Below are 452,428 nucleotides of genomic sequence, written 5' to 3'. Positions count from 1 at the left end.
AGGTGTTTTGAGTGAAACTGCCAAATGTTTTGGCAAGTTTTTTCAAATAAATTTTCCTTTGCGTTTTTATCTTGCTGATTTATAGCGTATTTTGCTTTCGAAAAAATAAGCCTTTGCAAACCGGTTTTCCTGAAATCTTGTAGATTCCCGTTCCTGCCGGAGCTCTTACATTCGGACAGCCTGATTTTTTACATGCCGGCAGCCGCTTTTTATCTCCTTATTTATTCTTGAGTGCCGGTCTGCCGTTCTATTCTGGCCGGCCGGATCTTTACGAATGACTTGCCTGAGCCTTTTTTTCCTCTTCTACCGCTTTCCGGTAACAACATCTGCACAGAGGCTCGTATTCTTCCTTTTCTCCCAGCAACACCCGTTTGTCGTTGGCTACGGTACGGTGTGATACGTAGGCCAGATCTCCGCATTTCACGCAGATGGCATGTACCTTGGTCACCTCGTCGGCGATGGCACACAGGGCAGGCATCGGACCGAAAGGTACACCTTTAAAGTCCATGTCCAGTCCGGCAATGATTACTCTCACCCCTCTGTCGGCAAGTTCGTTGCATACGTTCACCAGTCCGTCGTCGAAGAATTGCGCTTCGTCTATGCCCACTACATCAATTTCCGAGCTGAACAGCAGGATGCTTGCCGACGAGTCTACCGGAGTAGAAGGAATCGAATTGTTGTCGTGCGAAACCACTTCCGCTTCCGAGTAGCGTGTATCGATGGCCGGCTTGAATATTTCTACCCGCTGGCGGGCAAAGGTAGCACGCTTCAGGCGGCGGATCAGTTCTTCTGTCTTGCCCGAAAACATCGAACCGCAGACAACTTCTATTCTTCCTCTGCGGCACGTTTCATGTGTATGATCTTCTGAAAAAACAACCATTGGTTCAAAAATTTGGTGCAAAAATACAATTTGTGTCGTTAATTTGCCTTATCTTCTATCTGAAATTTCATTTTTCGGCTATTTTATACACAACAACTGTTAAATATTGAATGAAATTAACTAGTGAGATTAAAAACTTTCTATCTTTGCTATATTAACAGTTGAAATATTGTATGGGAAGATTATATGTTGTTCCTACTCCTGTGGGTAATTTGGAAGATATGACCTTTCGTGCCATCCGTATCTTGAAGGAAGCCGACCTGATTCTGGCGGAAGATACACGCACGTCGGGCATTTTGCTGAAACATTTCGAAATCAAGAATGCGATGCAGTCTTATCATAAGTTCAATGAGCATAAGACGGTAGAGGGGATTATCAACCGGTTGAAGGCAGGCGAAACCATTGCACTGGTTTCCGATGCGGGAACTCCGGGCATATCCGATCCCGGCTTCCTGGTGGTACGCGAATGTGTGAAAAACGATATCGAGGTACAGTGCCTTCCGGGAGCTACGGCTTTCGTTCCGGCGCTGGTGGCTTCAGGCCTGCCCGACGAACGTTTCTGCTTCGAAGGCTTCCTGCCTCAGAAGAAAGGACGCATGACCCGTCTGAACGGTCTGGTAGAAGAAACGCGCACGATGATTTTCTACGAGTCACCCTACCGGCTGGTGAAAACGCTTACCCAGTTTGCCGAGATATTCGGTCCCGAACGTCAGGTTTCTGTCTGCCGTGAGATATCCAAGATACACGAGGAAAGCGTGCGGGGAACCTTGCAGGAAGTCATTGCACACTTCACGGCTACCGAGCCGAGAGGAGAAATTGTCATTATACTGGCAGGAAAAGAAGATTGAAGTTATAAATTCTAAACAGATAAAAAACTATGAAGAAAGTTGTTTTATTTTCATTATGTGCTGCGGCCGTGCTTGCTTCTTGTAACAATGCAGGCCAGAATAAAGATGCGTTGAAACTTCAGAACGACTCGCTGATGATCGAATTGTCTAACCGCGATGCCGAACTGGATGAAATAATGGGAGCATTCAATGAAATTCAGGAAGGCTTCCGCGAAATCAATGAAGCTGAAAACCGTGTGGATCTTACCGGCGATGCTATCGAAAACAAATCGAGCGCCGACAAGATTAAGGAAGATATCCGCTTTATCAGCGAAAAACTGAAATCAAACCGTGAACAGATTGCCAAACTGGAAGAACAGCTTAAGAACAGCAACTACCAGTCGGCACAGCTTAAAAAGGCTGTCAAGAATCTGACTGCCCAGCTGGAAAAAAAACAACGCCAGATTGAAACCCTTCAGGCTGAACTGGCTTCGAAGAATATCCGTATCGCCGAACTCGATGAGGCTGTTTCCGATCTGAACAAGAACGTCGACCAGCTGACTGCTGAAAATCAGGCTAAGACAAAGACCGTTGCTGCTCAGGACAAGGCCCTCAATACTGCATGGTATGTATTCGGTACGAAGTCGGAACTGAAAGACCAGAAGATTCTGAACCGTGGTGATGTGCTGAAAGACAATGAGTTCAATAAAGACTACTTTACAGAAATCGATATCCGTAAGGATAAAGAAATCAAGTTGTACTCTAAGCGTGCTACGCTGCTGACTACTCATCCTGCCGGTTCATACGAACTTGCTAAGGACGACAAGGGACAGCTTACTTTGAAGATTACTAACCCTAACCAGTTCTGGAGCGTATCACGCTATCTGGTTATTCAGGTTCGATAATTATAAATAACTGAATTTTAATTAAATCTGTTATTCATTCTCCGGCATAGAGAATGAATAACAGATTTTTTTGTTTATCTTGCACCGGTCAACCAATCAGAAAGGAGAAACTTATGAAAATATTCCGATATCTTATCGTTGCTGTACTGTTCCTGCTGGTGGCAGGTACATCGGGTGCACAGACTCGTGAGGAAAAGAAAGAGGCTCTCAAGACCTATGTCGGCGAACAGGTCAACGGCCGCACATTCAAGCTGGAGGCAAGCATGGCATATCCCATGAGCGGCAGAAGCATTCCGCTGACTACCCCCTACGGATTGCAGATGAAGAAAGACTCCGTCGATGTCTATCTGCCTTACTACGGCAGGGCCTATCAGATACCGTATGGAGGAGGAGAGGGGTTGCGTTTCAAGGCTCCCGTAGAAAACTACTCCAGCAAGCTCAAGAAAGACCGCTACCGGATAACGTTCGAGGCTACGACCAGAGAAGACAACTTCAGGTTCTCGGTCGATTTGTACGATGACGGTTCGGCAAATATTCATGTCACCATGCGCAACAGACAGCCCATTCATTATTCCGGACAGCTCGATGCAACCGGGTTGCAATAAAAGATGCCTATCTTTGCGTCAACGGAACAGCAGAAAACAATAAAAACATCATGGAAACAAATGAAATTTATGCCGTCAGACTCGAAAAGAAAGGAGTAAAACCTACAGCCGTACGCATCCTTGTGCTGAAAGCCATGCTCGAATCCCCGTGTGCCCTGTCACTCATCGAGCTTGAAACACTGCTGGGCACTGTCGGCCGCTCCACCATCTTCCGTACGCTGAATCATTTCCTGGCGCACCACGTGGTACACGACATCGAAGACGGCAGCGGCTCACTGAAGTACGAGGTCTGTCCCGACGAAGACACTTGTACCGTCGACGACATGCACACGCATTTCTACTGCGAAGTCTGTCACCGTACCTTCTGCTTTCCGTCCATCCACATTCCCGTTGTCGACCTGCCCGAAGGCTTCCGTCTGCACAGCATCAACTACATGGTAAAGGGCGTGTGCCGCGAGTGTGCCGCCCGCATGAAATGACTGTGTAGTCCTCTCCCGGAAAATACTTCACCGACATGTGCGGCTGGATGCTGTAATACGGACGGTGGTTGCGCGGCAGATAGCCCACGCCGTGTACTCCCACCTGCACCGACAGCCGCGGAGATACCCGTATATGATGGTCGTATCAGGCTCTGTTCTTGAGTGTTGATACGACCATTCATTTTCTCTATCAGTATGTCCGGATTTTCAAAGCTTGAAAATCCGTTCCATCAGCTTCCATTTCTCCTGAGAAGACTGTCCCGGCAGCACCTTCTGGTACTTGGACATATGCTCCTCCCATTCCGCCTGACGAGGCAGTGTAGCAAGTCGGGCATAGTCACGTTCCATATCAAACTCGTCCGTCGTATCCATAATCATAAACAGGTGGTTGCCGTAAATATAAATCTGCATATCCACGATACCCACTTCACGGATGCCCGCTTTCACTTCCTCCCATACGTGCGCATGCTCTGCCACGTAAGCCTCTATCAACTCCTTGTCGTCGTAGAGATCCAACGTCTGACAATATCTTTTCATTTATACCGTTCTGTTTTGTTTTTTATCAGTCCCTGCGGAAAATATCACGCGTATATACCTTCTCCTTCACATCGTCCAGACACGCATCATAGCGGTTGGCGATGATAGCCTGCGCCTGCGCCTTGAAATCCTCCAGTCTGTTCACCACCTTCGATCCGAAGAACGTACTGCCATCCTCCAGCGTCGGTTCGTAGATGATAATCGTAGCTCCCTTCGCCTTGATGCGCTTCATCACACCCTGAATGGAACTCTGGCGGAAGTTGTCGCTGTTCGATTTCATCGTGAGGCGGTACACCCCGATGACACATTCCTTTTCCTCCGCCGGATTATAGCTGCCCCGGTTGTAGTAATCATAATATCCCGCCTTGTGCAGCACCCTGTCGGCAATGAAATCCTTGCGCGTGCGGTTGCTCTCCACAATCGCCTGAATCAGATTCTCCGGCACATCCTGATAGTTCGCCAGCAGCTGCTTTGTATCCTTAGGCAGACAGTAGCCCCCGTAGCCGAACGACGGATTGTTATAATGCGAGCCGATGCGCGGATCCAGACAGATACCCTGGATGATAGCCTGCGTATCCAGTCCCTTCACTTCCGCATACGTATCCAGCTCGTTGAAGTACGACACACGCAGCGCCAGATACGTATTGGCAAACAGCTTCACCGCTTCCGCCTCCTTCATACCCATGAACAGCGTGTCCACGTCCGGCTTGATAGCCCCTTCCTGAAGCAATGCTGCAAACTCGTGCGCCTTCTCCTCCAGCTGCTCACCTGCGATTTCCTTGATAGCCCTGTTCTCCTCATCCAGTCCCGCTATCAGCTTCGGGAATCCCACGATGATACGGCTCGGATAAAGATTGTCGTACAGCGCCTTGCTCTCACGCAGAAACTCCGGCGAGAACAGCAGGTTGAACTTCTTTCCCGCCAGGGCAGGAGAGGTACGGAACTTCTCCGCATACTTCACATACAGACTCCGGCAGTAACCCACAGGGATGGTACTCTTTATCACCATCACCGCATCCGGATTCACCTCCAGCACCAGGTCGATCACCTCCTCCACGTGCGACGTATCGAAATAATTCTTCACCGGATCGTAGTTCGTAGGAGCCGCAATCACCACAAAGTCCGCCTCCCGGTAAGCCGAAGCCCCGTCGAGCGTAGCCGTCAGGTTCAGTTCCTTTTCCGCCAGATACTTCTCGATATACTCATCCTGAATCGGGCTGATACGGTTGTTGATCTTCTCCACCTTTTCAGGAATCACGTCCACAGCCACCACCCGGTGATGCTGCGCCAGCAACGTAGCGATAGACAGACCTACATAGCCCGTACCCGCTACAGCGATTGTATAGTTTTTCATCATGGAAATGCTCTTTTGTTACAAAGCTAATATAAAATATCAGACAAGTCAAATGAAATTCTACTTTATAGTTGCGACATCAGCGCATCGAAATCTCTGCAACCGATAAAATAAGTTCTGTGTTCCCGAATCTGTGTATCCAGTTGCTTTTTTAATGCCGAAGTACAAACCTTTTCCCGGCTTGATGTCGTGAATGCCAGCATATTCAGTTGCTGTGTTAGTACATTTAGAGGATTACTTGCCACATTTACATCCGTTACCAGAATAAAAGCAATCTGAATTTGCCCTGTGTTCAGGTTACAGGTTGTAATATCTTCACATAACTTTATACTCTCCAGCAGTTTGCGTTGCAAGTCATATTTTCCTGCCTGTCTGGTTATCCTTTTTTCAAGTACTTGTTTTTCCTTTTCGGAAGCCAATGGTTTTTGAGCAATTGGCTGATGTGACAAAAACTCTTTCCACCCTTTCAGTTCAACAAAGCACAATACCTTTTCCGTATACGAAAGAGCATCAGACGAAGGAGAAGAAGCACATCCCTGCGCACTGTGCCATTGTGTTTCCACTTCATCCAGATTGATAACAGGCGTTTGTTGTAAAGAGAGGCAAGAAGGTGTGTGCTGGCAAGGAACATGCAACTGACATAGACTGCATGGTGTGACACCTGTTTTTGTCATTACCTGCTTGTAAATATGTTCAGGAGTCATATTCATTGCAGTTACAAGCCAAGGTTTACAATTTCATTCATAGGCTGTGCCAGTTTCATAAAAATCCGGTTCAAATCGTCCGTAACATCTTCCAGCACACACAGTTCGTCTTCTGTTTCCTCTGCCAGATAATAATTTACAAAGTCATTCATCGACAATTTATCAGCGAAATATCTCACGGCCTGTATGAAATAAGGACTGTGTGAACTTATTAAGATAGGGATTCCCGCTTTGGCAAGTTCTACCAGCACAGACGCGAATTTGATCTGCCATTCCGGATGCAGATGATTTTCCGGTTCATCCCATATCAGAATTTTACTTTCATCCAGCGCTTGCGTTTCCAGTAACATCTGCAAGACACCGAAAGCCTTTATTCCGGAAGCAACATTAACCGGTGCATAATTCTGTTCTCCCTTTTTCCAGTACATGTTTCGTTTTGCATTGTCAAAATAGAAATGTCCGCCAGTGATGTTATCAGTAAGTGTCTGTGCCTTTTGTATAAAAGGAGAGTAGACGTTATCAGGCAGCGAGAAACGGAAAGCATCCAGTTTCTGTGCCATATCCTTTATGTGATAATTTATCAGCGGGCGTAATACATCCTTTCCGGCAATATTGAAATAATGTCCTCCCGGCATTTGTGCATTTGCCAGGATATCTATCAGATGAATATACAGTGGCGATTCTACCAGCGTAGCGTCTTTGACAAAAGTTTCCGTTTTACATTTAAACTCCGTTACCTTATTCTCTTTTATCTGTATGGTTATATCTTTCCCCTGTTCTTCAGAAAAACAAATTTCAGACATTTCAGTATTGTATGTACAGATAGAATTAAGAAATTCGGCTCCTATGATACTTTGGAAAGCCCGTTCCAGCATTTTTTCGGAGTTACTGCTTTCGGTAGCCAATTGTACCAGTTGGTCTATGCTTCTTATAATTTTAGCCCTTTGCTGCGGTACAATGTTTATTTTTTCCAGTTTATCTTTCAGCTGACTGACCCATCGTTTGTCATTCGCAAAAGATTCCACCTCTTTCAGGAAAGCGGCAGCAGTAGACGGCAGAATCACCCCTTTGATTTTTTCTCCCGACTCTGTCTCGGTATGCTTTACATACATATAAAGTGCTGCGCAGTTCAATCTCATGATTCTGTCCTGCGATTGTGAGCTCAGTCTGTCAGCATTACTGAGTGACTTAATGACTGAAAACAATAGCTTTCCTACTGTGCTCTTTCCCGAATCATTGTTTCCGGCAATGACAGTCAAACCATTTAGAATAATGTCAGCTTTCTTTATTTTGTTGATATGGGTAATATTCAGTCGCATCTGCTTTCTTTAATGTAAAAATGAAATAACTTTTGCACTTGTTTACAGCTTGTTTATTTCCTCCTCTGCCAGTCCCGTAGCTGCTGCAATCTGTTCGTTGCTCATGCCCAGCGACTTCAGGTTACGTGCGATAGCGGTTTGTGTTTCTGCACGACCTTCTGCACGACCTTCTGCACGACCTTCTGCACGACCTTCTGCACGACCTTCTGCACGTTCCGTTTCTATATTGTCCCGTAAAATCACGATATTATCCAAGTGTTTGTAATACGCGTTCAGCTCCTCCCGGCTCATGCGATCCAGCTTCAGCCGTTCCTTCACCGCATTCAGTCCCGGCGCCGTAGCATTCTCCGGCACATTTCCCGTATTCAGGTAATAAATCCATTCTTCCAGCGGCGTCTTTGCCACCCGGTTAAAATCATTTACTTTCAGTATATAATATTCCGGATAAAGCTGGCTCACTTTGTCCACTTTGAATGTCTGTTTCTGAAACGGACTCAGTTCCAGCACATCCCCTTCATGAATTCCCACGAACTCCGTCTTTCCGTGATATACAAAATCCTTGCCGTGTCCCAGAGAGAAATACACGATGTTGATGCTGTACACCTTACGTACCTTGTCGTATCCCTGTCCGCGGTTGATGTACTCTGTTACCAGCTTCGAAGCGCCAAACAGCATCCGCTGGAAATACGCATACTCATTATTGTTCTGAATCTCGATGAGCACCAGTTCTCCCTTCGAGTTTTCCGCCAGCATATCCACACGGTTATACTTGTCGAATTCATCCTCCTGGTTGCTTTCACTCTCCAGCAGCTTCTGGATGGTCACCTTTTCCTCCAGCAGTGTGGTAAGCAGTCCCTCCAGCACCGCATAATTAGCCTTGTTGCGCAACAGGCGCTTCATAGCCCAGTCAAAACGAATATAGCTTTCCATACTGAGTGCATTTAGTAGTTGATACTTACAAAGTAAACAAATAAACCTTAAAGTGCCAAGCCAATACAAAAAAATCGCTACGATACCCTCTGTATAGAGTACCCTTACTTACCAGTTGTATCGGTAGACAATATAAAAAAACGGGCAGGCCGTAAAGCCCACCCGTTTCATTAGAAAAACTTATGTATCAGAAATTTCCTTTATTGGCATTATCCCACCAGAGGTGTGTACCACCCTTATCGCCCGAAATACCGTTTTTGCTTGAATTTTCCTTATTCAACAGTTCCAGACCCATGGCGACACCCTGTGCATTTGTATCATATGCGTTGCTGCTGTAGATAACTCGGCGTACACCTTCTTCCTTGTTTACTCCACCGTTACTTTCGTCTACGTAAGCAGGGAATAAGTGCGGATAACCGGTACGTCTTTGTTCAGCCCATGCTTCGATAGAAAGCGGGAACAGAGCGAAATACTTCTGTGTAATGATACGTTCCAGTTTTTCCTCGTTGCTGGCTCCTTCGTCCCATTTTACACAAAGTTTGTTTACAGCCGGTGTGTTCAGTTTCGGATCTACCGGATCTTCAAAATCAACCTGGGTTGTCGTACCGTTGATGTATTCATCCACAGCTCCTGCAGCATAAGCATCTACGCCGGCATATTTTCCGCGATAGCTCAGCTCGTTTGTCATAGATACGCGGATACCGTCTTCATACAGACTCTGTACGCTTGCAGAACCGATGTCCCAGCGCAATTTAGCTTCAGCCAGCAAGAAATAAGATTCAGCAGCCTTGAAGATAGGCAGTGGCATAGAGTATACTCCGATTGTATTTTGCGGGTCGATCCACTGAGAGAAGTTAGCCCAGTTGTTCGGTTTTCCCGGCAGACCACTGGCAAATCGGATACCCAGATACTGTGTATTGGCCGGTACTACCACCTTACCTTCCAGGTTGGTAACATCCTTGATATTCTTTGTCATGTACAACGGCTGGCGCGGGTCTTTCATACCTGTCATCAGCGTAACCAGATTCGCGTTGAATCCGCAGTCACCCCAGTTGAACATCAGCCACATTTCGTTTTCCAGACTCTTGTCGATGACAATATCCGTATTTACGGTTGCCAGCGTATTGGCAGCCGCTTCTGTAGCCACCTGTTTCAGGTCTATGCCGGCTTCCTTCATTTCAGCCTCACGTTTAGACAGACGGAGCGCCATGCGCAATCTCAACGTATTGGCCACCTTTACCCACAGTTCAGTATCAGCATTACACCAGCAGTCGAAAGTAGCGAGAGTAACCTTTTCGCCTTCACTCATTCCTTTGATATCGGTGATAGCCTTCTCCAGATCCTTCAGCATAGCTACGAACAGCTGTTGCTGGCTGTCGAATGGATAGTACGATTCATATTCTCCCGACAAGATCGAGCTGTAAGCCAGCGGACCGTAAGCATCGGTAGTCATGAGTGTACCATATGCCTGTACGACTCTCATTACGCCGGAAAGTCCCAGTGTACCCTTTTGGTCACAATCGGCAATGATCCGTCGTGTATTGTTGAATATATGCAGGTAATAGTTTTCGTACATACCTCCACTGTGTCCGCGGTTTTCCCCCATATCTCCATTGGTAAAGTTACCGTTCGGAGTCATGAAATAACCGCTGTACAAGTCGATTGTCAGGTTTGTCCAGAACTGGAACATGTTCTGCTGAGGCGGATAGCAATATTGCATCGGTTCGGTACACTGTGCAGAGAATGGCAGATCATTCGGGTCTACCTGCACACTGTTTGTGTTCAGATCTTCAAAACTGTCGGTACAAGAAGTCATCAAGTTGCTTCCTAACCACGGGAGAGCCAGCAGAATGGCATATTGATAAAATTTATTTCGTTTCATAATCAGGCTTTTTTAGAAGTTAAGTTTCAGATTCAGACCAAAGCTGCGAGAAGTAGGCAGTGCGAACATGTCTACACCCTGCACACCATTTCCAGTACCTGCAGATACATCCGGATCCATCGGAGCATCTTTGTAGAAGAAGAACAGGTTACGTCCGATGATAGCAGCTGTCAGGTTCTTTCCTACGCCGAACAGGTTACGGAACGTATATCCCAGGCTCAATTCACGCAGACGTACGTTTGTAGCATCGTAAACATAGAATTCATTGGCATACGGACTGTTGAAGTTACTAGCTCCCGTTGTAGTATACCATGCTTTCGGATCAAATTCCACGCCGTCTACCACTACCTTACCTGCGTTACGTGCATCTCCGGTACGTTTTGAAACGCCCCAGCCATCCAGTGTTGCTTCTGTCATTGACAACACTTTGCCTCCGAACTTACCGTCAATCAGGAACGATAGAGTAAAGTCCTTATAATGGAATGTATTCGACCATCCGGCGTTGAACTTCGCATTCATGTTGCCGGCATAAATCATATCCTCGGTTGTGTCACCGCTTACTATCGGGTTACCGGTAGTTTCATCCTTCATCGGTCTGCCGTTTTCGTCGCGCATGATATGGCGTACATACAAGTCACCGTACGATCCGTCCTTCTTCAGGATAATCTTGGCACCGCCGAAGTCTGTCAGTGTCAGTCCGTTTGGCAGGTCATCTACAAGTTCTACGATTTTGTTGTCGTTGTACGACAGGTTCAGGTCTGTACTCCAGCTGAAATCATCATTAAACTGCTGATACCATCCTGCGCTGAATTCGAATCCCTGGTTCTGTACGTTACCGGCGTTTACATAACGGTTGCGCAATCCCGATTCATACGGAGCAGCTACAGAGAAGAACTGATTCTTGGTATTTGTCTTATAGTATGTCAGTCCCATAGTCAGTCGGTTCTGGAAGAATGTACCGTCGAATCCCACTTCGATAGAATGAGTCTTTTCCGGCTTCAATGTACGGAACGGAGCATTTTCCGGTGGAGTGATAGCACCCTGCGATTGCAGTGAGTACAGCAGGTTACTCATAAATACCGGCACGTCATTACCTACGATAGAGTAGCTGGCACGTACCTTGAGCAAATTCACGTTCTTGCCCATATCAACAAATCTGTCAAGCAGGAAGCTACCTCCGATAGACGGATAGAAGAACGAGCAGCTTTCCGTGTAAGCCAGTGCAGACGACCAGTCGTTACGTACAGATACGTCGACGAACAAACCATCCTTGTAGCCGAACTGAGCTGTAGCGAATACAGCGTTCAGACGTTTTTCTGTATTCCAGTTATCATTCTTGCCTACAACAGACATGTTTCCGTAGTAGTTGTTCGGAGTGAAGATGTTCGGGTAATATATGTTACCGTTTCCGGGTGAAGTAAACTGAGTACCTTCAGCCCATAAGTCAACATGTGCAGTCTTGCTCTTAGTGAAGCTTGAACCGGCAGTTGCCGAAACAAGGAAATCATTGAATGTATGGCTGTAGCTCAGCAAGACGTCACCATACAGCTGATCGCTGAAGTAACGGTTATCCTTCATACGTCCCATCGGGTATAAGTTGGCGATACTTGAAGCATACAGATTATGCTGCCAGCGTTCTTCACCTCTTTCGTAACGCATACGTCCCTGGATATTCAAGTCTTGGGTAATATCCCACTTGATGCTTCCTCCAAATTCATAACGGTGACGGTCGGTGATCGGAGTCTGTCGGTTCAGTGTCCAGTAAGGGTTACTGTACTGCTGCAGTCCGGTGTTTGTCCAGTTCTGGATATTACATCCTCTCGATTCATCATACACCTCGAAGTTGTTTTTATAGTAGTTCCAGTCTTCACCTCTCGGGAACAGATATACACCAGTCAGCGGGTTGAACAGGAATCCGGCAGCAGCCTGATTCTTCACATACTGGTTGGTATACTTGGCGCTGAAATCAATGTGAATATTCTTCAGGACATTAAATCCCACTTTCGAATTCAGGTTATGGCTGCGGTAGGTATTGCTTGGAGTCATACCTTCCGAGTACACGTTACCATAAGAGAAGTACGCCTGGATATTTTCATTACCACCGGCCAGCGAGATAGAGTTGTTTGTTGTAAATCCGGTGCGATAGAATTCTTTCGCATAGTTAGGTGCTTCCGAAGCCAGTTTTTCGCCCCAGCTGTATGTACCGTTGTCGCTGACTCCATATGTATTCTGGAATTCCGGAAGAACCATTGGAGTTTCCATAGTAGTATTGCTGGACACGTTGATTGAAACTTTGCCCGACTGAGCCGACTTGGTTGTGATCATGATAGCACCATTGGCAGCCACGGCACCATACAATGCGGCAGCCGATGCACCTTTCAGCAATGTAATAGAAGCGATATCATCCGGGTTGATAGTCGACATCACGTCGCCACCGTCACGTTCGCCACCATAGTTGCTGCTTACCTGAGCACCCGAAACACTGTTCATTACCGGCACACCGTCCACTACGATCAGCGGCTGGTTGCTACCACTGATAGACTTGTTACCGCGGAACAGGATTTTAGAAGAACCTCCGGCTCCGGTAGAGTTTGGTGTAATCATCAGACCGGCACTTTTACCCTGCAGTGAGTTGATCATGTTCACACTCTTGATGTCGTTCACATCACTACCTCCCACAGTCTGTGCAGAATACGTCAACGTTTCCGACTGGCGCTGGATACCCATAGCCGTTACCACGACTTCACCCAGGCTTTCGGTATCCGAAACCATAGAAACATCGATAACCTTTCTTCCCTTCACTGCTTCTTCCACCGTTTGCATGCTGATATACGAAAATACCAGCACATCGTCCGGTCCCACAGTAATAGAATAATGACCGTTCAGGTCGGTTACAGTACCATTGGTAGTTCCCTTTACCAATACGTTTACTCCGATTAGAGGATCGCTCATTTCTTTACTGGTAACACTTCCGCTTACAGTAATTGTCTGAGCATAAATCCCAGTCAGAAACATTCCTACCAGGAACATTGTGACTACTAGAAATGATCGTTTTTGCATAGTTAAACTATTAAGGTTAATACTCTATTTTCGATTTTAAGGTTAAAATATATTGTATATATTCTCGTTATCAATTAGTGTATTTCCTTGTAGTCAGTCAACTGTCCCGTTTGTGTTTGTATTTTGATATAGTTTATATTATTTGTATAGTTCTTGTATTTTTATGTATTCTCTAAATTATATAATTAATTTTAAATAGAGAGTTTTTTAGGAACAAAATCTCATTCTCTATAACATTTTTTATACAAAACTCACTGTAGAAACAAAAAAAATCGCCACGCTACCCTCCGTATAGAGTACCGTGGTGATTCCCGTTTACTTCCCCGCCTCAAAATCCTTGATGCGCTGCTCCTCACTCAGTACTACGCTACTACCGATAGATTCTGTTCTGCCGATCATCAGTAATATGCAAGTTGATATATTCGTCGACAATCAACCATTAGACTTACAATGTTTTTGCGAAGTCCTTCAAATTAATTATGGCAACTGATGGGAAAGATATATTTTTAAGTTCATTGAAATGGTGATCCTCCGTCACGATGTATTCCGCATTGGCTGTTATGGCACAGTCTACGAACTTATTGTCATCCTGGTCTGCTGTAATTAGATGAAAACGGTAGTGAGGAGTTAATTTCTTTACATTTTCACGAGTAAGAATCGTGTAGATAATCGTTTCGGCTACATACTTATTAATGTTGCGAGTCATGACTTCCAGATACTCTTCTACGATTTCATTGCTTATACATAACGTATAGTCTCCATTCAAGAATGACTGCCACACTTTATGGCAGTCATTCTTCGCTGAAATTGCAATAATCAGTGAGTTTGTATCCAATACAATGTTTCTCATATTCATTTATAGGGAGTACGTTCATGTAGTTGGTAGAATTTATCGACTTTTTCCTCATTTAATTCTCCATTCTCCCACAAACGGTCAATTTCTTTTTGCGCTTGCTTGGCGAAATAGTCAGAAATAGCCTTTTTAAGTTCTGCTAATGCTTCAGGACTATCCACAAACGACATCATTTCAAGCACTTGCAATTGAGCCGGATTAAAAACTGTAGTATTCATATATTTGGATTTGGTTCTAATACAAAAGAACAAATTTTTTTCTTTATTTCCTAATGAATAAGATAAAAGGATTAAAAAAACAATGGAGAATCAAAATCTTTCAGTAGCAGGAATCGTGGCGATTCCCGTTTACTTCCCCGCAGCAAAATCCTTGATGCGCTGCTCCTCACTCAGGCGGCACACCAGCAGCCGTCTGTCTTTTTCCGCTACGATGTAGCCCTCCAGACCTTCCAGCACCACCTGTCTGTGCTCCGCCGCATGCACCACACAGTTCCGACAGTTGTACATATCCACCCGGCCGCCCACCTTGGCATTGCCCGCTTCATCCTGCGGCAGCAAGGTGCGCAGCGAACCCCAGCTACCCAGGTCACTCCATCCGAACTCCGCCGGCAGCACAAAGATATCCTCCGCCTTCTCCATCACCGCATAGTCGATGGAAATCTTCTCGCAAGTAGGGAAGAGCCGCTTCAGCTCCTCCGTCTCTTTGTCCGTAAACAAGGCAGGCTCCAGCTCGTCCATCACTCCGGCAATCTGCGGCGCATACCTGCGTATGGCATTCGTAATCGTGTCCGCGTTCCACACAAAAATCCCCGCGTTCCAGAAATAATTCCCCGCAGCCAGATACCCCTTTGCCGTTTCCACGTCCGGTTTCTCCTTAAACGCTTCCACCTTGCAGATACCCTTTGCGTCCGCTTCTCCCTGAGCAGCAATGTACCCGTAACCCGTTTCCGGTCGGGTAGGCATCATCCCCAAGGTCACGATAGCCTGCGAGTCCGCCGTCTTCTCCAGCGCCACGGCAATGCAGCGCGCAAACTCCGCCGTATCAATCACCAGCGCATCCGAAGGCGTCACCACGATGTTCGCCTGCGGAAACTCCTTTCGGATCTTCCAGCACGCATACGCGATACACGGCGCCGTATTCCTGGCTTCCGGTTCCGCCAGAATATGCTGAGCCGGAATCTGCGGAAGCTGTTCCTTTACTATGTCGACATACCTTTCCGATGTCACCACCCAGAAATTCTCTTTCGGGCAGATACCCTTGAAACGCTCCACCGTGAGCTGAATCAGCGATTTTCCTACCCCCATTACGTCGATAAACTGTTTGGGATATTCGGATGTACTCATGGGCCAGAAACGGCTTCCTATGCCGCCTGCCATAATAACTATATGATTTTGCATGCTGGTTTAAATAGATTTAGAATTGTTTAGTCCTGCGGAAAATGTCACATGCAGGCCCATCCGAATTTTCGGACAATTTCTTTCAGTAAGTATCTGTCCGATACCGGAATCTTTACGATTACGTTTTCATTTTCCTCAGGGGTACATGCCGTATACCCTTTTTCCGGAAGTCTGTCTTCTGATAGAGGAGCAGGAACGGATGATGTAATCTGATATTCGTTGTTGGTCAATGCCACATCAAAATATTCCGCTCCGGTTTCAGGAGAGAGAAACAACTCCCGCAAATCTGTTTTTCCGGACAAAAACTCTTCAATTCTTTTTCCTGAGATGCGTATGGCCGTATATCTGCATTCCTGCTCGTCGGTGTACAACAGACAAAGATACAAGGTTTCGAATGCATCCCGGGCGATAAACAACTGTGGCACATCATAAAAATCCAAAATTCTTTCTATCCGAATAGGAATATTTCTGGTCATAGCGATATGATTTTAGCTTGTGAAACATCAAATAAACGGCTTCTCCACCATGAATAGTGTGAATTTCTGAATGTCTTCTTTATGTTTCCGTCTTGTGGGGAAAGACTTACTTCTGCAATGTTAGCCTTTCGGAACTTTGGGAGTTTTAGCAGACGCTTTGCATCCGTGAGTTCTGAAAAAACAGATACGGCTCGTACAATGCATTCATCTATTCCTTCACCTGTAAACGTTTTGTCTGGAGCTAATTTCTTTTGAGAGAAGAAATCTTCAGACTGTGCCGGATTACCGATTGCGACTCGATAATAGATGCCTTGGCATTTTTCTGAATCTGCCGGAGGGCAGGATTCAGGAAGAGATTCAAACCAATAATTTTGCATTTTCTATAACATTTACTTCACCAAAGTTAAGGATTATTTTAAAAAAAGTAATATGCGTGATGCTTTTTCATTAAAAATGCCGCCTGCCATGATAACTATATGATTTTGCATGCTGGTTTTAATAGCCTTTGGACGTTTTTAATCCCTGCGGAAAATGTCACGCGTATATACTTTGTCTTTCACATCATCCAGACACGCATCATAGCGGTTGGCAATGATGGCATGTGCCTGAGCCTTGAACTCATCCAGATTGTTTACAACCTTTGAGCCAAAGAATGTACTTCCATCCTCCAGTGTAGGTTCATAAATGATAATCTGTGCACCTTTCGCTTTGATGCGCTTCATCACACCCTGAATGGAACTCTGGCGGAAATTATCACTGTTCGATTTCATGGTGAGGCGATATACCCCGATGATGCATTCTTTTTCCTCAGTCGGATTATAGTCCCCACGATTGAAGTAATCATAATATCCTGCCTTATGCAGTACTTGGTCGGCAATGAAATCCTTGCGTGTACGGTTACTTTCTACAATCGCCTCAATCAGATTCTCCGGTACATCCTGATAGTTTGCCAGCAGCTGTTTGGTATCTTTAGGCAGACAGTAGCCCCCGTAGCCGAACGACGGATTATTGTAATGCGTGCCGATACGTGGATCCAGACAAATACCCTGGATGATAGCCTGTGTATCCAGTCCCTTTACTTCCGCATACGTATCCAGTTCATTGAAATAACTTACACGCAGAGCCAGATAGGTATTGGCAAACAGTTTCACCGCTTCTGCTTCTTTCAGTCCCATGAACAGCGTATCGATATCCGGTTTCAGTGCACCTTCCTGAAGTAACGCTGCAAACTCGTGCGCTTTCTCTTCCAGGTGCTCGCCTGCAATGGCTTTGATAGCCTCATTTTCCTTATCGCGTCCCTCAATAAGTTTCGGAATACCCACGATGATACGGCTCGGATACAGATTATCATACAGCGCCTTGCTCTCACGCAGAAACTCTGGTGAAAACAGTAAGTTGAATTTCTTTCCGGTGAGGGCAGGAGTATTCTTGAACTTTTCCGCATACTTCACGTACAGACTACGGCAGTAACCTACGGGAATGGTACTCTTGATGACCATTATCGCTTCCGGATTTACTTCCAGCACCAAGTCGATAACCTCCTCTACATGCGAAGTATCGAAATAGTTCTTCACCGGATCGTAGTTCGTAGGAGCCGCAATCACCACAAAGTCCGCACTTCTATACGCTGAGGCTCCATCCAGTGTAGCCGTCAGGTTCAGCTCCTTTTCTGCCAGATACTTTTCAATATATTCGTCCTGTATCGGGCTGATGCGGTTGTTAATCTTCTCTACCTTTTCAGGAATAACATCTACAGCTGTCACTTGGTGATGCTGTGCCAGCAGGGTAGCAATGGACAGACCTACATAGCCTGTACCTGCTACGGCGATATTGTAATTACTATTCATATACAATTATCTATTCTTATACATACTGTCATAATACTTCTGATAATCCCCGCTAGTCACATTGTCCATCCATTCCTGATTATCCAGATACCAGCGTACGGTCTTTTCTATACCTTCTTCAAATTGCAGGCTTGGTTCCCAACCCAGTTCCTTCTGTAGTTTGGTAGAGTCGATGGCATAGCGCATGTCGTGTCCCAGACGGTCGGTTACGTATGTGATCAAATCCATATCTTCGCCTTCCTTTCTGCCCAACAGACGGTCTACTGTATTGATAACTACCTTGATGATATCGATGTTCTTCCATTCATTGAAACCACCGATATTATACGTTTCGGCAATCTTTCCGTTATGGAAAATTACGTCGATGGCCCGTGCGTGATCTACTACATACAGCCAGTCGCGTACATTCTCACCCTTACCGTATACAGGCAATGGCTTGCGGTGACGGATATTGTTAATAAACAGTGGAATCAGCTTTTCCGGGAACTGATACGGACCGTAGTTGTTCGAGCAGTTTGTAACAATAGTCGGCATGCCGTATGTATCGTGGAAAGCACGTACAAAGTGGTCGCTGCTGGCTTTCGAAGCCGAATACGGACTGTGCGGATTATACTTCGTATCTTCATAGAAGAATTCCGTACCATAAGCCAGATGATGTTCAGACGAAGAAGCCGTTGTAGTAAACGGAGGCTTTACACCTTCGGGGTGTGTCATTTCCAGTGCACCGTACACCTCATCGGTAGAGATATGGTAGAAGCGTTTGCCTTCATATTTTTCAGGCAGGCTTTCCCAGTACACCTTTGCAGCCTGAAGCAGACTCAGTGTGCCCATTACGTTGGTACGTGCAAAGGTAAACGGATCTTTGATACTGCGGTCTACATGACTTTCGGCTGCCAGATGAATAATACCGTCTACGTGATACTGCTGCATCAGCTCCAGTATCTTTTCATAGTCGCAGATGTCAGCCTTTACAAACGTATAGTTCGGTTTGTCCTCTATATCTTTCAGGTTGGCCAGATTTCCTGCATAAGTCAGCTTATCCAGATTGATGATGTGATATTCCGGATATTTGTTTACAAACAGACGTACTACGTGACTGCCGATGAAGCCCGCTCCACCGGTTACTATGATATTGCGTTTAAAATTTTCCATAATTGTTTTTTGTTTGTGAGGATTTATTTAAGCACTCCCATGTTTGTCATACATACTTTCAGTGAGTCGGTCCAGTAAGGAATCTTCAGTCCGAAAGTCTGCTTTATCTTGGTCTTGTCCAATACCGAGTAAGCTGGTCGTGTTACCGGGCTGGGGAACTCGTTGCTGTGGCAGGGTTGTATGTCGCATGCGGTGTTTCCGGCCAGTTCGGCTATCACTTTGGTAAAGTCGTACCACGAACATACCCCTTCATTGCTGAAGTGATAAATACCCGTCTTGCTGTATCCGTTTTTCGGCTCTTCGGCTGCATAGTCATTCAGAACCGCTTCGATGGCAACAGCCAGATCGAGCGCATAAGTCGGTGTACCTGCCTGGTCGAATACCACATTCAGTGCCGGTTTCGAAGCCGTCAGGTTCAGCATGGTTTTCACGAAGTTCTTTCCGTATTCCGAATACAGCCACGCTGTACGTATAATCACATAGTCACACCCTGTAGCTTCAATATATTGTTCCCCTTCCAGTTTTGTTTCGCCATACACACCTGTAGGCGTACCCTTCTGGTCTTCACGGCAAGGTGTATTATACGGATCACCTCCGAAAACATAGTCGGTAGAAATCTGAATAAGTAAGCCACCTGCTTTCTTCATGGCTTCTGCCAGAATTTTAGGAGCAGCGGCATTCAGCTTGCGGCAGAGTGCCGCATCACTTTCAGCCTTGTCTACATTGGTATAAGCCGCACAGTTCACTATACAACTGATATGCTGTTCCTGTACCATTTTTTCTACGGCTTCCGCGTCGGTAATATCCAGCAGAGTTGTTTCTACTCCTTCAGCTTCCACTACGTCGGTAAACAGGAAATTATACGAAGTCTGTTTGCTGATGATGCGCATTTCGTTGCCCAGCTGGCCGTTTGCGCCTGTCACTAAAATATTCATTTTCAATGAAGAATTTTGAATGCAAAATTATATATTTCCCTATCAGAAAGGACCAAACTCAAAAGGAGAATCAAAATCTTTCAGCAATGAGTGCTTGGTATCCTTTTCACTCAGAATAGCATGTTCGGTAGGAATACGCCAATCAATGCCCAAAGAACTGTCCAGAATGCTGATACCACCGTCAGCTTCTGGATGATAGAAATTATCACATTTATACTGGAAGACAGCCGTTTCACTCAAGACTGCAAAACCATGAGCAAACCCCTGCGGAATGAAGAACTGGCGATGATTATCTTCTGTCAGTTCCACAGCCACATGCTGTCCGTAAGTAGGACTACCTTTGCGGATATCAACAGCCACATCCAGTACCGCTCCCTTTACGCAACGTACCAGTTTGCTTTGTGTGAATGGTGGACGTTGGAAATGAAGGCCTCTCATTACCCCGTAGGACGACATGCTTTCATTATCCTGAACGAATGTGATTTTTGCTACTTTTTCTTCAAATTCACGTTGTGAAAACGATTCGAAGAAATAACCTCTTGAATCCTTAAAAAGGCGTGGCTCGATGATAACCACACCTTCTATAGCTGTTTTAATAACTTCCATATTAATAGTCCAGATTACTTTTACCTGTATGTTCTACTTCTTCTATTACGTGTAGCAGATATTGGCCATACTGGTTTTTCAACATAGGCTGTGCCAGTTCTCTCAGTTTATCGGCTGTAATCCATCCCTGCCGGAAAGCAATGCCTTCCAGACAGGCAATCTTCAGTCCCTGACGCTTTTCAATAACCTCGATGAATGTGGAAGCTTCACTCAGTGAGTCGTGCGTACCTGTATCGAGCCATGCAAATCCGCGTCCCAGTGTCTGTACTTTCAGTTCCTTGTCGGCTAAGAACTCCTGGTTTACAGTCGTGATTTCCAGCTCTCCACGAGCAGACGGTTTGATGTTCTTGGCTACTTCCACCACCTTGTTCGGGTAGAAATAAAGACCTACTACCGCATAGTTCGATTTCGGTTGAGCCGGTTTCTCTTCAATTGAAAGGCAGTTTCCTTCCTTGTCAAACTCAGCTACACCGTAGCGTTCCGGATCACTCACCCAGTAACCGAATACCGTTGCTTTCTTTTCTTCTTCTGCTGTGCGGACTGCTTCCTTTAGCAATTTGGTAAGACCTGCACCGTGGAAAATATTGTCGCCCAGTACCAGACAAGCACTATCGTTGCCGATAAACTTCTCTCCGATAATAAATGCCTGAGCCAGTCCGTCCGGTGATGGTTGTTCTGCATACTCAAAGCGCACTCCAAAATCGCTTCCGTCACCCAGCAAACGTTTGAATCCTGGCAAGTCGAATGGAGTAGAGATAATCAGAATGTCACGGATGCCTGCAAGCATCAGTACCGAAATCGGGTAATAGATCATTGGTTTGTCGAATACAGGGAGCAGCTGTTTGCTTACTCCTTTTGTAATGGGGTAGAGGCGAGTTCCGCTACCACCGGCTAAGACTATGCCTTTCATATTATTTGAAATTTTTATAAATGTCAATAATCTGTTCTGCTATGTGATCCCAGTTATAAGCAGACATATTATAATTTACATGAGTATAAGGTAAATTGATATTTTGTTGTAGTTTATCTGCTAATGCTTCTATCTTACCAACAGGAAAATAGTTGTCTTTGTTTAATCCAACTTCTAAATTCGCGTGGATATTACTTACTATAACAGGTAGTTTATAACTCATAGCTTCCAATAGAGCTATAGGCAACCCCTCATGTGAAGACGGTAAGACAAAGCAACGTGTATGGGTGAGTAAAGAGTGTAGCTTTCTACCTTTGATGAATCCAGTGAGGATGACTCCATGTTCTTTTGCCATAGCTTTCAGTCTTTTTGAGTAATCATCCTCAAAATCTGTATCTCCGGCAAGAACTAACTTACACCCTTTAGTATCTATTTTAGAAAAAGCTTCTACCAGATGATGTAGATTTTTCTCTGGAACGAAGCGACACATTCCTAAAATATATTTTCCTTTTTCTATTCCTAATTCTTCAAAGTATTCAGGAAAGTCACAAATTTCAGGCTCAGGAACTCCATTGTAAACCAAATGGCAGTCTTTTCTTCCATACTTTTTGATCAGAATATTATCAATGACTTTGGAGATTACTATAACTTCGTTTGCGAATGTTGTTCCCATTCGTTCTCCCAGTTTTAACATGAATTTAGCCGCTTTTCCCCATTTGTCACGGTCATAGTCTGGCCCGTGATGGGTAAAAACAACTTTCATGCCTAAAAGTCTGGCCATTGGTGTAAGTAGAGCCGGACCTATAGCATGTATATGTACAATATCTGCTTTTAATGACTTTGCTTTCAGTATAGCCTTAAAAGTATGAATGATTGCCTCAAAAGATTTTCTCTTTGGAGTCTCAATGTCAATCAGTTTGACTCCTTTATATTCAGTAAGTGAATCCCTTACATAGCTTTTTCTTCGGATTACTGTTACATCATATCCTTTGGCAGCTATACGTGGAAAAAGTTCTTCGCAATGGGTTTCAACTCCTCCCATTATATTAGGAATGCCTCGGGTTCCGGTTACTACTATTTTCATATTAAAATTTTTCTCTCAAATCTCCTTGACAGGGATCTTGACCTACATCACACCATTTTTTATCCAGACAAGCTGGCTTACCTTGCATGCTGCGAAGCTTGTTCTTTATGGCCCACTTGAGTGGAAATTTAATATACTTGTGCATTACCGGACTGGCTGTTCCAACCATCCAGCAGTTCTTGGGACATTTACGTACCATGGCACGCACTTCTTGTGCACGATCACTTTCCCAAATATCCATAAAGTTCGGAGTTTCATGGATATTTCCCATTGATTTTTTCCAATATTTATCTTCCAGACCATTACATGGATATACATCTCCAAACGGATCGATAAAGAAATTGGCTGAGCCTGCTTCACAAGGTAACATACGGCGACCACCTTCGATGTAATTGATCAGTCCCATATTAAACCAGGCACGGAACCAACTCTTTGGATGTTTTTCTTTTAATTGCCATTCAATTAATTGTTCGAAGTTTTTGCAGACTTCATCTTTGTTGGTAATTACATTATCATCTTTGTGAAAGTAATAAGAGTTATGGAAAGCTGCTGTAGCAAATTCCATTCCTAATGACAGAGATAATTGGTACAGAGAAAGCATATCTGCCGAATTATTGTTCGAAACAGTACAACCGAAACCAATATCTTTCAATCCCATTTGTTTTAATGTAAGCAATGTACGAAGTCCTTTATCAAATCCTCCTGCATGGCCTCGGAGTTCATCATTCTTTTGGCTCAATCCCTCTATTGATATACGAATACCAATATTGGGAAATTTTTTAGCGAGTGCTACAACTTTATCTTCGAACCAGCCGGATGTAGAAATAACAATTCGATCAGTGTGCTTATAACATTCTTCTACAATTTCTGCAAGGTCTTCACGGATAAATGGTTCACCACCTGTTAAGTTAATGAATTTTAAGCGTGGAAGAGTGCGTAAATCAGAAGCTTTAATTTCTTCTTGTCTATTTGTCGGATTGAACCAAATGTTACACATTTTGCACTTCATCGGACATCGATATGTCAGGATGATACTTGCGTCTGTGGGATGTGGTATTTTATTATATGCCATCTTTATTATTGAATTAGTTATTAAATGTATTTTTTTCTATAAAACAGTTTTCGGATTTTATTGGATAGAGATGATTGTTTTCTGGATCTGGAGCTTCATTATATATAATTTTGTTAAGTTCTATATTTTCATTTTTTTTTATATGATTACTAATAATATGAATATTTCGTGCAGATGCAATGCTAAAGCAGCTACCATTTTTTCTGTAAATACAAGTTATTTTGTTTTTTTCAAAAAAAATATTTTGAGCATGTCTAATATCTATTACGCCACGATTTTCTGCTCTGGGTTTTCCAATTATTTTGTTATTATATATTCGTATATTGTCATTAATACCTTTATCTATTGAATAATATTCTTGAGAAATTTCAAATCCTTTTTTTATTCCAACTAAAAAATTTTGATAAATTGAAGTATTCGTACATCCTATAGACAAAAAACAACCAATATTGTTTTTACATATGTTTTTATAAACATTAATATTGTGGGACCAGATGAGTAAAATTCCCCAATCTCCGCAATTTGTAATGTTATTATTATAGATATTTCCGTTCTTACATGGATAGACAGATGTGTTTTTATTATTTCCTAATCTTCCTTCAACTTCAATCCCTATACATTGTGCAGAATCAACGGTATTATTATAAACATTAAAATTAGAACATAGAGCATGGATTAAAATTCCATTATATCTCGTATTCTTTATTTTGTTTTTATATATATCAAAAAATCTGGGGCTGTTTGTATACGATTTTTGTAAATTATTGTTATCACAAATTATGTGTATTCCATAAAAAGTATTATTACCCTTTTCATCTTTTTCTGAATTGAAATAACAATCGTGTATGGAAAAATCATGGCAGTTACCAACTATGTTAAAATAAGCAAATTTGTTTTTGACTCCATAGATTTCTATGTTTTCAATTTCAAATTGACTACAATTCTTAATTTCAATTTTTTTACATTGTAGAATCGTTGAAAATCCTTGAATTTTAAAATTGTTTTTGCTTTCTATAGTGAGGTTATTTACATTTAAAATGCCTCTCGGTAAAATTAGACATTTATTTTCAATATCATTAAAAGCCTTTTGTAAGATAGAAGTTACATCTTCTGTTTTGATATCTCCATACTTCTCTAGTGAAACTTTTTGTAATGCGTAGAGTTGAGAGTTTACAATTGCAAATAAAAGAAAAATATATAATCGGATATTAATCGGCATATTTATGAAAAATTTGATAATAGATTTCAGCTGATTTTTTCCATGAAAACTTATCTGCTCTCTCATAACATAATTTGCTTATCAATTTATTATAATTGTTATCACTTACCAGTTTGTATAATTTTTCTTTTATTTCTGGTATAGATGTAGGTGTTACACTAACTTCTATGTTTCCTATTACTTCTGGGAAACATGAGGTATTTGAACATACGACTGGGATACCACATGACATAGCTTCGAGAACAGGTAGGCCGAATCCTTCGTATAATGAAAGATATATCATGACTTTAGCCCCAGAGTAAATTAAAGGTAGATCTTCGTCTTGGAGATATCCTGTAAATATTATATCATCTTTAAATTTTGATTGATTGACAAAGTTATATATAATATCTGAGTTGAATCCTTTTTTCCCTACAATAACCATCTTTTCCTGGATGTTATATTCTTCTTTTAATTCAACGTATGCTTTTAGAGCGGACATAATATTTTTCCCAGGATAATCAATCGTACCGACAAAAAGACAATAATTTTTATATTCTAATTGATATTTAGATAAGCATGATTTTACTATATCTTCATTATATAATTTGAATCTGTTTCTATCGGCAGCATTCGGTATAACTTGAATCTTGGAATCCTTAGCATTACAATATTTTATAATATCTTTTTTGGAGCATTCAGAAACAGATGTAATAAAAGTACTATTATGAACCATCATAGGATCAATAGCCTTTCTGTACATCATTCTAAGTTTACTGAATTTATTGGGAACATTAAATTCTATTAAATCATGAATTGTAACGATTGTTGGAATTCTTTTCCATATTAGGAGAGAAAAATTCGGAATATATGCAAGATCACAGTTATAAGTTTTTTGTAATTTTTGAAAGCTCCATTGGTGCCAGATGATATTTTTTATAGCACTATTTTTAGAAACATTTATATTTATAATTTTTATATTTTCATGTTTTTTCAAAACGTCATAGTCTGTAAAATCATAATTTTTGAATAAAATGTATTGGTCTTTGGTATTTATAGGTGCTATCGTATTAAGTACTTCTATTAATACACGTCCAATACCTGTTAATTTGTTACCAACGTATCCACTAATTCCTACTATCATATTATTGATTTAAATAATTTGTAAAAAGATTGAGCTTGTTTCTCTACAGAATAATAATTTTCAAATGTTTTTGATATAGTTGTTAATGTTTGTTTCTCTGGATAGTTATTTAATATCTCGATAATTTTATGGGATAATTCTATTTCACATTTGGGATTAGTATAATAATTCAATATTCCTAATGTTGTTTCTTTTAATGCTGTTTTTTTAGTTGTTATAACTGGAACTCCGTATATTGCGGCTTCTATAGGGGTAAATCCAAATCCTTCCATTAAAGAAGGATTTATAAATATATCAGCATGTATATATAAATATGCAATTTCAGATTCAGAGAGATTTTGTGATATTAAGAAAACTCTATCTTCTAATTTATTTTTTTTAATAAAAGGGTATATTTTATTATTCCAATATTTATTCTCTTTTCCTTTAAAAATTAATACATGTGGTATTTTATTTTTTATGAGATTGAAAGCTTTAATAAGAGTGATTGGATTCTTATATTCTGTTATTGTATTTATATTTAATATATATGGTCTAAGTGTTGGTAATTTGAAGCTTTGTGGCTCATTTTTAATTATACTGTTATATATTACATGTATATTATTTATGCTTTTAGAAAAACGTTTTATAATTTCTTCTTTTGTATAATTAGAAATAGCAATAATTTTCTTTATTTTTTTTATTTTATGTTGCAGCAATTGTTTGTAAATACTATTTTTAATACTTGAATTTAGCATGAAAGGCTGCATATCATGTAACACTGCAATATTAGGTATTTGGGAACAAGTTAAACTCCACAAAGTTAGATATGGAATAAAAAAAAGATCAATGTTTTTTTCCATACAATAATCTTCTAATTTTTTATAAGCTGTATAGAATAATTTCTTAAATTTATTAATGTTTTCTATTCTAAATATTTCATATTGTGGAAATAAAGATTTAATATATAAATAATTAGTAGGATTTGCTAATAAGAATATTTTTAAATCTTCAAAAGCTTCTAAACCATGTATTAAACGTTCTGCATAAATTGATACGCCTGTAGAAGTTTTAGGATTAAAATAAGATAAGTCTATTAATATATTCATGCAATTCTCTTAATTAATAATTTGAAATAACTTATTTTTTGCTTTTTATTTAATCTTATAGAAAATACATAAGGTATTTTGAGAATGAAGAAAATAACTCTAAAGAGAAAATAAGACAAAGGTGAACTCCATTTCTTTAGATATATAAAAAGACTTGTTGTTGTCAATATTTTTTTATTAAAAGGTATTTTAGTACTTTGACTTTCTAAATGAATTATTTGAGCTTTAGGGATTATAATACTCTTTAGCCCTTCTTTATGATATCTTAGTTGTAAATCGTTTTCTTCGTGATACATAAAATATTTAGTATCGAATAGACCTAATTTTTCAATGGTAGATCTTTTTATAAATAAATCGGCTCCAATAATAACTTCTACACTATAAGGTGTTGATGACATTTTATATATCGGTTGATTATATTTGAATCCGAAATAACGTATATATGATTTTAAAGAATCGATAATTACTCTTTTTGTTGATAAATAGTATCCAAATGACGGGCCAGGAGTTTGTTCTCTTGTAAGTAATTGACATCCTAGACATCCCCAATTTTGGCATTTATGTGCATAGTATAAAAGATGCTCAAGTGCATTGTTTAATATTATTGTATCTGAATTAAGCAAAAAAATATATTTTCCTTTAGTTTTTTGGAATCCAATATTGTTAGCTTGTCCAAAACCAACATTATTGTTCAAATATAGATAAGTAATATCATTCCTTTGGGAGAAATATTCCTTACTTCCATCATTAGAAGCATTATCTACTAGTATAATTTCATAATTTATTCCCCTTGTTGTTGCTTTTATACTTTCTATACAGTTTTTCGTTAACTGTAAAGTATTATAATTGATTATTATAATTGATATTTCCATTTTTTTTCTTTTTAGGGATTGTATTTGATATTACATTGTATTTAAGAATAATAAAGAATGTGATTATATAAAAGTTCGAATAAACTTCGCCTACTAATAGAGTGTAAATTATTCCAGCTAATAAATACAATTTTAAAATATATGATTGTTTGTTAGTGATTAGATTGGCTTTTTGAGCTTTTTGAGCGAGATATAAAAGAAAAATAAATTTTCCTAAATAGATAAATAGTAATCCTAATATTCCATATTCTACTAACCCTCCAACATGTGCACTTTCGAATGCTAAAGCTAAAGGATGAGGACCAAATGTTGTTAAATAATATCCTGTAAAACCAAGTCCTCTTCCGAATAATAGAGATTGTGGATTATTTATTACAAGTGATAGAGCTCCTGCAAATTGAATAAATCTACCTTCGATGGAAGAACCATTGATTTCGTCACTTTGCCCGAATAACGAATAAACTTCGTTAATAGTATTTGAAAAAATGAAGTAAAGAAATAGTACGGGAATACTATAAATAATTATTTTCTTTTTGGGAACTTGTTTTATTATATATAGACATGTGACTATGATTAATGCGCCAAGTGGACCTCGAGATCCTGTAAAATAAATATTGGTTAATAATAGAAATAAAATACTATATACAATCAATGTTTTTTTTTGAAAAGCTTTAGAAGAAAATATGTAAAAAAATGTAATGACAAGTAATATAGCATATTGAATAGTATACAAAGAAGTTCCTGAGATTCGACCTTGTAGCTGTCCTCGTTGGTCTTTAAGAGAGTTTTCTGCGATTTCATTGAGATTTTCGATACTACAATATGGTTGAATAATTTCAATAAACGGATTAGATAAAGTAAGATAGCTATATATGCCTAAAATCCCAAGTATAATAAGAGAAATATTTATAATTGGTATATCTCTTTTTATTTGTGAATTTGTAATGTTAGACTTCCATATGATTAGTCCTACAAGTATTGCTATTATATTTTTAGCACTTCCAATATGAGCGAGTATACCTAAATCCGTACCCAATAATATAAATGGAATGTATATTAATATAGAGTAGGAAAAAAAATTATTTATATTTTTATCAATAGAACTTTTGTAAGTCAATAATTCCTTTTTCTTGATAAAACCATATACAATAATAAAGATAGATAAAATTGTAATAAATGAAAAGTGTCCTAATCGTACGTCTGGATTTATCCAGATAGACGCGATAACATATATAGGTATTATTCTATACCACTTTTGTACTATTAAAATAATGCATATGAGGAAAATGATAAATATCATGTTAGTCTAATGCTTTTTGTAGTTTCTTGACTAATTTGTAAATACCTCCAGGTATAATGAATAAATATAAATATCTATCCGATTTTATGATTGATTTGCAAAGTTGCTTTTTTCTTTTTAGTAATAAACTAATAAAATATGATGATATAATGAACCGTATATGAATATTGTCTTTAAAAGTAAAGTGTCTTTTTATTTTTTTTGTTAAGAATTTTATAATATAGTATGTGTTTATTTTTTCTATAGCATTATCTATTTGTTTTTGCTGTGTTGCCGTTGCTCCTGTTGTAGTTTGTCTATAACATCCAGTTTTTTCGGGAAGATAATATAAGTCTCCCATAGAAGCTGCACCTAAAAATAAGTTATGATCTAAGCGGGATGGAGCATTTTGTATAATATCCGAAAATAAGCATTCTTTCCGAATACAAACTGTAAGGGTCATTATAAAATTACTTTGTAATAGTTCTTTAAATAAGCATCCTGTTTTTGAATATAGGGGAAATTTTTCATAAGCTGGTCTGATTATTGTTTGACCTTGATCATTGATTGTTTGAAATCCGGTATAAACCATTGTCACTTGTGGATTAGCTTCTAAAATATCTACTTGTTTTTGTAATTTATAAGGATCAGTCCAGAAATCATCTCCTTCACAGTATGCAATATATTTGGCTGTAGAAGCAACAGCTGCATTCATAATGCGTGATAAAGAACCGTCATGTTTGCTATATTGATTTTCTGTTTCCAATATAGGTTTTATTATATCGGGATATTTACTAGCGTATTCTTTTATAATTGTTGCCGAATTATCTGTTGATGCATCATCATGTATAATTGCTTCAAATTTAAAATTTGTTTTTTGCATAATGAATCCTTCTAAGCATTGTCTAATAAAGGCTTCATGATTATATGTAAGACATCGAATACTTACTAATATGTTTTCTTGCATAATATTTAGAGTGTCTAATTTTATTATGTATAAAATCTTCTTAGGATAATCAGAGATTAGATATTATTTTGCTTTGTAAGGATTCTGATTATTATCAATAAGAAATTCTCATGCATGTTTTCGTATATTTATGATTCCTTAAAAAAATCAAGAATAATAAAATCTTGCTATTCTGCTCATTGAGGAGTGGTATTAACGTATGTATGATAGATATCTAAATACAACCAATAATGGATTAAGTGAGTATATCGGAAAAGGTACCATATAAAAATATTAAAGTCGTATTCTAGGTTTTCTTTTGATTAGATACAGTATATCAGATAGCTATCAAGTTGAACTATGGAAATTGAGCTTTACTTCTTGATTACAATTTTTTTATTATTTTAGCCGGACTTCCTGCTACAATTGTGTTAGCTTCAATTGATTTTGTTAATAGACTTCTTGCACCTATATAAGCATGATTACCAATCGTTTTTACTTTTCCTGAAATCGATAATGCTCCTTGTCCTATGAATACATAATCTTCTAGAGTTGTGTATGCTCCTATTGTTGAGCCTCCAGCTATAAAACAATATTTCCCAATATGATTTGTGTGAGAAATGTTTACTCCAGATAAAATTACTGTACCTTGTTCAATAATTGTGTCAGCTTGTATATGTGAAAAAGCACTAATGTATACTCCAATTGGCGATATTTTTGCAAATCGAGATATTACGGCTGTAGGGTGTATGATAGATGGTATATTTCCTCCAAGTTGTAATATTCTTTCAATCAATTGTGCACGAATTGTATTGTCTCCCATTGTTAGTAAAAAGTTGCTACCTCTTAAAGAGCTTTCTGAAAATAATTTTTCAAAAGAGCCTAAGATTTTGAAACCATGATCGATTTCTCCGGTACGGTCGTCATTATAATGGTATAAACCTGAGATTTTATATCCGCATTGCTCAGCTATATCTATAAAAACAGGTGTATTATGTCCAACTCCTAATGCATATATTTGTTTGTCCATATCATTAATTATTGTGTGGTTAGTACGTTTTTATGCTAATGGATCTATTCTGTAATCTTTTGATAGCTGTATAGACTCAATTAACGATATTATATGAAATTCTATAAGTGAATTGAAATATCTTTTATTGGTACAATTTTAAACTTGTTGAGTGTATTTACCATTTTTCCATTCATTTATTACAGGTTTACGCTTTCTTGATGAAAGTACTGGTATTTCATTAACCTGTTCTATTTTAATAATTGCATCAGGGCCTAAAACTTTGAGTAATTCAGAAATGGCGGATTCGAGATATTTATTTGTATCACAATTTTGTTGCATTATAACTTTTAAACAATATTCTTTTTCTTTTTTTTGTATAAATTGCCATTGAATAATTTGATCGTAATGTTTTAATGTTCTGCTTAATAGCATTGAAGAAAATGGTTCTCCATTTGTTGTATAACATATATCAAGCTTCCTGCCTAATAGCTTTCCAAGAACAGGATAGCCTTTACTTCTTTCATTAGGTGGTAAAAGGACTCCAACATCTCCTGTATCATATCGGATAAGAGGAAATGCGTAATTGTGCAAGTCTGTTATAACAATTCGTCCTAATTCTCCATAGGCACAAGGTTCATTACTATCCATCTTCAAAACCTCAAAATAATATCCTGTATGATTTATGTACATGATATTATCTGTTGGTTTTGTAGGAGGTATTTCTTGTGCTAATATGCCACATTCCTCATTAGCATATTGAGAAATTATTTCACATTTTAAGTACTTTTTAACTTTGTTGCGAGTCTCATCTTGCAATGTTTCACTTACGGAAATAATAATTTTTAAATGTGGAAAACATTGAGGATGATGTTGAACATAAGTTGCTAATAAATCTATAACAGAAGCATATCCCCGCAGCGCAACAACATGTTCTTTTTTCATTATTTCACATAATTCTTTTATTCGAGATTCTCCCATATCAGAGATGTCAAATGGAATTATATTTTCTTTTTGAATTTGTTTTAATGATTTTGTTTGCCATTTATTCCAAATTCTTAAATGAATTAATAAATCGTGTGTATTGAAGCCAACTCGTTTGCCAAAATATTTTAATTCTGCAATTCGTCTTTTTCGTTTAAGTGTGTCTTGAGGAATTTCTAATGGTATACCTGTTGAACCTGAAGTTTTTTGAATATATATATTACCTTTTTGTCCCGGTATAACTTCTTGGGAAACTTCTATTTCTTTATGATGATTTATTAAAGTTTGCTTATTAATAACAGGATAATCTGTTAAATTGTAACTCTTTATATTCTTGTAAAAAATAGTATTTGTTTGTGCAAAAGCTAATAGTTGTTTAAGTTTCCGTTCCCTTTTATTAGCACCATCCGCAAAAGATAATTTATCGAAAACTTTTATTTCTCTATATGGTTTCCCTATAGGAGATCCTTTAAAAAAATCTAAGATCCAAAATCTGTATCGTAGATATATTGAGTGAATATCCATTTGTTATTGCTAAAATATTAGTTTGAAGACTCCTTTGGCTATTTTATAATTATTTTGAAAACAGTTTAGAGGAATAGCATGTGATAATTAATAGAAGTTATGTTATTAAACTTTATTTTATATTTAAATAGTCACATATTTTAATTATCAGTATGCCTGTTAGATATTTGAAAATTAATTAGACATGTTTATGTCTATTGATTTTGAGAGGATTTTATCTCTTGGCAATAATATCAATTATACGTAAAATGTCTTCTTCCGTTAATGAATGATGCATTGGTAAGCATATTACGCTATTTGCCATTTTGTGTGCTTCTGGTAAATTCTCAGGGTGAGCACTTTCTAATCCTCGATATGTGGAAAAGGTACTGATTAATGGATAGAAATATCGACGGCCTAGAATATTTTGTTCTTTCATTTTGAAATAAAGTTCATCACGAGTCATGCCATATTTTTCTGCATCTATAAATATAGGAAAGTATGAATAGTTATGTTTTACTCCTGACATATCATCAAAAAAAGTAATTCCTTTAATTCCTTTTAATGATTTGCGATATTTAATGGCAACTTGATGACGTGCTTCAATAGCTGTATCAACTTGGCGAAGATTAAGTAATCCGTATGCAGAACGAATTTCATCCATTTTGCTATTAATTCCAGGAGCAACGACTGTAGTTTCATTAGCAAATCCAAAGTTTTTCAAATAGTCGATACGCTTTTTAGTTTCCGCATCGTGCATAATTAGTGCGCCTCCTTCAATAGTATTGTAAACTTTGGTTGCATGAAAACTGAGTGTTGACATATCACCAGCATTTAAAACACTTTCTCCATTTACTTCTACTCCAAAAGCGTGTGCTGCATCATAGATGACTTTAAGGCCATATTTGTCAGCTATTTCTTTAATACGAATAATGTCACATGGCTTACCATATACATGTACGGGCATGATAGCGGTCGTACGTGGAGTAATTGCTGCTTCTATTTTTTCTGGATCAATATTTCCTGTTGTTGGGTCGATATCTACAAATACAGGCTTTATTCCATTCCACCATAGTGCATGAGTGGTTGCTACAAAACTGTAGGGAGTCGTAATAACTTCTCCTGTAATACGGAGTGCTTGTAGAGCTGTAATTAGTGGCAAAGTTCCGTTAGTAAATAAACTTATATAAGGAACTTTTAAGTATTCACATAATGCTTTTTCAAGTTCTTTATGATAATGTCCGTTGTTAGTAATCCATTTGCGATTCCAAATATCTTGTAATAGTTCATTGAACTCCTCTAAATCGGGTAAAAGAGGAGATGTTACAGTAATAAGTTTTTCTTCCATAATTATTGATAATTTATTTTCTTTTCAAAATAGAGAGTAACTCTTTTAGTTCTGGAAATTTGAACATCCAAGCAGCTCCGAGATAATAGATAATACCGATGATAATTCCAGTTATTAATTTTATAATATTATTTGAACAGAATGGTAGTATACCAAAATGGATAATGATCCACATAGTTACTACCAACACAAGGGTAGGTGTAAGGTCTTTCATTTGGCGTATAAAACCAACATTAATTAGTTTCCCAGTGTAATAGGTATTGATTACTAAAGCAATAAGAGATGATACTATTTGACCATAACACATTGCGATTAATCCAATAGGGACAGTGACACATAGTATAGTTATTCCTAATATTTTTTTTATAATTTCTAATCGGAGGAATAAATCGGAGCGTCCCTTGACTTGAAGTAGATTTAAATTGATAGCATGTATGGGATACCACATAGATGCGAAGCTGATAATTTGTAAAATAACAGCAGCAAAATGCCATTGTTCTTTTAATAATAGTAGGATGAATGGTTCCGATACAGCTGATAAACCTACCATTAGTGGAAATATTAAAAATGCTGATATACGAAGAAATTTTCGGTATGCTTGAGCTAATCTTTCTGTGTCATCTTGTATTTTACATAATATAGGATAAGTAACTCGTTGTAATACTCCTGTTAAATTAGAAGATGGAAAATCTGAAAATTGTTGTGCTCGAGTATAGTAGCCTAATCGTGATGCAGTAAATAATTTTCCAATAGCAATAAGATAAATATTTCGGTAGAGAGTATCTAATATTCCTGAGGCAAGTAATTTGCTCCCAAAAGCAAATAACTCACAAAATGAATCCTTGGAAAATTTGCTTGTAGGATGCCATCCTGTGAAAGACCATAATAAGATGGTATTTAAGCTTAGATTTACTAGCTGTAGCATAACAATGGACCATACACCAAAGCCCTTATAGGCCATTGTTATACCTATAATACCAGAAGCAATAGCAGCAATTAAACTTGCTTTAGCTTGTGTCTTGAAATTTATTTGAATAGTAAGTAATGCTCGTTGTACTACTGCTAATGAGTTAAATATAATTCCTAGTGAAATTACACGCATGATAGCAGTCAGTTCAGGAGTATTGTAAAATTGAGAGATGAGAGGTGCAATTAGGTAAAATAGTAAATAAATACAAATGCCTACTCCAATATTAAAATAAAATACGGTGGAGTTATCTGTTTCTGTTCGATTTTGTTTACGAATTAGTGCTTGTGAAAATCCGCTATCTATTAGAGATTGTGCAATGGAGATAAAAACGGTTAACATTCCTATCAAACCATAATCATTGGGAGAAAGCAACCGTGCCATAATGATCATGATAAGGAATTGGATTCCCTGTACTGAAAAACGTTCGATACTACTCCATATTACTCCCTTTATTGTTTGCTGTTTTAAAGATTCAGTCATAAGAGAATAGTTTAATATTTAGTTTGGAATCTATTATTTTGAAAAAGGGAGCTTCAATGTAGGTTATTCTTAAATAATCAATGAAAGTGCATACTATATAAATTATGATTATGGTGACAAGAAGATGTATCCATAAATATTCTGATGAGAAATAGCTTACATTTTCAAAAGTATCTTTCCATAACCATTGTCTCATAATATTGCTATTGGCATGAATTAGTAGAACTCCAAATGTACTTCTTGAAATCAAGTTTATAGTTTTGTTATTTTTTAATTTTAGATTCTTAAAAAACATAAATGAGCAAATTGCTGTACTAACAGCAAAAATACTATTACAATCAGAAACAAAATAATAAGGAAAGAAATTTTTATTAAGAACTTGATTACATTTTAAAATACATATAACGCTTATAATTGAAAGTGATATAGATATAAGCATAAACCATTTCCATTGTTTTTCTTTGATAGAGAAACAGCCATAATTTCTAATATAGGAAGCTATGAAATAGAGTACACAGAACCAAGAAACGTAGTTCATTGTAACATCTATTTTGGGGACACTTCCTAATATTGTATATGTAAAAATACAAAGTCCTACTAAAAGCAAATGTAACTTTTTATTTAAATTTCTTATTAAAATATTTAAAAATGGAATGAATAGATAAAAAACTAAGAAACAACTGACAAATCCATCATGGATGTTTGTTATTGGTAGGAATGCTTTAAAACATTCACTAACAGAAAAAGTAGCATATCCTGATATAACAAATAATAGGTAAAATAAAATTTTATAGAATTCAATTTCAAATAAAAGCTCATTACTGTCCCGTAAAAGTGGATAAATAGTTCTTTGAAATAACTGAAACATAGCTTATTATACTCTATTTGTAAAGCGCGACGATTTGAAATTGTACCTTTGAAACCAAATCAAATGGCTTCAAATGAATCAAGACAAATATGTTTTCGCTCAATTGGTAGAGTTTTTGAACAACAATAAATTCAGAAGAATCGTGGACAAATACGATGGAAATCGTTACGTCAAACATTTCACTTGCTGGAACCAGCTTCTTGCTATGATGTTCGGACAGCTAAGCAATCGTGAGAGCCTACGCGACCTGATTGTTGCATTGGAAGCACATCAAGCCAAGTGTTATCATTTGGGATTGGGTCGTGAACCCTTGGCCAAAACCACACTTGCATCAGCTAACCAAAATAGGGATTACAGAATCTTTGAAGATTTTGCATTCTTCATGATGAAAGAAGCCAGTGATAAACGAGCTACTCATATTCTGGATATCGAAGGAAAGAAGTACGCTTTTGATTCAACCACCATTCCGTTATGTTTGGCAACATTTCCTTGGGCTAAATTTCGAAGTAAAAAAGGTGGAGTCAAGGCACATGTCCTTTATGACATTGAGGCTCAGGTTCCGGCTTTTTTTACAGTAACCACAGCTTCAAAACATGACTCAACAGCAATGTCTGCAATTCATTATGAACCAAATGCATACTATATTTTTGATAGAGCGTATGATTCGTTTAAGGAACTATATCGGATTCATCTTACTGGCTCTTTCTTTGTCGTAAGAGCCAAGTCGAATCTTAAATTTAAGTTCTGCAAATGGAAACGCAGACTACCAAAGAATATACTATCTGATGCTGAAGTGAAATTATCAGGATATACCTCTGAAAAGAAGTATCCGGAATCATTCAGGATTATCAGGTTCTATGATGAAGAAGATGATCGTGAATTTACCTTCCTGACAAATGCCAAACATATATCTGCACTTGATGTAGCTAATCTCTATAAAAAGAGATGGCTTGTAGAACTGTTCTTCAAATGGTTGAAGCAGCACCTTAAAATCAAAAGGTTCTGGGGCACCACAGAAAACGCAGTCCGTATTCAGATAAGTGTGGCTATTATCACTTATTGTTTGGTAGCTATTATCCAACATGATTTGCACTTAAGCCGTTCGACCTATGAGGTCCTACAGATTTTGAGCATTTCATTAACGGATAAAACACCTTTACAAGAGTTGTTCAATAAGACTAATTTCAATGATGTCAAAGAGCAATTAAATCCCCTTTTCCCGGGGTTGTTTGATTAATATTTAATTCGTCCCGATTTTAACGGGACACTAATGATAAAAGCTTAAGAAATTTTCGTATTGTTATTTGTGATTTACACATGAAATATCCTGTAATTAAAACAAAACAGTTAATGCCTGTTTTTCCCCACATTCCTGCTAAATATAAAAATATGGATGAAGAATTTAACATATTCTGTTCCATTAGCTGTAATAATCCAGAATTGACTACATAGTGATGTGCAATGATGAGAAGCATTACTAAGATACGATATAATTCTAAATTAGAATCTCTTGGTATTTTAAGTCTATCGTTTTTTTGCATTGGTTAGATTTTTTTGTTAAATCATTTTTTTTATTTTTAACCAATAGGAGTATCCAAATAACTTCCATCCCCCTGTTATGCATATTGTGAGAAAAATAATACCTATTAGAATTATTTTTCTACTAATCCCAGATGGGTATAAGGGAATAGTAGCTGGTTCTACTACAGCAAATACGGGTTTCTCTTCTTGTATTTTGGCCCGAGCTACCTGTAACTGCTGAGCCACTTGGCTATATACTTGATAGGCGAGGCTCATGTCGTTTTGTAGGCGTTCTTGTTCTGCACGTATGCTCTGAAATGCAATATTACGGTTGGTATCGAAGTAGTGAGCGTATTTGCTTTGTGCATCGTAGTATTCTTGTTGGCGTTCTTTATACAGCTCTTCCAAATAGGCACAGTCTTCCTTTGCTTTTTTGATTCGGTAATCTACAATATATTGTTGGAGTTTTGCTACTACACTGTCGGCTACAATGGCTGCTACTTTGGGATCTTGTAAAGTAACTGTAATAGTGGTCATTGCTGTCTTTTTTTCAACATTAGCTGTAATTGCTTGTCTAAGTCCTTTTACTTTTGTAGCTTCTTTTTCTGTCAGCTGGAAAGGATTTAATGCTGCCGTTGAATCAGCTTCCTCGGTAAGAAGAGATTTGATAGCTCCGATTGCTAAGCTTGGAGCTGCTTTAACATATCCCCACCAGGGTTGTTTCTGTTCATCCAGATAGCTCACCAAGGTGGTGTCTAGTTTTCCATCTAACGTCTGTACGCGGGTGTCGAACAGATCTAAAACAAACGGAGTTGAAGATACAATATCCGGTGCAAGAGTTACATTAAGTGCATCATTGTTGCTGCTGGTTCCTCCGCCTAAGAACGAAGAAGCCAGACTGGCAAGTCCTCCACTTGCTTTATCTCCGTTCATCTCAGGGGAAAGGGTGACTGTTACGGTGTATTGTTTGGGAATACTCAAGGCAATGATAATGCCTAGCACCATGCCTACGCCGGCTGCCTTGTAGAGGGTCTTGCGGATGGCGATGATTTTACGCAGTATCTCCATCCAGTCTATTTCGAGTTCATCGTTTTCCGCTTTCTGTACGTCCGGATGCTGATAGTTTTTGTTTTCGCTCATAGATGCTTATAGGGAAAAGGCTACAGTCGGCACGGCTCGGTGGGTGAGAAAAGTTGCAGTAAAATCTTCCTTACCGCGCTTCCTGTAGCTGTTTATAATCAGTAGTTTACTTAATCAATGCCGTAATGGCAGCTGTCATGGTCGCCAGTGAGGCAATAGAGCTTGTCAGACCGACAACGTTGCCGATGTTGAACTGCTTCTTGCGCTTGCTGGGCACGATGATTTCGCACCCGGGTTCCATCTGTTTTTTGCCGCTGCCTTTCACCTGGGCTATCTGGCCGTTCATGTAGATGATGAATTTCTTGCTCTTCTTGGCGTTCTGGCCGTAGCCGCCTGCCTGGTTGATGTAGTATTTCACGCCTTCGCCTTCCTGATAGGATACGGTGTTCGGCATCATCACGGCGCCGTCTATCTTCACGGTGTTGTTGTATTCGGGCACGCTGATCACGTCGCCTGCACGCAACACGATGTCGGCATCGCTGCCGGGGTTGGCAAGGGCGGCTTCCAGGTCGATGCCTACCGTAAAGGTGCTTTGTACGTTGATGCCCAGGGAGTCGATCATGGCGTCGCCTACCTGGCGGCGGAGCAGGTTCACTACATCCTGCATGCGCTTGATTTCTTCTGCATTTGCCACACGGGTAAGCTTGGCTCCCTTTACGTAGGCAAACTGAGTGGCGCCTCCTGCCTTGGCGATGATGCTGCTGATGCGTTCGTTCTTGCTGCTCAGGGCGTAGGTTCCGCCGTAAAGCACTTCGCCGTCTACTACCACGTTCTGCTGTGCGCTGTAGCCCGGGCTGCGGCGTACGAATACCTGGTCGTAAGGCTGGAGGGTGAATCCCGGTTCGCCGTCTACCACAAAGCCGTCTTTCAGGCCGAAAGAGAAGTTCTGTCCGATGGTAGCGGGGCTTTCGGTGCTCTTCGGATCTTTTACGCGGCGTGCCACGTCGACACGTACTACGGAAGCCGATTCACGCAGACCGCCTGCGGTAATCACGAGGTCTTCGAGTGTCATGTTGTCGGCATACGGATAGTCGCCCGGATGAGTTACTTCGCCGAATATCTGTACGTTGCCCAGGTCTTCCAGGTCGTGGATGCTGGGGATGTAGAGTACGTCGTTTTTCTGCAACGGGATGTCGGGCTGGCTGCCGTCCATGATGGCGCGGATGTCTATCTGCTTCACTTCGCGGGTCTTGTTTTCACGCTCGCGGTACAGTACGGCACGGCCGGTAAAGGCGTCGGCCATCAGTCCGTCGGCTTTCTCTACCAGTTCGCGTACGGTGTTCAGCTTGCCGCCCAGCTCGTAGATGCCCGGACGGTATACGGCGCCGCGCACTTCCAGCTTGTTGGTGAAGCGGTCCAGAATGGCTTCGGCGGTGATTACGTCGCCGTCGTGCAGCTTGCATACGCTGTAGTCGGTGTCATCCACGGTGTTTACCTGATATTCCTTACCGTTCTGGCGCACGATGCGCAGGCTCTTGGTATAGGCGTCGCTGGTAAATCCGCCGGCATATTTCAGCAGGGTAGAAAGGGTTTCGCCTTTCTTCATTTCGTAGCGCATGGGGCGTTTCACGTTGCCTGTAATCTGTACCAGTTCTTCGTAGGCAGGAACGATGATCACGTCGCCTTCTTCCAGGCGGATGTCGTCGCGGGTCTTGCCTTGCATGATGAACTGGTAGACGTCTACCGTAGCTACGGTCTGTCCGCCGCGCGATACTTTCACGTTACGGAGGCTACCGATGCCGCTCACACCGCCTGCACGGTAGAGGGCGTGGAATACGGTAGAGAAGGCCGAGAGGGCATAGGTGCCCGGCTGTATCACTTCGCCCATCACGTTGATCTGGATGGTGCGGCTGTTGCCCAGTGTGACGCGTATCTGGTTGCTCTGGTCGGAATAGATCTTGCGGAGCTCGCCGGTGAGGTACTGTTGTGCGCGCTCGATGCTCATGCCGCTCAGGAATACAGGGCCGAGCTGTTCGAGGTTGATGGTTCCGTCGGGCGAGATCTGCTGGCGGATGGTGTTCTGGCTGGCTCCCCAGATGTCGATTACCACTTCATCGCCCGGACCGAGACGGTAGTTGGGCGGGGTGGCTATGTTGACGTTCGGTTCGAACGTAAGGTTGCGGGTGTTGAAGATGTTGCGGCCGAATACGGCGTCCTGCTGTGCCACTTCCTGTGCCTGTGGCTGTTCGTCGAGCATGGTGGAATTGTCTTCCTGTGTCTGCTCGCGCAGGCGTGCTTCGGCTTTGGCGGTTCCGGTCATGTCGCCGGCAGCGGTACCTGTCTGCTGTTCGTACATTTTCTTCACGCGCTCCGCCTGTTCGCGGGTTACGCCTCGGCGTGCCAGCTCGGTAGCTATGGTACGCTGGTCTTTGCCTTGTTTTACTCCATCTTTAGCATATTCCAGCACTTGCTGGTCGGTCATGTCCGACTGCGCCATGAGCAGGGGCGAACATGCCATAAAAATAACAAGTGATAAAGCTTTTAGTTTCATGCTTGTCTGTTAGTGATTTTATATTGTTTTTCAGAATTTACTCTTCGATGGTTTCGCACCAGGTGTAGCTCACTTTGAGCAGGGCGGTGCTTTGGGGCATTTCGATGGCGATGTAGTGGCGGCCTCCGTAGCGGAGGAACTTGCCGGTCACACCGTAGAGCGGACCGCGGCGTACTACCCGGACGGGGACGCTGCGCTTGCCGCGAAGCTTTTCGGAATCGATGAACCGCGTGCCCTGGATGTCGGGGCTGGTGGCATGCATGAAGTTCTGCATGTCGCGTTCGCTCACCGTGCAGTAGTCATTGCCGTTGCGTTCCTTCTTCAGGAAATAGACGGGCAGCGGGGCTTCGGAGGCGAACTGCCGGCACCAGTTGGCGTCATAAGGACAGTGGATGAAAATCAGGTTATGGATGGCCGGTACCAGTACATGGCTGCATTCACCCTCGCGCCCGGTGTCGCGGAGCTCGTATGTCATGGGGATGTAATGCTCGATGCCCTGCTCTTTGAGATAGGCGGCTACTGCAAGTTCTTTGTTGTACACCGTCTGCAGGGGAAGCCATACCTGTTCTTTTTCCATGTCTGTGGATGTTTGTCCTTCTGGTTTTTTGTTCCCTTTTTTCTTGATTGAATGTTTGTTGAGGTACGGATGTACCTCTCTCTCCTTCCTAGCGCCTGAAAAACACTATGAATCAGTTTGTTATCTCCAAATACGGAAGATGACGCACATCGTGCTTCTGTCTAGGATCCGCTCCCACAGCCGCATAGGAAGTCGTTCTTCGGCGCAAAGATAACAAATTTATATGCAGAAAGGTTTATTTTAACCCTTTTTTTAGATATGATTGTTCAATTTTTTTATTTTTACACAAGGACTGCCGTCTTTTTCCGAATGTGGACGCGAACGGGCTGGCTTGTCAATTTATCCGTTTTTTTGTCGATTGGTACAAAAAAATCTCCGGATGCCGGCATCATGGGCGGACAATGTCCGGAGATTTTTTTGGATATTCGTACGAAAAGCCGGAGCTTTTGTACGAATATCCGGGTAAACTTCCTGATGTTTACTTCAACTTTTCAGCTTTTTTTCCCGTCGGGCTGCCTTTTCGGGAGTCCGTGCCCACGGAAAGCTGCTTCAGAATCCTGAACTCGTTTTCTCCCGGCTCCTCGTCGGGATCGGCCTCGCGTACTATCAGGTTCGTCTTGTGCATGATGCAGCTCTCTATGATCAGTCTCAGGGTGGTTACGTCGAAATCTATCTCGCACACCTGTTCGGCTGCCTTGAAGAAGGTGGCCAGCGTCTTGAAACGGAAGTTGCGGACGGTGTCGAAACACGTATGCGTGCCGATGCCCGTGATGCGCTGGATTTCCGACTTCGATACGTGCGACAGGGCGCACAGTGTATCGATGAACTTTCTTAATTCTTTGAGCCACTCGTCTGTCTGTTGCTTCGTAGGCTCGCACGAAGCGTATAATTTTTCGAAATATTTCATTAGTCTTGTCTCTCGGGGGTTATCTCTGCCGTATAGGGCAGTAATTAATACTCTGCCAATCGGTATTTTTACCGGTGAAAGACAAGAACGGAAGTTTACCTGTCAGGTTCTGTTGATGACACAAAGATAACGGAAAAATCGTGGCTGAACGTTTTTCTTTGCGAGAAAAACTTCCCTTGCTTTTACTCTTTCTTTTAATATATAATAGGAAAGGGTGGCAACCCTGGTGGTGCTCTTGTGGCCCGCCGGACATTGTAATAACTTGTAACTCTGAGGGTTTGCTATGCTACACTTTGGTGACGGTGGTGGCCCGCCCTTTCGGGTTGCGTAAAAAAATGAAGAATTATGGAGGTGATAACAACTATGAAAAATCCTGGCAATCTGGGCTTTCTGGTACTTTCGAGGCGACTGCTTACCCAGATGTTTGCCGAAATGTACGGAAAGTGGCATTCCGACTCGCAGGCGTATGTGTATCTGCTCATGGCGGCGTGCTTTACCGATCAGGGTGATACCCCTGGATGCCTGAAACGGGGCGAGCTGTTTTTCTCAGGAAGGGAGCTGAGTCTGCGCTTCGCCTGGAGCCGGAGGCATGTGAACCACTTTATCGGAGAGCTGGAGCAGAACGGTGTGGTGGAGGTGATGAAGGTGCAGAACTGTTCGAAGCTGCGTCTGCTGCACTACGATACGCTGTGCCGCATGCGGGTGAAAAACGGTGCGGACGGAAGGCGCAGGAGCGCGGGCGACGAGATGTTCGAGGTGTTCTGGGAACAGTATCACGACATGTCGCAGCAGCCTGCCCTCGACATCGAGGCGGCGCGCAAGGCGTGGGGGAAGCTGACGCTGGCCGAGCGAGAGGAGGCGGTGGGAAACATCGAGATGTATCTCTGCATGCTGCCGTCTATCGACCGGGCTCGTACGGCGCTGAAGTATTTGCAGATGAAGAGTTTTGTACTCAATTGATTATATTTTTATCTGTGTTGTCTGATGAAACTTTTTAAATTGTCAATCATTGCTGTCCGATAAAACTTTTCAAACCCTCAGTAACTTGTTGATATATAAAAATCAAGCAATAATTTTAACAGGAGGGATTATCCGTAAAGGCAATCGGTTTTTCAGTAATGTAAAAAGCTGTATCGGACAGCAGTCATATTTTTAGGATTATGGGGATGGTTTATGCGGAAGAAATAGAAGGGGCGGTACTGGGGGCGTGCCTGCTGGAGCGTTCGGCTCAGGCGGTGGTGCTGAAAAGTCTGCGTGCCGAGATGTTTTACCTGACGGCGCACCGGGTGGTGTTCGAGGCGATAAACGCGCTGTATGCACGGGGAGCGGCGGTGGATATGCTGACGGTGACCGAGGAGCTGCGTGCTCAGGGACGGCTGGACGATGCGGGCGGTCCGTTTGCCGTGGCGAAACTGGCGGCGGGGGTGGCTACGTCGGCCCACCTGGAGTATCATTGCGGCATCCTGTTTCAGTATTACCTGAGGCGGAAGCTGGTGGAGGTGCTGACACGGGAGCTGGCGGCGGCAAACGATATGACGTGTGATGTGTATGATGTGCTGATTGATACGCAGCGGGAACTGGGGGCGCTGCTCGAGGATTCGCCGCTGGAGAATCACTTGCACCCCATGCCGGAGGTGATGGATGATACGGTGGCGCTGGTGGACCGCCGGCAGGAACTGGCTGTGAACGGGCTGACGGGTGTGCCTACGGGCTTGCAGCGGCTGAACGAGATGACAGGGGGATGGCAGCCGGGCAACCTGATTTTTACGGCGGCGCGTCCGGCCGACGGGAAGACGGCACTCGACCTGTTCTTTGCGCGTCAGGCGGCGATGGCGGGTGTGCCGGTGGTGTTCTTCACGCTGGAGATGACGGCTTCGGAACTGGGCGAGCGTATGGTACTGGCGGAGAGTTCGGCCGATCCGCTGCGTATCCGTCAGGGCAGGCTCTCGCCGGAGGAGGTGGAGGATGTGCACCGTACGGCGGAACGGATGAGCGCGCTGCCGGTGCATGTCGACGATACGCCGTACATCAACGTCGACCAGTTGTGTGTCATCGCCAAGTCGCTGCGGGCAAAGGGGCTGCTGGGCTTGCTTATCGTCGACTATCTGCAACTGCTTGCCACGGTGAATCCGGGGCGTACGCGTGAACAGGAGGTGGCGGAGTGCAGCCGCAAGCTGAAGGGGCTGGCGCGCTCGCTGGGGTGTCCGGTCATCGTGTCGAGCCAGCTCAACCGTCAGGCGGAAGACCGGGCGGGGAGTCCGGAGCTGCGTCACCTGCGCGAGAGCGGGGTCATCGAGCAGGATGCCGATCTGGTGATTCTGCTGCACCGTCCGGAGCGTTATCACATCCGGGTGGATCCCGATACGGGGTGGTCTACGCGGGGCATGGGCATCGCCACGGTAGCCAAGCACCGCAACGGGGCGACGGGAAAGGTATATTACGGGTATAATCCCAGCATGACGAAAATCGGCGAGTTCGCGGGTACGCCTGTGACTGCGCCGGCAAACAATTTAAAACGGAAGAATGATGAAGGAAAGAGCAGTGACTTATTCGGTGGTTCCGCGGGTTGATCCGCGTGATATCTCGGCAGAGATGACGTATTATGCCCGTGCACAGGCGCGGGGAGAGGTGACGCTGGGCGACATGGCACGCCGTATTCAGCGGCGGTGTACGGTGACACGTGCCGATACGCTGGCGGTGCTTGTAGCGCTGGAAGAGGAGGTCTGCCGCGGGCTGTGCAACGGCGAGATTGTCCGTCTGGGTGAGCTGGGTTCGCTTCAGGTGGGAGTGAAAAGCGAGGGAGTGCGGCTGGAGGCTGACTTCCACGAATCGATGATAAACAAGATATGGGTGCGTTTCCGTCCGGGCATGGTGCTGAAAGGGATGCTGGACGGGGCGGCTTTCGAACGGGTTTCGCCGCGCAAGGAAGCCGGACGTGCCGGAAAGGGGATGCGGTATGAAAGAAAATGAACACGGCGACGGGGAATTCCGTCTGCGTATCTACGGCAAGTCGGAGCTGGCTTGTCTGTATTTTCCCGACCGTTCGCCGGAAACGGCACGGCGCAATCTGTACCGGTGGATGTACCGCTGTCCGTCCATCCGCGAAGGGCTGGCGGCACTGGGCCACGACAAGCACCGCAAGTTTTTCCTCAAGCCGGAGGTGGAGGTGATCGTGCGGGGACTGGGGGAGCCGTAAGATTAAGAGAGGCTGTTTTTTCGGAACGGGAACGGGGCTGGTGAAACAAAAAACATTATCTTTGCACGAAAATACAGGATTTTGTTAAAAAAATGATTAAATCAAGCAAGGAATAATGATTGACGGACTTATTGAATTGGAAAACGATCTGATAGCGGAAGAATGCGAAAAATATAAGTCGTCAAATCGGATTTCGGAACAAGATTTGAACACGGAAACAGTTGCTGCATTGGCAGAAAATGTGCATTCCTTTCTGATAAACAGCCTTATATATACTTTTCTCTACCAAAAAAAACTTTTGGACTCGGTGGAAATCTCAGGCAGCTATGGATTTTTGCCTGATGGAGAATATTCTCTTTATACTCAGTTTCCGGCAGAAGTAATCCCTTCTTTATGTGAAGAACTGCATATCGTATTTCTGAATGCTGTGATAGAGCGGAAGAACGGCCTTGTTTACAGAAAAAAATCGAAGCATAATCTTATTGATAAGGGAGCGGTTTATACCAGATCTTATGTCGCTTATGAAATAGTGAAAAATACCTTGTCGCGGTGTGATGCAGGGGCTGACGTGTCTGTGCTTGATTTTGCCTGTGGTACAGGACGCTTTTATGATTGCATTGTCGATATATTGGATAAAGAATATGCTATACCGCCGGAAAAAAGTATTTTGAATAATATTTTTGCTGTGGATATAGACCCTGTAGCTGTAGCGATTACTCGTATGAAGGCCTTGGCAAGGCTGAAAGAACCTTCTGTTTCGGACATAGAAAAAATATGTGGAAATATTATTCGGAGAAATGCACTGATACAGGAGAATATAATGTTTTCTGATGAATGTCCGTTGAAAAACTCTGATTTTGAGGGAAAGGTAAACGGAGGATTTGATGTGATTGTTTCAAATCCTCCTTATCTGGTTCTGAAACCGGACAAGAAGAAGATTTCGGGAAATAAAGCTGACCGGATTTTAATGTGGGTGTCCTGGTTCAGAACTTCGGGGGCTTATCATTATGCGCTGGAGGGAATGTTGAATCTGTATCAGCTCTCCATTGAAAAGATGATACGGATGCTTAAGCGGAATGGTTATTTGGGAGTAATATGCCCTTCTACATTATTCGCGGATTTGTCAACAACAAAATTGCGGAAATTTTTGTTGGAAAAGAACAAGGTCTGTGAAATAAAATACTTTAGAGAAAGCATCCCGCTGTTTGACAATGTAACGCAGTCGACTAATATATTTTACCTGCAGCGATACGGTATTACCGGCAGGATAAATGTGGAAGTGGACGGGAGATGTTTTGGAGTAGAAATCGGAAGTGTGCGGAAGATTTTCGGGGAAAATATGGAGATACCTCTGATGTCGGATAGGGGGTGGGAGATTCTGGAGAGGCTGTCACAGGTACGGAAGCTGAAGGAATATCCTGAAATACGGAACAGAAGGGGGGAACTGGATCTCACTTTATATAAGCGGTTTATAACACAAGAGCAGACTCCCTACCGGTTGGTACGGGGAAATATGATTGCTGACAACGATATTGAGGATATCAATCACGAATATGTGAAGGGCGAGTTTCTCGGAACTCGTTCGGCTGAATTTCTGAAATGTGATTTTGGCAGAAGGAGGCTGGTCTGTCAGCAGGTTTCCAATATGGGAATATCGCGGAGGCTGAGGTTTGTGTATTGTGAGGAAAATGATATACTGGGAAATAGTTGCAATTACATATCGGCTGAAGAAACAGTCTTGAAGAAGATGTATATTTTGCTGAACAGCAGCTTGTTGAACTGGAGATTTAAGGTGACCAGCTCTAATAATCATATAAATAACTACGAAATAGACGATTTGCCGGTAGTTGATCTGAACAGAGTGGATGAAAACTTTACTTATTCTTCGCAGGAGGAACTGGACAGGTATGTAGGCGAACTGTATGGTTTGACACCGGAAGAGATAAACTGGATAGTACGATGAAATTATATAATCATGTTGTGTTTAAGATGGGGAAACATGAGGCGGAAATAGCCCCTCACATTCCTGAAGGTGGAAACTGGCAGGATATTCCTCTGAGCATATCGGATACTCGTCTGGATAAAATAAGGGAAACCGGAGGACGGACTACTTATTACGGCAGGTTGTGCTGGGACAAGCCAAGCTATACGATCGCCACTTATTTCAATCGGGTAGGGAACGGGTGCAATCTGCACCCTTCGCAATGTCGTGTGCTTTCCAACAGGGAGGCGGCAAGGCTTCAGTCGTTTCCCGACAGTTTTATCTTTCAGGGTTCTAATGCTTCACAGTACAAGCAGATAGGAAACGCTGTGCCTCCTTTGCTGGCCAGGTTCGTCGCTTCACTGATCATGCCTCATTTAAGAGGAATGAATTTTGTGGATTTGTTTGCCGGATGCGGAGGTATGTCGGAAGGATTCATTATGAGCGGATTCCAGCTGATAGCCGCAAATGAAATAGACAAGAGCATCATGGCTACCAACCGATATAATCATTCGCAGTATGCACCGGCTGAGAATTTCATTTTGGGAGATATTACCCAGGAGGAAACCAAGGCGCGCATTATGGAAGCTTGCGGAAATACACCGGTTAATGTGGTTGTCGGTGGTCCGCCTTGTCAGGGATTTTCGTATGCGGGCTGGAGAGATCCGAACGACAAGAGAAACCAGTTGTTCAAGGATTTTGTTGAAATGGTAAACCGGCTGAGGCCGGAATTTTTCGTTATGGAGAATGTGCCAGGTATTCTGACCATGCGTAAGGGGGATGCCATTAAAGAAATTATTGAGGCTTTTACTGAAATCGGTTATCATGTAAATGTACCCATCAAGCTGAATGCCGAGGAATTTGGTGTGCCGCAGCGTAGAAAGCGGGTTTTCATCATCGGTTCACTGGAAGAGATTTCCATACCTCAGCCGTCGCCTTTGTTTTACATGCCATCTGTCAAGACGCCGAATATATGGAACTTGCCCGTAGCCATTACGGTGAGAGATGCTATCGGTTCGCTGCCGGAACTGGAAAACGGGGGAGGAAGTCTGGAAATGGATTATGAGCCTGTGCAGGCATCGGCTTACGACAGGCTCATGTATGGAGAGTTGACTTTCGAAGAGTTTTATAATCTACTCTGACTCGGAAGCAATAATCTTGTCGCACAGAAGTGTGATGAGTTTCCTGACTTCCTGGTCGGCTTGTGTGAAATTTCTGGCTTTGATGCTCTGTATGACGGCAGCTGTTTCTTGGGGAAACTGGTCTGTGTAAAATGTCACTTTACGGTTTTCCTTCATGTCGAATTCTTTCAGACTTTCGAAAGCAATGCGCAGGTATCTTTTCTGATTTTTCCGCTTGTTTTCACTGTCGAGAGGACTTTCGTGTATCTTCAGTTTGTCGGGTTCCAGCGGATTGAAATCCGAAAAACGGTAGTCGTACATGGAGTATTCGGGATGCAGATAAGTCTGGAGAAATTCTTCCCCTCCTTTTTTGTAAATAAGGGAGAACAGTTTCAATACGTTCTGGTGGCATTTCAACATGAGGGAACTGAGTTTCCGGGCATCTTCATCGGAAGTGATAGTATTTTTGTACTTGTCCCAGATATATTGGGAATGCCAGCTTACCACCTGATTGCCGTCTGCCTCCAGTGTCAGCAGCTTACGGACATCCGACAGGGAAAGGCGATTGTTCTTCGCACTGTTGCACGCTTTGCACTTAGGGGCAAAGTTCGTACTGTGGCAGAATCCGAGCGAAATCGGACCTATATGGTCGGCTGTCATTTTAGCTGTTTCTCCGCAGACCGGACATGTGCACTTTGGAGCTTTCTGGTATTCTCCCATCAGTCTGTTGGCCAGGTTATAGTTGCCGTCGTCCCATTCTTCGTAAGCACGCCGGTCCTGCACATAGGTTTTCATGTTGTCTGTATGTCTGCCCTTGTCGGTAAACTGCCGGCAGCACAGTCCGTCGGAATGGTAGCCGTCGAAACGGTCCGGACAATTTGACATGGCTCCCGGAGAGAGTTTGCCTGAACACTTGGCTACATGTGTATCATATATTTGCCGGATCAGGTCGGCTGCATCTGTAAAAGATTTTACCTTGAATATGTCGGCTATGTTTTGCAGATCATTGGTATTCTTGCAAAACTGTTCTATTATTTCCTTTATGGTATAATCTGTCTGGTTCAGCTTGGTGCCGAGTTTCTGGTTGATTCTGGAAAGCGTTTGCTTAGTGGGGTATTCATAATATATGCTGAGCGCCTTTCCACAGATCTGGCATACATGTTTTTTTGTAGGATGTATCTCCCTGACTGCAACGGCATAGTTTCCGGATTTTACGGGAATACCCAGTTCCTCGCATTTCTTGTTCCACCATGCCAGACGTTTCTGTCCGGCGGAAGATTTCTTGGTGGCAACCCATTTAATCTGCGTGTCTTTTTTTCTTTCAAAATAAAGCCCTTCATATTCGGGAGCTGAAACAATGGCTTCTGTGTATTTTTGAAATTCGGGATGCCAGTTTCTGTCAATACCTTCTTCTTGTTTTTTATTCATTGTTTTCTAGTAGTTTAGTTAGATTAATATTTAATGCTTTTGCTATTTTTTCTATATTGACAAGAGTTATGTTTTTTTCTGCACGCTCTATCATTCCTATATAGGTACGGTGAAGTCCGGCATATTCCGCAAGTTTTTCTTGCGAAAGGTGTTGCTCTTTTCGGTACTTCTGGACATTTCTGCCGAATATTTCTAGAATGGAATTGCTACTCATAGTATGTTTTTTTACAAAAATATGTAGGCTTAGATTGAAATTCAACATACTATAGTTAGCATTTTGGGAGTATTTTTTGTTCTTGCTGGTTTGTTGCTTATACACCGCAAGTTTTTCCTCAAGCCGGAGGTGGAGGTGATCGTGCGGGGACTGGGGGAGCCGTAAGATTAAGAAACTATGATATATACTTGCACGGGGTGTGAACCTCACGTTTGCGGTATCGCGGCGTGGTTCACACCCCGTTTTTTGTGTGTATGCTGCATCGGAAACTTAACGGCGGAGGCCTGGACGCTTTTTCAGAATCGGATGAGGAAAAAATAGATTGAAAGAAACTTTCTGAGGATGATTGACTGTTAAAAGCAAGAAGTCCCAGTCGTAATGACTGAGACTTCTCTAATTCCTTTTTATAGTGCAGATGCGACGACTAAGCTCGCACGGGCACTTTCGTATTGCAAAGGTAAGCATTATTTTTTATTCCGCCAAACAGTAGGGCTGTTCAACATTCGAGTTTAGAAGTCTGTGCCACAACTTTTTTAGCTTCATCTGTCTGAATGGAGCAGACAAGATTATGGATTTCGTTCTCCAATTCCGTTTTTCGGGTTTGTGAGATGCATCCCAGAATATATCTTACAACATCTATGCCACCTTTAATGTTGTGTCTGCAATCGGCAGAAATGTCAGCAGGCAAGCGCTTAATACCTCTGGGAAAGTCCATGCGGTAGATGCAGCCTCCGTGTGCACATTTGTTGCGAAGGACACGAATTGTTTCCATATAATTGTAAAAAACACCTCTTGAACAGCCATAGGCATTGGCTACCAAATCTTTTGCATCCGTCTCTTTCAACGAATCATATAATGTAATGATATTGCCGATTGTCATAAACTCTATGGTTTTCCATGCCGGAGCATATATCCCCGGATGATTTGCATGGTGATGCTGGATTATGGGATTTTTACGCATAGCAGCATAGACCTGCTCTTCAAAGGCATTTACAAAATTGGATGTTACATATTTACGGTTGACAAACCAGCAAGGATCGTCAATATACCGGAGTGATATATTGTAGATGAATTTTGTGCGGATATTGACCTCGATACGGTCGAGAGCGTTAAGCAGAAGTCTGCGGAGTCTGGTATCAAACTCATAAAGATCATACACACTCTTGAATGTTGTGCCCGGTTTTAGCTTATGGTCACGGTGTTCCAGACATGGGAATTTTATCTCATAAGGAAAAGAATAGAATCCTAGCCGATAATAACCGACGTCAAGAAGAATTTCTTTTGCTTTCTCCTCATCATCAAACATCATACCGTTTGATTTAAGTTGGGCAATTTGCTGGTCTATCGTATATGCTTTTTCCATTGCTGTTTTTAATTGAAAAACAAATTTACTCTTTTTTATGAAAACAAGCGCCTTTTGTTGCGCTTTGATTTTATCTGCCGGCAATATGCTGTGCCGTACAAAGACATAGCCAGGTATTCACACCCCGTTTTTTGTGTGTATGCTGCATCGGAAACTTAACCGTTTTGAAACAGGATTGCCACATGCGCGTTTCTGTTTTGAAATACGCTGCCTTTAATTTTGCGCAATGAAAATTAAGGATTTTTGATTGCTTGAAAAACGCTGGTTGTCATGTAGATAGCTGGTAATGAAAAGGTAAGGAACAGGTTGGGAAAATTTACAATTTAAAAATAAAATGAAAAAATTTGCAGCGTATTTACTTTGCTTTTTGCTGATTGCTGTCTTGCCGCTGATGGCGTGCAGCAACGATGGAATGACGGAGGCTGTAGCGGACAGCTTTGATGTACAGTTTGAATGCCCTTCGCTGATAGAAGTGGCCAAGGGAGGGGAATATACGTTCCAGGTGACCGGGAGTAACAAGCCGGCGGAATCGGACGTGATTATTCTGGAATCGACAGGGGGAATCTCGTATACGTGTGTGCTGGTGAGTGTTTCGGAAAACAGTTTTACCATAAAGCTTGCCGACGGATGCGAAAGCGGTACGTACCGGGTGTTCGTCAAGCGTGGTGACCGCAAGAAACAGATTGGTACTACCTATATTAATATTGTAAAGGGAATTGGTTTCACACCGGATGCCGGAACGACGGTGTACGGGGTGGTATCGACAGCCGACGGTCCGGTGCAGGGTGTTGTGGTATCGGACGGTGTAGAGGTGAGCGTGACCGACGAACGGGGTATCTACCAGCTTCAGTCGGAAAAGAAATGGGGGTATGTGTTTATCTCCGTTCCTTCGGGATATGAAGTTCCTGCCGAGGGAGTCTTGCCTCGGTTCTACCAGATGATGAAGGGGGACGCCGCTACAACGGAGCGTGTGGACTTCTCGCTGACTGAGGTGGAAGGACAGGATAATTATAAGGTGTTTATGCTGGGCGATATGCATCTGGCCAACCGCACGGGCGACCTGGGACAGTTTATGGACTTTACCGAGGATCTGAACAGCTACCGTGCCTTGCATCAGCACGAAAAGATGTATGCCATTACGCTGGGCGACATGACCTGGGACCTGTACTGGTATTCGAACAGTTATGCGCTGCCTGAGTACCTGAATACCATCAACAATCAGGTGAAGGGACTTCAGATTTTCCATACTATCGGAAATCATGACTACGACTACAAGGCTATGAGCGATGAGGAGGCGGGAAGCCGTTTCATGGATTATATCGCTCCGACATATTATTCGTTCAACATCGGAAAGGTGCATTACGTGGTGCTGGATGACATCGATTGCAGCAACTACGACGGCACTACCTCGCGCGACTACGAGAAGCGTGTGTCGGCCGAACAGCTGAGCTGGCTGTCGAAGGATCTGGCATATGTCGACAAGTCGACACCGCTGGTAGTGGTGATGCACGCACAGCTGTTCTACCCGTCGCAGACGGAAGGTTTCAAGATAGACCATGACGTGCTGAACACTACGCAGCTGCTGGACGTGCTGGACGGCTACAAGGTGCATTTCGTGACCGGACATACGCACCTGAGTTTCAACGTGACTCCGGAGGATGACGTAACGGGCGGACGCGAGGTGTACGAACATAACGCGGGTGCGATATGCGCTTCGTGGTGGTGGTCGGGCTACCTTACTCCGGGTGTGCACATCAGTCCCGACGGAACACCGGGCGGATACTCGGTATGGGATGTGAACGGAACGAACATCGAATGGATATACAAGGCTACGGGATGGACGGAGGATTACCAGTTCCGCAGCTACGACCTGAACAATGTGCATTTCTCGATGGCGGATGTGCCGCAGATGCCGGCCGGTGTACCGGCTTCGGTCAAGGCGAAATTCCAGCGCTATGTGGATGCTTATCCGGTGAACAAGGACAACGAGGTGCTGATAAACATCTGGAACTGGAATCCGCGCTGGACGCTGACGGTGACCGACGAGAAGGGCAACAAGCTTGCTCCTGAGGAGGTATGGGCTTACGATCCGCTGCATGTGGCAGCGCTGAGCGTGAAGCGTTTCAACTCGTCGACACTGAGCTCTACACCGAGCTTCATTACCGAAAACTTTACGCATTTCTTCAAGGTGAAGGCGGCGGATGCCGACGTGGATCTGACCATCACCGTGCGCGATGAGTTCGGACACGAATGGACCGAGCAGATGCAACGTCCGAAGGCGTTCTCGACGGATGCTTACCTGCCTCGCTGAACGGGGATGCACCGACAAGCTACTTAATGTTTTACTAAATATTTATTTATGAAAGTTTTCAATTCGTATGTTTTTTTGCTGTTGCTGTTGCTGACGGGCAGTGTCTCTACGCTGTCGGCGCAGAACAGAACAGTATCGGGTAAGGTACTGGATGCCTTGCAGGAACCGCTTATCGGGGTGTCTATCGTCATCGACGGAACTGCCCAGGGAAGCATTACTGATGTAGACGGAGCCTTCGAGCTTCAGATACCTGCCGGCGGGGCTACTCTGAATTTCTCTTATGTGGGTTATCTTACCGAAAAGGTAAAGGTGAAACCGGGACAGAAAAATATTGTGGTATATATGCAGGAAGATGCCATCATGCTGGATGAGGCGGTGGTTATCGGTTACGGTACGCAGAAGAAGGTGAACCTGACGGGAGCCGTGGCTACGGTGGGCAGCGAGAAGCTGGAAAACCGTGCGACGCAGTCGCTGGCAAACATGCTGCAAGGTTCGGTAGCCGGTCTGAATGTCACTACCTCGTCGGGTGTGCCGGGCAGCTCGCCCAGCATCAACGTGCGTGGTACGACTTCTATCAACAGTGCCGGTCCGCTGGTGCTGATAGACGGTGCGGTGGGTGAACTGGACCGTGTGAACCCGAACGACGTGGAGTCTATCTCGGTCATCAAGGATGCGTCGGCTGCGGCAGTATACGGTGCGCGTGCGGCATTCGGTGTGATTCTGATCACAACCAAGTCGGGCTCGGCACAGGACGGAAAGGCTACCGTGCGTTACAGCGGCCGTCTGGGATGGCAGGCTCCTACCACGACTACCGATTACGAAACAACCGGTTACTGGTCGGTGTATACGGTAAACACCTTCTGGCGTGCGAAGAACGGCACGAACTACGTGGACTATACCGACTACGACATGCAGCAACTGCTGGCCCGTGTGAACGACAAGACGGAGAACCCCGACCGCCCGTGGGTAGTGGAAGATACAAGAAACGGTCGCCGTCAGTGGGTGTACTACGGCAACTACGACTGGTGGCACATGATGTACAACGACCGTCGTCCTACCCAGCAGCACAGCATCTCGCTGAGCGGGGGTACGAAGGATGTGAAATACCTGGTGAGCGGGGCATACGATTATCAGAAAGGTATCCTGAACATGAATCCGGATATCTACCGCAAGTATAACCTGCGTTCGAAGATTGACTTTACCATCAACCGCTATGCTACGCTGAGCAACAATACTTCGTTCTATGGCTCGCAGTATACTTTCCAGGGTAACGGAAGCATCGACGATACCATCGGTTACAGCGGACGTCACGCGCTGGCATGTTTCCCGATGAAGAACCCCGACGGCTCATGGCTGTACGGTACTCCTTACCTGAACTATAAGGTGGGCAACGGACGTCATATCATGCTGGGTGAGGGATCGCACCGCAACGTGAACCGCACGAACGACTTCTCGAATACTACACGACTGGTCATCACACCGATCAAACAGCTGAGTCTGACGGGTGACTTTACCTACCGTCTGTACCAGACACGCAATACACACCGTTCGAACAACCTGTTCTACCGCGAATATCCGGACGGACCGCTGCTGTCGTATGCTACCGGAGCCGGTCTGAACAAGCTGAGTGAATCGGTGAACACACGCAACTATTATTCGGCAAACGTTTTTGCCAACTACGAAGATACATTCGGCGAAGCACATCACGTGACTGGAGTGGTCGGGTTCAACTACGAACGCATGTATCTGAAGAATGTTTCGGCTGCGGGACAGAACCTGACTTCTACTTCGCTGGACGACCTCGACCTGGTGGGACAGAATGCCGAGGGTGAAGTGCTGACCGAAGTGGGCGGCGGACAGAGCGAATATGCGCTGGCTGGTTTCTTCGGCCGTGTGAACTACGACTACAAGGGACGCTACCTGTTTGAGGCGAGCGGACGCTACGACGGTACATCGCGTTTTGCTGCCGGAAGCCGCTGGGGATTCTTCCCTTCGGGTTCTGTGGGATGGCGTATCTCGGAAGAACCGTTCTTCAAGCCGCTGAGCGGATATGTAGACAACCTGAAGCTGCGTGCTTCGTTCGGTAGCCTGGGTAACCAGAATGTTTCTTCTTACTATACATACATGCGTCTGATTTCGGTAAGCGACTTTGCCGGCTTCACGTTCGGCGAGGGCAGCTCGATGGCGAAATATGCTACACTGGGTGCGCCGGTGGCATCGGACCTGACTTGGGAAACCAGCCAGCAGTGGGACTTCGGTTTCGACCTGACCATGCTGAAGAACCGCCTGAACATTACCGTAGACGGATATGTGCGCAACACACTGAACATGCTGACCGACGGTGTGGAACTGCCGGCTGTGTATGGAGCCAGTGTACCGGATATGAATACAGCCGACTTGCAGACAAAGGGATACGAAGTGACAATGTCGTGGAGAGACCAGTTCGAACTGGCCGGACGTCCGCTGGAATACAGTCTGGGATTCAACGTGAGCAACTACAAAAGCTACATTACCAAGTATGACAATAAAGACAAGACATTTGCCAAGGATTACTACGAAGGCATGCGCATCGGAGAAATCCGGGGATTTGTGACCGACGGTCTGTTTGCTACCGACGAGGAGGCACAGGCGTATGCCAAGGAGGTAGACCTGAGTTACATGGTAGACGGACTGACCGGAGGCTGGAAGGCCGGCGACGTGAAGTTTGTCGACCTCGACGGTGACGGTATGGTGGATATAGGCAGCAACAATGTAGCCGATCCGGGCGACCGCAAGGTATTGGGTAACTCACTGCCCAGCCTGTCGTATGGTATCAATGCCAGTGTACGCTGGTGCGGATTCGATGTATCGGTGTTCTTCCAGGGAACAGGTAACCACTACTGGTATCCTCACGGACACATGATGTCGTTCTGGGGTCCGTTCTCTTATCCTTACCAGACCTTCCTGCAGAAGGATTTCATGGACAAGGTGTGGGCCGAAGACAATACGGATGCTTACTTCCCGCGTCCGATGGCATACTCGTCGACTTCCGGTCCGCTGAGCAAGGTGAACGACCGCTATTTGCAGAACATCCGCTACATGCGTCTGAAGAACCTGACCGTAGGATATACCATTCCGGTGAACCTGACAAAGAAAATCGGTATCGGTCAGGCACGTTTCTACTTCTCGGGCGAGAACCTCTGCTACTGGTCGCCGCTGAAGAAGATTACCAAATACGTGGATCCGGAAGGAGCCATCAGCCGCAGCAACGATACGTACAACGAAAGTTTCTATCCGTGGCAGAAGACGCTGCTGTTTGGTGTAGACATCACTTTCTAAACGGAAATTCATTGAATAAAACAACCAAGAACAGATTCGTATGAAAAAATATATATTTACAGCACTGGTACTGACAATGGGGTTGACTTCGTGTGACGGTTTGCTCGACCTGACTCCTAAAAGCCAGATATCGCAGAATGACTATTTCAAGACAGAGAGCGACTTGCAGCTTTTCAGTAACTCGTTTTACAACAACCTGCCGGACAAGAGCCCTTTCGACGACCAGAGTGACCTGTACGTGCAGCAGAATCTTTCTGACGAGATGCTGGGCGGAAACAACCGTACCGTGCCTGCTTCGGGCGGGGGATGGACATGGACCGACCTGCGCAAGATGAATACCCTGCTGGCGTATGTGAATCAGTGCAGCGACGAGAATGCGGTGGTGAAATATACGGCACTGACCCGCTTCTTCCGTGCGTTCTTCTATTTCGAGAAAGTCAAACGCTTCGGCGATGTGCCCTGGTACGATGTGGAACTGGGTTCTGCCGACGAGGCACTGTACAAGCCGCGTGACTCGCGTGAGCTGGTGATGACCAAGATGATAGAGGATATCGACTATGCCATCGATAATCTTCCTACACGCGAGGAAGAGTCGAGCAGTCCGTTCCGTGTGAACCGCTGGGCGGCACTGGCGCTGAAGGCACAGTTCTGTCTGTACGAAGGTACGTACCGCAAGTATCACGACCTGAAGCTGGAAGGCAACGATTATACGTATTACCTGGATCTGGCTGCCAAAGCTGCCGGTGAGATTATCAATGATGGTCCGTACAAGTTGTATTCTACCGGACATCCGGAATCGGACTACCTGAATCTCTTCGCTGCCGAGGATGCGAATCCGGATGAATATATCCTGGCTATCAAGTTCGACTACAGTCTGGCTATCCATCACAATGCCAACGGACATACGCTGGTTCCTACTCAGGGACGTCCGGGACTGACACGCAAGATGGTGAATATGTATCTGATGAAGGACGGAAGCCGCTTTACCGACCGGCCGGGATGGCAGGAAATGAGCTTCCTGGAGGAAACAAAGGACCGCGACCCGCGTCTGGCTCAGAGCATCCGTACACCGGGATATACCCGTATCGGGGAAACAACGGTGCTTCCTCCCGACCTTTCGGTTACTGTGACTGGCTACCAGCCGATCAAGTTCGTGCAGGGGCCGACTGCTTCCGGCGGACAGGTAGACCGCAACGACCGCAATACGAACGACTTGCCTGTGTACCGCTATGCCGAAGTGCTGCTGAACTATGCCGAGGCAAAGGCGGAACTGGGTACGCTGACTCAGGAGGATCTGGATATCTCTGTGAACCTGTTGCGTGACCGTGTAGGTATGAACGACGCGCACCTGAACATGGCTGCTGCCAATGCCAATCCGGACCGTTATCTGTCGGCTAAGGAAACGGGTTATCCCAACGTATCGGGAAGCAACAAGGGGGTGATTCTGGAAATCCGCCGCGAGCGTGCCGTTGAATTGAATCAGGAAGGTTTCCGCTTCGACGACCTGGTGCGCTGGAAAGCCGGAGCCTGCATCGATCAGGATATCTACGGTATGTATTTCGCCGGTGCGGGTGAATACGACCTGAGCGGCGACGGTAATCCGGATGTGATCTTATATAATAAAGGTACTGCGAAACCGGAAGCCGGCAGCGGGGTGCTGGTGTACGAAATCGGCAAGGATATTCTGCTGACAGGAAGCAACAGCGGATATGTGTACTCTCACAAGAATATCGTGCGCAACGGTTTCAATGAGGAGCGTGACTATCTGTACCCGATTCCTATCAACGAACGTTCGCTGAACCCGAATCTGACACAGAATCCGGGATGGAGCGACGGACTGGGTTTCTAAACTTCAGCTTCTGTTCTGAAACAAAACAGCTAATCTCTCTTGAAACATCAGCTGGTTTTCTGGAGGTGAAATAATATAATGTATCTCTTGAAATATCAGCAGGCTTTTCGGGAATGAAATAAATAATGTATCTCTTGAAATATCAGCTGGTTTTTCGGGAATGGAATAAATAATCTCTCTTGAAATATCAGCTGGTTTTTCGGGAATGGAATAAATAACCTATCTCTTGAAACATCAGCAGGTTTTTCGGGGGTGAAACAGGAATTTTCTGGAAAGATCCTTCAACTGCAAAACAAACAAATTAACTCTGTAAAAAATATGAAACTGATCAATTATATCATGGCTTCGGTGCTGTTTCTCTCGGCAACGCTTCTGGGCAGTTGCAGCGAAGAGGAGAATACGCTTTCGAAAGCTGTACTGGCAAGTGCCAGTGCCCTGGACTTTGAGGCTGAAGGGGCACAGCCGAAAACGATTACCGTGTATGCGGATGCCGACTGGGTGATGGAGGACTTGCCCGAATGGATTACGGTGACTCCTGCCACAGGAAACGGTACGACGGATGTGACGGTATCGGTAACTGACAACATGCGCGACGGGGCGGAGGATAATCCGCGCAAGGCGACAATCGTATTCAAGGGTTGTACGCTGGCAAGCCGTGCGGAGGTAGTGGTTTCGCAGGATGGCGACAAGTACCGCGACTGTCAGGAGTATACAGTGGACGAGCTGCCGGCACTGGAAGATGAAACGGTGGTTTCGGTTCCGGAAGCACTGGTTACGGCGGTGACGACTTCGGGCTGCATCGTAACCGACGCACAGTACGCTGTAAATATGTTCCTGCAAACCGCAACTGCCGTGAACGTGGGCGACAAGGTGGCGGTGAAAGGTTCGAAAGGCACAGACGCACACGCCTTGCCTTACGTGGTATGCGACGAGGTACGTGTGGTATCGGAAGGCAATAATATCGGTTATCCGGAAGCTCACGACGTGACTGCCGAAGTGGACAGTTACACATCGGATAGCCGTGAATGGATTTCGGCAAGCGGTGTGCTGAGCGGTAACAATGTGACGATAGACGGTGCGGTGAACTCGGTGTCTATCATCGACGCGCCCGAAAGCTTGAATCTGGCAGCCCTGAACGGTCACAAGGTGACGGTGTACGGCTACTTCGACGGAGTGGCTGCTCCTGCACTGCGCATACAGGCCGCACGCATCGAAGACAAGGGTGTGGTAGAGGTGATCTATTTCTCGGAAGACTTTGAGTGGCTGTTGCCCTGGGCAGAGAACAGTGGCGCCGGACAGACAGTGGAAAACGACGGATCGGGTACTGCTCCGCAGATTTACAGTGCGAAGAACGACGAGGGACAGACGGCTGCCGAAGCGTTGCTGGCTCACGGATACGGACTGGAAGAAAGTCGCGGTGCTTCTATCTACCTGCAGAAATGTTACCTGAAGTTCGGTAAGGCAGACTATCAGGCAGGACTGACACTGCCGGCTGTAGACGGCATACCGTCAGGCGAGAAGGTAATGCTTTCGTTCGACTGGGCGCCGATGGTGGGCGGTACGAGAAAGTTCGACCCGGTACAGCTGATCATCACCGTGACCAACGGCAGCGAGACAGTCGGACTGGATCCGGTAGGACATAACTTTGTGAATGAGGTAGACAAACTGGAATGGCTGCATGCCGATGTGGTGCTGGAGGGTGTTTCCATCACGAAAGATACACGCATCACCATCAAGTCGGATGCATGGGGTGAAACTGCCGCTACTTCGGGCAGCAGTGTCTATCGCCGCTGGTTTATCGACAATATCAAACTGAGCCGCGCCAACTGACAGGTGCGGTAGCAGAGAGGTGCCACAGGCTGTACAGCATTTACGCAGACGGTTTTCTACCGGCAGGCGTCGAGCTGTACGGCCTGTGGTTTTTTTATTTTTATCGTAACAATGCAATCCTGTAGGCGGACGGTGACGGACACTGCCCGGAACTGGCTATGTATCTTTGTGATACAGAAAAGAGATTGAAAGCTTTCAACAGGTATTCGTTTTAATCATTAAAAAGTAAAAAGATTATGGAAAGAGCAGTGACTTATTCGGTAGTAGCAAGAAAGAAACCTAATGATCTGGAAGGTAGTGCCAAATATTATGCCCTGGCACAGGCACGCGGCGAGATGGGAATCCGTGAAATGGCGGACCGTATTCAGCAGATGTGTACGGTGACACGTGCCGATACGATGGCGGTGCTGATTTCGCTGGGTACGGTGATGCGTGACGGTCTGTGTGCCGGAGAAATCGTGCGTCTGGGCGACCTGGGTTCGTTTCAGATCGGTCTGAACGGTGAGGGTAGTGTCACGGAGGAAGAATATCACACCGGACTGATAAAGAAGGCGCATATCAACTTCCGTCCGGGAGCCGATTTGTCGGACATTCTGAATTCGCTGAGCTACGAACGTGTGCCGGTAAAGCCTAAAAAAGAGGAGTAAGACTCCGGAAGGGAGATGCGGACAGATGTGAAATATAAAAAACAAGGAGGAATGTATGACTGGAAAGGTAAAATGGATTCTGATCAGGATAATCAAGTGTCTGTATTGCATACTGACCGGAAAGAAAGGAGGGTGTAATGAGAAAGATTGACATGATTGTCATTCATTGTTCGGCAACGAGAGCGGATGTTCCGCTCTCGCCCCGCCAGCTGGAGGAAATGCACCGGCAGCGCGGGTTCGACGGATGCGGGTATCATTATTATGTAAGGCGCGACGGAGAAATATGTACGATGCGTCCGGTAGACCGTCCCGGAGCGCACGCCAAAGGATATAACCGGCACAGTATCGGTGTGTGCTACGAAGGAGGACTGGACGAGCAGGGACGTCCTGCCGACACACGTACGGAACTTCAGAAGCGTTCGCTCAGGGTGCTGGTGAGAGTGCTTGCCATGGACTTCCAGACACGCCGGATAGTAGGACATCGCGACCTGAGTCCGGACCTGGACGGTGACGGTGTGATAGAACCGGAAGAGTGGACAAAGGTGTGTCCCTGCTTTGATGTTGGGACGGAATTATAAGAAAATTTATGTACAGTGTTATAATGATATGTTTTTATGTTAAAAAGCTGTCAAAATGTAATATGTAAAATAAATATGTGTATTATTAAATTTTAACACTTATATAAATCTTTGGTTTATAGTAATTTGTATTAAGGGACTCTTTTGAGGAGTCCCTTGTTTTTTAAATATTTGTTATTGTTTGTTTTTATATGGTTTTATCCATAGATTCTCGAAGAGGGTATAAAGATGTTCAATGTGTTAGTAAAATATCGGTATTTATAGTAAAAAATAAAGCTAAAACTGTCTATTTGATAATTTATAGAATATGCAAGAATATTTATGTATTTTGCTTTATTTTTTTTGTTTTTTAATGAAATGATATGTATATTTGTGTCCGTTATTAAAATTTTATTAGAATATGAAAAAGCGAATTACACTTTTTTGTGCCTTTTTGTTAATAGGCATAAGTCTGGCGATAGCTCAGGCTGTACAAGTGACAGGTGTCGTGATGTCTGCGGAGGATGACATGCCTGTCGTGGGAGCTTCTATTTTGGTTAAGGGAACTTCTAATGGTACAATTACGGATATCGACGGAAAGTTTATACTGAAAGTTAACAAGGGGGATAAACTTGAAATCAGCTATATCGGTATGAAATCGCAGACAGTAGCTGCCAAAAATAATATGAAGGTGGTACTGGAATCGGATACAGAGGTACTGGATGAAGTCGTAGTTACCGGTATGCAGCGTATGGACAAGCGATTATTTACAGGTGCGTCAACAAAAATATCTGCCGAAGACTCTAAACTTGACGGTGTGCCGGAAATCAGCCGTGCCCTGGAAGGACGTGCAGCCGGTGTATCGGTTCAGAACGTATCAGGTACTTTCGGTACAGCTCCGAAAATCCGTGTACGTGGTGCCACATCTATCTACGGTAGCTCTAAACCGTTGTGGGTAGTAGATGGTGTCATCATGGAGGATGTAACGGAAGTAGGTGCTGACGATTTGTCTTCGGGTGATGCCGTTACACTGATCAGTTCGGCTATCTCTGGTTTGAATGCTGACGATATCGAAAGCTTCCAGATTCTGAAGGATGGTTCGGCTACTTCTATCTATGGTGCTCGTGCCATGGCAGGTGTGATTGTCGTTACTACCAAGAAAGGTAAGGCAGGTTCTAACAAGATCAGCTATACAGGTGAATTCACCATGCGTATGAAACCGAACTACCGTAACTTCAACATCATGAATTCTCAGGAACAGATGGACGTATACAAGACACTGGAAAGCAACGGTTACCTGACATTTGCCGATGTATACCGTGCTTCTAACAGTGGTGTATATGGTAAGATGTATCATTTGATCAACAGTTACGACGCAAAAAACACAAGATTTGGCATGCCAAACACTCCGGAAGCAAGAAATGCTTATCTGCGTGAGGCTGAATACAGAAATACAGACTGGTTTGATGTTTTGTTCAACAACAGTATTTCTCAGAACCATGCAATCAGTATGACAAGTGGTACTGAAAAGGCTTCGTACTATACTTCACTGAGTGTGATGAACGACCCGGGATGGACCAAACAGAGCAAGGTACAGCGTTACACTGCCAACCTGAACGCACTGTATAATATTTCGAAGAAAGTTTCACTGAACCTGATCGGTAACGCTTCTTACCGTAAACAGCGTGCGCCGGGTTCGTTAAGCTCGAATCTGGACCCTGTAAGTGGTGAAGTAAAACGTGACTTCGATATCAACCCGTATTCTTACGCGCTGAATACTTCACGTGCACTCGACCCGAATGAATACTACGTACGTAACTATGCGCCGTTCAATATCTTGCATGAACTGGACAATAACTATATGGACCTGGATGTAGTAGATATGAAATTCCAGGGTGAGTTTAAATACAAACCTATCAATAAGGTAGAACTGAGTGTGCTGGGCGCTTACAAGTATTCTACTACTACTCAGGCTCACAAGATTACTGACTATTCTAACCAGGCATGGGCTTACCGTGCAATGGATGATGCTACTATCCGTGACGCTAACCCGTGGTTGTATACTGACCCGGATGTATCGAACGCGTTGCCGGTATCGGTTCTTCCGGTGGGAGGTTTCTACCGTGAAACTAAATATGGCATGAACAGCTACGACTTCCGTGCTACTGCCAGCTACAATGACGTATTTAATGAAAACCATATCTTCAACTTCTTCGGTGGTATGGAGTTGAACGCTACCGACCGTACACAGACTTGGTTCCAGGGTGTAGGTTTGCAGTATGATATGGGTATGCTTCCTTCTTACGACTATCTGTACTTCAAACAGGGTAATGAGGAAAATGCTGCTTACTACGGTGTGTCTACAACCCGCTCTCGTGACGTGGCTTTCTTCAGTACAGCTACTTATTCATGGAAAGGTAAATATACAATAAACGGTACAGTCCGTTATGAAGGTTCTAACAAGCTGGGTAAGAGCCGTTCGGCACGCTGGCTTCCTACATGGAACGTTTCGGGTGCATGGAACGTACACGAAGAAAGCTGGTTTGAAAACCTGAGACCGGCCTTGTCTAACCTGACTCTGAAGGCTTCTTACTCACTGACTGCCGACCGTGGTCCGGCTGAGGTTTCTAACTCACGCGTAATCGTCAACAGTTATAACTCTTACCGCCCGTTTGCCAGTGTAAGTGAATCCGGACTTCAGATTACAGAACTGGAAAACAGTGAGCTGACTTACGAAAAGAAACATGAGTTGAATATCGGTGCTGAAATCGGTTTCCTGGATAACCGCATCAATCTGGCTATGGACTGGTACAAGCGTAACAACTACGACTTGATCGGTATCATCAATACAATGGGTGTAGGCGGACAGATTTCAAAATATGCCAATGTTGCCAGCATGAAGTCACACGGTGTGGAATTTACATTGTCTACAAGAAACATTGTAACACGCGACTTCAAATGGAATACCGACTTTATCTTCTCTAACGCGAAGAACGAAGTTACCGAACTGGATGCTAACTCACGTGTTATCGACCTGATTGCAGGTACAGGTTTTGCTCTGGAAGGTTATCCGGTACGTTCACTGTTCTCTATGGACTTCCAGGGACTGAACGAACAAGGTCTTCCGACATTCATCAATGAAAAAGGTGAAGTGACTGTAAGTGACATCAACTTCCAGGAACGTAACGTTAAAGATCATCTGGTTTACGAAGGTCCGACCGATCCGACTATTACCGGTAGTTTCGGTAACGTATTTACCTACAAGAACTTTAAGTTGAATGTATTTATCACTTACTCATTCGGAAATGTAATCCGTCTGGATCCGGTATTCAGCAATAAATATACTGACTTGGATGCAACACCGAAAGAGTTTGTAAACCGCTGGACTAAGCCGGGTGACGAAAATATTACCAACATACCGGTTATCGCCGATACACGTATGAACCGTCAGGATTCTCAGTTGAGCCGCGCATACAATGCATACAACTACTCTACAGAACGTATCGCCAAAGGTGACTTCATCCGTATGAAGGAAATTTCACTGAACTATGATTTCCCGAAATCACTGGCCAGCCGTATGAAACTGAGCAACCTGTCACTGAAACTTCAGGCAACCAACCTGTTCCTGATTTATGCCGACAAGAAGCTGAACGGTCAGGATCCGGAATTCTTCAACACCGGTGGTGTGGCTGCTCCTGTTCCTAAGCAGTTTACTTTGACTTTGAGATTGGGTATTTAATTTGATTTAAAAGAGAAAATTATGATGAAAAATATAAAAACATACAGTGCTGCTTTATTGATGGCGTGGGCTTTCGCTTCGTGTAGCGATTTCCTTGATACAGTGCCTGATAATCGTGCAGAAATAGATACGGAATCGAAGGTTACTAGTCTGTTGGTTTCAGCTTATCCTAGCTATTATCCGATAATGATGTTTGAAAAAGCTTCGGACAATACGGCTGATAACGGTGAAATGTATGCTTTTGAGTACCAGCAGGAGCAGGATGCCTATTTGTGGAATGATATCAAGACAGATACGGATCAGGACTCTCCGCAGGGAATGTGGAACGGACTTTATATGGCGATTGCTTCGGCAAACCATGCACTGCAGGCTATCGAACAGATGGGAAATCCGGCTTCGCTGAACGCTCAGAAAGGTGAAGCGCTGTTGTGCCGTGCATATGCACATTTTGTCTTGGCTAATATCTTCTGTGAAGCTTACGATCCGGCTACCGCTTCAACCAAATTGGGTATTCCTTATGCTACGAAACCGGAAACAGAAGTAGCTCCTGAATATACCAGAGGTACGCTGGAAGAAACTTATCAGCATATTGAGGCTGATTTGCTGGAAGGACTTCCACTGATTAATGATAACTTGTATTCGGTTCCTAAATACCACTTCAACAAAAAGGCTGCCAATGCTTTTGCCGCACGTTTCTACCTGTTCTATGTAAAAGAAGATAAATCGAACTATGAAAAGGTGCTGGAATATGGTAAGGAAGTTTTGGGTACAAATCCGGCAAGATCACTTCGCCAGTTGCAGGCTGATCTGGGTTCTCTTACCGAACTGGATGAAAGAGGTGATGCGTATATCTCTGCATCGGTAGATGCTAACTTGCTGATAACTCCGATCAACAGTTCATGGCCTTACATTTACGGTCCTTACAACATGGCAAAACGTTATGGTATGAACCGTACGGTGACTGAAACAGAAACTTTGTGGGCAGGCGCTCCATGGAACAACCCGTTGTTTTATGCCAGCCTGAACGGTATGGAACAGAAGTTGTGTTTCTTTAAGTATCGCATGTATTTTGAGTATACAGATAAGGTAAACGGTATCGGTTATCGTCACGCTGTAATCGTTCCGTTCAGTACCAATGAAACATTGCTTTGCTGCATCGAGGCTAATATTCTGAAGGCTCAGCCTGACTATGCTACTGCTGTAGAATATATGAACAAATGGCTGGATGCATCGAAGGGTGACGGAAGATACGGATATCCGGAAACACTGACAGAAGATAAAATTGTAGACTTCTATGAAGGTGTGGGATATACACCGATACCTGTAACCGATGAAACCAAGCGTACAGTGAAGAAACACCTGAATCCTTGCTTCTCGTTTGTAAACAAGAAACAGGAAAACATGATCCACTGTGTGTTGCAGATGCGCCGTATTGAAACTATTCACGACGGTTCACGCTGGATGGATATTAAACGTTATGGTATAGAAATTACTCATAACCGTGACGGTATGGACCCGATCGTATTGACGAAAGATGATCCGCGTCGCGCATTCCAGTTGCCGCAGGATGTTATAGAAGCTGGTCTGGAGGCTAATCCTCGATAAATGAACTTTAAAATGATAGTTGTTATGAAAAAGATAAAATACTTATTTTTAATATTGGTAGCCATGTGTACTGCTACCTCATGCAGCGAAGATGATTTGTCGCCTGATAGCATTTTTGATACGACGGCTCCTCAGCGCAATGAGTTTGATAACTGGATTCTTACGAACTATACAACTCCATATAATATCGATTTGAAATATCGTTTTGAAGATATCGAATCGGATATGGACTATAACGTGATACCGGCCGATTATAACAAGTCGATAGCTCTGGCGCAGATGGTGAAATACCTGTGGTTGGAAGTGTATGCCAAACTGGCTGCTCCAGAGTTTCTTCCTACTTACTGTCCGAAGATTATGCACTTTGTAGGTTCACCGGAATACAACGCAGCCAGCGGTTCCATTGTATTGGGTACTGCGGAAGGTGGTATGAAGATTACGTTGTTCAATGTAAACGGACTGGATGTCGAAAATCCGAATATAGATGTGTTGAATGAATGGTACTTCAAGACCATGCACCATGAGTTTGCTCATATCCTGCATCAGACAAAGAATTATTCTACCGATTTCAACGATATTACTCCGGGTAAGTATTCGGGTGAAGGTTGGGTGAATCTGAAGGATGCGGATGTCCGTAAGGAAGGATTTGTTACAGCCTATGGTTCCAGCAAACCGGATGAAGACTTTGTAGAAACCATTGCAAACTACGTGGTAAAATCGGACGCTGAATGGCAGAACATCATGAGCCAGGCCGGAACAGTAGGTGGCGCATTGATTCAGGAAAAACTGGATATGGTTACCGAATATCTGAGTGACTCATGGGGAATTGATATTCAGGCTTTGCATGAAGAAGTGCAGGAACGCCAGTCGCATATACTGGAAATGGATTGGACAACATTAAAATGATAAAAACGGAATGAGTATGAAAAAGTTATTATATATTTTTACTCTGATCAGTTCGTTCTTGCTGGCGGGCTGTACTTCAGAAACGGAAAACTTGTTCGGTGAATCGGCTTCGAACCGTGTGGAGGAAGCAATGGAAAACGCCCAGAAAATTTTGATTGAGGCACCGAACGGATGGTTGATGAAATATTATCCTTCTTCTCAGCAGAGTTTTGGCGGATACAACGTGCTGATGTCGTTTACTGCAGAAGGTGAAGTTACGGTCAGTGCTGATATCACTGATCCCAGTGCTAAATCGACAAGTCTCTACCGTTTGAAAGAACAGGCTGGTCCTACACTGACTGTAGATACTTATAATGAAATTTTCCACTTCTTCTCTGATCCGGCTTCGGGTGTAGGTACTACCGGACTGGGTATGGAAGGTGACTATGAATTTACTATTCAGTCGGCCACTCCGGAACAGGTAGTGATGAGAGGTAAAAAGACTGGTAATACCATTACCATGACTCCGATGCCGGAAAATGAAACTTGGGAGGCATATCTCACTGATATCGAGGAAGCTGAGCAAAAAGTAAATTATGTACTTTTCTCTTATGCTGCTGATGGTGAGAAATATGACGTAACAAAATCATATCGAACACTGGCTATCTCGCATGAAGTTGACGGTGAGAATGTAACAGAGGTCTTTTCATACATTCAGACCAAGGAAGGTATGGAATTCTACAGCCCGATTACATTGGGTGGAATGGAAGTATCGAAATTGGTTTACGATAGTGCTTCTGGTACTTGGAAGTCTGAAGATGGAAAAGCTGTATTGAGCGGTGAAACTACTCCTCCGGCATTGTTATTTGCCAACGGTGGTCCGTGGTTTGTTACTTACGACGGTATGAGTTCATACGGACAGCAGACTGTAGCTTCAACATTGCAAGGTATGGCTGCTTCTTATCCAGGTCTGACGCTGGATTATCTGGCTATCGCTCCTACTTATGAAGTTGTGGATATGGTATTCGGTGGCAGAGAAGGTCTTTTGCAGCTTGTGACTTCAGCAAGTGGTGATGATAAAGTAAGTCTGACTTTGACTGGAGCTGGAGATGAAATTGGTGTAGAATTTGCAAATGCTGGAATCCTTGACGCTATTTTTCTGTTTGCAAAATTCTCTCCAGTCACATTCACTGTAGAACCTGATGATCCAATTAATCCGACTAAGATGACACTGACTCAGGTAGGTAATACGAAGAATGTAATCGTTGTAACCAATCAGGAAACTCCGTTTGGTTATCATGAATAATAATAATTTTCTCTATTAATTTCTCTCTTAAAGAATGATTGGAAGGCTATTCCTAGTGATAGGGGTAGCCCTCACTTTTTTATTGCTGGACGGGTGTGAAGGCAAGTGGCTGTATACATTTTGCGCTAGACACTTTGAGCTGTCTCAAAATGGAACTGCGAAAGTAAAAATCTTATAGATTACCTATTGGCGGAATTAAATTATAAAAGATTTATGTTTAAAAAGTTGTGCATATAGTTGATATTTAGTAAAATAAAGGTGACCAAACTTTTTAATAGACAAATATCGTATGCACAACTAAGTGTGCATGACATTCATTACCTGAAGGATGTGAAAGTGGATTATAGTAATTGTACAGTCATAGGGGACAGAGGATATATAAGTGCCCAAGTGCAATTGGATCTGTTTGAAACTGCCAATATCAGATTGGAGGTACCATACAGATGTAATCAAAAAGAATGGAAGCCAACATTCCCAGCTTTTGCCAAAGCGAGAAAAAGAATTGAAACCATATTCTCGCAATTGTGTGACCAGTTTATGATTATAAGGAATTATGCGAAAGATACAGATGGATTGTTTGCCCGGATTATCGGGAAGATTAGCGCACTTACAATCCTCCAATATATTAACTACAAAAATGAAAAGCCTATTGGCAGAGTTAAATATGCGCTATTTTAATTCCGCCAACAGGTATATATGTTTTTATGTGACGAAACAAATATACTATAAAACAAATTGAAAATGATTCTTTTGATGCTAATGTGTTTAAAAACGGGCTAACTGCTGTTAGCTTATAATTATAAAATCATATAAAAAGATAGAAGTATATTTTATAAGTATGATCTTTTTCTTAGCTTTGCATACATGAAGAAGTTAATGACAATCGGAGAGGCCGCAAAGGTTTTGGGAGTAACCACAACCACGCTTCGCAATTGGGACAAAAAAGGATTGCTCAAACCTGATGAACTGACCCGTGGAGGGAACAGACGTTATAGATTAGAGTCTTTGAAAAACATCAAGGACGACCTTCACATGGTTCAAGACGGATTAAAAACCATTGCTTATGCCCGTGTTTCATCTCACGACCAAAAGGAAGATCTTATACGCCAAGTTGCTGTCCTTGAATCCTACTGCGCCAAGAAAGGATTTGAATATGAAGTAATACAAGACCTTGGGAGTGGCATGAATTACTACAAGAAAGGATTGACAAAACTTCTGAATCTCATCCTTGAAGGGCAAGTGAGAAGATTGGTATTAACGCATAAAGATAGACTCCTTCGCTTTGGCGCAGAACTTGTGTTCGCTATTTGTGAGGCCAAGGAGGTGGAGGTAATAATTATCAATAAAGGAGAGGAAAACGTAAGGTTTGAAGAAGAACTTGCAAAGGACGTTCTGGAAATCATCACCGTATTTTCTGCCCGTCTGTATGGAAGTAGAAGTAACAAAAACAAGAAATTATTAGAAGATGTAAACAAGGCAGTAGCCGAAAATTTGAATAGTAAAGAATGATAACCATATCCCATAAGATAGAACTCGTACCGAACAACAAGCAGAAGAGCTACTTCCGCAAGGCATTCGGTTGCGCCCGTCTTGCTTATAATTGGGGGCTTGCCGAATGGCAACGCCGTTATAAGGAAGGTGATAAAGTAGATGCTTATGGGTTGAAGAAAGCGTTCAATGCTATCAAGAAAGAAGAGTTCCCGTTTGTCGTTGAAGTCACAAAATATGCTACGCAGCAGCCGTTTATTAATCTTGGAAAGGCTTTCAAGAAGTTCTTCGAAGATTTGAAGAAAGGTATCGTTTCCTATCCGCAATTTAAGAGAAAGAAGGATAACGAAGGCAGTTTCTATATTGGCGGTGACCAGGTTTCATTATCTGATACCAATCGCAATTCAAAGGCTTTCAGAAAGATACCACACAACGGAAAACAGAAGCATCAGTATCTTAAAGTCCCCAATCTTGGCTGGGTGAAGATGACTGAACGGCTGCGGTTTATCGGGAAGATAAACGGAGTGGTAATATCACAGCAGGGAAACAAATACTTTGCATCTTTCAGTGTCCAAGCGACGGAGGATGAATACAAGCGTACCCATCCGAACGCTGACACCGACAAGGGAGTCCGGATGGCAGGGATTGACCTTGGCATAAAGTCAGCATTGATACTTTCCGGCGGAGTTGCCGTAGAGAATCCGAAGCCGCTGAAAAAGAACCTGAGAAAAATAAAGAAAATAAGCAGACAGCTTGACAAACGTGTACACGCGAGAAACAAGCAGGAACGTTTGGAAGGCAAGAAAAAGTCGAACAACTACAGGAAACTGTCTGTCAGACTTTCCAATGCACAAAGAAAAGTGGCAAATATACGACGTGATTTCACACAGAAGGTCACTACAATACTTACCACCCACTATGCGCATATTGCATTGGAGGATTTGAACGTGAAAGGAATGGTGCGCAACCATAGGCTGGCCCAATCCGTTTCAGATGTGGCGTTCGGTGAGTTATGCAGACAGATAGAATACAAGTCGCTGCTGAACGGGGTTAAAGTTCTGAAAGCTGACCGTTTCTATCCGTCAAGCAAAACATGCAGTGTTTGCGGTCATATAAAGCAAGACTTAAGATTGAGCGACCGCATCTATCATTGTGCTAAGTGTGGTGCTATAATAGATCGTGATTACAATGCAAGTCTGAATCTTCTTTCTCTTATCATAAAAAAACAAATAGGGGCAGATTACCCCGAATCTACGCCTGAGGACTTGACGGCTCTGCTTTCCCGCTTCGTAAGAAATGGAATTGCAACCAGCAAGGTTGAGACAGGAAGACAACATAAATTATAGGATTCTATATGTTTTTCTATGATTTTATAAGTTTGTCAAATCGGATTATTGTATGAGATATCTTTTGCCTCTGTTTGAGTGTGAGATTGAAACAATGATGCTTAAAACAAAATATTATAGGAAAAAAGATTATTTTATAATAATAATTGTATATTTGGTGATGAGTTTACCTTATATTAATAAACGGCAAATTATTATATATTGATTTTATTTATTGGGATATGAAGACAACGTTTTTATGGAGTGTATGTATTTTCTTGTTATGCCTGCTCGGTTTGAACGGGTGCAGCAGTGACACAGACGAACCGGCAACTGAAGTTTACCATCTCTCGTTCGAGAAAGATTATTACGAATGTCCTTTGATAGGGGCCAAGAGTATCATGGTACGAGGGGGAAACAGAGATTATGACGTGGAAGTGGCGAATCCTGAAATTATGGAGGTAACAGTCGATTTGTCGAGTCCGGTCGGGAGGGGCAGCCTGCGTATAGCTCCCAGACAAAAAGGGAAAACAATGGTTACGGTGAAAGATAATGTTACCCATGAAACCGTTAGTCTGGAAATAAAGATAGTAGACGCTTATCTGAATCTTTTGGTAGCCAATCCGGTACATGAACCTTACGCTCAGGGTGATGAACTTTTCCTGATAAATAATGAGGATAGAGATTTCTATTTGTACGACGAAAACTGGCAGCTGCGTGATAGTGGCAGCTATAAGTTTTATGTCGACGGTGAAACTCCTTTTCTGGAACTGACGTTTGCAAAGGGTACGGACGGGAAAAAGATCCGTCTGTACGATATATCTTTGACAAACCAGCAGATGTTTGCTGTAATAAAGTCGTTGCTGGGATGGGACTGGAGAGAGTATATGAACGGTGGGGCAGTCACTCGGGAAGTGTCGCCTATTGTCATGCACGCTACGGATACTGAAACCGGTGTCGACTGCTATTTTATAGTCCAAACACACAGTATGCCCGAACATGTGCTCGACTGAATTGTAATTCCTGAGTTTTTCGATATTCCCCTTACCATGCCGACCGGATGGTGAGGGGAATTCTTTTTTCATCTTGGGCGAGATATTATTCCGCCTTTTTTTATGGATCGGAAAGTGAAAATACAATGTGTCAGCATGAATACCTTATTTTGTACTGCTATCGGACGCGCTGGCAATACAGCAACAACTAAGTTGGTTGTTACTAGATTTACAGCAGAAGAAGGTCAGGTGGTTGAAAACTTGACTTTGGACATGACAGCATTGGCATTTGATGGTGATGAACTCGCTGCACATTTGGGTCTAGATGATTTGAAAGGCAGACCGATTTTGTTCAATAACATCGAAACTAACGGTACTTATACACTTACTTATCCGGTAACAGTTGAAGAATTGGCCGATTTGAGAAAGCAAGTTGAAGAGCAAAATCCGGGTGAAGAAATTACTGATGAAACTCTCTATGCTGTAATTTTGAATGCTTTTGCTGATTATAGCTCTCCAGATAGACAGTCATTGTGGCTTGCTTCAGAAGGTAGTTGGGTAGTGCTTAGTATGACAATTGATGAGGCTCAAAAGAATTCTAAAGTTGGATCAGTTGATCTTGAAGTAAATGAAAGTACTTACTCACCAGTTGAAGAAATTGACAAGTATTTGGATTTGAATACTTCGAAAGTTCTGTTTAAGAAAGCTGGTAACCTCGATGTTAAAGCTGCCGCAGCTGCTGTCAAGAAGTACTTGGATAAGAAGTATACATTTAAGACTTCTATCGAGTCTCAGTCAATGATTAAATCAATGAAAAAATAATCTTTTGGGATATTACTTGCATGGCTTTGTCCGGAATGTTTCTGGACAAAGTTCATAAGAGGAGATAAGGAAAACGTTCCGTCAGGCTTATAAGGCTTGGCGGAACGTTCTTTTTTATGTACTCATAGGTATACAGGTCGTGAGAAAAGATCTGTAATAGTTTCTTCACACGAATCACACGGTTTCTTTACATCGCGTTTATGTGGGTGTAATACCCGGCTTTTACTTTTGTTGCGTCAATTTAGAAACACTTAACTAAAGAATATGATGACAACAAAATTTAAACGGTTCTTATTGTTTTTTATGGTCTTGCTGCTTTCGGCAGGACAAGTGATGGCTCAGGACAACCGGGCTGTCATTTCGGGTATTGTAACCGATGAAACCGGAATGGGGGTTATCGGAGCTGCTATTCAGGTAAAGAATGAATCAACCGGATTTAATACCGGTTCTATTACAAATGAGAATGGTGAATATACCATCAAGCAGTTACCGCTGGGTGGACCATACAGTATAACGGTAACTTACGTAGGCTATGGCGATCAGAAGAAAACTGGATATACACTGAATCAGGGAGATTTGCTCCGACTGGATTTTCAGTTGAAAGAAGAGAGTGTAGTGATGGAGGCGGTAGAAGTAGTTGCAAATTCATTGAAGAATACTATTGCCACTACCGGAGCTGCTACTTCCGTTACGGAACGCGACCTGGCAAAGCTTCCTGTAAACGGACGTAACTTTACTTCGCTGGTAGATCTTTCTCCACTTAGTACCGGCTCCAGCCTGTCAGGACAGCTTGCATCGTCTACCAACTATACCATCGACGGTATGACGGCAAAGAATCCGACTTCGGGAGGTAGTACGACAAGCCGAAACGGTGTGCCGTATGCTATTTCTATGGAGGCTATCCGTGAGTTTAAGGTGGTAACCAATCAGTACGATGTGACCAACGGACGTGCCGGAGGTGGTACGGTGAGTACAGTTACCAAGTCGGGTACCAATACGCTGACCGGTAGCGCGTTTACTTTTGCCCGTGCCAACTGGTTGTCCAGTCCGTATGATATCCGCGGAAACAAGCGCGACAATGACTTCTCTACTTATCAGTTTGGTGCTTCACTGGGAGGCGCGCTGGTAAAAGACCGTGCTCACTTCTTCATTGCATGGGATCATCAGGCAGACTCTCGTCCGCTGTATATTGCCGATATCCAGAGTGCTGCCGATGAAAAACGTTATAGTCTGACCACAGACGTACGCGACCGTTTCTTACAAATTGCACGCGATAAATATGGAGTATCATCCAATCCTCAGTTTGGTGCTTTCGATAAGAAGCAAAGCACTGATGCCGTATTTGCCCGTTTAGACTGGCAGATCAATGCTACCAATCTTTTGACGTTTACAGATAACTTTGTAAACGATATGAATAATCTGGGATTGGGGGACAATACCTCTATCTGTCTGTACGAAACTTATGGTAATGTACATTCGCTGAACAACAGTGCCATGGCTACCTTGCGTTCGGTAGCAGGTCCGAAAGGAACCAATGAACTGAAGTTGCAGCACCTTTATACGCTGGAAGAATCTATGCCTGGCGATGAGTTGCCTTCTTCCAATATTCCCCGAGCTGTTGTCAGCAATGTAGAATCTCAGATTGACGGTAAGACGGCTACTACCAGCATTCAGTTGGGAGGACAGCGCTATTGCCCTGAAAACTTCTACAATCATGTGCTTCAGCTTGTCGATAATTTCTACTACAATACAAACAAAATCAATTATACGTTTGGAGTAGACATGATGTATACACACATGAACTCACGCTATGGTAGTGAAACGAACGGACGTTTCTACTTCAACGGACTGGACGCTTTCGACAATCTGGAACCGTACCGTTATGTTCGTGAACTGTATCTTACTCCCGACGACCGTGTGAAACAAAACATTCTGAATGCCGGTGCTTATGCACAGTTGCAGACTAAGCTTTTCCCGGGATTTGAACTGATTGCCGGCTTGCGTCTGGATAATGCTACTTATTTCAACAAGGGTACGTTCAATCAGACTGTATACGATGAATTGGGATTGAGAACAGACAATGGCTTGTCTACTTTCCAGGTTCAGCCGCGTTTGCAGTTTACCTGGGATATCAATGACAAACATAAAGATATCATCCGTGCCGGTGCTGGTATCTTTGCTTCCGATATCAACAACTATGCCATGATCAACAACATGGTGTTCGACGGTACACGTACTGCTTCGCTGGATATTACACTTGACAAAACAGCTTCCAACTATCAGGAAATGCTGAACCTCATCCGTCCGGATTTCCCTTCGTACCGCAAGGATCCGTCTACAGCACCGGGAGCCGGACTTTTCAATAATCCGAATGTGGAAAAACTTTCTACCATTAACATGAATGGTGCTGACTGTAAGGTGCCGGTTATTTATAAGGCTAACCTCTCGTATACACATTTCTTCAGCGACCGTCTGAAAATGAGTGTAGCCGGATATATGACACTGGGACGCAACAACTATATGTATGTAGACCGTAACATGGTGGATGAACCGTACTTCCGTATCGCTTCCGAAGGAAACCGTGGAGTGTATGTCCCTGCAAATACTATCGACGATAAGGGGGTAGCCGACTGGAAAGAGAGCAGAAAGAGCGACAAGGTAGGACGTGTGCTCGAAATGGTAAGTGAAGGTAAGGTTAATCAGTTTGCTTTCGTTATCGATGGTACATGGCGTTATTTCAAGGATGGAGAACTTTCATTCAGCTATACATGGAACGATACAAAAGACAATACTTCTTACAACGGTAACGTGGCAAACTCGGCTACACTTTCTCAGATGGTTGTAGACGATCCGCGTGATTTGAGCCAGATGAGCTATTCAAGCAATCAGTTCCGTCATAAAGTGGTAGTATATGGTACAGCTCCTACTTTCTGGGGAATCAGTGTGGGGGCACGCTTCTCAGGTATCGGCGGTACACGCTATTCACTCATCGTAGGTGGAAATGTGAACGGTGACTTTGTAGATTCAAATGATTTGGCTTATATTTACGATCCGAACGATCCGAATACTCCGCAGTATCTGAAAGACGGTATTAACAATATTCTTTCTAATCCGGATGTAGAGGAAAGTACAAAAGATTATATTCGCAAGAGTTTCGGAAAGGTAGCCGAACGTAACGGTGGAGTAAACGGATTCTACGGTACACTCGACTTGCGTCTGGCTAAGAAATTCCAGTTCTACAAGAAACACAGTCTGGAACTCTCGGTCGATATATTCAACGTACTGAATATGCTGAACAAGGACTGGGGGGCAGGACATAACTTGGGAGCTCAGAAGATTTATACCATCAAGAGCTTCGATAAGGAGAAAAAAGAGTATGTATACAATGTCAATGCAAATACCGGTGTGTCTAGTCTGAACGGTACTCCTTATCAGGTTCAGATCGGGTTGAGATATGCGTTCTGATAAACAAACTGAAAATAAATAACGATGATTATGAAAACAAGAAATTTACTGATGGCTTGTGCCTGTGCACTCTTTACACTGGCAGGTCAGGCTCAGACACAGGTGATCGCTCACCGCGGATTCTGGAAAGCAGAAGGTTCGGCACAGAATTCTATTGCAGGATTGAAAAAAGCTGCCGAAGCTAAAGTGTATGGTTCTGAATTTGACGTACAGCTCACAGCCGACGGAGTGGTGGTAGTAAACCACGATGATGCGATAGACGGACTGGTTATCGGTGAAACGGCTTACGATAAGCTGAAGGACCTGAAACTGAAGAACGGTGAGAAACTTCCTACGCTTGCCGATTATCTGGAAGCCGGAAAGAAATTGCCGGATGTACAGCTGATTCTGGAAATCAAGCCTCATAAAACAAAGGCACAGGAAGACCAGATTGCAGAAACTACTGTAAAGATGGTAAAGGAATACGGATTGGAAAAGCAGGTGGAATATATCTCATTCAGCATGAATATCTGTGAGCAGCTTGCTCGTCTTACTCCCAAATCGGAAATCGCTTACCTGAAGAGTGACATCGCTCCCAAGGACGTAAAGGCAAAGGGTGCTAATGGCATAGACTATCACTATAAAGCATTCGAAAAACATCCGGAATGGGTGAAAGAGGCTCACGAACTGGGCATGAAGGTTAATGTCTGGACTGTGAACAATGAGAAAGACATGAAAAAGATGATAGACCTGAATGTAGATTATATCACGACCGACCAACCTTTGGAAGCTGCTGCTCTGGTGGCAGGAAAGTAATGGCGGAAGCATGGATTGCTCCGATTGTAACCGATTCTAAATAATATTATCACACACAGGAAATAGGGATGTAACATGACATCCCTATTTTTGTATCGTCAAAATAGTAGGCACGATATCGAGTTTCCGAAATATACACAACAAAAATGCCGCAGGTCGTACGTGGAGTATCGCCTGCGGCTCTCTTTTTATATAGACGTATATCGTTTCGGGTTGTATTACAGCGTAAGTGGAATACCCCGGTAGAAATCGAGTATCTTGGTGCGGAACAGGTAGTCGTATTTGGCCTGAAGACGGTCGGAAACGGCTTTCATCCAGGCCGTACGCGATTCGTTGTACTCCGTAGCGTTTGCCTTGCCGTTGGTGTACTTCTCTTTCATCAGCAGGAAGGAAGCCTGTGCCGCTTCGTCGGCTGTAAGGCTGCTGTGATACTGGGTTTCGGCGTTTACGGCATTGTAGTACGCCTGCTGTATTTCTTTGTAGAGGTTCTTTTTACTTTCCTCCAGTTGCCAGTAGTATGTATGTTGCTGGATACGGGCGCTGCGTACGCGGTTACGGGTTTCAAAACGGTTGAAGATTGGAACGCTGAGCGAGAAACCGATATACTGGCTGAAGTTGTCGCGCAACTGTGAACCGAAATTACCGTTCTCCATGCCCGAGACATTATAGAAATTGGTACTGATACCTGCTCCGAAGCTGAGTTGCGGATAATAGGCTCCCTTAGCCATGCGGATGCTCTTTTCTGCTCCCTCCAGCCGGTACTGTGCTGCCTTGACGGAAGGTTTGGTCAGAACCGCTTCGGCATATACCTCGGCCGGTGATGTCTGTATCTTGAGGCCGGCAATGGAGTCGGTAGCCGGTGATACGATAGCGAAATCATCGGGAGAGGGAAGCTCCAGCAGTTGGCTCAGGTCGAGCAGCGAAAGACGCCGGTTGTTTTCCGCCTGTACGGCTGATAGTTCGTCTTGTGCCACACGGGCCTTGGCTTCATACCACTCGGCTTGCGAAGCCTTTCCGTTTTTGTAGAAAGCTGTTTTCTGCTCCAGCATTTCCTTGCTCAGCGCAAGCTGTTCGTTGGCTACTTTCACCAGTTCTTCATTGAAAAGCACTTGCAGGTAGGCCGAAGCGACCTGTATGCTGATATCTTCTTTGGCTTTGTTCAGGTCTTCCATAGCCGCTTGCAGATTCAGTTTCGAGAGTGCTACGTTGTTTATTTTCTGAAGTCCGCTGAACAGTGGAATGCTGGTGCTCAGGTTCAGTCCCGTATTTTGGGTGTTGAGGCTCTGATAGGTATTGTCTGCCTGAAGACTCCGGCCGAAATTGAATGAGTGCGATGCGCTTCCGTTCAAGTCGGGCAGGAAGCTGTTTTTGGCTGTGCTCAACTCTACTTTACTCTGCTCGCGCTGGGCTTCCTGTAGCTTGATGGTCAGATTGTTTGCAATGGCATGGTCGATACATTGCTTCAAGTCCCATTTCTGCTGGGCATAAGCCGGCATTGTGACAACGGAAGCTATGATAAATAATTGTTTCAGTTTCATGATTGCATAAAGATTAGTCTTCGTGTTTCAGTCCGCGGACAAGTTCGCCGGCACTGACACCTTGTTTGATTTCCATTTTGATTCCGTCGCTGATACCGGTCTTGACAGCACGGCGTACGAACTTCTGTAGCGGAACACTGTCGGTCAGTACGTAGACAAAGGCAGAATCTCCCGAAAATTCCAGTGTGCTTTCCGGTACAGCCAGCACATTATCTGCACGCTGAAGCTCCATTTCGGCATTGGCACTGTAGCCCGAACGGATGGTAACACTGTCGGGAACAGTAATGGCTGCCTTGATTTCAAACTGGTTGGCTCCGTTGTTTTCTACGCTCTTGGGCGAGATATATTCCAGTATGGCATCGAATTTCATGTTCTGCAAGGCTCCCAGAGTGATTTTTACGGGGATTCCCTCACGGATATGTCCTACTTCTGTTTCGTCTACGTTGCCGCGGAAAATCAGGTCGCTCATATCGGCTACGGTAGCGATGGTCGTACCGTCATTGAATGTGTTACTCATGATAACCGAGTTTCCTACCTTGACAGGTACGTCCAGTATCAGACCGTCGATGGTAGAACGGATAAGAGTGCTGCTGAACGAAGCACTGTTTTTGGTGATACCTTCTTTTACAATCTCCAGATTATCTTTGGCTGCCTGAATCTCTTCACGTGCCTGACGGGCAGCCAGCAGTGTCTTTTCGTATTCCTCGTTGCTTACCAGCTTATCGTTGTAAAGCTTTTCCATACGTGTCAGGTCGGTTTCTGCCTGACGTCCGTTCATTTCTGCCAGGCGGACACGGCTTTCGGCAGAGTTCAGTTGTCCCAGTTCGGGGATAACCTTTACTTTGGCTATGACTTCACCTTTCTTTACTTTCTCGCCTGCTTCTTTGTATACTTCGGCAATGATACCCGAAATCTGCGGCTTGATCTGTACCTCGTCGCGCGGTTCAATCTTTCCCGTTGCTACGGTAGTCTGTACCAGATTGGTGGTTTCTACTTTCTGAATGTCGTACTTCGTGTCTTTAGGCTGTGACTTCTGATACAGGAAAACGAATGTTCCTATAAATATCAGTGCGATGAGCACCAATATGCCTATTTTGATATACTTCTTCATATAAATTGGTTTATGTTTTTATTTCTTCATTACTAACAGCAGGTAAGCGTTTATTCGTCGCGTATCGCCTCTATCGGTTTGATAGCCATGGCACGGTAAGCAGGTATCAGTCCTGCAAGCAGTCCCAGAACAACGAGCAGGATGCAAGCTCCGACAGCCTGCCAGAAACTGATAAGGAAATGTGCCGGAAGTCCCGGTTCTGAAGTGGCCGTTTCTACGATGTTGAGCAGGAAGACGGCAAACGATATGCCCGCCATACCGGCCAGCGTAGTAAGTACCATACTTTCCAGCAGAATCTGTTGCAGAATGTCGTCGGGACGTGCACCGATGGCGCGGCGGATACCGATTTCAGTTGTCCGTTCCTTGACGGTTATCATCATGATATTGCTGACTCCGATGGCTCCGGCGAGCAGTGTACCCAGTCCTACGAGCCATCCCAGCATCCGGATGCCCGTAAACAGGTTGTCCATCATGCTGAACATTGCTTCCGCATTTACACGGATGACTGCCTGTTCGTCGTCGGGATGAATGGCGTGTGCCAGCTTGATGGTACGTTCCACATCCTTTTCCACCTGACTGATGGAATATCCTTTCTTGGCTGTATATCCCAGCATGTCGATTTGCTTCCCACGGTTATAGTTCTGCTGCATGGTGGTGAACGGGATAACCACCGAGGTTTCCGACTGTCCGTTGACCGACATGTTGCCTGTAGCCTCGTTTACGCCTACTACACGGTAATAGATGCCATTTATCTCGATGAATTGTCCGCACGGATTGTCTTTCTTGGGAAAGAGCGTTTCGTAGATACGCTTCCCGATGACGCACACCTTCCGGCGGTCGCGTATGTCGGTTTCGTTCAGCGAACGTCCCATACGGATAATCGGTTCTTCTATCTTGTCGTATTCCGGATAAAGTCCTTTCAGGGTTCCCGACAGCGTGTATTCCTCGCGTACGATATTTACTCCCCATTGTGCGATGGTGGCAGTCACCACATCGATGCCTGGCACAGAGTTGCGTATGCGTTCCACATCCTGATTTTCCATGTTCCACCCCCTTCCCTGCTGAAAACCCTTGTAGGCTTTCGAGGTCTTGTTTGTCGCCATAAAGCCGGAATTGGTGGCGAATCCCTGAAACTGGCGTGAAAGCATGTCCTGCATACCCTGAGCTCCGCCCATGAGGGCAACCAGCATGAATATTCCCCAAAAGATACCGAAGGCAGTAAGCACGCTTCGTGTCTTGTTACGTGTAATGGTAAGGAGGATTTCCTCCCAGGTGTCAAAATCTACTCTTCTCATGTCAGTCTGCTCTTAATGCTTCAATAGGACGGATACGGGCTGCCTTACGTGCCGGAAAGAGTCCGGCAAGCGTGCCGGCGATTATCAGTGTGAGTGTGGCCTGAACAGCTATGCTGAGGTCTACTGTCGGGTTTTCGAAAACCGTTACGCTGAACACACCCGCATCGACGGTCTGTCTGCCTGCTATCTGATTCATATATTCTGTGACGGCAATGCCTGCCACCATGCCGATATAGCCGAAAAAAGTAGTGATGGCCACACTCTCCGAGATAATGAGCCACAGGATAGACATCGGTTTGGCTCCCAGAGCTTTCCGGATGCCGAACTCGTGGGTACGTTCGCGTACGGTGATAAGCATGATATTGCTTACCCCCACGATGCCGCTCAGCAGGGTGAATATACCGATTACCCAGATAGCTATGTGCAGCATACGGGCTGCCGATTCTTGCTGGAGATATTGAGTGAAGCGGTTCCACATCCAGATGGCACTCTGGTCGGTAGGATCGAAGTTTTTGTGGAGCCCCATGGCACGGCGGTAGCTCTGCTCGAATTTCTCATTGGTGACTTCGTCTGTCAGCCCTTGCGTAGTGAATGTCAGGTTGTCTATACTGTCGCCCTTGCCGTATACAAGCTGAAGTGTCGTGAAGGGAACAAGTGCCGAGGGCGAGAAACTGTTCTGGTCGGTGTAGATGCCTATTACCTGATAGGCCACTCCTTGTACATCGATATACTTTCCTATCGCCTGGGTACGTGGAAACAGCATCTTGACAGTCTTTTCGTGCAGTACGATCATCTTCCGGCGTTCCTTCATGTCGCGGTCGTTGATGAAACGTCCCTGTTTCAGTTTTACAGCTTCCAGTTCCGTATAGTTGGGAAAGACGCCCTCCAGCGAAATGGAAACGTGTTCCTTGCCGAAGGTGAGGATGGCGTCGCTCTTGCTGATGCTGGCTCCGGTGGTGATGACTTTATCGGGGAATGCCTCTGCGGTAAGCTGAAGATCGCTTTCATTCAGCGAGAGTCTTCGGCCTTCTTTCAGTCCGTTGAACGGTTTCGATGTATATCCCGGATAAATTTTGATAGAGTTCATTTTCATGTTCTGCGATTGTCCCTCGAAAGCATGGATAAGTCCGTTTCCTGCCCCCAGCAATACAATCAGCATGAAAATTCCCCATGCTACGGAAAATCCCGTCAGTATGGTGCGCAGCTTGTTGCGCATGATGGTTCCGTATATTTCCTGTATCAAGTCGGTCATGGCTGGTTCTGTGTGCGTTTATTTCATAAATCCGTTCTTGCCGAAAGGAGATGCATTGTGGTCGATGTTGTCTTCTATCCGCTCTATCACTCCGTCTTTGATGTGGATGATTTTGTTGGTCTGGTTGGCTACTCCGCTTTCGTGCGTCACAACCACGATGGTCAGTCCTTCTTTGTCGTGCAGCTCCTTCAGGATGTTCATTACCTCTACCGACGTCTTGCTGTCGAGTGCACCCGTAGGTTCGTCGGCAAGGATAATCTGAGGTTTCGATATCAGTGCCCGGGCTATGGCCACACGCTGCTTCTGTCCGCCCGAAAGCTCGTTGGGCAGGTGGTGTGCCCATTCCTTCAGTCCCAGCTTGTCGAGATACTCCATAGCCAGTTCGTTTCTTTTCTTTCTGCCCACTCCCTGATAAAACAGCGGCAGTGCCACATTTTCCATGGCATTCTTAAACGAAATCAGGTTGAACGACTGAAAGATGAATCCGATCATGCGGTTCCGGTATTCCGCCGCACGGGTTTCGTTCAGATTTTTTATTAACACATCGTTCAGGTAATACTCGCCCGAATCGTAGTTGTCGAGAATCCCTAATATATTTAGTAAGGTAGACTTTCCCGATCCGGAGGCCCCCATAATAGAAACGAATTCACCTTTCTCGATGCGGAGATCTATGCCTTTCAGCACGTGTAGCGGTGCTCCGTTGTGATATGTCTTGTTGATGCCTTGTAAGCGTATCATGATTAAGATTGATTTGTGTCAGGTTACGTGTCGTTAGACGCGGCTAAGATATAAAAAGTTACACGAGGGTTGAATAAACTTATAAAAAAATTTGTTCGGTTTTCTCCGATTGCGTACATTTGCCACATATAACTAACCTTTAACAATTTAATGTCATGACAATAAATATGGAAAAACCCTACGTGGTGGGAATGGACATCGGTGGTACTAATACTGTTTTTGGAGTAGTAGATTCTCGTGGTAATGTATTGGCTTCCGATTCTGTAAAAACACAGCAGTACGCTGAAGTAAGCGAATATGTAGACGCTGTATGCAAGAAGCTTCTTCCGTTGCTCCAGCAGTTTGGCGGTGCAGAAAAGATTAAAGGTGTGGGAGTAGGTGCTCCTAACGGTAACTATTATAGTGGAACAATCGAATTTGCTCCGAACTTGCCATGGAAAGGAGTTATTCCTTTGGCTGCTATGTTCGAAGAACGTCTGGGTGTTCCTACAGCGCTTACAAACGATGCAAATGCGGCGGCTATCGGTGAAATGACATACGGTGCAGCACGCGGTCTGAAAGATTTTATCATGATTACATTGGGTACAGGTGTAGGTAGCGGTATCGTTATCAACGGTCAGCTGGTTTACGGTCATGATGGTTTTGCTGGTGAACTTGGTCATGTTGTTGTTGATCCGGCAGGACGTCAGTGCGGATGCGGACGTAAAGGATGTCTGGAAACTTACTGCTCGGCTACAGGTGTGGCACGTACAGCTCGCGAATTCCTTGTTGCACGTTCTGAACCAAGCTTGTTGAGAAACATCCCGTCAGAAGAAATCCAGTCTAAAGATGTTTACGATGCAGCTGTAAAAGGCGATAAGCTGGCTTTGGAAATTTTCGAATTTACCGGTAAAGTTTTGGGTACTGCATTGGCTAACTTCGTTGCATTCTCTAGCCCTGAAGCAATCATTCTCTTCGGTGGTCTGGCTAAGTCGGGTGACTATATCATGAAGCCTATCCAGAAAGCATTGGAAGAAAATGTATTGAATATCTATAAAGGAAAAACAAAATTGCTTCTTTCTCAGTTGAAAGATGCTGATGCTGCCGTACTCGGAGCTAGTGCTTTGGGATGGGAAGTAAGAGAATCATAAGATAGAATATTTTGTATTTTAGCATATTTGGGGTCCGGAAGTCGTGAGATTTCCGGGCTTTTTTTATGCTGATATATATAAAAAAACTTGCCCATGTTTTGTGATAAACGTGGGCAAGTTTTTTATTTTTTTGTACGTTTTTACTTGTCGATTCTGAACCAGTCAACATCTACCCAGCCGCCGTCGTTGGTCTTGATGGCCGGACGTGTGCAGAATGTACCTACTTTGGCACCTATCCATTTGCCTTCTTTCACCTGGAATTCTTTTCCGAACTTGTGGAATTTCTTTCCGTTGGTGCTGTAGCTCAACTGACATTTTACCACCAGGTCGTGTCCGCCTTCGCTCTTGCCGATCTTTTCACCCGTAGTAGTGATTTCGGCACGCAGGTAAATTTCATTACCTTTCAGCGGAAGGGTTTCGTTTACGGTTTCCTGACCGCCACGATCGGCTTTCTTGCATTCTACCTGAGAGAGAACCAGTCCGTTTTCGGTATTTTCGAGCACGATACCTGCATAGTTCATACCCATAACTACCAGTCCTGTACGTTCGCCTTTGTACTTGGCGATAGGAGAGAACTTCATCTTCATGGTAGCGCTGAAGCTTGGAGCTGGGATTTTTTGCAGCAGCATGTTGGGCACATCCCACAGGCTCTTGTAGTTTTCGGGAACCGGATAAGAATAGAGGCGCAATACTCCATGTTCCTGATCGGCAAAGTACCATTTGTCGTTGATATTGGCATTCCATTGCCATTGCAGGCCCAGTTCGTTTGTATTGAACTCATCGCTTTCTTGCGGGGTACAGATAGGATATGTCTTTCCTACGTTCGGTTTTTTGTAAGTCAGTACAGGTTCGCCACAACCGTCGCCATCCTTGTCTTCACCGATTACAGGCCAGTCGTTTACCCATTTTACCGGCTGCAGGTGAACCAGACGTCCGGCTGCACCCACATCCTGAAAGTGCAGGAACCAGTCTTCTCCGCTTGGGGTATCTACCCAGCCTCCCTGATGAGGTCCGTTGACAGGGCTGTTGCCTTGTGCCAGCACGTTTTTCCATTCATACGGTCCGTATACGTTTTTCGAACGCAGTACGACCTGCCAGCCTGTAGGAACACCACCAGCCGGATGGAAGATATAATAATATCCGTTGCGCTTGTAGAACTTCGGTCCTTCGCAAGTTTCATGTGCCTCATGACCGTCGAAAACGATACGTGACGGACTGATGGTACGGGTAGCATCAGCACTCAGTTCGCATACGGCGATCACACTCTTCAGTCCGGCACGGCTTCCGGCATATGCGTGTGCCAGATATACCCGTCCGTCTTCGTCCCATAGCGGAGTAGTATCAATGATACCTTTGGCAGCCTTTACCAGTACCGGTTCGCACCACGGACCTTTTACATCTTTAGCCTTTGTCATGAAGATACCCTGATCAGGATCTCCCCAGAATATATAGAATTCACCGTTGTGATGACGGATACACGGAGCCCATACACGGTTGCCATGCTGAGGCGTCACATCTGTATGAGGTGGAAGTGAAGCCGGAACGGCTGCGCTCACGATACTCCAGTTTACCAGATCTTTGGAGTGGAGAATCTGCAAAGCCGGCAGACATCCGAAGCTGGATGAGGTCATGTAGAAGTCATCGCCTACACGGCAAACATCGGGATCGGAGTAATCGGCATATAGTACCGGATTCTTGTATGTTCCGTCACCCTGGTCGGCAACCCATACCTTCGATACATAGTTTTGTGCCTGTACCGAGGGTACGAGGCAGCTTCCCAGTAAGATTGAGAATACGATTGATTTCATGGATTATGGTTATTTAGTTAATAAATTATTTTGTTCGCATTTGTGTGTTATTCACATCGTCTGACTTTTATAAAATACGTCCGGAGTGCCTGAAACATCCATTCGCTTTGTCTTTTTTAACTTCTGTGTTCCGATGTGGTGTTTATGTTGTGACTATTTCTTGACGACTGTAATTTTGACCGGCTGTTCCAACGCCTTTTTCCATTCCTGTACGTAGGCAAACCATTTTTCCTTGTCGGGATAACCGAAGGTTTCCTTGCACGAGGTGAATGATGTATAGTAGCGGAACGAACTTTTTCCGGGAGCGCTGATGGTATAAAGAAAGTTTTCCTTGTCGGATGTTTCTTTTACCACATACTTCTTGGGAATATAAGTAGCCAGTCCTACGGTTTCTTTTTTATATTTCACTGTATCGTTTACCGGCCAGTCTGTACCCCAGCTTGCAACCAGTCCGTTATGGTCGGAAAACATGTCGGCGTGTCCTGTAATGTTCTGCACACCGGTACAGAATACTTCCTTATCCAGCGGAGCATCGAACAGCACATCTACCTGTGCATCGCGGTGTCCGGCATACAGTGTATAGCGGTTTATCATGTTCAGTTCCTTGTTCTGATACTGCCAGCCCTTTACCTCTGCATCGACAATGGTACGTACCGGTCCTGAAGCCAGGATACGCTGTCCGCGTACGGCAACCGGTTTGATAAGTGTAGACTGTGTACCGTCCCATCCTCTCAGGGTTCCGGCTCCGCAGCTGCTGTTTACCTTGATGACATCATCGCCGAAGCCGCGCTTCAACTGTTCGCCGGTAGGGTAGAACTGACTTTCTTCCAGCTCCAGACCTTTGTGGAATTTTCCGTACAGGTCGGTAGTCTGTTTCTCATTGAAATAAATGCGGTATGCTACCAGCTCACTTTCGAAAGCCGCTCCGTGGTGATGCTGTACGTTGTAAGTGTCCGAAGCACCGTCGGCATAGATGGCATATCCTTTGGCATATTTGTTTTTCTTGGAAGTGCGGAACAACATTTCGGCATACACACGTGCCGGATATGTTTTGTCGCTTTTAAGACTGGATAGTGTGACGTTGAGTGTCTTCTTGCCCGAAGCCGGCAGGTTGATGACAAAAGCCAGTTCGTCGGCACGGGTGTCACCGTTCATATCGTCGAGCTGTGAGGGAATTTCGTTTGTCCCGTCGAAAACAGTAGCCGACTTGACAGTAAATCCTGCTCCAAGGGAACTGAGATCAATAACGACAGGCTCGTCCACCTTTTCAGCGTTCCACGGATTTTCAACGATGACTTCTATTTTCTTTTCCTGACCTTGTGCCGATGCACTCAGTTCTCCTGCCAGCAGTGCCAGACAGATTGCAGAGAATGTTTTCATAATATATTCAGCATTTTATCGGTATCCGATAAGTTCCGGATATCAAAGAACTTGTCGGAGTAGTATATGATTTTATAGTCGGAAGTTCCGAAAAGGAAGAAAGGATCTGTAAACATGAGAACCAAGCTTGCGTGACTTGAACCGGATGTTTACTGACCCTTCGTCGTTCTTATTTCTGATAACGGAAGGATTCGGGTTAGAATTTATACGATTCTGCCTGGTTTCCTACCTTTTTATATTGTTTGTCGCCTACAGTAACGTTTGTTACATTCTGCATTTTCAGGTTGTTTCCACCTTTAGTAGTAATGACTTTCACGTTTTTCAGTGTAGCTCCATCTGCACGGTTCAGTATTACGCCGTCTTTAGCATCCGACATGGTTACGTTTTCGATGTGGATATTTTTGATAGGCATTTCCGGCAAACCGTTGAACAAGATAGCACGTCCTACGTTCTTTGCGGTAACGTTCTTGATGAAAATGTCGCGGAAAGCAGGAGTTTCTTCTGTTACGGCAGGAATCTTTTGTTCTGTCGGGTTGTTGTAACCGTCGCCTTCACCCGGAGCCTTTCCGCCATAGAACAAGTCGAAAATCAATCCTTCGTTCGGGATGTTGATCATGTTGATGTTGTTGATATGGATGTTTTCTACTACACCACCACGTCCGCGGGTACTCTTGAAACGCAAGCCGACATCAGTTCCCAGGAATGTACAGTTGTCTACGTAGATGTTCTTTACACCACCTGACATTTCGCTACCTACAACGAAACCTCCATGTCCGTGCAGAACTACGTTGTTGCGGATGATGACATTCTGGCAAGGTTCACCACGACGGCGTCCGTCTTCGTCCTTACCCGACTTGATACAGATACCATCGTCGCCGGCATCGAAGCTGCTGTTCTGAATCAGTGCACGGTTGCAAGACTCCAGGTCGAGTGCATCACCATTCTGTGAGTACCAGGGGTTAGATACGCTGATATTGTTGATGGTAATGTCTTCGCAAGAAAGCGGATGCAGACACCAGCTTGGAGAGTTCTTGAAGGTTACGCCTTCCAGCAACACCTTTTTACACTTGATAAAGCTCAGCAGAACCGGACGCAGCCAGTCGCGTATGCTGTTCCATTCTTCATCGGTATTGATTCCTTCGGGCACATTGAAGTTCTTGCATGCCATAGCTCCTTTGATAGAGCCTTCGCTCGGATACCAGATACGTCCTGATTCATCGAGTACACCACCCGAATCCACCAGCTTTTTCCATTGGTTGGCAGTCATTTTGCCTTTCTTTACCGGACGCCATGTATCACCGTTTCCGTCCATCACACCTTTTCCGGTGATGGCAAGGTTTTCAGCGTTGAGAGCTGATATCGGTGACTGGCAGCGGCGTGTTTCCAGTCCTTCGAATGAAGTTTTGACGATAGGATACTGAGTGTGGTCGGCTGTAAACAGAACCAGTGCGTTTTCTTCCAGATATAAATTGATGTTGCTTTGCAGTACGATAGGACCGGTAAGCCACAGTCCCGCAGGTACGATAACCTTACCGCCACCCTTTTCGGCTACGGCCTTGATAGCTTTGTCGAAAGCTTCTGTATTGAGCGTAATACCGTCGGCTACAGCACCGAATTCAGTAATAGAACGCGAATAATCGGGAAATACCGGCAGCTGAACCTTATTCATCTGAAATGGCAGTTCACTGTAGATGTTATCGGCTTCTGTTGCATTTTTTGCCGTTACACTGTTTGTGTAGCCCAGTGCAAAAGCTGCGATGCATACTGATAAAGCCCATTGTCTTAAGTTGCTAAATGTAATCATGAGCGCTAATATTTATGTTTATCTTGTTGTTCTTTTACTCTATTTAAATAAAGGTGAGGTTTTCTTGAATGTACTTATTATCCTTAGCGCCTGGCAACGTTCTTTCACAGAAGGTTGACAGGCAGGATAATAAAGACTTTTTTTTAACCTAATTTCTAACCTTAATAAATATTATGAAAAACCTCTTGTTGATGTTTACAAAATTAGCAGGTTCGCATGAAAACGATGTGAACATTTTGATTCAATAGGTGAAAAAAATGTGCAATCTTGTGTTTTTATATATGAAAAATTGACAAAAGATGCATTCTTTGGTATGCAGGGGGGAATATTGTTCATTTTTCATAGATTCATGCCTGAAAATGTCAGGATTAACAGAATTGTTTGTATCTTTGCCCCAAATTTATAATAAAAAAAGTATGAGTTATAATTTACTGAAAGGAAAAAGAGGTATTGTTTTTGGTGCTCTGAATGAACAGTCTATTGCATGGAAAGTTGCAGAAAAAGCTGTTGAAGAAGGAGCAGTGATCACTTTGTCCAATACTCCTGTTGCTGTCCGTATGGGAGAAGTTTCTGCATTGGCAGAAAAGCTGAATTGCGAAGTGATTCCGGCAGACGCTACAAGCGTAGAAGATTTGGAAAACGTTTTCAAGCGTTCAATGGAGGTATTGGGAGGTAAAATCGACTTTGTACTGCACTCTATAGGTATGTCACCTAACGTACGTAAGAAACGTACTTACGATGACCTTGACTATGATATGTTGAACAAAACGCTGGATATTTCAGCCGTTTCATTCCATAAGATGATTCAGTCGGCTAAAAAACTGAATGCTATCAACGAATACGGTTCTATCGTTGCACTGAGCTATGTAGCTGCACAGCGTACATTCTACGGTTACAATGATATGGCAGATGCGAAAGCTTTGCTTGAATCTATCGCACGTAGCTTCGGTTACATTTACGGACGCGAACATCACGTACGTATCAATACCATTTCACAGTCGCCTACCATGACTACTGCCGGATCGGGAGTAAAAGGTATGGATAAACTGTTCGACTTCGCCAACCGCATGTCGCCTCTGGGCAATGCTTCGGCTGACGAATGTGCTGACTACTGTATCGTAATGTTCTCTGACCTTACTCGTAAAGTCACTATGCAGAACCTGTTCCACGATGGAGGTTTCTCTAGCATAGGTATGAGTCTTCGTGCTATGGCTACTTACGAAAAGGGTCTGGATGAATACAAAGACGAAAACGGAAATATTATCTACGGATAATATCTGACGGATAAACTGTTTACATGAGAAAATTTATATTCATATTACTAAGCATCGTCGTACTTGTTTCCTGCCATACAGGAGAGCAAGACGGCGATGTTTTGCTTAATAAGAATATAAAGGTTTTCCGTTACGACCGTCTGCAATTTGAGGCCACGGCAATGAACAGCTTCTCGGCATTGCAGAAAATGAGCCTCGACTGTCCGCGTGCTACCAAGATTCTGATAGAAGATGTGCTCATGCTGGGTACAGTAGACGAGCCGGCTATCAACGAACGCTTGTGTGAGTATTACTCGGACACAATTTTGCTCCGGCTGATGCAGGATGCGACCGAGAAGTTCAAAGATATGACTTCCCTTGAAAAGGGATTTACCGAAGGTTTTCACCGTTTGCGGGAAGAGATACCTTCATTTCCCATACCGGCAGTCTACTCGCAAATCTCAGCACTCAACCAGTCGGTAGTGGTGGGCGACAGCTTGCTGGGCTTCAGTATTGACAAGTACATGGGCGAAGACTATCCGCTTTATCGCCGGTATTATTACGACTATCAGCGCCGCTCGATGAATCCGGACCGGATACTTCCCGACTGTTTTACCTTCTATCTGCTTAGCTTATATCCGTTTGAATGGCGTCCGGGACACCGTTCGCTATACGATGTCATCATGCACCAGGGAAAAATACACTGGGTAGTGCGTAAGGTACTTAAGATGAAATCGAACGGAGCAATGCTGGGATATAGCAGCGAGGAAGAAGACTGGTGCAAGGAACATGAGAAGGAGATGTGGAAATGGATGAAAGAAAGGGGACATCTCGCGAGTACAGACCCGATGCTGATTCGTGCATATACACATTCCGATCCGAGCATGGTACTCAACGGTGAGAAGATTCCGCCGGTAATAGGCTTATGGCTGGGAATGCAGCTTGTAGAAAAATACATGAAGCAACACTCTGACGTGAGTATTGCCACACTGCTGGAACGTACTGATTTCGGCAATCTGACTTTAGACTGAGCTACAAAAATATAGATTATAGACAATCATGGATACAGCATTATACTTGCTGCCGGTGACTCTTGGTGATACTCCGGTAGAAAAAGTCCTTCCTTCGTACAATAGAGAAATCATTCTGCAGATTCGTCATTTTATCGTAGAGGATGTGCGCTCGGCACGCCGATTCCTGAAAAAAGTGGATCGGGATATCAATATCGACGAACTGACGTTTTATCCGTTGAACAAACATACGTCACCCGAAGCTATCTCGGGTTATCTGAAACCGTTGCAGGAAGGAAACTCCATGGGAGTAATCTCGGAAGCAGGTTGTCCGGCCGTTGCCGATCCGGGAGCAGATGTTGTAGCTATCGCACAGCGCAAGAATCTGAAGGTGGTTCCTTTGGTGGGACCGTCGTCTATTATCCTGTCGGTCATGGGCTCGGGCTTCAACGGACAAAGTTTCGCTTTCCACGGTTATCTGCCTATCGAACCGGGAGAACGTCAGAAAAGATTGAAGGAACTGGAACAGCGGGTATACAGTGAGCATCAGACACAGCTTTTCATCGAAACACCTTACCGTAACAACAAGATGCTGGAGGATATCTTGAAAGCCTGCCGTCCGCAAACCAAACTTTGTGTGGCTGCCAATATTACCTGTGAGGGGGAATATATCAAAACCAAGACTGTTCAGGAATGGAAAGGTCATTTGCCCGACCTTTCAAAGATACCGTGCATATTTTTGATTTATAAATAAAAATACTATTCGGAAGCACCGAATGCCTTCCACATTTCTGCTGCCATCTGAAGTGTATCCAGTTCTGAAAGCAGGGAAGGACTGTATCTGCGTGCAGCGGTTTCGCTTATTTCGTCGAAAGAAAAGAATCTGCCTCCGGTTATTTTCTGCAGGTCTGTTTCGTTCTGGAGAGGGAGAATGTACAACGATACGCGTTGCTGGTTGTCGGCATCGCATGATGTAGTTGTATATTTCAATATAAGCCGTGGGGTAGTATCTTTCGAAGCACATATCTTTTTGGCAATGCGTGCGGTGTATTCGCTGCTCTTTTCGATTGGTCCCTCAAAAGGACTTTCTACAGCAATATCCCACATGGGAGCGTTTTCGTATTTTTCATCAGGACATCCGGTACGTTGTTTCAGGTAGATTTTTCCGTCGTGTACTACTGCAATGCGCACCAGACTATAACGGAAGTTTTCCTGAAGTGCGAGATGGATTCCTACTACATTGATGACCAGGCACAGCACATAGATAATAACCGGTATGCCGTACATCAGGAAGAAAGAACCCTCTTCCAAAAACAGATGTTCGATATGGTCTACAAAAAGCAGGATAGTAAGATGCAGTGATGAAAGTATTACAATGGTTTTTGCTTCCAGAACAAAAGAGAAACAGTTTCTCAGATGCAGCCGTTCTTGCAGTTCCTTGTAGATTTCGGGAGCTGTGATATGGATGAATGCCACAATGAGCAGCAACAGCTCCAGTATGGGAGTAATGCTTCCGTATGGAATAAATTTGTAGCCTGTAAACAGGCGAAGTACGAAGCAGGAACCTATGCCTATACTACCTAGCAGAAGGAAAAAATTCAGATCCTTCAGGCGTACAATGCCGTATAACAGCAGACCGAGGCAGACTATAAAACCTATTCCCAGCACTATTGTATTTTGGAAAAAATGCAAACATATCAGTGTTGCTATGATAGGCAACAGTCCGAGCGATACTATCTTGTTTCTGTATTTTAATATAAGTTTCATCATCTGCCGTGGTCTTTTTTATAGGTGTAACAAGGTTCTTTTCCGAATTGTTCACTTATAGCGGATGTGTTTTTCGGCATGATAGGAAGAACGTACCAGCGGACCGCTTTCTACTGTGGCAAATCCTTTCTTTTCTCCGGTTTCCTTGTAGCGGGCAAATTGTTCGGGTGTGACATACTCATGAACGGGATAATGTTTCCGGCTCGGCTGGAGATATTGTCCAATGGTGAGAATGCGGCAGCCGTTTGCCAGCAGGTCGTCCATGGTCTGTTCTACTTCTTCAGGAGTTTCTCCCAGTCCTACCATGATGCCCGACTTGGCCGTTATTCCACTCTCGGCTATCTGGCGGATAACCTCCAGACTTCGGTCGTAGGTTGCCACGCTTCTTACCAGCGGGCTGATGCGGCGTACGGTTTCCATGTTGTGTGAAATAATATCGGGACGGGCGTCGGTTACCATGCGGATCAGTTCTTCCCTGCCTTGAAAGTCGGGGATGAGTGTTTCCAGTGTTGTATTCGGATTGACTTCTTTTATCGCTTTGATTGTGGCAGCCCAGTGAGCTGCTCCCAGATCAGGCAGATCGTCGCGGTCTACCGAGGTGACAACGGCATGATCCAGTTTCATCAGACGGACCGATTCGGCTACCCGTTCAGGCTCCTGAGTGTCGAGCGGAAGCGGTTTCCCGCTGAGGGTGTTACAGAATTTGCATGAGCGGGTACAGATAGCACCACCTATCATGAAAGTAGCCGTTCCTTTTCCCCAGCATTCGCCCAGATTCGGACAACGGCCGCTGCTGCATATCGTATGCAGTTTATGCGTATCGACAATGCGTTTTGTATCGGTATAGCGTGCATTGGTTCCGATAGTTATTTTCAGCCATTCAGGCTTTTTTACGTGTTCCATAGTATATTGGTCTAAGAATGAGAAATGAGGAATTAAAAACCGCCGCCTTGTATCGGCAGTAGAATTTTTAATTCCTCATGACTCTCAATGTATGATTATGATGTTTATTTCAGCTTTTCGATAAAGAAGTTGGCTACACGGTTCATCAGATGATTGCGTGTGTTGCCGCCGAAGATGCTGTGATTGCGGTTGGTATATACCTGCATGTCGAACTGTATGCCTGCCTGTACCAGTGCTTCACTGTATTCGGCGCAGTTCTGGTAGTGCACGTTGTCATCGGCTGTTCCGTGTATCAGAAGCAGGTCGCCATGCAGTTTCGGAGCACGGAGGATAGCCGAACCGGCATTGTAACCGTCGCCGTTTTCCTTCGGTGTACGCATGAAGCGTTCAGTATATACTGTATCGTAGAAGCGCCAGTCGCTTGGAGCTGCAATCGCCACACCAGCCTTGAATACAGGTGTACCTTCACTCATCGACATCAGTGTATTGTAACCTCCGAAGCTCCATCCCCAGATACCGATGCGGTTTCCGTCGATGTAAGGCAGTGAGGACAGATGTTTGGCAGCTTCTACCTGGTCGTGCGATTCTTTTACTCCCAGGAAGCAGTATGTACATTTTTCAAAGTCCACACCGCGTCCGCCTGTACCACGTCCGTCGACACATACCATGACAAAACCTTTGTCGCACATGTAAGCTTCGAACATGCCTCCATCACTGAAGCTTCCGATGCCCCATCTGTCGAGTACCTGCTGCGAACCCGGTCCGCTGTACTGGTGCATGATGACCGGATATTTCTTGCTTGGATCGAAGTTGGCAGGTTTCATCATCCAGCCGTTCAGCTCTACACCTTCGGTTGTACGGAAACTGAAAAACTCTTTTTTCGGCATGTTCAGTGTAGCAACTTCCGATTTCAGTTTCGAGTTGTCCAATAGTGTAGTCAGCTCCTTACCCTTGTTATTGTTTATCGTTATCAGTGTAGGAGTGTCGATATTAGAGAAATTATTGATATAATACGACAGGTTGGTACTGAATATTGCCGAGTTGGTTCCCGTGCGGGTAGAAAGTTTGATAGTCTTTCCTTTGGCATCGGTCTTGTATACAGCCGTACGCAACGGACTTTCCTCGTTGCTGGTATAGTAGAACGTATTGGTTGGCTTATCCCATCCCAGAAAATCCTTCACTTCGAACTTACCTTTGGTAACTTGTTTGATCAGGTTTCCTCCGATAGTATACAAGTACAAGTGATTGTATCCGTCGCGTTCACTCATCATTACGATATTTTCCGGATAGAAAACAATGTCAGAATAAGCCTGTTCCTTGATGTACTGTTCGGCTTCGTCGCGTATAGTAAGCTTGCACAGTGCGCTTCTCGGATTGGCCATATAGATGTCGAACCGGTTCTGGTGGCGGTTCAGTGTCATGATGGCAAGTTTTTCAGGATCGGAAGTAAACTTGATACGTGGAATGTATCCGTCTTCGTCGAGCGGCAAATCCATTTTACGTGTAACGTGGCTCTTGATATCGTATGCGTGCACACTGACTTTCGAATTCATTTCGCCGGCTTTCGGGTATTTGTATTCGTAAGCTCCCGGATAAGTGGCATACTGGCTCTTTTCGGGGGCCATACCTTTGTACCACGGGAAGCTGAACATGGGAACCTGACTCTCGTCGAAACGGATATAGGCAATCATTTTGCTGTCGGCACTGAAGTCGAAAGCGCGGTTGAAAGAGAACTCTTCTTCATATACCCAGTCGGGGATACCGTTCAGTACCTTGTTGTATTCACCGTCCTTTGTAACCTGCGATTCGCTGTTGCCGAAAAGCAGCTTCACAAGGAAAATATTGTTGTTGCGTACGAAAGCAACCTGGAAGCCGTCGGGTGAAAACAGTGGAACTTGCTGAGGACCGTTTTTAGAAAGCGATTCCATCTTGTTGTTTTTCACGTTGTATATGTAATACTCGGCAGTGAACGAATGACGGTAGATGGGTTTCGTGTCTGTCTGAATCAGAATCAGCTTTTCGTCGGGCGACATGATATAATCGTCGAACGACTTCACGGGGCAATCTCTTGCCGTAGTAACATCGAATATCGCTTCTACTTCCTTGCCTGTTTTGAACGAGTATTTCACGATACGTTTTTTGTCAGAACTCATCTGCGTGTAATGTTCTCCGTCCAGCATTGGTTTGATGCCGTAGATGCTTTGTGCACGGTAGGTTCCTTGTGCCACATCTTGCAGGCTGACCTTACGCTGTGCCTGTGCTCCGATAACGAAAGCCAGCAGGCAGAATAATGCAATCAGTTTTTTCATTGTGTAGATATGCTTGTTTTTATTATTATTCATACTTACCTGAAGCAAAGGTATAAAAAAATGCAATCCCCCTTTCGTGCGTTACATCGAAAAATGCCGATTGCAGATATTTTCTCGTTTACTTCACACTTTTTAATAGCTTTGCCGAGGTTTTCGGTAAGGTTTAGGCAGGTAGTATATCATACGTCAGGAAAATACAGCAAGTTTTTATATGAAGTTTTAAAAAAACGTCGGGTAGTTTTCCATACATTATCTTGATATTTTGCCGGACTTGTCCGGAAGAAAGCTTTCGTGATGCAATGGGAAAATTTGTTTTTCAGGATTTTTTTTAGTTATAAACTTTCTTATATCTTTGCCGTATCTAAAACGATATGAATTTGTATGGGGAAAAGTTTATTTCTAACGGTGATATATGCTGTGTGCAGCCTGTGTTACATGGCAGCGCAAGGACTTGTCAATGTGAAGCACTATTCGGTGAAGGACGGTATGTCGCAGAATACGGTGCAGGGAGTCTTGCAGGACAATGAGGGTTACATCTGGATGGCTACCTGGAACGGACTGGAAAAGTTTGATGGCTATTCCTTTAAAAACTATAAGACATATCCTACAGACAAGGTCAAGCTTCAGTATAACCGTCTGGTGAATCTGCAACTCGGAGGTAATCAGATGCTGGTGTGCCAGAGTTACGACAGAAGGGTGTATCTGTTCGATATACGCCGGGAGTGTTTTGAGGATGTATTTGTCTATCATCCGGAGGTAAAGTTGTGTACGGCTGCCTCGAAAATTATCACCCTTCCAAACGGAATGGTGTGGATTGTAGGTACGAATGGTGATTTGTGGCGTATCGATTGTTTCAGGTATAAAGACAAGGGAGGGCTGGTATACTTGCCTACCCATTCGGATGCGGAACGCAAACGATATGTGTTCACAGTCTCACTCGATATGCAGGGCAATGAGTGGGTGCTGACAGACAAAGGATATTTTGTATATGGCAATAACGCACTGAAAGGAAATGATGCTTATCGATATACCGCTAGTGTCGGCAAGCGATTTTTCGTGGCAGATAGTAGAAACAAGCTGATGGAATACCTTCCGGAAAAGGGACTGTCTGACGTACGTCTATCTCGTCCGGCAGAAAATATCCGGCAGATTTTTCCTCTTTCCGACGGATTGCTGGGTATATTGATGAAGAGAAGCTTTGCGGTTTATAATCCGGCAGACGGAAAGTCGGTTTCATTGTTACTCGACGAAACTCAGGAGGATTTTCAGCCGGTTTATATTTTTCAGGATTCGAAAAAGAATATATGGGTGCAAAACAAGTTCAAGCATATAGTCAGGTTGGATCCGAAGTGCCGGCAAGCTGAGTTTCTGGACTATCCCCGCCGACAGGCAAGTGAAGATGAAGCCTGTTTTATCCATGAAGATGAGTATGGTCATATATGGGCGTATTCTAATAATGGCTTTTTCTCGTATTACAATCCTAAAAAGCATGTGTTTCAACAGAGCTATATGTTGAACGATGCTACCAAAACGATGTACGAAGGTATCAACCGGGTTTATTACATAGACAATCATAAAAATGTATGGATGGCTCAGGAAGGTGGAATTGACCGTATTGCTTTTCTGAATACAAATTTTGAGTATCTCAACACGTCCAGTGCATTGGTCAGGGGCTTGTACATCGATTCGCGCGGAAGAATCTGGGTGGCATCGAAGGACGGAATGGTGAAGGTGTACGATAAAGATTTCGGATATTGCGGAAACCTGAGTCCTGACGGCAGAATCGTAAAAGACGGTTCGGTGGTGTTTGGAGCTAACATTTATTCTTTCTTTGAAGATAGCCGTGGAAATTTCTGGATAGGAAGCCGCGGTAACGGGTTGTTTGTAGGCAAACCTCGTGGAGAAGGGTATGTCTTTAAACACTATCAGATTGAGGAAAACAATCCGGACGGGATAAACTGTAATTCGGTTTATTCTATAGCACAAGACCGTTTCGGGCATATCTGGGTAGGAACATATGAGGGTGGCTTGAATCTTGCCGTAGGTGAGCCGGAGAATCTGCACTTTATAAATGTTACCAACAAGCTGAAAAAAAATTATCCCTCCGGAAAATGTATGCGTGTGCGCAGCGTCTGTCCGTTGTCGAATGATGTGATACTTGTGGGTACGACCGACGGATTGATTTCATTCTCCTCGCAGTTTGACAATCCTGAGGATATTCATTTTTACTTGAATTACTGTGAACCGAACCGTGAGAACAGTTTGAGTGATAACGATGTGATGCATATACTGGAAACTTCCGACGGAGAAGTATACATTACTACCTTCTGTGGAGGAATCAGTCAGGTGGAACTGGGAGGACTGTTGTCCGACAAGATTGACTTTTTCCATTACAATAAGAAAAACGGTCTGCCTTCGGACATAGCCTTTGCCATGGTAGAGGATAACAAACGCAGACTGTGGATTATGTTCGAGAATATTATCTGTAAGTTCTCTCCGGAAAAGCCTGATTTCGAAGTGTATGACCACTTTAATGTCAACTCCAATTTAATTCTTTCCGAAGTACCTCCGGTGGTAGACCGTTCGGGTAACATGTATGTAGGCTGCAATGAAGGAGCGTTACGCATCGATCTGGAACAGTTGAAAAAGACTGCTTATGCACCAAACATAGCCTTTACAAGTTTCAACATTCAGAAACGAGGAGGAATCTCAGTCAGAAACTCACTGGTAAACGATACGCTGACACTGGAACCCGATGAACGTAACATTACGGTTTCGTTTGCTGCACTCGATTTTACCAAGCCTGCTTATCTGGAATATGCTTATCGGATAAAGAATTTGAGTGATGAATGGACGTATATCGGAAAGAACCGTTCGGTAAGCCTTGTAAATCTGTCGGCAGGAGATTTTGATCTGGAAGTGAAATCGAACAACAGCGACGGAGTATGGTCGGATAATATCAAGGTATTGCATATTCATGTGAAACCTACTTTCTGGGAAACAGGTTGGGCATGGGTCTTGTACATTATCTTGTTTCTGCTGGCTTTGGCCCTGGTTTCGGGTATTGTAGTGTATATATGGGGGTTGCGTAAAAAAATCGGTTTCGAGAAACAGCTTACAAATATGAAACTCCGTTTCTTTACTGATATATCGCACGAACTCCGTACTCCGCTTACGCTTATCGAAGGTCCGATTGAAGAAGTACTTGAACAGGAAAAGCTTTCACCCGAAGGACAGGAGAACATGCAGGTGGCCAAGCGTAATACAGAACGTATGCTTCAGCTCATCAATCAGCTGCTCGACTTCCGTAAGATCCAGAACAATAAGATGAAGCTTTATATAGAGCTGGTCGACATCGCATCTTTGGCCCACAAGGCATACTCCGATTTCGTAGGCATGGCACATCAGTCGGAGATAGATTTCCGTTTTGTCGCACCTCAGGAAGAAATCAAGATTTATACAGATGTAGATAAGGTAGAGAAGGTGGTGTTCAATCTGCTTTCGAATGCTTTCAAATATACTCCCAAGGGAAAATCTATTTCGCTTATCGTCGAGATGCAGGCGGATAATGTACTGATCCGGGTAAAAGATGAGGGAAAAGGCATCGATATCGGAAAGCTGAGCAAGCTGTTCGACCGTTTTGAAACACTTGGAAGCGAACGCTCGGCGGTTTCTACAGGAATAGGACTTTCGCTGGTACACAATCTGGTAGAGATGATGCACGGCAAGATTGAAGTTGATACGGCGTTGGGACAAGGAAGTACTTTTACTGTTTCATTGCCTTTGAGGGCTGAGGCTTATCGCAATGACCAGAATGTAGAGTTTATATTGGATGACGGCAGCCGGGATGTTTCTTCCGAAGTTCAGATGCCCGAAGAACTGGAAGATCAGAAGGATATAACGATATTGGTTGTAGAAGATAATGATGAGCTGCGTCACTTCATTGTTCATATCCTTCAGAAAGAATATCGTGTACTGGAGGCTCCGAACGGACGAATCGGACTGGAAAAAGTTCTGGCAGAAATGCCCGATGTAGTGGTTAGTGATGTCATGATGCCTGAAATGGATGGTATTGAACTGCTGAATGCTGTCAAGACAAATCATAATGTCTGCCATATTCCTGTTATTATCTTGTCGGCAAAGGCTTCGCTGGACGATCGTATAAAGGGACTGGAGTATGGTGCCGACGGATATATTACGAAGCCGTTCAGTTCTGCTTATTTACGTGCACGTCTGAAATCGGTATTGTTGCAGCGCACTCACCTGAAAGACTTCCTGCTGGCAGGGCGTAGTCTGGACGAGGTGACCGTAACGGCAACTGAAGAAAAGCAGGAACACCGGCTGGAGGATCTGTCGCCTTCACTTCCGCAAATCACTCATTTTGATGAAGAGTTTATCAAGAATATCATACAGAGTGTAGAAGATAACCTGAATAATCCGGACTTTAAGATAGAGGATCTTGCCGACTCGATGGGAATGGGACGTTCGATGTTCTATCGGAAGATAAAATCGATTCTGAGTGTTTCACCGATTGACTTTGTGAAAGATATGCGTGTGAAACGTTCGGTGCAGCTACTGGAGTCGGGAGAATATACGGTATCGGAAGTTGCCTATATGTGTGGATTTTCTTCTCCCCAGTATTTCAGTCGTGTATTCAAGGCTGCAATGGGATGTACGCCTACGGAATATAAGGAAAATCATTCCACGAAATAATTACATTTCGTGGAATGGTTCTCCGTTTACAGTTACATTTTCGAAACGGATATTTTCAGCTCCTGTTACTTTGTTGATTTCCGGCTTTTCTACTCCTTCGAATGAGCAGTCTTTCAGGTAGATGTTGCGTATCTGAGATTTATCGTCAAATCCGTCAAGATGAAGCACATACTGGCTTTTCTTGCTGGTAATATTTTCCAGGTGGATATTCTCGAAGAGAGGCAGATACGGACCTTCGTCTACATGCCAGTATTTTTGCTCTATACCCAGAATAGATTGTTTACATTCGCCTACGGTGATATTCCGTACAAAGACGTTTTCTACGTTTCCACCACGCATAGGGTTGGACTTGATACGGATAATACGGTCCAGTTCGGGGCTGTCCATCTGGCAGTTCTCTACCCATACATTATGGCATCCTCCGGTTATTTCGCTTCCTATGGCTACTCCTGCATGTCCGTCCTTCATGCGACATTCACGTACGATGATGTTTTTGCAGGGAATGTTCCAGTAACGTCCGTCTTCATCGCGTCCCGATTTTATGGCTATGCAGTCGTCGCCCGTGTCAAAGTCGCAGTCTTCTATCAGCACGTTTTCGCACGATTCCGGATCGCATCCGTCATTGTTCGGACCGTGGCTTTGCATTTTCACACCTTTTATGGTTACGTTTTCCGACAGCAGTGGATGGATAAGCCAGAACGGAGAACGGTTGATGGTGAATCCTTCCAGCAGAATGTTCTTGCATTTATATAAATTGATGAACTGCGGGCGGATACCGTTCGCTTTTTCAAAGATGCGTTCTTTTACGGGGATAGAATCTTCTTTCATCTGGTATAGCAAGGTCTTTTCGTTGACCGTTTCTCCGTTTTCTGACTTAATGCCACGGATGCGCTGTTCTGCAAACCAGTTGTCTGTACTAGCCTGTCCGTCTAGCTTCCCCTTTCCGGTAATGGCAATATTGTTTTCTCCGTATGCATAAATCAGCGGAGATATGTTATGGCAGTCGATGCCTTCTATACGTGTAAGTACGGTTTCGAACAGATTGTAGTCGGTTGTAAATTTCAGAATGGTACTGTTCGACAGGTGAAGGTTGACGTTCGATTTCAGGCGGATAGGAGCCGTGAGAAACTCGCCGTCGGGAACGAGTACGGTTCCTCCTCCTTGTGAAGAGCAGGCTTCGATGGCCCGATTAATCGCATCGGTATATAGTGAATCTTTTCCGTTGTAATAATCGGTTATCACATACGTCTTGTCGGGAAAAGTTGGAGGAGAAATCTGGTTGTACACCTTTTCCATCTCCTTCCATGAACACGGTTCTGATGTCTGGCAGGATATACATGCAGCGGCTGTCAGCAGTAAACCGCTTAAAATTGAAGTTTTCAGGATATGCATAAGATACAATTTTGAGTGTTGTTCACAAAAATAGCCCGTATACCAGAAAGCCTTGTATAGTATTTATGCAATTCGTTGTACAATTTCTCTGCGAGGTATATTTATGTACGATTGACTAATGTTTGTACATCATAAATCAATTTGTGCAACTCCGTATAGTTGCCTTTCCCTAAATTTGCTTCCGAAACAAGTTCTAAATTACTTAACATTTAATATTATGAACAGAAATTTTAAAAGAATCCTCTTCAGTGCATGTCTGCTTGCTGCTTTGGGAGGAACAGCATGTTCGGATGATACACCAGAACAGCCTGCTGGTGGAGGTACAGAGAGTGGAGAAACCGAGGAACCAGGAGGTGAAGATAATCCTGATGGACCTTTGCAGATGGATCCGGTAGAGTTTGCTGCATTTCCGGGTGCAGAAGGGTATGGAAAGAATACCGTAGGCGGACGAGGAGGAAAGGTTTATCACGTGACCAGTCTGGACGACGATGCCAACAATCCGGCAGAGGGAACATTACGCTGGGTATTGAAACAGAAAGGTGCAAAGACAGTCGTGTTTGATGTTGCAGGAACCATTCATCTGAAAGCCGACTTAAAAACCAATAACGATAATCTGACTATTGCCGGACAGACTTCTCCGGGAGGTATTTGTCTTGCCGATTATGCTTTTGTCATCAATTCGAATGAAGTAATCATCCGTTTCCTTCGTTTCCGTCCCGGAGATGACAGTGGAAAAGAACCCGACGGACTGGGAGGTATGGATAAAAAGAATATTATCATAGACCATTGTTCAGTGAGCTGGAGTGTGGATGAATGTCTCTCGGTGTACGGTATGGAGAACTCTACCGTGCAGTGGTGCATCGCGGCTCAGGCACTTCGTGTATCGGTTCATGGCAAGGGTACACATTGCTACGGAGGAAACTGGGGTGGAAACAAAGCTTCCTATCACCATAACTTGATAGCACATTGCGAAAGCCGTGTTCCTCGTCTGGGCCCGCGCGCCAGCACACAGCTTAATGAGTATGTCGATATCCGGAATAATGTATTCTATAACTGGGCAGGAGAGGGCTGTTACGGAGCCGAAAATCAGAATATAAATATTGTAGACAATTATTATAAACCGGGACCGGCTACTAATTCGGGTAAGGAAACAGACCGTATCCGTTACCGTATAGCCAAGATTGGTGTTCGTACTCTCGATTATGTGACTGAAGACGATGGTTCTTACAACGACTGGTATCCTTCCTTGCATAAATGGGGAACTTTCTATGTAACGGGAAACGTGGTGGAAGGACACGATGATGTTACGGCAGACAACTGGACAAAAGGTATCTACGCACAGCAGGAAAACGGCAGTAAGGTAGATAATCTGTGGACTGAAGAAACCATGAAGGCTATCCGTAAGGAGTCGCCGGTAGTCGATCCGGTAATGACAACCGAACATTCGGCGCAGGAAGCTTATCAGGCGGTATTGAACTACGCTGGAGCCTGCAATTATCGGGATGCAATCGACGAGCTTGTCCTTTCGGATGTCAAAGAAGGAAAAGCTACGTGTACGGCTTCAGGAAATAAGCCTGGATACATCAACGAACCTGAAGATGTATTGCAGGCATTGTCCGAACTGGGTGACAATCCTTATCCGGAACTTGCGAAAGATACCTCGCGTGATGTGACCGATACAGACGGCGACGGTATGCCTGATGCTTTTGAAACGGCATACGGGCTCGATGCCAATAATCCGGATGACGGTAATGCGAATACACTCGATCCGGCTGGAAAATATACAAATCTTGAAATGTATCTGCATAGTCTGGTGCAGGATATTATAAAGAAACAACAGCAGTAATTTCTGGAAATAGTTGTTGATTAAGGCATGGAGTTATTGGTTGCTGTACGATTTATCGTCCGGCTGCTGATGGCGCCATTGCTTTGTCTTGAAAAATAGTCCGTATGTCATGCAATATTTATTCATATCGCCGGTTTGCCTAAATAGTATACATTGTTTACTTAAATAATGCACGCCTTTTCTTCAGGGGTATCTTATTTTTGCGTTATCGAAAACAGCAGGAATAAAATCTGATAGTTATGAAACATCCGTTATTTTTATTAATCTTATTATTGTTTTTCCCAACTGGAACGATGATTGCAGCTGACGGTGGAACTGCTCTTCCGGCTTTTCCGGGAGCTGAAGGATTCGGAAGATACACTGTCGGAGGAAGAGGGGGTAAGGTATATCATGTTACCACACTCGAAGATGGAGAGCAGGAAGGAACTCTCCGATATGCTGTAAATAAGAAAGGGGCACGTACCGTGGTGTTCGATGTTTCGGGTAACATTTTTCTGAACCGTCCCCTGCAAATAGTGAACGATAGCCTGACCATTGCCGGACAGACAGCTCCGGGGCGTGGAGTATGTATTGCACGTTATCCGGTAACTATCAAGGCAGACGATGTTATAATCCGTTATGTACGCTTTCGGGTTGGCAACGAAAACAAGGGAGAACCCGACGGACTTGGAGCTACCGATCATCGCAATATCATTGTAGACCATTGCTCCATCAGCTGGTCGGTAGACGAAACTTGCTCTGTATATGGAAATGAGAATACTACCGTACAATGGTGTATCATCTCAGAAAGTCTGAATAACGGAGGGCATGCCAAGGGAGCGCACGGATATGGCGGTATAGTAGGAGGAGATCATGCCTCGTTCCATCATAATCTCATGGCACATCATGTGAGTAGAGTTCCGCGTATGGGACCTCGTCCGGGAACACAGACCAGAGAGTATGTGGATATCCGTAACAATGTGTACTACAACTGGGCTGGCAATGGCTGCTATGGAGGCGAAGGAATGAAAGTCAATATCGTGAATAATTATTATAAACCCGGTCCTGCTACACCTCATAACAAGGTGCGTTATCGGATTGCTTCTGTCGGTGTGCGTTCTAAAAAATATTGTTATAACAAGAAAGGGGAGCCCAACATCTGGCATCCCATGCTGCATGTGTGGGGAAAGTTTTATGTGGACGGTAATGTAGTAGAAGGCTTTCCCGAAGTTTCAGCCGATAACTGGACGAAAGGTATATACGAACAGCTTGATACGGCAAGTGCCGACGGATACTTTTCTTCCGTCACACGCGATACGATACGGCTGAAAGCTCCATTGGAAGCAGGTATTGTTACCACACATACAGCTGCCGAAGCCTTCGAGAAAGTGCTGGCTTCAGCCGGATGTTCCAAATGGAGAGATGAAATCGATGAGCGGATTGTAAGAGAAACTCGTACCGGTACGGCGACTTATATGGGAAGCATTGATAAAAAGGCTGCCAGTTCGCCTGGCATAATCGACTTGCCCGAGGATGTCATGCCTGAAGGAGCTTCATCACCATGGGTGGACCTTTCCGACGGAAATACCGATTTGCAGGCTCTTCTGGATACTGATGGTGACGGTATGCCCGATGTGTGGGAAAGAAAACACGGATTGGATTCCGAGAATCCGGCAGATGGATCAGCAGTAACGTTAAGTCGTGAAGGATATACCAATCTGGAAGTCTATCTGAATGAAGGCTTATAATCGGATATAAGATATGAAACAATAGATGTGAATATATATAAGGTGGGCGCTTTTTATTTGTTGGGGTGTATATGATGAATATCGTTTAATTTAATTGAAAATCAACACAGTACACAATCTCTATATAATTTGGAAGGCAAACTGATATGCTTATGAAAATGTAATGACAGAAAGGTTTAAGCACCCCGTTGATAGTGTCGGATACGACAGAAAATTTTGTACCACAGCCCGTTAAAGGATGCCTTCATAATCCTTTGCGCTTCTTGGAATTTCTTTGGAAATACAGGAGCGCGAAGGATTTTTTTTTGAAAAATACGGGCAGAAGTTCTGTAAAACATCAGCATTTTTTGGGGAAAACATGAGCATCTTTTAGAAGAAACATCAGCATGTTTTGGGATAAGGTTTCAATGTCTTTTATGGTAACTTACTTAGTCTTTCAGATAATTTAATTAAAATCTGTGCAGCATTTAAGTGAAAATTTCTTTTCTTTATAGAACAATGTTATGTGAAACCAAACTATATGCGATATGAAGAAAGTACATTTGATGAGCTGGCTGATACTGTTTTTCAGTTTGTTTCCATCTGTATTGCAGGCACAGAGTTATAATGAACTTTGGAAAGAAGTAGAAGCAGCCCAAAAGAAGGACTTGCCGAAAACGGTTATTGGTGTAGTTGATAAAATATACACTAAAGCAAAGAGTGAAAAGAACATCCCTCAGATGATGAAGGCCTATATTGTGCGTGCTGAATCACGCATCCAGCTTACTCCGGACAGTGCACAGGCAGAGTACGATGGTATCCGGAAATGGGCAGAAAGCGAAACAGATAGGGTGGGGTGTGCTGCACTGAATCATGTAATGGGTAGCCTGATACTGGATAATCAGCAGTTGGGTACGGAAGATGATGCAATACGGTATTTCCGTCTTTCGCTGAAAGACAGAGAGGTACTGGGTAAGGCTTCTGCCAAGGATTTCCGTCCGATGACAACTTCAGGCGAGCTGAGTGAAAAGTATCTGGATGATAATATGTTCGACTTGCTTTCCCGGCAGGCAATTGAACGTTTGTCTGTTTATCGTTTTAATTCCGACAGACTGAAATGTGTGTCGGAAGCATTGTCACTGTACGACGGACTGATTGCTTTCTACGGTGAAAGCAACCGTCAGGCAGCTTTACTGACTAAGGAAGCCCGTTTGTTGTACTGCTGGGAAGGGGCGGGAAGTAGCATCGTACGTGAAGCGCTGACCCCGGAGCAGGTAGCGGAGGAATTGCGTAAGCTGGCAGAAGAATACAAGGATCTGCCTGTCTGTGCCGATGTATATGTAAAGCTGGCCTATGTCTATCGTATGAACAATGAACTGCTTAAGTCGGTTGAGGTGGCACGAGAAGGAATTGAAAAATATCCTAAGCACGAATGGGTGTCTCAGTTGCGTTCATACATTGATTTTGCTTCCAGTCCGTATCTTTCAATGAATATACCTTTTGTATATCCCAACTATGAGGCGGATATGAACCTGACGTATGCCAATCTGAAAGGAGTGTCTTTCGAATTGTATCGTCTGAATATATCTCCTGCTTCTTCATTGATTCGCGGCAATCTGAAGGAAGAAACGTTGATACAGAATTACGGTACAAAAGTGTCTTCACGTTACTACGCTTTGCCTTCTACCCCCGATTACGAGAAGCGTGATACGGTATTGCATTATACATTGCCCGAAGCGGGAATTTACATGTTAAAGCAAATTCCTCAAGGGAGTGCGAAAGGTATTGATTATTCGTTGTTGTTTGTTTCTCCTTATCAGTGCATCAGTATTCCTGTGTCAGAGGGACGCAAGGAGCTTGTTGCTGTAGATAAACTGACGGGCAGACCAGTTCCGGGTGCAGAAGTGGTTACGTATCGGTCGAACGGAAATGAATACAATGTGCTTCAGGTATATAAGACCGATGGTAAAGGCAGTGTTACGGTAGATGTTCCCCGTTCGGGCAGGATTTATTACAATGTCCGTATGGCAGGAAATGATTTCACTGCTATTTCAAGTATAGGAGGAAATGCTTCGTTTGTCAGAGAAACAGTGCAGGGATGGAAGAAGAAGGTAAATCTGTTTACCGACCGTTCGTTGTATCGTCCGGGACAGAAAGTATATGTTTCCGGTATGGTTTACGAACAGAACGGTGATTCTCTTCGTGTGATAAAGGGCGAAAAAAGTTCTCTGAAACTGTATTCTTCCGAGCGTAATGTAGCCGAATATACCGTATCGACAGACGACTTTGGCGTATTGTCGGGTGAATTTGTGCTGCCACAGAACCTGCTTCCCGGTACTTATTATGTGTCGATGGATGGAGCTTCTGCCATTATCAAGGTAGAGGAATACAAGCGTCCTACTTTTGATGTGGTCTTTACTCCGTACGAAGACACATATAATATGGGCGATTCCATTGTGGTGAAAGGAGAAGCAAAGACATTTGCCGGAGCACCAGTCCGTATGGCAAAGGTAAAATATACGATATCCCGTTCGGAATATATGTGGTTCCGTATGGGAGGTATGAATAAGGTAGAGTTGGATAACGGTGAGGTGCAGACGGATGCTGATGGAAATTTTAGTGTCCGTGTGGTGCTTACTGCCCCGGAAACAACCGGAAGGGATATGCTGGAGCACCGTTATTATGTATATGAAGTACAGGCAGAGGTAACCGATGGAGCGGCTGAAACACAGACAAACACCTTGTCACTTCCGGTGGGTAAGCAGTCGTTGGGCTTGCAGATACGCGGACTGTCGGGTATGGTCATGCGTGAGAAACAGGAAAAGGTGCAGTTTATGGCATTGAACCCGAATGGAACTCCTGTACAGACAGAGGTCGCTTACCGTGTGTTTGCATTGGATAAAGCGGGCAAGAAAGCCGGATTGCAACTGGAAGGCAAGGCGGAAGCTCAACGTTCGTTTGTTCCTTCCGAATTGCTTGCATTGCCTTCGGGCAGATATCGCATTGAAATTTCTGCAACGGATGCGCAGGGACGAGTATGTACGGCAGAGCAAGATTTTACATTGTTCTCGCGTCTGGATACACGACTCCCGTATCCTGCTGTCGACTGGTTCTATCAGGATGGAACCGAGTTTAACGAATCGGCTCCGGCAACCTTGTATGTGGGAACCAGTGAAAAGAATGTGTATCTGCTGGTCGATGTGTACAGTGGAAGCAAACGGATAGATTCTCAGCGATTGACACTGAATGATGAAATCAAGAAATTCAGTTATCCGTATCGGGAGGTGTATGGCGATGGTATTACCGTAAACTTTGCTTTCATGCGGAACGGCAGCCTGTATAGCAAGCAGGCGACAATCATCCGGCTGGAACCGGAAAAGAAACTGACATTGAAGTGGGAAACTTTCAGAGATAAGTTGCAGCCGGGCAATAAGGAAGAATGGAGCATGCATATTACAGATGCGGCCGGAAATCCGGTGAAAGCTAATGTGATGGCATCCCTTTACGATGCTTCGCTCGATAAGCTGTATCAGCACGACTGGCGTTTTAATCTGTGGTTCTCTCGCCCTGTTCCATGGATTTATGCAGGTATGTTGTCGGCAAACCAGGGAATCGGCATGTTTGCAGGTTTTCCATACGTAAGGACATACACCGGACTGAATCTGCTGAATGGTGAGTATAGTTCTTTGCTGGTCTTTTCCGGAAATGTTTATATGAGAGGCATCAATCTGGCTGGCACATCAACCCGTATTCTGGCGAAACACGATGCCGGAAATGCCGTAGAGGTGAAATATCAGCCTGTCATGACTGTTGAGGAATCGGCGGTAGTCGCCTCTCCGGATATTGTATCGTCCGGCTTTAAAAAAGAAAGCGGCAGTGCTGGTGTAGAAGAAGTCTTGCAGATTGTAGAAAATGATGCAGCTGTCGAAGGAACAGATGGTAAAGAAACGATGATTCCGGTGCGTGAGAACTTTGCCGAAACAGCCTTTTTCTATCCGAATTTGCGGACTGATTCACTGGGTAGGGTAAGTATCGTCTTTACCGTACCGGATGCATTGACCGAATGGAAGTTCACAGGACTGGCGCATACACAGGATGTCGATTACGGCATGCTGACGCAGACCGTGAAGACGAGCAAGCCATTTATGGTGCAACCTAATATGCCGCGCTTCGTCCGCAAAGGTGACCGAACCGTTATTGCTGCTTCGCTGGTCAATCTGTCGATGGACAAGATTGAAGGGAATGCCGGTATCAAATTATACGATCCGGTGACAGAAGAAGTGGTTTACGATTATCAGCAACCGTTCAGTGTGGCAGAAGGAACAACGGGAGTCGTACGGTTTGACTGCCAGATTCCTGATAAATATGATATGGTGGTATGCCGGATTACGGCCGAGGCTGGAGAATATAGCGACGGCGAACAGCATTACTTGCCGGTACTGACCGACAAGCAGTGGATGACGGAAACCATTCCTGTCCAATTGAGTGGAGAAAGCATGACGGAAGTCGGAACCGAAGACTTGTTCAACAAGCAGAGCAAAACGGCTACCGAACGACGGCTGACAGTGGAGCTGACTGCAAATCCCGACTGGTATGCTGTTCAGGCGTTGCCTGTTATTGGCAATCCGGCAGAAGAAGATGCATTGTCGTGGGCAACTGCCTATTATGCCAATTCACTTGCTGAGGCTATTGTGAAGGCAAATCCCCGCATCAAACAGGTGTTTGATACCTGGATTGCTCAGGGGGGAAGTAAAGAAACGCTTTTGAGTAATCTCGAACGTAATCAGGATCTGAAGAATCTGTTGCTGGAAGAAACTCCGTGGCTTTCCGAAGCAATTGAGGAAGGTGAGCAGAAACGGCGTATAGCCTTGTTGTTCGATCTGAATTCGATGGACAACCGCCTGCGTACTTCGGTAGAACGTTTGCAAGAACTGCAACTTTCCGATGGCTCATGGAGCTGGTATAAGGGTATGACAGGTAGCCGGTATATTACAACGCAGATAGTGGAGATGCTGGCACGTTTGCAACACATGAACGTGACGCTCGACGGAAAGGTCGCTCCGATGTATACACAGGCTTTGCGCTATTTGCAGAACGCAGTGAAAGAAGATTATGAAATGATGAAGAAGGCGGAAAAGGAAGGTGCGAAAAACCTTGTTCCCAACGGGCAGGTGGTACACTATCTGTATGTTTGTGCCCTCGACGGGCAGGCTGCTTCGTTGGCAGATAAACAGATAAACGCCTATATGACGGATAAGCTGGAAAGCCGTTCGGCTGAGTATTCTATCGGTGAGAAGGCGATGATTGCTCTCATTATGCAGGCTGATGGCAGAAAGCGTCAGGCTCAGGAACTGGTTCAGTCTGTTAAGGAGTATACGGTAAGCACGCCGCAACTGGGAGTCTATTTCGATACACCGAAAGCACCTTATTCATGGAGCAATTACAGAATCCCTGCACAGGTGGCTGCTATGGAGGCTATCCGGCAGATTGCTCCCGATGCGGATATGCTGGCCGGTATGAAGCTTTGGCTGCTCAAACAGAAGCAGGTTCAGGTATGGGAAAGCGGTATTGCAACAGCAGATGCGGTGTATGCTTTCTTGAATGGCTCCGGTAAGCAGTTACAGGTGAATGGAAAGATGAAGGCAGTAGCCGGTAATATCGAGGTACGTACTCCGGACGATGCTTTAGGATATACCCGAAAGACGCTGACCGGAACGGATACTCGTGTGGAACGTGTTGTCGTATCGAAGTCGGGAACCGGTATAGGCTGGGGAGTTGTATATGCGCAGTATCTGGAGGATATGGATAAGGTACTTCCGGCAAAAGGTAACGGCGTTTCAATAGTACGTGAGTATTGGCTCGACGGTAAGCAGGTTTCGCGGAAGACTGCCTTGCATGCTGGAGATAAACTGACTGTACGACTGACGGTAAAGGCTGATCGCGACATGGACTTTATCCGGATAAAGGATGAGCGTGCGGCATGTATGGAACCGGAAAACCTGTTGTCCGGCTATCATTGGAACAACGGTCTGGGATATTATCAGGTGAACCGGGATGCTTCGACCGAACTCTTTATCGACCGGATGCCGAAGGGTACATATATGCTGGAGTATGAAGTTTATTTAGACCGTGCGGGAAATTATCAGGCTGGTGTGGCAACCATCCAGTCGGTTTATGCTCCCGAGTTCAGCGGACACACAGGAGGACAATCTCTGACAGTAGAATAATTCATTAGAAAACAGTACAGGCTGATGTATTTTCCATACTGGAAAAATCTGCATCAGCCTGTATTTATTTTTACCACTGTATCGGCAAATTTATATTAATTCACCACCAACCTTTGTTCGTCTTTGATTTTCTCTTTATCTTTGTTCACTCTAAACAAGTAACACACTGAAAGATGAAACGCATTTTATTTCTATTCAATATATTGTTTGCCGTAGTTTTGGTTGCTCAGGCACAGCCGAAAATAACATTCGACAAGAATGTGCAGGAGTTGGGATATGTGCTTTGGCGCAATCCGGTGACCATTACTTATAATTTCACGAATACGGGTGACAAACCGCTGGTTATTTCGAAAGTAACTTCTTCCTGCGGCTGTACGGAGGTCGACTGGACTAAGTTTCCGATACCTGCCGGTGGAAAAGGTACGGTAACAGCCGTTTTCGACGCAGAGGCTATCGGACATTTCTATAAAGAAGTCGGTATTTACTGCAACGCTTCTTATCGTCCTATTTATCTGGAATTTAATGGTGAAGTAACAGCCGACGCCAGAAATTATTCGTTTACCCATCCTTTCGGGTTTGGTGCAATCCGTCTGGACAAAGATGAAATAGAATTTAAAGATGTCAATAAAGGCGACCATCCTGAATTTAGTATTCTGGTTGCCAATACATCCAATAAAGCTTATTCTCCGGTGCTGATGCATCTGCCTCCTTATCTGAGTGCAAAGGCAGTTCCCGAAGTGCTGGGAAGAGGTAAGAACGGTAAGATTATCGTTACGCTCGATACGGAAAAACTTCCAAAGTTCGGTATTACCCGTACATCGGTGTATCTGTCACGCTATCCGGGCGATAAAGTGGGAAGCGACAACGAAATACCTGTATCGACAGTCTTGTTGCCGGATTTCTCCGGACTGACCGAACAGCAGAAGAACAATCCTCCGCAGATTTCGCTTTCTACTACACAGTTGGAGTTCCCTCCGCTGAAACCGAAACAGAAAAAATCACAGAATGTCATCATTACCAATACGGGAAAGACCGATTTGGTTATTCAGGATATGCAGGTGTTCAACATCGCTCTAGCCGTCAATTTGAAGAAAACGGTATTGAAGCCGGGTGAATCTGCCAAGCTGAAGATTACCGTACTTGGTGAGAATCTTTCGCGTGTGAAAGGTACTCCCCGTGTACTGATGATTACCAACGACCCGAATAAACCGTCGGTTACCATTCGGGTAAAGGCAAAAATCGTACAGCCTTAAGATCTCTCGTAAGGCTATTATTATCAACTTAAAATACTAAGACTATGGAACACCCTGAGAACAGTGAGGAGTACAAGGGATTGACTGTTAACAAGGGTATCGAACAACCCTCCAGTATAAATCCTTATTTGAACCTGAGAAAGAAACCCAAGCGCCGTCAGTTTACCGTAGGCGAGTACGTGGAAGGTATCGTAAAAGGCGATGTAACCGTACTTAGTCAGGCTGTCACGCTGGTAGAGAGTGTGAAACCCGAGCATCAGGCAGTCGCACAGGAGGTTATCGAAAAATGTCTGCCGTATTCAGGCAATTCTATCCGTGTGGGTATCAGTGGTGTTCCCGGAGCGGGGAAGAGTACGTCGATTGATGTATTCGGCCTGCATGTACTGGAACGTGGAGGTAAGCTGGCTGTACTGGCTATCGACCCGAGCAGTGAGCGTTCGAAAGGAAGTATTTTGGGAGATAAAACCCGTATGGAAAAACTTTCCGTTCATCCAGATTCCTTTATCCGCCCCAGCCCTTCTGCCGGTTCGCTGGGTGGCGTAGCCCGTAAAACCCGTGAAACGATTATCTTGTGCGAAGCAGCAGGTTTCGATAAAATTTTTGTCGAAACAGTGGGAGTAGGACAGAGCGAAACAGCCGTTCATTCGATGGTGGATTTCTTCCTGCTGATACAGCTTGCCGGAACAGGAGATGAACTGCAAGGTATCAAGCGTGGTATAATGGAGATGGCAGACGGTATCATCATCAACAAGGCTGATGGTAATAACATCGAGAAGGCAAAGCTGGCTGCTGCTCATTTCCGCAATGCACTGCATCTGTTTCCGGCTCCTGAATCGGGGTGGACACCACAGGTGCTGACATATTCAGGTTTTTATGGCATCGGAATCAAGGAGATCTGGGACATGGTGTACAGTTATATCGACTTTGTGAAGAAGAACGGATACTTTGATTACCGCCGCAACGAACAGGCTAAATACTGGATGTACGAAACGATAAACGAACATTTGCGTGATAGTTTCTACAACAATCCGGCTATCGCTTCGATGCTTACAGCTCAGGAACAGGAGGTATTGCAAGGAAAGGCTACTTCGTTCTCGGCTGCGAAAAAGTTGCTCGATACATATTTCGGTAATCTTTGATTGCTGGGCTTGCGACGGAGTACATAATTTCTCTGAAAATTTTTGTACGAACTTGCTGAACTTTTGTACAGAAAATAAAAAAACATCGAGATATTTTGGGCAGAAATTGCTGATATTATAGAAACTCTTTCTGAAGGTCTTTTTTAAAAGCCTTTGGGAAGAGTTTTTTTATTGTTATCGCTGTGTGATAAATTCATCAATAGGTTGATTCTCAGTTGTATTTAAGGCTTTGAAAACTCTGTTGTATCAATGAATAAATCAACTGCTATATTACAAGCAACTATGAGCTTTCGAAAATGTTTTGTCGGACAGCAATGTTTTATTATGCGTTGATCACAGCAAAATCTTCATGGATACTTGGGTTTTATTACAATTGACTTGGTAGGAAATTTACTTTTTTCAGAAAAAAACTACAGAATATTTGGTTTATAAAATAAACTACTTTGTATTTGTAATGTGATAGAAAATAGGAATAAACGCGCGGATTTCTATTTTTTTTGCAGTGGTGGTTTATAAAACAAACTGTTTTATCTTTTAAAAATGTAAGGAGTATGGAAGAAAAGAAGATGTTTACAGAAAAAGAAAGTCTGGAACTGATTTCCCAGATGATTCAAATGACGAAAGAAAATTTGGAACGGGGTAGTGGCAATGTTTTTCTGATTTATGGATATGCTGCAGTAGCGCTTTCTGTAGTTGTATATGCAGCCGTGTATATCACAGGCAGACCGTTGTGGAACGCCTTGTGGTTTTTGATGTTTATTCCTGCCATTGTTATGAAAGTACTTCAGGTTCGTAAGAAACCTTCTGTGGTAACACATATGGATAAGATGCTTGCTCATACCTGGTGCATCGTAGGATCGTTGTTCGGACTGACTGTTGTGGCTATGCTACTGATAGGTATGGTGATTGGTTCGTGCAATTTTGGCTTGATGCTTCCGCTGTGTTTGCTATATGCGGGTATAGGAACTTCGATTACCGGTCTGATTGTTCGGGTTCCAGCCCTGGTGTATTCACCTCTTGTTGCCTTTTTGGTTGCTGTCTATATGCTGATGGTACTGACAAATGGCGGTAGAGTGGCTCCGGAATGGAATCTATATTTCGGTTTTTCTTTCTTGCTTATGATGGTGATACCAGGACATTTGTTGAATAAAAAAGCCGCTGCTTATGCTTGCTGAACTAGATCCGTTGATACACTCGCAACTGCGTCTGGCGATTATGTCTATCCTATTATCGGTAGATGAGGCCGACTTTGTGTACTTGAAAGAGAAGACTGAATCTACTGCCGGTAATCTCAGTGTGCAACTGGATAAACTGAGCAAGGCGGGATACATTCAGGTAGAGAAAGAGTTTGTCGGAAAAAAGACTCGTACATCGTGCCGGATTACAGAAACAGGCAGAAAAGCGATGGAAGAATATATAAAGGCACTGAAGACTTATCTGGATTTGTAGGATAAGAGAAACACGTTCGGAAAGAAGAAAAGGTAGAGGCCGGAATTCCAATTCAAGAAAGAAGAGCTATTGGTTTAGATGAGTGTCCGATAAACATATATGAATATGAGCTTATCAGCATTGTTCCTGTAGATAACCTGCATAGCTGAATTCTGTAGGATAATTGCTTGTTCATCAATACTCTATCTTTGGATTGAAGATTCTTGTCAGACTGCAATAATTGATTTGTACGCTAACCATCCTAATCTGTAATAAAAAAGGTTCTATCACCCCATAGCGGGAAAATGATAGAACCTTTTTGTATTTTATTTTTGTAATTTACAATCAGAAGCCAGCCAGGCTTACAATCTTGTCGACTGCTGCACTAAGTCCGTCAGGATTCTTACCGCCGGCAGTTGCAAAGTGAGGCTGACCACCACCACCACCTTGGATCAGTTTGGCAGCTTCGCGAACCAGTTGTCCGGCATTCAGTCCGGCCTTCACCTGATCGTCGCTCATGGTAACAGTAAGCAACGGCTTGTTTTCGAATACGCTACCAATTACTACGAACAAGTTTTCAGGGAACTGTCCTTTCAACTGGAAGGCAATATTCTTGACTGCGTCAGCTGGCATCGGAAGAACAGCCTGAATAACTTTCACACCGTTGATTTCTTTTGCACCTTCAATCAGCTTGTTCTTTACAGCAGCTTCTTTTTCCTTCATGAATTCTTCCATCTGTTTCTTCAGACCGGCATTTTCTTCGATGTATTTCGAGATAGCGGCTTTCAGGTCGGGAGCGTTGTTGAACAAAGCTTTCAGATCGTTGATAGCATCTTGTACAGTATCGAACATTTCTTCAACCTTCGCACCTGTAACAGCTTCGATACGGCGTATACCGGCAGCAACAGAGCTTTCTGAGATAATCTTCACCATACCGATCTTTCCAGTTGCCGATACGTGAGTACCACCACAGAATTCGATAGATGAACCGAACTGTACGACACGTACTTCATCGCCGTACTTTTCGCCGAACAAAGCGATTGCACCCAGTTCTTTTGCCTTTTCGATAGGCAGGTTACGGTATTCAGTCAAAGGAACGTTTTCGCGGATTTTAGCATTAACCAGATGTTCTACTTCGCGAATCTGTTCCGGAGTTACTTTCTGGAAGTGAGAGAAGTCGAAACGCAAAGAGTCAGGAGTAACAAGAGAACCCTTCTGTTCTACGTGAGCACCCAGTACCTGACGCAATGCTTCGTCCAGCAAGTGTGTACAAGAGTGGTTGGCTGCACAAGCTGCACGTTTGTCTGTATCTACACATGCCATCATCGGAGCTTCCAGATGTTCCGGAAGTTTCTTTGCTATATGGATAGGAAGATTGTTTTCCTTCTTGGTATCGATGATATCGATAGTTTCGAATTCGCTTACCAATACACCGGTATCACCTATCTGACCACCACTTTCTGCATAGAACGGAGTATCGCTCAATACAATCTGGTAAAGTGTCTGATTCTTCTGTTTAATCTGACGGTAACGCAGGATGCTTGTTTCGTATTCAGTATAGTCGTAACCTACGAAAGTTGTTTCTCCTTCTTTCAGTGTAACCCAGTCGCCTGTTTCTACGGCAGCAGCATTACGTGCGCGTTCTTTCTGTTTCTGCATTTCGGCTTCAAAGCCTTTTACGTCGGCAGTCAGACCATTTTCACGCAAAATAAGTTCAGTCAAGTCGAATGGGAATCCGAATGTATCATACAGTGTAAATGCGTCTACACCGCTGATTTCAGTCTTACCGGCAGCTTTAGTTTCAGCCATTGTCTTGTCGAGCAGACGGATACCTGTTTCCAGTGTACGGAGGAATGATTCTTCTTCTTCCTTCATAACTTTCTCGATCAATGCCTGCTGTGCTTTCAGTTCAGGATAAGCACCACCCATATTTTCAATCAGTACAGGAAGCAGCTTATACATGAATGCTTGTTTCTGTCCGAGGAAAGTGTAAGCGTAGCGAACGGCACGGCGCAGGATTCGGCGGATTACGTAACCAGCCTTTGCATTAGACGGCAACTGTCCGTCGGTAATAGAGAAAGCGATGGTACGGATATGGTCGGCTACTACGCGCATAGCTACGTCTACCTTTTCATCGTCGCCATACTTCTTGCCAGACAAATCGCCGATTGCCTTGATGATAGGCTGGAAAACGTCAGTATCGTAGTTGGATGTCTTGCCTTGCAAAGTACGTACCAGACGTTCGAATCCCATACCGGTATCGATAACTTTTGCTGGAAGCGGTTCCAGGGTTCCGTCAGCCTTACGGTTGTACTGCATGAACACCAGGTTCCAGATTTCGATAACCTGCGGATGATCTTTGTTAACCAATTCACGTCCCGGAACGGCAGCCTTTTCTTCAGCCGAACGCGAGTCGATATGAATTTCTGAACAAGGACCGCAAGGACCTGTATCACCCATTTCCCAGAAATTATCGTGTTTGTTACCGTTGATGATGTGATCTTCTGGGAAGAATTGTCCCCAGTAGCCTGCTGCTTCGTCATCGCGGGAAATACCTTCGCTCGGGCTTCCTTCGAATACGGTTACATACAGATCTTTCGGATCAAGTTTCAGTACGCTTACCAGGTATTCGTATGCCCAGCTGATAGCCTCTTTCTTGAAGTAGTCGCCGAAAGACCAGTTACCCAGCATTTCGAACATGGTATGATGGTATGTATCGTGACCTACTTCTTCCAGGTCGTTATGTTTTCCACTCACACGCAAGCACTTCTGTGAGTCGGTTACACGTTTGTATTTTGCAGGATGGTTACCCAGAATAATATCTTTAAACTGGTTCATACCTGCATTGGTGAACATCAATGTCGGGTCGTCTTTGATGACCATCGGTGCTGAAGGCACAATCTGATGTCCTTTCGACTCAAAGAATTTTACAAATGAGTCGCGAATTTCGTTTGCTGTCAACATAATGCTTATAATGTCTTGTAGTTAATATTCTCAAAATTGATTTGCAAAGATAATCGGTTTTATTATTTTTGTCCGTATGTTTGATGCAAAAACTTGACATGTTGCATCTTAAAATTTTTCAAAATTAGATTTGAATGCGTAAAGTCTATTATATTTATAATCCGAAAACGCGTACATACGACCGTATTTATCCCACTATGCGCCAGCGGGCGATGAGCTATTTGCGGCGTCTGTTTGTGGGTATGGGACTGGGTGCAGGATGTTTTATCATCCTGTTGCTGATTTTCGGTTCTCCTTCGGAAAAGGACCTGCGTGTGGAAAATTCGCGCTTACTTTCACAATATCATATTTTATCTACCCGTCTGGACGAGGCTCTTGGTGTGATGCAGCAGCTTCAGCAGCGTGATGATAATCTGTACCGGGTGATTATGCAGGCAGATCCCGTGGCGGATGCCTTGCGTTCGGCCAGTTACGGTAAAACGAACCGTTACGAGGATTTGATGGATATGGCAAATGCCAAGCTGGTAGTGAATACTACTCAGAAGATGGACTTGCTTTCACGTCAGATTTATATGCAGTCGAAATCGTTTGACGAGGTGGTAGAGTTGTGTAAGAAACAGGATGATATGCTGGCATGTATTCCTGCTATCCAGCCGGTGGCCAACAAGGATTTGAAGCAGACGGCTTCGGGATATGGAAATCGTATCGACCCTATTTATAAGACTGTTAAGTTTCATGCGGGCATGGACTTTTCGGCAAACGTGGGTACACCGGTGTATGCCACTGGAAACGGTACGGTACAGAAAGCAGGCTGGGAAGGATTGTATGGCAACTGTATTGTCATTAATCATGGTTTCGGTTATGTCACCCGATATGCTCACTTGAGTAAAATTGATGTGAAGGTAGGGCAGAAAGTAGTGCGTGGAGAAACTATTGGCAAGGTAGGAAGTACGGGAAAGAGTACCGGACCGCATTTACACTACGAAGTGCATCTGAAAGGGCAGATTATGAATCCGGTGAACTATTACTTCATGGATTTGGATGCGGATGATTACGACAAGATGATTCAGATTGCTGCCAACCACGGTAAGGTATTCGATTAATATTACAGACTAAACAGAAAGGACATGGCTTTGAAGAGCGATAAAAATTTGAAATTATATTATTCTATTCGTGAAGTGGCGGAAATGTTTGATGTAAACGAGTCGCTTTTGCGCTATTGGGAGAAGGAGTTTCCTATAATTGCTCCCAAGAAGGCGGGAGGAAATATCCGGCAGTATACGAAAGAGGATATTGAAAATATTCGCCTGGTATATCATCTTGTAAAAGAAAAGAAAATGACTCTTGCCGGAGCCAGACAGCGTTTGAAGCAGAATAAAGAAAGCATTCGTGATACGGCCGAAATCATCGACCGCTTGCGGCGTATCAAAGAAGATTTGCTCAGTATGCGTAAGGAGCTGGATTATCTCACCTGATGCTTGCAGGTGTGAATTGTTTGGCTGGTGACTTAATTCTAGGTCTTTTTAAGCGATCATCAGACTTTTTCCGGACGTCGTATATGCGAGGAAACAACGAAAAACAACAATAAAAATGGCATATGAAGTGATTATGGTTTATCATCTTCATATGCCATTGTATTTTTTAGGGATATTTGCTGAATATCTTTATTTCGTCTTAATGGTTGTAATCTGTTATTGTCATCATCAGAAAGATACGTCTTTTTAGTCGGCAATTGTATCTTCAAAGTTTTCGATACGGGTTACTTTCTTGATGTGATTTATCTTTTTGAGGTTTGTACAGATGGTATTTACATCATCTACATCGTGTACGTAAAGCTGAATGCGACCTTCGAAAATACCATCGTTCGATTCAATATTCAATTTATGAATATTTACATTCAACTGTTGAGATATAACTTGTGTAACCTGATTGAGGACTCCTATGCCGTCTATACCTTTAATGTATACATTGACCGGGAAGTTTAATGCTTTGCCTGTTTCCCATTCTACAGCAAGCAGTCGGTTACCGAAACTGGTCTTCAGCTGGGCTGCAATCGGGCACTGGCGTTTATGAATGACAATACGGTTGTTATCGTCAATGTAACCAAGTACATCATCCCCCGGAATCGGTTTACAGCAATCAGCCAGAATGTAATTCTTCTGAATGGCATCAGGAGTCAGCTTGATGATTTTCTTTTTGTCTATATTCAGTGCAGGCTGTTCAGCTTGTTTCTCTTCCTGCTTGTTTTTACTGGTTCCTCCGAATGCAAAGCTGATATATTTCTTCCAGTTGGTAGGCGATGGCTTTTCCTTCAGTTCGTTTTTGTCTGCTTCACCTAATGAGAATATTCCCTGACCGATATTTAAGGTCAGTTCATCGTAATTCTTTACGTGATGCAGGTTGCAGAGCTTCTTGATATTCTCATCATTTGACGGCAGGTTTTCCTGATGGAAGAAATCGGTAAGCATATCTTCACCTTTCTGCTGCATCTCTTTCTTTTCACGCTTCAGAATAGCTTGTATCTTAGCTTTGGCTTTTGCTGTGGTGGCAAAGTTTATCCACGAAGGCTGTACCTTTTGTGATTTGGAAGTAAGTATTTCTACCTGATCACCACTTTGTAGCTTGTGGCTTAGTGGAACCAGTTTATGGTTTACCTTAGCTCCGATACAGTGACTGCCCAGGAATGTATGGATAGAGAAAGCAAAATCGAGTGCCGTACAGTTTTGCGGCATAGTCTTGATTTCTCCTTTGGGGGTGAAGACAAAAATTTCGGATGCAAACAGGTTCAGTTTGATGGTATCGAGGAAATCGAGCGCATCAGGCTGTGGATCGTCCAGAATTTCCTTAATGGTCTTCAGCCACTTGCTCAGTTCGCCTTCATCTTCACTGCCTCCACCTTCCTTGTATTTCCAGTGAGCTGCAAATCCTTGCTCGGCAACGTCATTCATGCGTTCACTTCTGATTTGCACTTCAATCCATTGCCCTTTGTTACTCATCAGTGTCACGTGCAGTGCCTGATAGCCATTAGCTTTCGGATGGCTTACCCAGTCGCGCAGACGGTCGGGGTGGGGCTTGTATATTTTCGAGATAGCTACATAGATATCGAAGCAGTCGTTCAGTTCCTCTTCTTCGTTTCTTGGAGTAAAGATGATGCGCACAGCAAGGATATCGTAGATTTCTTCGAACGTGATATGCTTGGTCTGCATCTTGTTCCAGATGGAATAAGGAGATTTTACACGTGCCAGAATGCGATAAGGTATTTTCATCTTATCCAGTTGTGCACGGATAGGAGCTGTAAACTCGGTAAAGACGCTTTCGCGCTCTGCCTGAGTAGCTTGCAGCTTGTCTTGTATCTCTTTGTAAGTTTCCGGATGTTCGTATTTGAAACTCAGGTCTTCCAGTTCTGTTTTTATGCGGTTCAGACCTAGTCTGTTGGCAAGAGGAGCATAGATGTAAAGGGTTTCTCCCGCAATCTTATATTGTTTGCTGGGAAGCATGGAACCGAGGGTACGCATGTTGTGCAGACGGTCGGCTATTTTTATCAGAATGACTCGGATGTCGTCATTCATTGTAAGCAGGAGCTTTTTGAAATTTTCAGCCTGAGCCGAAGCGCGGTCGCCGAAAATGCCTCCGGATATTTTTGTCAGTCCGTCTACAATCTGTGCAATTTTAGGTCCGAACAGATTTTCTATATCTTCCACCGTATAGTCGGTATCCTCTACTACATCATGCAGCAAAGCCGAACAGATGGAGGTAGACCCCAGTCCGATTTCTACACACGCAATGCGTGCTACCGCAATAGGGTGCAGTATATAAGGTTCGCCCGAACGGCGTCGTACACCTTTATGTGCTTGCTTGGCAAAATTAAATGCTTTGGTGATTATTTCTACTTTTTTGCGGTGCTTGCTTTCCAGGTATCGATCTAAAAGTTCTTGAAAGGCATCATTTATTTGCTTTTCATCTGCTTGCTCTTGTGTAAGTTTTTCATCCGTCATTGTATTACTCCCTTAATCTATATTGCAAAAATAAAGAAAATAAAGAATTTAACAAGTAGAATGAAGTTTTTTCTTACAAAGCTATGGAAAAGGAAGATAGAAAAATGAAAAACCATCCTGACAAATCTTGGGATTGTCGGGATGGTTTTTATGATATTTCGGTGTAAAAATATGATACTTATCGGATGCGGAGTGATCTTCCGGCACGTATGTTACTGCCTTTGATTCCGTTCAATCTGCGTAACTGCGATACGCTTACTCCATATTTGGCTGCAATGCCTCCCAAGGTTTCTCCGTTTCTGATTCTGTGATAAACGGCTTTTCCTGATTTGGCAGACGATTTAACATCGGCTACTTCTACTTTGCTGCGTCGTGTCTGATAGACCTCCGGTTTATAGTTATAGATGCTGTCTTCGTTTTCGAGGAAACAGCTCATCATCTTGTTGGACAAGCGAAGCGCATAAGGCTTCTCATTTCCAGGAATGATGTCTTTTTTAAACTCCGGATTCAAGGCACGAAGTTCATCGATGTTTGAGTTGCATACGGCGGCTATCTGCTGGAGGTTGAGCGGACGAGATATGTGTATAGTATCTGTTCCTTCCGGCATTCTCATTTCCAGCGGGCTGATGTTATGCTCACAGTAATAGGTCATGATATAGTTTGCAGCGATAAATGCCGGCACATATCCACGAGTTTCCTGAGGCAGATAATTGTATAGCTTCCAGAAGTCCTTTTCTCCTCCCGAACGTCGGATAGCTTTGTTTATTGTGCCCGGACCGCAATTGTAAGCCGCAAGTACCAGATTCCAGTCGTGATAGATATCGTATAAGTCTTTCAGATAACGTGCTGCGGCACGAGTAGATTTGATCGGGTCACGACGTTCGTCTATCAGACTGGTTACTTGCAGTCCGTAAATTTTACCTGTAGCCAGCATGAACTGCCATAAGCCTACGGCTCCCTGACGGGAAGTTGCCATCGGGTTTAAGGCCGATTCGATGACAGGAAGATATTTTAACTCCAGCGGCAGGTCGTACAAGTCGAGTGCCTCTTCGAAGATGGGCATGTAGAAATTATTCGCACTCAGCATGAATGCAACCTTCTGTCGCAAGCGGGTAGCATACATGTCGATAAATTTGCGCACCACTTCGTTATACGGCATTTCGATGATGGCCGGAATACGTTGCAGACGATCCATGTAGATAGAGTCGCTTACTTCCGGATTGGTAGAAGTCGCAGTACAGTTTTCTCCCAGATTGATATAATTTTTCGAAATCCAGTCCAGATATAAACTGTCTGTTTCAGAAAGCATACCTTCGGGCAAATCGGCAGCTGCCTCCACACCTGAACTGGAGCGGACGACAATACTCTTTTCCGTTTGTTGGGCAAAGAGGGGCGAAAAGCTAAGGAAGGCGAGTATGCCAATACATAGTTTTTTCATAATTTAAAATCTAATACTGCATTGCAAGCCTATTCCTTGAGGAAGCTTGCGGTATGCATCGTTAAATATTGCAGGTTCTAGTGTCATTCCCAGATCGTTCGATATATCGAAGTTTGATAGCTCAGCATCGACATATGCATCAATAACTGACAACAGGTACACCGCGATAAAAGAGATTATACTTAAATCTCGCTGACGACGGAAGACATCTTTTCGTTTACGAATCAGTTCTTGATAATAAGCAAGGTTGTTTTGTACATCTTCCTTTGTCAGACCGGCTCTAAGGATATTCATGTAACTGTCGTTATTCGGATTGTCACTCATGATGTCCTGATATGCCTGTGTATAATCCTTATACATCTTGCTGTTCCAGGTCAATGCATAAGTACATCCCACGAAACCTCCATAAACGATAGGCAGTTTCCAATACTTCCGGTTGTATATCTGACCTGCTCCGGGTATGGCAAGCGACAGCCAGATAGAATTATTGGGAGTGGGAAGCCATTTCTTTTTCTCCTTTATGGTTACAGGTTTCCGGCTTTGCAAAGAGTCACTCTGACGCATAAGTCTGGCCGTATCTACCGGAGCTTCCAGTTCCTCGATGCGCTTTTGACGTATATTCAGCGTATCGGGTAAAGCAAGGCGGTCGGCCACGTTTTGTGCGCGTATCGAATCGGCATTCAGTAAGCCTTTCCGGTGCTTGAGTGCACGTTGTGCATATCCTTCCGTACTTCCTCCCCATGCGAAACAGAGCATCAGTACGATATACAATACATATGTAAACGATCGTTCTCTCAAAACTTGTCCTTTTTATTCTTTTGGTTTCAATGAGTCCAGTATCTCCATGATTCTTTCCAGATCAGCTTCGTTGCTGAACGGGATACTGATTTTACCTTTTCCTTTGTTGCTGCACGAAAGCTGCACCTTTGTACCGAAGAAGGTACACAGATGATTTTGCAACATCGTATATTCTTCAGACAGTTTGGCGCCTTTGGGAGCAATCTTCTTGCCTCCCGACTCTACGCTTTCGCCGGCTGAAAGGGCTTTTACTATTTCTTCTACCTTGCGGACCGAATACCCTTGGGTTATTATTTCGTTGAAAATACGTATCTGTGTCTTCGGGTCATCCAGCGCAAGCAAGGCACGTGCGTGCCCCATATCTATTTCTTTATTTTTCAGTGCAACCTGTATCGGAGCAGGAAGTTTAAGCAGTCGCAGGTAATTGGCGATGGTAGTACGCTTCTTGCCTACACGTTCGCTCAGACGTTCCTGAGTCAGTTCATATTGTTCGATCAGATGCTGGTAGGCGAGAGCTATTTCCAGCGAGTTCAAGTCCTCGCGCTGGATATTCTCTATCAGAGCCATTTCCATTACATTCTCATCGTCGGCAGTACGGATGTAAGCAGGAATAGTCTTCAGCCCTGCCTGTATAGAAGCACGGTAACGTCGTTCTCCTGCTATGATCTGATATGAATCCTCATTCAGCTTGCGTAAAGTGATAGGTTGTATGATGCCGATTTCAGCTATTGAGTCGGCAAGCTCTTGCAGGGCAATCGGATCGAACTCGCGGCGTGGCTGGTTCGGGTTTACCGAGATTTTACTCAGTTCCACTTCGTTGATGGAAGAAGAGCCCGAAGTCTTAACCTCGTCGTTTGTAGAAATCAGCGCGTCGAGTCCTCTGCCCAGTGCAAATTTTTTCTGTACGGCCATATTTGTTTATTCTTTCAGCTTTCTATGCTTCTTAATTTTTGTTTATAATTTCGTTTGCCAAAGCCAGGTGGTTTTTTGCTCCTGTAGAATCCGCATCGTACAAGATGGCAGGTATTCCGTGGCTGGGAGCCTCACTCAGTTTGACGTTTCGCTGGATAATGGTTTTGAATACCAGTTCCTGGAAATGACGTTTCACTTCGTCGTATATCTGGTTTGCCAGACGCAGACGTGAGTCGAACATTGTAAGCAGGAAACCCTCTATTTCCAGCGAAGGGTTCAGTTTTGTCTTGATTATCTTGATGGTGTTCAGCAGCTTGCTGATACCTTCCAGTGCAAAATATTCGCATTGTACCGGAATGATGACTGAATCGGCAGCTGTCAGTGCGTTGATGGTAATCAGCCCCAGCGACGGTGAACAGTCTATCAGAATATAATCGTATTCACTTTTCATCGGCTCTAATGCCTTTTTCATAATCTTCTCACGGTTTTCCAGGTTCAGCATTTCGATTTCTGCTCCCACGAGGTCGATGTGAGAAGGAATAATATCCAATCCGTCAATATCGGTCGTGTAAATAGCTTCCCGTATATCGGTCTGATTGATAAGACATTCATAAATAGAACAATCTATTTCTTTTAAATCTACTCCCAGACCGGATGAAGCATTCGCCTGCGGGTCGGCATCGACTACCAGCACTTTCTTCTCGAGAGTTGCTAATGATGCAGCCAGATTAATGGTTGTAGTAGTCTTACCTACGCCACCTTTTTGGTTGGCTAAAGCAATAATTTTTCCCATATTAATCAGTTTATCTGATTGCGAAGTAACAAATAATCGTCGAAACTATGTATCAGCAAATGTCTACATTTCTTGAAAATGTTGATAACTTACGGCTTTTGTTAATAACTTCGGCGAGGCAAAGATAACGATTTATCTGTAATTATTCGTCGTGGTTTGGGAAGATTAATATTTGTTGTAACTTTACCGGCGATTATTAATGGAGAAATATATGACAAACGAAAGACCTCTTTTATTGCTGTCGAATGATGATGGCGTGAATGCCAAAGGAATACAAGAACTTATCGCTGCGTTACGCACTGTTGCCGACCTCATTGTTGTTGCGCCCGACGGGCCGCGTTCGGGTTCATCGGGAGCCATTACTTCCGAGCATCCGCTTCGCTGTACAAAGATGCGTCAGGAGCCGGGACTCATTGTATATAAGTGTTCGGGAAGTCCTGTCGACTGTGTCAAACTTGCTTTGCACGCTTTGGTTCCCCGTAAGCCCGATATGGTGATAGGAGGTATTAATCATGGCGACAACTCGTCGGTCAATGTACACTACTCTGGTACGATGGGAGTGGTGATAGAAGGATGCCTGAAAGGAATCCCTTCGGTAGGATTTTCGCTTTGTAATCATAGTGCGGATGCTGATTTTTCTGCAACGCTGCCTTATGTGCGCCGCATTGTAGAAGAAGTGCTTGCAAAGGGACTTCCCGTAGGTAAGTGTCTGAATGTGAATTTCCCTGATACAAACGAACTGAAAGGTGTGCGTATCTGCCGTCAGACTGATGGGGTATGGACCAATGAATTTGTTAAGGCAGATCATCCGCGTGGCGGATATTATTACTGGCTGACAGGTGAGTATCAGAATAACGAGCCTGATGCTGAAGATACCGATCACTGGGCGTTGGAACACGGTTACGTGGCTATTACTCCTACGCAAATTGATGTGACGGCATATTCGCTGATGGAAGACTTGAAACACTGGAACTGGAACGTATGAAATATTATCTGATAGTAGGAGAGGCATCGGGCGACTTGCATGCATCGAACCTGATGCGTGCTTTGCAGCACGAAGATCCGCAGGCCGAATTTCGTTTTTTCGGAGGCGATTTGATGAAGGCGGTGGGAGGTACTTGCGTAAAGCATTACCGTGAACTGGCATATATGGGTTTTATTCCTGTACTGCTTCACTTGCGTACTATTTTCCGTAACATGGACTACTGCAAGAAGGATGTTGAAGCGTGGCAGCCAAATGTGCTGATCCTCGTTGATTATCCGGGATTTAACCTGAAGATAGCCGAATATATCAAACAGCATACGCGGATACCTGTCTACTATTATATTTCGCCTAAGATTTGGGCTTGGAAGGAATATCGCATCAAAAATATCAAGCGCGATGTAGATGAACTGTTTTCTATTCTGCCTTTCGAGGTCGATTTTTTCAAGAAACACCAGTATCCGGTGCATTATGTGGGCAATCCTTGTGTCGATGCTGTGGATGATTTCCGGAAGAATGGTCAGGAAACGTTCAGTGAGTTTATTGCTGCCAATGGGTTGGAAAACAGACCGATAATAGCCTTACTTGCAGGAAGTCGCCGGCAGGAAATCAAAGATAATCTGTCGCGTATGATTGAGGCGGCACGCAGTTTTCCGCAGTATCAGTTTGTGGTGGCGGGAGCTCCTGGTATTGAGCCTGATTTCTACAAACAATATATCGACAGCAGCACGAAGATTGTGTTCGGGCAGACTTACCGTTTGTTGCAGCAGGCTGAGGCTGCACTGGTTACTTCGGGAACAGCTACGCTCGAAACGGCTTTGTTCCGTGTACCTCAGGTAGTATGTTACTATACGGCAGCAGGCAAGTTGGTTTCTTTCCTTCGCAGGCATATCTTGAAGGTGAAATACATTTCATTGGTAAATCTGATAGCCGACCGTGAAGTGGTAACTGAACTGGTTGCCGACGGTATGACGGTTGCCAATATAAAAAAGGAATTGGCTAAGATTGTACCGGGAGGAAGCGGACGTCCACTTATGCATTCAGAATACGACCGGCTGATAGCAATTTTAGGAGAACCCGGAGCATCGGAACGTGCTGCATCTCAGATTACAGCTTTGTTAAAGTCGAATCACAAAGCCTGATACCATTGGTTTCTGTTTTTACATGGAGACTTTGTTGAAAGAAGAGCAAAAGTGTAGAAAAACTTCTTGATGTTTTTTTTATTTTTTGTACGAATTTCAGACATAATAAGCCCTTCATTTCTTCTATTTATCAATGCGTTGTGAATCAGTTTGTTGCATAGCAAGATGCATATCTGAAACGTATAGAAGAAATGAAGGGCGATTTTTATGCTCTTATGCAAGGATGAGTCCTACCAGATACAGGTATACTACAGCTGCTGGAACGGCCATCAAAGTACTGTCGAAGCGGTCGAGCATACCTCCGTGTCCAGGCAGGATATTGCTTGAATCTTTAATGCCGAGGGTACGTTTCATCAGCGATTCGGTCAGGTCACCCCATGTTCCAAATACTACTACAGTCAGTCCCAGTCCAATCCATACACCGGTGCTCAGGAATGTAAAGAAGTGTGCCAAAACGATGGCTGCAATGATGCTGAACACAGCTCCACCGATAGAACCTTCCCACGATTTCTTTGGGGAAATACGTTCGAACAGACGGTGTTTTCCAAACAGCATGCCGGTACAGTAAGCACCCGTATCGTTTACCCAGTTGAAGATAAAAATGGATAAGGGCAGTATAGGGTTATACTGAGATACGCTTTCTGTTGCGCTGCTGTGGTAAGCCAGTACGTTGAGCAAAGCGAATGATAAGGCAATATATATCTGGCTCATCATGGCATATGCCCAGTTATTGAGCGGATTAGGTTGCTTCTTGTACAATTCACTGATAAACAGATAAAGTATCAGGAAGAGATAAGGGATGAATATCTCATTCGCTCCCGGCACTACTCCGATATATCCGAAACAGAGGAATAAGAACAAACCAGCCAGAATGGATATAGGTTTGTTCATGTGCGTATGCTCCATTCGGTTGACAATGTTTCCGAATTCATTGATCGTAAGTGCACTGATCAATGCAAACAAAATTGTAAATGAAATGGGCCCTCCCAGAATACAGCCTACAAGTACGGCTACGAATATCACTCCTGTGATGGCTCGTTGAAGAAAATTGCTTTTCACGGCAGTAAGGTTTTAATGTTTATTATTAAAAATACTTTTGTCACTCAGTAAGCTCGTTTGGAGCCTTCTGAATGACAAAAGTTATGTTATCTGTTGTTTATCAGATGATTGTCAGGCTTGCTTTTCCTCATCTTGTGTAGCAGAAGTTCCGGAGTTTTCAGTCTGTTCCTTAGTTTCCGGTTCAGATGCTGTTGCAGCTTCTTCTGTCTTTTCGGGAGCAGGAAGAGCTTTTTCTTCAGCAGCCATGATTTCTTCCGAACGAGATGCCCATGGACGCTTTCCGAATATCTTTTCTACATCTTCTGCAAAGATGACTTCACGGTCTATCAGAAGCTGTGCCAACTGGTTGTGACCTTCCTTGTGCTCTTGCAACAATGCCTTGGCACGAGCATATTGTTCGTTGATCATCTTCTGCACTTCCTGGTCAATCAGTTCAGCAGTATGTTCACTGTAAGGTTTGTTGAAGCTGTATTCGTCATTGCTGTAATAACATAAGTTAGGCAACTTGTCGCTCATACCTGCATATGCTATCATGCCGTAAGCTTGTTTGGTAACTCGCTCCAGGTCATTCATAGCACCGGTTGAGATGTGACCGATAAATACTTCTTCGGCAGCACGTCCTCCCAGCGTAGCACACATTTCGTCCAACATCTGTTCCTTGGTTGTAATCTGACGTTCTTCGGGCAGATACCATGCTGCTCCCAATGCACGTCCGCGAGGAACGATTGTAACCTTAATCAGCGGATTGGCATGTTCCAGGAACCATGAAATCGTAGCATGTCCTGCTTCGTGCAGCGCAATGGCACGTTTCTCTGCTGCTGTCATAACCTTGGTTTTCTTTTCCAGACCACCGACTATACGGTCGATTGCAGCCAGAAAGTCATCTTTTCCCACTGACGGTTTTGAGTGGCGGGCAGCTATCAGAGCAGCTTCATTACAAACATTGGCAATATCAGCTCCACTGAATCCCGGAGTCTGGCGAGCCAGCAAGTCAACGTCTACCGTATTATCCAGTTTCAATGGGCGGAGATGTACGCCAAATACTTCTTTACGTTCGTTCAAGTCGGGCAGATCTACATAAATCTGTCGGTCGAATCGTCCGGCACGAAGCAAGGCCTTATCCAAAATATCTACACGGTTGGTTGCAGCCAGGATAATAACTCCACTGTTTGAACCAAATCCGTCCATTTCTGTAAGCAGCTGGTTCAGGGTGTTCTCGCGTTCATCATTACCTCCCATGCTCGGGTTTTTTCCACGGGCACGACCTACGGCATCGATCTCATCGATAAAGATGATACAAGGTGACTTTTCTTTAGCCTGGCGGAATAGGTCGCGTACGCGTGAAGCTCCCACTCCGACAAACATTTCAACGAAGTCGGAACCTGATATAGAGAAGAAAGGTACGTCAGCTTCGCCTGCAACAGCTTTGGCAAGCAATGTCTTACCTGTTCCCGGAGGGCCTACTAACAGGGCTCCTTTAGGTATCTTTCCTCCCAGTTCCGTATACTTTTGAGGTTGTTTCAGAAATTCTACTATTTCCTCTACTTCCTGTTTAGCTGCTGCCTGACCAGCAACATCCTTGAAAGTGATGCGGTTTGCTCCTTTTTCGAAAAGCTGTGCTTTGCTTTTTCCTACACTGAACACACTTCCGGCTCCTCCCGGACCTCCGCCACCACTCATACGTCTCATGGCGAACATCCATATTCCTATTAATAATAAGAAAGGAGCAATGTTCCAGAAAATCATACCAAAATAATTGGTTTGCTTTTCGTAGCTGATAGAACCTGTAAAGTTTCCGCTGTCTTGTTCTTCGTCAAGGAATTTATCGAGTGCTTCCATTGAGCCTATCTTGACATTTACAGAAGGACTTCTTCCTACTTTATTAGCATCCTTTCCGAACACATCAACAATGTTTTCAGGCTTGATGAACATATCTACGGTGTTGTCATCGTAAGCAATGATTTTACTTGCATATCCTTTGCTTACCATTTCCTTGAATTCGGTATAGGTTATTTCCTTGCTAGCGCTTCCGTCTTCGCTCGAGAAATAAAGAAAACCAAAAACAAGTGCTATTATAACGTACAGCCAACTCAAACTAGGTCGGGGTACATTAATCTTAGGTTTATTGTTGTTTAAATTTTCGCTCATACAATTTTTTTATGAAGTTAGTCAATATCGGGGAGAGATGTTAATTTGGCATCTGCCCACAGATGTTCCAGGTTGTAAAAATCTCTCACTTCAGGTAAAAAGACATGTACCAGTACATCTCCGTAGTCCATTGCAACCCATTGTGTATTACGCACACCATCCATTCCGTATACTTTATGACCGGTTGTCTTTCTGACGTATTCTTTTACTGAGTCAACGATTGCCAGAACCTGGCTGGGAGAGTTTCCCTGACAAATAACGAAGTATTTACAAATAGTATCTTCTATATTGGTTAAGTCAGCTATTACAATGTTTCTTCCTTTTTTCTCTTGAATGCCTTCTGTAATTTTCTTTACTAAGTCTTTTGTTTCGTCCATTATTATTGTTTCCGTTTTTATTTATTATTCATATATAAATTAATGTAGCAAATATACTTGCTTTTCTGTATATCACGAAGGAATGAGGCTTAATTCTCTTTTTCTTTTGTGTTTTTTTGAAAAAAAAGCTCCAAAATATTGGTATATTATAAAAAAGTTGTACCTTTGCACCGTCAAAATCAAATGAGGCTGACAAAACAATAGATTTTGGGCTATGGTGTAATGGTAACACAACAGATTCTGGTCCTGTTTTTCTTGGTTCGAGTCCGAGTAGCCCAACATCTTACAAAAGCGGAAGTCTTCATGGAGAAGATACCGTAAATATAAGTTTGGGCTATGGTGTAATGGTAACACAACAGATTCTGGTCCTGTTTTTCTTGGTTCGAGTCCGAGTAGCCCAACAGATTAAAAGCATTTTGGAGAAAATCCAAGATGCTTTTTTCTTTTATATATTCTTTCGATACGTATTTGGAGCTCAAGATAAAAACGGATTAACGTAACAACTGGTTCACGCCTTACCCGATCATTGCGCCTTATTCTCTGGAGAAATATGAGTGTCTTAAAGATATCATGCGATAACTTGCATGGTCTGAGTGGAAGAATAGAATATCCCTTAGGCTGAGAAGGTAGGGAGAAGATATCTTGATTGGTGGTAATGAATAATCTGTAAGAGTGTGTAAAGCTTCAGTTTACTGAATATAAAAAAAGAGGACAAAAGATTTTATCTGAAAATCTTTCGTCCTCTGGTTATGGATGATGTATTGATGTTTTTCTAAAATCAGTACGGTGTATATTATCTTGTATACTGACCGTACATTGCCATTGCACTTGCATTCAAGTTTTTCTTAATAGCTTTGAATAAATCTTTTACCTGTTTCATAATCGTTACCCTTTCTTTTGTTTTTGCGTTTACTAAGTTAATTTAGTATTGCTTTTCCCCTCTTTTTATGGGGTTAGTCTAGTTAATGTTATCCTTGTTTTATGTTTTACAACACAAAATTACAGGGTTTTGTTTATTCTTTATTCATCTAATAAGAAAAAAATGACTTCCGATGCCCTTTTCTTGATTTATATCAAAGAGTGCTTCAAGGAATAAGCAGCGAAGAGTCTCCGTAGCTCAGGAAACGGAAATCGTGTGCCAGTGCGTAATCATAGATTTTATGCCAGTCACCTTTTACGAAAGCCGAAACCAGCAAAAGCAGTGTACTTTGAGGCTGGTGGAAGTTTGTGACCATGCGCTTCACTATTTTGTATTCGTATCCGGGAGCGATAATAATCTGCGTACTTGTATGGAGTGCGTCAAGATTATGGCGGTTCATATAATCCAATATACATTGCAGTGACTCTATGGTACTGAGTGTAACATCCGATTCATAGGGTTGCCACTGTTTTACGTGCAATTCTTCCTGACTGGCATCAGGATTCTGGCTGATAGTTACTCCTATATAATATAAGCTTTCGAGTGTACGTACGGAAGTTGTACCAACAGCTACAGCTTCTCCTCGATGTGCAATCAGCTTTTCTATAGTGCTTTTGTTGACCGAAATGTATTCTGTATGCATTTCGTGACCTTCTATTTCTTCGCTTTTGACCGGTTTGAATGTTCCGGCTCCTACGTGCAGCGTGACTTCTTCCAAGTCTACACCTTTTTCTTTGAGCGATGCCAGTACGCGTTCTGTAAAATGCAGTCCGGCAGTAGGAGCGGCAACCGATCCTTTTATTTTAGAGTAAACAGTCTGATAAGTTTCCTTGTCGCTTTCCTGAGTTTCACGATCCAGATAAGGTGGAATAGGCAGTTCGCCGAATACTTCCAGTATATCGGCAAAGGTAACTTCCGGATTATCCCAGGTGAAATCTACCCAATGACTTGTACCGTGACATTCTCCGCGTGTAGCGGTCAGCGTGATTGTTTTTCCTTTTACCGTCATCTCTTTATGCAGCGGCCCTTCTTTCCATTTCTTCAGGTTACCGATCATACATAACCATGCGGCATGATGAGTCTGCTGGAAATTGAGTACATAATCGTTTGGCTGAATAGGTTCCAGACAAAATATTTCGATCAGTGCACCTGTTTCCTTTCTGAAGTGCAGGCGTGCCTGAATAACTTTTGTATTATTGAAAACCATCAGCATACCCGGTTCCATATAGTCGGGTAAAGAAGTAAATACAGTTTCGCTTACTTCCCCGTGGCGATATACAAGTAATTTCGACTGGTCGCGTACAGGAAGCGGGAATTTAGCAATACGTTCATCGGGTAGCGGATAGTTATAATCGCTGATTTTTATATGCTTAGTTTCTGTCATAGTGTTGAGTAGTATTTTTTAATGTCTGCAAAATTACTGAATTTCTTTCGGGTTTTTGTTCTCAGTCCTATAAGAATAACTTTTTTTATTCTTGTTTCTTTCGGAATACACTTTCGGATACATGAGCTGGCAGTTTTTTGTCGGAAAAACTGCCTGAAGTCCGCTCTTGGGGAAGTAGGTTTCAGATATTTCCTATATAGATAAAGGAAAAACATTGCTTTAAAAAGTAGGTAAAAATATCATTACTCACTAGTAAAATCCTTACTTTTGCGTAATAAACCAAATAAGAAGAAAATATGAAAATAGGAGATAAAGTCCGCTTCCTTAGCGAAGTAGGAGGAGGAATAGTAAGAGGATTTCAGGGAAAAGATGTTGCGCTGGTAGAAGGTGAAGACGGTTTTGAGATACCTATGCTGATAAAGGAGTGTGTTGTCATTCAGACGGATGACTATAATATTCCGCTTAAGTCAGCAAAGAAACCCGAAGCACCGCAAGCAGCCGAAGAAGAAATAGAGGAAGAAAAGCCTGTAACATACCGTGCTCCGGAGATACGGGGAAATGATGTATTGAACGTATATCTGGCTTATGTGCCTCAGGATGTAAAGGCCATTTCATCGACTGCTTTTGATGCTTATCTGGTGAACGACAGCAACTATTTTGTCGATTATCTGTATTTGTCGGCAGAAGGAAAAAGCTGGACATTGCGCAGCAGAGGAACCATCAAGCCGAATATGAAGATGCATCTGGAGGAGTTCGAAAAGAGTGAATTGAACGGTATGGAACATGTAGCCGTGCAACTGCTTGCTTATAAAGACGACCGTACTTTCCTTCTGAAGAATGCCATCAATACGGAAGTGCGTATTGATACCGTAAAATTCTACAAGTTGCATACGTTCCAGCAGAGTGATTTCTTTGCCGAACCGGCTTTGATATACGATATTGTACGCGATGATGAAGAAGTAAAACAAGTATATGTTTCGGCCAACGATATCAAGGAAGCTCTGTTGCAGAAGAATGTGTCGGATGTTCCAGCCAAGCTGCAAAAGAAACAGCACAAGGTAAAAAATGATATTGTAGAAGTAGACTTGCACATTCATGAACTGCTGGACGATACTACAGGTATGGGAAATGCAGAAATGCTGAACTATCAGCTTGATGTATTCCGCAAGACACTGGAAGAATACAAAAATAAGAAAGGACAGAAAATCGTGTTTATCCACGGAAAAGGTGATGGAGTCTTGCGTCGTGCCATACTTGATGAACTCAAGCGCAAATATAAAAACTATCCCAGTCAGGACGCTTCGTTCCGCGAATACGGTTTCGGAGCTACCATGGTGACTATCCGATAACCGGGGTAACAGCAGGAAATCAGAATACCATTCCGGACATAAATCACACAGATTTATTCCTGCTCTGAAAATATCAGCATCTTTTCAGAAAAAGATGCTGATATTTTAATCAAAAGAAGAGCATATTTTCCGGAAAAGAAGAGCATGTTTTTTTTAGGTCTGTGTACAGTAAGTGTAATTCATTGAAATGCACGGATATACATTTAAGTGTACAAATTTCTATTTCCCTGCTCTTTTCGAATCCTTATCTTTGCCTGAAAGAATCCAATTCAGGCATTTTTTTATATGAAAACACACATTATCCGTCGTGCTTTGCTTGCACTAGGCATCTGTTCTGCACTGAATATGCAGGCACAGGCTCCACATCCCGAACGTATCTACCTGTCGGGAACAGGTACAGACTATACCCGTACATGGGAATTTTATTGTTCCAAAGGACAAAATTCCGGGAAATGGAAATCCATAGAGGTTCCTTCCTGCTGGGAATTGCAAGGATTTGGAGAATACACTTATGGACGTTATTATACTATCAAAGGAGCAAAACCCAGTGATGAAACAGGTATATACCGCTATCGTTTTCTTACTCCCGATTGTGGAAAAAACGACCGCATCAAACTGTTTTTCGACGGGGTGATGACCGATGCCGAAGTTAGGGTAAATGGCAATCCGGCAGGACAGATCCATCAGGGAGCTTTTTATCGTTTTTCTTATGACATAACTTCACTGCTGAAAGCCGAGGGGGAAAACCTGCTCGAAGTGAAAGTAGCCAAGCAGTCTGCAAACAAGTCGGTGAATGCTGCCGAACGACGTGCCGACTGGTGGCTGTATGGGGGCATCTATCGTCCGGTATGGCTGGAGGTTGTTCCTGATGTTTCGATGGAACATTTCATACTTGACGCGCGTGCAGACGGTTCGTTGCGTGCTTCGGTACGCATGGCTGGTAATGCCGAAGGACATGTGCTGGCTGTATCCATAAGAGGGTTGAAAGACGGAAAACCCTTACGGACATTGCAAGGCAAAGAGCAGGTCAGTTGTCCGCTTGCCACCTCCGGCAGAGAAACCGAGTTTACATGCAAATGGTCGGATGTAAAAGTATGGAATATCGAAGCTCCGGAACTTTATGTGGCGCGTCTGGAACTGAAAGACCGCAGCGGAAACGTTATTCAGGTTCGTGAAGAGCGGATCGGATTCCGTACCATTGAGTTTTTTCCGCAAGACGGTATTTATCTGAACGGAACCCGCCTGATTGTGAAAGGTATCAACCGGCATTCGTTTTCGGTAGACGGCGGACGGACTACAAGTGCAGCCATGAGTCGTCAGGATGCTCTGCTCATTAAAGAAATGAATATGAATGCTGTACGTTCTCATTATCCGCCCGATGAACATTTTCTTGATATGTGCGACTCTCTCGGACTGGTATATATCGATGAGCTTTCGGGCTGGCATGGACGTTATGATACGGAAACCGGTGCACGGCTGATCAGGGAAATGGTAGAACGGGATGTGAATCATCCGTCGGTTATCTTATGGAGTAACGGAAACGAAGGTGGATGGAATACCGATAATGACAGCCTTTTCTGTAAATACGATAAGTTTCAGCGTAGGCATGTCATCCATCCCTGGGCTGATTTCGACGGACTTGATACGCATCATTATCCGGCCTATCTTACAGGTGTGGCACGCTTTACCAACGGATATAAGGTGTTTATGCCTACAGAGTTTATGCATGCCATGTACGATCAGGGTGGAGGAGCCGGACTTCGTGACTTTTGGGACAGGTGGATGACGAATCCCATGTTTGCAGGAGGCTTTATCTGGGTATTCTGTGATGAGGCTCCCAAACGTTCCGACAGAGGAGGCGTGCTTGATTCGGACGGATCGAATGCTCCCGATGGTGTTGTGGAACCACGCAGGGAAAAGGAAGGAAGTTTCTATGCCATACGTTCCCAGTGGTCGCCGGTACAGATAAAACCCTTGCTTATAACAGAACATTTCGATGGAAGCTTTTTCGTCTCGAATGAATATATCTATACCAATTTAAAAGATTGCCGGATGACTTATGAAGTTTTGTCGTGTGACATTCCTATGCAGGGAGCTGTTTCCCGTATATTGGCGCGTGGCGAGGTTACGCTTCCTGCCTTGTCTCCGGGTGAGACAGGCAAAGCTCGTTTTTCGTTGCCGGCTTCTTTTGCTGAAGGAGATGTATTGAAACTGGAAGCCTTCGACAGGGACGGACATCGCATTTGTGATTGGTCTTTTCCTATCCGGCTTGCAAATCCGTATTTTCAGCGTCATTTGGCACAGGTTTCCACGGGCTTGTCCGGTAATACTGTTTCGGCACGTAACAACGGAAAAGAAATTGTACTGAAAAGTGAGAAGGTAAGCGTAACTTTCGATGCGGCTACGGGGATGATTCTCCGTGTGCTTTCGGGGAATACTGAGATACCTTTAACCAATGGTCCGGTAGCAGTCGGCATGAAGATGCTCTACCAGCCTGCCAGCAGTTATGTGCGTCAGGATTCGGAAGAAGCCGTTTTTTGTGCCCGCTACAAGGGAGGAGCTGATTCGATTGTCTGGCGGCTTACCTCTCAGGGATTGCTTTACATGGATGCGGTACTGCTGAACCGTGCGTCGGGAGGCGGAGGTTTCGATGATGCTTTCATGGATACGGAGGTATATAATCTGGGATTGACTTTTTCTTATCCGGAACGCATTTGTAAGGGGATGAAATGGCTGGGCAGAGGACCTTACCGGGTGTGGAAAAATCGTATTCCGGGTACGAATTATGGTATCTGGCATAAAGATTACAACAATACCGTTACGGGCGAGAGTTACGACAATCTCGTTTACCCTGAATTTAAGGGCTATCATGCCAATATGTATTGGGCTACGTTCGAAAGCGATACAGCACCTTTTACTGTTTATTCGCGTACGGACGGTATTTTCTATCGTGTCTTTACACCCGAAGAACCGAAAGGCAGTGCAAAACGGACCATGCCCGAATTTCCTGAAGGGGATATATCGTTCTTGCTTGATATCCCTGCCATCTGTTCGTTCAAGCCGATTGAACAACAAGGTCCGAACAGTCAGCCGGGAAATATACGTATCAAGAAGGGAGATGAAGGGTTACGTCTGAACCTGATGTTCGATTTCAGAAAAGAGAATTAAAAATATTCTCGTTGGGTTGTACTGCTAAAACTGTTTTATTTTGGCGGGATAAATTAATAATAATGTGTACCTTTGCAAGCTGAAATCAGAACAAGTGTATGCAACAAGACAATAAACCTATTATTGAAGTAAAGAATGTGTCGAAGTTTTTTGGTGAAAAAACGGCACTCGATAATATAAACTTATCTATCCGTAAAGGTGAGTTTGTGACGATTCTTGGTCCTTCCGGATGCGGAAAGACTACTTTGCTGCGGCTTATCGCAGGTTTTCAGACTGCCTCGGAGGGCGAGTTGTACATTGGTGGGAAGGAGATTACACAAATTCCTCCGCATCGTCGTCCGGTGAATACGGTATTCCAGAAGTATGCTTTGTTTCCTCACCTGAATGTATATGATAATATCGCTTTCGGACTGAAGCTGAAAAAAATGCCTAAGGCAGAAATGGAGAAAAAGGTGAAGGCTGCGTTGAAAATGGTGGGTATGACCGACTATGAGTACCGTGACGTAAACTCTTTGTCGGGCGGACAGCAGCAGCGTGTGGCTATTGCCCGTGCCATTGTAAACGAGCCGGAAGTGTTGTTGCTTGATGAGCCTCTTGCTGCACTCGACCTGAAAATGCGTAAGGACATGCAGATGGAGTTGAAGGAAATGCACCGCCGTCTGGGCATTACCTTTGTTTATGTTACTCACGATCAGGAAGAAGCATTGACACTGAGTGATACCATCGTGGTAATGAGCGAAGGAAAAATCCAGCAGATAGGTACACCGACAGATATCTATAATGAGCCGATCAATTCGTTTGTTGCCGATTTTATTGGTGAAAGTAATATCTTGAACGGTACGATGGTGCGTGACTGTCTGGTTCGTTTCTGCGGTCAGGAGTTTGAGTGTGTGGATAAGGGATTTGGAGAAAATGCTCCTGTCGATGTGGTGATACGTCCGGAAGACTTGTATATATTTCCTGTTTCCGATGCTGCACAGCTTCGCGGTATCGTTCAGTCGTGCATCTTTAAGGGAGTGCATTACGAAATGGCAGTTGCTGTGGGCGATTATGAGTTTCTGGTACAAGATTATCATGCTTTCGAAGCAGGTTCGGAAGTCGGTCTGCTGATTAAGCCGATGGACATACATATCATGCAGAAGGAACGTGTATGTAATACGTTTGAGGCATCCATGATGGATGAAACGCATGTGGAATTTCTCGGTTGCGAGTTCGAATGTCCTCGGGTGGACATGAGTGACTCGTCACGCGACTGGAAAAATGTGAAGGTAGAGGTCGATTTCGACAAAGTGATATTGCAGGATAATGAAGAAGACGGTATGCTTACCGGTGAAGTGAAATTCATACTTTATAAAGGAAACCATTATCATCTTACTGTCTTTTCCGATTGGGACGAGAATGTATTCGTCGATACTAATGATGTGTGGGACGATGGTGACCGTGTAGGTATCACTATTCCTGCTGAGGCTATTCGTGTAATATGTTAATATAAGGATAATGAAGAAATTGCAACATTTTTTCTCTTCACGCAAGAGTTGGGTTTTGCCGTATCTCATTTTTTCGGTCATATTCGTAATTATTCCGCTGTTGCTGATTGTAGTATATGCATTTACCGACGATATGGGACATCTTACACTGGCTAATTTCAGTAAGTTTTTTGCTCATTCGGAGTCTGTCAATACATTTGTGTACTCTATAGGTATTGCCATTCTTACTACTCTTGGCTGTATATTACTGGGTTATCCGGTAGCCTGGATTCTGAACAACAGCAAGAATCTGAGTTATTCGCGTACGCTGATCATGTTGTTTATCCTTCCGATGTGGGTAAACATTCTGGTACGTACACTTGCCACGGTAGCGTTGTTCGATTTTTGCAGGCTGCCGTTGGGAGAGGGAGCTTTGATTTTCGGTATGATATACAATTTTATTCCCTTTATGATTTATCCCATTTACAATACCTTGCAGAAGATGGACAGAAGTTACATTGAAGCAGCACAGGATTTGGGAGCAAACTCTTTCCAGGTATTCTGGAAGGTTATATTTCCTTTGTCCATGCCGGGTGTGGTAAGCGGTATCATGATGGTATTCATGCCTACTATTTCGACTTTTGCCATTGCCGAGCTGTTGACCATGAACAATATCAAGCTTTTCGGAACTACCATACAGGAAAATATAAACAACAGCTTGTGGAACTACGGAGCAGCTCTTTCGCTCATCATGTTGTTCCTTATTGCCGCAACTTCCTTGTTTACTCCCGAAAATAAGGATGAGTCGGAGAGAGGAGGTGGTGTATGGTAAGAAGAATCATCGAGCAGACATATTTGTGGATATTGCTGATTTTGCTTTATGCACCTATTTTGATTATTGTGGTTTATTCGTTTACCGAAGCAAAAGTGCTGGGTAACTGGACAGGTTTTTCATTTAAGCTTTATGAGTCACTGATGAATACCGGTGCACACCATTCGCTGATGAATGCTTGTATCAATACGATTGCCATTGCTTTCATTGCTGCTACGGTTTCTACTTTGTTGGGAAGTATTGCAGCTATTGGAATATTCAACTTGCGGGCTCGCAGCCGGAAAGCTGTAGGATTTATCAATACGATTCCTATCTTAAACGGGGATATCATTACGGGTATATCGCTGTTCCTGCTGTTTGTTTCTTTGGGAGTAACACAGGGATTTACAACTGTTGTGCTGGCTCATATTACTTTTTGTACGCCTTATGTGGTGCTGAGTGTACTTCCCCGTCTGAAACAGATGAATCCGAACCTGTATGAAGCAGCACTCGATCTGGGAGCAACACCGATGCAGGCACTCTGGAAAGTGATTATTCCTGAGATACGTCCGGGTATGATCAGCGGTTTCCTGCTGGCACTGACTATCTCGTTCGATGATTTTGCCGTAACAGTGTTTACCATCGGTAATCAGGGACTGGAAACCCTCTCTACTTATATTTATGCCGATGCCCGAAAGGGAGGACTGACTCCTGAGCTTCGTCCGTTGTCCGCCCTTACGTTTGTTGTTATATTGGTATTGTTGATTATTATTAACCGCAGAGCCGGAAAAGCTCAGAAGAAATAAGGCTTTGCCGGAGTAGAAACCGTGTGCTGAAACATAGAATGAAAAGATTATATCAATTTATCGTATGTCTGTGGGCTTGCCTTACGATGGCAAGCTGCTATAATGCTGATGAGTCACGCCAGAATATATTGAAAGTATATAACTGGGCAGACTATATTGGTGAAGGCGTGCTGGAAGATTTTCAGCAATACTATAAAGAACAGACAGGAGAAGATATACGTATCGTTTATCAGACTTTCGATATAAACGAAATCATGCTCACCAAAATCGAAAAAGGGCATGAGGATTTTGATGTGGTATGTCCTTCGGAATATATCATCGAACGAATGCTGCATAAAGGTTTGTTGCTGCCTATCGATACTACCTTTGCACATTCTCCTAATTACATGAAAGGTATTTCTCCGTATATTTTTCGACAAATAAATAAACTGGGAACTGCTGAAAATCCGGCAAGCCGATATGCTGTATGTTATATGTGGGGAACTGCCGGACTGTTGTACAATACTCAGTATGTTATTGCCGAGGATATGAAAACATGGGGCTGTCTGTGGGACAAACGTTTTGCAGGACGTATTCTGATGAAAGACGCCTATCGTGATGCTTATGGTACAGCTATGCTGTATGCTTACCGCAAGCAGCTTGCCGACAGTACCGTTACTGTTCCTGAATTGATGAACGATTATTCTCCGGCAGCTATGGATACGGTAGAAAAGTATCTGAAACTGTTGAAACCCAATGTTGCTGGCTGGGAAGCCGATTTCGGAAAGGAGATGATGACAAAGGGAAAAGCATGGATAAATATGACTTGGAGCGGTGATGCACAATGGGCTATCGAAGAAGCTGAACAGGTGGGTGTCGATTTGTCTTATTCTATCCCTGAAGAAGGTAGTAATATCTGGTACGACGGATGGGTGATTCCGAAGTATGCCAAGAACGTAAAAGCTGCAAGTTACTTTATCAACTTTCTGTGCCGTCCCGATATTGCTTTGCGCAATATGGAAGAAAATGGCTATGTCAGCGCAATAGCAGCTCCCGAAATCATGGAAGCATGCATTGATACAACACTGACTGAAACGGTGGATGCAAGCTACTTTTTCGGACCGGAAGGACGTGATGTAAAATTACGCAATACGCAATATCCTGATATTTCTGTCGTAAACCGTTGTTCCATGATACGCGATTTTGGTGACAAGACGGTCAATGTGCTTGAAATATGGTCACGTATCAAAGGGGATAATTTGAATAGCGGGATTGTTATTCTTATTCTGGTTGTTGTCGCAGGACTGAGCGGATGGCAGATACACCGCCGTATTCAGACGTACAAGCGTAAACGCAAGCAGCATCGTAAGCGCCGGCGTAGATGATTATCCCTAAAAGAAATAGGAAACTCCCTATCGGCAAATGGAGAGTTTCCGTTGCAGGAGGATTTTTATCCTCCTATTTTTGTATCAGGAAATTAAAAAAATATTGAATATGAAGATTAAGAAGTTCGCATTATTACTTTGCCTTGCGCTTTGTGCATGTTGTTTGCCGGCAAATGCCTCGTCATTAGGCGATATACGCGTCAACGCTCGTTTTCTGACAGACCGTATGGCTTTCGAACTGAATCTGAACCAGAGTCAGTACAATGATTTGTTTGAAATAAACTTTGACTTTCTGAGTGGAGTGGATCCTTATCTGACGGGTATGGCATGTGCCGATGCTGCTGCACTTGATGCTTATTATCGGTATTTGGATGAAAGAAACGATGACCTTCGCTGGATTCTTTCCAGTTCGGCATACACTCGTTTTCTTGCAATCGAATACTTTTTCCGTCCGATTTATGCGATGAATAATGTTTGTTATCTGCGGGTGTATAAGGTATACCCTAACAGAAGTTTCTTCTATTTCGGACGTCCGGTACATTACCTTACTTACCATGGAGCACACAGCCGCCGTTTTTACCGGAATACAGGCTATTACTGTGCGCATTATACCGGCCGTTATCATCATCCGGTGTATAAAGGTCATTTCCACTCTCGTCCGGAGTTCAGAAAACATGACTTTATCGCTCCTCGGCCGGTTAAGAATCCCGGATATCATTTTACTCCGGCACGACCTTCAGCTCCGGCAGCACCCTCTCATCGTCCTGAGGCACGTCCGCCATATCGTCCGGGTATAAGTGCAAAACCTGCTCCCAAACCGGTACCAAAGCCAGACAAACGTCCGCCTCATGCAAGTGGTATCCGTCCGCCTCAAAACGGAAATCATCATTCGGTCAGACCCGGTACTTCCAGACCGTCGGATAAAGCTCCCAACAGGGTGACAAGACCTTCAAGGACAGAACGTAAGGATAACCGTCCGTCTGTTCGTCCGGAAAGAAAAGAAAACAGGAAACCAGTTAAACAAATAAAAGAAAAATCTTTCTTGCACAACATGTAAGTAAAACGTATTTTTGCGGCAGATATCAATAAAGATATTATGAAAAGTCGAGTACTTAAATGGTTTGCCGCAGGATTGATTGCAGTTGTGCTTGTGGCAGGAACAGGACTCTTTCTTTTTCGGGGAGCCCTGTTGCGCTGTGTTGCCGATGAAAAGTTGGCTGCTTTAGAGCAGCGTTATAACTTGCGTATTGCCTATCGTGAATTGGGAATGCCTTCTTTGTCTGTCATCCGCCTGGAAGGATTGACAGTAGTACCTGAAGATCACGATACCTTACTGACTCTCGAAAAAGCCGAGACCGATATCGATTTGCTTCCTTTGCTTAGAAAAAGAGTTTCCGTACATCAGGTTGATGTAGAGGGTATGAAACTTTCTTTTGTAAAGCAAGGTAATGTTTCGAACTATGATTTTCTTTTCCGTCAACAGACTGTATCGGAAGCTGATCCGGGTAAAGTAGAAAGTGTATTGGCTGGATACGATGTGCAGGTAAGTAAAATACTTAGCCTGGTATTCAGATTATTGCCGGAAAATGGAGAATTACGCAACTTGAGTGTGACGGCGCGCCGGGACTTGCTGCAAACAAGTTTTTATATTCCTGAGCTTATACTGGCAAACAGTCAGTTTGCTTCTGCTATTCAGGTGGAAGAGGGAGCTATTAAGGGAGAATGGAAAGTAAGAGGTACGCTTGCACGCAGTATGCGCCTGATAGAAGGCAGCATTGCTTCCGGCAGTACAAATGAAAAAATCATACTTCCCTACATCCGTCCCCATTATAATGCGACGGTTGCATTCGATTCCATAGCCTTTAAGCTTTCAGAAAAGTCTGCTTCTGCTACGCCTCTTACACTGGAGGGGATGGCATCTGTAGACGGGCTGGAGGTTTATCATACAGCACTTTCACCCGATACGATTGATCTAGATAAAGGAAAGCTGGAATATACCTGCCATGTAGGAGGTAATTATTTCGAATTGGACAGTGTTTCTACTGTTATATTCAACCGCCTTGATTTCCATCCTTATTTACGGGTAGAAAAAGAAAAAAAGTGGCATTATACGGCAAGCATCCATCGTTCGCCTTTCCCTTCCGAAGATTTGTTTGCTTCCTTGCCAAAAGGTTTGTTCCGTCATGTACAGGGTATTCGTACATCAGGCAAACTGAGTTATGATTTATTGTTGGATGTTGACTTCAATCATCTGGATAGTCTGCAATTCTCTTCCGATTTGCGCGGGCATGGTTTCCGTATCGAAAGCCTGGGTGGCAGTGAACTTACCAAGATGAACGAGGAGTTTGAATATACGGCATACGAGAACGACTTGCCGGTAAGAACATTCTTTATCGGACCGTCGAATCCTAATTTCCGTCCGCTCAACCGTATTTCTCCTTTGCTTCAGATGGCAATCATGCAGTCGGAAGACGGAGGGTTTTATTATCATCAAGGGTTTCTTCCTGGAGCTATTCAGGAAGCTCTAGCCTACGATTTGCAGGTAGGACGCTTTGCACGCGGAGGAAGTACTATTACCATGCAGCTGGTAAAGAATGTTTTTCTGAACCGTCATAAAAATATTGCCCGAAAGCTGGAGGAAGCTCTTATCGTATGGCTGATAGAAAACCAGCATCTTACTTCAAAGGAACGTATGTACGAAGTATACCTGAATCTGGTAGAATGGGCTCCTTTGGTATACGGTGCTTGTGAAGCTTCACATTTTTATTTTGAAAAAGAACCTTCCGACCTTACCGTAGAAGAAGCTATATTTCTGGCTTCCATTGTACCGAAGCCCAAACATTTCCGTTCTTCATTCAATGAAGATGCTACTTTGCGTGATTCACAAGGAGGTTATTTCCGCCTGATAGCCGAAAGACTGTGTGCAAAAGGATTGCTTACAGAAGAGGAAGCTGCGGCTGTTCGTCCGGAGATAATAGTAAAGGGGAAGGCTAGAGAGATGATCTTATATCCCGACAGCATCAGATAAATGTTGGTTTACAGAATAAGCTGGTAGTCTGTCACCCCAAGCCATCGTCCGAATTTCATACCGACCTCTTCGAACGAAGACGCTTTTCTGAATCCTAAAGCTTCATGGAAGGCGCAGCTTGCTGTATTCTCACTCGTGATACAGGCTATCAGGACATGTATGCCGCGTCGTCTGCATTCGTCTGTCAGACGCTGCATGAGCAGCCGACCCAGTCCTTTTCCCGTATGGGCGGGCGACAGATATACAGTCGTTTCAAGTGTGCGGTTGTAGGCTTCCCGTTCTTTCCACGGATGTGCGTAGCAATATCCCACAATTTCTCCGTCTGTTTCGTATACAAAATACGGATATCGCGCTGAAATTTCAGAGATTCTTTTTTGCATCTCTTCTTCGCTGACAGGTTCTATATCGAAAGTACTCGTACTATGTGCGATATATTCATTGTAAATTGCCGTTATGGCAGAAGTATCTTGTAGGGTAACCGCTCTGATCATGATTGTTTTTTCTTTTGTTCATTGCAAAAGTAAAGAAATAGCAGCATACATGTATGAGGCTTTTATTACTTTCTTTGGAAACTTTATGAGAGTACCTTATTTTTTGTACGAATATTAAAAAAACGTCGTGATGTTTTCTGAAAAACATCAGCATAAAATAAAAAAACGTCAGCAGATTTTTAGGTGAGTCTGCTGACGTTATTTTTGTCTGTGGATTACGTTATCTTTTATTCGATTACCTTGATTGATATTTTCTGTAATTGATCTATACGTGAAGTTCCTCCGTAAAGCAGTTCATAATTACCTTCTACCATACGCATGGTGTTGGTGTTTGTATCGAACCATTGGAATGTTTCACTGTCGAGGGTGAAAGAAACATTTGCGCGCTGTCCTTTTGCAATGTGGACGCGTTTGAAGGCGCGGAGTGTATGTGAAGGGCCTTCTTTATCTCCCGAGCAACTTAAATATACTTGCACCACTTCTTCTCCGTCATAATTTCCGGTATTTTGTACGGGGATTGTGAGTGTTACTTCTTTACCTTGGCTGATTGTTTGCTGACTTAATGTAGCTGGACCGTATGTAAAGTTGGTGTAACTCAATCCGTGACCGAAGCTGTATAAAGGACTTTCTGTCATATAACGGTAGGTACGTCCCTTCATCGAGTAGTCTTGAAAGTCAGGAAGCTGGTCGGTATGCTTATAAAAAGTGACCGGAAGTTTACCCGAAGGATTGTAGTCGCCAAATAAAACGTCGGCAACAGCTGTTCCTCCAGCCTGACCAGGATACCATGCCTGAAGGATGGCATCGCAAATCTTGCTTTCGGGTTCCAGTCCGACAGCCGAGCCTGAATAGTTGACAAAGATAATTGGCTTGCCTAATTTTTTCAATTCACTTATCAATCGTCGCTGAATAGCAGGAAGTTCGATTGTTGTGCGGTCGCCGCCTTTGAAACCTTCTGCATTTACTGGCATTTCTTCTCCTTCAAGAGAAGGTGAAATACCTCCTGCAAAGACAATGACATCGGCTGCTTTTACTTTGTCGATGGAAGCTTGCAGGTTTACAGGAGCATTGCGTCCCATATCAAAATTCAGTTGGGCTGCTCTGTCTTTGCTGTAGAAGATAAAGTCTATTTTAATGTTGTATGTTTTTCCTTTTTCAGCTTTCAGCGTATACAGATTCATATTGTTTTTCAGATATTTTCCGCTGGCTACTTCTTTTCCATCTATGCTCAGGCGGATTATGCCTGCTGCCTCGAAGTGGAAATTGATATCCTCTGTTTGGGGTGCGTTAAATACCGATTCGTAGCTTGCAGAGAAATCTTGAATATTTACTCCTGCTGCAAATACTGTTGCTCCTAATGTGGTAAACTTGAAAGGAGTACTGGTATGGGTGACGGTAGCAGGTTTGCCTTCCATCTTGATGTTGTTCCAATAGGTAGAGCGGAATCCAGGTTTCCCATCGATGCTACATTGGCTGAATACACTTTCCAAACTGATACCAGAAGTACGGTCACATCCGAAGTCGTAAATCAGTTGGTTTGCCGGAATACGTTCTTTCAAAGCTTCGTACAAGGTAGAGGTATGGGAAGGAAAACCATTGTAGTTACCCCATTGCATAACAGAGTCGTTGGCATTGGGGCCGATCAAAGCGATTTTCATGTCTTCTTTCAACGGCAGGATATTATTCCGATTTTGCAGCAGGACAATGCTTTTTCGTGCAATTTCCAGTGCTAAGTCTTTATGTGCTTTGCTGTCGACTACAGAATATGGAATACTGTCCCAGCAGACATGTTCGTCCATTTCGCCTAATTCGAAACGAGCTGTCAGCAGACGTTTTACAGAGATATCAATTTGTTTTTCGTCTATCAGTCCTTTTTGTACAGCTTCCGGAAGTGATTTGTAATTATTTCCACATTCCAGATCTGTACCACTCAATACAGCTCCTGCACTGGCCGTTTCTTTATCGGGATGTGTTTCATGATCGCCTTTGCGCCAGAAGTCACTGATAGCGCCGCAATCGGATACTATTATGCCTTTGTATTTCCATTCATCGCGCAGGATTTGCATCAGCAAGCGGTTGCTTCCACAGCAAGGTTCACCTTCGAAACGGTTGTAGGCACACATTACTTCTTTTACATCTGCTTCCTGAACCAATGCTTTGAAAGCCGGCAGGTAAGTTTCCCACAAATCACGTGGCGCAATGTTTTCTGCATTGAAGCTGTGTCGGTTCCATTCCGGTCCTGAATGAACGGCATAATGCTTGGCACATGCATGAAGCTTGTCGTATTTCATGTTATCCGGACCTTGCAGACCTCGAACTACGGCAACTCCCATTCGTGAAGTGAGATAAGGATCTTCTCCGTAAGTTTCCTGTCCTCTTCCCCAGCGAGGGTCGCGGAATATGTTGATATTGGGAGTCCAGAATGTCAGTCCCTGATAGCGTTTCAGATTGCCCGATTTGCTGAATTCTGTATATTTGGCTCTGGCTTCATCGGAAACGGCTGTAAAGACTTTGTAAATCAATTCATCATCGAACGATGCAGCCATACCGATTGTTTGAGGAAATACAGTGGCAATTCCAGCTCGGCCTACTCCATGAAGAGCTTCGTTCCACCAGTCGTAGGCTTTGATACCTAGTCGTGGAATAGCAGGAGAAGCATTTTGCATAAGAGAAACTTTTTCTTCCAGGGTCAACCGTTCAAGTAAATCGGATGCCCGTTGTTCAGGAGTAAGACTGGTGTTTTGATAAGGAAATTGTTGTCCCATAACAGGAGCGGTAAATAAAAGCATACCTAACCCCACAAGTGCTTTAATTTTTTTGTTCATGTTTTTATAGTATTATTTGTGTGTTGACTAACCCTTTGATTGCAAAGGTAAAAGAATTTATAATAAGGGGATAAAAAATCTGGGAAAAATTGACTCAATTTCTATTGAGGCTAAAAATAAAAATCCGTTTTAATGAACGGGAGAGTTTGGGGATTGAAACTCAGTTTGTTCATTAAAACGGATTGTATTTGTGGGCTGACCTATAAGGCTTTGCCGAAATTAGATTTATTTAGGCAGATAATTGTTCCAGTTTGGAGTTTGTTCTATACCAAATCCTGCATTGATTTCATCACTAGGAATTGGATAACAGAATTGGGATTTTTAAGGGCTTCTCCCCTTTTTGCTTAATGCTGATAACTTTAAACCTCTTGCAATCTTTTAAGATATAACAAATATCATAAAAGTCTAGGCTAATCATGTTTGGCAAAAAAATCATATCAAGAATAGCCCTAACTCCATCAGTAATTTCAGACTTATTGGCGACCAACACTCCATCAGCATATCTTGCAAGGTAATCTCGCAAGGACTCATTATTAGAAATAGTCCAGATGTATTAGGTATCGCGTTAAGCATTTCGGAAAGATTGACATTAATTTCATCAATAATTATAATTGTCAGTCTTTCTTCTGTCGATGATATATTATAATTATCCTTTTCGTATTTTATAGCGTTGATATTCTTGCCATATTCTGATTTAATATCATTCAGTACAGACTCCGTTCCATCCCCTATGCCAATAATCTTTGCAAAAGGACGAGGTGTCTCAAAGTGAAATAAGTTACTTTTTCCCATTGCTACAAAAGTTTTAATGCTATGGCAGCACAGGCTTCTGCATCAGCAATAGCATTGTGGTGATTAGTAAGATTGAAATTACAAGTCTCAGCGACTGTGTCAAGACGGTGATTGGGCAATTCCGGTTGGAGTTTACGCGAAGCTTTTAAGGTACAATAAAAAGGATATTCGGGGTATTCCATCTCGTATGTTTTAAATACAGAGCGGAGACATCCTTCATCAAAAGGGCTGTTATGAGCCACAAGTGGCAACCCTTTTATGAGTGGATTTATTTGCTTCCAAACTTCTGGAAAGATAGGAGCATTATCCGTATCATTGTGTGTTAAACCATGAATCTCAGTAGTCCAATGAGTGTAGTAGTTTGGTGTCGGTTGAATAAGACTGTAAAATCTATCTACAATCATGCCATCGTGAACGATAACAACCCCTACACTGCACACACTTGAACGACATTGGTTAGCCGTTTCAAAATCTATTGCTGCGAAATCGGTCATATTATTACAAATTTTAATCCCACCATCTACACATCTCTTTATCCAGTAACTTAAAAATAAGGTGGAATGCCTTTTTCTTACGAAGTTTATGAAGATTCATAATATCTTTATCATCCGACAACTCAAACTCCTTATTGAAACGATATGCGTTTTTGTAATTCACAATGGGAATTTTCCGATAAGACTCATCAACAACAATGTCAATTAGTTGACAGCACAATTCCATTCGTGCTACATCTTTATCCCATCCAACATATCGTTGATGATAATACCAGTAACCGATATTGTATTCTATCTTACGTTCCAGAATTTGAAGAATAAAACTCCAATCGTATGCATAGTCATTGCCGATGGTATATTTCCAAAAATAGTGTCTTTTTCTTTCTATACTTTTGGACTCTGCCTTATCCTTTTCTGTCGATAGCGGAATAGAATTCTTCTCGTCATCCTTCAAAGATTTCAACCAGTTACCCATTGCCTTATCAGCTTGCTTACCGGTTTCAAAACCATGCAAAGTTGACATATACAGTATTAAAGCAAGAACTTCCTCGTCCTTAACTTCTATAGTAGATTCGATTTTGACAATTTGGTCTATTAGTGCTTCTTGACGATAACAAACATGAAATACGTTCAAATATAAAAACTTCTCTGATTCCGTTTCTCTTTGAGAGTTATATACGCTTTTAATTTGAATAGGTTTACATTTAGGAGACGGGGGTAAAGTTTTAAGTTCCTCGCATAAGTCAATATAGGATTGCCTAACATCTTCTGTCTCACCATACTGAACTCGTAAAACACCCCAAACACTCTCGAAAGGTGTCTGTTCTATGTATTGTCTATATGTCTTGGCTTCATGCATATTATTTACATGCCTTAAAGTTAAAAATAGGTCGAACGATATTGTTAATACAGACCGTGTCTGCAATGTTGGCAATTATCTCTTCGGCTGGTTTATAAACCATGGGAGATTCGTCACGGGTGAAGTCGTTTACGCTCTCAGAGTAAATTCCCTTCATGGATTCCTCGAAGTCTTCCATCTTGATTTGCTCATAAGCTTGTGTACGACTGAGCACACGACCGGCACCATGAGGTGCAGAACAATTCCAATCCGGATTGCCCTTACCTGTGCATAGTAAAGAACCGTCTCGCATATTCAACGGGATAATACAGCGTTCACCTTCGGCGGAAGATATGGCACCCTTGCGCACCATGTTGTCATCACTGATATAGTTGTGTATGCTCTCAAACTCCTCCAAAACCTCTACATCCGGGAAGAATTTAAGGAGCAGTATGGAGATGAGTTTTCGGTTAAGTACTGCCCACTTTTGGCAAAGACGCATGTCGTGAAGATAATCTTCTCTAGCCTGATGTTCTAAATAACAGAGATCCGCAGGAAGTTTCGGCTCGGCTTCTTTATGTTCCTTTCGCATTCTCTTAATGACAGACTGAAGTTCCGCCCTACGGTCGGCAGCCTTGTACTCCTCTATAGTACGTTTAATTAAGTCCTCAAACTCGTCATAGCCTTCCGTCATGTGGTGAACTGCTGCTGCCTGGTAAATCTCCGCCACCTGTTTGCCAAGATTCCGACTACCCGTATGGATAACAAGATACACGTTACCGTCATCATCTCTATCCAGCTCGATGAAATGGTTGCCACCACCGAGCGAACCGATAGCTTTATAGATACGGCTACTATCTTTCAGTGAGCGATAGCAACGCATTTCTGTCACTATCTGCTTTGCTTCACGATAAATGTCCATCTCTTCACCCACAAGAGGACGGAAACCAAAGCGGTCTTCACGCACAATCATACCGGAAGGCACATTGCTATGGATAAACTCATGAAACGCATGGAAATCTATATCTGTTATTTTCCCAAATTCAAGTACACGCATACCACAGCCGATGTCCACGCCCACGATGTTCGGGATAACCTTGTCACCAAGATTACCCGTGAACCCGATGACACAGCCCGCACCAGCATGAACGTCCGGCATAATACGTATCTTCTTGTCAGAAAACACGCCAATGGAAAGCAAACCTCTGACTTGCTCCAATGCGCGTTCTTCAATGTTATCCGTGAAAATCTTCACGTCATATCCTTCTATAGTTTTCATATCTATTCAGTACTAGGGGGGTAAATTCAGTATACAACCTATCTAAGACTTATCTTGGACGAAAATACAGCATTAATCTGACATTTTATGATGGTTTATTTTTGATTACTCTTCTGTCTTTTAGACATCTCTGCATATTTGTAGCAGAGGTCAGCATCCATATCGGTAATGCCAAGTTCTCCATCAAGTTTATCATTCTCCTGAACAATGACTTCATCACAGAGATTTTTTAAGTTTTCAAGACTTTCCATAGCAATAGCACGTTTGTCTTCACCTTCAAGCGTGAACGGCATCGAGACAAAAGCTATTACATTCTCCACATTCATATCTTCACTAGACCATGCGATACAAGGTGCATAAATGCTACCTGTATTACCTCCGAGTCCAGCAGTTATAATTAGAGTGTCAACGCCATTGAGACTAGCGTCAAAATGCTCTTCTGCATTTGCTTCTTTGGGTAGTAAGATATGTGTATCTTCCTTTTTACCATGTTTGTAGAGGGATTCCGTATCAGTATCATAATAGACGAACTCGGCATCTCTAACACCAATTCCTTGTTTTCTTATAGAATCAGCGATATTACCACCAGCGTTTCCAACAGCTATTATTTTCTTCATAATTCTTGTTATAATTTTATAGAGGAATCACGATAGTTGCATCATGATTCCCCTGTTAATGATAAAAGTTGTTAGCTTCTACTTCGACATCGTGTAGTCCAAATAACTAGAAGTGAGCATTTGCGCTTTCTTCATATCCACACCATACTTTGTCATGAAAGCGGCAGCAATCTGTTCTCGCCCCTGTGGGTTGTGTAGGGGATTAGATGTTGTAGGTGTGACGACTTCAACGGTCATTCCTCTCTCGACGAACACGCCATTGCACTGACGCTTGTTCTTTGTTGTGAATTTCCAAAGTGGCATACTGTTGTAGTTTAGTAGTTTATTAGATTGAGTAAATCGTTTCCTTGAGAAGTCGCTCCGCCTTGACCTCGACGAGTTTATCCCATAGTCGTGAGGTCTGGAACTTATTGAGAGGAATGTACTGCTGGTAGCGTTCTATGAACTCCTCTGCACGCTCAATGTCCCAATTATCTATGATGTCAGCCCAGTCCATCATGTCAACAAACTTGTCAAGTAGTGTCCAGTTGTTGTAGATTTCATCGCGAGACGAAAGAGTTTTCCAGTTCCACTTCTCCTTAAACTTGTGAAGATTTTCCTCAGTAAGAATGTTCGCATTACAGTACTGCGAAAAATCAGACCAGTTAATCTTGCCAGCAAATTTGGCAATACCTGCTGTTGTCCACAGAATATTGCGGTTCTGTGACAGCGTTTCCCAATCGAGCTTGTCCTGAAACTTCTCAATCATCTCCATGCTCAGGCTTTCGTCTGAAACTTTTTTCCAAACCTCTGCATTTAGCACAGACGATAGGAATTCATTGTTTGTAATTTGTCCCATACTTAATAGCTTTAATTGTTTTGTTGATGCAAAGGTAGTTTACAAAACTGCCATTATGCGGCAGTATAAATTATTTTTTCAAAAAATCCCGATATTTTCTCTAATACCGGGATTCTATCCGCCTACAATTAACTAAACGTTACATTATAACACCTTTTTAGAACCATCATCACTATAAAGTTCATTCATATCTTTGGCTATCTTTGCAAACTGCTTACGAAGTTCAAGTGGTCGGATTACTTCAACATCACTCCCGTACCTCAATAGTTCCTGTATAAAGTCGAAAGTTGGTCGCAAGAAAAAAGTAAATGTAGATGAGTATTCTCCTTTGGATGTTTCTTGCTGTGTGTGATGAAGTGGAAGCGAGCGAAAATAGTTCTGCTGACCATTTGAAACTTCTATTTCAATTGTCTCTAACTTATCGTCTGATCCAATAATGATACCAATCACATCATCAAAGTAACTCTCAGCATCAAATCCTTTTGGGAGGTTGAATGTATTATCGTTCTGTTCAATAGAAAGGATTCTATCAAGCCCATAAATACGAATATCTCCGTTATATGTACTTCGCGCAAGAAGATACCATCGCTGTTTGAATACCTTGACACAATAAGGTTCCACCTCAAAAGTTGAAGGTCGATCTCGATGAAAACTTTGATACGTAACTGTTAATGTGTGATTGTCTCTCATAGCCTCAATAATAGGCGTAAGAAATCGCTGACCAGAAGGAATCTGTTCAAACAAAATACGTTGCTTTATTTGATGGCTCTCATTTATAAGATTATTTACCGCAAACGTATTGATAAGCCATGTTCTGACTCCTCCTTTTCTAATGTCATCACTATTGGCTATTTTATAAACTTTTCCTGCTGAACGGTCACATACAATATCAATATCAAAGAGTTCCTTAATAGCATCTTTATGGCGATGGAATGTCCTCTCAGGAATTTCAGGTTCATTATTATAATTAAGTGAACTACGAGACCATCTACTACTGATTTCCTCTCGTGTAATCCCACCTGAGCTAAAAATCAAATCAACAAGCCAAATATAACGGTTGAATAATTCTGATGCTGCCATAATTTACTCATTTATATTTTCTTGTTCCTGTAAATACTCTTTAATTAACGTGCCGATTTCACGTTCAATTATTGATTCATTCTTTCCGACGGTACCAAACATAAAATTAAGATTTTTACCTTCAACTAAAACTCGACGTTTTATCCATTGGTATTCTTTGTTAATGATTCCAAGGTTATAGTCAGAAGTCCAGCAAAGCGTTATCTCAGGATGGTCAGAGCGATGGAAGCAGATGTCGTTTCCCCACCACAAAGCAACAGATTCATCATCTGATACAGGTGTCGCATCTATAATATATGATTGGGATTGCAAGTACTTCAGTGTCTGATTACGGTTACGATCCCAACCTGGATTATCATTCACACGGTCAATTCCAATCCTATCTTCTGAAATTCTTCCTTTTTCAGGGTAGAAACATAAAGAGTTGTGATACCATCTGAACCTTAGACGATTTCCAACATCATATTTTAGTATTCCTTCAATTATCCCAGCTTGAAGCAGCGTTTCTTTGGCCTGTATAAACTCTATTTCATTGGAATTTTCACAAGGCAAATCCTCAATGTCATCAAGATTGTCTGATTCTGATAAAAGACAGGTACGAAAAATAAGATTAAATCTCTCTCGTTGGAGCCTATCTTTGAGCGTACCAGCAGTAAAATCAAGCACACGCCAGTCATTGAACAGTTGATTTTGCCTTACGATACACTTTGTAAACGCACGTGCAAAAGCCGAACGCTTTCTAAGCGATTCTTCATCTCCATCTTTGAACTCTAAGGCTTTACCGTCTTCGCCAAACCAATGTCGGAAATTGTCCCATATTTTGCGTAATGTAGTCTCATTAAACTTATCACCATCAATCAGAAGCGGTCGCAAACGTCCGTTGAGTATGGGATGCTCTTCTGCCTGGCGGATAATTCCAGATAACTCTTCGTTATTTAGCAAGACCGTTGCCTTAAAGTATTCTTCGGCAAGCTGCATATTTTGCTCATTGACCTTTTCCTTATTAAGAGAAGCCAAATAAGGAAGAATCTCAGTAGAATGTTCAGAAAAGTCTTCCCTTATTCTATTAACATAAGCATAGAACGTATCCTTGTCACTTACCGTATTCGCTGAATAGTTGCGTATGAATCGCTTCCATTCTGCAAACTCATTGGAAGAATAATCGTTACCACTGTAAGAAAGCAAACCAAACTTAAATGCTCGTTCAGGATATGATTTTGGAATAGAGATCAATTCTTTTACTATCCCGTTATTTCGATTATGATAAAGTCTGTTTAACAAAGATGCTATTTCCCCAAGGTATCGTTTTGCATTGTTTGCGTCTAAGAGGTACCCAAAATATTTCCAAGGCAAGAAGAAGTTCCCATCATCGTAGTTCAACCCTAGAAGATTGTCTGAATATGGGTATTCTTTTCCGGCACGAGCGATAAGCCAATTAGAAAGAAATGCCAATAATGGAATGTCGAAATTATGGGCTTTTCTATCCCAGAAAAGATTGCTCCATTCTCGGTCCAAGCAATATCTCCATTTATCCGCAAATGTGGGGCATTCATGACGTTCTTGACGTTCTTTCAGATAAGAATCTTCCTTTTCGTAAAGCGAAAATTCGGAATCATAATCCTGTATATCGTCCGGCAGGATTTTATCAATTTCAGACTTAATCTTGTCAAATTGGGACAACTTCTTTCCACGCGAATTCATCTTGAGATACAGAGTTTCATTGAGTTCCAGACTTTTAAGGTCCAAGAATTCAAAGCTGATTCTATCAAGATTATGAAATACGCCTGGGGCTTTTCTGAAACGGGAGTCAATGGCATTTAACATATTAAGAGTTGCACCGACTGTCGGGTCAAGAATCCAATAGTTCAAAAACCAACCTTGATTGAGTATATGCTTCTTTAAGTCAACTGTCTCATTTTTCTCACCTTTCCAATACTCGGCTATAGCAGTCAGGAAGTCACGCGATGCACTGCGTGTTTCGTAATTGAATCCCTGTAAATAGCCGAACGGTATTCCGTGTACCTTCTCACCATAAAGAGAAAGAAGATACAGCGTAGTAAGGCGTTGCTGTCCATCGATAGGTATAAAACATTTCTTGGTTGTTCCATCTATCATGTTTCTCACCTCAGAGACACCGAAAACAATCCCCCATGACAATGGCTTGCCAGAGGCCACATCGTCGAGAATATTGTCACGAATTACAGTAGCTTCTTTGTCAATTCTTCCTTGTGCATAATCACGTTGGATGCGTGGAATGTAAATATAGTCATATTTTTCTTCTTCAAACAATGCTTGAAGAGTTTTTCTTGAATCATTCTGTCCCATTGTCCTTACAAAATTTTTCAAAATCGTTGATTGTTCTTTCTATTGCTTTCTCGTAGGCTTCTTGGTCATTCTCATCCCAAAACACAAATCCATTTGGTGAGTGGGTGTGCCATTTACTAAATACATTTATTGTTGCAGCTGGTATGAAACTTCCATTAGCTTGGTATGCGTTAAGCCAATTTCGCTTGTCAAAATAGAATTTGTTACCTATACCTTTATTATCATGTTCCGTCAAGAGTGTGAGATTTTTGAGACGCATTACATCTTCCCCCTCTGCTACAAACTTATTGACCAAACTGATATATTCTGCATCATTGTCAAGGGCTGAAAGATTATTTTTCGAATCATTTAACATTTTGCAGAGCTTTTCAATCTCATCGGGTAGACTTTTTTCTTGGTATTCAATTTTCAAATCTCGAAGACGTTCTAGGAGTTTAGACTTGTCTTTGGGGTTTTGCGGTGAGATGTGTTCTACATTCCAATTTACAGTATGAAATACATGGAATGGGAATCGGCTTACTTTTGTTTCAGTTCCCTTTCCTGTTGACTTACCGCAATCCTGTATCAGCAAAGGGCTCTTGTTATTGACAAGCATTGCTATATTCAAGAGCAATAATATATTAAACACTTCATTTTTGTCTTTATCAAAACGAGCCTCCAAATAGTTTTTCGGTATTGATTGCGAGCATTGTAGTTTAACATAGCCGATAAACTCCTTTCGAGTAGGCAGCTTCTGTTGTTCATTGTTTCCTGTTGCATATTTGTAGAATTTCGCAAGCAGATGTTCGTGGAACGGAGGATAATCCTGCGGCATATATTTAGGATATTTTCTTCCTTCAAGATAGCCAATGAGATTATATAACAACGGATCACGATACCATCCTGTAATCATATGGTAGCATTTTTTGAGTTCTTCCCATTTCCTGATCATCTCTGTATCGGCTGTGATAGAATCTTCCAAAGAAGAAAATAGAGGATAATCTACATCTTTGGGAATCTCTTCATGCTTTGACAGATACCAAACTTTATAGAGATAGTCAATACAACTCGAAGGCCTGTCTTGATCCCCGGCAAGGAAATACCACATTTCATCTTCTCGTAAAGTGCGTTCCATAATGTCCAATTCTTCGGACATTGAGATTTGTTTGATTTCTTTTACTGCTTTAGTCTCGCCAACATTGTGGAGAAACAAAGCCTTGATGAGTTCACTCTCGGTAAGGGATATTTTGCCCGAATTAAGATTATTGAACAGGTCATGTTCCATTTGGCTTTTCTCCTTTTCTGACAATCGCTCGTCCTCCTTCATCACATACAAGATAAATCTGCAATATTCAAGTATATTCGTCCTAAGTATTTCCTTATAATCAAGATTCTGATTTATCCATTCTACGATAACCTGTTTTGCCATTGAAAGGTGCCATATTTCACATGAAGATTCAGGGTCGAAGTCCTCATCACACATTCTCCTAAGTATATTATCTCGCTCGTATTCAAGCGAATAACATTTACTATCGTAACCGATTGCTTTCAGAATAAGATAGATGGTCGTGAGCCGTTGTTGTCCGTCAATTACTCTCCATTCATGCTTTCCATTGCTCTCAATATGTCTTACTACAAGAGGTTGAAGACAATAGAAAGAACCATCCTTCTTCTCATCATAAAGGAATACATCCTCAATAAGTCGTAGTACCTCCTTTTTAGTCCATCGATATCCTCTCTGATACGATGGAATTTTCAGGTTGAAATTCTTCAAACATAATTTACCAACCTTAATTGGCTTGGGTTCTAACAAGAACTCACGAATATCGTTTTCCATACCGCACAATATGTTTTTTAGTGGTCTATGCAAAGTTACTAATTAGAACTGACAAAACACGGCAGTTTGTCGTTTTTTTATAAAATTTCCCCATATAACAGGGGCAATGAATGCTTATATCCCCCTAAATTTCTCAAGAATAACATTGCAAACACCAAAAGTAAAGTTCCTTTGAGTTCTCATAAATCACCTAAAATGTGTCTTGTTTGTTACTCTCATTTCTTGTACTTATACAAAATCATTGTAATACAGTCATTTGCGCTAAGATATAAAGAAAGTCCACCATCTGTTTTTCACCCTGGCTCCAGACGACAAATATATCAAGTACACAATGGACAAAGCCATGTATTTAGTGGACGAAACGGGTCTTGCCCAGTATAATACATTGAAGGAAAAAGGATTCTACTCGAATATTATGGGTACGAGTGCTGTGTTCAGCATATTCTGCGACAGTATAAAATTCGATAAGGAAAAGATGGAGTTCATGTATTATGGCAAACAGCGTATTGAACGACGGACAAGCATTCTTACCAGAGAACTGGTCACTGCAGGTCAGCTGAAACGTGTACCAAGAACTGACAATAACCCTCACGGATTGCTTATAACAAACTGGAGGACACTTATGAATAAGGATATTGAACAAAAGAACAAAATGAACTACTAATATGGGATGGAAAAAGTTATTTGTTGGAGAGAAGATGCCAGATAAAGATAATCCGAAATATAAGCAAAGATACGAAAATGAAGTCAATGCTGGTCGCAAGTTCGCACGTATGATGAAACTTGATGTGCTTGCCGGAACGGTTCAGAACTTTGCCAACAACCACAGGAAGCAGTTTCTTGTCATTGTTTTCGGACTTATCATAATCTGTCTATGTCTGAATATCTACAGAATGGCATTTGTGTTTAACAGGCAACAATCCGTCCAAAGTGCCACAGAAAGGCAGGAGCTGATATTGCGCAAATATTACAACAAGGGCAATCAAAAATCCAACCGTCTTCACGAAGGACTTTCTACCGTCAATGACGAATCTAATAATAACAACGTAAACATAAAGAATGATGGACGCACTGAAGAAAATTAACTGGAAGCAGCCAAAGTACATGATTCCAATAATCATCTACTTTCCCCTGTTGTTTGTCGGTTACTTTGTCATAGATCTGTTTCATACGGAGAAGGCAGAAACTCCTAACGGACTCACTACGACTGATTATCTGAATCCGGAATTGCCTGATGCCAACATGAAAGGCGATGGTATTGGCAAAAAGTATGACAATATGCTTAAATCATATGGGAAAATAGATGACTATACTGCTTTAGGAAACATTGACCGTAATGAAGGAAACAACAAAGAAGAGTATGATTCAAAATATTCAGAAGAAGAGCTTAAACAATTGGAATCTCAGAAACAGGAAGCCGAGAAACTCGCTGAGATGCAAAGACAACTACAGGAGAGCGCACAGAAAGGTCAGGAAGTCGCACAAGGCGACGGTACTTCTGAAGAAGACCGCTTGACCATCAGTAAACAACGTGAGCAAGAAGCCATGGAGGAGCTGAACCGAGCTATTGCCCAAGCCAGATTGCAAGGTCTGCAAGCTACAAATTTGCCGACTGATACGGATACACTTACAAAGATGAATGAAAAGAATCTGGAAGTGTCTGATGAAAAAGAAAATAACGATGAACCCCTGGAAGTGGTCAAGAAAGTCAAAGTAACGTCCGACTATTTCAATACTATCTGTGAGAATGAAAAAGAGCAGAAGTTAATTAAAGCCATCATAGATGAAAACATCAAGGCAGTTGACGGCTCAAGAGTCCGTCTCCGATTAATAGATGATGTGGAAATCAATGAAGTTGTTGTTCCCAAAGGATCATACCTTTATGCAACTATGAGCGGTTTTGGCTCACAGCGTGTTAAAGGCAATGTTACAAGCATCATGGTAGATGGTGAGATTATCAAAGTAAACCTTGCCTTCTATGATACAGACGGATTAGAAGGACTGTATGTTCCAAGCAGCCAGTTCCGTGAAACTACAAAAGATGTGGGTAGCGGTGCGCTAAGCAATACATCAACACTCACCAATACAACCACATCTGGAAACAGTCTGGCATCATGGGGAGCGCAAGCTATTTCCAATGCTGTCCAGAAAAGCAGTAATGCCGTCAGCAAGGCAATCAAAAAAAATAAAGTCAAGCTCAAACAGATCAACCAATGCTCATGCTGAATCTCTTAACTCTAAGTTGAAAGGCTTTAGAGCACAACTATGCGGTGTGCAGGATTTACCTTTCTTTATGTTCAGAGCGTCCATAATCTTTGGATAACATGATTATATTGCCACGGACTTATGCAACTGTGCCGAACTTTCTCCTCGGATATACACGTTAGCTTGAGCACCCGGCGTACTTGTTGAATTATTCATTTGCACACCCGGCATACTTCCTTCGAGCGCTTTCATGAAGTTTGCATCGGTGCGTGATTCAAGTGTAGTAGAATCTGCTACATTGGCTGCTCCCGTAAATGTACTTTTCTTTGTTACTCCATAACCGGTAACCACCACTTCATCCAGAACTTCTGTATCCGATTTCAGGATTACATTTAATTCCGGTTTAATGTCTAATTCGCGACTTTGCATACCGATGAAAGAAATTATCACTTTCTTTGCATTTGCTGGAATGTTGCCAAGTGTAAATTTCCCATCGATATCAGTCACGGTTCCTGTATTAGTCCCTTTTATTAGGACAGAAGCTCCTACGATAGGAAGATTGTCTTCTTCTGAGATGACAACACCTGTCACCTTCGATACCTGTGCCATCGCTATGCTGATGTAGGCGAAGAAGCAAGTACAGAGTAAAAACAACTTTTTTTCATAAAATCTCTCTTTTTTTGATTAAAATAAATAATTAATTAAACAATATAGTGAGGAATATTGTTTACTGCACCTTAACAAAAAAACATCAAAATTACTCTATATACTTTCTTTTTTGTATGTGTATGGGCTAAATTTGTATCTTTTCTAACAGATACTGCCCTGTATATGATGCTCCGCAATGAGCTACTTCTTCGGGGGTGCCGCATACTACGAGATTACCGCCCATATCTCCACCTTCCGGACCGAGGTCTATGACATAATCGGCGCATTTGATAACGTCCATGTTATGTTCGATTATGACAACCGTATGTCCTCGTGCTATTAACGAGTTGAATGCCTCTAGCAGTTTCTTTATGTCGTGGAAATGTAATCCTGTTGTCGGTTCGTCGAATACAAAAATAGTTGGCTGAGATTTTTCGATACTCAGGAAGTATGCCAGTTTGACACGCTGGTTTTCTCCTCCCGAAAGGGTAGAGGATGATTGTCCCAGCTTGATATATCCGAGTCCAACTTCTTGTAGCGGCAGCAGTTTTTTTACTATTTTCTTCTGCTTGTGTTCATCGAAAAATTCGATAGCCTGGTTGACTGTCATTTCCAGTATGTCATAGATGTTTTTCCCTTCGTAACGTACTTCCAGGGTATCACTCTTAAAACGTTTTCCATGACATGATTCACATTCCAGTACCAGATCGGCCATGAATTGCATTTCTACCGTTACAGTACCTTCTCCTTTACATTCTTCACAACGTCCTCCTTCGGTATTGAACGAGAAATACCCTGCCGAGTACCCCATTTGTTTGGCCAAAGGCTGGTCGGCAAACAGTTTTCTTATTTCGTCGTATGCCTTGATGTAGGTGACAGGATTACTGCGTGAAGATTTGCCTATCGGGTTTTGGTCGACAAACTCTATGTCCTTCATCATCTGGATATCACCTTCCAGTGAAATAAATTCTCCCGGACGGTCGCTGCCTTCACTATACTCACGCTTCAGTGCCTTATAAAAGATGTCGCGCACTAACGTACTTTTTCCTGAACCACTTACTCCGGTCACTACCGTCATTACGTTAAGCGGAAAGCGTACATCGATTCCCTTCAGGTTGTTTTCTCTGGCTCCTTTTATTTCTATATAATTATTCCACGAACGATGTGTCTGTGGTCGTTCGATGATTTCTTCTCCCAGCAGATATTTTACAGTATAGCTGTTGCTTCCGGGATGCAGGTCTTTCATATCTCCTTCATAAACAATTTCTCCTCCCAGACGTCCGGCTTTAGGGCCGATATCTATAATATAGTCGGCAGCACGGATGATTTCTTCATCATGCTCTACCACTACAACCGTATTGCCCAGCTGTTGCAACTGGCGGAGTACTTTGATAAGCTTGTCTGTATCTCGGCTGTGAAGTCCGATACTAGGTTCGTCCAAAACATAAAGTGAACCTACCAGACTGCTTCCCAGTGAGGTTGCCAGATTGATTCGCTGACTTTCTCCCCCGGAAAGTGAGTTGCTGAGTCGGTTTAATGTAAGATATCCAAGTTCGACGTCGAGCAGGAAGGTCAATCGGTTATTGATTTCATTCAGCAAGCGTTGGGCTATCATCTTGTCATGTTCGTCGAGCTGCAAGGTACGGAAAAATTCTTTCAACTGATAAACCGGCATCTCTACCAGTTCTGCAATGGTGCGTCCTCCCACTTTGACATAAAGCGCTTCTTTCTTCAAACGGCTGCCATGACACTCCGGACAAGTTGTCTTACCACGGTAACGGGCTAACATTACGCGGTACTGTATCTTATACTGATTTTCTTCCAGCATCTTGAAGAACGAATCGATGCAGACTTTGTCACGCGGTCCGTGCCATAAATAATCCTTCTGTGCCTGAGTCAGGTTATAGTAAGGCTCGAATATAGGAAAATCGTGCGCCGGAGCTTCGCGCAGGAATTCGGTGAGCCATTCGCTCATTTTTTCTCCTCTCCAGCACATCACAGCACCGTCGTAAACACTCAATGCACGGTTGGGTACGACAAGATGCTCGTCTATACCGATAATCTTTCCGAAACCTTCACACGTAGGGCATGCGCCGATAGGAGAGTTGAACGAAAACATCTGGTCGCTGGGCTCTTCAAACTTAATACCGTCTGCCTCGAATTTTGTACTGAAGGCATGTAGTTTGGTACTTCCGTCGGGCAGGTAAAAGCGCAGCAGACAAGCTCCGTCACCCTCGTACATAGCTGTTTCTGCTGAATCGGTCAAGCGGCTGATTGCATCTTTTGTATCATCGCAGCTCATACGGTCCACCAGCAGGTATATCGTATCGGCAGGATTATATTGATAATCCTCCATACGAACCATTTCACCGTTTACTTCCAGACGGGTGAATCCTTGTTTCATATCCATTTCTATCTGTTCGGCTTCACTGCGTCCTTCTCGGGAAATGATAGGAGTCTGTACCGTATAGCGTGTACCTTTCGGATATGAGAGCATGCAGTTTACAATATCTTCGGGGCTGTCTTTTTTTACAAGCTGACCGCTTATCGGCGAATAAGTTTTGCCGACACGTGCAAACAGCAGACGCAGATATTCGTATATCTCAGTCGATGTACCTACGGTAGAACGCGGATTCCGGCTGATTACTTTCTGTTCGATAGCAATGGCAGGAGGAATACCTTTGATGAAATCACATTCAGGTTTGCTCATTCGTCCCAGGAACTGGCGTGCATACGATGAAAGGCTTTCCACATAGCGACGCTGTCCTTCGGCATACAATGTGTCGAATGCCAGTGAGGATTTTCCGGAACCGGACAACCCCGTAATGACTACTAGTTTATTACGTGGAATATCAACGTCTATATTTTTCAGGTTGTTTACCTTCGCGCCTTTTATAGATATATATTTACTGTCAGACATGCTTGGATTCGTTTGGTTTTTGATAGACAAAAATAGTGAATTTTATGCATATCGTGAAACAAAAGATAAATAAGGAGTGTTAATAGCTTCAATTTTGGAAAAAACTCTGCTTATTGCTTTCACATGTGTAAAACAGGTCCTCATTGCTTTATTCTTTTATCGATTCGAGGAAAAAGTAAGTTATTGATTATTTTTTCCTTATCTTTGCCCTCTCGATTATAATGTATAAAAAATATGAAATCAAAAGTTTTATTGATTTGGCTGGCAATGCTTTTATTTGTTGCCGGAAGTGTTAAGGCACAGACAATGCATCCAAAGCGTGAATTCCGCGGTGCGTGGATACAATGTGTGAACGGTCAGTTTCAAGGTATGCCCACAGAACAGATGAAAGCGACTCTGATCCGTCAGTTGGATAACCTGAAAGGTGCGGGTATCAATGCGATTATATTTCAGGTTCGTGCCGAATGTGATGCTCTTTATGCGTCGACCTATGAACCCTGGAGCCGTTTCCTTACCGGATTGCAGGGAAAAGCTCCTCAGCCAGGCTGGGATCCGCTTCGTTTCATGGTGGAAGAATGTCATAAGCGTGGCATGGAACTTCATGCATGGATAAATCCTTATCGTGCACAGACCAAGGGAACTACGGCATTGTCGCCTATGCATCCTTATAATAAATACCCTAATTTGTTTGTACGTTACGGCGGACAGCTGTATTTCGATCCCGGATATCCTGAATCGAGAGCTTATATCTGCAAGATTGTAAGAGATATCGTTTCTCGTTACGATATTGACGCTATTCACATGGATGATTATTTTTATCCGTATCCGAATCCGGAAGAAGAATTTCCAGACAACATCAGCTTTGCTGCTTATGGTCGCGGATTTACCAACAAGGCCGACTGGCGTAGAGATAATGTCAATGTCTTGATAAAAGAAATTCACGAAACTGTACGCAGTTGTAAGCCATGGGTTAAGTTTGGTGTTTCTCCCTTCGGTATCTATCGTAACAGAAAATCAGATCCGAATGGAAGCGATACAAACGGACTTCAGAATTACGATGACTTGTATGCCGATGTACTGCTTTGGGTCAACAATGGCTGGGTAGATTATAATATCCCTCAGATCTATTGGGAAATCGGTCATCCGGCAGCAGATTATGATAAACTGATCCGCTGGTGGGCGCGTCATTCTGCCGCACGTCCACTGTTTATCGGACAAGACGTAGTTCGTACTGTAACAAAGCCAGATCTGAAAAATCCGGGACAGCACCAGATGCTTGCCAAATATAACTTGCAGCGTATGCTTCCAACCGTACAGGGAAGCTGTCAGTGGTATGCTGCTGCAGTGGTAGAAAATAAAGGCAACTATCGTGAGGTTCTGGCAAATGTCTACCACAAATATCCAGCTTTGATTCCGGCTTCTCCTTTTATCGATAAAGAGGCTCCGGGTAAAGTGAAAAAACTGAAACCGGTGTGGACTGCCGACGGATATATTTTGTTCTGGACAGCTCCTAAGGCGAAAGATGAAATGGACAAGGCTGTGCGTTATGTAGTATATCGCTTCAATAACGATGAAAAGGTTAATCTGAATGATCCTTCTCATATTGTTGAAATCACTACTAATACTTTCTATAAACTTCCTTATGAAAACGGAAAGACTAAGTACCGCTATGTCGTGACTGCACTCGACCGTCTGCATAATGAATCGAAGGCTGTTAAGAAAAAAATTAAGTTGTAAAATATTTATTAAGTTAAGAAATCCGTTCGGAGGAATCCGGACGGATTTTTTTATGAACAGACTGATGTGTTCAATATTGTGTTCTTCTCCTTTAAATTTGTTATATTGAAAGAATTGATTATCTTTGCTAATAGATACAAAACAAACAGAAGTGTGCCTGTAAAGAGCAGTCCCTGCACTTCGGAAACAAAAACTAAGATTCTTTGGGGACGAGAACCTTATAAAAACAATATCAGTTATGAAGAAGTTATTATTAACTGTTGTTTTAGGATTGTGTACACTTGCCGGTTTTTCTCAGGCGAAATTTGATGTACATGCAGGTATGTCTATGGCAAACATCACCAATAGTGATGCAGACTTGAAGATTGGCTATTCGGTAGGAGTAGGAATGGATTATGCCATTACTGATATGTGGGCCTTCCAGACTGGTTTGAATTTTACAAGCAAAGGTTGTAAAGGATCTGAGAAAGGTGTTGATGCGAAAATTAATCCTGTTTATCTGGATATTCCTTTATTGGCTGCTATAAAATTACCCATCAGCGAAGGTAATACGTTTGTTGTAAATGCCGGTCCTTATGTAGGATTTGGTTTGGGCGGAAAAGCGACTGTGGAATCAGGAGGTGCTGAAGTTGGAACTAAACTGTTTAAGAAGATAGACGGAGCTGACGAAGCATTGATGAACCGTTGTGCTGTAGGTTTGCAGTATGGAGTAGGTTTTGAACTGGGATATAAATATTTGCTGAATCTGACAGGCCAGTATGGTTTTACTAACATGTTTAAGAAAAGCCTGACACAGGAAAATAATAAAAACCTGGCTTTTATGATAACTGTGGGTTATCGCTTCTGATAGCGTATTAAATTTGTTCTAAGTATAGAGCGGTCGGACTGTGACAAATGGTCTGACCGCTTTTTTTATGGATTGTGCAGCTGTTTCCGTATTTCTTTGTTTTAAATCTAGCTGATGTTTATCTGCTTTTTTGTACAAATTTAAAAAAAATATCAGGAAGAATTGCTGATAATATGCTGATGTTTTTTGTGAAAGCTGGTATTGATTTTATGAAGAAAACAGGTCGTTGTAAACGTAAGGTTTAGGCCTGGAAAATCTGATAAATCGAAACCTTAAAAGAAAAGTCCCTCTGTTTTCAGCCTTAATTTGTTGCAATATCAGGCTGAAAACAGAGGGACTTTTAGAATGTCAACTTATAAACTGTAAGTAAAGTCATCCCATGTTTCCGTTTGGAAATCATCTATATTATTTGATATGCTCGCGAATCTTTGTAAGATAGGCACGCATTCTTTCAGCATCTTTTTTGTTGATGATATCCAACAGCTCGTTGAGTTCTGTACGAATACCTTCTACATGTGCCGGAGTACGTGGGTTGAACAAGATTTCCTGCAACAGAAAATCATCTTCGCCCATCACTCCTTTGGCTATTGCCATATGCCGTTTGAATGTTGTTCCCGGAGCATCCTGATGTTTCATTACCGCAGCGAAGGCAAACGTAGAAACAAAGGGGATAGACAGCGAGTAAGCTACTGTTTCATCGTGTTCCTCGAATGTATATTCGAAGATGTTAAGTCCCAGTCTTTGATACAGATCTTTGAAGAAAATTTTTCCCAGATGGTCGCCTTCCTTGATGATGATGGCATTCTCCGTACTTAGCTTGTCAAGGTTGGCAAACGTAGGACCAAACATCGGGTGAGTAGATACATAGCGGAATCCACAATTTTCGTAAAATTCTTTCAGTCCGGTTTTTACAGAAGCTATATCGCTTATGATACAATCTTTCGGGAGAATGGGCAAAACCTGATTGAATGCATCAAGAGTATATTTTACCGTTGCTGCATTAATAACCAGTTCGGGTTTGAATTCTTCTATTTCTTGAGTATTGGTAAACCGACAGCAGTTGTACATAAAGCGCAGTTTCTTTGGGTTCACATCGAATACTGCCACTTCGTGGTCGAAACTCAATACATCGGTAAAGAAGGAACCCATTTTTCCGGCTCCCAAAATTAATATTCTCATAGATTCTTATAAAAGTCTGTTATTTACTTACTTATTAATGATTTCCAATTGCTGGCGTACGCTTTCTTCGTGGATAGCTTCGAATACTTGTTTGACAAAATCGGCATCCATTCCGCATAATGTACCTTGCGCACCACGCTTGTCGAGTATCTCGTTGTAACGTCCGGTCTGAAGGACAGTCATGTTATGCTCTTTCTTGAATGTACCTATTTCACGGCATACACGCATACGTTTGGCTAAGATTTCCATCAGTTCGTTGTCGCACGCATCGATTTGCAGACGAAGTTCGTGCAAGCTTTCTGTTGACTGATGCCCTTTACGAATAACCAGCAGATTCAGGATGTAGTCGAGTACATCTGGAGTAATTTGCTGTGCCGCATCACTCCATGCACAATCCGGATTGCAGTGAGATTCAACAATCAATCCATCCAGTCCCAGGTCCATTGCCTGCTGGCAGAGCGGTGCAATGAGTTCACGCTTTCCACCGATATGGCTTGGGTCGCACAAGATAGGCAGGTTAGGAATACGGCGGCGCAGTTCGATTGGAATATGCCACTGTGGCAAGTTACGGTAAATCTTTTTATCGTATGACGAGAATCCGCGGTGGATAGCTCCCAGACGCTTCAATCCTGCGTTGTTGATGCGTTCCAAAGCTCCGATCCATAATTCCAGATCCGGATTGACAGGGTTCTTTACGTAAACAGGAATATCTACTCCTTTCAGTGCGTCAGCTATTTCCTGTACGGCAAACGGATTGGCAGTGGTACGTGCTCCGATCCACAAGATGTCGATACCTGCTTTCAGACATTCGTATACGTGCTTTGCCGTTGCAACCTCGGTTGCTACGTACATGCCTGTTTCTTGTTTAACTCGTTTCATCCATGCAAGACCATCCACACCGATACCTTCGAAACCTCCGGGTTTGGTACGTGGTTTCCATATTCCGGCACGGAAAATCTTGATACCTTTATTGGTCAGTTGGGTAGCAGTTGAGATAACTTGCTCTTCTGTTTCGGCACTACAAGGACCTGCTATGATAAGAGGGCGTTCTTTTGATACACCTTCCAGTTCGATGGGTTGCAAATTTAGTTCCATATTATCTTGTCTTTTTAATTTATTATTCTTTAGAAAATTGCTTTGATGCGTTTAAGGGCTTCAGCCAGTTTTCCTTCCTTGGCACAGAGAGAAATGCGGATATACCGTTTTCCGTTGCTTCCGAAGATAAATCCCGGAGTAATAAATACCCGTGCTTCGTGTAATACTTTCTCTGTCAGGTCTTCTACATCAGTATAGCTCTCAGGAATTTTTCCCCAAAGGAACATACCTACCTGATCAGAATCGAATGTACATCCCAGTGTAGTCATGATTTCCTCCGCCAGTTTACGACGGCGGCTGTATACGTTGATGTTTGCTTCTTCGTGCCATTCTGCACTGTTGCGGTATGCCTGTGCGGCAGCGAGCTGCATGGGACGGAAAGTTCCCGAATCGATATTACTTTTTATTTTCAGAATCCACTGTACAAAAGTCGCGTTGGTGGCAAGCATACCTACACGCCAGCCCGGCATGTTGTGGCTCTTACTCATGGAGTTGAACTCGATACAGCATTCTTTGGCTCCCGGAACATTGAGGATACTGATAGGCTTATGGTTCAGAATGAAGCTGTATGGGTTGTCGTTTACAATGACGATGTTGTGGCGGCGGGCAAAGTCGACCAGCTTTTCGTACAACTCCATGGTGGCATTTGCTCCTGTCGGCATGTTGGGGTAGTTGGTCCACATAATTTTCACACGGCTCAAATCCATTTTCTCCAGTTCATCAAAATCGGGTTGCCAGTGATTGTCTTCCCTCAGGTTATAATTGACGATCTCACTTCCTAATATTTTATTTAGTGAAGTGTAGGTAGGATATCCCGGATTAGGAACCAGAACCTGATCTCCCGGATTGACGAGAGCCAGTGTGACATGCAGGATACCTTCCTTTGATCCGATGAGCGGCTGTATTTCCGTAGCAGGATCAAGATCGACATTGTACCAGCGTTTGTACCAGTCGGCCATCGCCTTGCGCAGTTCAGGTATACCTACTGTGGGCTGGTAGCCGTGTGCATCTGCCTTGCGGGCATTTTCGCATAATACATTGATGGTTTCTTCCGATGGCGGCATGTCCGGACTTCCTATACCCAGGCTGATGACATCCTTACCTTCGGCGTTCATCTTTGCCACTTCTTTCAGTTTACGGCTGAAATAATATTCGCTGACACTAGCCAGTCTGTCGGCGGGCTGTATATTATAATGTTGATTCTCCTTCTGCATATTCTCCTAAAATTTTAAGTGCTTTAGTGAGCGGGGTTACCGCATCGATAGATTGTTTATATCTCAGGTAATCATTGAACATCACGTCTACGTAGAACATATATTCCCATTCGCGTCCGATGATGGGCAATGATTGTATCTTAGTCAGGTTTATGTTGTAGAATGAAAAAATGGAAAGAACTTTCGAAAGACTTCCTTCATTGTGTGGAAGTGAGAAAACGATGTTTGCCTTGTTTACCTTCGAACGGTCTTTCAGGTCGTCGGCAATCCACGGGTCGCATACTATAAGAAAGCGTGTAAAATTGTGTTTGTTGGTTTCAATTCCTTCCTGAAGTATTTTCATTCCATACATGCTTGCTGCATATTTGGAGCAGATGGCTGCATGTCCTTTCAGTTGTTTTTCGTGGATGTTTTTGGCACTTCCGGCAGTATCATCGGTTTCTACAACTTTCAGTTCCTGATGGTGCTGGAGAAATTCGCGGCATTGTGCCAGGGCTACCGGATGAGAGTTTACTTCTGTCAGGTCCTCCCAGCTTTCATCGGGCAGACACATGATGTTGTGGCTGATACGAAGCTTGTGTTCTCCGATGATAGTAGCTCCACTTTCGCGGAGTAATTCGTAGTTATGAAGCAGGCTTCCGGCAATTGTATTTTCTATGGCAACTGTTCCGATTACATTGCTGTCCTTGCGCATGTTCTCGAATACTTCTTCGAATGTATTGCAACAGATTAACTCTATTTCTTCATCCTTGAAATATTTGTGGGCGGCAATGTCGTGGTATGAGCCCGGAACACCTTGTATTGCTATCTTTTTCATTTGCTCTTGGTTTAAAATAAAAAATCCCGTTTCTTTCCAGAAGCGGGATTTCGTTATATTGTTTTTACTTATTCATTGGTTTATCGTACATATGCGAACTCCCGCTTCACTTCATTGCTAAAGTAAAAGTAAAAAAAGTAAAAGAAGAAGTATGTCGCAAATGTTTTCATTTTTGTTCTGTTATTTTGTTATCATTACGGTTGCAAATGTAATACTTTTCTTGAAAAAACAATAGTTTTATGAACTTTTTCTTTAAATATTTTCTTTACACGACATATTCGATTAAATTTGTGTTAGAACAAACTCGCTAATTAAAACATAATATCACCATGAATTATAATTTTGATGAACTGATAGACCGTCGGGGAACGGGTGCTGAAAAAGTTGAAGGAATGAAGAGTATATGGGGTAGGGACGATCTTATTCCGATGTGGGTAGCCGATATGGATTTTGCAACTCCACCGTTTGTGATTGATGCAATCCGCAAGCGTTGTGAGCATCCTGTGCTGGGCTATACCTGCAAACCTGATAGCTATTATCAGGCCGTTATCAACTGGGTAGATTCCCGTTATGGTATGAAGGTAAGAAAAGAACAGATTACTTACGTGCCGGGCATTGTGCCGGGGTTGGGAATGGCAATCAATGCCTTTACTCATCCGGGAGATAAAATAATGATTATGCCTCCTGTTTATCATCCTTTTTCGTGGCTGGTAACTCGTAATGACCGAAGAGTGGTAGAGTGTCCGTTGATACTGGAAAATGGAACGTATCGCATGGACTTGGATTTGTTCCGCAAAGAGATAAAAGGGGTACGTGTGTTTATATTATGTAATCCTCACAATCCGGGCGGTGTGGTCTGGACACACGATGAGCTGAAGGCGATTGCAGACATATGTGCTGAAGATAATGTGATTGTCTTTTCGGATGAAATTCATGCCGATCTGACGTTGCCACCTCGTCATCATGTTCCTTTTGCCATGATTTCCGAGCGTGCAAAGAATAATTCCGTTACGTTCATGGCTCCTAGTAAGGCATTTAATATGCCAGGAGTAGCTGCTTCGCATGCTATTATCTATAATGAGGGACTCCACAAACGGTTTACTACTTATATGGAAAGCTGTGAGTTTGGCGGAGGTCATGTTTTTGCCTTTCCGGCAGTAGAGGCTGCATATTCTAATGGAACAGAGTGGCTGGAACAATGTCTGGCTTATATACAAGGTAATATTGATTATTTGGATCATTACCTGAAAACTTATATGCCTAAGATTAAGGCAATGCTTCCGATGGCTTCGTATCTGGTATGGCTTGACTGTCGGGAGTTGAATCTGCCACAGCAGCAGCTTGAAGATTTTTTTGTATCTCATGCGCATTTAGCTCTGAACAGTGGTACGACTTTTGGAAAAGAGGGTACGGGATTTATGAGAATGAATGTCGGATGTCCGCGTTCTGTACTTGAACAGGCAATGAAGCAGTTGAAAGAGGCTTATGATGAGTTGTAATTATAGATATGAAAGCTATATAAAAAAAACATTTTTAAGAAATGTGAATTTTTAATAGAAAATTTCGTTCTTATGAACTAAAGAGTCGTATCAAACTTTTTATCATGTAGTTTGATACGACTCTTTTTCGTTTGAAAATATTATAATTCCAGACTTCTTAAATAAATCAGTGGATTATATTCTTCTATATTGAGGCAATTGACAATTGCAGTTTTATCAATTTTGTTGACGTTTTCCCTTTGTCTTATTTAAAAAGTAGCATATTAATAAATTCCCGGAGCAGAGTTTTGCTTGAGGTTATCATAATTTCCGGTAATCAGCTTCTCGTTGTCCGGATTTAGCTCAATAGCTTTTTTCATATCTTCTATGGAACCTTCCTTATCACCTTTTAACAGTCGGATGCGTCCTCTTTCCTGATAGAGCACTGCGTTTTGAGGCATTAGTTCGATGGCTTCTGTATAGAACTCTATAGCCTGGTCGAATTCTTTCTGTTCCATTAACATTTCACCTTTAAGCAAATAGGCTTTTTCGTTGAACGGATTTACTTCCAATACCTGGTTGAAACATGATTGAGCTTCTTCTACCTGACCAAGTGCTGCGTGTATTCTTCCTTTAAGTAGTAAAGCATCCTCTTCATCAGGTGAAACTGAAAGAACTTTATTCAGATCGCTCATGGCATCTTTAGCCTGACGCATATCCCAGAGGACTTCGGCACGAAGCAGATAAGCCTCTTTATATTCTTCGTTTTGCATGATGGCCTTGGTCAGCATCACAATAGCCTGCAGGTCATTTTTCATGCCTCGTGCAGCCTTTGCTGCAAGATAGTAAGCCGGAGCACTGGTTTCGTCAAGCTTTATAGCTTTCTGACAAGCATCATCCATACTTTCATAATCTTCTTGCATATAACAGATACTTGCCAGAGCAAGCAGAGCCTGTATATTGTCGGGCGTTTTATCAACCAGGCGGTCTAGTGTAATACGGGCATCGTCTGTACGTCCGGCTTCTATATACGCATTGGCAAGCAGTTGCAGCGTTTCAGGTTCATCATTCAGCGCTATTGCCTGCTCAAAACATTTTATAGCATAGGGAAGCTGGCGCATATTGCGTGCGCGGATACCATCATATTTCAGAATCTCGAAATTTTTCTTTTCCTGTTTTGCCTGTTGGTCTTCGTTCGGCTTTCCTCCACCGAACAAGGATGATAATAAGCCCATAATTTTATCTCTTTTATGTTAATGTGTTGCAAAGATAACGAGAAAATTAACTTAATGGATATGTTTGCTGAAAAGAAATTAGTATGTTTGCAACCGAATAATACAGTGAAATAAAAAAGATAAGTTATGAAAAAAATGCTGTTGGTCATTGTTGCTCTGCTGGCATGTCATACCATGCAGGCACAATACTTCTGTACTACTCAGGGTACGGAATTACATTATGTAAATTATGATGAGGCAGGACAAAGCCTGTCGAACGAAACGGTTACGGTATACAATGTCGTAAAGAATGCTTCAGGAGAAAGTGCTCAGTATCTTGCCAAAATAGTAACTAATAAGACCAAGAATAATACCAGCTATACACTTTATAACTGGAATTACGATGGTAATGTTACTACCTGCCAGGAAGATTTGATGTATGGTCCTTATATAAAATCTGATTCAGATCCTGCCAAATACGATTCGAAGGCCCGTCAGGCTATGGCTGAAGAGCTGAAACTGAAAGGTGATAATTCATTTACTATCAAAAAGCACGCCAGTGCAGGCGAGTCGATTCCAGACCGTACTTATTCGCTGATCTTCAATATGCTGAAGAATGAGATAAATATATCTGGTGCAGCTTATATGGGTGAAGAGAAAGTCAGTACGACTGCCGGTAAGTTTGATTGTATTAAGATTTCATACCTGAAGCGTACAAAAATCGTTCTGAAGACCGAAACCGTACGTGTAACAGAATGGTATGCCGAAGGTATCGGACTGGTAAAATCAGAAAGCTATAATACCAAGGGAGAACCTGATGGAAAAACTATCTTGGTAAAAATAGTGAAGTGATCTGAATTAATATTTCATCAATAATACTTGTCTTTCTAAGAAAGCACCCGATATTCTGATTTCTCGACTTAGGAATACGGGTGCGATCTTTTTATTGATACTTGTGTATCAGATAATTTCTATACCTTGTTGCTTGCAAAGTTCCAGGCTTAAATCTTTCAGTTTGAACTTCTGGATTTTGCCACTTCCTGTCATCGGGAATTGCTTTACAAAGAAAATGTATTTCGGAATCTTGTATCGGGCTATCTTTCCTTCGCAAAACTCACGTACATCATATTCGTTCATTGTGCATCCTTCGTGCAGAATGATGAATGCACCTACAGCTTCACCGTATTTCTTCGACGGTACACCCGCTACCTGAACATCCTTTATGCCAGGCATCTGATAAAGGAACTCTTCTATTTCGCGCGGATAAATGTTTTCTCCTCCACGGATAATCATGTCTTTGATACGTCCCGTAATGCGATAGTTGCCGTTTTCGTCCTTGATACCCAAGTCGCCCGAATGCAGGAAACCGTTTTTGTCTATCACTTCCGCAGTAGCTTCCGGATTCCTATAATATCCTTTCATGGTATTATATCCGCGGTTACACATTTCCCCTTGTACACCTGGAGGACATTCCTCTCCTGTTTCTGGGTCGATAACCTTCACTTCCGTAAATTCAAAATCATGACCGACTGTAGTAAAACGCACCTCCTGCGGATCGTCGATACGGCTGTGTGTCATACCCGGAGAAGCTTCTGTCAGTCCGTATACACTGGTCACCTTCATGAACATTTTCTCTTCCACCTGTTTCATCAGTTCTACCGGGCAGAGAGAACCAGCCATAATACCTGTACGCAGGCATGAAAGGTCGAACATGTCGAACATCGGATGGTTGAGTTCCGCTATAAACATGGTAGGTACTCCGTAAAGTGCCGTACAGCGTTCCTTGTGAATGGAAGCCAGTACCAGCAACGGATCGAAACGTTCCGTCATAACTTGTGTACAACCATGTGTAAGACAGTTCATCGTAGCAAGTACCACACCAAAGCAGTGGAATAACGGTACACATACACAAAGCTTGTCGGCGGAAGTGAACTTCATGTGTTCTCCCGTAAGAAATCCGTTGTTGGCTATGTTATAATGCGTAAGCATTACTCCTTTCGGGAATCCCGTTGTACCTGAAGTATATTGCATGTTTACCGTATCGTGGCAATTGACTTTTTTCTTTGCTTCGTCGAGTACGGTATCGTCTATGTTGTTTCCCAACAGAAGGATTTCGGCTGTGTTGTACATGCCACGGTATTTTTCCTGTCCGATGTAGATGACATTGCGCATGTGCGGAAACCGTTTACTCTTCATGTGCCCGCGTTCGAAAGTCTTCAGCTCGGGAAGCATCCGGTAAGTCATATCTACAAAACTGCTGTCCTTTTCCCCATCGACGATACATAGCGTATGCATGTCCGAGTTTTCGCACAAGTACTCCAGCTCAGCCTGTTTGTAGTTTGTGTTAACCGTAACTGCTACAGCACCAATTTTGGCACAGGCATAAAGAAACGTCAGCCAGTCGGGTACGTTTCTCGCCCATATACCCACGTGTGTGCCGTGTGTGATACCGATGGCAAGCAATCCCTTAGCCATATTGTCCACACGTTGGTTGAACTGACTCCATGTAAACCGCAGGTTACGGTCGGAGTATACGATATACTCTTTATCGGGTGTTTCCTTGGCCCAGTGCTCCAGCCAGTCACCCAGTGTTCTTTCCGATAATTGTATCATAATAGGTAGCGGTTTAAATAGGAGTATAGATTACAGCCAGGATACGAGCTTCCTGTCCTTCGAAAGCATGTACATGATGAGGTACGATGGAATCGTAATAAATCGTATCACCTTCTTCCAGCAGATACGTGTATTTACCATAATTGATTTCCAGTGTGCCTTTCAGTACCATGATAAACTCTTCTCCCTCGTGAGCAGACAGATGGAATTCATTATTTCCGTTTGCATCGATGTCGACGATAAACGGTTCCATGTGTCGGTCGGTCTTGCTGCGCGACAGTGAATGATAATGTAAGTGCTGATGCGCATCGAGTGCATTGTTAGAGAAGCTGATGGTATCGTCAGCATCTCCGCGTCGGCATACTACAGGACCCGCTTCATCAGGCTGGTCGTCGAGGAAAGTGCCCAGACGTACTCCCAGTGCACGCGCCAGCTTTACAAGCGGAGCGAGCGAAGGAATGTCAATATTTTCCTCGATACGTGTGATTTGTTCTACGGCAAGTCCTGTACGGTCTGCCAGTTCTTCCAGACTTATTTCTTTTGCTGTTCTAAGGCTTTTTACTTTTTCTCCAATAACGTTGGTTCTATCCATAGTATAGTGTTTTTTACGATGAAAAGCCGTTATGTGGCTTTCAATGAATCAGATTTGGGCAAATATAGTAAAGTTTTATAATACTCATGCCATGGATGTATAAAAAGGTTATCCAGCTTTTTTACTAAAGTTGCCGAGCTTGCTAATATTTTCAAAAAAAAACATATACGGAAAATGGTTTGTGAACCTTGGTCGAAATCGTGTTGTGTGTATTTTATAAGCTTTGCATATTTTCAAAGATGGCTGAGCTTCGTTTAAATTTGAACAGATAAAATATGAAACTGATAATGACCGACCGCCCTGTCGACCTGAGTTTCTTGAAAGATGAGGCGGTGAAATACATTGATTTGTCATCCTTGCGGATAGCGAACTGTGTGGGATGCTTTGGATGTTGGACAAAAACACCGGGCAAATGCGTGATTCGTGACGACGCTACCTGGGTATATCCCTGTATAGCTGCCAGCGACACAGTTCTGTATGTCAGCCGGTTCTGCTATGGTGGATATGACAGTGTGATGAAGACCATGCTGGAGCGTGCCATTCTTGTACAGCAGGCATTTATACGCATTTACAAGGGAGAAACCCATCACGTGCAGCGTGCCGTAATGCCGAAGAAAGCTACTATTCTTGCTTACGGCGATATTTCGTCCGAAGAAAAGAAGCTATTCAGAAAGCTGGTTGCCCGCAATGCAGCCAATATGAACTTTGAGAGTTATGAAGTAAGGTTTACAACCGAAGCTATGTTGAACGATGTGGTAAAAGATATTGTAGAAAAATGGGAAAAGTACTGATTCTTAACGGTAGTCCGCGAGCTCCGAAATCCAATTCCAGACGATATGCTGAAATATTCTCCACCGCTTGTAAGTTACCGTCGGATTGTTTCAATATATTGAAGACCAACCATGCCGCACTGTGTCAGAAAATGTCAGAGTATTCCGATGTACTGTTGGTCTTTCCGCTTTATGCCGATTCGCTTCCAGTGGGGTTACTGAATTTCCTGAAGTATCTGGAAGCCAACCCACCGGAGCGGAAGCCTGTTGTATCAGTTCTGATAAATTGCGGTTTTCTGGAATACCACCAAAACGATATTGCCTTGGAAATGCTCCGTTTCTTTTGTCAGAAAAACGGTTATCGCACAGGATCTGTGTTGGCTTTGGGAAGTGGAGAGGCGATACTCGGCACTCCGTTCCGTTACATAGCTGTGAGGGCAATCAGGAAACTGGCAAAATCTGTCGATAACGGTAAATATTGTAACATACAAGCTACCATGCCGCTGAATAAGCGTTTGTTTATCTGGGCTTCCACACGTTACTGGATACAGTACGGCAAGCGTTTTGGAATAATCAAAGAGCAGATGCAGAGCATGAAGATTGAGTAGGGAAAATCCTTTACTTTTCGCGGGAATATCTGTCAGATACTGCCGTTTACTTGTTAAAAAGGTTGTTCGAAGACTATCATTTTTCACAGGAAGAGTCTTTCCGGCATACAGAAGAAGGATTTTGTCACTGAGGCTTGTCAGTTGGTTGGGAAGTTTTGCCCTTACTTGTTTATGTAAGCGGTATTTTTCTGTCTTTTTGTTAATTCTAATGCCATGTCTTTTTGTAGCGTTCGCTTCTCGTGCTACAAAATTGTTTTGTACCTTTGCGCCGAAAAAATAAAACGAATGAAAGAGGCTTTTATCAAACTTCACCTCTCGGTACTCATAGCCGGAGGTACAGGTATTTTCGGTCGACTGATTACATTAAATGAAGGACTGCTGGTGTGGTATCGGATGCTTTTGGCAGGTGTATTGTTTTATATCGTACTTTTTCTGCTGAAGAAACTGCGGAAACTTCCTGCCCGCGATGCATTGCGTGTTGCTTCGGTGGGACTGCTGCTTGCCGTTCACTGGCTGTTTTTCTATGGCAGTATCAAGGCATCGAATGTATCTATCGGGGTGGTCTGTCTGTCGCTGATGAGCTTTTTCACAGCTTTGTTCGATCCGGTAATCAACCGGCATCGGGTATCGGCAAGTGAGATATTGTTCAGTCTGGTAGGAGTGGCGGGCATTGTGCTTATCTTTCACTTCGACACCCGTTACCGTGCGGGTATACTGATGGGAGTCGTGTCGTCGGCGCTGGCTTCCCTGTTTACTATCTGCAACAAGAAAGTGGCTTCGGGTTATCCGTCGGGCACTACCTTGCTGTATGAAATGGGAGGGGGTTTTGCGGGACTGACCTGTATGCTTCCTGTATATTTGTATTTCTTTCCTGTACCAACCATATTGCCTTCGGCTACTGATTTCGGCTATTTGCTGCTGTTCGCTTCGGTTTGTACCGTCTTGCTGTACATTCTTCAGATACAGGTGTTGAAGAAGATTTCAGCGTTTACGTTTAATCTGACTTACAATCTGGAGCCTATTTACAGCATTATTCTGGCTATGATTATTTTCCGTGAGGCGAAAGATCTGAATTTCAGTTTCTATACCGGACTGGGACTGATTTTTCTGTCTGTCGTGATGCAGACGGGAAGAGTAGTTTGGCAGGCAAAGAGAAATCAATTAAAACCGTAAAGCATGGACGATTTGAGATTGCGCATACAACAGTTGTTGCAGCAGCTGAACGAGCGTGTGTTCGGCAAGGAGCATGTTATTGCACTGTCGTTGTTATCGGCTGTGGCAGGTGAGAGTATTTTCTTGCTGGGACCTCCGGGAGTGGCAAAGAGTATGGTGGCACGCCGGCTGAAACTGGCTTTCCGCCGGGGAGAGGCTTTCGAGTATCTGATGTCGCGTTTCAGTACGCCCGATGAAATCTTCGGACCGGTTTCTATTTCAAAGCTAAAGGAAGGCGATACGTACGAACGTGTCACCGAGGGCTATCTGCCTTCGGCTACGGTGGTGTTTCTGGATGAAATCTGGAAGGCGGGACCTGCTATTCAGAATGTATTGCTGACGGCTATCAATGAGAAAATTTTCCGCAACGGACGGTTGACGATGCAGCTTCCGCTCAAGGGACTGGTAGCAGCATCGAATGAGTTGCCGGCGGTAGGACAGGGACTGGAGGCTTTGTGGGACCGTTTTCTGTTGCGTGTCATGGTGACGGGAGTAGAAGATTTGTCCGATTTCGACCGGATGATTGCTTCTGCCGATGAGAGTGAGCCATGTGTGCCGGAGGAACTAGCTATCGGTGACGAGGAGTATGCCGGATGGCAGCAGCAGATAGCGGACATTACCTTGCATTATTCCATTTTCGAAGTCATCCATCTGCTGAAGGAAAAGATGGAGGAGTACAACCGTCGTTTGCAGAACGAAGAATCTGCGGAACTTCCTCTGTATGTGTCCGACCGCCGTTGGAAAAAGATTGTCAAACTGCTTCGTACGTCGGCTTTCCTGAACGGTTCGGAAGCTGTTCGCCTGTCGGACTGTCTGCTGCTGGCACATTGCTTGTGGAGTGATGTGACACAGAAGAATATAACAGAAGAAATGCTTGCCGGAGCGATACGGCAGAGTGCTGAAGGTTATCTGCTGAACTTGCAGGGAGTGGACCGTGAGTTGCAGGCACTGAAGGAGGAACTGATGGCAGAAGGTACGGTACGTGAAAATCACGATCCCGGACTGACACTGGTAGATTCGTATTATTACCAGATAGAGCGGGTACGGCTGGCAGGACGTCTGCTGATGTTTGCTTCCGACTTCCAGTCGCTCGATGATACGGGGAAACTCTTCTACTTGCATAAAGACAAATATAAATCGCAGTGCTTTATCCTGAAGAAGTACGATCTTTCCATGCGCGGGAAGATTCCTCAGAACAAAATCTATTCTCTCCGTAAGGGAAGACGTTCGGTATTTATCAACAATTATGAATATCCTTTGCGCTGTAATCCCGATGCGGAACCGCTTCCGGCAATTGAAGTGCGTCCGGAAAGCGATTTAAACGCTCGTTTCCGGGAACTGGAAGAGCTTCTTTCGCGGGTGGATGCCGGAACGAGGGAGTTTTTCGAAGCAGAGATGGAGTATTGCCGCAATCATCTGTTCTTGGGCGACAGACAGCGCCGGACGATGGAAGAGATGCTGCGTGTGCAGCAGGATTCGCTGGCAAAATATAAGAATGAACTTGATGAACTGAAACATGCGTACCGAAAAGAGAACGAGGAGTATCCGGATCAAGAATCTGAAAACGATTTATTTGGAGGAGCTTCGGCGCAGGTGCTTTGATTGCCTGGGCGAAGCTTTACAGCGTGGTACGGTGCTTCCCGGTGAACTGGAGGAAACGGTGTGGGATTATTACCGGAAGACGGCTCCTTCGTTGCAGGAGTTTTATTCGCGCTATACGCCCGAATGGGAGGTGTTTTACGAGCATGAACAGTTGCTTCCGTCTGATTTTCTGGATTTTCTTTATCGTATGCAGGCAGCTTTCCGGAAACGTTATTCGCTTGCAGAGCTTGATGTTGCTTACTATATTGAGCGGCTGGAGCGTCTGCCTTTGCTCAGTCCCGAACGGAAGCTCCTGCAGGAACTTTTTCTGGATAAATGGCATCGCTTGCTCACAACCAAGGAGTACGATTATCAGTATCATCACATCGGGTCGTTGTGTGAAGGATTTGTTTTGCTCGACAAGCAGAACGGACTGAAAACGGTTGCCGATGTGACAGGTTCGCGCGTCAGATGGCTGTTGTTGAACCGTCCGGAACTTTACCGGCGTATCGTGCCTTATGAGAAGGCTATGGAGCAGAATCGCCACATTCGTGAACTGGTGCGGGTGTTAGGAAAGCACAGTAAGGGTGAGAAACGTAGCTTCGATCCGTTGGGAGGAGTACGCGAAGAGCAACTGGTACGTCATGCTGTACGCAGCGATATCGAGGGTGTAACATTGGGAAACGATTTGAATCATCTGCTTCCGGTAGAATATTGTTACCTGACGGATGAGGCACTTCGTCCGGTATTCATGCAGAAGTTCGTAGAGAAACGTTTGCAGGTGTTCGACAGTCGGTCGGCAGAAGACAGTTCGGTGCTTCAAAAAGGCAGAAAGCCGGTAAGTGGACAGGGACCGTTTGTGGTTTGTCTGGATACGTCAGGCTCTATGCAAGGGAAGCGTGAGATACTGGCAAAGTCGGCTCTGCTGGCTGTGGCTAAGTTGGTAGACGGCACGCATCGCAAATGCTATGTAATTAATTTTGCCGAAGATATCCACTGCATGCTGATAAAGGACTTGCGTGCAGATTTTCCTTTATTGGCAGATTTCCTGAATTATCGTTTCGACGGAGGAACCAATATGGTTCCGGCATTGAAAGAAGCTGTCCGTTTGATACAAACAAACGGGTGGCATCGCTCGGATGTGGTAATGATTTCCGATTTCGAGATGCCACCCGTGGGGGATGAGTTAATGAAACAGATTATGGGGGTAAAGCATAGAGATACCTCGTTCTATGCTTTGGTTTTCGGGAGTCGTCCCGAAATGGATTATCTTTCTATTTGCGACCGGACTTGGGAGATGGAGATACCTTGATCTGCTCGATAGGCTGCTGGCTGACGTTGTCCAGCGGGATGGCCTGGTATTTCACTTTAGCAAAATCAATGGTCCGCAAGTCGATGCTTCGTATCGCACTGTTGTACATGGTGCGGTAATAGATAGTTCGGTTTGTCATATCGGTAGCCGATGTCCACTGTGTAGCGCTTGGAATGTCGGCAGGAACTTTTCCCAATGGGAATTCAATGCCTACCGGAATATCGAAGTTGTTCAGAATCTGAAAGCCCTGAAGCACTGTTTTCTCGGCTGAATCCTGCTGTGGGGCAGTCGACTGATAGAAAGCCGCACGTACGAAACGTGAAGGAGGAGTTACGTCACCCGGTATGCCCAGGAATCCACTTCCTGCTCCGAACGATTTCAATGGAGTAGTTCCCAGATCTTGTGCCGGAGCTGTTCCCGGGAAGAGATTCACATAATTGTTCAGGTTGGTAAGCTGCCATTCAAAGCCCGGAGAGTTGGTCAGCACTCCCAATGTATTTTCGAAGAAATGCGGAGTCTGTCCTGTAATTTCCAACACTAGCTGTTTGCCTTCTGCATCGGTAAACCGCCAATGAACAGTAGACGAACGCGGGTCGATGTTGACTACATGTACACTCTTTACCGCTTCTTTCACTTCATCCAGCGTAGCACAGTTACCTAATATCCACGAAACAAGTTGAAGGTCGGAGATTGTATTTTCTTTTTCCGAAGCATTGTAGTCTTCGTATTTTCCATAAGACGGGAAATAGAACAGTCCGGCAGACAGTCCGGCTTCGTTTACGCCTTCAGCGATAAATTCCTTTTGTTCTACGGCAAGTCCTACATAACCATATCGTGCCGTAAACTTCATTCCGTTGATTCCTTCAGGAGTGTACGACTGTGCCGTATATCCTCTTGGAACAATAACATACTGGCTGTTCAGGTTGCTTCCGCCCCATTCGATGGTACGTGCAACGATTGTAGTTCCGTCTTTGCTTTTCAGTGTGATGCCTGTACAGGCATTTGCAGGTTGTGATGCAAACCAACCAGCTATGCCAAGCAGTAAAATTGATAATTTAGATTTCATATTCAGTGTTTTTCTTATATAACAATCGGTATTAGAAATATGTTCATTTGCAGATATATAGTTTCCCGTGTTCCTGTCCGATTACTTCTTCTGCAAGTAGGTATGATAAGGCTTTTGTATTTTTTTCTTTATCTCCCGGAAGAGCTTCCAGCAGGTCGTGGGAGGAACATGGTGATTGCAGAATGTCCATTATCTGGTTGCGTATGTCTTCAAATTCTCCATGTTTCAGTCCCGAGGAGTGTTTCGCCAGACAGGCATCGCACAATCCGCAGTTGTGTTCGTTTTTCTCGCCAAAATACTGTAAAAGTATGCGGCTCCGGCATTTGTTTTCAGCATCGGCATATTCCAGCATGGCCTTGATTCGCTGCTCATAACTGGCTTTCCGGTCCTCGTAAACATCTCGGTTCAGTACGATACGTTCACTTTCCTGGCGTTCGCGTGTATATATGATGTAGGGTGTTTTCTTCCCCGGAATATAATGCAAAATGTGCCGTTTGGTGAGCAGTACCAGTGTTTCATACACCTGCTGACGGGAAAGTCCGCTTCTTAATGCAAGCGTTTCTTCATTGATATAGGCATAGTCGCTGAACAGACCGGTGTACGAACGCAGAATGATGCGAATCAGATTCTCTGTGTCAGGATTATTTTCCTGGATGCGATACAGTTCATCACGCCGCAGTGTGAACATCAGGCGTGAGGCATTATCCTGTTCGTCGGTATATTCCAGATATCCCGCCCGGGTAAGAATCTTCAGCGCACTGTCTACCCGGATAGGAAAATGCTTGAAATTCTGGCAGAACTCATCTATATTAAACGCATACGTACAGCCAAGTCCGTCGCCCATTGCCATCTGATAATAATAATTGATGTGCTCATAAACCTGACGGATGTATTCCTTTTCCGGAAAAGTATCGGCTATGCGTTTGTTCAATAAGGTTTTATCACTTCGTGCGTATAGCAGTACCGCATACGATTTCTGTCCGTCACGTCCGGCGCGTCCCGCTTCCTGAAAATATGCTTCGGGAGAATCGGGAAAATCGATGTGTACCACCAGTCGTACATCGGGCTTGTCAATACCCATACCGAATGCGTTGGTTGCTACCATGACTCTGAACTCTCCGTTTATCCACCCCTTCTGACGCTGGTCTTTGGTATCATTGTTCAGTCCGGCATGATAGAACGTTGCAGTAATACCTTGTTCATTCAGATATTGAGATACTTCTTTTGTCTTTTTACGGTTGCGCGTATATACAATGGCTGAACCTTGTACACTGGTCAGGATGTGAAGAAGTTCTTCAGCCTTGTTTTCTGTGCGGCGGACGATATAGGCAAGATTTTTCCGTTCAAAACTCATCCGGAAAACATTCTCTTCTCTGAAATCCAGTCGTTTCTGAATGTCTTTTACCACTTCGGGCGTGGCTGTAGCTGTAAGAGCAAGCACTGGTACTCCTGGAAGCAGTTTTCTGATTTCTGAGATCTTGAGGTAGGCTGGACGGAAATCATATCCCCACTGAGATATACAGTGTGATTCGTCGACGGTAATCATGCTTACCTTCATGCTTTTCAGCTTGGTCTGGAAAATTTCCGTGTCCAGTCGTTCGGGCGAAATATAGAGAAACTTATAATCGCCGAAGATGCAGTTTTCCAGTGCCACGACAATTTCTTCACGCGTCATACCCGAATAGACAGCTATTGATTTTATTCCCCGGTCGCGCAGATTGCGTACCTGGTCTTTCATCAGGGCAATAAGAGGGGTGACAACCAGGCATAATCCAGGTTGGGCGAGGGCAGGCACTTGGAAGGTAATAGACTTTCCTCCTCCCGTAGGCATCAGTCCGAGTGTATCTCGTCCGCTGCCTATACTGTTGATGATATCTTCCTGGATACCTCGAAAACTGTCGTATCCCCAATATTGTTTCAGTATGCTTTTATAGTCCACGGTGTTGAATGAGAAGTTATAAATGAAAGTCTTGAAAGAATAATGATGAATGAAAGAACTTACTGCATCAGTTTCCGTTCTTCATTCATCATTATGTATTGTTTAGAAAGAAGGCTTTATGTCTTCTATCTGTAATTGGATTTCTCCACGTTTGTGCGTATTTTCTTCAATCGTATAACAGATATTGAACGATTGCTTGGTTTTGATGTAACGTGCTTGCGAACTTTGTCCGAAAGCGATGCCGTTCATCACGTTATTCGATTTGTTGTCCACCAGTTCCAACTTGATGTGTTCCTGATCGCGCCCCACCACCTTGCTTGTTCCATAGTCGTAAACATTCAGCGTTGAGAAGACGGGTTTCGGATTATCCGGACCGAAGGGGTTAAACTTCTTCAAATCGAAGAAAAACTTCGGTGTGATGTCGCGGAAATCCAGTTGGGCATCGATGTCTATCGTCGCACTGGTCTGTTCCGGCAAGATATGATCGGTTACATATTGCTCGAAGCGTCGTGTAAACTCCGGTACGTTTTCAATCTTCATGGAAAGTCCCGCAGCATACGTATGTCCTCCGAAGTTTTCCAGCAAGTCACGGCAATGTTCGATTGCTTTATATACATCGAAGCCTGAAACCGATCGTGCAGAACCTGTTGCCAGATTGTCTGTACGTGTCAGAACGACAGCCGGACGGTAATAGATTTCCGTCAATCGGGAAGCTACGATACCGATAACTCCTTTGTGCCAAGCTTCATTGTAGATGACGATGGAGCGGCGTTCGGACAGTTTCTCCAGATGATCGACAATCTTATTTGCTTCTTCGGTCATGCTCTTGTCCAGGTCTTTGCGAGTCTCATTGAACTGGTTTATCTGGTTGCTCTTTTCGAGTGCTGCCTGAAAGTCTTTCTCAATCAGCAAATCGACTGCCTTCTTCCCGTTTTGTATGCGTCCGGATGCATTGATGCGGGGACCTATTTTAAAGACAATATCGCTCATCGTGATTTCCCGTTCGGACAAACCACAAACATCGATGATGGCTTTCAGCCCGATACTGGGATTAGAATTGAGTTGACGCAGCCCATGATAGGCAAGCACGCGGTTTTCTCCCATTATAGGTACGATGTCTGAGGCGATACTTACTGCAACCAAATCGAGCAGTGGGGTGAGCTGATGAAACTCGATTCCATTATTGATGGCAAAAGCCTGCATGAACTTAAATCCGACACCGCATCCTGAGAGGTGATCGTACGGATAAGTTGAATCAAACCGCTTAGGGTTCAATATGGCAACAGCAGGCGGCAACACATCATCTGGTACATGATGGTCGCAAATAATAAAGTCGATGCCTTTTTCCTTGGCATACGTAATCTCTTCCACGGCTTTGATACCGCAGTCTAATACAATAATAAGCTTTACGCCTGTTTCGGCAGCATAATCCACTCCCTTCTTCGATACTCCATACCCTTCGTTGTAACGGTCGGGGATGTAGTAGTCGATGTTCGAATAGAACTGTTGAAGGAATTTATAAACCAATGCGACTGCTGTAGTACCGTCTACATCGTAATCTCCATACACCATGATACGTTCTTTCCGTCCCATAGCTTTGTTCAGTCGTTCTACTGCAATGCTCATGTCCTTCATAAGGAACGGATCATGCAGTTCGTTGAGCTGAGGGCGGAAAAATTGTTTGGCCTCGGCAGTAGAGGTTATTCCTCTTTCCAAGAGAAGCCGGCATAATATAGGGCTGATTCCTATATCTTTAGCCAGTGCTCTAGCTGCTTCCCGCTGTTCTAGTGTCGGAGGTTGATAATTCCATTTGTAATTCATTTATATATATTTTTTCTTTCTTTTCTTTTTCAGACACGGGCAAAAAGCTTTTTTACCCTAGTTATTCAATCTGTAAAATTAGAAAAAAAGAAAGAAAAAAACGGCTAATCTCCTATTTATTTTCGGAGATTAGCCGCTTAATTATTTATAATTGGTCTATATTAACTAATTATAATCCCAATTTTTTAGCTATGTCAGCAGGAATGGCATGCTTGTTTACCAAAATATTCATAGTCTTGTAAGCAGCAAATGCTTTTGATGCATACCAGATACCTTTGTACTTGCCTTCAGTTCCCCATGAATTTTTTACCATGAAGTATTCTTTTCCGTTCTGGTCTTTTGCAATACCGTAGATAACCATTCCGTGGTCATCGGTAGTTTCCCAGTTGTCGAAAGCTTCCTGACGCATTTCCTGAGTTACAGTGATTTCAGGAAGTGGTTTGCTTGTCAGTTCTTTACGTTTGTCTGCCTGGCTCATACCTAACCAACGTGCCATATCAGAGCCTGTCAGTTCAGCGCCTTTTTCTGCATCCGGACATACAGCTACACCATCACGAGTAAAGCCTTGTTCACTTACATCAGCACCCCATGCGAAAGTATAGCCGGTGTTGATTGCATTTTCCATAACAGACATCAGTTCGTCGATAGGCAAGTTGTACGAAAGTGCATTACGCCAGTTGTCTTGTACTTCGATATTGAACTGAGTGTAGAACGGATGATGAGAGTAAGATGTCAGTGAAACATAGTCGTCCATGTTCAGACCCAATACTTCATCGGCAAATGTTCTCGGAGTATAAGTCTTACCTTTGTAAGTAAATTCTTTCGGGCATTCTCCCAAGTATGTGTCATAAATAGACTTGATACCGTTTTTCCAAACCGGAGACAGCTTTTTCAATCCGCCTTTAGCGATAGCGTTCATATAACCTGAAGCTACAGCATCCAGTTCGTTATGGTTAGGAAGTGAATCGCCGTACATGATACCCGGCATAGCTTCCTGAGGAACCATACCATATTTTTCGTAGCAAACTACGATATCTTCGAAGCTTCCACCCGGAGAGAAAGAAGCGTCACCGTGATAGCGTACATAGTTTACAGCACGGTCTTCCATTGTTTTGTGTACAACAAACATTTCAGACAAATCGAATTCTCCCTTTCCTGCACGCAACAGTTCTGCTTCGAGGAATCCCAGTGTTGAGAACGACCAGCAAGTGCTTGACTGGTTTTGGTCTTTGATAGAAGTGATAGGGTTTTCCTTTACAGTTGTAAACACAAAGCCTTCTTCTTCAGCTTTGTTCTTTTTGGGGCCTTTAGCATATACATTGCTGAAGCATACACCCAAAGCTAAAATCGCAACAAGTTTATTCATTGTTTCTTTTAGGGTTAAATTATTATTTGTTTATTTATTATTGTTCATTCATAATCTTTTCCACTTCTTCGATGGTAATAGGAATACGCTTGTCGCCAGTAAAGCGTGAACCTTCCGGAGTAATCAGAATATCATCTTCCAGACGGATGCCACCGAAATCCTTGAACTTGTCTATAGCATCGAAATTCAGGTATTCAGTATTAATATTTTCTGCTCTCCATTTGTCGATCAGTGCCGGAATGAAATAGCATCCCGGTTCGTCTGTGATGACAAAGCCTTCCTGCAAACGACGTCCCATACGCAAAGAAGCCAGTCCGAACTGATCGGAAGGACGAGTTTCATCGTCGTAACCCACGTAGCACTGTCCTAAATCTTCCATGTCGTGAACGTCAATTCCCATCATATGTCCCAGACCGTGAGGCATGAACAGCGCATGAGCTCCTGCTGCTACGGCATCATCTACATTGCCTTTCATCAATCCAAGATCTTTCAATCCCTGCGCCAGCACCTTGCAGACATCCAGATGGACAGACTTGTAAGTAACTCCCGGGCGAGCCAGTTCCAAAGCACGGTCGTGGCATGCCAGTACGATGCTGTATACGTCACGTTGGCGGTCAGTAAATTTACCGCCTACAGGTATGGTTCGGGTATGGTCGGAACAGTAGTTGGTAACGCTTTCTGCACCTGCATCAGTCAGCATCAGACGGCCTGTCTGAAGAATCTGGCTGTGGTCATGATTGTGAAGTGTCTGTCCGTTCTGTGAAAGGATAGTGGCAAACGATACCATATTTCCGTATGATGCAGCAATACCATCCAGTATGCCGGCAATATATTGTTCCGAAACTCCCGGTTTGCACAGGCGCATGGCAGCCGTATGCATTTCGTAACCGATGTTGCAGGCTTTATCTATTTCCTCAATTTCGCATGCTTCTTTTACTGAGCGCAGGCTTACTACAGCCTTTATCAGCTCCAATGAAGCATGTTGTCTGGTCATGGAAGCACGGATTCCGGTCAAATCTTCCAGAAGCATCATGTTGTCGTAGCGGTAAGGAGGCAGGAAGTGAATCTTGCGTCGTTGTGATATGGCCTTTCCTACTACTTCTTTCAGTCGTGCAAACGGAAAACTTTTTTTCACTCCTACACGTTCTCCCAGTTCCTTTACACTAGGCTGAGGACCCATCCAGATAATGTCGTCCATCGTTACGTCATCGCCGAAGAAATAATCTTCCTCAGCATCAACGTCCAGCACTCCTGCATATCCGGGATGTGAATGTCCGAAGAAATAGAGGAACGAGCTGTCTTGACGGAATTTATATGTATTATCGGGATAATTGGCAGGGGCTTCATTGTTTCCCAGTATCAGGATAATACCACTACTGACTTTCTCTCTAAGTGCCTTACGGCGATTGCGGTATACTGATGATTCGAACATATTGTAATTGTTAAAGTGAAATTATTGTAATAAGTGTTGCAAAAGTAGGAAATTAAATTGAATTATGTCCTAACCATTTTCCTAAAAAATGTATCTTTGTGAAACTAAACTATTGTATGTTATGAAACTAGATTTGAAGAATATGGGCCTTGTTCTTGAAGGAGGAGGCATGCGTGGGGTTTTTACCTGCGGAGTATTAGACTATTTCATGGATCATCATATCGAGTTTCCATATGGTATCGGTGTTTCGGCTGGAGCATGTAACGGACTTTCTTACATGTCGCATCAGCGTGGACGTGCCAAATATAGCAATATCGATATGATGGCAAAGTATCATTATATCGGGTTGAAGTATTTGTGGTATCAGCATAGCATACTAGACCAAAAACTATTGTACGAGATTTTTCCAGAAGAATTGCTTCCGTACGACTATCAGGCATATTATGAAAATCCGGCACGGTTTGAAATGGTTACAACAAACTGTGTGACAGGACGTCCCTGTTACCTGGAAGAAAAGAAAGATAAAGAGCGCCTGCTGGCGATAGCAAAAGCTTCGAGCAGCTTGCCTTATGTTTGTCCCATTACGTATGTCGACGGACGTCCGATGTTGGACGGAGGAATAGTCGATTCGATACCTGTACTGCGTGCCATAGAACAGGGATATGAACGCAATGTCGTCGTATTGACACGGAACAGAGGGTATCGTAAATCGGAGAAGGATATTCGGGTACCACGGTTTATTTATACACGTTATCCAAGGTTGCGCGTTGTGTTAAGCCGGCGTTGTCAGGTTTATAATCAACAGTTGGAAATGATTGAACGGATGGAGGATGAAGGTCGGATCATTGCAATCCGTCCCGAACAACGGGTTGTTGTCAACCGTATAGAGAAGGATATCAAGAAGTTGACCAGTCTGTATGAAGAAGGTTATGCATGCGCAGAAAAAGTCATGGGGCAGTTCTTGTAAAAAACTGTATAGGCTTTTTATAGTGTATCAATACTGATGTTCTTTGTCGGAAATTAAGAGGGTTTTTGATACCAGCTTTCCTTCATGTAGGATGTCTACCATTCCCTTTTTTACGTGCTTATTTTCTTGCAAAGGATATAAAAGTAAAAAAAGCATATTTGAAATTTTAAAAGTAGTTTTCAATCTTTCCCAATCAGAGCAGAAATGAAATTAGAAAACAGCTTTTGGTAGCTCAAAAACAAGTACGGCAGCTTTCCAATAGAGGAAGGCTGCCGCACTTGTTTTTATTGTCGACTCCGGTTTGACAGAACCGGAGTTTATTTTCATTTTCGGTTATTAGCTGTTTATTTTGCGAAGCTAACCGCACGAGTTTCACGGATAACTGTAATCTTAACCTGTCCCGGATAAGTCATTTCATCCTGAATCTTCTTAGCTATTTCAGTAGACAAGCTTTCTGTTTGTTTGTCGTCTATCTTGTCTGCACCGACGATTACGCGCAACTCGCGACCTGCCTGAATAGCGTAAGTTTTTGTAACACCCGGATAAGACATTGCAAGCTGTTCCAAATCGTTCAAACGTTTGATGTAAGCCTCTACGATTTCGCGGCGTGCTCCCGGACGTGCACCAGAGATAGCATCACATACCTGTACGATAGGGGCCAGCAAGCTGGTCATTTCTATTTCATCGTGGTGAGCTCCGATAGCATTGCAGATATCTGGTTTTTCCTTATATTTTTCAGCCAGCTTCATACCAAGCAGTGCGTGTGGCAATTCTGGTTCTTCATCAGGTACTTTACCTATATCGTGCAACAATCCGGCACGTTTAGCTTTTTTCGGATTAAGTCCCAGTTCCGAAGCCATGACAGCACACAGGTTGGCTGTTTCGCGTGCATGCTGCAACAGATTCTGTCCATAAGAAGAACGATATTTCATCTTACCGATGATACGGATCAGTTCAGGATGCAGGCCATGAATACCCAAGTCGATTGTAGTACGTTTACCTGTTTCGATGATTTCATCTTCTACTTGCTTACGCACTTTTGCAACAACTTCTTCGATGCGTGCCGGATGAATACGTCCGTCGGTAACCAACTGATGTAAGGCTAGACGTGCAATTTCACGGCGGACAGGGTCGAATGCAGACAATACGATTGCTTCAGGTGTGTCGTCTACAACGATTTCTACTCCGGTTGCTGCTTCCAGCGCGCGGATGTTACGGCCTTCACGACCAATGATACGTCCTTTTATTTCATCTGATTCGATATGGAATACCGTTACAGAGTTTTCAATAGCAGTTTCTGTAGCAACTCGCTGGATAGATTGGATAACGATGCGTTTAGCTTCACGGTTTGCTGTAAGCTTAGCATCATCCATAATGTCATTGATGTAAGATTGAGCCTGAGTTTTGGCTTCTTCCTTCAACGATTCTACCAGACGTTCCTTTGCTTCTTCAGCAGAAAGTCCTGAAAGTGCTTCCAGTTTCTCACGTTCCTGTGATTGTAACTGATCTAATTCTTCCTTCTTCTTTTCAATGATAACCAGCTGTGCGTCCAGATTTTCCTTGATGGCTTCATTCTCGTTGCGTTTACGCTGCAACTCTTCATTTTTCTGGTTCAGCACCATTTCGCGCTGTTTCAGCTTGTTTTCTGCCTGTTGAATTTTTTGATTACGAAGAGCAACTTCCTTTTCCAGATCAGCCTTTTTATTCAGGAATTTCTCTTTTACTTCCAGAAGTTTGTTTTTCTTTATAACCTCAGCTTCTGTTTCCGCTTCCTTTATAATTTTATCATATCGCGCTTTCAAGCCATACTTGAAAAAGCAATATGAAAGTGCCCCTCCAATCAGAAAGGCGATAACCGTTAATATTACTAATGTCAACATTATAAGTAGTTTAAAATATAAATAAAAAACGCACAAACTTTCTGTCAGGTTGTTTTCCTGACGTCAAGCTTGTGCGCAAATGTTTTCTATCTTTCGTTTACTAAACGCTTACTCACTCTTTTTACCGATACACTCGTCTATATCTTGTTCCAGTTGTTTCAGCTTTTCCAGATAAGGCGTGGTATCATTACGGTCTTTCATAGACATATTTTCAAAAGCCAGCTCCAGGGCTGTCATAACCCAATACTTCTCAGTATTGAAATTAGGGAACTTATTGCGGTATTTGTTTAGTTTATAATCAATCTGTTTGGCTGCATCCCGATATAGTTGTTCCTCTTCACGTTTAATGATGAGCGGATATCGTTCGTTGTCAATCAGCAGATGTATTTTCATTTGGTCGTCCGTCATGCTCTTTTCACCGTTTTAATTATTCATTCAGCAAAGCGATACATTTGTCGACTTCACGCACAAGCTTCGCCAATCGTTGTTTGGTATCTCGGAGTTCATTGTCGTTGATACTGATTATGCGAGCTGTTTTTAAATTGGTATACATGGCTTCCAATTCTTTTCGGCTATTTTGAAGTTCGGCTATTTCAACTTCTTTTTCAGCAAGAAGTTGACGGAGAGATGCATTTTCTTTTTGTTGTTCTTCATATAAATACATAAAATGCCTCAGTTTCCCTTCGAAAGTATTCAATAGCTTTTTGTCTTCTTCCGTCATTTTGTACCAAAATTGTATACAAATATAGTGGATTGAAGAGAAACACAAAAATTTTTGCTCATATTTTCTTTTAAATAGGATAAAATTTAAGGGATATTGGGCAAATTTTCGGGTGGAATCAGAATGTTGACACTTTTTTGTTGTTAAAAGAATTGGATGTATAAAGGTTATACATGGAATGAATAAAAATGAAAAAATCGCTTCGGATTCTTTATGTTAAGATGCTCCGAAGCGATTTTTTACTTATATCTTAGAGATGCTTATCTTTTTTCGATATCTCCATTGATTAGTGTTTGAGGTTCTTCTTTCAGTAAACCACGATTTTTGAGTAACGCATCTATCTTAGGTTCGCGGCCACGGAAATTCTTATACATAGTCATGCCATCGTCGATGCCACCCGGTGTCAGGATATATTTACGGAATTTGTCTGCCATTTCTTTGTTGAAGATGTCACCTGTTTCCTTGAAAGCCTGAAATGCGTCACAGTCTAATACCTCAGCCCACATATAGCTGTAATATCCGGCTGTATATCCACCTCCCATTGTGTGACTGAAATTGGTAACACGGTAGCGTGGATAGATTTGTGAAGGAATTCCGCGTTCTTTCAGTTTTTGAGATTCGAACTCCATAACATTCAGGTCAGAAGGAACTTCTTTCAGTGTATGTAAGTCCATATCTGTAAGCGAAGCAGCCAGATATTCTACTGTAGCAAAACCCTGACCGTATTTAGCGCTTTCTTCTATTTTCTTTACCAGTTCCATTGGTATTACTTCGCCTGTTTTGTAGTGTTTGGCGTAGATGTTCAGCACTTCCGGTTCGAATGCCCAGTGCTCATTTATTTGCGAAGGAAGTTCTACAAAGTCGCGTTCAACATTGGAAACTCCCGGGTAGTGTACGTCGCACATGAAACTGTGCAAGGCATGTCCAAATTCATGGAACATGGTTGTTACATTGTCAATGCTTTGCAAAGCAGGTTTGTCACCGCTTGCAGTTGTCATGTTGCATACGTTTACAACCACTGGCAGAACTCGTTCATTGCCGTTATAGCTCTGATCTCTGAAACCTGTACACCAGGCTCCGGCTCCTTTACCGTCACGCGGGTAATAGTCGCTGTAGAAGAGGGCAAGTACTTTACCATCTTTATCGATCACTTCCCATGACTGAGCTGTTTTTTCATACACAGGGAATTTATCTGTACATTCTCTGAAAGTCAAGCCATAAAGTTTATTTGCTACATAGAAGATACCTTTCAGTACATTGTTGATTTCAAGGTATTCTGAAACTTTATCTTCATCGATAGCATATTTGGCTTGTTTAGCTTTATTAAGATAGTACATATAGTCCCATCCTTCCGGCTCGAAGTTATAGCCATCTTTCTTTATTTCAGCACGTATATCATTCAGCTCTTCTTTAGCTTTTTCTACAGCAGGAGTCCATACCTGGTCGAGCAAGCGGTATACATTCTGTTCGTTTTTTGCCATACGATTGTCGAGGGCAAGAGAAGCATAATCTTCATATCCCATCAGCTTAGCTTTTTGTAAGCGTAAAGTAACCAGTTTGCGGGATATTTCTTTATTGTCATACTGGTTGTTCTGATTTCCTCGATTGTAATATGCATCATATACGCGATGACGCAATTCACGGTTTTTACAGTATTGTAGAACAGGGTTACAGCTTGGACGCTGCATATTGAACATCCATTTTCCTTTCTGTCCGTTTTCTTCTGCCATTTTAGCGGCAGCTTCGATATTTGCTTCTGGAAGTCCTTCCAGTTCTTCCAGCTTGTCGACTGTAACAAATGTGTTATTGGTTTCGTGCATCAGGTTTTGGCTGAATGTAAGTTCCAGCAGTGATATTTCACTGTTCAGCTTACGTAATTCGGCTTTCTGCTCATCATTTAATCCAGCGCCGCCACGGATAAAACGCTTGTACACATTTTCCAGTAGTTTGGTCTGTTCTTTATCTAATCCAAATTTTTTCTGATTGTCGTAAACTTCTTTCACTTTTGCAAAAAGCAATGGATTCAAGTAAATATCATCGCTGTGTGCAGAAAATAATGGAGACAGTTCTTTTTCCAAAGCGCGAGTCTCTTCGGTTGAGTTGCTACTAGCGATAGGTCCGAAAACATATTCTACTTTAGTAAGCAGTTCTCCACTGCGGTCGAGTGCAACGATAGTGTTTTCGAAGTCGGGTACTGCGCGATTTCGGATAATAGCATTGATTTCCTGTTTCTGTTCTTCCATTCCTTTCAGGAACGCTTCACGGTAGTTGTCGATAGTAATTTTTTCGAATGGAGCAATTTCATACGGAGTACCATACGATTCTGATAGAAATGGATTGGTACTTTGTGCCATGCTGCTTCCTCCCAATGCCAGAGCGAAGGCGGCTGTGAATAAACATTTCTTCATTTTGTTAAAATAGGTATGTTAATTGTTATAATCTTTGAGCGCAAATATAACGAAATGTCAGGAATTTAACAAGTGGGGCAGATTGCCTGTTTTTATATTTGATGCTTTTCGTTTTTAGGTAAGTGTATAATTCTTTCTGTATAGGTTAGAGAAACTCTATGTTTTAGTCGACGAATCTCTTAGATTTTTACGTTGCTCCTTATTTACTTATGCTAATTTTAAGGTAAATCATATCTTTCAATTGTTTACCTGCTTCAAAAATCGGATGCTCATAATTGTCGGTGAAAAAGTTGGGTATCCGATGTGAATATACAAATCCGCAATTCTTGTAGAAGGCTATAGTTATAGGAGAGTCTCCGGTTCCGACAAGCATTGTATGGCATCGGGCTTTATAATGTTTCAGAAGAAAGAATATCAACTTTTTTCCATATCCCTGACGCTGGAACTGTGGATAGACAGCAATGTTTTTGATTTCGTAGATACCTTTACCTTCTTCGGTTATAACGCATGAAGCTTTTATCTCATTGTTTTCAGCTAGAACGAACATGTCTCCGCGTTTTAAATAGCGATCGATCATGGATTCTTGCTCATCAGCAAGGAGCAGTAAATCGAGATATTGCTTTTTGTTGTAGAAAATAGGGTATATATTTATCATATTCAGTTTTTATGTAAATGGCTTGATGTGCTATAAAATACTTTTTTTATTGAAGTCATAAAATTACAATAGTTCGTTAAAAGTTCGCCACGCCTAAGCGGCTCTGGCAGTAAATAAAATGAGTTCTTTGAAAAGTTTGTCAATAACTTGCGGGTCTGGGCTAATCCCAAACACGCAAATAAATCGTTCAAGCATATAAGCATTGTGTATGAAAGACTTGCAGGAGGATATGGAATAGGTTATTCCGAGCCTCTTACATGCCGCTTTGGCCAAGTTGACAGCAGCAAGCGATGCATTGAAGTGAAAATCCAATTTCCTGAAGTCGGTAGACTGGCAGCTGGTGATTCCTGCATGCTGCTTGCCATCTCTAAAGAAATTCCAACTGGAACCTGGTTCTGTAATAATCCAGCACCTCGCGTCCATCCATGGAATCGTCTGTAGAGAAATAAAGTTGCCACTTGTCTGTTCTTCCGTCCATCGGATACCAGACGGCTAAGGAAACATACCTTTTGAAAGCTTTAGCATAAACCCTCAATCCGTATAGCTTTCCTTTGTTCACCTCGTATTCCTTGCACCGGGTCAAATCCAGATTGGCAAAGTCAATCCTGCCGTCAAACCACTTGGGATGACCACGTTTTCCTGTTTTCTTTTCCAATGTCGGATAGTACAGGACAACATCATTCCTAAAGCGGCTGATGACATGGAAACCGTTCTCACACATAGGCGTTACGAAAGTTTCCTTGGAAAAGAATGCGTCTGCAACCACCGTTTTGGATATGCTTTGCAGCTTGTCTTTTCTGCTGATAAGATAGCAGCTGTACCAGTCAACAAGGTTCTTGTCCATATTATCCAAGGTCTTACAATCCGGTGTCTGAATGGAACCTAAAGTCATGCATTCATGGTTGTCGATGTCAATGACACCGATGCCCATGATTTCCAATCCTCGCTTGTACTCTCCTGCACAACCAGACCAGAAGTAACCTATCCAAGGTGTCTTCTTGCCTGATTTGGGAATATAGGAAGGGTCGATGGCAATGGCTTTTCTTTTGCCTGTGAGATGCTTGCTGATGATAGATCCGTTGAACGCAAACCAGTCGAAAGTTTCATGCTCAAAAAGGTTACGATAAGTCTGTTCTGAGAAACAGCCATATCTGCCCAATTGGAGGAAGTTTATACGATCCGGGATGGCCATGAATAATTTCATGGTGTCCATGAATGCTTTTTCAAAAGGTTTGTGTATATTCGCTACTGATTTGAGAGCCGACAGGCACTCGGATTGGTATTGCATAAGGAGTGTTTCTTTAGTCATAATCAGAAGAGTTCAGAAACTTCTAATTTACTAAGAAATAACGAATTATGCAATACTTTCCTCCTTTATTATCAGTAGGTTAGCTCTCTTTTTTCAGCACATTTCTTCATGCTTAACCATTCGTTTTTGACAACATTTCAATGACCTCTTTAGTGTTTCCGAACCAGCTTTTGCCGGTTCTATTGTTTAACTTTTAATTTTTCGGTAAAAATTTACCGAAGTATTGAAAATTAGATAGCTGTAGCTTATTCAACAAGTATAAACTGAATTTTATAGTTCTGTATTAAAATAATATTTATTGGAACCATTTTATGTATATAGACTTGTACGATACTTCAGTTGTTGGATGCTCCAATAAAACAGATAGAGATTCTAATTCAGAATATAAAAAAAAGTGTAAACCTCGCAAATGCTTGATTTACACTTCTTATTGGCGGAGAGACAGGGATTCGAACCCCGGGTACCTCGCGGTACAACGGTTTTCAAGACCGCCGCAATCGACCACTCTGCCACCTCTCCAAAACTCTTTTGTAAGAGTGCTTCCTTTCAAAAGCGATGCAAAGGTACGTAAAATTTTGTAATAAGCAAGCATTTGGGTAAAAAAAGTTTTTAGAGAGGTGGCTTTTGATAATAAATACATATCTTTGTAAAATTAATAACACTTAGAAAACTTGATTATGAATAAGGCGATTATTACTGTAGTAGGTGGAGATACAGTGGGTATCATAGCAAAGGTATGTTCTTATCTTGCTAAAAATAATGTAAACATATTGGATATTTCTCAGACTATTGTTCAGGAGTATTTTAATATGATGATGATTGTAGATCTGGCGAATATAGAAAAGCCTTTCGAGCAAATAGTAACTGAACTGGTAGAAGCCGGAAATGAAATCGGAGTACAGGTGAAATGCCAGCGTGAGGAAATATTCAATAAAATGCATCGTATCTAAAAAACAGTATTGCTATGATTAATATATCCGAGGTTCTCGAAACCAATAAGATGATAGAGAAAGAAAATCTGGATGTACGTACCATTACTATGGGAATAAACTTGTTGGACTGTGCCGACAGTAATCTGGATGTTCTCTGTCAGAATATATATAATAAGATGACCCGCTTTGCTAAAAATCTGGTAAAAACGGGAGAGGATATTGCCAAGGAGTATGGAATTCCTATCGTAAACAAACGTATTTCTATTACTCCTATAGCATTGGTTGGCGGTACTGCATGCCATACTCCGGATGATTATGTAAAGATAGCACAGACATTAGACCGGGTTGCAGAAGAATTGGGAGTGAATTTTATCGGAGGATATTCTGCTATTGTTTCGAAAGGCATGACCCGAAGCGATGAATTGCTTATTCGTTCTATTCCTAAGGCTTTGGCTTGTACGGAACGTATTTGCAGCTCAGTGAATGTGGGATCGACTAAAACAGGCATCAATATGGATGCTGTTCGCCTTATGGGAGAAATAATCAAGGAGACTGCGGAATTGACTAAGGAGCGTGATTCTTTGGGATGTGCTAAACTGGTCGTATTGTGTAATGCTCCCGATGATAATCCATTTATGGCAGGAGCTTTTCATGGAGTATCGGAAGACGATGCTATTATAAATGTTGGTGTCAGCGGACCGGGCGTTGTGAAATACGCATTGGAACAAGTACGTGGTGAAGGTTTTGAGGTACTTTGTGAAACTATCAAGCGTACAGCCTTTAAGATTACACGTGTCGGACAGCTGGTTGCACAGGAAGCTTCTCGCCGTTTGGGCGTTCCTTTCGGTATCATTGATTTGTCACTTGCTCCAACTCCGGCTATTGGTGATAGTGTAGCCGAAATATTACAGGAGATTGGTTTGGAACATCCGGGAGCACCTGGAACCACAGCTGCTCTTGCTTTGTTGAACGATCAGGTAAAGAAAGGTGGAGTAATGGCTTCATCGTATGTTGGAGGACTAAGTGGAGCATTTATTCCTGTCAGTGAAGATCAGGGTATGATAAATGCGGTAGAAGCCGGTGCTTTAACTTTGGAAAAACTGGAGGCGATGACTTGTGTTTGTTCAGTAGGTTTGGATATGATTGCTATCCCAGGAACTACATCTGCTGCAACTATTTCGGGTATTATTGCCGATGAAACAGCTATTGGTATGATTAACCAGAAAACCACCGCCGTGCGTATTATTCCTGTAGTGGGTAAAGAGGTTGGTGATACTGTTGAGTTTGGTGGATTGCTGGGATATGCTCCTGTGATGCCTGTCAACCGTTTTAGCTGTGAGGCTTTTGTAAATCGTAAGGGACGTATTCCTGCGCCGATTCATAGCTTTAAAAATTAATTATTGCTTTTTATATGAGAGATCAGCCGGATTCGATAGAAAAGAATTCGGCTGATTTTTTTGTTTCGAGAGACAAGCGAGTCTTTATATTTCAATAATAAAATGCAATTAATTATTTTACTTGTGTGTTTTATTTGGTCTTCTGAAAGTATTTTGAAGGCAGGTTAAGATCTTGTTTGAAAAAGAATTATAAAACTATCGGGATATTTCTAAATGTTATCATTATTTATTGGTTAAAAATGAAAATATTTTACTGATATTCTTGCTGATTTTAAAATTAAATTCTTTCTTTGCGGAAAACAAAAATAAACTTTAACTAACCCTATTAAAGTCAATTATTGTATTTAATTATTGCATCCGGGTGATAATAATACTTTGATAGTTAACCTTAATTTTTGCAGGAAAAAGAATCAATTTTGTCGGGAGGTGAACTCTCCTTGGACAAGGAGACTTTTACACTCTGTCCCCATTGCCCTTAGTTTGTTTGTCGCAATTAGTTCTGCAGCAGAAGCAATGGCTGCGAATGTTACTGAAGTTTATGTATCTCAGTAAGTTACAGGATTTACTGGTACTGTTGTCGATGTAAATGGTGATCCGTTGATTGGAGTAAATGTAGTAGAAAAAGGTACTGAAAATGGTGCTATAACGGATTTTGAAGGAAACTTTTCTTTAAGCTTATCATCTCCGAATGCTGTTTTAGTTTTTTCTTATATAGGCTATGTATCACAGGAGGTTTCGGCTAAAAATCAAAATGGTGCAAAGATAGTCCTGAAAGAAGATACTGAAACTTTGGATGAAGTTGTTGTTATTGGTTATGGAGCTGTTCGTAAGGCTGATGTAGCAGGAGCGGTTGCTGTACTTGATAATAAAAGCTTTAAGGATCAGCCTATAACGCAGGTTTCGGATGCTTTGCAAGGACGTGTTTCTGGTGTACAAGTGGAAAACAGTGGTGTGCCAGGCGGTAGCGTAAAGATTCGTGTGCGCGGTTCTGGTTCTATTAATAAAAGTAATGATCCTTTGTATGTAGTGGATGGTATTGTACGGGAAAGTGGTTTGGATGGCATTAATCCAGAGGATATACAGTCTATGCAAGTCTTAAAAGATGCTTCTTCTACAGCTATCTATGGTTCTCGTGGTTCAAACGGTGTTGTATTGGTTACGACTAAGACAGGGTTGGCTGGAGCTACTCAAGTAACTTTGGATGCCTCGTTTGGAGTTGCAAATGTATATAAACGCTATGATTTGCTTAATTCACGTGAATATGCTCAGGCTTTGGTCGATGCTGGAAAGAAAACGCAAGATGAGATGTCTGCTTATTTGAATGGTACGAATCCAGGAATAGACTGGCAGGATGAAATTTTCCGTACAGGTATTACTCAGAATTATAAAGTAGCGGTATCGTCAGGTAATGATAAGACTCAGTTCTATTTGTCCGGCAACTATATGGGACAGACTGGAGTTGTAATAGAGTCGAAGAATGAACGCTATCAGGCTAAAGCTAATGTTACGTCACAAGTTACTCCATGGCTGCATGTGACGGCAGATGTCAATGCTTCGCATAATATACGTAAAGGAGGATCTTTTGCTACTGGAAAAGATAATCCGATCTGGATTGCCATGAACTATTCTCCTACTATGCAGATGATGGATGGTAATAATTATGCGAAGGATCCTATTAACTCCATAGCCAGCAATCCTGTAGGTATTTTGCGTTTGCAAGGTGGAGAAACTATGACTGATGTGTTTACCGGACACGTAGATTTGCGTTTTAATCTTGCAAAAGGACTGACTTTTACGACAACTAACGGTGTTGACTATTACGATGCCAAATCATACAGTTTTTCTTCTAAACGGGTGAATCCGTCGAACAGCATGGGAAATAGTGATACCTACCGTATGATGTTGCAGAGTTCTAATAACTTTACTTACATGGGTAAGTGGAATAAGCACTCGCTGACATCTACTGCCGTATACGAAGTAACGAAGTATGAGGAACGTCTGATGAATATTTCCGGAAAAAATCTTTTGACGGAATCTGTCGGTTGGTGGGATGCAAGTATGGCTCAAAGCCGCGATGTAAGTAATGGTATACAGAACTGGGCACTGGTTTCCGGAGTAACGCGTGTGATGTATAATTATAACGACCGTTATCAGCTGACAGGTACTTTCCGTGCTGACGGTTCTTCTCGCTTCTCTAAAAATAAATGGGGATTCTTTCCTTCTGTAGCTGCTGCCTGGACTATCAGTAATGAAAAGTTCATGAAGAATGTCAAGGCTGTACAAGACTTGAAACTGCGTGCTAGTTTTGGTATCGTGGGTAATCAGGCTATTGATCCGTATTCTACTTTAGGACTGATGACGCAGACTAAATATAATTTTGGAACAAGCAGTGACTATGTCGGTTATTGGGCTAATGATATTGCAACTCCTGAACTTACATGGGAAAAGACTCGCCAGTTTGATGTTGGTCTGGATTTTTCAATGTTCAATCACCGTTTGTCAATGAGTGTCGATTACTTTGATAAGCGCACTACCGATGCTTTGCTTAAAAAGACAATGCCTAATTATAAAGGTGGTGCAAGTTATTGGGTGAATGATGGAGAAATCAGTAACCGAGGTGTAGATATATCACTGACTGCACATTTGATTCAGCATAAGAATTTTACCTGGTCGACAACTGTAAACGGAACTTATCTGAAGAATCGTGTAGAAAAACTTGCTGGAGGTGAAAACGATTATTTCTTCGGCTCAAAGCCGGCTTCAGGTATGGTGGATGAGGCTAGTATCATTAAGCCGGGATATGCAATCGGATCTTTCTATGGTTATATCTGGACAGGGCTTGATGAATCTGGTAAGGATACTTATCAGGATATGGATAATAGCGGAACAATTGATGGATCCGATCGTCGGGTTATCGGAAAGGCAACTCCTGACTTTACTGTAGGATGGAATAATACATTGACTTACAAAAATTGGAATCTTAACTTATTCTTCAACGGAGCCTTCGGAGCTGACAGATTGAATCTGGCACGTTTTACAATGGCTTCAATGGTAGGCGATTCTCGTTTTATTACATTACGTGAGGCTTATACTGATAATTTTGATAAGGTGGGACAGTCGGCTATATATCCGGGGCTGAAGGTGGCTGGAAATAATTATCAGGCTGTATCTACCAAGTGGGTTGAAGATGCTAGCTATGTAAGACTGGAAAATATCAGTTTATCGTATAATCTGTCGAAAAAAGTAACAAAGTTTGCCGATATCCGTTTGACACTAAGCTGCCAGAATCTCTTTACTATTACCGGTTATAAGGGTATGGATCCGGTTGGAACAACTTTCTCTAATGATAATGTGGATGTGGATGCAGGTATTGATATGGGAGCTTATCCTACTCCTCGTACTTTTACCTTCGGTATGCGCATGAACTTTTAACCTTTAATCAAATTGATATGATATGAAAACAAAGATATTTCTGGGCTGTATCATGGCAGCTTCATTGATAACTGTTTCCTGTTCGGACTTGCTTCAGGAAAATCCTCAGGGAAAACTTACTCCAGAAGGTTATTTCAGTACACAGGAAGAACTGGATATGAGTGTATATTCGTTGTACAGTAAAGTAAATTATTCACAAACTCGTACCAATCCTCAGTATCCTCAGTGGCAGGGAGATGATATTACGACCAATCCGGGAAGTAACAAGCAGGTCGCTGCAGAAATTGACCGTTTTGCTCCAGTGAACTCTAATAAAGGAGTAAAAGATTGCTGGTCCGACCATTATGCAATTATAAAAGCTGCTAATTTTATTATACAGAACGCTTCGAAAACTCCTACTGATGCTGCATCGCTGAATCAGGCTATAGATCAGGCTAAGTTCTGGCGTGCTTATGCTTATTTTACGTTGGTACGCCTTTTCGGAGATATTCCATTGACACTGACCAATGAAAACGATGATTTCACTATGAAACCTAGCAGTGTAGAACAGGTGTACGAGCAAATTGTAGCCGACCTTACTTCGGATGAATGTGAAGGACTACCCGCAAGTTATAAGAATGCACCGGCTTTTTTGAATGGTGTAAATGTATATGTAACCAAACAAGCAGTAGAGGCTACGCGTGCTGCTGTGTATATGGCTATGGCCGGATGGCCTTTAGGGAAAGGAACTGCTTATTATAAAAAAGCAGCCGATGAAGCCAAGAAGGTGATAGAAGGTGAATGTAATGGAATATATGATATTCGTATGGATGAGAATTTTTACGATGTATATGCCATGAGTAATAACTATAATAAGGAAACCATTCTTGGAATTAATTATTCTCCAAATGTAGACTGGGTGCAAGATTCCCAACTTACTTCATGTGATCAGTTTGAATCACTTGGTGGATGGTGAGATGCATGGGGAGAAATCCGTTTCTGGCAGAAATTTCCGGAAGGTCCTCGCAAGGATGCCACTTATGACCCACAGATTCTGAAACCCAATAAAGATGGAAACGGGTATGAACTGCATAACTGGTATGACAAATCAGAAGACGGTTGGGTGATTCCGGAATGTCATCCGATGTTCAGCGTCTTTTCTGTAAACTGGGAACCGTCGACAAAGACTAATATTGATGCTCCGTATGATTATACGTTGCCTGCAAGTCAGAATATGTGTAATGGGCATCGTCATTGTCTGATACGCTATGCAGAAGTGAAACTGTGGTACGCAGAAGCTGCTGCCCGTGCGGGAGAAAGCGATTTGTCATTGGCAAAACAATGTCTGAAAGACGTGCGTAAGCGTGGAATGGTAGGTGATACCTATGGAACAAAGGAAAAAACGTATGAAGATGATGGAAAATGGCAAGTTATAAATGGAGTAAATATTGATGCAATGAATGCTTCACAGCTTGCTGAGGCTGCTTTAGAGGGACATGGATGGGAAGTTGCTGGTTATTGGGTTGCTATGGTAACTCGCCGGGCAGACCAGTTCCGTATGAAACTTCTACAGAAAACGTTTGAAGAACGTCAGGGCAATCCTGAAATTGAAATAGTGCCGGGAGTAAAGGTGAAAGAAGGTGTAGAAGTAAGCGGCTCATGGAATGATAAGATGGTATATATGCCTTATCCGGATACTGATTCGGCTAAAAATCCAAACCTTTAATTTAGAAGATGGTTTTCGGTTTTCAGTAAGGTATATTATATAATCGAGTCTGTAGAGAGAGAAGGAGGTTCTACCGGATAAAATGCCGGGGAACTTCCTCTTTTCGTGTTTTTACTGTAGCAGTAAGCTTTGGGGATTTTATAATAAATATTCGAGTTTGGAAAAATTGTTTAGGCGTAGCTTGGAAATGTATTAGAACACTGCTGGATTTGTGCTATCTTTGTGCCTGAAATATTTTAACCTGTATGACAGATTACTTGAATGAACTGAATGAAAGTCAGCGTGCTGCGGTGTTATACAATGATGGTCCTTCTCTTGTTATTGCAGGAGCCGGATCGGGAAAAACCCGTGTGCTGACTTATAAGATAGCTTATCTGCTGGATAACGGTTATGAGCCGTGGTCTATTCTTGCTCTGACTTTTACCAATAAGGCTGCACGTGAGATGAAGGAACGTATTGCGCGTCGGGTAGGAGCGGAACGTGCGCGATACTTATGGATGGGGACTTTCCATTCTATCTTTTCACGTATTTTGCGTACGGAAGCGGCTGCCATTGGTTTTTCTGCAAATTTTACTATTTATGATGCCGCCGATTCGAAAAGTCTGATCAAGGCCATTATCAAAGAAATGCAGCTGGACGATAAAGTGTATAAGCCGGGAGTGGTACAGTCGCGTATCAGTAATGCCAAAAATCATCTGATGCTTCCCGATGCCTATGCTGCCAGTCGTGAACTTTATGAAAATGACCAGGCTGCTAAAATACCGGCTGTGCGCGATATTTACCGGAGATACTGGGAGCGTTGCCGGCAGAGTGATGCCATGGATTTTGACGACTTGCTAGTTTACACCTATATATTGTTTCAGACACATCCGGAACTGTGTGACAAGTATGCTTCTCGCTTCCGCTATGTTTTGGTAGATGAGTATCAGGATACTAACTATGCACAACATTGCATTGTACTGCAACTTACAGAAAAATATCGCCATGTCTGTGTTGTAGGTGATGATGCGCAGAGTATTTACTCTTTCCGCGGAGCGAACATCGACAATATTCTGAAGTTTACAAGTTTATATAAGGATGCCCGCTTGTTTAAGCTGGAACAGAATTATCGTTCTACGCAGACCATTGTCAAGGCGGCAAACAGTCTTATAGAGAAAAACAGGGAGCAGATACGTAAGGAAGTTTTCTCTGAAAACGATAAGGGAGAACCTATTACGGTATTCAATGCTTACAGCGATGTGGAAGAAGGGGAGATTGTTGCAAACAAGATAGCCCAGCTCCGGACCAAAAAAGGATATTCATACGATGAATTTGCTGTATTGTATCGTACGAATGCCCAAAGCCGTATCTTCGAAGAGGCATTACGCAAGAGGGGAGTTCCTTACCGTATTTACGGAGGCTTGTCTTTCTATCAGCGTAAGGAAATAAAAGATGTGATAGCTTATTTCCGCTTGGCTGTCAATCCGAATGATGAGGAGGCTTTCAAGCGTGTTATCAATTATCCGGCAAGGGGGATAGGCAATACTACATTAAATAAGATTATTGATGCAGCCAATGTGCATAGAGTAAGCTTGTGGAAGGTGTTGAACGAACCGCTGACTTATGGAGTATCTTTGACGAAAGGCACTCACACCAAATTGCAGGCATTCCGTGATTTGATTGCCGGATTTGTAGAAGCGGTTTCGCATACCGGAGCCTACGAGTTGGGAAAAGACATTGTCCGTCAGTCGGGTATCATCAATGATATTTATCAGGACCGTTCGCCTGAGAATTTGAGCCGGCAGGAAAACATTGAAGAATTGATAAACGGTATGCACGATTTCTGTGCCGGTCGGGAAGAAGAAGGCAATACGCATATCCTGCTTACTGATTATTTGTCGGAAGTGTCGTTGCTTACTGATCAGGACAGTGAAGGGGCTGATGATGCACCCAAGGTGACATTGATGACCATTCATTCGGCAAAGGGACTGGAGTTTAAGAATGTTTTTGTTGTAGGCTTGGAGGAAAATTTGTTTCCTAGTCCGATGGCTGGCGATTCATACAAGCAGCTTGAGGAAGAACGCCGGTTGTTTTATGTAGCTATTACCCGTGCGGAAGAACACTGTTTTCTGTCGTTTGCCAAGACTCGTTTTAAATACGGTAAGGTGGAATTCAGTAATCCCAGTCGTTTCTTAAAAGATATAGATGCCAGATATTTGAACCTGCCTCAGGAGGATATCGTTTCCCGAAAGGTAGAAGAGGGGGCGAAGCGTTTTCGCCGTGAAATGGATTCGGACACTCCGCGGTATATATCTGGTAATTCGCCGTCGATGTTTGATGGAGGTGAAATTCCCGAAGAACCTCGTCGCTTCGTCAAGCCGGCTGCTCCACGTGTACTGCGTAGAATCCCTGCGGCGGAAACTTCTGTCGGAACTTCTGCTTCTTCTCCTGCTGTAAATGGAGTTTGTGCCGGAAAGCAGATAGAACACGAACGTTTCGGTATAGGCGAGATTATTAAAGTTGAAGGAAGTGGAGATAACTGTAAGGCAACGGTACGCTTCCGTAATGCGGGAGAAAAGCAGTTGCTGCTGAAGTTTGCACGGTTTAAAATAATAGAATAAAGATTGATAAATATATGTTGGATGTAACAAAAGTTCCTTCTCCCTGTTATGTTATGGAAGAAGATTTGCTCAGAAAGAACCTGAGTCTGATAAAAAGTGTGGCAGAACGTGCCGGTGTGGAAATTATTCTTGCTTTCAAGGCTTTTGCCATGTGGAAATCGTTTCCGATATTCCGTGAATATATTCATTACACAACAGCAAGTTCTGAATACGAAGCCAGACTGGCTTTCGAAGAGTTTGGCAGCAAGGCTCATACGTATTCTCCTGCTTATACAGAGACCAATTTTCCTGCTTTTCTGAAGTATAGCAGTCATATTACGTTCAATTCGCTGTCGCAGTTCGAGCGTTTTTATCCGCAGGCAAAGGCTTATCCGGAACATGTATCTTGTGGTATTCGTGTGAATCCAGAGTATTCGGAAGTGGAAGTAGAACTTTATAATCCTTGTGCTCCCGGAACCCGTTTCGGTGTGACTGCCGATTTGCTTCCCGACCGTTTGCCCGAAGGAATTGAAGGCTTTCATTGTCATTGTCATTGTGAGTCGAGTTCGTATGAGCTGGAACGTACACTGAAACACATTGAAGAAAAGTTCTCTCGCTGGTTCCCTCAATTGAAATGGCTGAATTTGGGTGGGGGACACCTGATGACACGTAAAGACTACGATGTGGAACACCTTATCGGACTGTTGAAAGGTTTGCGTGAATGCTATCCGAATCTTCAGATTATTCTGGAACCGGGATCAGCCTTTACCTGGCAGACCGGACCGCTGGTAGCATCGGTTGTCGATGTGGTAGAGAGCAGAGGTATACGTACGGCTATTCTTGACGTGAGCTTTACCTGTCACATGCCCGACTGTCTGGAAATGCCTTATCAGCCTAAGGTGCGCAATGCCGAAACCCTTCCGCCTGATGCTGTGAAGACTGCTGCTCGTGAGGACCATGTTTATCGTTTGGGCGGAAACAGCTGCTTGAGTGGTGACTATATGGGCAGTTGGAAGTTCGATCATGAATTGCAGATAGGCGAACGCATCATATTCGAAGATATGATTCATTATACGATGGTGAAGACAAACATGTTTAATGGAATTCATCATCCTTCTGTTGCTTTGCTCCACACTGATGGAGAACTGGAGGTGTATAAAACCTTCCGTTATGAAGATTATCGCGACAGAATGTGTTGATTATAAGTTACTTCTGATTGTAAGTCATAGCGTCCGTACACCTTCGAACAGGCTTGTGCGGACGTTTTTTATTGAAGATGCCTGACGGTTGGGATAGCTGTCGTTATCTTTCAAAAAAAATCGTACAAAGGTTGCTGGCTTTTGTACAAAAAATAAAAAAATATCGAGATGTTTTTCCTTAAATATGCTGAAGTTTTTTTCTACTTTCCCTGAATCTTGTTTTTGGAGGAAAAGAACGCCTAAAAAGGCAAAAAATAGCGAAATAGAGCATTTGTTTTGAGTTTCAAGTGGTTGTGGCAGTCGTTGGCTTTAGTTGGCAGTGACAAGGAAATGAGGAAAAAGCAGATTAGAGAAGTAGAAACGCTTTCAAATCATTACCCAATGGAAACGCCCTAATAAGCATTTTTAACGGTGCCGGTTCAATCTTCTCCATTCTGCGTAGGTTTCAATTTTGCCATGCAGCTCTCATAGTTTAATTTTGCACCGAACAAAAAAGTAAGGAATTATGAGATGCACTTTCAAGACAGTCTTCTATGTAAATGGAAGCAAGGAGAGAAACGGAATTGTCCCTATCATGGGACGTGTGACAATCAACGGAACTATCGCACAGTTCAGTTGCAAGCAGAGCGTTACCAAGGCTATCTGGGATGCCAAGGGCAACAGAGCCATAGGTAAGAGTAAGGAAGCCAAGGAGGTGAACTTCGTGCTTGACAACATCAAGGCGCAAATCGCCAAGCATTACCAACGTCTTTCCGACCGTGAGGCGTTCGTTACCGCTGAAATGGTGAGAAATGCCTACCAAGGCATTGGCACGGAGTACGAGACTTTGCTCAGAGCTTTTGACAAGGAGAACGCCGCCTTTGCCAAGCGTGTCGGCAAGGACAGGGCAAAGACTACTTACAACAAGTACCTAACGGTGAGAAAGTATGTTGCCGAGTTCATCAAGTATCAGTACAAGCGCAGCGACATGTCCATGAATGAGCTTACCGAGGAGTTCATCCGTGACTATTGTCTGTACTTGAAGAATGTGGTAGGACTTGCGCAGTCCTCCATTTGGATTTACTCCATTCCGCTGAAACATATCGTTACGACCGCACACTACAATGGCAAGATACCGAGAAATCCATTTGCCATGTACCATGTTGACCCAGACCACAAGGAACGTGAGTTCTTGACATTGGACGAGCTAACCGCCATGACTGAGATAAAGTTGGAAGGCCCAAACATGGCTTTTGCGAGAGACCTTTTCATTTTTGGTTGTTGGACAGGTATCTCTTTCATAGACATCAAGAACTTGACGGAGGACAACATCTGTATAGTTAATGGTGCTCCTTGGATTGTGTCGAAGCGTCAGAAGACAGGTGTACCATTCCAAATCAAGCTGATGGATATACCTATACAGATTATTGAGAGATACAAATCATTCAGAAAAGACTGTCACTTATTCCATATTGGTGACCATGGAACTATCAATAAGCATATCAAGCGAGTTGCTGCAATGTGTGGTATCAAAAAGCAAGTTTCGTTCCACGTATCTCGTCATAGTTGGGCAGTTTTGGCTTTAGAATATGGTATGCCGATAGAGAGCGTGAGCAAGATTCTCGGTCACACGAACATCACCACAACACAGATATACGCCAGTGCGCCCAGAATGGTCGCTTAATAAATACTTCTTTAGCAAGAAGTTAGGATTGGGTTCGATATAATCCTATCGTCAATCAGTTTATCCAAAGGGGAAACCCGATGGGGAGTGTAGCATACTGATTAAAGCTCCAAGTCCACTAATAGTCAGGTGGCGACTGAGGGGCAAGACGAAAAGACATACATAAGGATGAAGCCTTGATTGGTTGAATGATAGTTCAGTGGTACCAAATCTTGCAACAACGGAAGACTATTATACATACGTTGTTTCATAGTACTCTGCCTATTTTGTGCGTTAGTGCAGAGCATAAAGAACCGACTATGACACAGCCGCAATAAGCGGACAAGAACGAAAGTCGCATCCGACAGTATGTCGTGCTAATAGTTATTAAGAGAACTAACTGGGGATTACCTAAGTCGGAACGCTGGAACAAACAGCTATAAAGAAAGCTTTTGAATATCCGATATGGTAACGGAACTTCCGTAGTAGTCCGAGCAAGGGAAAGCCTTGTACATGGCGAAGGGAAGTAGTCTGTAACTTTAATACAAACAACGGAAAACGTGAGAGACGTATGAGAAATCCAGAGCAAGTATTAAACATTTTAGCTGGACACAGCAATGAGCCCGAGTATAAATACGAAAGGCTTTACCGTATTCTATTCAATGAACAGATGTTCTTTGTCGCCTACCAACGTATGTGTGCAAAGCCGGGCAACATGACACCCGGCACAGATGGCAAAACTGAGGATGAAATGAGCATTGACAGGATAAACAAACTCATAGAGAGTATAAAGGATGAGACTTATAGTCCCAATCCTGCAAAGAGAACTTACATTCCGAAAAAGAATGGGAAGATGCGTCCGCTAGGAATACCGTCTTTTGAAGACAAATTGGTTCAAGAGGTAGTAAGAATGGTGCTTGAAGCCATATATGAGGGACACTTTGAGTGGACATCGCACGGTTTCAGACCCAACCGAAGCTGCCACACAGCACTGAAAAGTCTACAAAACAATTTCAACGGTGCAAAATGGTTCATTGAGGGAGATATAAAAGGCTTCTTTGACAACATAGACCATAATGTGCTGATAGAAATAATGAAAGGCAGAATAGCAGACGACAGATTTCTTCGTCTGATACGGAAATTCCTCAATGCAGGGTACATGGAAGAGTGGCAATTCAACAAGACTTATTCAGGGACACCGCAAGGTGGTATCATAAGCCCTATTTTGGCAAACATATACCTAGACAAGTTCGATAAGTACATGGATGAATATGCCAACAAATTCAATAAAGGGACAGCAAGAAGCCGCAACAAGGATATTTGCAAACTCAACAGCAGAGTACACTACCTAAAACGTAGGATAAATGAAGTAGAGGATGTAAACGTAAGAACAAGGATGGTAGAAGAACTGCACGAAAAGCAGAAGCTGATACTTACAATGCCAAGTGGCAATGATATGGATGTAAACTTTCGCAGGTTGAAATACGTGCGCTATGCCGATGATTTCCTTATCGGAGTTATCGGAACGAAAAACGAATGTGAGAGAATCAAAGCTGACATCACTAAGTTTATGCAGGAAAAGTTAAGACTGGAGATGTCACAGGAAAAGACTTTGATTACAAATGCACAAGACAGCGCAAAATTTTTGGGTTACGAAATATATGTCCGTAAAGACTATGCCACAAAGAGAAACAGTAACGGAACAGTGCGCAGATACTTCAATGGGAACGTGATATTGCACGTTTCAAGAGAAGTAATCAAGAACAAGCTGCTCAGCCTCGAAGCCATGAAAGTTGTCACCAAACACGGCAAGGAGACATGGGTGTCAAAAGGCAGGACTTATATGATTGACAATGAAGCGCACGAGATTGTATCTCAGTTTAATACCGAAATACGAGGGTTCTACAACTATTACTCAATAGCAAACAATGCATCGGCTTTGGGACGCTCTTTCGGCTGTATTATGAAGTTCTCCATGTACAAAACTCTTGCTCAAAAGCTGAATATGTCAGTGAGAAAAGTCATTGAAAGATACCGCAAGGACAATCTCTTTGCAGTGCCTTTTGTAAACAAGGGAGGAGAAACCAAGTACAGGGTATTCTATAATGAGGGGTATGCCCGTAAAACGGATTGTGAAACAGCCCCAAGTGACAATCTGCCGTACATGTTCAAAACGCCATCGTTGAGTCTGATAGAAAGGCTTACAACAAAAACGTGCGAACTATGTGGCAAGCACGGAGAAGTGGTAATGCACCATGTCCGCACACTCAAAGAGTTAAAAGGTAAAAATGACTGGGAACGCAAAATGCTCTACATGCACAGAAAGACTTTGGTTGTATGTGCGGAGTGTAACGCAAAAATCCAGAGATGTGTCAAGTAAGATGATGTTACAGATGGAGAGCCGTATACATGGAGACGTGTAAGTACGGTTCGGGGGCAGGCAAACGAAAACCTACCGCTGTAAAGCGGAAAGGCGTTGTTTGCCGAGCCTACAGGTGACAAGTAACAAACTTGACCATGACATATCTGTTTTTGAAAGTCGAATCAAGGGACATTTGCCTGTAATAGGAGGAATGGTATGAAAAGGACAATTATCACTATGGACGGAAATGGGACACTTTCCATTCCGTCCAACTTAGAGAACTTGTGGATGGGTGAAGGCGAGTTGGTGAATATATTTCATGCCACAGCTCCCAAACTCAACTCTGTGATACGAGCCATATATAAGGAAGGTATGCTGTCTATGTCAGAAGTTCAACGCAAGGACAAAACTTCCGTTGGCGTTTGGCAAACGCTGTATAGTTTTCCGATGATAGTTACCATTAGCTTTCGTCTCCACTCTTTTGGCGCAGCACAACTTCGTGATGCAATCCTCAAGAGATTGTACGGAGCAAAAGAGAAAAGTACCATAATCCTACAACTCTATGGAGGTACAAACACCTTTAGCTAAATATGATTGAATACTTGGCAGTTTAGTGAGGTGCTGTCGTACTGATTCATTGTCGTATCGAGAAGTGTTGTCGTGAGAAAAAGCAGAACTTTTGATGTCATACGTTTTATATGTTTATCGTATGACATGTAAAACGTATGACATACAGGAATACATTTTTGTTCATCCCGAGGAACGGTTTCTTTGTAAGCCTTTCTTCGGGATTTTTCGTTTTACCTTATTCCCCAAAGCTACATCAAACACCTTGATTTTCTATCTTTTAACACTGTCGGTTCAAACTTCTCCATTCTGCGTAGGTTTGAGTTTTGTATTTTGATTTTCCGCCATTACCTTTGCAACTTTAATTTTTATAAGTTACAAAGGAGAATTTATGAACATGACAAATGACAACAAACTGCCAGTCGAAGTTGCTACCATGCAGCCACAGGCACCACCTCCACCAAACGAGGTGTTCATCCGTGTTGGCACAACCTTATACAAGGTGGTTGACCAACCTACTATCAATGGAGGGAAGGTAAGAAAGCGCATCCCTTGGAACATGGAAACCTTGCGTCAGGACTACGGCAAGGAGTTCATCAAGTATGTCCACAAGTATGACGGATTCTGTACCGTTCCCGAACATGTGAACCACCGAACTGTAATAGACGGTTTTCTCAATCTCTACGAGCCGATAAGCCACAAGCCAATGAAAGGGGATTTTCCGAACATCAAGAAATTGCTTTTTCACATCTTCGGTGAGCAATACGAGCTTGGCATGGACTATCTGCAACTGCTCTATCTCAGACCTGTGCAGAAACTTCCAATTCTTTTGCTTGTGTCTGAGGAGAGGAACACAGGCAAGACCACGTTCTTGAACTTTCTGAAAGCGTTGTTCCAAGACAACGTTACGTTCAATACCAACGAGGACTTCCGCAGTCAGTTCAATGCAGATTGGGCTGGCAAGCTGCTCATAGTCGTGGATGAGGTGCTACTCAGTCGCAGGGAGGATTCTGAGCGTTTAAAGAATCTCAGCACCACACTCTCTTACAAGGTGGAAGCCAAGGGCAAGGACAGAAACGAGATTTCTTTCTTTGCCAAGTTTGTGCTGTGCTCCAACAACGAATCCCTGCCTGTCATCATTGACGAGGGCGAGACCCGATATTGGGTGAGGAAGATTTCATCGTTGCAATCTGACGATACCGACTTCTTGGAGAAACTGAAGGCGGAGATACCCGCTTTTCTGTTCCATCTGCAAGGCAGAACGCTATCCACAGAGCACAAGAGCCGAATGTGGTTCGCCCCCGAACAGATAGCGACCGATGCTCTGAGGAGAATCATACGCTGCAACCGTAACAGACTTGAGGTGGAAATGTCGGAGCTGTTCCTTGAGGTCATGGAGAACACTCAAACCGACAGTTTGCAATTCTGCCTCAATGACGCAATAGCCTTGTTGCAATGCAACCACGTGAAAGCGGAGAAGCACCTTGTGCGAAAGATAGTGCAGGACTGTTGGAAGCTGCAACCTTCAGAGAACGCCCTCACCTACACCTCATACGAGTACAACTACAATAGCAGCGGTCACTACTCGCCAACAAAACGTGTGGGCAGGTTCTACACTGTAACGATGGACAAGCTAAATAGCATATAATTTTGTTGAATTGTTGAATATGATGAAAGAAGTGTTGAATATCAAGTATTTAAGGCTCAACATTTTCTCAACAAATCTCTCAACAAAAGAAAGAGACTGTTGAAAAGAGAAAACATGACAGCTAATGCCTGTCTTTCTCTTTTGCCCAGTGATTTTGTTGAAAAGAACCATTTGTTGAGAGTTTGTTGAGAAGATAAGTATTTGACTATCATGCCAATACATGCCATTCTCAACAATTCATCAGAAATACATACACCACTTAATCCACAGTAAAACATGAACATTCAAGAAGCAAAGCAAATCAAGATTGCAGACTACCTGCAAAGTTTGGGACACCGCCCTGTCAAGCAGCAGGGCGCAAACCTTTGGTACAAGTCACCGCTGAGAAATGAGAGCGAGGCATCTTTCAAGGTGAACACCATGATGAACAGTTGGTTCGATTTCGGAATGGGCAAGGGCGGCAACATCATCACCCTTGCGTCATACCTCTACGCATCAGACAGCTTGCCATATCTCTTGGACAAGATGGAGAAGCAAGCACCCCATGTACGCCCGACCGACTTTTCTTTCCCTCAGCAAGCTTCCGAGCCGAGTTTTGAGAGATTAGAGGTTAGGGAACTTAACCATCCTGCACTCCTACGCTATCTGAGCGAGCGGAATATTGACCTGTGCATCGCCCGAAAGGAATGTGTGGAACTCCACTTCTCGCATAATGGCAAGAACTACTTCGCCATCGGCTTCAAGAACAAGTCGGGCGGTTACGAGGTCCGTAACCGATTCTTCAAGGGTTGCATGTCCCCCAAGGACATCACACATATCCGACAGCAAGGCGAGCCAAGATACGCTTGCTATGTGTTCGAGGGCATGATGGACTATCTTTCCTTTCTCTCGTTACGCATGGAGAAGTTTCCGTCTTGTCCGTCATTGGAAGCGCAGGACTACGTGATACTCAACTCAACAAGCAACGTTGACAAGGCTATTGACGCACTACACGGCTACGAGCGCATCAGTTGTCTGCTCGACAACGACGAGGCTGGGCGGAAGGCAACGCTTGCCATCGAGACTGCCCTCGGCTACCATGTGAGGGACGCATCCCACTTGTACAGTGAGTACAAAGACTTGAACGACTATCTGTGCGGAGTTAAATCCAAACAGTCTGTACACCAAGTACAGCCTGTTAAGCAAACCGTTCCACCTCGAAAGAGAGGCGCAGCCTTGGGCATATAGGCGGTTCCTGCTCCAATGGCTATTCTGAACGGAAAAGCCATAGCTCAATAGGGCGTTTTCTTGACGCAGTGGCACGCCACCGCTAAAAACACCCATTTGAGCAAAGGGGCATCCCCTTTTGAAACCCCGTGAGCCATGCGCAGGGCGCAATGCGGCAAGCGGAATTGTACAACTCAAAAACAAGTTTATTATGGGACATTTCAGTTTGGATTTCAAGAAGGCAAAGGGCAGCTCGGACGCAAGGGAATCAGACCACATAGAACGCAAGGTGATACCCGACAACGCTGACCCTACGAGAACTCACCTCAACCGTGAGCTTGTCAAGATGCCGAGCGGTGTGTATGGTCGTGATGAAGCAATCGCCCACCGCATCAAGACGGCAGGCATCAAGCGTAAGATAACCAACGACCAGGTGAGGGTGATAAGAACCATGCTGTCTGGAACGCACGAGGACATGATGAACATCGCAGCCAATGGGCAGCTTGATGATTGGTGCAACGACAGCTTGAAATGGTTACAAGACACGTTTGGCAAGGAAAATGTTGTTTCGGTTGTTCTGCACATGGACGAGCACACGCCACACCTCCATGCCTCCATCGTTCCAATAGTGATAGGCGAGCGGAGAAAGGCAAGAAGCAAACCTACGGAAGAGGGCAAGCGGACATACCGCAAGAAAGCCAATGCCGTGAGACTGTGTGCCGATGATGTGCTCAACCGAGACAAAATGATTGGCTATCACGACAGCTATGCTGAAGCCATGAGCAAGTATGGCTTGAAGAGAGGGGTCCGTGGATCAGATGCGAGGCATACCACCACGGCACAGTATTATCGCAACATCAAGCGAGAGACCGAGAGACTTCAAAACTGTATGAAGCTGCTGCAATCTGATATTGAGGAAGCACAGCGACTTCTACAACAAACCAAGAGTGAAATCAGCACGGAGAAACTACAGGCTGCTAAGATGGAAGCCAAGACAGCCTTTGTGTCGAAGATTGGTTCTCTTTTAGGTAGTGGAAAATTGAAGGAGGTGGAGCAACACAACCGAAAGTTGTGCGAGCTTGTGACAAACCGAGAGCAATACATTGACGAACTCCATGAGAAGGTGCAGCGTATGGAGGACAGCCATAGCAAACAGCTTGACGAGATACAGTGGAAGCACCAATCGGAGGTCGCGAATTTGGAGAGCAAGCACACCACGGAGATAACGATGCTCAACAACATTATCCGCAAAGCCAAGCGTTGGTTCCCGATGTTGGAGGCACGCTTGCAAATGGAAGACCTGTGCAGGAGGGTTGGCTTTACCGTTGAACAAATTGGGGTGCTTCTTACAGGAAAGGCACTCAACTTTAGCGGTTCACTCTATTCCGAGGAGCACAGAAGAAAGTTCAATGTAGTGAATGCAGAAATTAATGTATTCTCTGATTCTACCAAGCCGAACCAACTATTTTTGTATATAAATAGACAAACTATGGTTGAATGGTTTAAGGAACAGTGGAATAATATAAGGTTAAAAACACAGCGTCGTTTCAAACTTTAATATACTTTTTGCAAGAACAAAGAAGGCAGCTTACTTTTTTTGGGTAAACCGCCTCTTTGTTGTTGCTTTTACAATTGATATGTTAGAGATAGCATAACATTTCCAGAATGTTGTTTGTATCTAACATAGGATGTGTAAGTTGGTGTAACATTTTGTTTTAACCAATTGATTCCGTTAAGGTGAAAGATATTCGTGCCAGAAAGTTTGCATGTGAATTTCTTGATTTTATAGGAAATGGAAAAATCAATATCTCGCAATATCTTACTTCCGCTTGTATTCTCTATCTTGTTCCACTTGCCGGTAACAAAACTGGCGAACTTGTTCTTCGCAAATATGAGCTTTGCAGTTCCACCAAATTCCTTGTCACTAGAATCAATGTTTAAGTCGGTGACTTTGTTTGTCAACTTGTTGTACAAGCCATCAACCTCAACATTGAAAGGAATCTTAAAGCGTGAGACGAAACCTAAGTCTGTCTTTAAGTTCCCTATCAACATTTTACACGGAATGGAATTGTATGCAATTTCGTTTCGATTCCATAAAAATGTTGTGGTCAGTTTGGCATCAATAGGCAAGTTGCCCAATCCTTTGTTGGCATATAAAGTTGCATTTACGGTTTCCTTTTTTCCTCCATCCATATAATTTTGGCTGTGTAATAAACCGTCATTCTGATAGTTCAGCATTTCGGTGTTATCAGCCTTCTCATAAGTCAAATACATAAATATAATTGTTCTGCTATACAAACTATACAACTTATAAGCAATATTCATGTTCAGGGCGTTGTTGCCCAACCTTGAATATGAGGAAGCATCTGTGACCTCATCGTAGCTATTGATGACAGAAAGTCTCGAAAGTGCTTCAATATCGGTTGGCACATATTTGTAACTCAGTCCAAATGCAACAGAGTGTTGCTGACTGAAACGTAATTCTGTTGCAAAGGATGGCTCCCACTTGATTATAGACTTTGTCGCTAGTCCATTAATGTTTGTATTATTCCCATAATCAGAAAATCTAACGCCTGCATCAAACCTAAAGAGACCTTTGTTCTTCATGAGCCCCCCATAAATCCCGAAATTGTGACTGTTCAAATGTTCGCTATCTACATTTTGGTCTATCCATGAATCGTAGTTCTGAGTGGACAACTCCCATTTCAAGTTGATTTTATGGAAAATAGGAAATACATATCCTACAGCACCTGCCACATTCAGCTTCTTCAAACCTCTATCTATATAGTAAGAACCATCAGCCTGTGTATATTCGATAGGCAATTCGTAAGAGGAAAGAATGTCCAAGTTTCTGTCTGACTTAGAAAAAGCGAAATCTACACTTCCATAAAGCAAGCCTTTGCCTATCAACGAATTTAAGCTGACCTGCTGTAAAGCATTAAATCCTTTGTTTTTGTCATTGTCTGCATTTCTATCGGAATTATTGTTGTAATAATCCATGATAGACATACTGTTTCTCATATCGCAATATGCCAACTTCGTTTGGAAACGCAAGCTTGTGTATTGATTGACATCCCATTTTTGGCTGAGGTTAAATGAACTGAAGCTGCCTCTTTTCTTGCCATTCTCTTCTGTTGACTTACGTATGTTTTCCTGCGCCATCTTTATATGTTGTTCCGTTGACAATGCAGACTTTGCATCCATTTCATTGTGGATTACACCTATTGTGGCCTTATAGTGTGAAGACGGTTTCAATGTTAAATTGACATTGCCAATACCTGAAGTCCTTTTGTATTCGTCATTACTTGGCATCAAGACATTTCTTTCTGCACTGGAAAGGCTCAATTGCGCAAATCCATTGGTTGTTTTTACTCCTGTAAGACCGCCATTGGCATTGAGATAGTCCATTATAGAGAATACAGCCTCATTGGTGTTGTTCGCATTTGCTATGATGGATGCAGATACTTTATTGCCCATCTTTAAAGCTGAGTTCTTGCTGTCAAACTTGTTCTTCATACCGCCACCTTCTGTAAAGTTGCCTGCCCATTTGTTATGGAAGTCCTTATTTATAAGGTTTAATGCTGTCGTCTCTTTTGAATTAAAAGAGTTGCCGACATTTCCATCATTATAGTTACTAAGCAACTCCACACCAGAAGCAAAGTCGGCGGACAAAGTTTTTAGTGTATGTCCTCCTGTAGAAAGCACATCTTCGCCATTGACCAAGAACTTATCTATTTTTTTTCCTTGGTAGGAAACATTTCCCGATTCATCGACTGTCATTCCAGGCAACTTTTTAATGACATCGCTCATGTTCTGTTCACTTCCGTTTTTAAACACATCTGAACTAAATTCAATTGTGTCATTCTTTATTTTCGCCCCTAAGTTTCTACCTTTTATTGTTACCTCAGACAATGTGTAGCTGTCGTCTTTCATCATTAAGTGTAATGGGGTTGCCGGCACTTCTTTATAATGTACTCTCAGTGTAGTATATCCGACACATCTTGCTGTCAACCAAAATGAGGACAAAGCCTTGTTGGATTGAATAGTGAACGAACCATCGTCTTTTGATATTGCATACGAAACGATGGAATGTGCCGCACTATCTTGTGAACATGTAACAGTACAAAAGGGTATGGCTGTATTTTGTGCATCAACAACCATACCCGATATATTCTGTGCTATAGAAAATCTACATATGCAGATTAGCATACATAACAGTAAACTTCTTAAACGCCCCATACTTCCTTATGTTTTATCCTATAAAACTATGACATTGTCATTGCCGCTTTCCTTCAACTCTTCAATCTTTTTCTTCTGTAACTTTTCAAAAGCAGGTTTTTGCATTATTTTTCCTCTTGGTAACTCTATCTTGACTTGCCCTTTTATAGGCAAAATACTTTCTGCCTCATAAATTTCGCTTGATGTCGTCAAGCGGAGTATTGCCCCTGGCAGCCCTATATATCCACAAGGTCCTACGGGGGATGGTATTTCTTGACAGAACCATGCTACTACAGAACGATTTTTCTTATATACGGCCTTTGTACATTTCTTTCCTAAAACTTCTATAGTCTCATCAAAATACAAATCCCATTCATTTTTTAATGAATCAGAAAAAACGACAAACGCCTTATCTACAATGCTTTTTATACTTATTTCCTTATTATCTGTTGTATTTGTATAGTATGAGCCACTTCCTTCAAGTTTGATAACATTGTTATCTATGCCTGTGGTTGAAAATGCACATTCGTTGCCATTAGTAAATAAAGTATAAGTTTTATGCTGATTGGACAATTGATTTATAATCATTTGTCTTTTACTTAAATCACTCATACTATAGACCTCCTTCGGAATTTGCATCACCATATTATAATGTATGGATAATCCTATCTTTTGTGCAGAGACTAATAGACAAGAGACTAAGCATGAAAGCGTGAATAATATAACCCTTTTCATATTTGTACAGAATAGAAAGAAAATATTAAAGAGTAGGCACTCCAATTAAAAAGAGTGCCTACTCATGTAATATGCAGTCGTTGTTGATTAGCAATAGACTACGACATTAGAGAACAATAATGACTGTTCCATCTTTGGTAATAATAACGACAGGACCATTTGATGGAGTTGCTTGGAACGTTGTTGTTGCCTTAATGTTGTTTACTACTGGTGAAGATACTTCAGCCGCATTTGCTTGACTTGGCATGCATATAGCACCTAATGCCAAAGCCATAGAAAACAAAAACTTTTTCATGTTTTCTCCTTTTTTAAAATGTTATACATGTTGCGGAGGTATAAGCCTCTTTGTTTTCGAGTGCAAAAGTACAAAAAATGATTGATAGATAGAACTTTTTAATGGATATTTTAAACTGAATTAAACTTATTGTCAGTAAAATTAAACCCAATTAAACATTATGCTACTACTTTATGGAAAAAACCGACATTTTTTGTTAGGCAATCCTTAGCTTGCTATTTTTTGCTTAATAAAATTCTTTGGTTCATTATTTTTTTGTATTTTTGCAGTCGAAAAGAGTTGTTAGGCAGCAAACGTATGCAGATTGCAGAATTTAGGACTATTGCCAAATCATTACCTCTGTTGAGGTGAAAGACTCATAAATAGCTCATTTTAAGCTATTCGGCAGTTTTTATCGTAATTTTCTGAGAAAAGAAGCTTGTGTAATTGCTTCAAAATGGGGTTGAAAAAGACAATATAATAGCTTTTGATGAAAAAAGTATTATAATGTTTTGGTAGTTTCGGAAAAAGCATTACCTTTGCACTCGCAATCGAAAAATCGCTTGCGCTAATTACAGAATGCGGAAATAGCTCAGTTGGTAGAGCATAACCTTGCCAAGGTTAGGGTCGCGAGTTCGAGTCTCGTTTTCCGCTCAAAGCGTGAAAGGTTTGCGCATGATTTGCCCAGGTGGCGGAATGGTAGACGCGCACGTTTCAGGTGCGTGTGTCGAGAGGCATGCAGGTTCGAGTCCTGTTCTGGGCACTGTTCAAATCTTTGTTTCGGAGGAATGGCGGAATTGGTAGACGCGCCACTTTGAGGGGGTGGTGACAGTTATGTCGTGTGAGTTCGAGTCTCATTTCCTTCACTGATAATTGCGGAAATAGCTCAGTTGGTAGAGCATAACCTTGCCAAGGTTAGGGTCGCGAGTTCGAGTCTCGTTTTCCGCTCAAAGCAATGAAAGTTGCGTAAGTCGAAAGGCTGATTTTGCCCAGGTGGCGGAATGGTAGACGCGCACGTTTCAGGTGCGTGTGTCGAGAGGCATGCAGGTTCGAGTCCTGTTCTGGGCACCATAATTGCGGAAATAGCTCAGTTGGTAGAGCATAACCTTGCCAAGGTTAGGGTCGCGAGTTCGAGTTTCGTTTTCCGCTCTTTTACATATTGCAGAATAACTGCGGAAATAGCTCAGTTGGTAGAGCATAACCTTGCCAAGGTTAGGGTCGCGAGTTCGAGTCTCGTTTTCCGCTCTTTCAGAGAAATCGACAAATGTTGGTTTCTCTTTTTTTATGTCATAAGTTTGCTTCTTCTAGCTGATAATATATATATTTGTGCCCGCAATATTTAAATGATATAACCATGAAAACTTATGATATTTATTTTTCGGATGGAAGCTCAAGCGATAATAAAGGCTTCTTTATAAAAACAGAGGAAAAAGCCATACGTATGGCGGAGGATATGCTGGTAAAAGGGAATAGTTACATAGAGGATTATGCCGGGGGAACTATTTCGGTAGTCGACTCAGAAGGCAATACGGTCTGGAGTAAGCCTATTCCGGTACAGTGATTGTAAAAAGTAGAAGTATTAATATAAAATAATGAATTTATGTTCTCAGGGATAGTTGAAGAATATGCAGAAGTGGTAAAGGTGGTAAAGGATCAGGAAAATCTGCACCTCACGTTGAAATGTTCGTTTGTTGATGAGTTAAAAATAGACCAGAGTGTTTCTCATAATGGAGTTTGTCTGACTGTAGTGAGTATTCAGGATGGAACTTATACGGTTACGGCCATGAAGGAAACTATCGAACGTTCTAATATTGGTTTGCTGAAAGTGGGAGATAAGGTTAATGTAGAACGCAGTATGATGATGAATGGACGTCTGGACGGGCATATCGTTCAGGGACATGTAGATCAGACTGCTACTTGTGTAGCTATAGATGACGCAGAGGGCAGCTGGTATTTTACATTCAAGTATGCATTCGATCCGGAAATGGCAAAACGAGGATATTTTACTGTTGACAAAGGTTCGGTTACAGTGAATGGAGTTAGTCTGACGGTCTGTAATCCGACTGAAGATACTTTCCAGGTTGCCATTATCCCATATACCTATGAGCATACCAACTTCCATACGTTTCAGGTTGGTAGCGTAGTGAACTTGGAGTTTGATATTATCGGCAAGTATTTGAGCCGCATGATGCAGTTGACAAAATAAGGTAGCTGTATTTGTAAGACTTATCCCCGCCATATTTTATGACGGGGATAATTTTTTTATGCAGCAGAAGAAGAATTGTGTTTTCTGCTCTTTTCGTATCTGTTGTTCTGATATGTCTGGTGACTGCCTATAAATCTTTCAGTAAAATCTGACTGTTGTTGTACATATATTCCTTGCGTGCATGCTCCAGAATTTTCCATGAGTCAGAATATTGCTGGCGATCTACCTTGAAATCTTCGGAACCGGCAGAATCTAGTTTCTCCAGCAGTGTACCTACTGTAAGTTTATTGATGTCTATGCCCGGAAGATAGCGTACATCGCCTTTTTTCTCTTCTATTGTTTCGAAAATCAGATGTATGTCTTGCAGTTCATATAAGATCCGTTTGGTGAGTCGGATAGGAATTTTGTATTGTTTGCTTATTTCTTCTGCAGAGTAAGGTGTCTTTTCTTCTGCAAAACTCTTGCAGATGGCTGAAAGTATAATGGTGCAAAAGAAATCATGATATCTGCGGCTGATATTTGCACTTTCTTTTCCGAAATCGAACGAACCCAGATTTTGGCTTACGTAGCTCATTTCAGCTCCGAAGAGGCAGATTGTCCAGGAAATCTGTGTCCATAACAAAAACATGGGAATGGCAGCAAAGCTTCCGTAGATAGCGTTGTAATTTGAAACCCATATCTGGCTGTTTACATAAAAGAACTGAAATGCCTGAAAGGCGGTTCCTGCCAGTATTCCCGGAAACCAGGCGTGCTTTAATTTGACTTTGGTGTTTGGGATAAATATGTAGAGTCCGATAAACATTCCCCAGGTCAGTGCATATGGGGTAAGTCTTACCAGGAATTTCAGGATAGGCGCAAGTACCAGGAAGTTATCCATGTTCTTTATATATGTAGTCATAAAAATGGTAAGACCACTTGAAATGACTATCAGCAGTGGTAAAAGGAGAATCATGGAAAAATAATCAGTTATTTTGCGAAAGACTGAACGGGGGTGTTTTACCTGCCAGATTGCATTGAAGCTTCGTTCGATGTTGTCTGTCAGTATAAGAACAGTCCATAATAACATGATTAAACCGATTCCGATAAATATTCCACTTTGGGCATGCTCCAGATAGGAGTTTATCCACGAAATAATAAGTTCACTCTGCTGGCTTGCAACACCTTTGCGGAGCTGTATTTCCATTAATGCGTCGAAGCCGAATCCTCGTGCGATGGCGAACAGGATGGCAAGAATGGGAATAATCGACAGTAGCGTGCTGTAGGTCAGTGCGGAGGCACGTATCTGGATACGGTCGTTTAGAAACTGGTTTACAGAAAGATAAACGATTTTGATGCACGAATATATTTGTCGCCGTACGGGAGATATCTCATCTTCGGTAATTCTCCATATGCCGTCGGTGAGAAATTGTAGCCAGTTTTTTATTCTCGTATAACTCATGGCGATAAGGTTTTTCAATGAAAAAAGCAGTCGGTCTATAAGCCGGGTTCCGTTCTCTGCATCGAAATGCAAAGTGTCTGTCATTTATCTACACTCACTGTCACCAGTAAGTTCTAGCGGTCTACCCTCCGACGTGGGGCGAGCAACCCTCCTTAATGCCGGTTTACATGACCTTACAACTCCTAAGATGCACAGCACGCATATCGCTATACGTCTGGTAGGCTCTTACCCTACCTTCTCACCCTTGCCTTTCCGGTGTGGACTGGCGGTTATTTTCTTCTGCATTACTCTACCTTTGCAGGCAGCTTTCTGTTAGGAAGTAGGATGCTCTGTGTTGCCCGGACTTTCCTCTTGTACATATAAGTACCAGCGACAAACCGACCAACTGCTTTCTGTTTGCAAAGGTACGCAAATAAAACGAATTTGTGTCATTTTTGTCAGAAATATCTGCAATTCTATCGAACAGTCTGATAATGAATGTAAATTTGTCAGGCAGTAGTCGTTAACTGCGGTTAATAGGAAAGTTTGCTTTGTTAAAAGAGGGAAAAAAGATGTTGTGTAGAGTACAATCGTATGAATTTTGTTCTACTTTAGCAAATAAAATGTTAAATAAGAGTTGAAATTAACAATTTAAATGATGTAAACATATGAAAAATGCAACTAAAATCGCATTTGGAGCAGTCGCAGTATTGGCTGTCAGTGCAGGGGTGGCAGGGGTTACTACTTATACTCTTATGCAGTCTAGACAAGACAAAAATTTGTCTTTTTATGATGAATTCCAGACAGCGTCTAATGTGCGCTATGCAGCTTTGGATGCAACTAGCATGCAGCCGATTGATTTGACTAAAGCGGCAGAAAGTTCTTTGAACTCTGTTGTACATATTATGTCTGTACAGAGAAGTAAAGTGAAAACAATACAGAGTCAGCCTGATATATTTGATTTCTTCTTCGGTGATGGGCGCGGACGTCAGCAGCAGGTGCAAACTCCTGAACAGCGTGGATTTGGTTCGGGTGTAATTATTTCGAAGGATGGTTATATTGTAACCAATAATCACGTAATTGATGGAGCTGATGAAATTTCTGTCAAGTTGCACGACGGTCGTGAAATGAAAGGACGTGTAATTGGTACAGACCCGACTACCGATTTAGCATTGGTTAAAATAGAAGGTGATGATTTTCCTGCCATACCGGTTGGTGATTCTGAACGCTTGAAAGTTGGAGAATGGGTACTGGCTGTAGGTAATCCGTTTAATTTGGGTTCTACAGTAACTGCTGGTATTGTCAGTGCTAAGGCTCGTGGACTTGGTGTTAATGGTGTAGAGTCGTTTATCCAGACTGATGCTGCCATTAATCAGGGAAACAGTGGTGGTGCGTTAGTTAATGCTAATGGAGAATTGGTAGGTATTAATGCTATGTTGGCATCTCCTACAGGAGCTTATTCGGGTTACGGATTTGCTATTCCTACAAGCATTATGACAAAGGTTGTTACAGACCTGAAGCAATATGGTACTGTACAACGTGCTCTGTTGGGTATTGCAGGACGAAACATGGGTGATGAAACTTATCCGGATGAAATCCGTAAGGAACAGAAAGAGCTGGGCATCAACGATGGTGTACAGGTTGTTGAAGTGACAGAAGGTGGTTCGGTAGATGGCGTTTTGGAAAAGAACGACGTTATAATGGAATTGAACGGAAAGAAAGTGAAGACCATGGCCGAATTACAAGGATCACTGGCTAAATATCGTCCGGGTGATAAGGTCAAATTGAAAGTATGGCGCGATAAGAAAGAAAAGACTTTCACTGTAACACTGAAAAATGCCCAAGGTAATACTAAGATTGTAAAGAATGCTGATATGGAATTACTGGGAGCTGCTTTCCGTGAAGTACCTGCCGAATTGAAGAAACAACTGAATTTAGGTTATGGTGTTCAGGTAACAGGAGTAAGTGAAGGCAGAATGGCAGATTCTGGTATCCGTAAAGGATTTATCATACTGAAAGCTAACGGAAAACAACTGAAAACAGTGCAGGATCTGGAAGAAGTTATGAAAGCGGCTTCTCAATCTCCTGATCAGGTATTGTTTATGGTAGGTATATATCCGTCAGGAAAACGTGCCAACTATGCAGTAGATTTATCACAGAATTAAGTATAATAAACAGGTATTGTTTTTGAAGTAAAAAGATATGTTTGAAAAGTCCGAAGGGTTTACTCTTCGGACTTTTGCTTTTTGCTACCTCGACATTGCGTTTTGGTTTATATTGGAGTGGAATGTATACCTAAAGCTAGGTATTTTGTGCTAAAAGCCTTTCTCAGGGTAAAAAAAGAGAGGATATTTAGAACGGTGTCTCTTTTTTTGCTACTTTTGCACAGATTTTGGCTGCATGTGCCGAATGACGCGGCGGCGGCTTAAACGAAGATAATAACTAAAACATAAAGCATGATACACAAAGTATTAATCGCTAACCGTGGCGAAATTGCTGTGCGCGTGATGCGTTCTTGCCGTGAAATGGGCATTCGTACCGTGGCAGTCTTTTCGGAAGCTGATAGAACGGCACGCCACGTACTTTATGCAGATGAGGCTTGCCTGATTGGTCCGGCAGCATCTCGTGAAAGCTATCTGAATATTGATAAAATTATCATGGCGGCTAAGCGCCATGGAGTGGATGCAATTCATCCGGGATATGGTTTCTTATCGGAAAACTCCGAGTTTGCACGTCGTTGTCGTGAAGAAGGAATCATTTTTATCGGTCCTGATCCTGAAACAATGGATGCGATGGGCGATAAGATTTCTGCACGTAAACACATGATTGCTGCGGGAGTGCCGGTGGTTCCTGGTACGGAACAGCCTTTGCAGAGTGTAGAGGAAGCAAAAGAAATCTGTAATCGTATCGGTTATCCGGTTATGCTGAAGGCTTCTATGGGAGGCGGTGGTAAAGGTATGCGCCTTATTCATAGTGAGTCTGAAGTGGAAGAAGCTTATAATACAGCTCGTTCGGAATCAATGTCATCATTTGGTGATGATACAGTTTATCTGGAGAAATTTGTAGAGGAACCGCATCATATTGAATTCCAGATTTTAGGAGATAATTATGGTAATGCGGTACATCTGTTCGAACGCGAATGTTCTATTCAGCGTCGTAACCAGAAGATTGTAGAAGAAACTCCGTCTCCGTTTGTTACTCCTGAATTACGCCAGAAAATGGGTGAGGCTGCTGTAGCGGCTGCCAAGGCTGTAAATTATAAGGGAGCAGGAACAATTGAATTCCTTGTTGACAAACACCGCAATTTCTATTTCCTTGAAATGAATACTCGTCTTCAGGTAGAACATCCTATTACAGAAGAAGTTGTAGGTGTTGACTTGGTAAAGGAACAGCTCCGTATTGCAAACAATGTGCCTCTTCATTTCAAACAGGAAGATCTGAAGCAGCGTGGTCATGCTATCGAATGTCGTATTTGCGCAGAGGACTCTGAAAATAACTTTATGCCTTCACCGGGAGTTATCCGTCAGTTGATGGAACCCAACGGTATCGGTGTTCGTATCGATAGCTATGTATACGAAAGTTATGAAATTCCTATTTATTATGACCCGATGATCGGTAAGCTGATCGTATGGGCTACTACTCGTGAATTTGCTATCGAACGTATGCGCCGTGTGCTTTACGAATACAAGATTACCGGCTTGAAAACAAATATCGGTTATTTGCGTCACATCATGAATGTACCTGATTTTGTAGAAGGTCATTATAATACCTTGTTTATACCAAAGCATCAGGATATGTTGCGTGAATGGGCTGGTCAGAAGGAAGAAGAAACTGAAAATATTGCTATGATTGCAGCATACATCGACTATCTGATGAATCTGGAAGAGAATAATTCTGGCTCTTCAGACAATCGTCCTATCAGTCGTTGGCGTGAGTTCGGATTGAAAAAAGGTGTATTGCGAATTTAAAGAAGATATTTATGGAAATACATATAGGTGATAGAGTTGCTGACGTTACGTTGGTTAGCAAGGAAGGCAATAAAGTACAGTTGACTATCGACGGTGTTCCTTACGATGTTGATATTGTAATGGCAGAAAACGGTAGTTGTTCTATTTTGCATGAAGGAAAATCGTATAATGCAGAACTGATCCGTAAAGAAGGCGGAAAGAGTTATACGGTAAATGCTCATTACCAGTCATATAATATTGATATTATAGATTCGCAGGCAAAATACCTTCGCATGCGTAAGGGAGCTGATGAGAAACAGCAGGATAAGATTGTTTCTCCTATGCCGGGTAAAGTGGTTAAGATTCCAGTAAAGGCTGGCGACCGCTTGCAGGCTGGTGATATCGTGGTTGTGATAGAAGCCATGAAGATGCAGAGTAATTACAAAGTAAACAGCGAATGTGTTGTAAAAGAAATCTTCGTAAATGAAGGTGACTCTGTAAACAGTAACCAGGTTATCATGACACTGGATGTGATTAAAGAGGAGGATTAAATTTATGACAACAGCAGAACAATATAAAAAATTTGAGGAGCTGGATAAACTGGCTGCTCAGGGTGGAGGAGTAGAGCGTGTTGAAAAGCAACATGCCAATGGTCATATGACTGCTCGCGAACGTATTGATATGTTGCTCGATAAAGGTACGTTCAATGAAATTGATAAGTTTGTGGTTCATCACTGTACTGATTTCGGTATGGAGAAGAAACATATTCCTGGTGACGGTATCGTTTGTGGATATGGTAAAATTGATGGACGTTTAGTATATGTTTATGCTTACGACTTTACCGTATATGGTGGAACACTTAGTGCTACCGGTGCACAGAAGATTGTAAAGGTACAGCAACTGGCATTGAAAAACGGTGCTCCGGTAATTGCTTTGAATGACTCGGGTGGCGCACGTATTCAGGAAGGTGTGGGAAGTATTTCCGGATATGCTTCAATTTTCTATCAGAATACTATTGCATCAGGTGTTATCCCTCAGATTTCAGCAATTCTTGGTCCGTGTGCAGGAGGTGCTTGTTACTCTCCGGCATTGACAGACTTTATCTTCATGGTAAAGGAAAAGAGTCACATGTTTATCACTGGTCCGGATGTAGTAAAGGCTGTTACTCATGAAGAAGTTGATAAGGAAGAATTAGGTGGTGCATATACTCATAGCAGTAAGAGTGGTGTTACTCACTTCCTTTGTGAAACAGAAGAAGAAACTTTGATGAGCATTCGTGAGCTGCTGAGTTTCTTGCCTTCTAACAACATGGAAGATGCTCCTTCTATTCCTTGTACAGATGATATCCGTCGTGCAGAAGAATCACTGATGACAGTTATTCCTGACGACCCGAACATGCCATATGATATCAAAAACATCATCGAACCGATAGTCGACAATCATTATTTCTTTGAGGTTATGCCTCACTTTGCAAAGAATATTGTAGTCGGTTTTGCTCGTTTGGGTGGACGTTCTGTAGGTATCGTTGCCAATCAGCCGGCATATCTGGCAGGTGTGCTTGATATTGACGCTTCTGACAAGGCTTCTCGTTTCATCCGTTTCTGCGACTGTTTCAATATTCCTATTGTAACATTCGAAGATGTACCGGGTTTCTTGCCAGGATGTACACAGGAACACAATGGTATTATCCGTCACGGTGCAAAGATTGTATACGCTTATGCAGAAGCTACTGTTCCTAAAATAACAGTAATTACACGTAAGGCTTACGGAGGTGCATACATCGTTATGAATAGTAAACCTATTGGCGCTGATGTGAACTTCTCTTATCCTACAGCTGAAATTGCTGTAATGGGAGCAGACGGTGCTGTGAATATTCTGTATCGTAAAGCTACGCCGGAAGAAAAAGCTAAGGCTGTAGAAGAATACAAGGAGAAATTCTCTAATCCGTATCGTGCAGCTGAACAGGGTTATATCGATGAAATCATTCTTCCGAAAGATACTCGTTATAAACTGATTCAGGCACTTGAAATGACGCAGAATAAGAGTGTAAGCAATCCTCCGAAGAAACACGGTAACATGCCTTTGTAATTGATTTGAAGGAAATAATATAATTTAGCCATCTCAACCTAATCCGTTGGGATGGCTTTTTTGTTTTAATTCCATATAATTTCATGATATAGCACACAACTGTTGTGTTTTTTATTGAGTTTTATTTGTTTTTTAAGCAGAGTGTATCGTTTGCAAGGCAACAGAAGTTTATTGAATATAATTCTTAAAATAATATTAAGTAGTATTTAAACACGCTTTGAAAGCGTAGCGGTCAGTTCGAGGTTTCCTCTTTTTATATCGATTTTTTTGTATCTTTGAAGCGATAATTATTTAAGCTATTAGTATATGATGAAAAAATGGATAATGATGGCAGCATTATTTGGCTGTCTGTTTGCCGGAGTCTCTACAGTACAAGCACAGGAAGTTACTCCTGATGAAGTAGGATATATAGTTAAAGTGGGTGATGAAGCTCCCGATTTTGAAATGACTTTAACCGACGGTCAGAAAGTAAAATTATCTTCTTTGCGTGGGAAAGTTGTGATGCTTCAGTTTACAGCAAGCTGGTGTGGGGTTTGCCGTAAAGAAATGCCTTTTATCGAGAAGGATATCTGGCAGAAACATAAAGATAATGCTTCATTTGCGCTTTATGGAGTAGACCGTGATGAACCTTTGGAAAAGGTTAAAGCTTTTGCAAAGCAGACGAAAGTAACATATCCGCTTGGACTTGATCCGGGAGCAGATATCTTTGCTAAATATGCGGTTCGTAACGCTGGTATCACCCGCAACGTGTTAATCGACAAGACTGGCAAGATTGTGATGATGACACGTTTATATAACGAGGAAGAGTTCTCTGCTTTGTGTAAGAAAATAGATGAACTGCTGAAATGATGCGGCTTAAGTATACATTACTCATCCTATGCTGTCTGGTCGTTCTTCCTGGGTTTTCTCGTAAGAAAAAGACTTCGGGATATGAACCTCTATTTGGAAAATCACAGGCAGCCTACCAGATTACTTCCAGTTCATTAAAAGGGGCTACCTTCTATTTGGTCAGCGGTCATGGAGGACCAGATCCGGGATGTATCGGCAAGTATAGAGGAAAGGAACTGCACGAAGATGAATATGCCTATGATATTGTTTTGCGTTTAGGCAGAGAATTGCTGAAACGTGGTGCTAAGGTTCATTTTATTATTCAGGACAAGAAAGATGGAATCCGAAATGCTGCGATATTGAATAACAGTAAGCGGGAAACATGTATGGGTGAAGCAATTCCATTGAATCAGGTAGCAAGGTTGCAACAGCGTTGTGATGCTATTAACCGGTTATATCGTAGAGATAATAGCAATTATAAACGTGCAATCTTTGTTCATGTGGATAGCCGTAGCAGAGGTAAACAGACGGATGTTTTCTTTTATCACTCACCTGGCAGTAAATATGGAAAACGTCTTGCCGATCAGTTGAAGCGTACTTTTACTGCAAAATATGACCGTCATCAGCCTAATAGAGGATTCAATGGAACGGTTAGTTCGCGTAACTTGTTTGTCCTTCGGAACTCAACGCCTTATGCTGTTTTTTTGGAATTAGGAAATATTCAGAACGCACGCGATCAGCAGCGTTTGGTGATACCCGACAATCGTCAGGCATTAGCCAACTGGATTGCTGAGGCTATGGTTAGCGATTATAAGAAAAGTAAGTAGTAACTGTGTGATATTCAGTTGTTGAAGAGAAATAGTTTAATTTTGTCTGTATAGGATAGGCAGTATATAGCTAACAGCTGAACATTGAAAAAGCAATAGCGGAACTTCTGTTCATTGAGCAAAAGTTCCGCTATTGCTTTTTCGCCTGAACCTGAGAAACACGTTATTCAGATATAAAGTGAAACTCTCAAGCAGGTGATTTTTATTAAGTTCTGCCATGAAAAGTTTTGATACTAAGACCTTTCTTTTTGGGCAGAACTTATTGATTTTTTATTGTCGGTCAGGTTTATTCTTCAGCAAGTAACAGCTCCATTACCTGACAAGCTGATTTAGCGACAGAAGTACCAGGACCAAATATAGCCATAACTCCATCTTTATACAGGAAGTCGTAATCCTGTGCCGGTATGACACCTCCTGCAAATACCAGAATATCTTCACGTCCCAGACGTTTCAACTCTGCAATGATTTGTGGAATTAAAGTCTTGTGTCCGGCGGCTAATGAAGAAACTCCTACTGCATGAACATCGTTTTCTACGGCTTCGCGAGCAGCTTCCTCCGGAGTCTGGAACAACGGTCCCATGTCAACATCAAAACCACAGTCTGCAAATCCTGTAGCTACAACTTTTGCACCACGGTCATGTCCGTCCTGTCCCATTTTGGCAATCATTACACGCGGACGGCGACCCTCTTTCTTTGCAAATTCTTCAGTCAGTTCGCAAGCTCTTGCGAAATCTGCATCCTTTTTACTTTCTGATGAATACACGCCTGAAATAGTTCTTATTACTGCTTTATAACGTCCTACAATTTTTTCACATGCATCGGATATTTCTCCTAATGTGGCACGTACGCGAGCGGCTTCTACAGCCAGTTCCAGCAAGTTGCCTTTACCTGTACGTACGCATTCGGTAATAGCTTCCAGTGCTTTGTCTACTTCGGCCTGGTTTCTTCCTTCGCGCAGGCGACGTAAGTTTTCTATCTGTTCCTGACGTACAGCTGTGTTGTCTACTTCCAGAATATCAATCGGATCTTCTTTTTCCAGACGATATTTGTTTGTACCTACGATGGTCTGTTCACCTGAGTCGATACGAGCCTGTGTACGAGCTGCAGCTTCTTCAATACGCATCTTTGGTATACCTGTTTCGATAGCCTTAGCCATACCACCCAGTTTTTCGATTTCCTGAATGTGTTCCCAAGCTTTATGAGCCAGTTCGTTGGTCAGCGCTTCTACATAGTATGAACCACCCCACGGATCTACATTTTTACATATCTGGGTTTCTTCCTGGATATAAATCTGTGTATTACGTGCAATACGTGCAGAGAAATCAGTTGGCAGAGCAATAGCTTCGTCCAGCGCATTGGTATGCAGTGACTGAGTGTGTCCCAGTGCAGCAGCCATTGCTTCGATACAAGTACGTCCTACGTTGTTGAACGGATCCTGTTCTGTAAGCGACCATCCTGAAGTCTGTGAGTGTGTACGCAGTGCAAGTGATTTCGGATTCTTCGGATTAAACTGTTTTACAATCTTTGCCCAAAGCATACGTGCAGCACGCATCTTGGCAATTTCCATGAAATGATTCATGCCGATTGCCCAGAAGAAAGACAAACGAGGAGCAAAGGCATCGATATCAATACCTGCAGCAACTCCTGCGCGCAGATATTCCAGACCGTCGGCAAGTGTATAAGCCAATTCGATATCGGCTGTAGCACCAGCTTCCTGCATGTGATATCCTGAGATAGAGATAGAGTTGAATTTCGGCATTTTTTGAGAAGTGTACTCAAAGATATCCGAAATGATCTTCATGGAGAATGCAGGCGGATAGATATATGTGTTACGCACCATGAACTCTTTCAAAATATCATTTTGAATAGTTCCGGCCATTTCTTCCAGTTTAGCTCCCTGTTCCAGTCCTGCATTGATATAGAATGCCATAACAGGAAGTACGGCGCCGTTCATAGTCATGGAAACAGACATCTTATTCAATGGAATACCGTCGAACAATACCTTCATATTTTCCAGTGAGCAGATTGAAACACCGGCCTTACCAACATCTCCCACTACACGCGGATGATCTGGGTCGTAGCCGCGGTGTGTCGGAAGGTCGAAAGCAACAGACAAACCTTTCTGTCCGGAAGCCAGGTTACGGCGATAAAATGCATTTGATTCTTCAGCTGTAGAAAATCCTGCATACTGGCGGATAGTCCACGGACGGAACGTATACATCATCGAGTACGGACCTCTCAGGTAAGGAGGAATACCCGCAGCATAGTTCAGATGCTCCATGCCTTCCAGGTCTTCTTTCGTATAAACCGGCTTCACCTGAATCTGTTCCGGTGTTCTCCAATTGGCTTTGATGTCATTGGCTTTTTGCCATTCCATACCATTTTGAGGATGGAATCCGTCATATATATCGATATTTTTAAAATTCGGTTTCATAGCATTACTTAATTCCTAGCTTTTCATTATATTCTTTCAAGGTCTCCAATACGTTGCAGCGTACATGTATGAAGTTTTCTATGCCGGCAGCTTTCAATTCTTCCATGCAAGCAGGAGCTCCTGCCACAATAAACATGGCTCTTCCGTTTACAGCTTTGAATGCCGGAATAGCATATTCTGCATATTCATCATCGCTTGAGCAAATAACAACGATGTCAGCGTTGGCTTTCATTGCAGCCTCTACTCCTTCTTCAACGGTTGGGAATCCCAGATTGTCTATTACTTCATATCCGGCACAAGCCAGGAAGTTGCATGAGAACTGTGCGCGTGCTTGTCGCATCGCAAGATTTCCGATAGTCAGCATGAAAGCTTTTGGACGTTTGCCAGAATGTTCTGTCTGCAAACGTAAAGCTTCGAATTCGCTGGCAGCACGGCTGGTTTCCAGTTTAGCAAATGAAGCTTCTTCCTCGTGATTATGTCCGCCACCACAGCAACATTTGTGTTCTGATGGGGTCTTTTCTCCTGCCAATTCGTTGAAATTAGGATACTGATTGGTTCCCAGCAGGATTTCTTTACGTTTCGAAACAGCTTCATGGCGTGCTTTGTTGCTTGTGTTAACAGCATTTTGTACGCTTTCGTCGAAGATAGACTTAACCATTCCGCCGGTCTCTTCTACTTGCAGGAACAAATCCCAGGCTTGTTTAGCAATAGAGACTGTTAAATTTTCAATATAATATGAACCGCCGGCAGGATCGACAATGCGGTTAAGATGAGATTCTTCTTTCAAAAGTAATTGCTGATTACGTGCAATACGTTCTGAAAAGTCATTAGGAGTTTCGTATGCTTTATCGAAAGGAGTTACTGTGATAGAATTTACTCCTGCAATAGCAGCACTCATAGCTTCAGTCTGAGTACGGAGCAAGTTTACATGAGCATCGAATAAGGTCAGATTGAAGCTTGAAGTTTCGGCATGAGCAATCATTTTACAAGCACATTCGCATTGCGGGTTGTAAGCTTTGACAATGTTTGCCCATAACATACGTGCTGCACGGAACTTGGCAATTTCCATGAAATAGTTGGAACTGATACCGAAGTTGAATTTGATCTTCTTTGCAGCCAGATTAACAGGAACTCCTGCTTCTGTCAATCTGTTCAGGTATTCATTTCCCCATGCCAGTGCATATCCCAGTTCCTGATAAATATAAGCTCCAGCATTGTTTAGTTGAAGTGAGTTGACTCCTATACAACGGAAATGAGGATATTCAGCCAGAATTTCTACCAGCTCTTTGGCTTTCGATATGATCGGGCTGACATCTTTCCCTTTTTGAAGCATTTTGCCGATAGGGTCGAAGTTTATTGAGCCGTACAGTTTATTCGGATCATATCCTTTTTCTTTGAAATAAGCAACGAGTAATTCAGCCAGCTGAGTAGAATGGCGCTGACAAGTAGTGAAGTTAATTTCTATACAGTCGCAACAGATGTCTTTCAGTAGAGTTGCGATGTATTCAGCACTCAAATCTTTGGGTTTAATGTGGAAACCCAGTGAGTCAATTCCCTTGTTCAGCAAATCAAGTGCTTTCTGGTTTGCTTCAGCAGGTTCTTCTACACGAACGTCCTGACGGATATACCAGGTATTGTCATCTTTTTTATTACCTCTGATGTAAGGATATTCTCCCGGAAGTCCTTCAGTTGTTTTAAGTCCTTCCAAATCTTCTTGGCGGTAAAACGGTTTTACTTTAAATCCTTCGTTTGTTTTCCACACCAATTTCTTTTCGTAATCGGCTCCTTTCAAGTCGACCATGATTTTATCCATCCATTCTTGTGTCGATACGGAGGGAAAATCTGAAAAGAGTTTTTCTTTACTATCTGCCATAGTGAATGAGTGTTTATGATATTATGATTTAAGTTAGTTGGCATGGAGGTTGGAACCCATGCGAGGCAAATATACAAAGTAAATTGCACATCCCGACAAAAAGTGAGTATTTTTTTAGGTTCAAATGTTTGACTTATTCTTTTTAATTGCCTACATTTGTGGCGCTTAAAAATATAATATTATGAATTGGATACAAGATTTATTAACTAATCCCGACTCCATAGCACATATAGTCGCATTATATTCTTTTGTAATTGCAGTTGGAGTTCTTTTGGGAAAAATCAAGATTTTCGGTATATCTCTTGGAGTTACCTTCGTATTATTCGTAGGGATTCTTGCCGGACATTTTGGATTTACAGGAAATCAGTCCATCCTTTCGTTTTTGCAGGATTTTGGATTGATCTTGTTTGTGTTCTGTATCGGTTTGCAGGTCGGTCCTTCTTTCTTCTCTTCTTTCAAAAAAGGAGGAATCAGGCTGAACATGCTGGCTGTGGGTATCGTGGCACTGAATATAGCGGTTGCCATAATTATTTACTATGCTTTGCAAGGTCGGGTGGAAATTCCGATGATGGTAGGTATTCTTTGCGGTGCGGTAACGAATACTCCGGGTTTGGGTGCTGCCAACGAAGCTTTGCAGCAATTAGGTTATCAAGGGCCGGAAATAGCTATGGGATATGCCTGTGCTTATCCTTTGGGTGTTATGGGTATCATTCTTTCACTTATTCTTATCCGTTATATTTGTCGGGTAAATTTGGACAAAGAAGCTGATGATATCCAGAAAGAAGAAGAGGCAAATCCTCACTTGAAGCCTTACAACATTGCCCTGAAAGTAGAGAATGCAGCATTGAGTGGAAAGAAACTTTCTCAGGTTCAGAGCTTTTTGGCAAGAGATTTTGTCTGCTCTCGTATTTTGCAGGATGGACATGTACATATTCCTAATGCAGATACGGTCTTGCGTTTGGGCGATGAAATGAACATTGTATGTGCAGAAAATGACTCTGAAGCGATTCAGGCTTTCATCGGTTCGAAAGTTGATGATGTAGACTGGGATAACCAGAGCAAACAAGACAAGCCGATGATATCACGCCGTATATTGGTTACCCAACCGGCTATTAATGGTAAGACATTGGGTGAGCTTCATTTCAGCAGTATGTATGGTGTGAATGTAACTCGTGTCAACCGTTCGGGTATGGACTTGTTTGCTGCGCGTCAGTTGATTCTTCAGGTGGGCGACCGTGTCATGGTAGTAGGACCACAGGATGCTATCGAACGAGTTGCCGATTTGCTGGGTAATCAGTTGAAGCGTCTGGATCATCCTAATATCGTAACCATCTTCGTTGGTATTTTATGTGGTATCCTTTTCGGAAGTCTGCCTATTGCATTTCCGGGAATACCTACTCCAGTGAAACTGGGTCTTGCTGGAGGTCCGCTGATTGTGTCTATTCTTATCGGACGTTTCGGACATAAAGTAAAACTGGTGACTTATACAACTATGAGTGCCAACTTGATGCTTCGTGAGGTCGGTTTGGTGCTGTTCCTTGCCAGTGTCGGAATCAAGGCTGGTGGAAACTTTGTTCAAACGGTAGTAGAAGGCGATGGTTTGCTGTATGTAGGTATCGGATTCCTTATAACCATTATTCCACTTCTCATCATTGGAATGGTAGCCCGCTGGCGACATAAAGTAAACTATTTTACATTAATGGGATTGATAGCCGGTAGTAATACAGACCCTCCTGCATTGGCTTATGCCAACCAGATTTCAGGAAATGATGCTCCGGCAGTAGGATATTCTACTGTATATCCGTTAGCGATGTTCCTTAGAATCCTTACAGCTCAGTTGCTTATCTTATTTATGGCTGGATAAGATATCTGTGATATATAAAAACGTCCTGGTGTTGATTTAATCAGACATCAGGACGTTTTTTTGTATATCAGAATCAATTTTCTTTACCTGCTACCCAGATAGAGGAAGAACATACCGATAAGCACAAGCAACAAGTCGATGGCTTTGCTCCTCAAATTCTTTTCATGGAACATCATTGCACCGAAAAGAAATGAAACAACTACGCTTCCCCTGCGGACCATTGATACGATAGAAATCATGGAATCTTCCATACTCAGGGCATAGAAATATACAAAATCGGCAGCCGACAGGAAGACAGAAATCAGGATGATACACCAGTCCCATCGGAAAGGAGTAGATGTTTTCCGTTTAGGCCACCATAAGAACATCAGTACTCCCCCCATCATGAAAAGCTGATAAATATTATACCATGCCTGTACCTGCATGTTATTGAATCTTCCCATAAGATATTTGTCGTATAGTCCGCTTACTGCTCCCAGTACTGCAGCCAGTACTACAAACCATATCCATCGGTCGTGTTTGAAATCGATACCTTCCTTTTTCCCTGAACGGCTCAGCATGAAAAAAGAAATTACAGCCATGAATACACCGATCCATTGATACAGGTTCAGGCGTTCTCCGAATATCAGCATGGCACCTACAAGGGTCATCACCGGACGGGTAGCATTAATCGGCCCCACGATAGTAAGCGGAAGATGCTTCATACCGAAATACCCGAATGCCCATGAAGACAATACAATAAACGATTTCAGCAAAATAAATTTATGTACTTCCCATCCTCCCGAATCGGGTACATAAAAAATAGAGTCTTGTAACATCTGCGGTGCGAAGTGTGACAGCAGGATGAACGGAATAAAAATAATACTCGAAAAAAGTGTATTGAGCGCCAGTACAGGAAGTACAGCATTATTACTCAATGACTTTTTCTTGAAAACATCGTAAAAGCCCAGCAACGCTGCCGAGCAGAAGGCTAATAGTAACCACATAATCTTTTTATATCGCTTTATAAATTTGGCTGCAAAGTTACAAAAAATCGTCAAAGATTTGCATAGCTCATGCGGTATGTCTACTTTTACTAAATTTCTACAACTGCAAAATTATCAGTAAAGTACAATGAACGAGCAAGTCTTGCATAAACTGAAAGTGCTGGCAGAGTCAGCAAAATATGATGTATCATGTTCTTCCAGCGGAACCGTACGCCGCAATTCTTCGGGAGGTGTCGGAAATACTGTAGGAGGGTGGGGGATATGCCATAGCTTTGCAGAAGACGGACGATGCATTTCGCTTCTGAAAGTGATGCTTACCAATTATTGTATTTACGATTGCGCTTATTGTATCAACCGTATCAGCAACGATATACCGCGGGCTACCTTGTCTGTCAGCGAGTTAGTCGAACTGACCATGGAGTTTTATCGCAGAAACTACATCGAGGGACTTTTTCTTAGCTCGGGAGTGGTGAGAAATCCTGACTATACCATGGAACGTCTGGTACGTGTGGCAAAAGACTTACGTACGATTCACCGGTTTAATGGCTACATACATCTGAAAAGTATTCCCGGAGCCAGCAGAGAACTGGTTCGTGAAGCCGGACTTTATGCCGACCGTCTGAGTGTAAACCTTGAAATACCTACCGAAGCTAATCTCAAGATGTTGGCTCCTGAAAAAGACCATCGCAGTGTGTATCTGCCTATGAGATATATCCGTGAAGGAGCACTTGAAAGTGCGGAAGAGCGGAAGCATCACCGCCATGTCCCGAGTTTTGCGCCGGCAGGACAGAGTACGCAGATGATTGTCGGGGCAACTTCGGAAAGCGACCGAGATATTCTGAAAGTTTCTTCTGCGCTTTACGCTCAGCCTACCATGAAACGTGTGTATTATTCGGGATATATTTCTGTCAATACCTACGACAAGCGCCTGCCTGCTCTGAAACAACCTCCTCTCGTGCGTGAGAATCGATTGTATCAGGCCGACTGGCTGTTACGGTTTTATCAGTTTCGGGTAGATGAACTGGTAGATGAGGCTAGTCCGGATCTCGATCTGGAAGTCGATCCTAAGCTGGCATGGGCATTGAAGCATCCGGAGTTTTTTCCTGTAAATATTTATACGGCAGATTATGAAACTCTGCTTCGTGTGCCGGGTATTGGTGTGCGTTCGGCAAAAATGATTGTCATGTCGCGCCGTTTCTCACGCATTGGTTTCTATGAACTGAAAAAAATGGGAGCAGTAATGAAAAAAGCCCGTTATTTTATTACGTGCAACGAGTTGCCTGACAAGACAATACACGAACTTACTCCGCTGGGTGTGAGAAAGTTACTTGTTCCGAAGCCAAAGAAACGTACGGACGACCGTCAGCTTACACTCAATTTTGATTTCGATTAGCGTGAACCTTTGCTCGGGATGGATTGTAATATCATTATTAAGCTAAAAAGAAAATGAGTTATGTGGAAGAATCTGTTCAAGGAATTGAAACGGAAAGACCACCAGAGATATCTGGGTGGTCTGGATATATTTAAATATATCGGTCCCGGACTGCTGGTTACTGTGGGGTTTATCGACCCGGGGAACTGGGCCTCTAATTTTGCTGCGGGTTCCGATTATGGTTATGCACTGTTGTGGGTAGTAACACTTTCTACGGTCATGCTGATCGTGCTTCAACATAATGTAGCGCATTTGGGTATCGTTACCGGATTGTGTTTGAGTGAGGCAGCCAATAAATATACGCCGAAGTGGATAGCACGCCCCATACTGGGAAGTGCTGTGCTGGCAAGCATCTCTACTTCACTGGCGGAAATATTGGGAGGAGCCATTGCACTGGAGATGTTGTTTGATATACCGATTATTGCAGGAGCCGTACTGACTACGGTATTTGTGCTGATATTGCTTTTCACTAATTCGTACAGGCGTATAGAACGGGGAATCATTGCTTTCGTATCGGTTATCGGTCTTTCTTTTCTTTACGAACTGTTTCTGGTAGATGTCGACTGGGGACTGGCTGCACGTTCGTGGGTGACACCAAGTATTCCGCAGGGAAGTATGCTCATTATTATGAGTGTATTGGGAGCAGTTGTCATGCCTCATAATCTGTTTCTTCATTCGGAGGTAGTACAGAGCCGTGAATACAATAAGGAGGACGAACAGGCTATCAAGAAACATTTGAAGTACGAATTTTACGATACGTTGCTGTCGATGGGAATAGGATGGGCTATCAACAGTGCCATGATTTTGCTGGCTGCTACTACTTTCTTTGTGCACGGCACTCCGGTAGAAGAACTTCAGCAGGCAAAATCGTTGCTCGATCCCTTGTTGGGAAGTCAGGCTGGCGCTATTTTTGCACTGGCTCTGCTCATGGCTGGTATTTCATCTACTGTTACCAGTGGTATGGCAGCCGGTTCTATTTTTGCCGGTATCTTTGGAGAATCTTATAATATTCGCGATATTCATTCTAAGGTAGGAGTGCTCCTTTCATTAGGATTGGCACTGGTGATTATTCTTTTTATTGAAAATCCGTTCCAGGGACTGATTATTTCGCAGATGGTGTTGAGTATTCAGCTACCTTTTACTGTTTTCTTACAGTTGTCGCTCACCTCGTCAAAGCGTGTTATGGGGCAGTACGCCAACTCACGGTGGAGCACGTTTGTACTTTATACCATTGCCATCATCGTTTCGGTACTCAATATTATGTTACTTTTCAGTTGATTCTAAAATAAACACTTCGGCAAGGTAAGTAAAAAACTTCAGCAATTTTTCAGAAAAATATCGAGATGTTTTTCTGAAAAATTGCTGAAGTTTTTTTAAAGGATAAACATAAACTGAAAATGTCTTGATTGTACCCTTTGTATGGAGTTTATTTTCAGTCGTTTAATTGTTGTCTGGCTTTTAGCTTACGGAAGTGGTAAATCAGCATTAGTGCTGCCATGATAAAGGCTAATGTATCCGATAGCGGCATACTGAACCAGACTCCTTCCACACCGAAATGCGGCGGAAGTAAAGCCAGTCCGGGCAACAGAAAGACGAGTTGTCTGGAAAGAGAAAGCAGAATAGAGATGCTGACTTTACCGATTGATTGGAAAAACTGTGTAATCACAATTTGTGCGCCGATGATGGGAAACGCCATGACACCGATGCGAAGTGCCGGTGTTGCCTGTTCGGCCAGTTCATGGTTGGTAGTAAACATTCCCACAAATATACTGGGGAATAATTCGCTTATCAGGAATCCGACAGTTGTAATGGTACATCCGGCTATAATACCCAGCCGGAGAGTCTGTTTCACACGGTCATAATGACGTGCTCCGTAGTTGTAGCCAGAAATGGGCTGCATTCCCATTGTGATTCCCATTACAATCATCACAAACAACATTTGTATTCTGTTCAGGATGCCGAATGCCCCGATAGAAAGATCTCCACCATACGTCAACAGACGGTTATTGATAAAAATCACGATACAACATGCACATACATTCATGATAAAAGGCGACATACCGACTCCGAATATATTCATGATGATGTGCTTTTTCAGCTTGAAGCTGGGACGTTTGAAGCGAATATAGCTTTTCTTATCGTAGAAATGATAGAGCACCCATATCATACCAACGAATTGTGACATGATAGTAGAAAGGGCTGCCCCTCTTATTCCCCACTCCAGTACAAAGATACAGATAGGAGCAAGAATTACGTTACAGCCTACTGTCAGTATTGATGATAACATGGCTTTCTTGGGATAACCGGTAGCACGCATGATGTTGTTCAGTCCTACCATTACATACGAGATTGGGCTTCCCAGCAGAATAACCTGCATGAAATCGCGTGCATAGGGCAGGGTACTTTCACTTGCACCGAAGAAATATAAGATATCATCCAGAAATATCAGTGTGATTCCTCCGTAAAAAATGGCATTGACGATACAGAGAATAGTAACATTTCCTAAAATGTCTTCCGCTCCTTTTATATCTTTCTGTCCCAGACGAATAGACGAAATAGTGGCTCCTCCTACACCAACCAGGGTGCAGAACGCGATAAGCAGGTTCATCAGCGGGAAAGTAATGGCAAGTCCGGAGATGGCCAGCGCACCTACTCCATGTCCGATAAAGATACTGTCGATGATATTGTACAATGAAGTCAGTGTCATACCGATGATGGCAGGTATGGAATACTGTAAAAGTAATTTGCCTATAGGCGCATTTCCTAAAACATGCGGATTGTTTTCTTCCATTTTGTACTTTGGTTAAAATTATGTGCTCAAAGTTAGGAATATGGCGTGATATTTCGGAACTTTGTACCGTTAAATCAACTAAATGGTAAAGAGAATGGATAAAACAAAATGTATAGCAGCCTTGTTCGACTTTGATGGAGTAGTAATGGATACAGAAACCCAGTACAGCATATTTTGGGATGAGATAGGTAGACAGTATTTCCCTCAGATAAAAGATTTTGGACGCATCATCAAAGGACAGACTTTGACACAGATTTACGCAAAACATTTTTCGGGTATGGAAAAAGAACAGCAGGAGATTACTGCTCGTTTGAATCAGTTTGAAAAAGAAATGTCCTTCAATTATATTCCCGGAGTAGTTGCCTTTATGGAAGATTTACGTGCTCACGGTGTAAAGATTGCTATTGTTACCAGTTCGAACGATTTGAAGATGGCGAATGTATACAAGGCACATCCTGAACTGAAAGAGCTGGTAGACCGTATTCTCACGGCCGAAATGTTTACTCGTTCGAAACCGGCTCCGGATTGTTTTCTGCTGGGAGCGGAAGTCTTTGATACAGTAGTCGAAAACTGTGTGGTATTCGAAGATTCTTTTCACGGACTGGAAGCCGGAAATGCTGCAAATATGGCAGTCGTAGGCTTGTGTACGACTAACTCGGCAGAGGCAATTGCTGACAAATGTAAACTGGTTATCCCCGATTTTACTGCCTTCTCATTCGAAAAGATGAAAGCCCTGCTTGCTTAACTCGTCAGAATGAACTACATTTGCCGCAATTTTATTAAATTAAGGAGAAAACTTTATGGCAGGATATCTTTCTGGTGATACACGAAAAGTGACAACTCACCGTTTGATTGAAATGAAAGAAAGAGGTGAAAAAATTTCCATGTTGACCTCTTATGATTATACGATTGCCCAGATTGTTGACGGGGCTGGAGTAGATGTTATTTTGGTAGGTGATTCTGCATCGAACGTTATGGCGGGTAATGTGACTACATTGCCTATTACAATCGACCAGATGATTTATCACGGCAAGTCTGTAATGCGTGGTGTAAAGCGTGCACTGGTGGTTGTTGACATGCCTTTCGGTTCTTATCAGGCAGATCCGTTCGACGGAGTACGTAACGCGATCCGTATCATGAAGGAAACCGGAGCTGATGCTCTTAAGCTTGAAGGTGGCGAAGAAGTAATCGAAACAATAACAAAGATTATCGGTGCCGGTATGCCTGTGATGGGACATCTGGGACTGATGCCACAATCTATCAATAAATATGGTACCTATGGTGTGCGTGCCAAAGGCGATGCTGAAGCTGAAAAACTGATTCGTGATGCTCATTTGCTGGAAGAGGCAGGCTGTTTTGCTTTGGTTCTGGAAAAAATTCCGGCAGATCTGGCTGCTCGTGTAGCTTCCGAACTTACAATTCCTGTTATCGGTATCGGAGCAGGTGGAGCTGTCGATGGACAAGTATTGGTTATTGCCGATATGTTGGGTATGACAAAAGGCTTCAGTCCACGTTTCTTACGTCGCTATGCAGACTTACACACCATAATGACTGATGCTATCGGACATTATGTAGCGGATGTGAAATCGTGTGATTTCCCTAACGAAACTGAGCAATATTGATTTTTATTTCACCGTTATTGTATGAAATATGCTGTGGAATAGAAACTTTTCTTTATTGATTGCAGCTAACATATTACTCTATATAGCGGTTTACATGTTGTTTCCTCTGATTCATCGGTGGATGATTCAAGCCTGGAGTTGTTCTGAACTACAGGCTGCAGGGGTAACAGCTGTATTCGGCATCGCTTTGTTCCTTCCCGGAGCTTTTAATAATTATTTGGTCGATACATTTAGCCGGAAAAATGTTTGTACCCGGAGTATCATGTTGCTGGCACTGGTAGGGATACTGTATCCTTATGTCTCTTCCGTAGAGATGGTTGTTTTGCTCCGTATTTTACAAGGAGCACTGTTTGGTATTGTCTTGATGGCAACCGGAAGTACTTTGGCCATTGATGTAACTCCAAGTAACAATCGTAATGCGGCAAACCGTGTATTTACTTGGAGTAGCATTGTCGGGATGTTGAGTGGTATTATTATCGGAATTGAGGGAGGAAATTATCTCAGTTTTGATACGTTATTGTATTTTTCTGCTTTTTTATGTGCGGTTGCCATTGTGCTTGTTTCCATGGTAACAGTATGCTTCCGTGCGCCTTTAGACCTGCCGTTGTGTTCGTTCGACAGGTTTATTCTTTTCCGGACCTTGCTTCCCGGAATAAATATGATGACGGTACCTATGGTTTTAGGTATGCTTTTCATTATGATTTCCAATGCTTTTTTTTATCTTTGCATAGGAAGCGGTTTTTTGATATACCTGCTTGTCAGGCAAGTTTTTACCAGACCGATGAATGGAAGGATACAGATTTTTATCGGACAACTTTTTACCGGAGCTGGTTTAATGCTGCTTTGTGATGCAGACACAGGTGAGTACCTTTACGGAGCGGGTCTGCTGGTTGGAATCGGAGTCGGATTTTCTATCGGGCAGTTTCTGCGGATGATGATACTTTTACCTTTACATTGCGAACGGGGGACGGGGTATCATACTTATCAGTTACTTTGGGAAACAGGAGTAATGCTGGGTATATGGATTTCGCAATATGTCCGTCAGGCTGGAAACAACAATCCGTATCAGGTAGCTTTGGGGATTTGTGTAATCGGATTCCTTTTATATCAGGTATATATACACCGTTATTTTACGAAACATTATCAAACTAATTAATATAAAAGAGTATGGCAGACGATAAAAAGATTATCTTTTCTATGGTTGGAGTGAGTAAATCATTCCAGAACAATAAGCAGGTCTTGAAAGACATCTACCTATCTTTTTTCTACGGAGCGAAGATCGGTATCATCGGTTTGAATGGTTCGGGTAAGTCTACCCTGATGAAAATTATTGCCGGTCTGGAGAAAAACTATCAGGGAGAAGTTGTGTTCTCTCCGGGATATTCAGTCGGTTATCTGGCTCAGGAGCCGCACCTTGACGATACCAAGACTGTAAAAGAAGTAGTAATGGAGGGCGTACAGAATGTAGTCGATACGCTTGCCGAATACGAAGAAATAAACAATAAGTTCGGTTTGCCGGAGTATTACGAGGATCCCGAAAAAATGGATGCCTTGTTTGCCCGTCAGGCTGAGTTGCAAGATATAATCGATGCTACAGATGCATGGAATCTGGACAGCAAGCTGGAACGCGCGATGGACGCATTGCGTTGTCCGCCCGAAGACCAGCCGGTGAAAAATCTGTCTGGAGGTGAACGCCGTCGTGTAGCTCTCTGTCGTTTGTTGTTGCAGAAACCGGACATCTTGTTGCTGGACGAGCCTACCAACCACTTGGATGCAGAAAGTATCGACTGGCTGGAACAGCACTTGCAGCAGTATGAAGGTACGGTGATTGCTGTAACACACGACCGTTACTTCCTTGACCATGTGGCTGGATGGATTCTGGAGCTGGACCGTGGTGAAGGTATTCCATGGAAGGGTAATTACTCTAGTTGGCTGGAACAGAAGACCAAGCGTATGGAAATGGAAGAAAAGACTGCCAGCAAGCGTCGTAAGACATTGGAACGTGAGTTGGAATGGGTACGTATGGCTCCTAAGGCACGTCAGGCAAAGGGTAAAGCCCGTTTGAATTCTTACGATAAGTTGTTGAATGAAGATGTGAAGGAAAAGGAAGAAAAACTGGAAATCTTCATTCCGAACGGTCCGCGTTTGGGAAACAAGGTTATCGAGGCGAAGCATGTAGCAAAGGCGTATGGCGACAAGCTGCTGTTCGACGACCTGAACTTTATGTTGCCGCCTAACGGTATTGTGGGAGTCATTGGTCCGAACGGTGCCGGTAAAACTACTTTGTTCCGCCTGATTATGGGACTGGAAAAAGTTGATAAAGGTGAATTCGAAGTAGGAGAAACCGTAAAAGTAGCTTACGTAGACCAGCAGCATAAGGATATTGACCCGAACAAGACTGTATATCAGGTTATCAGCGGAGGAAATGATTTGATACGTATGGGAAACCGTGATGTGAATGCACGTGCTTACCTGAGCCGTTTCAACTTCTCTGGTTCTGATCAGGAAAAATTGTGCGGTATGCTTTCGGGTGGTGAACGTAACCGCTTGCATCTGGCCATGGCACTGAAAGAAGAAGGTAATGTGCTGTTGCTGGACGAGCCGACCAACGATATTGACGTAAATACACTGCGAGCACTGGAAGAAGGTCTGGAAGACTTTGCCGGATGTGCGGTAGTAATCAGCCACGACCGTTGGTTCCTCGACCGTATCTGTACACACATTCTTGCATTCGAAGGAAACAGTGAAGTATTCTTCTTCGAAGGTTCATATACAGAATATGAAGAAAACAAGATGAAGCGTATGGGTAACGTAGAGCCGAAGCGCGTTCGTTATCGCAAGCTGATGGAAGATTGATAGGGTTTATTTATTATAATTTGTACGGAGTTGACGTTGGCATGCAATGCATATTTACGGCAACTCCGTATCATTTAATGATGGCTTAATACCATTTTGTTATATGATAACCATATACTTGGCCCGTCATGGACAGACAGAGGAAAATATCAGTCGTATTTTTCAGGGACACCTGCCTGGACATCTTACGGAAGAGGGAAAGCAGCAGGCTGTAGAATTAGGCAAACGTTTGCAGGATATTCCACTGGATGCTATACTGAGCAGTGACTTGCAGCGGGTGATTGACACAGTTCGTCTTGCTGTAGGCGACAGGAACCTGCCGTGGCAGACAACGCCTCTATTGCGTGAAATAGACTGGGGAAGCTGGACCGGACTTCCGCTCGACTCGGTAGACCGGACACATTTGCCGGCTGATGCTGAAACACGTGAAATGCTTTACGAACGTGCTGGAAAATGTCTGGAATATATCCGGCAGCATTACGAAGGAAAATGCATATTGGTAGTGGCTCACGGCTTGATAAACCGTTCGCTGCGGGCTTATCTGGCAGGCATACCTGTCAATCAGCTGACCACTGTACCACACATGGATAATTGTGAGGTAGTCCGTCTGACGATGGAATGAGGAGAAAGGGCATAAAAAACACCACAGAAGAAAAAGTTATATTTTCCATACCAATGATGGAGAAACTTTATCTTCTGTGGTGAAAATAATAAATCTGGTTTAGTTGTGAACCATTGTTCCAATGTTCTCTCCAGACATGACTTTCTTCAGGTTACCTACTGTATCCATATCGAATACGATAATCGGCAGGTTGTTTTCCTTACACATACAAGTAGCGGTCAGGTCCATTACTTTCAAGCCACGTGCCAGAACTTCGTCGTAAGTGATTTCATCGAACTTGGTAGCTGTCGGATCTTTTTCCGGGTCAGCAGTATAGATACCGTCTACACGTGTACCTTTCAGCATAACATCAGCTTCAATTTCGATACCACGCAGTGAAGAACCTGTGTCGGTTGTGAAGAATGGGTTTCCGGTTCCGGCAGACATGATGACTACTTCACCGTTTTCCATGGCTTCGATAGCTTTCCATTTGGTATAGAACTCACCGATCGGTTCCATACGGATAGCAGTCAGTACACGAGCCTTAACTCCGGCTACAACCAAAGCAGAACTCAATCCCAAGCTATTGATAACTGTTGCCAGCATACCCATCTGGTCACCTTTCACACGGTCGAATCCCTTTCCGGCTCCAGTCAGTCCACGGAAGATGTTTCCTCCACCGATAACGATGCCGATCTGTACACCCATGTCGTGGATTTCCTTAATCTGCTGTGCATATTCGCCCAGACGTTTTTCGTCGATACCATATTTCTTTTCTCCCATTAAGCTTTCGCCGCTGAGCTTTAACAGAATACGTTTGAACTTTGCCATAAATTAATTTTTTTAATGTTTAGTCGCAAAGTTAGAAATAAATGTCAGAAGAATTGTCAAAACCTCTTATTTTTATTCCTTATTTCTATCGTCCTGTCACTTGCAGGTATTCACGTTTTTTTACTTCATACTGGGCATAGATTTCTACGTATTTGTCACGACTTTGCTGATAGAGGCTTTGTGCGTCGAGCAAATCGCTCATGGTACATGTGCCGGCCGCATAATAGTCGGTGTTCAAACGCAGGTTTTCTTTAGCCTGTTCGATGGAAAGTAAGGCTATCTTGACTTGTTTGTAGGCATCATTCAGGTCATCCCATGTATGTTTCATACGGATTACCAGCAACTGACTCTGGTCGGCAAGCTGATTCTCGGCATTGCGTAATTGTAGTTTCTGACGCTGGATATCGTGCGAGCCTCCCCACCAGCCTGAGATTGGTACGGATACCGTAGCGAATCCCAGCCAGAATGTATGATCCTTTCCTAACAGGTTTTCGTAGGCATAGCCTCCTCCGATAGCTATGGTCGGCAAGTTTTTTCCTATAGCCATTTTATGTTGCAGGCTGCTTGCCTTTACATTTTGTTGAAGAAGATTGTATTCGTTTGTTGTAGCTAGCGCTGCTTCGGGTGGAGTGTAAAGTCCTTCCGGTCCCTGCGGTAACGTATCTTTCAACGTTGCCGCAACTTCTATGCTGTCTGCCGGATGGCCTATATATTGTGCAAGCATGCTTCGTGACAGTGAAAGCATGTTTTCTGCCTGAATGCGTTTACTTTGTATTTCGTTCTGTCGGAGTTGTACTTGTAATAAATCATTGCGGGTTGTAACACCGGCTTGAACGCTGGTTTCCACATCCTGAAGTAATTGTGTCAGTTGCTTGTCGAGTGTACTGATAGTCTGCAATTTTTCTTTCAGCATTACTACCTGCCAGAAATAATTTTCGACCGTCAGAGTCACCTCGTTTTGCGACTGGCGCTGCTGGAGTCGGTTTACTTCTACATTTACCTTAGCCAGTTTGTTTCCGTTGACTATCTGTCCGCCGGTGAACAGTGGCAGGGTAGCAGAAACATCACCCACAAGTCCGTTTTTCATAAAGGCCATCTGCATTTCGGGTGATAGTCCCATACGTACCAGACTTTTGTCGGCGAGGAACCCGCTTCCCATGGCACTTACCGTGGGAAAGTATTTACTGAAAGCCTCTTGTTTGCTGTGTTCCACCATGCGGAGGTTGTTTTGAGCATTTTTCATGCGTACATTGTTGTCGAGAGCAGCTTCTATACATTCGTCCAGCGAATAGACATGTTGGGCAGAAGCACATAGCGGCAACATACAGCCTGCCGACAGCAGGAATAAAGATATGATGTTTTTTCTTTTCATAATCGTAACTAATTTTTGATAGCTATCTTTTGTTTATTATGTTATTGAAGCTCAAGCTGCTCATTGATAGCGCGTTTACGGGTGGAACCTCTAAACAATAGCATGTACAGAACCGGAAGAACGGTCAGCAGGAAGATCATGGTGATAAGAGTTCCGTAGCAAATAACGGTTCCCATAGGCATCCACAATCCACTTTTGCCCAAAATCATCGGAATGACTCCCATAGAAGCTGCTGCGGAAGTCAGGAAAATCGGTCGCATGCGTCGGCGTGCAGAATGATAAATAGCATCACGTACACATAATTTTTCGGTATTTCGCAACTCTTCGGCATAGTCGATCATAATGATTCCGTTACGGACAATGATTCCCATCAAACTGATAATACCCAGTGTACATGTCATACTGAAGTCAACTCCCTGAATCAAAACACCTATTGCTGTACCGAAAACACAGAATGTCATGCTGCCGAAAATAAGTAATGCAATACTTAGACGGTGGAAATGAGCTATCAGGATAAATAATATCATGACAGCTGCAATGGCGAGTGCTCCCATAATAAGCGGATTTTGGGCACAGTTGCAAATATCCGTGGCTTATTTTTGTAGTATAGGTCTCTATTTTCTTGTTTAATGCTTAAATGTTTATAAGAAGCATTACCTTTGCACTCATGAGTAAGCAATCAGCATTTGACTATAAGATTCTGGCAAGTTACCTTCTTCCCAAAGGCATACTTAAGTTCTTCGACGTTACAGCCGTTAACGAAGACCACACTGGCATTATTGAAGAGACTGGTAATGAGCGCGTCCTTCTTCACATCTATCTTGACGAAAAAGATGCACGGGAAGAAGAGTGGCACGACCTTAAGCCCAATGGTTTCACGGAAAGCCGTCAGGTTAACGACTTTCCTATCCGTGATCACAAGGTCGTTCTTCATGTCAGACGTCGCAGACGGTTAACGGCAGAAGGCAGAAACATAATCCTTGACAGGTACTCGTTGCTTGCTGATAACACCAGCTACTCTAAGGAGTTTGCTGATGTCTTAAAAAAAATATTTGGATACCTACCCGATAACGGCCCGCTCGCCGGGGCTATACTTTACGGTAGATGGCAATAACCTGGAGCGTGCTTACAAGGATCATCTGAGCGGTTTCCGTAATTGGGAACAAGCCAGTCATGCAGAGGACTGGGTGCTGCATCCTAAGAACATAGGCAAACGGCTGGGCATTGACGAGACCATGCTCCACAAGGACCTGATGACATTCTTGACCAACAAAGAAGGGCATGGCAAACGTCACACCTTAATAGCAGCTGTAAAAGGCACTAAGGCATCAGACATTATCAATGTTCTTATGCAGATACCGCAGGAACAGCGAGAGCAGGTCGAGGAAGTTACCATGGACTTCTCTGACAGCATGTTTGCTGTCGTCACAGAAGCCTTTCCCAATGCAGCCATAGTCATTGACTGCTTCCATATCGTCAAACGTTGTATCGAAGCAGTGGAGGAACTCCGCCTCAAAGCTAAACGAGAAGCACAGAAAGCACAAAACAAGGAGAAGGCCATGTTCAAAATGAAACTTGAACAGCTGGTAAAGAGCCGTAAATACTACCGCAAGAAACATCCAAAGAAATACAAAGGCAAGAAGCGGGGACGCAAGTCACAGAGGTTGAACAAACGCTTCAGGTCAACCATGCTTGCCAATGGCGAAACTGTCATAGAACTACTGACAAGAAGCAAGTATCTGCTGAGTGTGAGTGGTGAAAAATGGACTGACAGGCAGAAAACACGTGCAAAGATACTTTTCAGGATGTTCCCAAAGATAAAGGATGCATATACTTTGATTTGTAGCCTAAGAAGCGTGTTTAGCAACAAGTCTATCGACCGGGGTACTGCTAAGGTTAAACTGCATGAGTGGTATCAGAAGGTTTCAGTTTGTACGTTGCGTGAAGTAAAGGCTGCAAGGGATGCCATCAAGTACAAGGAAGAAGAAGTACTAAATTACTTCATAAACAGATCAACCAATGCTCATGCTGAATCTCTTAACTCTAAGTTGAAAGGCTTTAGAGCACAACTACGCGGTGTGCAGGATTTACCTTTCTTTATGTTCAGAGCGTCCATAATCTTTGGATAACATGATTATATTGCCACGGACTTATGCAACTGTGCCAGTTTCTCTCGATTAACCATGATGCTTTCGTCAATGATATATGCAAACTTTTTGTCTGTAGGTTTGCTGTCATTCTCATAAGCGAATAATCCAAGTTTCTTCATCCAGTTTTCTACGGTGTTATAGCATGGTACTTTTCCACATTTTCCTTCAAGCACATCATTGAAGATTTCAAGTATCTTCACGACAGTGCGAAGACCGCAGTTGGTACAAATGTAAATCAATACACAAAGCTGAACAATCAGAAGAGAGTATCTATGTCCGGGAATAGGGTCGATAACAATTTCATTTGTTCTTCGGTCACAGTCACGGTCTTTACGTCTTTTTTTTAAGTTCCTTCCTTGTCTCCTTAAGCTTAGCCTCTTTGGCTGCTTTCTGAGATTTGAGTTTGGCATTTTCTTTACGAAGACGTTTAACCTCTTCTTCCAGGGTTTCTTTATGGGGGTTTGAATCTACTTTTTTCATTGCTTTTAGTTCTAAATTATTTAACCAAGATATTAAAAATCAATGAAATACACAAACTTTCAAAGAGCAATTTTGCTTATTAAAGCATTGAATTTAAGAGCACTGAATTAACAATAACGAGGGCGTTTTGTACTACGTTTTTAGGAACGTAGAACTGGACACCCTACAAAATAAAATTATTTTCTGATAGCCTTCGATTCACACCTGAATTGCAAAGGATGTCATTGGAAGATGCATCTTTCTGGCCTTTAAATTCAGAAAAGAAAGTCCCGGTCTATTTTTACATGGCTGATAGAAAAAATTATTTTTCTATCCATCATTCGGAAGTAGACAATATGTCGCTGATAAATAAAGATATCATTAGTCGTTCCTCTGCGATGATTACGAGTTTTGTTTATCTGACTGATAAAGTAATGTGTTCGGAAAAATAATAGTTGCCGCATTGATATAATGAAACAATCTTATGTTTAAACTTATAGATAAAGATAATTGGAAAAGAAAGCCGTATTTTGATCATTATTTCAGTCAGATACGGTGTACATATAGCATTACTGTAAACATAGATATCTCCGGGATTATAGCGTTTAAAAACAAAAGTCGTTCGAAACTTTATCCTCTTCTGATTTATGTATTGACAAAGGCGGTAAATAATCATGAAGAGTTTCGAACAGCAATCAATGACAAAGGGGAGTTGGGAGTGTGGGATACCTTACTGCCGTGTTATACTGTTTTTCATGAGGAGAATGAAACCTTTTCCAATCTGTGGACGGAGTGGAATGATGATCTTATAGTTTTTCTTTCAAACTATGAACGGGATATTGAAATGTTTGGTGGTAATTACGGTATAGATGCCAAACCTGATACGCCAGCTAATACTTTTCCTATATCTTCATTGCCCTAGGCTACGTTTACAGGTTTCAATCTGAATATATTTGCGGATGGAACTTATTTGTTGCCAATCTTTACTTATGGAAAGTACTTTCAGCAAGATGATAAATACCTTATTCCTCTTTCTGCCCAGGTTTACCATGCTGCGTATGACGGGTTTCATGTTTCAAGACTTATTAATGAAATCCAGCAAATATTAATGATATAAGATAGGTTGTTGATAAATATATTTTACTATTATAAAATTAAGAGAATTATGAAGAAAATAAGTTCATTTGTGTTATGTGCTTTGCTGATGTCCTGTTCATTCAGCAAGAATGAGAAAGGCAGCGCTTCTGATACTACAGCGAAAGAAGATATGAATATTACGAAACAGGAGGTTAGTGAAGAAAGCTTCAATAAAGAACTGACGTATCCTGGAAGCAAGATTTCTTTTATGGTAAGTACCAAAGGTGACAGCCTTATAATTCAGCCTTCCGGATTAAGCGTATCCAACGAAACATTGTATCATGATATAACCGGATATACGATTGTAAATGCTGAGATAGGTGATTTGAATGTTGACAGCTATCCGGAGGTATTTATCTATCTGACATCGGATGGTAGTGGAAGCTACGGTAAATTAATTGGATACTCTGTAAACAATGGAAAATCGGTAAGTCAGGTATATTTGCCCGAGATCTCTGAAAACAACGAAGTAAACAAGGGCTATATGGGACATGATGAGATGGCTATCGTGGAAAATACATTTTGCCAACGTTTTCCAGTCTACAAAGAAGGCGACAGTAATGCTAATCCGACTGGCGGAACTCGACAGATACAGTATAAACTGGTAGATGGAGAAAGCGGTAGAATATTGTAAATAGATAAGGTCGTAGAATTTTAGTATGTCTTCTAATTCCTTTTGCATAAAAAATATTGATTATCAATAATATTTGGTTTGAAAAGTACAATGTAATAAATATAATGAATATACCAGCGAATCTATCACTTTCAATATATAGTCAAGTTGGTATATATTAAAGGCAGATATATCTTATATATAAATAAAGCCGTTAGAAAGTTCTTGCTACACAGAAGTGCAGTTCATACTTTCTGGCGGCTTTATTTTTTCCCATTGATAGCATCCGTTTGATGTGCTCTTCTTTGTCATTTCTATCAGTCTGAGTATTAGGTATCATATCACAATAATAAGATCAATTTATCAAATTGAGAAAGTTGGAATAGTATTTTGTATCTGGTTGTATTTATTTAATGTGTTAATATACAGATTGTTATCTGAGCTGTTTTTCCTTTGGCATACCAGTTGTATTGCTAAGAATGAATTTTAAACATAAAAAATGATGGAACTATTTACAATTGGTTTTGCAGTCTGTATGCTAATTGGTATTGGCTGCTTTTGGTTATTTGGGAAATGTATTGATTGGTTTGAAAACATTTAAAGTAAAAAGGAGGAAAGATTTATGTACACAGTATTATTTATTGTAAGCCTTATTATGTTTGGCTATTTAATGTATGTTTTAGTTAAACCGGAAAAATTTTAAATAGAGCAGGAAGAATATTATAATAAGGCTGTCGAATAAAAAATAGTAAAAATATGAATACAGAAATATTAGGTGTAATAGCGCAAATTATTCTAATGGTAGTATTAAGTTATCCATTAGGAAAATATATTGCAAAAGTTTATAAAGGTAGCAAGGTTTGGAGTGATTTCATGAAGCCTGTAGAAAATTTAATTTTCCGGCTTTCAGGAATCAATCCGGAAGAAGAGATGAACTGGAAACAGTTTTTAAGAGTTTTGCTTGTAGTAAATGCTTTCTGGTTTGTATGGGGAATGATTTTGCTTGTTGTGCAAGGCTATTTACCACTAAATCCGGATGGAAATATTGGTCAGACGGCACATCAGGCTTTCAATACTTGTATCTCTTTTATGGTAAACTGTAATGAACAGCATTATAGTGGTGAAACCAACCTTACATATTTCACACAGCTGTTTGTAATTATGTTATTCCAGTTTATAACTGCAGCTACAGGTATGGCTGCTATGGCGGGTATCATGAAAGCTCTTGGTGAAAAGACCACAAAAACTATTGGTAATTTCTGGAAATATCTTGTATTAAGTTGTACCCGTATCCTTCTTCCGTTATCACTTGTAGTTGGTTTTATACTAATTATACAAGGGACTCCAATGGGATTTGATGGAAAGATGGAGATAACAACACTTGAGGGAAATACCCAAAGTATATCACAAGGCCCGGCAGCGGCAATTGTTCCTATCAAACAGTTGGGTACTAATGGCGGAGGTTACTATGGTGTGAACTCTTCACATCCATTGGAAAACCCTACCTATTTGTCTAACATGATAGAATGTTGCTCCATTCTTATTATTCCAATGGCCATGGTATTTGCTTTTGGCTTCTATGTAAACCGTAAAAGATTAGGTTACAGTATTTATGGTGTAATGCTTGTTGCATTCCTAATAGGTGTATGTATCAATGTATCTCAGGAAATGGGGGGTAATCCAAGAATTGATGCAATGGGTATAGCACAGGACGATGGAGCAATGGAAGGTAAGGAGGTTCGTCTCGGTGCCGGCGCAACAGGTCTTTGGAGTGTTGTTACAACTGTTACGTCTAATGGTTCTGTAAACGGTATGCACGATTCTACAATGCCGTTGTCTGGTATGATTGAAATGCTTAATATGCAAATTAATACATGGTTTGGTGGGGTAGGAGTAGGTTGGATGAACTATTTTACATTCATTATCATAGCAGTATTCATAAGTGGATTGATGGTAGGACGTACTCCGGAATTTATATGTCACAAAGTCGAGGCAAAAGAAATGAAGATAGCTTCGATAGTAGCACTTCTTCATCCTTTTGTGATACTTGTAGGAACTGCTCTTGCTGCATATCTTTATGTTCATGCTCCTGCATTTGTGGAAAGTGAAGGAGGATGGTTGAATAATCCTGGCTTTCACGGACTTGGAGAAATGTTATATGAGTTTACTTCTTGTGCCGCAAATAATGGTTCAGGCTTTGAGGGGCTTGGTGACAATACCTGGTTCTGGAATGTATCATGTGGTATTGTATTAATATTGAGTAGGTTTATACCTATTATCGGTCAGGTAGCTATAGCAGGTCTTTTGGCACAAAAGAAGTATATACCGGAAAGCGCCGGAACTCTTAAAACAGATACAGTAACTTTCGGAGTGATGACATTTGCTGTTATTTTCATAGTTGCAGCGTTGTCATTCTTCCCTGCACAGGCATTAAGTACAATTGCTGAACATTTTTCATTGTGATTTAAGATAATTAAGTTGAAGTTGACAAGCAGTACAGTTTTATATTAAAGATAACTGATACCCTTGTCAACTTATAAACAAAAAAATTAAGATATGAATTCAAAGAATCAAAATACATCACTGTTTCAAAAGGATCAGGTTATAGAAAGTCTGAAACAGTCATTTGTAAAGCTGAATCCGAAAATAATGATTAAGAACCCGATCATGTTCACTGTAGAAGTTTCAACATTGATTATGTTGTTCGTAACTATATATTCTGCATTCAGCACATCACAAGGTTCATTTGTTTATAACCTATGGGTATTTATAATACTTTTTCTGACATTGTTGTTCGCCAACTTTGCTGAAGCTATAGCTGAAGCTCGTGGTAAGGCTCAGGCTGACAGCTTGCGTAAGACTCGTGAAGAAACACCTGCTAAACTTATTATAAATGGTAATGTGAAGACTGTAAGCAGTTCACAGCTTAAGAAGGGGGATATATTTGAATGTGAGGCAGGTGATGTCATTCCGGCTGATGGTGAAATTATTGAGGGGCTTGCATCAATAGATGAAAGTGCCATTACAGGTGAGTCTGCTCCTGTTATTCGTGAAGCGGGTGGAGACAAGAGTTCTGTAACAGGCGGTACAAAAGTCCTTTCAGATCATATTAAGGTAGTTGTAACAACCCAACCGGGTGAAAGTTTCCTGGATAAGATGATTGCATTGGTAGAAGGGGCAAGCCGTCAGAAGACACCTAATGAAATCGCTCTTACAATTCTTCTTGCTGTATTTACTTTGGTGTTCCTTGTAGTATGTATCACTCTTAAGCCAATGGCAGACTACTCTAATACCGTAATTACCATTGCAGCATTCCTTTCACTTTTCGTTTGTTTGATACCTACTACTATCGGTGGTTTGCTTTCTGCGATAGGTATTGCAGGGATGGATCGTGCATTACGGGCAAATGTAATCACTAAATCAGGTAAAGCTGTTGAAACGGCCGGTGATGTAGATACACTTCTGCTTGACAAGACTGGAACCATAACAATCGGTAACCGTAAAGCTACTGATTTTTATCCTGTAGCAGGACTTGACAGACGTAGTTTTATAGAAGCATGTATGCTGTCTTCTGCATCTGATGATACGCCGGAAGGAAAATCCATTATTGAGTTAGGACGTGAACAGGGATTACGTATGCGTAATCTGAACACAGAAGGGGCTCACATGATTAAATTTACGGCTGAAACAAAGTGTTCAGGAATAAACTTAAAGGATGGTACGCAAATCCGAAAAGGAGCATTTGATGCAATTCGTAATATTGTAAATGAAGCAGGAAATGAATTTCCTAAAGAAACTGAAGATATTATTAAGAGAATTACAAGCAATGGTGGCACCCCTTTGGTAGTATGTATCAACAAGAAAATTGCAGGAGTTATCGAATTGCAAGATATTATAAAGCCTGGCATAGAGGAACGTTTTGAACGTTTGCGTAAGATGGGTGTAAAAACTGTAATGGTAACAGGCGACAATCCTCTGACCGCAAAATATATTGCTGAAAAGGCCGGTGTTGATGATTTTATAGCAGAAGCCAAACCGGAAGATAAGATGAATTATATAAAAAAGGAACAGGCTGCCGGAAAACTAGTCGCTATGATGGGTGATGGAACAAATGATGCACCTGCTCTTGCACAAGCTAATGTGGGAGTGGCAATGAATAGTGGAACTCAGGCGGCAAAAGAAGCCGGCAATATGGTTGACCTGGACAATGATCCGACAAAACTTATTGAAATTGTTGAGATCGGTAAACAGTTGCTGATGACTCGTGGTACTCTAACTACATTCTCTATAGCAAACGATGTTGCCAAGTACTTTGCTATAATTCCAGCATTATTTATGGTTTCCGTGCCACAACTTGGAGCACTTAATATAATGGGGTTGCATAGTTCTGAAAGTGCTATTCTTTCTGCTATCATATTCAATGCTATCATAATACCTATTTTGATACCTTTGGCTCTTAAAGGTGTTGAATACAAACCTATAGGTGCAAGCGCATTACTTCGTCGTAACTTGCTCATTTACGGCGTAGGTGGTATTATAGCTCCATTTGTTGGTATTAAATTAATAGACTTATTTGTTGGATTATTCTTCTAATAAAATCAAGAAACAGTTATGAAAAATTTAATGAAATCAATTCGAATCACATTGGTATTCTGTGTATTTTTTTCGGTATGTTATATATTGGTATTATGGATTTTCGCACAGTTCGCAGCACCCGGTGAAGGTGGCAATGCAGAAACGGTAAAGCTCAATGGTAAAGTTGTTGGAGTAGCAAACGTAGGGCAAGTCTTTACTAAAGATATATTTTTCTGGGGCAGACCTTCATGTGCGGGTGACGGATACGATGGTACAAGCTCCGCAGGCAGCAACAAGGGTGTTACCAATGAGGAATATCTTGCAGAGGTGGAAGCAAGAATTGATACATTTCTGGTTTATCACCCCTATTTGAAACGAGAAGATGTTCCTGCTGAAATGGTAACAGCAAGTGCTTCAGGTCTTGATCCTGATATAACTCCTGAATGTGCGTATGTACAAGTCAAACGTGTTGCTGAGGCAAGAGATATGGATGAATCGGATGTTAAAGCTATCGTTGACAAGATGATAGAGAAACCATTATTAGGCATATTCGGTCCTGCAAAAATTAATGTGTTAAAACTGAATGTTGCTTTGGAAGAGATAAATCCAACTGTAAACAGATAATCTGCAGCTATCTATAAATCTATAACTGTTTTTTCCCTGATATGTATTTCTGTATCTGCAAGAAATTGTAGATGCAGATACGCAGGGAAAAGATGAGTTATTAAAAACAACGAATATGTTGTAATTCCAAAATATAACAAGAATATATTTCAACAGATTATGAGAAAGATTATAAAAACATTAGCAGCAGCCATGGGTGTAGCTATATTATTACTCCCAACTAAGACTTATGCTCAAGATAAATTTACAGTTAACGGTAAGGCTGATTTTGTTTCTGATTATATATGGCGTGGAGCAGATCAGAACTCAGGTTTTTCAGTACAGCCATCTTTAACTTTGGGATATGCAGGCTTCAGTATTAATGTATGGGGTAGCCAAACATTAAGTAGATGGAATGTTGAAATACCTTCTAAAGAGTTTGATATTAATTTGAGTTATTCATCAAATAATTTCTCTGTAACAGTATCGGATTATTGGTGGTCCGGAGTGAATCGGCCATACGGTCATTATAAAGATTCGCATTTTTTTGAAGGGACTTTGACATATTGTTTTGGTAAATCTTTTCCTTTGACTCTTTCATGGAGTACGATGTTTGCCGGAGCTGATAAAAACGAAGAAGGAAAACTTCAAGGTTCTACCTATATTAATGCTTCATATCAAATCTCATTACCAGCGGACATCACTCTGACTCCTGCAATAGGTTTTACTCCTTGGAAAGGGTATTATCATAATAAAGCTGCTTTTACTGACATATCGTTAAAAGCAGGTAAGGATATAAAAATAACAGACAATTTTTCTATTCCTTTATTTGTACAAGCGATTGTGGCTCCGATCTATGATAGGACATATCTTGTAACAGGATTTAGTTTGGGGTTTTAAATTAATATAGACGTTTACATCCCTTTATAGCTAATTATAATAATCAATGTCACCCTTCTCATTATGGGAATTTATATATCTCATAATGAGAAGGGTGACGTTTCTTTATACATAGTACATACTTATAACATCTTATTAATTAACGAATTACAATTCACTTAATTCATGTGGCATACGATTTGCCTATAAGTTTACAAAAGATGTTATATATGGAAGAAACTTATCGAACAAATTCTTTTTTATTCAAAAACAAGAAAGAAGGACTAATTAATTTTAGAACAGTTTCCTATATTTTAGGTATACTGGTTTTGGTTGAAGCTGGGCTATTTGCAATCTGCGCTGGTATATCAGCTTTTTATCATGAAAGTAGCTATATCTGTTTTGTTTGGGCAATATTAATAAATATAGGTATTGGTGGAGTGATGATACTTGCTGGTAACCGTAAAAGTAATATAGTTTCCAGACGTGATGGATATTGCATCGTAAGTATCTCCTGGATATTATTTACGCTTCTAGGTATGTTACCTTTCTATTTAAGTGGATATATACCCTCGGTTACCGATGCTTTCTTCGAAACCATGTCAGGTTTCACAACAACAGGAGCTACAATATTAAATGATATAGAATCATTACCTCATGGATTACTTTTTTGGCGCAGTTTTACGCAATGGATCGGAGGTCTTGGTATAGTTCTTTTTACCATAGCATTGCTTCCATTATTTAGTGGTAGTAGCCAGCAGCTTTTCTTGTCTGAGGCTACAGGAGTGACACATGATAAAATCCATCCTAAAATTAAGGTCATGGCACGCTGCCTGTGGCTTATTTATATCGGACTAACTTTATTGGAGGTTGTATTATTGATGTTGGGTGGAATGAATTTGTTTGACGCATTGTGTCAGGCGTTTGCTACTACGGCAACAGGTGGTTTTTCAACTAAACAGGATAGTATATCTTATTGGAATTCACCTTACATAGAATATGTAGTGTCTATTTTTATGATTTTATCCGGAGTCAATTTCTCTCTGTATTATTTTACTTTGAATGGGAAATATAAGAAATTATTAAAGGATGGAGAATTACACTGGTTTCTTACATCAATAACAGTTCTGACTGTAATAATAGCGTTTGCCTTGTTTATAACTGGTTATTATGATATTGAGACAGCATTTCGCAAAGCTTTATTCCAAGTAGCTACTACCCATACATCTTGTGGATTTGCTACAGATGATTATAATTTATGGCCACCATTTACATGGATGCTTCTTATCTGGGCTATGATATCCGGTGGCTGTACCGGTTCAACCAGTGGTGGTGTTAAAAATTTACGTTTATTAATCATGTTTCAGAATATAAGGAACCAGTTCAGGCAAATGTTGCATTCGAGAGCTGTTCTGCCAGTTCATATTAATAACGGTCAAGTTCCAGTACAAACATCGGCATTAGTATATACATTTTTTGTTACATACTTAATATGCATATTTATAGGCTGGACATTGCTGATGTGCTTTGGAGTTGGTTTGACGGAATCATTTAGTACTGTTATATCTGCAATAGGTAATGTCGGACCAGGACTGGGAGCTTTTGGACCGGTCTTTTCATGGGCTGCTCTGCCAGATGCGGCAAAATGGATTCTTTCGGCTCTCATGCTTGTTGGGCGACTGGAAATTTTTGGTGTGTTGCTTTTGTTTGATAAGCGTTTCTGGACTGACTATTAATACAAAGCAATAAAATCATTTTAAATTTGTAAACTTGGTGCTGAATACTAAATCTTACACAAATAAAATGGCAACTAAAGAAGAAAATGTACGTCATTTCTTAAGTCTTATAAAACGCTCACAAAGAGGTGCTTTTAAAATCTATATCGGGATGATTGCCGGTGTTGGTAAAACATATAAAATGTTGCAGGAAGCTCATGAAATGTTGGATAATGGAATTGATGTACAAATAGGTTATGTTGAAACACATGGACGTGCCGGTACAGAAGCACAGTTAAAGGGATTGCCTGTTATTCCTCGTAAGAAGATATTTTACAAGGGAAAAGAGCTTGAAGAAATGGATTTGGATGCTATTCTTCAGTTGCATCCAGAGTTGGTAATAGTTGATGAACTTGCACATACCAACGTAGGTGGTTGCCGAAATGAGAAGCGCTGGCAAGACGTAATGGATCTTTTAGAGGCTGGCATTAATGTTATATCTGCTGTTAATATTCAACATATTGAGAGCCTGAATGAGGATATTAAAGGTATAGCCGGAATTGAAGTAAAGGAACGTATTCCTGATAAGGTTTTAGAGGAAGCGGATGAGGTTGTCAATATTGACTTGACAGCTGAGGAACTTATCAATCGCTTAAAAGCCGGGAAAATATATAAGACGGAGAAAATACAAACCGCTCTTAGTAATTTTTTCAAGACAGAAAATATTCTTCAATTACGAGAATTAGCTCTTAAGGAGGTTGCATTCAGGGTTGAGAAGAAAGTTGAAACAGAAGTAATTCCGGAAGAAAAAGCGATTCATAGGGAATTGTACCTTGCATGTATAAGCAGTAACGAGAAAACGCCGAGACATATCATACGTCGTACCGCAAGGCTCGCATCCCGGTACAATACCGATTTTATAGCTTTATATGTTCAAACGCCTTCTGAAAGTCCGGACAGGATAAATTTGTCTGTTCAGAGGCATTTACTAAACCATTTTAAACTAGTAACCGAACTGGGGGGTGAATTGGTACAAGTTGCATCACCCGATATTATACAGGCTATTATTGATGTATGTCATGAACGCCATATTACAACAGTTTGCATGGGACAGCCGACTTTAACTTGGAGTAAGATCTTTAAGATGCATCGTTATGGATATTTTCTTAGAAATCTTTCAGAAATGGATATAAAATTGATTATCTTTCCGCAATAAAAAATGTGTTATGAATATTAAGACAAAATTGACACTGGTAATAGGAGCACTGGTTGCTATGATTGTGCTTCTGGTTTCACTTTCTATTGTAAACTTGCAAATCTTAACGGCTACAGAGCCCAATAGTCCTGCTGCAGGTCCTGGGTTGCAACGTGCATTACTTTGGATTTCGACTATTGGAGGTTTTTGTATTGTAATCGGTATTTTCATGCTGGCAGTTCTTCCTTCTTATTTCAATAAACCGATCAAAAAGATTATCGACGGAATAAAAGATATAGCCAATCATAATTATGATTGCAGACTAAATCTGGAAAGTCATGAATTTAAGGAAGTTTCTGAGAATTTCAATCGAATGGCAAAGCGATTGTCCGATTACCATTCGAGTACCCTGGTGCAAATAAAGGCTGCAAAAAATTATATGGAAGCCATTATTAATAGTGTAAAAGAACCTATTATAGGCTTGAATAATGAACTGACTATTTTGTTTATAAATGATGAGGCCTTGAATGTCCTGAATCTAAAGCGTGAAGAAGTTTTACAAAAATCGGCTCAGGATATTTCCTTGAGAAATGATTTGTTGAGAAGACTCATACGTGAGCTTATGGATTCACAAAAAGAAAACAAAGTTGGCAAAACGGAGCCTTTAAAAATATATGCCGACAACAAGGAAAGCTATTTTCAGATGAAATATATGCAAATTAATAAACCAGGAAACAATAATTCCGGCTCTATAAACGAGGGATACGTTATTATGCTTAAAAATATCACAGAGTTTAAGGAGCTGGATTCTGCCAAGACCACTTTCATTTCGACAATATCACACGAGCTGAAGACACCTATTTCGGCAATTATGATGAGTTTGCAATTGCTCGAAGACAGTAGGGTAGGTGATTTGAATGATGAGCAAAAAGAATTGGCGCAAAGCATTCAGGACAACAGTGAACGTTTGCTTAATATTACTGGTGAACTGCTTAATATGACGCAAGTTGAGTCTGGAAAGTTACAGCTCAAGCCCCGTATAACAAAACCAATAGAATTGATAGAATATGCCTTAAAAGCCAATCGGGTGCAAGCTGAAAAGTTCAACATACAAATAGAAGTACAATATCCGGAAAATAAGATCGGTAAATTATTTGTAGACAGTGAAAAAATAGCTTGGGTATTAACCAATCTGCTTTCGAATGCGATTCGCTATTCTCCTGAAAATGGCCGTATAATTATCGGTGTCCGTCAAACTGATGATAATTATATTGAAATGTATGTTCGTGATTTTGGTAAGGGCATAGATCCACGTTATCATCAGAGTATTTTTGATCATTATTTCCGAGTACCTGGTACAAAGGTTCAAGGTAGTGGACTGGGATTATCAATTTCGAAGGATTTTGTAGAAGCACATGGTGGTACTTTAACCGTAGAGAGTGAAGTTGGAAAAGGAAGTTGCTTTACATTACGATTGAAAGCATAATCATTAGATTTGTCAATTCTTATTTCTTATTATCAGTGTCCGATAAACATATTAAATAGGTTGATTATCAGTATTATCTTTATGAATAAGCTTTCTTGTTAAAGTTGATGTCTAATTTTATGTATATCAACAAGTTATTGATGACTTAAAAAGTTTTATCGGACAACAATGATTTCTTATAAAACCGTTTATAAGCATATCAGACGAATGCTTATAAACGGTTAATTTTATTTTATACACTTATTTTATATGCTTCAATTTTACGATAAAGAGTCGCCAGTCCTATTTTTAAAAGACGCGCGGTTTCTGTTTTGTTCCCATTGGTATATTGCAATACTTTGATAATATGCATTCGTTCGATTTCCGCCAGTTCAAAACTATCTTTCATCGGTGAAACATCTGACTTACGTTTCTGTAAGTCGAGAGGCAAATCTTCGAATGTTATTTGCTCTTCGCATACGATTGAACATCTTTCTATAACATTTCTAAGTTCCCTGACATTTCCTTTCCACTCTGCTTTTTTTAATATATTAAGCACTTCTGGGGTTATTCCTGTAATTCTCTTTTTAAGTTTATTGGCAAATTTCTCCAAGAACATATATGACAGACTTTCAATGTCGTCTTTTCTCTCTCGCAGCGGAGGTAAGTTTATTTGAAAAACGGATAATCGGAAATATAAATCTTCACGGAAATTACCATTTTCTATTTCTTTCTTTAAGTCCCTGTTTGTGGCTGATATAATTCTGACATCTACTTTTGTTGGTTTAGTGTCACCTATTTTTATATACTCTCCAGTTTCCAGAACACGTAGAAGCCTTGCCTGGAGGTCAAAAGCCATTTCTCCTATTTCATCTAAAAAAATGGTCCCATGATTAGCTACTTCAAATAGTCCCTTTTTATCCTTTAAGGCACCTGTAAAAGCGCCGGCTTTATAGCCAAATAGTTCGCTTTCCAGCAAGTCTTTACTAAAAGCCGAACAGTTTATATCTACAATTGGCAGTGCAGCTCTTTCGCTGGTCTGATGAATGGCATGCGCAAAGACCTCTTTTCCTGTTCCTGTTTCTCCGGTCAGCAATACAGCTGCATCTGTTTTGGAAACTTTCTGTGCCAATGTTATAGCCTGTTTAAGTTCTTTTGATTTTCCAACAATAGAGTCAAAAGAGTATGCTATAGAGGTCGTTTTTTTACCTTTCTTTTTTTCAGTTTCATCGACTGCACGATTTATCGTAGGGATAATTTTACGGTTATCATCCCCCTTGGTGATGTAGTCAAACGCTCCATTCTTGATAGCTTGTACACCATCTTCAATATTTCCATGCGCGGTTAATAATATTATGGCGGCATCGCTGGAATATTTTTTGATTTCAAAAATGAAATCGACTCCATTTCCATCAGGTAAGAATACGTCGCAAAGAATCACGTCATACTGTTGCTTGCGTAATTGTTGCAATGCATTGCTACAACAACTCGCTGTGGATATTTTATAACCTTCTAATTCTATAATCCTCGCTAATAATTTACGAATAGGTTCTTCATCATCTATTACTAGAATTTGTACCATACTACTATGATTTTTGCAAGTTTTTTATGATAAAATAGGTTTATATTTCTCGTTTCTTTTGATGACCGCAAACATTCTGGCTACAATTTTGGCTCTTAACGCATTGATTACAGACATCTTGTTCTTGCCTTCGGCGACTTTTCTTTCGTAATACTTCTTCAGCTCGCCTCCGACCCGGTGTGTTACCGCTACGGCAGCTAAGTGGAGAAGTCTTTTCATCACCTTATCTGCCCGATGCGACACTCTTGCTTTTGAGTGTTGGGAACTTCCGGAAGAATAAGAGAATGGAGCAACTCCGGCATAACAATTGAACTTCCTCGGATCATCAAAACGGGTAAATGCTTCCGTGGCGATTATCATGTTGGTTGCTACCACACGCCCTACGCCATCTATGGACATCAGCAATTCTTGCTGTCTGAACAATACAGGACAGGAAGCTATCACTTCATCCATCTCGTCCGTAATGGCTTGTATGGCTTCCTTCAAGTCATCCATCAATGCCTGCAAACGCTTCATCTTGCGTTCATACAGAGCTTTGGGCATATAGTCTTTCTGGTCTTTCATCTGTCCTTTATATTTGGTCAAATCCGTCACATACAGAGTACGTTCGGATTCAAGTTGTTTTAACCTTTCAATATCCTCTGTGGGATGCTCGTAATAGCGCACCTTATCCTGAAATCGGCTGGCATAGATAGCAATACGCTTGGCATCCACCTTGTCATTCTTACCCCCCCCTGTACACCGGAGGAGTATTTGATTTCCGCTGCATTTTCAAGCCAAAGCTTGCATTCTACAGTTTTACAGGCACAAGCCAAAGGGAACGTATATTGACCGGTGTGCTCTGCACAGACAGGCATTCGGGTGTTGTCTATTCCGTAATCTTCTTCAAAATGATGCAGCAACGACATTATTGCACTTTGATGGTTGGCAGTTTCTTCTTCATGCACAACCTTTCCTTCAAACATCACGCAGAAGTCTAACTTCTTTTTCGACACGTTCACACCGATAAAATAAAAATTTTCCATACTTTTGTCTTTTAATGATTTAGGAAAGAAAGGGCTTGAACTTAACCTAACTACCTTAACAATGGATGTTAACCTACTATCCGGGTCTGGGTTCAAACAAGCAGGAAGTCCGCTTATGAAAATGGAACTTGTTCTTTCCGTATTGATTGCCGGTTCACTTCCTGCATTCTTTCTTTGCTTTACAAATTTATCCTTTCTATTTTATCTGTAATCCTCGGATGCAAATCTAAGGTGTTGATTGATTTTTATACATCTTTATTAGGTACAAAGATACTATTTTATCTGTTGGCGGAATTAAAATAGCGCATATTTAACTCTGCCAATAGGCTTTTCATTTTTGTAGTTAATATATTGGAGGATTGTAAGTGCGCTAATCTTCCCGATAATCCGGGCAAACAATCCATCTGTATCTTTCGCATAATTCCTTATAATCATAAACTGGTCACACAATTGCGAGAATATGGTTTCAATTCTTTTTCTCGCTTTGGCAAAAGCTGGGAATGTTGGCTTCCATTCTTTTTGATTACATCTGTATGGTACCTCCAATCTGATATTGGCAGTTTCAAACAGATCCAATTGCACTTGGGCACTTATATATCCTCTGTCCCCTATGACTGTACAATTACTATAATCCACTTTCACATCCTTCAGGTAATGAATGTCATGCACACTTGCCTTAGTGAGGTCAAAGGAATGGATGACACCACTTAACCCACAGACTGCATGGAGTTTATACCCATAATAATACATGCTTTGTGATGCGCAGTAGCCTACCCCGGGTGCTTTACTAAAATCCTTCTTTCCCATACTGCAACGTTTGGAACGGGCAATACGACATACTTCTATCGGCTTCGAATCAATACAGAAACAGTCTTCACCACCATCCATTTCAGAAACCATTCTTTCTCGGATTGCATTACATAGGGAGGAAGTTGTTTTACGCCTGTCATTGTATTGTCGGCGGGAAATAAGGTTGGGTATTTCAACCCTATATTCCTGTAGCTTTGCAAACAACAGAGACTCACTGTCAATACGGGGCAGCCTCTGATGCCATGTTCAAAGCCACTACTTCAAGGTCTGAGAATTTAGGGACGACTCCTCGTCTTGGCACATTCCCAGATTCATTGACTAAATTGCCGGCAATTTGCTTGCATATGTTCAGTAATTTTGCGAATATTGCATATAAGTTGTGCATACGATATTTGTCTATTAAAAGTTTGGCCCACGGCTCTTTCATTTAAGCTTAGATAAAGGCACATAATTCCCCCACCCACTTCTTATGGGAAGTAGGGATTTTGTTATGATTGATACCCAAAACGTTACGAATCCTCTGAAATTACAAATTATCTCATTTTTGATCCAGCATATGTATCATTGCGGTAAAGTCCAAAGAAAGTTCTCTAATAAGTTCGGCCGTTCCCTTAGCCTTGTCGGAGAGCTTTTTCCTTTTACCTTTCCATATAGAAAGTATTGCCAGTACTATCCTCTGTATCGTGTCAAGGTTTCTGGCGGACCTTGCACTATTCCGCCTGATGAAGTCCTGCCTCAGGTTGCGGTCAAGGTCCCAGTGCATGCTTTCTATTGCCCAATGCATTCTGGCTATTGTACTCAGCCGCCTGGCACTTCCGTGAAAACTGGAGACATAGAACCTCCTCTCGGAAGATTTCTGACCATCAGATTTTCTCTCCGTTGCAGTCCGTATTTCGACAACCGTCAGATTTCCATTCCACTTTTTCCTGTCCGTAATCAGGTCATTTCCACGAAAGATACGGCATACTCTGGTCTCTATTCTGCCATGTTCAAGAAAAGGGCCTTCCGAATATACATCCACAGGCTCTGCAAGTTCGACATTGTCCTCAACCCCATATCGCAGAGTTCTCTGGTTTGCCTTCAGCTCGATAAGGAAATCACCGCCTTTTTCCCGGATTTTATCTATGATGGCTTTCTGGAAGGACATGGCGTCTGCCGTAACTATGCATCCTGACACATCCACCTTGTCCAACAGTTTGGGTACGGAAGTTATCTCGTTGCTTTTTTCTTCACACATGTCCGTGGCAAGGGTGAAACCTCCTTCAAGGGAATAGGCGGATACGATGTCGGGGGTGCGTCCGTTTTCAAGTACCGTCCCTCTCATTGCCTTGCCGTCAATACAGAGGATGTCTCCGGCACAACCGACAAGCTCATCATGGAAGGTGGAGGTAAATTCAGACATCCGCTCAGACATGGCTTCATCATCAATATGTTTGAATATACGGCAGAGCGTAGGTTCAGAAGGCACACCGTCCAACAAAATTCCTAAAGAGCGGAAGCGTTTCAGATTACGCTCGCCGAATCTGATTATATCCGGTCTTGTCATACACTTGCCCAGCCGTCCGAGTATTACAAGGAGAAGAATATCTTCCAGCTTGTATTTGTAGTTTCCCTTGTCTGTCCTGCGGTAATCCGGCACTGATTTCACAAATTCTTTCAGATGTTTCATTATGCTGCCACGACGGCAGAATGCATGTTTCTTTTTTATATATTAGATATGCAAAATGTTGCATATCAGCAAAATAAATCTTATTTTCGCATAGCGAAAATTAAGGCGGAAATCAAAAAACGACCTCTGTCGCATTTGATTTCCGCCTACAAAAATAATTTTATATGAACGATAAAAAGAAACACCGGAAGCGGTGCTTCCTGCATCGCTGTGCGCAAAAATAATGGTTTTTCGGAGAATAACAAGGATTATAGAGGTTGTTTTAAATGAAAGAGCCGTGAGTTTGGCCACCTTTAATTTACTAAATATCAACAATATGCACAACTTTTTAAACATAAATCTTTTATAATTTAATTCCGCCAATAGGTGTTCATATATCCAGGAGGAACAGTCAAGGGCTTTCTGTCTTTTTGTTAACTAGTGTTTTCTTAAATCGGTTTTCCCAATAACAGTTATCGAAAAAAAGAGTTTTTCAGATAAAGTGTTATACTTGCTGGTAATCTATTTTTGCGTCATAAATCTTAATATGAAAGGTGATTTATGGCTGTTGAAAATGTAGATCAGAAATATGAGGTTACAGTACGGTTTCGTTTGATACGAAATTGTATGCTTTTATCGGGGATATCTGTTTTTGCTCAGTTATATCTCTTTCAACCTATATTATCTGATTTATGTCGTTTCTTTAGCATAACTCCAGCGACAAGTAGTCTTACAGTCTCTATAACGACGGTTGGTATAGCTGTAGGATTGTTGTATTGGGCATTTAAGGCTGATAGTATATCGCGCGAAAAGCTTATGGGCATTTCGCTTATATTATCATCTGTTATAACTATAGTATCGGCTTTTGTTGGCAATTACTTCGTTCTGCTGGTATTAAGCTTAATTAAAGGGATTGCATTGGCCGGTGTCTCTGGGGTAGCATTGGCTTATCTCTCGGAAGAGGTAGATACTTCGAAAATCGGGTTGGCCATCAGCCTTTATTTAAGTGGAAATACATTGGGAGGAATGTTGGGACGGGTAGTTGCTACCCTGGTAGCTGGTTACGGTGGATGGCAACTGGCTGCTTTATTCATTGGAATAGGGAGTCTGATTGTAGGTGGATTTTTTTGTAAGATGATACCGGCAGGCAAGAATTTTTCTGCTACACCTTTTACGCTCAGGGAAAAGATTACTCAAATGCGTTCATTGCTTACCCAACCTACCTTTATCAGTATGTATATGATTGCAGCTCTCTCAATGGGAATATTTGTAAGTGTATATAATTATCTGTCTTTTCTGTTAGAATCACCTTTATTTGCCTTACCGCACCATTTGGTTGCAATGATTTTCATGATGTATATAGCAGGTATCATAGGTTCGGTTGTGGCAGGAAGTTTATCTGATAAATTTGCACCGGAGATACTTCTACAAGGTACATTGTTGCTGATGGGAATTGGAATGTCATGCTTATTGGTAATGAAACTTTGGATTATAGTTTTAGGACTAGGTATATTGACTTTTTCTTTTTTCGGAACTCATACACTGGCAAGTCGGATTGTTTCTATACATGCACAAAATATAAAAAGCAGTGCAACTTGTATTTATTGGTTGTTTTATTACCTCGGTTCAAGTCTTATTGGTTCGCTGACAGGAATTGTATTTGTAAGTAACGGATGGTTTTCATTGGTGGAAATCCTTTTGCTATTGCTTTTGGGAGCACTTATTATTGCGTCATTATTCATTTTTAAATATAGATTTTATGAAAAAAGCAAAGTTTACAGCCATCATCGGTATGGCAGTGATGATGTCCATTCCTGTAGCTAGTCTGGCTGGTAATGAAAAGCAAGTTGAAATAGTTAATGAAAACATCCGTTACTGTGAAAGTACTTATCCGTATAACGGAGGTATTTTGATAGCTAACTTTGGAACAGAACAATTGAATCCGTTAAATGCAGAAGGAAAGGGATACATCCTTTATTATAAAAATGGTAAAATGGATACGCTGGTTCCTGCTGATGGTAACCTGAATGCTCCGAAGGGAATGTTCATGCGCGATAATCAACTATATATTTGTGATGTCAATAAAATAGTTGTTTGCGATCTGGCTCAAGTTAGCAAAACACCTAAAACAATTAATTTGCCGGAAGGCAATTTGTTTGTAAATGACTTGGCAGCAAATGGCAGTGACCTGTATGTTTCAGTGACAAATACGGATAAGATTTTTAAGATAAATATTACGGATCCTGCTAATCCGGGAGAACCTCAGAAATGGATAACTATTCCAGACCCTAACGGTTTATTAATAGGTGATGGTACGATGTATGTGCTCTCTTATCCGGCTGATGGAAATACAAGTGAGAAGCATGTTGTCTATCGTATAAGTGATTTGACTAATAATCCCCAACCAGAAAAGTTAGTTACTGTTCCAGGACAATATGATGGAATCGCTTTTGCTTCTGATGGTGCTTCGCTTTATGTTACAAACTGGACTCCTGCTGGGATTATTTGTCGTATAAATCTTCGAAATGGTGATTTATTACCCGTTGGATTGTCATTGGAGGAAAGCTTATCCGGTCCGGCTGATATCACAGTTTCAGACGGGAAAATTTATATTCCTGACTTGCCAGCCAGTCGTGTCGTTATAATTTCTGAATAAAAATCTTACTGATAAGTGTTGTTTCAATACTGGCCAATAACCGGCTTACGGAGTCAGTAAATAGGAAAATTATCCTTTCATTCTATTCTTTGAACAAGATGGAATGAGAGGGTAATTTTTATGTGAAAGGGTACGAAAAAGTCTGATTAGCTTATTATAATCACTTAATTTGAATATACAGACCAATATTTGAACAAATAGAACAATCTGATTGAACGTATATATCAGTCTTTTATACAAACAGAATAATATTTACCAATGGTTTATTCTACCTTTAGGTTGTGTAAAATTAATATTAAATCTGTTACAGAAATGAGAAACATTATTCGAATGGTAGGCATTGGAGTTGCTGCCTTATGTATGGTAACTCCTACAGTTCAGGCACAAGTAAAACTAAATGCCAATAACATTGATGAAGTTATCGGTGAGATGACTTTAGAGGAAAAAGTACACATGGTGATTGGTTGTGGTATGTCAATGGGAGATGGCGCCAAGTTTCCCGGAACAGCCGGACGGACATATGATATTCCCCGTTTAGGTATTCCATCGGTATACTTGGCAGACGGACCACACCGGTTGGCTATGAGTGTGAAACGGGATTTTGACAGTCGGTTCTATTATGCAACAGAGTTTCCTTCAGGTACTACTGTAGCTGCGACTTTCGATCCGAATGCAGCGTATCAGGTAGGAGCTGCGCTGGGAGAGGAAGTTAAAGATTATGGTATGGATGTATTATTAGCTCCGGGAGCCAATTTGATGCGTAATGCTTTATGCGGACGTAACCATGAATATTATTCAGAAGATCCGGTTGTAACAGGAAAAATGGCTGCCGGATATATAAAAGGTGTACAAAGCCAGGGAGTAGGTACTTGTTTAAAACATTTTGCCGTAAATAATCAGGAAACAAATCGTAATAATAATGATTCACGAGTTGCACAACGTCCGTTGCGTGAACTTTATCTGAAAGGGTTTGAAATAGCTGTTAAGGAATCTCAGCCATGGAGTATTATGACATCTTATAATAAAGTCAATGGCAAATATACGTGTGAAGATATTGATCTGACTGAGAATATTCTGCGTGATGAATGGGGATTCAAGGGAGTGGTAATGTCCGACTGGAATGCAGGGACGGATGCCGTTACTTCCATGAAGGCTGGAAATGATATGTTACAGCCTGGACAAGAACGCCAATATAAGGCTATTTTGGAAGCTGTGCAAAACGGTACCCTGGATGAAGCTATTTTAAACCGTAATGTAAAGCGCATATTAGAATTAGTAGTAAAGTGTCATACTTTTGAAAACTATAAATATGCTAACGAAACAGATTTGAAAGCCCATGCAATCATTGACCGCACGATAGGTGCTGAAGGTATTGTCTTGTTGGATAACCGGAGTGCACTGCCTTTGACAGCCAATGTAAAGACTATTGCTCTTTATGGAACAACATCTTATGATATGGTTCCTGCTGGTATGGGATTCGGTAGTACAGGTGTTGGCTACTATTGTGTTTCTTTGGTTGAGGGAATGCGTAATGCAGGATACACTGTAGATGCTGATCTAATAAAGAAATACAAAAAACATTTGTTTGATGAGCAAAAACGTCTTTATCCTAATGGAAAACCTCCTTTCTCACTGACTCCTCTCAAACGTGCAGAAGAGTTTGTTCCGACGAGTGACGAATTATCAGCACAAGTTAAGAATAACGATGTCGCTATTATTACTTTAGGACGGACTAGCGGTGAAGCTTCCGACAGACGTGTGGAAGAGTTCTATCTAAAAGAAAATGAATCAGCTCTTATTAAACAGGTTGCAGAAGCTTATCGTGCAGCCGGAAAGAAAGTTATTGTTATTCTGAATATTTGTAGTCCGGTAGAAACAGCTTCCTGGAAGAATATGGTTGATGCTGTAATTTGTGCTTTCCAGCCAGGTCAGGAGGTTGGTAACTGTGTTGCAGATGTATTGACAGGTAAGGTAAATCCTTCAGGACATTTGCCGATGACTTTTGCTATAAAATATGGGGATGCACCGTCTGATTCTAATTTCCCTTATGATTATGAATTTAAAATGCCTTCGTTTGCAATGGGAAGTGGTATGAACTTCGAATCAAAAGAAAAGGAAGAAAAGCCCAAAGAAGCTGTTCGTAATGTTGACTTTACGGATTATGAGGAAGGTATTTATGTAGGCTATCGTTATTTTGAAACTTTTGATAAGGAAGTATCTTATCCTTTTGGTCACGGTTTGTCATATACAACGTTTAGTTTTGAAATTGTGTCATCTGATATTAATGGTGATAATTGTGAAATGAAGGTTGCAGTGAAGAATACGGGTAATTGTGCTGGAAAGGAATCTGTACAGGTATATGTTAAAGCTCCGGCGGGTGGACTTGAGAAGCCTGCTAAAGAATTGAAGGCTTTTGCCAAAACAAAACTGTTACAGCCGGGTGAATCGGAGGTTGTAACCTTGTCGTGGAAGTTGATGGATATGGCTTCGCTTAATGAAAAGAGCAGTTCATGGGAATTACCTAAAGGAACATATCAATGGATGGTAGGAGCTTCATCGGCTGATGTACGCTGTACGGTAACTCAGAAAGTGTCAAAGGCTCAGAAAGTAAAAGTTCATAATGCCATGATACCTCCATACAAGATAGCTCAACATGATATGGTAAAACGATGAAAAGAGGTTTGTTACATATAGCCATCTGCGTTTCCCTTTGGGGAGCGTCGATGGCTTCATGTGCCCAAAATCTTGTTGTTGACGTAGAAGGTGGACAGATCGAAGGCGTAATAGATCAAGAGGGTATAGTTGTCTACAAGGGCATTCCTTATGCAGCTCCTCCTGTGGGAGAGTTACGTTGGAAGCATCCGCAACCGGTACGGCCGTGGCAGGGAGTGAAGGTGTGTAAACAGTTTGGAGATGCATCTTTTCAAGGTGGACAAATTGAGGGTTCTTTTTATTGGAAAGAGTTTTATCAGGATGGTAATCCTGAAATGAGTGAAGACTGTCTGTATTTAAACATATGGACACCGGCATCGGGAAAGAAAAATGCTCATTTGCCGGTTATGGTCTGGATTCATGGAGGTGCCTTTCAGAATGGTTTCGGACATGAAATCGAATTTGATGGTGATGCATATGCAAAGAAAGGCATTATATTGGTTACTTTAAACTATCGCTTGGGGATGTGTGGTTTCCTGTCTCATCCGTTGCTGACAGCAGAAAACTCAGGAAAGGGTTCTGGAAATTATGGATTGTTCGATCAGCTTGCTGCATTGAAATGGATAAAACGTAATATCGAAGTTTTTGGAGGGGATCCGAATAATGTTACGGTTTTCGGACAGAGTGCAGGAGCGGGTAGTGTACAAGCTTTGATATCTTCACCGCTTGCGAAAGGCTATGTACAGCGTGCCATTATACAGAGTGGTGGAGGATTGGGAGGTATTATTTCTACGAAGTCGTTGCAGGAAGCTGAAACGATGGGGAAAGCCATGTGGGATGCGTCGGGATATGATACATTGGAGCAAATGCGTACTTGTCCGGTAGAGCATTTTCAGGAAGTGATGATGAACTACATGAAAGTGCAGAAAACTTTTAATGGTATGCCTTATTCTCCTTGTGTGGATGGGGAGCTCTTAGAATCGTCTGTATATGATGTGGCATTGCAGAATAAGGAACTGGATATTCCTTATATGATTGGATATACGTCGGAAGACATTGCACCAGATCAAATGAAGCAGGCTGCTGTAAACTGGAGTTTGTTGCTTGAGCGTCAGGGGCGGTGTCCGGTCTATGTATATTGCTTTAGCCGCGATTTACCTGGCGAAGATATGTCTGCTCCCAAAGGTGGTTTTGGTGATATGAAAGGTGCATTTCATTCTAGTGAGCTATGGTATATGTTTGGGACACTTGATAAATGTTGGCGCCCAATGGAAAAAGCTGATTATGAACTGAGTGAACGTATGGTTTCTTATTGGACTAATTTTGCTAAAACAGGTAATCCCAATGGAGTAGGCTTGCCTGAATGGAAACCTTGTACTAAGGTGGATAAACATATACAAGAGTTAGATGTGAAGTAAATTAAGGTTATATATCATTGGAAATACTGAATATGGTAAAGTCTGTTGTCTATTCTAGATAAGGAAAATTAAACAAACCTTCCCTTTGGAGTGAAGTTATGTTAATAATTTTATATCTTTGTATAAATCAGACTTTATCCATGAATACAATACGTAGCCAGATCATTGCATTGTTGTTGCTTATATCAGGAGTTGTCTTATTGGGTGGTGGTGTTTGGGGATTCTATTCTTTGTATGCTATATCTCATCGGTATGAACATACTACTGGAACTATTCGAACATTGCAAACCAAAAAGATTTATCGGTATCGAAAAATAAGGTATAAGAAAGAGATGCAAATAGCATATTCTACAGATAAATATGGTGATTTATTTGCTACTAGAATCAGCTATTGGCCATTGAGGAGTGTAGGAGACAAGGTCTCTGTTTGGTATCATCCTCATCGTCCGCATGAAATTCGTTTACCGGAATCAGAATGTATGCTTTGGGGACTTTTAGTTGCGTCGGGCTTCATATGTATGTGTGGAAGTGTTGTTTTCTGGAAAACATCTAAAACAGCTGATAAAAGCGAAGGATAACCATTTTTATAATTTATATATGAAGAACAAGAAGTTTTTAAAATTAGTTGTTTTGCTGGTATGTTTTGCCTTCTCATCTCATGCAATGGCTCAGTTTGACCTTAAAAAAGCGATTAGTGGGGCTGTAAAGATGGCTCAGGCAGTAACTCTGACAGATGAACAGATGAGTGAGTATGTAAAGGAATATATTACATGGATGGATGCTCATAATCAAGTTTGCGCAGATGATAATGCATATACGCTTCGTTTGAAAAAGTTGACAGAAGGGTTAGGTGATGCAGATGGTATTCCATTGAATTTTAAAGTATATTATGTGAAGGATGTAAATGCTTTTGCTTGTGCAGATGGAAGTGTACGTGTTTTTTCATCTTTGATGGATATAATGAGTGATGAAGAGCTGCTGGGCGTGATTGGTCATGAAATAGGCCATGTTGCACATCGTGATTCCAAAAAAGGCTTTCGTACAGCTTTGCTTACTTCTGCTTTAAAGGACGGTGTTGCTTCTCAAGGGGGTAAGCTAGCTGAGTTGACTGATTCTCAGTTAGGAAGTTTAACGGAAGCTTTAGTAAATGCTAGATATTCTCAGAAACAAGAATGTGAAGCCGATGATTATGGATATGAGTTTTTGAAAAAGGCTGGTAAAAATCCTTGGTCCATGGCACTTTCATTTCAAAAATTAAAAGAACTGCAAGGGCAAAGCGGTGATCAGTTGTCTAGTAAATTGAATCAGTTGTTTTCTACTCATCCTGATTTGGATTTAAGAATTAAACGAATGGAAGAACGTGCTACTAATGAGGGTATTGAAAAACCAGTGATAAAATAGATAGGTATATTCTATAAATAAGATAAAATTAGCCAACTGTAACCATTCTATTTTCCGCCTTGACACGCATGTTCCCTAAACCTACCTTTGCGCCGTAACCCTTAAACAACAATGATTATGGCAAAAGAAAAAGTAAACTACCAGGAGGTATATGACCTCTATCAGTTATGCAGTGAGACCAAGGATCTTCGTGAGTTCTGTGCGGATTATGGAGTAAATTACGACAAGTTCATGAACTGGCAGCGTCATCAGCTATGGAGCGAAAAGTTAGGCAAGACAGTTCAGGTTGAGCAACCCAAGGTTGCCAAAGTCCGGATAACCGGCAAGCCTTGCAACAGTCCAACCGTAAAGTTGGAGGTGAAACAACCTGAAGGTGAATCTCCTATAAGATGGGTTAAGCTGCAATTGACATCAGGTGCCACACTGTTCCTGAGAAACACCACAGTTCTTGACTTGAGCCTGTTGCTTAATAAAATGATAGGATGATATGCTTGGACTGAGTGCTAACCTGAACTATTACCTGTTTAACGGTAATGTGGATTTGCGGAAAGGAATCTTCCGCCTGTGTGAGAGTATAAGGGAAGAGATGTCACTTGACCCGAGCGATGCATCCAATGTATATATGTTCATGTCCAGGAACCGGAAGGTCGTTAAGATACTTCATTATGAACGCGGATTTTATGTGCTTTACGAGAAACGTCCTGTCATGGGAAAGTTCAAGAAACCTGTGTTTGATGAAGTTTCCAAATGCTACCGGATACAATGGTCGGACATGACCTATCTTACTGAAAGTATAGTAGTTGACAAGATGTACGTCAGTCCGAAAGATTAATATTAATACATTGATTATCAACAAAATGATACAAAATAAACGATAAAGAGTTTGCGTAACTGCCTGATTTTTCGTACCTTTATATCATGATTGATGAAAGGGCATACGAGTTACTTTGCTGCCAGCTGGGTCTGGCGAATGAGGAAAAGGCAGGGCTTCGCAAACAAGTAAACGAACTGATTGCGAGGCTTAAGGCTATTGAAGAATCAAACAAAGAGAACTCCAAGGCTCTGGTTGATACAATCAATGACCTCAAAGAATCCCTCGAAAAGCAATCGAGTACGGTTGAACATTACAGGAAAGAGATGGAACTTATGAGAAAGCAGCTTGAGGCAAAAGACGAGGTGAACATGATGCTGGCAAATGAGATATCCAATCTCAGGCTTCAGCTTGAGGGCAGCAGGAAACACCGTTTCGGCCGTACCTCAGAGCAAAGAAGGCTGCTGAACAACCGTAACATCGACAAGTCTGCAATGGAGAAGTCCGAGTACGACGGTTCTGGCAAGAAAGGTGATGATGATAATAAGACCGATGGTAACGGTACCGGCAGCAATACCTCTTCCGGTAACGTACCTGCACAGAACTGCAGGCCTTCAAGGAAAAAGGAAACTGCTCCCCGTGCAGCAAAGACCAGGCTGAAGGTGGATAAGGTAATTGTTCATGAAATAGAAGACTATTACCAACTCCCGGATGGTGCAAGGCTTATGAAGCGTAACGGAATGGCTGATGTGTGGGAATACAGGTTTATAGAACATGTGCGTGCTCATAACGTGGAGCATGTGTACAAGGTGGCAAGGGTAAAGCTTGCAGACGGCACTTTCACTAACACGATGGAGCATCCCTTGAAAAACCTTGGAGGAATCTTTTCCCCTGATTTGCTTGCCCGTCTGCTTTGTCTGAAATATGACTTCAGTATGCCTGAGAACAGACAGATAAGACTGCTTGCAAGAGAAGGCATCCACATAAGCAATACCACGCTGAACGGCTATATCCATAACGGAATCTCCAGGCTTAGGGAGTTTATGGAAGATGTCTTCAAGGAGTTTGTACAACAGGCAAAATACCTTATGGTTGACGAGACGACCGAGCTTGTCGGAGTTGAAACACCGGAAGGCAAGGCTTACAGGAGAAAGTATTTATGGGCTTTTTTTGCAAAGCATGTCAAGTTGGTTTACTATCATTACAATAACGGCAGCAGAGCCTCTGATGTAGCAAAGACCTTCCTTGAACATTTTATGGGATCTGTATCTACAGACGGATATACGGTTTACAGGATGTTCGACGGAGAAGACTCAAAGGTGCTTCATATAGGATGCTGGACACACTGCAGGAGGCTGTGGGTCGATGCCTTGCCATCAGACAGAACTGCGATGGATATAATAGACCCTATCGGTGATATGTTCAGAAATGAAGACTTGTTCCGCACAATGAAACTCAGCGGTGAGCAGATTAAGGAAAAAAGACTTAAGCTTACGAGACCTATTCTTGAACGTATCCATCATAAGGTGGTCATGATGATGCAGGATACCAAACTCATGGCAAACGAACTGATGAGAAAGGCTGTGAACTATACGATAAACCAGTGGAAATCCCTGAAAAATATCCTCAAGGACGGTTCTGCGGAAATATCGAACAACCTCTGTGAGCAAAGGATGAAACCTGTAAAGCTGCTGCTCAAGAACTGTATGAACATAGGCAGTGAGGATGCAGCAGGAAACTCGGCATTCATCTTTTCTCTGATAGAAAGCTGCAAGCTTAATGATATAGCCCCTCAGGATTACCTGAAGCACTTGTTTGAATGTATTCTTCATGGTAAGGACTGCGACAAGAAGGTCCTTCTGCCATGTTTTTATAAATCGGAATGTTAAAACTAAACTATTTTCTTGCGGACATTTTTATTTTATCGGCTGAAAAACAGCCGATAAAATTGTCGTGGCGGAAAATAGAATGGTTACTAGCCAACTAATTCATATGTAAAGTGCTATGAATTAGTTGGCTTTTTATTTCTTCAGATAATGAAGTTTGCTTGTTTAAACAGGGAAAATATCTAAATTCAAATGCAGTAAAATACAAAAGTCCTATATTATGGTATATCAATTAACTTGTGTGTCTGAAGGCTAAGCCTCCACTGTGGATGTTCCTTGATGTAGGCTATTACATCATTGGTATTTTGTCCGGAACATGGTTGCAGAAAGTGATGCTTTGCGGGTAGCTTAAGGTAGGGAGATACATCTTGGCCTACATATACCACTTTCAATTCGTCTATGTGATGTAATTTTAGTGTTGTTCCTTCCTTGGGTGAACAAGTAACCCAATCGATATCTTCCGGTAAAACACAAGTACCATTAGTTTCTATTGCGATATATTTCCCCGCTGCATGTAATGCTTTTGTCAGTTGACTGTCAATTGATAGCCCAGGTTCTCCGCCTGTAAGAATTACCATCTGGCATGGGTAGGTACATACTTCCGCTATGATTTCATCGTCTGTCATCATTCGGAATTCTTCATGTTGTGTATCGCAGAAGCTGCATTTCAGGTTACATCCCGAGAATCGAACAAAAACAGCAGGAGTTCCTGTATGAAATCCTTCTCCTTGCAAGCTGTAGAAAATTTCGTTAATCTTTCTCATAAATAGCTGTATTACCTTCCGATTCTTTTACCTCTACTTTGAAACAATGGGGAACTTGGTTGCATATCCAGCAGGCAATATTTTCTGCTGTAGGATTGAAAGGCAATATATCATTCAGATTGTTATGATCTAATTGTTTTTCTACTGCCTGTTTGATGTGAGTAAAATCTACAACCATACCGTTTTCATCAAGTTCTTTCGAACGGCAATATACGGTTATAATCCAGTTGTGACCGTGAAGCTTCTCGCATTTGCTCGGATAAGATAGTTTTAGCGAGTGTGAGGCTGAAATTTCCATCCTTTTGATTACTGTGTACATAGTAAATACATTAGTTTGATTAATACAAATTTGCTTCTGCTTAATGTCACCTCGGCAGTTATAGTACAAAGATAGCAAATTTTTAAGGATTTTTTATCATAACCGATTGCTACATTTGTGATTTTATAGAGATAGAAATCTCAATAGGTGAGAAACCTTTTTGGGTTTGCTTTACTTTTTCTTATGAAAAAGAGAATGGCAAATGAACTTCTTATCATTGTTTAATCATTTTAAATTAGACATTGGGAAGTCCTTTTAAATATGATATATCTTTCTGTGTATTAGATAGATGAATCGAATTTTGCGACCACTTTTGAAAAAATGGGAAAATGGTCGCAAATTAGTCACAAAATATCCTCTTTTTAGCCCATTTTCAAGGATAATCAGCACTTCTTAATCTTAGAAAAATAAACTCAAATAAAGTGATATTCAGCTTTAATTCAGTATCTACCTACAACTATTTACAAGAAGAAAAAGCAAGCAAAAAGTAATAGGAAATTATCTTTTATTTATGGGGTATATATAAAATAAAAATCCCCATAACTCATGGAGTTACAGGGATTTATTATCTTGATTAAGTATAGATTACTTATTCAAAGCAGTAGCCACGTCAACCGCACAAGCCACTGTACATCCTACCATCGGGTTGTTACCGATACCGAGGAATCCCATCATTTCCACGTGAGCAGGAACTGATGAAGAACCAGCGAACTGAGCATCTGAGTGCATACGACCCATAGTATCGGTCATACCGTAAGAAGCAGGACCAGCAGCCATATTATCTGGGTGAAGTGTACGACCTGTACCACCACCAGAAGCTACTGAGAAGTATGGTTTACCTGCAAGAACACGTTCTTTCTTGTAAGTACCTGCAACTGGGTGTTGGAAACGAGTCGGGTTAGTAGAGTTACCAGTGATTGATACATCTACACCTTCTTTCCACATGATAGCTACACCTTCGCGAACATCGTCAGCTCCGTAGCATTTTACTTTTGCACGAGGACCGTTTGAGTAAGCGATTTCACGAACAACTTTCAGTTCGCCTGTGTAGTAGTCAAACTGAGTCTGAACGTATGTAAATCCGTTGATACGAGAGATGATCTGAGCAGCGTCTTTACCCAAACCATTCAAGATACAACGCAAAGGTTCTTTACGTACTTTGTCTGCTTTTGCAGCGATTTTGATAGCACCTTCAGCAGCAGCGAATGATTCGTGACCAGCCAAGAATGCGAAACATTTAGTTTCTTCGCGCAACAGCATAGCAGCCAAGTTACCGTGACCAAGACCTACTTTACGGTCATCAGCTACAGAACCTGGGATACAGAATGACTGCAAACCGATACCGATAGCTTCAGCAGCTTCAGCAGCGTTTTTGCAACCTTTCTTCAATGCGATAGCACAACCTACTACGTATGCCCATTTTGCATTTTCGAAGCAGATAGGCTGAGTTTCTTCACAAGTCTTATAAGGATCAAGACCATATTGTTCGCAGATAGCGTTAGCTTCTTCGATGTCTTTGATACCGTTTTCGTTCAAAGCAGCAAGAATCTGTTTGATACGACGGTCCTGGCTTTCAAATTTTACTTCTCTAATCATATGTCTTTTCCTCCTTATATTATTCCTGACGTGGGTCAATATGTTTAACTGCGCCTTGTTCTGCTGTGAAGCGTCCGTAAGTACCTGTTACTTTCTTCAGAGCTTCGTTAGCGTCTGTACCTTTTTTGATCTCATCCATGAATTTGCCCAGATGAACGAACTCGTATCCGCAGATTTCATCGTTTTCGTCCAAAGCGATAGTCTTGATATAGCCTTCAGCCATTTCAAGGTAACGAGGACCTTTAGCCAAAGTTCCATACAAAGTACCTACCTGGCTACGCAGACCTTTACCCAAGTCTTCCAAGCCGGCTCCGATCATCAAACCACCTTCAGAGAAAGCAGACTGAGTACGTCCGTAAACGATTTGCAAGAACAATTCACGCATAGCTGTGTTGATAGCGTCGCAAACCAAGTCGGTATTCAATGCTTCCAAAACTGTTTTTCCCGGAAGGATTTCAGATGCCATAGCAGCTGAGTGAGTCATACCTGAGCAACCGATTGTTTCAACCAATGCTTCCTGGATAACACCTTCTTTAACGTTCAAAGTCAGTTTACAAGCACCCTGCTGAGGAGCACACCAACCGATACCGTGAGTCAAACCTGAAATGTCTTTGATTTCTTTTGATTTAACCCATTTTCCTTCTTCAGGAATTGGAGCTGGACCATGATTAGGTCCTTTTTTTACAACACACATGTGTTCAACTTCGTGTGAATAAGTCATATTCTTTACGTTTTATGAGTAATAAAAAATAAGTATTTCGTAAACTTCTTATTACGGAATTTCTTCTTTAATTCGTACGCAAAGTTAGTCGTTTTATTTAGTTATGCAATCACTGAAACCTAACTTTTTGTTGGTTTTTAATGATATTTTTTGCTGAAACTCTTGTTTTGTAATCTCTGCTTGTCAAAATGTTTTTTATCTTCCGAAAGAAACCTGTATCTTTGCCGGTGGTAATATCAGCAGGATGGTAATACCTATCTGTAAGTAATAATAATTAGGTATATGAATGAAGTCGAAATTAAAGTAAAAGACGAAGACCTACGTCGTGGAGCCGAAGCTGGAATGGATGAATTTCTGAATGTGTTTATCCATAAGTATCTTGAGGTTACAGGAGGAGTAATTAATGCTGAAACGATGCCTTTACTGAATGGGTATCAGCATACATTACTAGGTTATCATTTCTTTCGTGAAGAAGTGCTTGAAGGAGGTTTTATACAGTTGATTCAAAATGGTTACGGACCATATATCTTTGATAATCCTTTTGCCAAGGCGATGCGTATGTTTGGAGCGAAAGATTTTTCAAAGCTTATTTATGATGCTAAAAAGATTTATGATGCTCATCGTGAAGATTTGGAAAAAGAATGTTCTGATGATGAGTTTATGGCAATGTATGAGCAATACGAAGCGTTTGATGATTTGGAAGAGGCCTATATGGATATGGAGGAGAGAGTTACAGCACAGATTGCTGAGTATGTAGATGAGCATTTGGAACAATTTGCAGGGATAGAGTAATCTTTGGAATTTATTGCTTGTTTCTGGTTTATAGTGAATAAAAGTTAAAAATAAAGATAAAGAAAGCAGTCTTTTTTACTCATTTTCATTTTAAGTGAAAAAAAATAAATAATAAAAGATAAATAAAGGAAGAATATGAAGACAATGAAGTTTTTTATGTTGGCATCAGCTTTTGCATCGATGATTGGATTTAGCTCTTGCTTGAATGGTGAAACTAATACAACTATTCAAGGAGCTCCTATTTTGAAAGTAGAGTCTAGTTTTATGGGAGGAACTTATTTTACAGATATATCAGGTGTTAAATATATACCTAATAAGGAGATTTTGTCAGCTGAAGGTAAATTTGCTTATGTTCCTATGCAATATGATTATAGTTTGTATAATCAGCAAGAAAACTCTTATGATATAACTTTATTAGGGGATTTATCTTACCTGAGAACTGTCACTGCAAATTATACAGAAATTCCCCAAGAGCAGACTACTGCTACTTTAGATGTTGTAGATGATGTTGTAGATGATGGTTATAATGCTGGTTTAGTTTGGGGAGCAAATAATGAGTATTTGCTTTTACCTTTATCTTATACTCTCCATAAAGATGTAGATAGAAATGATGAAGATGAGATGAATGAAGAATTACGAAAACATAATTTTATAATTTATACAATTCCGGGAAAGGAATTTTCTGAGAATGGGGATTCTTTAAAACTTTATCTTCGTTATACAATACAGGGGGTAGATTTATCAGAAGAAGATGCAGCAAAGAAGTATTCTGAAGAATATACTAGTAAATATGCTGATTATCGTTATTTGCAACTTAATATACCAGGTTCTGGAAATCCAAAATGGATTAGACTGGAGTTTGAAAAATCAAATAACTATAATGGTGCAACAATAGCTCCTAATGAGAAAACTAGAGAAGTAAGATCTTATCAGTTGTATCAGAAAAAATAAAAATAATTTAAGAGAGAGAAAGGTAGAGTAAGTGCATTTAAAATGCATTTAGGTGGCACGATATATGAAGGATTTATTATAAATTTATCCTGAGTATAATTCGTGCCTTCTTTTATGGAATTTTCAAAATATCTTTTAATTAATACGCTTTATAGATATTTGTGATGTAAATAAATGTTTAACCTTTTAAAGCTTAAAACTATGAAAAAGAATTTTTTGTTTATAGCTTTTGCTGTAGTATTATGTTGGGCTACTTCTTGTAATAAAGAGGATTTTACTAATTCTGATTTTATTGTAAGTCAAGGAGAGTTGTTGACAAGAAATGAAAATGATTTTGATCCTTTGAATGAAATCTCTAATAACAATGTTCCTGTTTATATTAGAAATGTTGGTAAAGGAAATACTTATATGTCTGAGGTTGGGACTTCTGTATTGTTGGAGGCTTCTGATGATGGGTCTGCTCGACAAAGATGGATAATCAATAAATTCGGTTTAGGGTTGGATATAAGTCCTATAACTCAACCTGATAAATCAATTCACGTAGTAAGAATTGGCGGTGAAAGTATTTGTAGACCTTATTTAAGTGATATTTTTCCTTTACCGGGGACAACTGGTATTTCTATGATATCTATTTCTAACTCTGTTTTTTATTACATTTGTAGTGGGTCTTCAGTTCAGCCTGGTTTTCCAATAACGTATTTGCAGCGAGAGTCAAAGGAGAGTAATAATTTAATTTTTGGAAATTCGAATGTTGCAGATTGGGCTAAATGGGAAATATCTCCGGTTGGAGAATATACTATTGAGGATATAGAATATTCTTTTTACGATGGTGGAAGTTTAGACTCTTCTAGCGTTATAATTGATAATTATACAGTAGATAATAGAAAATCTTCTGTATCAGTGAAAAGAACTCAAACTATGTCTCATGAAATCTCAGAATCTTCTACTTTTTCTAAAACGGAAGGAATTTCTACAGAATATTCCATATCTACCTCTTCTTCGTCGGGGATTCAAGTGGGATTACCTAAGGTAACTGTAAATTCGAACTCTGAAATATCAATCTCTACTTCAACAACTAAACATGCTTCTTATGTGCAGGGGGAGGATAAAGGTGAAAAACAAACGATTACATGTTCCTATGAAGTAACAGTTCCTCCATATACTTATTATTCAATTAAAACATTAGTAAAAGAATATAGGATGAATGTGAGGTATATAGCAACATTAAAAGGAGCAGATAATGTTACTTTTAGAGTAAAAGGTACGTGGTCTGGAGTTCAAGCTATTGATACTTATCAAGAAGCTTTTGATGAAAAGAATAATCTTGTAGAAGCAGATATACGACCTATTGAGTTTTGATGAGGGCTGATGATATGATTATTGCTTTGAACTTCTAAATAGTAGTACTATCATTAGTGTCCACTAAAAAATCATAGAAGTTCTTTGAAATTATTGAAATTCAATTTGTTATAGGAGATTTTTGGGAGAACGGATTTGAATTTACTTTTGTGGTAATTTTCAGACCGTTATGCATAAAGACCCATATATTTTTGCCCAATTAGTTAAGTTCCTTGACCGAAGTAAATTCAATCGTATCGTTACAAAGTATGAAGGCGATAAGTATATCAAGAGCTATACCTGTTGGAATCAGCTGCTTACGATGATGTTCGGTCAGCTATCCAATCGAGATAGTCTTAGAGATTTGATTGTGGCTATGGAAGCTCATGCTGGAAAACTTTACCATCTCGGAATCGGGAAGTCTGTAACTCGGAGCAATCTTAGTAAGGCTAATGAGCAACGTAACTACCGCATCTTCGAAGAGTACGCAACATTCATGATTGCCGAGGCCCGCAAGCGTAGAATCAATAAAATATTCGAACTTGACGGTCATGTTTATGCATTTGACTCTACAACGATTGATCTGTGCCTGTCAGTGTTTGAATGGGCTAAATTTCGCAAACATAAAGGCGGAATAAAGTTGCATACGCTCTACGATATTGAAGCGGAAGTACCTGCATTTGTGCATATTACACCTGCCAATATTCACGATTCAAAGGCTATGCCTGAGATTCCATATGAATCAGGAGCGCATTATATATTCGACCGAGGGTATAACGATTTCAGCAACCTTAATACAATAAATCGTATAGGTGCTTTCTTCCTTGTACGAGCCAAAACAAATGTACGGATCAAGCCTAAAACCTGGAAACGAAGATTGCCAGAAGGTGTAGTATCGGATGTAATCGGATGCTTTACGGTTTATAAAAGTTCTAAGGATTACCCTGAGGAACTTAGAAAACTCATCATTGAAAATCCTGAAGACGGTACACGATACATCTTCCTGACAAATAATCTTGACGCATCTGCAGAGTTTATATCATCGCTTTATAGAAACAGATGGAGTGTTGAACTGTTCTTCAAATGGATAAAACACCACCTCAGGATTAAGAAGTTCTGGGGAACATCGGAAAACGCTGTACGCATACAAATCTATTGTGCGATAATCACTTACTGCTTAGTAGCAATAGTCCAACACGATATGAAATTAGAACGTAGCGTCTATGAAATTCTCCAAATACTCGGAATCTCTCTGACCGACAAAACACATCTCAGTGACTTGTTTGACAAATCGAATTTCAAAAATGTCAAAGACCGATATGATTCAAGTGAACCGAATTTATTTAATTTTTAACCTTGTCCATTTTTAGTGGACAGTAGTGTAGTACTATTATTTATTAAAGGTGCGGATTATGCAGATAAGGCTGTGTATGTTAATGTATGTCAGCGTTTCTGTATAATTCGTGCCTTATTTTATTTCTTTTTTGTACATTTGCAGTTCCGAAGTTCGGATTTATTACAAAAAAGTAGAATAACATTGGATTATAAATCATTATTTCAGCAGATAATAGCTTTGTTGTCTACTCCAGGCAAAGCGTGGAGTGAAATTGCAGAGCGGGGGGTAGGAAGGTCAGTAATGCCTGCTTTTGTTTATCCTCTTATTGGGTTGTGTGGCTTGTCAGAGTTTATCGGAACATTTATCGGAAAAGATTTTTCATCCGTTATGTTCCAGGTAGCCTTGACTCGTTGTTGTGCTGTAGCTGTAGCTTTGTTCGGTGGTTTTTTTCTTTCAGCTTATTTATTGGATAAGTTGAATCATAACTGGCTGGGAGGGAAAGATTCTTACGACCGGATACTTGTGTTTGTGGGCTATTCTATGGTAGTTACTTTTGTATTGAATATCGTCAGTGGACTGTTTTCTATAGTTGTACTGCACTGGATATTGCAAATATATACCATTGTAATTGTATTCGAGGGGGTACGCAGATGGCTTAAGGTTGAGGAGAACAAACAGACTGCCTTTACTCTTGTGGCTACTATCATCATTTTGGTGTGTCCTGCTATTATCGAATTTATATTTAATAAGTTATCAGTAATATTGAATTAATGAAAACAAACGCCGGTAATATAAATATTAAGAATAAACGTGCTTCGTTCGACTATGAGTTTGTCGATACGTACACAGCCGGAATTGTGTTGACCGGAACTGAGATAAAGTCTATTCGTCAGGGAAAAGCAAGTTTGGTTGATACGTTTTGTTTCTTTTCCCGTGGAGAGTTGTGGGTAAAGAATATGCATATAGCTGAATATTTTTACGGTTCGTACAACAATCATTCAGCTCGTCGGGACCGTAAGTTGTTGCTGACGAAAAAAGAACTTCGTAAACTTGAACGTACTTCTGCCGAGCCTGGATTTACCATTGTTCCGACTCGTCTGTATATTAATGAAAAAGGGTTGGCGAAGGTTGTGATTGCTTTGGCAAAAGGTAAGAAACAATACGATAAACGCCAGACGTTGAAAGAAAAAGAAGATAAGCGTATGATGGATCGCATGTTCAAGCGATGATCGGGAAAGATGGTGCAGACAATTACAGTTTATATAAGTTGTCTGCATCGTGTTTTTGGCATATGAGGAAAACGATTCCCTGTGTTTTAAATTTAAATAGAGCTTTTTCAAAATGCAACAACTAATAAACGAACGTATTCTCGTGCTCGACGGAGCCATGGGAACGATGATACAGCAATACAACCTTTCGGAAGCTGATTTTCGGGGAGAGCGTTTCAAGGATCTTCCAGGATTGCTGAAAGGGAACAATGATATGTTGTGCCTGACTCGGCCGGATGTTATAGAGGAAATACACCGTAAGTATTTAGAGGCAGGAGCTGATATCATCGAAACAAATACATTTAATGCAACTGCTGTTTCGATGGCAGATTATCATATGCAGGCTTATTGCCGTGAGATAAATCTTGCGGCAGCTCGTCTGGCCCGTAAAATTGCTGATGAATATACAGCGAGAACTCCCGAAAAACCACGCTTTGTTGCCGGTTCGGTAGGACCGACCAACAAAACTTGCTCGATGAGTCCGGATGTAAATAATCCCGCTTTTCGTGCATTGACATTCGATGAACTTTCTGAAGCTTACCGTGAACAAATGGAGGCTTTGCTTGAAGGGGGAGTAGATGCTATTCTGATAGAAACAATTTTCGATACGCTGAATGCGAAAGCTGCTGTTCTGGCCGCAGAAACAGCTATGCAGAATTTGGGAAGAAAAGTTCCTTTAATGCTTTCTGTTACGGTCTCGGATGTTGCTGGACGCACGTTGTCGGGACAGACGCTTGATGCGTTTTTGGCTTCGGTACAGCATGCTGATATCTTTTCCATCGGACTGAACTGCTCTTTTGGTGCCAGACAGTTGAAACCTTTCCTGGAGCAGTTGGCCCGTCGTGCTCCTTATTATATAAGTGCTTACCCTAATGCCGGACTTCCTAATAGTCTGGGGCAATACGACCAGACACCCGAAGAAATGGCTGCCGAAGTCAAGGAGTATATCGATGAAGGACTGGTGAATATAATCGGTGGATGCTGTGGTACTACCGAAGCATATATTGCCAAGTATCAGGAACTTATTAAAGATGCCAAACCTCATGCGCCTGCTCCGAAACCGGATTATCTCTGGCTTTCTGGGCTGGAACTGTTGGAAGTGACTCCTGAAATTAATTTTGTCAACGTGGGTGAGCGCTGTAATGTGGCCGGTTCACGTAAGTTTCTTCGTTTGATAAACGAAAAGAAATACGATGAAGCTTTGTCGATAGCCCGCAAGCAGGTAGAAGACGGCGCGTTGGTTATCGATGTTAACATGGACGACGGATTGCTTGATGCTGCTGAGGAGATGACAACCTTCCTCAATCTGGTTGCATCAGAACCGGATATTGCTCGTGTGCCTGTTATGATAGACTCTTCCAAGTGGGAAGTTATTTTGGCAGGACTGAAATGTGTGCAGGGAAAATGTATCGTCAACTCTATTTCACTGAAAGAAGGCGAAGAAGCTTTTGTTGAGCATGCCCGTACCGTCAAGCAGTACGGAGCGGCAGTCATCGTAATGGCTTTCGACGAGAAAGGACAGGCCGATACATTTGAACGGAAGATAGAAGTTTGCGAACGGGCTTATCGTATTCTTACAGAGAAGGTCGGTTTCCGTCCTCAGGATATAATCTTCGATCCGAACGTGCTGGCAGTGGCTACTGGTATCGAGGAACATAATAATTATGCTGTCGATTTTATTAAAGCTACAGGTTGGATTCGCCGTCACCTTCCGGGCGCACACGTCAGCGGAGGAGTAAGTAATCTTTCTTTCTCTTTCCGTGGCAACAATTATATACGTGAGGCAATGCATGCAGTATTCCTTTATCATGCTATTCAGCAGGGTATGGATATGGGTATTGTCAATCCGGGAACTTCTGTACTTTATACAGATATACCTTCGGATATCCTGGAACGGATTGAGGATGTGGTGCTGAACCGTCGTCCGGATGCAGCTGAACGCTTGATTGAAACAGCTGAAAAACTGAAAGCGGAAAAGGAGAACTCGGGTGAGCAGCAAACAGCCAGTTCACATCTTGCCTGGCGTGAAGGGACGACTGTAGAAGAACGTTTACAGTATGCACTGGTAAAGGGTCTTGGCGATTATCTGGATGAAGACTTGCATGAAGCACTTGCCAAATATCCGGATGCTGTCAGCATTATCGAGGGTCCGCTTATGTCGGGAATGAATCATGTCGGTGATTTATTCGGTTCCGGTAAGATGTTCTTGCCTCAGGTTGTAAAGACAGCACGTACTATGAAAAAAGCTGTAGCTATCCTTCAGCCCTATATTGAGGCGGAAAAAAAGGAAGGGGCACGCAGTGCAGGAAAAGTGCTGTTGGCTACAGTAAAGGGAGATGTACACGATATCGGTAAGAATATTGTTTCTGTGGTTATGGCATGCAATAATTACGAAATTATCGACTTGGGCGTAATGGTTCCTGCAGAAAAGATTGTTGAAACGGCTATTCGTGAGAAGGTAGATATTATCGGCTTGAGCGGACTTATTACACCGTCGCTGGAAGAAATGGTGCATGTCGTTTCAGAACTGGAACGTGCCGGACTTGATATTCCTGTAATGATTGGCGGTGCTACAACTTCCAAACTTCATACAGCTTTGAAGATTGCTCCGGTTTATCATGCTCCGGTAGTATATATGAAAGATGCTTCACTGAATGCTCCGGTGGCAGCACGCCTGATGAATCTTGATTTTCGAAGTACATTTGCAGAAGAACTGGAAAGTGAATACCGTGAGCTTCGTGAAAAGAATAAGACCAAACAGGTAAAGACGGTTTCACTCGAGGAAGCACAGAAAAATAAATTGAATCTCTGGGAATAGTCTTTGTAGACAAACTGATTTATATTCTGTTATAAGGCATGGCATATCAAATTTTTAGTGATATGTCATGCCTTTTTCCGTATTCTTTGTATTTTTATCACCATATTGAAAAACACGACATGATAATGAAAACACAATTTTGTTCTTTTTTACTTTGCTGGATAATCTTTTGTGAGTTTTTGCCGGCTCAGTCTGTATGCGGATATCGTTCGTTGGATGTTACAAATCCTATAGAGTTTTTAGGAAATAAGATTCTCTATGAAGGAAAGGAAATAGAGTTGGGAGAGAAAACCTTTTTTATCGATGGGCAGCTGTCCGATGAAGTGACGGCCAGATATCCTTTTGTTTTCAATAGCTTTAATAAAGCAGCCAAGGCTTTTGTTGCCGGAACAGAAGCAGAGCCTATGAAAGTATATATAGCTCCTTATGTATATTGGATTGATAATCCTGATGATCCTCAGGTAAGGGTAGGAAAAGACGGTAAAGAACCTTTCGGACTGGTAGTAAAATGTCCTTATCTGCATCTTGTCGGGTTAACCAAAAATCCTGAAAATGTAGTGCTTGCTTCCAGTCGCGGTCAGACACAGGGAGCTGTAGGAAACTTCACGATGTTTGATTTCTGGGGAGATGGTCTGTCGGTGAAGAATCTTACGATGGGAAACTATTGTAATGTCGATCTGGAATTTCCTTTAAAGAAAGAATTAGGACGTAAAAAAAGAATGTCTGCCATTACCCAGGCGCATGTAGCCTATTGTCATGGAGATAAAATTGTGGCAGAAAATGTCCGTTTCATCAGCCGCTTGAATATGAATCCTTTGAATGGGGCAAAACGTATTTTGTTCTATAAATGTTATATGGAAAGTACCGACGATGCGTTGACTGGTACAGGAGTCTACCTGAACTGTACGTTGAAGTTTTATGGTCAGAAACCATTCTGGCGGACGGATATGGGAGGGGCTGTTTTCTTGAACAGTGATTTTTATGTATGTCATGACGAAGACCGTCAGTATTTTTGTAAAGGAGTGGGACCTTTGACTGTTGTCGATTGCCGGTTTCATGTCCGAAAGCCTGTATATGCAGGCTGGACACACGAGCCGTCCGACTGGTTACGGTGTTACCAGTATGGTGTAACGATGAATGGACAGCCTTACGTAATAGGTGCGGACAAGCCTTATAATACAGTATGTATGGAGCAGGAAAATGTACTTCACGCATACCGCCTGACAGATGAAAATGGTAAGGTAATTTACAACACTTATAATTTACTTCGGGGAGATGATGACTGGGATCCGCTTCAAGTGAAGGATTGTGTACGGGCAATCGGAGAACATGATGGCAGGGATTATGCGAATCTGCCGGTTTGTTTGTCGGTTACTCCGCTGGTTGCCTCTGTACAGACCGGAGGCAATCCGGTGAAGTTGGCTGCCAACGTAAAAAGACACTGCAATTATGTGCAGCAGGGAAGCTCTGTTCGCTGGAAGATTCAGCCGGGATATGAAAAGTATGTCAGCCTGTCTGCCGGAGAAGACGGGACGTGTGTGGTCAAGGCAATGAATCATGAGGACGAAACCAAACATTTCACTGTTGTAGCCTATACGGAAGATGGATTGGAATGTGCAGTAGAACTGACAGTTGCTCCCGATTTTGTGGAAGCTCCTGCTTTTGTGGAAGTGCCGAAGCTGGAAATAGCAGATGGAAAAGCAATGGTAAGTTACGAACTGGATTTGCAGGGACGGAAAGATGAGTCGCTGATTACCTGGTATCGGGCTGTTGACAAGGAGGGTAAAACGAAATATCCGGTAGCAGTGTCACGGTTGGCTAAGCCCGAAACAACCTATAGATTAACAAAAGAAGACGTTGGATATTATCTTATGGCAACGGTAGCACCCAAACATTTGCGTTGTCATCCCGGTAAAGAATATACGGTGATTTCTTCATCACCTGTTGATAGGAAACAGGTAAATCCGGTAGATGTATTCGAAACTGATTTTCGAAATTTTCCTTGTTCCAATCAGCCTGTATTGTATTCCGGCGGATGGACAATAGGAGGATACAAGCCTCTTGATACGGAAGGTTACGATTGGGAACTTTTCTCCGATAAGGACTATTGGGTGTATGGAGAGGGAATGAACGGATCACGCGGAACGGGTTTGCTGCAGGCGCAGCGTGGAGCACGGCTGTTATATACTCCATTGGAAGGTAGATATGGAGACATGAAAATAACCTTAAATGTAGATCCGAGCAAAACCGCAGGACAAGGATTTGGAAGTGCTACGGGGCAATATATGGATATCTGTATCAAGTTCGATACCCGTACTCTGACTGGATATGCTTTGCGTATTATCCGTACGACAAAATACAGCAATGCGGTCGATTTCATGCTGATGAAATACGAAAATGGCAGGACTACTGCGATTTCTCTTCCGGTATCTTCCACCTGTTACCGTACCGACTGCACCATTGTACTTGAGGTTAAAGGAAGTAAGTTGACGGCCCATGCCGAAACTTCCACTCCGCTTTCATCTCCTGTAACGGACGAGAATCTGAAACCGTCTGTAAGTTTGGAGGCTGATATCGTTCCTAATGCTTGGGGAGGTATGGGGATTCAGCATACGGGAAGTTGTGGAGAGAGTACTACCATGCTGCATCACCTGAAAATAGAATGGATGGGCGTTTCGGCTAGCAAATGATAAGTGATTAGAATGCAGAAAAGGAAAATATGAACAGCCCTTCACGATATATGGGGAGTAATAGAGGTTGCCTTTCTTTTTCTCGATTATAAACAGACGGAAACCAGTAACGACGCACAGATAGAACAATACATTTCTCCGGTGAACTTGCGTGCGTCGGGATATATTAAGAAAATTTATTTCACCGAACATCAGTCGGTCAAGAAGGGAGATACCTTGCTGGTGCTCGATGACCGTGAATACCGTATCCGAGTGATGGAGGCTGAAGCTGCCTTGAAAGATGCAATGGCTGGAGCTACGGTAATAGATGCTACCTTACAGACTACACAGAATTCGGCTTCTGTTTATGGGGCTTCTATTGCCGAAATTGAAATTCGTCTGGCTAAACTCGAAAAAGACCGTCAGCGTTATGAAAACTTGCTGAAGCGGAATGCGGCAACACCGATACAGCTGGAACAGATTGAAACGGAATATGAGGCTACACGAAAGAAACTGGAGGCTACAAAGCGTCAGCAAAAAGCTGCCATGTCGGGCATTAAGGAAGTTTCCAATCGCAGAGAAAGTACGGAAGCTGCCATACAACGTGCTACGGCCGCACTCGAAATGGCACGACTTAACCTTTCGTATACTGTTGTGTTGGCTCCTTGTGACGGGAAGCTGGGACGTCGTGCATTGGAAGAGGGACAATATATTGGTGCCGGACAAAGCATTACGTATATTCTTCCTGATACGCAGAAGTGGGTGATAGCTAATTATAAGGAAACTCAGGTAGAGAATCTTCACGTGGGACAGGAAGTCCGTATTACAGTAGATGCAATCAGCGATAAGGAGTTTACCGGAAAGATTACAGCTATTTCTGGAGCAACCGGCTCGAAATATTCACTTGTTCCGACTGATAACTCTGCCGGAAACTTTGTCAAGATTCAGCAGCGTATTCCGGTACGTATTGATTTTACGAACCTTTCATCGGAAGACAATGAACGTCTGGCTGCCGGAATGATGGTAGTGGTAAAAGCCAGACAGTAAAAATAAGACAAACATGTTTTTCAGTTTCTAATAAATTAGAATTATGCCTTCGTGTCCGAAAAATTATCCGTTTTATAATTGGGTTCCCAAACCTTTGGGTATTCTTATTCTGTTGCTGTTATTTATTCCGATTCTTACGGCAAGCGGAGTGTATACGGTAAACAGTGGCGAGATGCTGAGCGGGCTGGGTATTCAGTCTGAACATATTCAGTTTGTTGGTTTTCTTACTTCTGTAGGAATGGCGGCTTTCTCTCCGTTCTTTTATGAACTGGTCTGTATCTGCCGTGAGAAAATGATGTGCATCGTAGGCTTTTCGCTGCTTTATATATTGAGTTACGTATGTGCCAAGACCGATAGTATTTACCTGCTGGCTGTCTGTAGTGTGGTGATGGGATTTCTGCGCATGGTGCTGATGATGGTCAATCTGTTCACGCTTATCAAATATGCGTTCAAGATGGAGGCTACCCGAAATATAACTCCGGGCAATGAACCTGTGGATGGTGAAGGATGGGATAAGCTGGACCGTGAAAATAGTACCAGTATGCCTACCATTTATCTGTTTTTCATGATTCTGGGGCAGATAGGAACTTCGCTCACTGCATGACTGGCTTATGAGTACGAATGGCAGTATGTATATTATTTCATGATGGGGGCGTTGCTATTATCTATTCTGGTTGTGTTTATCACCATGCCTTATCATAAATATGTGGGCAAACGTTTTCCTATCAACTTGCGTAAGTTTGGCAGTGTGGTAATATTTTGCGTGATGTGTTCGGCTGCTATTTATGTGCTGGCGTATGGAAAGGTGCTCGACTGGTACGATTCTCCATCTATTTGCTGGGCTACCGCGACGGCTGTTGTGTTTGCCATACTGTTTGTCTATATGGAACGTAACCATAATTCGCCTTATTTTCTGATGGATGTGTTTAAGTTGCGCTCTATCCGTATGGGTATCCTGCTCTTTCTGTTGCTGATGATTTTCAACTCCAGTGCCATGTTTGTCAGTGTGTTTGCAGGAGTTGGTATGAAGATAGACAACTGGCAGAATGCGTCGCTTAATAACTGGAGTATAGCCGGTTATTTTATCGGTTGCATTATTGCTATTGCCATGGGGTCAAAAGGAGTACATCTGAAATACCTTTTCTCGATGGGCTTTGTTCTGATAGGACTTTCCAGCCTGTTTATGTATTTTGAGGTACAGACCGACGGCTTGTACGAGCGCATGAAATATCCGGTTATTATCCGTTCTGCCGGAATGATGCTACTTTATTCGCTGACAGCTGTACATGCCAATCAGCGGATGCCTTATAAATATCTGTCTACCTGGATTTGTATCATGTTGACAGTGCGTATGGTACTGGGACCGGGGGCTGGAACTGCTATCTATACCAATGTGATGCAGCATCGTCAGCAACACTATGTAACTCGCTTTGCTCACGATATGGATCAGTTGAATACAGAGGTAGCAGCCTCATATAATCAGACGGTTCAAGGGATGATGTATCAGGGAAAAAGTGAAAAGGAAGCACATAATATGGCAGCTCTTTCAACAAAAGGGCGTGTGCAGGTACAGGCTACTCTGGCTGCTGTAAAAGAAATGTCGGGATGGACATTCTACGGCTGTATGGCATGTGCCGTTCTTATGCTGGTAATTCCGTGGAGAAAAAGAAAGCTGGATTTACAGACATAAAATACTTTACACTCGTTCATTTATTTGCTTTATACATCACGGTGGAGCGTATTTCATTTCTTAATCTGACTTTTCGGTGGAAAAGTACCTATGAAAGCTCCCCGTGATGTATTTTTATTTTCTTGTTTCATGATGGGAATATAGAAAAATCTTACCTTAGTGGCAGACTTTAATTTTAGTTTTATGGGGATGGATGCTAAGGAACAAGAAATGCGTTTAACACGTTTTGAGCGCGATTTGACGGCGGGAAAAGATATTTGCTGCCTGGAAGGGGAAGTTAAAGCTTTTCCGAAGATATTGTGTAAGCCCTTCCTGATGAATTATGTGGGACTGATTGTGTGTGAAAAAGGATATTTCTGTTTCGATGTAGATAAAAAGAAGTTTACAGCCCGGGCAGGGGAAACGGTTTTTCTTTCCGAAGGGAATAATTTTTCAATAGGAGAACTGTCTGATGATTTACGTGTGAGCATACTGTTTTATCATATAGATCCGATACGTGAGATTTTAGGCAGTTCGATTGTGGCAATGTATTTGTATACGACACTGACTCCCGAACCATGCTATGTATGGACTTCCGGAGAAGAAAGCGATTTGGCACGTTATATTGCATTGCTGGGAAGACATAGGAAGAGTGCGCAGAATCCGTTTGATAATCATGAGTGTAAGTTGTTGTTACTGGCATTGACTTACCGTTTGTGTTCTATTTACAGCCGGCGGATTATCGAAGAAAAAAATGTAGCAGGACATAAGATTGATACTTTTATCAAGCTCATTCGGTTGATTGAAAAGTATTATATGCAAGAGAGGGGAGTAGCTTTTTATGCCGATAAGTTGTGTCTTTCTCCCAAATATCTTTCAGCATTATCGAAATCGGTTTGTGGATATACGGTGCAGGAACTGGTTTTCAGAGCTATTATCCGGAAGAGTATTTTCTGGCTGAAGAATACCAACAAGAGTGTACAAGAGATATCGGATGACTTGAATTTTCCGAATGCTTCTTTTTTCGGGACATTTTTTAAGAAGCAGACGGGACTTGCTCCTTCGTATTACCGGATTTCTGCTGAGGAGTAAAATTGTTTCGGTATTTAATAGGGCTTTTTAAAGCTAAAATAAAATATCCAGAAAGGGTTGTGTTTAAAAGTTTGAATATCAAAGTGATATGCGGACTTTGTGATGAACATGATAGAACTCTTTTGGCTGATGTTGATTGCTTGATTTCGGATTGTAAGTTTATTATTTATGGGTCTCAAGTTTTAATATACTGCTGTTTTCAACTGTTCAGTTTGGTTTGAAACACGTGTTTTGGAACACTTCAGGAAGTATGTCGAAAAACTTCAGCAAAAGTTAGGAAAAACATCATGAATTTTTCTGAAAAATCGTACAAAGTCTGTTAGCCTTTGTACAAAAAAATAAGGCAAATTGCCCGTGTTTTTTAGATATTATGCAGTCGGTTGGATTGCCTTCTGCATTAAGGTACGGGCAAGTTGCCTGTTGGCTTGTAAGTGACTGATATTTTTATTCTTGATCCAGTTCTGCCAGAAAGCTGGCAGCTTTCTCAAGGGTTTCCGGTTTTCCTATATCAATCAGATGAAGCTCTTCGGTCAGACATCCACCAATTCGGGCTTCCCCACATGTTTGCAAATAGAAATCCATGATGGGGAATTTGCCTTTCCACCGTTCGTCCATGTATCGGAAAAGGGAAGGGGAGATGACGTGAATGCCACTGAAGGCATATTCCTGATATTTTGTTGCGTCATATTCGAAGCCTTCGGGTTTGGTCTGTCCGGTATCTTTATTAACCCATCCTCTCAGATATGCCTGTTTGTCGAACAGCAGATAGCGGGCTGTGGTTCGTTTGCTTGCCAACAGGGTAGCATCATTGCCACTGTGCAGGTGGGATTCGTATAAGGCTTTCAGGTCGGTATCGGAGAGGATATCGACGTTATGTATCAGGAATGGTTCGTTTCCCTGAAAAAATGGTGCGGCTTTTTTGATACCTCCTCCCGTATCGAGCAACTGTTCACGTTCGTCGCTGATATGAATTGTCAGTCCGAAATTCTGGTTGGCTTCAAGAAAGTCGATGATCTGTTCTCCGAAATGATGTATGTTGATAACCAGTTCGTTGAATCCGGATTGTTTTAGTTTCAGGATGACGTGTTCCAGCATCGGACGTCCGTTTACGGGTACGAGTGCTTTGGGCATATGGTCGGTCAGCGGTTTCAGGCGAGTTCCCAGTCCCGCTGCAAATATCATGGCTTTCATATTGTTATCGGGGTTCTAAAATTTGTTCAATATGTTGTTCGCGGTGTATCAGGCGGATGCGTACACCGAATTTTTCGTTCAAGTGGTGCGCTACGTGTTCTGCCGAATATACGGAACGGTGCTGTCCTCCGGTACAGCCGAAGCAGATAGAGAGGTTGGTAAACCCTCTTTCCAGAAAGCGCTGTACATGAGCATCAGCCAGTGCGTCTACGTGTTCCAGAAATTGGAGTATTTCACCGTCCTGTTCCAGAAAGTCGATAACCGGTTTGTCGCGTCCGGTCAGTTGCTTGTATTGTTCGTACTTTCCCGGATTGTGCACGGCACGGCAGTCGAATACATATCCGCCTCCGTTTCCTGACGGGTCTTCGGGAATACCTTTCTTATACGAAAAACTCATTACGCGTACGGTGAGTTTCCTTCTGTTTCGTATGCTGGCAAACTGGGGAAGTTCTGTCAGTTTGCGTAGCATGAGGCATAAGTAGGGATATTCAGGAAAATCTGTTTCCAGCAGTTGACGGAGATTTTCGATGGCATACGGTACACTTTGTATGAAATGTGCCTTTTTCTCAAAATATCCACGGAAACCGTATGCGCCTAGAACTTGCAGAGTACGGAACAGTACAAAGTGACGGAGGGTGGTGAGGAACTGCTCCTTATCAATCGCGTGATAGGGGCGAAGAGCATCGAGGTACTCATCCAGAAGCTCCTGACGGAGCGAATCGGGATAGTTTGCCTTTGCCTGCCAGAGGAAAGAAGCCACATCGTAATAGAAAGGTCCCTTGCGTCCTCCCTGAAAATCGATAAAGTACGGTTTTTCTTCCCGTATCATGATATTGCGGCTCTGAAAATCACGGTACATGAATACCTGTGGTTCTATCTGAAGAAGGGTATCTGCCATACGTTCGAAATCATCTTCCAGCAGATTTTCCTGAAACTCCAGTCCGGTAGCTTTAAGAAAACAATACTTGAAATAGTTCAGGTCCCACAAAACGCTGCGGTGGTTGAATGTTGCCAGCGGGTAGCAATAACTGAAATTCATCTCCTTATTTCCCTCAAACTGTATCTGCGGAAGCAGGCGGATAGTTTGTTTCAGTATATTCGTTTCCTCATCACTGAAGTTACCGCTTTCTCTTCCTTGTTTGATAAGTTGGAACAGTGAGATATCTCCCAAGTCATCTTGCAGGTAGGCCGACTGGTCGGTTGCTTCGGCAAGTATACGGGGTACGGGCAAACCTTTTTGTGAGAAATGTCTGGCCATGTAGATAAATGCACGATTTTCTTCGGTGGAGGTTCCATATACACCGATGAGGCTTTCCTTGCCTTTCAAGCGAAAGTATTTGCGATTGGAGCCTGCTCCCGGCAAAGGTTCGATACTTGTTGGAGCTTCTCCAGTATATGATTGATAAAGTTGTGCGAGTAATTCGGTATTCATACTATCTTTTATTACATAAACTTATAATACAAGGACATTACTGTCCCGTAAAAGTGGATAAATAGTTCTTTGAAATAACTGAAATATAGCTTATTATACTCTATTTGTAAAGCGCGACGATTTGAAATTGTACCTTTGAAACCAAATCAAATGGCTTCAAATGAATCAAGACAAATATGTTTTCGCTCAATTGGTAGAGTTTTTGAACAACAATAAATTCAGAAGAATCGTGGACAAATACGATGGAAATCGTTACGTCAAACATTTCACTTGCTGGAACCAGCTTCTTGCTATGATGTTCGGACAGCTAAGCAATCGTGAGAGCCTACGCGACCTGATTGTTGCATTGGAAGCACATCAAGCCAAGTGTTATCATTTGGGATTGGGTCGTGAACCCTTGGCCAAAACCACACTTGCATCAGCTAACCAAAATAGGGATTACAGAATCTTTGAAGATTTTGCATTCTTCATGATGAAAGAAGCCAGTGATAAACGAGCTACTCATATTCTGGATATCGAAGGAAAGAAGTACGCTTTTGATTCAACCACCATTCCGTTATGTTTGGCAACATTTCCTTGGGCTAAATTTCGAAGTAAAAAAGGTGGAGTCAAGGCACATGTCCTTTATGACATTGAGGCTCAGGTTCCGGCTTTTTTTACAGTAACCACAGCTTCAAAACATGACTCAACAGCAATGTCTGCAATTCATTATGAACCAAATGCATACTATATTTTTGATAGAGCGTATGATTCGTTTAAGGAACTATATCGGATTCATCTTACTGGCTCTTTCTTTGTCGTAAGAGCCAAGTCGAATCTTAAATTTAAGTTCTGCAAATGGAAACGCAGACTACCAAAGAATATACTATCTGATGCTGAAGTGAAATTATCAGGATATACCTCTGAAAAGAAGTATCCGGAATCATTCAGGATTATCAGGTTCTATGATGAAGAAGATGATCGTGAATTTACCTTCCTGACAAATGCCAAACATATATCTGCACTTGATGTAGCTAATCTCTATAAAAAGAGATGGCTTGTAGAACTGTTCTTCAAATGGTTGAAGCAGCACCTTAAAATCAAAAGGTTCTGGGGCACCACAGAAAACGCAGTCCGTATTCAGATAAGTGTGGCTATTATCACTTATTGTTTGGTAGCTATTATCCAACATGATTTGCACTTAAGCCGTTCGACCTATGAGGTCCTACAGATTTTGAGCATTTCATTAACGGATAAAACACCTTTACAAGAGTTGTTCAATAAGACTAATTTCAATGATGTCAAAGAGCAATTAAATCCCCTTTTCCCGGGGTTGTTTGATTAATATTTAATTCGTCCCGATTTTAACGGGACACTAATGATACAAGGACAAAGATAGATATAAAAAGCTGAAAGAAAGAAAGGGATAAAAAGAAAAAGGTCTGAACAGAAACTGCTCAGACCTTGGTAGCCCGTGGGGGAATCGAACCCCCCTTTCAAGAATGAAAATCTTGCGTCCTAACCGATAGACGAACGGGCCATCCTTATACATCGGATTAACCGTATGTTTTGTTTTGGTAGCCCGTGGGGGAATCGAACCCCCCTTTCAAGAATGAAAATCTTGCGTCCTAACCGATAGACGAACGGGCCATCCTTTGTTTGTGTTGAGGTGTTTCTCAATCACGGTGCAAAGGTACGCATTATTTTTGAATCTGCAAGTGTTTTGCACAAAAAAAATGCAGAAAAATGCATATTTTTTTCTTTTTCCCCCTCTGAAAGGGGTAAAAAAGGGGAAAACTGCTTTGTGCAGGTAGCGTTTTATGAATTATAGATCTTCCGGATCGGCAGTATCTTCCAGTCTGTTTTCCCAAAGGTATTTTTGTGTTTCTTTGACGGCAACTCCCGATAAGAAGATGAGGGAAATCAGATTAGGAACTGCCATCAGTGCGTTTACGCTGTCGGCAATATTCCATACTGCTTGTAAATTCATGGTGGAACCAAAGTAAATGGATGAAATCCATATAACACGATATATTCGCAGGAGTTTTTTCCCTCCTAAATATTCGATGGCTTTTCCCGAGTAATATCCCCAGCCTAAAATGGTAGAAAAGGCAAAGGTCAGAATACCGATTGCCAGGATGCTGGTACCTACATAAGGAATTTTACCAAAGGCTGCTTTGGTCAATGCTCCACCTTGTGTATAATCGATGTCAGGAAATGCGAGTACACTGGTAACCAGCACCAATCCCGTCAGCGCACAGATAATGACGGTGTCCCAGAATGTTCCGGTAGAAGAAACCAGTGCCTGACGTACCGGGTTGCGAGTTTGTGCCGCTGCTGCCACAATAGGTGCCGAACCAAGTCCGGATTCGTTGGAGAAAAGTCCGCGGGCAATACCGTAACGTGCTGCGAGCATGACACTCGTTCCTAGAAATCCTCCTCCTGCGGCATGTGGAGTAAACGCAGAACTGATGATGAGTTTGAAGGCTTCTCCCAAATAGGCGTGGTTCAGAATGAGGATATAAATACATCCTCCTATATAGAGGATAGCCATCAGAGGGACCAGCGTCATACATACACGGGCAATACCTTTTACTCCGAAGAAGATAACCAGTGCGATGCCTAGTGCCACTACTATACCGGTGATATGTTCGCTTACTCCGTATGTCTCTTGCATCAGTAAGGCAATAGAGTTAGCTTGTACCGTACTTCCGATACCGAATGCTGCCATGGCTGTAAAGATGCAGAATAAAATGCCCAGCCATTTTTGCTTCAGTCCTCGTTCCAGTGCGTACATCGGACCACCAAGCATTTCTCCGCTGGATGTTTTTACGCGGTATTTAATGGCAAGAAGTCCTTCGGCATATTTTGTGGCAATTCCGAAAACTCCGGTCAGCCAGCACCAGAATACGGCACCGGGACCTCCGAATGCAACGGCAGTCGCCACACCGATGATGTTTCCTGTTCCAATAGTTGCTGCCAGTGAAGTGGCAAGCGCGCCAAATTGACTGACATCGCCTTCAGAATCAGGATCTTTTTTAAAAGAAAGTCGTATAGCTGTAAATATTTTGCGTTGTGGAAACTTTAACCGTATGGTCAGAAAAATGTGAGTTCCCAGTAGTAATATAATCATCGGCCATCCCCAGAGAAAGGAGCTGACCGATGCTGTTATTTGTTCGAATAATTCCATGCAAATATTAAAATCGTTAAGGTTGCATTGTTTCTACTTCACCCAAGCTTTTTTCGATGTCTTTATCTGTCAATGTATAGTTGGTTAAGTTTCCAGATAAATATTGGTCGTATGCACTCATATCTATCAGACCGTGCCCGGATAGGTTAAACAGAATAACCTTTTCTTCGCCCGTTTCCTTACATTTGTTGGCCTCTTGTATGGCAGCAGCAATGGCGTGACACGATTCAGGGGCAGGGATGATGCCTTCGGCACGGGCAAACAGACATCCGGCTTCGAATGTTTCCAGTTGCTGTATGTCTACGGCTTCCATCAAATGATCTTTCAAAAGTTGTGATACGATAACTCCTGCTCCATGGTAACGCAATCCACCCGCATGAATGTTGGCAGGTGTAAAGTTATGTCCCAGTGTAAACATCGGCAGAAGAGGAGTATATCCGGCTTCATCACCGAAGTCGTATTCAAACTTTCCTCTTGTCAGTTTCGGACAGGAAGCCGGTTCGGCAGCTACGTAACGGGTTTGTTTTCCTTCCAGAATAGTATGACGCATGAAGGGGAAGCAGATGCCTCCAAAGTTTGAACCTCCACCAAAACATCCGATGATGATATCTGGATATTCGCCGGCCATTTCCATCTGTTTTTCTGCTTCCAGACCAATGATGGTTTGATGAAGCGTTACATGGCTCAGTACAGATCCTAATGTATACTTACAGTTCGGAGTTGTACGTGCCAGTTCGATGGCTTCGGAAATGGCTGTACCCAGTGATCCCTGGTGATTAGGATACTTGGTCAATATATTTTTTCCGGCGCGTGTTGACATAGAAGGTGAAGGAGTAACCTGTGCTCCGAAAGTCTGCATGATGCTGCGTCGGTATGGCTTCTGTTCATAACTGATTTTTACCTGATAAACGGCAGCCTCCAGTCCGAATACTTTTGCGGCATACGAAAGGGCTGCTCCCCATTGTCCGGCTCCGGTTTCGGTTGTAATATTGCTGACACCTTCTTTTTTACAGTAATAAGCCTGTGCCAGTGCAGAGTTCAGTTTATGCGAGCCAATAGGGCTGACACTTTCGTTCTTGAAATAGATATGTGCCGGTGTTCCTAAAGCTTTTTCCAGACCATATGCACGAACCAACGGAGTACTTCGATAATACTTGTACATCTCACGTACTTCTTCAGGAATTTCTATCCATGTATCAGTCTGGTTAAGCTCCTGATGGCATAACTCTTTTGCAAAAATAGGATACAAATCTTCCGGTTTAAGCGGTTCGCGTGTAGCTGGATTCAGAGGAGGCATGGGTTTGTTTTTCATGTCTGCCTGAATATTATACCAATATTTAGGAATTTCATCTTCCGGTAAAATGAATCTTTTCTGTTTATTGCTCATAAATGTTTGCTTTTTGATTGATTTTTCAAAAATAAGTAAAATAATGTAATATTGCAACCGTTTTTGCTTTTTATTTGTTATTTTGATGTTTTTATGCCTTAAAACCGTGCACGGCGTTTCTTGAACATAAGTAGATGATAGCTTGTTTTAATGAAAGTTTTTCTTCAGAAAGATCTATTCAGAGTATAAGATGATGTTGACTTTACTAATAGAGTAGATGGGGAAAAACAAATATGTAATAAAGTCATGCTTTTAATCGGAAAACCGATAATTATAAATACATTTGCGTGCAAGTATTAATATAAAAACAGTTTTAGTATGGATTCTTTAGAAAGGCTCTTGCTTTATCGTAAGAAACTGATATTACCTCGTATTTATCAAGTCATAAATTGGTTCATGTGGATTACGTATTTTTGCGCAATCCTGTTTTTGGCTACTTTGGTTTATGAACATGGATTTATGATTTCATCGGATGAGGCAAAGGCTATTCGTATTATATATAAGAGTGTATGGATTGTTTTTTTGCTGTCGGCTACAGTGCAGATTGTTTTTCAATCAGATGAGGACGGACAGAAAAATACATTTTGGTCATGGGTAATTAATGTCTTGCTGTATCTGACTTTACTTCCTGTGCTGTTCAAGAAACCGGATGCTGGAGATGAAGGAGTTTATTGGACATGGATGTTCTTTCATAGTCATTATTATCGGATAGCTATTTTATTATTATATTCTTTATTACAGTTGTCCAGTAGCTTGGTACGATTGTTGGGCAGGCGTACCAATCCTTCTCTTATTTTAGCTTCCAGCTTTTTGGTTATAATATTTATTGGGGCTGGATTGTTGATGCTTCCCAGAGCAACTTATCATGGAATTTCGTGGATAGATGCATTGTTTACTGCAACTAGTGCTACGTGTGTTACCGGACTGGTTTCGGTTGATGTTCCGTCTACCTTTACACTGGAAGGACAAATTATTATCATTTTGCTTATCCAGATAGGAGGATTGGGAGTTATGACACTGACAAGTTTTTTTGCCATGTTTTTTATGGGAAATACTTCTTTATATAATCAGCTGGTAGTTGGCGATATGATAAGTTCTAATTCATTGAATTCTCTTTTATCCACCTTATTATATATTCTAGGATTCACATTAGCTATCGAAGGTATTGGTATGGTGATTATCTGGTATTCTATACACAATACTCTGGGAATGACGTTGCAACAGGAAATATATTTTGCAGCCTTCCATTCGGTTTCAGCATTTTGTAATGCCGGATTTTCTACTTTGCCGGGTAACTTAGGAAATGCGGCGGTTATGCAAAACCATAACTTGCTTTTTATAACCGTTTCATTCCTGATTATTTTGGGAGGTATTGGTTTCCCTATTTTGGTGAATCTGAAAGAAACGCTTTTTTATTATTTACGTTATCTGAAATGGAAGTGTTTCGGGCGTTCATCTCATTTTCCCAAACAGGTCCATTTATATAATTTGAATACACGTATTGTTTTGATAATGACAGCTATTTTGCTTGTGTTGGGTACATTGGCTATTGCTCTTTACGAGTGGAACAATGCATTTTCTGGCATGGAAGTTACAGATAAATGGGTACATGCTTTCTTCAATGCGACATGTCCGCGTACGGCTGGATTTGTCAGTGTCGGGCTGACTACGCTGTCTACACAGACTTTGTTGCTGATGATTATACTGATGATCATAGGAGGGGGTACGCAGTCTACCGCAGGTGGAGTAAAGATAAATGTGTTTGCTGTTATACTTCTGAATTTGTGGGCGGTCATTAGAGGAGCAAATCGGGTAACTATTTTCCAGAGAGAATTGTCGGATGATTCGATCCGCCGCTCAAATGCAGTGCTTATGTTGTATCTTATCATTCTGTCTGCTGCAATTTTTGTCATGAGCATGTTAGAGCCCAAAGCATCTCTAATGGCACTTACTTTTGAATGTGTATCGGCTTTGAGTACTGTGGGTTCCAGTCTGGATCTTACTCCTGTTTTGAGTACGGCTGGTAAATCGGTTATTATTTTACTGATGTTCATAGGCCGTGTAGGAGCTTTTACCTTGTTGCTGGGACTGATTAAACAAGTAAAAAAGCGTAATTATAAATATCCAAGTGATAACATTATAATAAATTGATATATGAAATATATTGTAATAGGACTGGGAAATTATGGCGGAAAGCTTGCCGAGGAACTGACTGTTTTGGGGCATGAAGTCATAGGAGTGGATGTGAGGGAACATTATGTAGATCATTTGAAAGATAAGATTGCTACAGCTTTTGTTCTTGATGCAACCGATGAAATTGCACTTTCTGTTCTTCCATTAAAGAGTGTAGATGTCGTTATTGTAGCAATAGGTGAAGACCTGGGAGCTTCTGTACGCGTTGTATCGTTGTTGAAGAAAAACAAGGTAAAGCATATTTATGCCCGTGCGATAGATGATGTCCATAAAACTGTGCTTGAAGCTTTTTCGCTAGACCGTATTCTGACTCCGGAAAAAGAGGCAGCACGTATGTTGGTTCAGTTGTTGGAACTGAATGCATCAGTAGAACCATTTCAGATAGACGAGGAACATTATATTTTCAAGTTTAATGTACCTGCCAAATTAGCAGGATATGGCATCAATGAATTGCAGTTGGAAAAGGAATTCGATTTGAAGATTATTTCATTGATACGCGGAAAGAAGGCACAGAATTGCATTGGTATTTCTATTTTGGAAAGAGAAGTAGCCAATGAATTTCCTGAAGACTATATAATACAGCCCGAAGATGCATTGGTATGTTACGGACTGTATGCTAATTTCATGAAGTTCTGGAAATCTATCCGTTGATTGAAAATTATATTCAAGAGGTAATGCCCTTAGTGGATATTTCTCTGGTTCAATGCCCGTTGGTAACGGCGGGCATTGGCAAGATGTTCGTTCCAGCTTTTGGCAAAGTTGTGTGTGCCAGAGAAATCTTCCTTCGCACACATATATAGATAATCATGCTTGGCGTAATTCAATACGCTTTCCAGTCCGTCGATAGATGGTATGCGAATCGGTCCGGGAGGTAATCCTGCATGTTTATATGTATTATATGGACTATCTGTTTCCAGATGTTTATGCAGAATACGTTTAAGTCCAAATTCTTGCAAGCCAAATTTTACAGTGGGGTCGGCCTGCAAGGGCATACCTGTGTGCAGGCGGTTGATATAAAGACCGGCTACCATTGGCTTTTCTGCCTTATTAGCTGTTTCTTCTTCGACGATAGAAGCCAGAGTTGCCACTTCTTCGGGAGTAAAGCCGATACTTTTTGCTTTTTCCATCCGTTCCTTGTTCCAGAACCGGTCGTGTTCTTTTTTCATACGCTTGATAAAATCCTCAGCACTCATGGTCCAATACACTTCATATGTATTAGGAATGAAAAGAGCAGGAATCGTGTATTGATTATATCCTAGCGTAGAACAATACGTACTGTCATTCAGCAAACTGGCGATAGAAGCTGAGTCCGTCATCAGACGTCGGGAAACGGATTTAGCCAATGCTCCGAGCGTACGTACACTGGGTACTGTCAGACGTATGGGAGTCTGATGTCCACTTTTCAGTTGGTGAAATATATGCCAAGTGTTATCAGTCGGTTTAAGTTTATAGGCTCCCTCGTGAATGTTTTCAGCATAATTACTGCATGAAATGAGCATACGTAATCCGGTGATACCGGAGGTGTGGAAATCTTTCTTCAATTTTGTATATACGGAGTCTATGTTATCGTCGCTGTCAATGTAGAGATAAGCAGCTTTCTCTATTTTGAGAGGAGTATTCAGTATTAATGTTTTGCAGGCAACGATACCGATTAAAATCAATAAGACAATCGATCCGACGATATAAATAACTTTTTTATTTTTCATTCTTGCTTTATTTCAGTGCGGCAAAGATAGCTTATTTCTTCCATTTGGACAAAAAGAAAAAGGGAGAGTATCGAAATACGATACTCTCCCTTTTAGGTAGTTTCTGGAAACCTGTATAAGTAGTTTAGTTTCGGAATATCAAACCTTCACTGCTACGTTCTACGATGATCGGTTTAGTGCGGTCTACTTCCTGTGACAGAAGCTTCTTTGACAAATCGTTCAGTAAGTAGCGCTGGATAGCACGTTTTACCGGACGAGCACCAAACTCTGGATCGTATCCGGCAGTAGCAATAAAGTCTACAGCCTGATCGCTCATCTGGAGTGTAACACCATTTTCTTCCAGCATTTTCTTGATGCCGTTTATCTGCAAGCGTACAATCTGTTCAATCTCGTTCTTGTTCAACGGCTGGAACATGATTGTTTCATCTATACGGTTCAAGAATTCCGGACGGATGGTCTTTTTCAGCATATTCATCACTTCTGCCTTGGTTTCTTCTACAACCTGGTCGTGGTTCTGATCATTGATCTTTTCGAACTGACTTTGTATGTAAGAACTTCCCAAGTTGGATGTCATGATGATAATGGTGTTCTTGAAGTTTACCGTACGTCCCTTATTATCAGTCAGACGTCCATCGTCCAATACTTGCAACAAGATATTGAATACATCCGGATGTGCTTTTTCGATTTCATCGAAAAGAACAACTGAGTATGGTTTACGGCGTACAGCTTCAGTCAACTGACCACCTTCATCGTAGCCAACGTATCCCGGAGGCGCACCGATCAGACGAGAAACGGTATGTTTCTCCTGGTATTCACTCATATCGATACGCGTCATCAGCGATTCATCGTCGAACAGATACTCGGCAAGAGCCTTTGCCAGCTCGGTTTTACCTACACCCGTAGTACCCAAGAAGATGAATGAACCAATCGGACGTTTCGGGTCTTGCAGTCCCGCACGGCTACGGCGTACAGCGTCGGCTACCGCTTCAATTGCTTCATCCTGACCGATAACACGTTTATGTAATTCATCTTCCAAGTGGAGCAATTTATCACGTTCGCTTTGCAACATCTTGCTTACCGGTATTCCCGTCCAGCGCGATACTACATCAGCGATATCTTCGGCAGTAACTTCCTCCTTGATCATGGCATTGTCGCCTTGCTTTTTCTTTAAGTCTTCCTGAATACTCTTTATTTCATTTTCCAAGCTCTGCAACTTACCATAACGGATTTCAGCAACTTTACCGTAGTCTCCTTCGCGTTCAGCCTTGTCAGCTTCAAATTTCAGCTGTTCTATTTCCTTCTTGTTCTGCTGAATCTTGTTCACCAGTTCTTTTTCGCTCTGCCATTTAGCCTTGTATGAAGTTTCCTGTTCCTTCAACTCAGCTATTTCTTTGTTCAATTGAGCAAGCTTGGCTTCATCTTTTTCACGTTTGATAGCTTCGCGTTCAATTTCAAGCTGTTTCAACCGGCGTTCAATTTCATCCAGTTCTTCCGGAAGTGAGTCACGTTCCATACGAAGTTTGGCTGCGGCTTCATCCATCAAGTCGATGGCTTTATCCGGCAAGAAACGGTCGGTGATGTAACGGTTACTCAGTTCTACAGCGGCAATGATGGCTTCGTCTTTGATTCTCACCTGATGGTGATTTTCATAACGTTCCTTCAATCCACGCAAGATAGAAATAGAGCTTGCCGTATCCGGTTCGTCTACCATGACGGTCTGGAATCGTCTTTCGAGTGCTTTATCCTTTTCAAAATATTTCTGATATTCATCAAGGGTAGTAGCACCGATACTTCTCAGTTCGCCACGTGCCAAGGCCGGTTTCAGGATGTTTGCAGCATCCATGGCACCTTCACCTTTTCCGGCACCTACCAGTGTATGGATTTCATCGATGAACAAGATGATATTTCCATCCGATTTGGTTACTTCGTTGATAACCGACTTCAGTCGTTCTTCGAATTCGCCTTTGTATTTTGCACCTGCAACCAGCGCACCCATGTCGAGCGAAAACAATTGCTTGTTTTTCAAGTTCTCCGGAACATCTCCACGCAGGATTCGCTGAGCCAGTCCTTCTACGATTGCTGTCTTACCTGTACCCGGTTCACCAATCAGGACCGGATTGTTTTTGGTACGACGGCTCAAGATTTGCAGTACACGACGGATTTCTTCATCACGACCGATTACCGGGTCCAGCTTGCCGTTACGTGCAGCTTCTATCAGGTTGATAGCATATTTGCTGAGTGACTGGTATGTATCTTCACTAGACTGTGAAGTAACATTTTGTCCCTGACGAAGTTCACTGATAGCAGCCCGCAGCTCTTTGTCGGTAACACCAGCATCTTTCAAGATGGTAGATACGGTACTTTTTACATTGAGCAAAGCCAAGATGATAGCTTCCAGCGAAACATATTCATCACCCAGTGATTTGGAAAACTCGACAGCTTTCTGCAATACTTCATTAGCGTCACGGCTCAGGTAAGGTTCACCTCCTGAAACCTTTGGCAAAGAAGCTATCTGCTTGTCGAGTACGGTTTCTATCTGCTGACCGTTGATGCCAAGTTTCTGGAAAATGAAGTTTGTGACATTTTCGCCAACCTTCAGCACCCCTGCCAACAAATGTTCCGGCTCGATAGCTTGCTGTCCGCGGCTTTGTACGAGATTCACCGCTTGTTGCACAGCTTCTTGCGATTTGATTGTAAAGTTGTTAAAGTTCATATATTGTTCTCCTTTCTTATTTATCTATGTTTTTGTAATACACCTTTTATCAGACAAACTTCTTGCCACAGCTTTAAGAATATAATTATATGCCTAAATGTCAGTGTGTTAGCTTTGGAAACTGCAATATTGTCCGGATATATATCAAAATGTCAGGAAAGTTTTTATTATCTTTATCGCCATAAACTTTGATATATGGAAAAGAAGATACCTTTTGCCCCTGTTGTGATGCTGATAGATGCTTCTTATCTGGACAGGGTAGGCAGTGACATGAGTGCTCATTTTGCCCCAATCGTGAACCGTGAGTTACCCAAAGCTGATCTGGCTAACCTGCTGGAGTGCCTTGCTCTGGATGCAGGAATACAGCTGGGAGAAAATGAGGTACAGGTGATTTTTATTTACGATGCCGGAGAAGAAAAAATGAATTTTTGCACTCCTTCAAATCTGGGAAAAGAACTCCATGATGTAGCATTCAAGAGTCAGCTGGGTGAATTTTCACTTTATGCCTTCCAGCCTTCCGATATGGCAACCCGCGAAGACCTGTTTATCGAGTCGTTCCAGTTGGCTGGTGAATCGAAAGATGTTCATCGCATTATTATTGTGCCCGATGAAGACGGATATGGTGGGCGCATGGGTAACTATATAAATAAGGTGAAAGGTAAGGAAAGCATTACCGTTTTTGGAATGAACCCTCCTGCATACGAAGGTGATTATTCGTTTGAGATGTTGGGATTCCCCATTCTTCAGTCATTAGGAATACGTGCGGAGGAACTCTAAATGTCAGACTTCCGACTGAAAGTTTTTTACAGTGTGGCGAAAAACCTGAGCTTTACAAAGGCTTCGCAGGAATTGTTCGTCAGCCAGCCCGCTATAACCAAACATATACGCGAGCTGGAAAGCTTGTATCAAACCCGGTTGTTCAATCGTTTAGGGAATACGATTTCGCTGACCGAATCGGGAAATGTTTTGCTGGAACATTGCGAGCGTATTCTGGCCGAATATCGTAAGCTGGAGTACGACATGCATTTGTTGCATAATGAATACAACGGCCAGCTTCGTCTGGGTGCCAGTACGACGATAGCCCAGTACGTGCTTCCGCCTATTTTAGCAGCTTTTACAGAGAAATATCCGAAAGTTTCCGTTTCGCTGATAGATACAAATTCACGCAATGTTGAACAGGCATTGCAGGAACACAATATAGATTTAGGTATGGTAGAAGGAGTATTCCGCTTGCCTAACCTGAAATATGAGCCTTTTCTGCACGATGAGCTGGTGCCGGTAGTCTGTACTTCTTCTGCCTTGGCTAAAAAAGATTCGCTGACACTCGATGAACTTAAGGATATACCTCTGGTACTTCGTGAACGAGGATCGGGTACACTCGATGCAATTGAAATGGCACTATCCGAACAGGGAATAAAGCTTTCGTCGATGAATGTCAGGTTGTATTTGGGTAGTACGGAAAGTATTAAGCAGTTTTTGAGAAACAGCTCCACAATGGGCATTATATCCCTTCAGGCAATGTTGAAAGAACTTCGTGAAGGCGAGTTTAAGATAATTGATATAAACGGACTACAGATAAAAAGACATTTCTGTTTTGTGCGTGCTCAGGGACAGGAGGAAGCTCCGGCTGCCAATTTTATCCGTTTTGTACAAAGCTATTTGAAGTTGCGTAAAGCTGCGGGAGATATAATAGGTAAGATGATGGTATAGCATCCGTTTTTCGTTGGATGCTGGACAATAAAAATGTCCCGGCTGTATTTCTGATTATCCGTCAGATAATTCGAAATATGCCGGGACTACTTGTAATATTTAATTTTTACATGAAAGCAGGAACCAGGTATTTAGTCAGCAGATAGCCACCGCCTACCAGCCAGATATACAGCAATCCTGCCAGCAAGAATGGTTTTGCACCTGCTTGTTTGAATTTCTCGATACTGGTATCTGTACCAAGGGCAGTCATTGCCATTGTCAGCATAAATGTATCAATGTATTCGATTGCACCGTTCAAAGGTATTTCCTTTACGCTGTCTACACCTAATATATATTGTAAAAGTGAGTTCAGACAGATGATTCCGATGAATCCGAAAGCAAACCATGGAATAGTGATTTTACTCTTTTCTGCTTTTCCTCCGTTAGTGCTGCTTTTGCGTTTTGCCAAAGCAAAGCTCATGATGACCAATACCGGAGCAAGCATCATCACACGAATCATTTTTGTGATAGTAGCTGTTCCTGCAATACCCAGTGCGTCGGTAGGGTCCATGGCATTACCGGCTCCGGCTACATGCGCTACTTCGTGAAGGGTACTTCCGGTGTAAATGGCAACTCCCATATCTCCCAATCCGTTTAGCATACCGGCACGGTACATGATGGGGTAAAGAAACATTGAAATTGTTCCGAAGATTACCACTGTAGATACGGCAATAGCTGTCTTGTGACCTTCACATTTCACTACTGGTTCTGCACCCAGTACCGCAGCCGCACCACAGATAGCACTACCCGTTGCAGTCATCAGTGAAGTATCTTTGTCCATTTTCATGGCACGTCCCAACCAGATGCCCAGGAAGATAGTTCCTGCAACTATGATTGTATCGATTATAACCGCAGGTAATCCTACTGCAGCAACTTCAGTAAGTGTCAGTCGGAAACCATATAACACGATACCTGCGCGCAGGATTTGTTTAGTACAGAATTTGATTCCCGGTACCCAAGTTTCGGGTAAATGGTTTCTCAAACTGTTAGCATAAAGCATACCCAATATGATACCTACAATCAGCGGACTGAATGAAAGACTTTTTACAAATGGAATTTCAGCAATGTAGAATGCTGCAAATGAAAATAATGCAATAAGCAAAATACCATGAATGGTATTACCTCTGTTTCCTTTTTCGAACATCGTATAATTTTTTTAATGGTTAATTCTTTTTTTCGACTGCAAAGGTAGGTCATTATTCAGTGGAAACCTATTGAAAAATATTTATCCGTTATAACCAAAGGTAATAACCTTGAAGTAAACAATTAGTCCTTTCTTCTTTTCTGTCGGTATGCTGTTTGGCTTACCAGAAGTATGAAAAAGAAGAGAGGACTCTAAATGCAGAAGTGCTGCCATAGTTGTCGAAATAAAACTTCAGCAAGTTTTATTGATTTTATCATGATCTTTTGGGAAACTTTACATCAATTTTCTAAAAAAGATGATGATGTTTTTTTGACTGCATGACAACTGTTGCTTAAATAGTTGATAATCTTCTGCTTATAATTTGCAAAATAGAGAGACAAAAAATGGAACACTCATATCTATCAATATGCCGTGAAAAATAGCAACAGGCATCATATCTTTACCCGAATATCGTGTGATCATGGGTAAGACCACGTCCATGGAGTTTACTCCGGCAGCTGAGATCGGAGCAAGCTTTCCGAAGTATTTGCATAACAATGGTGTTCCAAGCAATGCCATCATTTCACGGAATATGTTAGACAGTAATGCGATTGTTCCTAATTCAGTAGCAAGTTGAAGTCCGATAGAAGCTTCTTTGAACTGAGTAATCAGGATGGACGAGAGCGAATAATAGGCAAATCCGCTTCCTACAGCCATACAGTCGAATATGCTCCAGCGGGAAATCAGCAGGCTGGCAAGTGCCGAAAAGAGCAGCGTACCACATATAGTGGCAAGGGGTATGAGCAAATATTTCAGACGAATATCGGATATGATATACTTCAAATCCTTGCTCGATCCGATACTTAATCCTACTTGTAGCATCAGTGCATATAAGATATACATCGTCAGGTTACTTTGCTTAAGATCAAAAGGAAGCCATCCCATAACTCCCAATATGCAGCCAGCTACAAAAAACAATAAAACGATAATACTTCCTTTCATTGTTCACCTCCTTTCTTGAAGAAAAATTTCAGCACCATCCACGATGCCAGAATACTGCCGCAGGTAGCAGAAAAAGCCAGTATGGCAGCCTGCCATCCAAATGCAGCCAGATTATTGATAATTAGTTCATTTGAACCGACTGAGATTCCAAGCAGGAACAACAGAAGAAAAATAGTAATCGAAATGGTCTTTTCTGTCTTTTGCAAAAAGGCAATATTTCTGAACAGGTATCCCACAATGATCCCTGTCAACATAAATCCGATAACAGTAAACATATATACTTGATTATGAGGTTAGAAACTTTTGTTATATAGTCTTTGTTGTGCCGTCAGAAGCGGCTGTACCTCATAGAAATCCACTGAACCAATGTATGTGTACGATGCGATAACCGTTGCATATAGGTTCATGCAACAGCAACTTTATGTCGGTATGTATCGCTTTTATATTCATTGGTCAGTTTGGTTTTTGATGGCGCAAAGGTATGATGTTTTTGCATATTTTCCAAATCATTATGCATAAAAGCAGTACAAACAGTCGAGATTCGCCACAAGCAGGTTGAAATAGAGTATTTTATTATTCGACTGACTCCTGCTTGCAGCGTATCTTCGTAACACGACATACATAAACGGAGAATACCGTTATGAAGAAGAACTGATGCTCCCGGATACTTTTTCGTTGCTGGTAATTCAGTCATAAAGAGAGAAAATCCAGAACCATTCAAGTTACGATGCTGTCGATGTTAGTCATTACATTATCGCAAAGTGTGCAGCCTGCCATCCATAATGCCAGGTTGCTAATAGTCGATTTATTTTGATCCTATTGAAAATCCTAAATATAAAGAGTAAAAGCAAAGTGGTAAATGTAACGGTTTTTTCAGCCCTTATAAAAGAAAAACATGTACGAAAAGATGCCCGATAGCCATACCCATCTATACAAAGGTAAGTAAAATCAGGATATATCAAAAATAAATGATGTATATTTGTGGAGAAAAAGCAGACATTAACATGATACGAAATACATTGTTGGCACTTGCCTTAGGAACGGCACTCTGCGGACAGGCTCAGGAAAGTATGAAAGCTGAATTTTGTTCTCCCTTCGACTTTCCGTTGCTGCTAAGTGCAAATTTCGGTGAGTTGAGGCCAAATCACTTTCATAACGGACTAGATATAAAGACACAAGGGGTTACAGGTAAACCGATTCATGCTGTTGCCGATGGATACGTATCACGAATCATGGTATTGCATGGTGGATATGGTCAGGCGATTTTTGTTACTCATCCCAATGGATATACTTCAGTCTACGGACATGTTGTATCTTTTGCTCCGGAAATACAGAAATATGTACGTGCATACCAGTATGAACATGAAACGTTTGTATGTAATCTGTATCCCGAACCTGATAAGTTTCCTGTAAAGGCTGGAGATATCATCGCTTTAAGCGGGAATGAAGGAGCATCGGCAGGACCGCATCTTCATCTGGAATTACGGAGAAACGACAATGGAGATTATGTAGATCCTATGCCATTTTTCAGTCATTATCTGAAGGATACCAGGTCACCGGTAGCTAGTATTGTCGGGCTTTATCCGGTGGCTGGCAAAGGTGTAATAAATGGTTTTTCCAGAAAGAAACTGGTAAATGTAGGAGCTTTGAAGCAGCAGTTTACAGCTTGGGGGCAGATTTATACGGGTATCAGTGCCAAGGACTATATGGACGGAACGTCAAATTTTTATGGAGTGCATTCGGTTACTTTGTATGTAGATTCTGTAAAGGTTTTCAATAGTACAACTGATGAGGTTTCTGCCGATGAGAATCGTATGATAAACGGTTTTACTGATTATGATGAACTGATGCGTACGCGCAGGCTTATCATGAGTTCGTATAAGTTGCCGGGCAATAGGCTTCGCCTGATAGAAACCGGTTCAGACCGCGGACTGGTGACTATTGATGAGGAACGTGATTATCATTTCTGCTACGTACTGGAGGATAATTTCGGTAATAAGCGTAAATATCGTTTTACGGTGCGAGGCAAAAAACAGGAGATTCCTCCTTATGTACCCGAAGCCAATAAGATGTTGTACTGGAATAAGACAAATGTTATTCAGGAGCCTGGTATGGAACTGGTTGTGCCTAAGGGCATGCTTTACGATGATGCTGAATTGCGGACGAGAGTAATCGGTGATTCCAACAGTATTTCTTTCGATTATGTGCTCGATATCGGACGTACTCCTTTACATAGCTTCTGTGATCTGTCTATTGGGGTACGCCATTTGCCTGTTGCCGATACGACAAAATATTATATTGTGCAGAAAGCTGGAAAATGGCGCTCTTCTATGGGAGGAACGTATCAGAATGGCTGGATAAAGACCAAAGTCCGCACATTGGGAACATTTGCTGTAGGGGTAGATACGATACCTCCTCAGGTTACTCCTTTGGGACAGGGTAGTTGGCGTGTGAACAGAAATATTCGCTTTAAGATCAGTGACGCACAGACTGGTATTCGGGATTATAAAGTATATGTAGACGGCAACTTCGTACTTTTCGGATTGAAGAAAGGTATTCTGATCATTCAGGACCCGGAACGGATAAAAAAAGGTGTGTCTCATAAACTGGAAGTGATAGTGACTGATAATTGTGGTAACGAAACACGAAAACAATATAAATTCTAAATACGTATGATAAAAAAACTAATGTTGACTGCCTGCCTTGTGGTAGCAGCGTGTGTAAACGGTTGGGCATGTACCAACTTTATTGTCGGCAAGAAGGCTTCTGCCGATGGTTCTGTAATCGTATCCTATTCTGCCGATTCGTATGGCATGTTTGGGTTCCTTTGCCATTATCCGGCTGCCGTACATGCAGCGGGTACAATGCGTAATATCTACGAGTGGGATACTGGTAAGTATCTGGGACAGATAAAGGAAGCTAAACAGACCTACAATGTGATAGGAAACATGAACGAGTTTCAGGTTACTATCGGAGAAACTACATTCGGAGGTCGTCCGGAGCTGGTTGACACTACCGGTGTGATGGACTACGGAAGCTTGATTTATGTTGCTTTGCAGCGTTCGCGTACAGCCAAAGAGGCAATCAAGGTTATGACTGATCTGGTGAAGGAATATGGTTATTACAGCAGTGGTGAATCATTTACTATTGCCGATCCGAATGAGGCTTGGATTATGGAAATGATTGGAAAAGGACCAGGAGTGAAGGGAGCTGTATGGGTAGCAGTCCGTATTCCGGACGACTGTATAGCAGCTCATGCAAACCAAAGCCGTATTCATCAGTTTGATATGAACGATAAAGATAATTGTCTTTATTCTCCGGATGTGATTTCGTTTGCACGTGAAAAAGGTTATTTCGATGGAGTAAACAAGGATTTCAGCTTTGCTGATGCTTATTGTCCGCTTGATTTCAGTGGGTTGCGTGCTTGCGAGGCTCGTGTGTGGAGTTTCTATAACATGTTCAGCAAAGTAACCGGACAGGCTTATCTTTCTTACATACAAGGTGAAAGCAAAGAACCGATGCCGCTTTATATTAAGCCGGACCGTAAGGTTTCTGTTCGTGATATTCAGCATGCTATGCGCGATCATTATGAAGGTACTCCGCTTGATATCACTAACGATATGGGAGCAGGAGCATTTAAAATGCCTTATCGTTTATCTCCATTGACATTTGAAGTGGATGGCAAGACTTACTTCAACGAACGTCCTATTTCAACTCAGCAGAGTGGTTTTGTCTTTGTTTCTCAAATGCGTTCTACTATGCCTGATGCCATCGGTGGAGTACTTTGGTTTGGAGTTGATGATGCCAATATGACTGTATTTACTCCGGTTTATTGTAATACCGATAAAGTTCCTGCTTCTTATGCAGAAGGAGAGGGCGACTGTGTGACATTCTCATGGAATTCTGCTTTCTGGATTTACAACTGGGTAGCAGATATGATTCGTCCCCGCTATAGTCTGATGATAGACGATATGCGTACAGTTCAGAATTCATTGGAAGATATGTATGCTGACGCTCAGGAAGGTATCGAGAGTACCGCTATGAAACTGTATACTCAAGATCCTCAGAAAGCAAAGGATTTTCTTACCAATTACACAGGAATGGCTGCTCAGACTGCTGTTGATAGCTGGAAAAAACTGGGTGAGTTCCTGATTGTCCGTTATAATGATGGAGTAGTAAAACGTGTAAAGAATGGTAAGATTGTACGTCCTGAAACAGGAAATACTGCTCCTCTCGATCGTCCGGGTTATCCGCAGGAATTCTTGAATGAGGTTGTAAAAGCTACCGGAGAACGTTATCTGGTGAAATAAGAAATACAAAATGAATAACTAAAAACAGCTGTTCAAGGATTTGTGAGTCATTTTTTTGATTCGATTAACGAGAGAGCTGTTTTTGCATTATCCCCTATAAATAGTGATAATAGAATCATTATTTATGGGGGTATTTTTTTTATATTGATAATGTACTTTTGTAAAAAGAGAAAGATTTATGTGAGAAAATAAGATAAAGAGTACAATGATCGATTAGAAAATGTGATACTATAATTCAAACTTTGTTTTTTTATTTAGAGATGGGGCACAAATAAATTGTGTTAATTTAGTCAGGATACATCGTGAAGATGTATCCTGATTTTTGTATTATCTGACTATTAATAGCTTTCAAACAGAAAATCGCATGTGAATGATTGTTCCCTTATTTAAAGTAGATTCGATTTCACATTCTCCCTGCAATTTATTGCATCTTTCTTTTATCGTTTGTAATCCTAATCCTGCTGTCAAGATATTATGAGATGAGGACGTATCAAATCCTTGGCCGTCATCCTCTACTATAACTTCTATGTCGCTGGGTGTACAACTGACAGTAAGATACATGTTTTGGGCATGTGCATGTTTGATTATATTGGATATGATTTTCTGCAAGATTCTGTATATTTCCAAAATATTTTCTGATGGAATTGATAAATCGTTTATTTCGTCGGCTATATATGGATGCAGGGCTGGAGATTTTAAAGCACTTAGTTTTTCGACGTATAGATTCAGCATTTGATATAAACTGATGTTGCTGAAATTTGGTGTCGATAATTGGTGTGATATGTTACGTACGGTTTCTCGTATCACGCCAAGCTGTGCTGCAAGTTGACTGGCATTTGCTTGCTGTAACTGCATTTCAGTTGCCAGCAACTCATTGCAGACATTGTTATGGAGTTCTTTAGAAATATAGTTATTGCTGTCTTCCAGTCCTTTAAGATATCTTTCTGTCATTTTCTTATTCATTTCATCAATTAGCTGCTGGCTTTGTATTTCTTTATTCCTTAGTTCTTTTTCCAGTTCCGATTGACTCAGTTTAAGTGCTACTTTTCTTTTCTGAAGACTGATTATAATGATACAAGATAGTAGTATGATTAGTATTAATATGCTGGAAATAATGTATATACGTGTTTGATATGCGATTTTGTTTTTGGCTTTTTCTGCGTTGAGGCTAATGATTTCCAGATTCTTTTCTTTAGTTTTAAGTTCAGCTTCGAATCCGGCCAGACGATTATGGAAATTCTTGTGTTGGATTTTTTGCTCTGTTTCGTATGCTTCAAGAGCCAATTTGTATGACTCTTTCACGTTGTTTCTTTTGGCTTCTACCTCTGCCAATGCAAGAAGGGACTTGGTGAGTAGCACACTTGGATTTTTTCTGTAAAAATCTAAAGCGTTTGATAGATATTGTCGGGCTTGAGTCAGAGAGTCTGTAGCCTGAAAAAGCATATATCCGTACAGGTAATCCAAATTTGCCTTATTGTACTCGTTGCTTGATTGCTTTTTATAGCTTATGGCTTTCTGGTAATATTTGATTGCTGATTTGGTTTCTCCTGTATCATATAGTGCTTTTGCGTAATTGGTATAGATATATAATTTTAGTCCTGCGGGCATATTGTCTTGTAATAACCTGGTAGCTAATTGAAGACTATCGATGGCATTCTTATAATATTTCCCGTTTGTGAGAAGGATGGCATGGTTACATAAATAACTTATCTTATTGATCTGATAATCGAATGCAAGTGTATCTGTTTGTGGGTATGAAAAAAATCTCCGTGAAAATACTATTGCTTTTTGATTTTCCTCCAGTTCATTGTACAGAGTGGCTATATTGCTGCTGATGATGGCTGAAAGTGTATAATCTTTTTGTTGTTCGGTTATTTTCAAAGCTTTTTTGTACATTAAAATAGCTTTGTCGAGCATGAATGAATTCTTGTATATAACTCCTGATAAGTTATATGATTCAGCCAGTCGGGAAGTGTCATTAGCTTGCTCAAACAGTTTTATAGCTTCGTGAGCAAATTTCTTTGCTTCATCAAGTTTATTGTTTGACCATAGTCCATACGCTATTTCATAGGTAGCGATACTTTCCGATTGTAATAATTTTTTTTGAGCGTCGGATGAAAATCTTCTGTCTTTTAAAAGACTGATTTCTTTTTTGACATCCTTAAGTATTGAATATGCTTTATCATACTCTCGTTTCGAATTGAGGTAAGTAGCATAAGTTGTGTGTATCTCTACTGCGGCAACTGGGTCGTTTTGGTAATTCACTTGTTGTTTTGCTAGAGAATATATAGAATCCATCCGGTGAAAGTCACCGTTATCGCCGTATTGTTGAATCTGTTGGACAAAATTGTTGGCTGTGATATATCCAGTAAAAATACTTAGAACGAAACTTAAGATTAATTTTTTCATGTAGTTATCCATCCTTTTATAAAAGCCAGGCGCATAAGATGTGAGACATTGATAGCGCCACTTTTTAATAATATGTTTTTTCTCATTGTATCTATAGTGCTTTTGCTGAGGTTAAGTTTTTGGGCTATTTCCTCAGATGTGTACCCACATGATAACATATTGATGATTTCTTTTTCACGAGGGCTTGGTGTATATGCTATCGAATCTGTTGCAGAATGATCTCCTACAAGCGACAATACAATATTGAGTGCTGTGGGAGAGTAGTATTTATTTTTTGTCAATAGGATAGATTCGATTGCTTTTTTTATTTCGCTGGTATTATCATTTTTGGAAACTATACCTGCTACTTCTTTTTTTATTAGCAGTTTTATTATCCAAAACTCCGTATGCATAGTATATACAAGCACAGGTGTCTGAGGTATTTTCTTTTGTAAGTATGGCAGCAGATCTAATGCTGTTTTATCTTGTAGCTCGTAATCGATGATTAAAAGACTAATGGGATTACTTTCTATAAAATTATACAGTTCAGAGTAATGCTTTCCTATTGTGACCTGATATCTTTCATCCGTCATCAGTAGTTGAGCAGTACCTTCTGCTATCATAGGGTGATCGTCCAATATGTAGATATGTTCTTTCATACAAAAGTTTCTGTTTTCTAAAAGATATATTTATTCACTTTTATGTTACAAATATGGCTATTTTATATTTTTTGAACAAATTATTGTTTCTTTTTAATGACATTAAATTCATAATGTAATGATTTTCTTGTTCTATTTGACAATCTGTAAGTGATTGATTTTTATAAAATCAACTAGGTACATGTCTGTATTTATATGTATTTCTTCAATTAAATTATTTAAACATTTTCTTGTTGTTTATGAATTATTCATGATGTATGGATTTTTATTTTGAAAATGGGGATAAGAAAAAGTAATAAATCAAGATTCAATTTGTTTTTTGCAAAGAATAATTAGGATAATTAGAATGAATCTTTTATTTTTGTTTCGCTAATACAGGAAAAACATCAATAACTATAAAGAATATAAAATCATGGAAAACGAAGAATTGATTAAATTGTGTTCTGATAAAGCCCAGAAATGGTTGACTCCTGCTTATGACGCTGAAACTCAAGCTGAAGTAAAGCGTATGTTGGAAAATCCTGATAAAACAGAATTGATAGAAGCTTTTTATAAAGACCTCGAATTCGGAACAGGTGGCTTGCGTGGTATCATGGGAGTAGGTTCAAACCGTATGAATATCTATACTGTTGGAGCTGCAACTCAGGGATTGTCTAATTATCTGAATAAATGTTTTGCCGGAAAGAAAGATATTTCTGTTGTCGTAGGACATGACTGTAGAAATAACAGCCGCTTGTTTGCTGAAATTTCTGCTAATATCTTTTCTGCTAACGGTATCAAAGTCTATTTGTTCGAAGATATGCGTCCTACTCCGGAAATGTCATTTGCTATTCGTCACTTGGGATGCCAGAGCGGTATTATTTTGACTGCTTCTCATAATCCCAAAGAATACAATGGCTATAAAGCATATTGGGACGATGGCGCTCAGGTACTTGCTCCACACGATAAGGGAATTATCGATGAAGTAAACAAAATTGCTTCGGCTGCTGATATCAAGTTTGAAGGCAATAAGGAACTGATTCAGATTATCGGAAAAGATATTGATGACGAGTATTTGCGTCAGGTTCATACTATTTCTATCGATCCGGAAGTTATCAAGCGCCAGAAAGATTTGAAGATTGTTTATACTCCGATTCACGGAACTGGAATGATGCTGATTCCGCAATCATTGAAACTTTGGGGATTTGAAAATGTACATTGCGTACCCGAACAGATGGTGAAGAGTGGTGATTTCCCAACTGTTGTATCTCCAAATCCAGAAAATGCAGAGGCTTTGACTTTGGCTATTAAGTTGGCTAAGGAAATCGATGCTGACATTGTAATGGCTTCTGACCCAGATGCTGACCGTGTAGGTATGGCTTGTAAAGATGACAAGGGCGAATGGGTATTGATTAACGGTAACCAGACTTGCTTGATATTCTTGTACTACATCATCAAGAATCGTATTGCAATGGGTAAGATGAAAGGTAACGAATTTATTGTAAAAACAATTGTTACTACTGAACTTATCAAGTCTGTTGCTGACAAGAATAACATCAAGATGCTTGATTGCTATACTGGATTTAAGTGGATCGCACGTGAAATCCGTTTGCGTGAAGGTAAAGAACAATACATTGGCGGTGGTGAAGAAAGCTACGGATTCTTGGCAGAAGATTTCGTTCGCGATAAAGATGCTGTGTCAGCATGTTCTTTGTTGGCTGAAATTTGTGCATGGGCTAAGGATCAGGGCAAGACATTGTATGACGTTTTGATGGAAATCTATGTAGAATATGGATTCTCTAAAGAAGTGACAGTAAATGTTGTGAAACCGGGTAAGAGCGGTGCAGATGAAATCAAGGCTATGATGGATAACTTCCGTGCTTGTCCTCCAAAAGAATTGGGTGGATCAGAAGTTGTTCTTGTAAAAGACTACAAGACTTTGAAGGCTACTGATGCAAATGGTAATGTAACTGATTTGGATATGCCAGAACCTTCGAATGTTCTTCAGTTCTTCACAGCTGATGGTACTAAGATCTCTGTTCGTCCTTCAGGTACTGAACCGAAGATTAAGTTCTATATGGAAATAAAGGGTGAAATGGGATGTCCTAAGTGCTATGCAGGCGCTAACGCTGATGCAATGGAAAAAGTTGAAGCTGTAAAGAAATCTTTGGGTATCTAAACAGAATATCTGACTGAAATAAAAAAATCCGGCAAGCTTATAAAAAAGCCTGCCGGATTTTTTTGTATTTACATTGCCGGATAATCCTCATAAAGAAGATACTTTTTTCTTATTTCTTTATATTGATTTAGTTTCTTTTGCCAAGCGGAACGGATTTGTTCCTCTGTTTTATTTTTTAGAATATCCAGGCGTACTTGATTGGTTCCCGTTAAAAGATCGAACCAGTGAGGTCGTGTGAAAAATTCTTTTTCCGCATGTTTGGTGAGATTTTGAAAATAGTTATAGAACTGGATGACATACTGCAAAGAAAATCCTTTGGGAATATTCTTTTCCGAGCTGAGATTTAATCCGTAACAATATGCATCTTGGTGTAGCGGATGTTTATCGGAGCCTTTCATTGAATGAGGCATAAAACGAAATTTCAGATTTTTTGTTGTCGGGCTTCCTATTATTTGGAACGGAAAATCTGTGCCTCTTCCTACACTGACAGATGTTCCCTCAAATGGACAGAGAGAAGGGTAGAGCGCAATGGCCTGATTATTTGGCAGGTTAGGGGAGGGCTTTACCGGAAGTGAATAAGGTTGTCCGTGCTTCCAGTCTTCTATAGTAATAACTTTCAGTGGACACTGGAGATTATTGCCTAGCCATCCCTCTCCATTTATCATTTGTGCCAGTTCACCTATCGTACAGCCATGAAGTACCGGGATGGGGAGCATACCTACAAAACTTTTATATTTCATGTCAAGTACAGGTCCGTCTATATAGTCACACGGGTTGGGACGGTCTAAAATAATCAGTTCCTTATTGTTTTCGGCGCAAGCTTGCATGACATAAAACATTGTGCTGATGTATGTATAAAATCTTGCACCTACGTCCTGAATGTCAAAAATCACAATGTCTGTTTGCTGTAGTTGTGCCGGTTGAGGCTTTTTATTTTTTCCGTATAAAGAGATTATGGGCACTTGAGTCCGGTAATCTTTACCGTTTTTTATAAATTCTCCCGCATCGGCATCTCCTCTGAATCCATGTTCAGGAGCGAATACCTGAGTAATATGCACTCCTTTATTATACAAAGTATCCAGAAGGTGTACGTTCTGTACAAGGGAGGTTTGGTTTACAACCAATGATATACGTTTGTTTTCAAGCAGAGGAAATAATTCCTCTAGTCTGTCGGCTCCGCTTTTTACTTGTGCGGTTGCTTGCAGAACTGCCAGCCAGCAAATGAATAAAGTAATATATTTCATATCGGATGATTTTTTTCACTATCTTTGTTTCACACAAAGGTAATAATAAAAGAATAATTACATGGATCCACTGTTGTTAATAGACAAATATTATCCTGAAGATAATGAGTTAAAGCGTATTTTATTGAAGCATAGTCGTTCGGTAGCAGATAAAGCCCTTGCAATGGCACGGAAGCACCCTGAGTTGAATCTGGATTTACAATTTATAGAAGAGGCTGCCATGTTGCATGATATCGGTATCTTTCAAACTGATGCCGAGGGAATCTGTTGCTTTGGAAAGTACCCCTATATTTGTCATGGATATTTAGGAGCAGAACTGGTTCGTAAAGAAGGATTTCCGAAACATGCTTTGGTATGCGAACGCCATACGGGAGCCGGATTATCTCTGCAAAATATCATACAGCAAGATTTGCCTGTTCCACATCGCGAAATGACTCCGGTCAGCCTTGAGGAGCAAATAATTTGTTTTGCAGACAAATTTTTTTCAAAGTCCAAACTGGATCATGAAAAAGGAATTGAAAAAGCCCGAAAAAGTGTTGCACGATATGGCGAAGAGGGTGGTAAACGTTTTGACTATTGGTGCGAACTCTTTTTATAGTCTTAAAAATAAATTAAAAACAGTAGCTCTTGTGTTTATTTGAGAGAGAATGCTTACTTTTGCACTGCATTGTGTAAAAGATTAATGAATGGCGTCATTTAAAAAAACTACATATCTGCTGTTGTTTCTGTTCTTTGTAGGATTTTTTTTCTCTTTGTATGCTGAGACTCAGCGTGTGAGAGGGAAAAGATCGCGAGGTAACAGAACAGAACTTCGTACGGATTCGCTTGCTGCCGATTCTTTAAAAAATGATTCATTGACAGTAGATTCATTAGGACTTGATTCTATTGGAGCAGATTCACTGGCTCTTGATACAACTCCTAAAAAAGAACCTCTGGATGCTCCGGTTATTTACGAAGCAGCCGATTCTATCGTGTTTACTAAAGGAGGTTTCGCTCATTTGTATGGTGATGGAAAGGTGAATTACCAGAACATTGAATTGACTTCCGAGTTGATTACAATGAATATGGACAGTAGTACGGTGTATGCCCGTGGTGTGGCAGATACTACTGGTGTAGAGCAGGGTACTCCTATTTTTAAAGACGGAGAAACACCTTACGAGTCGAAGATCATGCGTTATAACTTCAAAACGAAAAAAGGATTCATCAATAGCATTGTAACGCAGCAGGGAGAAGGATATGTCACCAGTGAGAATGCCAAAAAAGGAGCAGACGATGAGATCTATATGACTCAGGGTAAATATACCACCTGTGATAATAAGGAACATCCGCATTTTTATCTTAAATTGTCTATGGCAAAGGTACGTCCTAAAAAGGATGTCGTTTTTGGTCCTGCACAACTTGTGGTTGAAGATGTACCTCTTCCGATAGCTGTTCCTTTCGGTTTCTTCCCATTCAGCAGCAGTTATTCTTCTGGTTTCATTATGCCTACCTATGGTGATGAAATGAACCGTGGTTTCTACTTGCGTGACGGTGGATATTATTTTGCCATTAATGATAAAGTAGACCTTAAGGTTTTGGGAGAAATATATACCAAAGGTTCTTGGGGACTGTCTGCCGCATCCAATTATAATAAGCGTTATAAGTATAGCGGTTACTTTAATGCAAGTTATCTGGTAACGAAGACAGGCGAAAAGAATATGCCCGATTATGCTGTATCAAAGGACTTCCGTATTCAGTGGAGTCACCGTCAGGACTCAAAAGCTAGCCCGAACAGCTCATTCTCGGCAAGTGTAAACTTTGCAACCAGTAGCTACGACCGTTCAAGTTTAAGTTCATTGTACGACCCTTCGGCATATAGTAACAATACCAAGGCGTCAAGTATCAGCTATTCACGTAACTTTCCTGAAATCGGATTGAATATTTCGAGTACATTCAATATTACTCAGAATACAAGGGACTCTTCTGTTAATATGACCTTGCCCGACTTGAATATTTCGTTGAGTCGTATTTATCCGTTCAAGCGTAAGAAGGCAGCGGGTGACGAACGTTGGTATGAGAAGATTTCATTCCAGTACACGGGTGCTTTGACAAACAGTGTAGACACAAAAGATAATCTGCTTTTCAAGACTCCTTTCTCTCAGTGGAAAACCGGTATGAAGCATACCATTCCGGTGGAGGCTACCTTCAATCTGTTCAAGTACATCAATATTACTCCTTCGTTTAACTATACCGAACGCTGGTATACACGTAAGGTCATGCAGAGCTACGATCAGCGAGCTCAGGAGGTAGTGAAGGATACGGTCAACGGCTTCAATCGTGTGTACGATTATAACATGTCAGTTTCCATGAATACGAAACTGTATGGTATGTATAAGCCCCTGTTCATGAAGAGCAAAGAAATTGTATTGCGTCATGTCATTACTCCTTCTGTAAGTTATACCTATACGCCTGATTTCGGAAAATCGCGTTATGGTTATTACGAAACTTATACATATACCGACGAAAACGGTGAAGTACGTATGGCTGAATATTCACCATACGAAGGCTCTCCATACAGTTATCCGGGAAAAGGTGTTTCTCAAAACGTCAGCTTTTCGCTGAAAAATAATCTGGAGATGAAAATGGCTTCCGACAAGGATACTACCGGATATAAGAAAATCAGCTTGATTGATGATTTGAGTGGAAGTTTGTCATACGATATTGCCCAGAAGCGGTGGAGTAACCTTTCGTTGACTGCTCGCTTGAAACTGACCAAGAGCTATACCTTCAACATGAATGCAACGTTTGCCACTTATGCTTATAAGTTCGACGAAAATGGTAAGGTTGTAGAGAGCGATCGTACCGAATGGTCTTACGGACGTTTCGGACGATTCCAGGGATATAGCGGATCATTTTCGTATACCTTGAACAACGATACGTTTAAGAAACTGTTTGGTAAGGGTGATGATAAAGATAAGGAAAAAGACAAGAAAGATACGGATACGGAAGAAGATGATGAAGATTTAGAAGAAGAAACTGATAAACAATTGAATTCTGGTATCCGTAAGACAGAAAATGCAACACTCGATCCGGATGGTTATCTTGCATTTAAGCTTCCATGGAGTTTGAGCTTGAGTTATAGTTACAGTATCCGTGAAGACAGAAGCAAGCAGATTAATATCAAAACCATGCGTTACCCATATTCTCTGACTCATTCGCTGAATATTTCAGGTAATATAAAGATGGGTAGCCGATGGAATGTAACTTATTCTAGTGGTTATGATTTTACTTCGAAGGAAATGTCTATGACTACAGTAAACATAACTCGTGACTTGCACTGTTTCAATATGAGTTGCGGTTTGGTTTTCGGTCCGTATACATCATATAACTTCTCGATTCGAGCTAACTCGGCTATGTTGACCGATGCCTTGAAATGGGATCAGCGTAGTAATACGGGGAGTCAGGTTACCTGGTATTAATATACATTTGTTGAGCGATAATATGAAAAGAGCCGCGGAAAACAATTCTGCGGCTCTTTTCATATCTATAGGTAAGTTTCACCATTTGATTGGTTCTTCGCCATGCTGAATCAGATATTCGTTTGCGCGGCTGAAATGTTTGTTTCCGAAAAAGCCGTGGTAGGCAGAAAGCGGCGAAGGGTGTACAGATGTCAGAACCAAATGCTTGTTGCGGTCTATAAAAGCCCCTTTCTTTTGTGCATACGCTCCCCATAAAATAAATACCAGATGCTCCCGGTTTTCGGCTAAAGCTCGGATTGCTGCATCCGTAAATTCCTCCCAACCTTGACGTTGGTGTGAGCCTGCCTGATGAGCACGGACAGTCAGTGTGGCATTGAGCAGCAAGACACCTTGTTCTGCCCAGCGGGTAAGATTTCCAGTTGTTGGTATGGGAGTACCTAAGTCATCATGTATTTCCTTGAAAATATTTTGCAGCGACGGAGGAAAAGGAATACCGTCGTTTACGGAGAAACAGAGGCCATGTGCTTGTCCGGGACCGTGGTATGGGTCCTGACCGATGATAACTACTTTTACTTTGTTGTAAGGGCAGAGATTGAAAGCATTGAATATCAATTTTCCCGGAGGATATACGGTCGTAGTCTGATACTCCCGGCGAACAAATTCCGTCAGGCGGATAAAATAGTCTTTATCAAATTCAGGAGTCAGCACTTGCTTCCATGATTCTTCTATCTGTACATTCATATTGTCTGAAAATTTTATTGTATATAAGTGAAAATGCGTTGCTTTGTTGCTGCTAAATCAGACAAATGTAGTAAAAAAGATATAAATACAGTATTGTGTGGAAGAACTTTTTCAGGAAGCCTGATTCCCTTTACAGGTATCTGTGGAGGGGATAAAGATTTTTAATCAATGAAATATGTTATTATGCAAAAAACATCACCTTCTTTTGCCTGATTCTTCTCGATATTTTTTGAAAATCTGTACAAATTCTTTTCAGGATTTTAAGAGTGAATTTTTATTCTTCTATGAGGGTTGGCAGGAGGTGTAACTAAAAAAACGGCAAATATTTCTTATGTCGTAATATTTTACCTCATAAAGAAATATTTGCCGGTAGAAAATCATTCAGTGTATTTGTATTTCGCATCAAATAAGTTGCATGCCCAGCTCAGCACATTCCCGACGCATCTCTTCGGGCCATATGCTAGCTTGTATTTCACCGATATGCGCTTTTCGTAAATACAGCATACAGAGGCGCGACTGTCCGATACCCCCTCCGATACTAAGCGGAAGAGAACCTTCCAACAAACGTTTGTGGAAGTAAAGTTTAGTTCTTTCTTCCTTTCCTGCCAGTTCCAGCTGTTTTAGTAAAGCTGCTTTGTCAACACGAATACCCATTGATGAAAGCTCGATTGCTCTTCCAAGTACACTGTTCCAGATGAGCAGGTCACCATTCAGTCCCGGAAGTCCTGTTTTCGGATCAATAGTTGTATAGTCATCGTAGTCCGGGGCACGTTTGTCGTGTGGATTTCCGTCACTCAGTTTGCCACCGATACCGATGATAAATACGGCTCCGTATCGTTCGGTAATCAAATCCTCACGTTCTTTAGGGGTTTTGTCCGGATACATATCAAGCAAATCCTGCGAATGGATGAAATGGACATCGTGAGGCAAGAATGAACTGATTTGCGGATATACTTCACAAATCATATATTCAGTGCGGCGCATGGCCGAATAAATACGGGTAACGATACTCTTTAGGAAATCTACGGTTCGCTGTTCTGGAGTGATGACACGCTCCCAGTCCCATTGGTCTACATAAAGCGAATGCAGGTTTCCCAGTTCTTCGTCGGCACGGATTGCATTCATATCGGTATAAATGCCATATCCTGGTTCTATATTATAGTCGGCAAGAGTTACCCGTTTCCATTTGGCCAGCGAGTGTACCACTTCGGCACGTTGTTCTCCCAAATCCTTTATAGGGAAGGTTACAGGGCGCTCTACTCCATTCAAATCATCATTCATTCCCATACCGGTCAGAACAAAAAGCGGTGCCGTAACACGGCGTAAACGCAGTTCAGAAGACAGGTTTTGCTGGAAAAATTCTTTTATTTGTTTTATACCCAACTCGGTTTGCTTCATGTCAAGCAAAGGTTGATAGTTGGTAGGTTTTATTAGGTAACTCATGTCTTTTTAGTTTTCTGTATTTAAATATGTAGGCAAAGATAATTATATTTTGTAAAAATGCAATGTATTTGTTTGAGATATTATCATTGTGTGATGATTTTCTTTGTTTTTATTGATAAAATGGTAATTTGTTGTGTGTAAAAGTTTTATTCCTCTCTTATTTTTTTTCTCGAATATTAGGACGAAATACAGAATAATTGTATTTTTGCCATGGTTTTAGAAAATATGCACCCATAGTTCAATGGATAGAATAATGGATTCCGGTTCCATCGATTGGGGTTCGACTCCCCATGGGTGTACTAATGTAGTTTGAAAAGATTCTGATTATCAGAATCTTTTCTTTTTTACGACGCTTGCTTTCTGTCAGAGAAAGCAATCTTTTCTTAAATTATAATGGATTATCCATTTTGGGGATTCAGGAAATTTTCAGAATGAATTTATTTTCCGCAATTAAGTGACAAACAGATTTCTGTTGGAAATATCTGTAAAAGCTTCTCTTTTATTTGTACCTTGTAGATAAAAATACTCCCAGCATAACCAGCAATACACCGATGCAGGCATAAATAGTCAACGTCTCGTTTAATACGACAAAGGCTGCTAAGGTAGTAAACAATGGATTGAGATATAAATAGTTTGATGACATTATCGTACCGAGATGCATCAATACCATATTCCATACAACAAAGCAGACCAATGAAGCTAGAAGACTAAGGAATAGAAGGTTGATGAATACTTCAGGACGGAGAAATCCCTCCAGTGGAAAAGAAAAAGGATGGATGATGAAAGCTGGAAGTATTCCTAAAGTTCCATAGAAAAATATTTTGCGGGTAATGAATATAGAGCGGTATTTCTTCGAGAGTTTATTGATTATAAGACTGTAAAAGGCCCAGGATAATGCAGCTGCCAGTGTCAGAAAGTCTCCGATGGGGGAGAGTTTCAGAATCACGCTGCCATTGAATATAAGTATAGCTACGCCAATGAGTGCTGCTATAGATCCCAGAAGCGAGTTGTGACTGACTTTATTATTTCTATCTGTCAGAAGTGATAGTCCCGTAGTTAGCAGAGGAGTAGCACATATTATAAAGGCTACATTAGTAGTCTGGGTAAATTTTAAGGCAGTATTTTCGGTCAGGAAATACAATGTACCTCCAGTTAGTCCGGCAGCAAACATAGTAAGTTCGTCTTTGATGCTGTCTGAAAAAATCTTGCGAGGAGAGATAAACCATATTCCGATATATGCAATAATGAAGCGGAGAAGAAATATTTCCTGAGGTGATAATCCGTTGTTTATCAGAATTTTTGTAGAAATGAATGTGGTTCCCCATACCGCTACGGTGAGAATAGCCAGAATGTGATATTTTGCCTTTAATGAACTTGTCATATTAATTTATGTAATACTTGCTGCTGTAAATATGCGCAAAATTAGATATATTTTCCATATTTCTGAGACTATATCAGATACTAATTTGTCAGCTGACAATAGTAAAAATAGAAAAGGCTGCTTCATCACGAGGCAGCCTTCCCGAATATCCAATTGAATTTGTTAGGGTTAGTATAAGCATTTGTAAATGCTCAATTGCAAATATACGATTTTATTTGATTGCTTGATAAAAATCTTTCCAATTCTTGCTGAAATCTGACATAGAATGGAAAAGATAATTAGCTCCTTCGTCCAGTAAGACTTTATCGGGCAGAGGACCAGTATTTACAGCTACTGTAAAGATACCAGCAGCTACACCAGCACGTACTCCGAGAGGAGCATTTTCTACAACGATAGCTTCATTGGCTTTGACACCGGCTTTCTGAAGTCCCATCAGATAAGGTTCCGGATTTGGTTTTCCATATTTTACATCGAAAGCTGTTACCATAAGCTCGCCTTTGAAAATATTTGGAAAATTTCTGTTCAAGCGTTCCAGCAATGATTTCTGTCCTGAACCTGTTACTACCACTGGAATCAAATTATCTTCCTTTATCTGATTGAGCAGTTCGAGTGCTCCCGGCATTCGTTCGGCCTTAGGAAGGGAATTGAAAATATCGCTTTTAGTCTGATAGATTTCTTTTATTTCCTCTTCGGTTGCTTCTCTATGACGCTGTCGGGTACTTACTATATTGATTGTTGATGCCCCTGTACGTCCTTCGTGCATATATGCTTCTTCCGGACTCAGATGCATACCGTACTGCTTCATGGCTTCGTGCCAGGCTGCTGCATGATTTTTCATGGAATCGAATAATACACCGTCCATATCAAACAATACAGCTTTCAGGTTCAGTTTATCAAAATGATGGGTTGTGAGATAATTTTCTATTGCTTGTTGGAACATCTTTTTCAGTTTAAGAATAAACTACATATGTGTAAATAATGAAAAAATGAATAATGATAAATGAAGAGCGGTATTGATACTGGTTACCGCTTTCCACTTATCATTATTCATTTTTTATTGTTTAATTTTTATTTTAAACGAGCTTGAATAGCCTTAGTTTCTTCTTCATATCCAGGTTTATTCAACAAAGCAAACATGTTTTTCTTGTAAGCTTCTACACCTGGCTGGTTGAACGGATTAATTTCAAGCAGATAGCCGCTGATACCGCAAGCTTTTTCGAAGAAATAAATCAATTGTCCCAAATAGTATTCGTTCAGTTTTGGAACACTTACGCGCATGTTAGGTACTCCACCGTCAACGTGTGCCAGCTGAGTTCCAAGTTCTGCCATTTTATTGACTTCATCTACGCGTTTTCCTGCCAGGAAGTTCAAGCCGTCCAGATTTTCTTCGTCTGAAGGTACATGAAGTTCGTGGTTAGGAGTTTCAACAGAAATCACTGTTTCATAGATGGTACGTTCGCCTTCCTGAATCCATTGTCCCATAGAGTGCAGGTCAGTAGAGAAGTCTACAGAGCTAGGATAGATACCTTTGTGATCTTTACCTTCAGATTCTCCGTAAAGCTGTTTCCACCATTCCATGAAATAATGCAACTTAGGCTGGAAGTTTACCAGAATTTCAATCTTCTTTCCGTTCTGATACAGTTCGTTACGAGTTGCTGCATAAAGAGCGGCAGGATTTTCCATCATATTCTGGTTAGCACAAACTTCTTCCATCTTGCGCGCACCTTCTACCAACTGGTCGATATCGATACCTGCTACAGCGATAGGCAATAATCCTACTGGAGTCAGAACAGAGAAACGACCACCTACATTATCAGGAATAATGAATGATTTGTAGCCTTCTTTGTCAGCAGTTACACGAGCAGCACCTTTCTTTGCATCAGTTACGGCAACGATAACCTTACGTGCCATTTCTTTGCCGCGCTGGTCTTCGCATTGTTTTTTCAGCAGGCGGAAAGCCAAAGCTGTTTCAGTAGTAGTACCTGATTTAGAGATATTGATTACACCGAATTTCTTGTCTTTCAGGAAAGAAGTCAGCTCGTACAAGTAATCTTCACCAATGTTGTGTCCGGCAAAGATGATAGTAGGCTGTCCTGCTTTCTTTTCTTGCAACCACAAGAAGCTGTTGGACATAGCTTCGATAACGGCGCGGGCACCCAGATAGCTTCCGCCGATACCAGCAACAACTACAACTTCACAGTTTTCGCGCAGAACCTGTGCTGTAGCTTTTAAGTCGTCCAGATGTTCTTTAGTAATGGAAGAAGGCAAATGTAACCAGCCCAGGAAGTCGTTTCCCAGTCCTGTACCTTTTTCCAATGTTTCCATACATGCTCTTACCTTAGGTTCGTAAGCAGCTAGTTTGTCTTTGGAAATAAAACCTAAAGACTTGTTGATTTCAAGTTTAATATTTTCCATAAATATTCTTCTTTATTATCTGAATGAATCAGTCAGTAATTTGATTTCAATCATTGGAGAAATCCGTTCATACAAAATGTTGTAAACGGCGTCTACTATCGGCATATTGACGTGCAGATGCTTGTTCAGTTCCTTGATACATTTGGTGCCGTAATAGCCTTCGGCTATCATTTCCATTTCTATCTGTGCGCTTTTTACCGAATATCCTTTTCCTATCATTGTTCCGAATACACGGTTACGGCTGAAGTTGGAATATGATGTAACCAACAGGTCGCCCAAGTAGGCCGAATCGTTTGTACACCGGTCTACCGGATGTACTGTATCGAGAAAACGGTTCATTTCCTGAAGAGCATTCGAAACCAGTACTGCCTGAAAGTTGTCTCCGTATTTCAGGCCGCTGCATATTCCGGCAGCTATGGCATACACATTCTTCAAAACAGATGCATATTCTATACCTGCTACATCGGTATTGACCGATGTCTTGATATAGTGTCCCGAAAGCTGTCGGGCAAACATCTTCGCTTTTTCAATGTCTTTACATCCGACGGTCAGATAAGACAAGCGTTCCAATGCCACTTCTTCTGCATGACATGGACCAGCCAGTACAGCAATGTTCTCTTCTGGAACATCGTACATTTTATGAAAGTAGTCGGACACAATCAAGTTTTCATCGGGAACAATTCCCTTGATTGCCGTCACAATGAATTTATCCTTGAGTTTTGTCTTTAGCTTTTTAAGGTGGCTTTTCAGATATGGCGAAGGAGTTACGAATATTAGTGTATCCGATTCCTTTACTACCTTATTTATATCTGATGAAAAGTTGATGCACCTCATGTCGAAGCGCACACTAGTCAGGTAAGCCGGATTATGCCCCAGACGCCGAAATTCTTCAATTCGGTCGTCGCGGCGCATATACCAGTTTATCGAGTCGGCCTGGGACAATATAATTTTGGCTATTGCCGTTGCCCAGCTTCCTCCACCCATGATTGCTATTTTCCCGGGGAGTTTCATTTTAGCCTATTTTCTGTATCCAGCCAGCTACTTCGTCGACGCTAGGATTCTTCAATTCTAATTTATATTTTTTATTCACTCCGCAGATGTCCTGATGTAATTTTTGCGGATTAACATCTTTCATGTCTGAAACCAAGTTGTAACCGGCTTTCTGAATCACCGGAACCCATTCTTCGGCAATACCCAGTTCCATGAACTTAGCAGGAGCGTCTTTCGGGATAACCTTTTCCGGACGCATCTGCGGGAAGAACAATACTTCCTGAATAGTGCTTTGTCCTGTCATCAGCATGACCAGACGGTCCATACCGATTCCCATACCAGAAGTAGGAGGCATACCGTATTCCAGTGCGCGAACAAAGTCTTTGTCGATAATCATAGCCTCGTCGTCACCCTTTTCGCTCAGACGCATCTGCTCTTCGAAACGTTCAAGCTGGTCGATCGGGTCGTTAAGTTCTGAATATGCGTTACAAAGTTCTTTTCCGTTAACCATCAACTCGAAACGTTCAGTCAGATCCGGATTGTTGCGATGACGTTTAGTCAGCGGTGACATTTCGATAGGGTAATCAGTGATGAAAGTAGGCTGGATATAATTTCCTTCGCAGAATTCGCCGAAGATTTCGTCTATCAGCTTGCCTTTTCCCATTGTATCGTCTATCTCCATGTTCAGTTTCTGGCAGACTTCGCGGATCTGTTCTTCATTCATTCCGGTGAGGTCGTATCCTGTAAATTCTTTGATTGAATCGAGCATGGTAACACGCTTGAACGGAGCCTTGAAGTTGATTATGTTATCACCTACCTTAACTTCTGTTGTACCGTTTACATCCATACAGATCTTTTCGATCATATTTTCAGTAAACTTCATCATCCAGTTGTAATCCTTGTAGGCTACGTAAATTTCCATACAAGTGAATTCTGGGTTATGAGTACGGTCCATACCTTCATTACGGAAGTTCTTTCCGATTTCGTATACACCTTCAAATCCACCTACGATCAGACGTTTCAGGTAAAGTTCGCTGGCAATACGCATATACAAAGGAATATCAAGTGCATTATGGTGAGTAATGAACGGACGTGCCGCAGCTCCTCCGGCGATAGATTGCAGGATAGGAGTTTCAACTTCGATATATCCTTTCGAATTGAAATACTCACGCATAGAGTTATATACCTTATTGCGTTTCAGGAATATATCTTTTACTCCATCGTTTACTACCAGGTCTACGTAGCGCTGGCGGTAACGGAGTTCTGGATCATCGAATTTATCGTAAGCTACACCATCTTTATATTTTACGATAGGAAGCGGGCGGATAGATTTTGACAAAACAGTCAGTTTCTGTGCATGGATAGAAATTTCACCCATCTGAGTACGGAATACGAAACCTTCAATGCCGATAAAATCACCCAGGTCGAGCAGACGTTTGAATACTACATTGTATAAATCCTTGTTTTCATCAGGGCATATATCATCGCGGGTAATGTATATCTGAATACGACCTTTAGAGTCTTGTAACTCAACGAAAGAAGCCTTACCCATAACACGGCGTGACATGATACGTCCTGCAACAGATACTTTGCGCGGTTCTGCCTCGTCATCCTTAAATTCGGCTTTTATATCAGTCGAAAATGCATTGGTTACATACTCGGCAGCAGGGTACGGATCGATGCCCATCGCTCTCATTTCATTCAGACTGTTACGTCTGATAATCTCCTGTTCACTTAGTTCTAATACGTTCATTTGTTGATACATTAACTCAATTTCGCTACAAAAATAACAAAGTTTTTGTAAACAACATCTAAATCAGGCTACTTTTATTACCTTTGGGCGTACTGAATTTATGGAAACGGATATGGAAATGAATAAACAAACATCATTTATAAAGGTGACAGTCTTACAGACAGATATAGTTTGGGAGGAGGCGAAAGTAAACCGTATGGCTGTAGAACAGCTGATAGAAAAGCATTGTGATACGGATTTATTTGTTTTACCAGAAATGTTTTCTACCGGCTTCAGTATGAATCCGATGGAAATAGCCGAGGATGAAGGAGGAGAAACTTTGCAATGGATGTGCCGGATTGCTGCTTTGCGTCAGTGTGCTATAGCCGGAAGTCTTTCGGTTAGAGAGGCAGGGAAATTTTACAACCGTTTCTATTTTGTATGTCCTGATGGTACGGTGTATCATTATGATAAGCGGCATTTGTTTGGTTTTGGGGGTGAAGATAAGCAATACACTTCGGGAGATGAAAGAGTGATTGTTTCTTATAAAGGTTTTCGCTTTCTTTTACAAATATGTTACGATTTACGCTTTCCTGTATGGTCGCGTTGCCGGAATGATTATGATGCGGTTATATATGTAGCCAACTGGCCTGCCAGTCGTCGGGAGGTATGGAATATACTGCTGAAAGCTCGGGCACTTGAAAACCAGTGTTATGTAATAGGAGTGAATCGGGTAGGAAATGATCCGCAATGTCTGTACGATGGTGGAAGTATGATAATCAGTCCTTATGGTAAGATATTGGTTGCGTGCACTGACGGTAAAGAAGAGGTAGCAGGAGCATTGCTTGCCCGTGAACCGTTGGACAGCTTCAGAAAACGTTTTCCTGTTTTAGATGATGGAGATGACTTTGAACTGCTATAGATGAAATAGGCATTTATTAAAGACAGAAATATTATGATGAATATTAAGAAACTTATTTCTGCTTCCATGGTTGCTGTAGCGTTAAGCGGATGCCAGAGAGAGGCTGTAAAACCAAATGTGTTGTTTATTTTAGTCGATGATATGCAGGCTGATGCCATTGCTGCATTGGGGAACAGAGATACCTATACTCCGAATATCGATAGACTGATTAATGAAGGTGTGGTGTTTACAAGAACTTATACCAATGGAGCTTTGTGTGGAGCTTTATCCATGCCTAGTCGTGCTATGTTACTTACCGGAAGGGGAGTGTTCGAAGTGCAGAGTGATGGAATGAAGATACCTGTTTCGCAAATCACATTGCCTGAGCATTTGAAAAATAACGGTTACCGGACATTTGCTACGGGGAAATGGCATTCAGACCATGCTTCATTTGCTCGTTCCTTTACCGAAGGAGATAATATTTTTTTCGGAGGAATGCATCCTTATGAAGAAAATGGACATTGTGCTCCTCGCTTACATCATTTTGACCCGACTGGAAAATATGATGAGCCGCCTTTTGCAGGGCAAAACTTTTCTTCGAAAATGTATGCTGATGCAGCCATAAATTTTCTGAAGACTACGGAACATGATAATCAGCCGTTTATGGCATTTGTCTCTTTCACTTCTCCTCATGATCCGAGAAATATTTTGCCTGATTATGGAAAGAAATATAGTCCGGCAGGACTTTCTGTTCCGGATAATTTTCTGCCAGAACATCCGTTTGATAATGGTGAGTTGAACATCCGGGATGAACAATTACTACCTGTTCCTCGTACTCCAGATCAGTTGAAGAAAGAATTGTCATTGTATTATGGTATGGTGAGTGAGGTTGATTTACAGATTGGAAGGGTTATTGATGCCTTGGAAGAAAGTGGGAATATGGATAATACGATTATTGTATTTGCATCAGATAATGGACTGGCTATGGGGCAGAATGGACTAATCGGTAAACAAAGTCTGTATGAGCATAGCGTTGGAGTACCGATGGCTATTATCACTCCGGATGGTTTGTCGTCAGGTAAACGTTCAGATGCTTTGTGCTATTTGTATGATCTTTATCCTACCTTGTGTGATTTGATGGGATTGGACGTACCTGTATCCGTTACTGGCAAGTCGTTGAAACCGGTTATGGAAGGAAAACAGGAACAGATACGTGAACAGGTTTTTCTTGCTTATTCCAATCAGCAGCGAGCTGTAGTTTCTGGTGATTATAAGTATATTATTTATAATGTGGAAGGTAAGATAACCGAACAGTTGTTCAATTTGCAGAAGGATCCGGGAGAACTGGTAAATCTGGCTGATGAGTTAACTGAAAAGAAGAATGAACTTCATGATTTGTTGATGAATCAAATGGTAGAGAATCATGATTTTTGTGACTTGACTCAACCTTTGTGGTGGAAAGATGGACATAAACTTACTTGGGATGAGTTAATTAACTTATATGTTTTCGAGTGAGAATTTGCTGTGATAAGTTAAAGCTGTTAGATATGATGAACTGGAAATATTTACTGACAGGGGTGTTGGCTGGTAGTACATTAGTCTTACGGGCTGCTGGCGAAGCAAAAGATGAACGTCCGAATATATTATTTATTTTAAGTGACGACCATACTTCTCAAACTTGGGGTATTTATGGTGGTATTTTATCAGAATATGCCCAGACAGAGAATATTCGTCGGCTTGCTGATGAAGGGGCAGTCTTGGATAATTGTTTCTGTACAAACTCTATATCTACACCGAGTCGTGCTGCTATATTGACAGGAAGGTATAGTCATTGCAATGGGGTATATACATTAGATGATACCTTGGATGTTTCCTTGCCTACTTTTGCGAAAGAATTACAGAAGGCTGGATATCACACCGGACTGGTAGGAAAGTGGCATTTGAAATCACAACCTCAGGGTTTTGATTATTATTCTGTTTTTCATGATCAGGGAGAATATCGTGATCCTACTTTCAAGAATAGTGATGATCCTTGGCCGGGACAGCGTAATTTTGGAGAGCGTATACATGGTTTTTCCACTGATATTGTAACAGAAAAAGCTATCAGATGGATGAAAGCTCAGGATAAAAGTCAGCCTTTTTTGATGTGTTGTCATTTTAAGGCCACACATGAGCCTTATGATTTCCCGGAACGTATGCGACATTTATATGATGGCGTAGTGTTTCCTGAACCAGAGAATTTGTTAGACTGGGGGCCTGAAACCAACGGACGTACTTTCGTCGGACAAAAACTGGAAACTATCGGACACAATTGGGAGGTGGCTTCGGCTGATCCAGATAAATGGTGGTGTCGTTATCCGGAACTTCCTTTTACGACAAAAGGAATGAGCCGGATTGCTGCAAGAAAAGCTATTTATCAAAAACTGATCCGAGATTATTTACGCTGCGCTGCTACGGTAGATGATAATATTGGAAAACTGTTGGATGCTCTAGACGAAATGGGGATTGCAGATAATACTATTGTTGTCTATGTTGCCGATCAGGGATACTTTTTAGGAGAGCATGGATTTTATGACAAACGGATGTTTTATGAAGAATCGGCACGTATGCCATTTGTTATCCGTTATCCCAAATGTATTCCGGCTGGCAAGCGTGTGAACGAACTTGTTTTGAATGTAGATTTTGCTTCTACATTGTGTGATTTTGCCGGAGTAAAATCTCCGGAAGGTACACAGGGCAGAAGTTTTAAAGATGTTCTGGCAGGAAAAACTCCTAAGGACTGGCGGAAGAGTTTTTATTACCGTTATTGGACTCAACATGATATCCGTCCGGCCCACATCGGTGTACGTAATGAGCGTTATAAGTTGATGTTTTTGTATGGTGACCGATTGAATATGACAGGGTCTTCAGACTACAAATCAACTCCATCTTGGGAGTTTTACGATTTACAGAAAGATCCGAAAGAAAACCATAATGCTTACGGGGAGAAAGAATATGAATCGGTAATTCGTGAAATGAAAAAAGAAATGATGCGCTTGCGCGAAGAGGTGAAAGATACGGATGAGGGAGAAATAAGAATGATGGAAATTTTAAGAAAAGAAGGACTGGAAAAACGAGTCTTTATAATTGATATATAGGTTGTTAAGCAAAGATGAAGATGTTCTCTCCGATTCATGATATCGAATCGGAGAAAATGTCCTCATCTTTTTAATTTTTATGTACGAACTTTCAGGAAAAGATGAAGATGTTTTCATTAAAATAAGCTGAAAAACAGATGCGCATTTGTTGAAAGTGCATAAAAAACGTATCTTTGTACATCTTTCGTCTCAAAATAAAAACAATCAGATTTTATGTATACGAATAAAGAAATATGGAATGTCACTTACCCGATATTCTTGGGGTTGCTTGCGCAAAATGTTATCAATGTCACCGACACGGCTTTTTTAGGACATGTGGGTGAGGTAGCTTTGGGTGCAGCCGCAATGGGAGGACTGCTATATATCTGTGTATATACCGTAGCATTCGGGTTCAGTGTCGGTTCGCAGATTTTGATAGCCCGTCGTAATGGGGAAGGGAATTTTCATGCCATAGGACCGGTTATGTGGCAGGGTACAGCATTCAGTTTGGGGATGGGAGTAGCTTTACTTGCCATATTGCTGGTATGTGCCGAACCATTGATTCGTCTGCTGATTACTTCGGATACGATTTTTTATGCTACATACGAGTTTTTTACATGGCGTATCTGGGGATTTCTTTTTGCCTTTGTCAATGTCATGTTCCGTGCGCTTTATATAGGTATAACCAAGACAAAGGTACTGACCATGAATGCTGTCGTCATGGCCTTGGTGAATGTATTCCTCGACTATGCGATGATATTCGGAAAGTGTGGATTCCCTGAAATGGGAATACGTGGAGCGGCATTGGCATCGGTTATAGCAGAAGCATCTTCTATGCTGTTTTTTATTGTGTATACGTATGGTAAAATTGACTTGAAGAAATATGGGCTGAATCGTTTCGGACATTTTGACTGGGATATGGTGATGCGTATCTTGCGCATTTCCTGCTTCACCATGGTGCAGTATTTTCTTTCCATGGCCATCTGGTTTGTATTTTTCATGGCACTTGAACGACTCGGACAACGGCAGCTTGCCATTGCCAACATTGTGCGTAGCGTATATGTTGTGCTGTTAATACCTGTCCAGTCGCTTTCTACTACGGCAAATACACTGGTCAGCAATCTGATTGGTTCGGGAGGAGTAGCAGGAGTTGTCAGATTACTGCATAAAATAGCCCGGATGTCATTCCTTATTATGGTAGTATGTGTGGCCCTTTGTGTTATCTTCCCTCAGGCTATTTTGTCGGTTTATACCAATGAGGAAGCACTGCTTCTTGAATCGGTTCCGGCATTATATGTCGTTTGCGGTGCAATGTTGATAGCTGCTCTTGCAAATATTTATTTCAATGGAATTTCGGGTACGGGTAATACACAGGCTGCTTTGGGACTGGAAGTCGGAGTACAGATCTTTTATGCATTGTATATTATTGTAGTAGGAATGATGCTTCGTGCTCCGGTAGATGTTTGTTTTACTACCGAAGTCATCTATTATTCGTTAATGCTGACATTCAGTGTTATTTACTTGAAAAAGGCGAAATGGCAGAATAAAAAGATTTGATGCATCCGATTATTTTTGTAATTTTGCGCCCTGACAAATTGGAAGAATAAAAAACAAGAAAAATATATGTTCGATAATTTAAGTGAAAGACTAGAACGGTCGTTTAAAATATTGAAAGGTGAAGGTAAAATCACCGAAATCAATGTGGCCGAAACGTTGAAAGACGTACGTCGTGCATTGCTGGATGCCGATGTGAACTATAAGGTAGCAAAGAGCTTTACCGACACTGTAAAGGAAAAAGCTTTAGGACAAAACGTGTTGACTGCTGTTAAGCCTAGCCAGTTGATGGTTAAGATTGTGCATGATGAGCTGACCAAACTGATGGGTGGCGATACTGCCGAAATCGAATTGAAAGGTCGTCCTGCCGTAATCCTGATGTCAGGTTTGCAAGGTTCTGGTAAGACAACTTTCTCAGGAAAGCTGGCACGCATGCTGAAAACCAAGAAAAACCGTAAGCCGTTGCTGGTTGCCTGCGACGTATATCGTCCTGCTGCTATCGAACAGCTGAAAGTATTGGGACAGCAGATCGAAGTGCCTGTATATTGCGAATTGGATAGCAAAGATCCTGTTCAGATTGCACTGAATGCCATTCAGGAAGCAAAGGCAAAAGGTTATGACTTGGTTATTGTCGATACAGCGGGACGTCTTGCTGTAGACGAACAGATGATGAACGAGATTGAAGCAATTAAAAATGCAATCAATCCGGATGAAACGTTGTTTGTTGTTGACTCAATGACTGGTCAGGATGCAGTAAATACAGCTCGCGAATTTAACGAACGTCTGGACTTCAACGGTGTAGTTCTTACTAAGTTGGATGGTGATACTCGTGGTGGTGCTGCTCTGTCTATCCGTACCGTTGTGAACAAGCCTATCAAGTTTGTGGGAACAGGTGAAAAGCTTGATGCAATCGATCAGTTCCATCCGGCCCGTATGGCAGACCGTATCCTTGGTATGGGTGATATCGTTTCATTGGTAGAACGTGCACAGGAACAATACGACGAAGAAGAAGCAAAACGTCTTCAGAAAAAAATTCAGAAAAACCAGTTCGACTTTAATGACTTCCTGACTCAGATTCATCAGATTAAGAAGATGGGTAACTTGAAGGAACTTGCTTCTATGATTCCGGGTGTAGGAAAAGCCATTAAAGATATTGATATCGATGATAATGCATTCAAGAGTATTGAGGCTATTATTTATTCAATGACTCCGGAAGAACGTACTCATCCTGAAATCCTGAACGGAACTCGCCGTACACGTATTGCTAAGGGTAGTGGTACAAGCATTCAGGAAGTAAACCGTTTGCTGAAACAGTTTGACCAGACTCGCAAGATGATGAAGATGGTTACCGGCAGCAAGATGGCAGGCATGATGCAGAAGATGAAAAAGAAATAAAATATTTTTTACCCTCTCTGGTACGGAAGCAGATGGGTCTGTTTTACGTGCCGGTTAGAAGCGAGGAGAGAGAATCAGCAGATGGAAAGATTCTTTCTCCTCGCTTGTTTTTATATGATCTTGATCAGGACTTATTCATGAAGAAATGACTTGGCAGTAAGTTAAAATCGTAATCATGTGAGAATATCTTTGGATAATCTGAAAAAATCTGTTATTTTAGAAAGGTTTTGGCAAGTGGAAGATCTAGTATAATCAGATATTTAAACTACATAACGATGAAAAGGACTAAGATATGGAGCTATGCTTTCGGTGTGACTATGGTATTGTCACTTGCTGGTTGCGGTAATAGTGCCAAGAAACAGGTTAATGAAAAAATGAATGCAGATAGTATGAGTGTAATAAGTAATCAAGTTGGTTTGCAGGAAGATAGTGCTTTGTCGACGTTGGTACTCGACGGAGTAAAAGCTACATGGATTCGTGATAACGCTTCTGCGAAACTGATGCCTCCTTCACTCTTTCCGGATGCTGGTGAGGACTTGATGAAAAAACTTTCGCTCGAAAACGGAATACCTTCTTCCATTAGTACGTTTTTGATAGAAAGCAATGGTATACAAATTCTTTTTGATACGGGAATGGGGGCATCCGATAGTCGCTTATTGGCTGGGTTACATGCTTTAGGGATTACTCCTGCCGACATTAAATATATATATCTTACTCATTTTCATGGTGATCATATCGGAGGACTGATGAAAAACGATAGTGTAGTGTTTCCTCATGCTGAAATTTATGCTTCTAAGGCTGAGTATGATAGTTGGATGAAAATGGAAGCCGAAAAGAACGGACAAGTTGTGAGAGCCATGAATGCATATAAGGACCGTTTGCACCTGTTTGCTTTTGGTGATACGTTGCCGGGAAAAGTGGTAGCAATGGAAGCTGTTGGACATACTCCCGGACATACTGTTTTTCAGGCAGGTAAATTATTGATAATTGGAGATTTGATTCATGGAGCAGCTCTGCAATTGGAACATCCGGAGATTTGTGCTACCTATGATATGGATAAGCAGGAAGCAATAAAGACTCGTAAAAACTTATTGCAGTATGCTCGCGAGAATGGACTGGTTATAGCAGGTATGCATTTGCCAGTTCCTGCATTTATAAAATAAATAAGCATGCCGGTATGAATTGTCAGGTATTATAGATTTCTGTCACTCATACCGGTATGTTTTTATCTGATCTTTAAATTTTATTGTCCAGCCAGGCATCAATCAGTTGGCGGGCAATGCTGAGCTTTTTCGGTATTTCCGGCAGGTTATTTCGGTTGTAAAAGGCTCCTGCACTCAGTTCTTCATCCTGCAACTTGATGGTTCCGCTTTCGTATTCGGCATAATATCCTACCATGATTCCGCTGGGGTAGGGCCACGGTTGACTGCCGAAATATTTCAGGTTTTTTATGGTCAGTCCTGTTTCTTCCATGACTTCGCGGTGAACACACTCTTCCAACGTTTCTCCTGGTTCGAGAAAACCGGCTACCAATCCTTTAAACGTCCCCCGGAAGTTGCGGGCATGTACGAGCAAGATACTGTCTTCCTTTTTAATAAGTACAATGACCGCCGGAGAAATACGCGGATAAAACTCCTGCCGGCATTCCGGACATCGTTTGGCTATGGGGGAAACCTGTACCGTAGGTACACCACACATGGGGCAATAACGGCTGTTCTTGTCCCAGTTCAATATTTGTGAAGCTTTTCCGCCACGCTTGTATTCTTCCAGAGGAAGTACATCGAAAGAAGCACGCAAGTCCTTCATCATGCGTGGACTGTTTTCATCTCCACTTACTGGAATGTGAATAGCATACGTCTTGGCAGGATAACCGTTTATCTCTCCGATGGTATGAATGGTACTTCCGACGGGAACCTCAACCGGAGGTTCAGGTCCGTAAGGAATATGATATCCGTCTTCTTTTTTTTCTATCAAAACCTGTCCGCTGTTGAAGACGAACCATCCGCATGTTTGTTTTTCTGTTTCCATCAATTAAGTCCTTTCATTGTAAGCTGGATGCGCTTGCGTTCATGGTCAATACTGAGTACACGTACGCGTACATGCTGGTGCATACTGACTACTGTTGTCGGGTCGCTGACAAACTTATCGGCAAGCTGGGAGATATGTACCAGTCCGTTTTCTTTAACCCCTATATCTACGAAGCATCCGAAATTGGTAATGTTGTTGATGATGCCCGGCAATTCCATACCTTCCCGCAGGTCGTCGATAGTCTGCACATTCTTGTCAAATTCGAAGACCTGAATCTTTTGGCGCGGGTCACGTCCCGGTTTATCCAGCTCTTGTAGAATATCAGTCAGTGTAGGCAGTCCTACGGTATCAGTTACATAGTTTTTTATGTCTATTTGGCTACGTAATTCCTTGTTTTTTATCAGGTCGGCAACGGAGCATTTCAAGTCCTTTGCCATCTTTTCTACTATGGCATAACTTTCCGGATGTACAGCCGAATTGTCGAGCGGGTTGTCTGCTTGCGGAATACGCAAGAATCCGGCACACTGTTCAAACGCCTTTGCTCCCATACGCGGTACCTTCAGCAGTTCTTTACGCGAATGGAATGCTCCGTTTTCCGTACGGTAATCTACAATGTTTTGAGCCAGCGTCGATCCCAGTCCCGATACATATGTCAACAGATGTTTGCTGGCCGTATTGACATTTACTCCGACAAGGTTTACGCAACTCTCTACTGTCTGGTCGAGTGATGCCTTCAGTTTACTTTGATCTACATCGTGCTGATATTGTCCCACACCAATAGATTTGGCATCTATCTTGACTAGTTCGGCAAGGGGGTCCATCAGTCGGCGACCGATTGACACAGCTCCTCGCACAGTTACGTCATATTCAGGAAACTCATCTCGTGCGATTTTCGATGCAGAATAGATGGAGGCGCCGTCTTCGCTGACAACAAACACTTGCACTTCGCGGTCGTATCGTTGAGAAGTGACGAAACGTTCGGTTTCGCGGCTTGCCGTACCATTTCCGATAGCGATGGCTTCTATCTTATATTGTTCGACGAGTTTGACAAGCTTGCGTCCGGCCAGAGCTGTTTCCGATTTGGGTGGATGCGGATAAATTGCTTCATTGTGCAGCAATGTACCTTGGGCGTCCAGACAGACAACTTTGCAACCGGTACGATATCCCGGATCGATACCCATTGTGCGCTTTTGTCCCAGAGGAGGAGCAAGCAATAGCTGCCGGAGATTTTCAGCAAAGACACGGATAGCCTCTTCGTCTGCCTTTTCCTTGCTGAGTGCGGAAAATTCTGTTTCTATAGCGGGTTTCAACAGACGTTTGTATGCGTCGTTCACAGCTTCTGCTACTTGTGCGGAACATTCTCCGTTTCCATGTACATACTGTCTTTCCAATCGTTCGGTACATGCTGATTCATCGTCGGGAGTGATGGATACTTTCAGGATACCTTCGGCTTCTCCACGGCGGATGGCGAGCAGACGGTGAGAGGTACACTTCTTCAACGGTTCACTGAAGTCGAAGTAGTCGCGGTATTTTAAGGCTGCTTCTTCTTTTTCTTTGCCCTTGACTACTTTCGATGTAATCATAGCCTGACGGCTAAACTGGTTTCGTATCAGATTACGGGCACGTTCATCCTCATTCACTTGTTCGGCAATGATGTCGCGTGCTCCTTTCAGAGCATCCTCTTCGTCCTTGACATCTCCCTTGACAAACTGGCGTACTCGGGCAGATAAGTTGTTTTCCCGCTGCATCAATAGTAGCATGGCAAGCGGTTCCAGTCCCTTCTGGCGTGCAGCCTCGGCACGAGTTTTTCGTTTGGGCTTAAACGGCAGGTAAATATCTTCCAGTTCTGTCGCATCCCAACAATTGGAAATGCGTTCTCGTAAAGTGTCTGTCAGTTTTCCTTGTTCTTCGATGGTAGAAAGAACCGTTTCCTTTCGTTTGGCAAGTTCACAGAGCTTTTCGTAACGCGTATGGATATCTCCTATCTGTACTTCGTCGAGGCCTCCGGTTGCTTCTTTTCGGTAACGGCTTATAAAAGGTATTGTAGCACCTCCCTGAAGCAGTTTCAATGTGTTTTCTACCCGATGGACAGGTAGCTTCAGGGCTGTGGCAATCATTTGACTGAATTGTTCCATGTATATGTTTTTCTAATAATGTGGCACAAATGTAATTAAAAAAAGGATTCGAGGGAGGAGAGGACTCATTTTGAAAATAATTTAAGAGATGGTTTTAAGCTTTATTCGGATTTGAAAGACGTTTTCGAGGATTGAAAATGTTCGCTAAAGAAGGCGTGAATAGCAACTGACATTACGTATAGGAAAGTTCAAACAGGTGGATGCACAGAAAGAGGAACCCGAAGAATATTTGCTGGCTAAAGCTTTGAAAGCGGAAATAGATACAATGAACCTTTTTCCAAAACCATTTGTTACTTGTTAATATAAGATATTATTCCGGAAATATTATATGATAACTTAAACTAACGCTATGACTTATGAATAAAAAAACAAGATTATGGTGCATAATCCTTTTTTCTTTTTTAGGCACATCGGTAGCAATGGCGCAGAAGTCAGAGAAAGACCGGCATTGGGTATGGGAACTCTATGGTGGCGCGAACAATTATATGACATGGGAAATAGAAACGGATGTCGTATATAAACCTTGGCGTTTTATTGGAGTTGGAGCAGGCTTTTTTTTACTCCTCCAATAGATGGAAATAAGACTTATTCTGGAGAAGCAAGAGATAAAAACTTGCGCTGGCAGATTGAGGAAAACCGTTTGATGTATTTGTTTGCGTTCCGGTCGGGAGTTTATCTGTATTCGCCTCCTGTTTATCTGAATCATGACCATGATGTGGCATTATCGTTTCGTGTGTCTCCTGGAGTTACCATTCCTTTGCCTCCCAATTTAAGTACTAGTGTAGATTATGTTCCGAAGGATGCGATTATCCATGTACCCGCCACTTCAGGAGAAGTCAGTAATTCGCATGCGAAGGCATGTTATTATCATGTGAGATTTGCTATGGCTTTGGAAGTGGAACGTGTATCGGTATTGCTTGGGTATACGACCTCCGATTATGATTTATACGGAGGAAGCCGTAATATGATAGTCGAAGGACAAAAAATAGAATTACCTCGAAAAAAGCAGGCAGGAACTTTCTTTATCGGGCTGACCTACGATTTCTGATACATATTGAAGAAAACAGGACCTCATAACCCCTTTTTATAAAAATACCCCCGCCATAAATTTTTATAGCGGGGGTAAATTATACATTATGGGAATTATCTGCGGTAGAAACGCAACTCATTTTCCAGACTTCTTACTTTATTTTGTAAATTTCGTATTTTTGTCAGCAAATGGCGGATAGCATCGATTCCTTCTATATTGATGGACAAGTCATAATATAAATGAGTATACCTTTCCAGTTCATTCAGCTGAGAAGCCGGAAAATAACTGGTATCATCTATTACTTCGATATCTATCAGACCGTCTTCACCCAGCATGAGGATGAAGTCGGGTTCGATATTGCAATGTGTGCAATAGTCGTTTATGATGATTAAATCGTTCTGCATAGTCGTACGGTTTTAAATTATCCTTGCTGCAACTGTCGGAACAGGTCTTTCTGCTTTTCCGTCAGTGTAGTAGGAATTGTTACATGATAAGTTACAATCAAATCGCCTGTGACGCCTTCCTGCTTGTATACAGGAAATCCTTTTCCTTTCAGACGAACTTTAGCGTCATTCTGAGTACCCGGACGAACTTTCAGTTTTACTTGTCCGTCTAATGTGTTGACTGTAACTTCACCTCCCAGTACGGCAGTGTATAAGTCGATTGTTACATCTGTGTACAAGTCATTTTCTTTCCGTTTAAAGACAGGGTCGTCAGGAATAACGAAAGTGATATACAAATCTCCGTCGGGTCCTCCGTTTGTTCCTTTACCTCCATGTCCCTTCAGTTTGATAACCTGACCGTCTGCTACTCCGGCTGGAACTGTAATACGTAATGTTTCACCGTTGATGCTGAATGTTTGTTTATGAGTGGTTGCAGCCTCACGTAGAGACAACTGTAGAGAAGCCTCAATATCTTGCCCTCTGAATCCGCCTCTTGCATTACGTCCTCTGCCGGCTCCATGCCCGAACAGTTCTTCGAAGAAATCAGAGAATCCACTGGCATTTCCACCAAATCCATGCATACCTTCTCCTCCGAATCCACTTGTAAAATGTTGTCCGTCGGTAGAATACCAATATTCACCGCCGTTACCTGTACCGCCTTGAGCACGATATGCTTGCTGTTGAGCTTCGAACTCGTCGGCGTGTTTCCAATTCTCCCCGTAAGCATCGTATTTCTTACGCTTTTCAGGGTCGCTCAGTACCTCGTTAGCTTCGTTTATCTCCTGAAACTTGTCCTTGGCCGTTGGGTCATTCGGATTTAAGTCCGGGTGGTATTTGCGAGCCAGCTTACGGTACGCTTTCTTGATTTCGTCTTGAGTTGCCGTTTTGTCAACTCCAAGAACTTTGTAATAGTCTATGTAAGCCATACAGTCTGTTTTTTTATTTGAGAATGAGGCAAAGAATGTGCCAGATAGTCCGTTTGTTAACAGACTTTTAACCATATTGAAAGGTATTTATCTTTTTGTGGGTTTTGCAGGTGGTAAAGTTCCATTATCTTTGTAGTTACTTATTGGATATACTATGAAAATGTGACATTTTGTCGTTTATATATCACTTAACCCGCTAGATTTATGATGAAACTATTTTCCAGTTTGATGCTTGTTCTTGCCTTAGGCGTTACAAGTCCTGCTTATGCTTCGCAAGACGGTGAAGTAACTTTGAAACTTATTGAAACGAGTGATGTGCACGGATGCTATTTCTCCTATGACTTTATAAGTATGAAGCCTCGCAAAGGAGGGCTGGCTTGTGTCAGTTCATTTGTAAAAGAACAGCGTGAGCAGTATGGAGATGGAGTTGTTCTGATGGATAATGGAGATATTTTACAAGGACAGCCCATTGCTTATTATTACAATTACATCGATACAACTTCTGTTCATGTAACTTCAGCGATGCTGAACTATATGAAATACGATGTAGGTACTATGGGAAATCATGATGTGGAGACTGGACATGCCGTGTACGACCGTTGGGTGAAACAGTGTGCTTTTCCTGTACTTGGGGCAAATATTGTGGACAATAAAACGGGAGAACCTTATCTTACTCCCTATAAAATAATCGAACGGAAAGGAGTAAAAATAGCAGTTTTAGGTATGATAACTCCTGCCATTCCTTCATGGCTTCCCGAACAGCTGTGGAACGGGCTGCATTTTGAAGACATGGAGGATTGCGCACGTAAATGGGTAAAGATTATCAAGGAAAAAGAGAATCCGGACGTTTTGATCGGATTATTTCATGCCGGACCTGAAGGTAATAAACTGGATAATGTTGTAGAGAATGGTTCGGGCGATGTAGCAAAAAATGTTCCGGGCTTCGATGTAGTATTTATGGGTCACGATCATGTGCGCCGGTGTGAGAAGATTGTCAATGTGGCAGGAGATTCTGTTTTACTCGTCGATCCTGCCAATGCGGCCAGATATGTTTCGGATGTTACAGTCAAAGTGACTAAAGCTGGAGGTAAGCTTGTGCGAAAATCTGTAGAGGGTGCTTTGGCAGATGTTTCCCGCTATGCTGCTGATGAGGATTTCATGCGGGAGTTTGCCGGACAATATCAGGCAACAGTCGACTTTGTATCTCGTAAGATTGGACGTATCGAAGAAACCATTACAACCAAAGATGCCTATTTGGGTCCTTCTGCATTTATCGATTTGCTTCATCAGTTGCAGCTTGATATTACGGGTGCCGATATATCTTTCTGTGCTCCTCTCTCGTTCTCAGCAGAAATCAAGAAAGGTGATATTTATATGAGTGATATGTTTAACTTGTATAAATACGAGAACCTGCTTTATACGATGAAGCTGACAGGTAAAGAAATCAAGGATTTTCTGGAAATGTCGTATGCTTTATGGACTAACCAGATGAAATCACCCGACGACCATTTAATGTTGTTTAATGAAGAAGATAAAGGGTTCGGCCGTTTCAAAAATCCAAGTTTCAATTTCGATTCGGCAGCAGGCATTATTTATACAGTGGATGTAACGAAACCTCAGGGTGAAAAAATCAAGATAGAAAGGATGGCAAACGGAGAGCCGTTTGATATGAATAAAACATATCAGGTAGCTGTTAATTCGTATCGTGGAAATGGTGGGGGAGATTTGCTGACAAAAGGTGCTGGTATTCCCAAGGCAGAACTGGCAAAACGTATCGTATACTCCACGGATAAAGATTTACGTTTTTATCTGATGAAACGGATAGAAGAAGTAAAAGTTCTCGATCCGAAGCCGCTGAATCAGTGGAAATTTATTCCGGAAGACTGGACTGTACCTGCATCGAAAAGAGATTATGATATTTTGTTTGGAGAGAAAAAAGCTGTGGAATGATACCTTGAGGGTGAAACTGAAATGAAATTTAATTCCGGAGAGCCTGAACTCATTCATTCTCTGATGATTTTGGTTGAAGAAGAGGGACGGAATTAGTATTTTACCGAAGTGTTCAGAGATTTATGGGCATGAATGACACAAAATATGCTGATATTTATCATAAAATATCAGCATATTTTTTATAAAGATGCTGTTCTTTTTTTTATCCTTCTGTAAATAGAAAAATGAAAAAAAATCTTATCGTTGAAAAAAATATCATTTTCATTTTGCAAGTTGAAATAAAACCGTAAATTTGCATCGCTTTTCATAAACAAATTATCGCCGAAATAACTCAGTTGGTAGAGTAACTCATTCGTAATGAGTAAGTCGCGGGTTCGAGTCCCGCTTTCGGCTCTTCAGAAAAAGAGATATACTGAAAATAAAAAGTATATCTCTTTTTATTTTTCTTTACCTCTTTTGAACTCTGTGTGATTTGATAAATGGTTATAAAAAATACTTTTTGTATTGCTATTTTAAACAATTTGTCCTAATTTTGCTGTCAAAATATTATAACTGATACATTTGTTACAACATGAAATATTCTTTTATATCGGCAGAAGAAGCTGCCGCCAGTATTCATAATGGAAACACGATAGGCATAGGAGGCTTCTCGTCTGTGGGAACACCTAAGGCTGTTCCGGCTGCTTTGGCCGTTTATGCCGAAAAACTACACAGTGAAGTTAAAGAGTTTAAAGTTGGACTTATAACCGGAGGAGCTACCGGAAGTCAAGTTGATTCTGCATTGGTACAGGCACATGCCGTAGCTTTTCGTACTCCTTTTCAGTCGAATAAAGAAATGCGTAATGCTATCAATGCAGGAGAAGTACAGTATTATGACGTGCATCTTTCGCAGATAGGTCAGGATGTACGTTACGGTTTTCTGGGAGATATAGATGTAGCTATTGTTGAGGCATCCGACATCACAGAAGAAGGAGATATTGTGCTTAGTACATCGGTCGGAATTTCTCCTACCTTGATACAGGTTGCCCATAAAGTTATTATTGAGTTAAACGAAGCCCATGCCAGCAAGTTGACCGGAATGCATGATATCTATATTCCTGATGCTCCACCATACCGAAGAGAGATTCCGATTTATCGGGTAAATGATCGCGCAGGAAGTATCAGTGTAAGGGTTAATCCGGAAAAGGTTGTAGGAGTGGTTCGCACGAATGAACGAGATCGGATAGCAGCTTTTACTCCACTGAATGATACTACTAGTCGGATTGGGCAGAATGTTGCAGATTTTCTTTTGGGAGAATATCAGCGGGGAGCCATACCACGAGAATTTCTGCCATTGCAGTCAGGGGTAGGTAATATAGCTAATGCTGTGTTAGGGGCATTGGGAGCCGATAAAAAACTCCCGGCATTTTCCATGTATACGGAAGTCATTCAAAATTCAGTTATCGATCTGATGATGCAAGAGCGCATCCGTTTTGTTGCCGGAAGTTCGTTGACATTGTCTGATGACCGTCTGGATATGCTTTACGATAATATTGACGTGATGAAAGAAAGAGTCTTGTTGCGTCCGCAGGAGATAACCAATCATCCCGAAATGATTCGTCGTTTGGGAATAATAGCGGTCAATACAGCCCTGGAAGCAGATATATTTGGCAATGTCAACAGTACACATGTCTTAGGCAGCAAGATGATGAATGGAATTGGAGGTTCGGCCGATTTTGCACGAAATGCCTATCTCTCCATATTTACTACTCCTTCTACGGCTAAAGATGGACTTATTTCATCGATTGTTCCTCATGTTTCGCATGTGGACAGTACTGAACATGATGTACGCATCTTGGTTACCGAGCAAGGCGTTGCCGATTTGCGTGGCAAGTCACCTTCACAGCGTGCACGTTGTATCATTGAAAACTGTGCTCATCCTGATTATAAAGAGCTGCTTTGGGATTATCTGAAGCTTTCGGAAGGAAAAAGATGTCATACTCCTATGTCATTGCGTAATGCACTGAAGATGCATATAGCGTTTGCTGAAACAGGAGATATGCGGAATACAAAGTTTGAAATGTAATGCTTTATAAAAAATACGGCATTTGTTCCATCAGAGGACAAATGCCGTATACTGTATTTTAGAATTCGAATTTCTCTATCTTCATTTCAGCCAGTTCTTCTATCTGTGGAACCAGTGTCATAAAGTGAGGAGTATGTTCATGAGCTGACAATGCTTCTGCATCTTTCCATGTTTCGCAAATCATCAGTACATCGTGGCGAGTTGCACTTTCGAATACATCGTAAGCAATACAGCCTTTATCTTTTTGAGATGCTGTTACAAGTTCTTTAGCAGCAACGAGTACTGCTTCACGTTTTTCTTCTTTTACTCTGATAAATACGTTTAGTCTGATCATAATATTGTATATATTTATATTGAATTATTATTTGCCTGAAACAGGCAGTTCTTTTTTTAAACAAATATAAAAGGCGAAAGATTATGATATTTGGATATCTTAACTTTTCGCCCTTTACTTACTCCTTATTTATATTGTCTGTATTACCATTCTACAAACTTACCTCTTGCTCTACGCTCTTTCAAGATAGCTACAAGACGTTTGTTCTTTGATGACGCGATATATTTACGTCCGAAGATATTAGGAATAGCAACACCTAACGCAATACACATAATAACCAGTCCTGAGTTTACACCACTTTCGATAGCCTTCATCAGCGGGGTAACTTGATCGATTGACTGAACGTTCATATTGATTAAACCGAACAGCATGCGATACATCAATACTCCCGGAATCATAGGGATGACAGATGGGATGGTTAGCACATGGTTGGGCACATGGAACCAGTGTACGGCTTTAATTGCAATTAAGCTAACCAATACAGAACCGGCAAACGAACCGATAACCAGACCCATATCCAGACCAATGTTGTCTGTGCTTGGTCCAAGGTTTACGAAATTACGGGTACATACAGCGAGTATTCCTCCTATAGCTACTACCCATAATAACCGGCGTTGGATATTGAAGATCATAGAGAAGCCCATGGCCGAGATAGCTGCGGCAAGTGCATATTCCCAATAAGCGTGGTGAGGAACCATACTGATAGTTGGGAAGAAGTCGGCGATGCTACATAATTTTACAGCAAAGGCAATACCGAATGCCATAGCTGCCACCATTAACAAGGTATTGACAGCACGTACGATACCTACTTGTATGTAATTGTCGAGCATATCGTCTACAAAGTTAATCAATGGAACCCCCGGCACGATGAACAGTGCGCATGCCAGCAACGGATGCCACGGAGTATTAGTCCATTCGGCAGGAAGGAAGGTAGAGGCCCATGCTATCATAGTAGCAATGAATGCAGAAATGGCAATACCCATATAATGATTCAAGCCCGACTCGTTACATTTCTGTCTTACGCGCATACCGATAATAGCGGCAATAGACGCATATAAGAATGCCATCCAGTCGCAACCGAACTGAATACAGAATCCTCCACAGGCAAAACCTGCTCCGATAGCGACTTGCAGGGGAGTATAATTACGCTTCTTGGTACGTATTTTCTCTAGCTCTTCTTCATACTGGTCGAGCGTGTAGTCATTTTCTATAGCTCTCCATGAGAGTTTGCTCACTTCAGAAATAGCAGTCATGTTTACGCCATGTCCTTCGATTCGCTGGAATTTTGTAAACGAATAATCGCCGTCACTTACATTCACCATCAGCATGGTGAAACTTACGTTAATGTGCAACTTTTCTTCGGGAATACCTAAATAAGCTGCTGTACGCTTCATGTTTCTCACAATTCGATTGGTATCAGCCAAACTCTCTACCAAAAGTTTTCCTGTACGAAGCAAAAGATCAACTCGCCGGTGCAACTGCTGGTCGTGAACCTTTACAGTAGTTTCTAAATGTTCCTCTAATATCATTTTGTTTAAAGATTTTTTTCGGATGCAAAGTTAGCAAAAATATTATTCAGAGGCGAGCTTTCCCGTTCTGAAAGCATGAAAAAGATAGGAAAAACATCATGGGAATCTGAATGTTGGTGTTGATTCTTTTAGAAAAGAACGAGGAAAATATTTTGCATGTTTCTTTTTATAGGGAGATAGGAGAAGAGAAAATGGGGAATAAAAATGTGGCTTGATTGTGGATAATTTCCACAACTTATCAGAAAAATCCTCAACTTCTGTTTATATTCGTTTGTCATGATGCTCTGATTTTCAATATACAAAAATATTTTCGTACCTTTGGCACAAGTATTGCCCTTGTTCCTATGGCATCTAATAATAAAAAAATCAAAAAGAAAGTATGAAACGTTTTTTGACAAGGAAAGAATTAAAGTTAAAAAAGAAGCAGAGTATTTATGCTGCAATCGGCATCGTCATTATCATTGCACTTTATTTGTTTCTCACACGAGAAAAGCATGTTGAGCCTGAAGCTCCTATAGTTTGTGTTGCTCCTGTTCAGCAACAGGATGTAGAATTGTATGGAGAATACGTAGGCCGTATTCGTGCGCAACAATTCGTCGAGGTCCGTGCCCGTGTGGAAGGTTTCCTTGAACAGATGTTATTTGCCGAGGGTACATATGTAAAACGTAATCAGGTACTTTTTGTTATCAATCAAGACCAGTATCGTGCCAAAGCCGATAAGGTACGTGCGCAGTTGAAGAAAGATGAGGCTCAGGCCCGTAAGGCTGAACGTGACCTGGAACGTATCCGGCCATTGTATCAGCAGAATGCTGCCAGCCAGCTTGACCTTGATAATGCTGTAGCTGCATACGAAACGGCTGTGGCCAGTGTTGGTATGAGCCGTGCTGATCTGGATCAGGCAGAACTTGAATTGGGATATACGATTGTTCGTTCTCCTATTTCCGGTCAGATAAGTGAAAGACACGTCGATTTGGGAACTTTAGTAGGCGGAAGCGGTAAATCGTTGCTTGCTACTATCGTGAAAAGTGATACAGTGCTTGTCGATTTCAGTATGACGGCACTCGATTATCTGAAAAGTAAGGAGCGTAATGTTACATTGGGACAGAAAGATTCTACTCGCTCATGGCAGCCTACTGTTACTATTACTTTGCCCGACAACAGTGTATACGAACAGAAAGGTGTAGTAGATTTTGCGGAGCCTCAGGTTAATCCGAAAACCGGAACATTCTCCGTACGTGCAGAAATGGCAAATCCTGAGCATGTTCTTTTGCCGGGACAGTTTACCAAGGTAAAACTTTTGCTTGATGTACGTGAAAATGCTACCGTTGTTCCACAAAAATCATTGATTATAGAAAAGGGTGGAGCCTATGTTTTCGTAATGCGCCGTGACTCTACTGTAGAAAAGCGTTTTATCGAACTTGGACCTGAATTCCAGAATAATATGGTAGTAGAAAGAGGACTTGCACCGGGAGAAATGATTGTAACTGAAGGTTACCACAAACTGACTCCGGGACTGAAAGTCCGTGTAGGTGAGGCTCCGAAGGCAGAGTCGGAAGAGCAGAAAGAGGATTAACCATATTAACCCATTAAACTTTACGATTCATGAAAGTGAGTTTCTTTATCGACAGACCGGTCTTTTCGGCTGTCATCTCTATATTAATAGTTATTGTGGGTATTATCGGACTGCAAATGTTGCCGATAGACCAGTACCCTCAAATCACTCCTCCGGTAGTGAAGATCAGTGCATCTTATCCGGGTGCAAGTGCCGTGACTGTATCGCAGGCTGTTGCTACACCGATAGAGCAGGAACTTAACGGTACTCCTGGTATGCTTTATATGGAGTCGAACAGCTCCAACTCAGGAGGTTTCTCGGCAACTGTAACATTCGATATTTCAGCAGATCCTGATTTGGCTGCGGTAGAAATACAGAACCGTATCAAGCTGGCGGAATCGAGTCTTCCTGCCGAAGTTGTCCAAAATGGTATTTCGGTGGAAAAACAGGCAGCCAGCCAGTTGATGACCATCTGTCTTCGTTCGGATGATCCGAAGTTTGACGAAATTTATTTGAGTAACTTTGCGACAATCAATGTGCTCGACTTGCTTCGTCGTGTGCCTGGAGTAGGACGTGTGTCAAATATCGGTAGCCGCTATTACGCGATGCAGATATGGGTAGATCCGGCCAAACTGGCTAATTTTGGACTGACTGTACAGGATGTTCAGAATGCTTTAAAAGACCAGAACCGTGAGTCGGCAGCTGGTGTGCTGGGACAGCAGCCGGTCAGCGGATTGGATATTACCATCCCTATAACGGCTCAGGGCCGTCTTTCTACGGTTAGCCAATTCGAAGAAATCGTGCTTCGTGCCAATGCCGACGGTTCGCTTATCCGTATGCGTGATGTTGCACGCGTTTCGCTTGAAGCTTCCTCGTATACTACGGAGAGTGGTATAAACGGAGGTAATGCGGCTGTATTGGGTATTTACATGTTGCCTGGTGCAAACGCAATGGATGTAGCAGAAAAAGTAAAGGAAACGATGGAGGAAATCAGTAAGAATTTCCCCGAAGGATTGCAGTATGAGATACCGTTTGATATAACGACATATATTTCAGAATCTATTCATGAGGTATATAAAACCTTGTTCGAGGCATTGGTTCTGGTTATTATCGTGGTATTCCTTTCTCTGCAAAGCTGGCGTGCAACGGTTATCCCGATTGTGGCTGTGCCCATCTCCTTGATCGGAACATTCGGCTTCATGCTTATATTCGGCTTCTCGCTTAATATGCTTACTTTGCTGGGATTGATTCTTGCCATCGGTATTGTGGTGGACGATGCCATTGTGGTAGTAGAAAATGTTGAACGTATCATGGAAGAAGAGAAGCTCAGTCCATATGAAGCTACTAAGAAAGCTATGGACGGACTGACAGGTGCTTTGATTGCAACTTCAATGGTTCTTGCAGCAGTATTCGTTCCGGTAAGTTTCCTGTCAGGTATTACAGGTCAGCTGTATCGCCAGTTCAGTGTGACTATTGCCGTATCTGTAATCCTTTCTACTGTTGTAGCATTGACTTTGAGCCCGGTAATGTGTTCGCTCATTTTGAAGCCAACCGATCCTAATAAGCCGAAAAATCGTGTGTTTACATTCATCAATAAATGGCTTGCTATTGGAAATACTAAATATGTAGCAGGTATAAAGCGAGTTGTTAAACATCCGCGTCGGGTGATAGTCGGTTTCGGTATCGTAATTATATGTATATTTATGTTCCACCGTCTGGTTCCTACCAGCTTCCTTCCTACTGAAGATCAGGGATTCTTTACTGTAGAGCTTGAACTTCCGGAAGGTACTACACTGGAAAGAACCCGTGAGGTAACCGACAGAGCTGTAGCTTTCCTGATGAAAGATCCGTCTGTAGAATATGTTCAGAACGTTACCGGTAGTAGTCCGCGTGTAGGAACCAGTCAGGCCCGCAGTCAGCTTACCGTGATACTGAAAGAATGGAAACAGCGAGATGATACAACTATCGGACAAATCATGCAGGATGTTCAGGATGAACTGAAGCAGTATCCTGAGTGCAAGGTCTATTTGTCTACTCCTCCTGTTATTCCGGGGTTGGGTACTTCAGGTGGTTTCGAAATGCAGCTTGAGGCTCGTGGAGATGCAACTTATGATGATCTGGTTCGTGCTACCGATACATTGATGTATTATGCTTCGCAACGTAAGGAGTTTGCGGGACTTTCTACTTCGTTGCAGGCTGAAATACCTCAGTTGTATTTCGATGTTGACCGTGATAAAGTCAAATTGTCGGGAGTGCCGATGGCAGATGTCTTCTCTACCATGAAAGCTTATACAGGTTCGGTATATGTGAACGACTTTAATATGTTCAACCGTATTTATCGTGTATATATTCAGGCTGAGGCCCCTTATCGTGAGCACCGTGACAATATCGGCTTGTATTTCGTGAGAGGAAGTGACGGCGATATGATTCCGCTGACTTCACTGGGTACAACCGATTATACGACTGGTCCGGGTAGTATTAAGCGATTCAATATGTTTAATACTTCCATTATTCGCGGTACGGCAGCCAATGGCGCCAGCTCCGGACAGGTAATGGAGATTCTGGAACAGATTGCACGCGAAAAACTTCCAAGTAACATTGGTGTTGAGTGGAGTGGACTTTCTTATCAGGAAAAGCAGGCGGGAGGTCAGACCGGAGCCATTATCGCATTGGTATTCTTGTTCGTATTTTTGTTCCTTGCTGCACTGTATGAAAGTTGGAGTATTCCTATTGCCGTGCTTATTTCACTTCCGGTAGCTGTGCTTGGAGCGTACGCCGGCGTAGCTTTATGTGGATTGGAAAATGATACCTATTTCCAGATTGGTTTGGTTATGTTGATTGGTCTGGCAGCCAAGAATGCCATTTTGATTGTTGAGTTTGCCAAAGAGGAAGTAGATAATGGAAAAGATCTGGTGGAAGCAGCTTTGCATGCAGCTCATCTTCGTTTCCGTCCTATCCTGATGACATCACTGGCTTTCATTCTGGGTATGGTTCCTATGGTTATTGCAACCGGACCGGGTTCGGCCAGCCGTCAAGCTATCGGAACGGGTGTATTCTTTGGTATGATTGTCGCCGTAACGGTAGGTATCTTGCTTGTGCCTTTCTTCTTTGTGATGATTTATAAGGCGAAAAACAAGCTGAAAACAAAAAAAGCTAATTAACAAAACCTGAAACGTATGAAACGAACGAAATATACTTATCGCTTTTTATACATGCTGACAACTCTGTTGTTTTTGGGCAGTTGTCAGTTGGGCAAACATTATACTCGTCCGAAACTGGACTTGCCCGAAACGCTCGACAGCATGAGTGTAGACACTGTTTCCATCGGAGATTATCCGTGGGAACAGCTCTACACCGATACGACCTTGCAAGGATTGATACGTAAGACCTTGTCGTATAATAAAGATATGCTGATAGCCGCAGCGCGTGTTAAGGAGTTGGCTGCAATGAAACGCATTGATTATGCAAATATGTTCCCGGCAGTCGGTGCAAAGGTGTATGCTGAGAAGGAAGCAGAAAATTATGGAGGCAATCATTATAAATCCGGTTATGAGATTGATGCCAAGGCTTCTGTTTCGTGGGAGCTTGATTTATGGGGCAATCTTCGTTGGGCACGCGATAAGAGTCTTGCCGAATTTGTGGGATCTGTCGAAAATCAGCGTGCGCTTCGTATGAGTCTGGTTGCACAGGTTGCTCAGGCTTACTTTGAGCTGGTTGCGTTGGATAATGAATTGTCTATCGTGCAAAAGACAGTAGATGCTCGTCGGGAAAGTTTGCATTTGGCGCGCGTGCGTTACGAAGGTGGACTGACTTCTGAAACTGCTTTTCGTCAGGCACAGGTGGAGTTGGCACGAACAGCAACATTGGTTCCTGATTTGGAGCGTAAGATTTCTCTGAAAGAAAATGAAATTGCATTTTTGAGTGGCGAATATCCACATCATATCAAACGTTCGGTGTTGCCCGAAGATGTTATGCTTTCTGCCAGTTTACCTGTAGGTTTGCCTTCAGCACTGCTGGAGCGCCGGCCGGATATCCGTCAGGCAGAGCAGGCTGTCATTGCTGCAAATGCTGCGGTAGGAGTGGCTTTTACCAATTTGTTCCCTCGCATAACATTGACTGCTACTTATGGCAGCGAGAGTGCTGCATTGAGTGATGTACTGAAATCGCCTTACCATTTGTTGAGTGCTAACATTCTGCAACCGATTTTTGCTATGGGAAAGAATCGTGCGATGCTGAAAGCAAAGAAGGCAGCTTGCGAACAAGCAGCTTATGCATACGAAAAAGCTGTACTGAATGCCTTTAAAGATGCTTATAATGCCATAGCCGAATTTAATAAGATAAAGGAAATCTATGAAACTCGTCTGCGTCTTGAACAGGCATCGAAAAGTACTCTTGACCTTGCACAGCTTCAATATCTGAACGGAGTTATCGGTTATATGGATTTGCTGGATGCACAACGTGGATATCTGGACGCTCAGATAGGTTTGAGTAATGCCGTACGCGACAAGCAGATTAGTATGGTAAATCTTTATAAAGCACTTGGAGGAGGCTGGCAAGAATAACCTGTATGACCTGTTTTTTACAGTTGGGAGATAAGTTTTTAAAAAAGATGTAGATTATTTTAAGAAACATATTCGAAATATGCCAATAAATCTTTATCTTTGCATCCCGAATTGTGATGTACCCTAATGTGTAGTTTAGTGAAACAGGTAAAGAAAAAAGGTTTTACTCCGGATTCGAGATTGCAGAATTTGATTCAGGCAGTGGTGGAAAACAGAGGTCTTTTCGGGATTTTGTTTTCCTCGAAGCTTTCCTTTTTTCTGAATAATGCTACATTAGGCATTACTCATTCTGATTTTTTCTTTTGTAAGATTTTAAGCAAATGCGTTAATAATAAAAATACCTGGAATTACTTTTCAGTAAGTTCAGGTATTTTTGTATATATAGAGTAGCCAACTAAACGATACGAAATAATATGGAACCGCTAAAGCATGAATGTGGAGTAGCGATGATTCGCTTGCTGAAACCACTAGAGTATTATCAGGAAAAGTATGGCACGTGGATGTACGGGCTTAATAAGTTGTATTTGCTGATGGAAAAACAGCATAATCGCGGTCAGGAAGCTGCGGGGCTTGCGTGTGTAAAACTTCAGGCTGATCCGGGAGAGGAATATATGTTCCGCGAAAGAGGATTGGGAGCTGGAGCCATTACTGAAATATTCGGAACGGTACACAGCTATTTCAAAGATCTTACAGCCGAACAGCTTCATGATGCTGAATATGCGAAAAAGTGCTTGCCCTTTGCCGGAGAGCTCTATATGGGACACTTACGTTATTCTACAACAGGAAAGAGTGGTATTTCGTATGTACATCCTTTTCTGCGTCGCAATAACTGGCGTGCCAAGAATCTTGCTTTGTGCGGAAACTTCAATCTGACAAATGTGGATGAAATATTCGCCGACATTACTGCCTTCGGACAGCATCCTCGTAAATATGCCGATACATATATCATGTTGGAACAGGTGGGACATCGCCTGGACCGTGAAGTGGAGCGTCTTTACAATGAGTGTAAGGCTGAAGGGCTGGAGGGTATGGATATTACACATGCTATTGAAGACCGTATTGATTTGACTAACGTATTGAAGACATCCAGTCCGAAGTGGGATGGAGGTTATGTGATATGTGGGCTGACTGGTAGCGGTGAAAGTTTTGCTGTACGTGATCCATGGGGCATCCGTCCGGGATTCTGGTATATGGATGAAGAAATCATGGTGCTGGCATCCGAACGTCCGGTTATACAGACAGCATTGAATGTGCCGGCTGACAGTATTCATGAGTTACTGCCCGGACAAGCTATTCTGGTAGACAAAAAGGGAGAAATGCGTCTGGCTCAAATCAATGAGCCGAAAGAAAAGAAGGCTTGTTCGTTCGAACGGATTTATTTCAGTCGAGGAAGTGATATCGATATTTACCGCGAACGTAAACTGTTGGGTAAGAAACTGGTTAATCCGATACTGAAGGCAATAGACTACGATGTAGTACATACCGTATTCTCTTTTATACCGAATACAGCAGAAGTTGCCTTTTATGGAATGCTGGAAGGTTTCGATAACTATCTGAATGAACTGAAAGTGCAGCGTATTGAGGCCCTGGGACACAAGCCGAGTCATACAGAATTGGAGCAGATTCTGTCACAGCGTATACGTAGTGAGAAAGTTGCAATCAAGGATATCAAATTGCGTACTTTCATTGCTGAAGGAAATACACGTAATGACCTTGCTACACATGTGTACGATATAACTTATGGCAGCTTGATTCCTTATGAAGACAATCTGGTTATTATAGACGACAGTATCGTACGTGGTACTACCTTGAAGCAGAGTATTATCAGCATACTCGACCGTCTTCATCCGAAGAAAATTGTGATTGTATCTTCTTCTCCACAGGTGCGCTATCCTGATTATTACGGTATTGATATGGCAAGTATGGAACAGTTTATTGCTTTCAAGGCCGCGATAGCATTGCTTGAAGAGAGAGGAATGCAGCATGTGATAGAAGAAGCATACCGTAAGTCGAAAGCACAGCTTGGACTTCCGAAGGAAGAGATGGTGAATTACGTGAAAGAAATTTATGCTCCATTCACCGACGAAGAAATTTCTGCCAAGATGGTACAATTGCTGACTCCGGCTGGCACACAGGCAAAGGTTGAAATCGTATATCAGACACTTGATGGATTGCACGAGGCATGTCCGGCACATTTAGGTGACTGGTACTTCAGCGGTGATTATCCGACATCGGGTGGAGTGAAACTCGTCAATCAGGCATTTATCAATTACGTAGAAGAGATTTATCAGTTCTGAAACGTTACAGAACGAAGTCGCTAGCTGTTTTGGTGCCTTTATATAAAGAAGAAAAACAATATTAAAGAAAACGATATAGATAGAAAATGAGAAATGTTACATTAATCCTCGACGACGGGAGCCGCTTTCATGGCAAGTCGTTCGGTTATGAGAAGCCGGTAGCCGGTGAAGTTGTGTTCAACACCGCAATGACCGGTTATCCGGAAAGCTTGACCGATCCTTCGTATGCAGGTCAGTTAATGACGCTGACTTATCCGCTGGTGGGCAATTATGGAGTTCCTCCTTTCACAATCGAAGCAAACGGTCTGCCTACTTTTATGGAGAGTGAAAAGATTCATGCCGAAGCGATTATTGTAAGCGACTACAGTGAAAAGTATTCTCACTGGAATGCGGTAGAGAGCTTGGGTGACTGGTTAAAGCGTGAACAGATTCCTGGTATTACAGGTATTGATACACGTGAGCTGACCAAGGTATTGCGTGAACATGGTGTGATGATGGGAAAAATCGTTTTCGATGATGAACCAGACAATGTTCCTGAAGCAACTTATGCGGGAGTAAATTACGTAGATAAGGTGTCATGCAAGGAAGTAATCCGTTACAACGAAGGTGAAGGCAAGAAGAAAGTCGTTCTTGTGGACTGTGGCGTGAAATCGAATATCATCCGCTGTTTGTTGAAACGTGATGTAGAGATTATCCGCGTACCTTGGAACTACGATTTCAATTCGCTTGAGTTCGACGGGCTGTTCATTTCAAATGGACCGGGTGACCCTGATACTTGTGATGCTGCTGTACAGAACATTCGTAAAGCTATGCAAAATGAAAAGCTGCCTATTTTCGGAATCTGTATGGGTAACCAGTTGCTTTCGAAAGCAGGAGGAGCAAAAATTTACAAATTGAAATACGGTCACCGCAGCCATAACCAGCCGGTTCGCATGGTAGGAACAGAAAAATGTTTCATTACTTCACAGAACCACGGTTATGCCGTAGACAATAATACACTAGGAGCCGACTGGGAACCTTTGTTTATCAATATGAATGATGGTTCTAACGAAGGAATCCGCCACAAGAAGAACCCTTGGTTCTCTGCACAGTTCCACCCGGAAGCTGCCAGCGGTCCTACCGATACAGAGTTCCTGTTCGACGAGTTTGTAAAGTTGCTGTAATCCATTAAAAACAAAAGAAAACAATGAAAGAAAATATAAAGAAAGTATTATTGTTAGGTTCCGGAGCTTTGAAAATCGGTGAAGCTGGTGAGTTCGACTATTCAGGTTCGCAGGCACTTAAGGCGTTGAAGGAAGAAGGTATTGAAACTATCCTGATAAATCCGAACATTGCTACCGTACAAACTTCGGAAGGCGTGGCAGACAAAATCTATTTCTTGCCTGTTACTCCGTATTTCGTAGAGAAAGTTATTGCCAAAGAACGTCCTGATGGCGTATTATTGTCATTCGGTGGCCAGACAGCCTTGAATTGCGGTGTTGCTCTTTACAAGGCAGGAATATTCGAGAAATACAATGCACGTGTACTCGGTACTCCGGTACAGGCTATCATGGATACAGAAGACCGTGAACTGTTCGTTCAGAAGTTGGATGAAATCAATGTAAAGACCATCAAGAGTGAAGCTGTTGAAAACATCGAAGACGCTCGCCGTGCTGCCAAAGAACTGGGTTATCCGGTTATCATCCGTGCGGCATATGCACTGGGAGGTCTGGGATCTGGTTTCTGCGATAACGAAGAAGAACTGAACGTACTGGCTGAAAAAGCATTCTCTTTCTCTCCGCAGGTTTTGGTAGAAAAGAGCTTGAAAGGCTGGAAGGAAGTAGAATACGAAGTAGTACGCGACCGTTTCGACAACTGTATTACAGTATGTAACATGGAAAACTTCGACCCGCTGGGTATTCATACCGGTGAGTCTATCGTAATAGCTCCTTCACAGACACTGACAAACAGTGAATATCACAAACTTCGTGAACTTGCAATCCGTATTATCCGTCACATCGGTATCGTAGGAGAATGTAACGTTCAGTATGCGTTCGACCCCGAATCGGAAGACTATCGTGTAATCGAAGTAAACGCTCGTCTGAGCCGTTCTTCAGCTTTGGCTTCTAAAGCAACCGGTTATCCGTTGGCTTTCGTTGCTGCCAAGTTGGGTCTGGGTTACGGTTTGTTCGATTTGAAGAACTCGGTTACTAAAACAACTTCTGCATTCTTCGAGCCGGCACTGGACTATGTAGTATGTAAAATCCCTCGCTGGGACTTAGGTAAGTTCCACGGAGTAGACCGTGAGCTGGGCTCAAGCATGAAGTCTGTCGGCGAAGTGATGGCTATCGGCCGTACATTCGAAGAAGCCATCCAGAAAGGTCTTCGTATGATTGGTCAGGGCATGCACGGTTTCGTGGAAAACAAGGAGCTGGTTATCGAAGACATCGACAAAGCACTGCGCGAACCGACTGACAAACGTATCTTCGTCATCTCAAAGGCTATGCGTGCAGGCTACACAGTAGACCAGATTCATGACCTCACCAAGATTGACAAGTGGTTCCTCGACAAGCTGATGAACATCATGCAGACTTCGAAGGAACTTCACGAATGGGGCAACAACCACAAGCTGCTGTCACAGCTTCCAAACGATTTGCTGTACAAGGCAAAACGTCAGGGATTCTCCGATTTCCAGGTTGCACGTGCTATCGGTTACGAAGGAGAAATGGAAGATGCTATCATCGATGTCCGTAACCACCGTAAGAGTGTAGGCATCGTGCCGGTAGTAAAACAGATTGACACGCTGGCAGCCGAATATCCGGCACAGACCAACTACCTGTACCTGACTTACAGCGGCGTGGCCAACGATGTACACTATTTGGGCGACCACAAGAGTATCGTCGTACTGGGTTCAGGTGCTTACCGTATCGGTTCATCCGTAGAGTTTGACTGGTGCGGTGTTCAGGCGCTGAATACTATCCGCAAAGAAGGATACCGTTCGGTTATGATCAACTATAACCCTGAAACAGTATCTACCGATTACGATATGTGCGACCGTCTGTACTTCGACGAACTGACATTCGAACGTGTAATGGATATCCTCGATTTGGAAAATCCTCATGGCGTTATCGTGTCAACCGGAGGACAGATACCAAACAACCTGGCACTTCGTCTGGATGCTCAGAAAGTAAATATCCTGGGAACTTCTGCCAAGAGCATCGACAATGCTGAAGACCGCGACAAGTTCTCGGCTATGCTCGACCGCATCGGTGTAGACCAGCCTGAATGGAGCGCTCTGACTTCAATGGAAGATATCAACGCCTTTATACAGAAAGTTGGATTCCCTGTATTGGTTCGTCCGTCGTACGTGCTTTCAGGAGCAGCCATGAACGTATGTTCTAATCAGGAAGAGCTGGAACGCTTCTTGCAGCTGGCAGCCAATGTATCGAAGAAACATCCGGTTGTTGTAAGCCAGTTCATCGAACATGCCAAAGAAGTAGAAATGGACGCTGTAGCACAAAACGGAGAAATCGTAGCATATGCTATCAGCGAACACATTGAGTTTGCCGGAGTTCACTCAGGAGATGCAACTATCCAGTTCCCGCCACAGAAACTGTATGTAGAAACAGTTCGCCGTATCAAGCGCATTTCTCGTCAGATTGCTAAAGAACTGAATATCTCTGGTCCGTTCAACATTCAGTTCCTTGCCCGTGAAAACGATATCAAGGTAATCGAATGTAACCTGCGTGCCAGCCGTTCGTTCCCGTTTGTGAGCAAGGTATTGAAGATAAACTTCATTGAACTTGCAACAAAGGTTATGCTTGGCTTGCCGGTAGAAAAACCAGAAAAGAACTTGTTCGAACTCGATTACGTTGGAATCAAGGCAAGTCAGTTCTCATTCAACCGTTTGCAGAAAGCAGACCCTGTATTGGGAGTCGACATGGCTTCAACCGGAGAAGTAGGATGTATCGGTGAAGATACTTCGTGTGCTGTACTGAAATCAATGCTTTCAGTAGGTTACCGCATTCCGGAAAAGAATATCCTGATGTCAACCGGTACACCAAAGCAGAAAGTAGAAATGCTGAAAGCTGCTCAGGAGCTGAAGGCAAAAGGTTACAATATCTTTGCAACAGGCGGAACATCAAAATTCCTTGCCGAAAACGGAATAGAGAATACCCGCGTATACTGGCCGAGCGAAGAAGGACATCCGCAGGCATTGGAAATGCTGCATAAGAAAGAGATCGACATGGTAGTAAATATCCCGCGTGACCTTTCTGCCGGAGAACTCGATAACGGTTATAAGATTCGCCGTGCAGCAGTCGACCTGAATATTCCTCTGGTAACAAATGCACGTCTGGCAAGTGCCTTTATCCATGCATTCTGCACGATGACTATCGACGATATCGCTATCAAGAGCTGGGACGAATATAAATAATCCTGCCTCTTGATAAAATAAATATTACTTAAGCGCCGCTTCGGAAAGGTAAAAGTTTCCGGGTGGCGCTTTTTCTTTAAAAAGGCTGTTTCCTCGTGTCAGGATTCAGCCTTTTGTTGTTCCTTTACGCATTTTTTAATGATATCTATGTAAGTATATTCCCGAACGAGCGACTAAATAAAGTAAAAAACATGTAGAAACCAGATGTTGTATGAATAAAACCCTGCAACAAGAAAAAGACTTTCTCCTGCTGATTGAGTCGCACAAACGAGTCATTTATAAAGTCTGTTACATGTATGCAACCGACGATGAACTATTGAACGACTTGTATCAGGAAATAGTAATGAACCTTTGGCGCGCCTATCCCAGTTTTCGTGGCGAAAGCTCTCCAGTCACGTGGATATACCGCATCAGCCTGAACACATGCATTTCGTACCGGCGGAAATCAAAACATCAGATTCAGGCTGTAACCTTACCGGTCAATTTCGAAGCTTTTGCCGAAGACGACGGAAACAAATCGTCGCAATTGCGTGAGCTTTACCGGTTGATACACGCACTCAATCCACTGGAACGGGCACTTATCCTGCTTTGGCTGGAAGAAAGAAGCTACGATGAAATAGCCCGGATAGTGGGAATATCGAAAAACAATGTCGGTGTCCGTCTGAACCGTATCCGTGAAAAACTGAAAAATATGTCGAACCAATAAATGTCTGCTTTATGGAACTTGAAGAACTGAAAAATCAATGGAACTTGCTTAGTGAACAACTGAAGAAGAATGAAATCATCAATCATGAAGCGATAAAAAGAATGATAGAAAAACGTACCCTGAGCGCTCGCGACCGTCTGATAGGGGCCAATGTTATTGCCGTTTTTGTACTTACAGGCATGCTGTTTCTGTTTCCGCTAGCAGCTACCCGAGTAATTATCAGACAAGAACTTCTCTGGATGTTCTACATCGTGTTTCCACTCCTCATTCTATATTCACTATGGAACATACATGTATTGTATAAATTCAATCTGGCTACCCGTACCTTACTCGAACTCCACCGTTGGGTATTATCCTATAAGCGCGGGCTTCGCATAGAAATCTGGTGTACTCCTTTCCTTACACTGGGACTTTTTATCTCTGTTTTCCTTATTCATCACCACTACCGCAATCTGCTTATGGTTGTTTTCGATATCCTGATGCTGTCTGTGGGGATGATGGCAGGATATATATGTTATCGCTATGTAGATAAACGTTCGGTAGATGAAATAGAGCAAGGAATGAAAGACTTGCAGGACCTGGAGTAGGTTAAATACATCAGAAAAACAGGATAGTTGGCAGTGTTGTCGGATTGCCGGGCAACATTGCCAAAACCATTGCTGAAGTTTTATGAAAAACATGCTGAATTTTTGCTAGAACTTTGTACAAACTTTTTGGAAGTTTGTACGAAAGATAAAATAATTTGTACAAATAAATGACATAATTTGTACATCTTTTCCGAAACATATGCTGAAGACTTTGGGAAATGATAGACGGAAGATTGTGGGTCAGTAGAAATTTAGTGGGGATTATTTTTTATACTCGTAAAGTATTGCTTACTTCGCATTATGAAAAACGATTATTTGAATATGCTAGCCAGCCTCGTGTTGCCGGCTCAGATATTAGATTACTTTCTTATCTCTGGAGTTGAACAAACCTCTCAAGAGATTCATATTAGTCTGGATGAAAAGATGAATTCCAAGTTAAGCAATGACGAACATTTTGAATCCAAAGGTTTTATGGAAGCTGTTAATGTGACAGACTTTCCCATACGGGACCATAAGGTAATCCTCAAGATCAGACGTCGTCGTTGGACGGACTTGCGCACAGGTAAAAGTTTCAGTATTCCCATCGACCTCGATGTTGTAGCCAAGGGAACCAGATACTCCAAAGAATTTGGGGCTTTTTTAAAAGAAACGTATGGAGACATCCCCAGTGACCTGCCGTACGCTTGAGGAATTCTATCATATAGATGGTCATACATTTGAAAAACAGTACAAGGAGGTTCTCAGCGGATATCGTAATTGGGAACAGTTATCCCATGCCGGTGAATGGATGCTGTTTCCGGAAAATATGGGACCGTATCTGGCGATTGACGAGACCTCACTCTCCAACGGTGAACTTTACACCTTTGTAACCAACCGTGATGCCTGTACGAGAGAGTGCTCCCTGGTAGCTGTCGTGGCAGGAACTAAATCAGAGGATGTAATAGCTGTACTGCAACGAATTGACGAGGAAAGCCGTTATGCCGTTAAAGAAGTGACACTTGACCTTTCAGACTCCATGCGCAAGATTGTACGGACTGCATTTCCTGAAGCCAGCCGTGTGATAGACCGTTTTCACATTCAGAGATTAGCTTGTGATGCTGTGCAGGAATTACGCATCAAACACCGTTGGGATGCCATACAGCAGGCCAATGAGGAAATGGAAGAAGCTAAGCGGAAGAACGAAGATTATGTCCCATACCGATATTCCAATGGCGATACCCGTAGGGAATTACTTATACGCTCCCGGTATCTGCTTTTCAAGTCAGCTGATAAATGGACAGAAAAACAGAAGCAAAGGGCAGCAATCCTATTTGAGGAATACCCTGACATCAAAAAGGCATACGGTTTGTGCCATTCCCTGCGGATGATTTTCTCTAAGAACACCATAAAGGACGCTGCACGTCTGGCTATGGCACGATGGTATAATAAAGTAGAAGAAGCAGGGATGCATTCTTTTAATGTCATTGCTGCTACTTTCTATGAGCACTATGATGAAATACTGAATTTCTACAACCATCGTTCTTCAAATGCGATGGCAGAATCGTTCAATGCAAAAATTAAACTGTTCAGAGCAAATCTAAGAGGAGTAGCTGATAAGAAGTTCTTTTTATTCCGCATTGCGAAGCTATATGCGTATCCCCACTAAATTTCTACTGACCCAAGATTGTGCCCTTATTATCAAAAAGAAAGCGACCTTCGAAAAAAGACCGCTTTAAATGTTTTCACAACGGAATAATCCTTATTGTGATTTGCTTCAATTTAGATAATACAAATATAGCAGATATAATTCATATCAAGAAGATTTTTTATATCTTTTTTCTATCTTTGAAAAAATGAATAAAAAAAATTGGTTATGAAAAAGATATTGGGTCTAGATTTAGGAACAAATAGCATTGGCTGGGCAGTGATAAATTCTTCAGTTGACGATGAAGGAAAAGAGAAGTTGACAAGTATATCTTCTTGTGGCAGTAGAATTATTCCGATGGATGCTGCAACATTAGGAGATTTTGATAAAGGAAATGCTAAATCTTCAGTCGCAGAACGGACACGACTCCGTGGAATACGTCGTTTGCTGGAGCGTAGTTTATTACGCAGAGAGCGCTTGCATCGGGTTTTATCTGTTATGGGATTTTTGCCCGAACATTATGCTTCTCAATTAGACCGATATGGCAAATTCTTACCGGAAACAGAACCCAAACTGGCTTGGTATAAAGATAATACAGGTAGCTATAGATTTTTATTTCAGGATTCTTTCAATGAAATGTTGGAGGATTTCCGCTTGTACCATCCCGAGCTGGTAGCAGAAGGAAAAAAGATACCTTACGACTGGACTATCTATTATCTTCGGAAAAAAGCTCTTTCTCAGAAAATAGCCAAAGAAGAATTAGCCTGGATACTTCTTAACTTCAATCAAAAAAGAGGATATTATCAGTTAAGGGGAGAAGAAGAACAGGAAGATAATAAGAAATCGGTAGAATATTATGCACTGAAGGTAGTTGCGGTAGAAGATTCCGGTGAGCGTAAGGGGAAAGATATCTGGTATAATGTTAAGTTGGAAAACGGCTGGATTTACCGTCGGGCCAGTAGTATTCCTTTAGACTGGACAGGCAAGGTAAAAGAATTTGTGGTAACAACAGATTTAGATGATGCGGGAAATCCTAAAAAAGATAAAGACGGCAATGTGAAGCGTTCTTTTCGGGCTCCTAAAGAAGACGACTGGGGATTATTGAAAACAAAGACCCAAACACAGATCGATGAAAGCGGTCAGACTGTTGGAGCCTATATTTATGATTCATTGCTCCGTATGCCTGATCAGAAAATAAGGGGGAAACTTGTGCGCACGATAGAACGTAAATATTATAAAGATGAACTTCGTAAGATTTTGCTCAAGCAGACCGAGTTTCATGCAGCTTTGAAGGATCATAATCTGTTGCTTTCTTGCATAGAAGAATTATATCCAAACAATGAGGCACATCGCAGGCTGCTATCTACTTCTAATTTTACTTGTTTTTTGCTGGAAGATATTTTGTTTTATCAGCGTCCACTTAAAAGTCAGAAAGGGCTGATAGATGATTGTCCGTATGAATCGCATGTATATAAAAAGGATGGTAGTTTGCACCGTACTCCTTTAAAATGTATATCCAAATCACATCCGTTGTTTCAGGAATTCCGTTTGTGGCACTTCCTTTCTTTCCTGCGTATTTATCAGCGTGAAAGAATGATAGATGGTTCTCTTAAACTGGATGTAGATGTGACTAATGAATTTTTGCAGAACGAAGATGATTATGTGAAATTATTCGACTGGCTGAATGGACGAAAAGAAATAGATCAAAAAACAATTCTGGCATACAAACCTTTCGGATTAAAGAAAAATGAACAACCTAAATATCGTTGGAATTACGTAGAAGACAAAAGCTATCCATGCAATGAAACAAGAGCAGATATGATATCCCGATTAAGTAAGGCTGGAGTTTCAGAGGGGTTCTTAACAGAAGAAAGGGAGGAGGCCTTATGGCATATTTTATATTCTATATCTGATAAAAAGGAGTTGACAAAAGCTTTAGGTACTTTTGCTGAGAAGAATGGGCTGAATGAAGCTTTTGTTGAGCTGTTTTCTAAAATGCCACCTTTTGAAAGTAACTATGCTGCTTATTCTCTTAAAGCAATCCGTAAATTGCTTGCACTCATGCGTATGGGTAAATATTGGAATGAGCAGGATATTGATAAGCAAACGCGTAGTCGAATAGAAAAAATTCTGACAGGAGAATATGATGAAACTATTCGTACTCGTGTGCGTGAAAAGGCTATACATTTAACGGATATATCTTCTTTCCGTGGGCTTCCTTTATGGTTGGCATGTTATGTCGTTTATAATCGTCATTCTGAAGCAAAAGAACTTGTAAAATGGGAAACTCCTGCTGATATAGATCACTTCTTGAGTAAATTTAGACAGCATTCGTTACGCAATCCTATTGTAGAGCAGGTTATTATGGAAACATTGCGTACGGTACGCGATATTTGGAAACAGGAAGGACAGATTGATGAAATTCATGTAGAATTAGGTCGTGAAATGAAAAATCCGGCTAAAGAACGTGCCCGTATAACAGCGCAAGTATTGGAAAACGAAAATACCAATTTGCGTATAAAGGCGCTGCTTACAGAGTTCATGAATCCTGAATTTGAGATAGAGAACGTCCGTCCTTATTCACCAGGTCAGCAGGAAATTTTACGAATCTATGAAGAAGGAGTTTTGTCGGGTGTTGCAGAAAAAGATTTGCCTGAAGATATTATTTCGATATTGAAAAAGTTCAGAGAAAATGATGTAAAGAAGCGTCCTACTACCTCAGAAGTCTTGCGGTATAAACTATGGCTAGAACAACGGTACCGTTCGCCTTATACCGGCAGGATTATTCCACTTGGCAAATTGTTTACTCCTGCTTATGAGATAGAGCATGTAATACCTCAGTCACGTTATTTTGATGATTCTATTTCCAATAAAGTAATTTGCGAATCAGCTGTAAATAAGTTGAAAGATAACTGCTTGGGATATGAATTCATTAAAAAACACTCAGGTGAGATTGTGGAATTGGGCAATGGTGAGAAAGCTACTGTTTTTACATCAGAAGAATATGAACATTTTGTGAAAGAGTCTTACCTTGGTAATGGTAAGAAGATGAAGAAACTGCTGTTGGAAGATATACCTGATAACTTTATCGAACGTCAGTTGAATGATAGCCGATATATTAGTAAAGTCGTAAAATCTTTGCTTTCGAACATTGTATGTGAAGAGGGCGAGCAGGAGGGTATGTCGAAAAATGTTATCGTTTGTACAGGTGGAGTAACGGACCGCTTGAAGAAAGACTGGGGAGTGCAGGATGTATGGAACCGGATTATTCTTCCACGTTTTCTGCGTTTGAATAAAATGACGGACAGCACGGGTTTCACTTCTGTAAGTACGAATGGACATTTATTACCTGCCTTGCCTTTACATTTACAGAAAGGTTTTAACAAGAAAAGAATAGACCATCGTCATCATGCGATGGATGCCATTGTGATAGCGTGTGCCGATAGAAATATAGTTAATTACTTGAATAATGCTTCTGCACGGAAAGGTTCTGAAATCTCTCGTTATGACTTACAGCATTTATTATGCGATAAAGTAAAGACAGACTCGAATGGCAATTATAAATGGATGTTACGTAAACCTTGGGATACGTTTACGCAGGATGTGTATACAGCATTGACAAATATTGTAGTCAGCTTTAAGCAAAACCTTCGGGTAATAAATCGTACTACGAATTATCATCAGCATTATAATGAATCAGGAGAAAAGAAAATGATTCCGCAGGTTAAAGGTGATCGTTGGGCGATTCGTAAACCGATGCACAAAGATACGGTATATGGTGAGGTTAATTTACGTAGGGAGAAAACACTTCCTTTGAAAGATGTGCTCAATAATCCATCGATTGTTGTGGATAAGTCATTGAAAAGCAAATTGCATGAGTTGTTAAAAGCTCAATATGATTTGAAGGCAATAACAAAGTATTTTGAGGCACACCAAGATGTCTGGGCCGATATTAATTTGAAGAAAATAAAAGTCTATTATTTTACGAAGGAAACAAATGAGCGTTTTTTTGCAACACGTAAGTCATTGGATTCAAGCTTTAATCAGAAAAAGATTCAAGAGGAAGTTACAGATACAGGTATACAAAGGATTTTGCTACGTCATTTGCAGCTAAATGATAACAATCCGGATATTGCTTTTTCTCCAGATGGAATAGAACGTATGAATCAGAATATGAATATTTTGAATGATGGTAAGGGACATCAACCTATTTATAAGGTACGGACTTATGAAAAAGCTGAGAAATTTGCTGTTGGAGAACATGGTAATAAGGTTAAAAAGTTTGTAGAAGCAGCTAAAGGAACCAATTTGTTTTTTGCTGTATATGAATCTATACAAGAAGATGAGGCTACAGGAAAGCAAGTACGTAAACGTACTTTTGCGACTATACCTCTAAATGAAGTCATCAAGCGTAAAAAACAAGGACTATCTGTTGCTCCGGAAGATTCGAATGGAAATCTGCCAATATTTGTTTTATCTCCTAATGATTTGGTTTATTTACCTACGGAAGAAGAACGTAATAGAGGTAAGGTAACTCAACCTCTGGATAGAGAGAGAATTTATAAAATGGTTAGTTGTACTGGGAATAGATTATTTCTAGTTCCTTATATGGTTGCTTCACCTATATATGATAAGAAGGAATATACTTCATTAAATAAAATTGAATTGACGGATGATAAAATTTCTATAAAAGAATGGTGCATTCCAATTCTGATAGATCGATTAGGAAATATATCTATAAATTATTGATAACCTATTTAATACTATGATCAAGAAAACATTGTATTTTGGTAATCCTGCTTATCTATCATTGCAAAATAATCAGTTGGTTATAAAACTTCCGGAAGTGGAGCGTAATGCTTCACTTCCAGAAAATTTTAAAAGCCAATCGGTTATTACCAGACCGATAGAAGATATTGGTTTGGTGATATTGGATCATAAGCAGATAACGATTACCTCAGGAGTGCTTGAGGCGCTTTTAGAAAACAAATGTAGCGTCATTACTTGTGATAATAAAAGTATGCCTGTAGGGTTATTATTGCCATTGTATGGAAATACAGTTCAAAATGAGCGATTTAGAGAACAATTAATGGCTAGTATTCCATTGAAGAAACAATTGTGGCAACAAACGATAAAAGTTAAAATACAGAATCAGGCAAATGTTCTACAAGATTGCTTGCAGGAAAATCATAAATGTATGAGAGTGTGGGCTGAAGAGGTGAAAAGTGGTGATCCTGATAATTTGGAAGCTAGAGCTGCGGCTTACTATTGGAAAACACTTTATGCTCATATTCCAGAATTTACACGTGATCGTGATGGGATACCTCCTAATAATTTATTAAATTATGGATATGCAATTTTGCGTGCTATTATAGCTCGTGCCTTAGTTTCCAGCGGGTTGTTACCTACTTTAGGAATACATCATCATAATCGCTATAATGCTTATTGTCTGGCTGACGATATAATGGAGCCTTACCGTCCTTATGTCGATAAGCTTGTATTTCAGCTTGTTAAGGATTATGGTGAAAATGTAGAGTTAACAAAAGAAATTAAATCTGTTCTTTTAACGATTCCTACGCTTGATGTCGTCATAGGTAAAAAGCGGAGTCCATTAATGATAGCTGCCACTCAGACAACAGCTTCTTTATATAAATGCTTTAGCGGAGAACTTCGTAAAATTGCTTATCCTGAAATGTGATGGATAGATACAGTGAATATCGTGTTATGTGGATACTTGTATTTTTTGATTTGCCTACGGAAACTCAGAAGGACAAGAAAGCCTATGCATTATTTCGTAAGAATTTACAGAAAGACGGATTTACTATGTTTCAATTCTCAATCTATATTCGTCATTGTGCAAGTTATGAAAATGCAGAAGTTCATATCAAAAGAGTTAAATCTTTTTTACCAGAGTTCGGTCAGGTAGGGATTATGTGCATAACAGATAAACAGTTCGAGCAAATAGAATTGTTTTATGGGAAAAAGCCTCATAACAAAAATGTAGCAGGGCAACAATTAGAACTATTTTAGAAATAAGAAATCCCGCTTTTTATAGCGGGATTTTCTTGTAGGAAACATTTCTTTTTTATTTCTAATTTTAGATGTAATTTGTTGTATTATATAGGATTACATTAATTGAGCTGTTTCCTATATCACAAAGTTACTAAATTGAAAGCAAATCACAACAGTATTTTTTCTCTTAGCTCGTCGAGCAAAGCTGTTTCCTATATCACAAAGTTACTAAATTGAAAGCAAATCACAACCAGGGCATGAACTTCACACTAAAACTAGTGGCTGTTTCCTATATCACAAAGTTACTAAATTGAAAGCAAATCACAACTATCGTGCAGGCGGAGAGCAACGCACACGGCTGTTTCCTATATCACAAAGTTACTAAATTGAAAGCAAATCACAACGTAATCGGTTAAGTTTCTCACGTTAAAACGGCTGTTTCCTATATCACAAAGTTACTAAATTGAAAGCAAATCACAACGATGTTGTGTACCGTCGTTATCACCACCCCGCTGTTTCCTATATCACAAAGTTACTAAATTGAAAGCAAATCACAACTCTTTCCTAAACTTTCGCCTCTAGCTATTGCTGTTTCCTATATCACAAAGTTACTAAATTGAAAGCAAATCACAACCATGTCGTACACTTTCTTTGACAAATTTAGGCTGTTTCCTATATCACAAAGTTACTAAATTGAAAGCAAATCACAACGTTTATTGTATTCATAACGCCAAACGGTGAGCTGTTTCCTATATCACAAAGTTACTAAATTGAAAGCAAATCACAACTACTTTCCCGGCTGTTATAGTTTGACAGCCGCTGTTTCCTATATCACAAAGTTACTAAATTGAAAGCAAATCACAACGAAATTGAAGAACTTGTCCTGCTCCGGGAAGCTGTTTCCTATATCACAAAGTTACTAAATTGAAAGCAAATCACAACATTAGCAACAACAGGAGAATTGGACGCATAGCTGTTTCCTATATCACAAAGTTACTAAATTGAAAGCAAATCACAACACAAAAGGAGAAATTACAAATGGAAGATGAGCTGTTTCCTATATCACAAAGTTACTAAATTGAAAGCAAATCACAACAATATCTCCGGTCTCCTTTGCAAAAAATATGCTGTTTCCTATATCACAAAGTTACTAAATTGAAAGCAAATCACAACAAATTGTTTCTAACTGACAGTCCAGTTTAGCTGTTTCCTATATCACAAAGTTACTAAATTGAAAGCAAATCACAACTCCAACTTTGCTTTTATGTTGGTATTATCGCTGTTTCCTATATCACAAAGTTACTAAATTGAAAGCAAATCACAACCCTTAACCTCTGCCAGTTCACGTGTTTTATGCTGTTTCCTATATCACAAAGTTACTAAATTGAAAGCAAATCACAACCGTGAAACGACCAATTAAAAAATGATATAAGCTGTTTCCTATATCACAAAGTTACTAAATTGAAAGCAAATCACAACCGAATGCATTGAATGGCGACTGAGAAGATTGCTGTTTCCTATATCACAAAGTTACTAAATTGAAAGCAAATCACAACCGATAGCGGGCTGTGACTTCAGGTACTCAGGCTGTTTCCTATATCACAAAGTTACTAAATTGAAAGCAAATCACAACTCTATCCAGATAGTTAATACCTATCCCCTTGCTGTTTCCTATATCACAAAGTTACTAAATTGAAAGCAAATCACAACTCATTATCAGTAAGACATGATAAGAGGAAAGCTGTTTCCTATATCACAAAGTTACTAAATTGAAAGCAAATCACAACTGTCAATAAATAGTTTTCTGAATATATGACACGGCTCTTTCATTTAAAACAACCTCTATAATCCTTGTTATTCTCCGAAAAACCATTATTTTTGCGCACAGCGATGCAGGAAGCACCGCTTCCGGTGTTTCTTTTTATCGTTCATATAAAATTATTTTTGTAGGCGGAAATCAAATGCGACAGAGGTCGTTTTTTGATTTCCGCCTTAATTTTCGCTATGCGAAAATAAGATTTATTTTGCTGATATGCAACATTTTGCATGTCTAATATATAAAAAAGAAACATGCATTCTGCCGTCGTGGCAGCATAATGAAACATCTGAAAGAATTTGTGAAATCAGTGCCGGATTACCGCAGGACAGACAAGGGAAACTACAAATACAAGCTGGAAGATATTCTTCTCCTTGTAATACTCGGACGGCTGGGCAAGTGTATGACAAGACCGGATATAATCAGATTCGGCGAGCGTAATCTGAAACGCTTCCGCTCTTTAGGAATTTTGTTGGACGGTGTGCCTTCTGAACCTACGCTCTGCCGTATATTCAAACATATTGATGATGAAGCCATGTCTGAGCGGATGTCTGAATTTACCTCCACCTTCCATGATGAGCTTGTCGGTTGTGCCGGAGACATCCTCTGTATTGACGGCAAGGCAATGAGAGGGACGGTACTTGAAAACGGACGCACCCCCGACATCGTATCCGCCTATTCCCTTGAAGGAGGTTTCACCCTTGCCACGGACATGTGTGAAGAAAAAAGCAACGAGATAACTTCCGTACCCAAACTGTTGGACAAGGTGGATGTGTCAGGATGCATAGTTACGGCAGACGCCATGTCCTTCCAGAAAGCCATCATAGATAAAATCCGGGAAAAAGGCGGTGATTTCCTTATCGAGCTGAAGGCAAACCAGAGAACTCTGCGATATGGGGTTGAGGACAATGTCGAACTTGCAGAGCCTGTGGATGTATATTCGGAAGGCCCTTTTCTTGAACATGGCAGAATAGAGACCAGAGTATGCCGTATCTTTCGTGGAAATGACCTGATTACGGACAGGAAAAAGTGGAATGGAAATCTGACGGTTGTCGAAATACGGACTGCAACGGAGAGAAAATCTGATGGTCAGAAATCTTCCGAGAGGAGGTTCTATGTCTCCAGTTTTCACGGAAGTGCCAGGCGGCTGAGTACAATAGCCAGAATGCATTGGGCAATAGAAAGCATGCACTGGGACCTTGACCGCAACCTGAGGCAGGACTTCATCAGGCGGAATAGTGCAAGGTCCGCCAGAAACCTTGACACGATACAGAGGATAGTACTGGCAATACTTTCTATATGGAAAGGTAAAAGGAAAAAGCTCTCCGACAAGGCTAAGGGAACGGCCGAACTTATTAGAGAACTTTCTTTGGACTTTACCGCAATGATACATATGCTGGATCAAAAATGAGATAATTTGTAATTTCAGAGGATTCGTAACGTTTTGGGTATCAATCATAACAAAATCCCTACTTCCCATAAGAAGTGGGTGGGGGAATTATGTGCCTTTATCTAAGCTTAAATGAAAGAGCCGTGAATATATGATGCTGTTTCCTATATCACAAAGTTACTAAATTGAAAGCAAATCACAACGTTCCAATCACTAGGCAAATCCAATCCCCAGCTGTTTCCTATATCACAAAGTTACTAAATTGAAAGCAAATCACAACGACCGCCGTGAAAGTTATTGCAATCATAACGCTGTTTCCTATATCACAAAGTTACTAAATTGAAAGCAAATCACAACGAACTCCCCTATCATTACGTGCAAACCCAAGCTGTTTCCTATATCACAAAGTTACTAAATTGAAAGCAAATCACAACGGTGAGGAAACTCATTCCTGAGCGAGAAAGGCTGTTTCCTATATCACAAAGTTACTAAATTGAAAGCAAATCACAACTGTGGTACGGTTGTAGTCTTTGTTTTCGTTGCTGTTTCCTATATCACAAAGTTACTAAATTGAAAGCAAATCACAACGGGATTGCAGGCGAGTATTGCGAAGCAATGCTGTTTCCTATATCACAAAGTTACTAAATTGAAAGCAAATCACAACCCTGCTTATTAGCGTAGTAATTCTTGAATAGCTGTTTCCTATATCACAAAGTTACTAAATTGAAAGCAAATCACAACAGAGCAGTGGTTTGATACGACAACTCCACAGCTGTTTCCTATATCACAAAGTTACTAAATTGAAAGCAAATCACAACGAAGAACTGGCTGAAATATATCTTGAAGAACTGTTCCCTATATCACAAATCCATTGAATTAAAGCTAATCATAACTCTATTGAGAGAAAGTATTCAATTTTATGAGTCCTGTATTATGGCAATTACTTCGATGATGTATTTAAAGTAAAAGAACCAATAACAAGCTTATGTCCTTTTCTTCAGATAAATACATCTCGGTAGTCCACCATATTTCAAGGCTTGTTTTATATACGTATATCCTAATTTTTCCATGTTACTGCGTGAAAAAGAATTTTCCGGATGGACCGTACATAACAAATAACGGTATTGGGTTTTGCTCAGGGCTTCTTCTGCCTGACTTATAAGTAAACGTTGTAGTCCGTAACCTCGGAAGTTGGGATGCACTGCTACCGTATCCATGTGTGCTACACTGCACAACTCTGCTTCAGATAATCCAATGTCGTAACCTAGGTTCTCGGAATTTTTTCCGGGAAAGACGACAATGAATAATCCGGCAGTCTGTCCTGATACACTTTCAATGGCTTTCCATATAATGCCTGTGTGAGTAGACAATAGCGACTTTATATAATCTTTGTCTTCTTCTGGAGCAAACCATTCCCGGTGTTCCATGTTTTTCCAGATACTTGTTATAAATGATGTCAGTTCGTCTGCATCTGCTATGGTTGCTTGGGTTATGCTGAACTTCATTGGCTACGGACGTGGAATCGATGGTTTATAATTTCCTTAACTCCTGATACAATCGTTGTACCGGAAGCCCCATTACATTGAAGTAGGAACCTTTCAGGCCGGTTACTCCGATGAAGCCGATCCATTCTTGTACACCATATGAGCCTGCTTTGTCCATCGGTCTGTAATGTTCTACATAGAAACGGATATCTTCTTCACTCAACTGGTCGAAGGTTACTTCTGTAACCGAGGCAAAGGATTTTTGGAATTCGGTAGTCGTAAGGCATACTCCGGTTATGACCTGGTGAGAGCGTCCCGACAGTTTGCGCAGCATTTGGCAAGCTTCTTCTTCATCTTTAGGCTTTCCTAAGACTTCTCCGTCTATGTAGACTATGGTATCGGCAGTGATAATAAGTTCGTCTGCCTGCATGGACGGACGATAGGCGTCTGCCTTTTCGCGGGCAATGTAGATGGGAATTTCTTCACCTTTCAGTGTGTCGGGGTAGGTTTCGTCAATACCGGGCAGAAGCTTTACTTCATAATCTATTCCCAGTCCGGATAATAGTTCCCGGCGACGTGGGGAGTTGGAAGCCAGCTTTATCTTATATTTTTTCAGGTTTTCGAGCATAATTGTTTGTTTTTATATTACCAGCCAAAGGCTTCTTCGTGTGACATCCATTTGCCTTGTGCACGCAAAACTTGTTCTACTACATCACGTCCGCATCCGTAGCCTCCGTTGCGGTGTGAGATATATGTGCAGATGGCTTTTATCTCGGGGGCTGCATCGGCGGGGCAGCAGGGGAGTCCTACAAGACTTAAAACTTCGTAGTCGGGGATATCATCGCCCATATAGAGCACTTCCTCTGGCTTCAGATTGTATTTCTCCATTAATTCGGCATATTCTTTGGTCTTTACGGCTGCTCCCATGTAGATGTCTTTTATGCCAAGACCCTCGTAACGTTTACGTACAGCTTCTGTCTTTCCTCCGGTGATGATTGCAACATGTAGTCCGCATTTTACGGCGAGTTGCAGGGCATAACCGTCTTTAATGTTGACCGAGCGCATCGGTTCTCCGTTAGGATGCAGGGTAATGGTTTCGGCACTTAACACGCCGTCTACGTCGAATATAAGTGCACGTATTTTAGTAAGATCGTAGTTTATCATAAGGTTTCTTTTTTATTGCTAGCGTACTCGTGAATGTTTTTACTGATCAGTTCGTATATCTCTGCCAAGCGTGGTTCGCTTTTCAGCATTTCCAGATGGCGGTTGATGACATTTTCATCGTATCGCTGTGCCGGTCCGGTCTGTGCTTCGACGGGAGGCAGTTCGTGTACTTTCCGGGCTGTTTCGTCGATCAGCGGAAGCATGGCTTCGAAGGGAAGACCGTTTGCTGAAAGCAGATGACTGGCAACGGCATACATGTGATTGGCAAAGTTGCAGGCAAATACTGCTGCAATGTGCAGGTATCGCCGTTGCTCGGATGATGCTTCATATACTTTGCTTCCCAGATGGAGGGCGATTTCGTTCAGAAGCTTCAGGTCGGCAGCTGTATGTGCTTCGGTAAAAAATGTAACTTCACGAAAATCTACCTGACGCAGTTTGCTGAATGTCTGCATGGGGTAGAGCACACCATAACGTTCTGCCAGTCCTTGCCATACGTTCATGGGAACACTGCCCGCTGTATGTACAAACAGAGCTTGGGGAGCACGTTGTGCTAGCTTGGGAAGTATGTCGTTCAGTGCTGAGTCTTTCACGGAAACGATATATAAATCTCCCTCATGGGTGATTTGGCTTAAATCTGTAGTATAGGGACATTTCAGCTTGTCGGCAAGTTCGGAAGCGGAAGCTTCTGTACGGCTGAATACCTGACGGATATCATATCCGGCTTGTGATAAAGCTACGGAAAGGTGAGTCGCTACGTTGCCGGCCCCTATCATGATAATGTTTTTTATATTCATGGTGAAAATGATTTTTTTCGTTTGCGGGACTTTTTATCGTGATGACAACCAGTAGAGCAGTATTCCTATCAGCAGTAGGGAAGCGGGAAGCAGGTAGCCTGACATTTGTCCCAGCAGCGTAGTTACCAGACCGATGTTTTGGATGAGCCAGATTCCGGCAAGAATGATGCCTACCGACTTGTCTGCCTTGAACCATAAGAAAGCGACGGCTGCATAAAGTAGCATGGTGTCTTTTTGCATAACCCAGGACAGACCGTGGGAAGAAAAACCTATCAGCCGGTCGGCAAGATAGAGTATTCCCATCAATGCAAGAAAAACTGCGGTAGCACGGTATGTATCTTTATGGTTTGATGCTTTTGCTGCCACGTTTACTCTCCTCCGTATTTATTGATATGTACTTTTTCCCATTGCAGGTGTGACTCGTCGAAAGGTTTACGCTCCATACCTTTGTGGCCGATGGCTACGATGGACAAAACCTGTAACTGAAGAGGTATGCCGAGAATGCCGTGCACATACTCGTCCGAAGACATGCCGGTAGCGGTGTATCGTTCGCGTACTTGTATCCAGCAGCTTCCCAGTCCCAGATCTTCGGCTTGTAGCTGAATCATCAGAGAGGCTATAGACGCATCTTCTATCCATACGTCGCTTGCCAGCGGATCCGCCAGTACGACGATGGCAAGAGAGGCTTCTTTCAGGAAAGATGATCCCATTTCCTTGCAACGTGAAAGCTTGTCTAGTGTTTCTTTATCGTCTACTGCTATAAACTGCCAGCAGTTGCTTCGTTTGGAAGACGGCGACATGAGGGCTGCCTTCAGCAGGGTTACCACTTCTTCTTGTGTCAGTTCTTCATCGGTGAACTTACGCATGCTGCGCCGTTGTTTTATCAATTCGCTGAAACTCTTCATAAAATCTTCGTTTTTAACACGACAAATATAACCTTTAAACTCGTAATGCTCAAAAAAAATCATAAATTTGCGATACAATGGCTATCAGGTTGACTACATATGAGCATGCAAAGGACATTCCTGAACTTCCGGGAACCAATGTCTTTCATTCTACTGATTTGTTCCGGATATTGGAACAAACCCCGGGGTATCGTCCTGTGCTCTTGGTTGCTTTCGAAGGGGATAAACCGATAGGTAAACTGCTGTGTATTACCCGGCGGAATTTTCGTCTGCTGGGGTTTACTGAAAAAACATATGTTTACGGTGTGGGAGAGTATTTTAATACGGAACGGAAACGGGAAGAGATTTTCAATGAATTATTGACGTATTTTACTACTCTGTATAAGGAGGAATCTTTTCTGTTGGAGTTTCGAAACTTAGAAGAACCGTTATTCGGCTACCGTTATTTCAGGCAGAACGGGTATTTTCCGGTCCGGTGGCTGCGTGTTCGCAATTCGATACACCACGAACAGCTTGATAAATGGATGAGTGCTTCCCGTAAACGCCAGATTGCCAGGGGACTTAGAAATGGGGCTTCTATTGAAATTGCCTCCAGCCTGGAAGATATAAGGGCTTTCTTCATGATGCTGAAAAAATATTATTCTCCCAAAGTTCATCGTTATTTACCTGATTTTCATCTTTTTGCTTTTTTCTCTGAAGACTCTTTTCCGGCTAGGATGGGTAAAATCTTTATAGTCCGTTATAAAGAAAAGATTATTGGTGGTTCGGTTTGTTTGTTTTCTGATGATACTGCTTACCTGATGTTTTCTGCTGGGATGCGCAAGAGTTATCCGTTGCTTTATCCGGGAGTGCTTGCTGTATGGGAGGCAATGACTTATGCCAGAGAGCATGGATATAGTCATTTTGAATTTATAGAAGCAGGACTTCCTTTCAAGAAATTCAGTTATCGGGATTTTATTTTACGTTTCGGAGGTAAACTGTTGAGTACACGTCGTTGGTTTAAGGTACGGTGGAACTGGCTGAATCGCTTGCTTATTCGTATTTATGTGTAATTTATATAGATATATGTTATGATTGATCCTGTTTATAGTGCGGCTCCCGACCGTTATCACGGTGGAATGAAATATCGCAGGGCTGGTAAGAGTGGCATCCTGCTTCCTGAAATTTCTCTTGGACTTTGGCATAACTTCGGAGATGTGGATACGCTGTCAGGCAGTAAAGAGAAAATTCATCATGCTTTTGACAAGGGAATTACTTATATCGATCTTGCTAATAATTATGGACCTTCTTATGGGTCGGCTGAGGAAACGTTCGGGCAAATCATGAAGAAATCTCTTGCTCCTTATCGTGATGAACTTTTTATTTCTACGAAGGCTGGACATGATATGTGGGAGGGGCCTTATGGGATATGGAATTCACGGAAGCATCTTATGGCTAGTATTGACCAGAGTTTGAAACGGATGAATCTGGAGTATGTAGATATTTTTTATAGTCATCGCTATGATCCGGAAACTCCACTTGAAGAAACCTTGCAGGCACTTGTCGATATCGTACGTCAGGGCAAGGCTCTTTATGTAGGCATATCGAAGTATCCTAAAGAGGCGGCGGAAATAGCTTATCGTTATCTTGCCGACAATCATGTGCCTTGTCTGCTTTATCAAGGGCGTTATAATTTGTTCAATCGTGAGCCGGAAGAGGAGGGCATCTTGGATCAGGCTAGTAAACATGGCAGTGGGTTTGTTGCTTTTTCACCTTTGGCGCAGGGATTATTGACTGGGCGTTATCTGGATGGTATTCCTGATGATTCACGTATTGCCCGGGGAGGTCATCTTAAGAAAGAAGCTCTGACGGAGGATGTTCTTCGTAAAATCAGGGACTTGAACGAAATAGCCGCACGGCGTGGGCAGACTTTGGCCGAAATGTCATTGGCATGGTTGCTGAAAGATGAGAAGGTTACTTCTGTCATAATTGGTGCCAGTTCGGTAAAACAGATTGACGATAATTTGAAGTCTTTAGATAATAGGTCGTTCTGTGATGAGGAAATATATCTGATAAATAATGTTCTAAGTCGTTGATATCCAGTTTGGAGAATGGAGCGATTCATGCATCAGCCAATATTTTTATCGTGAAAAAATATTTCTGACAACTACGCTTTGTATAAAATAAAAATAAACTAAAAAAAGCGTTAGTTGATGAAAATAAAATAGGGAAATATTTCTTTATTCTGCACATTTTTGTTTTCTTTGTGCAGTTGATATAAACCAACTTTAGATTTTAATACCATTAAAAGCAACTTAATTATGAAAATTTCTCACATTGAACATTTGGGCATTGCGGTGAAAAGTATCGAAGAAGCCCTTCCTTATTATGAAAATGTACTCGGATTGAAATGTTATAATATAGAAACCGTAGAAGATCAGAAAGTAAAAACTGCTTTCCTGAAATGTGGTGAAACAAAAATTGAACTGCTGGAGCCTACGGGACCTGATAGCACAATTGCCAAATTTATTGAAAACAGAGGCATGGGAGTTCATCATGTGGCTTTTGCAATAGAAGACGGAGTAGCAAATGCGTTGGCTGAAGCTGATGCAAACGGCATTCGCCTGATCGACAAAGCGCCTCGAAAAGGTGCAGAAGGACTGAATATTGCTTTCCTTCATCCGAAATCAACTATGGGGGTATTAACCGAACTTTGCGAAAAATAATTAAGGGCAATGAATGAAATGGTGGAGACATTAGCTGTTTGTTGTCATTCAGAATAGAGAAGTGGCGGAGAATTTTGTAAACGTTCATCGGATGTATACGAAGTTCTTCGTCACTTTGTTGCTTTAAAACAATCGGTTGTTAACCATTTTATCTTGCCATTTACTAATACATAAATTTCTAGTACCATGAGTAACCAACTTGAAAAAGTAAAAGAGCTTATCGAACTGCGTGCCCAGGCGCGTCTTGGCGGTGGTGAGAAAGCTATCGAAAAGCAACATGCTAAAGGGAAATATACTGCACGTGAACGTATTGCTATGCTGCTTGATGAAGGAAGTTTCGAAGAAATGGATATGTTTGTAAAACATCGTTGTACAAACTTCGGAATGGATAAGAAGCATTATCTGGGCGATGGTGTAGTTACTGGATATGGAACAATAGAGGGAAGATTGGTTTATGTCTTTGCACAGGACTTTACCGTATCTGCCGGCTCTCTGTCAGAAACCATGTCACTGAAGATTTGTAAAGTAATGGATATGGCCATGAAGATGGGAGCTCCTTGTATCGGACTGAATGACTCGGGTGGTGCACGTATTCAGGAAGGTATCAATGCATTGGCTGGATATGCTGAAATTTTCCAGCGTAATATTTTGGCTTCTGGTGTGATCCCGCAGATTTCGGGTATCTTTGGTCCGTGTGCCGGAGGTGCTGTATATTCACCTGCACTGACAGACTTTACTTTGATGATGGAAGGTACTTCCTATATGTTCCTTACAGGTCCGAAAGTTGTAAAGACTGTTACCGGAGAGGATGTTTCTCAAGAAGATTTGGGAGGTGCAAGTGTGCACTCTACTCGTTCGGGGGTAACTCATTTTACTGCTTCTACAGAAGAAGAAGGCTTGGCACTGATTCGTAAGTTATTGAGCTATATCCCTCAGAACAATCTGGAAGAGCCGCCTTATGTAGACTGTACAGATCCGATTGATCGTCTGGAGGATTCTTTGAATGAAATTATTCCGGACAGCCCTAATAAGGCTTACGATATGTATGAGGTTATCGGAGCAATTGTCGATAATGGTGAGTTCCTCGAAGTTCAGCGTGACTTTGCAAAGAATATCATTGTCGGTTTTGCACGTTTCAACGGACAGTCTGTTGGTATTGTTGCCAACCAGCCTAAGTTCCTTGCCGGAGTATTGGACTGCAATGCTTCTCGTAAGGGAGCGCGTTTCGTCCGTTTCTGTGATGCTTTCAATATTCCTATTGTTTCATTGGTAGATGTTCCGGGATTCCTTCCGGGTACAGGACAGGAATACAATGCTGTTATCTTGCACGGAGCTAAACTGCTTTATGCATATGGTGAAGCTACTGTTCCAAAAGTGACAGTTACATTGCGTAAGTCGTATGGTGGTTCACACATCGTAATGAGTTGTAAGCAGTTGCGTGGAGATATGAACTATGCATGGCCGACTGCTGAAATTGCCGTAATGGGTGGTGCTGGAGCTGTAGAGGTATTGTATGCAAAAGAAGCTAAAGAAGCTGCCGATCCGAAGGCATTTATGGCTGAAAAAGAAGCTGAATATACCAAGTTGTTTGCCAACCCGTATAATGCTGCAAAATATGGTTATATAGACGATGTGATTGAACCGCGTAATACTCGTTTCCGTATCATTCGTGCCTTGCAGCAGTTACAGACTAAGAAGCTGACAAATCCGGCTAAGAAACACGGAAATATTCCATTGTAATTCGTGGGTTATTCTGATTATTAACTTTCAACTTAAGAAATCTATGAGAAAAAACAGAATAGGAATATTTCTTTCCCTGCTGTTGCTGATCGGTTTTACTTCTTGTACAGAACAGAAATCGAACAGTAAGCTGGTCATCAATGAGGTGTTGGTGGACAATCAGACCAACTTTCAGGATGATTATGGTGTGCATAGCGGCTGGATTGAAATATTCAATAAGGCATATAGTACAGCCGATTTGGCCGGATGCCTGCTGAAAGTGAGCAGTCAGCCCGGAGATACTGTTACGTATTTTATTCCGAAAGGAGATGTGCTGACAAGCATTAAGCCACGCCAGCATACACTTTTCTGGGCGGACGGAAATCCTAGACGGGGTACTTTCCATACTAATTTTGTACTGAGTAAAACTAATGCCAACTGGATCGGATTATATGATTCTGGTAAAAAGCTGCTTGATCAGGTTGTTGTTCCGGCTGGTATATTGGCTGCAAATCAATCGTACGCTCGTGTAGGGGATGCATCTGCCGAATGGGAAGTGAAAGGTGCAAGTGCTGATAAATATGTCACTCCAAGTACGAACAACCAGACGATAGAAAGCAATCCGAAGATGGATAAGTTCGAACAGCATGACCCGGTAGGTATCGGTATGGCTATATCGGCTATGAGTGTTGTTTTCCTGGGACTAATATTGCTTTACATCTGCTTTAAGCTGAATGGTAAGGCGGCTATTAAGTTGCGTAAGCGCAATGCAATGATCGCACACAACATTACCGATAAGCAAGAAGCTAAGGAAAAGAAATTGGGCGAAGCACCGGGAGAAGTGATTGCTGCTATCTCTATGGCGCTGCATGAAGCACAGGGAGCCGATCATGATGTAGAAGAAACCATTCTGACTATCAGTCGTGTGAAACGTAGTTATTCTCCGTGGAGTTCGAAGATTTATACATTGCGTGAAACTCCACATAAGAAATAATCATCCTAAAATGATAAGAAACCATGAAAGAATACAGATATAAAATTAACGGAAACTTGTATAAAGTAACCGTGGGTGACATAGAAGACAATAATGTGCGTGTAGAAGTAAACGGTACGCCTTATACCGTAGAACTCGAAAAACAGAACAAACCGAAAATTAAGCCGGTAGTACGTACTGCATCTACTACTCCTGCTGCTCCTCCTGCTGCTGTGACTCGTCCGGCAAGTGTAGGAAGCAAATCTGGTATCAAGTCACCGCTGCCGGGAGTTATTCTCGAAATCAAAGTAAAAGAAGGTGATACCGTGAAACGTGGACAGACCTTACTTGTATTGGAAGCCATGAAGATGGAGAACGATATCAAGGCAGACCGCGACGGTAAAGTTACTGCTATTAAAGTAAGTAAAGGAGAATCAATTCTTGAAGGTACAGACCTTATAATCATCGAATAATATGGGAGAATTTAGTAGTTTCTTACAGAATAACCTGGCAGACTTCTGGACATATACCGGTTTTTATAATGCCACAGCAGGACATCTCATCATGATCCTGATAGGTATTGTGTTCATTTATCTTGCCGTTGCTAAGGAATTCGAACCGATGTTGCTGATTCCTATCGGATTCGGTATACTTATCGGTAACATTCCGTTTAATATGGAAGCCGGACTGAAAGTAGGTATCTATGAGGAAGGCTCAGTACTTAACATTTTGTATCAGGGAGTGACTTCCGGATGGTATCCGCCGCTTATCTTTTTAGGCATTGGAGCCATGACGGACTTCTCGGCGTTGATATCTAATCCGAAGTTGATGCTGATCGGTGCTGCGGCACAGTTTGGTATCTTTGGAGCATATATGATTGCGCTGGAAATAGGTTTCGATCCGATGCAGGCTGCTGCTATCGGTATCATTGGTGGAGCTGACGGACCGACCGCTATCTTCTTGTCATCGAAACTTGCACCTAATCTGATGGGAGCAATTGCCGTGTCTGCTTATTCGTATATGGCACTTGTTCCTGTTATACAACCTCCTGTAATGCGATTGCTTACAACAAAGAAGGAACGTCTTATCCGTATGAAAGCACCTCGTGCCGTATCACATACAGAAAAGGTTATGTTCCCGATTATAGGTTTGTTGCTTACTTGCTTCCTGGTTCCTTCCGGTCTGCCATTGCTGGGTATGTTGTTCTTCGGTAATCTGTTGAAGGAAAGTGGTGTAACCCGCCGTCTTGCCGAAACAGCTCGTGGTCCGCTGATTGATACAATTACTATTTTGTTGGGACTGACCGTGGGAGCATCTACTCAGGCATCTGAGTTCTTGACTTGGGATTCCATCAAGATCTTTATCTTGGGAGCGCTGTCATTCTTTATTGCTACAGCATCGGGAGTTATCTTTGTCAAGATCTTCAATTTGGTATTGAAGAAAGAAAATAAAATCAATCCGCTTATCGGTAATGCCGGAGTATCGGCAGTACCCGACTCTGCACGTATTTCTCAGGTAGTAGGATTGGAATATGATCCGACTAACTATCTGCTGATGCATGCAATGGGACCGAATGTTGCAGGAGTGATCGGTTCGGCTGTAGCTGCCGGTATCTTACTGGGCTTCTTGGTTTAAACGGAGTTTGTTGATAATCTTTTGAATTCGTTAACCCTCTGTCGGGCTGTATAGATCAGTCAGGCAGAGGGTTAACTGTTTTCGTAGATGCTGATTTTTGGCATACTGAAATTTAGACTGACTTTAAGCTATCATGCTTTTGCTAGATTGAAAATAAGTTGTACTTTCGTCCACTCATTTTTTGACTTCAATTTTGGGGATTATGGAACTTACAGAGAATAAACTAAAGCAGAGAGTACAGCGTAATATACTGACTGTATCAGTATTGATTCTGGTAGGAAAGTTTATAGCATATTACCTCACAAATTCAGTTGGTGTTCTGACCGATGCCATGGAGAGTATTGTCAACGTTGTTGCTGGGGCAATAAGCTTGTTTAGTCTGTGTCTTTCGGAAAAGCCTAAAGACCAGAATCATCCTTTCGGACATGGAAAGATTGAACTTATATCGGCTTCTATCGAAGGTATATTGATTTCGATAGTAGGAGGAATGATTATTTATGAAGGTATTAAGCGTTTGCTGGTACCTACCGATATTCAGAAGATTGATGTAGGTATCTATATCATAGCTGCATCCGGGCTTCTTAATTACCTGATGGGATGGTATAGCATAGCTGTAGGAAAGAAATACGATTCGATTGCTCTCGTTGCTGGCGGAAAACATTTACAGTCGGATACCTATTCTACTATTGGTCTAGTTGCCGGACTGGTATTGTTGTATTTCACCGGCATAGCTTGGATAGATAGTGCGATGGCCTTGATTTTCGGTTCGGTAATTATCATAACAGGAATTTCTATTCTGAGAAAAACTACCGATAATTTGCTTGATAAGGCAGACATTAATCTGCTTGCCGATCTTGCCGATACCTTGAATCGAAACAGAAAACCCGAGTGGATTGACATTCATAATGTAAAGGTTTTGAAGTCGGGCAATTCTTTGTATATGGACTGCGACTTGACTATTCCATGGTATTATAATATCGAACAAGGTCATAAAATAGGGGCACGTTTGCAGGAAGCTATGAAAGCTAAATATTCAGACCATGCTGTATTGAATATTCATCTTGATCCATGTAATATATTCGAAACACCTAAGTGTAATAAGTGTATGTGCACTGACTGCCCGTATCGCAAAGAGAAGTTTGTAGCCGTGGAAGAGATTAATGTTACGACTTTTATTCGTAATGAAGTTGAATTCAGCGAATAGTTGTAGATGATAGAAAAAGAGTTTTAAAATCTTAATCCAATAAAGATGAGGCTGCCTCAAACTAGAACAGCGAAAGTAAAAATCTTATAGATTAAAACTGATAAATAAAAATCTCCTGCTTTAGCCTTTGTTTATTATAATGATAGGACTAAAAGCAGGAGTTTTTTTATGTTGTAATTTTATATAGATGATAAGTAAGCCTATCTCTTTATTTTGAGACAGCTCCCCTTCTTCTTATAGCTGATAATTTTTTGCGATTAGTTGCTCAGGTTAGGATTAGCTGCTATTGCTTCTTTCGGAATCTGAAGCGTATAACGTGAATCATCCTGCTCCAATACATACTGTTGACCGTTTAATGTTTTTTCGATGCGCGGGCGAGTTGTACGGCGCAAATCGAACCAGCGGTGACCTTCGAAAGCAAGTTCTCTGGCACGTTCATTCAGTATTTCTTTTATCAGCTCTTCCTTACCTAGGCCTTCTACCGATGCTTTCTTTTTAGCATACGCTTCGGCCGTATAACGCTTCTCCATCAGTTGTAGCAGACGTTTGCGAGCTTCAGATAAGTTGTCCGACTGTGCTGCTGCCTCAGCACTGTTCAGGTATAACTCTCCTGTACGTATTGTACAACGGAATTCTGAACTTCCTCCTTTTTTCGATTTGCGGTTTCCGTCCTTGTCTGCCTGGGCAAAGTAAGCATCCTTGCGAAGGTCGCCTTCCTGATACATTACCAGAAACGAAGGAAGGACAGATACGGCATTCTGATAATTGTTGTTAATGGTATATTCCAAAGCATTAATAGCTTCTACCGACTGATATTGGTTAGGCAGCTTAAATCCGTCTGCCTTAAAATCTTCCAATACATTTTTAGTCTTAAGAGCCTCTTCCGCCTGTGCGTAAGCATTCTGCCAGTCGCCCATATAGAGGTAAACGCGTGAGCGGATAGCCGGAACGCATACTTTGGTAAAACGGTAGGAGAGAGCAATGTCATCCCATTTTTCCACATTCAGCAGCGCTTCGGCACTTTTCAAGTCGTCCAAAATCGAAGTATATACCTCGCTAACTGTATTGCGGAACAGCTGTTTTTCCAGATCTGTATCCAGTTTCAAAGGGATGGATTTTGTAGCCGGAGCTCCCGGTTTGGTATAAGGCTGTCCATGCAGATTTACCAATATGAAATGCATATATGCACGCATCAGATAAGCTTCTCCGGTAAGCTGTGCTATTTCGTTCTGACTTCCTTCGTTTATTTCATCGTGATGCTCGATAATGAAGTTAGCAAAAAACAAAACTTCATAATAATTGGCCCAGTCGAATGATACGGTCGTGGTAGAAGTTGTCGTACCCTCCCAACGTTCGATAGCTCCATATTTATCCTGGTCGTTTTTGTTGCTGACAAACATTTCGTCAGCACCCATACCCGCAAGTCCCCGGTCCGCGGGAACCGTTGTACAGGCGTTCAGCCATAAGGCACGATATTCAGCCAGCGTATGCGGAATAACACTTCCGGTAGGCTGGATATCCAGATATTTATCGCAGCCGGTCAGCAAGAAAGTCAGACAGGCAAAAAATAAACAGATATATTGTTTCTTCATTGTCGGTTACAAGTTAAAAGTTAAGATTCAGACTGAATGTAAATGACTTCGGAATAGGCTGTGCATACGGATTACCCATTGTTTCCGGATCCAGATAATTGCGATAGCTCGATCCGAAGACAAACAGATTACGTCCTTCCAGTGCTACAGTAGCCTGACTGATACCCAGTTTCTGTATCAGGCTGAATGGCAATTCATACCCCAGACGAATGCTTTGTATACGCATGTAGTTCTGTTTCTTTACCCACAGGCTGGAATACGCATACGGATTCACAGCTCCATCGAGGAAGAAATAGGCATCCATATCTGTATTAGAGTCTACCAGCGCCGGCATTGTACCATTAGGATTTTCCGGAGTCCAGCGGTTCAGAATATCACGGTTGGTGTTCTGTCCGCGGTCGAACGAGGTCAGTGAGTAGCTAGGCTGTACACGTACATATCCTCCCGCATTGAAAATACAGTTGATACCCAGTTCCCATGCCTTGTAGGTAAAAGTATTGTTGAATCCTCCGGTGTAAGGCGAATCGGTTGTTCCTATATACTCATACTTGTTTCGAAGTTCAGCATGACTCAGGTTGTATGTACCGAAACCGAATTCCTGCACCTTAAAAAATTCCTTCATCGATTCTACTTTTCCGGTTTCTTTGTTGTAGAATGTCATCTGTCCGTTTTCATCTATACCCGCATAAGGGAATGCAAAGATAGCTCCAGCCGGATAACCTTCACGGCTAGGATAAATGGCATCTTCTCGTATGGCTTCTTTCAACACCTTATTCTGGTTGTAGGCAAAGTTGAAAGTCGTAGTCCACATAAACGACTTGGTATGGATATTGCGTGTAGACAATCCTATTTCGATACCTTTATTTGTCATGCTGGCCCAGTTGATGTTTGTCGAAGAAAAGCCCGTTTCCAGCGGAAGCATCTGCATGCCTATCAAGTCCACTCCTTTGCGGTAATAATAGTCCACACTCAGGTTGATAGCCTGATTCAATACAGCAAAATCCAGTCCGACATTAACCGAATGAGTCTTTTCCCAGCGCAGCTTGTCGTTTGGTGCAGAGGTTACCACAATCATGTCTTCCGTATTTCCTGGTAAGATAGGGGTAGCATTCGATTGGTATTTCCCCAGCAGATACGGAGAAGTATTCTTGTCGATGTTTCCTTGCAGACCATACGATGCACGGATCACCAGATTATCCAGCCATTTCGCATTTTCAGTGAACGGTTCTTCCGATATACGCCACAGTGCACTGACTGAGTAAAGTGGCAGGTAACGATATTTCTTGTCAACTCCAAACAAGTCGGAACCATCGAAGCGGATACTTCCTCCCAGTGTATATCGGTTCAGCAGTGAGTACGACATTGTAGAGAAAGCCGAAACATATGCATTTTCTACATTCGTTTTGGTATGCAGAGGAAACGCCTGCGAGTCGCTGGGGAATACTACCGGCTGGTTGGTCATTGTACGGCGGTCATATCCGTAACCGGCCGAATAAAGGGTAGTAGCCCATGTACGGCGAAGTTCAGAACCTACCATGATTTCAAATTCATGAATATCAGCATATGTATCGCGATAAGTTCCCATTGTTTTCCACGTTACCTGAGAGTCTGAATTTTCGTAAGCCTTATGAAACCCTCCTTTCTGAGGAAGGAAAGACGTACCGTTATAGCGATGGTTTTTGTGTTCCAGTCGCATGGCAAAAGACTCCTGATCGGCAATCTGTTCGCGCGAGGTCTTGTCGAGCTGCAACCCTACTTGTGACGTAATCTTGAATCGGTCGTCAAAGCGAAGCTCCACATCGAAGATGGAAGAAAGCGAATTGATGGTTGTTTCATTCGATGTATTCTGCCGTTCTTCAAACGTATTGAACAGCAGATCCGAATTTCCATTCTGTATATCGCTGTCGTACACATAGTTTCCATCCTTATCGTATGGAGTCAGGTACGGATTGGCAATGCGGGCATAGAACATCGGATTTGTAAATCCGTCGGTAGACAGGTATGAACCATTCTTACGTCGGTTTACAAAAACAGATGTGCCGAATTTCAACATCCGGTTCACTTTATAATTAGCTTTCATTACCAGATTCAGACGGTCGGAAGATACATTCGGAATATTTCCCTGTTCTTTCGAGTACCCTAACGAAGTATAGTACGTAGCCTTTTCGTTACCGCCCGACAGACTCAGGTTATATTCCTGACTGAACGCGTCCTGCAACAGTATATCATTCCAGTCTGTATTAATCAGGCGTAAAGCATTGATTTCATTCTGAGCCTCCTTTGAGAGTGCATCCCAGCCGTCTTTCTTGAAAGCATCAATGGCATTGTAGCGGTTCAGGATGCGGTATATTTCTCCCTTTTCGGCGTTCATGGCATAATCACTTTTCATCAGTTGCAGTTCCAGATCGACCTTCTCAGACGCATTCAGCAAGTTCAGACGGTCGATATTCTGTTGAGGCGACCACGTGAGGCGCGTACTGAAGTTGATTTTTGTCTTTCCGGCCTTACCGTTTTTGGTGGTAATCACAATCACACCATTGGCCGCACGTGCACCATAAATAGCTGTTGCGGCAGCATCTTTCAGTACTGTGATATCAGCAATATCGGCAGGATTCAGTCCGGCGATGGAAGACTGCTGTACATCGTCGATATTCTTCAGCGACTCCAGACTCGGGATATCAGTACCTTCCAGTGGAATACCGTCGAGCACCCACAACGGGTCCTGTGTACCGTTTAGCGATGAAGTACCGCGGATACGAATCTTTACCGGAGATCCGGGAGCTCCAGAAGTCGAAACAGCCGAAAGACCTGCAATTTGTCCCGAAAGAGCCTGGTCGATACTTTTTACCGTACCGATACGTCCTTCCGAAATGTCAATCTTAGCAACGGCAGCTGTCAGCTTGCGACGCTCCACTGTCTGGTAACCGGTCACAACCACATCGTTCAGCATCGTCGACGAAGGCTGTAAGGCAACGTTATAATGAGTCTGTCCCGATTTCAGTTCAATCTGCTGTGTAGTGTAACCAATATAGCTTAATTGTAATTTCTTTACTCCGGAAGGAACGGTAATAGAGAAGTTTCCGTCGATATCGGTGACAACTCCCAAAGACATCAGGCTGCTTCCGGCTTTCTTCAAGTCGTCGGCAGAAACATACACAGACACACCTATCAGTGGCTGTTTGTCATCATCAGCAATTACGTTACCGGTAATCACCTTGTCGGCCGCCCATGCCGCACAAACGTGCACAAGGAGCAGCAAAGTCAATAATAAGGATTTCTTCATTGAAAAAAGATTGTTATTGATTTGGTAAAAAATAGTTTAGCATTTGTTTTTGTGCATCGGCACAGGGACGGTTTAATCCTTTAGTCCCAGTGCCGTATTGATACGCAGAATCATATCGTCATAATGATAGCGTGCTGCCGTATCCGATGTGTTGCGTCTTGACTCAAGCAACTTCTTGATGCGCAACAATTCACCTCGTTTGACAGAGATTGCATCCGATATACGGTTTACTTGTCCGCCGTAGAAACTCAGTTCACGTCTGGCTCCCATGCGTTCTGCCTGTTCAATAGCAAATTCATTGTGACTGCACCACGGTGTGTGATGGAACAGATACGGATTGCCACTGGTAGCAGTCAGCTGCTTGTTGATTTTTACACCTTCACTTTCGGCGGCAGCAGTAATCAGTGCGTCGAGGAATCCTTTCTGCAAGTTACGCTCCATCACATCGGGAGTACCTCCCTTGATGGTGGTCGCGAAAATGGAGTTGTGCATCTTGTCCATCATTTCCACTACGGTGAAAGCCTTTTTGCCATTCTTCAGTTCGTTTTCCAGCATACGCATCAGTCGGTCGTTCGAGAGCAGATCCCAGAAAATATATCCCTGCGTATTTTTCAGAATCTGGCTTGGCGCATATTCTATTACTCCCGTCGGGTTTTTACGCAACAGGAAGGTATAGTCGGAAATTTCCGTATCGAACAGCCAGCGCGGGTAGCAAAGAACTTCGTTCAGCAGAAAATCGAGTGATGCTTCCTGCTTTTCCTTCTCTACATAGGTATATGTCTTGACTCCATCGCCTACAGTCGTATTTTCTATGTAAATACCTCCGATGTTTGCCATTACATGATACAGATAGTTGTTCCACTGGGTAATCACCGCGTAATACAGGCGCGAAGCCTCCTCGTACGTCTGTCCTTTCTCTCCCGTAGTCGTCCACTTGATGATTTCAGGCACGATACGTTTCAAGTTGGCTATACCCAGTTCCGAAGAACGGACAGGATCGTCACCCAAATCTTCGTTCTGTGCTCTCGGATCGACAGCCGAACGCGGATCTTGTGCCTCGCTGTATTTATACAGACGTCCGTTATGCTTGTTCAGGAAATCGTATAACACATCTTTTTCAGCTTCCGGAGTAGGCAGACCATACCAGCGGTAACCATATTCGATGGCAAAAATATCATACGGACCGATGTGTGGCGATACAGCTGTAACTCCGTCGCCTGGCTGTGCCACATAGTTATAGCGGGCATAGTCCATAATAGACGATGCCGTAGAGTTCATCTTATCTGTAAAGCTTTTCGAACGGAGCGAATCAGTAGGGAAAGTCCACGATCCCATCATGTTGTGGCGCAACCCTAGCGAATGTCCTACCTCGTGACAGGCCACAAAACGGATCGCATCTCCCATCATTTCGTCCGGCAGTTTGGTTCCTCGTGCTTTCGGGTCAATAGCTCCGGTCTGGACGGTAATCCATTCCTGCACCATCGAGATAACATTATGCCACCACATGATGTCCGCTTCCAGAATCTCTCCCGAGCGCGGGTCGAGAATAGACGGACCCATCGCATTGGCTTTCGATGAAGCTGCATACGTCACTACCGAATAGTTGATGTCATCAGCATTCGCCGCTATGCTATCAGGCAGTTCCTTGGCAATAATTGCATTTTTAAATCCGGCACGCTCGAAAGCTACCTGCCAGTCTTCTATACCTTGCTTGATGTATTTTCGCCAGCGGTAAGGGGTAGAGTTTTCGATGTAGAACACAATCGGCTTTTCCGGTTCTACCAGTTCTCCGCGCAGATATGCCTCACGGTTTTCCGGCTTGGGTTCCAGTCGCCAGCGCGTAATGTATTTTTTCTCTTCTGTTTTCTGTTGGGAATCGCTGAAATAGAGCAAGTCCTTTGTGAAATATCCCACTTTCGGATCGTCCAGACGGCCCATCATCGGCTTCTCGGGCAGTAATACCAGTGAGGAGCTGACCTCTACGGTGACATTTACTGCCGACATACCTTCGCGTACTTTCGTGGTAAGTTCGGAAGTGGCTACGATGTTGTTAGGAAACGCCTTGATCGACATGATGCGTGACAAGTCCTTTACAGCAGATGTCCCCAGATTGATATTGTCGAAGACATTGTTGATGCTCGTTTCCGATCCGTCATAGATGTCGTTTATCTGGATGATTACTGAGGTTGAATCGGCATTGCATGCTTCCAGCTTGAAATCGGCTATGAGCGGAGAGATAAAGTTATCGCGCACCGAGCGGGTGATAGCATCGTTTTCGGGCGATTCCGGTAACGGACGGCTCTGGCGCACCCTGATTTTTTTCTCTTCCTTGTTCCATTCAAAACGTATCATCTGTGTTTCGTAGTTTGTACCACGGTTTACACCTGCGTCATTCAGTTCGAAGGGCACTCTTTGCAGCTTATTCACAACCAGCATGTCGCGCTGAAGCAATGACACGGGGATTTCGAAATAATATTTGCCATCCTGGGCATATACATTAAACATGCCACGAGAAACCAGGTTGCTCTCGGAGGCAATCTTTTCAAAATCGGTTTTACTGACTTCTTCAGTTGTTTCTTTTTTCTTGTTCTTCTTCCACGGGAAAACTTTAGCTTCTGTAGATGTATTGTAATAGCTTGCATTACCAGCCGACGCATAGACTGGAATGCATATCAAAGCTCCTGCTAAAGCACGTAATAGTAGGGGTTTGTTCTGTATCATACAATGGTTTCGTTTGAGGTTGTAATAAATTACAAAACTTCAAAGTTAGTATAATTGTTCAGATATTTTTTATAATTGTCGCATATTTATTAATAATTAAGTATTATTTGTATTTTAATGTTCTCTTTTGCGGCTTTTACATAGCTGTATTTTATGTCGCGTGATTTAGGTTAAGCATTATTCGGATAGAGGTACTGAAGTGGGATGATTATAACTTGCGCTTGTTTGAGGAAAAAATTGCTGTAGTTTTACCAAATTCTTCTCGATGTTTTTTTTAAAATCGTACAATTTCCGAAATGTTTTGTACAAAAAATAAGAGGTTATTGCTGATTTGTTAATTGATTGATTTACTTTGTTTTATATAATTATAGAAGCTTCTTGTAATAAGCGCATGTATTCATGGGGAATTTATGGATTTTTTTGTCAAATTGTAATGCGTGTGATTAAATTCATTTTACAATAGACTCTGTAAAGTATATCTGTTTATCTGAATGACCGGTTTTATGTTTTTTCTGTATCAAAGGAATTTATTGGGATTTTGTTTATATTTGCAAATCTTGAATTTAAACATTACTTATGAAAACTAAACATTTATGCTGTGCTATGGCTTTAATCGGAAGTCTGGCGATGACAGAAATTTATGCACAACAAACGATTGTGGCTTGCAACGGGAAGACTTATAAACAGGGAGATACGCTTGTTGTCGGCAAGCCTGCTTCTTCGGGTTATTTATATATGCGGTCAGTTGACGGACAAGGAAGTTTGAGCCCTGTATACGAACGAGATATTGTCGGTTCAAAAATGATTATTACTTCTGTCCCTGAATATGATAAAAAGCTGTATGAATCTATGGGTATCTACGAACAGCCAGAAACGCCTCAGATTGTTATGGCTGAGGGAGAAGGAAAACATTTTTGTATTAGTCTGAATGGAGCCTTGACAAGTGGAAACATAATGTCCGATTATATGCCTTCGGCTGTTGAAGGAGCTGTAGATTTGACTCCGTCGATTTTATATGTGTATGCTTTGAAACTTTATCAGACAGCCGTAGACGAAAAGGTTATAGATAGATATGCGTCATTGTGTGTTCCTGAGGAATTTGAACAAGCATCTGCAGATCCGTTCGCTTTAGAAGAAATACGTAAGACCTATCAGGCAAAGCTTCTTCAGGAATTAGAAAAAGCTGATTTTTCGAAGGTATTCCGTTTGAAATGTTTGTCAGAACTTCAGCAATATGATATGAATAAAGGGTGTTTTCCTTTGTCTGGATTTTCTTGTGCTGACGTAAAAACTAAGCAACAGAAGGATTTAAGTAAACTTGGCTATTGTTTATGGGAAGAATGTGCTTTCCATTTTACTAATACTTCTTATTTTACTTCCCTTCCTGTAGATAAAGCACGTGCCAAAGGTTTTTACGATATGAGAAAATATGCTCGTGTTCCTGCTTACGACAAGCCTGTAGCTACCTTATATGTGTATGTTAAGTTTAAGAAGGAGCCTGTAAAACTTCCAGAACAGAAAATAATGGTTTATTCAAAGGGACAGAATTTTGATTTTAGCTGGTCAACTTTAAATAAGGCTTATGGCAAGAAGGCATTGAATATGGATATTGTTCGAATAGATGGATATAATGATTTACTTCCTTATGTGAATGGAGAAGTGACATATAATTACTTAGGCAGTGTCGCTTTATAAAAGAATGGAGCTGTATTGCGAGTTACATACGATACAGCTCCATTTTTCATAGAACAATAATTATTATTTATTAGGCGAATCCCATTTGTATGTCTGATTGCAAGTAATGTTCAGTGTCTGATTGCCGCTTTGTATACGGAAATCACCCTGTTCAAGGATCCATTTACCGTCAGCTCCAACAAAAGCAAGATCACTGGCTTTGATAGTTAAAGTAACGGTTTGTGTTTCGCCTGGTTGTAATTCCACTTTTTTGAAAGCACGCAGTCTGCGGCTTTCGGGAACGAGAGAAGCAACCAGATCGCTGCTGAACAGCATTACAGCTTCCTTTCCTACGAGCTTTCCGGTATTGGTTACATCTACAGAGAACTGAAGTTCGTCGGTTGCTGTAAATGAAGGATGATTCACGCGCAAGTTGCTATATTCAAATGTGGTGTAGCTCAATCCGTAACCGAATGGCCATTGTACAGAGATAACTGCATCATAGTCGTAAGCTCCTTCCATCTTATCCATTTCTTCGCTTACCCGATAGTCGTATGTAGTAAGTGCTGCCTGATGGCGTGGATAAGTGTACGGCATCTTGGCACTCGGATTAGCGTCACCTGCCAGAATATTTGCCAGTGCATCTGCTCCGTAGTTACCCGGCAACAGAATATTGATAATTCCGCTGGCAAGAGGTTCCAGATCGTTTATCAGACGAGGTCTGCCTTCGTTCAGTATCAGAATAATAGGCTTTCCAGTGGTAGCAAGTGCCTTTACAAGTTCACGCTGGCTGGGTGAGATAGCCAGGTCGGAAAGATTACCCGGAGTTTCGCAGTAAGAGTTCTCACCGATGCAGGCGATGATGATATCTACATTCTTTGCGGCAGCTACAGCTTTTTCTATTTCCGGTTCATTCTCTTCTGTATAAGCACCTTCCGGTTTGTAAGTTACACCTTGTTCCAGTGTTACATATTCGCTTCCGAACTTGTTGCATAGGGCTTCGTAGATGGTATTATACTTACCGGCAAATCTGTCGGCAAGGTGTCCTTGCCATGAGTAACTCCAGCCACCGTTCAGACAGCGCATAGAGTTTGCATTCGGACCGGTAACCAGCAGTTTCTTGCCTTTAGCCAACGGGAGAATATTATTTTGGTTTTTCAACAGAATTTCTGATTCTTCGGCTGCACGAAGGGCCAGTTCTGCATGTTCTTTACTGCCAAACAATGGATATTCTTGGGTTGGAGTGTTAGGGTACTCGAAGAGTCCAAGACGATACTTCAGACGGAGGACACGACGTACGGCATCGTCTATGCGACTCATCGGCACTTTATTTTCTTCAACCAGTTCTTTCAGCAATGTACAGTAGTTCAGATCGTATGGTTCCATGGCCATGTCTATACCGGCATTGATAGCTATCTGGATGGCTTCTTTTTTATTGGCAGCAATGCGTTCGCGGGTGTACAGGTTGTTGATGTCGGCCCAGTCTGTAATCAGCATTCCGTCCCATCCGAGATCCTCTTTCAGCCATTTGGTAAGCAGTTCATAATTAGAGTGTACGGGAACTCCATTGATGGAACCGCTGTTTACCATGATAGTCAAAGCGCCTGCTTCAACACATTCTTTGAAGGGAGCGAAGCATTTTTCACGTAATTCCGATACGGGAATATATGCGGGGGTACGGTCTTTTCCTGTACGCGGCAAGCTGTATCCCATGTAGTGTTTGACTGATGTGGCAATGCGGTCGGCAGGTATATGATTGGGATCATCACCCTGAAATCCACGGACTGCCGTGCTTCCCATGATAGAATTTACCAGACAGTCTTCACCATAGTTTTCCCATACGCGCGACCAGCGTGGATCGCGTGACATGTCTACAGTAGGAGAGTAAGTCCACGGGCAGTTGCTGGCACGTGTTTCGTATGCAGTTACACGTGCGGCTTCGTATGCCAGGTCGGGGTTGAACGAAGCACCCAGATTGATGTTCTGAGGGAAAAGGGTGCCATCCAATGTATAGGTCGTTCCATGGTTTTGGTCCAACCCGTAGATACATGGGATTCCTATTTCTTTCATCGACATAGACTGGATTGTTCCGATAATTTCCTGCCATTTGTCTTTATCTTGTGCCACCGGCCCCGGAGCGTTCAGGAATGAACCTACTTTATATTCTGCAATGGCCTTGCGCAGTTTAGCTTCGTCAAGCTGGAATTCTCCATCGACAAAACCTCCCAATACATCAATGGCAAGTTCGGTCATTTGTCCGATTTTCTCTTCCAGAGTCATTTTCGAAAGAGTGGCTTCCACCTGTTGCTCTAATTTTGCGTCTTTGGCAATTGCTGTTGCTGGAGCTGCCTGTATGGAACAGGCAGCTATTGTGAAAGCAAATAAACTTGATGTTATTTTCTTGTGTATCATATAATGTGTGTTTTTTGAGAATGATTTATTGTACGCTTATTCTGTCTACATAATATCCGTGGCCAATGCAGAGGAAACCGTCTTCTGTCTGAATCTTGTCCAGTACTTCCTGAGTTAATTGAATTTGTTTTACTCCGTCTTCCTGGAATTCGATGACGGCAGTACCGGGCAGATCGTTCCACCAGCCTGTTGTGGTGCGCAACTGGTGATATTCGTCGGCAGAGTTTACTGAATAGTATATGCTTAATACGGCTCCTGCTTTTATGCTGGCGAATACATCCTTTCCGATCAGGTTGAAAGTCTTGTTCGGATTGTCATCGGGTAAATCCCATGATACATAGTGATGACCTTCCCATAAAACTCTTTCTGAAGATACAACTACTGTCTGTTCTGTGATATTTCCTGCAGTGGTATAGAACATGACTTCTTTTCCTGATGTGGTTCTTCCGGTAAGTGTGTATTCACCATCTTCCAGTGAAGGACAAGTAAAGGCTATCTCGGTTTCCGACTGACGGATAAAGCTGGAAACAGTCTGTCCGCCGAAAGTGAACGATTCTATCTGATTGAGATTGATACCTGTCATTACCCATTCGCTGTTTGCTGTAGTACGTTCTGAGCCAGCTGTGATGAGTGCGTCACTGGTAACGGTTACTTTGTTTCCTCCGTATTCATTGCCACCGTTATCTACAAGAATAATCCGATAGGTTCCGTCTGCCAGTCCTTCCGGAACGGTATATTCAATGTAGCTGTTTTCTCCGTTTTCTGTGTAAGCGATATCGGTTGCTGTTTTTCCGCCGATAACGATGCTATTTACTTTATCAAGGTTGTTGCCGTAAAGTTGTGCTTTTGCTCCAGTAGTAATGATGCGTTCGAAGCCGATTTCGGTAGCCCAGGGATCATCTGCCAAAGGATTGACCTGAATGAGTCCTTCACGGTAAGTCGATTTGCCGATGCTGGTTGTAGCGGTCACTTTCAAATGATAAATTCCTGCTTTCAGAGTGAGGTCGATTTCTTTTCCTGTCTGTATTTCTTCTCCGTCAATAAACCATGTAACGGTTGTATAGTCGGCAGGAGTCACAGTCAGTGTCATCGAGAAGTTGGCATCACGGCTGATATTTGAAACTACCGGCAGTTCACCGTTTACTCGGTCGGGAAATAAAGGGTCAAGGATTCGGGGATCGTCATTTTCTGTTGCTGTAGAAAATGGAGTTTCTTCCGTGCAGGCGATGAGTACGAAGCTCATTGCAAGCATGATTAATAGTATGTGGTATATCTTTTTCATATCTGAATCTAATTAAAAAATGATTGTTATTTTGTTGCATCTTTGTCCCACCATACCGGAGTGTACCAGTTGTCTGTTCCTCCCATGCGGTTTAGAGCCTCTTCGTAACTTACTTTATTGTAAGATGATTCCAGAACCGGGTAGCAAAGACGTACTGGAATTTCAGTACCGCCGGTCAGATATTGTCCGAAACCGTATTCAGCAGGTGATTTCAATTTCGGATAACCAGAACGGCGTATGTTTGCCCAACATTCAGCTGGATTAGTGAAGTGGAGAATCCAGGCCTGTGTATTGATGGCTTCTTTTTTCTGTTCGTCAGTATGTCCGATTCCGTTTTGATTTATATATTCTTCGAATGTTTCATCCGAAACCTGGTCGCATCCATAGCTTTCTGTCAGGAAATCGATAGCTGCACGTACTCCTGTTCTGTACAGTTCGTCTATAGACTTACTTCCTGTATTCCATCCTTTGAGAGAAGCTTCGGCCAATAGAAATTCAACTTCTGCGTATGTCATGACTACGCCGGGGTTTGTACTTTTCAGAAAGTTGTTAGCCAGTTTAGGTTCTGTTTCACGAGCTACTGTTGTGCTTATGGAAGGATTGGTTTCTGCAAGCTCCTTCAAAATATCGCTGTCATATCCACTAGGCCACGGATCATAGCTGAATGCTCCCGGTTCACATGGCTGGAAAGCGATACCTTTTTCCAGCATTTCGTTTGTCAGATCGATGCGGTTATCGGGGCTGGTAGAACTCATCAGGCCATCGTAATAGCAGCGTCCGATCATAAACGTACGAGGATCCCCTGTGTTATACAACTGATTGAAGAGAGTAGAACATAGATAGCTTGGGTTATTGGCCGGATCGTTACCGAACAACAGTTGTGACAAGGCATTTCCACGGTAGTCTGTATAGGCTTCTTGTCCGAAACTGAATGATTTTTCCATGTATTGGATAAGTGCATTGTCATCATTGCTTTGGAAGATTCCACCTTCGTCTTGCAGGGCTGCCTCAAACTCTTCCTGAGCTTTTTGAGGAGCGACATTGGAGATACGCATGGCAAATCTCATTCTCAAAGAGTTGGCAAGTTTTTTCCATTTGCTTACGTCGCCGTTGAAAATAACATCACCTGTAATTTTGTCTTTGCTGGCATCCATGTTGTTGCCGGCAGTTTTGAGTTCTGTGAAGAAATCGTTGTAGATTTCTTCCTGTGTATCGTAACGTGGGTTGAATTTCTCTTCCAGAAAGCCTTTGCCTGCTTCACTGCAAGGTACATCTCCATGAATATCTGTAATGACCGACATAAGGTATACTCTGTAGATACGTACTGCCGAATTGATATTTACTTTTTCAGCATTATCGGCTGTACGATATTGAGCATCTGTCAGATTTTTGATAGCTGTGGTATAGAATGTTGTCCAGACACGTCCCATTTCATTATTGTCGACAGTATGTCTGCCTCCATAGTTTGTTGTATTCCAACATCCCATAAGTTGTTGGTTGAATGCATACAGGTAGTTTCTGTAAATTTCTACCATTCCTAGATCACCGTAAGTCTGTAGCTGGGCTGTGGTAAGCTGTGCATTCGGATCGATAGTTGAGGCTTTCGACGGATCTGTATTCATATTCTCCATATACTCATCGCTACATGCTGTAAAGAATATGATGAATGCCGCCAATATCAGGGTAAAATATGATTTATAGTTTTTCATTGTATTTCTTCTTTAATATATTACGTAATGAACTATCTTTAGAATTTGAGATTGACATTGAATCCGTAACTTCTGCGTGATGGGAGTGAACCATATTCCAATCCCATACCGGTTGTATTGTTATAGTTTGAATCCGGATCAATATTTGGAATATTCTTCCATACGATAAACGGATTACGTGCAACGAATGAAACTGTGAGTCCTTTTACTACGTTTTTCAGCCATGACTGAGGTACTCTGTAGCTTAAGGTGATTTCACGGCATTTGATGTATGAATTGTCGTAGATAAACATTGACGGAGCATTTCGGCAGACACTCATCCAGTAATCTTCCGGGTTAATGTAAATATCATTCGGACGATAAGTTCCGTCACCGTTATCAATTACACCCGGAGCAATGAAACCACCGGTAGGAGTCCAGTCGGGAGAACCTTTGGCAATACCTGCGGCCTGGCGTTGTTCTTCCGAGCGATACCATTCTTCACGGCCTGCGAGTGTTTCTTTACTTTTACCAGATTCATAAGAAGCACGGGCAGACATAGAATAGAGGTCAGCTCCGACTTTGATATCGAAAAGAGCAGAGAGAGATAAGTTTTTATAAGTAAGCGTTGTTCCAAGACCTCCGGTCCAGTCCCAGGAAGCATTACCCAGTACATGATTGCTCTTGTCGTACTGTGGAAGTCCGGTCTGCGGGTCTATAAGAATATCTCCGTTTTCATTGCGTTTGAAGTCCGGTCCTACGATGGCTCCGAAGTTCTCGCCGACTTTTGCTGCAACTTGTACATCCAGCCATGCTGCTTTTTCAAGTTCGAACATGTCCATGCCATCTACCAGTTTCTTTACTTTATTGCTGTTCTTTGAAAAGTTCAGGTTCAAATCCCAGGAGAAATCCTTAAGTTCTATCGGACGTGTGTTAAGTGCGATTTCGATACCTTTATTTTCAATTTCACCAGCGTTGATCAGGCGGTAGTTATAACCGGAAGTCCATGAACTGGCCATACCCATAATCTGATTCTTACTGTTTTGAGTGTAGTAAGTAAAGTCGAGTCCGATACGGTTCTTCAGGAACTTCATCTCCAGACCAAGTTCGAAAGAGTTGGTCTTAGTCGGTTTCAAGTTTTTATTAGGCATTGTCGAATTGTTGATGTATCCGATGGTATAGCCCGGGTAGGTGAATTTCGATTTGCTGTACACCAATCCCAACTGATAAGGGTCGGTGTCGCTACCTACTTGTGCCCATGATAAACGGAACTTTCCGTAAGGCATCAGGTCACTTTGTTTTAGTAATTCCGAGAATACAAAACTTCCGGAGAATGACGGATAAACATATACATTGTTTCCGATAGGCAGGGTAGACGACTGGTCGCCGCGTAAAGTTGCATCGAGATAAACCAAATGTTTCCATCCTACGTTTACTGCACCATAAACCGAATTGATTTGTTTACGGTAACTGTTCTGTTCCAAGCTGGTTTCATTGAAGCTCATCAGGGCTACTACATCACGAATTTGCATATCCTGGGCAGTAGTGACGGTAGTCTGATTGTTGACCTTGTAAACGTTTCCTCCCAATGTTGCATTGAAATCGAAATCTCCCCACGTATTGTTATAGAGGGCAAGTAGTTCGAAGTTGTACATGCGGTTACGGAAATTACTGTTCTGCAAATAACCGGCTTCGTATCCCGGGGTAGTAGGAGCTTTGAAATCTTCGAATATGAAATAGTTCAGTTCTGCACCGATTGTACCTTGCAGTTTCAGGTGTTTGTTAATGTTCCAGATTGCTTTTCCATTGAAACGGAACTGGTCTTTCTTGGAATTGTTGGAGTTTTTGTAAACGTCCCAGTAAGGATTTACGTTGTATGGGTCCATACCATTCCAGTTGGAATATTCACCGTTTTCATCCTGATAGTTTTTCAGCCATTCCTGATCGTAGGTTGTTGCCAGAGTCATCAGGTTCTTTCCGATGTTCGATTTGCTGTCACCCAGTGCCGGACGATTTTTTACAGCTTCGCGAGTATAGTTGGCACTGAAGTCAACATCTACCTTTCCCAGACTGGTGTTGGTACGCAGGTTGAAAATGTCACGGCTCATGTTCGACTGAGGAACAATATCTTTGTTTCTCATATCGGTATAGGTGAAACGTACACCTGTATGTCCGCTGTTGGCACTGATGATAGCTGTATTGGTAGCTGTCAGACCTGTTTGGAAGAATCCGGAAGTATTGTCTGGAATGATGAGATAAGGACGTGCTACACCGTCAAAATATGTCAGCATATTACTGCCGTCAGCTTTTGGTCCCCAGCTTTTGTTCGTATTTGAAATGGCATCGATGCTGTATGTTCCGTTGCTTCCCATACCATATACCTGCTGTATATCGTTCCATTTAGCCAACTGAGTATCGAAAGTGAGTGTACCATTATATTCTACACTGAATTTCTCTTTTCCATTGGCTTTTTTGGTTGTAATGAGGATAACTCCATGACTGGCACGGCTACCGTAAAGAGCAGATGCAGCAGGACCTTTCAATACAGACATGTTTTCGATATCATCGGGATTAATACTGGAAATTCCGTCACCTAAATCGAAACCTCCTGAAGTACCGGCACTACCATAGTTGGTATTATCAAGAGGCACACCGTCGATGACATACAACGGCTGGTTGTTTCCTGTCATTTCTGTGCTACCACGCAAAATAACTCGTGTTGATCCGGAAGGACCTCCGGCTGTCTGGCTGACTACAAGTCCCGGAACGCGACCTGCCATCGAGTTGATTACGTTTGTTTCCTTGGCTTTTGTAAGCGATTCGCCTTTTACCTCATCAACTCCGTAGCCCAATGCCTTACGTTCTCTTTTGATACCTAATGCAGTTACTACGACTTCATTCAATACCTTACTGTCTTCAGCCATGACAATATTCAATGGCTTTTTACTTGCTTCTATTTCTATCGTTTTGTAGCCAATGTAACTGATAACCAGTGTTGCACCTGGAGCTACGTTTAATGTAAACTTTCCATCTAAGTCGGTGATGGTTCCGTTGGTAGTATTTCCTTTTTCTATAACTGATGCTCCGATAACGGGACCGGTAGCATCGGTTACAGTTCCGGTTACAGTGTGGGTCTGTTGCTCAACAGCAGAATGAACTGGTTGGGTAATTGCTTTCATCGGTGAAATTCCACCTATAAAACAAAGTGAGAGTGTGCCACATAATAGTGTGTACCTGCAATTTTTTGTTTTCATAGATTTGTTTGTATTAAGATTAATAAACTTTTATCCAGTCGATATACATGTTTACCTTCTCTCCGTCTTTTAATGCAGTGATGGCATTGACGTCTGTGATGCCGGTAAAACTTCCACCTACAGCCAGATTGAACAGGATGTAGAAGTTATGGTGAAAATATTCATAACGTCCGCTGACTTTGCTGATGTCGAAAGTGTAAAACTTGGTTCCGTCTATGCTTACAGTCAGACTGTTTTCATTCCATTCCAGCAAGTAGGTATGATATTTCCCATCTTGCAGACTTTGTGGAACATTATCGGCATGGTACTCCTGACGATGTCCGCTTTCGTAGTCGGTTCCATAGTGGATGGCTGTGTTGAGATAGGTTTCAGACGTACCGTTGATTATACCGTTTTCCTGTCCCATTTCCATAATATCGATTTCTCCGCACTGAGGCCAAGGCATATTATTGTCGCCCATCATCCAAAATGCAGGCCATAGACCATTTGCTGTTTGGGGAAGCTTGATGCTTGCTTCTATCTTACCATATTGAAAACTTTTTTTACCTTGACTGTTTACTCTTCCGGAATAGATTTTGTCTCCTTTCCGTTCTGCCGTTAAAATAAGTACAGATCGTCCTTCATCTGTCCCGGTCGATACATGTGCTGCATCATATATTTGCAGTTCTTGATTTACCCATCCGGCTTCGTGTTCTTCTTTGGTCCATACATTGCTGTCGAATGTTTCGAAGTCATCTTTAAATACAACTTTTTCCTGAGATTCTTCCTGCGGATTCATGTTTACTTCATCGGATGAGCAGGACTGATACATTGAGCACATTGCCAGTGCCAGTAGAATTTTTACTTTTTTCATATTACAGATATTTATGGGTTAAGATCATTATCGGTTCGTAGGGAGCCCGGTTGTAGCTGCGGTGACTAATACGCCGTGTGGCTGTTGAGCTCTGTGCAAAAGTGGGGATTGTATGCAAATAAGATGGTCAGATAGCTGACATATAAGGTTTGATTGCTGACATTTCTACTGGAAGTGATAGTTTTATGACTATCTGAAACAGCTTTATGCCGGTGAAAAGAGTCGTTTTTGAGAGAAGAAGGCATAAAAAAAGCCGGTAAACTGTTTTTTTACCGACTTTCTTATGTAAGACTAAATGAATTTCTTATTGCTTGTCTGATGATGAGGCTGAACTGTCCTGCTCATATTTGCTGGGCTGAATGCCAAATTGTTTTTTGAATAGCATGCTGAAATATTTTACATTTATAAATCCTGTATCAGTAGCTACTTCTGTCACGTTTTTGCCTTGCTTCAGCAGTTCGGCTGCTTGTTGTAATCGGATGATACGGATAAACTCTTGCGGAGCTTTTCCTGTCAGCGATTTGAGCCGGCTGTAAAAAAGAGTACGGCTCATAGCCATTTCCTGACACAGACTGTTGATATTGAATTCTGCATTGCTGATATTCTCAATGACCAGTTGAGTAGCACGTATCACAAATGCATGGTCACTTTCGGAAAGTGCCGGCTGGTTATCAATGGTGTCATCACTTTGTTGAGCTGGCTGGTCAGGAGTTGATGTGGTATTGTTTCTGCCATTTTCTACCTCTTTGAGAGCTTGTCGCATGAAGAAATCTCGCTGACGATTTCTGTTTTCTATGAATCCGCGTACCTTTAACTTTAGTATTTCTGTACTAAAAGGTTTGGGGATATAATCGTCTGCGCCTTTTTTCAATCCTTCTACTACGGCATCATAATTGGTTTTGGCAGTGAGCAAGATAAAAGGTATACCGGCTGTATCCGGATTTTCTTTTACCATTTGACATAATTCGTCCCCCTGAGTCCCCGGCATCATTACATCCGATAAGATCAGATCGGGATATTCATTCGACAGATAATCGAGAGCTTCTTTCCCATTTGCGACATCAATGACACGATAATAGTGTTCAAAGGTCTTGCGTAGATAGTAGCGCAATTCTTCGTGATCTTCTACTATCAGCAACGTATCTTTACCTTCCAGTTTCTCTTCAACCTCTTTCTTCTCTGGTGAAGAATATGTAGTATTTTCGTTTTGTTGTGAAGGTGATGATAGGTGTGAAGTAGCCTGAAGTGTTTGTGATACGGCAGCTGTATTATGAGCTTTCTGTAATGTAACAGAGAATGTTGTACCTTTGTTTACTTCTGATTCATAAGATACTTTTCCATGTAGCATCTTTACAATACGCTGTACCTGCAATAAACCGAATCCTGTGCCAGACTCGTGTGATTCTCTGGCATTTTCAGCCCGGTATACACTGTTAAATAAGTGTTTTCTGGCTTTGGAGGGTATACCGATGCCATTGTCTTTTACTTCGATGATAACTTTTTGCTTATTATATCGCAGACTTATTTCTATATTTCCGTGTGATGGAGTGTACTTGCATGCATTGGAGAGTAAATTGTCGAGTAACATTTCCATTAGATGTCTGTCTGCCATGGCATATACATCCTGATCTGGTAATGAAATATGCAAATGCAACTGTTTTTTGTCGCATAGTGCCTGGAAGCTTGCACATTCTTCAACAAGCAGTTCACTCAGATTTACAGGTTCCAGTGTGATAGACTTCTTGTGTGTATCTACTTTCTCAAACTCCAGCAGTTGTGTGATGAGAGTGTGAAGCTTGCGCGTGTTGTTACGTGCCATATCCAGCAGCTGACGTGCATCGACAGATAGTTCCTGTTGTTTTCCTAAATCTTCCAGTGGGGCCATAATCAGTGTAACCGGAGTTCTGATGTCGTGAGCCGTATCTATGAAGAATTTGATTTTGTCTTCATCATATTGCTTCTGAAGCTGGTTGCTCTTGAAGCGGAGGATAAAGTAAAAAATACCTCCTACCAGACAGATATATACTATCCATGCATACCATGAGTTCCACCAGGGCTGTGCGATTTGTATGGGTAGTGTCTGCTCGGATATAATTTCTCCATTACTTTTTCTCAAACTGCGTACTTTGAGTGTATATGTTCCGGGAGATACATTGGTATATCGTACAGATCCGTTTGAAGATAGATTACTCCATGACTTTTCGTATCCGTCTAAAATATACTGATAAGCAATGTCGTGCTGGAACCGATAGTTTATAGATTCGAAAATAACGACAAACGAATTGTGGCTGTATCCCAGATGGACGTCCTTATCGACTAGCATCTGATAGATGCAGGGATGTAGCTGTCTGGCTTCATGCGGATTGAGATATTCAACTCGTAAATCGGTAAATCGCAGTGGAGCTTGATAATCTACCATCATTACTGCGTCGGGAGAAATAAATACAGCTCCGTTAGTGCTTCCGTATGCAAATCTTCCATCAGATAATTGGGTATACGATGATTTATTATATACTTTGTCTATGTCATAGATATAATTCAAATTTGATACCTGGAAGTCTTTAACAATAGCCAGTCCTTTTCCTGTACTTGCCCATATACCTCCCTGGGAATCCCGTTGCAGACTGTATACGTCGTCAGACAACATACCTTCGTGGGTAGTAAATGTTTTCAGCTCGTGAGTATTCATGTTATATAAACTCAGTCCTCCTCCTTCTGTACCTAACCATACTGTTCCGTCATCATTAAAAAGCATGGAAATGATGTAAGCACTGGCATTTTGCTCATTGAGATCTTGAGTGGTAGCATAAGGTTTGACAGTTCCACTCTGTTTGTCTATTATGCAGAAGCCGTTTACTGTGGCTACTGCTATCTGATGATGGTTTATAGCCATAATGGAGTGTATCCAGTTCACATCGAACACCTGTTTACGTTGTCTTGATTTGTCCCATTTAACCAGTCCGCCATCAAGTCCCCCAATCCACAAGTCGCCGTCATAATCTTCGGTGATCGAGAATATGTAGTTGGTAGTCAGTTCTCCTTTTCCTTCTGTGAGGTGTGTGGTTGTTTTTCCGGACTTATCTATTTGATACACACCGTCTCCGTAGGTTCCGGCCCATATATTGCTGTCTTTACCTTTGCACAACGTTACGGTAACGGTTGATTTCAGTATATGTTTCCAGATGCCGGAGGGAGTTAAAATACTGATTCCGTCGTCAGTGGCAAACCATATATCACCGTTGGTATTTTCTTCGATATCATTGACATTATCGTTTGCCAGCGATTGTGGATTACCTCTTTCATGGTTGAGGATAGTTATAGGATATTTCAGGTAGATAGCAACAGATACTCCTCCCGTATAACTTCCTATCCAGATATTTCCCTGATGATCGCGGGTTACGGCATAAACTCCATTTCCTTGCAGGTAGATATCGCTGTTATCTTCTGTATTGATAAAAAGATTACTTCTTTTAGTTTCCAGATTGACTGTATGTACACCTCCTCCATCTATTCCGATCAGTAGGGTATGGTCGTCGTAGGCTGTGATGGCCCGGATGGGACTGGAAAAGCAGGAGTTCTGTTTTTCGATGTGTTCTACTATGCCAGTTGTCGGATCCAGTGTCCATAGTCCATTATTGAATGTTCCGATCCAAAGCTGTTTATGTGCGCTATCATAAAAAAGAGTTTGTACGTTTTTGTTCTCTGTGAGAACTTTGGTGTGCCGAGGATTTGAACATGATATATATAACACTCCGTTGGATGTTCCTGTAAATAGAGAATCTCCTACACAGATAATGTCATTGATGTACTTATTCGGAATAATCTGTGAAACAGCTTCATCGGGAGCTTTTTTGTATAATCCTTTACTTAACCCCAGCCATAATGTTCCGTTTGGACCCATACAGAGCTTATTCAGGATAATTTCTCCCTTGATAGATTCGCCTAAATATAATTCTTGTTCGAAACTGTCTGTATCAGGCCGGTATCGATAGATTCTGCCAGTGTGATCGTATGCCCATAATCCGTACTTTTCGTGATACAGTAAGCGGATTCTGCGTCCAGCCATATCACCATAATAGAAGTTTCCCTCTAAGGTATAGTTTTTTACCATCTGGCCATTGTATCGGTCTATACCTGCTTTTGTTGCAATCCACATTGCATGATGGTTGTCTTCTACGATTGAAAACACTCGTTGGCTGCTAAGTCCTTCTACGTGACCGATATGTCTGATGTTGAACATCTTGTTTGTCAATTCAGCCTGAGCAGTAGTACTTATAGCCCATACAAGGAGAATAATGATATATTTCAGTAAGATTTTCATGCGGTAAAGTTTATCAAAGACATGAGGTCGTTTTTCATAAGTATGATATACTGATTTTGTTGGTGATTCAAGGATTATTGTAAAAATAGCTGTATGCAAAATCATTTGTCATATATTGCAAAAATAATTAAACTAAATCAAATATGAAAAACGCATGTGAATATAACTTTTCTATTTTGCTGTATAGTTACTTTTGTCGGTCTTTCATGATTTCTTCTGCATGATCAAGTGCCCAATTGGTTAACATTTTCAATATTGGCATTAAACTTTCACCTCGTTGAGTCAACTTATATTCCACGCGAGGGGGAACTTCCGGATAAACGGTGCGTTTTATCAGTCCGTCTGTTTCTAAAGAGCGTAATGTAACAGTTAGCATTCGTTGTGAGATCTCTCCGATACTTTTCTGTATGTCATTGAACCGCATAACTCCGTTGGTATGAAGGGTTGTTAAAACCAGCATTGCCCATTTGGTACTAATGCGTGCGATGATATCTCGGATAGGACATATACCTGAATGATGAAAGTTTTGCATATATTAACAGTTTGTAAATGCTTGTTTTATAATAATACTTACACTGGTGTAAGTGACTGACGTTGATGTGCCTTCTTGTATTATCCGGGTAAGGTCGATACATTTGCAACACAAAAGTAATAAAGTTACTAATAATAACTAATGTATATTTAAAAAAAACTAGAATTATGGCAAAGCGTGTTGCAGTATTAGCCGTCAATCCGGTAAATGGATTGGGGCTGTTTCAGTACTTGGAAAGTTTTTACGAAAACAAAATTGAGTATCGTGTCTATGCCGTAGCGGAAACGACTGATATTCGTACGAATTCAGGTATCGCACTTCGCACAGATGATACTGTAGAACATTTGAAAGGGCATGCCGATGAGTACGATGCACTGGTCTTTTCTTGTGGAGATGCGATTCCTGTTTTTGGAGAGCATGCTTCAGAAGCTCCTTATGTTGCTATGATGCAGGTTATTAAGGAATTTGCAGAAAAAGGTAAACTGATGGCAGGGCATTGTGCTGCTGCACTGATGTTTGAAATAGCCGGTGTGACAGAAGGTAAGCGACTTGCCCTTCATCCAATGGTAAAATCGGCTATAAGCAAAGGGATTGCTACGGATGCTGAGTATGAAATTGATGGCAATTTCTTTACGGCACAATGCGAACATACCCTGCCTTCGATGATGCCTCAATTGATTGAAGTACTGAAGAAATAAATCGATTAGGGTTGTATTTTATCCCACCCGGCAGCGTTATACCATGCGATAGATGACTGACAGTATCTGTCCCACGTATAACTGATATTTCTGCCGGGGAAATACATGCCCATACCACAATAACGTGTAGCATCTATTTTCAGTGTTACAAACGGATATTCTTCTCCATTCAGGCAATTCTTTGCTACAACAGCTTGAGACAAACTGTTTTCTACTGTAGCTGGAATAGTACCTCCATTAAGTTGTTTGATAAAATCGAGTAAGTCGAATGAGAAGTTTTTATATTTTTCGTAACCGTATTGTTGTATCTGAGTATAGTCGAGTGTACTTAATTCGGACTGGTGCTCCTTTAGCTCTGCCTTTATAGCCTGAGCTACATTTTCCATTGCAGTGCAGTCTACTGCTGCGTATGTTCCCCACCATCTGTTTTCCTTATTGTATTGTACGGTTTCATTACAAACCTTTGCATAATCTATATCACTTTCGTATAAACCGGTGAAAAAGCGGTTATAAGGAAATCCTGCAGCAGGAGTTTCCATTACTGAGGCAATACAGTAGTGGGTAGCATTGCGTAATTCATAAAAGACTTCAGCTGTCCCCATCATACAGGCATCGAACAGCGTAAAGTCGAGATTATTTTCAGGAAAACTTTGTTCCAGAGTAGTTGCAAGTTCGGGTATGTCAATGGTATTACTTTCCACTCCGTCCCATCCAAAAGAAAATGTACTTATTGCGTTAGGAGATGGAAGCCATCCACTGGCATGAGATCCCAAGATCAATCCGTATGATTCTGCTTGTGCTATGTCTTGCATCATACGAAGATTTTCTGCCATGATAAAAGGATCGGTTGCAATTCCTATTGATGCCTGATGATGAACGGCCTGCAATATAACGTTTTCTGAAGTAAGCGAAGAACCACTTAATATTGTTTGTCCGTTTATTCTTCCATATCCGTCGGTTGTGAACTCAAGTATCTCTGCCGTTTTCATGTACTGGTTGCTTTCTGATGGTTTGTAGTAAATTACCAGTGTACAATTATCCTTGGCTGTAGAAAGACTTTCGTACATCCATTGTATATTTTGCATAATAAGCCCATCGAGATTATTGTTGGCTACCATATAGGCAAGTACGGCACGTTTTGCACGGACAGGCTGATGATGTTCGGGAATTTCATCAGAACAAGCAACCAGAATTAAGGTCGAAACAATATATAGCAGGATTTTTTTCATGCTTAATAATATAATTCGGCTTTCTTGAAGATAAATTCAGAATCAACCTCTAATACCACGATACTTTTATTCTTCTGATATTTTTCCTTCAGCTTGTTTATTTCTTTTTGCAGATTTTTCTTTTTCCGGTTGAAATAAACGAAGCAAGTGCGGTTTTTTAACTGTTTGTTTGACTCCAGATAATCTTTAAGCTGCATGCTGTATTCTGCACGTCCGACAAGCAGATCCTTATCATCAACAGCAGCACTGTCTACGTACTGTATATTAGTAAAGTAAACCAAAGAATCTGAAAATGATGCAGAAACTCCTGTAATGTAAACACCGTATTTATGTTTGTCTTTTGGTGATTTTGCCAGCGCAGGGAAAATTGCAGACGCAACCAATAAAAGGCAGAGTAATTTAAGATATTTCATGATTTAGTTTATTTTAGGTCACAAAAATAGATATTTGCGATAATATATGAAAAAGGAATAGAGAAAATTAACAAAGAAAAACGCATGGATATAAAAAAAGATGCAATAGTGTGGCGCTCTGCCCACTGTTGCATCCTGTTTTGTTTTCGGAAACGATCTTTATCTTATTACCCTAAATAAGATTTGAGCAACTTGCTACGAGAATTTTGTCTTAATCTTCTGATAGCTTTTTCTTTAATCTGGCGTACGCGCTCACGTGTGAGGCCGAATTTATCGCCGATTTCTTCCAACGTCATTTCTTGCGTGTTAATACCGAAAAACATTTGGATAATATCCTTTTCTCTTTCGGTTAGCGTAGAAAGTGCTCTGTCGATTTCCCTCGAAAGTGATTCATTAACCAGCGAACGGTCCGCCATTGGAGAGTCGTCGTTTACAAGGACATCCAGCAAGCTGTTGTCTTCTCCTTCTACGAAAGGAGCATCTACAGAAATGTGGCGTCCTGAAACTTTCAGCGTATCTGAAATTTTATCTACCGGAATCTCAAGTTCGTCTGCTAGTTCTTCCGGTGAAGGACGACGTTCGTTTTCTTGTTCGAACTTAGAGAATGCCTTACTGATTTTGTTCAGTGAACCAACTTGATTCAACGGTAAACGTACGATTCGCGATTGTTCTGCCAAAGCTTGAAGAATAGACTGGCGGATCCACCATACAGCATAACTGATAAATTTAAATCCACGAGTTTCGTCAAACTTTTCAGCAGCCTTTATCAAACCTAGATTTCCCTCGTTTATCAAGTCAGGAAGGCTCAAGCCTTGATTTTGGTACTGTTTGGCTACTGATACTACGAATCGCAAGTTGGCACGTGTAAGTTTCTCCAAAGCAATGCGGTCCCCCTTACGAATACGCTGAGCGAGTTCTACTTCTTCTTCAACCGTAATCAGGTCCTCGCGACCGATTTCCTGCAAATACTTATCAAGAGAAGCACTCTCTCGGTTAGTGATACTTTTGGTAATCTTTAGTTGTCTCATTATTATACACCGAATTTGGCTACAAAAATACTAAAAAACTTTCATATAGCGATTCTTTCATTAAGAAAGATTAAACATAAAGCTAAAAATATTCGGATAATTTTCAGGGATTTTGTCGTGTTTTTATTGAAAAAACGTCAGATTTTTTGAGAATGAAGACACTTTTCTCTTTTATTCTTTAAAATTCAGAGTTAATTGGATCCATTTTTCTTTATTGCTTTCTGTAAATTGAGATTCTTCTTCTTTGGGGTTAGAAACGGAGAGTCCGAGAAGCCGTATAGGATGTTGCTCGTAGTCTACTTCCGCAAGTAATTGTTTGGACAGCGGAAGGATATCTTGCAAAGTATGCAACTGTTTGTTAACACTAATACTGCGTGTAATCTGAGTAAAATCGTGAAATTTTACTTTCAGTGTAAGTGTACTGCCTTGAAAATCTTTGGCTTTAAGCCGTTCTGCCAATTCGCATGCGACATGGTACAGTTCTATGATAACAGATGATTTGAGTGATATGTCTTTTTCGAGTGTGTGCTCACATCCTATTGATTTCCGGATACGTATAGCTTCAACCGGACGATTATCTATGCCTCGGGCAAAGTCGTAATATACTTGCCCCATTTTCCCAAATTGCCTTGTCAACATTTCTAGTGAACAGTTACGAAGCGTACTTCCATTGTAGATTCCCAATGTATGCATCTTTTTAGCTGTGACAGGTCCTACTCCCCAAAAAGCTTCAATCGGTAATCCGGCAATGAATTCTTCAGCTTGGTTGGGGTGTATAGTACAAAGGCCGTCTGGCTTGCGTAAATCGGAAGCAACTTTGGCCAGGAATTTATTATACGATATTCCGGCAGAGGCTACAAGGTTTAACTCTTTTCGTATCCGGATTTTTATTTCCCGGGCTATATCTACAGCCAGTTTGATGTCTTTTTTATTTTCTGTCACATCCAGAAATGCTTCGTCAAGTGATATCGGTTCAATAATGTCTGTATATTCGTGAAAAATTTCGTGAATCTGTGCCGATACACTTTTGTATACATCCATACGCCCTTCTACGAATATCAGTTCTGGGCAGATTTTTAATGCTTTTACCGATGACATAGCCGAACGCACTCCATACTTGCGTGCTTCGTAACTTGCAGCAGCCACAACTCCTCGTTTCTCTGAATGTCCGACTGCTACAGGCTTACCTTTTAAATCTGGATTGTCACGCTGTTCTACAGAAGCGTAAAATGCATCCATATCTATGTGTATGATTTTCCGGCTCGTGTTCATGTTTTGACGTAAAAGCTCTTTCATGCAAATTTAATGAAAGTTTTTTGGGCTATCATAAAAATCATTTGTACTTTTGTGAGGCTTTGAATAAACTAGCGAGAACAGTCATTATGATGAAAGATGAAATTAAAAAGGCATGTGAGATCATGCAAAAAGGCGGTGTGATACTTTATCCGACTGACACCGTTTGGGGAATAGGCTGCGATGCAACCAATGAGGAAGCTGTAAAGCGAGTATATGAAATTAAGCATAGAGCTGACAGTAAAGCAATGCTGGTACTTGTAGATAGTCCGGTGAAGGTCGATTTTTATGTTAGTGATGTACCTCCTGTTGCTTGGGATTTAATCGAAATGACTACCAAACCTTTTACTATAATTTATGATGGAGCACGTAATTTAGCTCCTAATTTGCTTGCAGAGGATGGCAGTGTGGGTATTCGTGTAACAAATGAAACCTTTTCGAAAGAATTATGTTTCCGCTTTCGTAAAGCGATAGTTTCAACTTCTGCCAATATCAGCGGCCAGCCTGCACCTGCTATTTTTTCTGAGATAAGTGAGGAAATAAAGAATGCGGTAGATTATGTAGTTGATTTTCGTCGTGAAGAAAATGGTCATCCTAAGCCTTCCAGTATTATTAAATTAGGTAAGGGCGGTGTTGTGAAAGTTATAAGAGAATAAAAAATTACGCGTTCGATGAAAACTTCACAAGATAAGTTCGATTTGCTTCAACGTTTTATCCGATGGAGGGAAAAACATATTACAAATAAGCAGTTTATTTTAATATTGAGTTTTCTTGTTGGTATATTTACCGCATTGGCTGCTTATGTGTTGAAGTTTCTTGTAGAATATATAAAGGAGTTCCTGACAGAGAATTTTGACCCTATGGGGGCAAACTGGCTTTATCTGGTATATCCGGTAGCGGGTATTTTTATAACCAGTTTGTTTATCCGTAAGGTGGTACGTGATGATATCAGTCATGGTGTAACTAAGATTCTTTATGCCATATCGCGTAAACAAAGTCGCATTAAACGGCATAATATTTGGTCGTCGGTTTGTGCTTCTGCCATAACTATCGGATGTGGTGGATCTGTAGGAGCTGAGGCGCCGATTGTATTGACAGGATCTGCTATAGGCTCTAATTTGGGAAGTGTTTTCCGTATGGATCACAAGACCTTGATGTTGCTGGTTGGTTGTGGAGCGGCTGGTGCTGTATCTGGTATTTTTAAAGCTCCTATAGCTGGATTAGTATTTACGCTGGAGGTGTTGATGATAGATCTGACGATGGCTTCACTTCTTCCGTTGCTGATAACGAGTGTTACCGCAGCTTCTGTTTCGTATCTGCTTTTGGGTACAGAAGCAATGTTTCAGTTTCATCTGGATTATCCTTTTTCGCTCGAACGCATTCCATATGCCATCGCTTTAGGTATATTTTGTGGCTTGGTTGCTTGGTATTTTACTCGTTCAATGAACTGGATAGAAAATATATTCCGCCGGTATTCCAATCCTTATGTTAAGTTTGTTATTGGTGGAGCTATGCTGAGTATTCTGATATTTCTTTTTCCACCATTATATGGTGAAGGATATGATACCATTAGTTTGTTGTTAAACGGTGAAACCTCGGAAGAGTGGAATACTGTAATGAACAATTCATTGTTTTATGGTAGCACGCATCTGTTGGTCGTATACCTTATTTTGATAATCTTGTTTAAGGTTTTTGCTTCTAGTGCAACAAATGGAGGTGGTGGTTGCGGTGGTATTTTTGCTCCTAGTCTGTTTTTGGGATGTATATCGGGGTTTGTCTTTTCGTATGTATGTAATGAGTTCCATATCGGAAATACATATATTCCGGAAAAGAATTTTGCTCTGATGGGAATGGCTGGTCTGATGTCGGGAGTTATGCATGCTCCACTGACGGGTATTTTCTTGATTGCAGAACTGACAGGTGGATATGATTTGTTTCTTCCGCTAATGATTGTTTCTGTATGTGCCTATCTGACTATCATCGTATTTGAGCCTCATAGTATTTATTCTATGCGTCTGGCAAAAACAGGCGAGCTGATAACCCATCATAAAGATAAGGCGGTATTGACACTGATGAATATGGAGAGTATTGTGGAAACAGATTTTCTGAAAGTACGTCCTGATATGGATTTAGGTGAGATGGTGAAGCGTATTTCTCAATCTAGCCGTAACCTTTTTCCTGTGGTTGATGTAAATGATGAACTAATTGGTATAGTAGTTCTTGATGATATTCGTAATATTATTTTCCGTCAGGAATTATATCACCGTTTCCGGGTAGAAAGTTTTATGAAGCCTCCTAAAGCACCTATTATTAGTACAGACTCTATGGAAGTTGTGATGAAGAAGTTTGACCAGACGGGGGCCTGGAACTTACCTGTAGTTGATGAGGATAATAAGTATATTGGGTTTGTTTCGAAATCAAAAATGTTGAATACCTATCGTCAGGTATTGGTGGATATTTCAGCTGAATAAAAAGTACAAGACTTATGGATAAGAAGGATTTGAGAATTGTATATATGGGAACTCCCGAGTTTGCAGTGGAAAGTTTAAAAAGACTGGTAGAGGGAGGATATAATATAGTAGGTGTCATCACGATGCCTGATAAACCGATGGGGCGTCACGGAAGTGTATTGCAACCGAGTCCGGTAAAACAATATGCGGTTTCCCAAGGTTTAAAAGTGCTACAGCCTGAAAAATTAAAAAATGAAGAGTTTGTAGCAGAACTTCGGAGCCTGAATGCTGACTTACAGATTGTGGTCGCTTTTCGTATGTTGCCTGAAGTCGTATGGAGTATGCCGCGTTTGGGTACGTTTAATCTTCATGCTTCATTGCTTCCTCAATACCGTGGGGCAGCTCCGATAAATTGGGCTGTGATAAATGGAGATACCGAAACTGGTATTACAACCTTTTTCCTGAAGCATGAAATTGATACAGGAGAGATTATAGATCAGGTCCGTGTACCTATAGCTGATACTGATAATGTGGAGGTTGTTTATGAACGTTTGATGCGTTTGGGAGGTGATTTGGTTTTGAAGACTGTGGATGCTATTCTGGAAGGTTCTGTAAAAACAATTCCACAAGAAGAATTGGCTCAGGTTGGTGAACTTCGTCCTGCTCCAAAGATATTTAAAGAAACCTGTCGTATCGATTGGACAATAGGCGTGAAACGGATCTACGATTTTGTACGTGGTTTATCACCTTATCCAGCTGCATGGACTGAACTTTATCAGGAAGGGACTGATCCTGTTATGCTGAAGATATTTGAAACTGAAAAATTATTCTGTGAACATTCATTGGCTCCGGGTACTATTGTAACCGACTGTAAAACATATTTTAAAATAGCATCGTCTGACGGATATGTGAATGTTCTTTCGTTACAGCTGGCTGGTAAAAAACGTATGGAGATAAATGATTTCTTGCGTGGGTATCGCCATACAGAAAAAGCATATGTGAAGTAATAAAATAAAAAACCATTCAGAACAGCCCGAAAAGAGGGAAGGGGCTGTTACTGAATGGTGCAGAGATATAAACTTAGAAACAACAAGACTCAATATAACGTGACGGATTTTGTTCTGTTTGTGTACCTTGAGAGTTTATTTTAACTATCCATTCTGCACGACTGTTTGCCCCGCTGTCATAGATAATCTTAAATCCCTTACATTTAAACTCATCATAATCAGGGATGCTTTCCAGTGTATATGAAACAATTCCCCACAATCTTTCAGAATAAGTATCTCCTTGATTATTGTGACGGAATTCTACCTGTAGTAACCCATTTTCATCCAGTTGAGTTTCAGAATTTAACACTAGGCTGATTCGGTGGCTGATGTTTGTACTTCCATAATATTCATATTGAATGTTCAGATGTTTCTGACTGATAGAAGCAGCTGTAATTTGAATAGGACTATTGCCAAATACATCTTCTATACCAATTCGTAAGTCATCAGCTTTTTTGGTTAATACTTTGTTTACTCTTACTAGTTCTACCTGCATACCTGTTTTTCCTTCTTTAGTTGTGTTTTCTGTATATTGAAAAACAGCAAGTATTCTTTGCCCCGTAGAATCTGTTTGGGTGGAAGTAATGAATCCGGGGTTAGTCGGAATTAATAATCCATATGAGTCAGATTCTATTGTTATGTCGTTTTCATCTGCATTGACAGTTCCCAGTGTCGGAAAAAAGGTTTCGGGTTCATTATCATCCAGACACGAGGAGAATAATGTGCAGCAGAGTAATATTCCAATAATTTGTTGTAAACAGTTTCGTCGTTTCATGGCTGTTGCTTTTATAATCCGTTTATATAACGGATAAATTTACTTTTTACTGCATCTTAAATTGTTAAAAATAATTTAGAATAAAATTTATTTCTCTTTATGTGCAGTATTTTTGCCGCAAGGACATTTCATATTAAAATGCAGATGAAAGCCGATATGTCAGAGGAAGAATTGTCGTTGCAATGCCAACGGGGAGATATGCGGGCACGCCACACGCTGTATGAGCGCTATGGTGGGTCGCTCATGGCTATATGCCTTCGCTATATCGGTGACCGTGAAACTGCAGAAGATATTTTGCATGATGGTTTCTTGCGTATATTTCAATCTATCAAGCAGTTTTCTTATCAAGGTGAAGGCTCTCTCAAAGCTTGGCTTTCGCGGGTGATGGTAAATGAAGCATTAGGGTACTTGAGGAAGAAGAATACGCAAGTGCAGCAAGAGGTATTGATGACTGAAATACCTGATGTTCCTGATACTGATGACAGTGAGTTGGATGATATACCTCGTTCTGTGTTGATGAAGTTTATATCAGAACTTCCTGATGGTTATCGTACAGTATTCAATTTATATGTATTTGAAGATAAAAGTCATAAAGAAATAGCTTCTTTATTAGGGATAACAGAACATACTTCTTCATCGCAGTTCTATCGTGCAAAAAGCTTATTGATAAAGAAAATTAATGAATATAGAAAAAGGAAACTAGAATGAAAGAGGATGATAAATGGGTAGAAAACCTTCGCAATAAACTGGAGGATTATTCTGAACCTCTTCCCGATGCTTTGTGGGAAAGGTTAGAGGAGGAGTTGTCTGCGCCACGCGTCATTCCAATGTGGAGGACACGTCGCTTTGTTGCAGCTGCTGTTTTGGTCGTAGCCGTTTCGTCGTTGACGTTTTGGTTTATAAATTCTCCTACTGCCGATTATATGCGTAGTAATGAGGCGTTGGTTGAAGAATTAGACTTTTCATCAACTCCTGATGATGAGGTTTTATCTTCTTCTGAAAAGATATTTTCATCAGATAATTCAAAAATGGATTCTTCGGATCCGGTCGTAGCGTCTTCTCCGGCTAAAGTCTGTTTGGCGAAAATCGAGACACCTGAAAATCACAATCAGGAGGTTGTTGCTGAAAGTGAAATAATGTCTATAAAGGAAGAATATAAGGTAGAGGATAAGGAACAAGAAACCGGCAGTACGAATTATGACACTGATAAAAAACGGGCGTATCGTACTTTGGAAGCAGACCGTCGTCAAGTTAAGCGAAACCAAGAAATGCTGGCTATGGGGAAAGGTGAAAAGGACCGTAAGTGGTCGGTTGGTTTGTCTGCAGGAAATACTCCTTATTCTTCATCTCGCTCATTTGGAGGTATGAGCCGTCTGAATAGTCGGTCGCTTTATGCTACTCCTATAAATATGGGAGCCGTTTCTGAAAGTGATGAACAGACTGCTTATAGTCAGGTATTGCTTAATAATCGTGATTGCAGTTCTACTACAGATGTGAAACATAAAATGCCGGTAACAGTAGGTCTCTCGATAAAGTGGAATATTACTCGCGAATGGGCATTGGAAACTGGAATGAATTATACAATGCTTTCTTCGGAATTGCATTCCGGTTCAGGTTCATATATCGAAGAACAACAGAAATTGCATTATATAGGAATTCCTTTAAAAGTACATCGCTCAATATGGAATAATCGTTGGTTTTCATTTTATGCATCAGCCGGTGGAATGGTTGAAAAATGTGTATCAGGAAGTATGGATGCTGTATATGTAAACGGAAACTCAAATCGTGAAGTTGAACACACTTCGTTAAAAGTTAATTCTTTGCAATGGTCTGTTTCGGCAGCAGCAGGGGCACAGGTGAATTTTACTAAACACTTAGGATTATATGCTGAACCTGGTATTGCATATTATTTTGATGATGGCAGTCAGATTGAAACGATTCGCAAAGAACATCCATTCAATTTCAATCTTCAGTTTGGTTTGCGTTTCAGCTTTGAATAGAGCTGTTTTTGTTGAGCCTTACCTCTTATCTCGATAAAAATACTTATCTTTGTTCTTAGGAATAAGTTTTTAAAGTATGAAGAGTGAATTGAAAATATCGCCTTCTCTCTTATCTGCAAATTTTGCTAATCTGAAAGAAGATATCGAGAAGATAAACCATAGTGATGCAGACTGGTTGCATATAGATATAATGGATGGGGTTTTTGTTCCAAATATATCTGTTGGATTCCCTGTCTTGAAATATGTGGCAGAGCTGAGTGAAAAACCATTGGATGTACATTTGATGATAGTGCAACCGGAGAAATTTATTCGAGAGGTAAAAGAACTGGGCACCATGATGATGAATGTACATTATGAGGCGTGTACTCATTTGCATCGTGTGGTGCAGCAGATAAAGGATGCAGGTATGCGTGCAGGAGTAACGTTGAATCCATCCACTCCGGTGTCAATGCTTACTGATATTATCAGTGATGTGGATATGGTGCTGCTGATGAGTGTTAATCCTGGTTTTGGAGGACAGAAATTTATTCCTCATACACTGACAAAAGTACGTGAGCTTCGTGAACTGATAGATCGTAGTGGCTCTCAGGCACTGATAGAGGTCGATGGTGGTGTAAATCTGGAAACTGGTTCACAGCTGGTTGAGGCAGGAGCGGATGTGTTAGTTGCTGGTAATGCAGTTTTTAAAGCTCCCGATATGGTTGACATGATTCGTCGTTTGAAGGAGCTAAAATAATAAAATGGTGAGTTCTCGTTTCACATTTTATCCTTTGTTCCGGTTGTCGGTAGCACTGGCAACCGGAATTTTTTTATCTGATGTGTTTGCTTTAGATGGAACTTACTTGTATGCACTTTGTTTTGTTTTTGTTCTGTCTGTTCTTTTGTCTTCTATATTTTACTTTTCGAAGACTTATCGGATTCGTTTCTTGTTTGGGATATCTGTTAGTCTAAGTTTTTTGCTTCTAGGAGGAATACTATTTGTTATATCATTGGAAAATATACATCACGAGTGGGATTCTGATAAAGCGGTGTATGTTGCTTTCGTATGTGATATTCCTCGTGTGAAAGGCAAGACTATTCAGGCAACTGTCAATGTGGAAAAAGTAAAAGATGTTGCTACAGGAAGTTGGAAACCGGTAAATAAGCAGGTACTTCTTTATTGGATGCCTGATTCTATGCAACCTCCATTACAATGTGGTGATCGAATGTGCTTTCGTGCACATGTCGGGATACCTATGTCTGATGCAGATTTTACGGGATTTGATTATGGACAATATCTTCAGCGACAGGGGATAAGTGGAACGGCAATAGTCTACTCCGGATATTGGCGTAAACTGCTTCGGCCAAGTACTCCAACATTTAAGATGCAGGCTTTGATGCTTCGAGAACAAATCATTAAAAAGTTTCGTACATGGAATTTGGAAGATGATGTGTTGGCTATAATATCGGCACTTACTGTAGGTGATAAATCAAAACTTACTCGTGAGATAAAAGCTACATACAATGCAGCTGGGGTTAGTCATATTCTTGCGCTTTCCGGTTTGCATATTGGTATACTATCGATGATTCTTTCGTGGCTGTTCTATCCTTTACGGCGGGTTTGTGGCGGAAAATGGATTGCAAGTTTTCTCATTGTCGGACTTTTGTGGGGATTTGTTTTCTTGTCTGGGCTGAGTCCTTCGGTAATAAGGGCGGTCACAATGTTTTCTGCGTATGTGGTAGCTTCTATCTTTTCAGAGGATCGCTTCTCGGGTTTTTCAGCTTTAACTTTGACAGCTTTTATAATGTTGATATACCAGCCCATGTATTTGTTTGATGTCGGTTTTCAGTTATCATTTATGGCTGTATTGGGCATTTTCTTATTTTATCCATTAATTGATAGTTTATTTGTAGTGCGAAATAAAATTGTTGCTTACTTGTGGAACATTATTTCTCTTTCTCTTGCTGCCCAATTAGCAACACTGCCACTTATATTATATTATTTTGGAACATTCCCGGTTTATTTTTTGCTATCTAATCTTGTTGTTGCTCCAATAGCTGTTTTTATCCTGTCGGCTACGCTGCTGGCATTGGCACTTGGGGTGTTTCCTGTAGTTGCAAACTTTGTGGTACAGGGATTGGATTTTGCAGTACGGACTTTGAATGAGGTAATGGAGCAGATACAACATTGGTCGGGAGCACAAATTACATCTGCCTATCTTTCGGTATGGCAGGCATGGTTACTTGCTGTTGCAATAGTGACTTTATGGAGGTATGTTGTCTGTCGTAATGCACGTAGGCTGATTGTATTTCTACTGACTGTAAATGTTTTGATAGTGTCCTTTTTGTGGAAACAAAGGGAGCTGGCTGGTACTTATATTTATTTGTCTCGTGCTGGAGTTTATACCAAATACGACAGAGATATTAATGAGTTGTCTTCTGCATCATGTATCTATAAGGTTAGAGATATTTGTATTGTTTTGGTCGATAATAATAAATGGAGAAAACAAAAGGCACTTTCTCCTTTGCATGTAGATTATGCTTATATATGCCGTGGATTTTATGGTTCTGTAGCTGATCTCAAACGGTTGTTTCAGATAAAACAAGTTGTTTTAGATACTTCGTTAGAAGACTCATATCGGGAAAAATTGAAACGAGAATGTGAATTCTATGGGTTGAATTATATAGATATGTCAGAAAAAGGTTCTTACGCTATTCTTCTGTAGATTAAGAATTAATTTGTATTTTTGCCATTCAATTTAATTCGTTTTTTTATGTTGACAAAAGTTATACTTCAAGCCAATATTGATAAGGTTGCTAAATATTTTGAACGTGCTGACAAGATAGTTATTGTAACTCATGTATCTCCTGATGGTGATGCTTTGGGCTCTTCGTTAGGATTACTTCATTTTCTGGAAACACAAGAGAAAAATGTACATATAATTGTCCCTAATGCTTTTCCTGATTTCTTACGTTGGATGCCTGGGGCAAAAGATATTATCCGCTATGACAAATATTCGGAATTTGCCGATAAACTGATAGCTGAAGCCGACGTAATTTGCTGTTTGGATTTCAATGCTTTATCGCGTATTGACGCAATGGCCAAACCTGTTGCTGCTTCTGCTGGGCGTAAGGTGTTGATCGATCATCATTTGAATCCAGAAGACTTCTGTCGTGTAACTATATCTCATCCTGAGATTTCTTCAACCTCTGAATTAATTTTTCGTTTGATTTGTCGGATGGGTAATTTTGAAGATATAACTCGTGAAGGAGCTGAATGTATTTATACTGGTATGATGACTGATACGGGAGGATTTACTTATAATTCGAATAGCCGTGAGATTTATTTTATCATTAGCGAATTATTATCAAAAGGTATCGATAAGGATGAAATTTACCGTAAGGTCTTCAATACATATTCGGAAGATCGTTTACGCCTTATGGGGTATATTTTATATGATAAAATGCAGGTCTTCCCTCGCTTTCATGCTGCATTGATATGGCTTACCAAAGATGAGCAGAGTAAGTTTCATTATGTGAAAGGAGATACTGAAGGATTTGTCAATATTCCACTGCAGATGAAGGGAGTTTGTTTTTCAGTTTTTCTCCGTGAAGATACTGAAAAAAATATGATAAAGGTATCATTACGATCTGTAGGAACCTTCCCTTGTAATAAAGTCGCATCCGAATTTTTTAACGGAGGTGGACATCTGAATGCTTCTGGTGGAGAATTCTATGGAACGATGGATGAGGCTATTGAACTGTTTAAGCAGGCATTGGTGAAATATGAGGACTTGCTTAATAAGTAAAATCAGGAATTGATTTGGACTATATATTTCTTTTTTAAGCAGATCATAGAATATACTGTCATAATTCAGTCTTAAAATGAAACTTAACTTTAAATGAAAATATGAAAAAACTAAAAGTACTGGTTTGGAGTATGTGTCTTGTGTTAGGGGCATGTGCAGTGAAGCCGACTACTGAAGTGTATACGTCGGAAAGAGGAACACAGTGGGAATGGAATAAAGGTACAATTGTCGTGCATACACCAGAAAGACCTGCTGGTCAGAAAAGTGTATTGGGACTGACTGTGCCTAAAATGGACGTCGTTCGTGTTGGTTTTGTTGGGCTAGGTATGAGAGGACCTGGTGCTGTTGAACGTTTTACACATATTCCCGGTACTCAGATTGTTGCCTTATGTGATTATGAACAGAAACGTGCAGAAGATTGCCAGAAATACTTGAAGGCAGCATCTTTGCCTAAAGCTGCTATTTATTCAGGTGAGAAAGGCTATGAAGAGTTGTGTAAACGCGATGACATCGATCTGGTTTATATAGCTGCCGACTGGCTACATCATTTTCCTGTTGCAAAATGTGCCTTGGAGCATGGTAAGAATGTTGCTGTAGAAGTTCCTTCAGCTATGAATCTGAAAGAATGCTGGGCTTTGATCAATTTGAGTGAAACAAGTCGTAGACATTGCTTTATTTTGGAGAACTGCTGTTATGACTGGTTTGAGATGAATACCTTGAATATGGCTCAGCAGGGAGTGTTTGGTGAGGTAATTCGTGCGCAGGGAGCTTATATCCATAATTTGGAAGCTTTTTGGGATTATTACTGGAAAAACGGTAAAGAGGATAAGTTAGGATGGCGTCTGGATTATAATATGAGACATCGTGGTGACGTGTATGCTACTCACGGACTTGGTCCTGTAGCACAGGCTCTTGACATTCATCGTGGCGATCGTATGGCGACATTGGTGGCTATGGATACAAAGTCGGTAGTAGGTAAGTCTTTGGTGGAAGAACGTACAGATTCTGTATGCAATAACTTTCGTAATGGTGACCATACGACAACGCTGATTCGTACTGCTAAAGGAAAAGTTATCGAGATACAGCATAATGTAATGACTCCACAACCTTATAACCGTTTATATCAACTGACTGGTACAAAGGGTTTTGCTAACAAATATCCGGTTGAAGGATATGCACTTGACGCTAAACAATTGGCAGCTTCGGGAGTGCAACCTAAATTGGACGATCTTAGCTCACATGGCTTTTTGCCGCAAAAGGAAATGGAAGCTTTGGTAGAAAAATATCAGCATCCTATTCTGAAAAAATATGGAGAGATGGCAAAAGAAGTTGGTGGACATGGAGGTATGGATTTTATTATGGACAGTCGTCTTGTGTACTGCCTTCAGAATGGATTGCCATTGGATATGGATGTATACGATTTGGCTGAGTGGTGCTGCTTGGCTGAGTTGGGAGAACTATCTATGGATAACGGTTGTGCTGCGGTAGAATTTCCTGATTTTACACGTGGAGAGTGGAATGTAGTAAAAGGTTATAAGCATGCGTTTGCTAGTCCTGAGGACGAAGCTGCAACTGCTAAAAAAGCCGCTGAAATTACTGCAAAACTGAAACAACAGGGAGCAAAAGAATGGGCAAATAACGAATAATCAAGATAGCGTGAACTGATGGAGATTTTAACTAGCATAATTTCTCATTTCCCCGAGGCTGGTGAAGTGAAAAAAATAAGTCCGTTGACTTCCGGTTTAATAAATAAGACTTATCTCGTGCAGACACTTGATGATTCTGCCTCTGATTATATATTGCAGTGCATCAATCATCAAGTCTTTACTGATGTTGATATGCTTCAGCATAATATAGAAGTTATAACAGCTCATATCCGTAAAAAGTTAGAAGAAAAACAGACAAAAGATATAGATAGGAAAGTGCTTCGCTTTTTGAAGTCGGATACCGGGAAAACATATTATTTTGATGGCGAAAAATATTGGCGGATGTGTGTCTTTATTCCGGATTCCCGTACACTGGATGCTGTTACCCCAGAATCTTCTTATCTGGTAGGCTTGAAGTTTGGTGAGTTTGAGGCAATGCTTACAGATTTGCCAGAACCATTGGGGGAAACGATTCCTGATTTTCATAATATGAAATTTAGGATGCAACAATTGCGTGAAGCTGTGCAGAAAGATGCTGTAGGACGTATGGAAAAAGTACGTTGTCTCGTGGATGAGATAGAGCGTGATGCTGATGAAATGTGTTGTGCAGAACGTCTGTTTCAAGAAGGAAAATTACCAAAACGTATTTGCCATTGTGATACGAAAGTAAGCAATATGTTGTTTGATGATAAAGGGGAGGTATTATGCGTAATCGATTTGGATACAGTTATGCCAAGTTTCGTATTTTCCGATTTTGGTGATTTTTTGCGTTCTGCAGCTAATACAGCTCCTGAGGATGAGCCGGATTTAAACAAAATACATTTCAGATTCGATATTTTTCAGGCTTTTGCCAAAGGATATATTGAATCAGCCAGAAGTTTTCTGACACCTGTTGAAATAGAGTTGTTACCTTATGCCGTAACCTTGTTCCCGTACATGCAGGCGGTACGTTTTCTGGCCGATTATATCAACGGTGATACCTATTATCAGATAAAATACGCCGAACATAATTATGTACGTACATTGGCACAATATACATTGTATCAGGAAACAAGACGTGCTATGCCAAAGATGAAGGCATATATCGCATCCTTGATGAAGTAATGTTTCTTGTCTATACAGGAAACATTACTTCTGTATTTCTTGATTATTTTATTTTTGCCTATATTTGTGCTTTGGAAAATCTAGTTCTTTATCGAGAAATGATATATGGAGATAAAAGTATAATTAATAATTAAATTTTGTGAATATGAAAATTTTAAAGAAAATTTCAAGGAATGTTTTAAGTGTTGTTCTTTTATATATTTTGACTGCTTGTACAAATGAAAGTCTTGTTGAAGAACATAATGAAGTAGCTTCTTATTTGGAAAAGGGTGTTTATACTTTTTTTTATCATGGGAAATCATATTCTAGTGAATATGTAGTTTTACAAGATTCTAGTTGTCTTTTTAAAAATAAAGAAGTTGCAAATTTGATGGAATATTATAAATCTGCTCCTGAGGTAGCTGTTTTAGTTTTAAATAATGGAGGCTATGAGTATTTTGATTCGGAGAAAGAATTGAATGATAGTTTATCTGTTAGAACAAAATTAGAAGGAGCTTTATCACGTAGTAGTGTTAATTTTCTTAAAGATGCGAGTGTCACGATATATGAAGATACAGGTTTTAAGGGAAGAAATTATACTTATAGTTCAACAGCCGAAAATCTTCCGTTTGAAAAATCATCTTTATGGGATATTAATATGAATGATAAAATTTCGGCCTTTAAATTTACTAGTTCTTATAAATCAGGTTCTATATGGGATAAAGGTACTCCAAGTTGTAGATTAACATTTTATTCTGATACTGATTTTCAGCAATTTAGCTTGACATATGTGGTTAATTCTGATCATCCATATATAGAACATGGAAAATTGAAAGATGTCAAGCCATTTGGCCCTTATTTTAAAAAGAATTGGAATGATAAAATAAGTTCTTTTAATTTGAAATAAAATTTTTTTAATGTTAAGAGATAGCTTTATATTCGAAGTCTATAATTTTATTTTAAATATAGAACTGGCTTTTGTAAAATAATTTATTTGATATAAAATGATGAGAGGAGTTTACATATTATTGATAAGTATAGTAGTATGTAGTTGCTTGCAAAGTTGTGATAATGGCAAGACTTATGCTGAAATGAAAGAAGATGAAGCCGATGCGATTCACGCATGGATTCTGAGTCATAATTATCAGATCATCAGCGAGAGAGATTTTTACAACCAGGATACGGTCACAAATGAAAATCAGTTTGTGCTGTTCGAGGAGAGTGGCGTTTACATGAATATCATGTGCAAAGGTCCTAATGGTGAAAATGGTGAAGTCTTAAAGGAAGGGTCACATGAGATTCTTTCTCGCTTCGTGGAAGTGGCTGTTCAGTCGCGTGATGAATTAGAATTTAGTGTTGGGGATACTCTTTTATGGAACATGGGAAATACAGGCAATTCGACTTTGGAACTGTTTCCAGAAGAATATAAATTAACAATTAGTTCTAGTTCTTATTCTGCAGCATTCCAGACTTCAAGAGAATATAGTATGGCGAGTATTTATGGTACAACATCAGTACCTTCTGGTTGGCTTGTTCCTTTAAAATATTTGAAGCCGGGTCGTACTACTTCTTCTGAAAAAGTGGCGCGTGTACGTCTGATTGTTCCACACGGACAAGGAACCAGTAAGGCATCGCAGTATGTATATCCTTGCTATTACGAGATAACTTATAATTTAGGTAAATAATGACACTGATTAAATCTATATCTGGCATCCGGGGTACTATCGGAGGAAAAGCGGGAGAAGGATTAAATCCGCTGGATATCGTAAAGTTTACTTCGGCTTATGCCACGCTGATTCGTCGTACATCGACGGTTGGCAGCAACAAGATTGTTGTAGGACGTGATGCCCGTATTTCTGGCGAGATGGTAAAGAATGTAGTTTGTGGTACATTGATGGGAATGGGTTTCGATGTAGTGAACATCGGTCTGGCTTCAACTCCTACTACAGAACTGGCTGTTACAATGGCTGGTGCATGTGGAGGTATTATTCTTACTGCAAGTCATAATCCCAAACAGTGGAATGCATTGAAACTGTTAAATGAGCATGGAGAATTCTTAAATGCGGCAGAAGGTGAAGAGGTGCTTCGTATTGCAGAAGCGGAGGCTTTTGAATATGCTGATATTGATCATATTGGCTCTTATGTAGAAGATAATACATATAATGAGAAGCATATTGAAAGTGTATTAGCTTTGAAATTAGTTGATGTAGAAGCTATACGACGTGCGAATTTCCGCGTAGCAATAGATTGTGTTAATTCTGTAGGTGGTATTATTCTTCCAGAATTGCTTCATCGTTTAGGAGTACAGCATGTAGAAAAGTTATATTGTGAACCTACGGGAAATTTCCAGCATAACCCAGAGCCGCTTGAGAAGAATTTGGGAGATATAATGAATCTGATGAAGGGCGGAAAGGCAGATGTGGCATTTGTTGTCGATCCGGATGTAGACCGTCTTGCTATGATCTGTGAAGATGGAACGATGTATGGTGAAGAATATACATTGGTAACTGTTGCCGATTATGTTTTGAAGCATACGCCAGGAAATACGGTTTCTAATTTGAGTTCTACACGTGCTTTGCGTGATGTAACCCGTAAATATGGTATGCAATATAATGCAGCTGCAGTGGGTGAAGTGAATGTAGTTACGAAGATGAAAGAAACAAATGCTGTAATCGGTGGTGAAGGAAATGGTGGGGTGATTTATCCAGAATCACATTATGGACGTGATGCACTGGTTGGAATTGCTCTTTTCTTAAGTCATTTGGCGCATGAAGGCAAAAAGGTTTCTGAGTTGCGTGCTTCTTATCCCAATTATTATATTGCTAAGAACCGTATTGATCTTACACCGCAAACTGATGTTGATGCAATATTGGCAAAAGTGAAAGATCTCTATAAAGCAGAGGAGATAAATGATATAGACGGTGTAAAGATTGATTTCCCGGATAAATGGGTTCATTTACGTAAGAGTAATACAGAACCGATTATTCGTGTCTATTCAGAGGCTGCGACAATGGAAGCTGCTGATGAATTAGGAAAACAGATTATGGATATCGTATATAGTTTAGCGAAATAAAAGCGAAGGAAAAAGTGTGATGCGAATTTTCGTGTCACACTTTTATTTTGTCAAGAAGAATAAGATTATCTATATAAAAATAAAAAAGACACCCAGGAGTGGAAGCCTCCCAAATGCCTTATATCTGCGCTTTTAAGCTTTGTAGCGGGACCCGGGATTGAACCGGGGACCTCATGATTATGAATCATGCGCTCTAACCAGCTGAGCTATCCCGCCATTTGCAATTGATTTTTTTGAGTAGCGGGACCCGGGATTGAACCGGGGACCTCATGATTATGAATCATGCGCTCTAACCAGCTGAGCTATCCCGCCATTTCGCAATCGATTTTTTGAGTAGCGGGACCCGGGATTGAACCGGGGACCTCATGATTATGAATCATGCGCTCTAACCAGCTGAGCTATCCCGCCATTTGTTTTTCGTTTGCGGGTGCAAAGGTAAGTTAAGTTTTTGAATTGTGCAAGATGCTTGAGCGTTTTTTGGGGATTTTATGTATATTTCTTTAGCCTGTAAAGATTTTTTCGAGTCATTTGGCAAAAAAATATCTTTCATTATCTAGTATATGAAAAAAATAGTTTATTTTGCCTCCGTAATCTTTAATACCTTAATAAAACAATAGTATGGAATCTATGAAAAAGAAAATACGTATTGAGTATCCACTCAATCCAGCTTCAGGAAGTATTTTATGGGGGGCTATCAGTACTCCTTCTGGTTTGCAGAGATGGTTTGCTGATAATGTTTCAAAAATAAATAAGACTTATACCTTCAAATGGGGAAAAACAGAAACACGTAATGCTGAAATTCTTAATCAGCGTACAGAATCCTTCATTCGTTTTCATTGGATAGATGATGATCCCAAAACATATTTTGAGCTGAAAATTCATTATAATGAACTTACTAAAGATCATCTCCTGGAAGTTACCGATTTTGCAGTTCCGGGTGAAGAAGAAGATACCAGAAACCTGTGGAATTCTCAAATAGAAATTTTAAGAAGGATATGTGGGGTATAATTCCAAAAATAATGTAAAAACATCATTACCTCTCCGTTTTTTATGCTACTTTTGTGCGCTGATAATGATAATATAAGGAATGCTACGCATAAAAAAACTTGATATATTTGTATTAAAGAGCTTTTTGTTGCTCTTTGCGGGAACTTTTTTCATCTGTTTATTTATCTTCATGATGCAGTTTTTATGGAGATATGTAGATGAGTTGGTGGGGAAGGGATTGGAGATTAATGTACTTGCACAGTTTTTCTTTTATTCAGGATTAACCCTTATACCTTTGTCTCTTCCTCTTGCTATCCTGTTAGCTGCATTGATGACTTTTGGTAACTTTGGAGAACGTTATGAATTGCTTTCAATGAAAGCTGCGGGTATTCCCTTATTACGTATAATCCGTCCGGTTGTATTGTTTTGTGTGTTTTTGGGGGGAATGTCTTTTTTCTTCCAGAATATTATCGGTCCACGTGCTCAAAAGCAATTATGGACATTGTTGGTTTCCATGAAACAAAAATCACCGGAAGTTGATATTCCGGAAGGTGTTTTCTATAGTGATATCGATGGATATAATATTTATGTAAAGCATAAAGATCGTAAGACTGGTCTGCTGAAAGATATTTTGATTTATAATTTTTCAGATGGTTTTGAAAATGCCCATATCATTTGGGCAGCAGAAGGAAAACTGGAGTTGACAGCAGACAAACAACATCTGTTCCTGCATCTGTATAATGGTGAGCAGTTTGAAAATCTGAAGTCACAGTCTGTTATTTCTCGTAACGTACCTTATCGACGGGAAACTTTCAAGGAAAAGCATACATTGATTCAGTTTAGTTCGGAGTTTAATATGGTGGACGGAAGTTTTCTTGACCGTCGTTCGGATATTAAGAATATGCACGAAATATCTGTTGCTATAGACTCACTTACAACGCATGCCGACAGTGTAGGGCGTTCGATGTATAGCGATATTATGTCTACCACCTACCGGGGAGCTGTTCTGACTCCGGCAGATTCTGTAAAAATAAAAACCGAGAATATTGCTGTTATCAATACAGATAGTATTTACAATTCGATGACTTCACAGGAAAAGTTAAAGGTGCTGACAACAACAGAGAATCGGGTGAAGTCGTTGTCTACAGATTGGGATATGAAGAGTTTCCTTACCAAAGATACAGACAATAACATTCGCTCTCACCGTTCAGACTGGCATAAAAAGATAACTTTATCTTTGGCATGTATCATATTCTTCTTTATCGGAGCCCCTTTGGGAGCTATTATCCGAAAAGGAGGGCTTGGAATGCCGGTTGTTATTTCTGTATTGATCTTTGTCATCTATTATATTATCGACTCTGGAGCAACCCGTGTTGCAAAGAGTGGGGAAATGAATATCGTTTTAGGTACTTGGATGAGTACAATAGTCTTAGCCCCCTTGGGAGCATTTTTTACCTATAAGTCAAATAAAGACTCTGTTGTGTTTAACTTAGACGTTTATGCAGCTTTCTTCAGAAAGTTGTTAGGCATACGTCAGTCTAGACATATGTTTAAGAAAGAGGTTATTATTCATACGCCTGAGTATGCAAAGGATATTGAAATATTGGATGAGATAAGTAAAGACTGTCAGGCATATCTGGAAACTCATCGATTGAAAGGAATGCCTAATTACATTCAGATTTTTACTAATAACAAGCATGATGATGCAATAGCTGAAATTAGTAAAAAAATGGAAGCGCTTATTGAAGAGCTTTCAAATACTAAAGATGCTGTTTTGCTGAATCTGATGAACAATTATCCTTTCTTGTCGGTTAAAGCACATAAGAGCTTGTTCGATAACCGATGGCTGAATTTGCTGTTTGGTATTATTGTACCAGCCGGATTATTGCTTTATCTGAATATCTGGCGATACAGGCTTCGTCTGGAAAAGGACTTGAGAGTGATTATAAAAACCAACCAAAGTATAATAGAGCAAATAGAAAAACAACAATTATATTTACAAAAATAGCATTATGAATAAAATTAAATTAGATACCATTGAAGAAGCGATAGAAGATTTCCGTAAGGGTGAGTTCGTTATTGTCGTTGATGACGAAGATCGTGAAAATGAAGGTGATTTGATTATTGCTGCAGAGTTGATTACTCCGGAAAAAGTTAATTTCATGCTGAAGCATGCCAGAGGAGTACTTTGTGCACCTATTACTATTTCGCGTTGTAAGGAATTGGATTTGCCACATCAGGTTTCGAATAATACTTCTGTTTTAGGAACACCGTTTACCGTTACAGTCGATAAACTGGAAGGTTGTAGCACAGGAGTTTCGGCTGTCGATCGTGCTGCTACCATTCGTGCTCTTGCCGATCCTGCTTCTACACCAGAAACATTTGGACGTCCTGGACACATTAATCCGTTGTATGCACAAGATAAAGGAGTATTACGTCGTGCCGGACATACTGAAGCATGTATTGATATGGCAAAACTTGCCGGATTATATCCAGCAGGTGCTTTGATGGAAGTAATGAATGAAGATGGTACAATGGCCCGTCTTCCGGAACTTCGCAAAATGGCAGACGAATATGGCTTTAAACTTATTTCTATAGCCGATCTGATTGCTTACCGCTTAAAACAGGAGTCATTGGTAGAAAAAGGTGTAGAAGTAGATATGCCTACAGAGTTTGGACATTTCCGTCTTATACCGTTCCGTCAGAAAAGTAATGGATTGGAACATGTTGCTTTGATTAAAGGACAGTTCACTCCTGATGAACCTGTATTGGTACGTGTTCATTCTTCATGTGCAACCGGTGATATTTTCGGTTCATTGCGTTGTGATTGTGGCGACCAGCTTCATAAGGCTATGCAGATGATTGACCAGGAAGGAAAAGGAGCTGTTATCTATCTTATCCAAGAGGGTAGAGGTATCGGTTTGATGGAAAAGATGAAAGCATACAAGCTACAGGAAGAAGGCATGGATACTGTAGACGCTAATATTTGTCTGGGCCATCAGGCTGATGAACGCGATTACGGAGTTGGTGCTCAAATCTTGCGTGAAGTAGGTATTCATAAAATGCGTTTACTTACCAATAATCCGGTAAAACGTGTAGGACTTGAAGCTTATGGATTGGAAATTGTAGAAAATGTACCAATCGAGATAACTCCAAATCAATACAACGAGCGTTATCTCCATACTAAAAAAGACCGTATGGGTCATACCTTACATTTTAACAAGTAATTTTTATTATTATGGAAACAAATAATTTAGTAAAGACTTATGCCTCTAAGGCTGTGCAGTCTGCTTTAATGCGTAGTGTGTACACATGGATGACTCTTGCTTTGGTTATTACAGGATTCGTATCTATGTATGTAGCCAAATCGTATACACTTTTGTCTGTAATTATGCAGAACTCTATGGCTTTCTGGGGACTGATTATAGCAGAATTAGGACTAGTATGGTATTTGTCTGCCCGAATTAATAAGATGTCTTTTACTACTGCTACTGTCCTGTTTATCGTTTACTCTATATTGAATGGTGTGACATTGGCATTTATATTCTTGATTTATACCATGAGTTCCATTGCCACTACCTTCTTTGTTACTGCAGGCACATTTGGGGTGATGGCTCTTTTCGGATATGTTACGAAGAAAGATCTTACTCGTATCGGAAGTTTGTGTATCATGGGAGTAATAGGTATCATTATTGCTTCGGTAGTAAATATGTTTCTGCATAACTCGATGATGGACCTGATTATTTCCTGTATAGGAGTATTACTTTTTGTCGGGCTGACTGCTTACGATTCACAAAAGATCAAACAGTTGCTTACTGCAGATGATATAGAGGTAAATGAGACAACACAAAAGATTGCTTTAATGGGAGCGATGACTTTATACCTCGATTTTATCAACTTGTTTTTGTACCTGTTGCGCTTGCTCGGTGACAGAAAGTAAGATAAATTCTTTTTTATTTGAAAGAAAACGACTTATTTTGCATAAAATTTTGAACTAAATAAAACAAAGGCAATGAATCAACTATCAGATCGTTTGAATAGCTTGTCACCTTCGGCGACATTGGCTATGTCACAAAAAAGTAGTGAACTTAAAGCACAAGGTGTTGATGTTATTAATTTAAGTGTCGGTGAACCCGATTTCAATACTCCCGACCATATAAAAGAAGCTGCAAAGCAAGCAATCGATGAAAACTATTCACGTTACTCTCCTGTAGCCGGATATCCAGCTTTGCGTAATGCTATCGTTGCTAAACTGAAAAATGAGAACGGTTTGGAATATACTGCTGCTCAGATTAGTTGTGCAAACGGTGCAAAACAATCTGTTTGCAACACAATCATGGCTTTAATCAATAAAGGTGATGAAGTTATCGTGCCTGCTCCTTATTGGGTTAGCTATCCGGAAATGGTGAAGCTTGCCGAAGGAACTCCTGTTATTGTACGTGCTGGTATTGATCAAGATTTTAAAATTACTCCGGCACAGCTTGAGGCTGCTATTACTCCTAAAACTCGTGCGCTGATACTTTGTTCTCCTTCTAACCCGACTGGTTCTGTATATTCACA

General features: G+C 42.0%; 336 protein-coding genes, 17 tRNA genes, 1 other RNA gene, 12 pseudogenes and 2 CRISPR repeat arrays (1 of these 368 cut by a window edge). Of the genes and pseudogenes, 199 read left to right on the top strand and 167 right to left on the bottom strand.

From position 1 onward, the window contains the following. Positions 1 to 268 precede the first annotated feature (268 nt). Positions 269 to 880 (bottom strand): thymidine kinase, encoded by a 612-nt coding sequence (locus ACDG22_RS16510; RefSeq protein ID WP_040312175.1) that lies wholly within the window; start codon positions 878 to 880, stop codon positions 269 to 271. 173 nt (positions 881 to 1,053) lie between these two features. On the opposite strand from ACDG22_RS16510, the gene rsmI reads away from it, so the two are divergent. The 4 genes from rsmI to ACDG22_RS16490 all read left to right on the top strand — a co-directional run bounded on the left by rsmI (position 1,054) and on the right by ACDG22_RS16490 (position 3,696). Further along, on the top strand, positions 1,054 to 1,728 hold the full coding sequence (gene rsmI, locus ACDG22_RS16505; RefSeq protein WP_007570883.1) for a 16S rRNA (cytidine(1402)-2'-O)-methyltransferase: 675 nt from the start codon (positions 1,054 to 1,056) through the stop codon (positions 1,726 to 1,728). A 29-nt stretch (positions 1,729 to 1,757) separates the two neighbouring features. Continuing rightward, on the top strand, positions 1,758 to 2,612 hold the full coding sequence (locus ACDG22_RS16500) for a Cbp1 family collagen-binding glycoprotein adhesin (protein ID WP_303211707.1): 855 nt from the start codon (positions 1,758 to 1,760) through the stop codon (positions 2,610 to 2,612). A 113-nt stretch (positions 2,613 to 2,725) separates the two neighbouring features. Further along, positions 2,726 to 3,217: a DUF4251 domain-containing protein gene (locus tag ACDG22_RS16495; RefSeq protein WP_370859000.1), complete on the top strand. Its 492-nt coding sequence runs from the start codon at positions 2,726 to 2,728 to the stop codon at positions 3,215 to 3,217. A gap of 50 nt (positions 3,218 to 3,267) precedes the next feature. After that, complete coding sequence (locus ACDG22_RS16490) at positions 3,268 to 3,696, top strand: Fur family transcriptional regulator (protein WP_370858999.1); 429 nt, start codon at positions 3,268 to 3,270, stop codon at positions 3,694 to 3,696. A 207-nt stretch (positions 3,697 to 3,903) separates the two neighbouring features. Here ACDG22_RS16490 and ACDG22_RS16485 read toward each other — a convergent pair whose 3' ends face one another. The 30 genes from ACDG22_RS16485 to ACDG22_RS16340 form a co-directional block, all read right to left on the bottom strand. Continuing rightward, a complete protein-coding gene (locus ACDG22_RS16485; protein WP_007570879.1) occupies positions 3,904 to 4,233 on the bottom strand; it encodes an L-rhamnose mutarotase in 330 nt (109 codons plus the stop codon). A gap of 25 nt (positions 4,234 to 4,258) precedes the next feature. Continuing rightward, on the bottom strand, positions 4,259 to 5,587 hold the full coding sequence (locus ACDG22_RS16480) for a nucleotide sugar dehydrogenase (RefSeq protein WP_148315589.1): 1,329 nt from the start codon (positions 5,585 to 5,587) through the stop codon (positions 4,259 to 4,261). A gap of 65 nt (positions 5,588 to 5,652) precedes the next feature. Further along, entirely contained in the window at positions 5,653 to 6,291 is a 639-nt protein-coding gene (locus ACDG22_RS16475; protein WP_270212500.1) for a hypothetical protein, read from the bottom strand. A gap of 11 nt (positions 6,292 to 6,302) precedes the next feature. Beyond that, positions 6,303 to 7,610, bottom strand: a complete 1,308-nt coding sequence (locus ACDG22_RS16470) for an AAA family ATPase (protein ID WP_270212499.1) — start codon at positions 7,608 to 7,610, stop codon at positions 6,303 to 6,305. Positions 7,611 to 7,652: 42 nt separating this feature from the next. Further along, the gene (locus tag ACDG22_RS16465) at positions 7,653 to 8,540 is read right to left on the bottom strand and encodes an Rpn family recombination-promoting nuclease/putative transposase (protein WP_270230868.1); all 888 of its coding nucleotides are present in this window, start codon (positions 8,538 to 8,540) and stop codon (positions 7,653 to 7,655) included. A 187-nt stretch (positions 8,541 to 8,727) separates the two neighbouring features. Then, positions 8,728 to 10,422 carry a SusD/RagB family nutrient-binding outer membrane lipoprotein gene (locus ACDG22_RS16460; RefSeq protein ID WP_178270236.1) on the bottom strand — a complete coding sequence of 565 codons (1,695 nt, stop codon included), beginning with the start codon at positions 10,420 to 10,422 and terminating at the stop codon, positions 8,728 to 8,730. A 12-nt stretch (positions 10,423 to 10,434) separates the two neighbouring features. After that, positions 10,435 to 13,482, bottom strand: a complete 3,048-nt coding sequence (locus ACDG22_RS16455; protein WP_370858998.1) for a SusC/RagA family TonB-linked outer membrane protein — start codon at positions 13,480 to 13,482, stop codon at positions 10,435 to 10,437. A gap of 445 nt (positions 13,483 to 13,927) precedes the next feature. Then, on the bottom strand, positions 13,928 to 14,332 hold the full coding sequence (locus ACDG22_RS16450; protein ID WP_022125977.1) for a putative toxin-antitoxin system toxin component, PIN family: 405 nt from the start codon (positions 14,330 to 14,332) through the stop codon (positions 13,928 to 13,930). A 2-nt stretch (positions 14,333 to 14,334) separates the two neighbouring features. Beyond that, the gene (locus ACDG22_RS16445; RefSeq protein WP_007570870.1) at positions 14,335 to 14,553 is read right to left on the bottom strand and encodes a hypothetical protein; all 219 of its coding nucleotides are present in this window, start codon (positions 14,551 to 14,553) and stop codon (positions 14,335 to 14,337) included. A 129-nt stretch (positions 14,554 to 14,682) separates the two neighbouring features. Continuing rightward, positions 14,683 to 15,732 (bottom strand): mannose-1-phosphate guanylyltransferase, encoded by a 1,050-nt coding sequence (locus tag ACDG22_RS16440; RefSeq protein ID WP_370858997.1) that lies wholly within the window; start codon positions 15,730 to 15,732, stop codon positions 14,683 to 14,685. 44 nt (positions 15,733 to 15,776) lie between these two features. Further along, a complete protein-coding gene (locus tag ACDG22_RS16435; RefSeq protein WP_178270232.1) occupies positions 15,777 to 16,208 on the bottom strand; it encodes a DUF6575 domain-containing protein in 432 nt (143 codons plus the stop codon). Next, entirely contained in the window at positions 16,205 to 16,585 is a 381-nt protein-coding gene (locus tag ACDG22_RS16430; RefSeq protein ID WP_178270231.1) for a hypothetical protein, read from the bottom strand. Before ACDG22_RS16430 ends, ACDG22_RS16435 begins: the two co-directional genes overlap by 4 nt. Positions 16,586 to 16,723: 138 nt before the next feature. After that, entirely contained in the window at positions 16,724 to 18,055 is a 1,332-nt protein-coding gene (locus ACDG22_RS16425; RefSeq protein WP_370858996.1) for a nucleotide sugar dehydrogenase, read from the bottom strand. 6 nt (positions 18,056 to 18,061) lie between these two features. Next, positions 18,062 to 19,207: a dTDP-glucose 4,6-dehydratase gene (locus ACDG22_RS16420; RefSeq protein WP_370858995.1), complete on the bottom strand. Its 1,146-nt coding sequence runs from the start codon at positions 19,205 to 19,207 to the stop codon at positions 18,062 to 18,064. Between the two features lie 23 nt (positions 19,208 to 19,230). After that, positions 19,231 to 20,142: a dTDP-4-dehydrorhamnose reductase gene (gene rfbD, locus ACDG22_RS16415; RefSeq protein WP_370858994.1), complete on the bottom strand. Its 912-nt coding sequence runs from the start codon at positions 20,140 to 20,142 to the stop codon at positions 19,231 to 19,233. Between the two features lie 42 nt (positions 20,143 to 20,184). Beyond that, positions 20,185 to 20,748, bottom strand: coding sequence for a dTDP-4-dehydrorhamnose 3,5-epimerase (gene rfbC / locus ACDG22_RS16410; RefSeq protein WP_118482755.1), 564 nt, complete (start codon positions 20,746 to 20,748; stop codon positions 20,185 to 20,187). A gap of 1 nt (position 20,749) precedes the next feature. After that, positions 20,750 to 21,658, bottom strand: a complete 909-nt coding sequence (rfbA, locus tag ACDG22_RS16405; protein ID WP_370858993.1) for a glucose-1-phosphate thymidylyltransferase RfbA — start codon at positions 21,656 to 21,658, stop codon at positions 20,750 to 20,752. 1 nt (position 21,659) lies between these two features. Then, positions 21,660 to 22,742, bottom strand: a complete 1,083-nt coding sequence (locus ACDG22_RS16400) for a glycosyltransferase family 4 protein (RefSeq protein WP_370858992.1) — start codon at positions 22,740 to 22,742, stop codon at positions 21,660 to 21,662. A gap of 1 nt (position 22,743) precedes the next feature. After that, positions 22,744 to 23,814, bottom strand: a complete 1,071-nt coding sequence (locus tag ACDG22_RS16395) for a radical SAM protein (RefSeq protein ID WP_370858991.1) — start codon at positions 23,812 to 23,814, stop codon at positions 22,744 to 22,746. A gap of 13 nt (positions 23,815 to 23,827) precedes the next feature. After that, positions 23,828 to 25,099: a right-handed parallel beta-helix repeat-containing protein gene (locus tag ACDG22_RS16390; protein WP_370858990.1), complete on the bottom strand. Its 1,272-nt coding sequence runs from the start codon at positions 25,097 to 25,099 to the stop codon at positions 23,828 to 23,830. Beyond that, on the bottom strand, positions 25,023 to 26,156 hold the full coding sequence (locus ACDG22_RS16385; RefSeq protein ID WP_370858989.1) for a glycosyltransferase family 4 protein: 1,134 nt from the start codon (positions 26,154 to 26,156) through the stop codon (positions 25,023 to 25,025). Before ACDG22_RS16385 ends, ACDG22_RS16390 begins: the two co-directional genes overlap by 77 nt. After that, the gene (locus ACDG22_RS16380) at positions 26,153 to 27,244 is read right to left on the bottom strand and encodes a glycosyltransferase (protein WP_370858988.1); all 1,092 of its coding nucleotides are present in this window, start codon (positions 27,242 to 27,244) and stop codon (positions 26,153 to 26,155) included. The genes ACDG22_RS16385 and ACDG22_RS16380 overlap by 4 nt, the downstream gene beginning before the upstream one ends. Continuing rightward, on the bottom strand, positions 27,241 to 28,116 hold the full coding sequence (locus tag ACDG22_RS16375) for a glycosyltransferase family 2 protein (protein ID WP_370858987.1): 876 nt from the start codon (positions 28,114 to 28,116) through the stop codon (positions 27,241 to 27,243). Before ACDG22_RS16375 ends, ACDG22_RS16380 begins: the two co-directional genes overlap by 4 nt. Then, positions 28,085 to 29,416 carry an O-antigen ligase family protein gene (locus tag ACDG22_RS16370; RefSeq protein ID WP_370858986.1) on the bottom strand — a complete coding sequence of 444 codons (1,332 nt, stop codon included), beginning with the start codon at positions 29,414 to 29,416 and terminating at the stop codon, positions 28,085 to 28,087. Before ACDG22_RS16370 ends, ACDG22_RS16375 begins: the two co-directional genes overlap by 32 nt. A gap of 1 nt (position 29,417) precedes the next feature. After that, positions 29,418 to 30,278 (bottom strand): glycosyltransferase, encoded by an 861-nt coding sequence (locus ACDG22_RS16365; RefSeq protein WP_370858985.1) that lies wholly within the window; start codon positions 30,276 to 30,278, stop codon positions 29,418 to 29,420. A gap of 448 nt (positions 30,279 to 30,726) precedes the next feature. Beyond that, entirely contained in the window at positions 30,727 to 31,371 is a 645-nt protein-coding gene (locus tag ACDG22_RS16360) for a PglD-related sugar-binding protein (RefSeq protein ID WP_370858984.1), read from the bottom strand. A gap of 138 nt (positions 31,372 to 31,509) precedes the next feature. Continuing rightward, positions 31,510 to 32,859: a phenylacetate--CoA ligase family protein gene (locus ACDG22_RS16355; RefSeq protein WP_370858983.1), complete on the bottom strand. Its 1,350-nt coding sequence runs from the start codon at positions 32,857 to 32,859 to the stop codon at positions 31,510 to 31,512. 214 nt (positions 32,860 to 33,073) lie between these two features. Continuing rightward, positions 33,074 to 34,186: a DegT/DnrJ/EryC1/StrS family aminotransferase gene (locus tag ACDG22_RS16350; protein ID WP_370858982.1), complete on the bottom strand. Its 1,113-nt coding sequence runs from the start codon at positions 34,184 to 34,186 to the stop codon at positions 33,074 to 33,076. Between the two features lie 13 nt (positions 34,187 to 34,199). After that, a complete protein-coding gene (locus tag ACDG22_RS16345) occupies positions 34,200 to 35,636 on the bottom strand; it encodes a lipopolysaccharide biosynthesis protein (RefSeq protein WP_370858981.1) in 1,437 nt (478 codons plus the stop codon). Continuing rightward, complete coding sequence (locus tag ACDG22_RS16340; RefSeq protein ID WP_370858980.1) at positions 35,629 to 36,504, bottom strand: acyltransferase family protein; 876 nt, start codon at positions 36,502 to 36,504, stop codon at positions 35,629 to 35,631. The genes ACDG22_RS16345 and ACDG22_RS16340 overlap by 8 nt, the downstream gene beginning before the upstream one ends. Positions 36,505 to 36,577: 73 nt before the next feature. Between ACDG22_RS16340 and ACDG22_RS16335 the strand changes: the two genes are divergently transcribed. Further along, positions 36,578 to 37,741 carry an IS4 family transposase gene (locus ACDG22_RS16335; RefSeq protein ID WP_007564783.1) on the top strand — a complete coding sequence of 388 codons (1,164 nt, stop codon included), beginning with the start codon at positions 36,578 to 36,580 and terminating at the stop codon, positions 37,739 to 37,741. 320 nt (positions 37,742 to 38,061) lie between these two features. Here ACDG22_RS16335 and ACDG22_RS16330 read toward each other — a convergent pair whose 3' ends face one another. From ACDG22_RS16330 to ACDG22_RS16315, 4 genes are all read right to left on the bottom strand, one after another. After that, positions 38,062 to 39,165: a GumC domain-containing protein gene (locus ACDG22_RS16330; RefSeq protein WP_370858979.1), complete on the bottom strand. Its 1,104-nt coding sequence runs from the start codon at positions 39,163 to 39,165 to the stop codon at positions 38,062 to 38,064. Between the two features lie 106 nt (positions 39,166 to 39,271). Beyond that, positions 39,272 to 41,656 (bottom strand): SLBB domain-containing protein, encoded by a 2,385-nt coding sequence (locus ACDG22_RS16325; RefSeq protein ID WP_370858978.1) that lies wholly within the window; start codon positions 41,654 to 41,656, stop codon positions 39,272 to 39,274. A 37-nt stretch (positions 41,657 to 41,693) separates the two neighbouring features. Further along, positions 41,694 to 42,233, bottom strand: coding sequence for a UpxY family transcription antiterminator (locus ACDG22_RS16320; RefSeq protein WP_270669047.1), 540 nt, complete (start codon positions 42,231 to 42,233; stop codon positions 41,694 to 41,696). Positions 42,234 to 42,711: 478 nt separating this feature from the next. After that, a complete protein-coding gene (locus tag ACDG22_RS16315) occupies positions 42,712 to 43,140 on the bottom strand; it encodes a hypothetical protein (protein ID WP_178270220.1) in 429 nt (142 codons plus the stop codon). Positions 43,141 to 43,485: 345 nt separating this feature from the next. Between ACDG22_RS16315 and ACDG22_RS16310 the strand changes: the two genes are divergently transcribed. The 6 genes from ACDG22_RS16310 to dcm all read left to right on the top strand — a co-directional run bounded on the left by ACDG22_RS16310 (position 43,486) and on the right by dcm (position 49,459). After that, on the top strand, positions 43,486 to 44,100 hold the full coding sequence (locus ACDG22_RS16310) for a hypothetical protein (protein ID WP_370858977.1): 615 nt from the start codon (positions 43,486 to 43,488) through the stop codon (positions 44,098 to 44,100). A gap of 200 nt (positions 44,101 to 44,300) precedes the next feature. Further along, positions 44,301 to 45,710 carry a replicative DNA helicase gene (locus ACDG22_RS16305; RefSeq protein ID WP_370858976.1) on the top strand — a complete coding sequence of 470 codons (1,410 nt, stop codon included), beginning with the start codon at positions 44,301 to 44,303 and terminating at the stop codon, positions 45,708 to 45,710. Then, complete coding sequence (locus ACDG22_RS16300; RefSeq protein ID WP_227994712.1) at positions 45,664 to 46,110, top strand: HU family DNA-binding protein; 447 nt, start codon at positions 45,664 to 45,666, stop codon at positions 46,108 to 46,110. The genes ACDG22_RS16305 and ACDG22_RS16300 overlap by 47 nt, the downstream gene beginning before the upstream one ends. Continuing rightward, positions 46,097 to 46,336: a DUF4248 domain-containing protein gene (locus tag ACDG22_RS16295; RefSeq protein WP_007567966.1), complete on the top strand. Its 240-nt coding sequence runs from the start codon at positions 46,097 to 46,099 to the stop codon at positions 46,334 to 46,336. The genes ACDG22_RS16300 and ACDG22_RS16295 overlap by 14 nt, the downstream gene beginning before the upstream one ends. A gap of 115 nt (positions 46,337 to 46,451) precedes the next feature. Further along, positions 46,452 to 48,299 carry an Eco57I restriction-modification methylase domain-containing protein gene (locus tag ACDG22_RS16290; protein ID WP_178270217.1) on the top strand — a complete coding sequence of 616 codons (1,848 nt, stop codon included), beginning with the start codon at positions 46,452 to 46,454 and terminating at the stop codon, positions 48,297 to 48,299. After that, positions 48,296 to 49,459 carry a DNA (cytosine-5-)-methyltransferase gene (gene dcm, locus ACDG22_RS16285; protein WP_270669051.1) on the top strand — a complete coding sequence of 388 codons (1,164 nt, stop codon included), beginning with the start codon at positions 48,296 to 48,298 and terminating at the stop codon, positions 49,457 to 49,459. Before ACDG22_RS16290 ends, dcm begins: the two co-directional genes overlap by 4 nt. On the opposite strand, the gene ACDG22_RS16280 is transcribed toward dcm, so the two are convergent. The 3 genes from ACDG22_RS16280 to ACDG22_RS16270 all read right to left on the bottom strand — a co-directional run bounded on the left by ACDG22_RS16280 (position 49,451) and on the right by ACDG22_RS16270 (position 52,443). Further along, positions 49,451 to 50,866 (bottom strand): restriction endonuclease, encoded by a 1,416-nt coding sequence (locus tag ACDG22_RS16280; RefSeq protein ID WP_370858975.1) that lies wholly within the window; start codon positions 50,864 to 50,866, stop codon positions 49,451 to 49,453. The genes dcm and ACDG22_RS16280 overlap by 9 nt on opposite strands. Continuing rightward, positions 50,859 to 51,080 carry a helix-turn-helix domain-containing protein gene (locus ACDG22_RS16275; RefSeq protein WP_040311933.1) on the bottom strand — a complete coding sequence of 74 codons (222 nt, stop codon included), beginning with the start codon at positions 51,078 to 51,080 and terminating at the stop codon, positions 50,859 to 50,861. The genes ACDG22_RS16280 and ACDG22_RS16275 overlap by 8 nt, the downstream gene beginning before the upstream one ends. A 496-nt stretch (positions 51,081 to 51,576) precedes the next feature. Continuing rightward, a complete protein-coding gene (locus ACDG22_RS16270) occupies positions 51,577 to 52,443 on the bottom strand; it encodes an Abi family protein (RefSeq protein ID WP_302452157.1) in 867 nt (288 codons plus the stop codon). Between the two features lie 334 nt (positions 52,444 to 52,777). On the opposite strand from ACDG22_RS16270, the gene ACDG22_RS16265 reads away from it, so the two are divergent. The 17 genes and pseudogenes from ACDG22_RS16265 (at position 52,778) to ACDG22_RS16185 (ending at position 79,377) form a co-directional block, all read left to right on the top strand. Further along, entirely contained in the window at positions 52,778 to 54,754 is a 1,977-nt protein-coding gene (locus ACDG22_RS16265; RefSeq protein ID WP_370858974.1) for a calcineurin-like phosphoesterase C-terminal domain-containing protein, read from the top strand. Between the two features lie 48 nt (positions 54,755 to 54,802). After that, positions 54,803 to 58,072, top strand: coding sequence for a SusC/RagA family TonB-linked outer membrane protein (locus ACDG22_RS16260; protein ID WP_302559264.1), 3,270 nt, complete (start codon positions 54,803 to 54,805; stop codon positions 58,070 to 58,072). A 40-nt stretch (positions 58,073 to 58,112) separates the two neighbouring features. Next, entirely contained in the window at positions 58,113 to 59,921 is a 1,809-nt protein-coding gene (locus ACDG22_RS16255) for a RagB/SusD family nutrient uptake outer membrane protein (protein ID WP_370858973.1), read from the top strand. A 318-nt stretch (positions 59,922 to 60,239) separates the two neighbouring features. Beyond that, positions 60,240 to 61,751 carry a BACON domain-containing protein gene (locus tag ACDG22_RS16250; protein WP_370858972.1) on the top strand — a complete coding sequence of 504 codons (1,512 nt, stop codon included), beginning with the start codon at positions 60,240 to 60,242 and terminating at the stop codon, positions 61,749 to 61,751. A 236-nt stretch (positions 61,752 to 61,987) separates the two neighbouring features. Then, on the top strand, positions 61,988 to 62,398 hold the full coding sequence (locus ACDG22_RS16245) for an HU family DNA-binding protein (RefSeq protein ID WP_007567986.1): 411 nt from the start codon (positions 61,988 to 61,990) through the stop codon (positions 62,396 to 62,398). Positions 62,399 to 62,535: 137 nt separating this feature from the next. Further along, a complete protein-coding gene (locus tag ACDG22_RS16240; protein ID WP_007567990.1) occupies positions 62,536 to 62,976 on the top strand; it encodes an N-acetylmuramoyl-L-alanine amidase in 441 nt (146 codons plus the stop codon). Between the two features lie 400 nt (positions 62,977 to 63,376). Further along, the gene (locus tag ACDG22_RS16235; protein ID WP_178270211.1) at positions 63,377 to 66,694 is read left to right on the top strand and encodes a SusC/RagA family TonB-linked outer membrane protein; all 3,318 of its coding nucleotides are present in this window, start codon (positions 63,377 to 63,379) and stop codon (positions 66,692 to 66,694) included. Between the two features lie 21 nt (positions 66,695 to 66,715). Next, on the top strand, positions 66,716 to 68,299 hold the full coding sequence (locus tag ACDG22_RS16230) for a RagB/SusD family nutrient uptake outer membrane protein (RefSeq protein WP_333492522.1): 1,584 nt from the start codon (positions 66,716 to 66,718) through the stop codon (positions 68,297 to 68,299). A 24-nt stretch (positions 68,300 to 68,323) separates the two neighbouring features. Beyond that, positions 68,324 to 69,205, top strand: a complete 882-nt coding sequence (locus ACDG22_RS16225) for a zinc-binding metallopeptidase (protein ID WP_270230263.1) — start codon at positions 68,324 to 68,326, stop codon at positions 69,203 to 69,205. A 16-nt stretch (positions 69,206 to 69,221) separates the two neighbouring features. Beyond that, positions 69,222 to 70,490 (top strand): DUF4302 domain-containing protein, encoded by a 1,269-nt coding sequence (locus ACDG22_RS16220; RefSeq protein WP_178270209.1) that lies wholly within the window; start codon positions 69,222 to 69,224, stop codon positions 70,488 to 70,490. 300 nt (positions 70,491 to 70,790) lie between these two features. Then, a pseudogene (locus ACDG22_RS16215) lies at positions 70,791 to 71,168 on the top strand (transposase); the annotation flags it as partial. 186 nt (positions 71,169 to 71,354) lie between these two features. Beyond that, on the top strand, positions 71,355 to 71,999 hold the full coding sequence (locus ACDG22_RS16210) for an IS607 family transposase (RefSeq protein ID WP_007570895.1): 645 nt from the start codon (positions 71,355 to 71,357) through the stop codon (positions 71,997 to 71,999). Further along, positions 71,996 to 73,324 (top strand): RNA-guided endonuclease InsQ/TnpB family protein, encoded by a 1,329-nt coding sequence (locus tag ACDG22_RS16205; RefSeq protein WP_007570894.1) that lies wholly within the window; start codon positions 71,996 to 71,998, stop codon positions 73,322 to 73,324. The genes ACDG22_RS16210 and ACDG22_RS16205 overlap by 4 nt, the downstream gene beginning before the upstream one ends. A 221-nt stretch (positions 73,325 to 73,545) precedes the next feature. Beyond that, positions 73,546 to 74,316 carry a hypothetical protein gene (locus ACDG22_RS16200; protein ID WP_270230266.1) on the top strand — a complete coding sequence of 257 codons (771 nt, stop codon included), beginning with the start codon at positions 73,546 to 73,548 and terminating at the stop codon, positions 74,314 to 74,316. 135 nt (positions 74,317 to 74,451) lie between these two features. Then, positions 74,452 to 75,117 carry a hypothetical protein gene (locus tag ACDG22_RS16195; RefSeq protein ID WP_270230267.1) on the top strand — a complete coding sequence of 222 codons (666 nt, stop codon included), beginning with the start codon at positions 74,452 to 74,454 and terminating at the stop codon, positions 75,115 to 75,117. Positions 75,118 to 75,381: 264 nt separating this feature from the next. Beyond that, complete coding sequence (locus ACDG22_RS16190; protein ID WP_370858971.1) at positions 75,382 to 78,582, top strand: TonB-dependent receptor; 3,201 nt, start codon at positions 75,382 to 75,384, stop codon at positions 78,580 to 78,582. Between the two features lie 30 nt (positions 78,583 to 78,612). Beyond that, the gene (locus ACDG22_RS16185) at positions 78,613 to 79,377 is read left to right on the top strand and encodes a glycerophosphodiester phosphodiesterase (protein ID WP_022125662.1); all 765 of its coding nucleotides are present in this window, start codon (positions 78,613 to 78,615) and stop codon (positions 79,375 to 79,377) included. Positions 79,378 to 79,595: 218 nt separating this feature from the next. On the opposite strand, the gene ACDG22_RS16180 is transcribed toward ACDG22_RS16185, so the two are convergent. The 5 genes from ACDG22_RS16180 to ACDG22_RS16160 are packed head-to-tail and all read right to left on the bottom strand — an operon-like array spanning position 79,596 to position 85,311. Further along, positions 79,596 to 80,915 carry a TolC family protein gene (locus tag ACDG22_RS16180; protein WP_118483658.1) on the bottom strand — a complete coding sequence of 440 codons (1,320 nt, stop codon included), beginning with the start codon at positions 80,913 to 80,915 and terminating at the stop codon, positions 79,596 to 79,598. Positions 80,916 to 80,928: 13 nt separating this feature from the next. Beyond that, the gene (locus ACDG22_RS16175; RefSeq protein ID WP_022125660.1) at positions 80,929 to 82,026 is read right to left on the bottom strand and encodes an efflux RND transporter periplasmic adaptor subunit; all 1,098 of its coding nucleotides are present in this window, start codon (positions 82,024 to 82,026) and stop codon (positions 80,929 to 80,931) included. Between the two features lie 50 nt (positions 82,027 to 82,076). Further along, positions 82,077 to 83,321: an ABC transporter permease gene (locus ACDG22_RS16170; RefSeq protein WP_007568011.1), complete on the bottom strand. Its 1,245-nt coding sequence runs from the start codon at positions 83,319 to 83,321 to the stop codon at positions 82,077 to 82,079. A 1-nt stretch (position 83,322) separates the two neighbouring features. Further along, positions 83,323 to 84,573 (bottom strand): ABC transporter permease, encoded by a 1,251-nt coding sequence (locus ACDG22_RS16165; protein WP_007568012.1) that lies wholly within the window; start codon positions 84,571 to 84,573, stop codon positions 83,323 to 83,325. Between the two features lie 18 nt (positions 84,574 to 84,591). Continuing rightward, positions 84,592 to 85,311, bottom strand: coding sequence for an ABC transporter ATP-binding protein (locus ACDG22_RS16160; protein WP_007568013.1), 720 nt, complete (start codon positions 85,309 to 85,311; stop codon positions 84,592 to 84,594). A gap of 155 nt (positions 85,312 to 85,466) precedes the next feature. Here ACDG22_RS16160 and ACDG22_RS16155 point away from each other — a divergent pair, with 155 nt between their 5' ends. Then, positions 85,467 to 86,441, top strand: coding sequence for an ROK family protein (locus ACDG22_RS16155; RefSeq protein WP_007568014.1), 975 nt, complete (start codon positions 85,467 to 85,469; stop codon positions 86,439 to 86,441). Between the two features lie 140 nt (positions 86,442 to 86,581). Here ACDG22_RS16155 and ACDG22_RS16150 read toward each other — a convergent pair whose 3' ends face one another. The 3 genes from ACDG22_RS16150 to ACDG22_RS16140 all read right to left on the bottom strand — a co-directional run bounded on the left by ACDG22_RS16150 (position 86,582) and on the right by ACDG22_RS16140 (position 91,433). Further along, complete coding sequence (locus ACDG22_RS16150) at positions 86,582 to 88,249, bottom strand: glycoside hydrolase family 43 protein (RefSeq protein WP_270230269.1); 1,668 nt, start codon at positions 88,247 to 88,249, stop codon at positions 86,582 to 86,584. A 153-nt stretch (positions 88,250 to 88,402) separates the two neighbouring features. Continuing rightward, on the bottom strand, positions 88,403 to 89,629 hold the full coding sequence (locus tag ACDG22_RS16145; RefSeq protein ID WP_007568018.1) for a DUF4861 domain-containing protein: 1,227 nt from the start codon (positions 89,627 to 89,629) through the stop codon (positions 88,403 to 88,405). Between the two features lie 196 nt (positions 89,630 to 89,825). After that, positions 89,826 to 91,433: a glycoside hydrolase family 28 protein gene (locus ACDG22_RS16140; protein WP_007568022.1), complete on the bottom strand. Its 1,608-nt coding sequence runs from the start codon at positions 91,431 to 91,433 to the stop codon at positions 89,826 to 89,828. Between the two features lie 416 nt (positions 91,434 to 91,849). Here ACDG22_RS16140 and ACDG22_RS16135 point away from each other — a divergent pair, with 416 nt between their 5' ends. From ACDG22_RS16135 to ACDG22_RS16125, 3 genes are read left to right on the top strand one after another with little or no spacing between them, the layout of a single operon-like run. Then, entirely contained in the window at positions 91,850 to 92,707 is an 858-nt protein-coding gene (locus ACDG22_RS16135) for an enoyl-ACP reductase FabI (RefSeq protein WP_022125548.1), read from the top strand. Positions 92,708 to 92,730: 23 nt separating this feature from the next. Then, positions 92,731 to 93,717, top strand: a complete 987-nt coding sequence (locus tag ACDG22_RS16130) for a gliding motility protein GldB-related protein (RefSeq protein WP_270212136.1) — start codon at positions 92,731 to 92,733, stop codon at positions 93,715 to 93,717. Between the two features lie 28 nt (positions 93,718 to 93,745). After that, positions 93,746 to 94,450: an SAM-dependent methyltransferase gene (locus ACDG22_RS16125; protein WP_007571555.1), complete on the top strand. Its 705-nt coding sequence runs from the start codon at positions 93,746 to 93,748 to the stop codon at positions 94,448 to 94,450. Positions 94,451 to 94,455: 5 nt separating this feature from the next. Here the strand turns inward: ACDG22_RS16125 and ACDG22_RS16120 are convergent, their stop codons facing one another. From ACDG22_RS16120 to ACDG22_RS16110, 3 genes are all read right to left on the bottom strand, one after another. Beyond that, positions 94,456 to 95,466, bottom strand: coding sequence for a hypothetical protein (locus ACDG22_RS16120; RefSeq protein ID WP_270230272.1), 1,011 nt, complete (start codon positions 95,464 to 95,466; stop codon positions 94,456 to 94,458). 48 nt (positions 95,467 to 95,514) lie between these two features. After that, positions 95,515 to 96,366, bottom strand: a complete 852-nt coding sequence (lipA, locus tag ACDG22_RS16115; RefSeq protein ID WP_204462046.1) for a lipoyl synthase — start codon at positions 96,364 to 96,366, stop codon at positions 95,515 to 95,517. Positions 96,367 to 96,470: 104 nt separating this feature from the next. Next, positions 96,471 to 98,675 (bottom strand): S9 family peptidase, encoded by a 2,205-nt coding sequence (locus ACDG22_RS16110; RefSeq protein ID WP_370858970.1) that lies wholly within the window; start codon positions 98,673 to 98,675, stop codon positions 96,471 to 96,473. A gap of 435 nt (positions 98,676 to 99,110) precedes the next feature. On the opposite strand from ACDG22_RS16110, the gene ACDG22_RS16105 reads away from it, so the two are divergent. Beyond that, on the top strand, positions 99,111 to 103,388 hold the full coding sequence (locus tag ACDG22_RS16105; protein ID WP_302309131.1) for a hybrid sensor histidine kinase/response regulator transcription factor: 4,278 nt from the start codon (positions 99,111 to 99,113) through the stop codon (positions 103,386 to 103,388). Here the strand turns inward: ACDG22_RS16105 and ACDG22_RS16100 are convergent, their stop codons facing one another. Next, the gene (locus tag ACDG22_RS16100) at positions 103,389 to 104,780 is read right to left on the bottom strand and encodes a glycoside hydrolase family 28 protein (protein WP_022125541.1); all 1,392 of its coding nucleotides are present in this window, start codon (positions 104,778 to 104,780) and stop codon (positions 103,389 to 103,391) included. It abuts the gene before it with no gap. A 217-nt stretch (positions 104,781 to 104,997) separates the two neighbouring features. On the opposite strand from ACDG22_RS16100, the gene ACDG22_RS16095 reads away from it, so the two are divergent. The 7 genes from ACDG22_RS16095 (at position 104,998) to ACDG22_RS16065 (ending at position 118,400) form a co-directional block, all read left to right on the top strand. After that, positions 104,998 to 106,626 (top strand): polysaccharide lyase domain-containing protein, encoded by a 1,629-nt coding sequence (locus ACDG22_RS16095; RefSeq protein WP_022125539.1) that lies wholly within the window; start codon positions 104,998 to 105,000, stop codon positions 106,624 to 106,626. 239 nt (positions 106,627 to 106,865) lie between these two features. Further along, entirely contained in the window at positions 106,866 to 108,353 is a 1,488-nt protein-coding gene (locus ACDG22_RS16090) for a pectate lyase family protein (protein ID WP_022125538.1), read from the top strand. A 527-nt stretch (positions 108,354 to 108,880) separates the two neighbouring features. After that, positions 108,881 to 114,559 (top strand): alpha-2-macroglobulin family protein, encoded by a 5,679-nt coding sequence (locus tag ACDG22_RS16085; RefSeq protein ID WP_370858969.1) that lies wholly within the window; start codon positions 108,881 to 108,883, stop codon positions 114,557 to 114,559. A gap of 173 nt (positions 114,560 to 114,732) precedes the next feature. After that, the gene (locus ACDG22_RS16080; protein ID WP_278963735.1) at positions 114,733 to 115,812 is read left to right on the top strand and encodes a DUF1573 domain-containing protein; all 1,080 of its coding nucleotides are present in this window, start codon (positions 114,733 to 114,735) and stop codon (positions 115,810 to 115,812) included. Positions 115,813 to 115,856: 44 nt separating this feature from the next. Next, the gene (meaB, locus tag ACDG22_RS16075) at positions 115,857 to 116,951 is read left to right on the top strand and encodes a methylmalonyl Co-A mutase-associated GTPase MeaB (RefSeq protein WP_007571537.1); all 1,095 of its coding nucleotides are present in this window, start codon (positions 115,857 to 115,859) and stop codon (positions 116,949 to 116,951) included. A 551-nt stretch (positions 116,952 to 117,502) separates the two neighbouring features. Beyond that, positions 117,503 to 118,126 (top strand): hypothetical protein, encoded by a 624-nt coding sequence (locus ACDG22_RS16070; protein WP_270668930.1) that lies wholly within the window; start codon positions 117,503 to 117,505, stop codon positions 118,124 to 118,126. Continuing rightward, entirely contained in the window at positions 118,116 to 118,400 is a 285-nt protein-coding gene (locus ACDG22_RS16065; RefSeq protein WP_007571535.1) for a winged helix-turn-helix domain-containing protein, read from the top strand. Before ACDG22_RS16070 ends, ACDG22_RS16065 begins: the two co-directional genes overlap by 11 nt. Positions 118,401 to 118,724: 324 nt before the next feature. On the opposite strand, the gene alaS is transcribed toward ACDG22_RS16065, so the two are convergent. Beyond that, positions 118,725 to 121,343, bottom strand: a complete 2,619-nt coding sequence (gene alaS, locus ACDG22_RS16060; RefSeq protein WP_370858968.1) for an alanine--tRNA ligase — start codon at positions 121,341 to 121,343, stop codon at positions 118,725 to 118,727. Positions 121,344 to 121,477: 134 nt separating this feature from the next. Between alaS and ACDG22_RS16055 the strand changes: the two genes are divergently transcribed. Together ACDG22_RS16055 and ACDG22_RS16050 are read left to right on the top strand one after the other, a co-directional pair. Beyond that, positions 121,478 to 122,446, top strand: a complete 969-nt coding sequence (locus tag ACDG22_RS16055) for a M23 family metallopeptidase (RefSeq protein WP_022125533.1) — start codon at positions 121,478 to 121,480, stop codon at positions 122,444 to 122,446. A gap of 24 nt (positions 122,447 to 122,470) precedes the next feature. Continuing rightward, a complete protein-coding gene (locus tag ACDG22_RS16050; protein WP_007571531.1) occupies positions 122,471 to 122,818 on the top strand; it encodes a MerR family transcriptional regulator in 348 nt (115 codons plus the stop codon). Between the two features lie 246 nt (positions 122,819 to 123,064). Here the strand turns inward: ACDG22_RS16050 and ACDG22_RS16045 are convergent, their stop codons facing one another. From ACDG22_RS16045 to ACDG22_RS16025, 5 genes are all read right to left on the bottom strand, one after another. Then, positions 123,065 to 125,338, bottom strand: a complete 2,274-nt coding sequence (locus ACDG22_RS16045) for a RelA/SpoT family protein (protein WP_007571528.1) — start codon at positions 125,336 to 125,338, stop codon at positions 123,065 to 123,067. 178 nt (positions 125,339 to 125,516) lie between these two features. Next, complete coding sequence (locus ACDG22_RS16040) at positions 125,517 to 126,776, bottom strand: lytic transglycosylase domain-containing protein (RefSeq protein WP_370858967.1); 1,260 nt, start codon at positions 126,774 to 126,776, stop codon at positions 125,517 to 125,519. A 3-nt stretch (positions 126,777 to 126,779) separates the two neighbouring features. Further along, the gene (locus ACDG22_RS16035) at positions 126,780 to 127,574 is read right to left on the bottom strand and encodes a DUF5683 domain-containing protein (RefSeq protein WP_270230942.1); all 795 of its coding nucleotides are present in this window, start codon (positions 127,572 to 127,574) and stop codon (positions 126,780 to 126,782) included. Between the two features lie 12 nt (positions 127,575 to 127,586). Next, complete coding sequence (locus ACDG22_RS16030; RefSeq protein WP_007571519.1) at positions 127,587 to 128,486, bottom strand: ParB/RepB/Spo0J family partition protein; 900 nt, start codon at positions 128,484 to 128,486, stop codon at positions 127,587 to 127,589. A 31-nt stretch (positions 128,487 to 128,517) separates the two neighbouring features. Then, on the bottom strand, positions 128,518 to 129,279 hold the full coding sequence (locus ACDG22_RS16025) for a ParA family protein (protein ID WP_007571517.1): 762 nt from the start codon (positions 129,277 to 129,279) through the stop codon (positions 128,518 to 128,520). Between the two features lie 211 nt (positions 129,280 to 129,490). On the opposite strand from ACDG22_RS16025, the gene surE reads away from it, so the two are divergent. After that, positions 129,491 to 130,264 (top strand): 5'/3'-nucleotidase SurE, encoded by a 774-nt coding sequence (gene surE / locus ACDG22_RS16020; RefSeq protein WP_118483710.1) that lies wholly within the window; start codon positions 129,491 to 129,493, stop codon positions 130,262 to 130,264. Then, positions 130,261 to 131,403: a lipid-A-disaccharide synthase gene (gene lpxB / locus ACDG22_RS16015; RefSeq protein WP_370858966.1), complete on the top strand. Its 1,143-nt coding sequence runs from the start codon at positions 130,261 to 130,263 to the stop codon at positions 131,401 to 131,403. The genes surE and lpxB overlap by 4 nt, the downstream gene beginning before the upstream one ends. Positions 131,404 to 131,616: 213 nt before the next feature. Here lpxB and ACDG22_RS16010 read toward each other — a convergent pair whose 3' ends face one another. The 3 genes from ACDG22_RS16010 to rsfS form a co-directional block, all read right to left on the bottom strand. After that, entirely contained in the window at positions 131,617 to 132,462 is an 846-nt protein-coding gene (locus tag ACDG22_RS16010) for a phosphatidate cytidylyltransferase (protein WP_007571509.1), read from the bottom strand. A gap of 111 nt (positions 132,463 to 132,573) precedes the next feature. Continuing rightward, the gene (ftsH, locus tag ACDG22_RS16005) at positions 132,574 to 134,610 is read right to left on the bottom strand and encodes an ATP-dependent zinc metalloprotease FtsH (protein ID WP_007571508.1); all 2,037 of its coding nucleotides are present in this window, start codon (positions 134,608 to 134,610) and stop codon (positions 132,574 to 132,576) included. A 17-nt stretch (positions 134,611 to 134,627) separates the two neighbouring features. Beyond that, positions 134,628 to 134,987: a ribosome silencing factor gene (gene rsfS, locus ACDG22_RS16000; RefSeq protein WP_007571507.1), complete on the bottom strand. Its 360-nt coding sequence runs from the start codon at positions 134,985 to 134,987 to the stop codon at positions 134,628 to 134,630. 208 nt (positions 134,988 to 135,195) lie between these two features. Between rsfS and ACDG22_RS15995 the strand changes: the two genes are divergently transcribed. Further along, positions 135,196 to 135,266, top strand: a tRNA-Gln gene (locus ACDG22_RS15995). A 51-nt stretch (positions 135,267 to 135,317) separates the two neighbouring features. Beyond that, positions 135,318 to 135,388, top strand: a tRNA-Gln gene (locus ACDG22_RS15990). A gap of 684 nt (positions 135,389 to 136,072) precedes the next feature. Here the strand turns inward: ACDG22_RS15990 and ACDG22_RS15985 are convergent. Next, positions 136,073 to 137,290 (bottom strand): S-adenosylmethionine:tRNA ribosyltransferase-isomerase, encoded by a 1,218-nt coding sequence (locus ACDG22_RS15985; RefSeq protein WP_007571503.1) that lies wholly within the window; start codon positions 137,288 to 137,290, stop codon positions 136,073 to 136,075. A 296-nt stretch (positions 137,291 to 137,586) separates the two neighbouring features. Between ACDG22_RS15985 and ACDG22_RS15980 the strand changes: the two genes are divergently transcribed. From ACDG22_RS15980 to ACDG22_RS15945, 8 genes are all read left to right on the top strand, one after another. Further along, positions 137,587 to 138,639, top strand: a complete 1,053-nt coding sequence (locus ACDG22_RS15980) for a DUF2027 domain-containing protein (RefSeq protein ID WP_007571501.1) — start codon at positions 137,587 to 137,589, stop codon at positions 138,637 to 138,639. A 285-nt stretch (positions 138,640 to 138,924) separates the two neighbouring features. Beyond that, a complete protein-coding gene (locus tag ACDG22_RS15975) occupies positions 138,925 to 141,807 on the top strand; it encodes an exo-beta-1,4-galactosidase (RefSeq protein WP_370858965.1) in 2,883 nt (960 codons plus the stop codon). Between the two features lie 98 nt (positions 141,808 to 141,905). After that, positions 141,906 to 143,294: a polyamine ABC transporter ATP-binding protein gene (gene potA, locus ACDG22_RS15970; RefSeq protein ID WP_118485133.1), complete on the top strand. Its 1,389-nt coding sequence runs from the start codon at positions 141,906 to 141,908 to the stop codon at positions 143,292 to 143,294. A 10-nt stretch (positions 143,295 to 143,304) separates the two neighbouring features. Beyond that, positions 143,305 to 144,105, top strand: a complete 801-nt coding sequence (locus tag ACDG22_RS15965) for an ABC transporter permease (protein ID WP_022125520.1) — start codon at positions 143,305 to 143,307, stop codon at positions 144,103 to 144,105. Next, on the top strand, positions 144,099 to 144,890 hold the full coding sequence (locus ACDG22_RS15960) for an ABC transporter permease (protein WP_007571493.1): 792 nt from the start codon (positions 144,099 to 144,101) through the stop codon (positions 144,888 to 144,890). The genes ACDG22_RS15965 and ACDG22_RS15960 overlap by 7 nt, the downstream gene beginning before the upstream one ends. A 38-nt stretch (positions 144,891 to 144,928) precedes the next feature. Continuing rightward, on the top strand, positions 144,929 to 146,254 hold the full coding sequence (locus tag ACDG22_RS15955; protein WP_370858964.1) for an ABC transporter substrate-binding protein: 1,326 nt from the start codon (positions 144,929 to 144,931) through the stop codon (positions 146,252 to 146,254). Positions 146,255 to 146,363: 109 nt separating this feature from the next. After that, positions 146,364 to 147,311: a hypothetical protein gene (locus ACDG22_RS15950; protein WP_239477821.1), complete on the top strand. Its 948-nt coding sequence runs from the start codon at positions 146,364 to 146,366 to the stop codon at positions 147,309 to 147,311. A gap of 39 nt (positions 147,312 to 147,350) precedes the next feature. Beyond that, positions 147,351 to 149,282 carry a transglycosylase domain-containing protein gene (locus tag ACDG22_RS15945; protein ID WP_178270086.1) on the top strand — a complete coding sequence of 644 codons (1,932 nt, stop codon included), beginning with the start codon at positions 147,351 to 147,353 and terminating at the stop codon, positions 149,280 to 149,282. A gap of 8 nt (positions 149,283 to 149,290) precedes the next feature. Here ACDG22_RS15945 and ACDG22_RS15940 read toward each other — a convergent pair whose 3' ends face one another. The 12 genes from ACDG22_RS15940 to ACDG22_RS15885 all read right to left on the bottom strand — a co-directional run bounded on the left by ACDG22_RS15940 (position 149,291) and on the right by ACDG22_RS15885 (position 162,677). Then, positions 149,291 to 149,773, bottom strand: a complete 483-nt coding sequence (locus tag ACDG22_RS15940) for a GNAT family N-acetyltransferase (protein ID WP_007571484.1) — start codon at positions 149,771 to 149,773, stop codon at positions 149,291 to 149,293. A 227-nt stretch (positions 149,774 to 150,000) separates the two neighbouring features. After that, positions 150,001 to 152,562, bottom strand: a complete 2,562-nt coding sequence (gene xyl3A / locus ACDG22_RS15935) for a xylan 1,4-beta-xylosidase (protein WP_370859017.1) — start codon at positions 152,560 to 152,562, stop codon at positions 150,001 to 150,003. A 468-nt stretch (positions 152,563 to 153,030) separates the two neighbouring features. Further along, positions 153,031 to 153,390, bottom strand: a complete 360-nt coding sequence (locus tag ACDG22_RS15930; protein ID WP_007571478.1) for a hypothetical protein — start codon at positions 153,388 to 153,390, stop codon at positions 153,031 to 153,033. A gap of 2 nt (positions 153,391 to 153,392) precedes the next feature. After that, on the bottom strand, positions 153,393 to 153,884 hold the full coding sequence (locus ACDG22_RS15925) for a 3'-5' exonuclease (protein WP_007571476.1): 492 nt from the start codon (positions 153,882 to 153,884) through the stop codon (positions 153,393 to 153,395). A gap of 13 nt (positions 153,885 to 153,897) precedes the next feature. Then, on the bottom strand, positions 153,898 to 154,518 hold the full coding sequence (locus ACDG22_RS15920; RefSeq protein ID WP_270230652.1) for a hypothetical protein: 621 nt from the start codon (positions 154,516 to 154,518) through the stop codon (positions 153,898 to 153,900). A 226-nt stretch (positions 154,519 to 154,744) separates the two neighbouring features. Beyond that, a complete protein-coding gene (locus tag ACDG22_RS15915; protein ID WP_007571468.1) occupies positions 154,745 to 156,001 on the bottom strand; it encodes an RNA-splicing ligase RtcB in 1,257 nt (418 codons plus the stop codon). A gap of 95 nt (positions 156,002 to 156,096) precedes the next feature. Continuing rightward, on the bottom strand, positions 156,097 to 156,618 hold the full coding sequence (locus ACDG22_RS15910) for an FtsZ/tubulin family protein (RefSeq protein WP_007571466.1): 522 nt from the start codon (positions 156,616 to 156,618) through the stop codon (positions 156,097 to 156,099). Positions 156,619 to 156,696: 78 nt separating this feature from the next. Continuing rightward, positions 156,697 to 156,921 (bottom strand): DUF6140 family protein, encoded by a 225-nt coding sequence (locus ACDG22_RS15905; RefSeq protein WP_007571464.1) that lies wholly within the window; start codon positions 156,919 to 156,921, stop codon positions 156,697 to 156,699. 22 nt (positions 156,922 to 156,943) lie between these two features. Beyond that, positions 156,944 to 157,456 (bottom strand): hypothetical protein, encoded by a 513-nt coding sequence (locus ACDG22_RS15900; protein WP_007571462.1) that lies wholly within the window; start codon positions 157,454 to 157,456, stop codon positions 156,944 to 156,946. 144 nt (positions 157,457 to 157,600) lie between these two features. Beyond that, positions 157,601 to 158,536 (bottom strand): helix-turn-helix transcriptional regulator, encoded by a 936-nt coding sequence (locus tag ACDG22_RS15895; RefSeq protein ID WP_007571460.1) that lies wholly within the window; start codon positions 158,534 to 158,536, stop codon positions 157,601 to 157,603. 3 nt (positions 158,537 to 158,539) lie between these two features. Further along, entirely contained in the window at positions 158,540 to 160,861 is a 2,322-nt protein-coding gene (locus ACDG22_RS15890) for a GmrSD restriction endonuclease domain-containing protein (RefSeq protein WP_270230650.1), read from the bottom strand. Beyond that, on the bottom strand, positions 160,848 to 162,677 hold the full coding sequence (locus tag ACDG22_RS15885; protein ID WP_007571455.1) for a DUF262 domain-containing protein: 1,830 nt from the start codon (positions 162,675 to 162,677) through the stop codon (positions 160,848 to 160,850). Before ACDG22_RS15885 ends, ACDG22_RS15890 begins: the two co-directional genes overlap by 14 nt. Before the next feature lie 280 nt (positions 162,678 to 162,957). Here ACDG22_RS15885 and traK point away from each other — a divergent pair. The 4 genes and pseudogenes from traK to ACDG22_RS15865 all read left to right on the top strand — a co-directional run. Beyond that, positions 162,958 to 163,341: pseudogene (gene traK, locus ACDG22_RS15880) on the top strand (conjugative transposon protein TraK); the annotation flags it as partial. A gap of 1 nt (position 163,342) precedes the next feature. After that, positions 163,343 to 163,762: a hypothetical protein gene (locus tag ACDG22_RS15875; protein WP_178270089.1), complete on the top strand. Its 420-nt coding sequence runs from the start codon at positions 163,343 to 163,345 to the stop codon at positions 163,760 to 163,762. Next, complete coding sequence (gene traM / locus ACDG22_RS15870) at positions 163,740 to 164,903, top strand: conjugative transposon protein TraM (RefSeq protein ID WP_178270099.1); 1,164 nt, start codon at positions 163,740 to 163,742, stop codon at positions 164,901 to 164,903. The genes ACDG22_RS15875 and traM overlap by 23 nt, the downstream gene beginning before the upstream one ends. Then, positions 164,875 to 165,000 (top strand): annotated as a pseudogene (locus ACDG22_RS15865) (DDE transposase); the annotation flags it as partial. The gene traM and the pseudogene ACDG22_RS15865, both read left to right, overlap by 29 nt. Positions 165,001 to 165,005: 5 nt before the next feature. On the opposite strand, the gene ACDG22_RS15860 reads toward ACDG22_RS15865, so the two are convergent. Continuing rightward, entirely contained in the window at positions 165,006 to 165,536 is a 531-nt protein-coding gene (locus ACDG22_RS15860; protein WP_040312219.1) for a carboxypeptidase-like regulatory domain-containing protein, read from the bottom strand. A 139-nt stretch (positions 165,537 to 165,675) separates the two neighbouring features. Then, complete coding sequence (uvrA, locus tag ACDG22_RS15855; protein ID WP_178270090.1) at positions 165,676 to 168,450, bottom strand: excinuclease ABC subunit UvrA; 2,775 nt, start codon at positions 168,448 to 168,450, stop codon at positions 165,676 to 165,678. Between the two features lie 234 nt (positions 168,451 to 168,684). Between uvrA and ACDG22_RS15850 the strand changes: the two genes are divergently transcribed. Together ACDG22_RS15850 and ACDG22_RS15845 are read left to right on the top strand one after the other, a co-directional pair. Then, positions 168,685 to 170,187 (top strand): glycoside hydrolase family 10 protein, encoded by a 1,503-nt coding sequence (locus tag ACDG22_RS15850; protein ID WP_007571448.1) that lies wholly within the window; start codon positions 168,685 to 168,687, stop codon positions 170,185 to 170,187. A gap of 238 nt (positions 170,188 to 170,425) precedes the next feature. Then, positions 170,426 to 171,034, top strand: coding sequence for a porin family protein (locus ACDG22_RS15845; protein WP_007571447.1), 609 nt, complete (start codon positions 170,426 to 170,428; stop codon positions 171,032 to 171,034). A 405-nt stretch (positions 171,035 to 171,439) separates the two neighbouring features. Here the strand turns inward: ACDG22_RS15845 and ACDG22_RS15840 are convergent, their stop codons facing one another. Genes ACDG22_RS15840 through ACDG22_RS15825 form a run of 4 tightly spaced genes read right to left on the bottom strand, consistent with a single transcriptional unit; the run spans position 171,440 to position 175,339 of the window. Further along, entirely contained in the window at positions 171,440 to 172,213 is a 774-nt protein-coding gene (locus tag ACDG22_RS15840) for a prephenate dehydrogenase (RefSeq protein ID WP_007571445.1), read from the bottom strand. Between the two features lie 27 nt (positions 172,214 to 172,240). Beyond that, positions 172,241 to 173,308 (bottom strand): bifunctional 3-deoxy-7-phosphoheptulonate synthase/chorismate mutase type II, encoded by a 1,068-nt coding sequence (locus ACDG22_RS15835; RefSeq protein WP_178270091.1) that lies wholly within the window; start codon positions 173,306 to 173,308, stop codon positions 172,241 to 172,243. A gap of 29 nt (positions 173,309 to 173,337) precedes the next feature. Then, positions 173,338 to 174,522 (bottom strand): pyridoxal phosphate-dependent aminotransferase, encoded by a 1,185-nt coding sequence (locus tag ACDG22_RS15830; protein WP_007571442.1) that lies wholly within the window; start codon positions 174,520 to 174,522, stop codon positions 173,338 to 173,340. Beyond that, complete coding sequence (locus tag ACDG22_RS15825; RefSeq protein ID WP_007571439.1) at positions 174,497 to 175,339, bottom strand: prephenate dehydratase; 843 nt, start codon at positions 175,337 to 175,339, stop codon at positions 174,497 to 174,499. The genes ACDG22_RS15830 and ACDG22_RS15825 overlap by 26 nt, the downstream gene beginning before the upstream one ends. Positions 175,340 to 175,668: 329 nt before the next feature. Here ACDG22_RS15825 and ACDG22_RS15820 point away from each other — a divergent pair, with 329 nt between their 5' ends. After that, on the top strand, positions 175,669 to 176,838 hold the full coding sequence (locus ACDG22_RS15820) for a MalY/PatB family protein (RefSeq protein WP_007571437.1): 1,170 nt from the start codon (positions 175,669 to 175,671) through the stop codon (positions 176,836 to 176,838). A 263-nt stretch (positions 176,839 to 177,101) separates the two neighbouring features. On the opposite strand, the gene ACDG22_RS15815 is transcribed toward ACDG22_RS15820, so the two are convergent. Beyond that, positions 177,102 to 178,052, bottom strand: a complete 951-nt coding sequence (locus ACDG22_RS15815; RefSeq protein WP_007571435.1) for a tetratricopeptide repeat protein — start codon at positions 178,050 to 178,052, stop codon at positions 177,102 to 177,104. Positions 178,053 to 178,178: 126 nt separating this feature from the next. Here ACDG22_RS15815 and ACDG22_RS15810 point away from each other — a divergent pair, with 126 nt between their 5' ends. Next, positions 178,179 to 178,883, top strand: a complete 705-nt coding sequence (locus ACDG22_RS15810; RefSeq protein WP_007571433.1) for a TapB family protein — start codon at positions 178,179 to 178,181, stop codon at positions 178,881 to 178,883. Between the two features lie 108 nt (positions 178,884 to 178,991). On the opposite strand, the gene ACDG22_RS15805 is transcribed toward ACDG22_RS15810, so the two are convergent. After that, positions 178,992 to 180,644 carry an AMP-binding protein gene (locus ACDG22_RS15805; protein WP_270230700.1) on the bottom strand — a complete coding sequence of 551 codons (1,653 nt, stop codon included), beginning with the start codon at positions 180,642 to 180,644 and terminating at the stop codon, positions 178,992 to 178,994. Between the two features lie 13 nt (positions 180,645 to 180,657). Further along, positions 180,658 to 181,236 carry a helix-turn-helix domain-containing protein gene (locus ACDG22_RS15800; RefSeq protein WP_178270093.1) on the bottom strand — a complete coding sequence of 193 codons (579 nt, stop codon included), beginning with the start codon at positions 181,234 to 181,236 and terminating at the stop codon, positions 180,658 to 180,660. 275 nt (positions 181,237 to 181,511) lie between these two features. On the opposite strand from ACDG22_RS15800, the gene ACDG22_RS15795 reads away from it, so the two are divergent. From ACDG22_RS15795 to ACDG22_RS15775, 5 genes are all read left to right on the top strand, one after another. Continuing rightward, entirely contained in the window at positions 181,512 to 182,027 is a 516-nt protein-coding gene (locus tag ACDG22_RS15795; protein ID WP_178270094.1) for an NAD(P)H-dependent oxidoreductase, read from the top strand. Further along, on the top strand, positions 182,012 to 182,614 hold the full coding sequence (locus ACDG22_RS15790) for a hypothetical protein (RefSeq protein ID WP_178270095.1): 603 nt from the start codon (positions 182,012 to 182,014) through the stop codon (positions 182,612 to 182,614). Before ACDG22_RS15795 ends, ACDG22_RS15790 begins: the two co-directional genes overlap by 16 nt. A gap of 285 nt (positions 182,615 to 182,899) precedes the next feature. Next, positions 182,900 to 183,787, top strand: a complete 888-nt coding sequence (locus ACDG22_RS15785; protein ID WP_178270096.1) for a DMT family transporter — start codon at positions 182,900 to 182,902, stop codon at positions 183,785 to 183,787. Between the two features lie 3 nt (positions 183,788 to 183,790). Continuing rightward, complete coding sequence (locus ACDG22_RS15780; RefSeq protein WP_178270097.1) at positions 183,791 to 185,428, top strand: AAA family ATPase; 1,638 nt, start codon at positions 183,791 to 183,793, stop codon at positions 185,426 to 185,428. Continuing rightward, positions 185,343 to 186,719: a VWA domain-containing protein gene (locus tag ACDG22_RS15775; RefSeq protein WP_270230699.1), complete on the top strand. Its 1,377-nt coding sequence runs from the start codon at positions 185,343 to 185,345 to the stop codon at positions 186,717 to 186,719. The genes ACDG22_RS15780 and ACDG22_RS15775 overlap by 86 nt, the downstream gene beginning before the upstream one ends. On the opposite strand, the gene ACDG22_RS15770 is transcribed toward ACDG22_RS15775, so the two are convergent. The 5 genes from ACDG22_RS15770 to ACDG22_RS15750 form a co-directional block, all read right to left on the bottom strand. Beyond that, entirely contained in the window at positions 186,682 to 187,785 is a 1,104-nt protein-coding gene (locus ACDG22_RS15770; RefSeq protein WP_118484202.1) for a linear amide C-N hydrolase, read from the bottom strand. The genes ACDG22_RS15775 and ACDG22_RS15770 overlap by 38 nt on opposite strands. Before the next feature lie 43 nt (positions 187,786 to 187,828). Further along, the gene (locus ACDG22_RS15765) at positions 187,829 to 189,724 is read right to left on the bottom strand and encodes a RecQ family ATP-dependent DNA helicase (RefSeq protein WP_007571405.1); all 1,896 of its coding nucleotides are present in this window, start codon (positions 189,722 to 189,724) and stop codon (positions 187,829 to 187,831) included. A 102-nt stretch (positions 189,725 to 189,826) separates the two neighbouring features. Beyond that, the gene (gene recJ, locus ACDG22_RS15760; RefSeq protein ID WP_007571403.1) at positions 189,827 to 191,545 is read right to left on the bottom strand and encodes a single-stranded-DNA-specific exonuclease RecJ; all 1,719 of its coding nucleotides are present in this window, start codon (positions 191,543 to 191,545) and stop codon (positions 189,827 to 189,829) included. A 169-nt stretch (positions 191,546 to 191,714) separates the two neighbouring features. Further along, positions 191,715 to 192,911, bottom strand: a complete 1,197-nt coding sequence (locus tag ACDG22_RS15755) for a C1 family peptidase (RefSeq protein ID WP_007571399.1) — start codon at positions 192,909 to 192,911, stop codon at positions 191,715 to 191,717. 37 nt (positions 192,912 to 192,948) lie between these two features. Then, a complete protein-coding gene (locus tag ACDG22_RS15750; RefSeq protein ID WP_007571398.1) occupies positions 192,949 to 194,343 on the bottom strand; it encodes an aminopeptidase P family protein in 1,395 nt (464 codons plus the stop codon). 121 nt (positions 194,344 to 194,464) lie between these two features. Between ACDG22_RS15750 and ACDG22_RS15745 the strand changes: the two genes are divergently transcribed. Continuing rightward, complete coding sequence (locus ACDG22_RS15745; RefSeq protein ID WP_040312216.1) at positions 194,465 to 195,310, top strand: patatin-like phospholipase family protein; 846 nt, start codon at positions 194,465 to 194,467, stop codon at positions 195,308 to 195,310. Between the two features lie 344 nt (positions 195,311 to 195,654). On the opposite strand, the gene rny is transcribed toward ACDG22_RS15745, so the two are convergent. The 7 genes and pseudogenes from rny to ACDG22_RS15705 all read right to left on the bottom strand — a co-directional run bounded on the left by rny (position 195,655) and on the right by ACDG22_RS15705 (position 202,802). After that, the gene (gene rny, locus ACDG22_RS15740; RefSeq protein WP_007571392.1) at positions 195,655 to 197,190 is read right to left on the bottom strand and encodes a ribonuclease Y; all 1,536 of its coding nucleotides are present in this window, start codon (positions 197,188 to 197,190) and stop codon (positions 195,655 to 195,657) included. 108 nt (positions 197,191 to 197,298) lie between these two features. Further along, on the bottom strand, positions 197,299 to 197,598 hold the full coding sequence (locus ACDG22_RS15735; protein WP_007571391.1) for a cell division protein ZapA: 300 nt from the start codon (positions 197,596 to 197,598) through the stop codon (positions 197,299 to 197,301). A 19-nt stretch (positions 197,599 to 197,617) separates the two neighbouring features. Further along, positions 197,618 to 197,911 (bottom strand): hypothetical protein, encoded by a 294-nt coding sequence (locus ACDG22_RS15730; RefSeq protein ID WP_007571390.1) that lies wholly within the window; start codon positions 197,909 to 197,911, stop codon positions 197,618 to 197,620. Between the two features lie 260 nt (positions 197,912 to 198,171). Continuing rightward, positions 198,172 to 200,319 carry a M3 family metallopeptidase gene (locus ACDG22_RS15725; protein WP_007571389.1) on the bottom strand — a complete coding sequence of 716 codons (2,148 nt, stop codon included), beginning with the start codon at positions 200,317 to 200,319 and terminating at the stop codon, positions 198,172 to 198,174. 199 nt (positions 200,320 to 200,518) lie between these two features. Continuing rightward, positions 200,519 to 200,974 carry a GNAT family N-acetyltransferase gene (locus ACDG22_RS15720; RefSeq protein WP_007571388.1) on the bottom strand — a complete coding sequence of 152 codons (456 nt, stop codon included), beginning with the start codon at positions 200,972 to 200,974 and terminating at the stop codon, positions 200,519 to 200,521. A gap of 93 nt (positions 200,975 to 201,067) precedes the next feature. Beyond that, positions 201,068 to 202,283: pseudogene (locus ACDG22_RS15710) on the bottom strand (transposase). A 431-nt stretch (positions 202,284 to 202,714) separates the two neighbouring features. Further along, positions 202,715 to 202,802: transfer RNA gene (locus tag ACDG22_RS15705), tRNA-Ser, on the bottom strand. A 158-nt stretch (positions 202,803 to 202,960) separates the two neighbouring features. On the opposite strand from ACDG22_RS15705, the gene ACDG22_RS15700 reads away from it, so the two are divergent. The 12 genes and pseudogenes from ACDG22_RS15700 (at position 202,961) to mobV (ending at position 222,510) form a co-directional block, all read left to right on the top strand. Continuing rightward, the gene (locus tag ACDG22_RS15700) at positions 202,961 to 203,233 is read left to right on the top strand and encodes an ACT domain-containing protein (RefSeq protein WP_007571386.1); all 273 of its coding nucleotides are present in this window, start codon (positions 202,961 to 202,963) and stop codon (positions 203,231 to 203,233) included. 14 nt (positions 203,234 to 203,247) lie between these two features. Beyond that, positions 203,248 to 204,612, top strand: a complete 1,365-nt coding sequence (locus ACDG22_RS15695) for a PFL family protein (RefSeq protein WP_007571384.1) — start codon at positions 203,248 to 203,250, stop codon at positions 204,610 to 204,612. Positions 204,613 to 205,125: 513 nt separating this feature from the next. After that, positions 205,126 to 208,044 (top strand): annotated as a pseudogene (locus tag ACDG22_RS15690) (SusC/RagA family TonB-linked outer membrane protein). A 22-nt stretch (positions 208,045 to 208,066) separates the two neighbouring features. Then, positions 208,067 to 209,749, top strand: a pseudogene (locus ACDG22_RS15685) (RagB/SusD family nutrient uptake outer membrane protein). A gap of 245 nt (positions 209,750 to 209,994) precedes the next feature. Beyond that, the gene (locus ACDG22_RS15680) at positions 209,995 to 212,349 is read left to right on the top strand and encodes an ATP-dependent helicase (protein WP_007571381.1); all 2,355 of its coding nucleotides are present in this window, start codon (positions 209,995 to 209,997) and stop codon (positions 212,347 to 212,349) included. A gap of 14 nt (positions 212,350 to 212,363) precedes the next feature. Beyond that, complete coding sequence (nspC, locus tag ACDG22_RS15675) at positions 212,364 to 213,527, top strand: carboxynorspermidine decarboxylase (RefSeq protein ID WP_270230532.1); 1,164 nt, start codon at positions 212,364 to 212,366, stop codon at positions 213,525 to 213,527. A gap of 505 nt (positions 213,528 to 214,032) precedes the next feature. Continuing rightward, positions 214,033 to 215,190: a site-specific integrase gene (locus tag ACDG22_RS15670; RefSeq protein WP_333558885.1), complete on the top strand. Its 1,158-nt coding sequence runs from the start codon at positions 214,033 to 214,035 to the stop codon at positions 215,188 to 215,190. 550 nt (positions 215,191 to 215,740) lie between these two features. Next, on the top strand, positions 215,741 to 217,549 hold the full coding sequence (ltrA, locus tag ACDG22_RS15665) for a group II intron reverse transcriptase/maturase (RefSeq protein ID WP_118047455.1): 1,809 nt from the start codon (positions 215,741 to 215,743) through the stop codon (positions 217,547 to 217,549). Positions 217,550 to 217,747: 198 nt separating this feature from the next. Further along, positions 217,748 to 218,119, top strand: coding sequence for a hypothetical protein (locus tag ACDG22_RS15660; RefSeq protein WP_117922883.1), 372 nt, complete (start codon positions 217,748 to 217,750; stop codon positions 218,117 to 218,119). Between the two features lie 415 nt (positions 218,120 to 218,534). Then, positions 218,535 to 219,746: a primase-helicase family protein gene (locus ACDG22_RS15655; RefSeq protein ID WP_153090344.1), complete on the top strand. Its 1,212-nt coding sequence runs from the start codon at positions 218,535 to 218,537 to the stop codon at positions 219,744 to 219,746. A gap of 276 nt (positions 219,747 to 220,022) precedes the next feature. Beyond that, a complete protein-coding gene (locus ACDG22_RS15650) occupies positions 220,023 to 220,973 on the top strand; it encodes a toprim domain-containing protein (RefSeq protein WP_270669110.1) in 951 nt (316 codons plus the stop codon). A 190-nt stretch (positions 220,974 to 221,163) separates the two neighbouring features. Continuing rightward, a complete protein-coding gene (gene mobV, locus ACDG22_RS15645; protein WP_270672880.1) occupies positions 221,164 to 222,510 on the top strand; it encodes a MobV family relaxase in 1,347 nt (448 codons plus the stop codon). Between the two features lie 68 nt (positions 222,511 to 222,578). On the opposite strand, the gene ACDG22_RS15640 is transcribed toward mobV, so the two are convergent. From ACDG22_RS15640 to ACDG22_RS15630, 3 genes are all read right to left on the bottom strand, one after another. Beyond that, positions 222,579 to 225,113 carry a porin family protein gene (locus tag ACDG22_RS15640; RefSeq protein ID WP_370858962.1) on the bottom strand — a complete coding sequence of 845 codons (2,535 nt, stop codon included), beginning with the start codon at positions 225,111 to 225,113 and terminating at the stop codon, positions 222,579 to 222,581. A 96-nt stretch (positions 225,114 to 225,209) separates the two neighbouring features. Next, complete coding sequence (locus ACDG22_RS15635; RefSeq protein WP_117689189.1) at positions 225,210 to 225,905, bottom strand: GLPGLI family protein; 696 nt, start codon at positions 225,903 to 225,905, stop codon at positions 225,210 to 225,212. A 106-nt stretch (positions 225,906 to 226,011) separates the two neighbouring features. Then, on the bottom strand, positions 226,012 to 226,200 hold the full coding sequence (locus ACDG22_RS15630) for a hypothetical protein (RefSeq protein ID WP_118214373.1): 189 nt from the start codon (positions 226,198 to 226,200) through the stop codon (positions 226,012 to 226,014). A 560-nt stretch (positions 226,201 to 226,760) separates the two neighbouring features. Between ACDG22_RS15630 and ACDG22_RS15625 the strand changes: the two genes are divergently transcribed. The 9 genes from ACDG22_RS15625 to ACDG22_RS15585 all read left to right on the top strand — a co-directional run bounded on the left by ACDG22_RS15625 (position 226,761) and on the right by ACDG22_RS15585 (position 228,385). Then, positions 226,761 to 226,833 (top strand) — tRNA-Gly (locus tag ACDG22_RS15625). Positions 226,834 to 226,861: 28 nt separating this feature from the next. Next, positions 226,862 to 226,942 (top strand) — tRNA-Leu (locus tag ACDG22_RS15620). A gap of 19 nt (positions 226,943 to 226,961) precedes the next feature. Continuing rightward, positions 226,962 to 227,045, top strand: a tRNA-Leu gene (locus ACDG22_RS15615). A gap of 9 nt (positions 227,046 to 227,054) precedes the next feature. Then, a tRNA-Gly gene (locus tag ACDG22_RS15610) sits at positions 227,055 to 227,127 on the top strand. A 39-nt stretch (positions 227,128 to 227,166) separates the two neighbouring features. Next, positions 227,167 to 227,250, top strand: a tRNA-Leu gene (locus tag ACDG22_RS15605). Between the two features lie 5 nt (positions 227,251 to 227,255). Further along, positions 227,256 to 227,328, top strand: a tRNA-Gly gene (locus ACDG22_RS15600). 23 nt (positions 227,329 to 227,351) lie between these two features. After that, positions 227,352 to 227,424, top strand: a tRNA-Gly gene (locus ACDG22_RS15595). A 109-nt stretch (positions 227,425 to 227,533) separates the two neighbouring features. Further along, complete coding sequence (locus ACDG22_RS15590) at positions 227,534 to 227,740, top strand: hypothetical protein (protein ID WP_118483748.1); 207 nt, start codon at positions 227,534 to 227,536, stop codon at positions 227,738 to 227,740. Positions 227,741 to 227,779: 39 nt separating this feature from the next. Further along, on the top strand, positions 227,780 to 228,385 hold the full coding sequence (locus ACDG22_RS15585; RefSeq protein WP_022124954.1) for a riboflavin synthase: 606 nt from the start codon (positions 227,780 to 227,782) through the stop codon (positions 228,383 to 228,385). 127 nt (positions 228,386 to 228,512) lie between these two features. Here ACDG22_RS15585 and ACDG22_RS15580 read toward each other — a convergent pair whose 3' ends face one another. Both ACDG22_RS15580 and rnpB read right to left on the bottom strand, forming a co-directional pair. Then, positions 228,513 to 229,823, bottom strand: a complete 1,311-nt coding sequence (locus tag ACDG22_RS15580; RefSeq protein ID WP_118483744.1) for a YihY/virulence factor BrkB family protein — start codon at positions 229,821 to 229,823, stop codon at positions 228,513 to 228,515. Between the two features lie 22 nt (positions 229,824 to 229,845). Further along, positions 229,846 to 230,212: RNase P RNA component class A (gene rnpB, locus ACDG22_RS15575), an RNA gene on the bottom strand. Between the two features lie 258 nt (positions 230,213 to 230,470). Between rnpB and ACDG22_RS15570 the strand changes: the two genes are divergently transcribed. The 6 genes from ACDG22_RS15570 (at position 230,471) to ACDG22_RS15545 (ending at position 237,492) form a co-directional block, all read left to right on the top strand. After that, positions 230,471 to 231,967 carry a Do family serine endopeptidase gene (locus ACDG22_RS15570; protein ID WP_270230535.1) on the top strand — a complete coding sequence of 499 codons (1,497 nt, stop codon included), beginning with the start codon at positions 230,471 to 230,473 and terminating at the stop codon, positions 231,965 to 231,967. A gap of 291 nt (positions 231,968 to 232,258) precedes the next feature. Then, positions 232,259 to 233,770 carry an acetyl-CoA carboxylase biotin carboxylase subunit gene (gene accC / locus ACDG22_RS15565; protein WP_007571372.1) on the top strand — a complete coding sequence of 504 codons (1,512 nt, stop codon included), beginning with the start codon at positions 232,259 to 232,261 and terminating at the stop codon, positions 233,768 to 233,770. Positions 233,771 to 233,781: 11 nt separating this feature from the next. Further along, positions 233,782 to 234,300, top strand: coding sequence for a biotin/lipoyl-containing protein (locus ACDG22_RS15560; RefSeq protein WP_007571370.1), 519 nt, complete (start codon positions 233,782 to 233,784; stop codon positions 234,298 to 234,300). 4 nt (positions 234,301 to 234,304) lie between these two features. Further along, positions 234,305 to 235,837 (top strand): acyl-CoA carboxylase subunit beta, encoded by a 1,533-nt coding sequence (locus ACDG22_RS15555; RefSeq protein WP_118483742.1) that lies wholly within the window; start codon positions 234,305 to 234,307, stop codon positions 235,835 to 235,837. A 324-nt stretch (positions 235,838 to 236,161) separates the two neighbouring features. Beyond that, complete coding sequence (locus ACDG22_RS15550; RefSeq protein ID WP_370859016.1) at positions 236,162 to 236,686, top strand: TlpA family protein disulfide reductase; 525 nt, start codon at positions 236,162 to 236,164, stop codon at positions 236,684 to 236,686. Then, positions 236,683 to 237,492 (top strand): N-acetylmuramoyl-L-alanine amidase family protein, encoded by an 810-nt coding sequence (locus ACDG22_RS15545; protein WP_007571363.1) that lies wholly within the window; start codon positions 236,683 to 236,685, stop codon positions 237,490 to 237,492. The genes ACDG22_RS15550 and ACDG22_RS15545 overlap by 4 nt, the downstream gene beginning before the upstream one ends. Positions 237,493 to 237,778: 286 nt before the next feature. On the opposite strand, the gene scpA is transcribed toward ACDG22_RS15545, so the two are convergent. Together scpA and mutA are read right to left on the bottom strand one after the other, a co-directional pair. Beyond that, on the bottom strand, positions 237,779 to 239,926 hold the full coding sequence (gene scpA, locus ACDG22_RS15540; RefSeq protein WP_270230536.1) for a methylmalonyl-CoA mutase: 2,148 nt from the start codon (positions 239,924 to 239,926) through the stop codon (positions 237,779 to 237,781). Between the two features lie 4 nt (positions 239,927 to 239,930). Then, on the bottom strand, positions 239,931 to 241,799 hold the full coding sequence (gene mutA, locus ACDG22_RS15535; protein ID WP_270668961.1) for a methylmalonyl-CoA mutase small subunit: 1,869 nt from the start codon (positions 241,797 to 241,799) through the stop codon (positions 239,931 to 239,933). 181 nt (positions 241,800 to 241,980) lie between these two features. On the opposite strand from mutA, the gene ACDG22_RS15530 reads away from it, so the two are divergent. Further along, positions 241,981 to 243,663 (top strand): putative transporter, encoded by a 1,683-nt coding sequence (locus ACDG22_RS15530; RefSeq protein WP_007571358.1) that lies wholly within the window; start codon positions 241,981 to 241,983, stop codon positions 243,661 to 243,663. 83 nt (positions 243,664 to 243,746) lie between these two features. Here ACDG22_RS15530 and ACDG22_RS15525 read toward each other — a convergent pair whose 3' ends face one another. Next, positions 243,747 to 244,649: a DMT family transporter gene (locus ACDG22_RS15525; RefSeq protein ID WP_007571355.1), complete on the bottom strand. Its 903-nt coding sequence runs from the start codon at positions 244,647 to 244,649 to the stop codon at positions 243,747 to 243,749. A gap of 127 nt (positions 244,650 to 244,776) precedes the next feature. Here ACDG22_RS15525 and ACDG22_RS15520 point away from each other — a divergent pair, with 127 nt between their 5' ends. After that, on the top strand, positions 244,777 to 246,042 hold the full coding sequence (locus tag ACDG22_RS15520; RefSeq protein ID WP_270668959.1) for a putative DNA modification/repair radical SAM protein: 1,266 nt from the start codon (positions 244,777 to 244,779) through the stop codon (positions 246,040 to 246,042). Positions 246,043 to 246,102: 60 nt separating this feature from the next. Continuing rightward, positions 246,103 to 247,359: an Nramp family divalent metal transporter gene (locus tag ACDG22_RS15515; RefSeq protein ID WP_007571352.1), complete on the top strand. Its 1,257-nt coding sequence runs from the start codon at positions 246,103 to 246,105 to the stop codon at positions 247,357 to 247,359. 154 nt (positions 247,360 to 247,513) lie between these two features. Here ACDG22_RS15515 and ACDG22_RS15510 read toward each other — a convergent pair whose 3' ends face one another. Next, positions 247,514 to 248,872, bottom strand: coding sequence for an MATE family efflux transporter (locus ACDG22_RS15510; RefSeq protein WP_270668958.1), 1,359 nt, complete (start codon positions 248,870 to 248,872; stop codon positions 247,514 to 247,516). A gap of 94 nt (positions 248,873 to 248,966) precedes the next feature. Here ACDG22_RS15510 and ACDG22_RS15505 point away from each other — a divergent pair, with 94 nt between their 5' ends. The 5 genes from ACDG22_RS15505 (at position 248,967) to ACDG22_RS15485 (ending at position 253,972) form a co-directional block, all read left to right on the top strand. Next, the gene (locus ACDG22_RS15505) at positions 248,967 to 249,617 is read left to right on the top strand and encodes an HAD family hydrolase (protein ID WP_022124962.1); all 651 of its coding nucleotides are present in this window, start codon (positions 248,967 to 248,969) and stop codon (positions 249,615 to 249,617) included. Between the two features lie 55 nt (positions 249,618 to 249,672). After that, positions 249,673 to 250,494: a 3-methyl-2-oxobutanoate hydroxymethyltransferase gene (panB, locus tag ACDG22_RS15500; protein ID WP_270230539.1), complete on the top strand. Its 822-nt coding sequence runs from the start codon at positions 249,673 to 249,675 to the stop codon at positions 250,492 to 250,494. 28 nt (positions 250,495 to 250,522) lie between these two features. Next, the gene (locus ACDG22_RS15495; protein WP_270230540.1) at positions 250,523 to 251,650 is read left to right on the top strand and encodes an MFS transporter; all 1,128 of its coding nucleotides are present in this window, start codon (positions 250,523 to 250,525) and stop codon (positions 251,648 to 251,650) included. Positions 251,651 to 251,661: 11 nt separating this feature from the next. Beyond that, positions 251,662 to 253,350 carry an energy-dependent translational throttle protein EttA gene (gene ettA, locus ACDG22_RS15490; RefSeq protein WP_007571342.1) on the top strand — a complete coding sequence of 563 codons (1,689 nt, stop codon included), beginning with the start codon at positions 251,662 to 251,664 and terminating at the stop codon, positions 253,348 to 253,350. A 103-nt stretch (positions 253,351 to 253,453) separates the two neighbouring features. After that, a complete protein-coding gene (locus ACDG22_RS15485) occupies positions 253,454 to 253,972 on the top strand; it encodes a histidine phosphatase family protein (protein WP_270230541.1) in 519 nt (172 codons plus the stop codon). 99 nt (positions 253,973 to 254,071) lie between these two features. On the opposite strand, the gene pyrH is transcribed toward ACDG22_RS15485, so the two are convergent. The 3 genes and pseudogenes from pyrH to ACDG22_RS15470 form a co-directional block, all read right to left on the bottom strand. Continuing rightward, positions 254,072 to 254,782, bottom strand: coding sequence for a UMP kinase (gene pyrH, locus ACDG22_RS15480; protein WP_007571338.1), 711 nt, complete (start codon positions 254,780 to 254,782; stop codon positions 254,072 to 254,074). 85 nt (positions 254,783 to 254,867) lie between these two features. After that, positions 254,868 to 256,154 (bottom strand): TolC family protein, encoded by a 1,287-nt coding sequence (locus tag ACDG22_RS15475; protein ID WP_270230542.1) that lies wholly within the window; start codon positions 256,152 to 256,154, stop codon positions 254,868 to 254,870. 41 nt (positions 256,155 to 256,195) lie between these two features. Continuing rightward, positions 256,196 to 256,717, bottom strand: a pseudogene (locus ACDG22_RS15470) (efflux RND transporter permease subunit); the annotation flags it as partial. A 104-nt stretch (positions 256,718 to 256,821) separates the two neighbouring features. Here ACDG22_RS15470 and ACDG22_RS15465 point away from each other — a divergent pair. Together ACDG22_RS15465 and ACDG22_RS15460 are read left to right on the top strand one after the other, a co-directional pair. After that, the gene (locus tag ACDG22_RS15465; RefSeq protein ID WP_270668955.1) at positions 256,822 to 257,268 is read left to right on the top strand and encodes an ISAon1 family transposase N-terminal region protein; all 447 of its coding nucleotides are present in this window, start codon (positions 256,822 to 256,824) and stop codon (positions 257,266 to 257,268) included. Then, positions 257,207 to 258,283 carry a transposase gene (locus ACDG22_RS15460; RefSeq protein WP_270668954.1) on the top strand — a complete coding sequence of 359 codons (1,077 nt, stop codon included), beginning with the start codon at positions 257,207 to 257,209 and terminating at the stop codon, positions 258,281 to 258,283. Before ACDG22_RS15465 ends, ACDG22_RS15460 begins: the two co-directional genes overlap by 62 nt. A 5-nt stretch (positions 258,284 to 258,288) precedes the next feature. Here ACDG22_RS15460 and ACDG22_RS15455 read toward each other — a convergent pair whose 3' ends face one another. Further along, complete coding sequence (locus tag ACDG22_RS15455; RefSeq protein WP_270230778.1) at positions 258,289 to 258,504, bottom strand: hypothetical protein; 216 nt, start codon at positions 258,502 to 258,504, stop codon at positions 258,289 to 258,291. A gap of 130 nt (positions 258,505 to 258,634) precedes the next feature. Beyond that, entirely contained in the window at positions 258,635 to 258,784 is a 150-nt protein-coding gene (locus ACDG22_RS15450; protein WP_270213113.1) for a hypothetical protein, read from the bottom strand. 463 nt (positions 258,785 to 259,247) lie between these two features. On the opposite strand from ACDG22_RS15450, the pseudogene catA reads away from it, so the two are divergent. The 10 genes and pseudogenes from catA to ACDG22_RS15400 all read left to right on the top strand — a co-directional run bounded on the left by catA (position 259,248) and on the right by ACDG22_RS15400 (position 270,966). Next, positions 259,248 to 259,880 (top strand): annotated as a pseudogene (gene catA / locus ACDG22_RS15445) (type A chloramphenicol O-acetyltransferase). 48 nt (positions 259,881 to 259,928) lie between these two features. Beyond that, entirely contained in the window at positions 259,929 to 260,534 is a 606-nt protein-coding gene (locus ACDG22_RS15440) for a PliI family lysozyme inhibitor of I-type lysozyme (protein ID WP_007568678.1), read from the top strand. A gap of 601 nt (positions 260,535 to 261,135) precedes the next feature. Then, complete coding sequence (locus ACDG22_RS15435) at positions 261,136 to 261,216, top strand: potassium-transporting ATPase subunit F (RefSeq protein WP_081446902.1); 81 nt, start codon at positions 261,136 to 261,138, stop codon at positions 261,214 to 261,216. Positions 261,217 to 261,269: 53 nt separating this feature from the next. Then, positions 261,270 to 262,976 (top strand): potassium-transporting ATPase subunit KdpA, encoded by a 1,707-nt coding sequence (gene kdpA / locus ACDG22_RS15430; RefSeq protein WP_270230777.1) that lies wholly within the window; start codon positions 261,270 to 261,272, stop codon positions 262,974 to 262,976. A gap of 93 nt (positions 262,977 to 263,069) precedes the next feature. After that, the gene (gene kdpB, locus ACDG22_RS15425) at positions 263,070 to 265,106 is read left to right on the top strand and encodes a potassium-transporting ATPase subunit KdpB (protein WP_270230776.1); all 2,037 of its coding nucleotides are present in this window, start codon (positions 263,070 to 263,072) and stop codon (positions 265,104 to 265,106) included. 18 nt (positions 265,107 to 265,124) lie between these two features. Further along, on the top strand, positions 265,125 to 265,712 hold the full coding sequence (locus ACDG22_RS15420) for a K(+)-transporting ATPase subunit C (protein ID WP_008139743.1): 588 nt from the start codon (positions 265,125 to 265,127) through the stop codon (positions 265,710 to 265,712). A 159-nt stretch (positions 265,713 to 265,871) separates the two neighbouring features. Then, positions 265,872 to 266,591, top strand: a complete 720-nt coding sequence (locus ACDG22_RS15415) for a TorF family putative porin (RefSeq protein ID WP_270230773.1) — start codon at positions 265,872 to 265,874, stop codon at positions 266,589 to 266,591. Positions 266,592 to 266,800: 209 nt separating this feature from the next. Then, positions 266,801 to 268,306 (top strand): TrkH family potassium uptake protein, encoded by a 1,506-nt coding sequence (locus tag ACDG22_RS15410; protein WP_270230772.1) that lies wholly within the window; start codon positions 266,801 to 266,803, stop codon positions 268,304 to 268,306. 67 nt (positions 268,307 to 268,373) lie between these two features. Beyond that, the gene (locus tag ACDG22_RS15405) at positions 268,374 to 269,501 is read left to right on the top strand and encodes a hypothetical protein (RefSeq protein WP_007568692.1); all 1,128 of its coding nucleotides are present in this window, start codon (positions 268,374 to 268,376) and stop codon (positions 269,499 to 269,501) included. Between the two features lie 10 nt (positions 269,502 to 269,511). Then, on the top strand, positions 269,512 to 270,966 hold the full coding sequence (locus ACDG22_RS15400; protein ID WP_270230771.1) for a HAMP domain-containing sensor histidine kinase: 1,455 nt from the start codon (positions 269,512 to 269,514) through the stop codon (positions 270,964 to 270,966). 232 nt (positions 270,967 to 271,198) lie between these two features. On the opposite strand, the gene ACDG22_RS15395 is transcribed toward ACDG22_RS15400, so the two are convergent. The 4 genes and pseudogenes from ACDG22_RS15395 to ACDG22_RS15375 all read right to left on the bottom strand — a co-directional run bounded on the left by ACDG22_RS15395 (position 271,199) and on the right by ACDG22_RS15375 (position 276,031). After that, entirely contained in the window at positions 271,199 to 272,527 is a 1,329-nt protein-coding gene (locus ACDG22_RS15395) for a sigma-54-dependent transcriptional regulator (RefSeq protein WP_007568696.1), read from the bottom strand. 24 nt (positions 272,528 to 272,551) lie between these two features. Then, a pseudogene (locus tag ACDG22_RS15390) lies at positions 272,552 to 273,552 on the bottom strand (IS110 family transposase). A 294-nt stretch (positions 273,553 to 273,846) separates the two neighbouring features. Then, a pseudogene (locus ACDG22_RS15380) lies at positions 273,847 to 274,789 on the bottom strand (IS982 family transposase). Positions 274,790 to 274,900: 111 nt separating this feature from the next. After that, positions 274,901 to 276,031: an ISAs1 family transposase gene (locus ACDG22_RS15375; RefSeq protein ID WP_007565353.1), complete on the bottom strand. Its 1,131-nt coding sequence runs from the start codon at positions 276,029 to 276,031 to the stop codon at positions 274,901 to 274,903. 540 nt (positions 276,032 to 276,571) lie between these two features. Here ACDG22_RS15375 and ACDG22_RS15370 point away from each other — a divergent pair. The 9 genes from ACDG22_RS15370 to tnpC all read left to right on the top strand — a co-directional run bounded on the left by ACDG22_RS15370 (position 276,572) and on the right by tnpC (position 286,837). Then, positions 276,572 to 277,834 (top strand): MFS transporter, encoded by a 1,263-nt coding sequence (locus ACDG22_RS15370; protein ID WP_177593051.1) that lies wholly within the window; start codon positions 276,572 to 276,574, stop codon positions 277,832 to 277,834. Then, positions 277,770 to 278,666 (top strand): SMP-30/gluconolactonase/LRE family protein, encoded by an 897-nt coding sequence (locus tag ACDG22_RS15365; RefSeq protein WP_270231010.1) that lies wholly within the window; start codon positions 277,770 to 277,772, stop codon positions 278,664 to 278,666. Before ACDG22_RS15370 ends, ACDG22_RS15365 begins: the two co-directional genes overlap by 65 nt. A gap of 330 nt (positions 278,667 to 278,996) precedes the next feature. Further along, entirely contained in the window at positions 278,997 to 281,339 is a 2,343-nt protein-coding gene (locus tag ACDG22_RS15360; protein ID WP_270231015.1) for a glycoside hydrolase family 3 C-terminal domain-containing protein, read from the top strand. Further along, a complete protein-coding gene (locus ACDG22_RS15355) occupies positions 281,336 to 282,736 on the top strand; it encodes a carboxylesterase/lipase family protein (RefSeq protein ID WP_270231011.1) in 1,401 nt (466 codons plus the stop codon). The genes ACDG22_RS15360 and ACDG22_RS15355 overlap by 4 nt, the downstream gene beginning before the upstream one ends. Before the next feature lie 140 nt (positions 282,737 to 282,876). Further along, positions 282,877 to 283,314 (top strand): DUF3592 domain-containing protein, encoded by a 438-nt coding sequence (locus tag ACDG22_RS15350; protein ID WP_270231012.1) that lies wholly within the window; start codon positions 282,877 to 282,879, stop codon positions 283,312 to 283,314. Positions 283,315 to 283,333: 19 nt separating this feature from the next. Next, entirely contained in the window at positions 283,334 to 284,137 is an 804-nt protein-coding gene (locus tag ACDG22_RS15345) for a M48 family metallopeptidase (RefSeq protein ID WP_270231013.1), read from the top strand. Between the two features lie 117 nt (positions 284,138 to 284,254). Further along, a complete protein-coding gene (locus ACDG22_RS15340; protein WP_227994625.1) occupies positions 284,255 to 284,623 on the top strand; it encodes a hypothetical protein in 369 nt (122 codons plus the stop codon). 1 nt (position 284,624) lies between these two features. Continuing rightward, the gene (tnpB, locus tag ACDG22_RS15335; RefSeq protein WP_370858786.1) at positions 284,625 to 284,969 is read left to right on the top strand and encodes an IS66 family insertion sequence element accessory protein TnpB; all 345 of its coding nucleotides are present in this window, start codon (positions 284,625 to 284,627) and stop codon (positions 284,967 to 284,969) included. Between the two features lie 86 nt (positions 284,970 to 285,055). Continuing rightward, positions 285,056 to 286,837 (top strand): IS66 family transposase, encoded by a 1,782-nt coding sequence (gene tnpC, locus ACDG22_RS15330; RefSeq protein WP_227994627.1) that lies wholly within the window; start codon positions 285,056 to 285,058, stop codon positions 286,835 to 286,837. A gap of 215 nt (positions 286,838 to 287,052) precedes the next feature. On the opposite strand, the gene ACDG22_RS15325 is transcribed toward tnpC, so the two are convergent. From ACDG22_RS15325 to ACDG22_RS15310, 4 genes are all read right to left on the bottom strand, one after another. Next, a complete protein-coding gene (locus ACDG22_RS15325) occupies positions 287,053 to 287,598 on the bottom strand; it encodes a 7-carboxy-7-deazaguanine synthase QueE (protein ID WP_270230884.1) in 546 nt (181 codons plus the stop codon). After that, entirely contained in the window at positions 287,585 to 287,917 is a 333-nt protein-coding gene (gene queD / locus ACDG22_RS15320; RefSeq protein WP_007568716.1) for a 6-carboxytetrahydropterin synthase QueD, read from the bottom strand. Before queD ends, ACDG22_RS15325 begins: the two co-directional genes overlap by 14 nt. 585 nt (positions 287,918 to 288,502) lie before the next feature. Next, on the bottom strand, positions 288,503 to 289,513 hold the full coding sequence (locus ACDG22_RS15315) for a GGGtGRT protein (RefSeq protein WP_022125481.1): 1,011 nt from the start codon (positions 289,511 to 289,513) through the stop codon (positions 288,503 to 288,505). 19 nt (positions 289,514 to 289,532) lie between these two features. Continuing rightward, complete coding sequence (locus ACDG22_RS15310) at positions 289,533 to 290,234, bottom strand: iron-sulfur cluster assembly scaffold protein (RefSeq protein ID WP_007568721.1); 702 nt, start codon at positions 290,232 to 290,234, stop codon at positions 289,533 to 289,535. A gap of 282 nt (positions 290,235 to 290,516) precedes the next feature. Between ACDG22_RS15310 and ACDG22_RS15305 the strand changes: the two genes are divergently transcribed. The 11 genes and pseudogenes from ACDG22_RS15305 (at position 290,517) to ACDG22_RS15255 (ending at position 305,214) form a co-directional block, all read left to right on the top strand. Beyond that, positions 290,517 to 291,026: a DMP19 family protein gene (locus tag ACDG22_RS15305; RefSeq protein ID WP_007568722.1), complete on the top strand. Its 510-nt coding sequence runs from the start codon at positions 290,517 to 290,519 to the stop codon at positions 291,024 to 291,026. Between the two features lie 135 nt (positions 291,027 to 291,161). Continuing rightward, the gene (locus ACDG22_RS15300) at positions 291,162 to 291,977 is read left to right on the top strand and encodes a hypothetical protein (protein WP_370858961.1); all 816 of its coding nucleotides are present in this window, start codon (positions 291,162 to 291,164) and stop codon (positions 291,975 to 291,977) included. 201 nt (positions 291,978 to 292,178) lie between these two features. Continuing rightward, positions 292,179 to 293,336 carry a hypothetical protein gene (locus tag ACDG22_RS15295; protein ID WP_270230882.1) on the top strand — a complete coding sequence of 386 codons (1,158 nt, stop codon included), beginning with the start codon at positions 292,179 to 292,181 and terminating at the stop codon, positions 293,334 to 293,336. A 169-nt stretch (positions 293,337 to 293,505) separates the two neighbouring features. Next, positions 293,506 to 294,669 (top strand): IS4 family transposase, encoded by a 1,164-nt coding sequence (locus ACDG22_RS15290; RefSeq protein ID WP_227994611.1) that lies wholly within the window; start codon positions 293,506 to 293,508, stop codon positions 294,667 to 294,669. A 183-nt stretch (positions 294,670 to 294,852) separates the two neighbouring features. Continuing rightward, positions 294,853 to 295,422: a Yip1 family protein gene (locus ACDG22_RS15285; RefSeq protein WP_007568729.1), complete on the top strand. Its 570-nt coding sequence runs from the start codon at positions 294,853 to 294,855 to the stop codon at positions 295,420 to 295,422. Continuing rightward, positions 295,422 to 295,880 (top strand): SsrA-binding protein, encoded by a 459-nt coding sequence (smpB, locus tag ACDG22_RS15280; RefSeq protein WP_007568731.1) that lies wholly within the window; start codon positions 295,422 to 295,424, stop codon positions 295,878 to 295,880. Before ACDG22_RS15285 ends, smpB begins: the two co-directional genes overlap by 1 nt. A 112-nt stretch (positions 295,881 to 295,992) precedes the next feature. Next, positions 295,993 to 298,737 carry a methionine synthase gene (gene metH, locus ACDG22_RS15275; protein WP_270669117.1) on the top strand — a complete coding sequence of 915 codons (2,745 nt, stop codon included), beginning with the start codon at positions 295,993 to 295,995 and terminating at the stop codon, positions 298,735 to 298,737. A gap of 125 nt (positions 298,738 to 298,862) precedes the next feature. Further along, positions 298,863 to 301,427 carry a PemB family protein gene (locus ACDG22_RS15270; RefSeq protein ID WP_270669116.1) on the top strand — a complete coding sequence of 855 codons (2,565 nt, stop codon included), beginning with the start codon at positions 298,863 to 298,865 and terminating at the stop codon, positions 301,425 to 301,427. A 48-nt stretch (positions 301,428 to 301,475) separates the two neighbouring features. Then, positions 301,476 to 302,453: pseudogene (locus ACDG22_RS15265) on the top strand (HlyD family secretion protein); the annotation flags it as partial. A gap of 43 nt (positions 302,454 to 302,496) precedes the next feature. Then, positions 302,497 to 304,143: pseudogene (locus tag ACDG22_RS15260) on the top strand (MFS transporter). A 189-nt stretch (positions 304,144 to 304,332) separates the two neighbouring features. Then, on the top strand, positions 304,333 to 305,214 hold the full coding sequence (locus ACDG22_RS15255) for a helix-turn-helix domain-containing protein (protein ID WP_178269692.1): 882 nt from the start codon (positions 304,333 to 304,335) through the stop codon (positions 305,212 to 305,214). A gap of 444 nt (positions 305,215 to 305,658) precedes the next feature. Here the strand turns inward: ACDG22_RS15255 and ACDG22_RS15250 are convergent, their stop codons facing one another. Further along, on the bottom strand, positions 305,659 to 306,405 hold the full coding sequence (locus tag ACDG22_RS15250) for a nucleotidyltransferase family protein (protein WP_118484408.1): 747 nt from the start codon (positions 306,403 to 306,405) through the stop codon (positions 305,659 to 305,661). 4 nt (positions 306,406 to 306,409) lie between these two features. Beyond that, positions 306,410 to 307,837, bottom strand: a complete 1,428-nt coding sequence (locus tag ACDG22_RS15245; protein WP_178269691.1) for a RapZ C-terminal domain-containing protein — start codon at positions 307,835 to 307,837, stop codon at positions 306,410 to 306,412. Between the two features lie 160 nt (positions 307,838 to 307,997). On the opposite strand from ACDG22_RS15245, the gene ACDG22_RS15240 reads away from it, so the two are divergent. Beyond that, entirely contained in the window at positions 307,998 to 309,161 is a 1,164-nt protein-coding gene (locus ACDG22_RS15240; RefSeq protein ID WP_007564783.1) for an IS4 family transposase, read from the top strand. 120 nt (positions 309,162 to 309,281) lie between these two features. Here ACDG22_RS15240 and ACDG22_RS15235 read toward each other — a convergent pair. The 4 genes from ACDG22_RS15235 to ACDG22_RS15220 all read right to left on the bottom strand — a co-directional run bounded on the left by ACDG22_RS15235 (position 309,282) and on the right by ACDG22_RS15220 (position 312,393). Further along, a tRNA-Glu gene (locus tag ACDG22_RS15235) sits at positions 309,282 to 309,356 on the bottom strand. Positions 309,357 to 309,391: 35 nt separating this feature from the next. Continuing rightward, a tRNA-Glu gene (locus tag ACDG22_RS15230) sits at positions 309,392 to 309,466 on the bottom strand. A gap of 175 nt (positions 309,467 to 309,641) precedes the next feature. After that, positions 309,642 to 311,006, bottom strand: coding sequence for an alanine/glycine:cation symporter family protein (locus ACDG22_RS15225; protein ID WP_007568750.1), 1,365 nt, complete (start codon positions 311,004 to 311,006; stop codon positions 309,642 to 309,644). 16 nt (positions 311,007 to 311,022) lie between these two features. Beyond that, the gene (locus tag ACDG22_RS15220) at positions 311,023 to 312,393 is read right to left on the bottom strand and encodes a TrpB-like pyridoxal phosphate-dependent enzyme (protein WP_007568751.1); all 1,371 of its coding nucleotides are present in this window, start codon (positions 312,391 to 312,393) and stop codon (positions 311,023 to 311,025) included. 318 nt (positions 312,394 to 312,711) lie between these two features. On the opposite strand from ACDG22_RS15220, the gene ACDG22_RS15215 reads away from it, so the two are divergent. Then, a complete protein-coding gene (locus ACDG22_RS15215) occupies positions 312,712 to 314,544 on the top strand; it encodes a TrkH family potassium uptake protein (protein WP_007568753.1) in 1,833 nt (610 codons plus the stop codon). A 3-nt stretch (positions 314,545 to 314,547) separates the two neighbouring features. Continuing rightward, complete coding sequence (locus ACDG22_RS15210; protein ID WP_007568755.1) at positions 314,548 to 315,237, top strand: potassium channel family protein; 690 nt, start codon at positions 314,548 to 314,550, stop codon at positions 315,235 to 315,237. Between the two features lie 29 nt (positions 315,238 to 315,266). On the opposite strand, the gene mltG is transcribed toward ACDG22_RS15210, so the two are convergent. Both mltG and clpB read right to left on the bottom strand, forming a co-directional pair. Then, positions 315,267 to 316,292 carry an endolytic transglycosylase MltG gene (gene mltG, locus ACDG22_RS15205; protein ID WP_022126125.1) on the bottom strand — a complete coding sequence of 342 codons (1,026 nt, stop codon included), beginning with the start codon at positions 316,290 to 316,292 and terminating at the stop codon, positions 315,267 to 315,269. Positions 316,293 to 316,416: 124 nt separating this feature from the next. Then, on the bottom strand, positions 316,417 to 319,005 hold the full coding sequence (gene clpB, locus ACDG22_RS15200; RefSeq protein WP_204460205.1) for an ATP-dependent chaperone ClpB: 2,589 nt from the start codon (positions 319,003 to 319,005) through the stop codon (positions 316,417 to 316,419). A gap of 195 nt (positions 319,006 to 319,200) precedes the next feature. Here clpB and ACDG22_RS15195 point away from each other — a divergent pair, with 195 nt between their 5' ends. After that, positions 319,201 to 319,782 carry a DUF6621 family protein gene (locus ACDG22_RS15195; RefSeq protein ID WP_022126123.1) on the top strand — a complete coding sequence of 194 codons (582 nt, stop codon included), beginning with the start codon at positions 319,201 to 319,203 and terminating at the stop codon, positions 319,780 to 319,782. Then, entirely contained in the window at positions 319,783 to 320,715 is a 933-nt protein-coding gene (locus tag ACDG22_RS15190; protein WP_022126122.1) for a LysR family transcriptional regulator, read from the top strand. A gap of 106 nt (positions 320,716 to 320,821) precedes the next feature. On the opposite strand, the gene ACDG22_RS15185 is transcribed toward ACDG22_RS15190, so the two are convergent. The 4 genes from ACDG22_RS15185 to ACDG22_RS15170 all read right to left on the bottom strand — a co-directional run bounded on the left by ACDG22_RS15185 (position 320,822) and on the right by ACDG22_RS15170 (position 323,573). Then, complete coding sequence (locus ACDG22_RS15185) at positions 320,822 to 321,898, bottom strand: YeiH family protein (RefSeq protein ID WP_270230400.1); 1,077 nt, start codon at positions 321,896 to 321,898, stop codon at positions 320,822 to 320,824. A gap of 354 nt (positions 321,899 to 322,252) precedes the next feature. After that, the gene (locus tag ACDG22_RS15180; RefSeq protein WP_007568769.1) at positions 322,253 to 322,879 is read right to left on the bottom strand and encodes a lysine exporter LysO family protein; all 627 of its coding nucleotides are present in this window, start codon (positions 322,877 to 322,879) and stop codon (positions 322,253 to 322,255) included. Next, a complete protein-coding gene (locus ACDG22_RS15175; RefSeq protein ID WP_007568770.1) occupies positions 322,876 to 323,154 on the bottom strand; it encodes a LysO family transporter in 279 nt (92 codons plus the stop codon). Before ACDG22_RS15175 ends, ACDG22_RS15180 begins: the two co-directional genes overlap by 4 nt. 128 nt (positions 323,155 to 323,282) lie before the next feature. Further along, complete coding sequence (locus tag ACDG22_RS15170) at positions 323,283 to 323,573, bottom strand: hypothetical protein (RefSeq protein ID WP_147334981.1); 291 nt, start codon at positions 323,571 to 323,573, stop codon at positions 323,283 to 323,285. Positions 323,574 to 323,883: 310 nt separating this feature from the next. Here ACDG22_RS15170 and ACDG22_RS15165 point away from each other — a divergent pair, with 310 nt between their 5' ends. Beyond that, positions 323,884 to 325,545, top strand: a complete 1,662-nt coding sequence (locus ACDG22_RS15165; protein WP_370858960.1) for a M23 family metallopeptidase — start codon at positions 323,884 to 323,886, stop codon at positions 325,543 to 325,545. Positions 325,546 to 325,551: 6 nt separating this feature from the next. Next, positions 325,552 to 327,189, top strand: a complete 1,638-nt coding sequence (locus ACDG22_RS15160; RefSeq protein ID WP_007568773.1) for a C69 family dipeptidase — start codon at positions 325,552 to 325,554, stop codon at positions 327,187 to 327,189. Between the two features lie 348 nt (positions 327,190 to 327,537). Here the strand turns inward: ACDG22_RS15160 and ACDG22_RS15155 are convergent, their stop codons facing one another. Both ACDG22_RS15155 and ACDG22_RS15150 read right to left on the bottom strand, forming a co-directional pair. Further along, positions 327,538 to 329,598 (bottom strand): tetratricopeptide repeat-containing sensor histidine kinase, encoded by a 2,061-nt coding sequence (locus ACDG22_RS15155; protein ID WP_270212685.1) that lies wholly within the window; start codon positions 329,596 to 329,598, stop codon positions 327,538 to 327,540. Further along, the gene (locus ACDG22_RS15150; protein WP_022126091.1) at positions 329,595 to 330,236 is read right to left on the bottom strand and encodes a response regulator transcription factor; all 642 of its coding nucleotides are present in this window, start codon (positions 330,234 to 330,236) and stop codon (positions 329,595 to 329,597) included. The genes ACDG22_RS15155 and ACDG22_RS15150 overlap by 4 nt, the downstream gene beginning before the upstream one ends. Before the next feature lie 412 nt (positions 330,237 to 330,648). Here ACDG22_RS15150 and ACDG22_RS15145 point away from each other — a divergent pair, with 412 nt between their 5' ends. Further along, entirely contained in the window at positions 330,649 to 332,394 is a 1,746-nt protein-coding gene (locus tag ACDG22_RS15145) for a phospho-sugar mutase (RefSeq protein WP_007568028.1), read from the top strand. A 68-nt stretch (positions 332,395 to 332,462) separates the two neighbouring features. On the opposite strand, the gene ACDG22_RS15140 is transcribed toward ACDG22_RS15145, so the two are convergent. Next, the gene (locus tag ACDG22_RS15140) at positions 332,463 to 333,638 is read right to left on the bottom strand and encodes an exo-beta-N-acetylmuramidase NamZ family protein (protein ID WP_370858959.1); all 1,176 of its coding nucleotides are present in this window, start codon (positions 333,636 to 333,638) and stop codon (positions 332,463 to 332,465) included. A gap of 61 nt (positions 333,639 to 333,699) precedes the next feature. Between ACDG22_RS15140 and ACDG22_RS15135 the strand changes: the two genes are divergently transcribed. Together ACDG22_RS15135 and ACDG22_RS15130 are read left to right on the top strand one after the other, a co-directional pair. Then, positions 333,700 to 334,236, top strand: coding sequence for an HDIG domain-containing metalloprotein (locus ACDG22_RS15135; RefSeq protein WP_370858958.1), 537 nt, complete (start codon positions 333,700 to 333,702; stop codon positions 334,234 to 334,236). An 88-nt stretch (positions 334,237 to 334,324) separates the two neighbouring features. After that, positions 334,325 to 337,096: a putative LPS assembly protein LptD gene (locus tag ACDG22_RS15130; protein ID WP_270212821.1), complete on the top strand. Its 2,772-nt coding sequence runs from the start codon at positions 334,325 to 334,327 to the stop codon at positions 337,094 to 337,096. Between the two features lie 78 nt (positions 337,097 to 337,174). Here the strand turns inward: ACDG22_RS15130 and ACDG22_RS15125 are convergent, their stop codons facing one another. Then, on the bottom strand, positions 337,175 to 337,837 hold the full coding sequence (locus tag ACDG22_RS15125; protein WP_007568036.1) for a uracil-DNA glycosylase: 663 nt from the start codon (positions 337,835 to 337,837) through the stop codon (positions 337,175 to 337,177). A gap of 402 nt (positions 337,838 to 338,239) precedes the next feature. Beyond that, a complete protein-coding gene (asnA, locus tag ACDG22_RS15120; protein WP_007568041.1) occupies positions 338,240 to 339,280 on the bottom strand; it encodes an aspartate--ammonia ligase in 1,041 nt (346 codons plus the stop codon). 227 nt (positions 339,281 to 339,507) lie between these two features. Here asnA and ACDG22_RS15115 point away from each other — a divergent pair. Next, a tRNA-Arg gene (locus ACDG22_RS15115) sits at positions 339,508 to 339,579 on the top strand. 200 nt (positions 339,580 to 339,779) lie between these two features. Here the strand turns inward: ACDG22_RS15115 and ACDG22_RS15110 are convergent. From ACDG22_RS15110 to lysS, 5 genes are all read right to left on the bottom strand, one after another. Beyond that, complete coding sequence (locus ACDG22_RS15110) at positions 339,780 to 340,661, bottom strand: DMT family transporter (protein WP_370858957.1); 882 nt, start codon at positions 340,659 to 340,661, stop codon at positions 339,780 to 339,782. 211 nt (positions 340,662 to 340,872) lie between these two features. Then, positions 340,873 to 341,601 (bottom strand): HAD-IA family hydrolase, encoded by a 729-nt coding sequence (locus ACDG22_RS15105; RefSeq protein WP_022124903.1) that lies wholly within the window; start codon positions 341,599 to 341,601, stop codon positions 340,873 to 340,875. A gap of 128 nt (positions 341,602 to 341,729) precedes the next feature. Beyond that, the gene (locus ACDG22_RS15100) at positions 341,730 to 343,076 is read right to left on the bottom strand and encodes a glucose-6-phosphate isomerase (protein WP_022124904.1); all 1,347 of its coding nucleotides are present in this window, start codon (positions 343,074 to 343,076) and stop codon (positions 341,730 to 341,732) included. Between the two features lie 15 nt (positions 343,077 to 343,091). Beyond that, on the bottom strand, positions 343,092 to 344,087 hold the full coding sequence (locus ACDG22_RS15095) for an NAD(P)H-dependent glycerol-3-phosphate dehydrogenase (RefSeq protein ID WP_007568050.1): 996 nt from the start codon (positions 344,085 to 344,087) through the stop codon (positions 343,092 to 343,094). 1 nt (position 344,088) lies between these two features. Next, complete coding sequence (lysS, locus tag ACDG22_RS15090; protein WP_022124906.1) at positions 344,089 to 345,819, bottom strand: lysine--tRNA ligase; 1,731 nt, start codon at positions 345,817 to 345,819, stop codon at positions 344,089 to 344,091. Between the two features lie 139 nt (positions 345,820 to 345,958). Here lysS and ACDG22_RS15085 point away from each other — a divergent pair, with 139 nt between their 5' ends. The 6 genes from ACDG22_RS15085 to ACDG22_RS15060 all read left to right on the top strand — a co-directional run bounded on the left by ACDG22_RS15085 (position 345,959) and on the right by ACDG22_RS15060 (position 353,927). Next, entirely contained in the window at positions 345,959 to 346,720 is a 762-nt protein-coding gene (locus tag ACDG22_RS15085; protein ID WP_040311942.1) for an amidohydrolase, read from the top strand. Between the two features lie 33 nt (positions 346,721 to 346,753). Next, on the top strand, positions 346,754 to 348,214 hold the full coding sequence (locus ACDG22_RS15080; protein ID WP_270230406.1) for a sulfatase-like hydrolase/transferase: 1,461 nt from the start codon (positions 346,754 to 346,756) through the stop codon (positions 348,212 to 348,214). Positions 348,215 to 348,246: 32 nt separating this feature from the next. Beyond that, positions 348,247 to 349,836 carry a sulfatase family protein gene (locus ACDG22_RS15075; RefSeq protein WP_370858956.1) on the top strand — a complete coding sequence of 530 codons (1,590 nt, stop codon included), beginning with the start codon at positions 348,247 to 348,249 and terminating at the stop codon, positions 349,834 to 349,836. Between the two features lie 213 nt (positions 349,837 to 350,049). Further along, a complete protein-coding gene (locus ACDG22_RS15070) occupies positions 350,050 to 351,372 on the top strand; it encodes an MATE family efflux transporter (RefSeq protein WP_007568062.1) in 1,323 nt (440 codons plus the stop codon). A gap of 66 nt (positions 351,373 to 351,438) precedes the next feature. Beyond that, complete coding sequence (gene ffh, locus ACDG22_RS15065) at positions 351,439 to 352,764, top strand: signal recognition particle protein (protein WP_007568063.1); 1,326 nt, start codon at positions 351,439 to 351,441, stop codon at positions 352,762 to 352,764. Between the two features lie 275 nt (positions 352,765 to 353,039). After that, complete coding sequence (locus ACDG22_RS15060) at positions 353,040 to 353,927, top strand: MBL fold metallo-hydrolase (protein ID WP_007568064.1); 888 nt, start codon at positions 353,040 to 353,042, stop codon at positions 353,925 to 353,927. A gap of 73 nt (positions 353,928 to 354,000) precedes the next feature. Here ACDG22_RS15060 and nudC read toward each other — a convergent pair whose 3' ends face one another. Beyond that, positions 354,001 to 354,792, bottom strand: a complete 792-nt coding sequence (gene nudC, locus ACDG22_RS15055) for an NAD(+) diphosphatase (RefSeq protein WP_007568065.1) — start codon at positions 354,790 to 354,792, stop codon at positions 354,001 to 354,003. Next, on the bottom strand, positions 354,792 to 356,927 hold the full coding sequence (locus tag ACDG22_RS15050) for a Tex family protein (RefSeq protein WP_270230408.1): 2,136 nt from the start codon (positions 356,925 to 356,927) through the stop codon (positions 354,792 to 354,794). Before ACDG22_RS15050 ends, nudC begins: the two co-directional genes overlap by 1 nt. 376 nt (positions 356,928 to 357,303) lie before the next feature. Here ACDG22_RS15050 and ACDG22_RS15045 point away from each other — a divergent pair, with 376 nt between their 5' ends. Both ACDG22_RS15045 and ACDG22_RS15040 read left to right on the top strand, forming a co-directional pair. Further along, on the top strand, positions 357,304 to 357,447 hold the full coding sequence (locus ACDG22_RS15045) for a hypothetical protein (RefSeq protein ID WP_270212730.1): 144 nt from the start codon (positions 357,304 to 357,306) through the stop codon (positions 357,445 to 357,447). 3 nt (positions 357,448 to 357,450) lie between these two features. Next, positions 357,451 to 357,975 carry a hypothetical protein gene (locus ACDG22_RS15040; protein ID WP_270244090.1) on the top strand — a complete coding sequence of 175 codons (525 nt, stop codon included), beginning with the start codon at positions 357,451 to 357,453 and terminating at the stop codon, positions 357,973 to 357,975. Positions 357,976 to 358,070: 95 nt separating this feature from the next. Here ACDG22_RS15040 and ACDG22_RS15035 read toward each other — a convergent pair whose 3' ends face one another. Further along, positions 358,071 to 358,361: a chaperone modulator CbpM gene (locus ACDG22_RS15035; protein WP_022124915.1), complete on the bottom strand. Its 291-nt coding sequence runs from the start codon at positions 358,359 to 358,361 to the stop codon at positions 358,071 to 358,073. 17 nt (positions 358,362 to 358,378) lie between these two features. Further along, positions 358,379 to 359,326: a DnaJ C-terminal domain-containing protein gene (locus ACDG22_RS15030; RefSeq protein WP_204460180.1), complete on the bottom strand. Its 948-nt coding sequence runs from the start codon at positions 359,324 to 359,326 to the stop codon at positions 358,379 to 358,381. Positions 359,327 to 359,554: 228 nt separating this feature from the next. Here ACDG22_RS15030 and ACDG22_RS15025 point away from each other — a divergent pair, with 228 nt between their 5' ends. The 3 genes from ACDG22_RS15025 (at position 359,555) to ACDG22_RS15015 (ending at position 363,341) form a co-directional block, all read left to right on the top strand. Continuing rightward, positions 359,555 to 361,276: a bifunctional metallophosphatase/5'-nucleotidase gene (locus ACDG22_RS15025; RefSeq protein ID WP_270212732.1), complete on the top strand. Its 1,722-nt coding sequence runs from the start codon at positions 359,555 to 359,557 to the stop codon at positions 361,274 to 361,276. A 320-nt stretch (positions 361,277 to 361,596) separates the two neighbouring features. Next, positions 361,597 to 361,669 (top strand) — tRNA-Thr (locus ACDG22_RS15020). 178 nt (positions 361,670 to 361,847) lie between these two features. Next, a complete protein-coding gene (locus tag ACDG22_RS15015) occupies positions 361,848 to 363,341 on the top strand; it encodes a succinate CoA transferase (RefSeq protein WP_270230898.1) in 1,494 nt (497 codons plus the stop codon). 58 nt (positions 363,342 to 363,399) lie between these two features. On the opposite strand, the gene ACDG22_RS15010 is transcribed toward ACDG22_RS15015, so the two are convergent. After that, the gene (locus ACDG22_RS15010) at positions 363,400 to 363,675 is read right to left on the bottom strand and encodes a putative quinol monooxygenase (protein ID WP_007565215.1); all 276 of its coding nucleotides are present in this window, start codon (positions 363,673 to 363,675) and stop codon (positions 363,400 to 363,402) included. A gap of 143 nt (positions 363,676 to 363,818) precedes the next feature. Continuing rightward, positions 363,819 to 365,204, bottom strand: coding sequence for a threonine/serine exporter family protein (locus tag ACDG22_RS15005; protein ID WP_178269862.1), 1,386 nt, complete (start codon positions 365,202 to 365,204; stop codon positions 363,819 to 363,821). 379 nt (positions 365,205 to 365,583) lie between these two features. Between ACDG22_RS15005 and ACDG22_RS15000 the strand changes: the two genes are divergently transcribed. From ACDG22_RS15000 to ACDG22_RS14935, 14 genes are all read left to right on the top strand, one after another. After that, positions 365,584 to 366,777 carry an efflux RND transporter periplasmic adaptor subunit gene (locus ACDG22_RS15000; protein WP_007565210.1) on the top strand — a complete coding sequence of 398 codons (1,194 nt, stop codon included), beginning with the start codon at positions 365,584 to 365,586 and terminating at the stop codon, positions 366,775 to 366,777. 29 nt (positions 366,778 to 366,806) lie between these two features. Further along, complete coding sequence (locus ACDG22_RS14995; RefSeq protein WP_007565208.1) at positions 366,807 to 369,917, top strand: efflux RND transporter permease subunit; 3,111 nt, start codon at positions 366,807 to 366,809, stop codon at positions 369,915 to 369,917. Positions 369,918 to 369,932: 15 nt separating this feature from the next. Next, positions 369,933 to 371,318, top strand: a complete 1,386-nt coding sequence (locus tag ACDG22_RS14990) for an efflux transporter outer membrane subunit (RefSeq protein ID WP_178269863.1) — start codon at positions 369,933 to 369,935, stop codon at positions 371,316 to 371,318. 413 nt (positions 371,319 to 371,731) lie between these two features. After that, a complete protein-coding gene (locus tag ACDG22_RS14985) occupies positions 371,732 to 373,615 on the top strand; it encodes an amidophosphoribosyltransferase (RefSeq protein WP_007565203.1) in 1,884 nt (627 codons plus the stop codon). Between the two features lie 86 nt (positions 373,616 to 373,701). Beyond that, complete coding sequence (carA, locus tag ACDG22_RS14980) at positions 373,702 to 374,778, top strand: glutamine-hydrolyzing carbamoyl-phosphate synthase small subunit (protein WP_007565201.1); 1,077 nt, start codon at positions 373,702 to 373,704, stop codon at positions 374,776 to 374,778. Between the two features lie 23 nt (positions 374,779 to 374,801). Then, entirely contained in the window at positions 374,802 to 378,029 is a 3,228-nt protein-coding gene (carB, locus tag ACDG22_RS14975; RefSeq protein WP_007565199.1) for a carbamoyl-phosphate synthase (glutamine-hydrolyzing) large subunit, read from the top strand. Positions 378,030 to 378,240: 211 nt separating this feature from the next. Beyond that, a complete protein-coding gene (locus tag ACDG22_RS14970; protein WP_270230900.1) occupies positions 378,241 to 378,735 on the top strand; it encodes an RNA polymerase sigma factor in 495 nt (164 codons plus the stop codon). A gap of 11 nt (positions 378,736 to 378,746) precedes the next feature. After that, the gene (locus ACDG22_RS14965) at positions 378,747 to 379,322 is read left to right on the top strand and encodes a hypothetical protein (RefSeq protein WP_178269864.1); all 576 of its coding nucleotides are present in this window, start codon (positions 378,747 to 378,749) and stop codon (positions 379,320 to 379,322) included. A gap of 300 nt (positions 379,323 to 379,622) precedes the next feature. Beyond that, complete coding sequence (locus ACDG22_RS14960; protein ID WP_007565224.1) at positions 379,623 to 380,009, top strand: ISAon1 family transposase N-terminal region protein; 387 nt, start codon at positions 379,623 to 379,625, stop codon at positions 380,007 to 380,009. Further along, a complete protein-coding gene (locus ACDG22_RS14955) occupies positions 379,975 to 380,967 on the top strand; it encodes an ISAon1 family transposase (protein ID WP_155162804.1) in 993 nt (330 codons plus the stop codon). The genes ACDG22_RS14960 and ACDG22_RS14955 overlap by 35 nt, the downstream gene beginning before the upstream one ends. 207 nt (positions 380,968 to 381,174) lie before the next feature. Beyond that, a complete protein-coding gene (gene cas9 / locus ACDG22_RS14950; protein ID WP_270231005.1) occupies positions 381,175 to 385,695 on the top strand; it encodes a type II CRISPR RNA-guided endonuclease Cas9 in 4,521 nt (1,506 codons plus the stop codon). Between the two features lie 16 nt (positions 385,696 to 385,711). Beyond that, complete coding sequence (cas1, locus tag ACDG22_RS14945; RefSeq protein ID WP_270212721.1) at positions 385,712 to 386,644, top strand: type II CRISPR-associated endonuclease Cas1; 933 nt, start codon at positions 385,712 to 385,714, stop codon at positions 386,642 to 386,644. Further along, positions 386,644 to 386,976: a CRISPR-associated endonuclease Cas2 gene (cas2, locus tag ACDG22_RS14940; RefSeq protein ID WP_204462973.1), complete on the top strand. Its 333-nt coding sequence runs from the start codon at positions 386,644 to 386,646 to the stop codon at positions 386,974 to 386,976. Before cas1 ends, cas2 begins: the two co-directional genes overlap by 1 nt. A 109-nt stretch (positions 386,977 to 387,085) precedes the next feature. Then, positions 387,086 to 388,745: a CRISPR direct-repeat array (repeat unit 47 nt; unit sequence GCTGTTTCCTATATCACAAAGTTACTAAATTGAAAGCAAATCACAAC). A gap of 309 nt (positions 388,746 to 389,054) precedes the next feature. Then, a complete protein-coding gene (locus ACDG22_RS14935) occupies positions 389,055 to 390,185 on the top strand; it encodes an ISAs1 family transposase (RefSeq protein ID WP_007565353.1) in 1,131 nt (376 codons plus the stop codon). Positions 390,186 to 390,320: 135 nt separating this feature from the next. Beyond that, a CRISPR array of direct repeats spans positions 390,321 to 390,982; the repeat unit is 47 nt; unit sequence GCTGTTTCCTATATCACAAAGTTACTAAATTGAAAGCAAATCACAAC. Between the two features lie 165 nt (positions 390,983 to 391,147). On the opposite strand, the gene ACDG22_RS14930 is transcribed toward ACDG22_RS14935, so the two are convergent. The 6 genes from ACDG22_RS14930 to ACDG22_RS14905 form a co-directional block, all read right to left on the bottom strand. After that, positions 391,148 to 391,669: a GNAT family N-acetyltransferase gene (locus ACDG22_RS14930; protein ID WP_178269949.1), complete on the bottom strand. Its 522-nt coding sequence runs from the start codon at positions 391,667 to 391,669 to the stop codon at positions 391,148 to 391,150. 25 nt (positions 391,670 to 391,694) lie between these two features. Continuing rightward, complete coding sequence (locus ACDG22_RS14925) at positions 391,695 to 392,276, bottom strand: Maf-like protein (protein WP_007566344.1); 582 nt, start codon at positions 392,274 to 392,276, stop codon at positions 391,695 to 391,697. 17 nt (positions 392,277 to 392,293) lie between these two features. Further along, positions 392,294 to 392,812: a KdsC family phosphatase gene (locus ACDG22_RS14920; protein WP_007566342.1), complete on the bottom strand. Its 519-nt coding sequence runs from the start codon at positions 392,810 to 392,812 to the stop codon at positions 392,294 to 392,296. Further along, the gene (locus ACDG22_RS14915) at positions 392,809 to 393,618 is read right to left on the bottom strand and encodes a Rossmann-like and DUF2520 domain-containing protein (protein ID WP_370859015.1); all 810 of its coding nucleotides are present in this window, start codon (positions 393,616 to 393,618) and stop codon (positions 392,809 to 392,811) included. Before ACDG22_RS14915 ends, ACDG22_RS14920 begins: the two co-directional genes overlap by 4 nt. A gap of 21 nt (positions 393,619 to 393,639) precedes the next feature. Continuing rightward, positions 393,640 to 393,909, bottom strand: coding sequence for a hypothetical protein (locus ACDG22_RS14910; protein WP_083779537.1), 270 nt, complete (start codon positions 393,907 to 393,909; stop codon positions 393,640 to 393,642). A gap of 65 nt (positions 393,910 to 393,974) precedes the next feature. After that, complete coding sequence (locus tag ACDG22_RS14905; protein ID WP_040311778.1) at positions 393,975 to 394,511, bottom strand: nitroreductase family protein; 537 nt, start codon at positions 394,509 to 394,511, stop codon at positions 393,975 to 393,977. Between the two features lie 77 nt (positions 394,512 to 394,588). Between ACDG22_RS14905 and ACDG22_RS14900 the strand changes: the two genes are divergently transcribed. From ACDG22_RS14900 to ACDG22_RS14865, 8 genes are all read left to right on the top strand, one after another. Beyond that, positions 394,589 to 395,563 carry a GNAT family N-acetyltransferase gene (locus ACDG22_RS14900; protein ID WP_178269951.1) on the top strand — a complete coding sequence of 325 codons (975 nt, stop codon included), beginning with the start codon at positions 394,589 to 394,591 and terminating at the stop codon, positions 395,561 to 395,563. Positions 395,564 to 395,581: 18 nt separating this feature from the next. Then, positions 395,582 to 396,586: an aldo/keto reductase gene (locus tag ACDG22_RS14895; RefSeq protein WP_007566330.1), complete on the top strand. Its 1,005-nt coding sequence runs from the start codon at positions 395,582 to 395,584 to the stop codon at positions 396,584 to 396,586. Between the two features lie 225 nt (positions 396,587 to 396,811). After that, positions 396,812 to 397,216, top strand: coding sequence for a methylmalonyl-CoA epimerase (mce, locus tag ACDG22_RS14890; protein ID WP_007566327.1), 405 nt, complete (start codon positions 396,812 to 396,814; stop codon positions 397,214 to 397,216). Between the two features lie 186 nt (positions 397,217 to 397,402). Beyond that, complete coding sequence (locus ACDG22_RS14885) at positions 397,403 to 398,956, top strand: acyl-CoA carboxylase subunit beta (RefSeq protein ID WP_007566325.1); 1,554 nt, start codon at positions 397,403 to 397,405, stop codon at positions 398,954 to 398,956. Between the two features lie 43 nt (positions 398,957 to 398,999). After that, positions 399,000 to 399,929 (top strand): OadG family transporter subunit, encoded by a 930-nt coding sequence (locus tag ACDG22_RS14880; protein ID WP_007566323.1) that lies wholly within the window; start codon positions 399,000 to 399,002, stop codon positions 399,927 to 399,929. A gap of 23 nt (positions 399,930 to 399,952) precedes the next feature. Next, positions 399,953 to 400,381, top strand: a complete 429-nt coding sequence (locus tag ACDG22_RS14875) for an acetyl-CoA carboxylase biotin carboxyl carrier protein (protein ID WP_007566322.1) — start codon at positions 399,953 to 399,955, stop codon at positions 400,379 to 400,381. Between the two features lies 1 nt (position 400,382). Further along, positions 400,383 to 401,543, top strand: a complete 1,161-nt coding sequence (locus tag ACDG22_RS14870; protein ID WP_007566320.1) for a sodium ion-translocating decarboxylase subunit beta — start codon at positions 400,383 to 400,385, stop codon at positions 401,541 to 401,543. 202 nt (positions 401,544 to 401,745) lie between these two features. Next, the gene (locus ACDG22_RS14865) at positions 401,746 to 402,747 is read left to right on the top strand and encodes a cation diffusion facilitator family transporter (RefSeq protein WP_370858955.1); all 1,002 of its coding nucleotides are present in this window, start codon (positions 401,746 to 401,748) and stop codon (positions 402,745 to 402,747) included. Positions 402,748 to 403,004: 257 nt separating this feature from the next. On the opposite strand, the gene ACDG22_RS14860 is transcribed toward ACDG22_RS14865, so the two are convergent. From ACDG22_RS14860 to ACDG22_RS14850, 3 genes are all read right to left on the bottom strand, one after another. Next, positions 403,005 to 404,339 carry a RagB/SusD family nutrient uptake outer membrane protein gene (locus ACDG22_RS14860; RefSeq protein WP_178269953.1) on the bottom strand — a complete coding sequence of 445 codons (1,335 nt, stop codon included), beginning with the start codon at positions 404,337 to 404,339 and terminating at the stop codon, positions 403,005 to 403,007. A 13-nt stretch (positions 404,340 to 404,352) separates the two neighbouring features. Beyond that, the gene (locus ACDG22_RS14855) at positions 404,353 to 407,622 is read right to left on the bottom strand and encodes a SusC/RagA family TonB-linked outer membrane protein (RefSeq protein ID WP_178269954.1); all 3,270 of its coding nucleotides are present in this window, start codon (positions 407,620 to 407,622) and stop codon (positions 404,353 to 404,355) included. 72 nt (positions 407,623 to 407,694) lie between these two features. Further along, positions 407,695 to 410,343 carry a zinc-dependent metalloprotease gene (locus tag ACDG22_RS14850; RefSeq protein WP_118483981.1) on the bottom strand — a complete coding sequence of 883 codons (2,649 nt, stop codon included), beginning with the start codon at positions 410,341 to 410,343 and terminating at the stop codon, positions 407,695 to 407,697. Positions 410,344 to 410,919: 576 nt separating this feature from the next. Between ACDG22_RS14850 and ACDG22_RS14845 the strand changes: the two genes are divergently transcribed. Further along, on the top strand, positions 410,920 to 412,038 hold the full coding sequence (locus ACDG22_RS14845) for a DUF4852 domain-containing protein (RefSeq protein ID WP_040311773.1): 1,119 nt from the start codon (positions 410,920 to 410,922) through the stop codon (positions 412,036 to 412,038). A 63-nt stretch (positions 412,039 to 412,101) separates the two neighbouring features. On the opposite strand, the gene ACDG22_RS14840 is transcribed toward ACDG22_RS14845, so the two are convergent. The 7 genes from ACDG22_RS14840 to ACDG22_RS14810 form a co-directional block, all read right to left on the bottom strand. Further along, entirely contained in the window at positions 412,102 to 414,429 is a 2,328-nt protein-coding gene (locus tag ACDG22_RS14840; RefSeq protein WP_370858954.1) for a glycoside hydrolase family 3 N-terminal domain-containing protein, read from the bottom strand. A 25-nt stretch (positions 414,430 to 414,454) separates the two neighbouring features. After that, a complete protein-coding gene (locus ACDG22_RS14835) occupies positions 414,455 to 415,711 on the bottom strand; it encodes a hypothetical protein (protein ID WP_370858953.1) in 1,257 nt (418 codons plus the stop codon). A gap of 26 nt (positions 415,712 to 415,737) precedes the next feature. Beyond that, positions 415,738 to 417,420, bottom strand: coding sequence for a SusD/RagB family nutrient-binding outer membrane lipoprotein (locus ACDG22_RS14830; RefSeq protein WP_370858952.1), 1,683 nt, complete (start codon positions 417,418 to 417,420; stop codon positions 415,738 to 415,740). 38 nt (positions 417,421 to 417,458) lie between these two features. Next, positions 417,459 to 420,653 carry a SusC/RagA family TonB-linked outer membrane protein gene (locus ACDG22_RS14825; RefSeq protein ID WP_040311849.1) on the bottom strand — a complete coding sequence of 1,065 codons (3,195 nt, stop codon included), beginning with the start codon at positions 420,651 to 420,653 and terminating at the stop codon, positions 417,459 to 417,461. A gap of 19 nt (positions 420,654 to 420,672) precedes the next feature. Further along, positions 420,673 to 421,506, bottom strand: coding sequence for a glycoside hydrolase family 16 protein (locus tag ACDG22_RS14820; protein ID WP_370858951.1), 834 nt, complete (start codon positions 421,504 to 421,506; stop codon positions 420,673 to 420,675). Positions 421,507 to 421,810: 304 nt separating this feature from the next. Further along, positions 421,811 to 425,827: a hybrid sensor histidine kinase/response regulator transcription factor gene (locus ACDG22_RS14815; protein ID WP_370858950.1), complete on the bottom strand. Its 4,017-nt coding sequence runs from the start codon at positions 425,825 to 425,827 to the stop codon at positions 421,811 to 421,813. Positions 425,828 to 426,014: 187 nt separating this feature from the next. After that, positions 426,015 to 426,359 carry a winged helix-turn-helix transcriptional regulator gene (locus tag ACDG22_RS14810; RefSeq protein ID WP_370858949.1) on the bottom strand — a complete coding sequence of 115 codons (345 nt, stop codon included), beginning with the start codon at positions 426,357 to 426,359 and terminating at the stop codon, positions 426,015 to 426,017. A gap of 167 nt (positions 426,360 to 426,526) precedes the next feature. On the opposite strand from ACDG22_RS14810, the gene ACDG22_RS14805 reads away from it, so the two are divergent. Then, positions 426,527 to 427,057: a DJ-1/PfpI family protein gene (locus ACDG22_RS14805; protein ID WP_007567107.1), complete on the top strand. Its 531-nt coding sequence runs from the start codon at positions 426,527 to 426,529 to the stop codon at positions 427,055 to 427,057. A 5-nt stretch (positions 427,058 to 427,062) separates the two neighbouring features. Here ACDG22_RS14805 and ACDG22_RS14800 read toward each other — a convergent pair whose 3' ends face one another. The 4 genes from ACDG22_RS14800 to dinB all read right to left on the bottom strand — a co-directional run bounded on the left by ACDG22_RS14800 (position 427,063) and on the right by dinB (position 430,999). Beyond that, a complete protein-coding gene (locus ACDG22_RS14800) occupies positions 427,063 to 428,286 on the bottom strand; it encodes a clostripain-related cysteine peptidase (RefSeq protein WP_270230545.1) in 1,224 nt (407 codons plus the stop codon). A gap of 2 nt (positions 428,287 to 428,288) precedes the next feature. Beyond that, positions 428,289 to 428,699, bottom strand: coding sequence for a hypothetical protein (locus tag ACDG22_RS14795; RefSeq protein ID WP_178269890.1), 411 nt, complete (start codon positions 428,697 to 428,699; stop codon positions 428,289 to 428,291). Between the two features lie 167 nt (positions 428,700 to 428,866). Beyond that, positions 428,867 to 429,727 carry a sigma-70 family RNA polymerase sigma factor gene (locus tag ACDG22_RS14790; protein WP_007561648.1) on the bottom strand — a complete coding sequence of 287 codons (861 nt, stop codon included), beginning with the start codon at positions 429,725 to 429,727 and terminating at the stop codon, positions 428,867 to 428,869. Positions 429,728 to 429,898: 171 nt separating this feature from the next. Continuing rightward, a complete protein-coding gene (dinB, locus tag ACDG22_RS14785; RefSeq protein WP_370859014.1) occupies positions 429,899 to 430,999 on the bottom strand; it encodes a DNA polymerase IV in 1,101 nt (366 codons plus the stop codon). Between the two features lie 113 nt (positions 431,000 to 431,112). Here dinB and ACDG22_RS14780 point away from each other — a divergent pair, with 113 nt between their 5' ends. Genes ACDG22_RS14780 through fmt form a run of 3 tightly spaced genes read left to right on the top strand, consistent with a single transcriptional unit; the run spans position 431,113 to position 434,477 of the window. Then, on the top strand, positions 431,113 to 431,676 hold the full coding sequence (locus ACDG22_RS14780) for an L-threonylcarbamoyladenylate synthase (protein WP_040311858.1): 564 nt from the start codon (positions 431,113 to 431,115) through the stop codon (positions 431,674 to 431,676). A 15-nt stretch (positions 431,677 to 431,691) separates the two neighbouring features. Further along, positions 431,692 to 433,491 (top strand): chloride channel protein, encoded by a 1,800-nt coding sequence (locus ACDG22_RS14775; protein ID WP_007567102.1) that lies wholly within the window; start codon positions 431,692 to 431,694, stop codon positions 433,489 to 433,491. Between the two features lie 14 nt (positions 433,492 to 433,505). Next, a complete protein-coding gene (fmt, locus tag ACDG22_RS14770; RefSeq protein ID WP_007567101.1) occupies positions 433,506 to 434,477 on the top strand; it encodes a methionyl-tRNA formyltransferase in 972 nt (323 codons plus the stop codon). A gap of 73 nt (positions 434,478 to 434,550) precedes the next feature. Here fmt and ACDG22_RS14765 read toward each other — a convergent pair whose 3' ends face one another. Continuing rightward, complete coding sequence (locus ACDG22_RS14765) at positions 434,551 to 435,291, bottom strand: NigD1/NigD2 family lipoprotein (RefSeq protein ID WP_370858948.1); 741 nt, start codon at positions 435,289 to 435,291, stop codon at positions 434,551 to 434,553. 156 nt (positions 435,292 to 435,447) lie between these two features. Between ACDG22_RS14765 and ACDG22_RS14760 the strand changes: the two genes are divergently transcribed. The 10 genes from ACDG22_RS14760 to glmM all read left to right on the top strand — a co-directional run bounded on the left by ACDG22_RS14760 (position 435,448) and on the right by glmM (position 446,881). Beyond that, a complete protein-coding gene (locus ACDG22_RS14760) occupies positions 435,448 to 435,999 on the top strand; it encodes an RNA polymerase sigma factor (RefSeq protein WP_118485106.1) in 552 nt (183 codons plus the stop codon). Continuing rightward, positions 435,996 to 437,291 (top strand): porin family protein, encoded by a 1,296-nt coding sequence (locus ACDG22_RS14755; protein ID WP_270212537.1) that lies wholly within the window; start codon positions 435,996 to 435,998, stop codon positions 437,289 to 437,291. The genes ACDG22_RS14760 and ACDG22_RS14755 overlap by 4 nt, the downstream gene beginning before the upstream one ends. Before the next feature lie 76 nt (positions 437,292 to 437,367). Then, the gene (gene rpe, locus ACDG22_RS14750) at positions 437,368 to 438,027 is read left to right on the top strand and encodes a ribulose-phosphate 3-epimerase (protein WP_270212538.1); all 660 of its coding nucleotides are present in this window, start codon (positions 437,368 to 437,370) and stop codon (positions 438,025 to 438,027) included. Between the two features lie 4 nt (positions 438,028 to 438,031). After that, positions 438,032 to 439,996 carry a ComEC/Rec2 family competence protein gene (locus tag ACDG22_RS14745; protein ID WP_270230829.1) on the top strand — a complete coding sequence of 655 codons (1,965 nt, stop codon included), beginning with the start codon at positions 438,032 to 438,034 and terminating at the stop codon, positions 439,994 to 439,996. A 48-nt stretch (positions 439,997 to 440,044) separates the two neighbouring features. Then, positions 440,045 to 441,079 carry a DHH family phosphoesterase gene (locus ACDG22_RS14740; protein WP_022124829.1) on the top strand — a complete coding sequence of 345 codons (1,035 nt, stop codon included), beginning with the start codon at positions 440,045 to 440,047 and terminating at the stop codon, positions 441,077 to 441,079. A gap of 101 nt (positions 441,080 to 441,180) precedes the next feature. Continuing rightward, positions 441,181 to 442,725: a Gfo/Idh/MocA family protein gene (locus tag ACDG22_RS14735; RefSeq protein WP_270230820.1), complete on the top strand. Its 1,545-nt coding sequence runs from the start codon at positions 441,181 to 441,183 to the stop codon at positions 442,723 to 442,725. Between the two features lie 18 nt (positions 442,726 to 442,743). Beyond that, complete coding sequence (locus tag ACDG22_RS14730) at positions 442,744 to 443,829, top strand: phosphotransferase enzyme family protein (RefSeq protein WP_270230819.1); 1,086 nt, start codon at positions 442,744 to 442,746, stop codon at positions 443,827 to 443,829. Positions 443,830 to 443,974: 145 nt separating this feature from the next. Further along, positions 443,975 to 444,715 (top strand): hypothetical protein, encoded by a 741-nt coding sequence (locus ACDG22_RS14725; protein WP_270668951.1) that lies wholly within the window; start codon positions 443,975 to 443,977, stop codon positions 444,713 to 444,715. A 100-nt stretch (positions 444,716 to 444,815) separates the two neighbouring features. Further along, entirely contained in the window at positions 444,816 to 445,493 is a 678-nt protein-coding gene (locus ACDG22_RS14720; protein ID WP_270230994.1) for a DUF4827 domain-containing protein, read from the top strand. After that, positions 445,493 to 446,881, top strand: coding sequence for a phosphoglucosamine mutase (gene glmM / locus ACDG22_RS14715; RefSeq protein WP_270230991.1), 1,389 nt, complete (start codon positions 445,493 to 445,495; stop codon positions 446,879 to 446,881). Before ACDG22_RS14720 ends, glmM begins: the two co-directional genes overlap by 1 nt. Positions 446,882 to 447,023: 142 nt before the next feature. Here the strand turns inward: glmM and ACDG22_RS14710 are convergent. The 3 genes from ACDG22_RS14710 to ACDG22_RS14700 all read right to left on the bottom strand — a co-directional run bounded on the left by ACDG22_RS14710 (position 447,024) and on the right by ACDG22_RS14700 (position 447,289). After that, positions 447,024 to 447,097 (bottom strand) — tRNA-Met (locus ACDG22_RS14710). A 22-nt stretch (positions 447,098 to 447,119) separates the two neighbouring features. Continuing rightward, positions 447,120 to 447,193 (bottom strand) — tRNA-Met (locus tag ACDG22_RS14705). Between the two features lie 22 nt (positions 447,194 to 447,215). After that, positions 447,216 to 447,289, bottom strand: a tRNA-Met gene (locus tag ACDG22_RS14700). A gap of 219 nt (positions 447,290 to 447,508) precedes the next feature. On the opposite strand from ACDG22_RS14700, the gene ACDG22_RS14695 reads away from it, so the two are divergent. The 5 genes from ACDG22_RS14695 to ACDG22_RS14675 all read left to right on the top strand — a co-directional run. Next, entirely contained in the window at positions 447,509 to 447,889 is a 381-nt protein-coding gene (locus ACDG22_RS14695) for an START-like domain-containing protein (RefSeq protein WP_270230995.1), read from the top strand. A gap of 79 nt (positions 447,890 to 447,968) precedes the next feature. Then, entirely contained in the window at positions 447,969 to 449,876 is a 1,908-nt protein-coding gene (locus ACDG22_RS14690) for an LptF/LptG family permease (protein ID WP_270230992.1), read from the top strand. A gap of 4 nt (positions 449,877 to 449,880) precedes the next feature. Beyond that, positions 449,881 to 451,095, top strand: coding sequence for a bifunctional 3,4-dihydroxy-2-butanone-4-phosphate synthase/GTP cyclohydrolase II (locus tag ACDG22_RS14685; RefSeq protein ID WP_007567088.1), 1,215 nt, complete (start codon positions 449,881 to 449,883; stop codon positions 451,093 to 451,095). 11 nt (positions 451,096 to 451,106) lie between these two features. Beyond that, a complete protein-coding gene (locus ACDG22_RS14680) occupies positions 451,107 to 451,808 on the top strand; it encodes a Bax inhibitor-1/YccA family protein (RefSeq protein WP_007567087.1) in 702 nt (233 codons plus the stop codon). Between the two features lie 72 nt (positions 451,809 to 451,880). After that, positions 451,881 to 452,428 carry the 5' portion of a pyridoxal phosphate-dependent aminotransferase gene (locus tag ACDG22_RS14675; protein WP_022124836.1) on the top strand. Its footprint extends 646 nt past the window's final position, so 548 of the gene's 1,194 nt are visible here — the first part of the coding sequence; the start codon lies at positions 451,881 to 451,883; its stop codon lies off the right edge, out of view.

It is taken from the genome of Phocaeicola coprocola (genome assembly GCF_041333015.1).
Lineage (GTDB): Bacteria > Bacteroidota > Bacteroidia > Bacteroidales > Bacteroidaceae > Phocaeicola > Phocaeicola coprocola.
The sequence above is the reverse complement of the archived record's forward strand: the minus strand, read 5'-3'. Positions and strand labels throughout refer to the sequence as shown.

Excerpts from the sequence above, each read along its gene's own strand:
- ACDG22_RS14875 (WP_007566322.1), top strand. The coding sequence starts at position 399,953 with ATGAAAGAATACAGATATAAAATTAACGGAAACTTGTATAAAGTAACC.
- ACDG22_RS15250 (WP_118484408.1), bottom strand. The coding sequence starts at position 306,405 with ATGAAAGCCATGATATTTGCAGCGGGACTGGGAACTCGCCTGAAACCG.
- ACDG22_RS14815 (WP_370858950.1), bottom strand. The coding sequence starts at position 425,827 with ATGAAAATCTTACTGAAATATATCATTATTCTCCTTGTATGGGCTATA.
- ACDG22_RS16200 (WP_270230266.1), top strand. The coding sequence starts at position 73,546 with ATGAAGACAACGTTTTTATGGAGTGTATGTATTTTCTTGTTATGCCTG.
- ACDG22_RS15030 (WP_204460180.1), bottom strand. The coding sequence starts at position 359,326 with ATGGCTTACATAGACTATTACAAAGTTCTTGGAGTTGACAAAACGGCA.
- ACDG22_RS16395 (WP_370858991.1), bottom strand. The coding sequence starts at position 23,814 with ATGGCATATAATAAAATACCACATCCCACAGACGCAAGTATCATCCTG.
- ACDG22_RS15170 (WP_147334981.1), bottom strand. The coding sequence starts at position 323,573 with ATGACTGAATTACCAGCAACGAAAAAGTATCCGGGAGCATCAGTTCTT.
- ACDG22_RS16425 (WP_370858996.1), bottom strand. The coding sequence starts at position 18,055 with ATGAATAGTAATTACAATATCGCCGTAGCAGGTACAGGCTATGTAGGT.
- ACDG22_RS14685 (WP_007567088.1), top strand. The coding sequence starts at position 449,881 with ATGAATAAAATTAAATTAGATACCATTGAAGAAGCGATAGAAGATTTC.
- ACDG22_RS16085 (WP_370858969.1), top strand. The coding sequence starts at position 108,881 with ATGAAGAAAGTACATTTGATGAGCTGGCTGATACTGTTTTTCAGTTTG.
- smpB (WP_007568731.1), top strand. The coding sequence starts at position 295,422 with ATGAAAACAAACGCCGGTAATATAAATATTAAGAATAAACGTGCTTCG.
- ACDG22_RS16460 (WP_178270236.1), bottom strand. The coding sequence starts at position 10,422 with ATGAAACGAAATAAATTTTATCAATATGCCATTCTGCTGGCTCTCCCG.
- ACDG22_RS16510 (WP_040312175.1), bottom strand. The coding sequence starts at position 880 with ATGGTTGTTTTTTCAGAAGATCATACACATGAAACGTGCCGCAGAGGA.
- mltG (WP_022126125.1), bottom strand. The coding sequence starts at position 316,292 with ATGAAAAATAAAAAAGTTATTTATATCGTCGGATCGATTGTCTTATTG.
- ACDG22_RS15485 (WP_270230541.1), top strand. The coding sequence starts at position 253,454 with ATGATAACCATATACTTGGCCCGTCATGGACAGACAGAGGAAAATATC.
- ACDG22_RS16210 (WP_007570895.1), top strand. The coding sequence starts at position 71,355 with ATGAAGAAGTTAATGACAATCGGAGAGGCCGCAAAGGTTTTGGGAGTA.
- ACDG22_RS14835 (WP_370858953.1), bottom strand. The coding sequence starts at position 415,711 with ATGAAAAAGATATACCACATACTATTAATCATGCTTGCAATGAGCTTC.
- ACDG22_RS15420 (WP_008139743.1), top strand. The coding sequence starts at position 265,125 with ATGAAAAATTTAATGAAATCAATTCGAATCACATTGGTATTCTGTGTA.
- ACDG22_RS16380 (WP_370858988.1), bottom strand. The coding sequence starts at position 27,244 with ATGAATATATTAATAGACTTATCTTATTTTAATCCTAAAACTTCTACA.
- ACDG22_RS15410 (WP_270230772.1), top strand. The coding sequence starts at position 266,801 with ATGGAAGAAACTTATCGAACAAATTCTTTTTTATTCAAAAACAAGAAA.
- ACDG22_RS15035 (WP_022124915.1), bottom strand. The coding sequence starts at position 358,361 with ATGCAGAACGATTTAATCATCATAAACGACTATTGCACACATTGCAAT.
- ACDG22_RS15010 (WP_007565215.1), bottom strand. The coding sequence starts at position 363,675 with ATGATCAGACTAAACGTATTTATCAGAGTAAAAGAAGAAAAACGTGAA.
- ACDG22_RS15900 (WP_007571462.1), bottom strand. The coding sequence starts at position 157,456 with ATGGGACAAATTACAAACAATGAATTCCTATCGTCTGTGCTAAATGCA.
- ACDG22_RS16390 (WP_370858990.1), bottom strand. The coding sequence starts at position 25,099 with ATGAGAGAGCAGATAAGTTTTCATGGAAAAAATCAGCTGAAATCTATT.
- ACDG22_RS15290 (WP_227994611.1), top strand. The coding sequence starts at position 293,506 with ATGCATAAAGACCCATATATTTTTGCCCAATTAGTTAAGTTCCTTGAC.
- potA (WP_118485133.1), top strand. The coding sequence starts at position 141,906 with ATGCAACAAGACAATAAACCTATTATTGAAGTAAAGAATGTGTCGAAG.
- ACDG22_RS14920 (WP_007566342.1), bottom strand. The coding sequence starts at position 392,812 with ATGATAAACTACGATCTTACTAAAATACGTGCACTTATATTCGACGTA.
- ACDG22_RS15925 (WP_007571476.1), bottom strand. The coding sequence starts at position 153,884 with ATGACCGATTTCGCAGCAATAGATTTTGAAACGGCTAACCAATGTCGT.
- ACDG22_RS15225 (WP_007568750.1), bottom strand. The coding sequence starts at position 311,006 with ATGGAATTATTCGAACAAATAACAGCATCGGTCAGCTCCTTTCTCTGG.
- ACDG22_RS14820 (WP_370858951.1), bottom strand. The coding sequence starts at position 421,506 with ATGAAAAAAGTAAAAATTCTACTGGCACTGGCAATGTGCTCAATGTAT.
- ACDG22_RS16155 (WP_007568014.1), top strand. The coding sequence starts at position 85,467 with ATGACAATAAATATGGAAAAACCCTACGTGGTGGGAATGGACATCGGT.
- ACDG22_RS16290 (WP_178270217.1), top strand. The coding sequence starts at position 46,452 with ATGATTGACGGACTTATTGAATTGGAAAACGATCTGATAGCGGAAGAA.
- ACDG22_RS15125 (WP_007568036.1), bottom strand. The coding sequence starts at position 337,837 with ATGAATGTACAGATAGAAGAATCATGGAAGCAAGTGCTGACTCCTGAA.
- ACDG22_RS16095 (WP_022125539.1), top strand. The coding sequence starts at position 104,998 with ATGAACAGAAATTTTAAAAGAATCCTCTTCAGTGCATGTCTGCTTGCT.
- nudC (WP_007568065.1), bottom strand. The coding sequence starts at position 354,792 with ATGGAAACAGAAAAACAAACATGCGGATGGTTCGTCTTCAACAGCGGA.
- ACDG22_RS14775 (WP_007567102.1), top strand. The coding sequence starts at position 431,692 with ATGAAAACTTCACAAGATAAGTTCGATTTGCTTCAACGTTTTATCCGA.
- ftsH (WP_007571508.1), bottom strand. The coding sequence starts at position 134,610 with ATGAGCGAAAATTTAAACAACAATAAACCTAAGATTAATGTACCCCGA.
- ACDG22_RS15400 (WP_270230771.1), top strand. The coding sequence starts at position 269,512 with ATGAATATTAAGACAAAATTGACACTGGTAATAGGAGCACTGGTTGCT.
- ACDG22_RS16375 (WP_370858987.1), bottom strand. The coding sequence starts at position 28,116 with ATGGAAATATCAATTATAATAATCAATTATAATACTTTACAGTTAACG.
- ACDG22_RS14930 (WP_178269949.1), bottom strand. The coding sequence starts at position 391,669 with ATGAAGTTCAGCATAACCCAAGCAACCATAGCAGATGCAGACGAACTG.
- ACDG22_RS15305 (WP_007568722.1), top strand. The coding sequence starts at position 290,517 with ATGAATGAAGTCGAAATTAAAGTAAAAGACGAAGACCTACGTCGTGGA.
- ACDG22_RS14800 (WP_270230545.1), bottom strand. The coding sequence starts at position 428,286 with ATGAAAAAAATCCTGCTATATATTGTTTCGACCTTAATTCTGGTTGCT.
- ACDG22_RS15910 (WP_007571466.1), bottom strand. The coding sequence starts at position 156,618 with ATGAAGAAAATAATAGCTGTTGGAAACGCTGGTGGTAATATCGCTGAT.
- ACDG22_RS16190 (WP_370858971.1), top strand. The coding sequence starts at position 75,382 with ATGATGACAACAAAATTTAAACGGTTCTTATTGTTTTTTATGGTCTTG.
- ACDG22_RS15240 (WP_007564783.1), top strand. The coding sequence starts at position 307,998 with ATGAATCAAGACAAATATGTTTTCGCTCAATTGGTAGAGTTTTTGAAC.
- kdpB (WP_270230776.1), top strand. The coding sequence starts at position 263,070 with ATGAATTCAAAGAATCAAAATACATCACTGTTTCAAAAGGATCAGGTT.
- kdpA (WP_270230777.1), top strand. The coding sequence starts at position 261,270 with ATGAATACAGAAATATTAGGTGTAATAGCGCAAATTATTCTAATGGTA.
- ACDG22_RS15005 (WP_178269862.1), bottom strand. The coding sequence starts at position 365,204 with ATGATATTAGAGGAACATTTAGAAACTACTGTAAAGGTTCACGACCAG.
- ACDG22_RS15545 (WP_007571363.1), top strand. The coding sequence starts at position 236,683 with ATGATGCGGCTTAAGTATACATTACTCATCCTATGCTGTCTGGTCGTT.
- ACDG22_RS14740 (WP_022124829.1), top strand. The coding sequence starts at position 440,045 with ATGTTGACAAAAGTTATACTTCAAGCCAATATTGATAAGGTTGCTAAA.
- ACDG22_RS15875 (WP_178270089.1), top strand. The coding sequence starts at position 163,343 with ATGGGATGGAAAAAGTTATTTGTTGGAGAGAAGATGCCAGATAAAGAT.
- ACDG22_RS15550 (WP_370859016.1), top strand. The coding sequence starts at position 236,162 with ATGATGGCAGCATTATTTGGCTGTCTGTTTGCCGGAGTCTCTACAGTA.
- ACDG22_RS14850 (WP_118483981.1), bottom strand. The coding sequence starts at position 410,343 with ATGATACAGAACAAACCCCTACTATTACGTGCTTTAGCAGGAGCTTTG.
- ACDG22_RS14725 (WP_270668951.1), top strand. The coding sequence starts at position 443,975 with ATGAAAATTTTAAAGAAAATTTCAAGGAATGTTTTAAGTGTTGTTCTT.
- ACDG22_RS16135 (WP_022125548.1), top strand. The coding sequence starts at position 91,850 with ATGAGTTATAATTTACTGAAAGGAAAAAGAGGTATTGTTTTTGGTGCT.
- ACDG22_RS14690 (WP_270230992.1), top strand. The coding sequence starts at position 447,969 with ATGCTACGCATAAAAAAACTTGATATATTTGTATTAAAGAGCTTTTTG.
- ACDG22_RS15365 (WP_270231010.1), top strand. The coding sequence starts at position 277,770 with ATGAAAAAAGCAAAGTTTACAGCCATCATCGGTATGGCAGTGATGATG.
- ACDG22_RS14760 (WP_118485106.1), top strand. The coding sequence starts at position 435,448 with ATGTCAGAGGAAGAATTGTCGTTGCAATGCCAACGGGGAGATATGCGG.
- ACDG22_RS16305 (WP_370858976.1), top strand. The coding sequence starts at position 44,301 with ATGGGGATGGTTTATGCGGAAGAAATAGAAGGGGCGGTACTGGGGGCG.
- uvrA (WP_178270090.1), bottom strand. The coding sequence starts at position 168,450 with ATGTCTGACAGTAAATATATATCTATAAAAGGCGCGAAGGTAAACAAC.
- ACDG22_RS16195 (WP_270230267.1), top strand. The coding sequence starts at position 74,452 with ATGAATACCTTATTTTGTACTGCTATCGGACGCGCTGGCAATACAGCA.
- ACDG22_RS15395 (WP_007568696.1), bottom strand. The coding sequence starts at position 272,527 with ATGGTACAAATTCTAGTAATAGATGATGAAGAACCTATTCGTAAATTA.
- ACDG22_RS15985 (WP_007571503.1), bottom strand. The coding sequence starts at position 137,290 with ATGACAGAAACTAAGCATATAAAAATCAGCGATTATAACTATCCGCTA.
- ACDG22_RS15960 (WP_007571493.1), top strand. The coding sequence starts at position 144,099 with ATGGTAAGAAGAATCATCGAGCAGACATATTTGTGGATATTGCTGATT.
- ACDG22_RS16490 (WP_370858999.1), top strand. The coding sequence starts at position 3,268 with ATGGAAACAAATGAAATTTATGCCGTCAGACTCGAAAAGAAAGGAGTA.
- ACDG22_RS14955 (WP_155162804.1), top strand. The coding sequence starts at position 379,975 with ATGGAGACATCCCCAGTGACCTGCCGTACGCTTGAGGAATTCTATCAT.
- ACDG22_RS16310 (WP_370858977.1), top strand. The coding sequence starts at position 43,486 with ATGGAGGTGATAACAACTATGAAAAATCCTGGCAATCTGGGCTTTCTG.
- ACDG22_RS14960 (WP_007565224.1), top strand. The coding sequence starts at position 379,623 with ATGAAAAACGATTATTTGAATATGCTAGCCAGCCTCGTGTTGCCGGCT.
- recJ (WP_007571403.1), bottom strand. The coding sequence starts at position 191,545 with ATGAATTACAAATGGAATTATCAACCTCCGACACTAGAACAGCGGGAA.
- ACDG22_RS15630 (WP_118214373.1), bottom strand. The coding sequence starts at position 226,200 with ATGAAAAAGTTTTTGTTTTCTATGGCTTTGGCATTAGGTGCTATATGC.
- ACDG22_RS15905 (WP_007571464.1), bottom strand. The coding sequence starts at position 156,921 with ATGCCACTTTGGAAATTCACAACAAAGAACAAGCGTCAGTGCAATGGC.
- ACDG22_RS16045 (WP_007571528.1), bottom strand. The coding sequence starts at position 125,338 with ATGACGGATGAAAAACTTACACAAGAGCAAGCAGATGAAAAGCAAATA.
- cas2 (WP_204462973.1), top strand. The coding sequence starts at position 386,644 with ATGGATAGATACAGTGAATATCGTGTTATGTGGATACTTGTATTTTTT.
- ACDG22_RS16325 (WP_370858978.1), bottom strand. The coding sequence starts at position 41,656 with ATGAAACTAAAAGCTTTATCACTTGTTATTTTTATGGCATGTTCGCCC.
- ACDG22_RS15695 (WP_007571384.1), top strand. The coding sequence starts at position 203,248 with ATGATTAATATATCCGAGGTTCTCGAAACCAATAAGATGATAGAGAAA.
- ACDG22_RS15450 (WP_270213113.1), bottom strand. The coding sequence starts at position 258,784 with ATGAAAAAAGTAGATTCAAACCCCCATAAAGAAACCCTGGAAGAAGAG.
- mobV (WP_270672880.1), top strand. The coding sequence starts at position 221,164 with ATGGGACATTTCAGTTTGGATTTCAAGAAGGCAAAGGGCAGCTCGGAC.
- ACDG22_RS16335 (WP_007564783.1), top strand. The coding sequence starts at position 36,578 with ATGAATCAAGACAAATATGTTTTCGCTCAATTGGTAGAGTTTTTGAAC.
- ACDG22_RS15060 (WP_007568064.1), top strand. The coding sequence starts at position 353,040 with ATGAAAAGGACTAAGATATGGAGCTATGCTTTCGGTGTGACTATGGTA.
- ACDG22_RS15100 (WP_022124904.1), bottom strand. The coding sequence starts at position 343,076 with ATGGAAAATATTAAACTTGAAATCAACAAGTCTTTAGGTTTTATTTCC.
- ACDG22_RS15435 (WP_081446902.1), top strand. The coding sequence starts at position 261,136 with ATGTACACAGTATTATTTATTGTAAGCCTTATTATGTTTGGCTATTTA.
- ACDG22_RS15375 (WP_007565353.1), bottom strand. The coding sequence starts at position 276,031 with ATGAAACATCTGAAAGAATTTGTGAAATCAGTGCCGGATTACCGCAGG.
- cas1 (WP_270212721.1), top strand. The coding sequence starts at position 385,712 with ATGATCAAGAAAACATTGTATTTTGGTAATCCTGCTTATCTATCATTG.
- ACDG22_RS16270 (WP_302452157.1), bottom strand. The coding sequence starts at position 52,443 with ATGGAAAAAGCATATACGATAGACCAGCAAATTGCCCAACTTAAATCA.
- nspC (WP_270230532.1), top strand. The coding sequence starts at position 212,364 with ATGTTGGATGTAACAAAAGTTCCTTCTCCCTGTTATGTTATGGAAGAA.
- ACDG22_RS16105 (WP_302309131.1), top strand. The coding sequence starts at position 99,111 with ATGGCAGCGCAAGGACTTGTCAATGTGAAGCACTATTCGGTGAAGGAC.
- ACDG22_RS16300 (WP_227994712.1), top strand. The coding sequence starts at position 45,664 with ATGATGAAGGAAAGAGCAGTGACTTATTCGGTGGTTCCGCGGGTTGAT.
- ACDG22_RS15660 (WP_117922883.1), top strand. The coding sequence starts at position 217,748 with ATGAAAAGGACAATTATCACTATGGACGGAAATGGGACACTTTCCATT.
- ACDG22_RS16480 (WP_148315589.1), bottom strand. The coding sequence starts at position 5,587 with ATGAAAAACTATACAATCGCTGTAGCGGGTACGGGCTATGTAGGTCTG.
- ACDG22_RS15440 (WP_007568678.1), top strand. The coding sequence starts at position 259,929 with ATGAAGAAAATAAGTTCATTTGTGTTATGTGCTTTGCTGATGTCCTGT.
- ACDG22_RS14885 (WP_007566325.1), top strand. The coding sequence starts at position 397,403 with ATGAGTAACCAACTTGAAAAAGTAAAAGAGCTTATCGAACTGCGTGCC.
- ACDG22_RS15150 (WP_022126091.1), bottom strand. The coding sequence starts at position 330,236 with ATGAAAGAACATATCTACATATTGGACGATCACCCTATGATAGCAGAA.
- ACDG22_RS16275 (WP_040311933.1), bottom strand. The coding sequence starts at position 51,080 with ATGAGTAGCAATTCCATTCTAGAAATATTCGGCAGAAATGTCCAGAAG.
- ACDG22_RS15195 (WP_022126123.1), top strand. The coding sequence starts at position 319,201 with ATGGAAAAGAAGATACCTTTTGCCCCTGTTGTGATGCTGATAGATGCT.
- ACDG22_RS15720 (WP_007571388.1), bottom strand. The coding sequence starts at position 200,974 with ATGATAAATATATACCCTATTTTCTACAACAAAAAGCAATATCTCGAT.
- ACDG22_RS14905 (WP_040311778.1), bottom strand. The coding sequence starts at position 394,511 with ATGAAGAGTTTCAGCGAATTGATAAAACAACGGCGCAGCATGCGTAAG.
- ACDG22_RS16445 (WP_007570870.1), bottom strand. The coding sequence starts at position 14,553 with ATGAATACTACAGTTTTTAATCCGGCTCAATTGCAAGTGCTTGAAATG.
- ACDG22_RS15785 (WP_178270096.1), top strand. The coding sequence starts at position 182,900 with ATGAAAGAGGCTTTTATCAAACTTCACCTCTCGGTACTCATAGCCGGA.
- ACDG22_RS15980 (WP_007571501.1), top strand. The coding sequence starts at position 137,587 with ATGAAAATAGGAGATAAAGTCCGCTTCCTTAGCGAAGTAGGAGGAGGA.
- xyl3A (WP_370859017.1), bottom strand. The coding sequence starts at position 152,562 with ATGCTTTTATTTACCGCTCCTGTTATGGGACAACAATTTCCTTATCAA.
- ACDG22_RS15220 (WP_007568751.1), bottom strand. The coding sequence starts at position 312,393 with ATGAGCAATAAACAGAAAAGATTCATTTTACCGGAAGATGAAATTCCT.
- ACDG22_RS14810 (WP_370858949.1), bottom strand. The coding sequence starts at position 426,359 with ATGCAAAACTTTCATCATTCAGGTATATGTCCTATCCGAGATATCATC.
- ACDG22_RS15505 (WP_022124962.1), top strand. The coding sequence starts at position 248,967 with ATGGATAAAACAAAATGTATAGCAGCCTTGTTCGACTTTGATGGAGTA.
- mutA (WP_270668961.1), bottom strand. The coding sequence starts at position 241,799 with ATGGCAGATAGTAAAGAAAAACTCTTTTCAGATTTTCCCTCCGTATCG.
- ACDG22_RS15780 (WP_178270097.1), top strand. The coding sequence starts at position 183,791 with ATGGACGATTTGAGATTGCGCATACAACAGTTGTTGCAGCAGCTGAAC.
- ACDG22_RS16350 (WP_370858982.1), bottom strand. The coding sequence starts at position 34,186 with ATGGAAGAAAAACTTATTACTGTAACATCTCCTCTTTTACCCGATTTA.
- ACDG22_RS15110 (WP_370858957.1), bottom strand. The coding sequence starts at position 340,661 with ATGACAAGTTCATTAAAGGCAAAATATCACATTCTGGCTATTCTCACC.
- ACDG22_RS15255 (WP_178269692.1), top strand. The coding sequence starts at position 304,333 with ATGGATGCTAAGGAACAAGAAATGCGTTTAACACGTTTTGAGCGCGAT.
- ACDG22_RS16340 (WP_370858980.1), bottom strand. The coding sequence starts at position 36,504 with ATGTTTCAGTTATTTCAAAGAACTATTTATCCACTTTTACGGGACAGT.
- ACDG22_RS16280 (WP_370858975.1), bottom strand. The coding sequence starts at position 50,866 with ATGAATAAAAAACAAGAAGAAGGTATTGACAGAAACTGGCATCCCGAA.
- ACDG22_RS14845 (WP_040311773.1), top strand. The coding sequence starts at position 410,920 with ATGAAAACTAAACATTTATGCTGTGCTATGGCTTTAATCGGAAGTCTG.
- ACDG22_RS15105 (WP_022124903.1), bottom strand. The coding sequence starts at position 341,601 with ATGTTCCAACAAGCAATAGAAAATTATCTCACAACCCATCATTTTGAT.
- ACDG22_RS15750 (WP_007571398.1), bottom strand. The coding sequence starts at position 194,343 with ATGTTCGAATCATCAGTATACCGCAATCGCCGTAAGGCACTTAGAGAG.
- ACDG22_RS16235 (WP_178270211.1), top strand. The coding sequence starts at position 63,377 with ATGAAAAAGCGAATTACACTTTTTTGTGCCTTTTTGTTAATAGGCATA.
- ACDG22_RS15270 (WP_270669116.1), top strand. The coding sequence starts at position 298,863 with ATGAAAACACAATTTTGTTCTTTTTTACTTTGCTGGATAATCTTTTGT.
- ACDG22_RS16140 (WP_007568022.1), bottom strand. The coding sequence starts at position 91,433 with ATGATTACATTTAGCAACTTAAGACAATGGGCTTTATCAGTATGCATC.
- ACDG22_RS15210 (WP_007568755.1), top strand. The coding sequence starts at position 314,548 with ATGAAATATATTGTAATAGGACTGGGAAATTATGGCGGAAAGCTTGCC.
- ACDG22_RS15000 (WP_007565210.1), top strand. The coding sequence starts at position 365,584 with ATGAAACGTTTTTTGACAAGGAAAGAATTAAAGTTAAAAAAGAAGCAG.
- ACDG22_RS14860 (WP_178269953.1), bottom strand. The coding sequence starts at position 404,339 with ATGAAGAAACAATATATCTGTTTATTTTTTGCCTGTCTGACTTTCTTG.
- ACDG22_RS15640 (WP_370858962.1), bottom strand. The coding sequence starts at position 225,113 with ATGGTTGTTGATGCACAAAATACAGCCATACCCTTTTGTACTGTTACA.
- ACDG22_RS14805 (WP_007567107.1), top strand. The coding sequence starts at position 426,527 with ATGGCAAAGCGTGTTGCAGTATTAGCCGTCAATCCGGTAAATGGATTG.
- ACDG22_RS15680 (WP_007571381.1), top strand. The coding sequence starts at position 209,995 with ATGACAGATTACTTGAATGAACTGAATGAAAGTCAGCGTGCTGCGGTG.
- ACDG22_RS16370 (WP_370858986.1), bottom strand. The coding sequence starts at position 29,416 with ATGATATTTATCATTTTCCTCATATGCATTATTTTAATAGTACAAAAG.
- ACDG22_RS15895 (WP_007571460.1), bottom strand. The coding sequence starts at position 158,536 with ATGGCAGCATCAGAATTATTCAACCGTTATATTTGGCTTGTTGATTTG.
- ACDG22_RS16400 (WP_370858992.1), bottom strand. The coding sequence starts at position 22,742 with ATGAAAATAGTAGTAACCGGAACCCGAGGCATTCCTAATATAATGGGA.
- tnpB (WP_370858786.1), top strand. The coding sequence starts at position 284,625 with ATGCTTGGACTGAGTGCTAACCTGAACTATTACCTGTTTAACGGTAAT.
- ACDG22_RS16495 (WP_370859000.1), top strand. The coding sequence starts at position 2,726 with ATGAAAATATTCCGATATCTTATCGTTGCTGTACTGTTCCTGCTGGTG.
- ACDG22_RS14970 (WP_270230900.1), top strand. The coding sequence starts at position 378,241 with ATGAATAAAACCCTGCAACAAGAAAAAGACTTTCTCCTGCTGATTGAG.
- ACDG22_RS15725 (WP_007571389.1), bottom strand. The coding sequence starts at position 200,319 with ATGAAGAAATGTTTATTCACAGCCGCCTTCGCTCTGGCATTGGGAGGA.
- ACDG22_RS15805 (WP_270230700.1), bottom strand. The coding sequence starts at position 180,644 with ATGATACAATTATCGGAAAGAACACTGGGTGACTGGCTGGAGCACTGG.
- ACDG22_RS16175 (WP_022125660.1), bottom strand. The coding sequence starts at position 82,026 with ATGAAGAAGTATATCAAAATAGGCATATTGGTGCTCATCGCACTGATA.
- ACDG22_RS15835 (WP_178270091.1), bottom strand. The coding sequence starts at position 173,308 with ATGGAACTAAATTTGCAACCCATCGAACTGGAAGGTGTATCAAAAGAA.
- ACDG22_RS14720 (WP_270230994.1), top strand. The coding sequence starts at position 444,816 with ATGAGAGGAGTTTACATATTATTGATAAGTATAGTAGTATGTAGTTGC.
- ACDG22_RS16330 (WP_370858979.1), bottom strand. The coding sequence starts at position 39,165 with ATGAGCGAAAACAAAAACTATCAGCATCCGGACGTACAGAAAGCGGAA.
- ACDG22_RS14855 (WP_178269954.1), bottom strand. The coding sequence starts at position 407,622 with ATGAAGAAATCCTTATTATTGACTTTGCTGCTCCTTGTGCACGTTTGT.
- ACDG22_RS15340 (WP_227994625.1), top strand. The coding sequence starts at position 284,255 with ATGGCAAAAGAAAAAGTAAACTACCAGGAGGTATATGACCTCTATCAG.
- ACDG22_RS14765 (WP_370858948.1), bottom strand. The coding sequence starts at position 435,291 with ATGAAACGACGAAACTGTTTACAACAAATTATTGGAATATTACTCTGC.
- clpB (WP_204460205.1), bottom strand. The coding sequence starts at position 319,005 with ATGAACTTTAACAACTTTACAATCAAATCGCAAGAAGCTGTGCAACAA.
- ACDG22_RS14870 (WP_007566320.1), top strand. The coding sequence starts at position 400,383 with ATGGGAGAATTTAGTAGTTTCTTACAGAATAACCTGGCAGACTTCTGG.
- ACDG22_RS15515 (WP_007571352.1), top strand. The coding sequence starts at position 246,103 with ATGTGGAAGAATCTGTTCAAGGAATTGAAACGGAAAGACCACCAGAGA.
- ACDG22_RS15405 (WP_007568692.1), top strand. The coding sequence starts at position 268,374 with ATGGCAACTAAAGAAGAAAATGTACGTCATTTCTTAAGTCTTATAAAA.
- ACDG22_RS15635 (WP_117689189.1), bottom strand. The coding sequence starts at position 225,905 with ATGAAAAGGGTTATATTATTCACGCTTTCATGCTTAGTCTCTTGTCTA.
- ACDG22_RS15245 (WP_178269691.1), bottom strand. The coding sequence starts at position 307,837 with ATGAATACCGAATTACTCGCACAACTTTATCAATCATATACTGGAGAA.
- ACDG22_RS15045 (WP_270212730.1), top strand. The coding sequence starts at position 357,304 with ATGGTGCATAATCCTTTTTTCTTTTTTAGGCACATCGGTAGCAATGGC.
- ACDG22_RS16420 (WP_370858995.1), bottom strand. The coding sequence starts at position 19,207 with ATGGAAAATTTTAAACGCAATATCATAGTAACCGGTGGAGCGGGCTTC.
- ACDG22_RS16130 (WP_270212136.1), top strand. The coding sequence starts at position 92,731 with ATGAGAAAATTTATATTCATATTACTAAGCATCGTCGTACTTGTTTCC.
- ACDG22_RS14865 (WP_370858955.1), top strand. The coding sequence starts at position 401,746 with ATGGAACTTACAGAGAATAAACTAAAGCAGAGAGTACAGCGTAATATA.
- ACDG22_RS16435 (WP_178270232.1), bottom strand. The coding sequence starts at position 16,208 with ATGACCAGAAATATTCCTATTCGGATAGAAAGAATTTTGGATTTTTAT.
- ACDG22_RS14965 (WP_178269864.1), top strand. The coding sequence starts at position 378,747 with ATGGAACTTGAAGAACTGAAAAATCAATGGAACTTGCTTAGTGAACAA.
- ACDG22_RS14825 (WP_040311849.1), bottom strand. The coding sequence starts at position 420,653 with ATGAAAACAAAAAATTGCAGGTACACACTATTATGTGGCACACTCTCA.
- ACDG22_RS16185 (WP_022125662.1), top strand. The coding sequence starts at position 78,613 with ATGAAAACAAGAAATTTACTGATGGCTTGTGCCTGTGCACTCTTTACA.
- fmt (WP_007567101.1), top strand. The coding sequence starts at position 433,506 with ATGGATAAGAAGGATTTGAGAATTGTATATATGGGAACTCCCGAGTTT.
- ACDG22_RS14840 (WP_370858954.1), bottom strand. The coding sequence starts at position 414,429 with ATGATACACAAGAAAATAACATCAAGTTTATTTGCTTTCACAATAGCT.
- ACDG22_RS15775 (WP_270230699.1), top strand. The coding sequence starts at position 185,343 with ATGCGTACCGAAAAGAGAACGAGGAGTATCCGGATCAAGAATCTGAAA.
- ACDG22_RS15025 (WP_270212732.1), top strand. The coding sequence starts at position 359,555 with ATGCTTGTTCTTGCCTTAGGCGTTACAAGTCCTGCTTATGCTTCGCAA.
- ACDG22_RS15310 (WP_007568721.1), bottom strand. The coding sequence starts at position 290,234 with ATGACTTATTCACACGAAGTTGAACACATGTGTGTTGTAAAAAAAGGA.
- ACDG22_RS14695 (WP_270230995.1), top strand. The coding sequence starts at position 447,509 with ATGAAAAAGAAAATACGTATTGAGTATCCACTCAATCCAGCTTCAGGA.
- ACDG22_RS16040 (WP_370858967.1), bottom strand. The coding sequence starts at position 126,776 with ATGAAAAAACTATGTATTGGCATACTCGCCTTCCTTAGCTTTTCGCCC.
- ACDG22_RS15315 (WP_022125481.1), bottom strand. The coding sequence starts at position 289,513 with ATGATTAGAGAAGTAAAATTTGAAAGCCAGGACCGTCGTATCAAACAG.
- ACDG22_RS15755 (WP_007571399.1), bottom strand. The coding sequence starts at position 192,911 with ATGAATAAACTTGTTGCGATTTTAGCTTTGGGTGTATGCTTCAGCAAT.
- ACDG22_RS15955 (WP_370858964.1), top strand. The coding sequence starts at position 144,929 with ATGAAAAGATTATATCAATTTATCGTATGTCTGTGGGCTTGCCTTACG.
- ACDG22_RS16230 (WP_333492522.1), top strand. The coding sequence starts at position 66,716 with ATGATGAAAAATATAAAAACATACAGTGCTGCTTTATTGATGGCGTGG.
- ACDG22_RS16205 (WP_007570894.1), top strand. The coding sequence starts at position 71,996 with ATGATAACCATATCCCATAAGATAGAACTCGTACCGAACAACAAGCAG.
- glmM (WP_270230991.1), top strand. The coding sequence starts at position 445,493 with ATGACACTGATTAAATCTATATCTGGCATCCGGGGTACTATCGGAGGA.
- ACDG22_RS15585 (WP_022124954.1), top strand. The coding sequence starts at position 227,780 with ATGTTCTCAGGGATAGTTGAAGAATATGCAGAAGTGGTAAAGGTGGTA.
- scpA (WP_270230536.1), bottom strand. The coding sequence starts at position 239,926 with ATGAAACCGAATTTTAAAAATATCGATATATATGACGGATTCCATCCT.
- ACDG22_RS15510 (WP_270668958.1), bottom strand. The coding sequence starts at position 248,872 with ATGGAAGAAAACAATCCGCATGTTTTAGGAAATGCGCCTATAGGCAAA.
- panB (WP_270230539.1), top strand. The coding sequence starts at position 249,673 with ATGGCAGGATATCTTTCTGGTGATACACGAAAAGTGACAACTCACCGT.
- lysS (WP_022124906.1), bottom strand. The coding sequence starts at position 345,819 with ATGAACGTATTAGAACTAAGTGAACAGGAGATTATCAGACGTAACAGT.
- lipA (WP_204462046.1), bottom strand. The coding sequence starts at position 96,366 with ATGGAACACGTAAAAAAGCCTGAATGGCTGAAAATAACTATCGGAACC.
- ACDG22_RS14755 (WP_270212537.1), top strand. The coding sequence starts at position 435,996 with ATGAAAGAGGATGATAAATGGGTAGAAAACCTTCGCAATAAACTGGAG.
- ACDG22_RS14995 (WP_007565208.1), top strand. The coding sequence starts at position 366,807 with ATGAAAGTGAGTTTCTTTATCGACAGACCGGTCTTTTCGGCTGTCATC.
- ACDG22_RS16255 (WP_370858973.1), top strand. The coding sequence starts at position 58,113 with ATGAAAAAATATATATTTACAGCACTGGTACTGACAATGGGGTTGACT.
- ACDG22_RS15845 (WP_007571447.1), top strand. The coding sequence starts at position 170,426 with ATGAAGAAGTTATTATTAACTGTTGTTTTAGGATTGTGTACACTTGCC.
- ACDG22_RS16080 (WP_278963735.1), top strand. The coding sequence starts at position 114,733 with ATGAAACGCATTTTATTTCTATTCAATATATTGTTTGCCGTAGTTTTG.
- ACDG22_RS15735 (WP_007571391.1), bottom strand. The coding sequence starts at position 197,598 with ATGACGGACGACCAAATGAAAATACATCTGCTGATTGACAACGAACGA.
- ACDG22_RS15655 (WP_153090344.1), top strand. The coding sequence starts at position 218,535 with ATGCAGCCACAGGCACCACCTCCACCAAACGAGGTGTTCATCCGTGTT.
- ACDG22_RS15415 (WP_270230773.1), top strand. The coding sequence starts at position 265,872 with ATGAGAAAGATTATAAAAACATTAGCAGCAGCCATGGGTGTAGCTATA.
- ACDG22_RS16150 (WP_270230269.1), bottom strand. The coding sequence starts at position 88,249 with ATGAAATCAATCGTATTCTCAATCTTACTGGGAAGCTGCCTCGTACCC.
- ltrA (WP_118047455.1), top strand. The coding sequence starts at position 215,741 with ATGAGAAATCCAGAGCAAGTATTAAACATTTTAGCTGGACACAGCAAT.
- ACDG22_RS16345 (WP_370858981.1), bottom strand. The coding sequence starts at position 35,636 with ATGACTGAATCTTTAAAACAGCAAACAATAAAGGGAGTAATATGGAGT.
- ACDG22_RS15325 (WP_270230884.1), bottom strand. The coding sequence starts at position 287,598 with ATGAGAAAGATTAACGAAATTTTCTACAGCTTGCAAGGAGAAGGATTT.
- ACDG22_RS15850 (WP_007571448.1), top strand. The coding sequence starts at position 168,685 with ATGAAATCAAAAGTTTTATTGATTTGGCTGGCAATGCTTTTATTTGTT.
- ACDG22_RS15145 (WP_007568028.1), top strand. The coding sequence starts at position 330,649 with ATGGAAAACGAAGAATTGATTAAATTGTGTTCTGATAAAGCCCAGAAA.
- ACDG22_RS16030 (WP_007571519.1), bottom strand. The coding sequence starts at position 128,486 with ATGGCCGTACAGAAAAAATTTGCACTGGGCAGAGGACTCGACGCGCTG.
- ACDG22_RS16450 (WP_022125977.1), bottom strand. The coding sequence starts at position 14,332 with ATGAGAAACATTGTATTGGATACAAACTCACTGATTATTGCAATTTCA.
- ACDG22_RS14900 (WP_178269951.1), top strand. The coding sequence starts at position 394,589 with ATGGCTATCAGGTTGACTACATATGAGCATGCAAAGGACATTCCTGAA.
- ACDG22_RS15185 (WP_270230400.1), bottom strand. The coding sequence starts at position 321,898 with ATGTTCGAAAAAGGAAACAGAGGTAATACCATTCATGGTATTTTGCTT.
- ACDG22_RS14925 (WP_007566344.1), bottom strand. The coding sequence starts at position 392,276 with ATGCTCGAAAACCTGAAAAAATATAAGATAAAGCTGGCTTCCAACTCC.
- ACDG22_RS14795 (WP_178269890.1), bottom strand. The coding sequence starts at position 428,699 with ATGAAATATCTTAAATTACTCTGCCTTTTATTGGTTGCGTCTGCAATT.
- ACDG22_RS15670 (WP_333558885.1), top strand. The coding sequence starts at position 214,033 with ATGAGATGCACTTTCAAGACAGTCTTCTATGTAAATGGAAGCAAGGAG.
- ACDG22_RS14680 (WP_007567087.1), top strand. The coding sequence starts at position 451,107 with ATGGAAACAAATAATTTAGTAAAGACTTATGCCTCTAAGGCTGTGCAG.
- ACDG22_RS15050 (WP_270230408.1), bottom strand. The coding sequence starts at position 356,927 with ATGGAACAATTCAGTCAAATGATTGCCACAGCCCTGAAGCTACCTGTC.
- ACDG22_RS14745 (WP_270230829.1), top strand. The coding sequence starts at position 438,032 with ATGGTGAGTTCTCGTTTCACATTTTATCCTTTGTTCCGGTTGTCGGTA.
- ffh (WP_007568063.1), top strand. The coding sequence starts at position 351,439 with ATGTTCGATAATTTAAGTGAAAGACTAGAACGGTCGTTTAAAATATTG.
- ACDG22_RS14910 (WP_083779537.1), bottom strand. The coding sequence starts at position 393,909 with ATGGGAATACTCTATCTTGCCGACCGGCTGATAGGTTTTTCTTCCCAC.
- rsmI (WP_007570883.1), top strand. The coding sequence starts at position 1,054 with ATGGGAAGATTATATGTTGTTCCTACTCCTGTGGGTAATTTGGAAGAT.
- ACDG22_RS16225 (WP_270230263.1), top strand. The coding sequence starts at position 68,324 with ATGAAAAAGATAAAATACTTATTTTTAATATTGGTAGCCATGTGTACT.
- ACDG22_RS16260 (WP_302559264.1), top strand. The coding sequence starts at position 54,803 with ATGAAAGTTTTCAATTCGTATGTTTTTTTGCTGTTGCTGTTGCTGACG.
- ACDG22_RS14780 (WP_040311858.1), top strand. The coding sequence starts at position 431,113 with ATGAAAGATGAAATTAAAAAGGCATGTGAGATCATGCAAAAAGGCGGT.
- ACDG22_RS14935 (WP_007565353.1), top strand. The coding sequence starts at position 389,055 with ATGAAACATCTGAAAGAATTTGTGAAATCAGTGCCGGATTACCGCAGG.
- ACDG22_RS15345 (WP_270231013.1), top strand. The coding sequence starts at position 283,334 with ATGAAGAACAAGAAGTTTTTAAAATTAGTTGTTTTGCTGGTATGTTTT.
- ACDG22_RS15790 (WP_178270095.1), top strand. The coding sequence starts at position 182,012 with ATGGGAAAAGTACTGATTCTTAACGGTAGTCCGCGAGCTCCGAAATCC.
- tnpC (WP_227994627.1), top strand. The coding sequence starts at position 285,056 with ATGATTGATGAAAGGGCATACGAGTTACTTTGCTGCCAGCTGGGTCTG.
- ACDG22_RS15075 (WP_370858956.1), top strand. The coding sequence starts at position 348,247 with ATGATGAACTGGAAATATTTACTGACAGGGGTGTTGGCTGGTAGTACA.
- ACDG22_RS14985 (WP_007565203.1), top strand. The coding sequence starts at position 371,732 with ATGGAACCGCTAAAGCATGAATGTGGAGTAGCGATGATTCGCTTGCTG.
- ACDG22_RS15915 (WP_007571468.1), bottom strand. The coding sequence starts at position 156,001 with ATGAAAACTATAGAAGGATATGACGTGAAGATTTTCACGGATAACATT.
- ACDG22_RS16485 (WP_007570879.1), bottom strand. The coding sequence starts at position 4,233 with ATGAAAAGATATTGTCAGACGTTGGATCTCTACGACGACAAGGAGTTG.
- ACDG22_RS15950 (WP_239477821.1), top strand. The coding sequence starts at position 146,364 with ATGAAGATTAAGAAGTTCGCATTATTACTTTGCCTTGCGCTTTGTGCA.
- ACDG22_RS16465 (WP_270230868.1), bottom strand. The coding sequence starts at position 8,540 with ATGGAAAGCTATATTCGTTTTGACTGGGCTATGAAGCGCCTGTTGCGC.
- ACDG22_RS16050 (WP_007571531.1), top strand. The coding sequence starts at position 122,471 with ATGGCTTTGAAGAGCGATAAAAATTTGAAATTATATTATTCTATTCGT.
- ACDG22_RS15975 (WP_370858965.1), top strand. The coding sequence starts at position 138,925 with ATGAAAACACACATTATCCGTCGTGCTTTGCTTGCACTAGGCATCTGT.
- ACDG22_RS15070 (WP_007568062.1), top strand. The coding sequence starts at position 350,050 with ATGTATACGAATAAAGAAATATGGAATGTCACTTACCCGATATTCTTG.
- ACDG22_RS15465 (WP_270668955.1), top strand. The coding sequence starts at position 256,822 with ATGAGTAAGCAATCAGCATTTGACTATAAGATTCTGGCAAGTTACCTT.
- ACDG22_RS15580 (WP_118483744.1), bottom strand. The coding sequence starts at position 229,823 with ATGAGTTATACGAGAATAAAAAACTGGCTACAATTTCTCACCGACGGC.
- ACDG22_RS15360 (WP_270231015.1), top strand. The coding sequence starts at position 278,997 with ATGGTAGGCATTGGAGTTGCTGCCTTATGTATGGTAACTCCTACAGTT.
- rfbD (WP_370858994.1), bottom strand. The coding sequence starts at position 20,142 with ATGAATATTTTAGTGACAGGCGCAAACGGCCAGCTGGGCAACGAAATG.
- cas9 (WP_270231005.1), top strand. The coding sequence starts at position 381,175 with ATGAAAAAGATATTGGGTCTAGATTTAGGAACAAATAGCATTGGCTGG.
- carB (WP_007565199.1), top strand. The coding sequence starts at position 374,802 with ATGAAAGAAAATATAAAGAAAGTATTATTGTTAGGTTCCGGAGCTTTG.
- ACDG22_RS14880 (WP_007566323.1), top strand. The coding sequence starts at position 399,000 with ATGAGAAAAAACAGAATAGGAATATTTCTTTCCCTGCTGTTGCTGATC.
- ACDG22_RS16220 (WP_178270209.1), top strand. The coding sequence starts at position 69,222 with ATGAAAAAGTTATTATATATTTTTACTCTGATCAGTTCGTTCTTGCTG.
- ACDG22_RS14790 (WP_007561648.1), bottom strand. The coding sequence starts at position 429,727 with ATGAGACAACTAAAGATTACCAAAAGTATCACTAACCGAGAGAGTGCT.
- traM (WP_178270099.1), top strand. The coding sequence starts at position 163,740 with ATGGACGCACTGAAGAAAATTAACTGGAAGCAGCCAAAGTACATGATT.
- ACDG22_RS15215 (WP_007568753.1), top strand. The coding sequence starts at position 312,712 with ATGGATTCTTTAGAAAGGCTCTTGCTTTATCGTAAGAAACTGATATTA.
- ACDG22_RS15650 (WP_270669110.1), top strand. The coding sequence starts at position 220,023 with ATGAACATTCAAGAAGCAAAGCAAATCAAGATTGCAGACTACCTGCAA.
- ACDG22_RS16090 (WP_022125538.1), top strand. The coding sequence starts at position 106,866 with ATGAAACATCCGTTATTTTTATTAATCTTATTATTGTTTTTCCCAACT.
- ACDG22_RS15530 (WP_007571358.1), top strand. The coding sequence starts at position 241,981 with ATGAATTGGATACAAGATTTATTAACTAATCCCGACTCCATAGCACAT.
- ACDG22_RS15825 (WP_007571439.1), bottom strand. The coding sequence starts at position 175,339 with ATGAAAAAGATAGCAATACAAGGTGTTCCGGGCTCATACCACGACATT.
- ACDG22_RS15095 (WP_007568050.1), bottom strand. The coding sequence starts at position 344,087 with ATGAAACTCCCCGGGAAAATAGCAATCATGGGTGGAGGAAGCTGGGCA.
- ACDG22_RS16070 (WP_270668930.1), top strand. The coding sequence starts at position 117,503 with ATGGAAGAAAAGAAGATGTTTACAGAAAAAGAAAGTCTGGAACTGATT.
- ACDG22_RS15350 (WP_270231012.1), top strand. The coding sequence starts at position 282,877 with ATGAATACAATACGTAGCCAGATCATTGCATTGTTGTTGCTTATATCA.
- rny (WP_007571392.1), bottom strand. The coding sequence starts at position 197,190 with ATGTTGACATTAGTAATATTAACGGTTATCGCCTTTCTGATTGGAGGG.
- ACDG22_RS15155 (WP_270212685.1), bottom strand. The coding sequence starts at position 329,598 with ATGAAAAAATTAATCTTAAGTTTCGTTCTAAGTATTTTTACTGGATAT.
- ACDG22_RS16315 (WP_178270220.1), bottom strand. The coding sequence starts at position 43,140 with ATGAAATATTTCGAAAAATTATACGCTTCGTGCGAGCCTACGAAGCAA.
- ACDG22_RS16180 (WP_118483658.1), bottom strand. The coding sequence starts at position 80,915 with ATGAAACTGAAACAATTATTTATCATAGCTTCCGTTGTCACAATGCCG.
- ACDG22_RS15560 (WP_007571370.1), top strand. The coding sequence starts at position 233,782 with ATGGAAATACATATAGGTGATAGAGTTGCTGACGTTACGTTGGTTAGC.
- ACDG22_RS15820 (WP_007571437.1), top strand. The coding sequence starts at position 175,669 with ATGAATTATAATTTTGATGAACTGATAGACCGTCGGGGAACGGGTGCT.
- dcm (WP_270669051.1), top strand. The coding sequence starts at position 48,296 with ATGAAATTATATAATCATGTTGTGTTTAAGATGGGGAAACATGAGGCG.
- ACDG22_RS15810 (WP_007571433.1), top strand. The coding sequence starts at position 178,179 with ATGAAAAAAATGCTGTTGGTCATTGTTGCTCTGCTGGCATGTCATACC.
- mce (WP_007566327.1), top strand. The coding sequence starts at position 396,812 with ATGAAAATTTCTCACATTGAACATTTGGGCATTGCGGTGAAAAGTATC.
- ACDG22_RS15555 (WP_118483742.1), top strand. The coding sequence starts at position 234,305 with ATGACAACAGCAGAACAATATAAAAAATTTGAGGAGCTGGATAAACTG.
- ACDG22_RS14735 (WP_270230820.1), top strand. The coding sequence starts at position 441,181 with ATGAAAAAACTAAAAGTACTGGTTTGGAGTATGTGTCTTGTGTTAGGG.
- ACDG22_RS16455 (WP_370858998.1), bottom strand. The coding sequence starts at position 13,482 with ATGCAAAAACGATCATTTCTAGTAGTCACAATGTTCCTGGTAGGAATG.
- ACDG22_RS16110 (WP_370858970.1), bottom strand. The coding sequence starts at position 98,675 with ATGAAAAAACTGATTGCATTATTCTGCCTGCTGGCTTTCGTTATCGGA.
- ACDG22_RS15815 (WP_007571435.1), bottom strand. The coding sequence starts at position 178,052 with ATGGGCTTATTATCATCCTTGTTCGGTGGAGGAAAGCCGAACGAAGAC.
- ACDG22_RS15830 (WP_007571442.1), bottom strand. The coding sequence starts at position 174,522 with ATGCAGAAGGAGAATCAACATTATAATATACAGCCCGCCGACAGACTG.
- ACDG22_RS16250 (WP_370858972.1), top strand. The coding sequence starts at position 60,240 with ATGAAACTGATCAATTATATCATGGCTTCGGTGCTGTTTCTCTCGGCA.
- ACDG22_RS15945 (WP_178270086.1), top strand. The coding sequence starts at position 147,351 with ATGAAAAGTCGAGTACTTAAATGGTTTGCCGCAGGATTGATTGCAGTT.
- dinB (WP_370859014.1), bottom strand. The coding sequence starts at position 430,999 with ATGAACACGAGCCGGAAAATCATACACATAGATATGGATGCATTTTAC.
- ACDG22_RS15770 (WP_118484202.1), bottom strand. The coding sequence starts at position 187,785 with ATGAAATCTAAATTATCAATTTTACTGCTTGGCATAGCTGGTTGGTTT.
- ACDG22_RS14830 (WP_370858952.1), bottom strand. The coding sequence starts at position 417,420 with ATGAAAAACTATAAATCATATTTTACCCTGATATTGGCGGCATTCATC.
- ACDG22_RS16355 (WP_370858983.1), bottom strand. The coding sequence starts at position 32,859 with ATGGATATTCACTCAATATATCTACGATACAGATTTTGGATCTTAGAT.
- ACDG22_RS15355 (WP_270231011.1), top strand. The coding sequence starts at position 281,336 with ATGAAAAGAGGTTTGTTACATATAGCCATCTGCGTTTCCCTTTGGGGA.
- queD (WP_007568716.1), bottom strand. The coding sequence starts at position 287,917 with ATGTACACAGTAATCAAAAGGATGGAAATTTCAGCCTCACACTCGCTA.
- ACDG22_RS15370 (WP_177593051.1), top strand. The coding sequence starts at position 276,572 with ATGGCTGTTGAAAATGTAGATCAGAAATATGAGGTTACAGTACGGTTT.
- ACDG22_RS15135 (WP_370858958.1), top strand. The coding sequence starts at position 333,700 with ATGGATCCACTGTTGTTAATAGACAAATATTATCCTGAAGATAATGAG.
- meaB (WP_007571537.1), top strand. The coding sequence starts at position 115,857 with ATGGAACACCCTGAGAACAGTGAGGAGTACAAGGGATTGACTGTTAAC.
- ACDG22_RS16430 (WP_178270231.1), bottom strand. The coding sequence starts at position 16,585 with ATGCAAAATTATTGGTTTGAATCTCTTCCTGAATCCTGCCCTCCGGCA.
- ACDG22_RS16475 (WP_270212500.1), bottom strand. The coding sequence starts at position 6,291 with ATGACTCCTGAACATATTTACAAGCAGGTAATGACAAAAACAGGTGTC.
- ACDG22_RS15890 (WP_270230650.1), bottom strand. The coding sequence starts at position 160,861 with ATGGGACAGAATGATTCAAGAAAAACTCTTCAAGCATTGTTTGAAGAA.
- ettA (WP_007571342.1), top strand. The coding sequence starts at position 251,662 with ATGGCAGACGATAAAAAGATTATCTTTTCTATGGTTGGAGTGAGTAAA.
- alaS (WP_370858968.1), bottom strand. The coding sequence starts at position 121,343 with ATGTTGACAGCAAACGAAATTCGCGACTCATTTGTAAAATTCTTTGAG.
- ACDG22_RS16360 (WP_370858984.1), bottom strand. The coding sequence starts at position 31,371 with ATGGACAAACAAATATATGCATTAGGAGTTGGACATAATACACCTGTT.
- metH (WP_270669117.1), top strand. The coding sequence starts at position 295,993 with ATGCAACAACTAATAAACGAACGTATTCTCGTGCTCGACGGAGCCATG.
- ACDG22_RS16500 (WP_303211707.1), top strand. The coding sequence starts at position 1,758 with ATGAAGAAAGTTGTTTTATTTTCATTATGTGCTGCGGCCGTGCTTGCT.
- ACDG22_RS15165 (WP_370858960.1), top strand. The coding sequence starts at position 323,884 with ATGATACGAAATACATTGTTGGCACTTGCCTTAGGAACGGCACTCTGC.
- ACDG22_RS15525 (WP_007571355.1), bottom strand. The coding sequence starts at position 244,649 with ATGTGGTTACTATTAGCCTTCTGCTCGGCAGCGTTGCTGGGCTTTTAC.
- accC (WP_007571372.1), top strand. The coding sequence starts at position 232,259 with ATGATACACAAAGTATTAATCGCTAACCGTGGCGAAATTGCTGTGCGC.
- ACDG22_RS16025 (WP_007571517.1), bottom strand. The coding sequence starts at position 129,279 with ATGGGAAAAATTATTGCTTTAGCCAACCAAAAAGGTGGCGTAGGTAAG.
- ACDG22_RS15295 (WP_270230882.1), top strand. The coding sequence starts at position 292,179 with ATGAAAAAGAATTTTTTGTTTATAGCTTTTGCTGTAGTATTATGTTGG.
- ACDG22_RS15080 (WP_270230406.1), top strand. The coding sequence starts at position 346,754 with ATGATGAATATTAAGAAACTTATTTCTGCTTCCATGGTTGCTGTAGCG.
- surE (WP_118483710.1), top strand. The coding sequence starts at position 129,491 with ATGACAAACGAAAGACCTCTTTTATTGCTGTCGAATGATGATGGCGTG.
- rfbA (WP_370858993.1), bottom strand. The coding sequence starts at position 21,658 with ATGAAAGGCATAGTCTTAGCCGGTGGTAGCGGAACTCGCCTCTACCCC.
- lpxB (WP_370858966.1), top strand. The coding sequence starts at position 130,261 with ATGAAATATTATCTGATAGTAGGAGAGGCATCGGGCGACTTGCATGCA.
- ACDG22_RS15930 (WP_007571478.1), bottom strand. The coding sequence starts at position 153,390 with ATGGGAAAAAGTAACTTATTTCACTTTGAGACACCTCGTCCTTTTGCA.
- ACDG22_RS14730 (WP_270230819.1), top strand. The coding sequence starts at position 442,744 with ATGGAGATTTTAACTAGCATAATTTCTCATTTCCCCGAGGCTGGTGAA.
- ACDG22_RS15570 (WP_270230535.1), top strand. The coding sequence starts at position 230,471 with ATGAAAAATGCAACTAAAATCGCATTTGGAGCAGTCGCAGTATTGGCT.
- ACDG22_RS16440 (WP_370858997.1), bottom strand. The coding sequence starts at position 15,732 with ATGCAAAATCATATAGTTATTATGGCAGGCGGCATAGGAAGCCGTTTC.
- ACDG22_RS15175 (WP_007568770.1), bottom strand. The coding sequence starts at position 323,154 with ATGTTTACTGTTATCGGATTTATGTTGACAGGGATCATTGTGGGATAC.
- ACDG22_RS16055 (WP_022125533.1), top strand. The coding sequence starts at position 121,478 with ATGCGTAAAGTCTATTATATTTATAATCCGAAAACGCGTACATACGAC.
- ACDG22_RS16265 (WP_370858974.1), top strand. The coding sequence starts at position 52,778 with ATGAAAAAATTTGCAGCGTATTTACTTTGCTTTTTGCTGATTGCTGTC.
- ACDG22_RS16240 (WP_007567990.1), top strand. The coding sequence starts at position 62,536 with ATGAGAAAGATTGACATGATTGTCATTCATTGTTCGGCAACGAGAGCG.
- ACDG22_RS15700 (WP_007571386.1), top strand. The coding sequence starts at position 202,961 with ATGAATAAGGCGATTATTACTGTAGTAGGTGGAGATACAGTGGGTATC.
- ACDG22_RS16365 (WP_370858985.1), bottom strand. The coding sequence starts at position 30,278 with ATGCAAAAAACAAATTTTAAATTTGAAGCAATTATACATGATGATGCA.
- ACDG22_RS16145 (WP_007568018.1), bottom strand. The coding sequence starts at position 89,629 with ATGAAAACATTCTCTGCAATCTGTCTGGCACTGCTGGCAGGAGAACTG.
- ACDG22_RS16160 (WP_007568013.1), bottom strand. The coding sequence starts at position 85,311 with ATGATACGCTTACAAGGCATCAACAAGACATATCACAACGGAGCACCG.
- ACDG22_RS16470 (WP_270212499.1), bottom strand. The coding sequence starts at position 7,610 with ATGCGACTGAATATTACCCATATCAACAAAATAAAGAAAGCTGACATT.
- ACDG22_RS15520 (WP_270668959.1), top strand. The coding sequence starts at position 244,777 with ATGAACGAGCAAGTCTTGCATAAACTGAAAGTGCTGGCAGAGTCAGCA.
- ACDG22_RS15495 (WP_270230540.1), top strand. The coding sequence starts at position 250,523 with ATGCTGTGGAATAGAAACTTTTCTTTATTGATTGCAGCTAACATATTA.
- rsfS (WP_007571507.1), bottom strand. The coding sequence starts at position 134,987 with ATGGACGAAACAAAAGACTTAGTAAAGAAAATTACAGAAGGCATTCAA.
- ACDG22_RS15885 (WP_007571455.1), bottom strand. The coding sequence starts at position 162,677 with ATGGAAAACGATATTCGTGAGTTCTTGTTAGAACCCAAGCCAATTAAG.
- ACDG22_RS16065 (WP_007571535.1), top strand. The coding sequence starts at position 118,116 with ATGCTTGCTGAACTAGATCCGTTGATACACTCGCAACTGCGTCTGGCG.
- ACDG22_RS16120 (WP_270230272.1), bottom strand. The coding sequence starts at position 95,466 with ATGATGAAACTTATATTAAAATACAGAAACAAGATAGTATCGCTCGGA.
- ACDG22_RS15300 (WP_370858961.1), top strand. The coding sequence starts at position 291,162 with ATGAAGACAATGAAGTTTTTTATGTTGGCATCAGCTTTTGCATCGATG.
- ACDG22_RS16245 (WP_007567986.1), top strand. The coding sequence starts at position 61,988 with ATGGAAAGAGCAGTGACTTATTCGGTAGTAGCAAGAAAGAAACCTAAT.
- ACDG22_RS15160 (WP_007568773.1), top strand. The coding sequence starts at position 325,552 with ATGATAAAAAAACTAATGTTGACTGCCTGCCTTGTGGTAGCAGCGTGT.
- ACDG22_RS16165 (WP_007568012.1), bottom strand. The coding sequence starts at position 84,573 with ATGACCGACTTGATACAGGAAATATACGGAACCATCATGCGCAACAAG.
- ACDG22_RS15840 (WP_007571445.1), bottom strand. The coding sequence starts at position 172,213 with ATGAGAATATTAATTTTGGGAGCCGGAAAAATGGGTTCCTTCTTTACC.
- ACDG22_RS16295 (WP_007567966.1), top strand. The coding sequence starts at position 46,097 with ATGAAAGAAAATGAACACGGCGACGGGGAATTCCGTCTGCGTATCTAC.
- ACDG22_RS15475 (WP_270230542.1), bottom strand. The coding sequence starts at position 256,154 with ATGAAAAGAAAAAACATCATATCTTTATTCCTGCTGTCGGCAGGCTGT.
- ACDG22_RS15800 (WP_178270093.1), bottom strand. The coding sequence starts at position 181,236 with ATGGATAGAACCAACGTTATTGGAGAAAAAGTAAAAAGCCTTAGAACA.
- ACDG22_RS16320 (WP_270669047.1), bottom strand. The coding sequence starts at position 42,233 with ATGGAAAAAGAACAGGTATGGCTTCCCCTGCAGACGGTGTACAACAAA.
- ACDG22_RS15590 (WP_118483748.1), top strand. The coding sequence starts at position 227,534 with ATGAAAACTTATGATATTTATTTTTCGGATGGAAGCTCAAGCGATAAT.
- ACDG22_RS15795 (WP_178270094.1), top strand. The coding sequence starts at position 181,512 with ATGAAACTGATAATGACCGACCGCCCTGTCGACCTGAGTTTCTTGAAA.
- ACDG22_RS16125 (WP_007571555.1), top strand. The coding sequence starts at position 93,746 with ATGGATACAGCATTATACTTGCTGCCGGTGACTCTTGGTGATACTCCG.
- carA (WP_007565201.1), top strand. The coding sequence starts at position 373,702 with ATGAGAAATGTTACATTAATCCTCGACGACGGGAGCCGCTTTCATGGC.
- ACDG22_RS15745 (WP_040312216.1), top strand. The coding sequence starts at position 194,465 with ATGAAACTAGATTTGAAGAATATGGGCCTTGTTCTTGAAGGAGGAGGC.
- ACDG22_RS16385 (WP_370858989.1), bottom strand. The coding sequence starts at position 26,156 with ATGATAGTAGGAATTAGTGGATACGTTGGTAACAAATTAACAGGTATT.
- rfbC (WP_118482755.1), bottom strand. The coding sequence starts at position 20,748 with ATGGAAGTTATTAAAACAGCTATAGAAGGTGTGGTTATCATCGAGCCA.
- pyrH (WP_007571338.1), bottom strand. The coding sequence starts at position 254,782 with ATGGCAAAGTTCAAACGTATTCTGTTAAAGCTCAGCGGCGAAAGCTTA.
- ACDG22_RS15940 (WP_007571484.1), bottom strand. The coding sequence starts at position 149,773 with ATGATCAGAGCGGTTACCCTACAAGATACTTCTGCCATAACGGCAATT.
- ACDG22_RS16100 (WP_022125541.1), bottom strand. The coding sequence starts at position 104,780 with ATGCATATCCTGAAAACTTCAATTTTAAGCGGTTTACTGCTGACAGCC.
- ACDG22_RS15965 (WP_022125520.1), top strand. The coding sequence starts at position 143,305 with ATGAAGAAATTGCAACATTTTTTCTCTTCACGCAAGAGTTGGGTTTTG.
- ACDG22_RS14895 (WP_007566330.1), top strand. The coding sequence starts at position 395,582 with ATGATTGATCCTGTTTATAGTGCGGCTCCCGACCGTTATCACGGTGGA.
- ACDG22_RS15015 (WP_270230898.1), top strand. The coding sequence starts at position 361,848 with ATGAAATATTCTTTTATATCGGCAGAAGAAGCTGCCGCCAGTATTCAT.
- ACDG22_RS14990 (WP_178269863.1), top strand. The coding sequence starts at position 369,933 with ATGAAACGAACGAAATATACTTATCGCTTTTTATACATGCTGACAACT.
- ACDG22_RS15180 (WP_007568769.1), bottom strand. The coding sequence starts at position 322,879 with ATGAAAGGAAGTATTATCGTTTTATTGTTTTTTGTAGCTGGCTGCATA.
- ACDG22_RS15730 (WP_007571390.1), bottom strand. The coding sequence starts at position 197,911 with ATGACGGAAGAAGACAAAAAGCTATTGAATACTTTCGAAGGGAAACTG.
- asnA (WP_007568041.1), bottom strand. The coding sequence starts at position 339,280 with ATGAGTTACCTAATAAAACCTACCAACTATCAACCTTTGCTTGACATG.
- ACDG22_RS15140 (WP_370858959.1), bottom strand. The coding sequence starts at position 333,638 with ATGAAATATATTACTTTATTCATTTGCTGGCTGGCAGTTCTGCAAGCA.
- ACDG22_RS15130 (WP_270212821.1), top strand. The coding sequence starts at position 334,325 with ATGGCGTCATTTAAAAAAACTACATATCTGCTGTTGTTTCTGTTCTTT.
- rpe (WP_270212538.1), top strand. The coding sequence starts at position 437,368 with ATGAAGAGTGAATTGAAAATATCGCCTTCTCTCTTATCTGCAAATTTT.
- ACDG22_RS16170 (WP_007568011.1), bottom strand. The coding sequence starts at position 83,321 with ATGAGAAGAGTAGATTTTGACACCTGGGAGGAAATCCTCCTTACCATT.
- ACDG22_RS15190 (WP_022126122.1), top strand. The coding sequence starts at position 319,783 with ATGTCAGACTTCCGACTGAAAGTTTTTTACAGTGTGGCGAAAAACCTG.